Origin of the sequence: Nocardia iowensis, assembly GCF_019222765.1 — a bacterium.
GTDB lineage: Bacteria > Actinomycetota > Actinomycetes > Mycobacteriales > Mycobacteriaceae > Nocardia > Nocardia iowensis.
The window spans coordinates 6,763,446-7,224,818 of the sequence record NZ_CP078145.1 but is presented as its reverse complement, the minus strand read 5'-3'; the positions used below and the strand labels follow the sequence as shown (position 1 = coordinate 7,224,818).

The window sequence follows — 461,373 nt, the reverse complement described above, 5'->3', positions numbered from 1 at the left end:
CCGCGGGCGGCGATCCGGATGGCGGCGACGAGCTCTTCCGGCGGCAGGCTCTTCAGCAGGAACCCGCTCGCGCCCGCGCGTAGCGCGCGGTAGAGGTTGGCGTCGCTGTCGTAGGTGGTGAGCACAAGTACCCGGGTGCCGCCCGCCGCGACGATCGCCTCGGTGGCGGCGAGCCCATCCAACTTGGGCATGCGTACGTCGAGAATCGCGACATCCGGTCGCAGCCTTGCGGTTTCGGCGATGGCGGCGCGGCCGTCGCTGACCTCGGCGACGCAGTCGAGATCGGCCTGGCTGTCCACGACCGCGCGCAGTCCGGAGCGGAACATGCTGTGGTCGTCGGCGATCAAGATCCGGATCGACATGTTCACGAGCCGCCGATCGGGACGGAAACCGCGGTGTGCCAAGAGGTTCCGGATTCGTCGAGGCCGTAGTCGAGTTCACCGTCGAAAAGTTCGGTGCGGCGGCGAATCCCGCCGAGCCCACGCGGCACCGCGGTGTCTTCGGCCGCCGGTGCCGGTGGCATCGGATTGGTTGCCCGGATCAGCACGCGCTCGGGGCGGTACGCCACCTCCAGCCGCGCCTGCTCGCCGTCGCCGTGGCGCAATGCGTTGGTCAGCATCTCCTGCACGATCCGATACACCGTGACATCCAACGACTCCGGCAGCTCGACCACCGAACCACGCACGGCCACTTCGACATTCATTCCGGCGGCACGCACGTGGTCGACCAGGCCGTCGATATCGGCCAGGCCAGGCTGTCGCTGTCCCGCGTCGTCGCGGCCGTGCAGCAGATCGAGCTGACGGCGTAGGTCCACCATCGCGGCCCGGCTGCTCGACTCCACCGCGGCGAGCGACCGGGTCGCCGTACCATTCGCCGTGTCCGCCATGGCCATTCGGGCCGCACCGGCGTGGATACCGATGGCGCTGACGTGATGAGAGATCACATCGTGCAGATCCCGCGCGATGGCGGCGCGTTCCTCGGTCACCGCACGCTCCAGCGCGACCTGATGTTCCTGGCGCCGCAGCCGTTCCCGCTGCTCCAGGTCGGCGATGTAGGCGCCACGCGCCGCGGTGTACCGGCCGACCAGCCACGGCACACAGCCCGCGGCCGCCGTCGTGGCGAGCAGCAGCCGCCAGTCGTTGTCGTTCTTGCTGCCGATGAGCAGATGTGCGGCCGCGACACCGCCGCACATGACGAGCATGGTCAGTACCGATTTCGGCCCCGACAACCAGGCACCGGCCCGGTACCCGGCCACCAGGAAACCGACATCGGCGAATCGGGTGCCGAACCCGTACTGATGCAGCAGCCAGGCGGCCAGCAGCCGGACCAGCACCTGAGCCACCGCGACCACACCGGCCGTGCGGGGTGGCGCGGCCAGCGCCAGATCACCGGCGACGATGGCGGCCACCGCCGCGACGGTCTGCCACGGCGCGACGGTGAACACGCCGCACAGGCCGAGCACCACGGCGTCGATCAGCGCGGCCACCACCGCGACCACCAGCGACTGGCGGGCCAGCGACCTGCTCACGTCCAACAGTTCGCCACCGCCTTCGTGTCGTCGGAGCCCTCGATCCTAGCCAGCTTGCCCGCACCCGGCCCGTGGCTGCTGTTCGACCACTGTGCCCGTCGCCCCGCGCCGCCGCGTCCCCCGCGCGGGGGACGCCGAATCCCTCGGTGGCGCGATGTTCGCGCAGGCCATCGCCCGTAGCGTCGAGCATCGACGACGGACAATCAAGGAGATCCCGTGGGCAGAGTCGAGTTGTTGAGCTATGCCGTCCCCGCATTCGCGTTGTTCATGCTCGTGGAGTGGATCGCGTACCGCGGCGATCCCGATCGCCCGGCCAATGTCGGCTCGGGGCGCGACACCGCCGCCAACGTGGCGACGTTCACCCTCGGCCGGCTCACCAAACCGCTGACGCAGTATCTGATCCCGTTCTCGGCGGTGGTGCTGGCCGCCTCGGTCTCCCCGCTGCACCTGTCCGCGAAGTCGTGGTGGGTGTGGGTGCTCGGCTTGGTGGTCACCGATTTCTGCTACTACTGGGCGCATCGCGCGGACCATCGGGTCCGGCTGCTGTGGACCGCGCACAGCGTGCACCACTCGAGCGAGTACTTCAACCTGTCCACCGCGATCCGCTTGCCCTGGGTGCATCCGGTGGCCAATATCCTGCGTGGAATGGCCTGGGTGCCAGCGGCTTTGCTCGGCTTCCCGGTTTGGATGATCTTCCTGTTGCAGAGCATCGGCCTGCTCTACCAATTCCCGATCCACACCCAGCGCGTCGGCACGCTGCCGCGGCCGATCGAATTCCTGTTCAACACCCCGGCGCACCACCGCATCCACCACGGCTCGAATCAGCCGTACCTCGACCGGAACTACGGCGGCATCTTCATCATCTGGGACCGCATGTTCGGCAGCTTCGCCGCCGAATCCGAACCGATCCGCTACGGGCTCACCAAGAACATCGGCACCGACAACCCGCTGAAGCTCAACTATCACGAGCTGGCCGGACTGATCCGCGATGTACGGGGCGCCACCACCTGGCGCGGCCGCCTCGGTTACGTCTTCGGCCCGCCCGGCTGGACCGAGCAGGTGCGGGCTGCGCAGCAGCCCGAGAAGTCGGTCCAACTCACGTGAGCCGATCCGCCTGTCCGGCAGCCGATCTCACACGCGGTCCAGAAAGAAGCGAATGGCGGCGATCTGCGGGGAGCCCGCGGCGAACTCGACGAACGCCACTCCGCGCGTGTCACCGAGCCGGACCGTCGCGGTCACCGTGCGACCGGCGGCGATCAGCTTGCTCCACCGCATATTTCGTGCCCGGTTGGTGAATTCCTCCACCGAAACCGGTGTGCCCGCAGGCAATTCGACAACGGCATAGTGACCGAGCAAGCCGCGGACGCGGACGATGTCCGTGCTGCCCGCCGCGGCGAACAACCGTGCGGTCACCCGCTTGCCCACCCGTCCGACACCGCCGAGCGCCCGCATCAGGCCGAGCGCGCCATCGACACCTTGATGGGTGACCAGCTGTGGTCCGAGCCGCAGCGCGGCGCCGAGTCCGCTGGGTCCGGTACGCAACAGTTGCCCGATCATCGGGCCCAGTTCCCAGTGCGCGGCCAGATGGGTGATCTTCCAGTCGCCGTCGTCCTCGGCGAGTTGATAGCGCAGGTGCATCGGCACCGAGACCATGGCGCCGGTGGACATCGTGGTCTCGATGGTCAGATCGCGCACCACCGTCGGCGGGTGCACGATGTCCCGATCGACCCGGAACGCGATGGCGTTCGGGGCGATGAACGTGTCGTAGAACCGCTCGATGGCGGCGCGGCCGACGTGTGGGCGGGAGCCGACCGGGTCATTGACCTCCGCGTCGGCCGCGAACAGATCGACCCACGCGGACTTGTCATGCGCGGCGACCGCGCGCGGCGACGCCTGGACGGCCGTCAACAACTCCGCGGCCGAGGGTTCCAGCGGCATGACAAGTTCCTCCGATGTCGACGATGACTCGTCCCATGGTAGAACAAGTTGCAATTGAGGTATTGCGTTCCGGCGCAGTCCTACTGGCCGCGGCCGGTCTCGGACCGCATGGCCGCGGCGGTTGGTGCGGACCGTTATCCGACGCCGATACCAGCGGCTTCCCGGCAGAACTGCCAGAGCCGCCAGGCCTCGTCGGCGGTGTAGCGCGTCCGCCGCAGGTAGTGCTCCGGCCGCACCCGCCGGTCGTGCCAGAACCGGCCGGACGGCAGCGTGGCCGAGGTCGCGGCGAGCCAGACCGCCGTGTCCGCGCCCTCGGCGGGACTGCGCAGCAGCGGACCGGTGAGTCGATGGAAGGCGGGCAGCGACGCGGTGACGCCGGGGGTGTCCGCCCAGCCCGGATGCATGCAGTGCACCGAAATGCGCTGGGGTGCATAGTGCTCGGCCAGCAAGGGGGTCAGTGCCACCTGCATCCGCTTGGTGCGGGCGTACGCGGTGGTGCCGGAGTACCGACCGAGCCGGAATTCGGGGTCGTCGACGGCGAGGCGCTGGGTGTACATCCCGCCCGAGGACATGAGGATCACCCGGGACCCGTCGGCCGCGTCGAGCAGCGGCACGAGTCGATCGGTGAGCAGCAGCGGACCGAGTACGTGGGTGGCCAGTGTGGTCTCGTGTCCCTCGGCGGTCTCGATGCGCCGGGGCGGCAACACGCCCGCGTTGTGGATCAGCACATCCAGTCGCGACAGCCGGGCGGTGAGCTCGTTCGCGCAGTCGGCCACGGATCGCGGATCGGACACGTCGCACACGGTCACCGAGACATCGGCCGTCGGGTCGGCGGCCATGATTTCCTCGGCTGCCTGCTCGCCACGGCCGCGGTCGCGGACCGCGAGCACCACCGAGCCGCCGAGTCCGGCCAATTCCGCCGCGATGGCCTTGCCGATGCCGGAATTCGATCCGGTCACCAGCGCCGTGCGGCCGCGCATGGCGTCGGGGTGCGGGTCGTCCGCGGGCCAGCCGCGTCTGCGCAGCCGGAAGCCGAGGCGGCTGTAACCGGGAGCGATCGTCCGGTCGAGCAGGGTGTCGAGGAAAGCGGGGGCACCGGACGCATCGGTCATCGCGTAATTCTCGTCCGCGACCGGACGATCTGGCAATAACGATGCATGAACGTTGCATTGTTCCGGCGCCTCGCTAGAGTCGAAGCATGGGCATCGAGTGTTCGAGCGTCGTCGCGGCACCCCGGTCCGAGGTCTTCGAGTGGCATGCCCGACCAGGCGCGTTCGCGCGGCTCGCGCCGCCGTGGCAGCCGGTGTCGGTGCTCGCCGAGGCCGCTTCGCTGGCCGATGGGCGGGCCGTGCTCGGGTTGCCGGGCGGGTTGCGCTGGGTGGCCAGACACGATCCCGATGGCTACGAACCGCCGCAGCGGTTCGTCGACCGGATCGCCGTCGACGGTGTCGGCTCGCTGCCCGCGGGCCTGCTGCTGCGCTGGCGGCACACGCACGACTTCGAGGTCGTCGACGATACGCACACCAGGGTGGTGGACCGCGTCGAGTCACGGGTGCCCGCCTTCGCCCTGCGCCCGATGTTCGACTATCGGTATCGGCAGCTCGCCGACGACCTGGCCGCCCACGCCGACGCGACGCGAGCAGGCTTCGCGGCCAAGACGATCGCGGTGACCGGCGCATCGGGGCTGGTCGGCTCGGCGTTGTCCGCGTTCCTGACGACCGGCGGCCACACCGTGCTCCGCCTGGTCCGGCATGCACCGCAACCGGGCGAAAGGCAATGGAACCCGGACGATCCCGCACCCGACCTGCTCGACGGCGTAGACGCGGTGGTCCACCTCGCGGGTGCGTCCATCGCGGGCCGATTCACCGACGAACACAAGCAGGCCGTCGTCGACAGCCGCATCGGACCGACCGAGCGGCTCGCCGCACTGGCCGCCCGCGCAGGCGTGCCGAGCTTCGTCAGCGCGTCTGCCATCGGCTACTACGGCTACGACCGCGGCGACGAGCGGTTGTCTGAAGACGCTTCGCGTGGCGACGGTTTCCTGGCTGACGTGGTCGAGGCATGGGAGGCGGCCACCGGCGCCGCCGCCGATGGTGGAGTACGTGTCGTCACGGTGCGGACCGGGATCGTGCAATCGCCGCGCGGCGGCACCCTGCGACTGCTGCGGCCGTTGTTCGCGACCGGTCTCGGTGGCCGGATCGGGGACGGCGAACAGTGGTTGTCCTGGATCGGGATCGACGATCTGGTGGACATCTATTATCGCGCGCTATGGGACAGCACGCTGTCCGGCCCGGTGAATGCCGTTGCCCCACAACCTGTTCGCAACAGCGAATACACCAACATCCTGGCCGGTGTGCTGCGCAGGCCCGCATTGCTCCCGGTGCCCGAGTTCGGCCCGGCGCTGCTGCTCGGCGAGCAGGGCGCCCGCGAACTCGCCGCCGCGAGCCAGCGGGTCGTGCCCGCCGTCCTCGGCAAGGCCGGACATCGGTTCCGCACACCGGATCTCGCGGCGGCGCTACGACATCTGCTCGGCCGCGCCCGACACTGAACCGCCGGGTCAGGCGGGTGCGTCGCGGGTGAGCAGGATCTGGTACACGTCGAGGTAGCCGCACCGGAATCCGGCCTCGGCGTGCGCCAGATACAACCGCCACATCCGCCGGAAGACCGGGTCGAAGCCCAATTCCGCGACGCGGTCGGCGCGGGCGTTGAATCGCTGCTGCCACAGGCGCAGCGTGTGCGCGTAGTGCTCGCCCATCGACAGCTGTTCGCGGACAACGAGTTCGGTACAGCGCGCCGCCACGTCGGTGAGCAGCCGGGTGGAGGGCAGGAACCCGCCGGGGAAGATGTATTTCTGCACCCAGGTGTAGGTGTCGCGGGTGGCGAGCATGCGGTGGTGCGGCATGGTGATCGCTTGGATCACCGCGCGGCCGCCCGGGGCCAGCACCCGGTCGATGGTTTCGAAGAAGGTGTCCAGGTATTCGTAGCCGACGGCCTCGATCATCTCCACCGAGACCACCGCGTCGAATTCGCCTGTCACCCGGCGATAGTCGAGCAGATCGATGGTGACGCGTTCGGACAAGCCTGCCGCGGCGATCCGGTCCATGGCGAGCGCGCGCTGCTCCGTTGACAGCGTCACCGAGCGCACCGAAGCCCCTCGGGCGGCCGCACGCAGCGCCAATTCACCCCAGCCGGTGCCGATTTCGAGCAGCCGGGTGCCCGGCCCGACGCCAGCGCGGTCGAGTATCCGATCGATCTTCGCGCGTTGGGCGGCGGCGAGGTCGGCCCACCGCGGTGGCGGCGCGGTGGCCGGGAACAACGCGCTGGAATAGGTCAGCGTCTCGTCCAGGAACAATTCGAAGAGATTGTTCGACAGGTCGTAATGCCTGGCGATATTGCCTCGACTGTTCGATTCACTGTTGCGTTCGGCGGCGGGATGTTTCGCGACATATAGTCGGCGCAACGCGCGCAGCGGGGCCGGGACGAGGGTGTCGATGTGCTCGGCGAACACGGCTAGGGTCGCGGCCGGATCGGGAGCCGACCAGTCGCCCGCCATATAGGACTCGCCGAAGCCGATCAGTCCGCCGACGCCGAGCCGTGCGGTGAAATCGCCGGGACGGTGCAGGATCAGCCGCGGCGCGTCCAGCGCGCCTCGACCGAGGACCGTTCCGTCCGGGTACTCGACCCGGATCGGGAGCGTGCGCACGGCGTGCCGGAACAACCGGTCCGCCACCGCCGCGGCGATCGCGGCGCGGGTCCCGGTGGGCACCCGTTCGACATCGGGCCAGTAGGTCGAGGGTCGTGCCGTGACCTGCGATTGGATGCTCACCGCGAAGACTCCTCGAAGTGTCGGGCCGGTCGGGGGACGAGTGGCAGGCCGCGCGCCCAGAGATGCACGCCGTGCCTGCGAATGAGCGCCGAGACCACAAGTGGGGCAAGGGGTACCGCCACTGTCGCGCGCAGGATGGTACGGACGGTGGCCGATTGGCAACGGCCGGTCATCGAGGCGGCGAAAATCGGCTGGTCGTCGGTGAGGGTGATGGATACCCGCAGCCGGTCGGTGGGCTCGGGCAGCCGCATCCGGTATTCGCCCCGTACCTCGTTGAACGGGGAGACGTAGAAGCGCTTCGGGGTGGTCGCCACCCCGTGCTCATCGGGACGAACCAGGTAGCAGTGCCGTTCACCGTAGGTGTTGTGCACTTCCGCGATGACGCAGACCAGCGTGCCCGCGCGGTCGCGGCACCAGAACAGGGTGAGTGGATTGAACACATAACCGAACACCCGCGCGTTGGCGAGCATCAGTACGCGACCTCCGCGCAGGTCGATGCCGTGCTCGGCGAGATAGCCGTCGACGTTCTCGCGCAGGGTCCGGTGCGGATCGCCGAGATGGTCGGCGGCGCGGAACCCGGCGAGCGGGCGCAGCCAGCGCGGCAGCCGTGGCATGTCGTCGAGGTCGACCAGCCAGCTATAGCTGCGATAGCCGAACTCGTGGCGCAGCGGGGCGAGGCGCACATGACGGATCCGGGTACGGACGATCTGCGCGGTCGTGGTCGTGCTCGGCCGGTTCACGAGGCACGCACTGCCGTGAGCGCGGTGCTGTGCCAGCCGGCGCCGAGGCGCTGCGCGGCACGCAGCCCGGACAGCGCGCCGTCCTCGTGGAAACCCCAGCCGTGATAGGCGCCCGCGAAGGCCACTCGCGCACAACCGATTTCACCGAGCCTGCGCTGAGCGGCCACTGAACTCGGGGTGTAGCGCGGATGCTGGTAGACCATCCGATCGAGGATCAGGTCGGGATCGACCCGGTCCGCGTCACCGAGCGTGACCAGGAACCGCCGATCACCCGCCAGCCGCTGCAGCCGGGTCAGGTCGTAGCTGACCAGTACACGATCCAGCTTCGCCGTGCACGATGGCAGCCGGTAGTTCCAGGACGCCCGCGCTCGCTGCGCCCTCGGCAGCACCGACGGATCAGTGTGCAATACCGTGTGATTCACCGAATATGGCATGGCGGAAAGGATTTCGACCTCCGCTTCGGTCGGTTCGGCGAGCATGCCCAGCGCCTGATCCGGATGGGTGGCGATCACCGCCGCGTCGAACATCCTGACCTCGTCCGCGTCGTCGCGTACCGCGACGCCGTCGGGAACGCGATGCACGGCCCGCACCGGAGTGCCGACGAGCACGGTGTTCAGTCGGTCGGCGACGGCGCGGACGTAAGTGGCCGAGCCGCCCGTGACAGTGCGCCAAGTGGGCGAGTCGAACACGGTCAACATGCCGTGATGGTCGAGGAAGGTGAACAGATACCGGGCCGGGTACTGCAACGCGGTGGCCGGGTCGCACGACCACACGGCCGCGACGAGCGGGGTGAGGAAGTGCGTGACGAAGTAGTCGGAGAAGCCGTTGTCGAGGACGAATTCCGCTAGCGTGCGGCCGGTTTCGGCCGCATCGGACAATTCGGCGCGGGCCACCCGATGGAATCGCGGCACCTCGGCGAGCAGGCGCAGATAGCGTCCTCGGGTCAGCGAGCGTGGCGTGGCGAACAAGCCGCCGGGGCCGCGGGCGCCCGCGTATTCCAGGCCGCAGCCGTCGCAGCGCACCGACATGCTCATGTCCGATTCCTGGGTCTGGATACCCAGTTCGCCGAACAACCGCAGCAGCGTCGGATAAGTCCGATCATTGTGCACGATGAATCCGGTATCGACGCCGACGGTCGCACCATTTTGGGCGGCGACCCGATGGGTGTCGGCGTGGCCGCCGAGCCGATGATCGGCTTCGTAAAGGGTCACCTCGGCGGACTTCGACAGCACCCAGGCCGCGGTCAATCCGGCCACGCCACTGCCGATCACGGCGACCTGTCGGACGCCGTCCACGCTCGGCCCGGTGTGCTGGTCCATGTGTGCCTCCTCGTTGCCCGTCGCGCCCGTGGCCGATGGTGGCCGACCGGGGTTGCCACCGCGCTCGGGCGAGCGGGGTCGGCACAGCTGTCGCCGGGAAACCGCGCCGACGGCCAGTGCCTCGATTATGCATCGTTTCTTCGATCCGGCAATATCTGCTGCGCTCCGCAGGCGTCCACCGGCCTACCTGCCTGGTCAGCGGTGGGGCGTCGGTGATCCGCAGGCGACCATCGGAACGCCCGCTCGAGCGGGGGTCAGCTCAGGAGATCGACGGCGTCGATGAGACTTGCCACACGTCCGGCCGCGTCGGGCAGGATCACCGAATCCCAGCCGGGGCCGCCGACGAAGACCCGCGACCCCGCCTCGAGGCAGGCGCGCACCGCCGAGGTCAACGCGGTCGATTCCTGCTGCGACCACAGCATTACCGAGGCCGGGCGGTCGTGCCTGGCCAGGCTGTCGGTCAACGCGCCGGTCGGAACGTCCGCGCCGAGCATGTGTGCGTCGACGTCGCACTCGGCCAGCGCCGCTCGGAGCACTTCCAGCGGCAGCGCGTGCGTCTCGCCGCTGGTGCAGGCCAGTACGACCGGCGTGGCCGCGGGTGCGTCGGGCGGCGGATTGGTGCGATGCAGCACCGAAGTGATGCACCACGACAGCAGGTGCTCGACGTCGATGCAGCCCTCGCCCGCACCCTGGCGCGCCACGATGTCGGCGAATGCGGGGCGACACAACCGATCCCAGGTTTGCACCACGCCGTAGGCGCGGAAATGCGCCTCCAGATAGTCGGTCACCGCGCGCGTCTCCAGCGCGAAAGCCGCGGCGAGCAACGGGAACCGGTCGCCGAGCAGCGGAATCGGTCCGCGCACCGCGGCCGCCGCACCCGCCGGGCTCGCGCCCTCCTTGATAAGTGTCAGCATGCGCCCGAGCAGGGCGATATCGGTCTCGGTGTAGAGGCGGTGCTTGCCGGGTCGATGCTGTGGCGGGCCGATGTTGTAGCGCCGGTTCCAGCTCCGCAGGGTCGCCGTCGGGATGCCGAGGCGCTCGGCCACCGCGCGCACCGTGTATCCGGCCGCGTCGGGAGCGGGAGCGGAACCGGCGGGCATCGCCCTATTCTGCCTGTTCCGGTTCGCCCGATTCCCTGTGCCCGGGCGCTTGGCCGTCGCGCGGGGTATCCGGTGTCCTGGCCATGATCAGCTCCGCACGGTGGTGGCAGCGGTCGCGGCGCACACCAGGCCCCAGCCTGCCGCGACCGCGATCGCCTTGCCGCGCTGGGGTCGGCCGCGCAACGCGATCCCGAGGACCGTGGCATCGGACGCGTCGGCGAGCACCCGGGCGGCGATCGCCAGCCGCAGTGCCTTCGGCGTCGGCGCCACCAGCATGGCCAGCCCGGACGCGACGTCACGCAGGGCGGTCATCCTGGCAACGGCGCGCAGAGCCGGGTCATCGTCGGACCAGCCGCACGGTCCGAGCATGACGGCCGGTCGCACCGCGACCGCCGCGCCGTAGCCGGCCGTCAGTGCGCCCGCGAGCCGGGGTAGCCAGGGAAAGTTCACCGGGTCCTCCTGAGAATCTGTACGCTTGAATCAATTGTGCATCGTTACTGGCTAGTATGGGGGAAGTCGTCGATTTCCGAGGAGTTCGCGTGACAGCACGAACCAAGCGGTATCTCGTTAGCCTGCTCGTTGCCCCGGCGTTATCGGCGGGCCCCGTCCTGGCCGTCGGTAGCGCCGAGGCGGCACCCGTCGCCGGACCGGCGCCGGTGTCGCCGCTCGACCTGAACCGGCACTTCGGTACCTGGAACCAGCTGGCGGCGGTGCCGCAGTACTTCGACCTCGTCTGTGCTCGCGATACCCAGGCAAATCACGCGCTCGACGCGCAGGGCAATAGCGAGGTGCGCAGATGACCGTCACCATCGCCCTATTCACCCGTGATCTGCGGGTGCACGACAACCCGGTGCTGACCGCGGCGCATCGTGAAGGTGCTTCGGTGGTACCGCTTTTCGTCATCGATGACGCCATCGCGGCCGGTCGTTTCGCGTCGCCGAATCGGGCGCGCTTCCTCGCCGCCGCGCTGGCGGAGCTCGATGCCGAATTGCGGGCCATCGGGGGTCGGCTGGTGGTGCGGCGTGGCGATGTCGGCACGGAAGTGGACCGGATCGCGGCGCAGGTGCATGCCGAGAGCGTGCACATCGCCGCCGACGTGAGTGGATACAGCCGCAGGCGCGAACAGGCGCTGCGGGAGCGGCTTGCGCGGCGCGATTGTCTGCTGCACACCCATGCCGCGTCGATCACCGCCGCCGATCCGGAAGTGCTCGTCCCGTCCACCGGCCGGGACCATTTCGCCATCTTCACCCCCTATTTCCGGCGGTGGTCGGAGGCGCATCAGCGCAAGCCGTTGGGGAAGCCACGCGGGCTCACGGTGCCGGAGGTGGCGAGCGAGCCGCTGCCGGAAGCCGAGCAACTCCGCGCGGGCCCGACCTCGCCGCAGCTTGCCGTGGGTGGCGAGACGACAGGGCGAAAGATGCTGCGGGACTGGCTTTCCGGGCCGATCGAGGCCTACGAAGACCGCAACGACTACCTCGCCGCCGACGCCACCTCCCGGCTGTCGCCGTATCTGCACTTCGGTTGTGTGTCCCCAGCCGAGCTGGTGCATCGGGTCGATATGTCGACCGCGGGCGGTCACGCCTTCGCCAGACAGCTGGCGTGGCGCGACTTCCACCACCAGTTGCTCGCAGCCCGGCCGGACGCCGCGTGGTCGGACTACCGGCCCCGGTCGATCGGCTGGCGCGACGATCCGCAGGCCGTCGCGGCCTGGCGGGACGGTCGCACCGGATATCCGGTCATCGACGCGGCTATGCGGCAATTGCTCGCCGAGGGCTGGATGCCGGGGCGGGCCAGGCTGATCACCGCCAGCTTCCTGGCCAAATCGCTGCGGGTGGACTGGCGCGTCGGCGCGGACCACTTCCTGCGCTGGCTGGTCGACGGGGATCTGGCGAACAATCAACTCAACTGGCAGTGGGTGGCCGGCACCGGCACCGATACCAGGCCGAATCGGGTGCTCAACCCGCTGCGCCAGGCCAAGCGGTACGACCCGGACGGCGAATACGTGCGCCGCTGGGTCCCCGAGCTGGCGCACCTTTCCGGCGCTGCCGTGCACATGCCGTGGCGCGCGAATATCGATCCCGCCGTGTATCCCGCGCCGATCATCGAATGTGTCGGGATGTAGCGCACCGATTTCGCCGCGAATGGCGGCGCGCCCTTCCCAATCCACGGTGCCGGGTCTTGAATCGATACATCGGGGCTTTGCCTTTGCTCGCGGAAAGGAGCCGGTGATGTTGGGTACCGTCGACATCGTGATCACCCTCGGCAGAGTGTGGGACACCGTGCAGAAGGCGCTCACCCTGCTGGTCCTCGGCGGCTGACGCCGCCACGACCGGGTGCCAGACTGTTGCGATGGCAACAGTCGTGGCTTTTCACGCGCACCCGGACGACGAAACCCTGCTGACCGGAGGAACACTCGCCGCGGCGGCCGCGGCGGGGCACCGGACCGTGATCGTCGTGGCCACCGACGGGCACATGGCCGCACTCGACGGGCGAAAAGCCGTGCGGCTGACCGAATTGGCAGCGAGTGCGGCCGCGCTGGGGGTGGCCCGGGTGGCGCACCTCGGTTATGCCGACAGCGGCCATGGCGCCGTGCTGTTCGCCGACCCGCCGGACCGCGTGCGCTTCCTGCGGGCCGATCTGGACGAGGCCGCCGAGCGGCTTGCGGCGATCCTGCGGGAAGAGAACGCGGAGATGCTGCTGAGCTACGACCGCAACGGCGGCTATGGGCATCGCGATCATGTGCGCGTCCACGAGGTCGGCACCCGAGCCGCCGAGTTGGCCGGTGTCGCGCGCGTGCTCGATGCCACGATGCCGCGTGATAGCGCTGCTCGCCTAGGGCGTTTGCTCGGTCTCTTCCGGGTCCGAACCGGCCTGTTCGACTTCGAATCCGCCTACAGCGCACGCTCCGAGATCACCCACCGGATCGACGTGAGCAGATTCGCGGCCCAGCGCAAAGCGGCTGTGGCGGCGCACCGTTCGGTCATCGAGGGGGCGGGCAGCTACGCGGCGATCGCCAAGGTTCTGTTGAGGTTGCCGACACCAGTCCTCGGCCGGGTCATGCACTGGGAGTGGTTCGTCGAGGAAGGCACCGCGCCGGTGGACCGGCCACTCGATGACATCTTCCGGCCCGCGCGTCGCCGGGGCTGAGTCGACCGGGGGCGTCCGCGCCGCGCCGTTGCGAGGCGGACACCCGGGCCGGTTGGTTCAGCCGCCGATCCGCGTCGATTCGGCGTAAAGACCTAGTACCCATTCGATGGCCGGATCACCCCACGAATTTTTTGCCACCCTCGGCTTTCCTCGGCGAGGTCGGCTAACCCGGCAACCACGACCGTCCGGGTCGAGTCCATTGGCGATCCTTGATCATTCGGCGGGCCGCCCGTTGATTCCGCCCGATCAGGCGCTCGAGGTAGAGGTGTCCCGCGAGATGGTCGGTCTCGTGCTGGAGGCAGCGTGCGAGGTATCCGGTGGCTTCGACCATGACCGGCTGCCCGGCCACGTCCACTCCGGTGACCTTCGACCAGTGCGCGCGTCCGGTGGGATACCACTCTCCCGGCACCGAAAGGCAGCCCTCCAGGTCGTCGTCCGGGTCGGGCATGGTTTCCGGAATGCCGGAGGTCTCCAGGACCGGGTTGACGACGCAGCCGCGATGGCGGCCCGAGGCATCCACGAGGTCGTAGACGAAGACCGCCCTGCCGTCGCCTACTTGATTCGCGGCCAGGCCCGCCCCGTTGGCGGCCGTATTGGTCTCGAACAGATCCTCGACGAACGACGCGAGTTCGTCGTCGAAGATGGCGACCGGGGTTGCCGGAGTGGTCAACCTCGGGTCGCCCGCAATGAGTATCGGTCGAACGGTCATGCAAAATAGAGTACTCAAATACGAGTAGTCGTGACAGACTGGAACCGTGAACGAGACTCGGTTGTTCGTGCTGGCCGCGCTGGCCAAGAGGGGGCCGATGCATGGCCATCAGCTGCGCCGCGACGCGCGAGTGGATCGTGCGGAACTGTGGTCTCGCGTCAAACCGGGCTCGCTGTACGGCGCCTTGCATCGGATGGCGGACGAGAACCTGATCCGCCCGCTGCGCACCGAGCAGCAGGGCGCACTGCCCGCGCGTACCGTCTACGAGATCACCGACGAAGGACTCAGGGAACTCCGCGCGCTACGCGACGAGGCCTTCACCGACGTCGAAATCCGCCCGGACGTAGTCGATCTCGCCTTGGCCGTCAGCGCGGACCTCGACCGGGTCCTGCTGCGCGGCTACCTCGAAGACCGCATAGCCGCGCTCCGCGCCCGAAGTTCGCAGATCGAGCACCAACTCGACCGCCGCTGGCCGGACCAGAGCACGGTAGACGACCTGATCGTCGACCATGCCCGAATGCGAATCCAATCCGAAATCGACTGGCACGAAAAAGTTCTCGCCAACATCGACAAACTGGACTCGGCTTCGTGATCAACGGGACATGGCTGTGGCATTTCGCGAGAAGCGCCACCGCCATGTCCCGTTGATCACTGTGGTCAGGCGTGGCGGCGGATTCGGAGGATGTTGTCCTTGTGGGTGCCGGGCTTTCCCTCCGGGCTCGTGCGTTCGCGCTCGACTACCTCGTCGACCTCGACGGTCCATTCGGCGGGGTCGAGGTTCAGGCCGGTGCGTACTTCGGCGGTGGTGGGGAGGTGGACGGTGGGTGGGTTTTCGGCCCAGGTGGGCCACCCGGCGTGGCCGACGATGAGGAGTAGGCCGCCCGGGGCTACCGCGTCGGCTGCTCGGCGGAGGATCTTCTCGCGTTCGTCGGTGTGGGCGACGGGGGAGTGCAGGTACTGGGCGCTGACGAGGTCGTACTGTCCGGTGGGGAAGGAGTTGGCGAGATCATGTTGCTGCCAGTCGATGTCGGTGACGCCTCGGTCGGCGGCGTGGGCTCGGGCGCGGTCCAGCGCGGTCGCCGAGACGTCGACCGCGGTGACCCGCCAGCCACGCTGGGCCAGCCAGACCGCGTCGGCGCCTTCCGCGCAGCCGAGGTCGAGCGCGGAGCCCGCGGGGACCGACTCGATTTCGCGGACCAGAAAGACATTGGGGGAGCCGGACCAGACGCGTTCGCGCTCCTGGTAGAAGGCCTCCCAGTACTCCACCGTATTGCCGCCGTCGTGGCTGTGTGTCTCGGTCATGGACACCACGATCCACGGGCAAGGCCGAAAACGGCAAACTTCTTTGCCAGTTCGGCAACAACTATTCCGGAGTCTCGGGACCGGAACCTTTCTCCGGCGAAGGACCGGCCGCGCGCTTGACGGCGCGATCCTCGACGAGCATGGCGGCGCGGTGACCGGCACCCCAGCCGACGTTCGCCTCGGTGCGCATCCGCTCGACCATGTGCGGGTAGTGCAGCTCGAACGCCGGACGCTCGGACCGGATGCGCGGCAGCTCGTAGAAGTTGTGCCGCGGCGGCGGGCAGGTCGTCGCCCATTCCAGCGAGTTGCCATAACCCCACGGATCGTCCACGGTGACCACTTCACCGTAGCGATAACTCTTGAAGACGTTCCAGATGAACGGCAGCATCGAGGCGCCGAGGATGAACGCGCCGATGGTGGAGATGGTGTTCAGCACGGTGAAGCCATCCATCGGCAGGTAGTCGGCGTAGCGCCGCGGCATGCCCTCGGCGCCCACCCAGTGCTGGACAAGAAAAGTGACGTGGAACCCCACGAACGTGGTCCAGAAATGCCACTTCGCAAGGCGTTCGTCCATCATCCGACCGGTCATCTTGGGGAACCAGAAATAGATCCCCGCGAAGGTGGCGAACACGATGGTCCCGAACAGGACGTAATGGAAGTGCGCGACAACGAAATACGAGTCGGTGACGTGAAAGTCCAGCGGCGGGCTGGCCAGGATGACACCCGATAGCCCACCGAACAAGAAGGTGGTCAGGAAGCCGAGCGAGAACAGCATCGGCGATTCGAATGTCAACTGCCCGCGCCACATGGTGAAGATCCAGTTGAAGAACTTCACCCCGGTCGGCACCGCGATCAGGAAGGTCATCAGCGAAAAGAAGGGCAGCAGAACGGCTCCCGTCGCATACATGTGGTGCGCCCAGACGGCCACCGACAGTGCGCCGATCGCGATCGTCGCATACACCAGCGCCGTGTAGCCGAACAGCGGCTTGCGGCTGAACACCGGGAATATCTCGGTGACGATGCCGAAGAACGGCAGCGCCACGATGTACACCTCGGGGTGCCCGAAGAACCAGAACAGGTGCTGCCACAGCAGCACGCCGCCGTTCGCCGGGTCGTAGATGTGACCGCCGAGATGCCGGTCGATCGCCAGCGCGAACAACGCTGCGGTGAGGATCGGGAAGGCAAGCAGCACAAGGATACTGGTGATCAAGATGTTCCAGGTGAAGATCGGCATCCGGAACATGATCATGCCGGGCGCGCGCAGGCAGATGATCGTGGTGATCATGTTGACGCCGCCGAGAATGGTGCCGAGGCCGGACAGGATCAGCCCCATGATCCACAGATCCCCGCCGACCCCCGGCGCGTGCTGGAAGTTGCTCAGCGGCGTGTACCCGGTCCAGCCGAAATCGGCGGGCCCGCCGGGTGTGAGAAAGCCCGAGGTCGCGATGGTGGCGCCGAACAGGAACAGCCAGTAGCTGAACGCGTTGAGCCGTGGAAACGCGACGTCCGGCGCTCCGATTTGCAAGGGCAGCACCGCGTTTGCGAAGCCGAACACGATCGGAGTGGCGTAGAACAGCAGCATGATCGTGCCGTGCATGGTGAACAGCTGGTTGAACTGTTCCGGTGAGAGGAACTGCATTCCCGGCCGCGCCAGCTCGCCGCGCATCAGCAGCGCCATCAGGCCGCCGATGAAGAAGAACGACATCGCCGTGACCAGATACATGACTCCGAGCACCTTCGGATCGGTGGTCGTGAGCATCTTCCAGATGTAGGAACCCTTCGGCCCCATCCGTCGTGGATACGGGCGAACCGCCTGAAGTTCTCCGGTCTGCGTCACACTCACTGCCGCTGCCACCTCCCGAACCGAGGTTCACCTACGGCCGGCACGACCGGCCTGCATCAACCAAACCATGTGACCGCTGTCTCACGCCACCCATTGATCGACTTTGCCGAAGATTTGCCTCAGGTCGACGAATTGGGCTCTCTGGCAGGCCTTCTGCTGGTAAACGAAACAATTTCAGATATGCCGCATCGATAGGACCTCGGCATGAGAGACATCTGCCACCCTGGACCGATGCGCTACGAATCCCCGATGCGTAGCGTGAGGCACTCCAGACCACAGGCGGGGGCCGAGATGAAGAGTTGGATCCGATGGGCGGCATTGCACGGCGGCCCTGGCGTGTACCTCAGAATGCGGGCCCGGCGCGGCGATCCGCTCGCCGAGATGCTGGCGGGTCGCGCCGAACAGAACCCGTATCCGCTCGGCGACCGAATCCGTGACCGAGGCCGATTGGTCCGCACCGAGTTCACTTGGGTATCCGCCGACCATGAAGTGTGCCGGAGCATCTTGCGCGACAAGAACTTCGGGGTGACACCGCCGGACGCGATCAATCTGCCCGGCCCGGTGCGCCGGGTGGTCCGCGCCACCGACCTGAAGCTGGCGAACCCGGTCGAACCGCCGTCCATGCTGGTGGTCGATCCGCCGGAGCACACGAGATACCGCAAGCTCGTGGCGCAGGAATTCACTCCGCGTGCCATCGGTCGGCTTCGCGACCGAATCGCCGAGGTGACCGACGAACTACTCGTCGAACTGGCTTCTCGCCCCGCCGCCGACCTGATCGAGGACTTCGCCCGGCAGCTACCGGTAGCGATAATCTGCGAAATCCTCGGTGTGCCAAGGGAAAAGCAGGCGGAGATGCTCGAGCTCGGGCACGCGGGCGCGCCGCTGCTCGACTTCGGCATCTCGTGGCGCACCTTCCGTTCCGCCGTCGCCGCCTTGCGGGACAGTCAGGAATATCTCGACGGACACCTCGACCGGCTGCGGGCCGATCCCGGCGACAACATCCTCAGCGAACTGGCCGTCAGCGGCAGCTTGACCAAGCCCGAACTCATCGCGACCGCGACGCTGGTCGCCGGTGCCGGTTTCGAAACCACCGTCAACCTTCTCGGCAACGGCATGGTCGCGCTGCACGAGCACCAGGACCAGCTCGACCTGCTGCGGGCCGAACCGGACCGATGGCCCGCCGCGATCGAGGAGATCCTGCGATTCGACAGCCCGGTGCAGATGACGTCCCGAACCGCGTTGCGCGACATGGAAATAGCGGGTCAGTCGATCCCACGCGGCGAGATGGTCTCGCTACTGCTCGGCGCGGCCAATCGCGACCCCGCCGTCTTCGCCGACCCCGGCAAGTTCGACGTCACCAGGGTCAACGCGCGCGAGCACCTGTCGTTCAGCGGCGGTGTGCACGCGTGCCTCGGCGCCAGCCTGGCCAGGATGGAGGGCAGCGTCGCCTTGGCGGCGTTGTACGAGCGCTTCCCCGACCTGCGGCTCACCGGCACCCCGGTGCGCCGCGGGCTCGTCAATCTTCGTGGCTATCAACGAATACCGGCCGTCCTCGGACTGCCCGCGGCGAGCCGGACCGCCTGACTCGTCCTCAGCTGTCCAGCGGGTCGCGGATGACGATGCCCTCGACGGCGCGTAGCCGATCGCTCATGGTGGACAGCAGGTCGATGGAGTCGTGCGAGAGGCCGACGGCGGTGTGCAGCAGCCTGCGCAGCAGCGGGCTGGCGATCGAGCGGGCCACGGTCGCGTCGTAGTCGGTCGGTGCGGTGTCGAAAGGTCGGACGAGCTGGTCGAGATCCACGGCGAAGTACTCACAATCGGTCATCTGGCCCCCTGGGACCCTTGTGGGCGCGCTGGGCCACGCGCCTCAGCGATGTGGAGGTGGCGAGGTCGACGACTACCTGCTGCTGCGACGCACACCGCAACCACTTCGTCGCTGTGCCGACCCGGAACGTTTCGTACCCATCCGCCATGACGGCGTGGAACGATGGGTTCGGCCGAAAGAATACCGATCTGTGAGGTGCCCGACATGGGGAAACTCGATGACAAGGTAGCGGTGATCACCGGCGGGGCTCGTGGCCAGGGGCGCGCCCACGCGCTGGCGTTGGCGACGGCGGGCGCGGACATCGTGGTGTGCGATATCGCGGAGCCCATCGCAGGCGTGCCATATCCGCTGAGTTCGGAGTCCGACCTGGCCGAAACCGCCAAACTGGTCGAGGAGACCGGCCGCCGCTGTGTCCCGCTCAAGGCCGATGTGCGAAGTCAAATGGAGATGAACGCGGTCGCCCAGCGGGCGATCGATGACTTCGGTCACATCGACATCCTGATCGCCAATGCGGGCATCGCCTCCAACTCGCCGATCGCCGAAATGGGCGACGAGCTGTGGCAGACCATGATCGACATCAACCTCAGCGGCGTCTTCCACAGCTTCCGTGCGGTGGTGCCACACATGATCGAACGCCGCTGGGGTCGCATCGTCGCCACCTCCTCGATCGTGGCCCGGATGGGCGTGCGCAACGCCGGGCACTACGCGGCCGCGAAGTGGGGCGTGATCGGACTGGTCAAGTCGCTGTCGCTGGAAGTGGTCGACTACGGCATCACCGTCAACGCGGTGCTGCCCGGCGGCGTGGACACCGACATGATCCAGAACCCGGCGATGTATCGGATGATGCTGCCGGACAAGGAGAATCCCACCCGGGAGGACGTGATGGAGATGTTCGCGTCCGGCCCGCCGAATTCCGACCTGATCGCCCCCGCCGAGGTCGCCGACCTGGTGTTGCTGCTGGTGTCCGAGCAGGGGCGGCATTTCAACGGTGAGGCATTGCCGATTTCCGGCGGGATCAGCGGCAATACCATCTGAACTCCCGTCATCGGCGGACGAAATGTGACCTGCATCCCACTCGCGCCTGCGCCGGAACTTTCCGGACGCCGGAGCCGACCGGTCAGCGAGACCTGTTTCAGGTGCAAGGACTTTCGTTCTCGAGGATGGTGGACGTCAACGTGCCGGTGAAACGCTCGACAGTCCATCTCGTCTGGCTTGTCGCGGCGGCGGTTCTGCTCGCGCTCGTCGTCGGTGCCGTGGTCGAGGCGGGCGATGCGCCCTATCGGGCCGCCGGTATCGCCTATCCGGGGTTCGCCGACGTACTCGGTTACGTACTGCTGCGTGTCGTTGCCGCCCTAGCAGGTGCGACCGCGCTCGGTGCCCTGGTCTACGCGGTGTGCTGTACCGCCGTCACCGGCCGCGGCCGCCTCGACGTCGACGGGTACGCCGGGCTGCGGCTCGCCGAGCGGGCCGGTGTGGTGTGGGTGCTGTCGGCGCTGGCGCTCATCGTGGTGACCGCCGCGAACGTGGGTGGGCTGACGGTCTCCGGGCTCTTCCGGCTCGGTGCGCTCGGACCGCTGATCGACGCCAGCGAGAAACCGAAGGCGTGGATCGTGGTCGCGGTACTGGCCACGGTGGTGACCCTCGGCGCCCGAATAATGTTGTCCTGGAACGGCGCGATGGTGCTGATGTTGGTGGCCGCGATCGCCGTGCTGCCGCCCGCCCTGGTCGGCAATGCGGGCGAGGGACCCAACCACGATTACGGCACCGGCGCGATGATCATCTTCCAGCTGGCGGTGTCGGTGCTGCCCGGTGTGCTGTGGTGCGTCGCGGAGCACCTGCGCCGCAACGGATCACACCCGCGCACCGCGGTCCGTCGCGGCGCGACGATCGCGCTGCTTTGTCTGGCCGCGGCCACCCTGAGTGGGCTGGTGCTCTGGGTGATCCTGCTGCCCTGGAAGGACGTGCTGACCACCGGCTACGGGCGGTTGGCGCTGGTGGTCGTCGCTGTCGGCGCCGACCTCGGGCTCACCATGCGCGCCGTACTGGCACACCGTGCCCCTGGCACTCGGACGGCCTTCCTGATCGCCTGTAGCGGAGCGCTTTCCGCAGTGGCACTCGGCGCGACGGTGGCCATGGCGGTCCAACCGGCCCCGGCTTTCGCCGATCGATCGTTCACCGCGCAGGAGGTGTTCCTCGGGTTCGATCTGTTCGATCGACCGAACATGCTGCGGCTGATGACGTTGTGGCGCTTCGACATCGTGCTCGGTACCGCCGCGCTGGCCGGGATCGTGCTGTACGCGCTCGGCGTGCTGCGGTTGTGGCGGCGCGGGGACGACTGGTCGCGGTGGCGCACCGCGTCGTGGGTCGGCGGCTGCGTGGCCCTGCTGATCGCGACCTCCTCTGGCATCGGCACCTACGGGTTCGCGATGTTCAGCATGCACATGATCACGCACATGGCTTTGAACATGTTCGTGCCGGTGCTGCTGGTGCTCGGCGCGCCGGTGACACTGCTGTTGCGCGCCGTTCCGGCGGCCAAGCGCGGCCAGGTGCACGGTGTGCGCGAATGGGTCCTCGCGATCCTGCATTCCCGCCCGACCGCGGTGGTCGCGCATCCCGCGACCGCGCTGTCATTGTTCGTGATCTCGCTCTACGGGCTGTATTTCACGCCGTTGTTCGAGAGCCTGATCCGATATCACTGGGGGCACGTGCTGATGAACGTGCACTTCCTGATCGTCGGCTACCTGTACTACTGGGGCATCATCGGCATCGACCCGGGCCCGCGGCGACTGCCGCACCTGGGCAGACTCGGTATGTTGTTCGCTGTCATGCCTTTTCACGCCTTCTTCGGCGTCGCGGTGATGTCGATGAACACCGTCATCGGGTCACGCTTTTACACCAACCTGCAGCTGCCGTGGAACATCGACCTGCTCGCCGATCAACGGGTCGGCGGCGGGATCGCCTGGGTCTCGGGCGAAATCCCGATCCTGCTCGTGGTCGGTGCGCTACTGACCCAGTGGGTGGCGCAGGACCGGCGCACCGCCGTCCGCACCGACCGCAAGGACGACGAGTACACCGACTCCGACCTGGCCGCCTACAACGCCATGCTGGAGCAACTGGCCCAGTCGCGGCGCTGAACCCCGCCGCCTTCGGGTGGGTCAGCGGTTGAAGCGGACCCGGCGCAGGCGCAGGCTGTTGGAGACCACGAAGAAGGACGAGAAGGCCATGGCGGCCCCGGCGATCAGCGGGTTCAGGAAGCCGAGGGCGGCAACGGGAATGGCGATCACGTTGTAGCCGAACGCCCACACCAGGTTGCCCTTGATGGTGCGCAGCGTGGCGTGTGCCAGCTCGATGGCGTCGGCGACCGCGCCGAGATCCTCGCGCACCAGGATGACGTCGGCGGCGGCGATCGCGACGTCGGTGCCCGCGCCGATCGCCATGCCGAGATCGGCGGTGGCCAGCGCCGCACCGTCGTTGATGCCGTCGCCGACCATCACGACGCGGCGGCCCTGCTCCTGCATGCGAGCGATCAGCTCGACCTTGCCCTCCGGAAGCAGTTCGGCGACAACCTCATCGATGCCGATCTCGTCGGCCACCGACTGCGCGGCGTAGGGGTTGTCACCGGTGAACATCATGACCCGCAGCCCGAGCCGGTGCAGCCGGGTGATCGCGGCGGCGGCGGTCTCCTTCACGGTGTCGGCCACCGCGACGACTGCGACAACCGCACCGTCCACGGCGACGAGCACGACGGTGCGCCCGGCTCGTTCCTGCTGCCGCGCAGCGCGATTCATTTCTTGCGGGATAACGACACCCTGATCGTCGAACAGCCGGGCACGCCCCACCAGCACACGCTGACCGTCCACCACGCCCCGAGCACCCAATCCCGGTAGTGCTTCGAAGGATTCGGCCTCCGGCAGTGCGCCGACCGTTTCGCGGGCGTGCCGGGTGATCGCCGCGGCGACCGCGTGCTCGGACGCGGCCTCCACCGCACCGGCCAGCCGCAGCACCGCCGCCGCGCTGAACGGCTCCTGCTCGGTCACCGCGACCACACTCATCGCGCCATTGGTGACGGTCCCGGTCTTGTCCAGCACCACGGTGTCCACGTCCCGGGTGGCTTCCAGCGCCTGGTGGCCCTTGATGAAAATGCCCAGCTGCGCACCACGTCCCGACGCGACCATCAGTGCGGTCGGAATGGCCAGGCCCAGCGCGCACGGGCAGGCCACGACCAGCACCGCCAGCGCGGCCGCCGCCGCCAGGTCGGCGCCCGCGCCGGTGAGCAACCAGGTCACGAACGTCACGGCGGTGATCAGGAACACGAACGGCACGAACACCGACGACACCCGGTCGGCGATCCGCTGCATGCGCGCCTTGCCGGTCTGCGCCTGCTCGACCAGCCGGATCATCCCGGACAGCTTCGTATCCGCCCCCACCGCGGCGGCTTCCACGATCAGCCGCCCGGTGAGCGCCGTGGTACCGCCGATCACCGCCATGCCGGTCGTCACGTCGACCGGGACGGATTCACCGGTCATCGCGCTGGCGTCGACACTGGATTCGCCCGCTACCACAAGGCCATCGGTGGCGATGGTCTCGCCCGGCCGCACCACGAAGCGCTGCCCTTCGACGAGTTCGCCGATGGGGACCCGCATTTCGCGGTCGTCGCGGGTCAGCACGGTGACCTCGCGGGCGCCCAGCGCGGCCAGCGCGCGCAACGCGCTGCCCGCCGAACGCTTGGCCTTCGCCTCGAAATACCGTCCGGCCAACACGAATGCGGTGACGCCGGCGGCCACCTCGAGATAGATCGCGTCGCTGGCCCAGATCGCCGCCCAGACGCCGTCCGGCGCGGGCCCGGATCGGTTGGGGTGCAAGAACATCGTGTCCAGCGACCACAGCGTCGCGGTGAGCACGCCCACCGAGACCAAGGTGTCCATGCTCGCCGCGCCGGCCCGCGCATTGGCGAAGGCCTTGCGGTGGAACGGCGCCGCCGACCAGACCACGACGGGCAGCGCGAGCACGGTGAGGATCAGCTGCCAGCCGGTGATCCGGGTGGCCGGGATGGTGGCGAACATCACCGAGAGGTCGGCCAGCGGGAAGAACGCCATCAACGCGACGACCAGCCTGCGCAGCAGATCTCTGACCTCAGCGTCTTCGGGTGCTGAGCCGATCGTCTCGGTGCGGTCGATGATCGGCGAGGCGCCGAAGCCGGTGGCGTCGACCTCGGCGCACAGCTGCTCGGCGGTGATGTCGCCGACCGCGTCGATGGTGGCGATGCCGGTGGCGTAGTTGACCGAGGCGGTGACGCCCTCGATCTTGTTGAGTTTGCGTTCCACCCTGGTCGAGCAGGCCGCGCAGCTCATCCCCGTGACTGCCAGGGAAATACGGGTTGCCTCAATGCTCGGATCGGTTCGAGTGATCGGGTCGAGCTCGATGGTCATGAAATTCCGTTCGTCACGCGGCGGGATCTTGGGTCGAGCGAAGGTGACCGGTGCGCCTGCCGAGCCGAGCACCCGGCGGCAGCACCAGATCGGTGGGGACACGGTCGCTGGTCGGCGGCGAGGTCTCCGGACGGCGGGTCCGGTGCACGACCACGACCAGCACCAGGGCGACGACCAGCACGCTGTGCGACAGCACCCGCGACATCGGCACCACACCGGAGTACAGGTCGGACACCACGAACGCGGTCAACGCGGCGACCAGCACCCCCAGCACCGGCAGCACACCCGCCGCGGCATACGGCCGCAGCGCGCAATAGATGAACCCGACGCCGATGGCGAGGCTCCACGCGGTGCTCTCGTTGAGCAGGTGGCGGGTCATCTCGGCGGCGTGGTGATGGCTCATGCCGAAGTCGAGCCCGGCAAGCTGGGCCAGGGCCAGTGCGCACTGCAGCACGCCGAGCACACCCAGCACGATGCGGGTCCAGGCGGTGCGTGAGCTGGGCAGGGCGGTGCGCAACCGGGCCCGCCGCGACGGCTGCGGTCGCTCCAGGTCGGCGGCGGCGAAGATCGCCTCGGTCAGGTCCGGTGCGTACGACGAAGCGCCGCGCAACCGCTTCGAGGTCTCCACGGCGGCGACGTACCAGGAGCAGCATTCGGCGCACTGCTCCAGGTGCTCGTCCACCCGCGCCGCGGGAACGGTTTCGCGCTCGCCGTCGATCCGGGCCGACAGCGCCGTCCGGCACACTTTGCACTCCACGTCCAGATTGTCGTCCATCCGGACACCGAAGTTCCCAGGGGTCGGTTTTGGTGGCAACGTTCACTCGACCCGCCGTGGTGACGCGGATTACCTCCGCCAGGCCGGTCCGAGCGTGGCCGGGGCGGCGGTTATTGTCGACACCATGCCGACGCCCGCCGAGGATGACGAGACGACCCGCCTGGCACTGGCGGCGGCGCGCGGCGACCGGCGGGCACTGGAAGGTTTCATCCGTGCCACCCAGAAGGATGTGTGGCGGTTGCTCGCCCATCTGACCGAGGTCGGCCGGGCCGATGACCTGACCCAGGAGACCTACCTGCGCGCGCTCGGCAGCATCAAACGCTTCGAGGGCCGCGCCAGCGCGCGCACCTGGCTGCTGTCCATCGCGCGCCGCGTCGTGGTCGATCAGGTGCGGATGGCGGTGGCCAGACCGAAGATCGCCTACGGCGTCGATTGGGCCGCGGCGGCCGATCGGCAGGTGCCGCGGCGGGACGGGCTGACCGAGATCGTCGAGCTCAACCTGCTGCTGGACGACCTCGCGCCGGAGCGCCGGGAGGCGCTGGTGCTCACCCAGGTGCTCGGCCTGTCCTATGCCGAGGCGGCGGCGGTGTGCGGCTGCCCGGTCGGCACGGTGCGCTCGCGGGTGGCGCGGGCGCGCGAGGATCTCGTCGCCGCCACCCGATTCGGTGGTCGGCGCACCGCACACGGGTGACCGCGGCGTTCTCACAGTTCCGCCAAAGGGTTTGCGGCGTAATGCAATCGGATGATGCCGTCGTCATGTTTCGTCGCGGTGGCCCGCACGCCGAACACCTTGCGCAGTAGCTCCGGAGTCATCACGTCGAGCACGCCGCCCGCCGCGACGACGCTGCCGTGATCGAGGACGACCAGCCGGTCGCAGCAGCGCACGGCGAGGTCGAGTTCGTGCAGTACCGCGAGGGTGGTGATGCCGGTCGAGCGGATCAGGTCGAGCAGTTCGAAGCGGGCTCGGACGTCGAGATGATTGGTCAGTTCGTCCAGCACGAGCAGGCGCGGCTGCTGCGCGAGGGCTCTGGCGAGCAGGACACGTTGGCGTTCGCCACCGGACAGCGAGCCGACGGCGCGCTCGGCGTAGGCGGTGCTGCCGGTCCGTGCCATGGCGTCGTCGACGGCCGCACGGTCGGCCGCGGTGTCCCGGCTGAACAGCGCGTGGTGCGGGTTCCGGCCCAGACCGACCAATTCGGCGACCGTGAGTTCCGGTGAGCCGGAACCATTCTGGAGTACAGCCGCTGTCGTGCGGGCCGCGGCGCGGATCGACAGCCCGGTGATGTCGGCACCGTCGACCGCGATAACGCCACTGTCCGGTGGCAGTGACCGATAGATCGTGCGCAGCAGCGTGGTCTTGCCGCTGCCGTTGGGGCCGACGATGCCGACGACGGTGCCGGACGGCGCATCGAGGGTCACCTTGTGTAGAACCGAGGCGTCACCGAATGTGACGCTCACTCCGGTTACCGACAATTCGGCCGAGGACACACTCATGTCAGCCCACCGTTGCGACGCAGCAGCCAGAGAAAGAACGGGGCACCGAACGCGGCGGTGAAGATACCGAGCGGCAACTCGTTGGGTGCGTCGACGGTGCGCGAAAGCAGGTCTACCGCAACCAGATAGGCGGCACCGATCAGGGCGGACAGCGGCAGCACCCGCCGATGGTCCAGGCCGAAGGCGAGCCGGACCAGATGCGGAATCATCAAGCCGACGAACCCGATGCCACCGGCGGCGGCGATCAGCACGCCGGTGAGCAACGAGGCCGAGACCAGCAGGATGATCCGGAGCGTGCGCACATCGACGCCGAGGGCGGTGGCCTGTTCATCACCGGTACCGAGCACATTGAGCCGCCTGCCGAAGGCGAGCACCACCGCGACGGTCACCAGCACCACCACGGTGACCGGCCCGAGCCGATCCCAACTGGCCCCGGCGACACTGCCCATCGTCCAGAACAGCACCGCCCGTAGCTCATTCGGGGTGGCGCGCAGCTGAAGATAGTTCGTGGCGGCTAGGAGCAGATAGCCCACCGCGACACCCGCGAGGACCAACCGGGTCGGCACCAGGGTGCCGCGTTGTTGCCCGAGCAGGAACACCACCGCGATCGTCGCGACCGCCCCGCAGAAGGCCGCGGTGGACACCCCGACGCCGCCGAGTACGCCACCGGCCGTGACGATTACGGTTACCGCGCCGAGCGACGCACCGGATGACAGCCCGAGCACATACGGGTCGGCCAGCGGATTGTTCACCAGCGCTTGCAGAATCACCCCTGCCACGGCGAGGCCGCAGCCGCACAGCGCGGCCAGGATCACCCGAGGCAGCCGATAGTTCCAGACGATCTGGTCGACCGTGAAGCCGACATCCGGTGTCTTGCCGGACAGATGGGCCAGGATCACCCGGCCGGTGTCGGCGACCGACACGGTGACCGACCCGGCGGCGATGGACAGCAGCATCATGGCGAGCAGCACCGCTGCCGACACGACGAGCGCGATCGGCAGTGGCGTCGCCGCCAGCGGCGGCCGGGTGCTGGTGCGGGTCACCGGAACTGCTCTGGGTGTACCAGTTTCGCGAGGCGTGCCACCGCGACGTCGTTGCTCGGGCCGAGGTAGATCGAATCCGACAGCACCGCGTAGTTGTCGGCCTTCGTGGCGTTCCACTGCGGGAACTGCGCGAGGATCCGCTCGGCGACCGCGTCGATGTCGGGACTGCGGTAGTTGACGTCGGGACTGCGGTAGTTGACCACGACGAGCCCGTCGACCGGTGTCACCGCGAGCTGTTCCTTGCTGATCGTCACGAAGGTGGTGCCGTCGTCCCGGTTGAACGGGTTCACCCCACCGGCCTTGTCGATGACGTCGTTCCAGATGCCGCCCGCCGCGATCGCGGAGAAGTCCGACGAGTCGCCCATCCCCATGCCGGGGAAGACCAGCAGCACATTCTTTTTCGGTTGTCCGGCCACCCGCGCCGCCGTCTCCGCAATGGCGCGTTGTGACTCGGCGATGATGCGGTCCGCTCGACCTCGGACGTCGAAGACGGTGCCGAGATCGCGCAGCAGTGCGTAGCTGTCCTCGATCGTCGGTGTGCCGGTGGCGGCACCTGCCACACCGCAGTTCGCTCGGGGCACATAGGTATTGGCGCCCGCCGCGGCCAGCTCGTCGCGGGTGGCGAAGCCGTACTCGGCGGCGAAACCACCGCCATGGGTGGAGATGACGAAGTCGGGCCGCTGGTTCAGCATCGCTTCGCGTGGGATGTCCTGCAAGTTGTTCGGCGTGAACGCGCCGGTCGGGAGCGCATCGATCGCGGCGGCGCGCCCCGGCACGTCGGAGGCGCCATAGGACTGAGCGTTGGCCACCACACGGTCGGCGACACCGAGTGCGACGAGCGCGGAAATCTCGCCGACGGAACCACCGTTCATCACGACGACCCGCTTCGGTGCCTCGGTGAACGTGTAGGTCTTGCCGCAATTCTCCAGGGTCACCGGGTATTCGGTGACACCGTCGGTCGCTGCGGCGGGCCTGGTATCCGTCGTCTCGGTCACCGAGGTGGTGCAGCCGGTGACGGCGAGGGTGGCTGCCGCGAGTGCCAGCAGCGTCGCGCGTTTCATCAGCATGGGTGCCTCTTCGATGGGTGTGCCGCGCCGACCGGTATGGCCGGTGGCGGCGGAAGGAAGCGGGTCTCGATCAGGTAGTCGATCCCGGCAGTGAGTGCGATGGCGGAATCCGGCTGTGGGACAGCCGAATCGAGGAGTGCGGTACGGGCGTTGTCCCGTCCGTATGTTGCGGTGTGCGCAGGTGTCAGGTGGGCGGTATGCGCACGGGCGATGGTCAGCGAGTGGTCGCCCTGTGCCGAAGACTGGTCCGCCACGGCCGCCAATCGCGAATGCCAGATCGCGGAAGGGATGGCCGCGATGGAGTAGCCCCGCTCGCGCAGCCCGTCGACGATGGTGGCAAACGCCAGCGGCCGTGGGCTGGTCAGGTGGAAGGTTCGAGCCGTGGACCGGTGGACGACGAGGTGCGTGATGGCGGCGGCAACCCAATCCACCGGGACCAGGTCGATGGTGCCCGCGTCGTAGATCTCGTCGGGAACGGCTGCCAGGACGACCATCGCGCGAACCAGGCTCCACAACGCGTCATCGGGGCCGGACGCTCCGGTCAGCGAGTGCCCGCCGATCCGACCAGGGCGGTACACCGTGACCGGTACGCCGCGGTCACCGGCGGCATAGACCAACCCCTCTGATACCCACTTGCTCGCGACGTAACCGTTGTGCGGCAACGACGTCGCGGCCACCCGCCGGTCTTCGCCGAGGATCGGCGGATTGCCGTCGACGGCGCAGGCGGTGTCGACGGAGGACACGAAGTGGACCGGTTTGGGCCTGCAGGTGGTAGCGAGCCGCAGAATGCGTTCGGTGCCTTCGACATTCGCCGGACGCAGCCGGGAGTACGGCTCGAAGTGGTGGACTCGCGCACCGTTGTGCACGATGGCGTCGACGGTGTCGGCGAGATCCTGGTAGCGCTCCTGCGAGAGGCCGAACCGGGGGAGGGCGAGATCACCCGCGATCGCGGTAACCCGGAACTCGAGCGCCTCGCTCCGGTAACCGGTGGTGGTTCCGCCGAGACGATAACGGGCGAAGGCGGAGTGCAGGCGCTGGTGTGCCGCGACGTCGTTGTCTGCGCGGATCAGGCAGTACACGTGCAAGTCGGTGCGTTCGAGTAGTGCGGCAAGCAGGAACGCACCGAGAAATCCGGTGGCACCGGTGAGCAACACCGTTCGCGGCTCGGCCGTTCGGTTGTTGTTCGCGCGGATCGTGGCGTCGAGCTGCGCGTCCGATTCGAGTTCAGCTGCTGTCCAGCTCAATTCGTCGATTTCGCGTCCGGAGGCAAGACGCTCGGCGAGCCCGGCAACGGTCGGTGTGTCGAACATGGCCCGCAGATCCCAGCGCACACCGAAGGCCGCCCTGACTCCGTTCAGCACCCGCGCCGCGCGCAGCGAATGCCCACCGAGCGCGAAGAAGTCGTCATCGATGCCGACCGACTCGACCTCGAGCGCCTCCGCGAACAATCGGACGAGCGTGTGCTCGGCCGAAGTACGAGCGGGTCGCGCGGTCAACTTCGCGTCCGGCGGCGCGGGCAGCGCGGCCCGGTCCAGTTTTCCGTTCGTGGTGTGCGGCAGGCGATCCAGGAACACATACACCGACGGCACCATGTAGTCGGGCAACCGACCGGCCAGGTGCCTGCGCAGCGCTCCGGCCGTGGGCTCACCCGCACCGAGGGTGGACACCAGGTAGGCGACCAGGACCTCCGCATGGACGGCTACCGCAGCCGAGTCGACCTGAGCATGTGCGGCGAGTGCGGACTCCACCTCGCCGACCTCGATCCGATAGCCGCGCAACGACATCTGACTGTCCCCGCGGCCCAGGTACTCGAGGTGACCATTCCGATGCCACCGAACCAGATCGCCGGTGCGATAGAGGCGGCCGCCGTTCGTCTCGAACGGGTCGGCCACGAACCGCGCTGCGGTGGCTGCCGACTCACCCAGATACCCGTGCCCGACCGGCATTCCGCCGACGTACAGCTCGCCGACCACATCCGGCGGCACCGGCTGAAGAGCCCGATCCAGCACGTGGCAGCGGCCATTGGTGAGGGGGACTCCGATGGACGGTGCGGCGTGCGTGGCGAGGGTGGCCCAGGTGGCGTCGACGGTGCATTCCGTTGGGCCGTAGAGGTTGTAGACCGTGACACCCGGCTCAGCGCGCAGGGTTGTCCAGAGCGCCGGATCGACCGCTTCGCCGCCGAGTGCGATTACTGACGGACGATGTGACGCGGAAAGCAATCCCGCTGCCAGCAGCTCACGGGCGAAAGTCGGTGTGACATCGAGAAAGTCGATGCGTTGTTCCCTGATATACCGCACCAACCGGTCGGGGTCACGGCGCAGCTCGTCATCGATGAAATGCAGCTCATGTCCGGCCAGCAGCCAGAGCAACCCCTCCCATGCCGTATCGAACGTCATCGATGCGGTGAGGGCCGCCCGCATCCGCCGTCCGCCCCGCGCCGCCACCGCGGGCTCGATCAGGTGCTCACGATGGTGGTGGTACAGGTTCAGCACGGAACGATGCGAAATCACCACGGCCTTGGGTGTTCCGGTGGTGCCCGACGTGTGGATCACCCAGGCCGGAAGCTCGGGGTGTAGCCGGACGGTCGGCGAATCGTCATCCTCGGCGGGTTCTGTTGCGGTAGTGGCGAGTTCATCAATCGCAACCGCGCGATCGCGCAGCGCGGCCGGGATCAGGGGAGCCAGCGTGGTGGTGGTGAGGATGGCGGTGCGTGCCTGCGCATCGGCATGCCCCGCGAGACCCGCCAGTAGCAGCGTTAATCGCGCGGCAGGCTGGCCGGGATCGAGCGGGACATAGGTGGCGCCACTGGCCAATACGGCAAACAGCGCGGCGATCGCGTCGCTGGTGCGGGGGAGTAGCACCGCTACGGCGTCACCGCGGCGCGTACCGGCAACTGTCAACGCCGAACCCAATACCCTTGTTCGTGCGGCTAGTTCGGCGTAGTTGAGGGTGTGCCGCACCCCATCCGAGTCGGCAGCGACGAGTGCGGTGGCTGTTGGCGTGCGGGCGATCTGGGCGGTGAGCAAGTCGTGCACCGTGTGGTCCGGCCAGTGACGGTCGTTGCCACGGCTGTTGACGCGCAACCACTCTCGTTCGCCAGGTAGGCACAGGTCGACCGCGTCGAGCGACCGGTATGGTTCGTCCAGGACGCGACGGAGGAACGTCGTGAAACGCCGGAGATGGGTGGCCAGCTCGTCCGGCGTGTACGCGCTCGGGTGCCCGTCGAGGTACAACGTCGGGCCGGCGCCGTCCATCCGGTCGTAAAGGTTGAAGACCAGGTCATCGATCATGCCCGCGGTGACATTGTGAACCGTGCTGGCGCAATGACCGAAGCGCAGGTCGTAATCGAACAGCATGATGTTGACCGACGGGCCGTACATGCCGCGGTCGCTGCCGACCAAGCCGAGGTCGCGCCGCACCTGCTCGCTGCGGTAGCGCTGATGGCGGCGGCTGCGCACCAGCTGCCGGGCGACCCGGCCGGTGACCTCGGCCAGTGTCGGAGCGTCCGCGAATTCGGTCCAGAGCGCGACACCGTTGAGCGTCATGCACGGCACGCGCAGTGCGGGCGTGCCGGTGCGCAGCATGACCGGCAGCGCGAGACACACCTCGGTGGCACCGGTCATCCGGTGCACGTAGGCGGCGACCGCTGCGGTGAGCACATCGGTCCAATTCGCGCGCACGGTCGCCGCAACGCTGCGCAACAGCGCGACAGTCTCGGCATCGAGCCTGGCGAACTCCCGAAGTACCCGGCCCGCAACCGATGTCGCGCGCGGCCCCGCACCGGACAAGGTCACCGGGGCCGGGCGGTCGCGGAGATAGTCGAGCCAGAACGCGCGGTCGCGGTCGAGGTCGGCCGAATCGGCGTACGCGATATCGGCCGCAACCACGGCGTCCCAGGATCCGAAAGCGCAAGGCGGCGGCGCTGTTCCGGCCGTACTCGCGGTGTACAGCTCGGCGACGCGGCGCGCGATCAGCGCCATGCCGTAGCCGTCGAGCAGGATGTGGTGCACCCGGTGATACCAGAGCGTACGTTGCGCACCGAGCCGGAAAACGATGTGTGCGAACAGGAGGTCACCGGTCAGCTCGACCGGCTGAGCGACGTCCCGCGCCATCAGCTCCAGTGCGGCGCGCAGCGGATCGGGTTCGGCCGAGACATCTACCACCTGAACCGCCCACTCCGGCGACTCCGCGACCTGGCACGGGCCGTCCTCGATGAACCGAACATGCAGTGCCGCAGCCTCGTCGATCGCCGTCCGGATCGCGGCCACCAGCAGATCCAGCACCACGGGACCCGAAATATCCACGTACTCGGCGATATTGAAGACCGAGGCAGCGGGATCGAGCTGCTGGCCGAGCCAGACACCCAGTTGCGCGGCCGTCAACGGCCGCGCGACGGCCGCCCTCACGGCGCGGCCCTTGGCGCGAGCAGTGACCACCACGCGGTCAGGGTGGGGTTCTCGGCCAGATCCGCGAAAGCCGGAGCGGCACCGCGCGACTTCCACCGCTCGATCAGGCCGATCAATCGCACCGAATCCAATCCAGCGGCGAACAGGTCGTCGGTGTCGCCCAGTTCGTCGGGTTCCAGGTAGAGCGCGTCGGCGATATCGGCGCGCACGCTGTCATAGCTGAGTGGTTCCATCAGTTGACCTGTCTCTCCCGGTCGGCCCAGAACCGCTCCCGCAGTTGCCAGCGCAGGATCTTGCCGCTCGGATTGCGCGGAATACGGTCGACGAACTCGAATCGCACCGGAATCTTGAACCACGCCAACTGCTCCCGGCAGAACGTCATGAGCTCACGCACCCGGACGCGTTCACCCGGTCGGCACGCGACGAAGGCATGCACCGACTCGCCGAGCACATCGTCGGGCACCCCGATCACCGCCGAATCCGCCACCGCCGGGTGGCGGGCGAGGGTGTTCTCGATCTCGGCGGGATAGATGTTCTCGCCGCCCACGATGATCATGTCCTTCAACCGGTCCCTGATGTACAGGTAGCCATCGGCATCGACATATCCGGCGTCCCCGGTGTGCACCCAGCCATCGACGAGTGTTTCGGCCGTGGCCTCCGGCAGATTCCAGTAGCCGAGCATGGCGGCCGGTGAGCGCAGGCAGATCTCACCCACCGCGCCGGGCTCGCACCGCGCGCCGGACGCATCGATGATCCGCACGGACACACCGGGGTACGGACGGCCCGCCGCCGCCAGCCGCGGATTGCCTGGCACGTGGTCCGCGGGCGGGAGGCAGATCGCGGTATTGCCGGTTTCGGTCAGTCCGTAGATCTGCGCGAACTCGGCGCCGAAGAGCTCCAGTGCTTCCCGCAACAGTGTCTCCGAAATGGGTGACCCGCCATAGACGACCTTGCGCACCGAGCGGACCGCTTCACGTGTGACCCGCGGTTCGCCGAGGATCAGCCGCAGCATCGATGGGACGACACACATGGTGGTGATCTGGGCTTCCTCGATGAGTGCCACCGCGGTACTGCTGTCGAACCGCGGCATCGCCACATTGGTGACGCCTGCCGCGAAACCCTGCATGGCCCACCAGATTCCGCCGACATGAAAGCCGGGGAGGCCGATGAGATTGCGGTCACCGTCGCGGAAGGCGAGCCAGTCGAGCCCGGCCTCGTCGAGCGCGTCCGCGATGGCGAAGAAGCTGCGCTGCGCCAGCACAACACCTTTGGGCAAACCGGTGGTTCCGCTGGTGTACAGCTGGATCACCGCGTCGTCGGGCTCCGCCGGTCGCTCGCCGGGTTCCGGCTCGGCGACCCCGGCCAGCCAACCGGTGAATTCGTCGCCGTCCATCCGGATCGCGCGCACTTCCGGCGCGGCTGAGTGCGCGATGTCGGCGGTGTCGGCCTCGACGAGTACCAGTGTGCTGCCCGAATTACGAATGATGTGTTCGACTTCCGGTGCGGTGAGTCGGAAGTTGATGGGTACCAGCACCGCGCCCATCCGCGCGCACGCGAAGAACAGACTGTAGTAATCGACGGATTCCTTGCCCAGGTACGCCACCCGGCTGCCTTTGTCGATACCGGCGGCGCGCAGCGCGCGGGCGAGCCGAATGCTGTCGGCATGCAACCGCGCGTAGTCGAGTCCTGCTCCGGCACAGGCGATCGCGAGGGTGCCCGGCCGATTCCGCGCGTGGCGCGCCAGGACCGAGGTCACGGTTCGCCCGGTCATCGCGCCGCATCCAGCGGTTTCGCCGCGTTCACGATTGCCAAGCGGACGGTGCCCGCGCACTGCCCGCCTTCGTCGTCCCAACACCGGAACGAGGTATCCAACGAGGTGAACGGCGCACCGTCGAGCTTGCTCGTGCGTTCCTGGCTACCGTCGAGGCTGAACTCGCCGAAGAACCGTCGCGGATCGATCGGCCGCCGGTATTCGCTGTCCAGCCGGGTGATCAGGATGTCGGGCAGCTGGCGCCGCCAGTAGTCGTCCATGGTCCAGTCGCTGAACAGCGGACCGACGCGATGGCGCACCAGCACCGCGACGGTCTGGTACAGCATCTGGTTGTAGCAGATATTCACCTCGACCGAATTGAGGTGGCCCGTCGCGTCGATATAGCAGGACTCCGGGATCTCGAATGTTCCGGCGGCCGTGACTCGCTCGCCGCGCGCCTCGACCGCGAGCTCGCGCAGGTAGCGGCAGTGCGGTTTGTAGCAGCGCAGCACCTCCGACAGCAGCCCCGGATCGTTCGGAAAGACAGCGCCGTTCATGCCGGGACGCCTTCGTCGTCGTACACGGTGACCCGATGCGAGACCGCGGGTTCGCAGGTCGAGTTGTGCAGCGCCCGGTGTACCAGACTGCGGTTGTCCCATATGAGCAGATCGCCGCGTTCGAAGGTCTGCAGCCGGATCGCCGGATGTTCGAAGGTGCCGTCGAGTTGCCCGGTGGCGGTGAGTAATTCGTGCAGCAGATCGGGTCGATCGGTGCCGTCGGCCGTGGTGATGGCCGTGGTGAGGCCCTCGCTGACGTACACGACGGGCTCGCCGGTGTGCGGGTGCGGGTGGACGGTCGGCATGGTCACCGGCGGCGTCTTGCGGTCGATCTCGGCCAGCAACTCCGAGACGGGCCGGTAGACATCGCTGGGCCGGATCTTGAAATAGCGGCGGACGCTGTGCGTCGCCACCGTGTCCGCGACCGATCGTCGCAGCTCAGGGCTGAGCCGGTGGTAGGCGGCGGCGAGATCGATGAAGTAGGTGCCTCGGCTGTGGCTCGGGACCACCTGGGTGTGCGTGAAGGTCAGATCGAACGGACGCGGCATGAACTGGTAGTCCGAATGCCAGAACTTCCCGGTCTTGGGCACGCCGACCCGCTGCTCGCCGGTGTCGACATTGGACGACACGAAGACCTCGGGTACCTCGGGGTGGTGATAGATCGGCTCGTAATACCGCACCGGCTCGCCGAAACCACGTGCCAGCGCGACGAATTGGTGCGGATCGAGGTTGATGCCCTTGATCACCGCGATTCGCTCCCGGTACACGGTGCGCTTGACCGCACGGATGTCGTCGCGTGATGTGGGATCGAAGTCCTCGACCACCACACCGAAATCTCCCTGCGGGCTGATCCGCATGGCTGTTCGCTGCATGACCACTTAGTCGGTCAACTACGCCCTGTAGTTCCCGGGAATTTCGACTGATTTGTTCGCGTCTCGGTGCTCGCTGTGAGCTGGCCTACACTCGGCGGCGAGTGGTTGCACGGCTGGCCCCGCTGGGGCTAGCGTCCTTCCGCGGTACCGAGTACCGCTCCGCACGGCGACCCGACCAGGCTCGGCTGTCTCGCCAATATTGCTTCTCCGCAAGAACTTTCGTACTCAACGGTGTGCTGTGCGCGCACCGGCGACCACGCGCCCGGCTGTGCCGAGGCGAGAAGATGAGGGAATCCCCATGAGCAGAACAGCATTCGTGACGCTGGCGGCATGCACTGTTGCCGCCCTGGTCGGTTCGGCCGCCACGTCGCATGCCGACGTCCCGGCGCCCGAAATCCACTACACCGCAGGCATGGTCGAGAAGTCGGTGGTGCTGACCATCGACGCGGGCACGCTGACCGCGGGCGACGGGCAGTTCCTGGTCAACGACCGCGCCGGACGTGTGCTCGTGTCGATGCCGCTCAGCTATCAACGCGACAACAAAGTGTGGCCCATCACAGCGAAGATCGACGGCAACACCGCCACCCTGACCCCGAGCACCGACCCCGCTGCCGCCCACCCCGCCCCAGCCGAGCTGCGCGATATCGCCATCGACCCGCAATCCACCGACTTCAACACCGCCGTAATGAACTTCGCCACCATCTCCGGCCTCGGCGTCGCCCTCGGCACGCTGATCGGCACGACCATCGGCGCGGGCATCGGCTGTCTGGCGGGCGGGGCCTTGGTCGGTGCGGCGGCGGCCGTCCCGACAGTCGGTGTCCTCGCCGTCCCCGGCTTCCTCGGCGGCTGCCTGGTGACCGGCGCCGCCGCCGCACCGATCGGCGCGATCATCGGCACCATCGCACTCGGCGTCCCCGCCGCGGTCATCGGCGGACTGCTGTTCGCGGACGCGCTGGGCAGACAAGCCGCCAGTTAGGTGCTCAGGCCGCGGGTTCGACCCGATGGCTGTCGATCAGCGCCCGTGCCATCGCTTGTGCCCGCCGCGCGGCGTGCCGGTCACCTTCGGTGGCGGACACGATCGAGCCCTTCATCAGAATGTGCCAGGACCTGGCGAAGTCGTCCGGGTCGCGCAGGCCTGCCTCTTCGGCGCGCCCGCGGACCACGCCGCGAATGGTGTCGAGGTGGTCGATGCTCGCGCGGCCTGCCGGATGCTGCGGACCCATCTCCAGCAGCACATTGATGAACGTGCATGCCTCGAATCCTTCAGTGCCGAACCAGTCGTCGAAGACATCGAAGATCGCCAGCAGTCGCTCCTCCGCCGTATTGCCGAGCTGGCGGGACCGTTGCTCGACCATGCCGAAGGTCCACACCAGTTCGCGGCGGGCGAGTACCGCGAGGATCAGCTCGTCCTTGGTGCGAAAGTGCCGGTACAGCGTCGCTTTCGCGATACCCGCCGTGGCGATCACTTCATCGACGCCGACGTCTCGGATGCCACGCTGGGTGAACAGGTTGTACGCGGTGGCCAGTATCCGTTCGCGTGCCCCGACAACCGCGTCGTCGCTTGCCATCACACTCCAACTCTAACGCTGTACAGAGCTGACCTGCCATGCTTCACTAGGTAGACAGGTCTGTCCCGTGCGGTGGCGGACCGAGGAGTCGGCATATGTCCATCAACGACGAAGTGCGGCGAACCGCCGCGCCGTTGGACCGGTCCGTGTTGGAAGTCACTGATGTGCTTCGGTTTTCGGTGTGTCGTCCGCGCCGCGACATCGCCATGATCCTGGTGGACGGCGAGATCGATCTGCGCACCGCGCCGAGCCTCCGTGACCAACTTTCCCGGGTGTTCGGTGCCCGATCCGCGATGGTCGTGCTCGACCTTTCGCCGGTTACTTTTCTTGCCGCGGCCGGATTGCGGGTCCTGGTCGACGCGCAGAAGCAGGCCGAAATGACCCGCCGCCGAATGGTGTTGATCACCAAGGCGCGGTCCGTGGACCGCGCCTTGGAGGTCACCGGCTTGGCGCCCAGCTTCCATCGGGTGCGGTCGCTGGACGCCGTGCTGGCCGACACTGCGCCGGGATATGAAGAGACGGCCTAGATTTCGGTGGAAGACTGCTCAGTTGAGCCTTTTCTCGACCCGGTGCCGGGTGGTGTCCGCGAACCGGCTGCCGCGTTTGCGCGCGGTATCGGCGAGTTCGGGTCCACGCTTCTGGGCGGTGTCCGCCAACTCCGCACTGCGTTCCCGCGCGACCTCGGCGAACTCCGCGCCGCGCTCCTTGGCGAGCTCGGCCCATTCCGCGCCGCGGTGCTTGGCCACGTCCGCCAGTTCCGCGCCCCGTTCCCTGGCGAGCTCGGCCAACTCGGCACCGCGTTCCTTGGCGAACTCGGCCCACTTGGGTCCGCGCTCCTTCGCCAGCTCGGCCAGTTCCGCGCCGCGGTGCTTGGCGACGTCGGCCAGTTCCGCGCCACGTTCCTTGGCCGTCTCCGCCAGCGGCGCCGCGTGTTCCTTTGCGGCAGCGGCCCATTCGGGTCCGTGCTGCTGCACGGTCCCGGCGAGCTCGGAGCCCTTGGCGGCCGCGGCGCTGCCGAGACTGCCTGCCGCTGAGGCGACTTCGTGCGCCCGGCGCTTCAGCACCTCGGCGGTGGCTCCGTCGGAGGATCCGGCGAACGGGAGTGCCGCGGTGACGGTCGCGGCGGCGTCACGGGCGGCCCGCTTGCCGCGCCAGCCAAGCGACGGCTTGCCCTCGGTATCGGCGGCGGCGATCATCAGTCCACCGAGCAACCCCAGGTCCTTGAGGAACGCCTTGCGTTTGGTCGCCTTCTGCGCCGGGTCCGGTTCGTTCCAGAAATCCTGCTCGGTGACGGTGGCCGGGACGACGGTCGCGGCCAAGACCAGCGCGGCCAGGCGTGGCGCTTTGCCCAGGGCGAGCAGCACACCGCCCGCTACCTGTGCGCCCGCATTGATCCGTACGACGGTTCCCGGATCGCTCGGCAGCTTCGCGGCGTATTGCTCGGGCAGCTGACGCTGGCCTCGCTGCACCAGCTCGGTCGCCGCCTTGACTCGTGTTTCCGGGCGCCGCAACGTATCGACACCCTCCACGACAAAGACAGTGGCCAATAGCGGGCGGGCAAGTCGGCGTAACAACATGACGGATCCCTTTCCTCGACGGCTCTATTCGACCGGGTTCCCGGAAGGTGTCTCATCAAACCCGGCTGACGGGCAGTAGCGGACGTATCGGACGTCGAATCTACACCGCGTAACGGCAATTATTTAGCTAACGATCAGCAGAGTGTGGGATCCGAGCGGATCCCGCGGTTACAAGCGCTGTCCCGCCGGAAGGTACCGCCGATGAACTCTGCCACGGCCCCAATGACTTTCGAGGCGATCGTCGCCCCGCTCCCGGCCGCGCCCGCGTGTACCTTCCGCTTCGATACCGTGCCATGCCGACATCGGGCGGAATGGTCCGTCCGCAAACGCCCCTGCTGCCATGCCGAGGGGGTCGACTTCATGTGCGACACGTGTCACACCCGCATCCACTGGCTGCTCACCCTCGGCGTCGAATTCGAATGCGCCGGTTGCGGTGTGCGTTCGGCCAGCTTCACGGCGCTGTACCCGACGGCCGCGCCGCTGTGAGCCGAGCCCTCAGGATCCGCCGACGGCCTTCGGGACGTGGGCCCGGCCGGTCGTCGCCAAGAAATCGGTGATGACGGCGGTGACCTTGTCCGGATCCTCGACCATCGGCAGGTGGCCGCAGTCGGGCAGCTCCACGGCCGGGTGCGCGTGCAGCCTGCGCGCGAGGCGGGCGCCGGCGCGCGCCGAGAGGATGCGGTTCTGCTGCCCCCAGAGCGTGCAGATCGGTGGGAAGCCGGGCGGCGGCGTGAACCTGTCGAAGGCGGCGTAGGCGGGGAAGTCCTGGACCAAGCCGTGTAGCGCCTGTAGGCGGCCGCGGTCGGACCAGTGGGCGCGCAGCCGAGGGGAGTGCTGCAGATCCTGGCGGCGACCGCGGGCACCGAGCTGGTTTCCGACGATCAGCGAGACGGCCGGGCCGGGCAGCGCGAGCCTGCGGGCCAGCGGCGCCAGGGGAAGCCTGGCGTCCGCCCAAGCCAGCCCGGCCGACTGCCCTGAGCTGACGGTGTCCCAGGTCAGCGGGTTGATCAGGACGAGAGCACTGACCCGGTCCGGATGCTCCATCGCGTAGCCCAAGGAGGTGGCGCTGCCGAGGCAATTGCCGACCAGGACCACGTCGGCGAGCCGATGGGCAGCCAGGAAGGCACCGAGCATGCGCACATAGTCGGCGAGGCGATAGCCGTCGGCGGGCTGCTCGGACTGTCCGTAACCGGGGAGGTCGAGAGCGAACACCTCGTGGTCGCGCTGCAACGCCGACACCTGGTCGTCCCAGATATGGCGCTGGGTGCCCGCGTTGTGCAGGAATACCACCGGCGCGCCGCTACCGGCGCGGTCGAAGGCCACAGCCCTGCCCTGGTGCTCGAATACGTCCACATTGACTCCTTGCGAGCGGCCGGGCGAACATGTCGCACCGATCCACTGGCAATTTTACGGGCCTCGTCAACGGTGAGCTGGGAGTTCAGCGCTACCGGGACGCGTTGAGGCGTTCACACCTCGAGGCCCGCCCGCACCACCTTGCCGGTCGCGTTGCGCGGGAGCGCCGTGGTCGTGAGCCGCCAGCGGGCGGGCACCTTGTAGTAGGCGATCCGTTCCGCCATGAAGGCGCGCAGCTCGTCTTCGGTTGTCGCCGAGAAATTTTCGACCACAACCAGGGCGGCAACCTGTTGGCCGAGATCGGCGTCCGGCACGCCGACGACCGCGCACTCGCGCACCGCCGGGTGTTCCTCCAGGCACTGTTCGATCTCGGTGGGGTAGACGTTCTCACCGCCACGCAGGATGAGATCCGAGCGCCGCCCGGACAATCGCAGCCTGCCGTCGGTCAGCACGCCGATATCGCCGGTACGCAGCCACCGATCCCTGGTGATGGCCGCCGCGGTCGCCGCCTCGTCGTCCCAGTAGCCGAGCATCACGTACGGACCGCGGACGCAGATCTCGCCTTCCGTGCCGTCCGGGACGGGGTTGCCCGCGCTGTCGCGGACCTCGACGGCGACCCCGATGACGGGGCGTCCCACCGTATCCGGGAATGCCGCGAGCTCGGCGGGGCTCGCGAGGGTGGCGGCCGTGCTGCACTCGGTGAGCCCGTAGCTGGTGACAAGTGCGGTACGGGCCACCGGAAGTTGTTCGCGCAGTTGGTTTTGCAGCGCCGCCGAGGACGGCGCCGAGTTCAGCGAGAACGAGTTCAGCGAGGACAGGTCGTACCGGGACAGGTCCTGCTCGAGCAGGCGGGTGGCCATGGTCGGCATCGCGCCCCAGTTGGTGATCCGTTCGCGTTCGATGAGGCGCAACACCCGGTCGGCATCGAACGAGCCCTGATAGAGCACCGCGGCATCGCCCGTCACCAGCCGAGGCACCACCAGATTGTGCAGGCTGGCGATGTGGAACAACGGGGAGGTGAGCAGGAACCGGCGTCCGCTCGGCACCTGGGTCGCGCCGGTGAACTCGGCGGTCAGCGCGTCGTTGAACAGGTGATAGCCGATGACCGCCACCAGGTTTCGATGCGAGTGCACCGCGCCTTTCGGCCGTCCACTGGTCCCACTGGTGTAGAGGATGACAGCGGGATCATCCTCATCCACCTGCGCGAGCGGGAGTGCCCCTGCCCCGAATTCGGTGATCAGCGCGGGCAGTTCGTCCGCCATTGTCAGTACCGGTACGCGGATATCCAGTTCTGCCAGCAGCGCCGCGCGTTTCGCGTCGACGACGAGCACGGCGGGCCGGGTGTGCGCGACACCGTAGGCGATTTCGCGGGGCGTCCACCATGCGTTGTACCCCACCGCGATCGCACCGAGGCATTGTGCCGCCCAGAACGTCATGACCCATTCGGGGGTGTTCGCGGCCAGAATGCCGATCCGGTCGCCCTTTTCGATGCCGTACCGGTCGCGCAGCGCCCTGGCCAGCGCACCCACCGCCGCCGCGTGGGCGGTGAACGACATCCGGCGATCTTCGGTGACGAGGTAGTCGCGATCACCCCAGGTGGTCGATGCGGCCAGGACCGCGCCGAGCGACTTCTGCCGATCCCGCAGTACCGGCAACGGTGCGCCGAGCACATCCTCGACCACCATCTCGAACCGCCCGCCGGGACCGGTCAGCCGGGCCGCCGCGGCGGCGGCGAACGCCTGCGCGTCGAAAGGCTCTGTCATCTACCGCACTTCCTCATCTACGGAACCAATACCGCGCGGCCGGTGACCAGACCGCGCTCCAACCGGTCTAGCGCCTCGCGGCCCGCCGCCAGGTCATAGCGCTCGATCTCGATCCTGAGCTTGCCGGAATGGGCCAGCGCGACGGACTCGATCAGATCGGATTTGGTGCCGCCGTATGACTTTCGGATCGAGGCGCCCCACGGCCACCCCGGCCCGCCCGCCGGACCCGCCGTGATCTCCGGTGCGCCGCCGCCGAGGCCGATCATCCGGTAGGCCCCGTTCGGGGCCACCGATTCCACGGCGAGGGTGGCGGTCTGGTCGACACCGACGAAATCGAACACCGCGTCCGCGCCGCGTCCGTCGGTGCGCTCGAGGATGTGGCGTGCGGTGTCCGGGCCCGCGAGCAGGCCTTCCGCCGCGCCGCACCGAGCGGCCAGGTCGAGCTTGTCCGCGCGGACGTCGACCGCGAGCACTCGGGTCGCACTGGTCGCGGCGAGGATCTGCACCGCGACATGGCCGAGTCCGCCGATGCCGATCACCACCGCGACCGAGCCGGGCCGAAGGTGTTCGCGCGCACCACGAATCGCGTGATAGCTGGTCAGTGCCGCATCCGCGAGCGGCGCCGCCTGCCCGAAGTCGAGATCACCGATCGGCACGAAAGAGCTTGCCGGAACGCGGATGTACTCGGCCATGCCGCCGTCCGGGCCGAGTCCTGGGCACGGTGGCATCGCGGTGCGTCCCGCGGCCAGGCAGACGTTCTCGTTGCCGCGCACGCACTCCCGGCACGCGCCGCACGACCAGCACAGGTAGACGATGCCGCGGTCACCGATGGAGCGGCCGTCGACCTCGGCGCCGATCGCCTCGATGGTGCCCGCGACCTCATGCCCGAGGGTCATCGGCTCGTCGCGGATGCGGAACGGCAGGTGCAGCACATGGAGATCGGAATGGCAGATCCCCGCCGCGCCGACCCGCAGCAGCAGGTCGGTCGGGCCGATCTCCGGAATCGGCACCTCGCGTAGCTCGAGCACGCCGGGCTCGGTGAGTTGCAATGCCCGCATCAGGTGTTGACCCTCGCCCCGGCTCGCACCACGCTGAACACGGCCTGCAAATAGGCGTCGGCGCGGGCGGAGCCGATCAGGCCAGGCGCCATCTTGTTCATGGTGTAGGCGAAGGTGACTCGGTGCTCCAGGTCGTTGACGACGATGGCGCCGCCGAGCCCGGCCCACCAGCAGACGCGGCCGTCGGGTACCTGGGGCGCGGTCTGTCGCTGCGGCAGCCCGTAGCCGATGCCGAAGCGCAGCGGCAACAGCAGCGCCAGATCGGCGCCGTCGGACTGCTGCTCGAAGATCAGGTCGATCGTCTGCTCCGACAACAACCTTCGGCCACCGAGCTCGCCGCCACACGCGACCAAGGACTGGATCTTCGCCACCGAACGGGCATTGCCGTGGCCGTTCACCGCGCCGATCTCGGCCTGCCGCCACTCGGTGCTGTTGGCCTCGTTGATATCGAGCAGGGGACTGGTGAGGGTCTTGACCAGGATGGACTCCTGATCGAGCAGGGCCATGTCGAACTCCAGCATCGGCGGCGGGACCAGCGGTGCGATGCGGTGGTGCTGTTCGGGCGCGGTGCCGATGTGGAAGTCCGCGCCCAGCGGACCGGCGAGTTCCTCGGCGAAGAACTGCCCGAGGGTGCGGCCGGTGATCCGGCGGATCAGTTCGCCGACCAGGTGTCCGTAGTTGAGGGCGTGATAGCCCGATGCGGTGCCCGGTTCCCACCACGGCGGCTGGGCCCCGAGCCGGGCACTCGCCGCTTCGGTGTCGTAGATGTCGGCCAGCTCGATCGGCCGTTCCCAGCCGGACACGCCGGACGTGTGCCCGAGCACCTGCCGAATCTCGATGTCGCCCTTGCCGTTCGCCGCGAATTCCGGCCAGTAGTGCGCGACCTTCTGCCGCACGTCCAGCTCGCCGCGGTCGACCAGGAGCAGCGCGGACAGCGCGGTCATCGTCTTGCTGATCGAGAACACATTGACCAAGGTGTCCTCGGTCCACGGCGCGGTTCGCTCGATATCGCGGTGCCCGCCCCAGATGTCGACGACCGGTTCGCCGTCGACCGTCACGCAGATCGCCGCGCCGAGTTCCTCGCCCGCGGCCAGCTGGTTCGCCAATTCTTCCCGTACGTCCGCGAATTGGTCGGCACAGAATCCCGAGATCGTCATCGTCTGTCCCTCACACGTTCTCGAGCGCCCTGGCGGGCACCGGCAGGGCATAGCCGTTCGCGGCGGCGCGCTTCGCACCCCTGGCCATTTCCTTGTGCATATCGCGGACGTACGGCTCGAACTCGATCTGGATGGTGTGCCGCGGCGAGTCGTAGTAGCGGCCGGTCCTGCGCTGCTCGGCCGCGCGGATCTCCGCGTTCATCTCCTCCTCCGAAGGCGGCAGGTACTTGCCCGTCAGGTAGGCGGCGACCAACTTGCTCTGCTGCTCGGCGAAATTCACCAGCGTCGGCAGCGGTTGCGCCAAACCGAGGAAGAACAGGTTGTCCACGCCGGGCTTCATCATCTGCTTGAACAGCGGCATGCGATTGTGCTCGTCCGGCACCAGCTTCGGATCCGAGAAGAACGGGAAGCTGATGTGATATCCGGTGGCGCAGACGATCACGTCCACCTCCTCGGTGCTGCCGTCGGCAAAGCGCACGCGCGGGCCTTCCAGCGCCGTGATGGCGGGCTTGAACGCGATATCACCGCACCCCGCACGGTGCAGGAATTCCTCGCTGGCCGACGGATGTGCCTCGAACGGCCGATGATCGGGTTTGGGCAGGCCGTAGAACTCCATGTCGCCGCGGAACTTTCGGACGAAGCGCTGCTTGAGTTTCAAGCTGACCTTGCGCGGAATCCACGCGGGGACGCTCTGCTTGTCACCGACCTTGCCGTGCACGTACTTCGGCAGCACCCAGACGCCGCGCCGAGCCGAGACGGTGAGCTTCTCCGCGACGAACCGTTGCGACAGCTCCGAGGCGATATCGAGTCCGGAGTTGCCCATGCCGACCACCACGATCTTCTTGCCGCGCATATCGACCGGATCGAACGGATCGTTGTAGGCGTGGCTGTGCATCAGCACGCCGTCGAATTCGCCGGGGTAGTCCGGGGTGCGCGGATCCCAGTGGTGGCCGTTGCAGACGATCAGCACGTCGTAATTCCGGGTGCGCCCATCGCTCGCGGTGACCAGCCAGCGGCCGTCCTCCTGCCGTTCGGCCGCGGTGACCTTGGTGTCGAACAGGATCTTGTCCCGGAAGCCGAAATGGTCGACGTAGTCCTTGAAGTACTGGAACAGCTGCGAGTGGTGCGGGAAATCCGGCCAGTCCGCCGGTGCGGGGTAGTCCTCGAACGCCAGCCGAAACTTGCTCGTATCGATGTGCAGCGACTGGTAGCAGGCCGACATGCCGTTCGGGTTCTTGAAATACCAGTTGCCGCCGACCTCGTCCGAGGCCTCGAACACGTCGAACGGAATGTCGTAGTCCTGCAAGCGTTTTGCGGCGGTGATCCCGGACGGGCCCGCGCCGATGACGCATACCCGGGGCAGAGTGCGTTGAGTCAATTCACAGTCCTCGTGCTGAGCGGGCCGTCACCTGCCTGCGGTGGTGCGATCGCACCGGAACCGTCCGGAGCGAGGGCTTCCGGAGTGACGTAGGCAACAAGGTAACACTGGCTAGACAGCGTGTCTAGTTAATGACGTATTGTCTAGTGAAGGCGGTACATGGTGCGGGCATCAGTAGACTTGCTCAGCGAAAGTCGCACGTCAGCACAACTTTCGACCGACAAGAGGTAGCCGTTGCGCACGAACCCGAATCCGGCGGGCAGCAGCCTGCGGGACGAGCAGAAACAGCAGACCAGGGCCCGGCTGATGGCCGGTGCCAAGGAGCTGTTCAGCACCCGTGGCTACGCCGCGGTGCGGGTCGACGACATCGCCGCCGCCGTCGGGTGCAGCCGCGCCACCTTCTACCTGCATTTCCCCGGCAAGCTCGAGGTGCTGCGCGCGATCGCCGAACAGAGCACCGCGCCGAGCGCCCTGCACTTCTACGAGGACCTGGATCGGGTACTGGACACCGGCTCGCGCGCCGAGTTCGTCGCCTGGGTGACTCGCGCCATCGAATGGTTCCACGAGTACAAGGACCTGCTACCCGCCTGGGACGAGGCGACGGCACTGGAGCCGGAATTCCGCGAGATCGCCCGCAACGGAATACTGGCCCTGCCCAACGCGATGACCTCCTACCTCGCGCGCTGGCCCGCCGACCGCGCGGACGAGGCGCGGCTGCGCGTGGAACTGCTTGTCGCCCAACTCGAGCGCTTCTTCACCCGCTGGGCCGTCCAGGGCACCATCAATGTCTCCGCCGAGAGCGCCGCCGAGGTGCTCACCGATATTTGGTTCCCCGCCCTGCAAGCTCCCGTCACGGACGCCTGAGCGACGCGGCGATTCGTGCGTCCGCCGGATGTAGCTCCGGATTCGCTGGCCGCCCGGAAATCGTGTTCTGGGACTCGATTTCGTAGCGGCCTGCGAATCTGTCGGTGCGGTGCGGCATCATCTGTGCACGCAGCCATCCACGAATATTGCTCGGAGTCACCATGCCGTCGCCTAAAACCAAGCCCAAGCCATTGTCGGACAGCGAGATTCAGCGGATCGCCGCGGATATCGCCGGGGGCCGCCCGCCCATGGTGTGGTTCACCGCTGCCGCGGTGGGCGTGCCGGAAGGACGGTCGGGAAAGGTGATCTCCCTCGGCGACCCGGCCGACGGAGACTTCCTGCAGGTCCGGCCCACCGGATCGAAGGATGTACTGTCCTTTTCTCCGACAGAAGTGACGTTGACCAAGCCGCCCCGAGGGGCGGCGACCGTTTCCACTGCCCAGCCGAAGTCGACAACCAGGAAGGAATCACCCGTGACCCAGCCGTCGACCTTGACGAGCACTGCGCCACCGACCACCCCTAGTTCTGTCGCCCCGCCACCGGTAGTCCCGAAACCCGTTGCGAGCACCCCGGAATCGGACGAACAGGACGGCGGCGCGAACAAGGCGCCAGCGACCAAGCCGGCCCCGGCGGGTACCGCCAAGGCCGCCAAGGCGCCCGCTCGACCGAAGGCGAAGGCGGCCGAGGTCACCGTGACATTGACCGGCACCGCCGACGGCGAATGGTCCGTCGACGTGGTCAGCGGCAAGAAGCGCGCGGTGCGCGGTCTCGCGGTGCCAAGTTCCGCCGTGGCGCAGGCCGCCAAGATCCTGCACCCGGAGGTGGCCGACGTGGTGGCAGGCATCCTGGACGCGGCACGGGAAGCGCAGGAGGCCAAGGTCAAGCAGTTGCAGGCCGAGCTGGAGGCGGCCAGGCGGCTGCTCGACGAGCTGGTCGACTAGGCGTACCGCCGCGGCTGTGCGCTTCGATCAGACCGCGGTGCTGGTGGATCTGGGGCTCGTGCGCCAGATCCGCCGGCCCGCGTCGGTGGCGGGGTGCCGCACCGGGTCGTTCGACGGGTGCCGCATGGAGTCGGACGCGTGCCGCGCATCGTCGTGGAATGCGTAGCCGAGTGAGTATTCCTTGGCGTGGTACATGGCCGAATCCGCGTCCCTGATCAGGTCGTAGACGGTGGACTCGGTGCTGCGCGGACAGCCGCACGCGATCCCGATGCTCGCGGTGATCGGTATCTCGCCCGCACTCAGCTCGAACGGCCGGACGAACGCCCCGAGCAGCCGCTCGGCGAGCATCGCCGCCTCCGGCCGGCCGAGCGGGGACAGCACCACGAATTCGTCGCCGCCGTACCGCGCGACCACATCATCGCGCAGCACCACCCGCCGGATGCGCGAGGCGGCGTTCGCGATCAGCTCATCGCCGACCGCGTGGCCATAGCTGTCGTTGACCATCTTGAAGCCGTCCAGGTCGATGAACAACAGGCACAGCGGCTGCTCTGCCCAGCGCTCGCTGTTGCGATTCAGCGCGCGCAACAGGGCCGATCGGTTCAGCAGTCCGGTGAGGGTGTCGTGATCGGCTTGGTACTGGGCGCGCCGCTCACTGCGGGAACTGCGCACGATGGCGCGCTCGCTGCGCACCAGCACGCCGATGAGCAACAGCGCGAACAGTGACGACACCACCACCCGGTCCAGCGTGCCGAGCGAGGAGCCGACCACCGGCACCAGCGAGGCCACGATCAACGCCACCGCGATGAAGCTGGCGCGTTGACGGGAATGGTGCGGGTGGATCTGCCGCGGGGTTCCGAGACTTGCCATCGTCGGATGCAACGCCGCGACACCGACCGTCGCGTACGCGGCGAGCAAGGGCGCCATCAGCATCTCGCGGCCGATGGTCACCGAGCCCGTCGTGTCCAGGCTGTAGCCGAGATCGCCGAGCAGCGCCAGGACCAGCCCGACGTGCAACAGCCGCAGCGAGGTTTCCGAGCGGGTCGAGGTGGCCACCGAATGCGCGACAAGCGTCAGCAGCAATGCGTCCAACACCGGATAGGTCGCCGCCACCCAGGTGTTCAGCATGGTGTCGTGCGCCTGCAGGATCGGCGAGATGAGGAACGTCCAGGACGCGAGTAGCGCGCCGAGGCCGATCAATCCGGAGTCGAGCAGCAGGTCGTTGTTGCTGCGGACTCGGCGCGGGCGCAACCAGATCAGTGCCGCGAGGCCGACACCCAGATAGCCGAGCAGGGTGAACACGTCATCGATCGGATGCAACGCATGGTCGGACCCGTCGCGCAGCGCGGCGCCCGCTGCCGAAAGGACCGCCGAGGCCGACAACAGATACCAGGGCAACGGATGCGTCGGACGGTGCGCCCACAGGCCGAAGCCGATCATGGCGAGCGTGCCCGCGAGAATGGCCGCCATCGTCACAAACGACAGCAGCCGCGAATCGACCGTCACATGGACGGCGATCGCGGCCGCGCTTCCCCCGAGAAGCAGTGCGTACCACCGTGTTCGGAAACGGTACCGCTGGCCTGTCGGCTGCTCTTCGCTGACTGTCATCAGCCCCCCTTGGTCGCTCCATCCCCTGTGAACCGAGCCGCGTAGTAGATTTGCGAATCCTCCACCACTACCTCGACGTTCGCCTGTTTGTCGAGCACCGCACGAATGCTGTCGGCGAACGAGAACCGAGTGTTGTTGTACGAGCAAATGTCCCAACCGACCGCAGCGCGCTCGGCAACCAGAACCTGGACAACTGATTTGATCATGGCATGAAATGCGAGCCCTTGTCGCGCACTTGGCGTAACAAGGGTGAAACCGACGTAATAAATCGCGTCGCGCGCGGCGTGTTCCGGATATCGGGCGGTGAAGTAATGCGGGCTGATCCACGGGACGGTGTCGAGATGCTTGGTCAGGGTGGTCACCCCGACCGGTTCGCCGGATTCCAGCCGCGCCACATGCTTGTCCACGCGGGGATCGATCATCTCCGCGCGGAATTCGTCGGGATGCAACACCTGTCTGGCGATCGCCTTGGTGCGCAACGGCCCGAATGCCTCCTCGTAGAGGCGTTGGAATACGTCTATCCGGTCGTCCGGAATCTTGCCTTCGATGGTGACGTGGAAAGGTTTCATCGGCGCCAGCCCCACGGCGTGGTGTGGTACGCGGCCAGCACCAGCGCACATACCGGGCTGCCGTCGGAGCGGGCTTCGGTCGTGCACAGCCGGACCGGGCCGAAACTTTCGGGACGGTTGCGCGTCATGTCGTTCAGGCTGGACCGGATCAGGGCCGCTACCTCGTCGGTGGTCTCGGCCTCGTGCTCGACGAAAAGGCCTGCGCCGGAACCATCGTCGCGCAGCACCCAGCCGATTCCGGCGGCGGCCGTCCGGCCCGGTTCGTCGGCGTGCTGTGCCGCGTAGACGCAGTAGAGGCGGTCGCCCCACGGGATCGGTTTGCGCACCCGTCCGGTGCGTTCCAGAGTGGCGCGTGGCGGGATGACCGACGACAGTCGAATCAAGTTGGCATCACCTACTCCCAGCTCACGCAGTGCCGCATCGAAGGCCGACATCGCTGTCGGTCCTGCCCCCGTCGCGGCGCCTATCTCGATCGTCAGCGGCGACCCGGCGATCGCCCGGCCCGCGGGCGGGCGTAGTCGATCTATCCACGGCAGCCCGAGTAAGCGGCCGCGCGGCCCCACTAGCCCGCTGTGCGGGGTGGTGTGAATCATAATGCCCTCCCAGAAAGCCCGGCCCAATTTGCAGGCCGGTATTACGTCAAAATCGACTGTGCGGCACGAAAACGAATCGCGCACCTCCGGAGCGTGAAAGCAATGCTCCTGCGGCGTGTCTCGTAACGTGTGGCAGGCCGACTCGATTCCGGCGCCCGCCGGGACGACGGGATCAGAGGACACGACAGACAGCGAGGTACCAGTGCAGACGTGGGTAGCGCCGGGGCGGGTCAACATCATCGGTGAGCACACCGATTACAACGACGGCTTCGTGCTGCCCATCGCGCTGCCGCTGGTGGTCGAGTGCGCGGCGGCGGAGCGCGGGGACGGTCGGGTGCGGGTGGTCTCCCGGCAGCGGCCGGACGAGACGGTACTCGTCGCGGTGGCCGACCTTGCGGCGCAGCGGGATCGGGTGCCGGGCTGGTCGCGGTATCCGCTCGGCGTTGTTGCCGAATTCGTCCGGCGCGGCCATCGGATCGCCGGGGTCGATCTCGTGCTGGACGGTGCGGTGCCGATCGGCGCCGGGCTGTCCTCCTCGGCGGCGCTGTCCTGTGCGGTGGCGATCGCGCTGCGAGATCTGTTCGCGCCCACTGTCACCGACCGTGAGTTGATCGACCTCGCCCGCGCGGCGGAGAACGGCTACGTCGGCGCGCCGACCGGTTTGCTGGATCAGTCGGCCTCGATCCTCTGCACCGCCGGTCACGCGCTGTTCCTCGACATCCGCCGGTTCGCGGCAGAGGGAGCTGGTGCCAATGCGAATTCGGCTGGCCACGAACAGATTACGTTCGATATCGAACGATTCGGGTTGGCGCTGTTGGTGATCGACACCGGCCAGCCACACGAACTGGTAGATGGCGGCTACGGCGAGCGCCGTGCTCAATGTGAGGCTGCCGCCGCCGAACTCGGTGTGCCCGCGCTGCGCGACATCGATTCCGTGGCAGCGGTGGGCCGGATATCCGACGCGGTGTTGCGTCGCCGGGCTCGGCACGTGGTCACCGAGAACGCGCGCGTGTTGACAGTTGCCGAGAAATTGCGAAGTGGTCAGGACCCGCGGTCCATCGGGACGATCCTGACCGAGGGCCACGCCTCGCTGCGAGATGATTTCGAGGTGTCGACCCCCGCGCTGGATGCCGCCGTCGCCGCGACGCTCGACGCGGGGGCGCACGGCGCGCGGATGGTCGGTGGTGGATTCGGCGGCAGTGTCCTCGCCCTCGTCGATCGCGAACACACCGGCGCGGTGATGGATGCCGTGCGGATTCGGTTCGCTCGCTCGGGCTTTGCCGAGCCACGCACCTTTGTCGTCGGTCCGGCGGCAGGCGCACACCGCGCCGACTGAACGACCGCCCAGCTTTTTGTGCACGATTGTGGCCCGCGAGTGAGGCACAATCACGCAGAGTAGGTGTCAGCCGACACCATTCGGCCGGCGACGAGGGAGTCGCGCGCGCCACGCTGTACCCGTAGACGCACGATTTCGCACCATGAAGGATCTCGCTCGACGCCCGGTTTGACCGCCAGGAGGGACGCTGTGCCGCTTGCCGATTCACCTGTTCTGACGTCCGCGCTGCTCGCCGCCGAATCGCGGTCGACGGCGTCGACCTATTTAGACGCGTCGTCGACACTCCGACTGGACGCGACGCCGGTCGACTTCTTCATTGTCGCCTTATATTTCGTGTTCGTCCTCGGCATCGGCCTGCTGGCCAGGCAGCGCGTCTCGTCCAGCATCGACTTCTTCCTGTCCGGGCGCTCGCTGCCCGCCTGGGTGACCGGCCTCGCGTTCATCTCGGCGAACCTCGGCGCGGTCGAGATCATGGGCATGTCGGCAAACGGCGCCCAGTTCGGTTTTCCCACCTTCCACTACTTCTGGATCGGCGCGATACCCGCGATGCTGTTCCTCGGCGTGGTGATGATGCCGTTCTACTACGGCTCCAAGGTGCGCAGCGTGCCCGAGTTCATGCGCAGGCGCTTCGGCACCGGCGCACACCTGGTGAACGCGCTCAGCTTCGCGATCGCCCAGGTGCTGATCGCGGGCGTCAATTTGTATCTGCTCGGCACCATCCTGAACGTGCTGCTTGGCTGGCCGCTGTGGGTGTCGGTTGTCGTCGCGGCGGCGATCGTGCTCTCCTACATCACCCTCGGCGGGCTGTCGGCGGCGATCTACAACGAGGTGTTGCAGTTCTTCGTCATCGTCGCCGCGCTGCTGCCGCTCACGCTGGTCGGTCTGCACAAGGTGGGCGGCTGGGATGGTTTGCAGGAGAAGGTGACCGCGTCGCCTGGCGGCGGGGCGCAACTGGACTCGTGGCCGGGAAATGAGCTCAGCGGATTCAGCGACAACATCCTCTCGGTGATCGGCATCGTGTTCGGCCTCGGGTTCGTGCTCTCGTTCGGCTATTGGACCACCAACTTCGTCGAGGTGCAGCGCGCGTTGGCGACGCACTCCATCTCCGCGGCCCGACGTACCCCGATCATCGGCGCCTACCCGAAGATGTTCATCCCGTTGATCGTCGTGATTCCGGGCATGATCAGCGCGGTGCTGGTGCCGCAGATGAGCGAGTACAAGGCGGCGAAGACGGCCGATCCGGACTTCAGCAGTGATACCACCTATAACCAGGCATTGCTGTATCTGATGAAGGACGTGCTGCCGAACGGCTTGCTCGGGGTCGGCATCGCCGGTCTGCTCGCGGCGTTCATGGCGGGCATGGCGGCCAATATTTCCGCGTTCAACACGGTGTTCAGCTATGACCTGTGGCAGCAGTACGTGCGCAAGGATCGCCGGGACGGTTACTACCTGACCGTCGGGCGGTTGGCCACCATCGGCGCGACGGTGACGGCGATCTTCACCGCGTTCATCGCGTCGAGCTTCAGCAACATGATGGACTATCTGCAGACCCTGTTCAGCTTCTTCAACGCACCGCTGTTCGCGACCTTCATCCTCGGCATGTTCTGGAAACGGATGACACCGACCGCGGGCTGGATGGGTCTGGTCTGCGGAACTGGTTCCGCCATCGTGGTTTTCATCCTGCATCAGACCGAGGTGTTCCACTTGTCCGGTCAGGGTTCGAGTTTCGTGGCCGCCGGTGTGGCGTTCGTGGTGGACATCGTGGTGAGTGTGCTGGTCACCCAGGTGACCCAGCCCAAGCCTGTCGCCGAGCTGGTCGGCCTGGTCTACTCGGAAACGCCGAAGGAAGTGCGCACCGACCCGGATCAGGATTCGCTGCCTTGGTATCAGCGTCCGGTGCTGCTGGCGGGTATCGCCCTCGCCCTGGTCATCGCCCTCAACATCATCGTCGGATAAGGAGCCGCAATGCTTTTCGACATCCGCACCATCGTCGGCGCCCTACTCGGTAGCTACGCGGTCATTCTGATCATCACCGGTCTGGTCAGCCATACCGCCGCCGACGAAGCCAAGACCGGCGGCATCAATGTCAACCTGTGGGCGGGGATAGGCATGGGCGTCGTGTCCTTGCTCTTCATCACCTGGGTTGTCCTGCGCCCGATCGCCGTGCCGAAGAAGGCGCCTGCCGCGGAACTCCCGGAGGAGCCGTCGGAAACCCCCTAACGCGCGGGAACCCCGCCCGGACATACCGGGCGGGGCTTCCTTGTGTATTCGGTTGTGTCGCGGTAACTATCGGACTGCCGGGGTGCCGTGACCCGGCGCGGCCAGCCGAGGCAGCACTGCACCCAAGGCGATCATGCCGAGGCCGAGGCCGAAGTGCAGCCAATTGTCGGCTTCGTTGACGGGAACGAAGTTCGCGTCGCTGCCACGGTCGATGACCAGGCCGTACAGCCACAGGACGAGGTAGATGGCGCCGCCGACGAGCAGGAACCAGCGGGCGGCCACCGCGGTGCGCGCGGCGACCAGGCCGGCGACACCGAACAGCAGGTGCACGATGTTGTGCAGCACCGAGACTTGGAACACGCCGAGCAGCTTGGCGTCGGAGTGGTGTCCGGCGAAGCTCATCGTGTCGTAGTCGGTGGTGACGCCGGGGATGAAGCCGAGGACACCGACCAGCAGGAATACGGCGCCTACGGCGAGCGCCGCGATCCGGGTCGGGGACCATTCGGTGGTTGTCGCGTTCGGCTGGAATGTTGCCATGACTGGCTGCCTTTCGCCTCAGGCGTCCGGACGTGGGATGTCCCCGCGCCAGGCGCCGGTTTCGTGACCTTGGTTTTCGATGAACTCCTTGAAGCGCTGCATATCCCCATTGACGCGGTGCTTCAGCACGCCGAGCTTGTCGGCGGCGTTTTCCACGAACCCCTCCGGATCGACCTCCATCTGGGCGGTGATCCGGGTGGTGGTGTCGTTCAGCCGGTGGAAGGTGATCACACCCGCATGCTCCGGGCCGCTGTCGGATTTCCAGGCGACCCGCTCGTCCGGGTGTTGTTCGGTAATGGTGGCGTCGAATTCGCGCGTCGACGGACCGACGTGGATCCGCCAATGCGTGTGCTTGTCATCTAGTTGGCGCACTTCTTCCACACCCTCCATGAACAGGGGGAATGTTTCGAATTGCGTCCACTGGTTGTAAGCGGTGCGGACTGGTACCTCGACGTCTACGGTGGCGGCCAACGTACTCACATGTACCCCTTTCGTCGCCCGACCCTGCAGCCTCGCCGGGGCGGGCACTAACTCGGTCGCTCCGTCGTGGCGACTCAGGACATCCGCGACATACCCGGCCAGGTCGCAGACAAACAGCGTGGCGACCGCATAACCGCCGCCATTATTAAGCGACCGACCGGTCTGGTGATTCTCTTCACAGCGAACTGACCAGCAGGTATGACGGGCGGAAATGCGGTTGTTGGATGCGTGTCCGGCACCGTAACGTCACTCCGGTTTGTCCACCTACAAGATCAGAATGGAGTGAAAGCGCATGAAACCAGTGACTGAACGCGACATCAGGTCGTCGTTCATCAACTGTTCCAAAACCGAAGCCAAACGCCTGCCGATGCCACGTGAGCTCGACGAGCGCCCGTGGGACGATCTCGACTTCCTCGGCTGGAGCGACCCGTCGCTGCCCGGCCGGTGCTATCTGGTCGTCCCCAACGACGACGGCGAGCTGATCGGGATCGCGCTGCGCTACGAAACCGGTGGTTCCGGTCGAGCACAGATGTGTTCGATCTGCCTGACCACGCACACCGGCAGCGGTGTTTCCCTGCTGACCGCCGCCAAGGCGGGTCCGTCCGGTCGCAAAGGCAACACGATCGGCACCTACATGTGCACCGATCTGGCCTGTCCGCTGTACGCGCGCGGCAAGAAGACCCCGGCGCTCGGCAACCGGTACCGGGAAAACCTGAACCCCGAGCAGAAGGTCGAGCGCATGCTCGCCAATATGCAGGCGTTCATCGCCAGGCTCTACGCGTAAGCCCGGCGGAGTCCACTAGCTGAACCAGTACGCACCAGCAGAAATGGAGGTAGATGCCATGCGCCGACACTTGACACTCGGCTCGCCGAACCCGCACCCCGAGTTCCGCGATACCGCAAGCACACTCGGGGTGCACCCGGTTCCTCTCCGGTCGAGACGGCCTGGCCGCCGCACAGCACAGCGCTGGCCAGACCGCCTCATCCGGAGAGGAACTCCCGGAATCGTCAGCCGCTACGCGGCGCGCATCCGTGCCGTGAGACCCCGCAGTACGTCGACGGCGAGGAAGGCGAGCAGGCTGATCCCGACCAGCGGGGCGAACCAGCCGATCAGCACGGCCGCGGCCACCACCGGCAGGGCAAGCCACGGCGAGCTTCTGCGCAGCGCGCCCCGCCGCGGCGCCCGGCCCATCGCGAGCCGTCCTGAGCTGCTGCGGGTCGGCCGCCTGCGCCACCACATGAGGTAACCGCGCAGCAGCACGGTGATCAGCCCGACCATGGCCGCCAGCAGCAAAAGCTGGTTGAGCAATCCGAACATCAGGCCCATGTGGAACTGGATGCCCCAGTTGGTGAGCTTGGCCATCAGCGGCCAGTCGGCATAGTCGAGTCGATCGGTGACCGATCCGGTGGCGCCGTCGACGGCGACCGCGTCGACCGTGTAGGTGCCCGGCATCCGCCGTTCCTTCACCGCGAATGCCCGGCCCGGCTCGGCCGGGATGCCGATCTCGACGGCCTGGGTCAGGCCGTTGGCGCGCGCGGTCCGGTAGACCCGGTCGACCTGGGCGATCCGCTCGGTTGGATCGGCCGGAGCGGGTGCGGCCTGGTGGCCACCGTGGTGCTCGCCGCCCGAATCATGCACGGGCGCAGCGGATCCCGGAAGAGCCGTGGTGACCGCCGGAGTGGTCCAACTCAGCTGCTGACGCAGTTCGGTGATGTTCGCGCCCGCGTAGGTCGACCAGCTCATGCCGGTCGCCGACAGCAGCAGGACGATCGGCAGCACCCACATGCCGACGGAGCCGTGCCAGTTCACCGTGCGGCCGCAGCCGTTCTGCGAGCGGTCCGGCGCGAACAACCAGCCCGCCGAATTCCGGTTGCGCCGGGTGCGCACCCGGCGCACCCACACGACCAACCCGGCGAGCCCGATGATCCACAGCCAGGACGCGGCCAGCTCGCTGTAGAGGCGGCCGGGCTCACCCAAGTGCAGATCTCGATGCAAGCGGTCGATCCAGGTGCGCATCGGCAGCGCACCCGAGCTGCCGTAGACGACGGACTCGCCCACCGGTTGTGCCGTGTACGGGTTGACGAACACCGCGCGCCGCTCGGATTCGCCCAGCGATGGGTCGGTGAACAGCACCCGGGTGGTGTCCTCCGCGCCCGGAGCGGGGGCGACCGCGGCCAATGCCAGCTGCGGCTGGGTCGCGACGGCGGCACTGATCTGCTCGGACAGTGGCTTCGGTGCTCCGCTCGCCTCGACCGTCAGCAGATCGCGCGAGACGATCGATTCGAGCGTCGGCGAAATGGCGTAGAGCGCGCCGGTGACGGCGGCGACGAGAATGAACGGGGCGACAAATATGCCCGCGTAGAAGTGCAGACGCATGGCCAACGCGTACAGCCCATTTCGAGCGGTCGGTCTGCGCCTGGCCTGCGTGCCGGGCGCTGCGGGCGGGGCCGGTAATTCGGCGTCCGGGTCGATTGTTTTTGTTGTACTCACGGTCATTCGTTTCTGCAGGTCGGGGAACCCGGTGGGGTGGGGGAGTCTCGCTCGAAGAGCGAGTGGCGGCACGCGATACGCGTGCAACGGCACGTCGTCGGCGACAGGATTCATCGATTACGCGGCTGTCCGAGGCGGCATACGAGAAAGCTCGAGGGTCGGCAAAGTTGCCTCTGTGAGTAACCGCGACGTGTGTCCCGAGCTATCTCCGAAGGCCAATGGATGACGTCCGCGATGATGCGCTGAATGTTCTGGGGCGCGAGCTGTGTTCGCAAAGGCACGCGCGTTTCGGTACCGGGTGTTTAGGTGAAGTCAGCTCGCGAGGGCGACCGGTGGACCCCGTGGGCGAAGTGATTCGGTGGCGAAGATGCGCAGGATGACGCGGTCACGGTGGGTGATGCGCAGCGCGGCCGGGTCGGCGACGGGCGCGGGGTGCCGCGGACGAAGGACGCGGAAGAGCACCGCGGTGCCGGACCGGTAGGCGGCTTCCGCGCCACGGATCACCGCGGCGGCGGCAATGGCCGCGAGCAGGTGGGCGGTGAGCATCGCCGGAGTCAGCTGGGCATCGCCGTGATGAAGGTGACCCGAGCCGAATCCCATGGTCACGTGCCCGAGCAGCTGCCCGGCGACGAGCGCGGTGATCAGCCCGGCGGAGGTGTCACGCAGCGGCGCGAGGCCGGCCACCAGCGCACCGATCACGGCGGAGGCGGCCGCCAGCAAGGCCAGGGTGGTGGTGTCCGGCCAGCTGCCCGCGGACGCCCAGCCATGGGCCGCAACGGAAATGGTCCCCGAGATCGCGCCCGCCGAACCGCCGCGCACACGCGCGACGGCGCTGCGTTGCCCCGCAGCAGACCGGCCGAACTCGATACTCACGCGCTGATAGTAGCCGACGAATTGCGCCCATCTGTCCCCAGACAAACGGCCGAAATACTGCCGGAAACCGATCTAGATTTTCGCCCGCGCCGATCACGTGCGCATCACAGCCGCTCCACCCCCGACCTCCCGCACGCCGAATCGCCTGCGCTCTCGGGTACGGGAAATCGGGTGTTCGGGCGGTCAGCTCGGGTCGATTTCCATCTCGATCAATGGCTTGCGCAGTAGCTTGCCGGTGGCATTACGGGGGAGCTCGTCGAGGAATATGACCTCGCGGGGCACCTTGTAGCGGGCCAGGTTCGCCTTGACGAAGTCCTTGATCTCCTGCGGATCCCGCTTGGAGTCGGGGCCTGGCACTACAAACGCCCGCAGCCGCTTGCCGAATTCGCGATCGTCCACGCCGACCACCGCGGCCTCGAAAATGTCCTCGCGTCCGGCGATCAGGTTCTCCACTTCCAGCGGGAAGACGTTCTCGCCACCGGAGACGATCATGTCGTCGTCGCGGCCGTCGATGTACAGCAGGCCCTCGGCATCGAAATGCCCGACGTCGCCGCTGGACATCATGCCGTCCACGACCTCCTTGGTCCGGCCGTCGGTGTATCCGGTGAAGGCGAAGCCGTTGTCGACGAAAATGGTGCCGGTGACGTTGGGCTCGGTGATCGGCTTGCGGTTCTCATCGAGCAGCACGATCCGGATGCCGACCGGCGCCTTGCCCGCAGTGGTCGGCGCCTTTCGCAGGTCCTCGGGGGTGGCGACCGTCATGACGGCGCATTCGGTGGAGCCGTACAGGTTGTAGAGGCTGTCGCCGAAGTAATCGAGGGTCCGGGTGACGACGTCCGGCGCGATCGCCGAGCCCGCCGCGAAGATCACCTTGATGGTGCTCGGGTCGTACTTGGCGAGCACCTCGTCGCCGAGGTCGAGGATGCGCTGCAGCATGGTCGGCACGACGACCAGCGAATCGGCCCGGTACTTCACGATATTCGCCAGCGTCTGCTCCGGATCGAAACGGCGCTGCTGGAAGATCACCCGGTTGCCTAGGGCCAGGCCGATGGTGAACTGGGAAAGCCCGGTGCCGTGGAAGATCGGCGCCGCCATGATCATGGTGCCGTTGTGCGGCAGCGGCACCCGGTCGACGAACTGGGCCGAGGCGAACGGGCTCACCCGGTCGCGCGGCGCGCCCTTGGGAGTTCCGGTGGTGCCGCTGGTCAGGATGACCATGCCGCCCGGCTTCGCGGGCGCGGGCAGCGGGTCGGTGGACTGGCCAGCGCTCACCGACTCGATCGTCGGGATCGCCGGGTCGGCATTGTCCTTCGCGTCCACCCAGGTGAGCACCCGCGGAATAGCGGCGGGGATGGCGCTCATCAGGTCGAGGAACTCGCTGTCGTGCAGCACCGCCTTCACCTTTTCGCGGGCGGCCACGTCGGCGAACTGCGGCTTCGCGAACCCGGTGTTCATCAGCACCGTGCGCACCCCGAGCTTGCCCGCGGCGAGCAGGCTCAACACCATGCCGCGGTGGTCGCGCGCGAGCACCGCGACCACGTCGCCGGGCTGCAAACCCTGCGCCGCTAGGCCGCGAGCCAGGGCGTTCGACTGCTCGTTCAGCTGGCCGAAGGTCAGTTCACCGCCCTCGTCGACGATGGCGCCCGCCCCGGGTCTGGTCTGTGCGGCGTGCATGACGACCCCGGCGAACGGGCCGAACTTGAGCACGTTGAACGCCGACCGTGCGGCGTGGTCAGGGCGGAGCGGATTGAACAGCCGCCGTTTGACCATGACGTTCACGCCGAGGGCGAAAACTCCGGCCTTGCGGGCAGTGCCACTCAACGCGGGGAAGGAGACAACCATTCGACAACAACCTTCCGGCGGTCCCACCCGGGAGAGAGCCGGTGGGTGGTGCGGACCGCAGCTACGGGATCCAGTGCTGTCGCTAACAATAGCAAGCATCTGTAACCCGGTGTGTCACGTATCTCAACAACCCCTACCGGTGGGTAACCAGTAGGGGTCGCCCGTCCGCACTCAGGCCGGCACTTCGTACTCCACCAGCACCCGCCGCAGCAGCTTGCCGGTCGGGTTGCGGGGCAGGTCGTCGAGGAAGATCACCTCGCGCGGCACCTTGTAGCGCGCCAGGTTGTTCTTGACGTAGGCCTTGATCTCCTCGCCGTCAGGGGTATGTCCCGGCTCGGGAACGACGAATGCGCGCAATCGCTTACCGAATTCCACGTCGTCCACCCCCACGACCGCCGCGTCGAAGATGTCCTGGCGCTCCAGCAGCAGGTTCTCCACCTCCTGCGGGAAGACGTTCTCGCCGCCGGAGACGATCATGTCGTCGTCGCGGCCGTCCACCATCAGCAGGCCGTGCTCGGTGAGGTGGCCGACATCGCCGCTGGACATGAAGCCGTCGATGATCTGCTTGTTGCGACCGTCGGTGTAGCCCTCGAACGGCGTGCCGCTGCGGATGAAGATGCGCGCGGTCGTGTTGATCGCGGTGACCTGCTTGTCGTTGTCGTCGTAGAGCCGCACCTCGCAGGTGATCGGCGCGCGACCGACGGTGCCGGGCGCCACGGCCAGATCTTCCGGCTTGGCCACGGTGGCGACGGAACATTCGGTCGAGCCGTACAGGTTGTGCAGGACCGGTCCGAACACCTGGGTCGCCTTGACGGTGAGCTCCGGCGATAACGCGGAGCCCGCGAGCAGGATGCACTTCAGCGAGGAGGTGTCGTACTTGGCGCGGATCGCGGGATCCAATTCGGTCATCCGGTGCAGCATGGTCGGCACCGCTACCAGCATCTCCGCCCGGTGATCGGCGATCAGCTTCAGCGTGGCCTCGGCGTCGAATCGCCTGCGCACCACCACTTTATTGCCCATGGCCATACCGACCAGCCAGGTGCCGAACCCGGTGCTGTGGAAGATCGGCGACACGATTACCTGGGCGCCCTTGCTGGGGAACGGGATTCGATCGAGGAACTGCGCGGTGGCCAGCGGGGACACCTTGACGCGGGTGGCGCCCTTGGGCAGGCCGGTGGTGCCGCTGGTGAGGATGATGAAGCCGCCCGGCTTGCTCGGCTTCGGCAGCTCCTCGGTCGAGTTGGCCGCGGCCAGATCGTCGAGAGTCTGTGCGCCCTTGGGCAATTCGGTGCCTTCGTCGACCCAGGTGAGGAAGCGCGGCAGGTCGGCGGGCAGCGCGTCGAGCAGGCCGAGGAACTCGCTGTCGTGCAGCATCGCCTTGACCTTCTCGCGCTGGCAGACCTCGGCGAACTGCGGCTTGGCGAAGCCGGTGTTCATCAGTGCCACCCGAACGCCGAGCTTGCTCGCGGCGACCATCGACAGGATCAGGCCGCGATGATCGCGGGCCAACACGCCGATGACGGTGCCCTCGGTGATCCCCGCCGCCTGCAACCCCCGCGCGATCGCGGTCGATTGCTCGTCGAGTTGCCCGTAGGTCAGTTCGCCGCGCTCGTCGGCCAGGCCGGGAGAGTCCGGCGCAATGCGCGCGGAATGCCGGATCAATGTGGCCTGCGGGCCGAATATTTGTGATTCCTTGATCGTGCGCAGCGTTTCCAGCGGCTTGCGCGGATCGCTTACACCCCGGGACCGGAGCACTCCGAGCGCCTTTACGGCCTCTAAAGCGTGCGCCACCTTCATGTCGAAAACCTCCACCAGAATCTCGCGTCGGCACTCGACCTAGCGAACTCGAACGGCATTGCGTGGCCCACCGTAGCAGTCCAAAGTGTGACAGGTCACAGACTGGGAAACGATTCTCACTTTTCGCCCTCGGCGGGCGGGTTTTCGAGCGGCCGAGCGGTTGACCAAGAGTGCGGCTGAATCTCGGTCGGTAACTGATCGCGTCAGCGCCGCGCGCTTGCCAATGCGATCAGCAATGGCACCACCCGGGCCGCGGGCACTTCGAAACGCCCGCGGCCCGCGGTGTGTAACCAGCCGACGGCGGCAAGCTGTCGTAGATGGTGATAGACCTGCCCGGACGTGCCGACGCCCTCGAGGCCGACGAGTTCCGCGGCCGTCCTGCGGCCACCCATGATCTCCCGCAATAGCCGTAGTCGCACCGGATTCCCGAGCGCGGCAAGGCATTCCGCCGTTTCGGCCCAGTCGTCCTCGATGAGGTCCCCGGTGGTGAAGGTCGCCTGCCAGCCGTAGTGCTCGTCGGTCGGCAGCCGCACCGAACCGGCGAACAGGACGCCGCCGTTGGGCTCATCCGCCGCGACGAACTCGTCGTGCAGGCGGGTCACCGCCCATCGGTCGGTTGCCGCTTCCTGCCCGTTGCCGTTGGGGGCGGCCATGTCACTGAGCCGCCGTTCGAGTTCCGCAACCCGCTCTTCCAGACTCACGCCACAAAAGCTACGGAACTACGTAATTCCGGACAAGAGGTCATCCGGGTCCGCGGACGCGACGGCCCCCACGGTCCGTGCCGTGGGGGCCGTCGCAGCGGTCGATCAGTTGTAGACGGCGCCGAACGAGGGGACCGAGATGGTGCCGCGCTGGTACTGGAATCCGTCCGGGTTCGCGTCGCTCACCGGCACTGACCAGCGGTGCCACAGGGTGCCGTACACCGCGGCCACGATCAGGCCGCTGCCGGTGTCGAGCGGGCGGGTCCTGATGGTGGTATCCACCGGAACGTCGTTGTGCTCGTAGAGCACCTCGGTGCCGCTGCGCCCGTTGGACAGGTTGATCCACAGCACTTCCAGCTTGGCGCCCGCCTGGTTCGGCGCGATCGTGCCCGGTCCGCCGAAGAACCCGAACCGGAACCCGTCGAGGCCGAGTGCGATGCCGGACCCGTAGACGCCCGGCCCAGCGCCGCGCCCGATATCCGACTGCGCCGGAATCTGGAACGGCTGCGCGGGCAGTGCCACCTGCCCGGCCTTGTTCACCTGCCCGGAGGCCACCAGCCGATCCACCGCCTGCTCGGCCTCGGGGTTACCCACGGCCGCCGCCCGCAGCTGCTGGGCGGCACCGGCCCAATCCACCGTCGCCGGTTCGGCAGTGGCATTACCGGAAAAAACACTCGCTACTACCGCGGTGGCGGCGAAAACGGTAGCGAGGCGACGCGTCACGCTCAGTCGTTCCATATCCAGTTGCTCCTTGAGGTCTCTGGTACAGCTCGAGAGAAATTCGTCCGCTGAATTTGTCGATCAAGAAACGCAGGCCGTTACGTTGCCAGCGATTATGTGCCCGGTCCACTATCCGGCACTGATGTGTCCCTTTCCCGCTATGCGCATCTCGGCGAAGGTGTGTCCACACCGGAACCGACAATTGGGACGGAATCCAGGCGCGAACGGCCGGAAAATGTGAAACGGGCGCATTCGCACGAGTTTGCGAACGCGCCCGAAAGTCGTTGGTAGACGCAGGTATTGTGAGCTCACTTCCTTCCGAGGGGCGATGGACATGGTCCACACATCGCGCCCAGGAAGGAGGTGGTGGGTATGGCGAAACATCGCCGGAGAAAGAGCAAGGCCCCGGTCGACTACGGCATCGTCTTGACAGGTGCTGCCGTAATCGCCGGGGCGCTCATCTTGGTCCGCCGAGTCTGGCGGTCTAGGTAAACCACCAGGTAGGGCCGTCGTTACCAGCGGCGGTCCTACCGCTCGACATCACTCGCGTGATGATTTCATGATATCAACCCGGCAGGCTCGCGTGCTAGCAAGTCCGCCGTTGCCACCTACTACTTCAGCTCGGCACTCGTCTTGCCGAGGATCCGGCGAGCCACGATGAGCTGCTGGATCTGCTGGGTGCCTTCGAAGATGTCGAGGATCTTCGAGTCACGGCCCCACTTCTCCAGCAGGGTGCGCTGGGAGTAGCCGATGGCGCCGGCGAGTTCGACGGCCTTCAGGGAGACGTCGGTGCCGGTGCGGCCAGCCTTGGCCTTGGACATGGAGGCCTCGAGCGAGTTCGGCTTCTTGTTGTCGGCCATCCACGCGGCGCGCAGCGACAGCAGGTAGGCGGACTCGTAATCGGCTTCCATGCGCAGGAATTCGGCGGCCGCGGCGTGCTGGTTGTTCGGCGGGGTGTCGTAGGAGATCTCGACACCGGCGTCGGTCAGGATGGCACGCAGCTCCTCCAGGGCGGCGCGGGCCACGCCGACCGCCATCGCGGCAACCAGCGGACGGGTGTTGTCGAAGGTCTGCATGACCCCGGCAAAGCCCTTCTCCACGTTGACTTCCGGGCTGCCGAGGATGTTGTCCTTCGGAATCCGGCAGTCCTGCAACAGCAGCACGGCGGTGTCGGAGGCCTTGATGCCGAGCTTGTGCTCGAGCCGGGCCACCGAAAGACCGGGAGCGTCGCGCGGCACGACGAACGACTTGATAGCCGCGCGGCCGAGGCTCTTGTCGACCGTCGCCCACACCACGATGTGGGTGGACCGCTGGCCCGCGGTCACAAAGATCTTCTCGCCGTTGAGCACCCACTCGTCGCCATCGAGCACGGCGGTGGTGGATACGGCGGCCGAGTCGGATCCGAACGACGGTTCGGTGATCGCCATCGAGGCCCACACCTTGCCGAAACGCTTCAGCTGCTCGTCGGTGGCGACGGCAGCGATGGCCGCGTTGCCGAGACCCTGGTAGGGGATCGAGAGCATCAGGCCGACGTCACCCCAGGACGTCTCCAGGGCATTCAACAGCGCGGACATATTGCCGCCGTTGGTGTTTCCGAGCAGCTCGGTGGCGTGCACGTCCGACTCGCTGTCGTCCTCCCGCCCACCGGCGGCGCCGCCGATCTTCTGGGTGCCGGAGTCGGCGAGGCCTTCGACCATGGCGGCCATGGTGTCCAGCTCGACCGGGTACTCGTGCTCGGCGAGGTCGTACTTGCGCGAGATCGGCCGGAAGATCTCGGTCGCGACCTGATGGGCCTGGTTCGCGCTGGCCCGCAGCTTCTTGGGGAGTTCGAGGTTGATCATGGAAGGTCTCCTGGAAAGTAAGGAACGGGCCGGTTAGATGAGCACGACACCTTCGGCGACGCCGATGCTCCGCAGGTCGCGGTACCAGCGCTCGACCGGGTGTTCCTTGGTGAAGCCGTGGCCACCGAGCAGCTGCACGCCGTCCAGGCCGATCTGCATTCCCTTGTCCGTGGCCAACTTTCGGGCCAGCGACGCCTCACGGGCGAAGGACAGGCCCTGCTCCGCGCGCGACGCGCCCCGCAGGGTCACCAGCCGCAGGCCGTCCAGCTCGATCGCGATATTGGCGACCATGAAGGCGACCGCCTGGCGGTGCGAGATCGGCTCGCCGAACGCGACCCGCTCGTTCACGTACGGAACCACGTAGTCCAGCACGGCTTGTCCGGTGCCGACCGCGAGCGAAGCCCAGCCAAGGCGAGCGAGCCGAACCGCGTCGGCGTAGTCCTCGGCACGCTGCTTGGCATCACCGTCGCCGAGGATCGCGTCGGTGCCGACCGCGACATTGTCGAGCAGCAGGCGACCGAGGCCCGCCGCGCGCAGACCCATGCTCGGGTCGGCCTCGACCACCAGGCCGGGTGCGTCCGACGGAACGATGAAAAGCGCTGGGCGACCGTCGAGTTCGGCGGCGATCAGGAACAGCTCGGCGTCCGCCGCGGCGGGCACCAGGCTCTTGACGCCGGAGATCCGGTAGCCGCTCGGCGAGCGAACGGCCTTGGTCTGCAATGCGAACGGGTCGAACAGTGCGCGCGGCTCGCTGATCACCACGGAGGCCTGCGGCACGTTCTCGCCGGTGAAGGCGGGCAGGTAGGTCTGCTGTTGAGCGTCGGTACCCCACTGGGAGAGGGCGACCGCGACGCCGCTCGGCGCGAGAATCGGCAGCGCCAGACCCATGTCGCCGTGCGCAAGCGCCTCGGCCACAAGAGAATTGGTGACCGCACCACGCTCCGATGCCGCACCCTCCAGCTCTTCGGGCACGTTGATCAGGGTGATGCCGAGCTCGGCGGCGCGCTCCAGCAGATCGCGCGGGGCCTTCGCGGCGGCGTCGGCGTCGTAGGCGGCCGGGCGCAGGATCTCGGCGGCGAATTCCTTCACCGTCTCGACGATCATCTGCTGCTCGTCGGTGGGGGTGAGGTCGAAGAAGTCCTTGTTCTTCGACTCGTTCGGCGCCAGCCGTTTCGGCTGACCGCTGCCGGTGACCTTGGCGAAGGCACGGGTGGCGGCGCCGAGCGTGCGGAAGCCGGTCTTGGTGCCCTCGTAGGTGACTCGCTCGATCGGCTTGCGCAGGTTGTACTTCTCGGCGAGCTCCGACCCGGTAAGGGTCGTCATCACCCGCATGGCCGCGCCCATCCAGTCCCGCTTGGGGTGGTTGAGGCCGACTGCGGACGTGTCTGGACGTCGCTTCGTTGCGCTGTCTCGAGTGCTCATCATCACCTGTTTTCTCGGGTGGGTGGGGTGAGGTCTTGCTCCCAGCTATCTTACTCCTGAGTAAGTCTATCTTACTCCAGAGTAAGAACTGCGTCGAGGTGCAGCATACGCCGCCGTTCTGTGCCAGGCTTGTCGAGTGCCCGTCGTCGCGGCGCTGTTTGCCGTAGTCCTTACCGCGTGTGCCCCGCGCTATGGGTATCACCGCGACGAGTTGTACTTCCTGGCGGCCGGGCGACACCTGTCCTGGGGTTACCCGGATCAGCCGCCACTGACGCCCCTGCTGGCCGAGGCGATGGCGGCGATCGATCCCGATTCGTTATTCGTACTGCGGCTACCCGCGGTCCTCGCGGCCACCCTCGTGGTGGTCTGTGCCGGGCTGATGGCGCGGGAGTTCGGTGGCGGGCGCGGGGCGCAGGCGCTGGCCGCCGCCGCGGTGGCGAGTGCGGCGTTGGTCATGGGGGCCGGGCACATGTTGAGCACCGCGGTGATCGATCTGGCGGTGTGGTCGGTGGTGTCGGTGCTCATGCTGGTACTGCTGCGTGGGCGGGGCGGGGGAGGTGACCCGCGCTGGTGGCCGGTGATCGGGGTGGTGGTCGGCATCGGGTGGCAGAACAAGCTGCTGCTGATCTTCCCGGTGCTCGCGCTGCTGGTCTCGCTACTTGCGCTCGGTCCGCGAAAACTGTTCGCCACCAAGTTCTTCCCGATGGCCATCGGGATCGCGATACTGATCTGGCTGCCCTATCTGGTGTGGCAGGCGCGAAACGGGTGGCCGCAGTGGGAGATGGGCCGGGCGATCGCGGGCGGATCGTCCGGAACGTCGGATTCGCCGATCATGTTCGTGCTCTTGCAGTTCGGGCTGATGGGCCCGCTGCTGGTGCCGCTGTGGGCCTTCGGCTTGTGGCGGCTGGCCAGGGACAGCCGATATCGAGCGTCCGCGGCAACCTATGGCCTGCTCTTCGCGTTGTTCCTGGTGACCGGCGGCAAGGCGTACTACCTCGGCGGAATGTACCCGATCCTGCTCGCGGCCGGGGCGGTGCCGGTGGCGGCGTGGTTGGGTCGAGCCCGGACCCGCTGGGCGGCGGTGAGTTTCGTGGTCGCCGTGAACGCGGCGATCTCGGCGGTGCTGTTCCTGCCGGTACTCCCTGTCTCGATGCTGAAAGACACACCGGTCCTCGCCGTCAACTACGACGCGGGCGAAACCATCGGCTGGCCGGAATTCACCCGCCAAGTCGGCGAGGCGCGCGCCCGCCTCGGCCGCGACGTCACCATCCTCACCGCCAATTACGGTGAAGCCGCCGCCATCGAACGTTTCGGTGCCCCCTACGACCTACCCAAACCTCACTCCGGCCACAACTCCTACTGGTGGTGGGGCCCACCGAGCGACACCGCCACCGACGTGCTCACCATCGGCATCGAGCACGACCAGCTGACGCGGATCTGCACCGACATCCACCCCGCAGGCCACATCGACAACGCCCTCGACATCGACAACGACGAACAAGGCGAACCCCTCTTCCACTGCCGCATCCGCGCCCCCTGGTCCCAGCTCTGGCCCCAGCTCAAACACCTGGGTTGATCCGCGAGTGGCACACCAGCCAGCGGCTTCTCGCGTTTCGCCGTAGCCATGTGCCACTCGCGCGCGGCTAGAGGTTGTGTTGGGTGAGGAAGGTTTCGACAGTTTTGTGCCACTGGGTGGGGTGTTCGGCCATGAGGACGTGGCCTGCGGGGATTTCGGTGTAGTCGGCGTTGGGGATGGTGGCGGCTAGGTAGCGGGAGTTGGCGGGGTGGATCAGGAGGTCTTCGGTGGCGTTGACGACCAGGGTTGGCACGGTGATGCGGGCCAAATCGGCGGTGGTGTCGACGATTTCGACCAGGCTGGCCTGCTGCAGGGTGCCGCCGGGAATGGTGGTCGTGCCGACTCGGACGAGCTCGTCGACAACCTCGGCAGGCAGGGCGTTCAGATAGGCCGGACTGAAGGACGCCGCGAGGGCCAGCCGGGCGAAGCTGGCCGTGTCGCCGCGATCGAGCAGGTCCTGCCAGATCTGCACCGTGAGACGGGCCCGGTTGTCGGCCTTCGCGAACCCGGCGGCGAGCAGCAGGCCGCGGACCCGGTCCGGATGCCGCACGGCAGCGCGCACGGCCACGGTGGTGCCGAGGGAATAGCCGAGGATGGTGAACGTCTCGACGCCGCCGTCGACCGCTGCCGCAACGAGCGCGTCGGCGAGGCCGTCGAGGGTGAGCTGGATATTGCTGTCCGGGTAGTCGGAGGCGACCACAGTGTGCGTGGCGGCGAGGGCGGGGATCAGGTTGCCGAAGTTGGTCTCGATGGTGCCGCCCGCCCCGTGTGCGAGAACGAGGCCGGGTCCGGCTCCGGTGACGGTGGTCCGTAGGGGAATTGCTGTCATGTCGGCCAAGTTAGGAATTCACATGAGTGTGAAGGCAAGGCGAGGGTGAGCGGGGTCATATGTTGATCGGCGAATTGGCGCGCCGCACCGGCGTGAGCACCCGCCTACTCAGGTACTACGAGGAGCAGGGTCTGCTGCAACCGCGGCGCGACGCCCTCGGCTACCGGTCCTACCTCGACGACGCGCCGGAACACGTCGGCTATATCCGGGAGATGCTGGCCGCCGGTCTGTCCACTGAGGACATCCGCGGCCTACTGCCCTGCTCGAGGGAGCACGGCACCTGGATTCAGTCCTGCGACAAGGTAGTGGACATCGTCGAAAGCCGGTGCAGCGATTTGGACAACAAGATCGCCGAACTCGAACGGCAGCGTGAACTGCTTGCGCTGAAGCGCGCCAGCATCCGTGAGACGTTGCCCGAAGAGCAGGCCGCCCACTGACCGCCAGAGACAGTACGAGCCAGCCCGGGACTCCCGGACTGGCTCGCGCTGAACAGCGTCGGCGTTATTCGCGCACGTAGTACCGCAACGTTCCGTACGCGGTCAGCGCGGCGAAGACGATGCCGACGGGTGCGATCACCAATGCCACCATTGCGATGTCGTCGCCGGTGATGCGTGGGAAGACCTTGCTGGAGAACAGATCGCCGAGCGCTCGATCGATCACCAGTGGCCGTGCGATGAGCAGTCCGATCACCGCGACCAGCGAACCGGCCAGTGCGGCGACGACCGCTTCCAGCAGGAACGGTAGCTGGGTGTACCAGCGGGTCGCGCCGACCAACCGCATGATGCCGACCTCGGTGCGGCGGGTGAACGCGGCGATCTGCACCATGTTCGCGATCAGCAGCAGCGCGGCGAGCGCTTGCAGCACGGCGAGTCCGAAGGCGGCGTTGCGTAGTCCGTCGAACAGGCTGACCAGCCGGTCCACGATGTCCTTGTCGTTGCGCACCATGCCGACACCGGGCCGCTCATAGAACTTCTCGTAGATCTGCGGATACAGCTCCGCGTTCTTCATCTTCACCCGCAGCGACGCGGGCAGCGGTGTCTCGCTGACGTACTTGGCCAGCTCGGGCTGGTCCTTGAACGTCTTCTCCTTGGCTTCGCGGACGGCGTCGTCGCGGCTGAGGTACTGGACGGATTCGACGTCCGTGGTCGACTTCAGGTCCGCCATCAGCGTCTTACACGGATCGCGGGAGCAGTCCGGGTCGTTGGCGGAGACGTCCTCGGTGAGATACAGCCGCACCTCGAGCCGATCCAGGAAGTACTGCTCGGTCTTGTCGGCGATCCGCACCGCGAGCAGGCCGCCGCCGAGCATGGTGAGCGAGACCGCGACGGTCAGGATCATCGCGATGGTCATCGTGACATTGCGGCGCAGGCCGGCGAAGACCTCGCTGAACAGGAAGCTCGCGCGCATCAGCGATCCACCCCGTAGACGCCGGTCGCCTCGTCGCGCACCAGGCGGCCCCGGTCGAGTTCGATCACTCGCCTGCGCATGGCGTCGACGATGTGATTGTCATGGGTGGCCATCAGCACCGTGGTGCCGATCCGGTTGATCCGCTCCAGCAGCATCATGATGTCGCCGCTGGTGTCGGGATCGAGGTTGCCGGTCGGCTCGTCGGCCAGCAGTACCAGCGGCCGGTTCACGAAGGCGCGGGCGATCGCCACGCGCTGCTGTTCGCCACCGGACAGCTCGGTGGGTAGTCGGTCGGCTTTGCCGCCGAGACCGACCATGTCGAGCACCTCGGGCACGGTGCGGTCGATGAATTGGCGCCGCTTGCCGATCACCTCCAGCGCGAACGCCACGTTGTCGTGCACCGACTTCTGCTGCAGCAACCGGAAGTCCTGGAAGACACACCCCATCCGCTGACGCAGCTTCGGCACCTTGCGGCCGGGTAGCCGGTCGACCCGGAAGTCGGCGACCTGGATCTGGCCGGAGGTGGGGCTCTCTTCTTTCAGCAGCAGTCGCATGAAGGTGGACTTGCCCGAGCCGGACGGTCCGATGATGAAGACGAACTCGCCCTTGCCCACATCGACGGTGATGTTGTCCAGCGCGGGTCGCGTCGAGGTCTTGTACGACTTGGTGACGTTCCGCATGGTGATCACGGGGAGCCAGTGTAACCAGCAACCCCGTGTCCACCGCGTTGCCGATCGCCGACGCTCGGCGCGCCCGCCGAGCTCAGCGTGGCGCTACGGCCGGATGTACCGCTGCGGGAACGGTGTTCAGCGACGGGTCCGATCCGGACACGTACGGGTGATCCGGCTTGACGAACAGGTACAGCACGAACGTGGCGACCCAGGTTGCGATCAGGATCGCGGTGGATCGCCGCGGCTTCACCGGTCCCTTCAGGAGCGTGGACGGTCGCACGGCTTCCTTCAGGAGCGTGATGGATTTACGTGGTCTCACTGATTCCCTCCCGGCGCAACGCTGCGGCTACCCGCACCCGCAGTTCGCGGCCGACTTCGAATTGTTTGCCTGGCAAGGTGCGGGCAACCATTCGGATGTTCATTTGGTCAACGGTCAAGTCTTCGACGCCCATCACGGTGGGCTCATCGAGTAGCAGCGGCTTGAGCCGACTGTCTTCGTACGCCTTCGTACCGACCTCGTGCAGTATTTCGTTGACCCTGGTGATGTCAGCGGTCGCGGCCACCGGCACATCGATCGCGGCGCGTGCCCAGTCCTTGGACAAATTCGTCACTTTGACGATCTGCCCATTCGGTACGGAGATCACTTCACCGTCCGAGTTGCGCAGTGTGGTGATCCGCAACGTGACATCTTCGACGGTACCCTCGGCCATCTCCGCGGCTCCAGTTACAGCGATGCGAACTACGTCACCAAAACCGTATTGCCGTTCGGTGATCAGGAAGAACCCGGCCAGGATGTCCTGCACGATGCGCTGCGCGCCGAAACCGAGCGCGGCGCCGAGCACCGCGGCGGGGGCGACCAGGCCGCCGAGCGCGAAGCCGAGCCGCCGCAGCACCTCCATGCCGACCAGCACATAGGCGATGGTCAGCACCACCCAGGTGACCACCTGCGCCAGCGCGTGCCGATGCTTGGCGGCCTCGGAACGCACCAGCGCGTCGCCGCCGCGGAAGCCCTCATCGATCTTGCGGGTGATGCGATCCCTGGTGAACGTGGCAAAACGGCTGAACAGCATCGCGCCGAGAATCAACAGCACGATCTCGAGGCCGTTGGAACGTAGCCAGTTCGTGGTCTCCGAAGTCGTCGCGAGTGACATGGTCAACACCTCGACTGAACTCCCAACTGGACGCACGCCAGACAGGGTACCGCCGTACGTCCTACCATTCCGCGCAAGCCGCCGCGTCCGTCGGCGATTGCGTTACCCGCAACGATTACTGACTCGTCTGGTCCCGCATGCGCCAGCGGATACCGGACTCGATGAACCCGTCGATATCCCCGTCGAGCACCGCCGACGGGTTGTTGACCTCGAAGTTCGTCCGCAGATCCTTGACCATCTGGTACGGGTGCAGCACGTACGACCGCATCTGGTTGCCCCAGGACGCGCCCTCGTTGGTTTTGAGCGCGTCCATCTCGGCGCGCTCCTCCTGCCGCTTGCGCTCCAGCAGCTTGGCCTGCAGCACGCGCATGGCCGAAATCTTGTTCTGCAGTTGGGATTTCTCGTTCTGACAGGTGACCACGATGCCGGTGGGGATGTGCGTCAGGCGCACCGCCGAGTCGGTGGTGTTGACGCTCTGGCCGCCGGGGCCCGAGGACCGGTACACGTCCACCCGGATCTCGCCCTCGGGGATCTCGATGTGGTCGGTGGTCTCCACCACCGGCAGCACCTCGACCTCGGCGAAGGAGGTCTGGCGGCGGCCCTGGTTGTCGAACGGGCTGATCCGCACCAGCCGGTGCGTGCCCATCTCGACCGAGAGGGTGCCGTAGGCGTAGGGCGCCTTCACCGCGAAGGTGGCGCTCTTGATGCCCGCCTCTTCGGCGTAGGAGGTGTCGTAGACCTCCACGGAGTACTTGTGCCGGTCGGCCCAGCGGATGTACATGCGCATCAGCATCTCGGCCCAGTCGGCGGCGTCCACGCCACCGGCGCCGGAACGGATGTTGACGAGCGCGTCGCGCTTGTCGTATTCGCCCGACAGCAGGGTGCGGACCTCCAGGGCCTCCACGTCGCCGTGCAGTGCGGCGCGTTCGGCGTCGGCGTCGGCGAGCGCGGCCGCCCTGGACTCGCCCTCTTCGCCTTCGGCCAGTTCGTAGAGCACCGGCAGGTCGTCGAGCCGCTGCCGCAGTTCCTCGACGCGGCGCAGTTCGCCCTGCGCGTGCGAGAGCTCACTGGTCACCTGCTGAGCGTGGTCCTGGTCGTTCCACAGATCGGGATCTGCGGCTTGGTGCTCGAGCTCGTCGATACGTCGGCGCAGCTCCTCGATGTCGAGGACCGATTCGACCGTCTTGAGGGTGGCGTCGAGTTCGGCGAGATCAGCGGAAACGTCAGGATGCACGATGGTCAAGCCTACTGGTATGGCGGCGCCGTGAAACCAGCTAGCCCGCCTCTCCGGGTATACAGGGCGAACGAGTCGGGTGCCGCGGTATGCGTGTTCGAGTCCTCGCGACGGGTGCCGCGTGTGTGCGGGGCGTGCCCGGCGAGTTACCGATGTGCTGCTGAAACCAGTTGACCAGCGGGTACAGCGCTAGACCGCGCGGAGGGCGCCGGGCCGCAGGCCCGCGAGCTTGTCCAACGCTGTTGCCGTGGCGTCGTCGGCAGGGAGGTGGACGATCAGCTGCTGGTCGTCGTCGGCGGAGAGGTCTAGAACCTCGTATGCGAGGCGAAGTTGGCCTGCCTCGGGGTGGGTGAGGCGGGTGATGCCGGTGGCGGCGGGGAGGCTGGGGACGGTGTCGACGCGGTCGGTGAACTCGGCGCCCGCGGTGACGGTGAGTTCGTCGGCGAGCGCTGCGATGTGTGGGTCGTTGCGGAACGGGCCGTGCTTGAGAGTGGCGACCGTGTGGTCGGCCAGGTGACTCCAGTCCGGGTACGCCGCGCGGGCGCGGGGGTCGGTGAAGACGAAGCGGGCCAGGTTCGCGGGCGCGGTGTCGAGCAGGCCGAGCGGTGTCATCAGGCGTCGGTAGCCGTCGGTATGCGCGAGCACCTCGGTGAGCCTGTTCACGACGATCGCGGGCGCGGGTTCGAGACGGTCCAGAATGGCGCGGACCGCGGGGCGTACCTCGCGCGGCGGTTGGGCGCCGCCCATGCAGGTGAAGCCGCTGTCGGCGGATTTGGTGAGGCGGTGCAGGTGAATTCGCTCGCTCGGGGCCAGCCGGAGGGCATCGGCGAGCGCGGAAAGCACCTGCGGTGACGGGCGGCGATCGCGACCCTGCTCCAGACGAGTGATGTATTCGACGCTCACTCCGGCGAGCGTGGCCAGTTCGGCACGGCGCAAACCGGGAGTGCGGCGACGTGACCCGGCGGGCAGGCCGACCTGGGCCGGCGCGACCGCCTCGCGTCGGGTGCGGAGGAACAGGCCCAACTCGTTGTCGCTCACCCTTCGAACGTAACAAGCCGCGGCCGCCGGAGGGTGGCCCTGCCGCTACCACTCTTACGGCGGCCTTCCTGGTCGGCGCGGCGGCCAGCAGATTTGGACAGGCGACCGAGCCGGTCGCTGGATCCGGAGGAGGAAACGATGTCGGCATTGAAGCTCGCGGTGATCATCGGCAGCGTGCGGGACGGGCGCTTCGGCCCGGTGGTGGCCAGCTGGTTCACCGAACAGGCCAGGCAGCACGGCGCATTCGAGGTGGACGTCATCGACCTGGCGGACGCGCAGCTGCCGCTGGAATTGCCCGCCGTCCCGCCCGCGCTCGACCCGGATCCCGAGCGTCCGGCGGGCATGGCCGACCTCTCCGCGCGGCTCGCCGCCGCCGACGCGTTCGTGATCGTCACACCCGACTACAACCGCAGCGTCCCGGCCGCGCTGAAGGCGGCCATCGACTGGCATTTCACCCAGTGGGACGCCAAGGCCATCGGTTTCGTCGGCTACAGCGGCGCGAGCGGTGGATTGCTCGCCATCGAACACCTGCGGCAGATCTTCAACGAACTCAACGCCCACACCATCCGCAACTACGTCACCTTCCCGCGCTACTACCTGCTCTTCGACGCCGAAGGGCAACTGCGCGAGCCAGACGAGCCCGCCGAAGCCGCCCGCGCCCTGCTCGATCAGTTGCACTGGTGGACCGCCGCTCTCGTCGCCGCTCGCGCCCTCCCCGCACCGGCCTGACGCCCGCGGATCACAGACCTGCCCAACGGTTCACAGGGGCTGTAAGGACTGTGGTCTGCACGGACAGTCTGTGACTGCCAACGCTTGTGCCGCGCGGATTGTGGGTAGGTGACCGGATAGGGTGCGGGGCGTGGCTGTGGACTCCTCGGATCTCGAACTTGCGCTGCGGTTGGCCGATGCGGCCGACGAAATCACTCGAGCCCGGTTCGGGGCGCTCGATTTGCAGGTCGACGCGAAGCCGGACCTGACGCCGGTGTCGGATGCCGACCTGGCGGTGGAGAAGGCGATTCGGCAGGTGCTTTCCGAGCATCGGCCGGACGATTCGGTGCTCGGGGAGGAGTTCGGCGGTGCCGCCGAGTTCACCGGACGGCAGTGGGTTGTCGATCCGATCGATGGCACGAAGAACTTCGTGCGCGGGGTGCCGATCTGGGCCACGCTGATCGCGTTGCTCGAAGACGGCGTGCCGGTGGTCGGCGTGGTGAGCGCGCCCGCGCTGTCCCGGCGCTGGTGGGCGGCGGCCGGATCGGGGGCGTGGGCGAGCTTCGATGCCGAAGCGCCGAAACCGATTTCAGTGTCCGCCGTCGGCGAGCTCAGCTCGGCGAGTCTGGCCTTCTCCAGTCTGTCCGGTTGGCGGGAACGCGGTCTGCGCGAGAACTTCCTCGCCCTCACCGACGACGTGTGGCGGGTGCGCGGTTATGGCGACTTCTTCACCTATTGCCTGCTTGCGGAGGGCGCGATCGATATCGCGACCGAACCCGAAGTCTCCCTGTGGGATCTGGCCGCCCTCGACATCCTCGTCCGCGAGGCAGGCGGGCGCTTCACCTCCCTGGATGGACAGCCGGGCCCGCACGGCGGTGACGCGGTGGCGACGAACGGTCTGCTGCACGACGAAACGTTGGCCCGGTTGCGGAACTGAGCTGCCCTGGCCTTCTCAGACGTGGAGCTCCGGCGGGAATCCGGTCCACCGCAGGTCCGGCGGTAGGTGGCCGGTGTCATTGAAGAACAGCACGGAATCGGGTCTGCCGGGCGCATAGCGGATCACCGTGAGCGCGGCGTTGGCGTGGTTGATGCCGAGCCAGCGCCACTTCGGTGCGTCCAGCGCGGCCCGCACCAGCCAGCCGATGAGGAAGGCGTGCGTGACCACCAGCTCGTGCCGGGGCGTATCGCCCGCGACCGGGCCGGTGAACTGTTCGATGGCTGCTCGCGCGAGCTCCGGGCCACGCGTGCGTCCCTCGGCGGGGAACTGGGCGAGGAAGCCGAGGATATCGTCCGCCGATTCCGCGGGCAGTTCATCCCGCCGGGGCAGGTAGGGGAGGTAATCACCCGCGGTCTCCGATTCATGCAGAGACACACCGTCGAATCGGTCGCCGATCAGCCGCGCCGTCTGCGCCACCCTGGGCAGCGGGCCGTGATGGATGACAGCGAGCGGGCTGGCTCGCAGCCGCTCACCGAGCAGCCAGGCCTGGCTGCGACCCCGGTGGCTCAGCGCGCTCTCGTCCTCGGTCGCCTCGCCGTGCCGGGCGAGATAGAGGTAGCGGGTGGCCGTTCCGGACATCAGGCCAGCATCTTCTCCATCAGAACGACGTGGGTCGTGCCGCGGAACTGGGGCGGCAGTGGCGCCTCCCGCAGCTCGGTGAAACCGTGTGCGGCGTAGTACTTCCGGAGCACCTGGTTGTCGGCGGCGGTGTCCAGCCGTTGCCGGGTGATGCCGTTGGCGATTGTGTAGTCGGCGCAGAACTGGATGATCCGTCCGCCGAGATCGCGGCCCCGATATTCCGGTGCGACCATCAGTCCGTGGATGTAGCCCGCATCGGTGTCGTCGTCCGCGCCCCAGAACTCCGGGTCCCGCCAGACGACACGCACCGCGGCGATCAGCGCACCGGCCTCGCGCCACACGAACCATTCGCCCCGCGCCGCTTCCTCGGCGACGGTCGCGGCGGGGTACTCGCCGGGCACCCACTGCCCGATGCCATTGTCGACCATCCATTGGGCAAGCCGATTACGCAGGTGGGCAATGTCTTCGGCGTCGTCTGGAGTGGCAACGATCATGGGGGCCGATTCCGGCATGCTGATTCCTTCCGCACTGGTCCGCTGGGTCACGCCGAGCGCTACGGCGTACGGCATCCCTTTGTTCTACCGGTTGGGGGTGGCTGGGGTGAGGTCGACGCCCGCCGGTGGGCGTAGTCGGCGCAGTGTTCCGTCCATGCCCGTGATGTACAACGCCCAGCCGTCGCCGTCGCGAGCGATGCGGACCGAGGTGGTCCCATCCGGTGGATTGCGCATCGGACCGGGTTTGATCAGGCCGGTGATGATGGCGCAGCTGGCCCCGGTCGTGGTGTTCACCTGGTTGATGGAGCCGAATGCGTGGTCGGCGACGTACAGGGTGTCCGCGCGGGTGGCCTCCATGTCGTCCGGCAGCGAGAGCAGGTTCGGGATTTCGGAGACGACGACCGGGTTCTCGGGGGCGTCCAGTGGGATGCGGAAGATCCGCAGGGTCATGTTGTCGGCATAGATGGACTGTCCGCCGGGCGCCAGCGCGAGGCCGTTGGACAACGGGAGGTTCGACCAGGTCCGCGTGTACTCGCCGGTGGACGGCCGGTAGCGGGCGATCCCGGTCGGCGGTCCGTTGGTACCGATGGTGGTGAACAGCAGATCTCCATCGGGCAGCAACAGCAGGCCCTTCGGGCCGTTCAATCCGGTGAGCAGGACCGTCACCGCGCCGGTCGCGATCTCGTAGCGCCGCAGCGTGCCGGGCGCTTCCAGCAATCCGTCCCCGGTGAGGAAGTAGACATATGGCCCGGCGACCCGCACGCCAGCCGGATGATCCAGGCCGGTCACCAGCTTTTCGAATCGACCTGCGCCGTCGACATGGGCAAGGAACCCGTCGATGATGCCGGTGACATAGAACCCGCCGTGGCCGTCGGAGTCGAGGTTCTCCAGATTGCCGACCCCCTCGACCAGCGTGGTCGCTTCCCAGCCGTCGGCGCACATCGAAGGAAGAGTCCCCGCACTCGCCATCGGTGCGGCAGCGACAATGCCCGCCGCCACCGCCACGGTGAGCAGGACCGCCCGAATTCGATCACTCCGCGTCCCTATTGCCATGTGCGCCAACCTAACAGGACGTCATCGGCGAGCCCGCTCGACGATATCGGCGGGCGCGCAAATAGCCGCAGGTCAAGGCTTCGGGCTCGGGAAACCGGGTTCGGTTTATCCACATGTGGAGTACTCGAGAGTCGAGCTCAGAATTCTGGCGACGTACCGGTAGCGCCACGGGCGCGCACTCGTAGGATGGGCCGGGTGACTCTCCCCGATGCATTCGCGGCCGTGCCGACCGACACCGATCCCGGTGCGGACGCCGGATCCGTTGCGGCGCAAGAGGTTCTACGCCGGGTCTTCGGCTACGACAGCTTCCGCGGTGACCAGCGGGAAATCGTGGAGCACGTGGTCGCCGGTGGCGACGCCTTGGTGCTCATGCCGACCGGCGGCGGCAAGTCACTGTGCTACCAGGTCCCCGCGCTGGTGCGCCCCGGCGTCGGGGTGGTGATCTCGCCGCTGATCGCGTTGATGCAGAACCAGGTGGACGCGCTCAGCGCGCTCGGTGTGCGTGCCGGATTCTTGAATTCGACCCAGTTTCCGGACGAGCGCCGCACCGTGGAGGCGCAGTTCGTGGCGGGGGAGTTGGACCTGCTGTACCTGGCGCCGGAGCGGCTGCGGTTGGCATCGACGGCGCAGCTGTTCGACCGCGGCAAGGTCGGTCTGTTCGCCATCGATGAGGCGCACTGTGTTTCGCAGTGGGGCCACGATTTCCGGCCCGACTATCTGGCGCTGTCCATGCTGCACGAGCGCTGGCCCGACGTGCCGCGCATCGCGCTCACCGCGACCGCGACCGCGAAGACCAGCGACGAGATCGTCCAGCGCCTCGACCTCGGGTCGGCCCGCCGGTTCGTGGCGAGCTTCGATCGACCCAATATCCAGTACCGCATCGAGCCGAAGAACAAGCCGGATCGCCAGCTGCTGGAGTTCATCCGGACCGAGCACGCCGGGGACGCGGGCATCGTCTACTGCCTGTCCCGCAATTCGGTGGAGAAGACCGCCGCGTTCCTCACCGAGAACGGTGTCAGCGCCGTGCCGTATCACGCGGGCCTGGACAACCGCACCCGTGCCGAGAACCAGACACGGTTTCTCCGCGAGGACGGTCTGGTGGTGGTCGCGACGATCGCCTTCGGCATGGGCATCGACAAGCCGGACGTCCGTTTCGTCGCCCACCTCGATCTGCCGAAATCCGTGGAGGGCTACTACCAGGAGACCGGCCGGGCAGGCCGCGACGGGCAACCCTCGACCGCGTGGATGGTCTACGGCCTCAACGACGTTGTGCAGCAACGCAAGATGATCGACGCCTCGGACGGCGACGCCGCGCATCGTCGCCAGTTGCAGCTGCACCTGGACGCCATGCTCGCGCTGTGCGAGACGGTGACCTGTCGTCGGGTCCAGTTGCTCAACTACTTCGATCAGCCCGGGCAGCCGTGCGGTAACTGCGATACCTGCCTCACCCCGCCGGAATCCTGGGACGGCACCGTCCCGGCACAGAAACTGCTGTCCACCGTGCTGCGGCTGAAACGCGAACGCGGGCAGAGCTTCGGCGCGGGTCACATCGTCGACATCCTGCTCGGCAAGAAGAACCCGAAGGTGTTGCAACACGATCACCACGAGCTGAAGGTCTTCGGGATCGGCACCGATCTGCGCGATATCGAATGGCGCGGCGTGGTCCGGCAATTGCTGGCAGGCGGGCTACTCGCGGTGCACGGCGACTATGGGGTGCTGACCCTCACCGACGCGAGCAACGAGGTGCTGTTCGAAGGGCGCCAGGTGCTGCTGCGCCGCGAGATCGAGCGTGCGCCCAAACCGGCGCGCACCGCCAAGGCGGGCAAATCCCCGGCGGCCGATCTGGCGCCCGCGGACGTTCCGGTGTTCGAGAAGCTGCGGGAATGGCGGGCGGCGACCTCGAAGGAGCAGGGCGTCCCCGCGTATGTCGTCTTCCACGACGCCACCCTGCGCGAGATCGTGGCCCGCAAGCCGACCAGCCTGGCCGATCTCGGCACGGTCAACGGCGTCGGCGAGAACAAGCTGGCCAAGTACGGCGAACAGGTGCTGGAGGTCTTGGCCGGAGAGTGACATTCTGCACGCTCCGGCCGATCGGCCGGACCGCTGGACTCATTCGCGGTACTGCATGAAAGCCGCTGTGCGGCAGCAGCTTTCGCATGCCCTGCGGCGAGATGACCCATGCGAACATGCTAATGGGAAACCGCTTGGTAACCGGGCGGTTGCCAGCTGTGCCCTTTTTGTTCAGACGACCTCGTAAAGCTCCGAACATCCCATGTATCTACGAACAACGGAGTTTTCGCCCATGCCCCCTGTCTCGCCGCGTTCCCTGCCCCGCCCTTTCCGTGCGGGCGCCGTCCTGGGCGCCGCCGTTCTCGTCGGGGCACTGGCCGCCTGCGGATCCGCCGACTCCACGAAGCAGGGCAACGGTGATCTCCTCACCCCCAACGCCAAAGGCACGGTCAGCGAGAACGGTGGTGCTCGACGGACCACCGGCGACCGGACCGACGCCCTGCGCGCCTCGCTCAACGGCAACCAGGCCAAGAACGTCATCCTGCTGATCGGTGACGGCATGGGCGACTCCGAAATCACGGTGGCCCGCAATGTCGCCGAGGGCGCGGGCGGCTACTTCAAGGGCATCGACGCACTGCCGCTCACCGGCTCCTACACCCACTACTCGCTGGACAAGGCGACCGGAAAGCCGGACTACGTCACCGATTCCGCGGCCAGCGGCAGCGCATGGGCGACCGGAACCAAGACCTACAACGGCGCGATCGGGGTGAACCTGGCCGGCGCCCCGCAGACCAACCTGCTGGAGATCGCGAAGGCGAACGGCAAGGCCACCGGCAACGTCACCACCGCCGAAATCCAGGACGCCACCCCGGCGGTGCTCGGCGCGCATGTCACCGACCGCAAGTGTTACGGCCCGGAGGAGACGGCGCTGAAGTGCCCGACCAATGCGCTGGAGAAGGGCGGGCTCGGCTCCATCAGCGAGCAACTGCTCGGCACCCGCGCCGATGTCACCCTCGGCGGCGGCGCGAAGAGCTTCGAGCAGAAGGCTGCCGCCGGCCAATGGCAGGGCCAGACCCTGCGCGACCAGGCCAAGGCGCGTGGCTACACCGTCGTCGCCGACAAGGCGGGCCTCGACGGCGTCACCAAGGCGGACCAGGACGCGCCGGTGCTCGGCCTGTTCTCGCCCGGCAACATGCCGGTCCGCTGGACCGGTGACCTCGCCGTGCCGCACGGCCTGAACCTGCCCGCGCAGACCTGCCGCCCCAACCCCGAGCGCGCCGCCACCCAGCCCGACCTGGCGACCATGACCCGCAAGGCGATCGACCTGCTGAAGCCGCGCAAGGACGGTTTCTTCCTACAGGTCGAGGGCGCCTCGATCGACAAGCAGGACCACAGCGCCAACCCGTGCGGCCAAGTCGGTGAGACGGTCGATCTCGATGAGGCGGTGCAGGCCGCGCTCGAATTCGCCAAGAGCGACGGCAACACCCTCGTGATAGTCACCGCCGACCACGCGCACAGCAGCCAGATCGTCCCCCTCGACACCAAGTCCGCGTCGCTGACCAGCAAGGTCGTCACCAAAGACGGTGCCGAGATGGGCGTCTCCTACGGCAACGCCGAAGTGGGCGGTTCGCAGGAGCACACCGGCACCCAGCTGCGCGTCGCCGCCTACGGCCCGCGCGCCGCGAACGTCGTCGGCCTCACCGATCAGACGGACCTCTTCTTCACCATGTCCGACGCACTCGGTCTGGACCGGAACAAGCAGCCGGTCGCTGCGGCGAAGTAGTTTCTATGGGCCCCGCCCGGCGTCGCCATCCCGTGCCCGATGGGCGAAGATGGTTGCCGGGCGGGGACACCGGATTGCGGAGGACATCACATGCGTGACAACAGCTTTGGCCGTCGGGGATTTCTGGCCGGAGCGGCGGGTATCGCGGCCGGTGCCTCGCTTGTCGGGCTGTCGCCCGCCCAGGCAGTGCCGGTCGCGGACGGTGTGACCAAGTTCGACTTCCCCACCGGGCGCCGCCTGCGGGTGCTGGTGACCGGCGACGCGGGCACCGGAACGCGAACCCAGTGGGCGGTCGCCGACGCCATGCGGGAGTTCCATCGCCGCGAGCCGGTGTCGCTGGCACTCGGTCTCGGCGACAACATCTATGAGAGCGGTCCGAACAGCGGCACTGATGCACAGTTCGCCGCGAAATTCGAAAACCCCAATGCCGGACTGGATTTCCCCTGGTTGATGGTGCTCGGCAACCACGACACCAGCTCCGTTCTGCCCGGTGACGGCGGCTGGCTGTTACGCGGCAACCACGAGGTCGAGTACCACGCCAACTCGCCACGCTGGTGGATGCCGAGCCGGTACTACTCGGTGCGCGTTCCGGAGCAGAACCCCGTGGTCGAGTTCTTCGTCCTCGACCTCAACCCGCTCGCCGCCTATATCCCGCCGGTCTTTTCGCCGTACTGGGCGGTCGACGGGCAGTTCATGAACGAGCAGCGTGCCTGGCTGGACCGCGCCATCGCCGAGTCGACGGCCACCTGGAAGATCGTCTGCACCCACCACCCGTACCTCAACAACGGCCCGCACGGCGACGCCGGGCGCTACGAGGGCCTGCCCATCGAACCGATCAACGGCGTCCATGTGAAGCGATTCATCGAAGACCACGTGATCGGCAAATGCCAGTTCATCCTCTCCGGACACGACCATTCCCTCCAGGTGCTGGAGCCGGCCATCGAATCCAAGGGCACCAGGCAGATCGTGTCCGGCGCGGCCGCCAAGACCGTCGGCGCCGAGCCCGAGATCGCGCCCCGCGCCGGACACAAGGCGCTGTTCGAGAGCTACCACCAGCTGGGCTTCATGGTGATGGACCTCACCGCGACCACCGTGGACCTGCGCGTGTGCACCGTCGATGTATCGACCGGCGCCACCGCCGAGGCGTTCACCCGACGTCTCGCCTGAATACCAACTGCATTGCGGCGCGTGGGAATTGCGACGTGTCGCCGCCGTGCGGGCTACCGTGCTGGCTATGGCTACCGGTGATGATCCGGACGAGGTGTCCGGCGGTTCCCAGGGCTCCGAAGCCCCCGACGCGCCGCCGAACGTCACCAGAGGGACCGATCCGTCCGTGGAGAGTGTCTGGCTGCGGCATCGCCCGCCGCCACATCACGGCCTGCCCCGGTTGTCCACCGTGTTGCTCACCGTCACCTTCATCGCGCTGCTCGTGCTCTGGGTCGTCCTGCGCCCCGGCGGCTAGTCCCGCGAGTGCCGCGCCACGACCTGGGAATAATCCGGTTGCCGCGTCACTTAAGGTTGATCGTTATGAAGGAACAGGGGCGCAAGGTCATCGCGACCAACCGCCGGGCGCGGCACAACTACACGATCCTGGACACCTACGAGGCCGGGATCGCGCTGGTCGGCACCGAGGTCAAGAGCCTGCGCGAGGGCAAGGCCTCGCTGGTGGACGCCTTCGCGACGGTCGACAACGGTGAGGTGTGGCTGCGTGGGCTGCACATCCCGGAGTTCAGCCACGGCACCTGGACCAACCATTCGCCGCGCCGGGTGCGGAAGTTGTTGCTGCACAAGCGCGAGATCGACCGACTGGTCGGCAAGTCCCGCGAGGGCAACCAGACGCTGGTGCCGCTGTCCATGTACTTCCTGGACGGCAAGGTGAAGGTCGAACTGGCCCTCGCCAAGGGCAAGCAGGACTACGACAAGCGTCAGGATCTGGCGAAGCGCACCGCTGAGCGCGAGGTCACCCGTGAGCTAGGGCGGCGGATCAAAGGCATGCGTTGACGGCCGTCGTCCTCGCGTTGGTAGCCGCCCTCGGCTACGGCGTCAGCGACTTCTTCGGCGGTGTCGCGGCCCGAAAGGTGACCGCGCTACGGGTCGTCATCTACTCCTATCCGTTCTCGGTCGCACTGGTGCTGCTGCTCCTGCCGTTCGTCGACGGGACGCCCGATGCCGCATCGATGGGCTGGGGCTTGGCGGCGGGCGTTGCCAGCGGTGTCGCCGTCTGGTGGTTCTATGCCGCGCTCGCCAGCGGCCCGATGGCGGTGGTGTCACCGCTGACCGCGGTGCTGGTGGCGGGCATCCCGGTGCTGATGGGTCTGGTGATCGGGGAGCGGCCCGGGCCGCTCGCCTTCACCGGTATCGCGTTCGCGTTGGTCGCCGTGCTGCTGGTCAGCCGGGAATCGCCGGACGAGGTCACCGAGGAGATCACCGGTGGGCGCGAGCTGCGCTTCACCAAGAAGGTCGCCCTACTGACCGTCGGCTCCGGCGTGGCATTCGGCTTCATGTTCGTCTTTCTGCACGAAACCACCGCTTCCGCCGGGCTGTGGCCGTTGCTCGCGCAGCGTGCCGCCGCGACAGGCGTGGTCTGGGTGATCGCACTCTCGGCTGGGCAGTTCGAACGGTTGCGCGGCGAACCGCTGCGACTGGCCTTCTACATCAGCGTGCTCGATGTGATCGGCAACGCGGCGCTGCTGTACGCGTTCCACGGATCCATGCTCTCGCTGGTCAGCGTGATCGGCTCGCTGTACCCCGCGGCCACCGTGCTGCTGGCGATGGTGCTGCTCGGCGAGCGGGTCGGCCGCCAGCAACAGGTCGGGATGGTGCTCGCGCTGGTCGCCGTCGGTTTGATCGCCGCAGCCTGAGTGCGGGCCGTCACACCCGCGGACACCCGCCGAATAATGGGAAGAACCGGGCGCTGGCCGGTGTTAATATGAACAGCCCGGCAAGGTGTCGGGACGTACGGGGCTGAACGGTTTCGACTGCGTACGTAGATTCAGGGGAAGCGTGTCGGTGCAGGCAAGAGACCACCGTAAGCGTCATTGCAACCAATTAAGCGCCGATTCCAATCAGCGCGAGTACGCCCTCGCTGCCTAAGTAGCAGGTCGTCTCTGTCAGTCCGGGTTCGTCCCTCGACCCGGGTACTGGCATCAGCTAGAGGGACTTACCGTCCGAGCCGGTCGCGGACTAGGGCGGAACATCAAACAGCGACTGGGATCGTCATCTGAGCTAGTTCGCGAGACTCAGAGATCCGAGTAGAGGCACAGCGAACTGCACACGGAGAAGCCCTGGAGACGCGGCGGAGGACCCGGGTTCGATTCCCGGCAGCTCCACTTCACTCGTGCGAGGCCCATGCTCACGGAGAGCGTGGGCCTTGCTCGTTTCGTCGTGTTTTGTGGGGGCGCAGCCCCCACTCCCCGCCCGGCGGGCTTCGCCCCCGGACCCCCTCCTCGGGTTCGACTACCCGGGAAGCCGCGCCCCCGGACCCCTCGCCGGTTCGCCAGTCCCGATGCCGCGCCCGATGTGGGCGGCAGCCCGGAACTGGTGGCGGTACGGCGTTCTTCCGAGCTGCTGTCATCGACGGGTGAATACGCCTGTGTCGCCGTCCCGCCCGAAACCACGATCAGCACCTCGACTCCCACTGCCAACTCCGCACCGGTAGCAGCCGTGCTCGCTTCGAAGTTCACTGATCACTCTGGATCTGACGCAGCCTGGCTTTGATCTCCCCCTGGGGCAAGGTGTCGTCAATCCTGAGATATAGGAGACGTTCCTCCTTGGCATCGAGCTCCTTGAGCCGAGCTTTCAGGTTTGCGTGCATCGTCCTGACGCTGGCTTGCTCGTCCGCGAGCGTTCCTCCAGCAGGGTACGGATGCCTGTCGTGAACGCAGCTGGAAGCCGCAGCGTGCTGTAGTGATCGACGATGGCTTGTTCCACTTGAGCGTCTGGAAGGTGCGGGAGGTCGCATAGGCGCTTCTGGCGACTGCGGCACAGGAAGTATGCAGTACTACGGGATTCCCGGCGGGTCTTCTTTTACTGGATGCGTTGATTTTGACCGAGCGTCCGGCAGTGGTTGGGCCACCGGCCACGACGCTGCCGCGCGATACAGACCACTGTGGGCAGCGGTTGTTAGGGGTGTGCCCTGCGGTCGTGAAATCGCGGCACGCAGCTCAGTCTCGAAGTCAAGATCGGTGGCGGTAGCATCCTCATGCGCTCGTTGTGCTTCAGCCTTCACCTCTGTCGATGCTTCGCTCGTCTCCCGCGCTTCGCTCACCAGCTGCTGGATTGGAGGGGTCGCGCCGAGCTTTCGGTTCACAACAGCCCACACACGGTCCACAGCGGCGTCGAGTGCTTTGCCGGTGAGTTCCCGCAGTTGCGTGATAGTCAGCTTGGCCGAGATTGTTTCGACGTGGGACAACGTCCCGCCGCCCATGAGCCTGGAGTCGCGATGCACTGCAGCGGAGGGGGGCGACTGGCTGTGCCATCCCGGAAGTAGGCATAGGCAACGTGACCTCTGCTAATCAGCAGAATTTGGCCGATCAGGGTGGTCGGTCGCTCAATCCGGCGGTAAGACAACAAGTCTGCGTCGGTTGGTTCGAGTGCGGTGCGGGGCTGTGGCTTCTATGCTGAGATGCCGCTGTGCCTCTAACAACCGGCAGCGTTTGGCACCACAGCGCTGACACCATATGCCCACTGCGGGAACGCCTAACCGGTGCGGCCGGTCAACTGTTCGACGCGCGAGACTAGGTTACGCGGATGCGCTACATCAGGACCTCACTTGAGGCTGAGGCGAATGCGGTACACCAGATGAAGGAGCTAGGGTTCAGCGATGCCGCTTTGACTCCAGACGGCGCAGACAACGGTATCGACGTGGTCTCCGCTGGGGCGATCGCCCAGGTCAAGTGGACTGGTGCCGCCGTTGGCCGTCCTGAGCTCCAGAAACTATTCGGTGCCAGGGGGAACGCTCGCCATCTTCAGTTGTTCTTCTTCGCAGCGTCGGGTTACAGTCTGCCTGCAATTCGTTTTGCCGATGAAGTCGGCATCCATTTGTTCACATTTGACCCGGACGGAACAATTCAGCCTCAAAATTCCCTTGCTCGAAGCTCTTTTTCTGAGCGAATAGCTTTGCAAGAGCAGCAGCAGCTTGACCGCAGACGTCACGAACTGGAACAGATAGAAGCTCAGCGGCGTAAAATCGAGCGGTTGGAGGCTTCGTCGCGAAACCGGCAGCAGGACCCGTCGGTACGTAACCAACCACAAAACCATCGAATCCGTCAGCATTCCAACTTGGCGTCAGTTAGTTCAGCTGGCCCGACGTCACACCGCCCTCGCTCGATGATTGTTCGGCTGCGACTCGGATTGAGTCTATGGATCGCCACATTGGTGGTGGCAATTTCTGGACTTGTCTTTTTCCTGCCTGTGGTCTTCGTAGGGCCATTTACGGGCTCGACTGGAACAGTCGGTTGGATCCTGCCTGAGATCTTCTGTATCGCTGCTACAGCGGGTTTCGTGGTAGTTCTCCGGTTGTCTGTACGTGGCATAAAGGTATCGAGGTGGAAATTGGAGGAGATGCAGGCTGGCCCGTCGCCAATGTTTCCTAGACGTGCTCCAACTCTCGGTAAATCCCGCGCTCATCGTCTCCTGATGCTCGTATCCAATATCCTCGTGGCTAACGAAGCAGTCTGGGTGGTTGCGAAGGCGCATCAGTCAAACCCTTCATTGAACGGATTTGCGGTCACGAATCTGCGTATCATTGCATTTGACGTGCGACGAATCACCGCCGACGGGCCGGTAGTGGAGATCGCTGGCGACGATATTGGTCGGATAGTTGTTGAAAAGCGGAGACGAATGTTTGAACTTTTCGGCATCATGCTATCTGGTGAGCGTAAATCGTTCGGAAAATTCGATAGACATGATATTGATTTCCTTTGCTATTACGCACGGCACATCAACAAGCTCTCTTCGCAGGCAGGGTCAGATTGATCCTCGCAGCGGGATTGTGCAACAGAGGAGTAGCTCAATCTCGGGCTCTCGGTTAGCCCTGCGTACGATCCCGACGCCCCACAGGGAATGATGCACTTGGGCTTACCATTTACGCCGAATTTGATCAGGCTGTGTACGTGGCTCTGCTGATCTTGGTGGTGTGTAATGTTGGGCGGCGCTGCCCGCCTCTCGGTCTGATCGTCACCGCGGCCCCTCGCAAGGCCTTCGCGACCGTCCGCTTGGCCATGTGATGCTCCACCTTCAGCTGCACAATGAAAGCGCCAGCCTCGTATTTGGCGATGATCTCCGCCAGCTCGTCCTGCCCCAGCGGCTTCTTCGACCCGCCTGATGTATGCACCTGTGATGGGACCGACCTGCGTGGTCCGCTCTTTTCGATCCGTATCTGCGCCTCAGCGAAGCGCTGCAAGCTGTCGGTCCGGTTCGAGTAAGTTCCCGCCATGTCCACTTCACTCGTGCAAGGCCCATGCTCATGGAGAGCATGGGCCTTGCTCGTTTCGTCGTGTTTTGTGGGGGCGCAGCCACCACACCCCGCCCGGCGGGCTTCGCCCCCGGACCTCCTGCGCGGGTTCGACTAACCGGAAGCCGCGCCCCCGGCCCCCTCGCTGGTTCGCCAGTCCCGATGCCGCGCCCCGGATCCCCTCGCCGGTCGGCCGATCCAGAAGCCGCGCCCCCCGGACCCCCTAGTCCCGCTCGACGCGGACGGTGGCGCGGGCGGTGATGGGTTGCTGGAATTCGGTGAACAGTTTTGCCACCAGTTCGCCCCGGCTGGTGACGCCGACCTTGTCGAAGATCGCCTTCACGTGGTCGCGCACGGTGTGGGGGGAGAGGTGGAGTTGTGCGGCGATATCCGCGGTTGGCAAGCCACGTGCGATGAGTTCGATGACATCGAGTTCCCGGCGGGTCAATTCGTAGGCGGCGACCACGAGGGCGGCGACCTCGGAGGGTTTGGCGGGTTCGATGACCAGTGCGGTCGAACTGCCGTGGCCGTCGGCGGCGCGCAGGCACGACGCGTGGCAGACCAGCCAGTGGCCGGTGGTGGCGCGGATACGGATGCGGGTGCTGCCGCCGGTGAGCCGGGCGCGGCCGGCCGTGCTGAGAATCCATACCGGCAGCGGTAGTTCGATGCCGAGCGGTGTGCTGGTGGACGGGCCGGGCGGCATCTGGTCGAGCAGGTGCCGGGCTTCGTCATTGAGCGACACCAGGTTTCCGTCTGCGTCGAACAGCAACATGCCGGGTGCCCTGGCAGTGTCCTCCGGAGTCGGCGTGGTCGAGGGCTGGACGAAGGACCGCAGCCGCTGGGCGAGTGGAGCGGACAGTGCTGTGACGAGAGCGATATCAGTTGCGTCGAATTCGGCGCGCCCGCGCTCACGGAAGAGACTGAGCTGACCCCAGGGTTGGCCGTCGACGCGGAAGACGGCGCGTAGTTCGTCCTCGAAACCTCGGGGGCGCATGAAATTCCGGTAGAGCGGGCTGCGGGCCGGGTGGCCCTCGGTCACCGCGCGTAGGCCCGCGACCGGAACTCGAGCGCGCGCCAAATCGCTGAAGAGATTGACGTGTTCAGCGAGCATTTCGGATTCCCAATAGGTTCCGCAGCCACCCTCGTGCAGGTTCTCCACTCGCACCGGGGCGGTGGTCAATCCATTGCCCGGATCGGTGGCCACCCACACCGCGGCGTCGAAGGGCGCGATGCGGCGCAGGCGAGTGGAGGCGTCCGCGAACAGCGTGTGCGGGTCCGGTGCGTCCGCGATGTCCTTCAGCAGTGCCTCGACCGCATTGCGGGTCGGAGTGGTCATGATGGCGATCCTGCTGGGCTCACCGGGCATCCGCCATCCCTCATATGAAGGGGAACCGGGCGCTCGCAGAGAAATTCCCCTCATTCGGGGGATAGGACGGGGAGCCGAAGCCGATGACGCTGGTCAACGTACCAGACGGTGCTCGGAAGGAGCTGTGCCATGCGTATCGGAATCGTTGGGGCCGGAGCGGCCGGAGTCGGACTGCTCGACGCACTCGCGGCGGCGGGCGGAAAGCCGGGAACCATTACGGTTTTCGATGGCTCGCCCGCTGTGTGGCGAGGTCGGCCGTATCAGCCGGATATCGAGGCGGTGCGGGTGAATGCGCCGCCGATGATCATGTCGATTCGCGCCGGGGACCCGACGCACTACCAGCGGTGGTTGGCGTCACGTACCGACGTAGCGGGGTATCGCGACGAAGCGCTGGGGCAGATACTGGTGCCGCGTGCGCGCTACGGCGAATATCTCGAGGACACGGCGCGAGCCGCCATCGGTGAATTACGTAGGGCCGGTTGGCGGGTGAGTATCGTCAACGCCCGCGTCACCGGGTTCTCGCGGTGCGAATACGCGGAGGATGGCGGCGCGCATTCGGTCGACGGCGCGGTGCTGCACACCGAGGACGGAGGCCAGGTGCCGGTGGATCGCGCGGTACTGGCGGTCGGGAACGGCCGCCCCCGCGACCATTATGGTCTGACCGGCGCACCCGGGTATGTCAACGAGCCCTACCCCCTGGCGCACACACTCGCCGACATCTCGCGGGAGGCGCATGTGGGGTTGATCGGTAGTGGGTTGACCGCAGTCGATATCGCTGCCGCATTGGCGGCAAACGGGCACACCGGCCCGATCAGTTTCGTATCCCGCAGTGGGACATTGCCATTCGTGCAGAAGCGCCCGGTCCGACTGGAGCCGCGACATCTCACACCCGATGCGATCCTCGCTGCGGCGACCGACGGGGGTCTCACCTTCAACCATCTCGTCACCCTGATGCGCGCCGAACTCGCCGACCTGGGCCAAGGTTTCGATACCTTCGCCGCCGAAATCCTGGCCACCGAATCCGAACCACCCGTCGACCGGCTACGACGGCAACTGGCGGAGGTCGATTCCCCGCATCATGGATCGCGACTACTCGCCATGGCCATTCGCGTGGTCGGACCGCTGGCCTGGCCGCTGCTGTCCGACTCCGATCGAACCCGATTGCGGGAGCGGCGCTTCCGCACCATCAACAGCCTCAGCTCGCCGATGGTGCCGCACAACGCGAAAATCATACTGAGCCTGCTGGATTCGGGACAACTACGGCTGCGGTCCGGGGTGACGAAGATCGAGGCGCGACCCAGCGGCGGCTTCACGATTGTCGACGAGACCGACTGGGCTGCCGATGTGGTCGTCAATGCCGTCAACCCGCCCGCGTACACGACGCCAACCGACGCCGGACCGCTGGTGAGCGCGCTGCTGGCAGCCGGTGCCGCCGAACTCCATTCGAGGGGTGGCCTGGCCGTCGACCGCGACACCCGAGCCCTGCTGGTGTGCGGTCGCTCGGACCCGACGTGGCATGTGTTGGGCAATTTGGCCGCCGATTCCATGTTCATCGCCACCAACCCGCCCGGCCTGGCCGCCGAGGCCAAGCGGTTGGCCCACATCCTGTCGGAGACGTAAGGCCTGTCGAACGGCTGCCGACGCACCGTTTTTCCTGCGAGAACCCAACGCGCAGCTGGGTTCTCGCCTGCCTCGGAGATCCTTTACGAGCCGATGGCGACGCCGAACTCCGCCTCGAGGAGCTCGAACATGAGGTTCCAGGACTTCCATTCCGTATTGGTGTGCACAGCGAGTGTGTGCCGGTCGGCCGGGTCGGTCACCGCGAAGAACCAGGAGCCCCAGAGGCTGCCGCCGACGCCGCGCAGCGTCCTGCCCTCGGTGACCGCCTTGTCCAACTCGAAAAGGCCGAGACCGTAACGGGCATGCGGCATCCAGTGACCACCTTCGGTGGAGACCGTGGTCCACATCTGCCGATGCTGGTCCGGCGGCAGCAGGCTGCCGGTAGCCAGTGCGTCGATGAACCGAATCATGTCGCCGGTGGTCGAGACGACGTTGCCTGCCGAAAACCCGCCTGAGGTCTTGAACTCGGTGACGTCGAGCGGTTCGAGGCCGGGATCTTCCATCATCGATTCCCAGTTCTCCGGGGTGACCGCGGCCGGGTCCGCGCCTTCCTTGAAGAACAGGGTCGAGTACGCCCTCGGGTGCGGTTCGGGGTATCCGGTGTGGTCGGTGGGGCGCACGTAGGTGCCGGTCAGGCCGAGCGGCTGGACGACTCGGTGATCGACTTCCGCGGCGTAGCTGTTGCCGGTGACTTTCTCGATGATTGCCCCGGCAACGAAGAAGCCGCCGTTGGAGTACGCGAAGCGCTCGCCCGGCGCACCGATCGGCGGCTGCGAAACCGCAAGCCGCAGTAGCTCTTCGGTGGTGAACTCGTCGAGGCGGTGCTCGTCGAAGGAGGACCGCGTCGCATAGCGGTAGCTCACTTCCGGTGCGAGGCCGGTGACGAAGAGGCCACTGGTGTTGCTGAGCAGGTGCCTGATGGTGATCGTGTTGCCGTCGTAGCCGTTGACATTCAGCACGCCGGGGAGCCACTTCTCGACGGTGTCGTCGATGCTCAGGACGCCCTGGGCTTCGAGGGCCAGCAGCGTGGCGGCCGTGAATGCCTTACCCGCGCTGCCGGTGTGCACGTGCTCCCCCGGCTTACGCGGGGCGCCGGTCGCGCGGTCGGCCACGCCTGCGGAGCCGAACCAGGTCTGTTCACCGCGCACTACCTCGGCGACGATGCCGGGCACGTGGTACGTGGCCACCGCGCCGTCGAGTATCTGCTGAATACCGGTGTGGGTCATGTCGATTCGTCCTTACTCTGGGAAATATTTCCGACATGACAAAAGTAACGTTGCATTCAGGAACGCTTCAATCAAACTTATGCACACTGTCATGCGAATTCGCTGCTGGGCGAGCATATTTCGTTGCACCGCAGATGCCACCTAATGCAACGGCTTCGTTGCATTAAGCTGTTGCCGAGTCCGACAGTTGAGGAACCTATGCCCGGCGCACGATTGACCGAACAGGATCGGCGACAGATCGCCGTAGGCCTGCGCGACGGCCTGACCTACGCCGCGATCGGCCGCAGGCTCGGGCGACCGACCTCGACCGTCACCCGTGAGGTGATGCGCAACGGCGGCCCGAACCGCTATCGCGCCGAGCAGGCCCACCAGGCGAGCACCCGGTACCCGCGTAAGCGCCGCGACGCTGCACCGACGCCGGGGGCCGGGAGCGCCGAGCCCGGTGGTCGCGATCCACGGGTCGTGGAGCAGGTTGCCGCGCAGACCACGGACCTACTCATCGAAGCAGGGCTGCCGCGCATGACGGCCCGGGTGCTGGCCGCACTCTTCACCACGGACAGCGGCAGTCTCACCTCGGCGGAACTCGTGCGGCGCCTGCGCGTCAGCCCGGCCTCGATCTCCAAGGCGGTGGGGTACCTGGAGGGGCAGGTGCTCCTGCGGCGCGAACGCGACCCGCGAGGCCGCGCGGACCGCTACGTCATCGACGATGAGCTCTGGTATCAGACCATCATGGCCGGCTCGCGCGTCGATATCCGAATCGCCGCCGCCTGCATGGACGGTGCACAGCGGCTCGGCGCCACCACGCCCGCCGGGACCCGGCTGGCGAACATGGCCCAGTTCCTCCTTCGCGTCAGCGAAGACCTGGTCCGCTCGATGGAGCACTGGCGCCACGTCTACGCCCTCGGCCCAGCTGCCGAGAGCAGCGACGACACAACCACCCCCTGAGCGCCCGGTTCGCATGGGGTGCCGGGCTCGGGGGCGGGGTGGGATTGCCAGCTGGCGAGGGGTGCTACGGCCGGTCGCCCCCGCAGCGGCGGCAGGTTGGGGCGGATGCATGCGCGCCGTCGGTTGCGGATCGGCATCGGTCGGGAAAGTACAGTCGAGGCGACTGATTCCGGACCTTGAAGGGCGGTGTTGATGCTGGCCGATCAACTTGTCGCTAAGTTTGGCAATGTCGACACGACGGCGCTCTGTGATGCCGATAAGGCGATGCGGGTGTTGGACAATGGGATTCGGCTGCGATCGGCCGTGGGCAGGATTGTGGGGCCCGCGTTCACTGTTCGGTGTCGCGACGACTTCTTCGCGGTGCTGCGGGCCATCGAGAGCGCTTCGCCCGGCGATGTGATCGTCGTCGACGGTGGTGGGAGCGAAATCGCTTTCGCTGGTGAGCTGTTCGCGCGTGGCGCGCTCGCCCGGCAGCTGGGCGGCATCATTGTCGACGGCGGGTATCGCGACATCGGGTATGTCCGGAGCTGCGAGCTGCCGATCTACAGTCGATTCGTTACGCCCATGGCGGGCACCACATCCCAGCTCGGCGAACTGCAGATACCGGTAACCTGCGGCGGTGTCGAGGTGGCTCCCGGTGACCTGATCCTGGCCGACGAGGAAGGCATCGTCGTCGTCGATCCCGATCGGATCGAGGCGTTGCTCGATGCCGCCGCGAGCATCAAGGAAGCCGAAGCGAGCCTCATCGCGAAGCTGGACGAGGGCGCGACATTGAGTGACGGGCTCAACGTCGCAGCGCACACGGCGGCCATGCGCTCCGGCGAACCCTCGTCACTGCGGTTCCTCACCTGAATAATTACAGAGCCCGGGGCCGATCTCTCGAATGACTTGGACAAGCAGATCGGCCTCGGGCTCCGTGATGCGCCAATTCACGAAGGTCGGGCGCAGGGCGGTCATGCCTCGATACGTGGTGGTCCCGACGTAGACCCGTCCGTCGGTAAGGATCGCCTCGCCGAGCCGCGCATTGAGGGCGTTCAACGCTGGTTCCGGAACGCCCGGCGGGCGGTAACGGAAGCAGGTGACGCACAACTGCACCGGTGCCAGTAGCTCGAAGTCGGGTGCTTCGTCGACGACCCGGCCGAGGTGGGCGGCCACGTCGAGGTGACGTTCAACCATCTCCCGGTAGCCCGCCCGGCCGTAAGCACGCAATGTTGCCCAAATGGGGAATGCCCGTGCCCGGCGCGATGATTCGGGCCCGTGCATGTTGTAGCTGATCTGCTCGTCATCGAGCGTCGGTAGGTAGGCGGCGCCCCAGCCGCCGAATGTCTTGCCCAGCAACGAGTTGTCTTTGACGAACGAAAACCCGCTCTCCTGTGGAACATTCAGCCATTTGTGCCCGTCGGCGGTGATCGAGTCCGCCCGCTCGACACCGCGGGCGAGGTGCGCCGTGCGCGGCGACAGTGCCGCGAACAGTCCGAACGCCCCGTCGACGTGCAGCCATGCGCGGTACCTCTCGGCCAGGTCGGCCAGGTCGCTGATGGGGTCGGAGTTGCCGGTATTCACCTCGCCGAGGTTGCCGACGAGCACCGCGGGCGCACCATCGAGCGCGACCAGCGCCCGCTCCAATGCCGCAAGATCGAGCTGCCCGGCATCGTCGCGGACGAAGGTGCGCACCGTATCTCGGCCGCAGCCGAGTATCTGCAATGCCTTGCGGGTGCTGGCGTGCACCAGTCCACTGGTCAGCACCGGCATCTGCGGCAATCCCGCCAAACCATCGGAGACCACGTCCACCCCGTGCCGGTCGGCCCACCAGTAGCGCGCCGCCGCCAGCCCGGTCAGATTCGCGAAAGTGGCGCTGGGCGTGAGTACCCCGCCGAACTCCGGCGGCAGGCCGAAGAGATCCTTGAGCCACCCGAGCACTACGGTTTCGACGCGCGATGCCAGCGGGGAGGTGACCCACAGCCCCGAGTTCTGGTCCAGCAGTGCGGTAATCCAGTCCCCGGCCATCGCCGCCGGTGTCGCCCCGCCCACCACGAGATGGAAGAACCGGGGCCCGGACGTGTGCACCGCCGCCCGCGTCCCGACCGCGAGCAGTTCCTCGACCGCGGCCAGCGTGCCGCCACCCTGCTCGGGCAGCGGACCGGCGAGGTCGTCGATGAGTGGATCGTAGTTGGCGTCGTGCACCAGCCGTTCCGGCAAACTGTCCAGATACGGTCCCGCCGCCTGGTGCACCAGTGCCAACGCGTGTGCCGCGACTTCTTGTTCTTTGAGCGGATCGGCCATGCCTCACACCGAACCCCGCACCGGCCGCCTTTGTAAATAGCCAGTCGGCCAAGGCGATTGGCAAGTTGCCAGGTCGAGCCCCGAAATCGGGCCCGCCGGGCGTCGAACAGGCCGAGACGGCACCTGCCGCTGAGCCGACTCTCCGCCAGGGAACAACGCCAGCCGCATCGACTCCTGTCCAAGGCCACCTCCAGCGCCTAACCCTGCATTGAGAGCTGTTAGCTATCAGAGTATTTCGCCGCCCTTGTCCATGGGTTCGGCGAGAATGTCTCTGGCGCTTGGAATTAAGAAACCACCGCTAACCTGAACCCATGATCACGCTCAAAAAAGAAGACGGCGCCGCGGATCTCGCAGGCGTCACCAAACTGAGTGTCGGGGTGAGCTGGGATCCTTCGGCGGGGGCCAGCGGCGGCGCACTCGGCTGGGCCCGCCGCAAGCGCGGCGTCGACCTGGACCTGATCGCCATCCTGATGCAAGGCGCCGAGCCGGTCCGTTTCGCCGGGCTCGACTCGCTGGACCCGCTGGGTAACGGCTCCGTCCTGCACAGCGGTGACGAACAGACCGGCGCCGCCACCGGCGACGACGAGACCGTCCACGTCACCTTCGCCGATGTGCCCGGCGGCATCGACGCGATCGTGTTCGTCGCCGCCGCCTTCAAGAAGGGCTCGTCCTTCGAAAAGGCGAACAACATCAGTTTCAAGGTCTACGACGCCAGCGGCGGCACCAGCCAGCAGGTCGCCGACATCTGGCCGTCGCTGCTCGGCGCGGACAACGCCAACGCCGTGGCCCGCGCCTTCCGCTCCGGTTCCGCCTGGCAGCTGGAAGTCCTGAACCGCAAGGGCAAGATCAAGCAGGGCGACAAGCAGGCACTGCTCCGCTTCGCCGTCGCGTAGTCGTCGTCGGGTCAGGTGATCGACTGCGCCGCTGACCCAGCGGCTACGCCGGTCATCTGACCTGCGCGGCGTCGCGGTGGCCACCTGGGACGTTTCGGTAGGCTTCCGGTGACGGCTCGATCGATGCGACGACGTGTTGTTCCGAGGGGGATACATGAGCGGTGTTGGCGTGCGTGGCTGGTGGCGAGCCGGGGCGGTGGCGCTCGCCGCGGTGATGATCGCGGCATGCGGGCACGAGGCGGCTCAGGACGATCCGTTCCAGTGGCTCGAGGAACTCGACAGTCCACGAGCCAAAGCGTGGGTCGCCGCGGAGAACGACAAGACGCTCCGCGTCCTGGAGCAGGATCCTCGGTATGCCGACAACCTGGCCGCGGCCAAGGAACTCGGGAACGCGCCCGATCGCATCCCCATGCCGAGGTTCGCCAACGGCGCGATCGAGAACTTCTGGCAAGGTCCAGACCACCCGCGCGGGATCTGGCGGACCACCTCGGTCGCCGATTACGAGTCGCCACAACCGAATTGGTCCAAGCTGCTGGACCTGGACGCGTTGGCGGAGGCCGAGCAGAAGAATTGGGTCTGGAAGGGCGTCGACTGCGATCCGGTCACCCGGAAGCGGTGCCTGGTCTCCCTGTCGGAAGGCGGCGAGGACGCCGTGACGCTGCGCGAATTCGACGTGGCCACCAAGGAATTCGTGACCGACGGGTTCGTTCTTCCGCGCAGTAAGCAGAGCGTCGCCTGGGTGGACGACAACACGGTGCTGGTATCGCGGGAGTGGCAGTCGGGGGAGACGACGACCTCGGGTTACCCGTTCATCGTCAAGCAGGTGCGGCGCGGCCAACCACTCACGGAAGCAGTGGAAATCACCCGCGGCGACAAGTCGGACGGTCTCGGCACCCAACCGCTGCTGCTGGAGGACGGAAAAGCACTCAGGCTGAACGTCGTGCAGCGCGGCCCTTCCTTCTTCGAACGTCAATTCAGCCTGCTCACCGGGTCCGGCACGGCCAGGCTGGAATTGCCGCCGAAGTCGGATCTGGCGGGTCTCGTCGGTAACCACCTCTTGGTGTCGCTCCGGCAGGACTGGACCACCGAGGGCGCGACATTCCGCGCTGGATCACTGGTTTCGCTGAACGCCGACGAGGTGATCAAGAATCCGCAACGGCTGCGCGCCACCCCCATCTACCTGCCCGGCCCCACGGAGACCCTGGAGGGTGTGCTGGCGACCCGCGATCGGATCGTCGTCACCTCCCTGAACGACGTGCGCGGACGCGCCACCGTCTACACCCCGCAGCCGGACGGTTCCTGGTCGGGTGCGCCGGTGCCGTTGCCGGACAATGCCACCATCGACACCGTGGACGCCGATCCGCAGGGCAGCGTCGCCTACCTGTCGGTCACTTCGTTTCTGGAACCGACCACTCTCTGGAGCCTGGACACCGGCACCGGCCGCGTGCAGCCGGTGAAAACCACGCCGCCACGGTTCGATTCGTCCCGGTACGTAGTAGAGCAGCACAAGGCGGCATCACCCGACGGCACCCAGGTGCCGTACTTCATCGTGCACGCCGCGGACATGAAACTCGACGGCACCACCCCGACGATCCTGCATGCCTACGGCGGCTTCGGCCTGTCCCAAACGCCCAGCTACGACGGCCTGCTCGGCAGGCGGTGGCTGGAGCGCGGCGGCGCTTTCGTCGTGGCGAATATTCGCGGGGGTGGCGAATTCGGCCCGGCCTGGCACGAGGCCGCACTCACTACCAACCGGCAACGCGCCTTCGATGATTTCGCCGCTGTCGGTAAGGATCTGATCGCCCGTGACATCACCACGCCGCAGCGTCTCGGCATCCTCGGCGGCTCGAACGGCGGCCTGCTGATGGGCGTCGAACTCACGCAACATCCGGAGCTGTGGAACGCGGTCGGCATCCAGGTGCCGCTGCTCGACATGATGCGCTACGAGCAGATTGCCGCGGGCGCGTCCTGGGTCGGTGAGTACGGCACCGTCGCGGACCCCGCCCAGCGCGCCTTCCTCGAATCCATTTCGCCCTACCGGCAATTGCGGTCGGGAGTGCCGTACCCGGAACCGTTCATCTGGACTTCCACCAAGGACGACCGGGTCGGCCCGCAGCATGCCCGCAAGTTCGCGGCTCGCCTAGCCGAACTCGGCACCCCGTATCTCTTCTACGAGGCCGACCAAGGCGGCCATGGGTCCGGTACCAATATCGACGAAAAGGCCCGGACCAGTGCCCTCGAATACACCTACTTCATGCGCAGACTCATGTGAGAACCGAGGGCTGAGCAGTTGGCGGGCGGGCTCAGTCGAGGTCACTCGAGGTATTCGGCCTCGGCGAGCGGTTCGCGCTCGCCCGCTGTGAAGACATCGAGCAGCATGTCCTCGTCGTGGTAACCCGACAGCGTCGACAGGCCGGGGGTGGTGCGGGCGATCGCGTGGACGTGATCGCCGGATAACGGGTACTCGCGGACCTTTCGGCGCCAGTGCACGCAGAGCAGCGTGCCGCGAGGCTCGATGTGCTCGACGGCGTGCTCGAAAGCCTTACGCAGGCTTGCCGATTCGAGGCAGTAACAGACCTCGCTGAAGACGATCAGGTCGAAATGCTCGTCGGCCCATTCGTCACCGAGCCCCCAACGGTGGAATTCCACTGCGCCGCGCGCGGATTCGGGCAGTCGTTCGATCCGCTGGCTCGCCGCGTGTAGCGCCTGGGCGGCGGTATCGGTGCACACCAGGCGATCGCAGCGGGCGGTGAGTTCCGCGGCGAGCGCACCGGTCGAACAGCCGGGCTCGAATGCGCTGTGGTAGCGGGCCTGCGGTAGGGCCGCCATGGTGAGCGCTCGCTTGCGCTGCTCGTACCAGCGGGTGGTGAAGCCCCACGGATCCGTATCACGGGCGTACAGATCGTTGAAATAGCCTGCTGCCAAGCCGGTCTCGTTCATACGAAGAACGTTTCTGAGGCGCCGGTGAACCGGTCCAACGCCTCCGGCGGCAGGATCGGCTGGTCGGCGGGATCTTCCGACATCGGCAGGATCTGGCTGCGGAATTGCGCGATGGCGCGCAACTTGGCGTCGACCGCCGCGCCGGGCAATGTCAATGTCCGGGCGCGGCTGGCCGGGACGACAGGATGTTCGGGAGTTGCCCAGTGCCACATCCACACCGGGAACTCGAGCAGTCGGGTCGCGGTGCCCGCACAGGCCGCCGCGGCAGCCCGGCCGACGGCTTCGTGGTCGGGGTGACCGTCGCGCCGCCAGGTCGTCGCGCACCAGGCCCCGGTGTGGCCGCACTCGGTGAGGATGTCGCACAGTGCGGCGGTCACGGCCGCCTCGTCGGTGGCCACTCGGCCGTCCCGGAAGCCGAGCCGAATCGGTGCTTCGGCCCCCAATTCCTGGGCGGCCCGGCGTGATTCCGCCACCCGCACATCGGCGAGCTGGGTCGGCGAACAAGTCGGCGAGCCCGGATGGGAGGCTTCGCCGTCAGTCACCGTGACGACGGTAACCGGCAGGTCCCGCGAGCGGGCCAGCGCGATCAGTCCGCCGACACCGAGCACCTCGTCATCGGGATGTGGCGCGACGACGATCAGATGCCGCCAGCCGGTGAGGGAGAGTTCCGGGCGACGGTGGCGCCACCGGGTCCAGATGCGCTCGGGAGTTCCCCGTGCGACGAGATCGGTCAGCGGTTCGGCAACCATGAGAACTCCTTTTCCGCGTAGTCATGGCCCAAGATCGGCCAGATCCCGCTCCGCATGACCCTGGCGGAGATTGCTCATCTGGACCGGCTACCCGGCGGCGGACCGAACAAACGGACGGCGGGTTGCGATGTGGTTAACCTCGCGGCGCTGCTTGGGCTGCTCGGAGGCGGGTATGACCGCCGAAGCACGCACTTTCCGGCGTGCCATCGATCAACGTCAGGAGGACATCATGCTGGGTCTCGGGATCATCGGCTGGATCATCATCGGCGGTCTTGCGGGCTGGATTGCCAGCAAGATCATGAAGACGGACGCTCAGCAGGGCATTCTGCTGAATATCGTGGTGGGCATCGTCGGCGGTCTACTCGGTGGTTTCCTGCTGCGCCTGTTCGATGTCGACGTCGAGGGCGGCGGACTGTGGTTCAGCTTCTTCACCTGCCTCGGTGGTGCGGTGGTCCTGTTGTTCCTGGTCGGCCTGGTCACCGGTCGGCGAGTTTCCCGATGACTCCGGCCGGAGCTGGGCCGATCATGACACCCGGGGGGCGACTATGACGCGGAGGAGCCGAGAATGACCACAGTTGCGGAAATGATCGTCACCGCGCTCGCGGACGAGGGCGTCACCCATGTCTGGGGTGTCGTCGGCGACGCACTGAACCCGATCACCGATGCGATCCGCCGCGAGGATCGCATCGAGTGGATCGGCGTCCGCCACGAGGAGGTCGCCGCCTACGCCGCGGGCGCTCAGGCCCAGCTCACCGGCACCATCGGGGTGTGCATGGGCACCGTTGGCCCCGGCTCGATCCATCTGCTCGGCGGTCTCTACGACGCGAAGAAATCGCACGCGCCGGTGCTCGCGATCTGCGGTCAGGTGCCGACCTCGGAGATGGGCAGCGAGTACTTCCAGGAAGTCGACAACGACGCGGTCTTCCGTGACGTCGCGGAGTTCACCGCGACGGTGACCACTCCCGAACAGATGCCCCGCCTGCTCGAACAGGCCGTGAACGCGGCGATGTCCCGGCAGAGCGTCTCGGTGCTGACCATTCCGGGTGACATCGGCGGTCGGAAACTGGACAACGACGTGCGGCCCCGGTTCGTCGCGCGGGACCGCACGATCGTTCCCGGCTCGACCGAGATCGCGCAGGCCGCGGCGACGCTCAACAAGGCGGAGAAGGTCTCGCTGCTCGTCGGCATCGGGGCCAGGGAAGCGCGGGAGGAGGTATTGCGGCTGGCAGAGCAGCTTTCGGCGCCGATGGTGCTCACCATCAAGGCGAAGGAAGGACTCGAGGACGACAATCCGTACGCGGTCGGGCAGACCGGACTGATCGGGAACCCCGCCGCCAACTCGGCGCTCGAGGACTGCGATGTGCTGTTCATGGTCGGTACCGATTTCCCCTACCGCGACTGGTATCCCACCGGCAAGACCGTCATCCAACTCGACGCCCGCTTGGACCACATCGGTCGCCGCACACCGGTCGACGTCGCACTCGTCGGACACGCGGGCCCCTCGCTTCGCGAACTCCTCTCGAAGCTGGACGCCAAGAAGTCCGACAAGCATCTGAAGAAGGCGCAATCGGAGTACCAGCGCTGGACCGAAAACCAGCAGCGGCTGGCCGAGCCCAAGCACGATCGCAAGTTCCTCGGCCGAATCCGGCGCCACCTGGACAACCCGGACCAACTGATTCGCCCGGAAGCGGTTGCCGCCGCGGTGAACACGCATGCCGCCGATGACGCGATTTTCACCTCGGACACCGGTATGTCCACGGTGTGGCTGTCCCGTTTTCTCAGCCTGCGCGGCTCCCGCCGGTTGCTCGGCTCGTACAACTTCGGCTCCATGGCCAACGCCATGCCGCAGGCCCTCGGGGCCCAGATTCTCGACCGCGACCGCCAGGTGGTCGCGTTCTGCGGGGATGGCGGGCTGATGATGCTGCTCGGCGATCTGCGCACGGCGGTCACCTACGACCTGCCGGTCACGCTGGTGGTGTTCAACAACGGGCGGCTCGGCATGGTCAAACTCGAGCAGGAAGAGGGCGGCTTGCCCGAATTCGGCACCGTCCTCGACAACCCGGATCTGGCCGCCGTCGCGCACGCGATGGGTCTGGAGTCGCGGCGGGTGACCGATCCGGACGATCTCGATCAGGCGGTCGCGGACGCCTTCGCGCAACGCCGGCCGGTGCTGCTCGATGTCGTCACCAACCCCGATGAGATCTCGGTGCCCCCGAAACCCACCTTCGACCAGGCGTGGGGCTTCGCGATCGCCAAGGTGAAGGAGACGCTGGAGAGTCGGGCATAGCCGATCGCCGCCCGCGGTGGACGGCTGCGGGTCGGGTGATCGGTGGATCTCATGACAACCGTCGCCGGAATGGTTAGTGTCCGAGGACATTCCAAGGTGATCGGGTTTGGGGCACGGGGAGGTTGTTCGTGTTCCGGTGGGTCCCGGTGCCTGTTCGAAATCGGGAGAACGCGTGAGATTCACAAGAGCTGGTGCGCTGGTCGCGGCAGTGCTGATGGCCACAAGCCTCGGGCTGACCGCATGTTCGTCGGATGACGGTGCCGACGCCGACATCGTCACGGTCAATGGCGCTGAGCCGCAGAACCCGTTGGTGCCCACCAACACCAACGAGAACATGGGTGGCCGGGTTGTCGACCGGTTGTTCGCGGGTCTGAAGTACTACGACGCGAACGGCGTCGCGCACAACGAGCTGGCCGAGTCGATCGAGAGCACCGACCGGAAGAACTACAAGATCACCATCAAGCCGGACTGGAAGTTCTCCGACGGCACACCGGTGACGGCGAAGTCGTTCGTCGACGCCTGGAACTACGGTGCGCTCGCCACCAACGCGCAGTTGCAGAACTATGTGTTCGCGGCGATCATCGGGTTCGACGACGTGCAGGCGGAAAAGCCTGCGGTGCAGACGATGTCGGGGTTGAAGGTGGTCGATGACCGTACCTTCACCGTGGCGTTGAAGCAGCCATCGATCGACTTCGAGGTCGGCCTCGGATTCGCCCCGTTCTACCCGCTGCCCGAGGCGGCGTTCAAGGACATGAAGGCGTTCGGTGAGAACCCGATCGGCAACGGCCCCTACAAGTTCGCGCGCACGGGCGCGTGGGAGCACAACGTCAAGATCGATATGGTGCCCAACCCCGAGTACAAGGGTGGCCGTCCGGCCAAGAACAAGGGTCTGCGGTTCGTGATGTACCAGTCCTTCGAAACGGCCTACGCGGATCTACAGGCTGGCAACCTGGACGCTCTCGATGTCGTTCCGGAAAGCGCGATCGCGTCCTTCGAGCAGGATCTCGGCGATCGCGCGATCAAGAAGGCGATCGCGTACAAGCAGGCCCTCGGCATCCAGACCAACGTTGCGCACTTCAGCGGCGAAGAGGGAGTGCTGCGGCGCAAGGCGATCTCGATGGCGATCAACCGGGAGCAGATCTGCCAGAACATCTTCCACGGCACCAGGATTCCATCGCTCGACTTCACCGCGCGTACGCTGCCCGGGTATCGGGATGACCTGCCCGGCAATGAGCTGCTGAAGTACAACCCGGCGGAGGCCAAGAAGCTGTGGGCCCAGGCCGACGCCATCTCCCCGTGGTCGGGTCGTTACGAGATCGCCTACAACTCCGACGGCGGCCATCAGGGCTGGGTCGAGGCCACGGCGAACAGCATCAAGAACACGCTGGGTATCGACGCCGTCGGCGCACCGGTTCCGACGTTCAAGACCATCAGGGACGCGATCACCAACAAGACGATCGGCAAGGCGTTCCGGCACGGCTGGCAGGGTGACTACCCGACGATGCTGCAGTTCCTGACCTCGCAGTATTACAGCTTCTCCGGAACCAACAGTGTCACCTACGACAGCAAAGAGTTCGACGGCCTGCTGAATGCCGCGCTGGCCGCGTCGAGCTTGGAGGAGTCCTACAAGATCGTGGCACAGGCGCAGACCCTGCTGTTCAAGGACATGGCCGATATCCCCATGTTCGACTACGTCGCCGCGGCGGGCCGGTCGGACCGGGTGAAGAAGGCCGAACTCCCCTGGAGCGGCCTGTTCGACTTCGAGGGTATCGAGAAGTAGTGCGCTGACCTGACGGTCTCGAGCGCACCAGGCCCGCTGACGCGGAATGCGTCGGCGGGCCTTCTGCTGTGCGCGGATACTGGTGGCATGCAGGTCTCGGTGCGCGATCGAGCCAGAGGATTACCCGGCGGTTCGCCGCCTGTTGACCGAAAGATGGGGCGGTACAAGGATTCTCGCCCGTCGAACGGCACGAACTGGTGGACGCCGACGAACTGCCGGGGTTCCTCGCTCTTCGTTCCCGAGCATCACTCGTTCGATTTCTACGAACCCAGAAGCGGCACAGGGAAACTCGCCGAACCCGAGACGCTGGCCCGGGTGATCCCCGGCGTACCGCTCGGCGCCACGCGGGCCGCACTGGATTACGTCCGTGATCTCGCACAGGGCAGCCCGACGGGTCTGCTGTCGGCAGACACAGGGCCATCGGGCGGGTTTTCGGCGGTAGACCAGAGGCATGATCCAAACACCGCACTTGGACTATCGAAGCCAACTAGCCGATCGATTGTTCCGCCATCGGACGATCCAACTGACCGGTGAGGTCGATGACGCGATGGCCGAACGGGCCTGCACCGAACTGGTGCTGCTGGCCACCGAGGACGACAAGCGCGACATCGTCCTCTACATCAACTCGCCGGGCGGGTCGGTGCTGGCCGGGCTCGCCATCTACGACACGATGAAACTGATACCCAACGATGTGGTGACCGTCGCCGTCGGATTCGCCGCCAGCATGGGACAGGTGCTGCTCGCCTCGGGCACAAAGGGCAAGCGAATCAGCTTGGCGCACAGCAGGATCATGATGCACCAGCCGTCCGCGGGCATCGGCGGTACGGCCATGGACATCGCGATCCAGGCGGAAAACCTGGAATACATGAAGCTGCAGTCGGAGCAGATTCTCGCGGCGGAGACGGGCCACACGCTCGAGGAGATCTCCATCGACAGCGACCGTGACCGCTGGTTCACCCCGGAGCAGGCGCGTGACTACGGGATCGTGGACCGGATCGCCGACAATTTCGCCCAGATCGCGCCCTTCACCAACGCACACAGAGCGGGGTTGTGACCATGTCCCAGTACACCATTCCCCATGTCATCGAACGCACCCCGAACGGTGAGCGCTCCTTCGACGTGTTCAGCCGATTGCTCAACGATCGGATCATTTTTCTCGGCACCGAGATCGATGACGGCGTCGCCAACGTCGTGATGGCGCAGATGCTGCACCTGGAATCGGAGTCGCCGGATCGCGAGATCGGCCTGTACATCAATTCACCGGGTGGTTCGAACACCGCGATGCTCGCGATCTACGACACCATGCAATTCCTGCGCACGCCGGTCGAGACCTACTGCATGGGCCAGGCGGTCTCGGGCGCGGCCGTGCTGTTGGCGGCGGGCACGCCGGGGCGGCGGTACGTCCTTTCCCATTCGCGGGTGCTGCTGCATCAGCCGTCGGCGCAAGGTCAGGGCACCATCTCGGACCTGGCGCTGCAAGCGGCGGAGGTGATGCGGGTGCGGGCGGAGACCGAGGAGATCCTCAGCAAGCACACCGGTCAGGATGCGGCCCAGCTGCGCAAGGACACCAGCCGCGACCGGGTGTTCACCGCGCGGGAGGCGGTGGCGTACGGCCTGGCCGACGAACTGATCTTCACCCGGGACCGTTAGGCGGCCAGCAGTTCGACGCGCGCCTCGGAGACCGGGCGGCGGCTCAGCTGCCGCAAAGCGCCCAGTCTCCGAGCGCCCCGAAAAAGCAGCGACTCGATCGGCAATCCCAGCGCACCACAGATCGAATGCAGCATCTCCGAGGACGCTTCCTTGCGTCCCCGCTCGATCTCGGACAAATACTGTTTGGACATGCCGACCTCGTCCGCGACATCGGCCAGCGTGCGGTCCTGATCCCGTCGCTCGTCGCGCAGCACTTCGCCATAGACCGCGCGCAGCAGCGGCGACGCCACATCGACCCGATCCCGCGGGGGTTCGCTACGGCGGCGCGCATCGAGATCGACTACGACGCCATCCTCTTCTGCTGCCATACCGACGAGTCTTACACCTCGCGGATCCGATCCGGACGATGTTCACCCAGGGCAGACAACGACACCACCGTCACCGAAGCACAAGACATTTCGGGGCCGGGATCAGGCACTGTCGCTATCGATGTATTCGATGCCGGTGATGATGTCCGGATTGATCACGATCAGCTGATTGTCCAGAATGACGTCGGGTTGCATTCCGCGCTGATAGTGGGCGAGTTCCTGCGGCTCGGTGACGGTGTCGGCGACGCCGGTGATGATCACGCAGCGGCCGAGATGGGTTTGCAGATCAATGGTGTCGACCTCGTAGGCGACGACCTGTCTGTGCAGGGTGCGGATCATGGCCGGGTCTGCCGCGATCACAATGCAGCCATCGACGATCGTGTGATGGACAGGTCGAATCGTGGGTAAAGCATGCCGGGAGAACGCGATGCGGCCGAATCGAACGCTGCGGAGCAAGTCCAAGGAGTCCTCTACCGACAGCTCACGCGTCTCGCCTGCGCGGTGGGCGGGCATGCCTCCATCATTCCACCAGTTGCGGATCGTTTCGGGGCATGGACGCCGATGGCAAAAATTGGGTGCGAGTCCGTAAAATAAAAGCACTCCTTCGAGTCCGGAAGTGTGGCTCGGACGCGATGTCGAATCCCACCAACGACCAGGAGGAGGACATGGCAGACTCCGCGCGGCTCGGTTATACCGGCAGCCCGACACGCGTGCGCCTCCCGCACCGAACCGCCGATCCATCCCTCGAATCGCCCGGCAGCAGCACGCAGTTCGCCGAGGCCAGCGATCGCCTGGTCCGACACCTTTTCGACGTCGGCCTCCAGCTCCACCACGTACTCGACGCCCTCAGCCCGACCACCGAGCCCCTGGTCCGTGACACCATCACGCGCCTGGTCGACGACCTCGACATGCTGATCCGCGACACCGGCTTGGCCATGCTCGCCCTCGCCAGCGAACGCCAGGGCCCGTCACCGGCCGACGGCCAGGTCCGGCGGGCCCGCCTGCGCCGTCGTTGAGTTGAAAATCGAAGCTTGGTTTGCCGACCGATGCCTGGGTACTCGGTGCGCAGGAGGTGTGACATGCCGAAAGAGTGGAGCGACAAACGAGAACGGCAGTACGAGCACATCAAGGACTCGGCGCAGGACCGGGGCGCGAGTACGAAGCGGGCGAAAGAGATCGCCGCCCGCACCGTGAACAAGAACCGCGCCCAATCCGGCGAGTCCAAAACCGCGAGCCGGTCCTCGGTCCGCGACAAGTCTCCGCAGAGCCGAGGCGGGCAGCGTTCGGGCCGTAAAGGGCCGAAGGGGCCGACCCGCGACCAGCTCTACAACGAGGCTCGTCAGCGCGGCATCAAGGGGCGCTCGAAGATGAACAAGAGCCAACTCCAGAAGGCGCTGGGCAAATAAGGCCCGTCTTCATGCCTTGGCCCGCTTCTTGAAAATCTCGAAGACGGCCAGGTAGTTGTTGGCGCCGTAGCCCTCGGTGGTGGCTTGTTCGCCGAAGGCCTTCATCAGCCGCGGCAGGTCGGCGTGGATGCCTTGCTCCACGCTGGTGCGGGTGATGTGGTCGAGTGCGTTCAGATTCATCTCCATGGTGCCGTAGGTGCCGGGGTAGTTGGCCTTGTCCAGGTCGGGTGCCTGCTCGACCAGAGATGGGGTCACCACGAAGGGCAGGAACCAGCCCAGGGCGAGCTCGGCGAACGTTTCCGCGGAGACGTCCGCCGAGCTCGCCAGTGCTGCGGCGTGCAGGAAGCCGTTCATCGTGGCGTACATGAGGTCGAGCAATGCCGTGTTGTACAGGACGGCCAAGCCGGTGTCGGTGCCGAGGTAGCGGGGGTCGCCCAGGGTGGTGAGTGTCGCCTGGTGCTTGTCGAAGACGTCTCGGGAGCCGCTGTAGAGGAAGACGGATTCGGGATGGCCGACGAGGAAGGGCGGCACCATGATCGCGCCGTCCAAATAGTCGGCGCCGGCCTCCGTCGCCCACTTGGCTGCCGCGCGCGCCTCGGCTGGGGTGCCGGAGTTCAGATTGATCAGCACGCTGCCGTGCAGGGCATCGGTGTCGAAGATTCGGTAGATGGTGTCATAGTCCTTGAGGCACAAGACCGTAACTTCGCTGGTGGATAGCGCTTCGGTGATATCGGCCGCGCGGTGGGCGCCCTGCGCGACCAAGGCGTCGGCCTTCTCCGGTGTTCGATTCCATACCGTCAGCGAATGTCCCTGCCGGAGTAGCGTTTCGGCGAGAGCGGTGCCCATCGGTCCGAGGCCGACGACGGTGACGGAGCTGGTTGTTGTCATAGGGTGACGCTAAAGTCTCACATAATGTGAGACTCAACCTCGGGACTGTGTGGTGATGGACACGTGCGTATCGGAGACTTATCCGGGCGAACCGGCGTCAGCGTCCGGCTGTTGCGCTATTACGAGGAACAGCAGCTGCTGAAGCCGGAGCGTCGGCCGAGCGGGTATCGCGAATACCGCGAGCAGGATGCGCAAACTGTGCAACACATCCGCACGTTGTTGGCGGCTGGACTTGGCACCCAGACGATCGCCGAACTGCTGCCGTGCATGGTCGATACCGGTCAGGGGCTGGCGCCAGCTTGCCCCGACATGCTGCCCGATTTGTACCGGGAGCATGACCGGATGGGGCGTGCGATAGCGGATCTCGAAGCTGCCCGGGCCACGTTGGAGCGGATTATCGCGGCGACGCCGCCCGATGAAGTTCGGTCGGACGGTTGTGTGGAGGTTGAAGCCGCGCCTGCGGAGTGAGCTGCTTGTGGCTGGCCGGAGCCGGAAACGTCTACCCACCAACGCTTTTCGAGTAGTGGGTCAGCCTGCCTCGGTGGGCTGGTTCAATCTGAACGGGGGCGTTGGCCGGTTCCCCGTTTGGGGGCGCATCGTCCGTGCGGTGGTGGGCCCGGCCAAGGGTGCGCGCTGACTGCCGCGCAGGTCTTGTCTTGCTGCGCGCGGAATTGCTGGATAGGACGGCGCGTTGAGCTAATTCGTGCGTGCATCCGAACGGGGGCGATTCCTGTCGTGGGGGAATCCAGGCTCGGTGACTGGGTTGGGCGCGGTTCCTGTCGTGGGGGCGTGATTGTCTGGGGTGGATTTCGAGTGGGACGGAGGGTTCAGCGGTGGTAGCGATCGATGTCGAACGGTCGGTGCGTGGGGGCAGGGCTCGGGTGGCTTGGCGGGCCGTCGCGGAGCGCGGGCTCGGTGGGGTGCCGCCTACGGCGTTGGTGCTGGCGGGGATTGTCAGCGTGCAGGTGGGGGCGGCGCTGGCGAAGCAGTTGTTTTCGGCGACCGGGGCGGCAGGGGCGGTCAGCTTGCGGTTGGTGTTCGCGGGGGTTGTGCTGCTGGTGTTCTGGCGGTCCGCGTTGCGGATCGGGCGGCGCGCGGTGCCCGTGGTGCTGGCGTACGGCGCGGTGCTCGCCTTGATGAATCTGTCGTTCTATGAGGCGATCGACCGGATTCCGCTCGGGATGGCGGTGACGATCGAATTCCTCGGTCCGCTCGCGGTGGCGTTGGCCGGATCGCGGCGCTGGATCGACCCGGTGTGGGCGGTGCTGGCCGGCGGCGGGGTGGTGCTGCTGACCCAGGCCGACGGCAACGTGGAATGGGTCGGGGTGTTGCTCGCGCTGGCGGCGGGAGCATTGTGGGCGGCGTACATCCTGTTGAGCGCGGCTCTCGGTGAGCAGACCGCCGGTGGCGGTGGACTCGCGCTCGCCATGGCATTCGGCGGCGTGCTGATGGCGCCGGTCGGCATCATCGACGCAGGCGTTTCCCTCCTCGACCCCGCCGTCCTCGCCGTGGGATTCGGCGTAGCGATGCTGTCATCAGTACTCCCGTACTCGGTCGAACTCGAAGCACTGCGCCGAATCCCACCCCGGGGTATTCGGCGTCCTGATGAGCCTCGAACCCGCCGTCGCAGCCCTCGCCGGCCTCCTCGTCCTCGGCCAATTCATGAATATCCCCCAATGGGCAGGCGTCATCTGCGTGGTAGCCGCCTCCGCGGGCGCCACACGCACAGCTGAGAAAGGTTGACGCCAGGAGTCTTCCGGCTCCCACTCGGCGTCGCCTGTGTGATGCCGATGTCGCACGTGCCACCCGGCTGAGAAACGTGGAGCGGCGGACGCTTTCCGTCAGCCTCCGAGGACATCTGGATGGTGGTTGCCGCAGCTGCTACGTGCGCAGCTGAGAAAGGCTGACGGCTGGCGGCTTTCGCCTCGGCTGGCTCCGTCCGCGTTGGTGCGGGACGGGCATGCCGTGCACCTGTCGTGGTGGCCGTGTACCAGGTGTGCGGCTGCCACAAGCGGTTTGCGGGGTCGAGACGGGTGGCTGTCCGGTGGGCGGGATCGGGGGTCGACGGGTGGGGGTGGGAGGTGTTACGACGGCGGGGTGAATTCGATTGGGCCGCTCGGGGCTGCCGACGAAGGCTTCAACCATCAGATTGTGGATACCGTCGCCACGGTTGGTACGAGTGATCTGGCGTGGGCGGAGAAGGTGTGTGCGATGGCTTGTGCGCCGGATGGGGCGGTGCAGCTGGGGTTCGGGTTGGGGCAGTACAAGAATCGCAATGTGCTGGACGGGTATGCGGGGGTTTCGCGGGGAGTGGAGCAGGTGACGGTGCGGGGGAGTCGGACGTTGGCGCCGACGCCGGAGTCGATGTCGGTGGGGCCGATCCATTACGAGATCGTGGAGCCGCTGCGCAAGATTCGGTTCCGGCTGGCGGAAAACGACTGCCAGCCGGTGGCTTTCGATTGGCTCTTCGAGGCGGTGCTGCCCGCGCAACTGGAGGATCGGACGCACCTGCGGCGCGGGTATCGGGTGATGTCGGATCTGGTGCGCTACCACCAGATCGGTACCGCGTCCGGGTGGGTCAGTATCGACGGGGTACGCACCACGTTCGAGGATTGGGTGTCGACCAGGGACCACTCGTGGGGTGTGCGATACGACGTCGGGGTGCCGGTCGGTGATGTGGAGTCGATGGATCTGCCGCCGGAGGTTTCGTTCCGAATGATCTGGGCGCCGATCCTGATGACTCGAGCGGACGGGTCACGGTACGGACTGCACCTGCACTACCAAATCATCCAGCTGGACGGGTTTTTCAGTAAAACGGTGATGGGTGGGGTGGAGCACGCGGACGGTCGGTTCGAGAAGTGGAAGGACTTGGTGCCCGACCTGTCCTTCGACCCGGACAACCGACGGCTGCGCGGCGGCGAAATACGCGCCACCACCGAGGACGGTACCGAGCGGGTACTGACGCTGGAGACATTGTCGGACACCGGGTTTCACCTCGGCGCCGGACTCTATTTCGGTTTCGAGGGCAGACATCACGGATCATGGCTCGGGCCGGGTCTACATGTGGACGGTGAGCGGATCGCGGACTGCTCCACCTACGAATCCGCCCGCCGCCTACACCAGATCCGCGACACCGTGGTCCGGGTTACCGATTCCACCGGCGCGACCGGCATCGGTAACTGTCAGCCGATCATCACCGGCGGCGACGAATCCCTCGGTCTGACAAAGGAATCGTCGTTCCTGTGAATCCGTGACCTGGGCTGAGTACCGGGAGATAGACCGGCGGTGGGCACCCGCTAGAGGCGCAACAACCTCGCCGTTGAACGCCAAGCGCCGCTATGTCGTGCGGGGAGGTCCGGCAAGCGCGGAGCGGATCTGATCAACGCTCGGATTCACCAGTTCATGCCCGTTCGCGAGCACGGTCGGGGTGATCTCGTCCCCACCGGTGATCGCCCGAACCTCGGCAGCGGCGGCCGGATCGCGGGTGATGTCGACCTTGCGGAAAGGGATGCCCGCCAGGCGAAGCCGGACGCCGAGGCGCTGGCAATACGGGCACCAGCGACGCCAGTAGATGGTGATCGGCGCGGTGGTATCGGACGGGCCGGAATCGGTCATCGTGAGTCCCTGATGCGCTCGTCGGTCGCGGGGTGTAGCGCCCCGTGGGTATGCGTTCGAGCGTATACCCGGGCTTCGGTGCTTGCGGCCCTCGCCGTGCTCGAATCCGTCAGGCAGCCGGTGGGCCGCATGTACAGCGGACACCGCGCCATCACGGCTGGCCGCGACCATGGACCAGAGCTGGCTGCACTCGGGTCAAGGGCCGCGCGGCGGATATTACGGCCGCTTCCGCCTTGGTTGCGCTGCCGAGGACCGGGTCGGCGCGGCTCTACTTCTGCGAATACTCCTGAAGCGCATGCGAGCGCAGGAACTCCATTGCCGCAGTTGGTGTCAGGGCGGCAGTGCTGTCGAATGCCGCGGCGAAGGCATCCGCGCCGAGCAGTTCCCTGGCGCGGTCGGCGGGTGCGAGCAGATTGTCGTAGCCGCGGCGGTCCTCGGTGCCGAGCAGGGCGGCCGCGACGCCGACCAACAGGGCCGCCATGGTCGGCGCACCGATGTGCACGGCGAGCGCGGCGGACAGCTGAGCAAGCCCGGCAAGGTCGTCGGGGCGGACTCCGTCGATGTCGGCGGTGCCGAGCAGGCGGCGGACCGCGCGCACATCGTCGTCCAGCACCGCGGTTATCCCCCGGAATACCGTGCACCACAGGCGGGTTCGCGCACCGAACGGTGTGTGGGCGAGCCCCTTGTCGACGCGATCCAGTTCGAGCAGCGCCGCCCGCCGATCACCCTGGCGCATCAGGAGTTCAGCGCACGCGAGCCCTACATACGCGACGGTGTGCGGCTCTCCGGCGTCGTCGGCGCGCTGTTGCGCGCGAGTCAACGTGCTGTGCGCGCGGTCGAGTTCACCGAGCCGAGCGAGCGCCGTAGCCAGCTCGGCACCCGCCGCCGCGGCATCGCCTGCGCTACCGAACTGTTCGATCACCTCGGTGGCACGGGTGAGTGCGGCCACGGCGGCCTGGTGGTCACCGTGATGTAGTTGGTGTTCCGCGATCAGGCGCAGTGTCACCGAGAGGAGAAAACGGTCTCCCGCTTCCTCGAATTCCGTTCTCGCTTCGGCCAATTGATCGATGTGCGCGGTGGACAGCAGCAGCGTCACGCCGCGTTCCCAGCCCGATAGTGCGGAATGGTCAGGCCGCTGCGCGACACTGCGATTCTCCAGAAAGGCCGGTGCCACAAGCAATACGGTCCGGCCAGGCGAGTCGGCTGTGCCGAGTTGAATGCCTGCGGCAACTGCCAGTTGACCGTCCTCGATCGACCCGCTTTCGTAGCTCGACAGTCCGGCGAGCACAGTCCGCACCGGACGTAGACCAACGGCCGCTTCGCCGGGGATTTCCAGCACCGTTCGCGTCCAGCGCAGCCGCTCGGTATGGATGCCACGCAGTGTCCAGTACCAGAACAATGCGGCGACCAGCCGGAGACCGAGGTCGGGATCGGCGGTATCGACGGCGAATCGCAATGCGGCCGAAAGGTTGTCGCGTTCGGCGTCGAGGCGGGCGAGCGCGGTCGACTGATTCGCGGTGCGTAGCTCTGCTTCGGCGGCTTCGGCGAGGCGCAGGAAGTAGCGCGCGTGCTCGGCACGGACGGTCTGCTCGCTACCGGACTCGGCCAGCCGTTCCAGCGCGTACGACCGGATCGTCTCCAGCATCCGATACCGCTCACCGTTGCGTTCGACCAGCGATTTGTCCACCAGATCGGCGAGGGTGTCCGGGTCGTCCATGGCGTCGAGCGTCGCGCCGGCGGGAAAGACCGCGAGCCACATCGCCAGTGCGCGTTCGGATTCCGTCAGCGGCGCCCAACTCCATTCGATGACCGCGCGCAAGGTGCGGTGCCGGGCATCGGCGGTCCGGCTGCCCCGCCCGAGCAGGGTGAACCGGTCATCGAGTTTGGCGGCGATCTGGCCGACCGAGAACGTGCGCAACCGGGCCGCCGCCAACTCGATCGCCAGCGGCAGTCCGTCGAGTCTGCGGCAGATTTCGACAACGTCGGCGGTGTTGTCCGCGCTGAGCGCGAAGTCGGGTCGCACCGCTTTCGCCCGTTCGACGAAAAGCCTTATAGCAGGGAATGTTTCGGGCGCTTGCGCGGTGCGTTCCGCCCAGGGGAGTGGGCCGATCTGGTGCAGGTGCTCGCCGCCGACCATCAGCGACTCGCGGCTGGTGGTGAGGATGTGCAACTCGGGGCAGGCGCCGAGCAGACGGTCCACCAGCTGCGCGACCGCTTCGACCAGGTGTTCACAGTTGTCCAGGACCAGCACGGCGCGCTGCCGCGCGAAGAACTCCGCCAACCGGTCGACCGGGTCACCGCTCGGCTGTTCCAGCAGGCCGACCTCGCGCACCCCGATCGTGGTGAGCACCGCGGATCCGACCTGGGCGGGATCGGTGACGGCGGCCAGCTCGACAAACCAGACCGCCCCGGACGCCCGCTCCGCCACTTCGACGGCGAGCCGCGTCTTACCCGCGCCACCGGGGCCGACGATGGTGATCAGCCGGGCGGTATCCACCCGGGCGGTCAGCTCGGCCACGTCGTCTTCACGCCCGACGAAGCTGGTGACCTGCGCACGCAGGTTCGTCCGGCGCTTCGGTCGCCGCGGTTCCTGGCGCAGGATCGCCAGGTGCAGTTCGGCCAGTTCCGGCGATGGGTCGACACCGAGCTCGTCGACGAGCCGTTCCTTGACCCGCTCGTAGGCGTCGAGGGCAGCAACGTGCCGACCGGCGGCGTACAACGCCCGAATCAGCAAGCCCTGCACCGGTTCCGCCAGCGGATGCGCTTCGGCCAGCGCCCGTACCTCGTCCAGTACGTCGTGCCCGGCGGCGACTTCGAGGCCCAGCCGCTGCTCGGTCGCCGCCAGGCGCACTTCGTCCAACCGCACCGCCGCGTCGGCCGCGAACCGCAACTCCTGTAAATCGCTCAGCGCCGGACCACGCCACAACGACTCGGCCTCCCGCAGCATGGCCAGGTCGCCGGACTCCCGCCCCGCGGCCGCCAATCGTTCGAACCGGATCAGATCGACGTCGACCGGATCGACAACCAGCCGATAGCCGGGTGCCCGACCCTCTACCCGTTCCGCCCCGATCGCCCGCCGCGCCCGCGACACCAACGCCTGCAGCGCGTTGGCGCCCTTCGCGGGCGGCTGCTCTTCCCAAATCGCGTCGATCAGTGTGTCCGCCGAAACAACCCGCCCCGCTTCCATGGCGAGCCGGGCCAGCAATGCCCGGACCCGAATCCCCGGGATCTCGACCGCCAGGTCCTCCACTCCCCGCACCTCGAACGACCCCAAAAGCAACACACGCACGCGCTATAGCCTGCCGCACGGCGCGCCGGGCGTTATGTCCGGTCACGTGTCCGACTGCTCGCTGAGGACCGACCGCGCCACCGAGATCCTCCGGCCGGTGTGGCCGGAAGTGGTCGTGATCGACGTCCGCGCACGAGCAGGCGGCCAGTTGAGTTCTGTCTACGAAGTGCAATGCGCAGTGCCCGCGGAGTCGGTGATCGTGAAGGTTTACGACGATCGGTGGGATTGGTTTGCCTCGATCGGCGAGACCGCGCCATTGCCCGGCATCACCGCAGATATCCGACAGCTGAGCTGAAACATTCGGCGATTTCCGCCACGCCGATGGGTGCGGCGAGTGAGGATCTAGGGAGTTCGTCGGTGCGTGGTGTTCCGGCGCCCAGGACATAGGACCGGATTCATGAAGGATAGGAACAGTCGAATGCGGGTCGGTGCTGTTGCGGGAGCGTTCGGGGCCGCGGTGGTGGCTACGGTAGGCGCCGCGTCGGGTGCGGGGGCCACGGTGACGCAGATGGGTATGTCGCCAGGGATCAGTGTCGGATCAGCGACCAACTATGGGACGGGCTGTACCTATCAAGCGCGGGCGACGGTGACCGACGTGATCGAGCCGGTTGTCTTCTACGACAACGGTGTTGCGTTCGCGGTGGCCAGGCCGTCCGGCGGCGTCGCGTTGGTCACCTGGGTGCCTACCACGCCGGGCCCGCACACGATCAGCGCCGTGCAGGCGCCGGACGACACCATCGTCGCGAGCCTGGACCTGCGGGTCGGGACGGGTATGCACCTGGGATACAGCTGCATCGTCAGCGGCGGCTGAGCCCACCCTGCGCTGGTGCCGCACCTCACATGCGGCGTGAAATCACTCCCGATCGAGCAGATGGCGCAGGTAGCGGTCGGGTTCAGCGAGAAAGTCCCTGGTCATCCGGACCGGCAGCGCCGCGTCGTAGCCGACCTCGGCGATCTCGCCGTGCTCGGCGATCTCGTAGATCGTCGCGCCGGGTAGCGCGAGCAGGATCGGCGAATGAGTCGCCACGATGACCTGGCATTTTTGCGCGGCCAGCTCGGACAGCAGCGCCAGTACGGCCATGCAACCACGGGGCGACAACGCCGCTTCCGGCTCGTCCAACAGGTACAGCCCGTTCGGATAGAACCGGCGCCGAATCAGGTCGACGAACGATTCACCATGGGAGCGCGCGTGCGGCGACACCCCGCCGAAGACGGCCAACTGATCCGGCCCGAGTCTTTCGGTTTCGGTGGCGACGTTGTAGTACGACTCGGCGCGCAGAAAGAATCGGCTGCGGGGTTTGCGGGTGCCCCACTTCACCACCAGATGCTCGCCGAGTACCGACTCGGTCGAGCGGGTGGTGAAGCGGTAGTTCTGACTGCCGCCTTCCGGATTCATGCCGACCGCGACGGCCAGCGCCTCCAACAGTGTCGACTTGCCGCTGCCGTTCTCGCCGATCAGGAAGGTCACACCGGGGGCAAGGGGGAGGCCACCGGCCTCGGCGAGATACCGCACCGCGGGTAGACAAAACGGATATTCCTCCCGGTCAACGGCATTCGGTGCGAGCCCCATCTCGCGGATGAATCGCGCCGCCTCGCCGTCCTTGTGCACGCCCCATGGTAAGTGGGCAGAGCAGGGCGGGAAGCAGCAGGTCAGAATTTGTTTCGTCAACTTTTTCGCCGGGTGGTGGGCACGACGAAGCGGGGCTACGATCTCCCCTGTCGGACGCCTGTGAGGAGAGCAGTGATGTCGGAAATTCCGCTCGGGACGGCGGTCGCCGATCCCGACCGCGGGACGCTGCTGTCAGGGGTGTGGCCGTGATCAGGGTCGAGCTCGACATCCATTCCGATCAGCCGAATCCACGGTGGCGGTTGACGCCGGGAGACGAGGCGCAACTGCACGGGTTGATCGCCGCCGCGCCGCGTGCCGCCGCGAGCGATGTCGAAAACAACGGGGAATACCGGGGTTTCGTCGCGCAACTGACGGACGAGGAGACCTTGCGCGTGCAGCGCGGGATCATCGAAATCGCGCGCGGTGACCAGCGCACCTATCGCACCGACGCCGACCGCGCGGTCGAGCGGTGGTTGCTGGCGACCGGTCGGCCGACGCTCCAGCCCGGCGACTATCAGACTGTCGTTGCGGCGCTGTGGGATTGACGAAACCCTAGCTGCTCCGGCCCGGTAGCCGGTCATGACATCTGTCATGCCCCAGTCGTGATGGTTGACAGATCTGCTCGCTCGTCAGCGTCCGTAGCGTCAATCCTCGTTACGCACCGCCGAAAATGTTGACGAGGAGCATCCCGATGACCATCACCGCAGTCGAGCCGGACCGAGCCGAGCAGCCCACCGCGTCGCCGTTCAGCGGGCTTCGCCTGCTGGCCTCGATCGGCCGGGATATCGCCATCCCGGTGGGCGCCTACTTCGCCTTGCACGCACTCGGCTACAGCGATTTCGCCGGGCTGCTCGCCGGAACGGTGCTGTCGGGCGCCATGCTGCTGCTGGAGACGATCCGCCTGCGGCGGCTAGAGGTGTTTCCGGCAATTATGTTGGGGGTCTTCATCTTCGGCCTCGCGGGTTCATTGATCAGCGGTGATCCCCGGCTGATGATCATCAAGGATTCGGTGGGGACGGTGCTGGTCGGCCTCGCCTTCTTGATCAGCACCGTGGTCGGTAAACCATTGACCTACCTGGCCGCACGCAAGACGGTGTCCGCGGGTGGCCCGGCGCAGTTGGCCGCGTTCGAGGAGGTCTATCGGACCGATGCCGCGAAGCGCAGGGCATTCCGCGCGCTGGCCGCGATGTGGGGCTTCGGGCTGATGGCAGAGGCTGTGCTGCGCATCGTTCTTGCCTACCAACTGCCGATTCCCACCATGGCTTGGCTCTCGCCCGTGCTGATGGTCGGGACGATCGTCCCGCTGACGGCGGTCACCGTCGCGGTGAGCAAGCGCAGCCGTCGCGTGACCTCGCCCACCGGATCACGCAGGTAGTGTCGGTTTCGTGGAGTTTGCTACTGACGTGCGCAGCCGGACGGACTCCGTCCGCGGGCCGCGCATGGCCGGAGCGAGCGCGTAGGTACGCCCAACGGAATGGAGAAAGCAGTGCAGATCCAGATCAATACCGGAAGCGGCATCCACGGCGGCGAAGGCCTGAACGAGCGGGCGGAAGCCGAGATCGCCTCGGTGCTCGATCGTTTCAGCAGCCAGCTGACGCGCATCGAAGCGCACCTGAGCGACCTGAACGGGGAAAAGGGTGGCCCGGACGACAAGCAGTGCGTGCTGGAGGCGCGGCCGACCGGCCAGCATCCGGTGGCGGTCACCCATCGCGCGGCAACGGTCGAGGAGTCGTACCGGGGTGCCGCGGAAAGCATGGCGCACCTGCTCGACAGCAAATTCGGTCGGCTGCATCACGCCAAGGGCGGCGAGACGATCCGGCACATGGCCGCCCCGGAGTGAGGGTCAGGCCCCGGTCGTCGAACCTGGTCGGACGATCATCAGCACGGTGACGACGACCCACAGCATGTTGAATATGCCGGTGTCCATGGCAAGCCGGCGGATCAACGTCGGGGTGGTGCCAGGCAGGTCGGCGAGAACCTTGTGCTGGCCGGGCAGGATCAACATGGCGAGCACGCCGGCGGCGGCCGCGGTCAAGCCGATCGAGATGATCAGCCAGGTATCGGTCAGCACGCCGAGGCTGAGCGCGGTGAGCGCGCCGAAGATGGGGACGAGGATCCCGAGGTAGGCATAGACACGGCAGATGCGGTGCAGGGTGCCGAGCACGGTGGATTCGCGATCGGTCCCGGCGAGGGCCCGTCGGGTGGTCGGCGGGAACATGCTCGCCGCGACCGTCACCGGTCCGACGGCGAGGATCACGGCCAGCACGTGGACCGAGAGCAGAAACTTCGTCACAGCGGCGAGGTTAACGGGGATCAGGCCGACGAGGAATAGGCGAAACGGCCATATATCGGTCGATTCCGGCCAAGTGCTCTGACGTCGTGATTCATCGCTCGAGCGCAGCTCGTCCCTATTGGCGGGAACCCGGTGACCACCTACGCTTGTGTCATGCACGCCGTGGCTGTTCTCGCACTGGACGGGGTCATCCCCTCCGACCTCACCACACCCATCGATGTGTTCGGTTGCGCGCGGCTGCCGGACGGGCGGGCCGCCTACCGGATACTGGTCTGTGGCCTCGGGCCGACCGTGGATGCCGGGGCGTTCACGCTGCGCCCGCCGTGGGACCTGACGGCGCTGGCCGATGCCGACACGATCATCGTGCCAGGGCTCGCCGATCCGACGGCACCGGTCCCGGACGAGGTCCTCGACGCGCTGCGGCAGGCGGCCGCCGCGGGCACGCGCATCGCGTCGATCTGTGTCGGCGCCTTCGTCCTCGCCGCCACCGGTCTGCTCGACGGTCATCGCGCGACCACGCACTGGGTCGCCGCGGCCGAGTTCGCCGCCCGTTATCCCGCCCTGGACGTGGACCCGGCCGTGCTCTATGTGGACAACGGCCAGTTGCTCACCTCGGCGGGTGCCGCCGCGGGAATCGACCTGTGCCTGCACATGATTCGCCGTGACCACGGCTCCGCGGTCGCCGCCGACGCGGCCCGGCTGTCCGTCGTCCCGCTGGAACGCGAAGGGGGACAAGCGCAATTCATCGTGCACGACCAGCCGCCGACCCCGCGCGGCTCGGCGCTGGAACCGGTAATGCGATGGCTGCAAGAGAATTCCGCGCAGGACCTGACCCTCGACGACATCGCCGCGCACGCCGGGATGAGCACCCGCACGCTCAACCGCCGCTTCCGGGAGCAGACCGGCACCACGCCGCTGCAATGGTTGCTGCGGGCCCGGATTCGCCAGGCGCAGTACCTCCTGGAATCCACCGGCCACCCGGTGGACCGGATCGCGGGGCAGGTCGGGTTCGGTTCGCCCACTGCCTTCCGGGATCGCTTCAAACGGATCGTCGGAACCAGTCCGCACAGCTACCGTGCGGCCTTCCACGGTGCCGATGGCTGATCTTGGCGGATTCATGTCACGTCAAACCGGAGCTTCTTGCTCCGTTTCTCGATAGAATTCATCCGTTGAATTCCTGCTCCACTATCGAGGCGAGGGATAGGTCCGCTATGACCGAGAGCAATGCAACACCCCCGGTAGACCCGACGACCGTGGATTTCGAAGAGGCATATCGCACCGGGACCCTCGCCGAGGGCGTGGTGATGGACCGGCTGCCGTGGGAAATCGGCAGGCCGCAACCGCTACTCGTCGAGTTCGAGCGCGCGGGCCGGATCACCGGCGACGTGCTCGACGTCGGATGTGGCCCCGGCGATACCGCCATCTATCTGGCCGGTCTCGGCTACCGCGTGACGGGTTTGGATGTCGCGCCGACCGCGATCGAGAAGGCGCGGGCCAGGGCGGCCGAGCGCGGCGTCGCGGCGTCGTTCGCGGTGGCGGACGCGACCGTGCTCGCCGGGTATGACGGACGGTTCGACACCGTTGTGAGCAGCGCGCTCGTGCACTGCCTCGACCCGGAACAGCGCAAGGCACATGTGGCGGCGCTGCTGCGGGTGATGCGGCCGGGCGCCCGGCTGATCCAATTCTGTTTCGCCCCAACGGAGAACAGCGAGGTGTACGCCCCCTACACGCTCGCCGAGGACGAGCTGCGCGGCACCTTCCGCGCGCCGGACTGGAAGCTGACCGAACTGCGCCGCGACAAGTTGACCGCGATCAAACCGCCGCCGGCGTTCTGGGAAGCGTTCGGCACCACGGAGGTGCAGCCCGAGTTCGACGAGGACGGCGGCATGCTGCTGCCGATCTGGGTGCTGGAGGCCGAACGGCTCTGACCAAGCACCGGTGGCTACGTGGAGGCGAAAGCCAAGTCTGCCCCGTTAGGACGCAAGCGCTTTGGCGACGATGCCGCCGGTGACCGCCTTGGTCAGGTAGTGCGTCGAGTCATGTGGGCTGGCCCCGTTGTCCAAGGGTTCCTCGGTGATCGGGGCGACGCCAGCGCCGGGGAAGGGCGGGAAGTACGGGGCGAGGTCGAGGTGGGCGGCGACCAGGTCGTCGCGGTCGACCAGGTTGTACCACCCGGCAACGGCTTTGGGGACGGTGCACGGTTGCGGCCGCAGCCGGTCGTAGATGACGGTGCGCAGGCCGAGTGGCGAACCCATGGTCAGCAGGGTCACCTCCTGGTCGACGTGATGCAGCGCCTCGTAGGCCACGACCGAGCCGAGAGAGTGGGCGATGACCAGTTTGGTGTCCGGCCCCACGTGGGTGAGCACCTGCTGTTGCGCGTACTGCCGCACGGCGTCGTCGGTGAAGTAGCGGGTGACCTGCGACAGCGCGCGGACGACGAACTTCTCGGCGAGTCCGATCCCGAACGGCGCGAACCAGCGCAGCCGGACCAGCGCGTTGAGGGCCGGGCGCAGTGCGGCTTTGGCGCCCTGGGCGCGGGCGTCCGGCGGCGGCACGGCGGCCAGTCGCTGGGCGGTCAATCGATCGCGTTGGTCGCTCGCGTGCTCGGCGGCGTTCTCCAGCCACAGCTCGGCGAGTTGTTCCATCAGCTCGAGCTGTTCCTCGTCGAGGTCGCCCACCGCACCGCCCTGGGCGCCCTTCGCCAGGAACTGATTGCCGTAGAACGCCATCCTGGCCGAGATCTCACCGGGTACGCCATTGCGCCATAGGCGGTCGGCGAGTTCGTGGTCGCCGTGGTTGCGCACCCCGCCCGCCAACCCGGGTAGCCATTGCGCTTCCAGCGTGTCGGCGGCAGCTTGCTCCTGTGCGATCCCGTGTACAAGGACGATCGTTGCCAACGTCCCCACCCCTTTCCTGTCCGGTGACGTTGTCATTGTCGCGCGCGGACTCAGTCCGCGCGCCACTTGATGGAACAGCCCATGCTCGGGCGGTGTGGTTCCGGCACCGGCTTGCCGTCCAGTACCGCTTCCACAGCGGCGCGTAATTCGTTGCCGGTCGGCGGCTTTCCGTTGCCGGGCGTGGATTCGTCGAACGCACCGCGATAGGCGAGGGCGAGCGCCGCGTCGTAGAGGAAGAAGTCCGGCGTGCATGCGGCCCGGAAGGCGCGGCCCACCTCCTGCGACTCGTCGACGAGGTAGGGAAACGTCCAGCCCGCGCGAATGGCCTGGTCGCGCAGGCGGAACGGGGCGTCGTCGGGGTAGGCGGCCGCGTCGTTGGTGCAGATTGCCACGGTCGGTATGGGGAGGGCGTCGACCAGTTCACCGAGTGCCGATTCGAGGTGTTTCACATAAGGGCAATGGTTGGCGGAGAAGACGACCAGCAGACCGGGCCCGCCTTCGAAGTCTGCGCGCGAATGAATTCGCTGATCCAGGTCGGGCAGCGCGAAGTCCGGCGCCGGTGTGCCGAGGGGAACCATGAGGGAGGACAGCGCCATGGTGGAAGTGCTTCCGTCGGGATCGAAGACGGTACGAGCCTAACTCCGCTCGGCGGTGCGCGCCGGAAATCGCTGGCGGAAAAGACGACCCGCAATGCCCGTTCAGCTGGTCAGATCAGACGGGTCGGTATTCGCGCCGCACACTACGACACACACCTGCTCGTCGGGCTCGGGCTGAAAAGCCGTGCCTGCGCGCAGTGCGGCAAGCGCGGTGGCGGCGCCGTATTCGACGGCAAGACGGCGGTCTTCCCAGATGGCGCGGCGGGCGGCGATGATGTCCTCGTCATCGACGAGCAGCGAGACGACGTCGTAGTGCTGCGCGGCGTGCAGCGCCAATTCGGTGGCACGCCGGGCACCGAGGGAGTCCGCGGCGATCGAATCGATGTCAACGTCGACCAGTTGCCCGGCCGCGATCGACGCGTTGAGGGCGCGGCAGCGGGCGGGTTCCACCGCAACGGTCCGGACACCGTAATGGTCTGCGGCGGTGGCGATTCCGGCGAACAGTCCGCCGCCACCGACGGCGACCACGATGGTGTCGAGGTCGGGCAGCCGCTGGTGGATTTCTTCCATCAGCGTGCCCGCGCCCGCGGCGATCAACGGATTGTCGTAGGCGTGTGACAGCAAAGCGCCTGTCGTGGCGGCGAATTCGCGGCTGGCCGCGAGTGCGTCGGCGTATTGCGTACCGATCAGCCTGACCTCGGCGCCGTAGGAGTTGAGCCGGTCCACCTTCACCTTCGGCGCGGTGGTCGGCAGGAAAACCGTGGCGCGGACGCCCTGCCTGCGGGCCGCCCAGGCACAGGCCAGCCCCGCATTACCACCGGAGGCGATCGTCACCCCCGCGTCCGGTAACGTGCCGTTCTCTCGGTGCGTGAGCAGGAAATTCAGCGCACCGCGCGCCTTGAAGCTGCCGGTGTGCTGCATGAATTCCAATGCCAACCACAGCTGACCCGCACCGTCGTCGCCAGGCGCGAGGGTGATCGGCCGTACCTGGCCCGCCACCCGCTCGACGGCGGCCTTGATATCGCTGTGCGTCAAATCCATGGTGTCCCTCAGTGTTCCCTGCGGTGCGGTGCGAACTCCAGGGTAAGCAGGGCGGCGGCCGCGATGACGACCTCGCGCCAGCGGATCAGCACGTACCGCTGGTCGGACAGCGCATGAAACTTGCGCAGGAACCGATACAGCGATTCCAGCCGGATCAGCGGATCACCCAGGTGCACAAGCAGATAGATCAGCTTCGCCATCCGCGACTTCTGCTTGTCGGCGAAGAGTTCGGGAAAGGGCGCGAACGCCAACGAGATCCGGTGGATGTCGTGCTCACGGGCGTAGTCGACCAGGTCGATGATCATCCGCTCGTCCAGGCCATTGGGGGCGTCCTTGCGCCGCCACGGCACGTCGAGGCTGAGCTCGCGGCCGCGGCCGGAGACGCCGTAACGCTGGAAACCCGAGAGTGTTCCGTCCTCGTCCTTGGCCATGACCACCAGCATGTTCGGGTTTCGTCCGTCCAGCAGATGGTCGAGGATCATCGAGAAGCCGCGGGTCTGCCTGCCCCGGCCCCACTCGTCGACAATGGCGAGCAGGCCCTCGCGTTGCTGATCGGTCAGCGCGGACTCGTCGGCGATCTCGGTGGTGACGCCGAAATTGCGGGTGCGGCTGACGGCTTGGCGCAAGTTGCGATAGCGCCTGCCGACCATCGCGAAGTCGTCCACCTCGATCACCACATCGCGGCCGATCGGAACGGCATGCAGCCCACGATGTTCCAGCGCGCGGCGGCGCCACATGTCGGCCAGTGCCGGGCTCGCGCCGAGCACCGCGATGCGCCAGCCCTGGTTGATCGCGAATTCGGAGAACTCGGTGAGCAATTCGGGGAAGGCGGCGCGGTCGCCGATCGGATCGCCCGCCACCACGGCGATGCCGAAGCGGGTGCGGTAGCCGATCCCGGCGGTCGAATTCGCGTTGAAGTAATACGTTTTCGAGGAGTGCAGCGCGAAGGGGGCCAGCGGGTCCCGTTCGGTCCGGCCGACCAGTTCAGCGACTCGATATAGCTGCTCGGGTTGCGGTCTGCTCGACTGCGGCAGCACCAGGATGAAACCGCTGGAGGCGAGCAGCGCGAAGCCGTAACCGGGATGTTCGATGCGATAGGCGAGGTGGGCGATGGCCAGCACGAGTAGCGCCACCGCGAAATGCGGCAGGGTGATCGGCCGCCGCAGGTGTAGCCCGCGCGCGACGAACACACCCGCGACCGCGACGCCGACGAACCAGGCGTGCTCGGCCCCTTCCCGTGCGGCGGGGTGGGCCGCGTACACCAGGAACACGCTGACGATCAGCGCGACGCCGATGAAGACCGGTCGGGTAGTGGGGGTGGCCGTGAGCGAGGCCTGGCGATACCCGGTGAGTGCCGAGTTGTGCTGCGTCGCCGCTGCCGCTCCCCGCTGGTCACCCACGCCGGTGCTCCGCCCCGGTCTCGCGTTCCTCCATCCACACCAGCTCCGCCATGTGGTCCTCCCGATGATCGCTTACCGACAACACTATGCAGAACCGGCGGTTCCGAGGGCGCCTGCCCCCCGGAAACCGGCCGGTTGGTCGCACGTACGGCACAGGTCCGCCGTACGGCTGGAGTCGGTACCGACTCCAGCCGAAACATCGGATGATAGGCCGTTTATTCCGCGTCGAAGGCGCGATGTAGCAGTGCCAAGAGATCGTGCAGGTGGCGCTGCCCCGCGTCCGCTCGATAGGAAGGCGTGTCCCGCATGGTGAAACCGTGCGGCGCGTCCGGATAGACGACCGACGTGTACCGCACGCCCGCCTTGTCGAGGGCCTGTTCGAGATGGGTGATCTGCTCGGGCGGCATCGACGAGTCGTGGTCGGCGTGCGCAATGAACAATTCCGCGGTGATGTCGGCCGCCGCGTGGTGCGGACTGTCCGGCCGGTCATCGGCGGCCAGAAAACCGCCGTGGAAACTGGCCGCGGCGGCGATCCGGTCGCCGAACGTCGCGGCGGTGCGCAGCGACAACCTGCCGCCCATGCAGTACCCCGTAGTCGCCAGCGGGCCCGGGGTCACCAGGTCGTTGGCGGAAAGCCAGTCGAGGTAGCCCCGCGCGTCCCGCATTGCCTTGTCCGGCGTCAGCGCGTCCCGTACCGGGCCCAAGTCCGCGAAGAACTTCGCCTGCGCGTCCGGCTCGCTGAAGTCCGGCATGGGGAGCACCGGTGCACGGCCGGAACGGTAGAAGATGTTCGGCGCCAGCACCGCGAATCCGTGTGCGGCGATGGTCTCCACCATCTCGCGCAACCACGGTCGCAGCCCGAACGCGTCTGGGTAGAACAGCAGGCCCGGATGTTCGGCGCCGTCGTCCGGATGGGCGAAGTAGGCGTCCGCGGTGCCGTCGAGTAGCGGAATATCGACCGCGTCGAACGCGACGGGTGCAGTCATCGGATGGGTCTCCCTGACGAATGGTGACAACGACCGACGCAACATTACTCCGGCAAATTACTGAATTAATCGGCGATTTCGGGCGCGTGTAGTCTCCATTCGACGCCGAAGTTGTCATGCTCTGTCTATCGGCGGCGCGCGGTTCCCCGTGGTCACGTTCTGCTCCGGCCCAGTGCTTACGCCGCCGAGTTCGATCGCTGATCCGTACCAATCGCCTGGTGAGTGGGCGCGACGAGAGGGTTTGACCTGTGAAACTGAGCTGGCTGGTGGTTCCGGCGCTGGTCGCCGTCGCTGTGACGGGGTGCTCCGCTGACAAATCGGCGAGCAGTGAATCGACGTCCTCGAGTAATGCGGCGACCTCGAGTTCGGCTGTAGCCACCCCCTATCCAGGCGACGACGACGAAGCGGGTGGCGTACGGATCGCGCTGGGTGAGACCAAAAAAGTCCCGGTCCCCGCCGATGCCGTGATGGATATCCGGGTGCCCGCCGAGTGGGGCCAGGACGCGAATGCGCTGCGCTGCACCGCGGTCGACAGTTCCGGCCGGAACGAAGATCTGCGGTCCTCTGATGTGAAAAAGACCGAATCGGTGAATGGCAAGGACTGGATGACGGTGTGGACGTTTTCCGCCGCGCCGATCGGTGATGTGACGGTCGGCTGCAATGACCCGGAATCGAAAATCGCCGCCGCGCACCCCGACGCTTTCGTCCGCGTCGTGCCGCGCGGGGTGTTCCCGATTCCGGCGCAGCGCTGAGTCTGCCGACGGGCGACCGTGTCAGGGGGCGGAGGTAGCGTCGAAGTGTGGACGATGCCTGGGACGAACAGAGGTATCGGGAGCGGCCGTCGAGGTTCGGGCGGGCCGTGATGTGGACGCGGACGGTGACGGGGCACGACGCCGGGATGTCGGTGCTGCCGGACGGATGCATTGATCTGCTGTGGGTTGGTGGGCGGCTGGTTGTCGCGGGTCCGGACACCCGGGCTTACCGCCCGGTGGTCGAGATGGGCACGCGGTATGCCGGGATTCGGTTCTTTCCGGGGACGGCGCCTGCCCTACTCGGCGTGCCCGCGGATGAATTGCGCGATCAGCGGATCGATCTCGCCGATGTGTGGTCATCGGCGAGGGTGCGGCGGCTGAGCGAGCAGCTGGGGAACGCCGACGATCCGGTGACGGCGTTGGAGGAGATCGCGGTGCGCAGGGCAGCGGAGGTGACACCGCCGGACCCGGTGTTGCCGCGGATAGTGGCGGCACTGGACGCGGGCTGGTCGGTGCGCGCGACGGCGGACGCGACCGGCCTGAATGCCCGTCTGCTGCACCGGCGTTCGCTGGCGGCGTTCGGCTACGGGCCCAAGACGCTGGCGCGGGTGCTTAGGCTGCAACGCGCCCTGGGGCAGGCGCGGCGCGGGATGTCGTTTGCCGACACCGCCGCCTCGACCGGGTTCGCGGACCAAGCCCATCTGGCGCGGGAAGTGCGTGATCTCGCCGGAATGCCATTGGGAGAGGTGCTGACTCGGTCGAGCGGGTCCGTGCCGGAAAGCCTCCGCCCGGTAGCGGAGGCGGGTTGAAGAGACGGCCGGTGCGTCAGTCGACGGTCGGGAGGGGAGCGTAGAGGTCGATTCCGTTGCCGTCCGGGTCCAGGATGACGGCGTAGCGCTGGCCCCAGAAGGCGTCCCACGGTTTCATCTCACTGTCGTATCCGGCCTCGACGAGGCTGGTGTGGACCGAGTCGACCTCGGCGGGGTCGGTGCAGCGGAAAGCGAGTCCGACGCGTCCAGCGCTGGTCGGGGGTTCCCATTCGGTGTGGAAGGACTTGATGGTGGCCTCGGTGTCGAGCGCTACCCGTAGGCCGTTGGGCAGGGCCGCTTCGGCGTGCGGCTGTTGCTCCGAGCCCTCGGGGAAGTCGAGGCCGAGGCGGCGGTAGAAGGCGACTGAGGCGCTCATATCGGTGACAACGATTCCGATGACGTCGAGTTGTGGAGTCATACCCGCACGGTAATCACCCACGCCCTACCCGGTCTTGAACAAATCGGACCGCCACGGTCAGCGGGCCAGGGCGGGGACCAGTTCGGCGATGAGGTTCTCGACCAGGATCTGGATGCGGTCGCGGGTCGGCCGGACCATGTCGATGGTCTGCTCGGACGGGTCGGGTAACACCCAGTCGCGGTAGCTGATGCCAGGGAAGAACGGGCAGGCGTCGCCGCAACCCATGGTCACCACCACGTCGGAGATGCCGACCGCGTCCATCGTCAGCGGCTTGGGCGTGTGGCCGGAGATGTCGATGCCGACCTCCGCCATGGCGGCCACGGCTATCGGGTTGAGCGCGGCGGTGGGCGCACTGCCCGCCGTCCGGACCTCGATGCGATCGCCGGCGAGCGCGCTGAGAAACCCGGCGGCCATCTGCGATCTACCCGCGTTGTGCACGCAGATGAACAGCACGCTGGGCTTGTGCGGCATAGAAGCGCCTTTCGGTGAGCTGAGCAAGGGGTGTGCTGTGGTGTCGGATGGATGTGTCATCCGGCGTGTTGGGACCGAAACGCTGTCGAAGCGTACGGGATACGTATACCAGCGCGGCGAAGATCGTTACTGCGGACAGGTCATCGTCCGCGCGGTCGGCCGTCGTGGGGCGCGTGATTCGCCGGTCAGTGGACTCGAAGTTGTTGGCGCACAGCGGTTGCCGGGCGAGTGCAGTTGTCCGTGTCGGGCAGTTGCGGGAATCGGTGTAAGACGTATTTCGGACTGGACGGTTTTCTCATGGCGCGCCGGGCTGGCCTCCAGTCGGAGCGAAGAGTGGCCAGCTGAGAGTTGTTGGCGCACAATAGGTGCCGCGGCCACGTATTCGGACTGGTCGGTCTCTCTTGGGCGGGGAGGGCGGCACCGCTGTTCATCTCGAACCAGTCGGCGGTTGAAAAATGCTGCTGCACAACAAATACGGCGCCGCAGCCGTAATGGCCGCAGCGCCGTCGAGGGCAGAGACTCAGATCGGACGGAAGTCGATCATCTTGCGGAGCCGCTGCCGATCACGTTCCAGACGACGGGCTTCAAAGGCGATAGGGAAGTACCGCACGCGCTCCGGGAGCAGCGGAACGGCGCGCGCGATCACCCAACCGAGCGCCCGCAGCTTGCGCTCGTCGGACTCGGTCCAGGTCAGACCCAGCTTCTTCCGGGCCACCTCGGGGGTCGTGCCAACGGTCACGAAGTACTGCAACCGCCCGACCGGGGCGGCCGCACGCCGCCAGAGCGGGGCGAGCGCACGCGGCAACTGCTTCGGCGGCGCGACGGACCGGATCACGCGCAGATAGTCGCGAGCGGTATCGGTGGCCTGCAAGTGGTTGGACACCATGTCGTTGAAGAACGTTTCGAACTCGGCATAGTCGGCCGGAATCTGCTTGGGCGCCACCGAGAAGTTGCGCATCAACTGCACCATCTCCTGGTAGACCGCCTCCTTCTCGGCCGGGGAGAGCGGGTTGCGGGCAAAGTACTTCGCGTTCTCGGCGAAGGCGAACGTTCCGGTGTGCAGCACCCAGGCCCACGGCCCGGCGGCCAGCGCCTTGTGTCGGACGCCGTGCGCGTCGGTGGTGTTGAGCGAGGCGTGCATGGTGCGTAGCCGGTCGGCCTCGGCCAGCGCCTCCTCGCCGCCGTAGATCCACATCATCACCGAGGCGATGCTGCGCACGGCGCGGCCCATCGGATCGGTGCGGAAGGTGGAGTGCTCGTCGACCACCGCGGAGATGCTCGGCTCCATGGTCTGCAGCAGGAAGGCCGAACCGGCGGTCAGCGAGAAGGTGATCAAGCCGGTCTCGTCCCACAGACGCGTGCCCGGCTCGAACGGCCGGCGCGGCGGAAGGGTTCGCGCGCTGGTGGATTCGAGTGCGGCCGATGCGGTCATCGTGATCTCCTTTGATCAACACCTCTAAAGCGATGAGATGATTAGTGTAACATTCTCTCATCGTCTTGCGCTGGTCGAATGCGCGCACGGATGCCGCGGTGTGCGGCGCGTCCTAGGCTTCGGTGCTATGACGAGCGAGTGGCGCCGCCGGGACGGCCGCATCGGGGTGCTCACCGGGGCGGGCATCTCCACCGACTCCGGCATCCCCGACTTCCGCGGGCCGCGTGGTGTGTGGACGAAAGACCCGATCGCCGAACTGCTCTCGACCTACGACAACTACCTGGCCGATCCGGAACTGCGGCAACGAGCGTGGCTGGCCCGGCGCGACAACCCGGCATGGCGGGCGCGACCGAACGCCGCGCATACCGCGCTGGCCGCGCTGGCCCGCGCCGGGCGTGCGGTCACGATCATCACCCAGAACATCGACCGACTGCACCAACGCGCCGGTTTCGCGGCGGACCGGGTGATCGAGATCCACGGCAACATGTTCGAGGTGGTCTGCGTCGAATGCGACTATCAGACAACGATGGCCGCGACCCTGGACCGCGTCGCGGCGGGCGAGGCGGATCCACCGTGCCCGGACTGCGGCGGCGTACTGAAATCGGCCACCATCATGTTCGGCCAGCAGATGGACCGCCGCACCATGATGAAGGCCGCGCTCACCGCGGAAACCAGCGACATCTTCCTGGCGATCGGCAGCTCGCTGCAGGTCGAACCGGCGGCGTCGATGTGCGCCATCGCCGTGCAGAGCGGCGCGGACCTGGTCATCGTCAATGCCGAACCCACGCCGTACGACTCGATGGCCACCGAGATCATCCGCGAACCCATCGGCACCGCCGTGCCCCGCCTGGTCGCCGAGATCCTCGAGGCCGGGGCGTAGCTTTCGCGATGGCGTGCGCGCGCCGCCGTTAGTCGACCGGTCCGAGCACGCGGTTTAGATAGGCGTTGCTGAAACGGCCCTTGGGGTCGAAGCGGCGGCGGACTTCGGCGAAGCGGTCCCAGTCCGGGTAGCGCCGGCGCAGCGTGTCCGCGGTCTGGAAGTGGCGCTTGCCCCAGTGCGGGCGGCCGTCGTACTTGTCGAACACCGCCTCGCAGGCGCGGAAGTACGGCTCGTAGGCCATGCCCCGGTACTGGTGCACGGCGATGTAGCAGGTGTCGCGGCCGGTGGCGGGGGATAGGAAGGCGTCGTCGGGGGCGACCCAGCGGACCTCGATCGGCATCGGCGTATCGAATCTGGTGGACAGCTCCTTGATCTCGCGGATCGCCGCGGCGGAGTGCTCGCGCGGGATGGCGTATTCCATCTCGGTGAAGCGCAGCAGGCGCGGGGAGGCGAAGACTCGGTAGGAGCGGTCGACCTGACGGCGGTAGCTGCCCGCGTAGGCGGCGCCGCGGTGGATCCAGGGCACCAGCCGCGGCTGCCAGCGGCCGAGTTTGCACAGCGCGTCGAAGGTGTAGTTGGACATCAGGATGTCGGCGAACCAGTCGACGGCCTTGCCGCGCGGCTGCTCCAGGAGCTGGACGGGGTTGTTGCGCTTGGTCATAGCGAGCGGGCTGTGCGCGAACATGTAGAACTCGAAGTGCTGGTTGCTGTCGATGTAGGAGTCCAGGTCGGCGAGAATGTCGTCCACGGGGACCGGCCGCTCGACGCCTTCGAGCACGAACGACGGCACCAACTGCAGCGTCGCGGCGGTGATCACGCCCAGCGCGCCGACACTGACCCTAGCCGCGCGCCAGCCCTCGGGATCGGTCTCCGCGTTCAGCTCGAGCCGGCTGCCGTCGGCGAGCATCAGTTCGATGGAATGCAGTGCGGCGGAGAGGTTTTGCAGGGCGGCCCCGGTGCCGTGGGTCGCGGTGGCGGTGGCGCCCGCGACGGTCTGCACGTCGATATCGCCGAGGTTGGGGAAGGCGAGGCCGTGCTCGTGCAGCGCGTTGCTCGCGGCGTTGAGGGTGATGCCCGCCTCGACTCGGACCCGGCCGGTGTCGGCGTCGACGTCGAGGACGCGATTGAGGTTGGCCAGGTCGAGCAGCACGCCGTCGGTCAGGACGGTGTCGGTGAACGAGTGTCCGGCACCCGCGACGCGCACGATCTGTCCGGCATCGCCGGCCCGGCCGAGAACCTCGGCGACCTCATCTACGGTGCGCGGGGTGGCGATGCTCGCCGGCGCGCAGTGTTGATCGCCAGCCCAGTTCACCCACGAGTTGGTCATGTGACCAACTGTAGGGGATCACAGTGTGATGTGGGCTACCTATAACGTAGTTGTTACCTTCGGCGTCCCGAGCACGCGCCCTTGGCCTGTTCTACCTCGTCATCGGTCAGCGGCGGCACCGGCAGGTGCTGACGCGGGATGCCGTCGGCGCGTACGCCATTGAGCACGATTGCCATGTAGCGCTGCCAGACATCGGGATTGACCGGCCGGGCGAATTCCGCCATGCCGTCGACCATGTGGATCAGCGCGAAGAAGTCGGAGGGCTCGACGCCGGGCGCGAGGGCGCCCGCGTTCCGCGCGCGGTCCACGATGGCGAGGACGGTGGGCTTGATCCGGTCGCGGACAACCACGAACCGGTCGATATCGTCCTCGAGTTCCAGCATCACCTCGCTGAAACCACGGTTCACTGCCATGTGTCTGCACGCGTACTCGAAGAACTCGACGAGTCCGAACCATGGATCGGCATGCCGGTAGGCGGCGTCGGCCGCCTCGGCGAAGTCTCCGAGATTCTGTTCGAAGACCTCGGTGATCAGTTCCTTCTTGTTCGCGAACCGGCGGTAGACGGTACCGACGCCGACACCGGCGCGTTCGGCGACGTCATCGAGGGTGATCTCGAGTCCGTGGTCGGCGAAGAGTTCGCGCGCCGCGGCGATGATCCGCTGCTGGTTCCGCGCGGCATCGGCACGCAGGCGCCGGGGTGGAGAAAGTGCCGTGGCGTGATTCACACCCACATCCTATCAAGTATCGGGATTAAGCGGAGGCGTTCTCTCCGTTATCGTGATAGCTTACTTCGGTAACCGGAGGTTGTAACTCCGCATCAATACTCGAGACAAAGGGGACACATGACTACCACGTTCGACCGTGGGGCACCCGCCCCCGATAAAACGGATCAGGGCCGTCGCGGCTCGCACGCCCTGCGCTGGTGGGTGCTGGCCATTCTCGGCGTGGCACAGCTCATGGTCGTGCTGGATGCGACCGTCGTGAATATCGCCCTCCCGGCTGCTCAGCGGGATCTGGGGTTCAGTGACGGCGATCGCCAGTGGGTAGTCACCGGTTACGCGCTCGCGTTCGGCAGCCTGCTGCTGCTCGGCGGTCGGCTCAGTGACCTCTTCGGCCGTCGCAATACCTTCATCATCGGCCTGATCGGTTTCGCCGGTGCCTCCGCGGTCGGCGGCGCGGCAACCAGCTTCGAGATGCTGGTGGCGGCACGCGTCGGCCAGGGCATCTTCGGCGCGCTGCTGGCTCCGGCCGCCTTGTCACTGCTCACCGTCACCTTCACCGAACCGGGAGAGCGGGCCAAGGCCTTCGGCATCTTCGGTGCGGTCGCCGGTGCGGGCGGTGCGATCGGCCTGTTGCTCGGCGGCATGCTCACCGAATGGGCGAACTGGCGCTGGGTGATGTTCGTCAACCTGGCTTTCGCCGCCGTCGCGCTGGTCGGCGCGGTGCTGCTGCTGGCCAAGCATGTGGTTGCCGAGCGGCCAAAGCTCGATATCCCCGGCACCGTGGTGGTGACCGCGGCGCTGTTCGGCATCGTGTACGGCTTCTCGCATGCCGAGTCGACCAGCTGGACCAACCCGGTCACGCTGGCCTTCCTCATCGGCGGCGCGGTGCTGCTCGCGGTGTTCGTGTGGCTGGAGACCAAGGTCGCCAATCCCTTGCTGCCGCTGCGCATCGTGCTGGACCGCACCCGTGGCGGATCGTTCCTGACCGTCTTCATCATGGGCATCGGGATGTTCGCGATCTTCCTGTTCCTCACCTACTACATGCAGCTGAGCATGGGCTACTCGCCGATCAAGACCGGCTTGGCGTTCCTGCCGATGGTGGCGGCCATGGTCGTCTCGTCCACCATGGTTCCCTCGCTGGTGCTGCCCAAGGTCGGCCCGAAGATCGTGATGGCCGGCGGGTTCCTGATCGCCGCGGGCGGCATGGCCTGGCTGACCCAGATCGGTCTCGACACCGGTTACTCCTCGCACATCCTGCCCGCGCTGATCCTGCTCGGTCTCGGTCTCGGTGGTGCGATGTCGACCGCGTTCCAGGGCGCGACCTCCGGCGTGCATCACGAGGACGCCGGTGTGGCGTCGGCGATGATCAACACCAGCCAGCAGGTCGGTGGCTCGATCGGTACCGCGCTGCTCAGCACTATCGCCGCCTCGGCCGCGACCGACTACCTGTCGACCCGCACGCCGGACCCGTTGACCGTGGCGCAGTCCGCGGTCGAGAGCTACACCACCAGCTTCTGGTGGGCCACCGCGATCTTCGTGGCCGGTGCGGTGATCACCGCGGTGCTCATGCCCAATACGGTTCCGGAGCCTTCGGAGGGTGAGCCGGTGCTCGCGCACTGAGTTATCGGCCGCGCGGGCGCGGCGTGTTCGCGGCCCCCGGAGTCCCGCGTCCGAGCGGACGAGACTTGCGCCTTCGGCGCATGCGCTTCGTCCACTCGGACGCGGGACGGGCCGCGAACGGCGCTCGCAAAACTCGCGCGTGGTGGTTGGTATAGCTCGGGTGTTGCGTGCAGTCAGCAGTTGCTCGGTGCCGGGATGCCCGCGAAGCGGTCGCCCAGATAGTTGAACGCGTTGACCGAGCCCGGTGCGATCGCGGTGCCGTGGTCGGCGCCGGCGATCATGTCCAGCTGCACCCGGACGCCCTCGGCGCAGTACCGGCCCGCGACATCGCGCACCAGCTGCGGCGAGACCTGGTCGGCGGCGCCGTGCCATTCGTAGATCGGGGTACGCGGCACGCCCGGGTAGATCTCGATGCTGTTCTCGTGCAGGATGCGGACCACCGTGGGATCGGCCTCCATATCGCCGTAGAAGACATCGCTGAAGCTCTTGTTCGCACCCGCGTTGATGATCTCGTTGGTGCACGCGTTGGCGACCTGGTCGCGCAGCGCGAACCCGGCCGGGTTCAGGATCCGGTCCATCTGCAGTTCGGACGGGTACTCCCGCTCGAGCCCGACGGCGGCCGCGAAGCCGAGGCCGAACAGCGGGGTCCGTTGCAACCCGACATCCTGGGCCAGCTTGCCGATGTTCATCGGGACACCGCCCTGCGCCGCGCCGACGATCGGCAACTCCGGCGCGTACTCCGGCGCGAGCGCCGCGGCGAATCCGGTCGCCATGCCGCCACCCGAGTAACCCGCCATGCCGACCGGGCTACCCGCGAGATCGGCTGGGGCGAACCGCTTTACGGCGCGAATGCCGTCGAGGGTCAGCCTGCCGCCGAGGCGCGCGGCGCCATAGGCGCTGGTCGGACCGAGATGATCCGGCACCGCCACCGCCCAGCCCCTGGCCAGCAGCAGGTTCAGCGCGGGCGCTTCCTGCATGGTGCCGTTGAAGATGCTGTGCGACGGTGCGCACTGGAGGCCGAGCGAATTGACGAACGGCTGATACGACACGAGCGGACGGTTCATGCCACCGCCCGGCGGAAGCAGCAGCGTGGTCATCGCCCCGATCGGTTCATCGGCCGAATTGGTCGACCGGTACAGCAATTGCCACGCGGTCGCGCCGGGGAAGCCCGCGGCGGGCACCGGCCTGCTGCGCATCACGTCGCCCGGCTGGAAGTTCGCGACATCCGGTGGCGCGGCGTAGAACCCGTCGCTGTCGGGGACCGGATAGATGGGGTCGGCCGCCGCTGGAGTCAGGTGGCCGAGCCCGGCCGTGGCCGCCGCGAGCGCCACGATCGAGAGCCGGCGGATAGCCCGGCTGACGGTCAATTGCCGTCTGCCGGAGGTTTGCTGATGCTCCGGTCGGCGCGGTTCCGCCGTCTCCGGGTGCGCATTCGGTTGTGCCCGTTGTGCCGCCATCGTTGCTCCGACCTGAGTAAGTGAGGTGGGGGAGGCAACTTCGGCCAAACCTTCAGCCCATTCGTACGCGGAACTCGGCCGGATGTCAACGAACAACGCTGTTCGTAGCGTCCCGGCGCGCCGGGTACAGCTGACTCGACCGTCCGGTCCAACCGATAACATTGCGCAGGTGGCGTTCGGCTCGAGAGGTCAGCAAGCGGGGCGTACCCCGTACGTCGAACCGACGGTGCTCGTGGTGATCTCGCTCGGCGGCGGCATCGGCGCGCTGGCCCGCTACGCCTTCGGCGTGTGGTGGCCCGCCGGGCCGGACCAGGTCCCCTGGTCGACGCTCGCGGTAAATGTCATGGGATGCTTTGCCATCGGGATGCTGATGGTTCTGATCACCGAGGTATGGGTAGCCCACAGACTGCTGCGTCCCTTTCTCGGTATCGGAGTGCTCGGCGGCTTCACCACTTTTTCCACCTACGGTCTCGAGGTTCGTAGACTGCTCGAATCGGGTGCCGCGGTTCAGGCGCTCGGCTATCTAGGGGGAACGGTGGTGGCGTCGCTGGGAGCCGTCGTGCTCGCCATGGGCATGACACGGTGGACAACTGGAATGGCTCGGCGGTCAACGGCAACGGCACGACGGAAGGGGGCCAGGCAGTGATCGAGCGAAGTGGAGCGGGACAGTGGCAACCGGCGGCCCGGCTGACGGTGCTGCTCGACGAGGACGACAAATGGCGGCACACGCCGCTGTATCACGAGATCGTCCGGCGCGCCCGCGACACCGGCTTGGCCGGGGCAAGCGTGTGGCGCGGCATCGAAGGCTACGGCGCGTCCTCCCGCATCCACACCACTCGCATCCTGGACCTGGCCGACCACCTGCCGCTGGTGCTGATGCTGGTCGACGAGACCGACCGGTTGCGCGCGTTCGTCGAGCAGAACGCCGAGCTGTTCACCAGCATCAATGTCGCCCTCTCACCACTCGAGCTGTGGCAGGGAGCCGCCCGATGACAGTGTTGCTCGTGGTGCTCGGCGGAATGCTCGGCGCGCCAGCGCGCTACCTGGTAGACCGTGCCGTAGCAGCGCGTTTCGATTCTCTGCTGCCGCTGGGCACGCTGACCGTTAACATTGTCGGTTCGGCGCTGCTCGGTGGATTGATCGGCGCGGGTGCGGGCAACTGGCTGCTGGCCGCTGCCGGTACGGGTTTTTGCGGCGCGCTGACCACCTTCAGCACGTTCGGTTACGAAACGATCCGGCTGGTGACGGACGGCGCTTACGCCTACGCCGTCGGCAACATCGTGATCAGTGTCGCGGCCGGCCTGACCGCGGTTTTCGCCGCCGCGTCGACGACGCAGTGGTTGTGGACATGATCCTGATGACGAGCAGGGCGCAGCCGATACGGAAGGGAGACCCGAGCATGGCCCATGATCGAGCCGGGCGTGTCGCGCGTCCCACCGACCTGGAAGACATCGCACATCTGGTTACGGCCTATTACAGCCGTATCCCGGATCCGACGGATCCGGCACAGCAGGTGGTTTTCGGTACGTCGGGACATCGCGGCTCCAGCCTGGACACCGCGTTCAACGAGGCGCACATCCTCGCGATCACGCAAGCGATCGTGGAATACCGTGCGACTCGCGGGATTACCGGACCGGTGTATCTGGCCAGGGACACCCACGCGTTGTCCGAACCGGCCATGGTCACCGCGCTGGAGGTGCTCGCCGCCAACGACGTGACCGCGATGATCGACGCCCGCGACCGATACACCCCGACGCCCGCCCTGAGTCATGCTGTGCTGCGCCACAATCGGGGCGGCACCAAGAATCAGGCCGACGGCATCGTGATCACCCCGTCGCACAATCCGCCACGCGACGGCGGCTTCAAATACAACCCGCCGCACGGCGGTCCGGCCGACAACACCGCCACCGACGCCATCGCCGCCCGTGCCAACGAACTGCTGCGCACCGGCCTCGCCGGCGTCAAGCGCACCACGTTGCAGCACGCGCTGGAGACCAACGTCCAGCGCTACGACTATCTCGACCACTACATCGCCGATCTGCCGAATGTGTTGAACCTGGACGCGATTCGCGGCGCGGGCATCCGGCTCGGCGCCGACCCGATGGGCGGGGCGAGCGTCGACTACTGGGAAGAGATCGGGCAGCGCTACGACCTCGAGCTCGAAGTTGTCAATCCGTTCGTCGACCCGACCTGGCGATTCATGACGCTGGACAGCGACGGCAAGATCCGGATGGACCCGTCATCGCGCTACGCGATGGCCTCGCTGATCGCCATCAAAGACGACTACGACCTATCCACCGGCAACGACGCCGACGCGGACCGGCACGGCATCGTCACCCCCGACGGTGGGCTGATGAACCCGAACCACTTCCTCGCGGTGGCCATCGAATACCTGGTCGCGAACCGGATGGGCTGGGACGCGCTCACCAAGATCGGCAAGACGGTGGTCACCTCGTCGATGATCGATCGGGTGGTCAGCGTGCTCGGCCGCGATGTGCACGAAGTGCCCGTCGGCTTCAAGTTCTTCGTGCCCGGATTGTTCAGTGGCAGCCTCGCTTTCGGCGGTGAGGAAAGCGCGGGCGCATCGTTCCTGCGGATGGACGGCACGGTGTGGACCACGGACAAGGACGGCATCCTGCTCGCACTGCTCGCCGCCGAGATCGCCGCGGTCACCGGGCAGAGCCCGTCCGCGCGCTATGTCGAACTGGAACGCCGTTACGGCAGTCCCGCCTATGCGCGGATCGACGCGGCCGCGACGACGGAACAGAAAGCACTATTGGCGAAGTTGACTCCGGACATGATCACCACCAAGGAGATCGCCGGTGAGCCCATCACGTCCGTGCTCACCAGGGCGAAGGGCAATGGCGCGCCGCTCGGCGGGCTCAAGGTGACCACGGAGAACGCGTGGTTCGCCGCCCGCCCCTCCGGCACCGAGGACAAATACAAGATCTACGCGGAGTCGTTCCACGGTCCCGAACACCTGGCTCAGGTGCAGGCGGCCGCGGAGGAAGTGGTGGGACAGGCGCTAGCCGGTGAGTAGTAGATCGGCCACGAAGTCCCTGCCCAACGAGATCTGGGTGTTGGTCGGGGGCGCGTTCGTTATCGCCATCGGCTTCGGCCTCGTCGCCCCGGTACTGCCGCAGTTCGCCCGCAGCTTCGGCGTCGGGGTGGCGGCCGCTTCGGCGATCGTGAGCGCGTTCGCGTTGATGCGGCTGCTGTTCGCGCCGACGAGCGGCTGGCTGGTGCAGCGGATGGGGGAGCGGTCCGTCTATCTCGGCGGGCTGTTGATCGTCGCGGTGTCGACCGGTGCCAGTGCGCTGGCCCAAAGCTATTGGCAGCTGATGGTTTTGCGGTCGCTCGGGGGGATCGGGTCGACCATGTTCACCGTGTCGTCGCTGGCGCTGGTGATCCGGATGTCGCCACCCGCCGAGCGGGGACGGGTGTCCGGGCTGTGGTCGACCAGCTTCCTGATCGGTTCGGTCAGCGGGCCGCTGGTCGGTGGGGCGCTGTCCGGGCTCGGGCTGCGGGTGCCGTTCGTGATCTACGCGGTGGCGTTGCTGGTGGTGAGCGTGGTCGTGTATCTGAGCCTGCGGAATTCGGAGCTCGCCGCACCGGAACCCGTTGGCGGCATCCGGATGATGTCGTTCGCCGAAGGATGGGCGCGGCCGGAGTACCGGGCGGTGCTGTGGTCGAACTTCGCCAACGGCGCCGCGGTGTTCGGGGTGCGGATGGCCTTGGTGCCGTTGCTGGTTGTCGAGGTGCTGCATCAGTCGCCGGGGATGGCCGGGGTGGCGTTGACCGTGTTCGCCGCGGGCAATGTCGCGGTGCTGTTCTATTCGGGCCGACTATCCGACCGGTGGGGGCGCAAACCGTTCCTGATCGTCGGATCACTGGTGTGCGCGCTCGGCACCGCCGGACTCGGTATCGCCGACACCGTGCCGTGGTTGCTCGCCACCTCATTCGTGGCCGGACTCGGCTCCGGCATGTTCACCCCCACTCAGCAGGCCGCCGTCGCCGACATCATCGGCCCGAACGCCCGCGGTGGACCGGTGCTCGCCGGGTTCCAGATGGCCGCCGACCTCGGCACCGTCCTCGGCCCGGTGGCGGTCGGTGCGCTGGCCCAGCAGGCGTCCTACGGACTCGCCCTCGCCGTCACCGGCGCGCTGCTCGCGGTGGCGGCGGTCGGCTGGGCAGTGGTGCCGGAGCCGATGCGCAAGCGAGTGCCGGACAAGGACGTCCACGTCGAATGCGACCACATCTGTGGCGCGGACGGCGCCGACCACCAGTTGGTGTCCCACGATGCCAAGATCGATCACGCGGTGAGCGACGCGGCCGGAGCTCCCGTGGCGGACAGCCCGGTGGCACCGGTCGTTACCGACGCCGATCCCTCCGTGCAGCACGACGCAGACACCGAACCCACTGCCCGCGACTCGATCGCACGCTAACCGGCACACTAGAAGCGGGTGGGGGTTGGCGATGGGGGTGGGTGCTGGTTGCGGCAGAGTAGGGGGGTGAGCGAAGCGCGTTCGAACTACACACCTAGGCCGATGTCCAGTAAGACCACCTATGCGTTGGGGGCGGTGGCTCTCGCGTTGATCGCGGTGATCGTTTTCGCGGCGGTCCGCTGGGGGCACGACGAGGCGAGCGTGCGCAACGAGGGGTATGGGGCGGTGCACGATCCCGGTGTGCGCGTGCTGCTGGAGCCGGGTGGTTCGATTCTGCTCGGCAGGCCAAGCGCGCCGAAGACGATCGACATCTTCGAGGACCCGATCTGCCCGGCCTGCGGGAACATGGAGCGCATCTACGGTCAGGAGATCGCCCAGAAGATCGACGAGGGCAAGCTGGCGGTGCGCTACCGGCTGGTGAACTTCCTCGACAACCGCTCGCGGAGCAAGGATTACTCGACGCGCGCGGTCGCCGCCAATCAGTGTGTCGCCGAGGGCGGATCGGGCCAGGTGTACTCGAAGTTCCACATGGAGTTGTTCACCACCAAGCGCCCCAGCGAGGGTGGCGCCGATCTGAGCAACGACGAACTCGCCGCGATCGCCCGGGTCGCGGGCGCACCGGAATCGGTGCTGCAGTGCATCTCCACCGGCGCCCAGGTCGACGCGGCCCGCACCAACGCAACCGCGACGACCGACGCACTCGGTGCGGCGCTCGGCGGCGCCGCGGGCACGCCGACCGTGTTCGACGGCAAGACCAAGATCGAGCTGAACAACGAGGACTGGGTGGACGTCCTCACCCGGTGATGTCGAATGGGCCTCGGATAGGCCAATGGCCCACGCGATATCCGCCTGCGTGACTAGGCTTTTCGAAGATGGTCAGTTGTCCGAGTATCGCTCGCGAAGGATGAATGATGACGAATCCCGAGTCGGCGCCATTCGACGTATCCAAGCCGAGTATCTCGCGGGTCTACGACGCTCTGCTCGGTGGTAAGGACTATTACCCGTCCGACGAACACGTCCTCGAGCATCTGCGCGCGACCATGCCCGAGGTCGACGAGCTGGCCAAGCTGAATCGCGCGGTCCTCGGCCGCGGGGTCCGCTACCTGGCGGGGCAAGCGGGACTGAAGCAATACCTCGACCTGGGCGCCGGGCTACCGACAATGGAGAACACCCATCAGGTCGCGCAAGCGCTGCAACCGGACGCCAGGGTCGTCTACGTCGACAACGATCCGATCGTGTTGGCGCACGGGCGTGCGCTGCTCGGGAAAAACGGGCAGACCAGCGTCATCACCGCCGATTTGCGAGACCCCGCTGCCGTGCTGGCACATCCCGACGCTCAGCGGATGATCGACTTTTCCGAACCGGTCGCGGTCATGCTCGTCGGCATGCTGCATCACCTGCACGACAACGAGAATCCGGCGGGCGTCGTCGACGGGTATCTGGATGCCGTGCCCGCCGGCAGTCACCTGTTCATCACACACTTCCTAGACACGGGTGAGGAATCGCGTGCGTTGGAGAAGTCGTTCCTGAACTTCCTCGGTACCGGACGATTCCGGACCCGCGCGGAGATCATGCGCCTGTTCCGTGGCTGCGAACTGGTCGAGCCCGGCCTGGTGCCGCTGTCGCGGTGGCGGCCGGACGGCATCGTGCGCGAGAAGCTCACCCTCGTCGAAGAAATCATCGTCGGCGGGATAGCCGTCAAGTCCTGAGCGTGGGTGGGGCCGGGCCGGGCACACCACCTTGCCGCGGCCCGGCCCGCTCGACGCAGGCCAGCCGACTCCGGGAGTTCCCCGAGACAGCGGGCGCCGAGCATTCGGGTGGTTCGAGGGCCGAGCCATCGAACACGTCGAAGACCCGGCCCACTCGGCGGCGATCCGGCTACCCCAGTCAGCCAGACCGCTACCCGCCGAGCATTCGGTTGGTCGGCGGGCCGAGCCGTCGCATCCACCACCCGACGGCCCGGCCCACTCGACGGCGCGGTCGAACATCCCCGCAACCGCGGCGCGTCGAGTCTGTTGGTTCGTGGGCCGAGCCGCCGACTCCACCTGTCTACGGCTCGGCCCGCTCGACGGCGCTGTCCAGCTTCCCCAGTTGGCCGGGACCGCCGCGCGTCGAGTCTTCAGTTGGTCTGTTGGCCGGGCCGCCTGCGGTTGTTGATGGCCGGGCACTTGCTGCTCCTTGTCTTTCGGACCGCCGCTATCGAGGTGGATCAATACGCGGGGTTGGTCGCGGGAGTTGGTGCGTCATCAGGTATTTCGTCTTCCGGGGTGATGCGGCACAGCTGGCGGTGGACGAGGACGTGCCCGCGGAGGGGATAGGCGAGATCATCGGGGAAGCCGTTCGCCGGTTCGATCTGGGGCGGGCCCTCGTTGAGGCCGGTCGGTGCCTCGATGTCTTTGTGGGGGAACAGGTATCGGGATCCCTCACGGACCGTGGTGTGCACCGTGCCGGTCGGTGCGGTCCACTGCAACCGATCCGGGTCGGCCAGCCAGGTGTCCCACGGCACTTTCTTCTTGTCCGCCAACGTTTTCAAGCGGTGATGGCGAGCGCACAGTGTCGTTGTGTCGGCACGGGAGATCGGCTGCCGGTGGTGAGCGAGTTCGGATTCGGCTGCGGGCATCGTGCATCCCGGGAACCGGCACATTCCGTCCAGCGCCCGCACTTCCCGGTCCAGTCGCGGCGACTGCGCAACCTGTTCGCCCGCGACCGGATCGTCGGCATCCGATTGTTCCGGAATGACTTGGAACCGAGCATGTTCCGCGAGTAACCGGGCGAGCGCGGCGTCGATCGGGCCGTACCCCGCGAGAAACGCGGGCGCTTCGCTGATCCCGAGCAATGTGTCCGCCGGAATCCCGATCTGGATCAGCGGCCGACGCGGCGGCTCAGCCGCCACATCCTTTTTCGGACATCGCTCGCCCCGCCCGCACCCGCATCGCAACCGCCCCGACCCGTCGGCCAACGCCACCAGCGCATCGGCCCGCCGCTGCGGCATCGTCCGCGGATCCGACGCACACACCTGCAAGCTCATCTCACGCAGCCGCATTGCCACTGTCTGCGCACCGGGCGCAGGCAGCAACCCCTCGAACACGGCCATGCTGTCCTGCATCGCCCGGATCCGGACATCGCGGTCATTCTGTCGCTGCTCCCGACGACGTTGCGCCCCAATGGGATCCAGCCGTGCCACCCATCGCCGCGCCGCCTGCCGCAGCCGCACCGGCGTGGTCCGCCCCGCGGTCTCCAACAACCTCGGCTCCAACTCGCCGAGCACGTCCCTGGCCACCGCGCGCGTGTTGTCGATGATCACCCGCACCTTCGCCAAGTCGATCCGTCCCGCCGCGAACTCCGCCCGCGTGCGCGGCAGCCAACCCTCCAGCGCCAGACCGACATCGATCATCGCGGCAACGGACCCCTCATCGACCTGCACCGCCACCGCCGCCTCCGTCGCCGCGAACTCACCCGCCCGCACCCCACCCGGCCCCGGCTCCGCACTCGCCGCCCGATGCCGCCGATACAGCTCCCGCACCGCGAACACCTCCGCCGCCTGCGCCGCCGCCGAAGCCCCATGCGCCGTCCGAAGGGCGTCGATCAGCCCCTCATCGCTCATGGCCGGAAAGTCCATCGCCGAGAGATCGCTTCCTTCGAACATGTGTTCGAGTCTACGACCGTCAACCCTCCACCGCCACCCCCGATTCAACGCGATTTGGCTGCCACCACACCCGTGGTGTAACTTCGTTCAGGCAGTCAGGGAAACCTGAACGCAACCCACTCGGGGCTATGGCGCAGCTGGTAGCGCACCACACTGGCAGTGTGGGGGTCAGGGGTTCGAGTCCCCTTAGCTCCACTTGAATCCCAGGTCAGGCCCGGTATTGCACCGGGCCTGACCTGTTTTATCTGAACCGACCCCACGTTTCCCCACGGTTTCGCTGCCGGTTTGGGGACGGACGTAGCGCCCGGCTTCTGGCGGTTTGTGCGGTCGGTGGCGAGCCGACGTGAAAACCGCTATTCGGCAGGTGGATTCGGCGTTGAAACCATTGAGTGGAGTGCCCTCCCCTACCAGGCGTGAATGGCCAACCAGAGGTTTGGAGGCTGACCTCCCTCCTGCTCCAGTTCGCGGCGCAGCCCGGACTCGGTGATCAGTTCGGTGACAGTGAGTTTGCCGGTGGTCGACCTCAGCGGTGCGCCCGGCCACGGCGATGATCAGCGAGACGGCGGCGCCGGTCAGCGGGCGCTTCAGGGCTGAGAGCCGGGTATCCAGAGGAGCGCGCGATCAGAGGCTGGCGACGGTGGGATGAGCTATCGGCCGGTGGGCGGGGCGATCTCGCGGCAGAGGGCCGCGACGCCGGCGACCATTGCCGCGCGGTGGGTGTCGAGGCGCTGCGGTGAGGATGGGTCGTCGGAGAGTGCCTGCAGCGAGGGTGATGCGTTGAACCAAGCGGTGGCGAGTCCTAGTACGAGTGCCAGCAGGTCGGCGGGGTCACCGTCGCTGTGTTCGCGCAGCGCTGTGATTTTCGGGCGGTAGGCGCCGATCTCGCCGGAGGTCGCTTCGGGGCGTTCGAGATTTGCCCATGTCGACAGCCGCAGGACCTCCGGGTCCTCCAGGAGTCGGTCGAACAGTCTGCCGGCGTAGTCGGGGAGGTCGTTCGGGGTGAACGGGACTGCGGCTGACAGCTCGGTGAGTGCTTGGGCGACGATGTGGTCGAACAGTTGTTCCTTGGGCCCGAAGTGCATGTAGATCGAGCGCTTGTTGGCGTTGGCCTCGTCGGCGATGCGGTCGATTCGGGCTCCGGCCAACCCGAAGCGCGCGAACTCCACGCGCGCCGCGGCCAAGATCCGTCTCTTGGTGTCGGTGGCATCTGGTGGCACGGTCAGCACCATATCACCAATGTAACTAACTGGTGATTGACAATATCGAGCGCGGCTGCCAGGCTTGCAAAGGTAAATATCCAGATAGTTACAGTGAGGAAGCGCATGTCACAGAAGATCCTCATCACCGGCGCGAGCTCCGGGTTCGGCCGTGGGACTGCCCTAGAACTCGCCCGTCAGGGGCACACGATCATCGCCGCCGCCGAGACGTGGCCGCAGGTGCGCAGCCTGCGTGCCGACGCGGAAGCCGCGGACGTCGAGTTGCGGGTGATCAAGCTGAACCTGCTCGACGATCTCGACATCGCCTATGCGGGGTCCTTCGACCCCGACGTGCTGGTACTCAATGCCGGCGTGATGGAGGGCGGCTCGATGGTCGACATCCCGATGCAGCGGGTGCGGGAATCCTTCGACGTCAACGTCTTCGGGCATCTGCAGTTGGTGCAGGCCATCGCACCGAAGATGATCGCCCGGGGGTCGGGCAAGATCGTGTGGACCTCGTCGATGGGCGGCATTCTCGTTGTCCCGTTCCTGGGCGCGTACTGCGCCACTAAACACGCCATCGAAGCCATCGCGGGCTCGATGAAGGCCGAACTCGCACCCCATGGAGTCAAGGTCGCGACCATCAATCCCGGCGTGTTCGGCACCGGGTTCAACGACACCGGCGCCGAGAGCTACGTGCAGTGGTATGACCCGGACACCGCCGTGGTGCCGATGCCCGATTTCGCCGCGAGCCTGGCCGATCAGGCCGACCCGCAGGAAATGATCGACGCCATGGTCGAGGTGATCCCCGCCGCCGAACACCCCTACCGCACCATGCGACCGCTGGAGACCATCGCGGCGGCCAAGCAGTGGCAGGAAACAGAGTGGACCCAGAATGCCTGAACCCCAGCCTGTCTCGGTCGCGCAACCGATAACCCTCGACTACGCGCACCAACTCCTCACCCGGGGGCGGGCAGCGGCCGACGACGCCGGTCTGCGTGCGGTATTCGCGGTACTCGACGCGGGCGCGAACATGGTCGCGTTCGCACGCATGGACGGTGCGTGGTTGGCCTCTGTCGACCTCGCGGTCGCCAAGGCCCGGACCTCGGTGATGTTCCAAGCTCCCAGCGAGGCATTGAACACCCCGCTGGAACTCGGCGCGCCGGTGCCGCACTTCGACCACCTCAACGGCGGCCTGCTGCTCATGGGCGGCGGCCTACCGATCGTCGACGACCAGGGCGCACTGATCGGCGGCCTCGGCGTCTCCGGCGGAACACCGGAACAGGACGCACAACTGGCACGAACCGCCCTGGCCTGACCCGATCGGGACGAATCACCAGACGGGTGAACACGAGCCCGGCGGTCGCGCTCCGACGTCAAGCGGGCGCGACCGCCGCCGCTCCGATCACCCGTAGACAACGCCATACCCATACCCCGCGGCTGGCCGACCGGTTCGGCCCGGCCGCGCCATGTGAAGGACAAGCAATGACGACATCGGTGGTATCGAGCAGAGATGGGAACGGCAGCGCGGTGACCATTGCGCAGCTACGAGCGATCATGGCGGTGCTGCATGTCGATACCGAATCCGTGGCGGCGGTGGGGGATGCCGCAGTCGAGCGCGCGGAGCTGGCGGCCGTGCTGCACGCGTTGGTCAGCGACGCACTGCGGCGATCGGTCGTCGAGGCGCCGCTGGGTCAGTGCGCGGAGATCTGGTCCGCCGCCGCGACCGCCGGGCACACGGCACTGGCCGATACCGGGCTCGCCGAGCAGGCCCAATTCGATGCCAACTGGCTACGACAGCACATCACCACACTCTCCTCGAACGACGCACCCGCCTCGACGGCCACACTCCTGACCGCAGCGGCAACAGCGATCGATGCCGCAACCATCCTGCTCGCCGTCGCACGCAACCCCACCGGCGACGGAAGCCGCGACGCATGGCAAGCCGCGATCACCCACCTCGCCTACGCATTCCACCTGACCAACGACGAATACAACGACCTCACCCAACCCGTTCGATGAAGCCCGGCCCGGCGGCGGCAGGGTTCGGAACCGACACTCAATCGTCGCTGCCGATCACCCTGTCCAGAGCCGCTGCCGCAGCAGTGTGCACTCGTCCACGAGCCATGTAGTGCCGCTGAGTCATGGCGGGGTCTGCGTGAGCATCGGTACCGAGCTCGGGGGATCTCCGGTACGGACAAGAGAGGGCGGCGCCAGGCACAGTCATTTGACTGATTCGACACCCGCCGTCGACTCGTACATTCGTGGGCATGCCGACAGACACCACACGAACACCATCGAGGCTGGCGCACACCTTGGCTGCCGGGCGAGACCGGGCTTTTGTTGGCAGGCGCGCCGAACTCGAGTGGTTCGCCGCGGCACTCGACGGGGTGCCCGAGGCCCGGCCGGTGCACTACTTGCACGGGCCGGGTGGTATCGGGAAGTCGACGTTGTTGCGGGTATTCGCCGGGCTGGCGCAGCGCGGCGGTCGTCCCGTGGTCGAAATCGACGGCCGGACAGTGGTTCCCACGCCCGAGGGGTTCCTGGCCGCGGCGGGGACCGCATTGCATCAGCCCGGGGTGGTGCTGCTGATCGACACGTTCGAAAAGTGCCAAGGGCTGGAGGGCTGGCTGTGGGAGCGGTTTCTGCCGCAGTTGCCGGTCGGCGCGGTGGTGGCGGTCGCCGGGCGGGCCGAGCCGGAGCTGCTGTGGACCTCCGACCCCGGGTGGGTCGATCTGCTGCGGGTCACTGCGCTCCGGAATCTCGCTCCGCAGGAGGCCGCGGAGTTTCTGCACGCCCGGCACGTGCCTGCCAGTGTGCAGCAGGCCGTGCTCGAGTTCACCGGCGGTAATCCGCTCGCGCTGGCATTGGCGGCGGTGGTAGCGGTGAAAGACGGTGCGCCGAGCGGAGATTGGCGCCCGAGCCAAGACACCATCGCGACGCTGCTGCGCCAATTGATCGGTAGCACACCCAGTCCCGAGCACAGCCGCGCGCTCGAGGTATGCGCACACGCCTATGTCACTTCGGAGTCGCTGCTGCGCGCGGTATTCGGCGTCCGAGCGGCGGAGTTGTTCGCCTGGCTGCGGGTGCAGCCGTTCATCGAATCCACCGGCGCCGGACTGTTTCCGCACGATGTGGTGCGGGAGGCACTGGAGGCCGATCTGAAGTGGCGGGACCCGGAAGGGTTCGCCGAAATGCATCACCAGATGCGGGAAGTGCATCTGGCGCAACTGCGTTCGGTTCCGGAGTCACAGCTGCTGCAGGCGACCGGTGCGTTGATCTTCCTGTATCGCACCGACCGGCAGATCTCGGAATTCAATGTTTGGCGTGAGGTCGGGCTCGTCGAGGATCATCCGTACGTCGAGTCGCAGCGCGAGCAGGTGCTGGAGCTGGTGCGCCGCCACGAAGGCGAGGAATCGGCCGCGATCGCGGCATTCTGGCTGGACCAGCAGCCCCAGGCCTTCCGCGTCTACCTCGCCACGCAGACCGGCGAACTCTGCGCGTTCTCCGCCTGGCTCGAAGTCGTCGAGCCCGTCGGGCTGGAGGTCGATCCGGTGGTCGCGGCAGCGTGGCGATACGCGCGGGCCAACGGGCCGTTGCGATCGGGGGAGTATCTGGCCTTGGCGCGCTTCACCATCGATGCCACCGCTTACCAGCGGCCGGCGGCTGCCACCACCCTCGCCCAGTGGCGGGCCACGGGTGAGATGGTTCGTGGTGAACGGCTCGCCTGGTCCTTCGTCGTCATGCGCGACGACGGTTACTGGGACGGGCATCTCGGCGATATCAATATGATGCCCATCGATTCTCCGCCGGTCGTCGGCGCTCACCGATACGCGCTGTTCGCGCACGACTGGCGCACGCAACCACCGGGCCCGTGGCTGGAGGAGAAGTCCGCCGCCATGCTAGCGGGCGCCTCCATGGCCGATGGGCCGGTTCGCGGACCCGCGGAGCTGGTGGTGCTGTCTCGTCCGGAGTTCGACGCGGCCATTCGCGACGCACTGCGCACGTTGCGCAGACCGGTTGCGCTGGGCGACAATCCGCTCAATCGGAGCCGCCTGGTGCAGGAGAGCGGGAAGTCGCTGACCGAGGTGCTCGCGGATGCGGCGCAGGCACTGCTGACCGAGCGTGGGGGCGAGAAGTTGCATCGGGCGGTCAGTGTCGCCTATTTCAAGGGCGCGCCCACTCAGGAGGTGGCGGCGGAGCTGCTCGGCTTGCCGTTCAGCACCTACCGCCGCCATCTCGGCACCGCCGTGGAGCGGATGAGCGAGCTGCTCTGGCATCACGAGTTGAACGGCCACTGAGGTGGCGGATTCACCAGGAAAGCCAAGGTCCGGGTGCGGGAAACAGCGACGTCCAGAAGTCTTGCAGCGCTTCGGCTGCTGCCGCCGGGTGCTCGGCCATCCACCAGTGGCCCGCGTCCGGCATCAGGTAGTGGTTCGCCGCGAGTTGCCGGGCGATTTCGGCTGCCGGTTGGTAGTCGTCGTAGGGGTCTTGCAGGGGGGTGATGACGAGTCCTGGCGCGGTGGAGCGCTTCAGGTCGGGCCCCCAGTCGCGGTAGGGATTGGGGGTGGCGGAACGGTAGAGATCGAGGATGGAGTTGCCCATGCGGGTGTCGATATCGGTCGCTTGCCGCATGAATTCCTCGCCGGCGCCGCTGGTCTGCCAGGTTTGGGCCAGCTCGTGCCAGCGGTAGTCCGGGTGCATGATGGAAGCTCCGTCGGCTACCCAACTGCGCAGCGGGACATCGTATTTGGTGACGATCCGGTACGTCAGCAGGGCGCCCCAGTCGTGGCCGACCAGGTCGATGGGGCCGGAAATTCGGTGCAGCTCGGCGGCCAACCAGTCCGCGTACGCGTCCTTGGTGGCGGCGAACGATTCCGGTCTGGCGCTCGCGAAGCCGGGCAGCGACAGTGCCATGCTGTCGCCGTCGAGGTGGGCGCGCAGGCTGTCCCAGAGGGCGGCGGTTTCCGGGACGCCGTGGACGAAGACGACAGTCATTCGGGTTCCTCTTTCGAAAGATGCTGAGTAGCAAACAGTTCGGTGTTGCTCACGGCTGAGCGCGGAGCAGTCCGTAGTCGCGCGCGTAGATCCGGGAGGCGGCCAGTCGCAGCACCATGTTCCGAATGGCCGGGGCCATGCCCCTGGTGCTGTCGCGCCGCCGCGCCCGCGCCTGCACCCACTGGGTGCGCGGGAGCCGCCGCCGCCGATACTGCTCCAGCCGCTGCTCGACTTCGCCGCTCCCGCAGAGTGTTTCGGCCAGCATGAGGGCGTCCTCGACCGACATCGCCACGCCCTGAGCCATATTGGGTGAACTCGCGTGTGCGGCGTCACCGATGAGGATGACGCGATGAGTCCGCCAGGTCGGGTCGGTGACTTCCTCGATGACGGAGATGTAGGCCTCGGCGGCCTCCGGTGCCGCGAGCAGGTCGCGGACCTGGTGGTCGAAGTGGGAAAAATGGTTGGGCAGTGGTGTTCCGGCCGCAGCCGGTTCGGACCTCGACAGATCGGCATAGCAGTACAGCCGATCCTTGCCGACCGGCACCGCGAGAAACGTCGTCCCGCGCCCGAGCCACACCGTCCAGCTGTCGATACCCGCGGTGTTGCCGGTGACGAACCGCCAGCAGATCTGACCCGCATAGCGCACCTCAGCATCCGGATTCACGATGTGGCGCAACTCGGAGTGCACCCCGTCGGCCCCGACCACGACGTCGTAGTGCCCGCTGCTCCCGTCGCTGAACGACACCTCCACACCGGATTCGGACTCGGTCAACGCGCGCACGGTGACACCCGACTGGATGGACAGGCCCAGATTGTCGACGAGCGCCGACCGTAACCGGTCATGAGTAATGCCCACGGCCTGCCCCACGCCCTGCCACAGATCGGCCATGTCGATGTCGGCGAGTTTGCGACCCCGCTGGTCCAGTAGTCGCTGCCTGCGGATCGGCGCGGCGTCCGCGTCCAGCGCGGCGCCGAGGCCGAGTTCCGTCAGTGCCCGAACGGCATTGCCCGGCAAGAAGAGCCCGGCCCCGGCCGGGCTCTGCGTCCGTCGCTCGACAATGTCGACCGACAAACCGCGACGATCCAGCGCAGTGGCGGCAGCGATCCCCGCGACCCCCGCGCCGACGACGAGAACGCTGAGCGAATTCGACAAGTTGGCCTCCTCGTGGCGCCTGACCAGCTCACTCCGAGCCGGTACGCCATCCACTGTCCGGCGCGGCACAGCTCATTCACCAGACCAGAAACTGCCCACTTCGGGTCAGTGAACTCGCCAGTCAGGCATCGTCCGCGGCGAGCAGTCCGGCCAGGCCGAGGAAGCACACTCCGGTACCGAAATCGATTTGGCGCGAGGTCCGGGCCGAGATGCCGGTCGCACCGATCAGACCGCCCACGATGACATAGCCGACGCCCACCACGAGCTCGATGCCCAGGTAAGCCGCACCGAGCAGCGCGATCTGGGTGCCGAGCCCGCCCGCCGACGCCGCGGCGAACTGGGGTAGCAGCGCGGCGAAGAGGAGCAGCGCCTTCGGGTTGCTGATCCCGACGGCGAATTCGTTCCCGACGATCCGCCACCGGACCGTGCTCGCGGACGGCATCGGCGCCTCGGCAGCCGCCGGTCGCCATGCCCGCCGTAAGGCCTGCACGCCGATCCAGGCGAGATAGGCCACACCGGCCCACTTGATCACAGTGAGCGCGGTCACCGAGGCCGCGAGCGTCGCGCCGAGGCCGGCCACCACCAGCGCGACCAGCACGACGAAGGCGGCGAGCCGTCCGCCCACGCCGGCCAAGGCATAGGGAATGCCGTGGCGCACAGCATTGTTCAGGCCGAGGATCTGGCTGGCTCCTGGGATGAGTGAGACGAGTAGCGCGGCCGGGAAGAATCCGACCCAGTTGATCGCGTGCATAGTGGTGCTCCGTTCCGAAGGTGTGCGGCCGGAGGAACGTACGGGACCGGACATCATCCCGGTATCAGTCAGATGACTCCGACAGGCAGATCGCGGGCGAATTCGGTTAAGGTCCACTGTCGATACGGTCGAAACGGCTAATTTGGGATGCTTCCCACTGTGTGTCGATAGACAGATGCGGAGAGGGTGAGGCACATGCTGGTCGGTCGCGACCGGGAACTGTCGCTGATCGCCGATGCGCTGTCTCCGCACGCGGCGGGCCCCTCGCTGATCGCACTGCTTGGCGAGGCCGGGATCGGCAAGTCCGCGCTGCTGAGCGCCACCGCCGAGGCGGCCGTCGCGCGCGGCGCGCGGGTCCTGCGCGCCAGAGGCAGCGCCGCCGAGACCGACCTGGCCTACGCCGGTCTGCACCAGCTGCTCTACCCGCTCCTCGACCACGCCGACGCGCTGCCAACCCGGCAGCGGGCGGCGCTGCTCACCGCCTTCGGCTTCGGCGACGAGACGGCCGCACCCGACCGCATGATCTTCAATATGGCCGTGCTGACGCTGCTGTCGAACCTGGCCGAACAGCAGCCGCTGCTGCTGGTGCTGGACGACCTGCAATGGTTCGACCCGGTCAGTCGGGCGCTGCTGGCCTTCCTGATCCGCAGGCTGGAGGGCGAACCCATCGGGGTGGTGGCCGCCTGCCGGGGCGAGCGGCTGCCGGATGAGTTCGAGGACGCGCTGCCTTCGATCGTGCTCGGTCCGCTCGGGCCGGCCGAGTCACGGCAGGTGCTGGACCTGCTTCCCGATGCCCCGGACGGTGCGCTGCGGGAACAGGTGCTCGCCACCGCTGAAGGCAATCCGCTCGCCTTGCACGAACTGCCAAGGGCCATGCGCAACGCCGAGGTCTTCGCCCCGGCCATCCCCGTGACCGATCGGCTGATCGCCGCTTTCGCCGCCCAGCTCACCGCGCTCCCCGCGGACACCCAGCGCGCGCTGCTGGTGACCGCGACGGCGGGCACCACCGACCAGGATGTCGTCCTGGCTGTTCTCCCACCCGCCCGCGCCGAGGTCTGGCGGCCCGCGGAACAGGCCGGACTGGTCCGGCTGAGCCCCGGGCGAATCGAGTTCCGGCATCCCCTGATTCGCTCGGCGATCTACGGCGCCGCGCCCTGGTCGGTCCGCAGAAAGGTCCATCTCGAGCTGGCCGAGGCGCTGGCCGGCGACATCGTCCGACAGGCCTGGCACTTGGCGGCAGCCACTATCGAGCCGGATGAGGAAGTCGCGCAAATTATCGAGCAGGCCGCGATGCGGTCCTGGCATCGCGGCGCGCTGGCGGAGGGCGCCACCGGCCTGGTGCGTGCGGCTCAGCTCACGCCGGGCGTCCGGGACCACGGCCGCCGGCTGTTCCATGCCGCGATCGAGTTCTTCGCCGTCGGAATGGTTTCGCAGGCAAGGACACTCGTGGCCCGCGCGGGCGAACTCGTCGCGCTGAACGACGAATCGGCCGACGACGCCATGGCCCGTGCGTGGCGTTCGGTGGACGCGGCCCAGAGTTGCGAGCTGGATCGGGCCTACGACCTGCTCACTCCCGCCCTGGACAGCCCCGAGCTGTACGACGCGGGCACTTTGACCGTCCTCATCATGGCCGGGGAGATCAGCTATCTGTCCGGGCGCGCAGGACACCGCGCGCGAAGCCTTCGCGCCATGGCCGACATCGACTGGATCCCGGCGGAATACCGGCTGGATATGCTGGTGGCGGTCGATCCTTTCGGGTTCGCCGAGACCGCCCGCAAGAGTCTGCCCGACATGATGGCTTCGGAGCAGGAGCACACCGCGCTGAATTTTCATATCGCGCGGATCTGCATGCGGCTCGACGAGACCGCGACCGCTGTGCGCCTGCTCAATTCCGGCGCGAACCCGGAACGCCCGGACGCCCACCTCCTGCTCGGCGGGATCATGACCGCCTACCTCGGCGTCTCGTTGTTCTACACCGGCCGCTGGGACGAGGCCGAACGCGCCATCGCCAAGATCGACATAGGCGCGGAATCGCTGCCCGTCCAGTTCGTTCGGTTCACCCAGGCCGCTGTCGCTGCCCTGCGCGGCGAGACGGTCCATGCGTCGACCTTGGCCGCGGAGATCCTCGCCCGCATCCCGGATCCGGCGAGCACCGGTGAGGTGATCGTCAAGGCGTACTGGGTCGCGGGGATGGCGGCGACTACCGAAGGCGACTACCAGTCCGGTTTCGATTGGCTGCGAAAGGCATTCGATGCCGCGGGCGGGCCGCTGCATTACGGCGCATCCTGCTATTACGTCGCGGACCTGGCAGCGGCCGCGGCCAGAACAGGCCGGGTCGAGCAGGTCGGCGCCATTCTCGAACGGGCCGTCTCCGACACCGCGGCCGGCTCGTCGCCGCGGCTGCGAGCGATCTTCGACCGGGCGCGCGCCCTGCTCGCCACGGGTGCCGACGCCGAGCAGTATTTCCGAGCGGCACTGGGGGACGCGACGGGCGAGCAATGGCCGTTCGAACGGGCGCAGACCCAGCTGGAATTCGGCGAATGGCTGCGCCGGGCCCGCCGGATCGCCGAGGCCCGGCCGATGCTCAGCGACGCCCTGCGGATTTTCGAGCGATTGGGTGCCGCGCCATGGGCCGAACGGGCCCGCGCCGAATTGCGCGCGGCGGGATTGAATCCCAAACCCGTCAGCCAGGGCGCTGTGGCGGACCTGCCTTCGCGCACTCGGCAGATTGTCGAGCTCGCCGCGGCGGGTTATACCAACAAAGAGATCGGCGAACGTCTCTATCTGTCCCACCGTACGGTCGGCAGTCACCTGTATCAGGCCTTTCCGTTGCTCGGCGTTACCGCACGCTCCCAGCTCAGAGACGTTGTCGCGGAAGGCTAACCACCCCGGCTCCGGAACAGTCATGTGACGGATGCCCCGCGCCCGCGACCTCCCGCAGGATGGAGCGCACATCTGTACTCCACCGAGGAACGGGGTTCGTCGATGGCGCTGCGGATATTCGGTAGTCGCTTCCTTGCCTACATGGATGACTACGTCGCCACGCTGCGCTACGAGTCCGAGACCCGTTTGACGATCACGGTGCTGGAGGGAGCCGACGCGGGCCATTGCGAAACCGTCGAGATCGCCATGGTGGAGCTGCGTCCGGGCTTGTTCTTCAACACCTGGCGGGAGCGCGGCGGCACTGTGATCGCGCAGATCGCCGATTTCGCCAACGGCGTGGTGCGCGCGGTGGCGGTGTCGGTCGAGGGTGACGCGGTGATCCTCTCCGGGACGTTACGGCTGTTAGGTGTTGCGGCCGACGAGCAGTGGCCGAACGGTCGCTAGGAAGCGCAGATCTCGCAGCGTCGTGGCGCGACCTCATCGGTGAGTATTCGATGGTGCAGCGCGGTCAGCGCAGCACCCGGCTCCAGGCCGAGATCCGCCACGAGTTGTCGCCTGGCGTCGAGGTAGACAGTCAATGCCTCGGTGCGACGACCGCTTTCGTGTAGCGCCGTCATCATCAGCGCAGTCAGCCGTTCGCAGTGTGGATCGGCGATCCGCAACGATTCCACCTCCGTGATCGCACGGTCGTGTTCTCCTGTCGCCGAGGCGATTTCGATCGATAACTCCTGCAGCGTCCGGCGCAGCCGCCGTAGCCTCGCCCGTTCGGCCGCCGCCCACGGCCCGGGCGCCCCGGACAACGGATCGCCGCGCCACAGTGCCAGTGCGGCAAGAACGTCCCGGTCCGCGGCATCGAGATGTCCTGCGGCGCGTGCCATTTCCGCCGTGACCCGAAGCCGCTCGGCGGCATCGGCATCGGTATCGACGGGCAGCGCCAGGCGATAGCCGCCGCGAACCGATACGAGAGCATCGGTGCTGTCGTCCTGATGAACGGATAACTGCCGTCGCACCGACCACACGAAATTGCGAATGGTCGCGACCGCCGAATCAGGACTGTCGTCGATACCCCACAGGCCATCGATCAGCTCGTCGATCGACACCACCCGGCCGGCGCCCCGGGCCAGCATCGCCAGCAGCATTTGCGGCTTCTGCTGCTGGATCGCCACCGGATCCGCGCCGAACCACACCTCCACGGGTCCGAGCATCGAAAGCCGCAACAACGTCATCTCCGTGTTCGACACCGCCTCGTACTCCTCACTTGGGTAGGAGCCCATGATCACGGCGAAAGCTGCTCATTTGCCAGCCCATTCAACTGTCCAGCAGTGCTCGAATCGGTGTCAGGCGGCGACACTCTCCAGGGCCGCGGCCAATTCGACCCGGCCGGTGATGCCAAGACGGGGGAAGATCCGATACAGGTGCGAGCCGACAGTGCGGTGCGAAAGGTAGAGCTTCTCGGCGATCTGGCGGTTGGTGAGTCCTTCGGCGGCGAGCGTGGCGATCTGGAGTTCCTGTGGGGTGAGCTGGTCGCGGGCGTTCGCGGCGCGCCGGGTGCTTGCCTCGCCCGCGGCGCGCAATTCGATGCGCGCGGACTCGGCCCATGGGGCGGCACCCAGGGCGTCGAAGCTGTCGCGGGCGGCGCGCAGGGGTTCACGGGCTTCGGCCATGCGGCGCTGGCGGCGCAGGCGGCGGCCGTGGTGTAACTGCAGCCGGGCCCGGTAGAGCGGCCAGCTGCCGACGTGGCTGGTGAGCGCGGCGGCGTAGCCGGCGTCCGCGTCGTCGTCGGCGGCGAGGACCGCGCGACTGTATTCGTCGACGACCAGCAGCATGGGCGCCGGTAGCCGGGTCGCCAGTGCGGGCAGGTCGGCCAGCAATTGCCTTGCCTCGTCGACCTTTTCGGCCGCGACGGCGGCATCGGCGAGTTCGGCCGCGATCCACCAGCGCCGCATCGGATGGCTGACCGGGTCGGCCGGGTCGTAGACCCGCCGCAGTGTCGCGAAGGCGTCTTCGGCGCGGCCCGCGAGCAGCTGGATCATGCCGCGGGTTTGCTGAGCCGTCACCTGGATGCAGCGCATGCCGACCGCCATCGGGCTGGCGTGAATCTCGCGCAGCTGATCCTCGGCGAGTTCGGTTTCCCCGCGCAGGGCGGCGATCATGGCCAGGTTGGTGCGTCCAGCCACGCCGTAGAACTCCTCGCCGGTCTCGGCGGCGAAGGCCAGGGATTCCTCGGTTTCGGCGCGCACCGTATCCCATTCGCCGAGCCAGATGCGGCTCCAGTTGCCCGCCCCCAGAATGCCAGCGAGCAGGCCGAGCCGCCCCTGATTGCGGCCGATTCCGGCGGCGGCGTCGATGTAGGCGGAGCCGCGCCTGAGGTCGCCGAGGAACAGCGCGGCGTAGCCGAGGTAGCGCATGGCGTCGGCGTCGGAGCGGTCCGGTGTCAGCCGGGCGAGTTGATCGAGCACCGCGGGACCGCGATCCCACGGCACCGTGTACGCCTCGATGGCGAGGCGGCGTGGATCTGGCACGGGCAGGTCGAGGAGATCGAGTTGCTCGGCGATCGCTGTCCGGGCCGGCGTGGCGGCGTCCTGGAAGAAGCAGCGGGAAGCGGCCCGCCACAACAGCTCCGCCGCGAGATCGGAATTGCCCGCCTGGTGTGCGTCCCCGGCGATGTCGACCAGTTCGAGTATCCGGTTCTCCGGATCGTAATGGCCGAAGGCGATGACTTCCTGGACAGTCGCGAGCCGGGCGCGATCGATGGGCCCGAGTGCGCTCGGGTTGGCGCGGTCCACGAGGTCCTGTGCTTCCCGGCGGGCACCGATCTCGCTGGCCAGTTCGGCCGCGCCGAGCAGCAGCGTGGTGGTGCGATCGGGGCGTTCGGCGAGTTCGGCCGCGCGGTGCAGCGCGTTGACAGCGGTCATGATCGCGCCGCGGCGGCGGGACCGTTCGGCGAATTCCGCCAGCTCCGCGGCCAGGCTGTCGTCGGTGCCGAGGGTCGCGGCGGCGCGATGCCAGAGTTGCCTGTCCGGGAAATCCGCGAGCTCCGCGGCCAGGCAGGAGTGTGCGCCAAGCCGCTGGGTCAGCGGTGCGCGCGCGTAGATGGCGGTGCGCATCATCGGATGCCGGAATCGCACTCCCGCGCCGGACAATTCGACCAGGCCGATGTCGAGGGCAGCTTGCAGATGGTCGGCGGTTACCGGCGCGCCGGCGAGTTCGGTTGCCGCGGACAGCAACCGGCGCAGCTCGCAGCCGACGTCGGCGGCGAGCACGACGAGCAGCGTGCGCGCGGCCGGGCAGAGTTCGGCGGACCGGGCCGCGAACGCGGCCTCCAGCCGAGCGGTGAGTGGGAACTCCTCGGCCACTCGGTCGGTGCCGCTGTGCCGCAGGGCGCGGGGAAGTTCGGTCAGCGCCAAGGGATTTCCGGCTGCTTGCGCGAGTAGCCGCCGGCGCGCGGTGGTCGTCAGCGTCGGCGCTTGGGCTTGGAGCAGTTCGGCGGCGGCGTCCTCGGGGAGCGGTTCGACCACCAGATCCGGCAGTCCGGCCCGGTCCGCCGGATCGCCCTGGTCGGCGCGGGTGGCGGCCAGTACGAGGACCGGGTCCTTGCCGATGCGGCGGGCCAGGAAGCTCAGCGCGTCGGTGCTGGCCGGGTCGAGCCAGTGCAGATCGTCGATGATCAGCACGATCGGCTGCCGCGCCGCCGCCTCACCGATCAGCTGCAAGGCCGCCAGCGCCACACTGAACAGATCCGGGCCGCCCTCCTCCTGCCCGAACGCCGCGCGCAGCGTGCGCTGTTGTACCAGTGGAAGTTTCACGGCTTCGGGCAGCAGGGGATGCAGCAGCTGATGCAGCGCGGCAAAACACAAACCGGCTTCGTTCTCCACGCCGACCGCCGACAGGACCGTCAGGTTCCGTTCCAGCGCGGCGTCCCGGACCGCCGCCAGCAGCGCCGACTTACCGATACCGGCCGCACCGCGCAACACCAGCGCCGACCCGTTTCCGTCCGCCGCACGGTCGAGCAGTTCGCACAGCGCCGCCAGGTATTGCTCGCGTCCGACCAGACCACGACCGCCGGCGGGCGTGGTCGCCAGCACGTCACTGGTGAAGAACGCCGGTGCCGCAATCTCGCTTCCCATCCCCGAAGCCTGGCAGAACCACCGCGGTTCGACAACGCGACTCAGTCATCGACTCAGTCGCCGATGCAGTCGTTCGACGGATTCGGCAAGGGTGCCCCACTTCGTAATTTCATAGCCATGACATCGACATTTACCACCACAGACGGCGCCGAGATCTTCTTCAAGGACTGGGGCACCGGACAGCCGATCATCTTCAGCCACGGCTGGCCGCTCAACGCCGACGCCTGGGACGACCAGGCCCGCCTGGTCGCCGAGCACGGTTACCGCGCGATTGCCCATGACCGCCGCGGCCACGGCCGATCCACCCAAACCTGGGACGGCAACCACATGGACCGCTACGCCGACGATCTGGCCGAGTTGATCGAGACGCTCGATCTGCGCGACGCCGTGCTCGTCGGACATTCCACCGGCGGCGGCGAGGTCGCCCGCTACCTCGGCAGGCATGGCAGCGGCCGGGTCGCCAAGGCGGTGCTGCTGGGTGCCGTGCCGCCGGTCATGGTCAAGTCGGAGACCAATCCCGAGGGCACCCCGATGGCGGTGTTCGACGGCATCCGCAACGGCGTCGCCACCGATCGCTCGCAGTTCTACTGGGATCTGAGCGAAACCTTCTACGGCTTCAACCGGTCCGGTGCGGTCGTCTCGGAAGGGATGCGCCGCGCGTTCTGGCGGCTGAGCATGCAGGCCGGCGTCCGCGCCGCCTACGAATGCATCACCCAGTTCTCCGAGACCGACTTCACCGAGGATCTGCGGCGCATCGACGTACCGGTGCTGGTCGCCCACGGCGACGACGACCAGATCGTCCCGCTGCACGACTCGGCGGTGAAATCCGCTGAGCTGATCAAGAACTCGACCCTGCGCGTCTACCCCGGCGGCGCGCACGGCCTGCACGGCGAATTCCGGGCCGCCTTTGAAGCGGACCTGCTCGAGTTCCTGAAGAACTGACGCCCAACCCCCATTTATCACGAAATACCCTGCACAGCAAAGGAATCCGTCATGCGAATCACCAACTCCGCCAAGATCGCCGCCGCCGCCGTTGGCCTGAGCGCGGCCCTCGCCGGCTCCGGCTGCGCCTCCGCCGAACCCACCCCGGTGCAGCCGACCATCGTCCTGGTCCACGGCGCGTTCGCCGAATCCGCCAGCTGGAACGGCGTCATCGACCGGCTGAACCAGCAGGGCCTGGCCAATATCGCGGTGGGCAATCCGCTGCGCAGCGTCCAGGGGGACGCCGACGCTGTCCGCGGTGTGGTCGCCGCCATCAACGGGCCGGTCGTGCTGGTCGGGCATTCCTATGGCGGACAGGTCATTTCGCAGATCAACGACCCCAAGGTCAAGGGTCTGGTCTACGTGGCCGCCTTCGCCCCTGAGGAGGGCGAGACCATCGGTGAGCTGTCCGGCAAGTTCCCGGGCAGCACCCTCGGCGAAACCCTGAACAAGGTCACCCTCGCCGACGGCAGCACCGACCTCTACATCCTGCCCGAGAAGTACCAGAAGCAGTTCGCCGCCGACGTGCCCGACGCGCAGGCCACCCTCGATGCCCGCACCCAGCGCCCGCTCAACGACCGCGCGCTCAACGGCAAATCCGGTGCGCCCAGCTGGAAGACCCTGCCGTCCTGGTTCGTCTACCCCGATGCCGACTACAACATCCCGGTCGCCGCGCACCGGTTCATGGCCGAACGCGCCAAGGCCCGCGCGACCGTGGAGATCCCGGGCGCCTCGCACGCGCTCACGGTCTCGCAGCCCGACGCCGTGGCGAAGGTCATCGTCGACGCCGCTGGCGCCGTTTCCTGATCACCGATGCCGATGCGGTGCCGCGTGCATGGGCACGCGGCACCGCCGGACATCAGCGCGAATGAGCAGTTTCCGGTCTGGGAACTGAGCGCCGGTCCAGCCGAGAGTTACCCCAGACCTGCTCCGAAGAGTCGAAAGGATCCATCATGCGAACCACCGAGGAAGGCCGGCCGATGCACGTGGTAGTGCTCGGCGGCGGCCCTACCGGCCTGACCGCGGCCATGCTGCTGGCCGGTGAAGGTCATCGAGTCACCTTGCTGGACAAGGATTCCGGTGGGTCCGGCACCGATGCCGAACAGGCCTGGGACCAGTGGCGGCGACCGGGTGTCAACCAGTTCCGGCATCCGCACATCATGCTGCCCGGGGGGTATCAGCTGCTCTCGACCGAACTGCCGGACGCCATCACCGAGCTGCGGGCGCTGGGCGCGCGGACCCACAACATGCTCGATGGCGCCTTCGATTTGGCGGCGATCGGCGGCCGCAAACCCGGCGACGAACGGTTCGATACGCTTGCCGCCCGTCGGCCCGTCATCGAGCAGGGACTCGGCAATGCCGCCGTGCGGGCCGGGGTTACCGTGCGCCGGGACACCACGGCCGCCGGATTCGTGACCGACGGTGCGGCGGACTCCGGGATCCCGCACATCACCGGCGTGCGGACCGCGCAGGGCGAGCAGATCCACGCCGACCTGGTCGTCGACGCCCTTGGCCGCAATTCTCCCGCGAGCAAGATGCTGGCCGACATCGGCGCGGCCGCCCCGGTATTGGACAAGCACGAGACCGGGTTCTTGGCCTACAGCCGCTACTTCCGCTCCGCCGACGGATCCTATCCGGAACAGGCAGCGTGGCCGCTGGAACACCACGACAGTCTGGGGTTGACCACCGTGCCAGGCGATGCGGGCACCTGGGCCCTGGCCCTGTTCGTCTCGGCCAAGGACCGTGCCATGCGGGCATTGAGCGATCCGGCGGTCTGGCAGCGGGTCGCGGCGCTGTATCCCGGTATGGCGCACTGGGCTTCGCACGGCGAGCCGATCACCGGGGTGCTGGCGATGTCCGGTATGGAGGCCCGGCATCGGAGTTTCGTCGTCGACGGCAAGCCGGTGGCGACCGGGCTGCTCAGCATCGGAGACGCTTGGGCGACAACCAATCCCACTTTCGGGTTCGGCCTCACCATGGGTATGTTCCACGGCCTATTGCTGCGAGATGTGTTGCGCGAGGTCGGCATCGGCGATCGGGAGAAGCTCGCACTCCGGTTCGACGAGATCACCAACGCCACACTCGGACCCACCCAGCAGGCCTCGGCCGCCTGGGATCTGCATCGACTCGCGCAGATCGACCTCGAAATCGACGCCATCCCCTATCGAGACGGCATCACCTATCGGACCGACGATGAGGACTGGAACCTGCGGCAGGCGCTGGAGGCCGCGAAGCTGTGGGATCCCGACGTACTGCGGGCCTTCGGCGATGTCGGTTCGGGACTGAGCAGCTCCGAGGAAGCGCTCGGGCGACCCGGCGTGCTCGATCGAATCAAGGAGCTCGGCAGCGGTGCTGTCGGCTATCCCGAGCCCGGCCCGTCCCGTGCCGAGCTGCTCACCGTGATCGGAGCGAAGTAATGCGTATCGAAACCAATGGCATCGAACTGCAGGTACAGGTCAGCGGGTCCGGCCCGGATGTGCTGCTGGTGCACGGTTATCCGGACACCCACGCCGTGTGGCGCTACCAGGTGCCGGTGTTGAATGCCGCCGGCTATCGCACGATCGCGCCTGATCTGCGTGGCTTCGGGGCCTCGGACAAACCCACGGAACTGGCGCAGTACGAGCTCGCCGAGTACGTCGCCGATCTGGTGGGCGTGCTGGACGACCTCGACGTGCAGCACGCCCACGTCATCGGACACGACTGGGGCGCCTCGCTGTCGGTGCTGCTCGCCGGGCTGCACCCCGAGCGGGTCGACAGCCTTACCACGCTGTCGGTCGGAACTCCGGCGGCGGTCGTTGACGCGGGCCTGCCGCAACGCGAGAAGTCCTGGTACTTCCTGCTGTTCCAGTCCTTGGGCATCGCCGAGCGCTGGCTCTCGCAAGACGATTTCGCCAACACCCGGCAATGGCTCGCCAGCCATCCGGACCTGCTCGAGGTCATCGAACGGATGCGTGACCCACGGGCGCTCAGCACCAGCCTGGGGCTGTACCGCACCGGAGCCGGACCGGAGTTCCTCGTCGACCCGCCCGTCCTACCACCGGTGCTCGCACCGATGATGGGCGTGTGGAGCAGCGACGACGCGTTCCTCACCGAGCAATCGATGCTCGGCAACGAGAAGTACGTCAAAGGGTCGTGGCGATATGAACGTCTCGACGGCATCGGCCACTGGATGCAACTCGAGGCACCGAACCAAGTCAACGAACTGCTACTGGACTTCTTGCCGGAACCGAACCCTGCCTCGGGTGATCGAGCGTCGTCGCTGTCGACGTCGGCGACGACGCAGTGATGCACATGCGAATTCTGTTCTCCAGCACGCCCGCTCATGGTCATTTGCTGCCACTGGTCCCGCTGGAAAGAGCGGCCCGTCGGGCCGGGCACGTCACCGCCTTTCTGACCCACGGATCCGTCGCCGACGTCGTCGCTCCCGCCGAGGTGCTCTCGGCGGGTGCGACGCTGGGGGAGGCCCTAGCCGAAGTGCACCGCCGTATCGGGGCCGATGCCAGTACCGATATGAGTCCGGCGACGGTGGCCGAGTTCTTCGGCGGTGTACGGATCGACCTGGGAGCCGACGAATCTCTGAGCGCCGCCGCGGCTTTCGCTCCTGACCTGGTGATCGCGGAGGCCGCCGATTTCCTCGGCCCGCTCGTCGCGTCGAGTCTCGGCGTGCCGTGGGTTTCGCACGGGGTGGGCATCGCCATCGACGCGGCGCTCGCGGACGCCGTGATGGTGGCGGCCGCACAGCGCATGAAGGAACGCGATATCGAGCTGTCACCGCCGATCGCAGCGGTTGATCCCTGGCCGGACACGCTGCAACTCGAAACCTGGGAACCGTCGCGCGATCGCATCGACATCCGGCCGGAGGCGCCTGAGTACGAACATGATGTGCCGTGGACCGCGCCTTCCTTTCCTGGGCGGGCGGAATTGCCACGGGTCTTGGTGACACTCGGCACGATCGTCGACGAGCCGGGCACGCTCACCGCGATTATCGAGTCGCTCCTCGAGCAGGATGTGAATGTCGTTGTGGCCATGCACCCCGCGTCGGACCCGCGGGATCTCACCGTCGACGCGAGCCGGGTCCACGTGACGGGTTTCGTGCCCATGCGGTACCTGCTGGACGGGGTCGATGTGGTGGTCACCTCCGGAGGTGCGGGCACAGTGCTTTCGGTGTTGGGTGCGGCTGTGCCGATGGTCATCCTGCCGCTGGGACTGGACAAGCCGCTCAATGCCGAACGCGCGGCGGCGGTGGGAGCAGCAGCGGTAATCCACGATCCCCGCCAGGCAGGTGCTGCCGCTGTTCGAGTCCTGGGCACCCCGTCGTTCGCGGTGGCCGCGTCCGAGATGGCGGGCAGGATCGCCGCCATGAAGCCCGCCGACGAGGTTCTTGCCCTACTGCTCGACCGGATGGCCTGAGGAGATCCGAAACATGAAGACAATCAGTCGATTCCAGCGTTCCGCGCTCGTTGCGATCACGCTTGCCGGGCTGCTGAGCGCCTGCGACAGCAGCGCGGCGACGGAGACCTCGTCGACGACATCGCCGCCGGCCGCGCCGTCCCCGGCCGCCGTGCCTCTTACAACCGACGCTCGGCCGCCCACACCGGCGAAAACGCAGGGGTGGTTGCAGATCTTCGGCGGTACCGCCCCGGTCGGCGCGCTGCATGTCGTGCAACTCGCGGTGACCAGCGATCCCGGTATCGGACAGTATGTTTCAGACGGCGGCGGCCGGTCGCTGTACCGATTCGACAAGGACACCGCGATACCGCCGACGTCCACGTGCGCCGGTCAATGCGCCACGACGTGGCCGCCACTGACGGTCGCTCGCGGGCAATCGGTATTCGCGGCCGGGGTCGATCCGCAGCTCGTCGGATTCATCGAACGCGGCGACGGCAGTTGCCAAATCACCATCGGAGGCTGGCCCGTCTACTACTTCTCGAAGGACAAACAGCCTGGTGATCTGCTCGGCCAAGGCGTCGGCGGGACGTGGTTCGCGGTCACTCCGAATGGAGGTAAGGCTCTTCCGAAGTAAGCAGCACCGAACCGGGTCAACAACCTGATCCCGGACTTCCTGTCCACAACCACGCTCTAGCTGATCGGGTGCCGGGTGGTTGCGCCACCAACCTCCCGGCACCGAAAGCCCCTCCGAGAGTGCATGGGGAGTCGTGCCTGTCTCATAGGTTCTGGTTGTTCGGCCGGGGGAGTACGGCTGTCAGCAGCACGTGTTGTTCCAAAATTCGCCGGGTCTTGTCGGTGATCGCACGCGTGTGTCGATCCAAGATTCCGAGCAGGTTGCCGAGAGATACCACCCATCCCTGGTCGGTGAGCAGGGGGCCTGGATCGCTCTCGTCGGTGAACGTCAGTGTGCGCACGTCGCCGGCGCCGATCTTGTCCCAGATCCGCAACATTCGATCGGTCGGATCGGTGTTCACCGGCCAATCGTTCAGCGTGACCCGGCTGCCGGGAGCGCTGAGCGCGGTAACTTCGTGCAGTAGCGCCTTCTGGTCGTGCAACGGCAAGTACCGAAGCAGTCCCTCGATCAGCCACAGCGTCGGCTTCGACGGATCGAATCCGGCTCGCCGCAACGCGGCGGGCCATGCGTCGCGCAGATCGACCGCGACGGTTCGTCGTTCGCCGACCGGTTGTTTACCGTCCAACGCCTCGGCCTTGAATTCCAACACCCTGGGCAGGTCGACCTCGTACACCGTGGCTGCGGCCAGCGCTTTCAACCGGTAGGCGCGTGCGTCCAGGCCCGCGGCCAACAGGACGAACTGGCCGATCCCGGCCGCCGCCGCTTCTTCGATGACGTCGTCGAAGTAGCTGGTGCGCGCGGCGATCGCGGCGATCGAAGGCTCGTACTCGATGGCCGCCGCGGTATCCATCAGGCTCAAGTCGCCCTGCGCGACCGCGATCCACATCGGGTCCCCGGTGGCGACGAGGAACAATTCCGCGAATGGATCCTCGAACAACCGGTCGTCTCGGCAATGCTCGAGTGCCCTCGCCCCGGCCACCGCCAGGGCGGTCGCACCCACGCTCTCGGTCACTCCCCAGCTGTCACCCGTGCGTCGCATTCGTACCTCCCTATCCCGGCTGGTCGACACCGATCAGCAGCTGGTTCTGTAAAAATGGCTTGTCGCTCCAGTGACTTTCGGCCCGCAGGGCCGGATATTGCGGGATGGGCCGCGACCTAGGATTGGCCGGCTATTGTGTCCACAATGGCGAGCTTGACTGCGCCGCTGCAATTGCCGCCAGTTGCGTCACTGAAATGGCACTCGGTATCCAAGAATATCAACGGCACCCCCAGGCGCTTACTCTCCCGCTTGGAGATCTTCAGCAGTCGCACCTCACCCGAGAAATTGCGACCAGACATGGGCTGCCGGAAGCTGCTCTGAAAATCGCATATCAACATATTTGTCAACTGCGTTCGCCAATAGTCGGCCAGCGACCAGTGGTTCAGTTCCTCCAGCAGCTCGTCCTGTATTACCTTGGCCACCATGTAGTAACTCAGTTGGTTGAAACAGATGTTGAACTCCACTGAGTTGAAGTGGCCGGTATCATCGATATAACACGATTCTGGGATCTCGAAGTCTCCGGCGGCCACGACCAGCGCTTCGGAGTCATCGGGCGTCGTTACCTCACACGACATCAGATATCGGCAGTTCGCCCGGTAGGGTCGCAACGCATGCGTCAACAACGTCACGTCCGTAGTAGCTCGATAGGGTGGAATTTGCACGGTCATGTATTTCCAAACCTTTCGACGGTTGCGGAAGTCCCAGACATGCCGATCTCATCGCCGGAGTAACAGAATCCGCATGCGGCACCGAGCAGCGCCGGTATGGCGCAATCGCCTGTGCGACAAGCGAATTGCCAACGAAGCTCCCGAAAAATGTAGCACTGCTGTCCGGACCGGGCCAGCGGCGCCGACCGGTGCCCGTCCCGGCTACGAGCACCCCACGGATGGCCACTTCTCGCGAATTCGAGAGAATCGCGATAGCTTTGTTCGACTGCGGATTCTCCGCAGCCGTCCCGCACCGGCGCGGGACAATCAGCAAAACGGGCCACCGGCTAACCGATGGCCCGTTCGGGATGCTCACTCAACCCGCGTCGGCGTTGCCCGCCTTCCACTCCGGCCACGGGCTACTCCAGTCGCCGAGACGTCCACGTTGACTATTTTTCGACGCTCTCGTAAGCGAATAGGCCGTTCCAGGTCAGCTTCGCCTCTCGCACCTTGTCCGAATGTCCCGCGTTGTTGTTGTCGTTGAACACCGGAACGTCGGGCATGTCCTGGAACAGGATGGCCTGCGCCTTTGCGATGTGTGCGTAGGACTCCTCCGGTGTGGGCGCGGCCAGCGCGACGGCGATGAGCTTGTCGAATTCGGGGTTGACGTAGCCGATGTCGTTGCTTGCCGAATCGGACAGATACTGCGGGATCAGGAAGTTCAGCATCGTCGGATAGTCGCCCTGCCAGGCGTTACGGAACGCGGTGCGGATGGACTTGCTGGTGATCGCGTCGCGCAAAGGCTTGAACGTCGGATACGGCGTGCCGATCGCCTCGATGCCGAGGGTGTTCTTGACGCTGTTGGCGACCGCCTCGATCCAGGCCTGGTGGCCGCCGTCGGAGTTGTAGGCGATCTCGAGGCGACCCGTCCACGGCGCGATGGCGTTGGCCTGCTCCCACAGCTTCCGGGCCTCATCCGGGTTGTACGTCAGCAGTTCCACTCCGGGGAGATTGTCCTGGTAACCGGGCAGGCTGGCGGAGGTGAAGTCCCGCGCGGGGGCCTTGGTGCCGTGCCAGATGGTTTCGGCAATCTGCGGCCGGTTGATGGCCAGCGAGATCGCCTTGCGGCGTAGCACGCCTTCCGCGCCGCCGAAATGCGGTACGGTGGGCTGGAATCCGATGTGCTCGTATCGTGCGGTCTTCTTCTGGATGGCGCGGTCGCCGAGATCGTTTTTGAAGCTGGTCAACGCGTTGTCGGGGATGGTGTCGAGCAGGTCGAGGTTGCCGGCCAGCAGATCGGCGTAGGCGGTGTCGTAGGTCGCGTACATCACGAACCGCAACCCTTTGTTTTTCGCCGGACGCTTGCCGCGGTAATCCGGATTCGGCACAAGATCGATCTGCACGTTGTGCTGCCAGGCATCCGGACCGGCGAACTTGTACGGGCCGTTGCCGATCGGGCGCTCACCGAACGCCTTCATGTCCCGGTACGCCACCTCGGGCAGCGGCCGGAACGGCGTGAACCCCAGCGAGAGTTCGAAATCGATCGACGGACGGGTGAGATCGACCGTGAACGTGCGATCGTCGACCACCTTCAGCCCCGACATCGTCTGCGCCTTGGGCGGATCCACCGATACCTCGTCGTAGCCGACGATCGAGGCGAATATCCAGCTCTGCAATTGTGCATTGGTGCTCAGCGCACCGTAGTTCCACGCGTCGACGAACGACTTCGCCGTCACCGGGGAGCCGTCGGTGAACTTCCAGTCCGGCGCGAGGGTGATCCGATAATGCTGCCGATCGGTCGACTCGATCGACTGCGCCACCTCGTTGTGCGCCACGCCCTCGGTGTCGTAGTACTTCAGCCCGGCGAACAAGCGGTCGACCACGCGACCGCCCTGGTTCTCGTTGGTATTCGTCGGAACGAGAGGATGTTGCGGCTCACCGCCATTGACGGTGACCACGTCGTCCGCCGCATCACCTCCGTCGGACGTACAGGCCGTCAGGCTCAGTCCGATCGCGAATACGGCGGCCGCCAGTAACGCTGTCCATCTGGTGGATCTCAACATGCTCTCCGTCCTCGAGTGGCCGAGTCGAACCTGGCCCTCGTAATATCCTCGGACAGTAGCTATTTCGTGCGTCGTTGTCCTCGAAATCAGCACCCCGGGCCGCAGCGAAGCCGCAGGCGCAACCGCTGACGGGTGAGCCCCGGGATGCTGCCGCTGGTGCGGGCAGGTCCCGGGGTGGTGCCGTGGTGTCGGTGGGGGTCAGGCGGCCGTGCTGTGTCCGATGATGATGTTGCCGAACGAGTTACGCGCATACACGTGGACGGTTTCGGCGTCCTCCTGCGGCCGGTCGACCGGTGCCATTCGGTTCTGCACGGTGCCGACGGAGGTGTTTGTTTCCAGCCGCGCCGCGCTGCCCGGCCGGATACCGACCGCCAATTCGCCCATGGCTGTCTCCAGTCGGAGCACGCCGCGTGCTGCTTCGCCGATGCGGATGTCGCCCTTGGCGGCTTTGGCGGTCACCGAACCACGGGGGCGTTCGACGGTGATGTCGCCAGCCGCTATCTCCAGGTCGCACTCGCCGAGTTCGCCGGTGCCCAGCAATCGGCCCGCGCCGACGGTAGCTTTCAGACGGGAGTCGATGGGCACCTCAATGGTCACCTCGACCGACGGGTTGCCGCCGAAGGGTGTGTAGGTCCGCCATTCTTTGGGTGCTTTCACGGTCAGGGTGCCGGCGGCGAAATCGACCCGGGTATGGGTGGCGGCGCGCACGTCAGCCTTCTTGGCTGCGTCGGTCGGCCGGACCTCGACGACGGTGTCGGTACGGTTGGACGCGACGACCCGGACGTTGCCGGAGAGGACATCGACGGTGATGCTGATCGGTTCCGGGGTCTCGAATGTGGGCATGGCTGTACTCCTTCAGTGAAATGGTTTGTTGGAAATGAGCTGCGGGGGTCAACGGACCCCGCCGATGAGCCAGGGGGTGCTCAGCTGGTCGGCTCAGCCGCGGGCTGCCCGCCGCAGAAGACCTCTTCGATGAGCCGCTGCGTCGCCTTCTGGAACGTCACGGCCCCGGACAATTCGGCATCGTCCACATAGTTCAGCGAGGCGGTCAGTGTCCTACTGCCATCGGGCGTGCTGTACATCAGCGCCGCATGTCCGCCGTGGCCGCCGTTGTGCGAGATGACGGTGCCGCCGTCCGTCTGCACCACGAAAACGCCAAGGCCGTAATCCATGTTCGGGATTCCCGTCGGGTGCGGGGTGCACATCTCGGCCAGCAGCTGGGCAGGCAGGAGTTTGCCGCTCACCAGTGCGGAGATGAATGTGTGCAGGTCCGCGGTGGTCGAGATCATGTCACCGCCCGCGGCGATCCAGGAGGGGTTCTGGCTGGTGACGTCGACTGTCTTCTCCTGCCCGTCGGCCACGTACCGGTAGTAGGCGTGCGCGTGCGGCTCGGGGATCTCCGTCGAGATACCCGGCACGATGGTGCCCGACAGTCCGAGCGGCCCCAGGATCAGTCGCTGCGTCTCCTCGGCGGCCGAGCGGCCGGTGACCCGCTCGATCAGCAGCCGGGCCAGCACATAGTTGGTGTTGGAGTAGCTCCAGCCCGTGCCCGGCTCGAACCGGGCGGACTTGGACAGCGCGAACCGCACCAGTTCCTCAGGCTGGTAGGTCTTGAACCGGTTGTCCACCCACTCCTGACCGGACCAGGGGATTCCCGGCACGACCGTCCCGTCGGGGTAGACCTCGCCGGTGAAGTTGAATATTCCGCTGGTGTGCTGCAACAGCATCCGCACCGTGATCCGCTCGTCCAGCCCGAATTCGGGCAGGTAGTCGGCCACCGGGATGTCCAGCCCGATCTTGCCCTCGGCTACCAGCTGCAGAACCAGGGTGGCGGTGAAGGTCTTGGTGTTGCTGCCGATCCGGACATGTCCGTCGATCGGCGGCTCGGCGGTCTCGCCCAGCTTGCTCACCCCGGCGCTGCCGACCCACTCGCCCCGCTCATCGTGCACGCGCAGCGTCAGCCCGACCAAACCGGAATCGACGATCTCCTCGATGGCCTGCTGCAGCTCCGGGCGATCCGGCCCGGCGGACGTCGTGATCGCTTGTGCGGATTGGTTGTTCATGGTTCCTCGTCTCTGGTGTGGAGTTCGACGGGAACTACGATCGCCCGCTGTCCTGACACCGGACCGTCACCGCGCTGACGCGGCCGCTGACGCGGCGCCGCCGCGTGCCGAAAGGTCAGTTGTGCCTGCTCGAGGCCAAGTCGCGGTTTCCGGTCTGCGGAAGGCTTATGGAGACAAGGTCGTGCTCGACGGCATCGATCTGGGTGTCGGTCCGTCCCACGTTCAAGCAGCGAGCGTGACGGCGACCAGCTGATTCCAGTCGGCCTGCGTCCCTTCCCGAGCCGCCTCGGCGAACCCGGTGTCGCCGAGGCGGTTCCGCGTGGACTGCTCGATCCGGGCCACATCCGGTTGGGAACGATCCGTCAGACCGCGCACGCCGGCGCTCGCCGCGACCAGCCGCGCGGCTTGCTCGTACTGGTGGTCACGCAGCGCCAAGTCCGCGATTCCCACGAGCACGTGTGCGATCAGGGGCGCATGCCCCGCCTCCAACGCCGCCTGGAAGGCCGCGATGCGGTGTTTCCTTGCCTCGTCGAGGTTTTCGGCGAGGTAGCCGAGCAGGTCTTCGATCACCGCGCGGACGTTCGGCCGCTCGGCGTCATCGCCCAGCATCGCTGTCGCGACGTCGAGTTGCCGATGTGCCTGCTCGGCGTCGCCGCTCCAGCGCGCGAGCGCTGCCTTCGACAGCGCCAGCTCGGCCAGCGCATTCGGCCAGGCGACGCGTTCCGCGGCCCGCTGCGCCTCGGCCATCGCGGCCGCGCTCGACTCCGCATCGCCTAGTAGCCAGTACAACTGGGCCTGCCGCGACCGCATCGGCGCGACATCCTCGATGGCGCCGACCTCGGTGACGACCGCGATCGCCTGTTCGAAGTGCTCGCACGCACCGGCGAACTCGCCGCGCATGGCGATCCGATTGGCCAACTCGATCAGCGCGAACGAAATTCCCCACCGTTCGCCGAGCGCGCGAAACTCCGTGAGCGCCTGCTCGAGATATGCATCCGCATCCCGGCTGCCCTCGCCGAGCTGGCTTCGCAACTTGCCGAGGTGCAGCCGGGCCAGTGCGCGGACCCAGGGATCCTCGTCGACCAGCAGTGCTTCCCACGCGGGCAGGAACTCATCCGGACCTTGCAGCATGCGTTCCAGCGGGGCGGCGAACTTCAGCGCCGGGTGCGGGTTCTGCACCCGCCGACTGATTTCGTAAGTCTTGCGGATCCACTCCTCCGCCTGGAACTGGTCATTCTGCTGCCCCGAGGTCACGAACTGTACGACGAACGCGTACACCACGCCCCGGATCTCGTCGGGCACCTCGCCGGGCAGCGCAGTTGCCGCCATGAGCAGCTCGTTGCCCTCCGCCTTGTGCCCACCGAGCCACCAGTACCAGCCGGCGGCTGCCGCGAGCCGCATCGCCCCGTCTGCTTCACCGGCTGCGAGCGCACCGCGCATCGCGGCAGCGATGTTGTCGTGCTCGACCTCGAGGGTGGCAAGCCATTCCAGTTGCTCGGCGCGGCGAAGATGCGGCTCCGCGACGTCGGCGAACTCGGTGAAATACCCGAGATGGGCACGACGCGCCAGATCCGCTTCTCCCGCCTCCGCGAGACGGTGCTCGGCGTACTCCTTGATCGTGCCGAGCATCCGGTAGCGCGGCGCCCGGTCCTCCGCGATGACCACCAGTGATTTCTCGGTCAGCGCGGTCAGCAACTCGAGGACCTGACCCGTCTCGACCGTATCGCTGGCACAGACCCGTTCGGCCGCTTCCAGGCTCGCGCCACCGGAGAACACCGAAAGCCTGCGCAGGACTACTCGTTCGGCATCGGTGAGCAGCTCCCAGCTCCAGTCGATCAGCGCCCGCAGCGTCTTGTGCCGCGGCAGCGCGGTACGGCTACCGCCGGTCAGCAGGCGGAACCGATCATCGAGCCGGTGGGCGAGCTGATCGAGGGACATGGTGCGCAGCCTGGCCGCGGCGAGTTCGATGGCCAGCGGCATCCCGTCCAGCGCCCGGCAGACGCGCACCATCGTCGCCAAGGTGTCGGCGTCGATCGCGAGATCCTTGCGCACCGCGCCTGCTCGGTCCCGCAGCAGCTGAATGGCCGGAGCGGATTCGATCTCGCCGGGGTCGGCGTCCTCCTTCGGCAAGGCCAGCGGCGCGACCGGCCATAGCGCCTCGCCGGTGATGCCGAGGGGCTCCCGGCTCGTCGCGAGGATCCGCAGCTGCCTGCACTCGCCGAGCACTCGATGCGCGAATGTCGCCGCGGACTCGATCACGTGCTCGCAGTTATCCAGGATCAGCAACACCGCCCGATCGCGGACCGCGGCAATGACCCGCTCCGTCGGCTCCGCGTCCGGTGCCTCGCCGAGCAGCGCGTCCCGCAAGCTGAGCGCGGCCAGCGTCGCCTGCGCGATGTTGTTCCCGCCGCCCGTGCCACCGTCGGCGCCGAGGGGCGCGAGTTCGACCAGCCACGCGCCCTCCGGCAGGTCGCCGAGCAGCGTGCGCGCGGTTTCCGTGGCCAGCCTGGTCTTTCCCGAACCGCCCGGCCCGATCAGGGTGGTGAGCCGATGTTCGGCAATGAGTTCACGGACCGCGGCGACATCACCGCCCTTGCCGACAAAGCTGGTGAGCTCGGTGCGCAAGTTGGTCGTACGATTCTCCTCGCGCCGTCCCAACTCGCCCCGCAGCAGCGCGACGTGCAAATCCGACAGCTCCGGAGAGGGGTCGACGCCCAGTTCGTCGGCCAGGGCTTCTCTCGTGCGCTCGTACACCCGCAGCGCCTCGGTATCGCGACCGGTCGCGACGAGGGCCCGCATCAACGCGGCGACAAGCCGTTCACGCACCGGATGCGCGGCCACCAAGTCGGTCAGTTCGGTGACCAGCTCCGCGCCGTGGCCGAGGCTGATCTCCGCGTCGAACCGATCCTCCATGGCGGTCAGGCGCAGCCCCTCGAGCCGGGTGACCACCGCGTCGAACGCCCCGCTGTCCTGCAGGCCGACGTCCTGCAATGCCGCGCCGCGCCACAATCCGAGAGCTTCGCGCAGCCGCCCTACCCGCCGTTGGCCCTCGTCATTACGGGCTTGGGTGACGAGGCGTTCGAACCGCACAGCGTCGACCGCGTCGGGGTCCACGGTCAACCGGTAGCCGTCGGTCTGCCCCTCGACCAACCCGTCCGGCAGCGCCTTGCGCAACCGGGAAACCAAGCGGTGCAAGGCATTCGCCGCGTCGGCGGGCGGCTGCTCGCCCCAGATCCAGTCGATGAGCGTCGCCTTCGGGACCGGGTGACCTGATTCGAGTGCGAGGGCGACCAACAGCCCGCGCAGCCGCGCGCCCGGCACGTCGGCGAAAACGCCGTCGTCGGTGCGAATTTCGAATGGTCCAAGAATCCCGATCTGCACCAGGCCGAGTTTGCCATGGGCGATGGCAGGCCCGGCGACCACCGACGCGGTGCATTGCCCTGGACGGTTCAGGCGGCGGCGGTCGGTGTCAGCGGCGTGACAGTCCTATGTCAGGTCGGTCGGCGAACGTTGCCGCAACAACCGCCACGAAAGGTAAACCCGATGAGTCAAACGGTTCCCATCCCGCACGGCCTGCCCACCGAGCGCGACGCGAGTCCCTTCGACCCGCCCCGCGAGATCACCCGGCTCCGCGAGGCACGCCCGGTCAGCCCCCTGGTCTTCCCCGACGGCCACGAGGGCTGGCTGGTCACCGGCTACGACGCGGTTCGCCAGCTGATGGCCGACACCCGGTTCAGCTCCCGCCAGGACATCGGCATCGTCCACGCGCTGGACAACATCCCCGGCATGCCGGCCGCCACCGAGCCGTCCCCGCAGATTCCGGGCTTGTTCATCGCCATGGACCCGCCGGACCATACCCGGCTGCGGCGCAAGCTCACCGGCGCTTTCACCGTCCGACGGATGAGACAGCTCGAAGAGCACATCATCGACATCGTCGAGCGGCAACTGGACGAGATGGCGCGGCTGACCCCGCCGGTCGACCTGGTCAAGGAGTTCGCGCTGCCGGTGCCCTCGCTGGTGATCTGCGAACTGCTCGGCGTCCCCTACGCGGATCGGGCGACCTTCCAGGACAATTCCGCCAAGTTCTTGGTCAAGAACCCGGACCTCGACGAGAAGATGGCCGCGTACGGCGCGATGACCACGTACCTGGCCGAATTGGTCATGAGCAAGCACGCCGCCCCTGGCGAAGACATCCTGTCCGACCTGGCCCGCGACGATGACCTCAGCATCGAGGAACTGACCGGCGTCGCCTTCCTGTTGCTGCTCGCCGGCCACGAGACCACCGCGAACATGCTGGCACTTGGCACTTTCGCGCTCCTGGAGCACCCGGAGCAGCTGGCCGAACTGCGCGCCGACCCGGATCTGCTGCCCGATGCCGTCGAGGAACTTCTGCGCTACCTGTCCATTGCCGACATCTTCTACCGCTACGCCACCGAGGACATCGAACTCGGCGGCGAAACAATCGGCAAGGGGTCGACCGTCGTCGTCTCACTGCTGGCCGCCAACCACGACCCCAAGCGCTTCGACCATCCCGACACCCTGGACCTGCACCGCAAGGCCCGCGGTCACCTGTCCTTCGGCCACGGCATCCACACCTGCCTCGGCCAGCAACTGGCCCGCATCGAAATGCGCGCCGGTTTCGAGGGACTGCTGCGTCGCTTCCCGACCCTCCAGCTCGCCATCCCCGCCGACGAGGTGAAGCTCAAGACCGACATGAATATCTACGGCGTCCACGAATTGCCGGTCAGCTGGACGGAAGCGGCCCGATAAACCGTGACGAAAGGAGATACGAGGATGCGAATCTCTGCGGATCGGGAGCGCTGTATCGGCTCGGGCATGTGCGCCCTGGTCGCGCCGGACCTCTTCGATCAAGACGAGAACGACGGCAGGGTGCGGTTGCTCGCCCCGAAATTGCACAGCGGTCTCTCGGCAGCGCGGGAGGCCGTGGACGCTTGCCCCGCCATGGCACTCGAAATCGACGAGTCCCGGGATTAGCGGCCGACCGACTCGAGCCGCCGGGTGTGCTGCCCGCGCCGCACGGCGGCCGAGTGACAGGTGCCGGTGCGAAGGAGGCCAGCAGTTTGCACGCTCTGGGGGCAAAAACTCGTCGTCGGGTGCGAGGACCTGGCGGTCGGAGCACAGTGGGGGATGGCTGAGTGCGGCCGAATCTCGTCGCGATTCCGAGTTGAGGAGGAGTGATGGCGGAACCCTGGTTCACGAAATACGAGCGCGACGTCAAGGGCGCGCCCGGCCAGCCGTGGCCGACCAAGCCCCGAACCCCCGCGCCGGTACCGGCAGTCGCGTCGGAGCGCGCGACCGAACCCACGACGGCGGTGACAGCCCAGGCAATTCCCGATGCTCGAAAGTTTCGCCGCCGACTTCGTGAGGTGAGACGGAGACGGGTCGCGCCGAATGCGTCCGGCCGGTCGGTGGCAGTCCGGAAATTCTTCTCTCCGAGCAGGAATGCGCAAGCCTCTGGCCGGACCGGAGTAGTGAAGGTCATCGCCACGCCGGGGAGGTTTCAGCGGTGGGGCCCTGTCCGGCCGGAATGGTGTCGGGCAGACCGAACCGAGGGGCTAGGTCGGTGTCCAGGAAGTGAGTAATGACGGCGATACGGTCGTGGTCGAAGCCGAGCACGATCAACCCGGCCGAATGCGCCAGCGGCGCACCGGAATCGGCGAGGTAGCAACCGAAGGCGGGGTGGTTGTTCGCGCGGGTGGGCAGTAGCTGGAAGCGACGGTCGTTTCGCCAAGTGGCGACGGTTCGCAGGAAGGTCCCGATGGCGGCGCCCTGGTATTCGTGTGGGGCGGGGGGCATGCGGAGCCAGGCGTCGTCGGTGAGCAGGGCGAGCACGCCGTCGATGTCGTCGGCGCTGAACGCTTCGGCGAAGCGCCGGGCCAGCTCGCGCTCGGCGGCCGAGCCGGGTTCGAATGCGGTTGCCCGCCCGCGGTTTTCGCCGAGGGCGGCGCGCGCCCGCTGGAGTGCTCCTTTCACGGCGAGCGCGCTGGTGCCGAGCAACTCCGCGGCCTCGGCTGTGGCGTAGCCGAGCACATCGCGCAGGAGCAGGGCGGCTGCCTGGCGCGGCGGAAGTTGTTGCAGTGCCGCGACAAACGCTAGTTCCACCGCCTCCCGCGCCTGGTAGCGAGCCGCCGGACCAGGCTGGTGATCGGGCAGCTCGTCCAGCAGGGCATCGGGGTAGGGCTGGAGCCAGGTTGCCGCGCCGCGCCGGGTGGGCTCGGGCGGCACGAATGGTGGGATCGGTTCCACGGGGGTGCGCCGGGCGGCCCGGAGGGCGTTGAGGCAGCGGTTGGTGGCTATGCGATACAGCCAGGTGCGCAAGGCGGCTCGCTCCTGGAAGCCCGGCAACCCACGCCATGCGGCGAGCAATGTTTCCTGAAGCATGTCGTCGGCATCGGTGACCGAGCCGAGCATCCGGTAGCAGTGCACGTGCAGTTCGCGGCGGTACGGATCGGTGAGCGCGCGGAACGCCGCCGCGTCGCCGTCGCGCGCTCTGGCGAGCGTCGTATTCATGTCGGTCATTCCTCGCACCGTTCCGTTTCGGGCCGCGTCGTTGTCTGAACTTAGCGAGGACGTACCGACGGGACGGCCTTGCACGTGATCATTCGAACCCGAGAGGCATGAGATGACCGACAACACCAGCCCGGCGCTGCAGATCGCGCTGGCCTACCACCAGGCGTGGACCGGCAAGGACCTCGACCTGGCCATGACCTATATCGCTGATGACATCGTCTGCCACGCACCGGCCGGACGCATCGAGGGGGCCGCGGCGTACCGCGCGTTCCTCGGACCGTTCCTGCAGATCCTGACCGGCGCCACCATGATCGCGGCCTTCGGCGATGCGGAGACCGCCATGGTCATGTATGACACGGAGACGATCCCGGTGCCGAACGCGCCTGGTGCTGAATGCGTCACCGTGATCGACGGCAAGATCACCCAGAGCCGATTCCTGTTCGACCGTGCGCCGTTCCTCGCGGCCGAACAGGCAGGGAACAGGACAACCTAGGAGCAGTGGCGGTGTAGGTCGAGGTCGGGAAATATTTCGTGGCTCGACCTACACCGCCCTTTTCGTCGTGGGCAAAAACGACAAGTATTTTTGCTTGCCTCTCGACGCATACGGTGCTCGTGTGCCCGGTCACGTGCGGAGGTCCGCAGGCGTCCAGGGCTTTTCGCGCTCGAATGCATTACACGACCCATTTGCCAGGTCACTTCGCCCGGCACGGCCCTGGCTCAGGTTGTAAACCCGTGTTAGCGTTCGATTCGAGGAGGGGATTCAATGGGCAATTCGCCTGTCGCACGGGATGATTCGAGACGCGTGATCGTATCTATTTTCGGTTACCGGTTCGGAGATTTCAAGTAATTTCGATAATCGTTTTCGGCTACGCACCGGCGATACCGTGCGCCGGTTGCCGTCCGGCGATCTGATCGCGGGCACGGCTCTTGCTCTTCGAACTCCCAAGGATTCCACCATGATCTCCCCGTACTATCCCGCCGTTACCACGGTGCGGCCGCCGCTTCCGTCGCTGACCGGGATGCGGTTCATCGCGGCCTCGATGGTCGTCTTCACGCACGTGATGTTGCGATTGACCCCGGACCGCTATGTGGAGGGCAAGGGGCTGGGGATGTTCTGGCAGATGACCGGGAATGTGGGGGTTTCGTTCTTCTTCATTCTCAGCGGGTTCGTGCTGACCTGGGCGGTGCGGCCGGGTCTGGCCAGATCGGCGTTCTGGCGCAAGCGAATCTGCAAAATCTATCCCAACCACCTGGTGACGGCACTCTTGGTGGTCGTGCTGATGTTGGGCAGCGGACAGGCGGTCGAGCTCAAAACGCTGATCCCGAACCTCCTGCTGATCCAATCGTGGTTCCCCGACCTGCACATCACCTTCGGCATCAATGCGGTGAGCTGGTCGCTGGCGTGTGAGGTGTTGTTCTACCTGGCTTTCCCGCTGTTGTACTTCTGGATCTCGCGCATTCCGGTGGAGCGGCTGTGGGTGTCGGCGATCGCGGTGACCGCCGCCATCTGGTCGATTCCGGTCATCGCCGATCTCCTGATGTCGGACACACCGCCCCCGGCGCCGGGTATGGGTTATTCGGCGCTCCAGTATTGGTTCACCTTCGCTTTCCCGCCGACCCGCTGCCTGGAGTTCGTGCTCGGAATCATGGTGGCGCGCATCGTGATTTCCGGCCGATGGGTCAAAATCGGCTTCCTGCCCACCCTGGCGGTGTTCCTGGTCTTCGGTGCCGGTGCGCTGTACGCCCCCGGCATTTACGTCGCCGCTCCGGCGACGATGGTGATCCCGCTGGCGCTGGTGATCCCCATGGGCGCGGTCGCCGATTTGCGGCAAACGAGCACCTTCCTGAACGGCCGGGTGATGGTGTGGCTCGGCGAGGTTTCGTTCGCGCTGTACATGGTGCACCTCTTGGTGATCATGGCGGGTGCGGAGTTGTTCCGGTTCAGCCAAACCGAGGACGCGCCGCTGTATGTCGCGCTGCTGATGGTCGTGCCGTTCATGGTCCTGAGTGTCGGGACCGCCTGGCTGCTGTACCGCTTCGTCGAACTCCCGGTGATGCGCAAGTGGAGCCGGGCCCGCATCATCCGCCCCGCGGTCCCGGTGCCCACCGACGTCAAGTAGCGATTCGGGTCACGCCACCTCGACGATCAAAGCATCGCCTTGACCGCCACCGCCGCACAGCGCGGCCGCACCGATTCCGCCGCCGCGGCGGCGCAATTCATTGATGAGGGTGACGGTGATACGGGCACCGGTGCAGCCCAGTGGGTGACCCATGGCGATGGCGCCGCCGTTGACGTTGACGATGTCTTCGGAGATGCCGAGATCATCGACCGCGGCGATGGCGACCGACGCGAACGCCTCGTTGAGTTCGTAGAGGTCGAGGCCGGCCGGGTCGAGGTCGATCTTGGCGGCCGCCTTGCGGATGGCGTTGGACGGTTGCGGCAGCAACGACAGCGGGCCCGCGGTGGCCCCCCATGCCTTGATGGTGGCCAGTACCGGCAGGCCGAGGTCCGCTGCCTTGCGCCGCGACATCAGCACGAGCGCGGCGGCGCCGTCGGAGGTCTGCGAGGCGTTGCCCGCGGTAATCGTGCCGCCCGGGGTGAAGGCGGGCGGCAGGGCGCTGAGCCGTTCGACGGTGGTGTCCGGGCGAATGCCCTCGTCCTGGTCGAAGACGAGCGGGTCGCCCTTGCGCTGTGGCACCTCGACCGGGACGACCTCGTCGGCGAACGCCCCGTTCTTCCACGCGGCGGCGGCCCGCTCGTGGGACCGGGCCGACCATTCGTCCTGGCGTTCCCGGCTGTAGCCGGACTCCGCCTGATACTCCTCCGTGGCCATGCCCATGAGCTTGTGGTCGAACGGGCAGGTCAGCCCGTCGAACAACATGGTGTCTTTGAGGACCCCGTCGCCCGCGCGATAGCCGAAGCGCGCCTTGTCGAGCACGTACGGTGCATTCGACATCGACTCCATGCCACCCGCGACCACGATGTCGAACTCGGCGAGCGCGATCAACGAGGCGGCGCGGGCGATCGCGGAGGTGCCGGAGAGGCACACCTTGTTCATGGTCTCGGCGGGTACGTTCAGCGGGATGCCCGCGCCGAAAGCGGCTTGGCGCGCGGTGATCTGGCCCGCGCCTGCCTGGAGTGTGTGCCCCATGACCACGTAATCGACCTGGTCGCCCGGCACCTGAGAGCGCTCGAGTGCACCGGCAATGGCCTTGGACCCGAGCTCTGTACCGGCGAAGGCGGACAGTCCTCCGCCGAACTTGCCGATCGGAACCCGCGAGTATCCGACGACGACAGCCTCATTCATTTGATGACTCCTACTCCACGCCGAACTCGTGCGAAAGATTACCTATCGCTTACCACGGCGACAATCCGGCCGTTCTTTAGTTTCATAAAGTTCCTGAATTTGTACCATGTACTATTTTAAACCGACCGGTCGGCCATTCTGGGTGGTCGCGCAGGATTTAACCGGCCCTTGCGGGAACAGTGGCAGATCACATACGCTGACGATGGCTTGGGGGAAGATCAAGACCACCCGAACTCAATGGTGACGAAGCGCCTATCCGCACAATGGACCGGGCGTTATCCAACCGCGCAAGAGGCACTATGGTTCCGAATATTGGATCCGAAAAGTATGCCGGATCCGAAATAGTAATATCCGACGCTGCCAGACAGCCGCACGTTGTCCTCAACACCCGTTCCACAGCGCCATCTACCGGCGCACCGCGAGCAGTGCCGGAGAAGATCAGATGGCAGATGCCGGCCTAGAGCAGACGCGCACAGCCGGCGGTGTCGACCCGGCTCGTGTCTTGGCGATGTGCAGTGGCATCACCTTCATGGCGTTCCTCGACTTCACTGTTGTCAATATTGCTTTCCCGGATATTCTCGCGGACTTCGAGCTCACCTCGCTCAGCACCCTGACCTGGATCGTGAGCGGTTACGCGGTCATGTTCGCCGCCCTGCTTGCGCCCGCGGGCCGGGTCGCCGACAGCATCGATCGGCGCGCCGTGCTGCTCTGGTCGCTCGTGGTGTTCACGCTCGCGTCGCTCATCTGCGGCGTGGCCCCGTCCGTCGGATGGCTCATCGCCGGTCGGTTCCTGCAAGGCGCGGCGGCCGGTGGAATGATCCCCGCCGCACTGGGACTGATCCTCTCGACGACACCCCGCGAGCGCATCCCGCGCGCGGTCGCCACCTGGGGCGCTGCCGCGGGATTCTCGGCAGTCGTCGGGCCCGCGGTAGGCGGTGTCCTGCTGCGCGTGCTCGACTGGCGGTGGGTGTTCTTCATCAACCTGCCGATCGGCGCCGCCCTGCTGGCGGGCGGCCTAGTAGTGCTGCCGGGCCACGTGAAAGCGGCAGGCAGCCGGTTGCCGGACGCCATCGGCAGCATCGCTCTCGGCTTGGGTATCGCCTGCATCGTCAGTGCGCTCACCGAGGGGGATCAGTGGGGTTGGCGGGACGTGCGGACGATCGGACTCGGCGTCATCGGACTCCTGCTCATCGGCGCGGCCCTCCTGCGTTCGCGTGCGCACGCTGCTCCGGCAATCGACCTGGCGGTCTGGCGTAACCCGACCTACACGATTGCCACGCTGGGTCTCGGCATGCTCAGCGCGATGATGTTCGCGTGGAACCTCGCTGCCCCATTGTTCGCCACGACCATTTGGCACTGGACCATCCTGGAAACCGCTGGGGCGCTGGGTATCGGGGCGGTCGCCTCCGTGGTCGGCTCGCTGTCCGCCGGACGGCTCACGAACCCGGCCACCCAGGTGAAGGTCGCGATACTGGCCTGCCTGCTCTTCGCGGGTAGCAACGCGATCTGGGCATCCGATCTGTTCGGCTCCAGATCGAATTTCTGGGGTGGTTGGTTGCCCGCCGCGCTGCTCGGCGGCGCGGGACTCGGCCTCGGCTTCGCTTGCCTGTCGACGCTGGCCGCCGGGTCCATTCCGCCGCTGAAATTCGCGGGTGGGCTCGGTATGACGGTGGCGTTTCGTCAGGTGGGCGGCGCCGTCGGAGTCGCCGGGTTCGCCGCGATCATGGTGTCGAGCGCGGAACCGGGGAGCCTTTCCGCTTTCCATCACGTATTCGTAGCCGCAATAGCGGTCAATATCATCTGCGCGCTCCTGGTGAGCGCATTGCTCGGACAGCGACTCGGCCTGCGGGCCGGCGCGCGAACCGGCACTGGCGCGTAAACGTGCCGATACACAACTCAAGGTAAATCTCGCGGAAGAAATCCGATGACTGCTTCAGATTCTATTTTGATCGGTGACGGTAATGTGCTCGCTCGTTGCGGCGAAGTGCTCCTGGCGAAAGGACACCGAATAAGGGCGGTGGTAACCGGTGATGCTACCGCGCGAGCCTGGGCCATCAAAGCGGGAATTCCGAGTCACCCACTCGATGAGGCAGTGAAAATTGCCGGGCAATGGCAGTGCGACCTGCTCTTCAGCATCGGGAACTACGCGATTGTTCCGGAGGCGTTGCTGAACTGCGCGAAGCGCATGAGCATCAATTACCATTACGGCCCGCTGCCCGAGTACTCCGGCCTGTACGCGCCATCCTGGGCCATCGCCCACCGCGTGCGCGACTACGCCATCACCTGGCACCGGATCGGCGGTATGGTCGACGGCGGCGACGTGCTCCGGCGCGTGCCGGTGCCGATGGCGTCCGATGAGACGGCGCTGTCGCTTGGCTTGAAATGCGACGAAGCGGCCGTCGCCAGCTTGGCCGAGCTGATCGACGAGCTCGCCGAGGGCCGCGAAACCGCCACCCCGCAGGACCTTTCGGCGCGCCGGTACTTCTCCCGGCACACCCAATTTCCCGCCGAAGGCCTCATCGACTTGCGGCGCGACACCGACGATATCGTCGCCATGGTCCGCGCCGCGGATTACGGCCCGTTCGGTAGTCCCTTGGTATGGCCAAAGATAAACGTCGACGGTCACTTCATCGCCGTCCGTGAAGCGCACGCCGGTGCCGCGACCGACGCTGCGCCCGGCGAGGTCGTCGCCTGCGATGACGTCTCGGGCTTGCGGGTCGGCACCGGCTCCGGCACCGTTCAGCTGACCCGCGTGAGCACCTTGGAAGGCGAAGCGCTCACCGTCGGCAGCATTGCCACGGACTACGGCGTTCGCCCCGGCACCATTCTCACCACTCCCGACGACAGCGTCGCGACGCGGATCACGACGGCAGGTACTGCCGCGTCGAAGGCCGCTGCCTACTGGCGCGAGCATTTGACGGGAGGTCATCCATACCGCCTCCACTACACCGCGCCCGAAACCGGTGAACAGGATGCCGGTCCGGTCACCGTGCGGTGCCGGATGGAAGAGGGGGTGGCCGCGGCGTCCCACCTCGCCGGTGCCTTGTGCACATTCCTGGGCCGGGCCACCGGCGAGCCGGATATCCATATCGCGGTGGCGGCGCCGCGCGACAGCGTCGAGGCGGACTATCGCGACTTGTTCGCCGCGTGGCTTCCGCTACGAGCGCACCTCGACGCGGCGAGGTCGACTGCGGAAAATCTGCGGGCAGTCGGGCGGGAGTTCACTATCGGCCAGGAAAGAGCATGGCTTCGTCGCGATGGGTTCGGTCGCGATGAAGTACTCAGAAAGCTGTGGCACAGTGGCGAACTGGCGCCGGACGTGGCGATCTCCTTGGGCAGCGCGGTGTCCACCGGTGACGGTTACCAGCCGGTCTTGGAGCTGGCTGTACAAGACGACGGCGAAACGGTCGAGTTTCGCTACGACGCCAAGCGCGTCTCTCGTCACGACGTCGCGCGACTGGCTGAGCAATTCAGCGACTGGTGCGACCGACTCCCTGCCATCGCACGTGACACCTTGGGGACCGTGGATGTCGTCTCGGCGCGCGAACGTCACACGCTGGTCGAGGAATTCAACGCCACCGGTGACGACACCACGCTGGGTCATCGCCTGCATCAGCTCTACGAACGCGCCACCGACCTGCACCCCGGCAATGTGGCGCTGATCTGCGCCGACACCGAACTGACCTACCGAGACCTGAACGCGGACGCGAACCGTCTCGCCCACGTCCTGGTGGCTCGCGGCGTCGGCCGCGGCGACCTGGTCGGCGTGGCCATCGACCGCTCCATCGACCTCGTCGTCGTGCTGTTGGCGGTGCTCAAGACGGGCGCCGCCTATGTGCCGATCGACCCGAACTTTCCCGCGGGGCGGATCCGGCAGATGATCGCCGATGCCGATCCGAAGCTGATCATCACCCCGGCCACCATGCCGGAAAATCTATCGGCCTGGGCATCCCGCTGCCTGAGCGTCGACGAAGCACGCGGCGACGGTGCCGCCGCAAGCACCGACAATCTCGAAATCGACGTCCCGGCTGACGATCTCGCGTACGTCATCTACACCTCCGGTTCGACCGGGAGCCCCAAGGGCGTCGAAATCAGCCACGGCGCACTGGGCAATTTCCTGTCCTCGATGCGGCACCGACCGGGTTGCGACGAGACGGACCGGCTGCTCGCGGTCACCACCATTTCCTTCGACATCGCGGTACTGGAGCTGTTCCTGCCCTTGCTCTGTGGCGCGACGACAGTCATCGCGCAGGCTCACGAAACCGTCGACGCGGGCGCACTGCTCGGTTTGCTGAAGCGCCACCGGATCACCATGATGCAGGGCACGCCCGCCACCTGGCAGTTGCTGTTGGATTCCGGGTGGGGCGGCGAACCGCGACTGGCCAAGATCCTGTGCGGCGGTGAAGCGCTGCCGCGTCGGCTGGCCGATCGCCTGCTCGCCTGCGGCGACTCGGTGTGGAATATGTACGGCCCCACCGAGACCACCGTGTGGTCGAGCGTCTGGCGGGTCCGCGAAGGTGACCAGGTCGTCATCGGTAGCCCCATCGCCAACACCCAGCTCTACGTACTCGGTTCGGATCTGTCGCCGGTGCCGCTCGGCTTCCCCGGTGAGCTGTACATCGGTGGCGCCGGAGTAGCGCGCGGTTACCACAAGGACCCCGAGCACACGCGGTCCCGTTTCCTCGACAACCCCTTCCAAGCCGGAACTCTCTACCGCACAGGCGATTTGGCGCGTTTCCTCGCGCCGGGGCAGCTGAGCGTGCTGGGGCGCGACGATGGCCAGGTCAAGCTGCGGGGCTATCGGATCGAGCTCGGCGATATCGAATCGGCCATCACCGACCACCAGGACGTCTCCCGTGCGGTGGTTGTCGGCCGTAACGAGCAGCTGGTCGCCTACTGCATGCGGGACTCGGCCGAGCCAGCCGACAAGCTCGACAGCGCCGCCCTCGCCGAGTGGGCAGGCGCGTGGGATCGCGCGTACGAGACCGAGGCGGACGACGCCACCTTCAACCTGGCCGGTTGGCACAACAGCTACGACGGCCTGCCGTTCGCCAATAGCGAGATGCGCGACTGGCAGATGAGTTCGGTCCGGCGGATCCTGTCGTACTCGCCGGAGCGCGTGTTCGAAATCGGTTCCGGCAGTGGGCTGATGCTGTTCGGCATCGCGCCGCACTGCGGCGCCTACCATGCGGTGGACGCCTCGAAGCGGGCCGTGCAGATCACCCGCGGGCACCTCGCGTCATTGCCGCATGTCATCTGCGAGCATCGCCCGGCGCACGCACTGCCCGAGGTGGTCGAGGGAGCCTTCGACACCGTCATCGTCAACTCGGTGGCCCAATACTTCCCCAGCATCGATTACCTGACCTCGGTGCTCGAATGGGCGACAAAAGCCGTGGACAAGGGGCGGGTATTCCTCGGGGACCTGCGTGACCTATCGCTGCTGGAAATCTTTCACGCCGACGTGATCCACTTCCGCACCGACGGCCGAATCTCGCCCGCGGAACTGGCCGAGCGCGCGGCGCACGCCATGCGGTCGGAGCGCGAGTTGGTGATTTCGCCCGAGTTCTTCGCCGACCTGCCGAGCCTGTTCCCGCGGATCACCCGCGTCGATGTCACATTGCGCGACGGCCGGTACGTCAACGAGATGACCCGCTACCGCTTCGACGTCACCCTGCACATCGGAGACCAATCGAACACCGATACCCCGGTGGCTGAGCGGAATTGGCTGGCAGACAAGCTCGAGGTGGCCGCGTTGCGCGACCAGCTGGACGCCGTCGACGACACCGCGCTCCGCCTGAACGATATTCCCAACGGCAGGCTGCGCGAGGTGCACGGCCGGGTGGCGGCGGCCCTCGATGCGGCGACCGAGGCCCCGACATCCTGGGTCGATCCGCAGGATCTCGCGGGTCTCGCCGCCGACGCAGGCCTGGAAATGGCGTTGCTGCCCAATCGTTCTGGCGACAAATGGCGCATGGACGCGCTGTTCTGGCGCCCCGGTGCGAACCCGGACCTCAGCCTCCGGCCCGCCGCGCCCATGGACCGCACGGCGCTGGCCGGGTACGCGAACGTCCCGGTAATCGGCGAACCCGCCAAGCCCGCCCTCGCCCGCGTGCTGCGCCCGTGGCTTGCGGAACGCCTACCGGCCTACATGGTGCCCGCGTTCTTCGTCGAACTGGACGAGCTCCCGCTGACACCCAACGGCAAGATCGACCGCAAGGCGCTGCCGGACCCGGTGGCGGGGATCGAAGTCACCGCCAAGCCCGCCACCGAGCTGGAGCGCGACATCCTGACCGTCTGGTCGGCGGTGCTCGGCCACGACCGCATCGGCATCAACGAGAACTTCTTCGAGATCGGCGGCGACTCATTGCGTGCCGTCCGCGTGCAGACGGAACTGGAGAAGCTGCTGGGGCGGCCGGTGTCCTCGGCCAAACTGTTCGAGCACTTCACCGTCAAGTCGCTGGCCGCGGACCTGGCCGGTACCAAGAAGACCGGTCAGGAAATCATCCCCGCGAGCCGCCGCGCCGCCTACGACGACGACATCGCCATCATCTCCATGGCATGCAGGCTCCCCGGCGGGGTGACTACGCCGGAAGAATATTGGGAACTGCTCGAGCGCGGTGGCGACGGCATCATCGACGTACCGAAGGACCGCTGGGACGCCGACGCACTGTACGACGCGGACCCGGAGGCACGTGGCAAGTCGTACTGTCGCAGCGGCGGTTTCGTCACGCCGATCGACCTGTTCGACGCGCCGTTCTTCGGTATCTCGCCGCGCGAGGCCCGATCGCTCGATCCGATGCAGCGGATGGCGCTGGAAACCTGCTGGGAAGCGTTCGAACGCGCGGGCTACACCATGGAGCGATTGCGCGGCAGCCAGACCGGTGCGTTCGTCGGTGTCGGCAAGAGCTCGGCCTATCACGAATACGGTCTGACCCTCGCCGGTGGCCTGGCCGATCTGGACGGGTACGTGGGTCCCGGCTCGGCGGGCGGCACCATGTCCGGCCGGGTGTCCTACGTGTTCGGCCTCGAGGGACCGACGCTGACCCTGGACACGGCCTGCTCCTCGTCGCTGGTCACCACGCACCTGGCGGCTAATGCGTTGCGGCAGGGCGAGTGTGACCTGGCGGTCTCGATCGGGGTCAGCCTGATGCTCTCGCCCGAGCTGCACGTCGAATTCAGTCGGCTGCGCGGCATGTCGCCGGACGGGCGCTGCCGGTCCTTCTCGGCCGACACCGAGGGCACCGGCTGGAGCGAGGGCGCCGCGGGGGTGGTCCTCAAGCGGTTGTCGGACGCCAAGCGCGACGGCGATCCGATCCTGGCCGTGCTGCGCGGTACCGCCGTCAACCATGACGGCCACAGCGCCAGCCTGACCACCCCGAGTGGGCCCGCGCAGAAGCGGGTCATTCGCGCGGCCCTGGCCGCATCGGGATTGCAGCCCAGCGATATCGACTACTTGGAGGCGCACGGCACCGGCACCAAGCTCGGTGATCCCATCGAAGGCACCGCGCTCGCGGAGGTTTTCGGCGGCAGCCACTCGGCGGAGGAGCCGCTGTGGGTCGGTTCGGCCAAGTCCAATCTCGGCCATACCCAGGCGGCCGCCGGACTGGCCGGGGTGATGAAGGCCGTACTGGCCATGCAGCACGACATGCTGCCCCGCACCCTGCACGTCACCGAACCCACCCCGGCGGTGGACTGGGAGAACGCCCAAATGGCGTTGGTACGACAGGAACAGCCGTGGTTGCCGAAGGACCGGCCGCGCCGCGCCGGTGTCAGTTCCTTCGGCATCGGCGGCACCAATGCGCACGTGATCGTCGAGGAACCGCCGAAGCGAGTCGTCGAAGAGCGGCCGTCGGCTCCGTTGCCGTTCAAGGTGCCGTTCCTGGTGTCCGGCTACACCGAAGCGGCCCTGCGCGCGCAGGCCGAGAACCTGCACCGGCACCTGGGCATGAACATCCAGGACCGCCTCGGCGACGTGGCTCGTTCGCTGGCGACCACCCGCAGCCATTTCCGCAGGCGGCTGGTGCTGATGGCCAAGGACAAGGCCGAACTGCTGGACAAACTGGCCTCCTTCGCCCGGACGGGCGAGTCGCCGGTCGGCGCGATCCGAACCGGCGACCATGCCGAGGAACCCCGGGTGGCCATGCTCTTCACCGGCCAGGGCAGTCAGCTGCCCGGCATGGGCAAGGACGTCGCCGAGGTGTATCCCGTTTTCCGCGAGGCGTTGCGGGAGATCGCGGAGCAGTTCACCGAGCTGGAACGGCCGCTGCTCGACGTGATGTGGGCCGATCCGGACAGCGACGACGCCGCGTTGCTGCATCGCACCGACTTCACCCAACCGGCCTTGTTCGCCGTGGAAGTGGCGTTGTGGCGGTTGTGGCAGAGCTGGGGTGTGCGGCCGGAACTGGTACTCGGCCACAGCATCGGCGAGCTCGCGGCCGCCCATGTCGCCGGCATCTTCGACCTGTCCGATGCTTGTCGACTGGTGGCGGCGCGCGGCCGGTTGATGCAGGCCATGCCCAGCGGTGGCGCCATGGCCTCGCTGGAAGCCGACGGCGCCGAAGTGGCAACGGCCATCGAGGAATTGGGTCTCGCGGGCAAGCTCGATATCGCGGGCCTCAACGCGCCGACGCAGACCGTCGTATCCGGTGACGCCGACGCCGTCGAGCGCGTGACAGCACATTTCGTCGCGCAGGGCCGAAAGGCCAAGGAACTCACGGTGTCCCACGCCTTCCACTCGCATCACATGGACGGCATGCTCGCGGCCTTCCAGGCGGTGGCCGAGACGGTGCGGTTCAATCCGCCGCAGCTGACGATCGTCAGCAGCTTGACCGGCGAGCTGGCCGAGCCCGGCGAACTGGAGCGACCCGACTACTGGATTCGCCAGGCGCGCCGCGCCGTTCGTTTCGCCGACGGCATCCGCACGCTGCACAAGAACGGCGTGAACACCTTCCTGGAGCTGGGGCCGCAACCGGTGCTGTCCGGCATGGGCGCTGCGTGTCTGGCCGACGAGAAGTCGCTGGCCTGGGTGCCCTCGCTCGTTCCGGGCAAGGACGGCGCGGCGGTCGTGCAACGCAGCATCGCCGAGTTGCATGTGCTGGACGTGCCGATCGATTGGCACGGCTACTTCGAGCCGTTCGGCGGCGAACGGGTTGCCTTGCCCACCTACGCCTTCCAACGGGAGCGCTTCTGGTTCGAGCCGCCGCCCGTCCGGGAAATCGGGGCCGGTCTGAACGACACCGGCCATCCGCTGCTCGGCGGTGGCGTCCGGATCGCGGGCACCGAGATGTTCGTCTACACCACCATGGTCGCGGCGGACGAGCCGGTGTGGGTGCAGGAGCACAAGGTGATGGGCGCCGTGCTCATGCCGGGCACCGCGTTCTTCGAAGCCATGCGCGCCGCGGGCGATGCCGCCGCGGCGGGGGAGTGGGACGTGGCGGATGTCGTCGTGTTCGCGCCCCTTGTGCTCAACTCCGGCATGCCGATTCGCCTGCAGGTCACCGTCGGTCCGGCGGCCGGTGGCGCGCGTCAGGTGCAGGTCTACAGCTCGCCGGAGGGTGAGGACGGGGCATGGCAGTTGCACGCGGAAGGCAATCTCGTCCCCGCCCAGATCGACGCCGGTGCCACCGTCGCCGTGCCGCCGAGAGGTGCCGAGCGCATCGATGTGTCCGCGGTGTACAGCGATTTGGCCGCGCTCGGTTACGGCTACGGCCCGACCTTCCAGTGCATCGAGCAGGCATGGCACGTCGGCGAGGAGGTGTGGGCCAGAGCGGCTTTGCCGGACAGCGCCGAGCCGTCCGCGGGCAGCTACGGCCTGCACCCGGCCCTGCTGGATTCGGCCATGCACTCGCTGCTGCTGACCCAGCGACTGAAGAAGAAGACCGGCGACGATCTGTTCGTGCCGTTCGAGGCCGAGCGGCTGTCGTTGCGGGAGCAGGGTCTGTCCGAAATCTGGGTCCGGGTAGCCGATTTCGAGCTCGGCGACGGTGAATTCTGGGCTTCCCTCGATATCTACAACGCCAAGGGCGACAACATCGGCAGGCTGCATCGGCTGCACGCCAGGCGCGTCGACCGAGCGGTGCTGCGTCGGCTCGCGCAGGCCGGGGTGGACCGTTTCCAGTTCGATGTCGACTGGCGTCCCGTCGATACCGACAATGTCGAGCTCGGCGGCTCCTGGGGTCTGCTGTCCCCGGCCGGTGACGTGGCCTGGGCCAGGGAGGTGAAGACCACGCTGTCGCGGGCCGGTATCCAGGTGATCAAGGTCCGTGAACTCGACGACGCCGACGAGCTGGATGGCCTGCTCTGCCTGTGGGATTCCGGCGCGGACGTGTTGTCCCAGGCGCACGACTTCGCCGCCAAGGCGCTGGCCCAGCTGCAGGCCGCGGCCGAGTCCGGATTCGCGCCACCGCTGGTGTGGGTCACCCGTAACGCGGTGGGCACCAGCGCCGACGACCGGGTCTCCGGGCTGGGCGCCGGGCCGCTGTGGGGCCTGATGCGCACCGCCCGCAACGAACATCCGGAGCTGCCACTGCGGCTGATCGACCTGGGCGACGAGGAGGCGGACCGCAAGAACCTCGGCCCGGCATTGATGCTGGCGGCCGAGCCGGAATGCGCGCTGCGCCACGGGCAGGTGCTCGTGCCGCAGCTGCAGCGGGTGGACGCGGGCCGTGACCTGACGATTCCGACCGAGGGTGGCTGGCAGTTGGAGATCGCCGCCAAGGGTCGCTTGGACGAGCCGTTGGCCGTTCGAGCCAGGCCGGTGCAGGCGTTGGCCGACAGCGAGATCCGTGCCGAAGTGAAGGCCGCCGGGGTGAACTTCCTCGACGTGCTCAACGCCCTTGGCATGGTGGAGATCCCGGCCTTCGGCCTGGAATTCGCCGGGGTGGTGACCGAGGTCGGCGCGGGCGTCGAGGACCTGAAGGTCGGTGATCCGGTCCTGGGTCTGACCCGTGGTTCCTTCGCCTCCGAGGTGGTCAGCGACGCCCGCCAAGTGGTGCGCATGCCGGAGCACCTCACCTTCGAAGAGGCCGCCACCATCCCGATGACCTTCCTCACGGCGTGGTACGGCCTGCATGTGCTCGGCGGCATGCGGCCGGGTGAGCGGGTGCTGATCCACTCCGCGGCCGGTGGCGTCGGCATGGCGGCGGTGCAACTGGCGCAGTTGCACGGCGCCGAGGTCTACGGCACCGCCAGCGAGCCGAAGTGGCCCGCGCTGCACGAGTTCGGACTGGCCGACGACCACCTCGCCTCGTCGCGTGACCTGGGTTTCGTCGAAAAATTCGGCGCGGGTGGCCGCGATTTCGACATCGTGTTGAACTCGCTGGCCACCGAGTTCATCGACGCCAGCCTCGGCATGCTGGGTAGCGGCGGCCGGTTCCTGGAAATGGGCAAGATCGATCTGCGGGAACAGTCCTGGATCGACGAGAACCATCCCGGTGTGACCTACACGGTCTACAACCTTCCGGAGGCCGGACCCGACCGCATCCACGAAATGCTCGTTGCCATTGCCGACCTGTTCACGGCGGGCAAGCTGAAACCCCTTCCGCTGCGCACCTTCCCGATGACCAACACCTCCGACGCCTTGCGCTTCATGGCTCAGGCGCGGCACGTCGGCAAGGTGGTGCTGACCCGGGTCGAGCAGCGGCAGTTCGTCCGGCCGGACGGCGCGGTGCTGATCTCCGGCGGTCTCGGTGATCTCGGCCGTCGCGTGGCCACCTGGCTGGTGAGCACGCACGGCGTCCGCGACCTGGTGCTGACCTCGCGCCGCGGCCCGGACGCCCCCGGTGCGGACGCACTGGTCGCCGAACTCGCCGAACTCGGCGCGAAAGCCACCGTGGTGGCCGGTGATTCGGCGGACCTCGACAGCGTCAAGTCGGTCATCGCCATGTTCGACGAGGACCGCCCGCTGCGCGGCGTGGTTCACGCGGCGGGCGTGCTGGACGACGGCGCGCTGTCGGCCTTGACGCCGGACCGGCTCGACGCGGTCTTCCTGCCCAAACTGGACGGCGCCTGGCATCTGCACCAGCTGACCCAGGACATGGAACTCGACCTGTTCCTGATGTTCTCCTCCATCGCCAGCGTCATGGGCGCACCGGGGCAGGGAAATTACGCCGCCGCCAACGCATTCCTCGACGCGCTGGCGCAGCTACGCCGCGCCAAGGGCCTGCCGGCCACCTCGGTGGCCTGGGGGCCATGGGAAGGCGAGGGCATGGCGGCCGGGCTCAGCGAAACCGATCGCGTCCGCTTCGCCCAACTCGGCCTGGACCGGCTGGCGCCGGAAGAGGGCCTGGAGCTGTTGGAGCTGGCGGTGCGCGGCGGCCGGGCGCTGACCGTATCCGCCGCGTTCGATCTGAACCGGCTCCAGCACTACTTCGAGGAGCGCGGCGGCATACCGCCGCTGCTCCGCTCGCTGTTGACCGGTAGCGGTGGTGGCCGGGCCAGGGGCGGCGGTGGCGCGGATCTGCGAAAGCTGTTGAGTGAAACCGCTTCCGAGGAGCACGCGGCCGTCGTACTCGGCGTGGTCCGCGAGGAGATAGCGAAGACACTGGGATTCGCGTCACCGGACGATGTGGATGTCGATCTGCCCTTGCAGGACATCGGCATCGACTCACTGACCGCGGTGCTGATGCGCAACCAGTTGGCGGATCTCACCGGTCTCGCGCTGCCCGCCAAGATCGCGTTCGATCATCCGAACCTGAAGGCGCTCGCCCAGTTCCTGCTGGCGAAGCTGCTGGAAGCGGAGGTGGGCGGGTCAACGGAACCGGAAGTCGCGGCCATCGATACCGCCGAAATATCGGCGGCCGCTTCAGGATTGGATATGGCGACGGTCCGAAAGGGCTGCCTCGACCCGGCACTGCGGTTCGACAATGCGGCCGAGGTGGCGGCGCGGCCGGAATCGGTGTTCGTCACCGGTGCCACCGGCTTCGTCGGTGCCTTCCTCCTGCACGAACTGCTCGAATCGGAGATCGTCGCCTACTGCCTGGTGCGTGCCGAGGACGCGGGCGAGGCGATGCGGCGGCTGGTGACCACGCTCGACAACTATGGGCTCTGGAAGCCGGACTACGCGCCGCTGCTCAATCCGGTGGTCGGCGATCTGACCCAACCGTTGTTCGGGTTGGGCGAGCGGATCTTCGATGAGTTGGCGGACCGGGTCGACGCCATCTGCCACTCCGGCGCGCTGGTGGACTGGATGCGGCCGCTCGAGGACTACATCGGCCCCAATGTGGTTGGCGCGCACGAAGTTCTGCGCCTGGCCTCGCGCGGTCGCGGCAAAGCGGTGCATCTCATCTCCACCTTCGCCACGCTGCCCAAGTACCTGGGTTACGAGGTCACCGAGGACGATCGGGAATACGGCTACCTCACGTCCAAGTGGATGGCGGAGCGGATGGTGGCGGCGGCGCGGTGGCGCGGCGCCAAGGCCTCGGTCTACCGCTTGCCGTTTGTCGGCGCCTCGGCAGGCACCGGTCACTTCCGGCTCGACCGCGGCGACTTCCTGCACAACCTGATCGTCGGCGGTATCGCGATGGGCAGTTTCCCGTCGCTCGACGCCGACCTCTCGGCGGTGCTGCCCGTCGACTACCTGTGCCAAACCATCGCCGAGGTGGTGACGAACGATCCGGCGCGCACCGGCCACGACTACGACTTCATCAACTCGCACGCGCCGAGCTTCGACAGCTTCTTCGAGCTGATCGGCGCCACCGTGGGCGGGGTCGAGGTCGTGCCGTTCGCCGAATGGCAGCAGCGGGCACTGGCCTACGCCACTGCCAATCCGACGAGTTCGCTGGCCCGCATCGCCGCCGTGCTGGACGGCCTCACCGAGGCGAGCGCGGCCGCCATGCTCGAGGGCTTGCCCGTGGGCGAGCACGTCTTCGGCGGCGACCGCTATCCGTCGCCACCGGTCGACGAGCAGTTCGTCCGGAAATACGTGGACCGCATCGACGCGGTATAGACCCCCAATGGATTCCTAGGAGAGTGGATCGACATGAACGAAACGCTGGAGGAGGGCCCAGCCACCGAGCCGGTCGTGACGGGCACCTATCAGAAGAGCGGTACCTTCCTGCACTCCTCGGCAGCCGCACACGCCGAGAAGCTGATGCCCGTGCTGGACAAATACCCGGTGGATGCCGCCGACGTCGCGGCCCGGCTACCACCGAACCGTGCACTCAACCCGTGTTGCTTCTATCCCGAGACGCAGCCGACTCAGGTCGTCCAGATGAACCTGGACGACGGTCTCGCCGACAATCTGGCGCGGCAATTGCGCTGCCAGGCCATCATTCAGGAGAGCTACGCGGAAGCGTCGATCGGCAACTACTTCCCGTTGTCCACGATGTTCGAGAACTGCGTACTGTTCATTCCCTCGGCGAAGCGCTTCTACGACCTGAATCAGGACATCGTCTACGAGCACTTTCCCGAGGTGGAGACGGCGGTGGTCAACGCCTTCGTCGTCACCGCCAACAAGCGCTCGTACGGCACGCACGCGGCCAGCGGTATCGCACTGCAGATTCCGTCGCTGGTGAAGAAGCAGCTCGGTTTCCCCACCGAGTACCGCAGCTTCCACACCGCGGTGACGCCGACGCCGCTCGACCGACAGCCCTTCGTAATTTTCGAAGAGGCCGAAGTCGAGGCGCCGAACCTGCAGTTCGTCTACGGGAAGATGCTGGAGTACGGCTTGGATCCGGACGAGAAGGCAGCGGTCGACAAGGCGCTCTACCTGTTCCTGGAAGGCAAGGTCACCGAAATCGACCTGCCCACCGTGCGGGACTTCCTGATGGCGAAGTACTGGGCGAAGAAGTACGTGGACACGCCCTCGCCTGGTTACTACTGCGACTCCAGAGTCGGCGACGCGCTGGTGTTCGACAACTACCGCGCCCACGGCGACGGAACCCTGCCGAGTTCGCCGAAGGACCGGCTGACCATCGATTTCCGCTGCTTCAACCGGGTGCACTACCCGCCGGGGATGACCAGCGGTCTCGATTTCATCGTCGACCCGGAAGAGCGGGCCTATCAGATCAGGCGCAAGCGGGCTTCGCTCGAATTCCTCCTCGCCACGCTGGGTTACGAGAGTATCGACGAGTTCCTCCGGATGGTGTTCGGCAAGAACCACACCGATGACATCAATCCGTTCGGACTGATGACAGACCTTCAGTTCGGTGTGTACAACAAGAGCGAATACCACCTGTTGGACCAGAACCTCGATGACCACTACGAGCGTGTCGAGCGCCTGTACGACCGGATCGAGAAGGACGGCGAGTACGTTCTCCCGAGCCGTGCGAAGGAGTATCTCGACGCGCTCTACAGCGAAGGACCCGCAGCATGAGTCGTACCGTCGAAACGAGCCGCCTCGTCAAGGAGTGGTTTCGGATCGCGAAGCTCCCGCACGACACGGCCACCAAGGAATTCCTCGATCGGTGCCAATCGCACACCGTCAAGGTGGACGGGAAGTTCTACAAGTACTACCAAAGCGGCAGCGGCCCCACCGTTCTGCACGTGCACGGCGTCCGCAGCAATCTGGGAAGTATGACCGCCATCGCCGGGGATCTGCTGGAGCAGAACTATCAGGTGGTGCTGTTCGACGCGCCCGCGCACGGCGAAGCACTCGGTGAGAGCACCGATCCGATCGAAGTTCGCGCGGTGATCCGCGCGATAGCCGAGCGGTTCCCGGAGCTGCACGCGGTGGTCGGCCATTCCCTGGGCAGCCTGTGGTCGCTGTCGGCATGGGCTCACGGTCTGCGCGCCAAGGCATTCGTCTCGATCTCGTCACCGGCGACCATGCGATTCCTGGTCGACAAAATGGCCGACTTCTTCCCGATCGACAGCGACCAGCTCCAAGAGCTGGCCGACCAGATCGAAGGCCGTCTCGGTGCGAACGTATGGACCGAGTTCTCCCCGTCTGAGGTCGTCAAGGCCGTCGATGTACCGGGCCTGATCATCCACGGGACGAATGACGACTACGTGCCACCGGCGAACGCCGAGGAACTGCATGCCCATTGGCGCGGGTCGACCGTCGAACTGATCGATGGGGCCGATCATTTCGATATCGTCCGATCGCCGAAAGCACGAAAACTCATCGCCACTTTCCTGGAGGAAGTGAAGTAGCGAATCCTCGTCGCCGACCATCCGCCGACTCAGTGCATGAGCTGGCGGATGGAGACCGGGTTGCCATAAGCGAGGGAACGGAGACCGGGTGACGGTGTCAGTCCGTGCTCGCGGAGGAAGTTCCGCAAGCTCGGGCCGTTGGCTCGCTTACGGGTCACCGACCAGGTGACGGTGTAGTCGGAATTGCTGCCGCAGCCCGGATTCGAGTCCGAGCCCGGGTAGCGGATCGTCTTGCGGAACGTGGTGCCGCCCGCGTTGTCTATGGCGCGGTCCCAGCCGAGTTTGTTCATGCCGACCGTGCCGACCGCGACGAAGCCGTCGCAGTTGGGGAACAAGAAGGTGGCGATACGGATGAGCCGGGCGAAGTCGAGCCAGGACGCATCGGTGAAATCCGCGGAATTGAAGTTCTCCGGTGTGGTCTGCCCGACACCGAGGTAGTTGACTTCGACGACTTCGTGTCCCGGTTGTGCCGCCTCGATGAAGAAGTCCAGCACTTTTTCGGAGAGGCGATCGCTGATCGCGGCCAGACCGCCCTCGATACTTCCGGTGTCGCCGTTGTAGATCTGATAGCTGATGATCGCCGGTGTCGCCGCGTCGGCCAGGACGACCGAGGAAAAGGTCAGTCCGACATGGTGGTCACCGTTGTCGACGTCGCCCGCGTGGTGGGACTGCGAACCGAAGGACCGCTTTCCGGCGGCGAGCCCGAACTGCACGGTGTCGGTGTCGTCGTCGCGCGAACGCGTGTTGTCGATGTGGAACTGCTCCAGCGTGAACGTGTAGATGCCCATGGCCGCACCCGATTTCAGCGCGGGCTGACGAGTACGCGGACGAACCCACGGCCAGCGTAGTCGGCGCCAGCGAGGAAGATGTCGCCGCGGCCTTCGCCGACCACGCCGGATGCCGCCACGCTGGTACCGAAGACACCGGCGCCATCGGCCTTGTGCGTTCCCGCCACCGCCGCCACGCCCGCGACCTCGGAGTCGCCATGCAGATTAGCCATCGTCCGCCCCTTTCGACTGTCGATTGATCGCCGCCAGCCTGGCACGGCGCAGATTCGACGTCGATCGTTCGGTTCGCTGACCGAACTGGGGGAAATGGCGCCGTCTGGGCGCGGGTCCGTGAGGGTGTGATCGCAGCGTTGACGGTTGCGGCCTGTGCCGCCATTCAGTGCTGGGCGGAACGCGTTCGAGGGACCGCCACGGTGCGGCGGTCCCTCGAGCGCTTGTCGCTGGTTCGGAAACTACTGGGAGAGTTGTTTGACGAGACGGTAGAGGAACTCGCGGCTGGCTTCGAGTCCGGCGATCGGGGCTCGTTCGTTCACGCCGTGGATGCGGTTGGCGTCGGCGGACTGCATGAACAGGCCGCTGATCCCGTACATCGGAATCCCCTTGCTGCGAGCGTATTTGCTGTCCGTCGCGCCGGTGGACATGAAGGAGCTCACGGCGGCGGTGGGGAACATTTCCTTCGTCAGCGTTGTGATAGCAGCCATGACATCGCCGTTGATGGGCGAGATGCCGCCTGCCGGGTCCACTTTGGGGGTGACGGTCAGCTTGCCGTCGGCGGCGAGCGCCGCCAGGAACTGCTTTTCGATGTCCTCCGGTTTGTCCTGGGGGAGAATTCGGCAGTTGACCGTCGCCTTCGCCGTTTGCGGCAAGGCGTTTTCGGCTTCGCCCGCATTCAGCATGGTGGTCACACAGGTGGTCCGCAGTTGGGCGTTGTACTCGGGCACTGCCGAAAGCCGGTCCAAGGCTTCGGGGCTCGGATTGCCCGCGGCGACCGCACGCATGTCTTCGGCTTCCTGCCCGCTGCGCGAGGCGGCCAGCGCGCCGAAATTGTCACGAGTTGGATCGCTCAGCGATGCTGGGAACCGGTGTGCGGCCAGGCGATTCAGCGCGGACGTGAGCGTGTAGATGGCGTTTTCCGGCGTCGGCACCGAACTGTGCCCACCGGGCGCCTTGGCTTCCAGTTGATAGATGGCGTAGGTCTTTTCGGCCACCTGCACACCTTGCAGAGCGGGCTTCCCGTCGACCAGAACTGCCCGTCCGCCCTCATTGAGCCCGTACTCGGCGCTCATCAGGTCGAGTTTGTTCTCCATCAACCACTTTGCGCCATTGTCCTTCCCGGCCTCCTCGTCGGCGGTCAGGGCAAGCACGATGTCGCGGTTGGGCTTGAAGCCTTCGCGCTTCATCTGGATCAGACCGGAGACGAGGGCGGACACCATGGCTTTGTCGTCGATCGAACCACGGGCGGCGTAGAAGCCGTCCACTTCGGTGAGCTTCTTCGGATCGGTGGTCCACCCGTCCTCTCGTTTGGCCTCGACGACATCGAGATGGCCCAAGAGTAGTAGGGGTTTGCGCTGCCCCGAACCGGTGAACCGGAGCACCAGATTTCCCTTGCGCTCGACCGGCTCGAAGATTTGAATATCGGAATCGGCGAAGCCCGCATCGAGCAGGCGTTGCTTGACCGCATTCGCGGCCACCGTCGTGCTGCCGGTGGAATGCGTGGTATCCGTTTCCACCAATTGCTTGTATATTTCGTGGAAAAGTTTCGTATTATCCTGTGCCGAAACACTTACGGAACTGGACGGGGATTTCGAATCGTCCTTGGTCGAGGAATCGGAGTTACAGGCTGTTGCGGTGAGCGCCGCGATAAGTCCCAAAGCGGCCACCGACATGAGCGGGTTGCGGCGACTGATATTAGACACGCTAAGAAATTAGCACGAAACATGGTGCCGTGCGGCGAGAACGACTGAAGGAGACGCGAGTGGTGACCCCGGGCCTGGCGGCCTGCGCCACGGTGGTCCCCGTCGCGGCACGCGGCGACGTCAGCAGTGGCCTAGACCAGGGCTTATCGGTCCTGCCCCGACAATTGACGGCTCAGGTCGGCAAGGCTGGTCGGCTAGCATTGAGGCCAGCCGAAAGAGGCCTGCCAGCGTTCCAGCGAGGTGGCCGGGGGAGGTGAAATTCGTGCGCAAGACGATTTATCCAATTATCGCCGTTGCGTTCATCGCGGGGTCGGTGTTCGCCGGTGCCAACCCGGCCGCGGCCGATGTCGATCTTTCCGTAGCGCCGGTCGGGGGCAATAGTACGACCTGGTCGGCGGAGTGCGCGGCCGGACTGCTTGCCGGGCTCGTTGCGGCATTGACCAGTGGTTCATCAGCCGCTGTCGGCTGCCCTACGTGACCTTGTAAGGTCGGCCGATCGTCGCGGACGCTCAGTCGATACCGCGTCATTCCAGTGGGGGACATTTCTATACACGGGGGGCGACTGCCATGCCGGCATTCGTCCGGAGACACATTTTCGAACCATCCGGAGGTTCATATGAAACGGCACGGCAGTGACAGCTTCTTCGTAGTGGGCGAGGGAGTGCTCGAGTTCGATCGAGACGGTAGTCCGACGACGCGGCAGCCCTTGACCATCGAGGAACTGCGCCGGTTCCGCTTTTCGCGGCTCGGCCCGGTCGGCGTACCGACCGACGAGGCGACAAGGGTAGCACTGGCCGCCGCGATGACCGCTGATGTGCCCCAACAGGATTCGGCGCAGCCGACCGTCCCGGCGGGGTTCACCTACCTCGGCCAGTTCGTCGACCACGACCTGACGATGGACCGGACCGAGGCACAGCTCGGCGAAGACGTCACCTTGGACGAGCTGATGCAGGGCCGGTCGCCCGCTCTCGATCTGGACTCGCTGTACGGCAGAGGCCCGATGGACCCGAACGACCGGGTCTTCTACGCCGAGGACGGCGTGACACTCAAGGTGGGCACCACCTCCCCGACGAATTTCCCCGACGAGCGGGTGAACGTCGAGATGGAGGGTTTCGACCTGCCGCGGCTTGGCGGCACCGGCGGCACGGTCGCGGACCGGCGGCGTCCGCTCATCCCGGACACCCGCAACGACGAGAACCTCGCCGTCGCGCAAACCCATCTGGCGTTCATCCGATTCCACAACAGGGTGGTGGCCGAACTCGCCTTGAAGGGCGCGCGACGGCTGTTCAGAACGGCCCGGGATCTGGTGGTCCGGCACTACCAGTGGATGTTGGTCACCGACTACCTGCCCCGCATCGTCGACCCGGCGATCGTCACCGACGTGTTCCAGCACGGCCGCCGATACTTCGAGGCGCCCGGCCAGGGACACGCGGGGCACGGCCTGCGGCCGACCATGCCGATCGAGTTCGCCGTCGCGGCATATCGGGTCGGGCACAGCATGATTCGCGCCGGGTACGAGTGGAACCGGGTGTTCAACAGCATCGGCCCCGGCCCGAACGCCAGCCTGCTGCTGTTGTTCACCTTCAGTGGCGTCAGCGGCAATTTCCAGAGCGGTTCCCAGATTCCCGACCTGGACAATCCCAACTCCGGAACCGTAATCACCTTGCCGACCAACTGGATCGCCGACTTCCGCAGGCTCTACGACTTCACCGAGGCCGACCGCCCCGACCTGGTAGCCCCGGTCGCGACCGGGGGCGGCAGCGTGACGAAACGAATCGACACCCTGCTGGTCAACCCGTTGACCCAGTTGCCAGCGGGCACTTTCAGCGGGCGCGGCACCACGATCACCGATATCCAGCGCAATCTCGCCTACCGCAACCTCACCAGGGCACACATGGTGCGGCTGGCCAGCGGTCAGCAGATGGCGGAGTTCTTCGGGGTGGAACCGTTGACCACCGAGCAGATCCTGCAGGGGTACTACGGTGCCGGGCTCGATGTGCTCACCGAGGAACAGCGAGACGCCATCGCCACCGCGACCCCGCTGTGGTTCTACATCCTGCGCGAGGCCGAGTTCAACAACGGACTGCTCGGTGCCGTTGGCGGCCGGATCGTCGCCGAGGTTTTCCACCGCGCCATCGAGGGCAGCCGTACCTCGATCGTCCGAGAACCGGCGTGGCGGCCCATGTTCGGGCCCGACTCGAACACCTTCCGGATGACCGATCTGATGCTGTTCGCCTTCGAGGGCAAGGCCGACCTGCTCAACCCGCTCGGCGACTAGCGACGAGAAATCGGCGGCGCGCTCTGGTCGAACCCGTTCGCCTGCTGCACTACTGGTCCCGCGAGTACGCGGGACCAGGATGTGTCAGTCGCGGATGTAGTAGTGGCCGAGGGTGTCGTCGTAGCGGCCGGTTGCGCGGCAGCAGCGGCGGAAACCGGCGGCCGGAGCCGCAGGGGCATGGGTCTTTGCCGCCGAGCTTTTCGATGAGCTCGGTGTCGGCGCCGACGATGCGGGTGCCGCGCTTGACCTTCGACTCGCTAGAGGGAACCCCTTGCGGCGCTTGCTCGTTCGTTCAAAAAGAGGGTTGGATCTGATCGCGTTTCATGATGACCGCCTTGATAGCTGGGCTGGACCGCGTGACGGTAGCATTCGCTCCGCGCGGTCGGCAGCTCCATTTTCCGCAGCCGCCCGACCGACGCCCGCCCGGCAGCGCTGCCGGGCGCATCCCGGCCGAAATCGTCAGGCAGCGCCGGTTTCTCGGTCTTGATTCGGCCCGCGCTTGCGCCGTCCCTGGGCGACCTGGAGCAATTCGGCGACGTCGAACTCCGCGCGTTGCGGTGTGCCGTAGCGGGTGATCTTGCCGCGCCGAACCCATTGACGGATGGTGTCTTCGGAGACTCCGATGGTGAGCGCGGCAACTTGCGTGGTGACGGTGCGCGGCGGGCGCGCAGGCCGATCCGCGGTTCGGCCGCGCTGTTCCAGCACCACGGATTCGTCGACGCTCAGTCGATGGCCCGCTGTGCACAGTATCTCCGGGCGACCCGCACTGTCATTGCCGTCGAGTTGCACGCTCAGCGTGCCGGTGCACTCGGCGACCGGGCACTGCCGGGTGTTGCGCTTGACGTTGGCCGCCACGAAGTCGACCGCCCGCTGACCGGCCAGCACGGCCTCGTCGAGCTCATCGGCGAAATCGGCGCCCGCGAAGTGCCCGGCGAGCCAGATCAGATGGTTGCCGATGAAGTGCGCGAGGTTCTGGATGGTTCGCTCCGGCCGGGCAAGCAGCGAGCGCTCGTCCACTACCAGGTCGGCCCACGATGCCAATACACTCTGAAGCTGCAGCCGCGCTTCCAGCGCGGACTCCCGTAGCGGGAGATCGTTGTCGCGACCACCTCGGATCCGCTCCGGCAATGCCGCACGGGGCGCCGGCAGCAACGCATGCCGACAAGCGTCATACAGCGAAGGTGCGGACGCTATATTCCGCCGCGCTGTCTCAAAACATTTCCGGCAGATTTTCAACCCTGGCAAACTCATGGCATTCCTAATGCCATGTCGTTGCGAACTGCAATCAAATACTACCCCGGCCATCGAGTCACCCCCGTAGCGTTTGCAGATGATTTGCGCGCTCCCCGACGAGCCTGCGCAATCACAACCATATCAAGTACGTCGGCTCCGATGTCGATGTGATGGGGGTCACATCCCGAAGGTGTTGGGTTCTGATCCCGACATCTGTCATGCTTGAGGAGCAGCAGTGCTGCCCTGGTGCAGGTCGCACTATCCTTCTTCCCATCTGAGCTACAAGAGTGGCTGCCCCAGTTTTCCGGGGCTTCCGTGCCGTGCGCGGATGATGTAGCCGGGGAATAGTGCATCTCATTATCAGGCGGCCATCCCGTCTAAGTGGATATGGGTGACATGGTGACCGTTCACATGACAAGCTCGCGCGATTCGGTGCGGCAGACCCGAACTCGGATACTGGAGCAGGCGGAACAAGTAATTGATAAATTCCTGGTCAATGAGCACGACCGCTGGTCCGCGCTCGGCGCCAACGCGGCGATACCGGTCGATGCAATAGCCGACCTCATCCGGGCCGGTGGTAAGCGTATTCGGCCCGCATTCTGCGTCAGTGGTTATCTGGCCGCAGGTGGTGAACCCGAAGACCCCGCGATCATTTCCGCGGCAATAGCGCTGGAGATGTTGCATACCTGCGCACTGATTCACGATGACGTGATGGACGCGTCGGTGCGCAGGCGCGGTGCGCCGACCGTGCACGCCGAACATGCCGCCGTGCATCGTGACAACCACTGGCAAGGGGAGTCGCGCCGGTACGGGGAAAGTGTGGCGATCCTGGCCGGCGATCTCGCGCTCATCTACGCCGACGATTTCATGGCCGCGGCGGCGCCGACGGTGAATCGGGCCTGGGGCGAACTACGTGCCGAGCTGATCATCGGTCAGCATCTCGATGTCATTGCCGCGGCCGAGTTCGCTTGTGACCCGGAACTGTCCAGGCAGATCGCGGTGGTCAAGTCGGGGCACTACACCATTCACCGCCCGCTGGTGATCGGCGCGATCATCGCGGGACGGCCCGAGCTGGCCACCGCCTTCCGTACCTACGGCGTCGCCATCGGCGAAGCCTTCCAGCTCCGCGACGACCTGCTCGACATCTTCAGCGACACCGAGACCACCGGCAAGCCAGCGGGCCTCGATGTCGAACAGCACAAGATGACGCTGCTGGTGTCGCTGGCGATGCAACGCGATCCCGCAGTGCGCGAGCTGGTGACCAGCCCGTCCGCGAGTTCGGCGCGATTGGGCGAGCTCCTACTCGACTCCGGTATTCGGGACGAGGTGGAAACGCATATCGCGCAACTGGTCGAGAAAGGCTGTACGGCGATTTCCGACCTGCCACTGGAGCCGAACTGGTCCGACGAACTGGTCGATATGGCGCATGCGGTTGTCTACCGCAACAAATGATTCGGGGTGATCGACATGTCCGATGTATCGGTCGCTGCCATACGTCCAGCGAGTGGCGGACACTCCGTCCGTGAAACAGTTCTCGGATTCGTGCGCCTGTCCAAGGTCGCTGTCTTTCAGCATTATTTCGGCTTGGCCCTCGCCTGGCTGTTATTGAGCAGTAGCGCACGCGACCGTCCTGGCGCAACTCTGGCCATGATCGCGTTTTTGATCGGCTCGATCGGAATAGTCGCGGCCACGTGCGCTCTCGACGATATCGTCGGATTCCGCAACGGCAGCGACGCGATAAACTATCAACACGGCGAGACCAAAAGGGACATACGTCGGAAGCCGCTACTGAGTGGTGTGATTTCCGAAAGTCAAGCCATTGTGTTCGTGGTCGCGGCAATCGCGGTTGCTGTTCTGGCTGGGCTAGCCGCATTCTGGGCACTGGATTGGCATGCGCCGCTGGCGGCATATGTCCTGTATTCAGCGGGACTGATACTAAGCCTGCAATATTCGGCGGGGCTACGCGTCAGTTATTACCAGGGCGGTGGCGAACTACTGCTCTTCGCGGCGACCGCGTGCGGTCTGTACGCGCCCTTCCTCGCCGTGGCACAGGAGTGGACCAGCGCTGCCGTCCTGCAGGGCGTGCTGCTCGGACTGTGGATGGTCATGGTCAGCAGCTACTCCAACGTCAACGACATCACCGGCGACCGTCGGGTCGGCAGGAAGACCATGGCGACCGTGGCGAGTCACGCGACGATCGCCACCACCATGGTCTTGCTGGTGATCGGATCCGTGGCGGCGACGGTCTGGCTGGTGGCAGGCACCGAATTTCCGTGGTGGACCTTGCTCACGATGCTGCCCGCGACCGCCTTGCACGTGAGTCAGCTGTATGTGGGCCCGCTCCGCAGGCAATGGCTACAGGCCCGGCGCCTGGGCATGATCGCCTACAACCTGGGCTTTCTCGGCATCGGTATTCCCACGTTCTACCTGTTCGTCACCGTTTGATCGCGGCGCGCAGACGTAATTCACCCAGTTAGGGAGGAAAAGTGAGCAATGGAAAGCACCGCCGGATGCGGCGGTTGTTCGGGGCAGACGGTAAGACCTTCTTGATCGCCGTCGATCACTCGCTCACCACGGGCACCACCGGTGGGTTGTCCGACATGGGCTCGGTGCTGCGCGCCGTCGTGCGCGGCGGCGCCGACGGCGTCGTCGCACACCGCGGTTCGGCGACCAGGGAGATGCCGGTGCAGCGCGAAACGGCGCTGATCGTTCATCTTTCGGGCAGCACCGCACTCAGTGCGCACCCCGAGCTCAAGACCAGAGTGTGCGATCCGGAGACCGCGGTGGCGCTCGGCGCCGACGCCGTGTCGGTACACATCACCCTCGGCGCCGGTTCGGTGGAAGACCGGGCCGCGTTGGCCGATCTGTCCCGCGTCGCGAAATCCTGCGATGCGCTCGGGCTGCCGCTGCTGACCATGACCTACGTCCTCACTGCCGACCGGGATCGCGGCCGGTCGGTCATCCACGCGGCCCGCGTCGCCGCGGAACTGGGCGCCGACATCGTGAAGGCGGCACATCCGGGTGACGAGCACCTCGCCGAACTGGCGTCCCAGGTCGATGTGCCGGTGGTGATCGCGGGCGGACAGCTGGACGTGCCGTGGGACGAGTTCCTGAGCTCGGCCAAGAACGCGATGGGTGTGGGCCTGGCCGGATTCTGTGTGGGCAGGCAGGTATTCGGCAGCGCGGATCCCGAACGCGCCACCGCGCAACTGAAATCAATCGTGCACGGAGCGGACGCCACCGTCCTCCCGGAGTACGCGGCGATGGGAAGAAAGTGATGAACGAGATGACGACGGAACTCTGGGCAGACGTCAGCGGCCTCTCCACCGCCGACACCCCGGCCGCACTGGCCCACGCGCGCAATTCCGAGATCACGACGCTGGTCCTGCGCCAGGCGCAGTTGGCCGACTGGGAGCCGCTGGAGCGAATCCGAATTGCGGTGGTCGGCAACGCATCCGAGCTGGCTCTGCTCGATGATCAGCGAGTCGGCGTGCTGATCGCCGAGTCGCCGGCCGAACTCGACGGCGTCCGCGCCGCCGCACTCGGCCGTCCGCTCGGCGTGCGTTGCGAGATCGCCGACGCCGCGGGCATGAACCTCGCCGCCGAGATGAGCGGAAAGGTGGACGTGGTGATCGCGGCCTTCGTCGACGAGACCAACATTCCGCTCGAACTATTGCTGGCGAGCGCGCAGGGCACCACGACGAAGGTGTTCAAGGAGTTGCTGTCCAGCGCGGAAGCGGTCAGTGTCGCAGGTGTTCTGGAGAGCGGCCCGGCCGGTCTCGTGGTGCGAGCCGACCATCTCAGCGATCTGGACCGAGTGGCGCAAGCGCTGCGAGCAGGCCGGGAAGACCGCAAGGAGTTGGTCCCGCTCGAGGTGTACCGCGCCGAGCCGGTCGGCATGGGCTACCGCGGATGTATCGACACCACAACACTTTTCGGTGATGACGAGGGCATGATCGTCGGCTCGACCTCGGCGGGCGGCATTCTGGTGTGCGCGGAGGTGCACTATCTGCCCTACATGAACCTGCGGCCGTTCCGAGTGAATGCCGGTGCGGTGCACTCCTACGTCTTCGGCACCGAGCGGACCGCGTACATCACCGACCTCGCCGCGGGCGAGCGCTCGCACGCGGTGTCGGCGAACGGACGTTTCCGCGAAGTGTCGGTCGGCCGGGTGAAGGTCGAACTGCGACCGCTGCGGCTGATCGCGGCACGGCACGGTGACGTCGAGGTCAATGTGTTCCTGCAAGACGATTGGCACGTGCGGGTGATGAGCGCGGAAGGCAAGCCGCTCAACCTGACCGAGGTCCGGCCCGGCACCAAACTCCTCGGGCACATCGTGGAGCCGGGCAGGCACGTGGGAATCAAGGTCGCAGAACAGATCAGTGAATTCTGACCCGCAACCGGAGAAGTCAAGTGAATGCTTCCGTAGTAGGTGAGGGGCGCGCACACGCCAAATCGATTCTGTGCGGCGAGCATGCGGTCGTCTACGGCGCTCCGGCAGTGGCGATTCCGATGCGTCAGGTGTCGGTGACCGTGTGGGCACGGCGGTCCGGCGAGCCGGGCGGTCAGGTGAGCCTGGTGAATGTCGCACCGGGCCAGGCGAATACCGCGGACAGGCGAGCGGACGAGGCGCCCGCGGCCGCTCGACTGTGGGACCGTTCGCGAGAAGCGGATTCCGGATTGCACGATCTGGTCGCCGCGTTCTTCCGCACCACCGGGATCACGGCATGCGGCATCGACCTGAGTGTCGACTGCGCCATCCCGCCGGGTCGTGGAATGGGGTCGAGCGCCGCCTGCGGGCGCGCGGTAGTGCTCGCCCTCGCGTCGCTGTTCGGCCGAATTGTCGACGCGGACACGGTCTTCGACCTGGTGCAGACCGCGGAGCGGGTGGCCCACGGATCGCCAAGCGGGGTCGACACGGTGGCCACCGGGTCGCCGGTGCCGATCTGGTTCCAGAGCGGCGTGACCAAGGAACTGAGCGTCGGGCTGGACGGAGTCTTCGTCATCGCCGACAGCGGCGTGCCCGGCGAGACCAAGGCGGCGGTGGACATGCTGCGTGCTCGGTTCGAGGCGGACCCCGCGTCACGTACCCGATTTCTACGGCGCTCGTCGGTGATCACGGCGAGCGCCGTGGAGGATCTCACCCTCGGCCGGGCCGGTGATCTCGGTCGTCGGCTGACCGAGAATCACGAACTGCTCAGCGAATTTGGGCTCAGCACAGCCGAACTGGACCGGCTGCTCGCCGCGGCACTCGACGCCGGATGCCTCGGCGGCAAGCTCAGCGGTGGGGGACTGGGCGGCTGCGTCGTTGTGCTGGCGGACAGTCCGGAACACGCCGAACGCGCGACGGCGGCGTTGCGCACGGCCGGCGCCACCGCGACGTGGTCCGTGCCGACCGGACGTTTCGCGAACTGACCTGTCCGACGGACGAAGGAGCACACATGACCGTCGATTCGGCGGTGACCGCGATCGCGCACCCGAATATCGCGTTGGTCAAATACTGGGGCAAACGCGATGAGGAATACATCCTTCCGCATACCGACAGCCTGTCGGTGACCTTGGATATCTATCCGACGACAACGACGGTCCGCCTGGACACCGCTCTCGACCGCGACCAGGTGACCGTCAACAGAGCACCGGCGACCGGCGAAATGCTGACCAGGATCCGGACCTTCCTCGACCTGGTGCGTGGGATGTCGGGGCGGGCGGAGTATCTGCGTGTCGATACGACGAATACCGTGCCGACCGGAGCGGGCCTGGCCTCCTCGGCGAGCGGATTCGCCGCGCTGGCCTTGGCCGCCGCGGTTGCGTACGGACTCGACCTGAACCCCACCGGCCTGTCCAGGCTGGCGCGGCGCGGGTCGGGTTCGGCCTGCCGCTCCATCTTCGGCGGCTTCGCTTTGTGGCACGCTGGTACCGGAATCGGCGAAGAGGGCGACCTGAGCTCCTACGCCGACCCCATCGACGCCGGTGCGCTCGACCTCGCCCTGGTGGTCGCCGTCGTCGATGCCGCGCCGAAGGAGATATCGAGCCGCGCGGCGATGCGCCGCACCATCGAGACTTCGCCGCTTTATGCGCCATGGGCGGAGTCCAGTCACCAGGACCTGGCCGACATGCGTGCGGCGATCACCCGCGGTGACCTCGATGCCGTCGGTGAAATCGCCGAACGCAACGCCCTCGGCATGCACGCGACAATGCTCGCGGCACGGCCCGCGGTGCGCTATCTGTCCCCGGCGTCACTACGGGTACTCGACTGCGTCGGGCAATTGCGCCGGACCGGTATCGGCGCCTTCGCCACGATGGACGCCGGCCCGAATGTGAAGGTCCTCTGCCGAGGTGGGCACGCCGAGCGGGTGGCCGACGCATTGCGTTCGCTCAGCGACACCCGCTCGGTGATCACCGCGCGTCCCGGTCCCGGCGCCCGGCTGCCCGACGGAGATTCGCGATGATCACCTGTAGCGCTCCTGGCAAGCTGTTCGTGGTCGGTGAATACGCGGTGGTGGAGCCGGGACGCTTGGCGATCCTGGTCGCCGTCGACCGGCGAGTGTCGGTCACGGTGTCACCGGGCGAGCTGGCCGGGCGCGTCGCGGTCAGGTCCGATCTGTATTCGGGCACAGTCGAATTCGTCCGGGTGGACGCGCGACTTGTTCCGTGCGTGGACGACTCGGGCCCTGCGCCACGACTGAACCATGTGGTGTCCGCGATCGAAACTGTCGAGCGCCTCATCGTGGAACGCGGGTTGCCGGTTCGTCCGTTGACGCTGGACATCACCAGTGAACTCCACGAGGACGGCACGAAATTCGGCCTCGGTTCGAGTGGCGCCGTTACGGTGGCGACCATTTCGGCCGTCGGCGCGTTCTACGGACTGGATCTGACGCCAGAGCAGCGCTACCGGCTCGCCATGCTGGCCACTGCCCGGATCGCCGCGCGCGCGTCGGGCGGAGACCTCGCGGCCAGCGTATGGGGCGGCTGGATCGCCTATAGCGCGCCCGATCGGACCGACATTCTCGGTATGGCCGAGCGGCTCGGCATCGACCGGGCCATACATGCGGAATGGCCTGGGTTTTCGATCAAGCGACTACAGCCACCCGCCGATCTCACCTTCGAAGTGGGCTGGACCGGCGTACCCGCCGCCACCGACACATTGGTGGCGGGGTTGGCCGAGCGCAACCGGAACAACGACTCCTTCTACCGGTCGTTCTTGTGGCGCAGCGACGAATGCGTGCGCACCTGCATAGCGGCGCTACGCGATGGCGAAAACCGGGAATTCCTCAGGCAGATTCGCCGATTCCGGGACCTGCTGCAGACCGCGGACGGCATCACGCGCATCGGCATCTTCACGCCGCGGATGACCACTCTGTGCGACACGGTCGAGAAGGTCGGTGGGGCGGCCAAGCCGTCGGGCGCCGGCGGCGGGGACTGCGGCATCGCCTTTCTCGACAACACCGCACACCATCAGCTCGAAACCCTGCGGGCGCGGTGGCGTGCGGCGGGCATCCGCCCGCTCTCGATCCGTGTCCCGGCTGTGGAAAAGGAGGCCCGCGATGATGATCGGCAGCCGCAAGGATGATCACGTGCGCCTTGCCGTCGAGCAGTTACACGGCAAGGACGCGAGCAACGAGTTCGACGACGTGACGTTTGTCCACCACGCACTGGCGGGGATCGATCGCTCGGACGTCTCGCTGCGCACGACCTTCGGTGGAATCCACTGGCGGACCCCGCTTTACATCAACGCGATGACCGGCGGCAGCGCTGGCACCGGCCGGATCAATCGTGACCTCGCGATCGCGGCACGGGAGACCGGGGTCGCCGTCGCCACCGGATCGTTGAGCGCGTACCTGGCCGACGAATCCGTGGCCGATACCTATCGGGTCATGCGCGAGGAGAATCCGGACGGATTCATCATGGCGAATATCAACGCCACCACCTCCGTCGACAATGCCCGTCGCGCTATTGATTTGTTGCGGGCGGACGCGTTGCAGATCCACCTCAACGTGATCCAGGAAACCGTGATGCCGGAGGGCGATCGATCGTTTTCCGCCTGGTTCCGGCAGATCGAGCGGATCACGGCGGCGGTCGATATCCCGGTGATCGTGAAGGAGGTGGGATTCGGCCTCAGTCGCGAGACCGTGCTGTCGTTGCGACAGGTTGGCGTCGCCGCGGCCGACGTCGGCGGGCGCGGCGGCACCAATTTCGCGATCATCGAGAACGGCCGCCGGGATACGGCGGACTATTCCTTCCTCGACGGCTGGGGCCAATCGACGGCCGCGTGCCTGCTGGACTGCGGCCGCATCCCCGATATACCGGTGCTGGCCTCCGGTGGAATTCGGCACCCGCTCGATATCGTGCGCAGTCTCGCGCTGGGCGCCGCGGCCGTCGGCGCCTCGGGGCGATTGCTCGGCACGCTCGTCGAGCAGGGACCGGCCGCGCTGGTGGCTCGGATCAGCACCTGGCTGGACCAACTCGCCGCGGTGATGACCGTTCTCGGGGCACGTACCCCGGCGGAGTGCGCGCACTGCGATGTCCTGATCACCGGAAATCTCCGCTCGTTCTGCGAAGCCAGAGGAATAGACCTGCACGGTCTGGCAACGCGCCGCGCTTCGGTGTCCCGAGCAGCGTCGTAGCTCGGTCACGCGCCGGGCGAATGTTGATCATTGTCGAAGTTGGAAAGTGGGTACTTCGTGGCCGAATATCTGACCTCTGCCGAAATTCCGATGAAATGGGTCGGGCCGATCAGGATTTCGGGCAATATCGCCCGAACCGAGACCAGCGTTCCGCTCGCCACCTTCGAGACCCCGCTGTGGCCGTCCGTGCAGCGCGGGGCGAAGGTTTCCATGATGATCGACTCCGGGATCGTCGCCGTCCTGGTCGACGAGCGGATGACCCGCTCGATACTCATCGAAGCCCTCGACGCCGAAGTGGCGCATTCAGCTGTGCGACAAGTCGATTCGATGTTCGAAGAACTACGTCGGGTCGTCGCGGACGGCAGCCGGTTCACCGACCTGGTCGGCGTCCGGCACGAGCAGGTCGGGAACCTGATCTTCCTCCGCTTCGAGTTCACCACCGGCGACGCGTCCGGGCACAATATGGCGACGCTGGCCGCCGACCGGCTGATGACGCATATTCTGCACACCGTCCCCGGTGTTTCCTACGGCTCGATCTCCGGAAACTACTGCACCGACAAGAAGGCGACCGCGGTCAACGGAATCCTCGGCCGCGGCAAGAACGTCGTCACCGAGCTGCTGATACCACGGCACATCGTCGCGGACGTCTTGCACACCACCGCGAAGAAGATCGCCGACCTCAATGTCCGCAAGAACATGGTCGGCACGATATTGGCGGGCGGGATCCGTTCCGCGAACGCGCATTACGCGAACATGCTGCTCGGGTTCTACCTGGCGACCGGGCAGGACGCGGCGAACATCGTCGAAGGGTCGCAGGGGATCACCTATGCCGAGGATCGCGACGGCGACCTCTATTTCTCCTGCACCCTGCCCAATCTCATCGTCGGCAGCATCGGCAACGGGAAGGGACTCGACTTCGTCGACGACAACCTCGGGCGGCTGGGTTGCCGGCCCGGACCGGAAACGGGCGCCGGTGCCCGGCGGCTCGCGGTGATCGCCGCCGCGACCGTGCTGTGCGGCGAACTGTCGCTGCTTGCGGCGCAGACGAACCCCGGTGAACTCATGCGGGCGCACGTGCAGTTCGAACGTGAGCCCGCAGTTCGACACTGATGGAGCAAATGATGAATCACACTCTTGCGGTCGGTATCCACGACTTGTCTTTCGCGACATCGCATTACCAGATGAATCACAGCGAGCTGGCCCGGAAATACGGTGTAGACCTCGACAAATACCGTATAGGTATCGGGCAGAGTTCGATGAGCGTCACCGCTGCCGACGAGGACATCGTCACGATGGCGGCGGAAGCGGCCAAACCGATTGTCGACCGGCACGGCGCGGCCGATATCCGCACCGTCTTGCTGGCCACTGAAACGGGCGTCGACCAGGCCAAATCGGCTGGCGTCTACGTGCATTCGCTGCTCGGCCTGCCCTCATCGGCCCGGGTCGTCGAATTGAAGCAGGCCTGCTACGGCGCGACCGCGGCGCTGCAATTCGCGGCGGCACTGGTGCACCGGGAGCCCTCGCAGCGGGTCCTGGTGATCGCGACCGATATCGCCAAATACGAGCTCGGTTCCCCCGGCGAGGCAACCCAGGGGGCGGCGGCCGCGGCAATGCTGGTTTCCGCCGATCCCGCGATTCTGCGGATCGAGTCGCCATCGGGTTTGTTCGCCGCCGACATCATGGACTTCTGGCGGCCCAACTACCGGTCCACCGCGCTGGTCGACGGCAAAACGTCGATCACCGCGTATCTGCAAGCAGTGGAAGGTGCTTGGAAGGACTATGTCGAGCAAGGCGGCCGCCCGGCCGCCGAATTCTCCGCCTTCTGCTATCACCAGCCGTTCACGAAAATGGCGTCGAAGGCGCATCGGCATCTGGCTGAATGCTCGAATCTGGACGGCGCCGCCCACGAAATTCTCGGGGCCGTGCACAACACCACCATCTACAACCGATCGATCGGCAACAGCTATACCGCCTCGCTCTACCTCGGGTTGGCGTCGCTCCTCGACCACAGCCGCGATCTGGCCGATCAGCACATCGCGCTGTTCAGCTACGGGTCCGGCAGCGTGGCCGAATTCTTCGGCGCGACGGTGGTTCCCGGCTACGGAGCGCAGCTGCGGACCGCCGCGCACCGCAGGGCGATCGAGCGTCGCACGCCGATCGACTACGCGCACTACCGCGCCCTGCACGAGCGGACCATTCCGGTCGACGGCGGTGACTACGAGCTCCCCGAGGAGGGTTCGGGCCCATACCGGCTCGCCGCGGTATCCGGGCACAAACGGATCTACGAGCCGAGGATGCCGAGGAGATGACGGCGGTCGAACCCATGCCGCGGATCGGGGTACTCGGGACCGGGGCCTACGTCCCGGACCGCATCGTCACGAATGCCGAGGTGGCCGCGCCCGCCGGCGTCGATGATGCGTGGATCCGCCGCAAGACGACGATCCGGGAACGCCGCTGGGCGGACTCGGATCAAGCGACCTCCGATCTGGCCGCCGAGGCCGGGCGCATGGCCCTCGCGGCCGCGGGAATCACGGCGGCCGATCTGTCCACGATCGTCGTGGCGACCTCGACGCCCGATCGTCCGCAGCCGCCGACCGCGGCCTACGTGCAACAGCTACTCGGCGCGAACGCGGCCGCCTTCGATATCAACGCCGTGTGCAGTGGCTTCGTCTTCGCGTCGGCGGTCGCGCATCCGCTCGTCCGTGCCTCGGGCGGATACGGATTGGTGATCGGGGCGGACGTGTATTCGCGCATTCTCGATCCGCGCGATCGCAAGACCGTCGTCCTGTTCGGCGACGGCGCCGGTGCCGTGGTGCTCGGTCCGGTGTCCGGCGGGGGCATCCGCGAGTGCCGACTGCACACCTTCGGGCAGATGTCGGAACTGATCTCGGTGCCGGCCGGTGGGTCTCGGCTGCCGTCTTCGCCGCACACGCACGCCGCCGGGTTGCAGCACTTCACCATGGACGGCCGCGGTGTCCGCGAGTTCGTGGAGACGACCCTGCCGGAGCTGGTCAAGCAATTCCTCTACGACTGCAATGTGTCGCCGCACGAGATCGGACATGTCGTGCCGCATCAGGCGAACGGCGTGATGTTGGACGACACCATCCCCGAATTGGGACTGCACACCGCGCACGTGCACCGCACGGTCGGCGAGTACGGCAACACCGGCGCCGCATCCATTCCCATCACGCTCGATCGGGCCGCGGCCGGCGGTGCGCTACGCACCGGCGACCTGATTCTGCTCATCGGATTCGGCGGTGGCATGTCGGTGGGGTTGGCGCTCATCGAATGGTCGTCATAGGAGGACGAGTATGACCAGACTCAAATACTCACACATCAATATCGGTCTGCTGTTCGACTGGCATGCGGACCGGACCGGACAAACCATCGTGCACGTCGATCGGCCCGCCGATATCGCGCCGGATCTCGGTACCGCGTTCGACGCGAATACGTTGGCGGCGACCGTGCGTGACCTCGCGAGTGCGCTCTACGCGGCGGGCGCACGGCACGGCGACAAGGTCGTCATCGTCAAAGACAACCATTTCGACAGCGTGCTGGTTGCCGCGGGCGCGGCGCGGATCGGTGCGCTGCCGGTAATGATCTCGCCGTTCGTGCCGCTGCCGATGCTGCCGGTGATGATCGCCAAGGCGGCGCCGCGGCTGGTGATCGCCGGAACGACCCTGCTGGCCGCCGCGGTTGCGGCCTCGGTCGAGCTGGCACCTGCCGAGACCCCGATCGTCACCGTGGGCGAACCCCGCGATGATCTGCCGGACAACGCGGTGCCGCTCGACGAATTCCGCGGTGCGGCAGCGGTGTCCGCGCGGCCGAACGCCAATGCTGAGCCGATGATCGTGACGCACACCTCCGGCACCACCGGCGTGCCGAAGTTCGTCGTGCACAGCGCCGATACCGCGATCCATTCGCTGCCGCCGCGGCTGGAGCGATTCCCGTTGCCGTTCATGACGTCTCGGCGCGACGATATTGTCGCCGCCGCCATTCCGTTCTTCCATATCCGGGCGTTCCTGTGGACCGCATCGCAACTCGCGGTCGGTCCGCGCGCCATGGTGGCGCTCTCGGATCCGGCACCCACCGAGGTGGCGAAGGCATTGGCGGCTTTTCGTCCAACGCACGTGGAAACGCTGCCGAATGTCTTCCAGCTCTGGGAGGAACTGGCCGACCGGCAGCCGGAGCTCTTCGCCCGAACGCGGCTGTTCACCAGCACTTTCGACGCGGTGCACACGCGAACGGTGCGCAAGTTCCTCAACGCGTCGCAACGCAGGTTCCCGGTATGGGCCTGGGCGTTGGCGCAGTCGGAGATTCACGCCATGGTCGGCGGGATCGTCACCCGGCCGATGGTCAACGGCCGCCGACGGGAGCGCTCGGATCTGACGACCGTCGGCTTTCCGCCGATGGTCCGCGCCCGCGTCGTCGATCCGGTGACGGGACAAAAGGTTCCGCACGGCACGGCGGGCTTGCTGATGATCTCCGCGAAGGGCCGGTGTCTCACCTATTTGGGGGAAGACGAGCGGCACCGCTCGAAGGTCGACGGCAAATGGTGGAACAGCGGTGACATGGCGATATCCCTCGGATTCGGGCGATATCGAATGGTCGACCGCGAAGTCGACATGATTCCCGGCATGAGCTGTATCGAATTGGAAAGCACACTGCTGGATCGATTGGCGAATGCGACGGAAATCGTCGTGCTGGCGATTCCCGGGAATCTGCCGCTGCCGGTGGTCTGCATGCGCGACGACCGACTCGAGCCCGCCGAATGGACCGCGGCGACGCACGGGCTGCCCGCCATGCAGCAGCCGCGAGTGGTGCCATGGGACCAGGTCCCGCGGACCGGGACCTGGAAAGTCCAGCGGGCCGAGCTGCGCGCGCGACTCGTCGGCACCGCCGCGGGCATCGGCAGCGGTAACTGGATCTGAAAACGCTGGATCTGTCACAGAAAGGCTGGCTCTCGTGTGGTTTCCGCCCTACCTCATTGATCTTCCGACCGTCGCTCCCGTGGTGTTGCCACCGCGGGACTTCCACAGCATCGGGTTCTATTCCATCGTCACCGGACTCGCGGTGTGCTGGCTCATCGCCTACGGGTTGGCGATCCATCGCGGTTTCGTGGACAAACGGGTCGGTATACCAGCGGCCTTCGTCTGCGCGAATATCGCGTGGGAATTCATGCATTCGCTGGTCATCCAACAGGACGCCGAACTGCGACCATTCTATTTGGCCTGGGCGCTGGTCGATATCCTCATCCTGTATCAGGTGCTCAAATGGGGAAACAGGGACTTCCCGTCGATGTCGCGGCGCGCGTTCCGCGGCATGGTCGCCGCCATCATTGCCTATGCGGCGGCGCTGACCCTGTTGATGACCTACGAGTTCAAGGACCCGATCGGTCTGTATGACGGTGCCGGACTGAATATCTTGCTCAGCACGAGCTTCATTCTCATGCTGCGCAGCCGCGGCTCCTCGGCCGGGCAGTCGATGTACATCGCGCTGTTCAAGTGGGCGGGAACCGCCCTCGGCGCGCTCAACACCATCATCGTCTTTCCGGAGCGAAGGCTGCTGCTCTTCCTCTTCGCGACGGTGTCGATTCTCGACTTCTGCTACATGACCATGCTGTACCGGCAGATCCGGCGCGAGGGTGCGAATCCGTGGCAGTTCAATCGCCCGCCGGTACCGGATACTCCGGTACGCAAACCGGTGCGGCCTGCGGTCGTCCCGGCCGGGTAGCGGCCACACCGCGGAGTTTGTCCGGGCTGACGATGTTGTAGATGGCCCGGACGAACCCGTCCTCCGGCCGGATGTCGAGCACGACCACCGCATAGGGCGCGTCACCCCGATAGAGCACCGCGGCGGGCCCACCGTTGACCTCGACGAAGGCGGCGTCGAGTCCGTCGGCCAGCCCGGTGACCGCGTTGAGCAACCGAACCACCTTGTCGCGGCCGGTGATCACCCGGCGGGCCGTGCCGGGCAGTCCGCCGCCGTCGGTCCACATCGCCACATCGGGGGCCAGTACTTCCAGGAGGGCATTGAGGTCGCCGCCGATGGCGGCGGTGAGAAATCGTTCGGTGACCGCTCGCCAGGTTTCCCGGTCCACCTGGTAGCGCCCCCGCTGCTGCCGGACGTGCTGCCTGGCCCGGTGCGCCACCTGGCGGACCGAGACCGGCGTGCGCCCGATGAGGTCGGCGATTTCGGGATGGCTGTAGCCGAAGGCGTCCTTCAACACGAAAACGGCGCGTTCCAGCGGCGTCAGCGTCTCCAGGACAACCATCATCGCCAGCGACACCGACTCCGATCGCAGCGCCTGCTCCGACGCGTCGGCCTCGGTGAGCATCGGATCGGGCAGCCACGGCCCGGGGTAGATGGACCGGTCGCGGCGCAGTCTGGTCAGCCGGGCCAGCGCGTCGTTGATCGCGATCCGGACCAGGTAGGCCCGCGGATTCGCTACCTCGGCCCGCCCCGGCGCCGCCGCCCAAGCCAACCAGGTCTCCTGCAACACGTCTTCGGTGTCGGCGACGGAGCCGAGAACGTTGTAGACAAGGGCATAGAGCAAGTCACGATGCGTGTCGAACTCCGCGGACGCTGCTTCCATCGGCGTGGTGGACGGTGCGATCTTCCTTGTGACAGGCCCCACAACGCCATGATGTCACACTCGCGGCCGCTCAAATCTCCTACAGATGTCCCGGACCCACGAAGAGAGGGAAACAATGTTGGAACGGCTCGCGGCGTTGACCGTACGCCGCCCATGGCGGTGTCTTGTTCTTGCCATCCTGCTCGTTGTCCTCGGTGGCGTGGCGAGCGCGGCGGTCTTCGGGAAGCTGTCGGCCGGTGGCTTCACCGTCGCCGACTCCGAATCCGCCCAAGCCGCCGAACTTCTGCAGACCGAATTCAAGCAGCAGGCCCCCAATCTGACCCTGCTTGTCACCGCGCCGGACGGGGTGGACTCACCCGCCGCTGCCGCCGATGGTGAGGCGCTGGCCAAGAAGCTGGCCGCCGAACCCGGCGTCACCGATGTCAGTTCCTATTGGACAGCTGGGCGGGCGCCTCAATTGCGCGGCGAGGACGGCCAGCGGGCCTTGGTCCTCGGCGCCATCTCCGGCGACGACACCACCGTCGAGAAGCGCATCAAAACGCTGCAACCCGAATATCAGGGCGAATTCGGCAGCCTGCGGGTGCAGGTCGGTGGTAACGCGGTATTGCAACACGAGATGGTCGTGCAGGGGCAGGAGGACGCCACCAAGGGGGAGGCGCTGGTCTTCCCGGTCACCCTCGTGCTGCTCGTCCTGTTCTTCGGCAGCGTTGTCGCGGCATTGATTCCGCTGGCGGTCGCGCTGGTGGCGATGATGATCTGCTTCGGCGTGATGTGGCTGCTGGCGAGCGTTTCGTCGTTGTCGTCCTTGGCGATCAGCATCGTCACCCTGCTCGGTCTTGGTCTGGCGATCGACTACAGCCTGCTGTTCGTCAACCGGTATCGAGAGGAACTGGCGGCGGGCCGCGACATCCCCAATGCCATCCGGATCACCATGGGATCCGCGGGTCGTACCGTCATCTTTTCCGCGTTCACGGTGGCCATCGCGCTGGCCGGGTTGATCTGGTTTCCGCTGGAGGCGATCAGGTCGATGGGGTATGCGGGCATCGCGACCGCACTGATCGCCGGGGCCACGTCCGTCACGGTATTGCCCGCGCTGCTCACGGTTTTGGGGCCACGCGTCGACAAGTGGCGGGTTCGTCGGCGCAGCGCGACGCCGTCCATGGAGACGGCCGACGGGTTCTGGCACCGGCTGGCGACGACGGTCATGCGTCGTCCGGTCCCCATCGCGACAGTGGTGATCATCTTCCTGCTGCTGCTCGGAGCGCCCGCGCTCGGCATGAAACTGGGCATGCCCGATGAACGGATCATGCCGGAAAGCTCGTCAGCCAGGCAGGTCGCCGACGTCATCCGCAGCGATTTCGACACCAGCGGCCAGAATGCGCTGCTGGTCGTGCTGCCGGAGGCGCCCTCGGATCGTCAGGCTGTCGCCGACTACGCGGCTGCCCTGTCCGCCTTGCCGAATGTCGCCCAGGTGCAAACCGTGACGGGCTCTTACCGGTCGGGCACGCAGCAGGCTGCCGCGGGTCCGCAGGACGCTCGCTTCGCCACCGATTCCGCGGTGTATCTCACCGTGCTGCCCACCCCGGCGGGCGTCGACGAGTCCGATGCGCTGGTCACGCAGGTGCGAGAGACGCAGGCACCGTTCGAGACGATGCTCACCGGCGTGGCGGCGACCAATCAGGACAGCACCAACACCATCATCGACCGGCTGCCCTACGCCCTCGGTTCGATCGCCGTGGTCATGGTGGTGTTGCTGTTCATGGTGACCGGCAGTGTCCTGGTGCCGTTCCTGTCACTGCTGCTCAGTCTGCTGAGCCTGACCGCGACGTTCGGCGCGCTCGTCTGGATCTTTCAGGACGGTCACCTGTCCGGCCTGCTCGGGTTCACCGCGACCGGCACCTTGTCCCCGACGGTCCCCACGCTGCTGTTCGGACTCTCGTTCGGCTTGGCCATGGACTATCAGGTGTTCCTGCTGGCGCGCATCCGGGAGGAGTACGACCAGACCGGTGACGGCACCGCCGCGGTGGCGATCGGGCTGGAACGCATCGGCAGGATCGTGACCGCCGCGGCCGTGACCATCGCCGTGGTGTTCCTCGCCTTCATTATTTCCGGGATCTCGATGTCGAAGGCGTTCGGCATCGGACTTCCGCTGGCCGTGCTGATGGACGCGACCCTGATTCGTGGCGCGCTGCTGCCCGCGACCATGCGGCTGTTCGGCAAGGCGACCTGGTGGGCGCCCTTGTGGCTGCGGCGGATCTACGAAGGTGCGGCGCTGCACCGTTCGGTCGAGGAACCACTCGACAAGAAACCTGTCGCCGCCGGCTGATCCGGCACCACGCAACGGGCGGTCTGCACACGCAGGCCGCCCGTTTTGCGTGCGCCGGGGCCGCCGCGCGACAGCTACCCATCGCCATTTCTGCGAGAACGAAGGAGGGGAAATGTCGAAGGGGGACAACAGCGAGACCCTGCGGATCGCGATAGTCGGCGTCGGGCCGCGTGGGCTGAATGTCTTCGAACGGATCTGCGCCAACGTGCGCGACGACCGGAATACCCCCGGTCTCGAGGTCTTCCTCATAGATTCGACCCGGGTCGGATCCGGCGCGGTCTGGCGCACCGACCAATCCCCGCTGCTGCTGATGAATACCGTTGCGGCACAGATCACCATCTTCACCGACGACACCGTGCAGATGGAGGGCCCGGTGGTGCTCGGGCCGAGCCTGTTCGAGTGGGCGGATTTCCTGGTCAAGATCGGAAACTTCGCGGACCTGCCCGAGCCGATGTACGAGGAGGTCCGCCGGATCGGGCCGAACACCTATCCCACCCGGGCGCTGTACGGCCACTATCTGCGCTGGGCCTACGAGCGAACCCGCGACCGGTATGCGCCGTGGGTGCGCGCACACGAACTCACCGCCACCGTCACCGACCTGCGCGACGACGCGACGGGGCTACAAGAGTTGGCATTGGACACCGGCGACCGGCTGTGCGGCTTGCATGCCGTCGTGCTGACCCAGGGACATCTGCCCCTCACCCGACCGACCGACGCCGGATCGCTGCCCATGGCGGCTCGACGTCTCGGACTGAACTACATCGCACCCGCCAATGCCGCCGATGTCGACCTGGACAGCGTGCTCGAACGGGAGCCGGTCCTCATCCGGGGATTGGGCCTTACCTTCTTCGACTACATGGCCTTGCTGACGGTCGGCCGCGACGGCTGCTTCAAGGAATCCAAAGGGGCGCTGGAATACATTCCCTCCGGCCGGGAACCGCTGATCGTGGCCGGTTGCCGACGCGGTGTGCCGCACCATGCCAGGGGCGCCAACGAGAAGGGGATCGCCGGACGGCATGTCCCCGTCCTGCTCGATGCCGAGCGGATCGCCCAATTGCGGCTTCGCGCAGACCGATTCGGCGACGTCGACTTCCGGCGGGACGTGTGGCCGCTGATTTCCCGCGAGGTGGAGTCGGTCTACTACACCGCGCTGATCGCCGATCGGATCAGCCCGCGCGAGCTGCGCCGCTTCCGGGACCGGTACTTCGCCGCCGCCACCGACCGCGAGGCGGGCGAAGTACTCGACGACTTCCTGGTGGCCGAGCAGGACAGATGGAATTGGACCACCGTCACCGATCCGACCGCCGGTCGCCGGTTCGCCGACCCCGCCGACTTCCAGGAGTGGTTGCTCGACTACCTCGACGCCGACCTGCGCCATGCCGAGCTCGGCAATGTGCGCGACCCGGTCAAGGCCGCCCTGGATGTGCTGCGGGATCTGCGTAACGAGGTCAGACAGGTGGTGGACCACGGCGGTATCACCGGCCGGTCCTATCGGGACGACCTCGACCGGTGGTACACGCCGATGAACGCGTTCCTGTCCATCGGCCCGCCCGCGCGTCGGATAGCGGAACTCGCGGCGCTGATCAGAGCGGGCACCGTCCGAATCCTCGGTCCTGGCATGCACGTTCGGGTCGACGAGGACCGCGGCTGCTTCGTCGCGCAAGCCGCGCTGGTGGACCACTCCGCCACCACCGCACGGGTCCTCATCGACGCCTGGCTGCCGTACCCGGACCTGCACGGCACCGAAGATCCGCTGCTGCGCAACCTGTTACGGCGCAACGACGTGCGCGGCTACACGATGGGCAACCCGGACGGCAGCACGTATCGAACCGGCGGGCTGGCGGTGGATCAGGGTTCGCATGCCGTGCTGGACGGTGTCGGCCGAATTCATCCGCGGCGCTACGCATTCGGGGTTCCCACCGAGGCCGTGCGCTGGGTCACCGCGGCGGGTCCACGGCCCGGCGTCAACTCGGTGACCCTGTCGGATGGCGACCAGATCGCCAGGGCGATCCTTGCCGCGCACCGCAAGACGCGGGTGGACACCCCTCTCGAAAGGACCGATTCCATGACGATAGACAAGGGACTGCTCGCGCCGGTGCGGGTCGGCGTTCCGGTGGAGAGCCTGGTGACCGACGACGCCTGGATCGAGGCCATGCTCGACGTCGAACTCGGCTTGTCCCGCGCCCAGGCCCGGCTCGGCATCATTCCCGACAGTGCCGCGGACAGCGTGGCGGCGGCGATACGCACGCATCGGTTCGACACCAGGGCCATCGCCGAGGCCGCCCGCGGCGCGGCGAATCCGGTGGTGGCGCTGGTGGAGCTGCTGCACCGGGCCGTGGCCGACATCGACCCGGCCAGTGCCGATTACGTCCATTACGGCTCGACCAGCCAAGACATCCTGGACACCGCAACGATGCTGATCGCCGCCCGCGCCTTGACCACCATCACCGGCGACCTGGCCGATACGCTGGACTCCCTCGGCCGCCTCGCCCGCAGGCACCGGGACACCCCGATCGCCGCGCGGACGCTGGGCATGCACGCCGTACCGACGACATTCGGCGCCAAGGTGGCGGGCTGGATGCAGGGCCTGACGCACGCCCGCGATCGGGTGAATCGGGTACTGGCTACCGGACTGCCGATCCAGTTGGGCGGCGCGGCAGGGACATTCGCGTCCTACGTGGAATGCGCGCGGGCCGGAAGCTCGGAACTGGCCGCGGCTCCGCCCGAGCAGATCTTCGAGCGACTGACCGCCGAGTTCGCGGCCGAGCTGTCGCTCACCGCCGGACCAACGCCCTGGCACACCATCCGCACCCCGATCGCCGACCTCGGCGGTGCGCTGGCCACCGTTTCGGGTGCGCTCGGCAAATTCGCCGTCGACGTGATCTCGCAGTCCCGGACCGAAGTCGTCGAGCTGTTCGAGCCGACCGCACCGGGGCGAGGCGAGTCCTCCGCCATGCCGCAGAAGCGAAATCCCGCTCTCAGCACCATGATCCGGGCCGCGGCATTGCAGGTGCCCGGCCTGACATCAACCTTGTTCGGCACGCTGCTCGCGGAGGACGAGCGACCGGCGGGCGCCTGGCATGCCGAATGGCAGCCGCTGCGTGACTGTCTGCTCCTGGTCGGCGGTGCCGCACACACGGCGGCGGAGCTGGCGGCCGGCTTGACCGCCGACGCCGACCGGATGCGGGAGAACCTGACGATCACCAAGGGGCAACTGGTGTCGGAGCGGCTGTCGATCCGGTTGACCCCGTTGCTCGGTAAGACGGCGGCCAAGAAGACATTGCAGGCCGCGGCGTTCGAGGCGCACGCCAGCGGCCGCGCCCTCGCCGATGTGCTCACCGAGGACGTCGATGTCCGCGCCCACGTCACCCAGGATGAGATCATCGAACTGCTGCGCCCGGAGAACTACCTCGGCGCAGCGCCTGCTCTCGTGGACCAGGCGCTGCGCCGACTGTGACACCTCGGTGTTACCGCAGGATCACCGACTGACTGCCGACCGCGGCGATCGGATCGGTCTTGACGTGCACGACCCCACCACGATCGTTCGGGTCGAACCACCAGCCGTTGGCCGCACGATCGAGGTCGTCGCGGCTGGTCCGTTGGGGCAGTGGGCCATTCGAGGTATCGACGGCGGTCGGGGACGAACCCTTGTGCACCGAGAGTTGGTAGCGACGGACGTCGGGTTTGCCGTGATACGAACCCGAGCTGGCGCCGATGGTCACCTCGACCGGGCCGGACTCGGACGCGCGCACGGTGAAGTTCTGCGTGGCCTGCTCACCCCGCTGATAGCCCCGGGTCACGCCGTCGTCCTCGGTCAGCGTGAAGCTGCCCTCGCCCTTCGGGTAGATGTCGAGATCCAGCACGCTCTTGTCCCGGGTCCGCCACGACTGGGTGCCCTCCGGCCACATCGGCACCACCGCGCCCGCCCGCACGAACAGCGGAAGGGTATCCAGCGGAGCGCGATAGCCGTCCACGGTGGTCGGTCCCGTCCAGGAGCGCCCGGTCCAGTAGTCGATCCAGGTGCCCTCCGGTAGGTAGATCCCGTTTCGCACGTCGGCATCGTTGTACACCGGGGCGACGAGAAAGTCCTTGCCGGAGAGGAATTCGTAGCGTGCCTGATCGCCCCAGGTCGCCGGATCGTTCGGGTACTCCAGCGCGAGCGGCCGGACCTGGCCGACGCCGGTGCGATTCGCCTCGACCGAGTAGGAATAGGTGTACGGCAGCAGTCGTTCCTTGAGCTGCAAGTACTTTCGGTTGATAGAGGTGTACGGCTCGCCGTACCGCCACGGCTGCTTGTCCTTGGGCGCCCACCCGTCCATCGACATGATGGTGGGCAGGAACGCCTTCCACTGGAGATCCCGGGTGTACGTCTGCGGACTGCCGTCGAAGATGCCGTCGACGTCACCGGTGTTGTACGCGATGCCCGACATCGTCGAACCCGCGTAAGTCGGAATCTGCCAGCGAATGTAGTCGTAGGACCCGGACTGGTCCCCACTCCACAGCACCGCACATCGTTGCGCGCCCGCCCAGCTCACCGGCGTCCAGACGAAACCCCGTGCGTCGCTGTTCTCCTCGATGCCGCGGTGCGCGCTGTCGCAGCCGTCCAGCGCGAACTGGTAGCCGGGACCCACCCAGGCCACGTCCAGTTTGCGCACCCGCACCCCGGCCTTGACCTCCTCCGCCTGATGCGGCAGCCCGTCCTCGGTCCACAGCCCGAGTTGCATCTCGCGTTTGCGCAGACCCTCGCCGACCTGCTGCAAATTCTCATAACCGCAGCCGTATCCGTCGTTGACCAGCATCCAGCCGTTGGGCATCTGGTTCTGCACGTACCCGTCGGCAATGGCGAGGGCGTCGAGGGTGCGCCGTTCGCCGCGATTGGCGTTGTGCAGGTAGCAGTCGGAGTCGCCCATCTCCAGCCCGTAGATCGGCGGCAGGAAGGGCCTGCCGACCAGTGCGGTGTAGGCGGAGATCACACCCTTCGGGCCGTCGCCGACGACGTAGATCGCATCGAAGCGGCGTTCCTGATGGGTGGTCCGGGCCGGATCGGTGAACGAGTAGCTGCCTGGTGCGAAGGTGTTGCGGAGCACGCCGTAGCCCTTGCTGGACAGATAGAACGGCTGCGAGTTCGGTGCGCCGCCGTCGTTCCAGTTGTGGTCTGCAAAGATCTTGATGGTCTGGTCGCGGTGGCTGAACCGCCCGTTCTGTTCGCCGCCGCCGAAGAACTGTTCGCTCGGTCCCCGGCCGAGACTCTGGGTGGTCGTGTCCTTGGTCCAGGACAGCGGTGCCGTCTCGGCCCAGATCTCTTTGGCATCGGCGCGGTCGTACAGGGCGAAGCGCAGGGGAGACTTGTACGCGCGCAGGGTGAGATCGGTGGTGGACAAGGCCCAGTAATCGCCCTTGTCGGTGCGGGCCGGGACGACCGGGGTGTCCTTCGTCGGCAGCACGATCTTGTTCCCGGCCGGGTCGGTGAACTGGCCGTCGGGAGCCAGCTGCACGCGTACCGCGCCGGGCTTGGGGAAGCTGACCCGGACCGCGGCCGGACCGGACTTCAAAGTGGTTGTCGCACCGTCCTCGACGACCCCACTGAGCTCGGCGAGCTTGCCTGCCTCCGGGTCGGCCCCGGCCGTTGGTGTGCTGACCAGGCTGCTGGCGACCACCAGCAAACCTAGGGTGATATGCGTGATTCTGCGCATTTCAGGAACCTTTCACGCGCGAACGAGCATTGGATGTGTCATATGTATAGCGCGGGCGGGTCGAAGTCGTTGCGAAATTGATTGGGCAGCAACGTTATTCACGAAACGTTCACCTGCTGCGGTCTATCGGCGCGAAACATATTGGGACGCAAAGGAACCCCGGTGCACGTTCGTGCACCGGGACCGAATTCGGGGCGGATATCGGCTGTTACTCCACCGTGCGCCGACTATTCACGCTGACCGTGTCGATATGGCATCGCCGTTCGTCGAGGGCTGTCGGCTGAGAAATGCGTCCGCCCGCTCCGATATAGACGACATGGGGGTCGAGGCAACTCTGCCTTCCGGCATTGCGGAAGTCGATCGTGGTGTCGGAGAACAGCAGTGGACCGCCGTATTGCGCGTTGTCCCACGGCTCGACGGCGAAGAGCGCCCGGTTCTGGGCTTGCCCGCGCATATTGATCGAGTACCGCACCGAACCCGATTGCCCGGTGATGGTCTGCTGCCACCTGCCGCTCGCCGGGTCCAGCGCGATGTCGATATCGAGGACCTCACCCACCTTGACCGACATCGCCGTTCCCGAATGGCATCCCTCGTACCGGGGATCGTTTCCGACATTGACGTACTGTCCGGAAATCCACCACGTCGAGTAGGCGGGCGGCTGCCGGGTCGGCGCGCAGCTCGGTCCCCAGGTGAGCACGGGTTGCAGGACACCGAGGCCGATCGGCTCGTAGTTCCTGCCGTCGGGGCGGGGCTCGACGCCGGGCCACAGGAACAGCGTGCCGACCCGCGGCGGCTTCGGCGGCACCGTGAAATGTGTTCGCAGCCGGACGATCTCGTTGTCGACCGGAACTCGGAAATCCACGGCGGAGGTGCCGTCCGGCTGGAGTTTATCCGGGCCCCGGTCCGAGCCCGGCCCGGCCGGCGCCGACGTCACCGGCACGGTGGGCGAGGGTTGGGTGACGGTCGGCGGCTGCGCCAGCGAACTGGGCAGGGCGACGAAAACCGTTGCCACTACCGCGAACAGCGCGGTGACATAGCGTGCCGCACGTCGATGGGTGGGTTTCATGACCAAGTAGAACCACACCAGGACGGCCATCTCGACTGAGGAACAACTGGGGACGGGATGGCCGCCGGGGGCCGATGCGGGCCGCCGCCTCGCTACTCGAACAGCACGCAGGTGGCGGCGGGTACCTCGAACGAGGCCGAGGGTGCGGCAGGCAGGCCGGTGAAGGGGTCGAGATTCAAGCAGGTCACCGAGTTCGACTTCTGGTTGGCCGCGTACAGCCGCCGCCCGTCCGGGCTCAATGTCAGATCCCGGGGAAACTTTCCGCCGCACGGGGTGGTGCCCAGCGGGGCGAGGAACCCGCCGCCCAGCACGGCGAAGGTCGCGACATTGTCGTGGCCACGGTTGGCGAGGTAGAGGAAGCGGCCGTCCTTGGCGACCACGGGCGCGGACGGGTAGTTCCGGTCGCCGCCGCCGTTCAGATCCGCGGGCAGCGAAAGCCCGGCGCGCAATTCGCCGCGCTCGGCCTGCCACTCGCAGACGGTCACCGTGGAATTCAGCTCGTTGGCGAGAAAGACGGTGCGGCCGTTGGGGTGGAATGCCAAGTGTCGCGGGCCGCTGCCCGGTGTCATCGCGGCCTGTGCGTGCCGGTGCAGCTTGCCGTCGGCCAGTCGGTAGACGTAGATGGAGTCGACGCCGAGATCGACCACCAGCACCCAGCGGCCGGAGGGGTCGATCGACACCTGATGCGCGTGCGGCGCGGATTGCCGATCCGGGTCCGGTCCAGTGCCGGTGTGCTGGACGACATCGGTCACCGCGCCGAGCCGTCCGCCGTCGGCCACCGCGAGCACGCTGACGCTGCCCGAGGTGTAGTTCGCGGTCAGCACGTAGCGACCGTCGGGGGTGACGCACAGGTGAGTCGGCCCCTCTCCTTGCACGGCAACGGTATTCAACACGGTCGGCCGGGAAGACCGCACATCGACAGCGGTAGCCGTCCCGGCGCCGGAACCCTCGTTGACCGCGTACAGGTAGCGCCGGTCGGGCGACATCGCCAGGAAGGACGGATCCGCCACGTCCACAACCGTTTCCACGGTCAACCGACCGGTGCGGGGGTCGACGGCGGCGACGCCGATGCCGGATCCGCCTGCGCCGCTGGAGGTATAAGAACCGAGGAACGCGCGCGTCCCGGTTGCCGCTCCAGCCGTGCCGGGTCGCGTTGTTCCGGTCGTCACCGCGACGCCGACACCCGCCGCGCCCAGCAGGCCGAGCAAGCGCCGCCGTCCGAATTCGTTATCGCGCACCGGTTTCTCCTTCCGCCCCGCGGCCGTGTCCCGCGTTCGGGCCAGAATGTCCCAAGTTATCTCGGTTCGCAAGTGGCGCAATTGATATTGCATAGAGTGCAATCTCGGACGCCTGCTGTTGCGTATTCCATCCGCGTCAGGTTTCTGGACGCGGGTTCCGCCGCCGGACGATATCAAGGACATCGTCGAATGGTCGCCGATGTGCTGGGTAGGGACGGTTTCCGGGAGCCGTGGCCGAGCTGCCAGACCGTCGAGTGGGGAGATCCGCAACGCCGCCGGTCAGCGCCGGTGCGAGCGGCGAAAATGCATGGCGCGCATAGCTTCCCCAGTTGAGCCGGCCTGGACGCGGACGTGGTCAGCGGGGAATCTGATTGCGGTCATCATCCAATCTATCTCGGCATCCTCGGTGCGATGCCTCCAATGCACTACTGATTCAAGACAGGCGGTTTGAGACATGTCGACTCTCGTCAGCGTTATGGATACCGTTAATTTCATTGCCGCTGCTTCCGGTTCCAGTGAGGATATCGAATCGCTCAGCGGCGGCGGATCGTCCACCGGCTCCCTCGGCACCGGACTGGATCTGCTCAAATTGGTTGTCAAACTTCTCGGTCACTTGTCCTGACCCGGAATTCGCGATATTCAGCGCGGCGGCAACGGTCGTCGCGCTGATGTCGCGAGCATTCTGTCGACGTACCGCCGTCCCGGCGGTGATCGCCTCGGTGGCAAGGCCTTTCGCGGCCAGTGGCGGTGCCCCTGCTCGGCAATGAGCGTCCGATCGAGCTCGGTAGTGAGGTTCAGATGTCAATGATGCATTCGTCCATGCGCTACGTGGCAACCGCAATCGTGACCGTCGGTGTCGCCGTCGGGTCCGCTGCCGTCGCCGCCCCGGCCATCGTGCACGCCGCACCGGCCGACTGCGCGGAGACGTTCAACCTGTTCATCCCCGGCACCTGGGAAACCAATGAGGCCGCCGACCCCGCGCAGCCCATCGGCATGCTCAAGCCGATCGCCGAGGCGATCCAGCGCCAGCAGGGTCCGCAATCCGACATCTACTTCACGCCCTATATGGCGCGCGCTTTCGACAACGGCTACACCTACGCCGACAGCAAGAACACCGCGCTGACCAAAGCGCGGACAACGCTGCGTGCCTACGGCACCCGCTGTCCCGCAGCGAAATTCACGCTGACCGGTTACAGTCAGGGCGCCGACGCCGCCGGTGACCTGGCCTCCGAGATCGGCAACGACCGCGGCCCTGTGCCCGCCGACCGGGTTCTTGCCGTCGGGCTGCTCGCCGATCCAGGAGCGGGCACCAAGGGCGAGATCGCCGTGGGTCCACGTACCGCGGGCACTGGCATCGCCGATCCCCGGCCGCAGGGCATGGGCAAGCTCTCCGGACGGGTCACCTCGATCTGCGATCCAGGCGACCTGTACTGCTCGATTCAGAAGAACCTGAACCCGCTGCTCGGGAAGCTGGGCTCGCTGCTGAGCACGATCCCCAGCGAATCCAAGGTGGCCACCGCGCTGACCTCGGATTTCTCCAAAGCCGACTTGCCGGGCATCGGTAATGCGGTCGGTGAGCTGGCCGCCGGACTCACCACCCCCGGCGGCATCGATCTGGCACGGGTCCGCGCCAAAGCGGACAAGCTGGCCAACACCATCGATCCACTCGCCGACCTGATCGACTCCGGCGCGGCCAACCGCACCGCGGCCCGACTGGCCGCCGCCCCCGCCGGATCGGCCGAGCACAACGCGGGCGAGGTCCTGCTCAAGGCCGGAGAGTCCGACCTGGCGGCCGCCACGGCCGCGGTGAAAACGATCGAAGACACCGCCGCCCAGCTGTTGGACCGGGGAGTCAGCACGCTCCAGGAGAACTCACCGGACGCGGCGGCGCTGACCACCGCCGCCGAGGCGCTCAACGGTCAGGTCGCGCCGCTGGTCTCCATTCAGGTCGACGTCCTCGGGTCGGCCTCGGACATCCTGTCCCTGCTCAAACCCAGTGCGCTGGTGAATCAGTCACTCGATGTCGTCGCCAACGTCACCGCACTCGACTTCCCGGCGATCCTGCGCAATCTGACTCTCCTGGGCCAGAAGGTGGCCGCGATGGACGCGCACGGCGCCCACCAGGTCGCCGGGGAGCTGAACAACCAGTTCCAGCCGTTGGTCAAACTGATCGCGGGCGCTGACGTGAAACAGATCTCGCAGGTGCTGTCGGCAATCCCCAACTCGCAGGGCTACATTCAGTTCGCCGCGCTGGCGACCTCGATCCTGTCCGGTGTCGATGTCCTCCGGCTGGCGAATATCGTCGGTCGGATCCAGGAAGTCGCCTGGTCGGTAATCGAGAAGCTGGTCCCGCCACCGGGACAGCAACCCGACCTCGCTGGCGCGGCGGCCGCGTTGTCCGGCCTGCTGCCGGTGGGTCAAGAGCTGGCCTCGGTCGCGATCGGCCCGCTGACGAGCAAAGTGCAGGCCCTGGACCTCAGCGACCTGGCCGCGGCACCGGCCCAGGCGCCCCGAGGGATCAACTTGTTCGCCCTCATCGGCGACGGCCTCAGCGCCGCAAGCTTTTTCACCTCCAGCGCGCACATCAACTACGGATCCCTCGTCGTCGACAACAAGGGCCGCAACGCCATCCAGTGGCTCGGTGACTGGCTGAACCAGGAGATCGGACGCGCCAACTGATTTCCCCTGGCGCGTGTCGGTCAAAGGCTCTGGCTGCCGGGCATTTTGACTAGCATCGAAGTATGCGGATTGCTGCGGCGCAGGCCCGTCCTGCCTGGCTCGACCCAACGGCCGGAACGAAGATCGTCGTCGACTACCTGACCCAGGCCGCCACGGCGGGGGTGGAGCTGGTCGCGTTTCCGGAGACGTTCCTGTCCGGCTATCCGATCTGGCTTGCGCCCACCGGCGGTGCCCAATTCGACCACCCCACCCAAAAGGCCGCCTACGCATACTATTTGGATGCCGCCGTCACCCTGGACGGCCCACACCTGGCCACAGTGTGCGAGGCGGTCGCCGACCTCGGCGTGTTCTGCTACCTCGGCATCACCGAGCGAGTACGCGGCACGGTGTTCTGCACGCTCGTCGCCATCGACCCGGCTCGCGGGCTGGTCGGCGCGCACCGCAAACTGATGCCGACGCACGAGGAGCGGATGGTCTGGGGCCTCGGCGACGGGCACGGCTTGCGCGCGCACGAGGTCGGCGGGTTCCGCGTCGGCGGCCTGTCCTGCTGGGAGAACTGGATGCCACTGGCCCGGCACGCGCTCTACGCCGACGGGGCCACCCTGCATATCTCCACTTGGCCGGGATCGATCCGCAACACCGAGGACATCACTCGATTCGTCGCCATGGAAGGCCGGGTTTACTCCCTGGCCGTCGGCGCCGTCCTCGACTACGCCGACGTACCGTCCGGCTTCCCCCTCCGCGACCAACTTCTCGCTCTCGACCAGCCCGCGGGCTACGACGGCGGCTCCGCGATCGCAGCCCCGGACGGCACCTGGCTGGTCGAACCGGTGACCAACGAGGAGCGCCTCGTCATCGCCGACATCGACCCCGCCGAGGTAGCCCGCGAGCGCCAGAATTTCGACCCCACCGGTCACTACGCCCGCCCCGACGTCTTCGCGGTCACCGTGGACCGCCACCGCCGCACCGCGGCAACCTTTCTGGACGACTGATCCCCGTGCGCCGACGGACTGTTACGCGTCGGCGGTGACCAGATTCCGCTCCGGCTCCGCTGCTGGCTGGTCGTCGTCGGGGAGTTGCGGGTCGCGGCGGGACCGCAGATAGACCCATTGCAGCAGGCCGATTCCGGCGAGACCGATGACGGCGGTCGCGATGCCGACCTGCCAGCCCGGTGGGCGCCAGGTGAGGGTGAGGACGGCGTTCTCGGTGCCAGCGGGGATGTCGACGGCGAGGAAGGTGTTCGCCACCGTGGTGGTGGGTAAGTCATTGCCGTTCAACGTGATCCGGTGACCGGGCCAGGCGAGACGGGCGAACACGACGCGGCCACCGGTGGGGGAGCTGACGCGGGAGTCGACAGTGAGGCTGTCGCTCGACGTGGAGGTGGCAGCGACTCCGGCGGTATGGGCGATCACGCCGTTCTTGGTGGAGAGGAGACCGTCTACTCGCTCCAGTACCCAGATGTAGCGTTCGTGGCCCGGGTAGTCGACCCACTTCCAACCCGTCGGCGCGGGATGGTTGCCCGCGTCGGGGTACTGCGCGCGGTGCAGCACGACCCGGTCGACCTTCATCAGGTCGACAATTGTTCGGCCCGTGGACGGTTCGGGGGCGAAAGCGCGGCGGAACGCGTCGGTGCAGGTGCTGCCGTCCCAGGCCATGCACAGCATGCCCGCGAACGGATGGTGGCCGATGGGGGTATAGCCGTTGACGTACTGCAGCCCGAGGTTCTTGGCGTAGTTGCCGATGGCGAGTGAACCGTAGGCGTTCGCGAGGGTCTTGTCCTCCGGTCGCAGCACCGCGCGGTCGGCGAGTTGCAGGGTGACGCCGTCGAAATCGGGGAAGGCCGCGGTCATCGCCGAACGCCGTTCCGGGAAGTCGTAGGACATCGGCGTCGGCGGCGCGGCCTGCACCTGGGCGTAGGCGATCGGGAACATGGCGACGATGATCAGTGCACACCCCGCCGCCATTCCCCGGCTGCGGGCGAGCCACACCACTGCGGCGCCGATCGCGGCGACCGCCACCACCGCGACGAGATGGCGCACCACGATCTGCGGGGCTGCCGAGAAGGACCGGATGAACAGCACGCCGATCAAGATGCCCGCGGCGAGGGCGCGCCTGCGCAGCGAGGTGAAAGTGCCGTAGCGACTGAGCAATACGCACACCAGGACGAGCAGTGCGACGGCCAGGATCGGCAGCACCCGGGCCGGCCAGCGCAGCGGGCCGATCGCGCCCGGCCCCGCGGTCCACATCAGCACCGCCGTCGCGAACAGCGCGATCCCGCTGAACTCGCGCACCGACTCCCGTGCCGCCTGCCAGCCGATGAACGCCAGCGCCGGGATCAGGAACCACGCGATGTAGACCATCGGCAACGGCTGGACATGCCCCCACCAGGCGGTGAACGCGGGCGTCGTGCTCGGCAGGCTCGCATTGAGCGATTCCGACCACGGCACCGTCAGGAACGGATCGTTGTGGATCTTCGCGTTGCCCCGCCAGGTCACCTGCGAGGAGAGGATGCCGGGCAGGTTGGCGATCATCGCCGCGAGCGCGGCACAGCTCGCCGCCGCCAGCAGCCGCGCCGACGGTCCCCACCGCCGCTGATAGATGACCTCACCGACGGCGACCGTGACGATCATCAACGCCGCTTCGACCGCGGGAAAGGCGTATTGGACCGTGAGCGTCAGATAGAGGAAGACGAAGACCGGGATCGGGCCGCTGCGCCCGCGGCTGTAGCGCACCGCTGACGCCCAGGCATGCACCAGCCACGCCGTGGCGGTGTGTGAGGTCCACCAGCTGGCCTCGTCGAAGAACAGGAACCAACCGCTCAACGGGAAGGCGATGCCCGCGACCGCCGCCCACGGTGCTCGCGCGCCGTAGGCCAGGCAGACCCGGTACACCCCGAGCGCGGCGATGATCGAGACGACGAGCTTCACCACCGTGGCATACACGGCGAGGTTGTCCATCGACGGCGCGAGCAGATGGACCAGCAACTGCGGCGGGTTGTACAGCCCGGCCTCTTCCAGGCTGTAGTTGCCTGCCATCCATTCCCACGGCACCAGCGCGGGAAAACGCCCCTCCCGCAGCCGGGTGCCGATCATGACCCACATCGGGGCGTATTGGGCTTCGGTGTCGTCGGTGTAATAGTGCCGAGCGTCCGCGAGCAGGACAGCCACGTATCCGGCGATCACCCCGAGTGCGGTGATCGCCCCCCACTTCCGGCTATCTTTTCGCGATTCGATGACCGCACTTACTCCCACGATCGCCGGAGCGTAGGCGAACCGAGCCGACGGAGCAAGACTGGGGTACAGCGGAGTGGTGTGCGCTGTGGGCGGTCGATCTAGTGCTGGGTCCAGTCGGGTTGGGTGAAGTGCGCTACCCGGACGGCGGCATGGTCTCGGCCGAGCAGGACGACCTCGCGGAACTGCCAGAGCATCGCCCCGGTCGGCGCGTGAATCGTCATGCCGTCGCCGAGCCGCATCTGTAGCAGCCCAACCTCTTCCGGGATGGTGGCCGCCGCCGCGTCACCCAGTTCGGGTTGCCGCCGCGCCGCGTGCGGGGCAACCCAATGCGGTACATCGTCGGCGGCCAACCGGGCCAACTCCACCAGGTGGACGGAGTGGACCTCCGCAGGGCTGGGCCTCAGCTCAGCAGCATCGGGCAGCGCGGCGACGAAGGGCGTGATCACGAAACCCGATGCCGCGGGGAAGTCGTCGAGCCGACCGAGCAGGTCGGCGGGAGTGGCGGTCAGGCCGAGTTCCTCGTGCAGCTCACGTAATACGGCCTGCTCGGCGGTCTCGCCCTCGTCGAGCCGCCCGCCGGGCAAACCCCACTGCCCGGCATTGCGGCCGCGATATGCCCGCTTGATGACGACGACAGCGGGCGAGCCTTCGCGCTGTCCCACAACACACAGCAGCACCGCGGCCCGGCGAATGCCAGGGGCATCGGGAACTTCGGTGTGCGGGAACGCGTTCAGCCGAGTGCGCGCGAGCAGGCGGAAGTCGTCCACGGTTCCGGAGACGAACGGTCCGGTGGTAGGGCACATGCCCTCGATCCTGCCCTAACCTCCGGCCGCTACATCTTGGCGTATCGAGCCATGACGAAGCTGTAGAGGCCGTAGGTGATGATGCCCAGTCCGGCCACGATGAGCAGCGTCATGCCATAGGGCTGTGCCCCAAGGGTTTTCAACACGCCGTCGAGTCCGGCGGCCTTGTCGGGCTCGGCGCGGCTCGCCGCGAGGATCACCAGCACGCCGATCGCGGCAACGGCCAACCCCTTCGCGATGTATCCGCACATGCCCAACCGTCGCACCGGCTCGCCGGTGTTGCCTTCGAGATCTTTGAGAAACTTTTGGCTGGCTCCCTTATAGAGGTGGTAACCGCCGACCCCGATGATGATCAGCCCGCCAACGACGAGCGCGATCGTGCCTGCCGTGCTCTGCATCAACCGGGCACTGAATCCGGCACTCTCCGCACCGCTGGACTTACCGCTGCCGCGGGCGAATCCGAACGCGGAGAAAGCGAACGCGAAATAGATCACGGCCAGGGCGAAGGCTTTGCCGCGTCGGAACGCTTCGGATTTCTTGCTGTCGGCGTCGGGTTTGGACGCGCTGCCCAGCGCCGTTTCGGCCAGTCGCCACAGTGCCATCAGCAGGAACGCGATGGCGCCGACCCACAATGCGAAGACGCCACCCGGTTTGGCCGCCAATTCCGCCATGGCGCCGGAGTGGTCGGCGTTGCCGCCTGCACCGCCGATGGCGATTCGGATGGCGATGTAGCCGATGATCAGGTGGACGATGCCCGTCATGATGAAGCCCGCGCGAGCGAATCGCTCGAAGACGCTGTGCTGGACCATCTGCCCCGCACGGGCGGACACGGTGCCGGATGCCTTGGAACGGTTGATATTTGCCACGGTATCTTCTTCCAGTCGAACTGATCGTCGGGCAGATACCCGGCATCGGGGTCTCGAAACAACGGGCGTGCCGTGGGCGACCGATCGCTTGTCCCTCTCGGCCCCCGCGCGGCGGGCCCTACGCCGACAGTGTCGAACCATCGCCGGGCGAAATCTCGGTGCTGACCGTGCGGGCGACAAAGCCGGTTAATTTACAGCTTATTGATGTGGCGGTAATCGCCGATGTTCTCGCCCGGCGTTTACTGTGTATTCTGCGAACGAATACCATGTATTCAATGGGAGCGCGAGCTCTCCAATCCGGCGGAGCGACAACCTGTGTCGGATGCGCGACCATTTAGTGTAATAACCGGAATTCGCTATTCGGGCGTATCGCCCGAAATCGGGCAAACCGGTGAAAATGTCGGCCTCGAACGAAAGACCTGATCGATCGCGCGGCCCGACTCCCAGGAGCGTTCATGGCAACCCTCACCCGCGGCATTCGGGCCGACCGAGACAACGCCGATCGCAACGGTGTCCCCTCGTCGGCGGCCCCGGTGTATGTCAACCTCACCGACAAGGCGTTCCTGCGCCTGCATCACGGCTACGGCATGCCTGTCGTCACGCAGACGCTGACAATCCTCCGCACTCGCCTGACCGTGGACCAGCTGAACTCGATGCACGCATTGCTGAGGTCCGGGCCGTTGACCCGGCGGGTGCACCGCTCATTCGTGCCCTTCGCCCGAGCCCGATGGCTGCCTGCCGATACAGCCCTTCCGCTGTACCTGGCACCCGATCCGATCGCTGACGCCGACGCGTTGACGTGGGCGAACGAGCAGGCACAGTATCGCCTCGACCCCGATGCGGGATACGGGTGGCGACTGTCGGCGGCGCCGACGCGCTCCGGTGGCATGGTCGTCTGCCTCACCAAGTCGCACGCCGTCGCCGACGGCCATGCGGGATTGCTGGCCGAGGCCGGTCTGGTCGACCCCGCACTCGCCACCCAGCACGGCCTGGACGCCGAGGTCGGCCTGCGGGACGAACTCGCCGACGGCGCTCGTCGCGGCATCACCGTTGCCCGGCAGGCGATCACGGAGGTGCGCAGAGCCGCGCGCGACCCCAAGCATCGCGAGGCCGTGCGCGCGGCACTGTTCGCCAGGGAGCCGGAGCCCGAACCCGACCCGCGCGGTTGGCGCGAGCAGTCGGTCGTCGTCACCTTCGATGCGGCGCAATGGTTATCGGCGGCGGATCGCGACGGCGGCACAGCCAACACGTTGTATCTCGCACTGACCGCCGACCTGCTGCGACGCTGCCCCCTCGTCGACAACATTCCGCCGGTGCTGACGCCTGCCGTGCGCATCCTCCGGGAGCACGATCAACACGATGCGAATTCCTTTACCCGGGTGCCGATCGTGGTGCAGCGAGAATGGCTGGACAGCCACGATCTGACATCGCTGCGCGCGGCCAGCAAGGCGGCGTTCGCGGCCGTGGCGACGGTCGGCTCCGGTGTGCTCTCCCGGCCCCGCCAGCTGCCGCCCGATCTCGTCGACGTCCTGCCCGAGGGCGTTGTCCACCGGCTCCTCGAAAAGGTGCCGGTCACCATCGGAATGTGTTCCAACATGGGAAATCTGGATGCCTTCATCGCGCCGCAACTCCGTGCGCACGCACCGTCGCTACACATGAAGAGGGCGGTCGTCCAGGGCATCGACGCGCCACGCGCCGCCGCGCAACCGGTTGCGCTGGCGACATGGCTGTCGGAAGCCGACGGGAAAATCCACTGGGCACTGGAAAGTCTCAAACCCGAAATGGCACACACCGCCGCGGAATTGGCCGACCTGGCGACAGACATCGCCGCCTCGTGGGGACTGCGCCCGCTGCACACCTACGTCGGTGATCTGACGCGGTAAACGTCTCAGCCTTGAAACAGCTTGAGCAGGTTCACGATAAGGCGGTCCAGGCCATAGGCGAACGGCGCGGCGACCCACAGCCACGCGAAGATCAGCAGCGGAATGCGCCGTGGCGGAGCTGGTTCCGGGCGGTCGAGTTCGGTCATGCCGGGGTCCCCTCCGGGTGGACGGCCTGCGCCGGGACTTTTCGATGGTATTTCGTCGCGACGGGGCGAATCAGTTCGTTGGCGACGAAGCCGACGCAGAGCAGCGTGATCATGATGGCGAACGAAGCGCCGTACAGTTCGGGACCGGTCTTCCCTTGCCGCGCACCGGCATCCGCGATGGCATTGACGATGAACGGCCCCGCGATGCCCGCCACCGACCAGGCGGTGAGCAGTCGACCGTGGATCGCGCCTACCTGATAGGTCCCGAACAGGTCCTTGAGATACGCCGGAATCGTCGCGAAGCCACCGCCGTAGAACGACAGGATCACCATCGCACCGACGATGAACAGCGGCTTGTTGGTCTGGCCGACCGACCACACCAACGCGTAGGCCAGCGCGCCGACACCCAGATAGATCCGGTAGACGTTCTTGCGGCCGATCACGTCCGACAGCGACGACCAGCCGATCCGCCCGGCCATATTGGCCGCGGACAGCACCGCGACGAAGCCCGCCGCCGCGACGGCCGTCACCGGCGTCGAGGTCGCTTTGAAGAAGTCGATCACCATCGGCGCCGCCTTCTCCAGGATGCCGATGCCCGCGGTGACGTTGAAGCACAGCACGATCCACAGCAGCCAGAACTGCGGCGTCCGGATCGCGTCATTGGCGGCGACGTCGTGCTCGCTGATCAGTTTCGCCGTTTTCGCTTGCGGCACCCAGCCTTCCGGCTGCCAGCCCGGCGGTGGTACCCGGACGAGTAGCACGCCGACGGACATGAATATCGCGTACGTCACGCCCATGACCAGAAAGGTTTCGGCGATGCCGACGTGGTCTCGGCCGAATGTCGAGAGCAACTGGGTGGTCCACGGTGACGCGATCAGCGCGCCGCCACCGAAGCCCATGATCGCGAAACCCGTTGCCATGCCGGGCCGGTCGGGAAACCAGCGGATCAGCGTGGAGACCGGGGAGATGTAGCCGATGCCGAGCCCGATGCCGCCGACGAACCCGTAGCCGAAGACAATGAGCCAGTAGGCATTCGTGGCCGCGCCGAGGGCGGAGATCAGCAGGCCGGACGAGAAGCACACCAGCGAGACGGTCATCGCCCAGCGTGGGCCACGGCGCTCGACCAGCGTTCCGCCGAAGGCAGCCGAGAGTCCGAGCATGACGATGGCGATCTGGAAGGGGAGGGCGCTGCCGGTCCCCGAGATGTGCATCGACTTTTCCAGGGGCGGCTTGAACACGCTCCAGGCGTAGGCCTGCCCGATGGCGAGATGAATGGACAGCGCCGCGGGCGGCACCAGCCAGCGGCTCCAGCCCGGTGGTGCGATGACACGGGAATACCCGGTGGTGCCTGCGTCGGCGACTGCGGTCATGCGGTGATCTCCACTCTTACTGTGTGGCGATCATATGGCTCGCGAAGGATCGTGATGAGGGTTCCGTGACAACAATATTCAGGCAGTGCCGGTCAGCTGTTCGGGGGACTGCTCGTGCAGGTGGGGCGCTCGGCGTGGCTCGGATCCAGTGCGTTGAGGACGAGTTGGGCTGCCACGGTGTCGTAGGGGAGCAAGGTGTGCTCGGTACGGTCGCCGGGGCAGTAGTCCTGGATGACGTGATCGGTGGCATTCGGGGCGGGCAGGTATCCGCTCGTGTACGGAATCACGAATTCGTCGTTGCTGGTGATGATGTCGGTGTAGGTGACCCCGGGAACGGCCGCACCGCCACTGGTGAGTTTCGCTATGAAGGCCGAGTCGTGCTGAATCTGCAAGCAGGGTGGGCAGATCGGGCCCATGAGGGCATCCACGGAAAGCGGTAGCCCCTGTTCGGTCGCACGCTGAGTGAGCAGGGTCGCGGACTCGAGCGTGTTGGTGCCGTGCCACAGGGTGCCGAGCGAAATGAGACGGTCGATCTTGTCCGCGCCGCCGAGGAATTTCGCGTAGTAATCCGAAACCAGGCTGCCCTGCGAGTGATCGACGATGTCGACGTGATCCGCGCCGGTGGCGGCCAGCACGCGGTCGGTGAAGTCGCCCAGTTCTTGCGCACCGTGCTCGATCGGTGTCATCCCGCCTACCAAGCCGAGCGGTGCGGGTGTGTTCGGGAGCAGACCGTAGGTCAGCGCGAAAACGCAGTAGCCGTTGTTGGCCAGTAAGGGGGCGAGGGCCGACCAGTCCAGCAGCCGCGTGTTGCCGCCGCCGTGCACCAGCACTACCGGCTCGGCGTGCAACGTGCTTGGCTTGCAGGCCCAGTCATTGGCACCGAGCGGCGCGGCCGCCGGATTCCGGGCCTCGGCGACGGCCGCATCGCGGTATTCGTAGGAGACGGGATAGTGCGGTCGCGCAGATGGCTGTGCACTCGCGACCGCGGGTGACAGCACGAACCCGGCGCACACAACGGCAACGGTCACCCGGACAACCTGCGATAAGCGCACGACTGACCCCTTTCGACGGTCAGTCCAGGATGAGGCCAACTAAACAGACCGGCTAGTTGGAAAACTGTAGATTTGATCACCCTGCCAGCGGAAACGCGCGCACGCCCCGCACGCGGCTGCGGGGCGGGCGGCATTCCGGATCAGGCGCCAGCGGTCACCGGGTAGTGGTCGGACAGGTTGGTGTAGGTGTAGTCCTTGCCCTGGCTCGACACCGTCCAGGCGGGGGCCGTCTCTTTGACGACGTGGTTCTGCCAGCTGGCGGGCTTGGCATGCCCCTTGCGGTGCAGCACGTAGTCGAGATCTTCGCGCGGGTCGCTCGGGTAGCGGTAGGACGCGATCGAGTTCTCCTTGGTATCGAAGGAGAACTGATGTCCGGTCCGTGCGGTGGCTGGTTCGAGCCGAGCGTCGGCCAGCATCGAGTCGTACTCGGCGCTGCGCGAGTCGACGTTCAGGTCGCCCGCCAACAGCACCTGCTCGTCGGCCGGGATGTGCTTCGCGTCGAGAAAGGCGTTGATCTCCTTGAACTGCAGCGCGCGATCACGCGCGGCCTCACCGGCACCACAGCCGGGATCGGTCGACTGGGCGTGCGTGCCGACCACGTGCACCCTGCTGCCGTTTACCGCGAGCACCACGTAGGCGATGCCCTTGTTGGCCCACCAGTCGGCGCCGCAGGCATCGGCGAAGATGAACTGTTCCTTGCGCAGGATCGGCCACTTGCTGAGGATGCTGACCCCGCCGTCCTCGGGTGTGGTCGCGGTGTACTTGCCGCCGGTGGCGTCCCAGCCGTCCTTTGAACGGCCGACGATCGGTGTCTGGTGCGGGTACTCGGCGGCGGCCTTGGCCTTGAGCGCGTCGGAGGCCTCGTTGTCGAACATCTCCTGCAGCACGACGACGTCCTTGCCGTGGAAGAAGTCGGCCTTCGGGATCTCGGCTGCCCGGTGGTCCTGCCCCCAGTTGGGGTACAAATTCTTGCTCATCAGGAACGTGTTGTACGTCAGCACCTTGAGCTCAGGGGTGGACGCGGGTGCGGCGGAGGCCTGCGGAGCACCCACCATGAGGGTGGTGGCGAATGCTGCGATGATGCTGAGCCGGGTGGGCTTGAATAGCGGCAAGGCACTTCCTCGAGTCTGGTAGATCCGGATATAACGGACGTGATCCGATCAAGCGCGAATGACGCGTTCATGACGCCGTCATGATCAGCCAACGTCGGATCGATGTCCGGCCGGGCCGAATCCGCCTGCCGCGGCCCCTTTCTCACGTTCATCCCGGAGCCCGCTGCGGAAGGGCTCCGGGATTCCGTTGGACGGTAAGGTGGTTCAGCGCTGGCGGGCGTGGGTGTAGGCCCGGCGTGCGGTGCCACTGGCGGGGTCGACGGTGTAGGCGTCGAGGGTGAGCGTGTTGCGGCGGATCTTGGCCATCATGAAGCCGAGGCTCGAAAAGTCCTGCCAGAACGACGGGTTGGTGACGCGTGAACTGCCGTCGCCCTTCTTGGCGGAGGCGCCGCAGACGATCTGCTGGGTGCCCCGGGACGCGCCCGCGGTATCCAGGATCTGCATGGTGTGGTCGTGGCCGGAGAGGATGTAGTCGGCCCGGCCGCAGACGACCTCCTCGAACAACTCCTTCAGGTGTTTGCCACTCATGTAGTCGCCGGTGGTGACGCCGTCGTAGGCGCCCGCGTTGCCGTGCTTGCCGTTGTTGCGGTACGGGTGATGGGTCAGCACGATCTTCCACGTCGCGCGGGACGCGGTCAGCGCGCCGTCCAGCCACTGGCGCTGCTGCCGCATGTACGGGCCGTTCCACTGGTAGTTCGGGTCGGTCTGCAGCACCGTCGAGGAGACGGGAACGGTGTCCAGCGCGAAGAACTCGACCAGCGGGTCACCAGCCGCCGGGAGGGCGACCTGGTAGTACCGCGACGGCATGTACCAGCGGGGTGAGCGCTGATGGTAGGCGACCTCGTGGTCTCCCTTGCTCGGATCGCCGCCGCTGCCGGGAAAGATTCCGCTGCAGTCGTGATTGCCGAGGACCATCAGCCACGGCACATCGATGCCCGCGTTGGGTTGTTCGAACTTGGTCGAGAACTCGTCGTCGTCCGGGCTTTCCGCGCCGTCCTCATAGATGTTGTCGCCGAGCCCGACCGCCAGCGATACCCCTTCGGCCTGGCAGATCCGCTTCGCCGCGGCGGCCACCGCGCGCTGCCCCGCCTCGCCGGTGCCCGCGTCGCCGGTGATCAGCACGTTGATGTCGGTGCCGGTGGGCATCGGAAACTTGCTGTCCGCGTTAGCGATACCGGGCAGCGTCAGGCTCCCGGCCAGCACGCCCGCCCCGATGAGCAGGGTGCGTCTGGAGATCACCTGATGGTCGTTCCGGTCGTCCATTTACCGTTTCCCCTCGTCTGGTGAATGAGGAGACAACGTTTAACGGGGCCGAACGAACTGCACACGCTGAACATGGGACGAATCCCCCACTTTCGGGCAAACAGGAGGTAGCGGGCGGTGTTATTGCCGCGGGCGGCTAGCGCAACTCGGCTACCTGATGCTTCGATCAACTCATGACGGACAAGACCGAACCTTCTCGTGTGGTGAGCGCCAGCCGTGAAATCGCGGCGAAGCCGGAACAGATCTTCGAGTTGATCGCCGACCCGGTACAGCAGCCGCTGTGGGACGGCAACGAGAATCTGGCGAACGCCGCAGCGGGACAACGGGTGCGCGGGGTCGGCGACATGTTCACCATGACCCTCACCAACGGCGCCGTCCGCGAGAACCACATCGTGGAGTTCGAAGAAGCCCGTCGCATCGCCTGGTTCCCCGCCGAGCCCGGCCAGCAGCCGCCGGGCCATCTGTGGCGCTGGGAACTCGAGCCCCTGGACGAAACCCGCACCCGCGTCACCCACACCTACGACTGGTCCGAGTTGACCGACGAGAAGCGCCTCATCCGTGCCCGAGCCACCACGCCGGACAAGCTTCAGGCCTCCATCGACAGACTGGCCGAACTCGCCGAACGGCTGTGACATAACAGGTCCGCCCCACGACGGACCGTCTTACAGATCGTCTTCGTCCGGAGCGTTACCGGCGGCCCAGATGCCGCGGACGTGGCCGATGTGTTTGCGGAGGAAGCGCTCGAGCTCCTCGTCTCGGTGCTGTTCGATCAGGTCGAGGATGGTGTGGTGTTCCTGCGCGGATTTGTCCAGCTCGCCGCGCTCGACGAGCGCGGCCAGGCCGAACAGGCGGGTTTGGGCGCGTAGATCACCGACGATCTGGGACAGTCGCGGGTTGTGGCAATAGTCCAGCAGCATCAGATGGAATCGGCGGTCGGCGTCGACGTATTCGACGAGGTCGCCGCGCTTGGCCGCCTCGACGATCTTGTCGGCCTGATCCCGCAGTCCTGGGATGTCGGATTCGGGAATGGTGCCTGCGATCGAGCGGACACTCGGCGGTTCCAGCAGCATCCGGATCTTGGCGATCGAATCGAGGTCCGCGTCGGAGATCTCGGTGACCCGGAAACCCTTGTTCGGTACCGAGATCACCAAGCCCTGCTTGACCAGGTCCAGCATCGCCTCGCGGACCGGGGTGGGGGAGACCCCGAAGCGCTCCGACAGCCACGGCGCCGAATAGAGCACCCCGGGCTCGAGCTCACCGGAGATGATCGCGGCACGCAGCGCGTCGGACACGTGCTCGCGCAACGTGGGCCGCTTGGGTATGTCCAACCGTTCGATCATCAATGCGCTCCGGGTTTCTCCTATGTGCGAGCACGACCTCTATCAGAATAATTCGCTTTCAACATTGTTCAGTTTCGAGTGCCGGTAGCTGAAGGCGAGGTACACCGCCAGACCGAGCAGCAGCCAGACCAGGAACCGCAACCAGGTGACCCAGGTGAGGTGGCTGATCAGCCACACCGAGAAAACGATCCCGATCAACGGCACCACCGGCACCAAGGGGGTGCGGAAAGCCCGCTCGACATCCGGGCGTGTCCGGCGCAGCCGCAGGACGCCGAGCGCCACCACGATGAACGCCATCAGGATGCCGACATTGGTGAGCTCGGCGGCTTCCCGGATCGGCAGGAATCCGGCGATTAGGGCGGACACGATGCCGACCGGCCAGATCACCCGGGTCGGCACCTTGCGGACCGGGCTGGACTTGCCGAAGTACGACGGCAGCAGGCCGTCTCGGCTCATCGCGAAGCCGACCCTGGTCACCGCGAGCATGTTCGCGAACGCCGATGTGGTGACGCCGACGACGGCCCCGACCGCGATGACCAAGCCGAGGATGCCCATCCCCACCGTGTCGAACGCGCTGGAGAACGGCGATGCGACATTGATATCGGTGTAGTTGACCATCCCGACGATGACCAGGCAGACCAGTAGGTAGACCACCGACGCGATGCCGAGACTGATCATGATCGCCTTCGGCATCAGTTTCTTGCCGTCCTTGGATTCTTCCGCCGCGGCACTCATCGCGTCGTAGCCGTAGACCGCGAAGAAGGCAAGGGCCGCACCGGATACCGCGCCGCCGACGCCGAACGGGAAGAACGGCTGATAGTTGCCCGCCTTGATATGGAATGCACCCGCGACCACCACGATGGCGACGATGACCATCTTCAAGGCGACGAGTCCCGTTTGTACCCGGGCGGATTCGCGGGTGCCCCGGGAGAGCAGGTATGCCAGCAGCAGGCAGAGCAGGACCGCGAAGAGATCGACCTTGTGCCCGGCGCCGGTGCCCGGCGCGCCGAGTGCCCAAGTGGGCAAGTCGAATCCGATGTAGTGGGTGATGTAGTTCAGATACCCGGACACCGCGATCGCGACAACCGACACGATGGCGGTGTATTCCAGCAACAGATCCCAGCCGATCATGAAGCCGATGATCTCGCCGAGCGCGACATAGGAGTAGGTGTAGGCCGAGCCCGCTCGCGGGACCATACCCGCGAATTCCGCGTAGCAGAGGCCCGCCGCCCCGGATGCGATGATCGCGATGGCGAACGAGATGAGCACGGCGGGGCCCGCCACCTCGTTGGCCACCACACCGGCCAGGGAGAACACGCCCGCCCCGACCAGTCCGCCGAGGCTGAGCGCGACGAGTTGCCACAGACCCATGCTCTTCTTGAAATCGCCTGTATCGGTGACGATTACCGGCATTCTTCGCAGCACGCCACGCTTGGTGAGCGGCGGGCGCGCGGGTCTGGGGACGACGGTCTTCATTGACGGGCCTTTCCAGGTGGAGCGGTGGAGCGAGTGGTGCTGTCAGAAGACGAAACCCTCGGGGAAGGGATCGGTGGGGTCGAGCAGGTAGTTCGCGGTCCCGGTCAGCCACGCGCGGCCGGTGATCGCGGGCACGATCGCGGGTCGACCACCGACCGTGGCGGTTTCGACGGCCCGCGCGTAGAAGGTGGTGCCGATGAACGAATCGTTTTGCAGCACTTGATCCTCGGTGAGGTAACCACGGGCGTGCTGGCGCGCCAGTAGCGCGGAGGTGCCGGTGCCGCAGGGCGAGCGGTCGAACCAGCCCGGGTGAATGGCCATCGCGTGGCGGGTGTGCGCGGGCTCGGCGGCCGGGTCGAGGAACAGCACATGCTTACATCCACCGATCCGCTCGTCCTCGAGGTGTACCGGACGCCGGAACTCGTTGATGGACGCCATGATTCGCAGGCCCGCGTCGAGGATCCGGCCTTTGTGCGCCCGGTCGAACGGCAACCCGAGCTTGCCGAGGTCGACGATGGCGTAGAAGTTGCCGCCGTAGGCCATGTCGTAGCGCACCGGGCCGATGCCTGGTACCTCGACCTCGTTGTCCAGGCTGTCGCAGTAGGCGGGCACGTTGCGCAGCGTGACCGAGTCGGCATGGCCGCCGCTGACTGCGACCGAGGCGACGACCCGTCCGGCCGGGGTGTCGAGCCGGATTTCGGTGACCGGCTCGGTGACCGGCACCATGCCCGCCTCGACCAGGGCGGTCGCGACGCCGATGGTGCCGTGCCCGCACATCGGCAGCAGCCCACTGACCTCGATGAACAGCACACCGTAGTGGCCGTCTTCGGTGGTGGCCTGCTGCAGGATCGCGCCACTCATCGCCGCGTGGCCGCGCGGCTCGTTGACCAGCAGCCTGCGCAGCCCGTCGAGGTGTTGGGCGAAGTACATCCGCCGGGCCGCCATGGTGTCGCCGGGGATGGCGCCGACCCCGCCGGTGATCACCCGGGTCGGCATGCCCTCGGTGTGCGTGTCGATGGCGGAGATGATCATGTTGCTGCGCATCAGGACGGTCCTTCGTTGTCGAGTTCGGCGATCTCGCGCAAGCGCACCGGAGCGGCCAGCGGCCGCCACGCGGGCGAGGCCGCGGCGAGACCTGTTGCGGGAGAGGCATCGTCGGCGGCGCCGTCGGAGCAGAGCCGACTGCGCAACGCTTCGATATTCGCCGCGCACATCCGGCCCTGACATGGGCCGAGTCCGGCGCGGGTGGCCAGCTTGGCGGGCCGGTAACTGTCACCGCCGGCGCGGGACCAAGCGTCGGTCAGCTCGGCACGGGTGGTGCCCTCGCACCGGCAGAGCACGGTGTCGGGTTGCGACCAGGTCAGCACGCCCGGCCCGATCGGGTGCGCGGCCGCGAGCCGTGCCACGAATTGCTGGGCGGTGCGGTGGCGAGCCAGTAGCGAGCGGTCCGCGGCGGCGCCCGCCGCGGCCAGACCGGCGACAGTACCCTCGACGGCGGCGACCTGGGCGCCGCCGATGCCGGTGATTTCCCCTGCCGCCCAGACATTTTCGGCGCTCGTCCGCTGGCTCTCGTCGACCCGCACGAAGCCGTCCGCGGTGAGACGCGCTCCGGCGGCGACCGCGAGTTCGTGCTGCGGGGTGAATCCGTGCGAGACCGCGACCGCGTCCACCGGCACCGTGCGGTGACTGCCGGGGATCGGCACCCAGTCCGCGTCGAGCCGGGCGATGGTGGCCTCCTCCACCCGGCCGTCACCCGCCACCGAGACTACCGCCCGCGCGGTGCGCAACGGAATCCGGTGTCGCACACCGCACGCCACGTACTCGGCCAGTTCGACGGCCTTACCCGCGCTGTGCCGCAATTGCCACGGCTTGGCGGCCCAGTGCCGGGCGATCCGGCGGCCGGGGTTGGCCTCGAGCACCGCTCGGACCTCGGTGCCGTTCTCGGCGAGTGACTGCGCGACCGGAAGCAGGAACGGGCCGGTGCCGGAGAGCAACACGGACCGGCCGACCAGCACGCGCTGCGTCTTCGCGAGAGTCTGTGCGGCACCGGCGGTATAGACGCCGGGCAGGTCCCAGCCGGGGAACGGGCACACTCGGTCGTAAGCGCCGGTGGCGAGCACCAGTGCGTGGCCCGCGACCACGCGGTGCACCCGACGGTCGCCTTCGACGCCGATCAGCAATCGCACAGCCGGACAGGCACCGTCGAGCCCGCGTTCGATTTGGTAAACGGCTGCCAGCGGCAGGTATTCGCAGCGCGGGTGCTCGATCAGCAGGCGCGCGCGGCGGGCGGCCGAGTCGTACCCGTGCCCGATGCTCAGTGGCTGACGGACGCCGTACGCGGCGGGTATGCGCCGGTTGTACTGGCCGCCCAGCGCCTCGTTCGAGTCGATCAGGGTCACGGTCGCGCCGTGCCGGAGTGCGGATTCGGCCGCCGCGGCACCGGCCGGGCCGCCACCGATCACCACGACATGCCTGCTCATCGTGCGTCTCCGGACAGTCGGGTCTGAGTGGTGACAATGTCGCCATCGCGGGCGGGGCGCCTGCACAGCCGGACATCCGGGATGCCGTTGACGGTGGCGACGCAGTCGAAACACACGCCGATGCCACAGAACACGCCGCGCGAACCGCCGGACGGTGCGGTGCGCCACTGCGAGCGCCCTCCGGCAAGTAACACGGTGGCGAGCGTCTGGCCGTGCGCACCCGGCATCGGTACCCCGTCCACGGTGACCGTCAGCGCCCGATCGGCGCGGCCGACCGGATCGACATCCGCCGGAATCAAATGCGGGCTCATGCCGCCATCCCCTTAGGCCCCAAGGCTGTCGGCATCGAACGGGCCGTCGCGTGCGGGCTCATGACTGGCCTCGCTGGCGCTCGGCTACATCATTCGCCAAGGGCGCTGTGCTGCTGATTCGTTCGCTTCGCTCACTCATCGGAGTACCTTCTTCGTGCTCGGTTCGGTGGACTGAGTGATGACGGCGGGGCGGTCGACGGTGAAGGCCGCGATGTCGACCTCGTCTGTCTGTCCGGCAAGCGCGGACGAAATCAGTTGGGCGGTGCCGACCGACAGGCCGATGCCCGCACCCTCGTGCCCGGTGGCATGCCACAGTCCGGGTAGTCGCGGATCGGGCCCGATCACCGGGAGGTGATCGTCCACGTAGGGGCGGAAGCCGCCGTAGGCCCGCATGATCGCGACCTCGGCGAGCACGGGGTACAGGCGAATTGCCCTGCGGGCGATGGCGGCCAGGCTGTCCGGGCGGAGCCGGTCGTCGAAGCCGCATTGGCGACGTGACGAGCCGAGCAGCAGCGGGCCGCCCCGAGTCGACTCGACAACGGCCGAGGATTGCAGCGCCGCGTCCGAACTACCAACGGCTCCTACGTAATCCGCGTCGTAGACCTTGTGGAAGACGGTCGGCGGCATCGGCGCGGTGATGAGCACGTCGCCCCGCCGCGGCTTGATCGCGATCGGCGCGCCCAACAGGTGCGATACCGTGCTGGACCACGGGCCTGCCGCATTGATCACGACGTCGGCGTGCCGCGGTCCACGGCTGGTCTGCACTCCGATCAATCGGCCGGCATTGATCAGCGGCGCGGTTACCTCGCACCGCGTCTCGAGCACCGCGCCCGCCGCGATCGCCGCGGCGAGCAGAGCGGTCGCCGCACCGGCCGGTTGCACCTGGGCGTCCTCCGGGTAGTGCACGGCAGCGCACACGTCGCGGGTCAAAGCGGGCTCGGCCGCGGCCAACTGGTTTGCGTCCAGGTCCTCGCACCGCACGCCCGCGCCACGTTGGCTCTCGGCGAAGTCGACCAGGGCGGCGGCGCCCGCATCGGTGGTGGCGACGACTATGCCGCCCTTGGGCTCCCATTCAACGGCCGCCGCGTCGACAGGCAGGCGCTCGGCGATCCGCTCGAGGACAGCGGGCCACAGTCGCCGGGACAACTGGGCGAGCGCCAACTCCGGCCCAGGACCCTTGTCCGAGACGAGCACATTCCCTTCACCGTGCGCGGTGGTTCCGGAGGCCACCCCGCCCCGCTCACAGACGCGGACCGCGGCACCGGCCAGCGTGAGCCGGTCCGCGAGCGCGCAGCCGATCATGCCGCCACCGATGATCAGGACGTCGGTTCCCCGCATGGCGGTGGCGCGGGGCGCGGCTCCGGTCATTGCGGCCGCGCCCCGTTCACCGATCGTGGGATGGAAAGCGGGTTGTCCGAACGTAATTCGAGCGGCAGCAGGTCGTCCGGCACCGACTGGTACACCACCGGTCGCAGGAAGCGCGAGATCGACGCGGTACCAACGGAGGTCGAGGTCGGCGACGTGGTTGCCGGGTAGGGTCCGCCGTGCTGCTGCGCGTAGGTCACCGAGAGTCCGGTGGGCCAGCTGTTCCACAGCACCCGCCCGGCCGTGCCCACCGCGGCGGCGGTCAGCGCCCGGACGGTGTCGTCGACGTGGTCGCCGAATATGGAGACGGTCAGCTGCCCACCCACTGAACGGGCCAGCTCGAGCAATTCAGTGGTGTCCCGGTAGCTGACCAGAAGTGTTGCCGGGCCGAACATCTCGTGCAGCAGTGCGTCGGGATCGGACAGCACCGTGCGCGCCGTGGTGGCGAGCAGTAGCGCTTCGCCGGGCTCGCCGCCCGCCAGCAGTTCCACGTTCGGCTGCGCGCGCACGTGCTCGACGGCGCGGGTGAACCCGGCGGCGATCCCCTCGTTGAGCATTTCCCCTGTCGGCACCGGACCGGTCCGGGTCAGCTCGGCCAGTTCGGTGAAAAGCGTTGCGCCCTCTGGTATTGCGACCAGGCCCGGCTTGGTGCACAGCTGGCCCGCGCTCGCACTCACCGCGCTCAGCAGTCCCGATGCGATCTCCGCTGCCCGCGTCCGCGCGGCCGCCTCGGTGACGAATACCGGGTTGATCGAGCCGAGTTCCCCGTAGAACGGGATCGGCACCGGCCGACGGCACGCCAGGTCGTACAGCGCCCGTCCGCCCGCGGTGGAGCCGGTGAAGGCGGCAGCGGCGATGGCGGGATGGGTGAGTACCTGGACTCCGGCATCGCGCCCGAAGACGAGGCCGAAAGTGCCACTCGGAGCGCCGAATTCGGCAAGTGCCTGATCGACGAGGCGGCCCACCGCACGGGAGAGTTCGGGGTGCCCGGGACTGGCTTTGACGATCACCGGGCAGCCCGCGGCGAGCGCGGCGGCGGTGTCGCCACCCGCGACGGAGAAGGCGAACGGAAAGTTGCTGGCCGCGAAGTTGACCACCGGACCGAGCGCGACATTCATCCGGCGCAGATCCGGCCGCGGCGCACCCATCGGCCAGTCGGCGTCCGCGCTATCGATGCGCACGTCGAGGAAGTAGCCGTCGAGCACGGTCTGCGCGAACAGCCGCAACTGAAAACTGGTGCGCCGGAGTTCGCCGGCCAGCCTCGCTTCGGCCAGATGCGTCTCCCGCATCGCCACCGGGATCAGCTCGGCGGCGTGCGCGTCGAGCCGGTCGGCGACGCCGCGCAGCACTCCCGCTCGATCGGCCAGACTCATTGCCGCCCATGGGCCCGCGGCACCTGCGGCCGCGACGGCAATCGCGTCGACCTCGTCGGCAGTCGTGTCGCGAACGGATTCGACCGTGCTGTCGGTCATCGCTAGCTCCTCGTCTCTCGGGTGCGCTTGGCAGTCCGTGTGTGCTCGGCAGTCGGTGTGTGCTTTACCGGTAGCCCTTGGCCAGCACGTCACGAGTGTCCTCGCTGATCTTCGCGACCAATTCCGGTGCCAGCGGAACCCGCGGCGGACGGCACTTCCCGCCCGGGCGCCCGGCCAGCTCCATCGACAGTTTGATCGCGTGCACGAACTCGGTCTTCGAGTCCCACCGCAGCAGCTTGTGCAGCTCGCGATACAGCGGCAGCGCCTTGTCCAGGTCCCGGTTGACCGCCGCGTTGTACAGCTCGACCGTCGCCCTCGGGATCGCGTTGGGGTAGCCGGCCACCCAGCCCACCGCGCCCGCGATGCCGAGCTCCAAGACCACGTCGTCCGACCCGACGAGCACGTCGAGTTCCGGTGCGAGTTCCTTGATCTCGTAGAACCGGCGCACATCGCCGGTGAACTCTTTGACCGCCACGATCAGTCCCTCGCCGTGCAGCTCGGCCAAAAGATCCGGGGTCAGGTCGATGCGGGTGTCGATCGGGTTGTTGTACGCGACTATCGGCAAACCCACCTCGGCCACGGTGCGGTAGTGATCGAGTACCGAATCCCGGCCGCCTCGATAGGTGTTCGGCGGCAGCAGCATTACCGCCTGCGCTCCCGCCGTGGCGGCCTGCTCGGCCCACTTGCGCGCCTGCAACGCCCCGTACGCCGCGACTCCCGGCATCACCGTGAATCCCGCCGGGGCAGCCGCGATGGCCGTGGTGACCACCCTGGCGCGCTCCTCGTCGTCGAGGGTCTGGTACTCGCCGAGCGACCCGTTCGGGCTCACACCGTGACAACCATTGGCCGCCAGCCACTGCACGTGCTGCGCGTAGGCGTCGTAGTCGACCGAGTAGTCCTCAGCGAACGGCAGCGTCGTCGCGACCAGGATTCCATGCCAGGGCTTGCTCACTGCTGAGGTGATCGGTTCGGACATTGGAGCCTCCATCTGCGCGATTGTCCGGACCACCGAGGTGGTCCAGATGTCATGTGACGTGTGACATTGCACAAGATAGCGAAGTGACGACGGTCACGCAAGATGACTGAAGTGGTGCGAGACACACGAACTCCGCTGTGCGCAGCCGCAATCCGCGAAGGCCCCGCCATCAGCGTTTACCGGGCGAAGTCGAGTTGGCCTCGGTGCGACTACTCGACTTCGATCGGCACACGCTGCTGGCGGGGCGCGGTTTTCGGAGGTGAGGGGATCAGCGCGGGACTGCGGTAACCGCGATGGGTGGGATGGACTCGATGCAGGAGGTCGGTCCGGTGCTGCCGGACCGGATGAATCGGGCCACGATGTCGGTGACGCAACCGCTGGGTTCCAGATCCGGGACGTGGCCGGTGTTGGGGACCGACAGGAATGTTGCTTGTGGGAAACCGGCAGCTACCCGTTGGCCGTTCGCATCGGGGGTGATGGCGTCGAGATCGCCGGAGACCACCAGTACCGGAACGTTCGGCAGGGTGTCGCGGGCCGGAACCGGTTGCGGGCGAGTGATATTCGGCCAGCGGATGCATGCGTCGCCGCCGTCGCGCTGGGCCGCGCCGAATCCTTCGGCGCTGAAGGCTCCGACGCCGTCGGGTCCGGCTGCCGCCAGCCCGTGCCGGTATTGCCGCTCGCGCTCCGGCAATCCCGCCTCGCGCGACCAGAGTGTCGGGTAGTCGTTGCAGGCAACGGCGATGTAGAGATCGATGTTCTCCGCGGTCGGTTCGGCGGCGGCGCGTTCGGCGAACTGGCGCAGCGCCGTGTCGTCGCCCTGGGCCGAGGCGTGCAGTGCCGCGGGCAGCATGCCCAGCAGGGTGCGGGCTTGCGGGTCGGCGCCTACGCCGGTGGTTGCCACCTCGAAGATGAGAGTGCCCAGCTTACTTTCGTTGAGCTGCAACGGGTTCGGCGCACCGATCGAGATCGGCTGGACAGCCAACCGCCGTGCCACCGTGCGCAGGTCCGCGACGGCGGTCGCGCCGTCACAAACCTGGCGTCGCTCGCAGATTCGTTGGAGCGCAAGCGATACCGCCTCGGCGTTGGGACGCGACAGCAGATCGAAGTCGCGCGGATAGGCGCCGGACAGCACGATGGACTGCACGTGGTCGGGGTGGCGTTCGGCGTAGATCGGCATCAGGTAGGTGCCGTAGGAAAAGCCGTAGAGCACCAGTTTCGGGATGCCGAGCTGTTCGCGGACCGCGTCGAAATCGTCCGCGGTAGCGGCCGAGGTGTATCCGGCGGCGCGCGCACCGAGCTGTTCGCCGCATCGTGCCACCGTCTGCTGCTGTAGGTCGCGGGTGCCGAGTGTGTATTCGGCTTCGCTCGCGCCGCAGTCCAACGGGCTGGACAGTCCGGTGCCGCGCGGGTCGATGAGCAGCAGATCGTGATCGTCGAGCAGTTGCGTGGACAGTTGCGCCGCCTGCGCGGCCTGGGCGATCAGTGGCACACCGGGCCCACCCGGGTTCGGTGCGATTGTGCCCGCGGCCGGTGCGTCGAGCTTGCTGCGCCGAATGACCGCGTAACTCACGGCGACCGTGCCCAATTCCGGTTTGTCCGCTACCAATGGGCGCGACTGGATACCGCAGTCGACCCGATGACCCGGCACCGTCGGGCACCAGTCCGGGCCGGACGCTGCCTTGTCACCACATGCCGTGACCAGCGTCGTGGCAGCGATTGCCGCTACCAGGGCAGCGGCTGCCCGCATTCCGTTGCGCATCCTCGAAATCCCTTCCTTCAGAAGACTTCCCGGTATCGAGCCGAGGTCTTGACTGAATCCTGAGTGCGAAAGGTCAACGAGCGAAGAGGCCGACGACAAAATCCCGTAAGAATCCAGTGGAGGCGGCGGGGCCACGCCGCACACGTGACGGCGGTCACGAAGTGAGCAACCTGATCTCACCGAATTCGCAATCCGCCAGCAACAATGGCGGCGTGACCGCAATGAGCTCGCCAGTACCCGCCGCGTCCGTGCTCGTCGTAGAGGACGACCCGCACGTCCGCAGCACCCTGGACCAGCTGCTCCGCTTCGAGGGCTACCGCGTCCACCTGGCCGAGGACGGACAACAGGCCCTGGAGATGCTCGAGCGGATACAGCCGGATCTCGCGGTGGTCGACGTGGTCATGCCGCGCCTGGACGGACTCTCGCTGTGCAGGTTGCTGCGCCGCCGTGGTGACCGATTGCCGATCCTGGTGCTCACCGCCCGCCACCAAATCGGCGACCGCGTCGCGGGGTTGGACGCGGGCGCCGACGACTACCTGCCCAAACCGTTCGCGACAGACGAACTGCTCGCCCGGCTGCGGGCCCTGCTGCGCCGCAGCACCCTGGACGAGGACGACGCCATCCTGTCCGTCGCGGACCTGACATTGAACCCGGCGACCCGTGAGGTGCACCGGGGCCAGCGGGCGATCGAGCTCACCAAAACCGAATTCGACGTGCTCGAGCTACTGCTGCGCAACGCGCGAATCGTATTGACCCGCAGCCGCATCTACGAACACATCTGGGGATATGACTTCGACACCGATTCCCGCTCGCTCGATGTCTACATCGGCTATTTGCGTCGCAAGACCGAGCAGGAGGGCGAACCTCGGTTGATCCACACGGTCCGCAATGTCGGTTACGCCGTTCGTCCCGCCTGATGTTGCGCGCCAGGATCACCCTCGTCGTCATCGTCGCGGTGATCGCCGCGATCGTCGTCACGCTGGCGACGTCGTATCGCGGGATCACCGAGTTGGTCGCCGATCAGCACGACCGCAGTCTCAACGACCGCGCCGACGCCGTCATCGCGGTGCTGCCCGCCGTACTGCCCGAGCGCTCCGACACCACCGAACAGCTGCTGCTTGCCGACGGTACCGCCCGCCCGCTCGCACCGGGCCGGTTGGCGCTCCCGGTCGCCGAGGCCGATCGCCTGGTCGCCCGAACCGGCAGCGGAATCGCCGAATACAACATCGACCTCGACGGAGTGCCGTACGGGATCCTCACCAAGCCGCGCCAGGGCGGTGGCGCGGTGATGGTCGCGCAGCGATACCAGGAACCCGAACAGCTCGACAACGAATTCATCTGGCGCACCGGCGGCATCACGCTGATCGCGGTGGCGTTGTCGGCCCTGCTGAGCTGGCTGGCGATCGGCCGGATTCTGCGACCCGTCCGGCGCTTGCTCGCCGCCACCGAGCACATCAGCTCCACCCAGGACCTGTCGGTCCCGTTGCCACCGACCGGTCGCGACGAAATCGGCCGCCTCACCGGCAGTTTCGACACCATGCTCACCGCGCTGCGCCGCTCCCGCGCCCAGCAGCACCGGCTCGTCCAGGACGCCAGCCACGAACTGCGCACCCCGCTGACCTCCATCCGGGGCAGCGCCGAACTCTTGCAACGCGCCCGCGGCCGCCTCGAACCCGATGACGAAACCAAGGTGCTCGATACCCTCGTGCAGGAGTCCGCCGCGCTCGACGCACTGGTCGCCGAACTGGTCGAACTCGCCACCGACCAGCACACCGCCGAGGAACTTATCGTGCTGGACCTGCTCACGCTGGCCGAAGACTGCGCGCAACGTTTCCGCCACCGCAGCGGGCGCACCATCACCGTCACCGCGGACCAGCCGCGCCCGGTGCTGGCCCGGGCGCGGGCGCTGGCGCGGTGCGTCGACAATCTGCTCGGCAACGCGATCAAGTTCAGCCCCCCGGACACCCCGATCGACGTGCACATCCACGGCACTCGGTTGTCGGTGCGTGACCAGGGACCCGGCATCGCCCCCGATGACACCACCGCGATCTTCGATCGGTTCTATCGCGCGGCGAACACCCGGGGCACACCGGGTTCCGGGCTGGGCCTCGCCATCGTCGCGGACATTGTCACCGCACACCACGGCACCGTGTTCGCCGAGCACGGTCCCGGCGCGCGCATCGGCTTCGAACTACCGCCGCACGCACCGCCATCGAGCACACCCCGTCGTCGCCGAATTTGACGACCGGTGGCGCTACTTGCGGCCGATGCCTCCGTAGATCACCAGCCGGGTGGCGGGCAGGTCGCCCTCCAGCCATTCCTGCACCGGCGCCACGCCGGGGTCGAGGATCTCGAAGCCGTCGAGGAACGCTGTCGTCTGCTCCCGAGATCGGTACACCACCTGGGATGGGGTTGTGTCGGTGTCGGATTGCGATTGGGCTATGAAGTCCGGGTGAGTTTCGTTGGAACCATGAGTGAGTGCGAGGTAGCTGCCCGGTGCCATCGCGTCGCGAAACTTGGCGATGATGTCGGCCGGGTGTTCGTCGTCCATCACGAAATGCAGCACGCCGACGATCAGCACGGCTACCGGCTCGTTGAAATCGATGATCGACCCGGTTTTCAATTGGTCGAGAATGTCGTCCGGTCGGCGAACATCGGCCTTCAGTGCGGTCAGACCGGGTGAATTCGCCAGCAGCGCGTCACAATGCGCGTGCACGACGGGGTCGTTGTCGATGTAAACTACTCGCGCCGACGGTTCGATTTTGCGAGCTACTTCGTGCACGTTGGGTGAGGTGGGTATTCCCGCGCCGAGATCGATGAACTGTCGAACCCCCGCCTCAGCGGCCAGTTGGACTGCCCGCACCAGGAACTGGCGGATGAACCAGGCCAAGGTCCGGGTATCGGGCGCGATCGCGAGCATGCGATGAGCGACTTCCCGGTCGATGTCGTAGTTGTCCTTACCGCCCAGCAGGTAGTCGTAGATCCGTGCCGAACTCGGCACGTTCGGGTTGAGTCCAGGCGCGCGGTCCATTTCAGACAAGGTGTCCTCCCGATCCTCGACCATAATCGTAGCGATCTTCCCGGCTGGGCGGTGCTTTTACGCCGAGCTGTCCAGGCATCGACGCGGGCCTCGAAGCCCGCGCGTCGAATCACCCTTTGGCGGCAAGTGTATTGGCCCGCTCCATCAGCGCGTCGGCAACCGGACGAGGACGTCGGCCCAGGCCGCACGCGGTCGCGACGCCGTCGACCGGCCGGCCGAGCGCCTGCTCGATGAGCTGCAACGTGTGGAACTGTTCCGCTTCGGTAGGACTGTCGTGGACCAATCCCGCGTAGAAATGTGTTCCCGCACCGAGCGACAGGCCGGTCAGGGGCGCGTAGAACTCGGGCTTCGCCGACGGGGGTATGTCACCCGCCGCGAACGGCCCGTGGATGTATTCCAAGGCGCGATCCGAAGGCCAGTGCCGCACTACGGAATTGGCCAAATGCACCAGTGGTCGAGCATTGCGCAACGTGGCGCGGGCCTTGTTGTTCATGCTGCCTAGGCAGAGATGTACGCCGAAACGAGTTCCCGCGGGGGACAACGACGCCAGCTCGGCGATTCCACTGCCCAGTCCCAACATTCGGTCGACCAGCCCGTGCAGCGGCTGCGTCTTCGCCATCAGCACCAATTCCGCGGTCGCCTCCAGCTGTATCACGACATCGTCACCGGCCAATTCACGGATCCCGCTGATGTCGCGCACCGTGGCGTCGGTGAATGCCTTCTTGTTCCGTAACACACCGGACGCACCCGTAGCGATGAACGCCATGGTGAACGTGGTCGGCATCCCGATCTGGAGCGTGAGGTCGGGCAACTCCCGCGCCGCGCGCAGTGCCTCGAATACCGGTATCGCTTCCTTGGCCTCGCGCAGATACCCGAGGTCCATCATGTCGCCGCTGAGCCGCTTACCGCCCGGCGCACGATAAATGGTCCGATCCCGACTCGTGTTCCACTGACCGGGTTTCTTCGATTCCAGTGCGCCCTGCGCCACCAGGTCTTCGATGATCGGGCGGATATAGAACTCGTATCGGCGCGTCTCGCCGGTGGGCAGCGTTCGTAGCAGTGGACCCGCGCTGTCCAACATCGCTCTCATCGCAGCATCTGTGCTCTCGGCCGGAAAACTTCCTACGAAGTGCACCGCTCGCGTACCCATGGGTCGGATACTAGACCCAACGTTTTCCATCCCGCCCTGCCGAGACGACTCGTTGCCTTTCTGTTACGACTCGCGGTCGGCGGGCGGCGCGCGCGACCTCCATTATCAGATCAGGGTTACCAATCATTCTGTGGGGTAACGCCATTCGTCAATCTGATGGTTCTATGGACGACGGACAGCCGCCGAAACGCGGCTCCGGTACGGCTGAGCCGCGGGCGGCTCGTCGGCTCGGTTCCCAAGTGTGGCAACGCTTCTGCCGCAGTGGGAACGGCGGTAACAGGCATCGAAGGCGGCGCGATAGGTATTGCGTATCACCAGTTAGCGGGATAACCTCCGGTCTGATGACTGAGCCAGGGTGCCAAAGTGGTTATCCTCGTGTATCTCCGAGGGGAGCGCGTCGCGTGCGGGCCTCAATACAAGCGTTTGTCATGTCAACAATTCTCTGTCTAACACCGGCGGTGGCCCATGCGGATCACACCACGCTACCGGAGCGCTGCACCGCCGTTTCCTTTCCGGTAACCGGGCTGGGCACCTTGGCGGGCACCATGTGTATGCCCGCGCGGCCGACGAGCACGGTCATGGTGATGATGCCGGGTTCCGGTTACAACCACACTTACTGGGATTTCCCGTACGAGCCGCAGACCTATAGTTTTCGGCGCGCGATGAATATCGCGGGTTACGCGACACTGATCGTCGATCGGTTCGGCAACGGTGCCAGCACCCGGCCGCCGAGTGTGCAACTCACCGCGACCGGTTCGGTCCAGGCCCTACATCAACTCGTCGGAGCGGTGCGGCAGGGGCTGCCGGGCTTTCAACCATTCAGCAAGGTGATCACCGGTGGGCATTCGCTCAGTTCCGGTATCGCGGTAATCGAGGCGAGCACCTATCACGATGTGGATGGCGTTCTGCTGACCGGGTTTTCGCACAGTCTGGATATCGTCGGGACGACAGGCATAGTGTCCACTTACTATCCGGCCGAGCAGGATCCGAAATTCGCGGGTCAGGGATACGACACCGGCTATGTGACCACACGGCCCGGCACTCGCCAGGGCAATTACTACGGGCCCGGTGCCGCCGACCCGGAGGTGGTCGCGGTGGACGAGGCGACAAAGGAAGTCTTCTCGCTGACGGAGTATCCCGATGGCCTGACGTCCACCCTGCCGCCGACGACCAACAACATCAACGTCCCGGTGATGGTGGTCAATGGCAGTGCGGATCGGTTGTGCCTGCGGACATGTGAAAATACCGAGACGCTGGCTGCCGCGGAGGCACCGTATTTCAGTCCGGCCGCGAAGTTGCGCGCATTCGTCTTGCCCGGCAGCGGGCATTCGGTGAATCTCGCACCGAACACCGCCGAGTATCAGGCGGCCGTTCGGGACTGGCTGAAGTCGACGTTCGAATGACCCGTTGACCTTGCGTCGAGCCTACTTACGCATAGGGTTTCGGTTCGCCGTCGCCCGGCTCGATGCGCGGGTCGGCGAAGATCTCGACATCGCCCTGTCCGTTGGTGGCCATGCGTGCCGCGGCCGTATCGGTCACCCGCAGGGCGTACAGATTCTGCTCGGGATCCACGGCGACCAGACCGAAGTCGGCATCGACATCGTCAACGGTGAGTTGCAACTTCCGTAGTGCGTCGGCCAAGGTCGCGTTCCCCGGAAGCCGAACGGTGAGCAACGGCATGCCCCAACATTACGCGCGAGTGCCGGTCCGTTTCAGTTCAGCGAGGAGCGCGGCGGTGTCGACGACGCCGTATCCGTAGTCGTAGTTGTAGCCTCCGGCCTGCGCGGTAGCGGTGCGTTGCAGCAACGCCCGCAGCCGCGCGGGCGGCAACTCGGTCGCCGACCATTCGGTGCGGATGGCCGCGACCAGCCCGGCCGCGACCGGGCATGCCGCGGAGGTACCGGTGTCCGGCTCGGTGGCGCCGAACGCCGTCGACCCGAGGAAGTGGGTGTAGGCGCAGATATCCGGCTTGCGCGCGGTCAACCGGCCGGGGCCCTGCGACGAGTAGCCGACCCGGATGCCCGCGGTGTCGACGCCGCCGACGGCCAAGACGCCGGGATGGGAGTTGGCGCCGCCGATCGGCCGCTCCTTGTAGGCGCAGCGTTCGTCCGGGCAGTCACGCCCGCAATTGCCCGCGGCGAAGAGGATGTCGGCGCCCGCGGACTCGACCGAGCCGACGATCACGTTGAACGGATGGGACGGATTGTCGGAGTAATTGCCCGGCTGCCCGACCGGAAAGTCCCACTTCGGCGAGAACGAACCCCAACTGTTGCTGATCACCAGCGCCCGTGACACGGCGGGCTGATCGGTGAGCACGGTGCGCAGGTGGGCGTAGGCGGCGAGGGCGTCCGACAGCAGCCCGTCCATCGTGGTGCCGCCCTGCCGGGTACTCCGCAGCACCGGGATGTCGATCAGCGCGGCCTTCGGCGCGGCGATGAGCGCGTCGAAAGCGCACATCGTGCCGTGGTCCACCGGAAACTCACCCGCCGTTCCGGTGACACCAGGCGGATTCCAGCTACGCGCCTTGTCGATGGTCACCTCGCCGCCACGGACCTGCTCGACCCGCGCGACATTGATGCCGGTGTCGACGATGGCCAGCGCCACCGACGTGCCGTCCAGCCCGGCGGCCGCCAGCTCGCCATGGCGCAGCAGGGTTTCGACATCGTGCCAATTGCCGACCGCGGGGGTGCCGCCACAGGTGAGGATGGTCTGGATGTGTGGATCCGCGAATACTCCGGTGACGCCGCGGGCCGCGGACAATTGCGACACGTAGCCCGCGATGTCGTCGTCGCCGATTTCACCGCGCACCACCACGGTCGCGTCCGCTGGTTCCGGCGAGTACGTCAACTCCTCGGTGACGCGCACGGGGGGAACGGATTTCGGCACCGCGACCGGAGCGAACGAATGATCGAGCACGATCCCGGGCAGATGCCCGGCAACATCGGCGGAGGCAACCGGCACCGCGGGATCGGCGACTGCGGTAATCAGATCGACGGACGGACGAAGCTGAATAAGTACGCGCATGACCGACATCCTGCCGTTCTCCTCGGCAAAATTCGCGTCGGCCACGCCCGGTGGGGCCGCGGTCGACGAGGCGGGCCGGCCCGCGGTCGGGAGAACCGCAAGCTGCCAGCAATTTCTCCGACGACCGTGTCTCGGATCACAGTACGTCCCCGTATTCAGGCAGCGGGCGCCTCGAAACAGACACACCGGACAACGATGGGATGGTGCGCATGGTTTCTGGGCGGGAGTCGACTACAAGTGTATTCCCGCACCTCAGCGCCCGACCCGGTGGTTTCCCAATGATGTCCGAGTTGAAACCGAAATGCATTCTAGTGGAATACATTTCGATTTGATAAGGGATTGCCGACGGCTTCGTTCGTCGCTAGGCTGGCGGCGGTTGCCAGCCTCTTCGATGTCCAATTACCCAGCGGGGCAACCAGGTTCATTCGATACATTTCGATGTTTGATGGGACGGTTCGATGAAATCACGTACGCGTTCGGGTTTGTTCGGTATCGCCGCTATCTCGTGCCTCGCGGCAACCGCCGGCGCCGCACCGACAGTATTCGCGGCGCCGAACACGCCATCGGACAAACTGTGCACGATCACCTACCCGGTCCCGGATGGTGAGTTCACCGTCGAGGCCTCCAGTGACGTGTTCGCGGTGTCCGGCAACAACGGGTCCTTCGATCTGACCCTGCACACCGACGCTCGGTCGGACATCGGATACAACCAGAAATTCTCGGTCACCTGGGCAAATATCGACACCGGCCGCAACGGCCAAGCGGACACCAGCGCCCGGGTGCAGGGCCCGGAGAATGTGTTGTCCATCCCCGGCGTGCAGACCGAGCCCGGCCGGATCGCCCTGGTACTCGCCGTCGCCAACAACGATGGCGGACAGAACTACACCAACGGCGATTGCAGCGTGGAATATCAAGCGCGCTAGTTCGTCCGGCGAAGGCTGACGACCAGCACACTCGGATATATCGCAGCTGACGAGCGCCCGGCCGGTACCGGCCGGGTGCTCGTGTCGTCTTGCTCAGTCCGCCTGGATCTCGCTGCGGTCGCCGCTCCACAGCGTGTGGTACTTGCCCGGCATATCGATGCGCTCGTAGGTGTGCGCACCGAAGTAGTCGCGCTGAGCCTGGGTGAGGGCCGCGGGGAGGCGCTTGGCGCGCAGGCCGTCATAGTAGGCCAGCGAGGACGCGAAGGCCGGGACCGGAATACCGAGTTGGACCGCGGCGGAGACCACCCGCCGCCAGCTGTCGATGGCGTTCTCGATGGCTTCCTGGAAGAACGGGTCGAGGATCAGGCTCGGCAGTTCGGGGTTGGCGTCGTAGGCGTCCTTGATGCGGTTGAGGAAGCGGGCGCGGATGATGCAACCACCGCGCCAGATGGTCGCGAGGTCGCCGGGGCGCAGGTCCCACCCGTATTCGGTGCTCGCGGCGGCGATCTGGTCGAAACCCTGGGCGTAGGCGACGACCTTGGACGCGTACAGCGCGCGCTCGATGTCCTTGGTGAACTGCTCGACATCGGTGGGCTTGTCGGCGAGGTGTCCCGAGGCGAGCCCGACAGCGGCGCGGCGCTGACCGGTCGATCCGGACAGCGCGCGAGCGAACACCGCCTCGGCGATGCCGGTCACCGGGACACCGAGGTCGAGCGCCGCCTTGACGGTCCAGCGGCCGGTGCCCTTCTGTTCGGCGGCGTCGAGGATGACGTCGACGAGCGGCGCGCCGGTCTTGGCGTCGGTCTGCTCCAGCACTTCGGCGGTGATCTCGACCAGGTAACTTTCCAGCTCGCCCCGGTTCCAGCCGGTGAATACGTCGGCGATCTGCTTGGCGTCGAAGCCGAGCGCGTCGCGGAACAGGTGGTACGCCTCGCCGATGAGCTGCATGTCGGCGTACTCGATGCCGTTGTGCACCATCTTCACGAAGTGACCCGAGCCGTCCGGCCCGATGTGCGTGCAGCACGGCGTCCCGTCGACCTGCGCGGCAATCGACTCCAGCAGCGGGCCGAGCACCTCATAGGATTCCTTCGGCCCGCCGGGCATGATCGCCGGACCGTTCAGTGCACCCTCTTCGCCGCCGGAGATGCCCGCGCCGACGAAGTGCAGGCCGCGTTCGCGCAGCGACTTCTCGCGGCGGATGGTGTCGGTGAACAGGGCGTTGCCACCGTCGATGATGATGTCGCCCTCGTCCATCGCGGCGGCCAGTTCCTCGATCACCGCATCGGTCGGATCGCCCGCCTTGACCATGATCAGCACCCGGCGCGGCTTCTGCAGCGCACCGACGAACTCCTCGATCGTTTCGGTGCGGACGAAATCGCCGTCGTCACCGTGCGCCGCGAGCAGCGCGTCGGTCTTGGCGATGCTGCGGTTGTGCAGTGCGACGGTATGTCCGTGCCGGGCGAAGTTGCGCGCGATATTGCTCCCCATCACTGCGAGGCCGGTGACCCCGATGTGGGCGCGTGCGTTCGATCCCGCCGATGACGTCATGCTGAAGGGCCTTTCACTCGGCGCGGACCCGGCCGCGCTCCACCGACTGTCGACAATCGAGCGCACAGCTGACCGCTCGAGCAAGCGAATGCACACCGAAGCCGCAGGTCGGGCCGGTCCGGTGGTTCCGCCTGTGCCGCAAGAGAACCTGTCGTCCAACCTACATGGGTGCCGTTTCGGCCCGGTCGGGTCGGCCTCGGTTCGGCGAACTCGGCGTTCGCGCAGGTCACGGTCGCACGGTGGGTGCAGGGGTCTTGGCATACGATCAGCCGGTGCCTCTACGTCGCTGGATAGTTGCGTTGACTGTGTTCACGACCGTTGCGATGCTCGCGGGCTGCGGCGGAGAGCGGACGTCGACCGCCGCCCCGGTCAAGGTCGGTGTGCTGGTCATCACGATGTTCGACCCGGAGGTCGAGCCGTGGCTCGAACGTGAGTCGCTGCCGATCACTGTGGAGTTGCCCACCGCCTATAAGCCGGTGCACTGCAACGCCGATGGTCTGTGTGTCGCCGAGACCGGCCAGGGCAAGACCAACGCGGCCGCCACCATGATGGCGGTGCTGGACAGCCCGAAATTCGATTTCACGAATGCCTACTTCCTGACCGTCGGCACCGCAGGCGCGCCGCCGGATCAGGTCACCCTCGGCTCCGCGACGTGGGCGCGCTGGGTCGTCGACTTCGACCTCGGCAATCATCTCGTCCCGGCCGAGGCGCCGAGCCTGCCCTACGGCTACCGCCCCGTCGAGAACTACAACACCGCCGCCTACCATCTGAACGAGGCGCTGGTCGATACCGCCTTCGGCTTGACCGAGCACGCCACCCTGGCCGACAGCCCCGCGGCCGCCGCCGAACGCGCCCAGTTCCCCGGACAGGCCGATCGCAAGCCCTCGGTTGCCAAGTGCGACACCATGACCGGCGACGACTGGTTCTCCGGCAAGGAACTCTCCGACACCGCCCGCCACATCATGGGCGTCCGCACCAACGGTCATGGCGTCTACTGCACCACGCAGATGGAAGACAACGCCACCGCCGCAGTCCTGGACCGGCACGGCTACCTCGACCGCTATCTGTCCCTGCGCACGGTAAGCAATTTCGACCAGCCCTACCCGGGCCAGAGCGTGCTCGACCACCTCGAACAGCAGTCGGCGGGGTTCCCCCTCTCCCTCGACAACGGTTACACGCTCGGCCGCACAGTCGTCGACTATTTCTTGAAGAACCCGTACCGGCCCGCGCGCTGACCGACGAGCATCGAGGTCCGACTGCGACTTTCGCATAGTAGGTTGCGATGTCAGCTGTGCGGCATCCTGGAGTCGTGCGATTCGAGATGCGCGATCCCGGTCCGGCGCTTGCGCGGTTCATCGCTTATTTCTGGGCGCTGCATGATGTTCCGGTCCATGCGGCGGGGCGGCTGGTACCGAGCGGCACGCTCGATCTGGTGGTCAACCTGCATGCGGACGTCGTGCGGATCAATGATCCGCACAGCGGTGTGTGCCATCGGTATTCCGGAACGGTGGCGGCCGGAGCCTACGGCCGGTACATCACGTTCGACAATCCCGCGCATACGTCGATCGTCGGCGTCCACTTCAAACCCGGTGGTGCGCTGCCGTTTCTGGGCGTTCCGCCGGGCGAGCTCGCCGATCGCCACGTCGATCTGGAGTTGCTGTGGGGCCGTCGTCCGGCGACCGAGTTACGTGAGCGTTTGTGCGCGGCTACCACGTCGATGGAGCGCTTCACCGTCCTGGAATCCACCCTGCGATCGCGCTTACCGGCCCACGTTCCGGGACACCCCGTATTGCCTTTCGCCCTCGAACAGCTCGCTCGGCCGGGGAGCACCGTCGGCGCGGTCGCGGCGAGCGTCGAACTCAGCCGCCGCCGGTTCATCCAGGTATTCACCCGCGAAGTCGGGATGACGCCGAAGCAGCTGAGCCGGGTATTGCGATTCCAGCGCGCCAGTGAACTCGCGCGGCGTGCCGAGGCACCGGACTGGGGACAACTGGCGCTGGCCTGTGGCTACTTCGATCAATCACATCTGATCAACGAGGTTCGCGAGTTCACCGGGACGACGCCGGTGGGGTTGATTCGCGCGACAGAACAGTTCGAGGATCTGCATCTTCTCGGTTCGGTGGGGTCACATTTCTCCAAGACCGCCGCCGGTGCGCGCCAATAACGTTGGCGCACGCACAAGTTGCTTCCTCCCGGCGGGCGGCGGCGAAACGGAGACATGATGATCGAACAGAAGTCGATGGCGCGACCGACCGGTGCATTGCTGGCCTGCGGTGTCCTGGCAGGTCCGCTGTATATCGCGGTAACCGCGGTCCAGGCGTTGACCCGGGCCGGATTCGACCTGTCACAACACCGCTACAACCTTTTGACAACCGGGGACCTCGGCTGGATCCATCGAACCAACATGGTGGTGACCGGGGTGTTGATGGTGCTGTTTGCCGTCGGCGTCGGCCGGATGCTGCGGCAGGGCCGGGGTGCGCGTTGGGCCCCGCGGCTGCTCGGACTGTTCGGGCTGGCCTACCTCGTCGGTGGCTTGTTTCCCGCGGACGCGGTGATCGGCTTCCCGCTCGGCACGCTGACGGAGTCGACGACCTGGCACGGGATCGTCAACGCGGCCTCACGTGGGGTCAGCTCCCTCCTGCTCATCGCGGCGAGCTTGCTGATCGCGAGGTGGTTCACCAGCCGAGGGCGCCGGAACTGGACCTGGTTTTCCTGGGCAGCCGTTCCGATGTCGTTGGGCGCCTTTGCCCTCCTCGTGGTCGTCGGAGCCGATACGTCCACGACGTATGTGGCCTTCCTGGTTCCTGGCATCCTGATGTGGGTCTGGGTCACCGCGGTGGCGGCATATCTGTACCGACTCGGGGAGCAGCAGACCGCTGTTGCGGGCCCGGTGCGGCAGGGGGTTCCGGCCTGAGCGATGACGTAGCGGGCTGTCCCGCTGTCGTGGGTTCGGAGAACGTTCGCCTGGTGGGCGGGTGTGCTCCGGACCCTATTGTGAGGTGTGCGTGACCGCCTTGCTCGGGAAATTAAGTTAGGCTAACCTCATGTTTTGCGCTCGCGGAGTGCACGTCGACCCGATCGGTCGATGGATTTCCATGGAACGCAAGGGATGTCACGCAATGCGGAAGATCGGCGCGGCCGGATGAACCGGGCCGCTCATCTGGAACGGATCGCCGAGGTGCTCGACGGGGCGGCGGGCGGGGCCAAGGTGCCGTACCCGATCGGGCTGCGCGAGGTGACCGTGCGGGACGCGCGCATGGTCGGCGCCGGATTGCGGCGATTGACCTTCACGGGGCCCGGACTGGCGGGATTCGAGAGTCACGCGCCCACCGAGCACGTCCGGCTGATCTATCCCGATCCCGACGGCACGCTGCGCCTGCCCGAGCAGGTCGATCTGGCCCTGAAATGGCCGCGCCCGCTGCCGATTTCGCGGGAATACACAGTGCGCCGCTACGATCCGGTCGCCGGTGAGCTCGACATCGATTTCGCCCTCCACCCAGGCGGACATGCGGCGGGCTGGGCCGCGGCCGCGACGCCGGGGACGAGCGTGTACATCGCGGGGCCGCCCGGCGGACTGGTGGTGCCGTTCACCTACGACCGGTACCTGTTGGCTGGAGACATCACCGCACTGCCCGCGATCGCCCGCTGGTTGGAGGAACTGCCCGCTACAGCGGCCGGGTGGGCGTTCATCGAGGTGGTGGACGCCACCGAGGAAATCGACCTGGTCGCCCCGGTGGGCGTCGAAGTGCGCTGGCTGCACCGGGGGAGCGTGGCGCCGGGCGCCTCGGATCTGCTCGAGCGCGCCATCCGCGCGGTATCGATTCCCGAGGGCGAGCGGGTGTACGCCTGGATCGCCGCCGAAGCGGGGGTGGTGCGCCCGCTGCGGCGCTGGGTGCGCGAGGTGTTGCGCGCCGAGCCCGGTGACGCCGAGGTGACGGCCTACTGGAAGCGCGGGCACGCGGACTTCGACGAAGACCACGAGGCCGTCGCCGACTAGTGGTGCAGACGACTCCGGCATAACCGCCTGCCTCCGAGTTGCTCGGGCGGCAGGCGTTGAACGTAGGTGGCTCGAGATTGAGGAATGGGTTGTGACGGTGAATCCGGTGGTGGACGGACGCGCTGAGTTGGCGCTGACCGGAGCGCAGCTCGGCATCTGGAACGCACAGCGGCTCGACCCCGAGTCATTGAGCTACCTGGTCGGCGAGGTGCTGGAGATCGCGGGCCCGCAACCCATCGATATCGGCCTGCTGGACACCGCGATTCGGCGCACGATCGCCGAAGCCGACACCATGCGACTGCGTTTCGTCGACGGGCCGGACGGTCCGCGGCAGCGGATCACCGACGCCGAGCCGGAACTGCGCCCCGTGGTCGATCTGCGTGGCGAAGCCGATCCGACGGCCGCCGCACACCGATTCGTCGAGGCGGAACGGCAGCGGGCCGCGGAATACTGCCGGGGGATGGTCGACCGCCAGCTGTACACCTACACCCTGGTGCGGCTGTCCGATCACGAGGTGTGGTGTGTGCAGCTGTACCACCACCTGATCATCGACGGATACAGCGCGGCCATGGTCTCGCGCCGAGTCGCCGCCCACTACACCGCGCTGGTGCGCGGCACCGAGGTCGCACCCGTGCGGTGGGGATCGGTCACCACCCTGGTCGCCGAGGACGCGGCATATCTCGCGGGTCCAGACGTCGAGCGGGACCGCGCGTACTGGCGCGACCTGCTGACTCCGCTGCCGTCGCTGGACGGCCGGGGCAGCCAGCCGGACGGGCCTGCCGAACAGACGAATCAGGCGCGCGCCGTGCTCGACGCCGAGTTCATGAAGCGGGTCGGCGCGGTGGCCGAGGCATCCGGCACCACCTGGGCCGACGTCCTGGTCGGCTGCTATGCCGGATTCGTGCACCGGCTGCTCGGTGAGACCGACGTGGTGATCGCCCTACCGGTGATGGCTCGCGTCGGCCGCACCGCCCTGACCACACCGTCCATGGCGGTCAACGTACTGCCGCTGCGGCTGTCGGTGTGCAGCCACGACCGTCTCGGCGAACTGAGCAAGCGGGTCGCGGACGCACTGCGCGGACTGCGCGCGCATCAGCGCTACCGCGGCGAGAACCTGGCCCGCGAGTTCGGCGGCGCGCAGACCGGCGCGCTGTTGCACGGCATCGGGATCAACCTGAAGGCATTCGACGTCGCCCTCGACTTCGCCGGTGCCGTAGGCACTTTGCGCAATGTGGCGGGCGGCCCGCCGGAAGATCTCGGACTGACCGTCACGCCGCTGTCCGGTGGCCGGATCCAACTGGGCTTCGAGGTCGACGCCCGCTCGATCAGCGCCGACGTCGTACAGCGGCGGATGACCGCACTGGTCCGGATGATCACCGAACTCACCGACGGCCTGGACCGGCCGATCGGCCGCGTCGCGCCGTATCCGCCCGAAGACGGTGCGCGCGTCCTGGCCGAGCGGGCGAGCGGGCAACTGCCCGGTGCACCTGAGGACCTGTCCGCGGCACTGGACCGCCTCGCCGTCGAGCACCCGGATCGCGTCGTCCTGGTCTGCGGCACAACCCGACTCACGGCTGCCGGCCTCGCCGGACGCGTGCATCGGCTGGCCCGCTACCTGCGCGGCAAGGGCGTCGGACCGGATGACATCGTCGGCATCGCGCTGCCGCGTACCGCCGAGATCGTGGTGGCGATGCTCGCGGTCCACCATGCCGGGGCCGCGCACCTGGTGCTCGATCCGGAGCACCCGATCGAGCGGCTGCGCGACATCATCGATGACGCGGCACCGGTGCAGGTGCTCGCGGACGACGCCTTGGTCGAGGTGCTGTCCGGCGGTGCCCGCCCGACCCCGATTCGATTGCTGGACAGCGCTGTTCAAGCGCTGATCGGCGAAGAAGCCGACGGTCCGTTGACGGAGGCGGAATTGGCCGCCCCGCGCGCCGCCGAGCACTTGGCGTACGTGGTGTACACCTCGGGCTCCACCGGACGACCCAAGGGCGTGCTGGTTCGGTCCGGTGGCGCCGCGCATCTGCTGCACCATCACCGCTCGACCATCTATGCCGAGGCCGCGGACCGCGTCGGCGGCAGGCAGCTGCACACGGCGCATACCGCGTCCTTCGCGTTCGACGCCGCCCTCGACCAGCTGCTGTGGTTGCTGTGCGGACACCGCGTGCACCTCTACGACGCCGAGCTGCAACGCGACGCCGCAGCGCAGGTGGCCGCGTTCGCCGCCGACCGGATCGACGTGGTCGACACCACCCCGTCGATGGCCGCGGCGCTGATCGACAACGGCATGCTCGGCGCCCGACATCGCCCGCAACTGCTGCTCATCGGCGGCGAAGCGGCCTCGCCCGCGCTGTGGGAGACGATCGTCGGCTCGGGTGTGCCCGCGCGAAACATGTACGGCCCCACCGAAGCAACCGTCGACGCGCTCAGTGCGCCGGTGGCGGGCGCGGTGCCGCACGTCGGCGGTCCCTTGGCCGGAACACGGACTTACCTGCTCGACAGCGCACTGCAACCGGTCCCCGACGGTGAAGTCGGCGAGTTGTACCTCGCCGGAACGCAATTGGCTCGCGGCTATCTCGGGCGACCGGTGGTGACGGCCGAGCGGTTCGTCGCCGATCCGTTCGGCGCTCCCGGTGATCGGATGTACCGCACCGGCGACCGGGCCAGGTGGGCGGCGGGACGCGGCTACGAATTCCTCGGCCGCGGCGACAATCAGGTGAAGATCCGCGGTCACCGGGTCGAGTTGGGTGAGGTCGAGGCCATCCTGGGCGCGCTGCCCGGCGTGGCCGCGGCGGCCGCGGTCATCCGGAGTACTTCCGGCCTCACACAACTCATCGGCTACCTCGTTCCCGCATCGGGGCAGCGGCTCGACGCGTCCGACGAACTGCGCCACCAGCTGGCCAAAACCGTTCCCGATCACCTGGTTCCGTCGGCAATCGTGGTGCTCGACGCACTGCCGACCACCGTCAACGGCAAACTTGATCGAGCGGCATTGCCCGCACCACAGGTGGTTTCGACCGGTCGTGCGGCGCGCACCGATCGGGAGAAGGCGCTGTGCGCCGTGGTCGCCGAGGCGCTGGGCCGACCGCCGGTGAGTGTCGACGACGATTTCTTCGGTCTCGGCGGCGACAGCATCACCGCGATCAGCGTCAGCAGCCGATTGCGTGCGCACGGGCTGCTGATCCAACCGAAAGCGCTACTCGCCCAGCGTGATCTCGCGACCATCGCCGCCACCGCCGAGCGGATCGATGACGAGCCGAGCGTGGCAGCGGCCGACGAGGCGACCGGCGTCGTCCCGTTGCCGCCGATCGTGCGTGCGCTGCTCGGCGCCAACCCGAGCCCGGCCGCGATCAGCGGGTACGCCCAGTGGACCGCGATCGGCCTGCACGAACCGCTCGCCTTCGACGACCTCGTCTCGGGTGTGCAGACCATACTCGATCGCCATGATGCGCTGCGCTCCGTGCTCGATACGCGGACCGCGGAGCCGACGCTGACCATTGGCGCGCCTGGCTCGCTCAGCGCGGCAGATCTGATCATCGAGACCACCACCACGGGCAACGGAATTCCCGCGCTGGCAGCGGATCTCGCCGAGCAGCTCGACCCGGCTGCCGGTCGCTGCCTGCGCGTCGCGTTGGTGCGGACCCCGCAGGGTGCCCCGGACCAGTTGATCCTGGTGGCCAATCACCTTGTTGTCGACGGGGTTTCGTGGCGGATATTGGTGCCCGAACTGCATGAGGCCTGCCAGGCCGCGCGTGAACGGCGGCCGATCCGGTTGGCGTCCAAGAGTAGTTCCTGGCGGCGGTACGCCACATTGCTTGCCGAGCAAGGCGCGGCGGGCACTCGAGCATCGGAACTGGACCACTGGCAGGCGGCGCTCGGCCATGGCCCGGTCGCACCGCTCGGTGCCCGTGCTCTGGATCCGGCCCGCGATCGTGCCGAAAGTGCCGCGCGCACCAGAACTTTCGCCCCTGCGGCGATCACCGAAGCCATGCTCACCACGCTGCCCGCGGCCTACCGGGCGCGTACCGACGAGGTGCTGCTCGCCGCGTTGATGCTGGCGGTGAACTCGTGGCGGCACAGCCGCGGCGAGGCATTGGAAGCAGGCCGCCCGGTCACTGTCGAGGGGCACGGCCGCGACGCACTGGCCGCGGATACCGACTTCGCGGGCACGGTCGGCTGGTTCACCAGCGAATATCCGGTCTGGGCTCCGGCAACAGGGATCGACACCGCGGCCGGGTTGGCCGAAGCACTCGCGGGCGGACCCGCCGCGGGACGGCTGCTGCGGGCGGTGAAGGAGGCCAAGCGCGCGGTGCCCGGCGGCGGCGTCGGGTTCGGCGTGCTGCGCCACCTGGACCACCGGACCGAACCGGCGCTCGCTGACAAAGCCGCGCCCGAGCTGCTGCTCAACTATCTCGGTCGCTTCACCGCGTCGCCCGGCACCGGTTGGCAACTGCCGGAGCAGGACCCGTTCTCGGTGTTCGAGCCGAAGACGAAGGCGATGTCAGAGGTACTGGCGCTCAACGCCTTCATCCACGAGCAGGGCACGCCGAGCCTCGCGGTGGAATGGACCGCGGCGGGGGAGGTGCTCGGCGCCGCCGAGGTGGCCGAGCTGCAACAGCATTGGGAACTCGCGCTGGAAGCCTTCGCCGCGCACGCGGTGCTGTCCGATGGCGGCCTCACCCCCGCCGATTGCCCCGATGTCCCGGCCACGCAGGACGGGATCGATGAATTGGAGGCGGTGCACGGACCTCTCGCCGCCCTCCTGCCGCTGTCGCCACTGCAAGAGGGTCTGCTGTTCCACGCGATCCGAGACGGTGCGGCCGACGTTTACACGCTTACGGCGCGCATCGACCTGTCCGGCCCGCTCGATGCACAGCGGCTGATGACAGCTTTCGACGGTGTGGTGGCCCGACATCCCAATCTCGGTGCGGCATTCCACTATGCGGCCTTGGATCGACCGGTCCAGGCCATTCCCAGGTCGGTGCGGATTCCGTGGCGGCAGGTGGATCTGTCCGCACTGCCCGCCAGGACTGCGGTGGCGGCGGCCGATCGGCTCGAAATCGAAGCCGCCGAGCATCACTTCGTCATCGATCGGTCGCCGCTGCTGCGCGCCTTGCTGATTCACCTGCCGGGCGCGGAACACCGGCTGGTGCTCAACGCCCATCACCTGCTGACCGACGGCTGGTCCACGCCGATCGTGCTGCGTGAACTGCTTGCCCTCTATCACGACGACCACTCCGGGCTGGCCGCTCCGCCCGCTTACGGCGACTACCTCGCGTGGCTCGCCGGGCGCGACCAAGACGCGGTGCGCGACGCCTGGGCGGCGCGGCTAGCCGGACTCGCCGCGCCCAGCCTGGTGCGCGAATCGACAGGCGCGCAAAACTTTCAGCTGCGCCCGGTGCCGCTGTCGGAGGCGCACAGCGCCGAACTCGCCGCGCTCGGCCGCCGGCGCGGTCTGACGCTGAACACCCTGGTGCAGGGCACCTGGGCGGTGGTGCTCGCCGGACTAATCGGGCGCGCGGATGTGGTGTTCGGCGCGACGGTGTCCGGCCGTCCCGCCGAACTGCCCGGTGTCGAGGCCATGGTGGGCTTGTTCACCAACACCATTCCGGTCCGGTGCACCATCGCGCCGGACCGGCCGCTGCTCGACCAGTTCGCCGAATTGCAGGAAACGCAGTTCGCCATGCAGGAATTCGAGCAGGCCAGTTTGGCCGAGATCGAACGTGCCGCCGGGCTCGGCCAACTCTTCGACACCCTGGTCGTCTTCGAGAATTTTCCGAATTCCGGTGCCCAGCAGCCGGAATCGCACGAGCTGCGCATTTCCGCGTTCCACAACCACGGCCTCACGCACTACCCGGTCACGCTGCTCGCGCCGCCCGGTGACCGGCTGGAGCTGGTGATCTACCACGATCGTGCCGCCGTCGCGGAACCGACGGTCGCCCGGATCATCGATCGGCTGGCACAGATTCTGCGGGCGCTGGTCGACGCCGAGGACACGCCCGCGGGCGAACTGGTGGACATGTCCGGATGGGTGGAGCCGGGCGACACCACGCCTGCCCGGCTGGAGCTCGCGCCGCAAGCGCCGGTACTCGACGCCGTGGAAACCGCGGATCGCGCTGTGCTGGTATCGGTTCGGGAATGCGTCGCCGGGGTGCTCGAGGTTGCCGAAGTCGATGCCGACGACGATTTCTTCGCACTCGGCGGGCATTCGCTGACCGCCATGCGTTTGGTGGGCAGGTTGCGCCGGGCCGGTCTTCGCATCGTGATCACCGACGTGTTCGACGCTCCGACCGCGCGCGGACTTGCGATGCGTGCGCAGATCGATCAGCAGCGATTCGCTGCTCGGCACACCTCGACGGATGAATCCGAGACGCATAGCGACGCAACGGTATCCGGCTCGCTGATCGCGGAACCGGGCATCCTGCCGAGCGGTGGTCCGGCAACGGAAGCGTTGCTGTCCCCAGGGCAGGAACGCCTGTGGTTCCTACATCGACTGGAAGGACCGGCCACTACCTACGACGTTCCGAGGGTTGTGCGAGTGCGCGGCCGACTCGACGCCGACGCACTCGCCGCGGCGTGGCGCGATGTGCTGATCCGGCACCCCGTGCTTCGCACCACGTATCCACCGGATGCCGCCGGATCGGCGACCATCCAGCTGCTCGACGCCGATCAGGCTTCCGGCCTCGACGTACGTCCGGTGGGCGGCGAAGGCGCGGACGCCGCGATCGCGGCCTGCCTGGCCGAGCCGGTGGACATCACCACCGCCGCCCCCGCACGGGCGACCCTGCTCGCGGTGGCGCCCGACGAGCACATCCTGGTGATCGTCGTGCACCACATCGCCTTCGACGCGGCCTCGCTTCGCCCGCTGTTCGGTGATCTCGACATCGCCTACCGGGCCCGTCTGGCCGGGCATGCGCCGCAATGGGATTCGGCCATCGGCGCCGACTACCGCAGCTACGCGGCACGCGAACGCCGCAGGCAGGACGAGTACGCCTACGCCGAACAGTTGGCGTACTGGCGGGAGAAGCTCGCGGGATTGCCGGTGGAATTGGACCTGCCGTTCGATCGCGCGCGTCCGGTTCGGGCCGCCTATCGCGGATTCACCGTCACCAGGCCGCTTTCCGACGAACTGCGTTCGGGAATCACCGAGCTGTGCGCTGAGCACGGCGTCAGCCCACTGATGGTGCTGCAGGCCGCGGTTGCCGCGACCTGGTCGGCCTTCGGCGCGGGCCGCGATATCCCCTTGGGCACCAATCTCTCGCACCGAGACAGCGTGCTCGACGACGACGGCACCACCGAATTCGCCGACACCATCGGCTATTTCGTCAATGCCCTGGTCGTGCGCTGTGACCTGACCGGGCGGCCGACCTTCGCGGAGCTGCTGCACCGGGTGCGTGACGCCTCGCTCGACGCACTCGCGCACCAGGACGTGCCGTTCGAGCGGATCGTCGACGCCGTGGCGCCGCCGCGTTCGCTGGCCAAGCATCCGTTGTTCCAGACCATGGTCGCCTACGAACCCGCGCCGAACATCCCGAGCCTGGGTGGGCTCACGGTCGAGCCGTCGGCGCCGGCCGCCACCACCGCGCGGTTCGACGCGGCGGTATGGCTGGCCGACGCGGGGGAACATCGTTCGCCGTTCCTCCGGCTGGTGGCCGACGCCGAGCTGTTCGACCCCGGCACCGCCGACGCCCTCCTCGACGGACTGCTCGCCGTGCTCGACCGCGCGGTGCGCAACCCGGCGGCAGGCATCTTCGATTCGGCACTGGGCCAACCGCATCCGGCGCTCGATCCGGACCGGCGCGCCAGCACCCCGCCGGGTGTTGCCGTGCGCTTTGCCGAGCAGGTGCGCCAGCGCCCCGAGGCGGTCGCGTTGATCAGCGACGGGCGATCGGTGACCTATGCCGAACTCGCCGCCAGGAGCGAGGAGCTGGCCGCTCGGCTGCTCGCCGCCGGGGCGGGTCCGGAGCAGGTGGTCGGGGTCGCGCTCGCGCGCTCCGCCGATCTGGTCGCCGGATTGCTGGCCGTGCTGCGCGTCGGTGCCGCCTATCTGCCGCTGGATGTCGACTATCCGGCCGATCGGCTGGCGTACATGCTCGACGACGCGACACCCGTGTGCATCCTGACCAGCTCCGATCTCGCCGACCGGCTACCGGTGGACCAGCGGGCGCTGGTCCTGACCGATGCCGGGACCCGTCCGGATACACCAGCGGTACCGGCTCCGCGTCCGGCGGGTCCGCAGCTGGCGTACGTGATCCACACTTCCGGATCCACCGGTCGGCCCAAGGGCGTGATGGTCACCGCGGCCAATCTCGCCGCGTTCGCCGAGACGGTGGGTGGCGAACGGTGGATCGGCCCCGGTGACCGCATCGTCGCGGTGACGACGGTGTCCTTCGACATCGCCGTGCTCGAGCTGCTGCTGCCGCTGACCGTCGGCGCGACCGTGGTGCTCGCCGACCGGGCGACCGTGCGCGACCCGGATGCGTTGCACGCCTTGATCGCCGACAGTGCCGCGACGGTCGTGCAGGCGACCCCTTCGCTGTGGCGGGTGCTGGTCGAGCACGAGGACGCGGGTCGGCTCGGCACGGTCCGCGCGCTGGTCGGCGGTGAGGCATTGCCCGCGGATCTGGCGACCGACCTGGTCGCGCATTGCCAGTCGGTGCGAAATGTATACGGGCCCACCGAGGCAACGGTTTGGGCGACCGCCGCGGATCTGCGCTCAGGTGACCCGGTCACCATCGGGACGCCGTGGGTCGATGTGCACGCGAGGGTGCTCGACGAACATCTGCGTGCGGTGCCGGACGGCGTCGCGGGCGAACTGTATCTCGGTGGCGCCCAAGTGGTTCGCGGATATCTGGGCAAACCCGCGCTGACCGCGGCGCGATTCGTGCCGGATCCGTGGCTGCCGGGTAAGCGGTTGTACCGTACCGGCGATCTGGTCCGCTTCCGGGCCGGTCGGCTGGAGTACCTGCGCCGGATCGATGATCAGGTAAAGGTGCGCGGCTTCCGGATCGAACTCGGCGAGGTCGAATCCGCGCTGCGCGCGAGCACCGGGGTGGCCAGGGCCGCTGCCGCGGTGCGGGCGGACGGTGCGGGCACCGGTCGGCTGTTCGGCTACGTTGTCGCCGAGCCGGGAGCTCAGCTCGATCCGGCCGCGGTGCGGGCCGACGCCGCTTCGGTACTTCCCGAATACATGGTGCCGCAAGCGATCACGCTGCTCGACGCGCTGCCGCTGACCCTGAACGGCAAAGTGGATCGGGCGGCGCTGCCCGAGCCCGCCCGCCCCAAGGCCGCCCGCCGCGCGCCGCGCACTCCGGCCGAGCGCACCCTGTGCGCTTTGGCGGGCGAGGTGCTCGGCATCCCGGCACCGGGGCCCGACGATGCCTTCTTCGCGCTCGGCGGCGACAGCATCAGGTCGGTGCGGCTGGTGACCGCGGCACGGCGGCACGGCCTGGTGCTCACCGTCGGTGACGTGTTCGAACACCCGACCCTCGGCGAGCTGGCCGCGGCCGCGACGCCGGTGCCGATCGTGGCGCCAGAAGGCACCGCAGACCTGGTCGCGCTGGACAGCGACCAGCGAAAGCGCCTGGACGCACTGTGCCCGGGATGGCAGGAAGTCCTGCCGCTCGGACCGCTACAGGAGGGCATGTACTTTCAGTCCGTTGTCGACCGTGCCAGCGGGCCGGACGCCTACCACATGCAGGTCGGCTTCTCGTTCGCGCCGGAAAGCGCGCCGCGGCTCGAGCTTTTGCGCGCGGCCATGGACGCGGTGCTGCGCCGACATTCGAATCTGCGTGCCGGGTTCACCCATGCCGGATTCGCGGCACCGGTTCAGTTCATCCCCGCGACATGGGAAACACCTTGCCGCGAGGTCGATCTCACCGCGACACCGACCGCGGAAATCGACTCGATGGTCGCCGCACTCGCGAACGACGAGTACCGCACCGCCTTTGATTTCGCCGCGCCGCCACTGATTCGGCTGCTGCTGGTCCGGTTGCCGGGCGGCGCGAGTCGCGCGATATTCACGCTGCACCATCTGCTCATCGACGGCTGGTCGATTTCGTTGCTGTTCACCGAGCTGTTCACGCTCTTCGAGCACGCCGAGGGCAGCACCGACGCCGAGCTGGACGCGGTGCTCGCACCCGCCGCCGACTTCCGCGACCAGCTGCGCTGGCTGGCCGGACTCGACCATGGCGCGTCCGAAAAGGCTTGGCGCGCATACCTGGCCGACCTCGCCCAGCCCACCCTGCTCGGCTCCGGCGGTGTGGCGCAATCGCCGCTGCCGATGCGCAGTCTGGTCGAGCTCACGCCGGATACCTCCGCCGCGCTGCGGGCGCTGGCCGGGCACAGCCGGGTCACGCTGTCCACCGTGGTGTCCACCGCGTGGGGGCTGGCGCTGCGGGCGAGCACCGGGCTGGACGACGTGGTGTTCGGCTCGACCGTGTCGGGTCGCTCGCCGGAGGTGCCGGGTTGGGAGCGAATGATCGGGCTGGTGCTCAACACCGTCCCGGTCCGCGTCCGGGTTCGCCCGGGGGAGTCGTTGCTCGATCTGCTCCGGCGGCTGCTGAAAGAGCAGGGCGGTCTCGTCGCGCACCAACAGCTCGGATTGGGCCGCATCCAGCGCGCGGGCGGCCATCCGACGCTGTTCGACACCCTCTACGTGTTCCGCAATCTGCCGCGAAGTGCCGCTACCGCAGACGTTTTCGCACGCAACGGTGTCGTGTCGCGTGAGGCGGTCGACAGCACGCACTACGCGTTGACTCTCGATGTCGACCCGGGTGTCGCGGCCGATCCGCTGCGCATCGCGCTCGAGCATCGACCGGACCTGGTGCCGGACAACCGGGCTCGGGAGATCCTCGATCGTCTTGTCGAGATCCTGCACCTGTTCGCCACGCCGGACACCGTCGCCGGACGCACCGTGGTCGCCGATACCGTTGCGCCGGTGGCTGTTTCGCCGGAGTTCACGCCTGACCGGGTGCCGGTGCCGCTGCCCGGCCAGCCGGGCGGCAGCGTCGACGCGCTGCTGCGCGAACGGGCCGCCGCCACTCCGGACGCCTGTGCGCTGGTGTGCGGCTCGGTCGCGCTCACCGCGCGGGAGATGGACGCGCGCGTGGATCGGATGGCGCGGTTGCTCGCGAGCCGAGGGATGGGACCTGGCGATGTGGTCGCCCTGGCGTTGCCTCGGATCGCCGATCACGTGGTCGCGATCTTCGCCGTCATGCGCACCGGCGCGGCCTACCTGCCGCTCGACTTGACGCATCCACCGGCTCGGCTGCGCGATCTGCTCACCGACAGTGCCGCGGCGGCGCTGGTGAGCACCACCGTGCATCGGGACAGCGTGGTCGACGGCGACGGGCCGCGGGTGCAACTACTGCTCGACGAACCGGCGGTTGCCGCCGTGCTCGACGGCGCGGTCGCGCCGCCCGCCGTCCCCGACGCGGCAGTGGCCGGGCCGAGCAGCGCCGATCAACCGGCCTACGTCATCTACACCTCGGGCTCGACCGGCCGACCGAAGGGTGTTGTCGTCGGGCATCGCGGCTTGACCACGATGTACCACAACCACCTCGACGAGATCTTCGGCCCGACCGAGCGTTTCGCCGCGCGCGGACGGCTCCGCGTCGCGCACACGGTGTCCTTCTCCTTCGACATGTCCTGGGAGGAATTGTTCTGGCTGCTGGCCGGACACGAGGTGCACGTGATCGATGAGCGAGCCCGGCTGGAGCCCGCCGCCCTGGTCGAGCATTACCGCGAGGTCGGCATCGATGCGGTCAACGTGACTCCGTCCTATGCCCGCGAACTGATCGCCGCGGGCCTGCTGACGGGGTCGCACGTCCCGGCGCTGGTGCTGCTCGGCGGCGAAGCGGTGCCGCTCGATCTGTGGACATTGCTGCGGGAACACCCCGATGTGCTGGGTTACGACCTCTACGGTCCCACCGAATTCACCATCAACGCGCTGGGCTCACCCGCATCCGGCAGTCCAACACCGTGTTTGGGCAGGCCGGTGCGCAATGCCCATGCGCGCGTGCTCGATTCGGGGCTGGCGGAGGTGCCGGTCGGCGCCCAGGGTGAGCTGTACCTGTCCGGCGACGGCATCGCGATCGGCTACCGCGACCGGACCGGGCTGACCGCGGGCACCTTCGTCGCGGATCCGTTCTCGCCCGGCGGCGGCCGCATGTACCGCACCGGAGACCTGGTGCGCCGCAGGCCCGATGGCGAGCTGGAATATCTCGGCCGTGCCGATCATCAGGTCAAGGTGCGCGGTGTGCGTATCGAGCTGGCCGAGGTCGAAACCGCGCTCGCGTCGCTGCCCGGCGTGCGGCGGGCCGCCGCGAAGGTGACGACCGATTCGTCGGGAACCGCCCGGCTGGTCGGCTATGTGGTCCCCGAAACCGACTGGGTGCCAAGGGATCTACGTCCCGAGCTCCGTGCGCTGGTGCCCGCCGCACTGGTGCCCGCCGAGGTCGTCGTGATCGAGGCGATCCCGCTGACCCCGAACGGAAAGCTGGATCGCGCGGCACTGCCGGAACCGCAACGGCGGACGATCCGCCGGGCACCGCGCACGGCGCGCGAACGTGCCGTGTGCGCGGTGTTCGAGCAGGTGCTCGAACAGCCCGAGGTGGATGTCGAAGAGAGCTTCTTCGATCTCGGCGGGGACTCACTGCGCGCCATGCGGCTGCTCGGTGCGCTGGATCGCGCGTTCGGCGTCACGGTGCCGCTCGGCACGCTCACCGCACGGCCGACGGTCGCCGAACTGGCCGGGTACCTCGACAGCGCGGCCGCTGGTGTCGCCACCGATGGTGTTGCCGCCGAGGCGGACTCAACGCTGCTCGGCCGTGAGCATGTCGTGGTGCTGCGCGATGGTGGTGCCGACGCGCCGCTGTTCTGTGTGCACCCCGCCGGTGGATTCGCGTGGCAATTCCTGCCGCTGGCCGGTCGGCTGCGTGCCGATCGGCCGGTGATCGGATTGCAGCTGCCCTCGCTCGACGGCGGATCGTCCGCGCATTCGATCGACGAGTTGGCCGCGCGCTACGTCGACACGGTGCGCGCGCACCAGCCGACCGGGCCGTACCACCTGCTCGGATACTCCTTCGGCGGCAATGTCGTGCACGCCATGGCGGCGCGGTTGACCGCGGCCGGGGAGCACGTCGCCTACGCCGGACTGATCGATTCGGCCCCGCTCGATCGATCTGCGCATAACGGTGGAGCACCGGAGAACAGCGCGGCGCACGAGAGCACCGAGGAGATCGAGGCATTGGTCGCCGCGCTGCCGGAGGTCCGCGATCCCGAGCTCTCGGCGGCCCTGCGCGCAGGATACGCCGAATGCGTGAAATTGGCTGCGGTGTCGTCGGTTCCGGACTACTCCGGCCCGCTGACGCTCTTCACCGCCGACCAGCCGTACCCGGATGGCCCCGAATCGCCAGGGCGGGCACTGGCCGAGGGCTGGCGGCAGCTCGGCATCGACCTGGTGGTCCACCACCTCCACTTCGACCACGCCGGGCTCGTGACACCGGCCGGGTGGGCGCAGCTCGCCCCGCTGATCGATCGGGCACTCGGCATGGAAGTTCTTTCGACACAAGGAGATCGATGAAGTCAGCAAGAACGTCCGCTACCGCCGGACGAATGCGACGCGCCGTCGCGTTGCTCGGCGGCCTGTCCATGGCGCTGGCCCTCGTGGTGGGTTGCTCGTCGAACACCGACGGTGACGCCGGAGCGGACCACACCAGGACGATCACCACCGACCGCGGTCCGGTGAACGTGCCGCACGAGGCCAAGCGCATTGTGGTGCTCAGTGGCAGCCTGGCCGATTACCTCTACGCGCTGGACGCGCCGGTGGTGGCCACCGATACCCGCGTGATCGGGGTGACCAACCTCGACGGCGGGTTCCCGCCACAGTGGGCGGACAAGGCGAAGGCTCAGGGCAGCAAGCAATTGCCCGCGGGCGCGGAGCTGAACATCGAGGCTGTTGCCGATGCGAATCCGGATCTGATCATCGGCGGCGGCCAGGGCATTACCGCCGTGCAGGCCGGTGAGCTCTACGACAAGCTCACCGCGATCGCACCGACCGTGCTGGTACCGACCAAGGTGACCAGCTGGCAGGAACAGTTGCGCATGGTCGCCGACGCGTCGGGTCGCGCCGATCGGGTGCCCGCGTTGTTGAAGGCCTACGAAGACAAGGCCGCTCAGGTGAAGGGGTCGAGCAAGATACCGGCGGGCAAGGTGGTCTACGTGCTCTCGGTGGGCAACCGCGTGCCGTACCTGGTGCCGCAGTCCGCCGCGCTGCCCACCCAGCTGGCCGAATTGGGCTTCGTCGCCGACGACGTGCTGGCCAAGGCCGGGAACCCGCCGCTGTACGGCTCGGGGGATTCCTTCGAGGTGAGCCTCGAGATGATCGACCGGATCGCCGACGCACCGATGGCCTTCGTGATTCCGGTCGGCGGGCCAAGCGCCGCCGAACTGGCGCAGAACCCGCTGTACGCCCGCCTGCCCGCATTCCGGGACGGCAAGGTCTTCGAGCTGCCCGCGACCAGTTACCGGCCGGACTACCACGGCGCGCTGACGACGCTGGATGCCATCGCGAAAAAGTTCGGGTAGTCGTGTTGCGCCGATTGGTCATCGACGTCTCACCGCTGCGGGACAGCCGTGCCTTCCGTTATGTCTTTGCGGCACGGCTGATCTCGCTGCTCGGCATCGGTTTGCTGATGGTGGCGCTGCCGGTGCAGGTCTACCAGCTCACCGGGTCGAGCCTGCATGTCGCGGGGGTGTCGGTGGTGACCGCGGTCGCGATGTTCGCGGGCAGCCTGTCCGGCGGGGTGCTCGCCGATCGGCACGATCGGCGGCGCACCATTCAGCTGGCGCGTTCGCTCGCGGGACTCGGCTTCGTGATCCTCGGTATCAACGCGCTGCTCGATCATCCGATGCTGTCGGTGATCTATGGCGCGGCCGTGCTCGACGGCGTGGCGGGCGGGGTGAGCAGTTCGGCGTTGATGGCGCTCACCCCGGCGCTGGTCGGCCGGGACCGGCTGGCGGCGGCGGGTGCGCTGATGACCTTGACCACTGAGTTGGGCACCGTTGTCACACCCGGTCTGGCCGGTGTGATCATCGCCGCGGGCGGCGTGTCGGTGACCTACTTCGTCGCTGCGGGCGCTACGGCGTTGACGGTGACCCTGTTCCAAGAAGTCGGGGCACATCCGCCCACCGGAACGGTCCACGAGCCCCCATTGCGAGCGCTGCTGACCGGGCTGCGTTTCGCCGCCACCCACCAGGTGGTGCGCGGGACGCTGCTCGTCGGTATGGCGGTCATGCTGGTCAGCGGGCCGATGGTGTTGCTACCCGCCTACGCCGACACGGTGCTCGGCACGGGGCCCGCGGTCCTGGGCCTGCTGTACGGCGCACCCGCTGCCGGAGCGCTGGTGGGCTTGTTCACCAGCGGCTGGACCGGACGGGTGCACCGCAACGGGCGGGCGCTGCTCGCCTCGGTGGCGCTGCTGCCGATCGCGTTGATCGTCGTCGGAGCAGGCGGCACAACGATTTTCGCCGTCCTCGGGTTGGCCGGGTTCGGGCTGGGCCGTGCGGTGAACGACACCTTCCGATTCGCCGTGCTACAGCAGCACACGCCCGATGACCTGCGCGGCAGGGTATCGAGTCTGTGGCTGGTGCAGGCGGTTTCTGGCACCGCCGTCGGGTCGCTGGTCGCCGGTGTGCTCGGCAACTACTTCGCGGCCGACACGGCGCTGCTCGTCTACGGCTGCGGTGCGGCGGTTCTCGGTGTGCTGCTGTGCGCCGCGCTGCGTCCGGTCTGGTCGGCCACCGCGATCGCCGACCAACCGGTCGGCGATCGCCGCGACTGACCGCGGGCGGCCCGTTCCTCAGGAATTGGCCGCTCGCGCACTCAGTTCGGCCCGCAGGCTGCGCCGGCTGATCTTCCCGACACCGGTCTCCGGGAAGCTGTCGACGACCTCGAGCAGATCGGGAATCTTCCAGGTCGCCACGCCGCGCTCGCGCACGAACTGGCGGATCTGGCCGAGCGCGGGCGGGGTGGCGGGATCGGCGGCGAGCACGAACACGCAACTGCGTTCGCCCAGCCGCTCGTCCGGGACCGACACCACCACCGCGTCCCGGATCAATGGATGGTCCAACAGATGTGCTTCGACTTCCTCGGCGGAGATCTTCTCGCCGCCACGGTTGACGCGGTCGCCGAGCCTGCCCTTGACCACCAGGTTGCCGTCCGCGCGCAGGTTCACGACATCACCGGTGCGGTACCAGCCGTCCTCGGTGAACGACGACGCGTTGGCTTCGGGATTGCGGTAGTAACCGCGAATCGTGTACGGGCCCTTGGTGATCAGCAGTCCGTCGGTGCCCGGTGGGACGGGGTCGCCGTGCTCGTCGACCACGGCGACCTGATCGTGCTCGGACATCGGGCGGCCCTGGGTGCCGAGAATCACTTCCTCGGGATCGTCGAGCCTGGTGTAGCAGACCAGGCCCTCGGCCATGCCGAACACCTGCTGCACGGTCACGCCGAGGGCGGGGCCGAGGCGGCGGGCCAGTTCGTCCGGGCAGCGGGCGCCACCGACCAGCAGCACCCGCAAGCTCGAAATGTCATAGGCGGTACTGGCTTCCGCGCGTTCCACCCAGAGCCTGGCCAGTGGCGGCACCAGTCCGGTGATGGTCACCGAGAACCGCTGGATCGCGCTGAACGCGGTGGTGGGGGAGGGATCGATGGCCAGCGCCACGGTGCCACCCGCCCACAGCGCGCCCAGGATTCCCGGCGAGCTCATCGGGAAGTTGTGTGCCACCGGCAAAGCCGCGAGGTAGACGCTGCTGCTGTCGAGTCGGCAGAGCTCGGCGCTGCGCCGCACGCTGTACAGGTAGTCGTCGTGCGTGCGCGGGATGAGCTTCGGAATCCCGGTGCTGCCGCCGGAGAGCTGCAGGAACGCGATATCGGATGCGGCGACGGCAGGCAGATCCCGCGGTGCGGCCCGCAGGTCGTCGAGGGCATGCGTGCCGCCAGGCAGCGCGGGTCGCTTGTGGTCCGGGACGATGATCAGGTGCCGCAGGTCGGCGGCGTGGTCGCGCAGGATCGCGGCGAGCGTGGCGTGGTTGAAGGTCTGGTGGTGGTGGCAGGTCACCATCGCCACCGCGCCACTGGCCTGCGCGATCGGGATCAGCTCGGACTGCCGGTGCGCGGGCAGGCAGAAGACCGGCAGCGCGCCAGCGTAGAACAGTCCGAAGATCACCTCGACGAACTCCGCGATATTGGGCAGCTGGACCAGCACCCGATCGCCCGGCGCGATGCCGAGCCCGAGGAACCCGGACGCCAGCGACCTTGCGCGTTCGTCGAGCTCGGCGTAAGTCCAGCGGTTCCGGTCGTCGACCACGGCAATCGCGTCCGGCGTCGCGGTGGCGCGGGCGGTGAGCATGTCGCCGAAGGTCTCGCCGGTCCAGTACCCCAGCGCACGGTAGGCCTCGACTTCTGCTGCGGGCCAAGGGGTTAGGTCAGATTGGGACGGCACTTTCGAACTCCTTCTTACCGAAACGGCTCCGGTTTACTTCTATGAAGAATTAAGGTTAGGCTAAGCATATGTTCAGGGAGAGTGATTTGGGAGGCGGTGTGATCATCACCGGAGCCGCCGGTGGCATCGGGCGGGCGGCGGCCGAGATCTTCGCCGCCAGGTCGGCCGTGCCGGTCGTGCTCTGGGATCACGATCCGTCGGTGCACCGCACCGCATCCGAGATTCACTCGACCCGCGTGGCGAGCGTCACACATGCCGAGCAGGTGGACGTGACCGATGCGGACTCCGTCGACCGCGCCTTCGCCGCCGCTGTCGAGCGTATCGGTCCGATCGAAGCCGTCGTGCACGCCGCGGGCGTCCTGGAAACGGGTGCCGTGGCGGAATTGACCGGCGCCCAATGGGATCGCTGCCTCGCCGTGAACGCGACCGGGACGATGAATGTCACCAGGCGCGCCGCCGCCGTGCTCGCCGCCCGCGGCGGGGGGTCGATCGTGGTCGTCACGTCGAATGCCGCCACCACCCCTCGGGTCGGCATGGCGGCCTACGGTGCGTCCAAGGCGGCCTCGAAGGCCTTCGCCATGGCCCTCGGACTCGAGGTGGCGGCCAGCGGCGTCCGGGTGAACATGGTGTCGCCGGGTTCCACCGACACGGCCATGCTGCGCGCCATGTGGACCGACGATGCCGCCGAACTGCCGGCGGCGGCGCGCGATCGGGTCCTCGCGGGTGACCCCGAAAACTTTCGCCTCGGCATTCCACTGCGCCGGGTGGCGCAGGCCGAGGACGTCGCCGAGGGCATCTACTTCCTGGCCTCCAGCCGGGCCCGCCACATCACCATGCACGACCTGCGCGTCGACGGCGGCGCGACCTTCGACGCCTGACCGACCGCACCGACCCACCGAACAGGAGAAGACTGTTGGCCATCCCGCCGATAGCACCGTATGCGATACCGGCGCGCGAAGACGTCGTCGCCAATCAGGTGCCATGGTCGCTGGATTCGTCGCGCTCCGCGCTGCTGATCCACGACATGCAGCGGTATTTCATCGACGCGTATCAGGCGGACCGCGATCCGATCGCGACCGTCACCGCGAACATCCGGCGCCTGCGCGAACAGTGCAACGCGGCGGGCATACCGGTCATCTACACCATGCAGCCCGGCGATCAACATCCCTCGCGCCGTGGCATTCTCGCGGATTTCTGGGGCAGTGGGCTGAGTAACGGACCGGCCACCCAAGTGGTGACCGAACTCGCGCCCGGCCCGGCCGACATTCAGGTCACCAAGTGGCGCTACTCCGCCTTTCAACGGACCGACCTGCGCGAGTTGCTGAATCACTACAACCGCGATCAGCTCGTCATCACCGGGGTATACGCCCACATGGGCTGCATGCTCAGCGCCGCGGACGCGTTCATGAACGACATCAAGCCGTTCGTCGTGCTGGACGCGACCGCCGACTTCGGGCGCGACGAACACGTGATGGCGATGAACTACGTCGCCCGCCGCTGCGGTGCGGTGACGACGACCGACGCGCTGGAATACGCGCTGCGGCAATCGAATGCGGCCTGACGCGGGCCTGCGGAACACACGGAGGAGAACCATGAGTACGTCGGCTACGATCGGGCGCCAGGACGTGATCGCCGATGTCGCGGCCGCGTTGGGTGTGGCACCGCACGAGGTGCCAGCAGACGCGGATCTGACGGACGCGGGCCTGGATTCGGTGCGGCTGATGTCGCTGGTGGAGAAGTGGCGGTCCGGCGGCGCCGAGCAGGCGGACTTCGCGACCCTGGCCGCCGAGCCGGTACTGAGCGTCTGGCTCGATGTCCTCGCACCCGCGGATCAGGCATGACGGTCGAAGTCGCGGACGAGATCGTCGACATTGCCGGAATCGGTTTCGGGCCATCGAATTTGGCGTTGGCGATCGCGCTCGAGGAGCACAACCACGACCTCGCGCGGGGCCAGCGGCTCACCGCCCGGTTCGTCGAGGCGAAAGAACGCTTCGAATGGCATCCCGGGATGCTGCTGCCCGGTGCGACGATGCAGATCTCGTTCCTCAAAGACCTCGTCACGCAGCGCAATGTCCGTAGCCGATACAGCTTCTTGAACTACCTGAAGGAGCACGACCGGCTCACCGACTTCATCAATCTGCAGACCTTCCGTCCGACGCGCCTGGAGTTCCAGGACTACTTGCGCTGGGCCGCACGGACGGTGGACGTCCAGGTGGACTTCGGCACCACGGCGGTCTCGGTCGCCGCGACCGGTGACTGCTTCGAGATCCGGCTAAGCGGCCGCGCCGATGGTGTGCTGCGGGCCCGGAATATCGTGGTGGCAGTGGGCCTTTCGGCACGCCTGCCGGACGGCGTGGTGGCCACCGAGCGGGTGTTCCACAGCCATCGGCTGTTGCCCCAGCTCGACGCGCTACCGCGGCTGCGGCACAACAGGTTCGTGGTGATCGGGGCCGGGCAGAGCGCGGCCGAAGTGGTCGGGCACTTGCACCAGAGCTATCGAGATTCCTGTGTGCACGCGGTTTTCGGCAAATACGGGCTCAGCCCCGCGGACGACAGTCCGTACGCGAACCGGGTATTCGACCCCGCGGCGGTGGACGACTTCTACGCGGCCTCACCGGAGTTGCGCAAGCAGTTGATGAACTACCACCGCGGCACCAACTACTCCGCGGTGGAGCCCTCGCTGATCGAGCAGCTGTATGGGCACGAGTACGCCGAACGGGTGGCAGGCACCCGGCGGCTGTTCATGCACGGCGCCTCGGCGGTCACCGGCATCGATGATTCCGGTGCCGGGGTGCGGGTCGACGTGACGCACGGCCCGACCGGGCTCACCGAGACGCTGGTCTGCGATGCGGTGGTGTGCGCCACCGGTTTCCGGCCGGGCGACGTGCGTGGCCTGCTCGGCGAAGTGGCCGGATCCGTGGCCTTCGACACTGCCGGACCGCAGGTGACACGGGACTACCGGTTGGTGCCGACCGCGCCGCTGCCCGGCGACATCTATCTGCAGGGCGGCACCGAGCACACCCATGGGCTCTCGTCGTCGCTGCTGTCCAATATCGCGGTGCGGACCGGCGAGATCGTCCGGTCCATCGCGCGTTCCGGTGCACGGGCCGATCGATCGGGCGAACGGGCGGGGAGGTAGCGCCACGTCGAATCCGTTGTGCCGCCGACCCGGCGGTCGCAGGTATCCCGGTGTCCGCCTTGGGCCGCCGGGACGGTGCCGCATGCCGGTAGCCGGTGACCGATGGGGAATCGACGGTGTTGACAGGATTAGGTGTGGCTAACCTAAGCTCAGGCGTCCCGACCATACCCATGAAGGATTTCCAAGAATGCTGATGAGGAACTTCGCCGCGACGGCCACGCTGCTGATCGCCGCGCTCGGCGTCACCGCGGGCACCGCGATCGCCGAACCGGCCGCTGACGCGCCGATCAATTTCACCGCCAAGGCCACCGACACGCAGTCCATCGTTTCCATCGATGCCGGTTCCATCGTCGTCGAGGACGACGCGCTGAAGATCAAGGCCGCCGACGGCACCGTCGTCGCGGGCACCCCGTTGAAGTTCCGGGTGGATGACTTCGAATTCCCCATCGCCGCCGATATCGCGGGCCGCACCGCTACTTTGACTCCGCAGTTGGCGATGGACAAGGCCGTCTACAAGCCGGTTGCCCTGCCGTTCGAGGACAAGGCGCCCTGGAAGAGCGAGTACGACCGTGAGCAGGCTGCGTGGAGCCGGATGACCGGCACGATCAGCCTTGGTGCCAGCATTGCCACGCTCGTGGGCGGGCTCGGCGGCGCGGCTGTCGGCTGTGTGCTCGGTGGCGCGCTGGGCGGACTGGTCGTCGGTGGCACCATTGTCGGCCTGTTCGGTCCGTTCGTCGGTGGCATCATCGCGGGCTGCCTCGGCGGCGCGGCGGCCATGGGCGCGCTGGGCACGATCGCGGGACAGATTTTCATTACCGCGCCCTTCGCGATCGGTGCGGCGATTCAGTACTTCACCACCATCAACCAGCCGTTCGTGCCGCCGGCCAAGTAATGCCGGTGAACCGCTGAAGGTTCAGACCGAAAGTGCCGCAGGACCGGAAAGCCGGGCCCTGCGGCACTTTTCGTTATGTGGGTCGTGCCGGTGAATCACCGGCACGACCGCGCGGCTGACGCCTCAGTTCGACAGCGGCTGTGCGGGTACCGGTTCCCGGCGCACCACTGTCGGTTCCGTTCTGCGGGTTTCCAACAGGCCTGCGGCACCGAACTTTCGGACGAGATCGGAATCGGTGATCGCCTCGAGGAACTTCTCTACGTGCTGTGACTTGTCTCTGGCGTGCACGGTCAGTTCACGCCGGATCGGCCGGGGCAGTCGAATGATGGAGACGTGCCGGGATGATCCGTGCAGCGCCATTTTCGGCACCAGGGCGATGCCGACGCCGTGTTCCACCAGGCTCAGTGCGGTGGTCACGTCTGGCGCGCGGACCGTGAAACGGATGTGTACTCCGGCGCGGCCCGCCTCCCGCGAAACGGCGTCGGTGAGATCGGAATTCGAACCGCAGCGAATCCACGGCGCCTCGACCAGCTGTTTCCATGAGCCGTCGAAGCTGTTGCGGTGACTGTGATGGCAGACGACGACGAGTTCTTCCTCGCCGAAGCAGTGCACGACCTTCGAGGTGGACTGTTCGAGCGGTCCGACCGCGAGATCGAGGGCACCCTCGTCCAGTGTCGCGTAGAGCTCGCGGAGATCGGTGAACGAGCGCACCTCGATGCTGTCGATGTTGCGTTCGTGGCGCATTCGATAGATCAGCGGCGGCAGCAGTTTCTGCGCGATCGTCGGTGTTGTTCCAACGGTCATCACACCGTCGCCGAAGGTCTGGCCCATGGCCATCGCCTGACGGGCGGAGTCGACGACATCGGAGGCCTGGGCGAAGAACTCCCGGCCGAACTTCGTGAGCCGCGACCGCCGCGACCGTGGATCGAACAGCTTACGGCCGAGTGAACTCTCCAGCGCGTCGATCTGCTGCGACATCGCGGACGGGGTTATTCCGAACCTCCTTGCCGCAGCCGACAGCGAACCCAGTTGCACCGAGTTCACGAAGTAATCGAACTGTCGCAGCGTGATTGTATTAGCGGTAAGCAAGGGGTAATCAGACATCGGCAACCTTCGTATCGAGCCGTCGGCTCATTCGCCGCACCTTCGGTCCATCACTGAAAATTAAGTGAGCATTCCGTCGCCGAGTCGTAGCAAGTGTCGGTCGACATCGACCGGCAAGCACATCACATTCTTTCGTTTACTGTGCGTTCATCCGCGAATTGATGTGGCGAGTGCCGGAAAGGTCTGCCTTCGAGATGTAACGCCGATTGGTGTGCAAGCAGTATCTACTGCGGCGATCGCTACGTCAAACGTTACGTCACGCTAAACCTGCCTGTGGCCTGTATCACTTTGTAGCTTCAACTGAATCACTCGTACACACCTGTTACCTGGGGGGATCGCTGTTCGTTCGCCGATGGGTGGTGCCCTTCCTGCGTACTCGAAGGAACCCGGCGCGCAACCATTTTGACCACAAAGGGCCTTCGTATGGTGCTAATTCAAGGAAAGCTGAAGCAATGTGAGTTCGGCTAACAACCGGGGCTGATCGGACAATTCCGACATGGGCTTCGCATTCACGATAATTCACCGAGAAATCGGGCCGGTCGGCGACCTGCAACCGCAATGTGATCTCGCGGTGATCGGCGGCGACTTGGTTGTGTGATCTGGCTGTGATCGCGTGTCCGAAGTGTCTCTTAATCGGATCTTGATTCGATGTAAGAAGCCCCGGCCTTGCTTGTTCGCCGCTCTGGCGAGTTCTACGCTCCGAAACGGAAGCCGGCAGCCCGTGACGCCGCGTACTTGACCGCAGAGCGGCGGTCGAACGGCTCCGACCAGCAAGTTCGAATCCGGTCGTACCAAGCGGTGGGCTGTCGGCTTCGCCATCGATCATTTCGAAGGAAGGCATCTCATGGGGAAGCACAGCGCACCACGAAATAATGTCGTCCCTGCGCGCGTGGCAGTGCTGTCCACGGCCACGCTGATCAGCCTGGCGGTTTCCGCCAACGCCGGTGCGGGACAGGCCATCGCGAACGGGACCAACGCGACGGTCAGTGACGACGTGTGGGTGGCGCCGCCGAAGCAGGTGGCGGCGACCGCGGTGGCGCCCGCCTCCTACCAGCACCCCAACCGTCCGGAAGGTGTTACTCCCACCCCCGCCAAGCGGCCGTCCCCGCGCACCGATCGACCGGCCGCCAAGCCGGGTGGCACCGGCAAGCACGGCAAGCCGGGCAACACCGCCAAGCCGGGTAAGGGCGATGCGGATCTGCTCGACGCGGGCAGTTCGATCCTGAACACCGGTAGCTCCGCTCTCGAAGCGCTTGCGAAGGGCGGTGGCAGCGGTAGCTCGGCGCTCACCGGCAGCGCGGGCGAGCTCGCTTCCGGTAGCGCGGCGCTGGCCGGTCCGCTCGAGACCGTGCTGAAGGCGCTGGCCAAGGAGGTCGGCCCGGTACTGGCGAGGGGTTTGGTCCAGCTGCTCACCGGCGGCAACGGCAGCCCGAGCCCGAAGGCACGGCACGCGACCGTCGCGCCCCCCGAGGACAACGACTGGAGTCCGCTCTCGCTCGGCCCAAGCACGAACAACTGATACGCGTCATATAGGCATTACGACTCTCGAAGGAAATTGTGCGTTTTTCCCCCGCAACAATGTTGACCTTTTCCACCGCGGTCGGCGTATCGGCTTTCGCGCTGTGCGCCGTTGCCGGAGCACCCGCGGCCCAGGCCGCACCATCAGGCCAATCCGCCGCCGACGCGGTGGTCAGCCTCACCAATAATGAACGCGCCAAGGCCGGCTGTCCCGCCTTGAAAGCCGACAGTCAGCTCACCGAAGCCGCGCAGGCCCACACGGAGGATATGGCCGCGGGCGGCTTCTTGGATCACAACTCGTCGAAAGGCGATCCGGGCGATCGGATCCGCGCGGCGGGCTATCGGGCGCAGACCTGGGCGGAGAATATCGCCGAGGGGCAAAGGAGTCCGTCCGAGGTAGTCGATGCGTGGATGAACAGCTCGGGTCACCGCGCCAACATCCTGAACTGCGGACTCCGCGACATCGGCGTCGGCTATGCCAAGAGCGGCAATGGCACCCCTTACTGGACACAGGATTTCGGTACGTCCAACCGGAAAGGCGACGCCGACAAGCCCGGCGGTGGTAAGCCTGCTGATGACGGGGCCGGTAAGCCCGGAGCCGGTAAGCCTTCGGATGGCGGCGACAAACCTTCGGGCGACGGATCGCCCTCGGACCCTTGGGGTGATGGCTCCGATGGCGCTCCGGACAATGGGGACAATTCGCCGTGGGACCCGTGGGGCGACGGCTCCGATTCGCCTTCGGACAATGGCGGCGATTCCTGGGATCCCTGGGGCGATGGTTCGGATAACGGTGACTCGTCTTGGGACCCATGGGGTGACAACACCGATTCAGCTCCCGGAGACGGGGGTAACTCGTGGGATCCCTGGGGTGATTCGTCGTGGGATCCGTGGGGCACGGCCGACTCGGGCAACGGCGCTGACTCGTCCTGGGATCCGTGGAGTAATGGGTTCGATTCGCCGTCGAACAACGGGGGTGATTCGTCTTGGGATCCGTGGAGCAACGGCTTCGATGCGCCGGTGAACGACTTCTTCCGAAAGCTCGTCGGTCAGGGCCGCTGGTAGCACGCGGCTAACTGCGGAAGCCTCAGGACCAGAGCGGCGTCGCCGGACTCGACGACGAGTCCGGCGGCGCCTTTTGTCGTGGTGCGGCGGTCAGCTGTTCGGTGGAGTACTCGTGCAAGTGGGGTGTGCGGTGTCGCTCGGATCCAGTGCGTTGAGCACGAGCTGGGCGACCACTTTGTCATAGGGCAGTAGCAGATGGTCGGTCAGATCGCCGGGGCAGTAGTCCTGGACGACATGGTTGGCGACGTCCGGACCTTGCAGCAGCCCGCTGGAGTAGGGCACCACGAATTCGTCGTGGGTGGTGACGATATTGGTGTAGGCGACGCCGGGCACCGCCGCGCCACCGGCGGTGAGCTTGCGCAGGAATTCCGAGCCGGTCTGAATCTGCAAGCAGGCGGCGCAGACCGGATCCACGACGGCGCTGAGCACCGGCGTCAGCCGCGTTCTGGCGGCAAGCGCCGTGAAGAGGGCCCCGAACCCGAGGGAGCTGGTGCCGTTCCAGCCCGGACCGATCGAGACGAGTCGGCCGATCTTGTTGGCCCCGCCGAGGAACTTGGCGTAGTAGTCGGCGACCAGACTGCCTTCCGAGTGCGCGACGATGTCGACGCTGTGCGCGCCGGTCGCCGATCGCACCTTGATGATGAAATCACGCAACTGCTGTGCGCTCTGCTCGATCGGCAGCAGGCCGCCGAGCACGCCGAGCGGTGGTGGCATCCCCGGGATCGCACCGTAAGTCAGGGCGAACACGCAGTAGCCGTTGTTCGCCAGCAGCGGGGCGAGCGCACCCCAGTCCAATCGCACGGTCTCGGGCCCGCCGTGCACCAGCACAATCGGATCGGGATGGCGCGCACTGGGTTTGCACGCCCAATCGTTCGCGCCGGTCGGTGGCGCGCCGGGATGCTCCGCCTCCCGCTGCACCGCATCGTTGAACAGGTAGGAGACCGGATAGCGAGATCCCGACCCCGGCGTACCGCTCGGCTCGGCCGCGGCGGTCGGCGACGCGAGGACGCCGGCAGCGATCGCGGCAATGGTCATCCAGGCAATGGGGGTTGGACGCATAACTGGACCCCTTTCTCGCACCGAGTCCAGACCCCCGAGCTGTCCGGCGAGTGACCGCAACAGAACAGCCCGGTTGACACCTTATTGTCTTTGTCACCGCCCATTCGGTCAGCTTCAGTTGATCAAGCGCCACAGCATGTTCGAGAGATTTCGGCAGGTCGAACCCTCGTCGCCCGCGCGGTCAGCCTTTGAAGTACACCAACTGGTGACTCGTCGCGAGCAGCGCTCCGTCGTGTCCCCACAGTTGAGCCGATTGGTCGAAGAACCCAAGGCCGAATCGGTGGGACCGGGCGGTGGCGAGCACCGGGCGATCGGATTGGTCTGCGAGCAGGTCGTTGTCCGCGTGGAAGTACACCGTGAGCGACACAGTGCCCGCGGGCACCAGTCGGCCGAGGCGCAGTACCACCCGGGGATAGAACACGTCGCTGAGGGCAGTCAGCGCCGGATAGTCCAGCGGCCGAGCCGGTACGTCGCGGGTCCACAGCGTGGTGGTGGAGGTGGGTTGTTCACCGGCGTCGGGGCTGGGTAGGCCGCCCTCGACGAACCGCATCTCATAGTTGCGGGCCCACGCGATGAACTCGGGAAACTGTTCGGGCGCGACGGTTTCGGCCGGCGGAACGATGGGCGCCGCGGCTTCGGTGCCCGCCCAGGTCTCGCGGCGGGTGCCGAATACGGCCGTCGCGGTCGTCGAGACAGCGCCGTTCTGGTCCAGCGACAGCGTCCAGTGCTGGGTGGTCCGGTTGGTCCGGACCGGATGTGCCGATATCGAGAACGGGCCCTCGGCGATCGGGCCCGCGTAGTTGACCGTGATCGACACCGGTTCACCGAGGCACTCCGGATGCTGTTGCACCGCACGCACCAAGGTGGCCGCGGTGATCCCGCCGAACGGGCCGACCATGTTGGCGTAGTCCGGGGTGGTGTGTCCGGTGAAATTCCCGTCTCCGGCGGGCGCCAGCTCGATAGCGGCGTCGAAGGGATGTGGCGGGGCGATCATTCGAGTCAACGGTGGCTCCTAGCGGTCCGGCTGGCCTCCGACGGTACCGCTAAGGCTGCCCGTGGTTCTGCTGGCGGCCTGCTACGGCGGCGAACACGCCGTCGTCACCGAATACCAACTCGCCGAAGCGTTCTCCGATGCGGCGGTGAGTGGCGGTGTTTGGGTGGAGCTGGTCGGGCAGGGGCAGCTCGACGAAGTCCGGTTCGCCGTAGAGCGAACGGCCATCGAGATAGTGCAGGTTCGCGTCGTCGGCCGCGCGTTGCTTGGTGAGGCGGGCGAGTTCGTCGCGGATGATATTGAGGGTCAGCCGCCCGGCCGCCCGATCCGCCGGGTCACCGAGCGCGCGGAAAATCACTCGCTTGCCGTCGAATTCGAGGGTGCCGGGGCCCGGGGTGTCCTCGTGGATGGGGCAGAGGATGGGGGAGACGACCAGCAGCGGCGTGCTCGGGTGACCCTCGCGGATGGTGTCGAGGAAGCCATGCACCGCCGGGGTGAAGGCACGCAACCGCATGAGGTCGGTATTGACCAGGTTGATGCCGATCTTGAGGCTGATCAGGTCCGCCGGGGTGTCCCGGATGGTGCGCGCGACGAACGGATCGAGCAGGCAGTTGCCGCGCAGACTCAGGTTGATCAGGTCGACCCCGCCCCTGGCCGCGGCCAGCGCGGGCCAGGTCGCGGTCGGGCGGTCGGCGTTGGCGCCGTGGCTGATCGAACTGCCGTGGTGCAGCCACACCGGGCGGCCGCGGTCCGTGGCCAGCTCGACCGGTGCGTCGGTACGCAGCGCGACCAATTCGGTGATCTCGGTGTGCGGGAGCCAGATTTCGACATCCTTCGGGTCGGCGGACAGTCCGGTGAATCGGATGGTGCCTGCCGATCCGGGCTCGGTGACGGTGGATTGGGTGGCCATGTCGGTAATGTGCCGGGTGCCGCCCGGCACGCTGGCGCGACCGGCAGGCTCACCGTTCACGAGCAGTTCGTAGACGCCATTCGGAGGCGGCGGCGCGCCTTGATAGACGATTCTGGTGGGCAGCGCATCCAGCTCTATGGCGGTCGCCGCGGTCCGGAAGGCCAGCCGCACGCCGGTGGGTTGGGCCTCGACCATCGCCAGATAATTGTCGGGGAACTGCTTGCGCGCCCACGCGGGCAGCCGGTGTGGCAGCACGCCGTGTGCGGTGTGTTCCAGATCGAGCGCGCCACGCAGGATGCGGGATTCGATCGGGGTAGTGATCCAGTCTGTCATGGTGGGTTCCTTACGAGGTCGCGGAGAGTTACCGCGCCAGTCGGTATGTCCGGCGGGCGGTTTCCGAGAACATCGACGTCAGTTCGGTGTGTGAGGCGCCGGACGCGAGTCGTTTGAAGGTGTTCCACAGCGTCGCGTACCCGGTCCCCATCTTCTCCACGGGAAAGTTGCTTTCGAACATGCATCGCTGTGGACCGAAGGCATCTATGCAGGTGTCGAACCACGGACGCCATCGGGCGGCAAGCTCTTCCGAGGTCGGCGGCATGGGCGCGATGCGGTAGTCGTAGGCGGCGGCGGTGGCAAGGAGGCCGCCGAGCTTGCAGACCACGTTCGGCCGCCGCGCCACTTCCCGGATGCCGCGTTCCCAGGTGGCGAAGTGCTCGTCCCGGTCGACGGCGTAGGGGCCGAAGCCCAGGGGTGCGCCGCAGTGGTTGAGCACCAGCCGCAGGTCGGGAATCGCGTCGGCCAGCTCGGCGGCATCGGCGAGTTGGGGGAACAGGATCCACAGGTCGAGTGTCAGATCGCGGTCGGCGACCACCCGCGCGCAGTCCCGAACGGCGGGCTCGGCGAGCATATGCGGGCGAGCGCCGGGATGACCGAGCTTTATCGCTGCGCTCGCGTCCCAGCTCGCCGCGTACCGCAGGCCGCGGAAGCGACCCTGACCCGCGGTGATGTGGTGCTCGATGACGTTGTCGACGATGTCGGGCCCGAGGTCGAAGTCGGCGCGTCCGATGATCCCGGCGGCCACCCTGGTCGGGCCACCCGCCGCGTCGCTGGCGGCCGCCAAGGTCGCGATGCACTCGGTCTCGCCGACCGGCCGCAGCTCGGTGGGCCCGTCGGCTCGGTAGGCCGACATGCACTCGGCGTGGACCGTACCGATCACACGGTGGCCGCTGCCCGTGTCGGCGGCGAATTCCTCCAGCAGATAACGGAATCCAGGGTGGTACCAGAGGTGATGATGGGGGTCGATTATGGGCAATTCGGGCAACAGGATGTCTTCGGGCGCCTGTTGTGCCAGCCAGTTCTCGTCCGGCGGAAAGATTCGGCCGAACTCGGTAGGGCGCGTGGTGCGGGAAACCGGAGCGTTGGTGATGGAGGTCTGCCCTTGGTCGCACTCGCTAGCTGATTTCACAAGTATATACGCTAAACTACCTAGGACCACTAGGCAAATACCCTAGGCTTTACGCACATGAGGAGAACGGCATGGCACGCGCGAGGATGACTGGCGAAAGCTTGGTCCAAGCGGCGGCGGACCTGGCCGACGAGGTCGGCTTCGACAACGTGACCGTCTCGGCGCTGGCCCGACGACTCGGCGTCAAGGACGCCAGCCTGTACTCGCGCTTCGAGAACGCGCGCGACCTGCGGGTGCGGGTGGCGGTGCTGGCACTGGCGGAGCTCGCCGACCATGTCGCCGACGCGCTGGCGGGTCGTGCGGGCAAGGATGCGCTGGTGGCTTTCGCCAACGCCTATCGGGACTACGCGAAGAAGCATCCGGGCCGGTACGCCGCGACCCAACTCGACCTGGACCCGGAGACGGCGGCCGCCAGCGCGGCACGCCGCCACGCGGAGATGACCCGGGCGATCCTGCGCGGCTACGACCTGTCCGAGCCCGACCAGACCGATGCGATTCGCCTACTGCACGGCACCTTCTTCGGATACGTGAGCCTGGAAACCGCGGGCCGCTACCGCAGCCATCCCCGCGATGTGGAGGACTCCTGGTCCAGGGCCTTGGACGCCCTCGACGCGGTCCTCAGAAACTGGCCCCCGGCCGCGGCCTAAGGAGAGTGCAGCTGCTGCCAGAACTGACCGAGGGCCGCCGGGTTCTGCTGGATCAGGTCGCGGAAGCGTTCGATGAATCGTTGTTCGGCCTCGATCATTTCGAGCCGGTAGTGGTATTCGATGAGGAACAGCGGGTCGACGTCGTCGGCGGCGCGGATGAGGGAGCGTTGCTGTTCGGCTTGCTCGGCGAGGGTGAGTTGTCGCTGGGCCAGTAGCCCGGGTACTTCCTCCGGCGGCAACACCACGATCAACGACAGTGCCGCCTCGAATTGCCGGTGTTCGGTGCTCGGCACCGACACCATCTCCCGCATCCGCTCCAAGAGTCGGGACTTGCCGGATTCGGTGGGGCGGTAGATGGTGCGCTCCGGGCGCTGACCCGCGCGTTCGGTGTGCTGCGCTTCGAGATAGCCGGCCCGGGTCAATTGGTCGACCACCATATAGAGCGAAGCGTGCTTGTATTCGATGCTGCGGTCGGCGTTGCGCTCTTTGAGCAGCTTGCCGAGCTCGTAGGGGTGCATCGGCCGTTCGATCAGGTACGCGAGCACGACGAGGGCGAGCGGATTGTGCAGCGGGTCCCGCCGAGCAGCCACGGGACCCTCCTTCTACTCCTATACGTCGAGCACGATGCGCGCGCCGCGGGCGCGAGACACGCAGGGGTAGATGATATCGACGCGATCACGCTCATCGGCTTGCAGGACGTCGTCGCGGTGTTCGGGGATTCCGGCCAGCACCCGAGTGGCGCAACTGCCGCACACGCCGTCCTCGCAAGACAGGTCCACGGTGGGGTCGATGTCCTGGATGACCGACAGCAGGGTGCGGTTCTCCGGCACGCGGACCACTACACCTGAGCGTCGCAGCTCGGCCTCGAACGGGGTGTTCGGGGTTTCGGCGGCGCGATTGCTCGCGGCGAAACGCTCGGTGTGCAGGGTCCCGTGCGGGCACTGCGCCATCGCGGATTCCATTGCGGTGAGCAGTTCTTCGGGACCGCAGCAGTACACCGCGACGCCTTCGAGAGTGTTGCGGAGCAGGTCGTCCAGGTCCGGTCGGGGATGGGTGTCGGCGGGCAGCAGCGTGATGCGGTCCGGGTATTGGCGCGTGAGTGCGTCGGCGAATGCCATAGTCGGCAGGGATCGCCCGCGGTAGATCAGCCGCCAGTCCGCGCCTGCCTCGTGGAGCCGGTGGATCATCGGCAGGAACGGCGTGATGCCGATTCCGCCCGCTATGAACAGGTACGTGGCGGCCTCGACGAGGGGAAAGTTGTTGCGCGGGCCGCGAATATCGAGGTTCGTGCCTTTCGGCAAGTCGTGGATCTCGGTCGACCCGCCGCGACCGTCCGGTTCACGCAGCACGGCTACCCGATAGGTGCCGGTGTCGGCCGGGTCGCCGTACAGGGAGTATTGGCGCACCCGACCGGACGGCAGCACCAGGTCGATGTGTGCGCCGGGTTGCCACCTCGGCAATGCTCGGTCGCCGGCGGCTTGCAGGGTCAGTGCCACTGTGTCGTCAGCGATGGTGCGGGTATCGGCGATCACCGCCTGAATCTGCTGACTACGGCGACCGCCCTGGAGGAGTCGGCGGCCGCGTCTGGTCTTGCCGCCGGGCTTGTACAGCGAGAGCAGTACCGCCGCAACGAGACTGAGCGTTGAACCGCCGAAGCCCCAGCAGGCCACGTCGGCGGCGGAACCGAGTTGCGCGGTTGTGCCGCCGATCGCGGCCAGGTGCTCGGCCTCCGCCGCCGCGCGCTCGAGTGCGTCGTGCAGAAAGCCGAACGCCACGAACAGGATTCCCACCGCGATGGTGAGTTTGATGGCCACCCAGTAGTACCGGATCAGGCCCCAACTCGTGGTGATGCCGAGGGCGAGGCCGGTGAGGATCGTGGCGAAATTCGCCCACGGCAGCAGCGTGATGTCGAAGGTCGCCATCAGGTCATAGCTCACCCGGCTGGTCTCGATGTCGCTGGTGGTCATCGCGACCACCGAGATGGCCGCGACGGTGAGGGCGATACCGACCCAGCACGCCGAGGCGACCACATGCGCGGCAACGAGCGCCTTACGCGGCCTTGGCCGCAGCTGCCCGGCAAGGAGCGCCAGGATCGGCACAGTCAGCCAGGTCGCGAACATCGCTGTCAGGTCCCCGACGACAAATGCTTGCAGCACTGTCGATATGACCAGTAGCCAGCCGAGGGCGAGCGTTACCAGGCGCGGCGTGGCCGGTCGTGCGGTGAGCAGCACCGCGAGGCCGCCGCTGAGGGCGGCGAGCAAGTACCACATCGGGACGCGCATCGTCGGCAGGGCGGCGGGAAAGACAGGAGGCAGCACGGCGGCGGCGATGGCCAGGAACATGAAGCCGCACAACATGATTCGGGTACTGCGCGGCGGTGGTTCGGGACCGCGGGCGGGGGGCGTCTTCGGACGGGTGGGGGCCTGGACGGTCATGGGGCGTCTCCGCATACTCAATTAGTCGATATCGACTATTTGAGTATGTAGACCGGTTTCCCCGCTGCCATCAGGGATCACCCTGATTCGGTACCCGACGTCCGACGGGTGGCGGGTCTATCTGCGGCGCAACAAAACTCCGCGGATGAAGGCGGCCTGGCCCGCATGCTGGATGTCGTCGTCGACGACGCTGATCAGCCGGACGCCGAGGGTGACCGGGGGATCAAAGCGAGTGTCCACGACACGGGGGAGGTCGGCGTCGGTGAGTCCGGAGACGTAGTCGACCGTCCGTGCGTGCACCGCATCGTGATAGCCGAGGAGCAGATCCGCCGAGACCGCGCCGAGCTGGGCTACCTCGTCGGGATTGTCGCCATAGCCGGTGGCTGCGTCGTCGAACGGCAAGCCGAAGCGCTCGGCCCAGCCCGCCGCCGTCCAGACCTGCTCGCTACCCGCGGCGTCGGCGATGTGGTCGTCCTGCACCCGGGTCAGATGCCAGACCAGCCAGGCAATGGAGTTGGCGCCCGGGTCGAGTCGGGCCGCGAGCTCGTCGCGGGTCAGGCCGGGCACCGCTGCGTGGACGTTCTCTCGAACTCGGCCGAAGGCATCGACCAACAAATCAGCGCTAGTCATGATCGGGTCCAATCGTCTGGGAGCAGTTCATTATTCCCGCATCCGGTGGGGCGTGACACAGGGGGTGGTGGGGCCGCCGGGGCGATCGTGACCCATGTGCAGTGAATTCCGACGGAGCACCTCGTTAGGGGCGTGTGAATTTTTCGCGTCGGTACGTGCACGGATAGACTGGTGCGGTCCTCACCATTACTCTGACCGAACGACAGCAACGGGATGGACAACTGAGGGGTACGTCAGATTCGGACAATTGCCGGTGAGTCTCGAGAAGCCTTTCAAGAGAAACTACAGACAAATTAAGTTGGCCTACACAGCGTTGATAGATCCATTATTGCCATGGCAAACTGCCTGGTCATCGGCACTGTGGCCAGCGTGGGCGTAACAACTTGCGCACAGCGTTCTCGATATTAGAGCCGCATGTAACCTACGACACTTTCGTACCGCTTCGGCTATCTCTTGTGGCGGGTTAGGGTCTTTTGGCGTGTCGCGCGCGCGAAATCAGTTCACCGGATCACCTGACAATTCTTGCGATGCAGCGGAGGTATCACACCAGTGGGTAGACGACTATTTCGGCCGGTCGGCGGCGGTAGGAAATTCAGGCCGATCCTTGCGATGCTGGGCGCGCTGACGATCAGTGCTGTCATGGCCTCCGCCGGGACGGTCACCGCGCACGCCCAGCCGATCTATCCGAATCCGGACCCGGACCCGTTCTACGCCGCACCGGCGGATATCGCCAGCAAGGCGCCCGGGGACGTGCTCGAGACCCGTCCGATGCCGCCGCTGTTCTTTTTTCCCACCGCCACGGTCACCCTGATCAAGTTCCGCTCGACCAACTCCCAGGGCAAGCCGATCGCGGCGACCACCACGGTGGTGACCCCGCGCGGTCACCGGCCGGACGCGCCGCTGCTGTCCTTCCAGCACATCATCAACGGGCTCGGCACCCAGTGCGCGATCTCGCACTCGCTCTACGCCAACGATCCGAACTTCATCGTCCCGTTCGCACCGGTGTTGAACGTCGCGCTGCTGCGCGGGTGGACCGTCACCCTGCCGGATCACCTCGGCCCGACGAGTGCTTATGGCGCAGCGAAATTGGGTGGCCAGATCACCCTCGACGGGGTCCGCGCCGCGCAGCGACTGCCGCAGCTCGCTGTCGGCAAGAGCCCGGTGGCGCTGGCCGGCTACTCCGGTGGCGGCATGGCGACCGCCTGGGCCGCCGCGCTCGCGCCGAAGTACGCGCCGGAGCTGAACATCGTCGGCGCCGCCGAGGGCGGTACCCCGATGAACTTGACGACGATGGGCTGGGCCATCGGGCACAACCAGCACCCGGCGTTCGGCCTCGGCATGGCCGCGGTGCTCGGGATGGAGCGCGAGTATCCCGACCGGCTGCCGATCAGCAGCGCGTTGAACGAGAAGGGGCTCGCGGCCGCCAGGTCGATCGCCAACAGCTGCACCAACGAACTGCTCGCGAAAGGTGTCGGCCACAGCCTGCCGGAGTACGCGAAAGACCTTGTCCTCGCGCATGATCCGAAAGCCTGGGCGGTGGCCGACGAGAACAGCGTTGAACTCTACGACGGCGTGCCCGACGCGCCGATCTTCGAATGGCATTCCCCGCAGGACAACGTCATTCCGCTGGATGCGATCACCAACACCGTCCACCGCTACTGCCGCGCGGGCGTGCCGGTGGAGTCCGAGCTGTTCCCCAGCCCCGACCACCTCACCGCCGCCGTACTCGGCTTCCCCTCGATGATCAACTGGCTCGACGGCCGATTCGACGGCAGACCCGCCCCGAGCAATTGCGCGTAACGGGCTGTCCCTGAAGAAGAAGTCACCTCCAGACTGATCAGATAGTTCCTTCGCGAGTACCAACGCAATCCCGGCGAGGCCGATCGGCGCAACCAGTGCGCCGATCGGCCTCGCCGAGCACCTGACTCGTTCCGCACCGGGATCGAATCGCCAAGGTATGGCGGGCCGATGGTCCTCAGTGGCCGTACCAGTCGTAGTAGGACGCGACTGCGGGTTGACCGGTGTAGCCAGGGCCAGCCTTGTCGTCGGCTCCGCGATAGACGGCCGAGAAATGTAGTGGCCGAGGGCCGTGGGCCGAGATGCGGTGGTTGCGGCGGTCGTAGGTCAGTCCGGCGGCGCGGAGGTTCGCCAGAACCTTGCGTGCTGCCGAGGAACCGTCGGGGTGCCGGATGGAGTGCGGGTCGAAGTGGGCAACGAACGATCCGCCGGGTGCTGTCCACTGCGCCATCGCTGACAGCAGGGCCAATTTGTCGCCGATGTAGTGCAGGCCGTGTACGCAGGTAACCAGGTGAGCGGTGTCCTTGGGGCGCCATTCGTGCGCGCTGGCCGCGATCAGCCGCAAACGTGGGGTGCGTGGGGTCGCGAGAAAGTAGTCGATCAGGTCGATTCCGAGCAGCGAGACGTCGGCCGTGGGGAATTCCCGTGCGAAGAGTTCCTCCGTCTCCAGCAGTGCCCGTCCCGAACCGCAGCACATGTCGATCCAGCTGATCGAAGCACCCGCATCGCCCCGCAACGTATCGACCAGCCGCTGGTAGGGATCGAACCCGAGGTCCCGCGCATAACTGTTCACCCCGGACAGCCCCCGCCCACGGTTCATCGCATTGTTCGCCACCACCGACGATCTCTCCAACGCACGGTCATCGAGAAGGCGAACGAATTCTCCTGTCACCAACCCATTCTCGGCCACCACCATGATCAGCGGAACATCGTGGCGGCGTCGCCCGAGAGCGGTCCGCCACCATGTCCCGTTGATCATGAACGGGCCCGTGCCGGGCGGGTGGGGCGGTTTGGGGGAGGGCGCTGATGATCTCTGGTCTGGAAATGTGTGAGACAGGGTGTTACCGTTAACGTGTGTCACATTAACCTCGACTGGATATGAGGTAGACGTCATGGCAACACAGTCGGCAACGGCGCCGTCTCGGACCGCGTACGCGGCGATCCTGACGACGCTCTCCGAAGGCTCGGTGAACAAGCACTTCGATCCATACACCGAGATCGACTGGGAGTCCCCCGAGTGGGCGGTGATACCGAACGATCCACGCTGGATCCTTCCGGCTTCGACCGATCCGCTCGGCGCTCATCCTTGGTACCTGGCGCTCCCCGAAGAGCGCAAGATCGAGATCGGGATGTGGCGGCAGGCCAACATCGCGAAGGTGGGTCTGCAGTTCGAGGAACTGCTGATCGGCGGCGTGATGAACTACCTGTTCGCCGTGGTGCCCAACGGCTCCGGCGAATTCCGGTACCTCAACCACGAGGTCGCCGAAGAAATCAACCACACCCTGATGTTCCAGGAGATGGTGAACCGCATCGGTGCGGATGTGCCCGGCATGGGCCGGATCATGAAGCTGCTCGGACCGCTGGTGCCGCTGCTCGGCCGATTCTTCCCGACCACCTTCTTCGTCGCCGTTCTCGCGGGCGAGGAGCCCATCGACCACGTGCAGAAGCAGGTATTGCGTGCGGGCGAGGACGTGCATCCGATCATGCGCGACGTGATGCGGATCCACATCGCCGAGGAAGCGCGGCACATCGCCTTCGCGCACGAATACCTGCGCCACCGGGTGCCCAAGCTGGGTCGGGTGCAGCGCGGCACACTGTCACTGGCTTACCCCATCATCATGTTCATCGCCTGCGACTTGATCGTGAAGCCGCCTCGTTCGCTGTTCCGGGAGTTCGACATCCCGCGCGGCATCCGCCGAGAACTGTTCTGGCGCAGCCCCGAAGCCCGGGCTCGGCGACGTGACTTCTTCGGTGAGGCCAGAATGCTCGCGGCGGACATCGGTTTGCTGAATCCGGCCGCGAAGCTGGCGTGGCGGATCCTGCGGATCGACGGCAACCCGGCCCGCTACCGCGGCGAACCCGTACGCACCCACTCCTGAGTTCGCGAGACCCCGGCGCTCACCCCCAGGCGCGCCGGGTTCCCGGCATGCCGGTGCGTCCCTGCGCATCCGGTACCACTCCGAGCACTTGGTGTAGCCCGAGGCCGCCGTCTTCGAAACCCAGAGCCGAGGCGGCCATGTAGAGCCGCCAGATTCGGGCACGCCCTTCGCTGGCGAACGAAACCGCTTGATCCCAAGCGTTTTCCAGGTTAGCGACCCAGGCGCGCAGGGTCAGCGCGTAATGCTCGCGCAGCGCCTCGACGTCGCGGACCTCGAATCCGGCGCGCTCCATCGCCAGCACGACTTCACCCACATCGACCAGCTCACCGTCCGGGAAGACGTAGCGGCCGACGAACGAGCGATTGCGCATGATCGAACCGCCGGGCGAGGAGATCGCGTGGTTGAGCAGGCGGCCCTCGGGGCGCAGCAGCGCGCGCAGGGTGTCGAAGTACTCGGCGGCCCGCTTGGTGCCGACATGCTCGAACATGCCGATCGATGAGATGGCGTCGAACTCTTCGCCGCGCAGGTCCCGATAGTCGGCAAGCCTGATCTCGACCCGCCCCGACAAGCCGGCGTCGGCGATTCGCTTGCGTGCGAGTTCGACCTGAGCGCTACTGATCGTCACACCGACCACCTGCACGCCATAGGTCGAGGCCGCGTGCATCGCCATCGAGCCCCAGCCGCAGCCGACATCCAGCAGCCGCATGCCCGGCTTCAAGCCGAGCTTGAGGCAGATCAGATCGTGCTTGGCGCGCTGCGCGTCGTCCAGCGAAATGCTGCCGTTCGCACCGTGACAACCGTCGTCGTCTTCGGCGATGAAGCGCGCGCACGAGTACGTCATGCTCGGCCCGAGCACCAGCCGGTAGAAGTCGTTGCCCACGTCGTAGTGATGACTGATCGCGGCCGCGTCCCGGCGTTTGGTGTGCAGCGGGCCGCGCCGGGGCCGGGCCTCCTCGGGCGGTGGGGCCGGTCGGCGGCCGAGCGCGCCGAGTTGGCGGGCGGCAGCGAGGGCCTGCCATGCGGCATCGAGGCCCAAGTTGGCATCGCGGGGGGCGGTCGACTGGAGTGATCGAAGGAGCGTGAAGATGTCACCGTCGAGGTCGACCGCGCCGGAGACGAAGGCGCGCCCGAGTCCGAGTTCGCCTGGCGCCCAGACCAAATGGCGCAATGCGTCCTTGGACCGCACCCGCATAGTGCCTGCGCAGGCACCTTCGGGTTCGATCGCGCTGCCGTCCCAGAATTCGAACCGCACCGGCGAATGGGACCCGAGCGCTGCCCGCGCCAATGGTTCGAACGCGGCCGCGGCCGTCGTCTTATTGCCCATATGACCACTATGGCCCGCCCCACCCGCCGAGAACGGTAGCGACTTGGTGTTTCGGCCTGAACCGAATCATGGTGCGCCCGCGACCCGCTCCTTCTTAGGCTGCTGAGCAGTGACGATGAGGAGTTCAGCGATGGTGAAGGACATAGCGGTGCCGGGCGAAGGCGGCGTCGTGACCGCGGTGGCACGCATGGCCGACAGTGTGGTGGCGGAATGGAAGCGGGGCAGGCAGCGGTTGCACCGGAAGTGGCCGCGGCGGGTCGAGTGGGTAGCGCAGGAGTCGCTGATCCGCCCGAACGCCGACGATATGTTGGAGCGGCTGGATCCGCTCAGCGCTGTGCGGTGGCGAGGTTCTCGGTGAGCGCGGGTACCGTGACGCGGTATCGAGTCGGAACGATGCGGGGCAGTACATGAAGCGGATCTTTTGCACGCCTGACGATTTGATGCGCATCCGCGTCGGGGCACCGCTCGGCGCCATCGGCGAAACCATGTTGGCCACCCGGGTCATGCAGCGCAGGAACGCTGCCGGGTTCGCGGGCTGGCGCAGTCAGGTACGCCGCGCGATGCCCGCCGACTTCGGTGTGCTCGCCGATATTCTTCCCGCCGACGATTCGTTCCTCGATCTGATCACCGCCACCCGCGGCGCCCGAACCATGGCCGCGGGTATCGAGGCGTTGCATCTGGCTTCCCGCGACGAGTTGCGGCTCGAGGTGGAGTGCGTGATTCGCCGCCGGGCCGGAAAAGGGCAGCGGCCGCTGCCCGCGTGGACGGCGGAACTGTCCGATCGGGACGGCACGGCGCGCCGCACCGTCGCGGCGGCCGCGGAGTCGTTCCACTCGGTGGCGTTCGCCGGTCGCTGGGCGCATATCCAGTCCTATCTCGAAGTGGCCGCCGAACGGATGGCACGCACAATCGCCACCGAAGGCGTCGAACGGCTGTTTGCCGGACTGCACCCCTATGTGCGCTGGCGTGCGCCGGTGCTCGAAGTACACCGCCAGACCAACTGCCACGACGAGCATCTCGACGGACGCGGGTTGGTTATCATTCCGTCCCTGTTCGCCTGGCCCGAACCGATCACGCTGCATTCCGTGGTGGACCAGGACGCGCCGATGACGGTGATCGTCCCGGTGCTGCGCGACATCGCCGACTTCGCGGCCGTCTGGGGACCGCGCGAGACCAACGAGGCGTTGACGGCCTTGCTCGGCCGGACCCGAGCGGCGGCCCTGCAGGTGATCTCGGAAGGCTGCAGCACCACTGAACTGGCTCGGCAACTAGGGGTTTCCCCCGCGACGGCGAGCGAGCACGCGTCGATCCTGCGCGAGGCCGGGCTCGTCGACAGTTGGCGGCACCGCAACGCCATGCGCCACGAGGTCACTACCCTCGGCGCGGCCCTGCTGGACGGCAACCTGGGTAGTAGCGCCCGCATCGCCTGACTCGTTCACCAGCGCGGCGTCCAAAGCCGCGGAAGTTCGCGCCGTCGGCGATTTACGGTTCGAGGTGGCCGCCGCGCCGGTGTCCGCGACATTGAGCATGCTGAATTTGGGTATCTTCCCGTCCGCTTTGGCATTCACCATGGGCATACGCGCTCGGCCGAACTATCGCGGGCCGGATGGGTGTCACGGTTTACGCGGTACTCGCTTTCGTGATGCTGATGTCGTGGATCGCGCTTCGGGAAGTGCCGAGCCTGCTGACGGTGGTGGTGGTTTGATGTGCCTGGCCGGAGTCGCGATCACCCGGTCTCGGCGTCAATCGCCCGAAGAGGCAGTGGCACAAAGGTTTTCGACTACGAGGCAGTTGACGGTTCGCGAGTGGGCGCGATGGTCCTTGGACGGTGCGGCAGCTGTGGTGACCGGTGGCGTTTGGTCGGAGTCCCGCAGGCGTGGTGAGGAGTGTGTCGTCGGAATCGGTTCAGCCGGTCGCCTACGATTGTCGCGGCTGACGACACGGGTGCCGCGACGCCGATAGTCGGGCAGGTGAATTCGAGACCGACTGGAGGAGTTGCCTTGGCAGACGATCGGGTGCAAGCGCCCGCGAGGGTGGGGCAGCGACGCTGGCCGCGTCGGCTGCTCGGCGTGAGTATTGCCGTGGTCACCGGGCTGGCGCTGGTCGTGGTCGGGGCCAATATCCGGCTGTGGATGCTGTCGTCCGGGCACCGATTCGGTCCCGACACCGCGCCGACGGTTCCGGTGGTGATCGTGCCAGGGGCAATGGTCGCACCGGACGGCACACCCATGGCGTACCTACGTGGCCGACTGGATGTCGCGATAGAACTGGTGCGATCAGGAAAAGCCAGCGAGATCCTGGTCTCCGGCAACGCGGCGGGCACCTCAGGCGACGAAATCGCCTCGATGTCGAACTATCTCGCCGCCCACGGCATCGACGCAGCCCGCGTCCGATCCGACGGCGAGGGCCTATCCACTCGCGCAACCTGCGAACGCGCCAACCGCTTGTTCGGCATCAACCGCGCAATCATCGTCACCCAATACCAACACGTCCCCCGAGCCGTAGCTCTATGCCGCGCCGAAGGAATAGACGCCGATGGAGTAACCGCCTACTGCGACTGCCGCCGAACAACCCTCATACGCAACAACCTCCGAGAATGGCTAGCCGCCCCCAAAGCCCTAACCGCCATCCTCCGCCACTAACCCCACCGCACATAGGCCGCCGCACCGCCGCACCGCCGCGCCGCGCACTGACCCGCCGCACCGCACACACTTCGCGCACCGCGCACACTTCGCGCACCGCGCACACTTCGCGCACCGCGCACACTTCGCGCACCGCGCACACTTCGCGCACCGCGCAGCCTCGGACTACCGCATCCCTTCTCGGGATCCGCACCCATTCTGGGCGCCCACTATGGGCGCAGATCCCGAGAACCGGTGCAGCGAAGCCGACAGCGCCCCATTTCACGATCGAACGGGACCTGGTGGTGGACCTACTCGCACGATGCCACCGTCACGTCCCGTTGATCATGGTTGGCGCACGGGTGAGCCGCCCCGTTCGTGATCAAGGGGACATGGTGGCGGGTCCGCTCGCGCGGTGCCGCCATCATGTCCCGTTGGGCATGGTTGCTGGGTTGGGTCAGTTGTCCGGGGGGAATTGGCCTTCGGCTTGGACGGTGGTGCCGTTGAGGGTGAAGGTGACCCAGTTCGGGCCGCCTGAGGGGCAGCAGAGTGCGTCTTGGGGGGTGACCCAGCGGTACTCGAGTGCGACCCGGTTCTTGGTGCTCTGGTCGTGCACCGTGGTGTAGCCGTAGGGCTTGGAGGTTGCGGTGCCCAGGTAGGTGCCGTTGGTGAAGAACAGGACGTGGTAGGCGGGGTGGCTGCCCTTCCAGTCCACCAACATCCACGACAAGACGCCGTCACACCCGGCGCTGATCGGGTCGGTGCTGGCCTCCTCGATGACCCACGGGTAGCCCTCTTTGTTCGGTGCCAATCGGGCTACCGCGGAGCGGGCGAGTTCGGAATTCAGGTCGAAGCACAAGCCGTGTCCGCTGCCGTACGGGCCTTGGCCGGCGGCCGGTGGCGGGGCGGGCGCGGGTTCCTTCTGGTCGACCGGCACGCTCGCGGGCGGTGGTGCGTTGGTGAACTCCGGTGGGTTCGGTTGCGCGGTAGGCGGATTCGCGGGCTGACCGGCGTCGCCCGGCTGGGCGGGCGCGGGGGCGTTGGTGATCGCGCTGGGGGAGGTGGGAACCGCCGACGGGATCGGCGTTCTGGTGGCTTGCGGTGTCGAGCTCGAGTCGCAGGCGGTGGCGCCGAAGACGACGCTCGCGGCCAGCGCGACAAAAGCTGATGACTTGACGTTCATGGAACCCCCGGATCGGTGTGGTGGGTATGTAGTTGTTCTGAACTGCGGTGTCCTGGCAACTGCTCCGGTTTCCCGAAGCACGAACGCGGTCCTCCGCTCCGCGTCCGTGCGTAGACACACGGGAATCGGCTGAATTGCCCGGCTTGTTACTTAGTTTCACGAGCAATCGAGCACAGCAAAAATAGTGCCCCCACCGTCGGGGGCACCGACGCAGGAACGCGAATTGTCGCCATTGCCGAGTGTCGTGTTGATCAGGTGACCACGCCTGAGGAAGATGCTGATCGCCGCGCAGTACCGGTGACCTGCCTCAACCAGTCAGCGACAACGCCGCCCGAGGAATGGACGTTCATGCGCAAGTCGAGGTTCCCCGTGGTGCTGTCCGGGGTGCTGATCGCTGCTTCGGTGGTCGCCGCCGCCCTGCTGTACGACGCGCACGGCACGGAGGACGCGGGCGCCGCCGCACCGGATATCGGCTCGGCAGGCGGCTTCGATCCCGCATTCACCGCCCGCATCGCCCAGGCCGAGGCGTACGCGAAGAGTCGCCCCGGGTTCACCGGAATCGTGGTGCGCGACCGCCGGACGGGTGCGGCGTGGCGCAATCCCGATGCGGCGACGCCGATCTGGGCATGTTCCACCCCGAAGCTGGCGATGGCGGTCGACCTGCTGCTGCGCGACGACTCGGGCGCGATCGCACTGACCGCAGAGGATCGCGAGCTGATGCACCGGATGCTGCATTCCAGCGACAACGACGCGGCGACGACCCTGTGGGACCGCTACGGCGGTGAGCAGACCTTCGCGCCCCGATTCCGACTATTCGGCATGACAGATCTCAGATTCGCCGACCAGCATCCGGATTCCTGGGGTTGGATCTTGGCGACAGCGAACGATCTAGAGCAACTGATGCACTTCGTACTCGAGGAGTTGCCCGCACGGCACCGAAACTACCTCGTCGGCGAGCTGCGCTCGGTCGACGGTGGGGATTCGTTCGAAACCAACCAGCGATGGGGTGTCTGGGGTGCGGGCGCGCAAGCGACCCCGGGCAACAAGAACGGCTGGTCCAACGACAACGACGATGGATCCTGGCTCGTGAACTCCGTGGGGTTCGTCGGCCCCCGTGAGCAATTCACCGTCGCCATCATGAACAACACCCAGCGGGTCGAGGACGGCTACGAGGTCGGCAGGGAGACCGTCACCAAGGTCAGCGAGATCCTGTTCAAGGACTACTTCGACGGGCGGTAGGGCGGTGCGACGCCCCAACCCCAGTGCGGCATAGGCGCTTTCAGCGGGGGTTCGGCGCCGGGCTGTGAATTCGCGTGGGCCAGCCGGGTGCCCCACTCGATGTAGGAGGCGAAGGCGGCGCGGAATTCCGGGTCGTCGGGCAACCCGACCTCGTCGGCGGCATCCATCAGCAGGTTCACCCACCGGCGGCGTTGCGGCTCGGTGATCGCCTTGCCGAGATGCTGGCGGACCATGTGCGAGTAACCGCCGCGTTGTGTGCTGTAGCTGTCGGGCCCGCCGAAAACCTCGGCCAGCCACATCGCGACGTACTTCGGGTGACCCGGATCCATGCCACGGAACAGCGGACCGACCAGATCGTCCCGCAGGACTTCGCGATAGAACACTTCGGTCAGCGCCTCGAAAGCCGCGGTGCCGCCGGCCCATTCGTACAGGCTCGGCACCGCGTCGACGGTCGCCTCTGCTCCGCTGGTTGCCTCCGTCATCGCCGACTCCGATCCAGAACTTCCGTTGCCATCCGCTGGCGAACGTCAGCTTAACGGGCACCGCCGCCCAGAGTCGATCTTGATGCGAATGCTGCTCAGTTCCACTGAGATTGGGTTCGGGCCCGGATAGCAGGCCCGGTGTTCGCCATCGCCTCGAGCTCCTCGAGGAACTTCTCTACGGCGTCCGACTTGATCTGTGGCGAGTGCACCTGGTCGCGCACGGTGTCGGCGGTGTGCGTCATCACCGAGGCGGCGAAGTCGGTCTTGAGGTCGCGGATCAGCTGCCTGCGCATCAGCTCGATCTGGTCGCGGCCTTGCTTGCGCACCCGTTCGACCTCGGCTGCCGCGGTTTCCCGCATCTTGACGACGATCTGCTCGGCATCGGCGTGCGCGTCTTCGATGAGCTGGGCGAGTTCGGCTTTCGCCTCCGCCATGCCGTGGTCGTACACCTCCTTGGCCTTGTTCAGCCGGGCCGCCGCCTGTTCGTTCTCCTCGATCTGCTTCTGGATTTCGCCCTGCGCCTTGGCCATCATCCTTTTGACCGGCGGCACAACCCATTTGACGATGACCCAGATGATGACCACGAAGCCGAACAGCTGGCTGATGAACACCGGCCACTCGAAATGGATGTCGTAAAGGCCTTCGGCAAGGATGTCGGTGTTAGGAGTCATGACGACGCCCGTCCTGTCTGCTGGCCTCGGCTTGTTCCGGCTCGTCGATCGTCGACGCCGACCACACGGTTGGCCAGCGACTTGGCGAGCGGCTCGACTGTCTCGCGCAATTCCGCCGCGACCTGATCCGCCTGTGCGCGCAATTGGGCCTCGGCCTCCGCGACGATGGCATTGGCTTCCTGCTGTGCCTCGCCGCGCATCTGGTCGAGAATTTCCCGTCCCTCGGCTCGCGCCTTACTGCGGATCGCGGCCGCCTCCGACCGCACCTTCTCCAATGCCGCTTTATGCTTGGCTTCGGCCTCGGCGAACAATTGCCGCGCCTCTTTGGTCTTCACCATCGTCTCGTCGGCACGGGCTTCGCGTTCCGCCAAAACCTTGCGGATCGGCGGAACGACGAAGAACCACATGACTCCGAGCACGATCAGGAAGATCAGCAGCTCGACGAAGAAGGTGCCGTTGGGGATGAGGAAGTTCCCCTCGGCAACTACATCCGTTCTCGGAGACATACCCGGATTACTTGCCGGGAGTCGCGAATACGAACAAGGCCATGAAGGCTAGATTGATGAAGTACGCCGCCTCGACCAGACCGACGGTCAGGAAGAAGATGCCGCGCAACCGACCCTCGGCCTCCGGCTGACGGGTAACACCATTGATCAGCGCCGCGCCTGCCAGGCCATCACCGATGCCTGCGCCGATGGCACCGCCGGCCATGATGATGCCGCCGCCGATGAGGGCGCCCTGGATGATGGACGCGGTGGTTGGGTCTGCCATTTTCTACTTCCTATTCTCGGATGTGGGCTCGATCGGCGCTCGCCGATCAGTGTTTTTCGTGCTCCAGCGACATCGACTGACTGAAGTACAGGACTGTAAGCAGCGAGAAGATGAATGCCTGAATGGCGCCGACGAACAAGTCGAACAGCTTCCAGACGGCATTGGGGCCCCAGCTGATCCAGAAGGGGAACAGCGTGATCACCGAGAGCATCACGCCGCCGGCGAACATGTTTCCGAACAATCGCAGGGACAGTGAAAGCGGCTTGGCGACCTCTTCGATGATGTTGATGAACACCATCGGTCCCCAGCCCGTGTGTCCCTTCAGCATCTGCTTCACATGCCCGAACGGGCCGCGCCGCGAGATACCAGCGGCCTGGTAGGTGATGAACACGAACAGCGCGAGTGCGTAGACGAAGTTGACGTCCGCGGCGGGCGGCGCGAGCAACTCACCGTCACCGACTTGTACCGGCAGTACGGACAGCCAATTCGACAGCAGGATATAGACGAACAGGGTGACCGCGAGCGGCAGTGCGAACGGCGCGACCTTCATGCCGATGGCGCTTTCCACCTGATTGCGCATCTGGACCGTCACGGCTTCGAAGAACAGCTGCACGCCGTTCGGAACCCCGGAGGTGATCTTGAGTCGCAGGTAGAAGGCCAGCCCGAGGACGATCGCCGCGGCGACCGACGTCGAGACAATCGTGTCGACGTTGAAGTCCATTCCCCAGAGGTGGGCGACCGCGTGGTGGCCGACCCTGATCTTCGGTTCCTCGGCGGGTGTCTCCTGGGCGAGCAGCGTGAGGTCGGTGACCGACTGGGCGAGAGAAATGTCTGGGATCGTCATGGCGTCTGGCGAAGCCCTTTCAATTCAGGCAGGACGGTGTTGAAGACCAGGGCGACTTGAAAGAGGGCCAAGCCGAAGAAGATCCCGACGCCATTGGGTCGGGCCAGGAAAGCGATCAGGATGGCGACGGCGGTTATGCCGAGCAGGCGCAGCGCGGAGGAGCCGATCAAACGCTGCTTGCTCGGTGCTTCGGAACTGGCAATTCGGGTGATGGCCCACAACGTGAGTTGGGCATTCAGCCAGCCGACCGCGAGTCCGGCGCAGATGAACGTGCCGAGCAGCAGCCGATCGATCAGGCCGGTTATCGCCAAGGCCAGCACACCTAGAGCGATCGCGGCAATGGCCGCGCGCCGTATCTGGAGCCTATTTACATCCACACAGACACCGCCCTCGCCCATCCCCCACCACGTAGTGGGGGTCGTGATGAATCGATAGCATACACATGCGAACCTCCCTGCGTGGCAAGGTTTTTGATCTTTGTAGAGAAGATCTTGATAATGGCTCCAGGCAGCACCTGGTTACCGTAACCGCGCGTTCTGAGCGTGCGCCTCACCTGAGTTCGACGCCATTTATACAGCCCGGCAGAACGTTTCTCCAAATGGGCTGACATGGGCGGACTCCGTCGCCCACCGAAATGACTCGTGCACGATCGATGAAGCACGCGACCGCGTGACCAGGGTAGTGCCAAACGTTGGTAAATCAATGGCAACACAACGGCATTCACCGACAAGCTTTTTGATGACGCGTCACCGCGCCGTACGGTTTGTTCCTATTGCTCTATTTTGCCCGATTTGTCCCATTTTTGGCTGCTGATTACTTGCTGGGGGTGATTGCTCGGTCTGCCGCCAAGTCCCGCTCGGGCAGGTGCACCAAGATCAGGCCCACGGCGGCGATCAGGAAGTTCTGTAGCGCAGCCGATGACGCGTTCACCTCTTCGTTCGCCCACATCCGGAACCATTCGCCGCCGATCGTCAAGAATCCGCCGAGAAACAGCAAGATCACCATGGTCCAACCGAGGCTGGACAGTTTGGCTGCTACGCCTGGGCCGACGCGGAATCGGCGTGGGCGTCCGGTCAATTCACGCCACCACGCCACCGCGGCGGCCAACAGCACGAAGGCGATCAGGAATTCCCAGATCACGATGAGGATGTAGGCGACAAGCGCGACATTGTCGCTGGTGATCGCCCGCCAATCGGTGCCCGAGTGGTGGATCGTGGCCCGCATCGACAGCACGGCGGCCACGCCCTGCCGATTGGTAACGGTGTCGGTGCAATTGGTGAACGCGACGAACAGGTAGTAGAAGCCGGTGATCGTCGCCAACGCCGCGACGGCCAGCTGACGGCTGCCCACGACGTCGAGAATTCTCGTACCGCTGAGTCTCATATGCCCTGCCTCGGGTCGACTGTCGACGAGTAGTACGGGTAGGTCCCAGATTTCGCGCGGCGGCATCCGCCGCGTCCGGTCGACAAGATCGACAAACTGGGAACCGGCCCCATTTTAGGGGCCGTTGCGCTGTGAGTCTTCCCAGACCTGACCGCGACGCGTGACGGGCTGCATAGCTCCTGATTCTGTGGGCATTTCGCAGTTAAAGAGAATTCGAGTTACAGAGAGTTGTTTCGCGATGAGGGCTGAGTTCGCGGTGGTAGCACAGGGTTCGGAAGGCGGCGGCGCCGCGTTGGATCAGGTCATCCTGTTGACCGGTTCGGCGATGCTGGTCGCGGCGGGCGTGTTCTTGGTGGGCTATTTACATCGAACTCGCCGGATCACCTGGCTGAAGACCGCGGCCGATCGACTCGGCCAGTTCGGTAACCGCCCTGGCTGGGTCGCGCTGCCGATCGCGGTGTTCATCACGACCATCCTCACCGCACTGCTCGGCTTCATCTGGGATGTGAGCCTGCACATCGGCAACGGCCGCGACGAAGGGCCGCTGGCCAATCCGGCGCACTACTTCATCATGATCGGCTTGTTCTTCCTGTTCATCGCCGGAATGCTGGCCGTCATCCTGCCGCTCGACGAGAAGCCGGGTCCGGCCGCCATTCGCATCACCCGCACCTGGTACGCCCCGGTCGGCGGGGTGCTCATGGCCGCGGTCGGTTTGTACGCCCTCATCGGCTTCCCGCTCGACGACATCTGGCACCGACTATTCGGCCAAGACGTCACCCTGTGGGGCCCAACCCATCTCATGCTGATCGGCGGCGCCGGGCTATCGCTGGTCGCGGTGCTGCTGCTGGAATTCGAAGGCCGGCTGGACCGTCCCGATCCGGACCGCGCCGATGGTCCCTTCCTGTGGCTCGGCCGGGTCTTCGCCTTCGGCGGCTTGTTGATCGGAATGTCGGTGTACGAGGTCGAATTCGACTTCGGCGTGCAGCAGTTCCGTCTCGTCTTCCAGCCGATGCTGATCGTCGTCGCGAGCACGCTCGCTCTGGTGGCGTGCCGGTACACCCTCGGCCGGGGGAGCACGGTGGTGGCGGTGGTGTTCGCGTTCCTGGTGCGTGGTGTGGTGGCGGTGCTGGTCGGCCCGATTTTCGATGCGCCGAACAACGTGTTCCCGCTGTACCTCGGCGTCGCGGTGGTCGTGGAACTGATGGCCTTGCTTCCGTTGATCCGCAGCAAGCCGGTGTGGTGGGGTGCGCTGTCCGGGCTGGTCGCCGCCACCGTCGGGCTGTGGCTCGAATCGCTTTGGGTGGAAGGTGTTTTCGTCAACCGCTGGCCGTCGAGCATGTGGCCCGAAATGCTCGCGATGGCGGTGCCGGTCGGAATCGCGGGTGGTGCACTCGGCGCGCTGCTCGGCATGGTCCTGCGCGGCGAGCAGCTGCCCCGGCCCTCGGTGCGGCGTGGCGTGGTTGTCGCCGCGGTCTTGGTCGCCGCGGCCGCCACCGCGAACGGTCTGCGCGTCGATGTTCCCGAGAATGCCTCCGCGACAATTCGATTGCAGGACGCCGAACCCGTGAACGGCGGCCGGATGGTGACCGCCGATATCACGCTGACACCCGCCGATGTGGTGGGCGACGATCCGGAGTGGGTGCAACTGCTCAGCTGGCAGGGCGGTATCGGCGCCGACAGTCCCGGTCGCGGCCTGGCAATAGATCAGTTGCGGCGGGTCGAACCCGGCCACTATGTCAGCACGAAATCGGCCCCGGCACACGGTGACTGGAAAACCGTGCTCCGGGTGCACGACGGCTACCTGCTGGCCGCGTTGCCGGTCTACCTGCCGGACGATCCCGGTATCGGCGCTGCCGGGGTTCCAGCATTGAACGAGTTCACCCGTCCGTTCGTCTCCGAAATCACCGTGCTGCAGCGGGAACGGTCGTTCGATCATCCGTCCTGGTTGTTCGCCGCGGCCTCGCTGATCGTCCTGATCTGTTCCCTGGTGGTTATTTGGGCATTGTCGTGGGGCGCCGCTCGGATCGACCTCGCCTACCGCAGCGACGTGCGCTCGGAACGGATGGCACAGGCGGTCCGCCGGTGAGGTACGAAGACGGCGTGGACGTCCTCGCCGGGCACTCGGCGCTGCTGGCGATCCCTGCTTTTGTGCCCGCGTTCGCGGTGGTGGGTGTCGTCCTGGCCATCGCCATGCGCGACCGGCGAGCCGAACGTCGCGAGGCCGACGCGGCGGCGAAAGCAGACACAGACCCCGATCTTGCGCGCCGGAAGGAGAATTGATGATCCGCGCAGGCCGAACCGGCGCACTCGCGGCGATCGTGGCCGCGATAGGGACCGCGTGTTCGCCGATGTCCGACTCACCGGCCGACCGAATAGCGGCCAGCGTATCGGTCGACCGCCCGGCCGAGGTGACCATCGCGGTCCGCATCGCGGGCGGGTCGGTCACGCCGACGAACACCAGAACCGAGGCCAGGCTGTACCAGCCGATCATCGTCACCGTCGACAGCGACGCCGCCGACGAACTGCACGTCCACTCGGACCCGAGCCAGACCTTCGCGGTCGAACCTCGGGCCGGACAGGAGTTCCGCTTCACCGTCAATGTGCCCGGCCGGGTCGATGTCGAACTCCATCACGCCGGTAAGACGGTGACCACGCTGCTCATCCGCCCGTGACCCGGCCGCTGGCGCACGGCCTCAACGGCTCGGCCGATCTGCCGATTCCGTTGACCTACGCCTTGATCGGCGCGGCGTGGGCGTTGACGTTCTCGTTCGCGGTGCTGCTGGTGGCCTGGCATCGGCCGCGGCTGGAGCAGGACGCGCCGGGTCTGCTGTTGCCGTCCGCCGTGCGCGCGGTGATCGATTCCCGGGTGGTTCGAATCGTGATCGCGGTGGTCAGTGTCGCCGCCGCGGTAGTGATCGGGCTGGTGGCGGTGTTCGGTTCCGCTTCGCCGCAACGCAATCCGGTCCCGGGAGTGCTCTATATATACATCTGGGTCGGGGTGATGCTCGCGTCGCTGGTATTCGGTCCGGTCTGGAAGCTCGTCTCGCCGGTGCGGGCGCTGCACCGGTTCGGCTGCTTCGTATTGCGCCGCAACCCCGAAGATGGCTTCCGCCAGTACCCCTTGTCTTGGGGATACCGACCAGCGGTGCTCGGGTTGTTCGCCTTTGTCTGGCTCGAATTGGCGTCCCCGAATCCAGGTTCCGTTGCGGCCGTTGGCTGGTGGCTGTTCGGCTACGTCGTGATCACCCTGGCGGGTCTGGTGCTGTTCGGTACGGCTTGGGCCGAGCACGCCGATCCCTTCGAGGTGTACAGCAGTCTGTTGGCGCGGCTCAGCCCGTTCGGGCGCAGGCAACCGTCGGGTGTGCCGGTGCTCCGGGCGCCGCTGCATAATCTGGCGGGGACGCCGGTGCTGCCCGGATCGGTGGCACTGGCGGCGACCCTGCTCGGTTCCACCGCTTTCGACAGCCTCTCCGCGCTGCCCGGCTGGCGGAACTTCGTCGACTCACTCGGCGGCGGTTCGGATTTCGTCGCAACGCTGGTCCGCAGCATCGGACTGCTCACCGTCATCTCGATCGTCGGCACCGTATTCACGGTCGCCGCGCGGGCGACCGGCGGACTCACCCGCGACGAACGCGCCAGGCTGCCCGGACTACTGGCGCACAGCATCACGCCGATCATCGCCGGATACATCGTCGCGCACTATTTGACCTTCCTCGTCGAAAAAGGGCAGGCCACGTTCCTGCTGTTCGCGGATCCGTTCCAGCGCGGCTGGGATATCGGCGGACTCGCGCACTACCAGGTGAACTACCTGCTGTCCGACCATCCCACGGTGCTCGCCACCACGAAGGTGCTCGCCGTGCTGACCGGCCATATCCTCGGTGTGGCGGCCGCGCACGATCGGTGCCTGCGGCTGCTGCCCCCCGAGCATCGCGCCACCGGCCAGCTCGCGCTCATGCTGACCATGGTCGGCTACACCTTCACCGGTTTGTACCTGCTGTTCGGCGGATGAATTTCCATTCGCAACGATCCGCGGGTGGCAGTGCAACGAATGACAGGGCAGATCCGCCGCGACTGCTCGCGAGCGTTGCTGCATACCAAATAGCCGAAGAACCTACGTAGGAGGAACCTTGGGGTTGCGCCTCACCACCCTGCTTGTTGCAAGATGTTCGGCACTGCTCATCGGTACCGGCGTCTCGGCGCACGCAGATCCTCCGCCACCGGCGAACCAAGACGAAGCCGAGGTCCAAGAAGGCATGGAGGAGCAGGAAGAAGAGGAGTCTACGGCGGAGTGGGGGACGGTCGTCGAAAAGTTCTGCGAGCTCGAACCCGGCGTCGGCCCCATCGACCCCAACAAGGACCTGGAGGGGGCGCGGAAGCAGTTCAGCGATGCGGGGATCCAAGCCTATGACGAGGCATACCGCATGTCGCCGTTGGAGTTTACGCAAGATCCCGTCCCGTTGGTTCGCGCAGCCCTGCTGGGACCCGAGAGAAAAAATATCCGACACCGTACGGCGCGACGCATGCTGACGTACTGCGGACGTGGCGGTACGACCTGTGCGAGCTGGCGGATTTCAGGGAAGATTGGAATGCCCAGATGAAGGCCGCGACCGAAAAGTACGGCACAAAGATGAAGCCGGGCATGGACAGCGAAGCGGGGATTCAGCGGTTGTACGACGAAAAGCTGAAAAAGATGACGAAGGTGATCAAGGCAGAGCAGAAGCGCCTGGGCATCGACACAGACTGGTAGCGGTCGCTCACACCGCACTCCTGGTAGGTCCGCGCTCCCGCCACAGCGCGGACCTTCTTGTGTCGGCTCGTCGCACCATTGCTGACCTGGTGTCCGAGCTCGATGTGCGGCACCTACCCTGGTCTGTACGGTTCGCCGTCGGCTCTCGGCGGACGTACTTGGCCAACCACGCCTGCCACCGCGACCACCGTCAGCAGATATGGCGTCATCTGCAGCACCTCGGTCGGGATCGGCGTCGCGAGGACTTGCAGCTGGCCCTGCAATGCCTTGGTGAAGCCGAAAAACAGTGCGGCGGCAGTCGCGCCGAGCGGATGCCAGCGTCCCATGATCACCGCGGCCAAGGCGATGAACCCGTTGCCAGCGGTCATCGCCTTGGAGAAGCCGCCGGTCGAGCCGATCGTGAAATAGGCTCCGCCGAGCCCGACTATCGCCCCGGCCACCAGCACGGCCTCGTATCGGATGCGTAGTACGTTGATCCCGACGGTGGCGGCGGCGCGCGGATGTTCGCCGACCGCGCGGACCCGCAGGCCCCATCGTGTCCGGTACAGCACCAGGGTGAGCACCGCGACCAACACGACCATGGCGTAGACCAGGGCCGTTTGATGGAACACCGTCGGTCCGATGATCGGGATCGACGACAGCACCGGAATCGCGATCGGCTGCAACGTGCCCGGGCTGTTGAAGCGGGCCGAACCGTCCGACAGGCCGGTGAGCTGATCGAACAGGAAGCCGGTGATACCGGTCGCGAACACCACCAGCAGCACGCCGAGCACGATCTGGTTGACCAGGTACTTGATCGAGAACACGGCGAGCAGCCAGGCGAGGAACACCCCGGCGACCATCGCCGCGACCACCCCGACGAGGAAGCTGCCGCTGACTGTCGCCACAATCGCCGCCGCACAGGCTCCGGCGAGCAACTGGCCCTCGAGTGCGAGATTGATGATGCCCGCGCGTTCGCACAGCACCCCGGCCAGTGCGCCGAGGATCAGTGGCGTCGAGAGGGCGAGCGTGCCTTGGATCTGGTTGGTCAGCGGGAACAATTTGCCCGAGGCGGCCCAGCAGATGAACGTCACCACGAACGCGATACCGAACAGCGCGAACGCCGCGCCCGCCCACTTTCCGGTCAGGCCGCGCCGCAGGTGCTCGACCGCGATCGCCAGTGCGAGGACCGAGAGCACCAGCGCGGCCGGTTTTGCGGGCACCCGCAGATCGCCGGGCCCGGAACCGTCCGGAGCGGACAGCCGGAAGTCGACGTGTCCCGATTTGGTGAACACCGCCAAGACGACCGCCATGACGGCCAGCACCAGCAGCAGGATGCCCAGGCGTAACCGCCGACGGCGGTGTTCCGGCGACTCCAGGGCCGGTCCGGCGGAGTCGATGGTGGCGGTCATCAGTTCCACCCTTTCGCCAGCACGACATCCGCGCGCTCGGCCCGGATTCGGAAGACCGCGCGCACCAGGGCGGGCGCGGCGACCAGCGCGACGATGACGGCTTGCAGCACGGTCACCAGGGTGAGCGGGGTGCCGGTCGCCGCCTGCATCTCATTGCCGCCGGAGTTCAGCGCACCGAAAAGCAGTGCCGCGAACACGGTTCCCACCGGGCTGCCGCGGCCGAGCAGTGCGACGGTGATGCCGTCGAAGCCGAATGTTCCCGCGATGCCATCGGTCAGCGGCAGATCGGTGCCGAGCACCTGCTGGGCACCCGCCAACCCGGCGAGGCCACCGGCGATCAGCATGGCCAGCACATAGGCCCGGCCGATATCCATGCCCGCGGTGCGCGCGGCATCCGGATTGGCGCCGACGGCGCGCAATCGGAAGCCGAGCGTCGAGCGCGCCAGCAGCCACCACACCAGCACCGCCGCCAGCACCGCGATCAGCAACCCGAGATGCAGTCGGGTACCGCCGAATTGGGGGAGTTGAGCACTCTGGTCGACCACCGGGCTGATCGGCTCGTTGCGGCCGGGACGCTGCAGTGCCGAGGTGGTGAGCAGCCAGGTGAGCCCGTACAACGCGACATAGTTGAACATGATCGTGGTGATGACCTCGTGGGCGCCGGTGCGCGCCTTCAGCAGTCCGATGATCCCGCCCCACAGCGCACCACCCGCGACCCCGGCGAGCAGCGCGACCAGCACGTGCACCACCGGCGGCAGGTGCACCGCGAAACCGACCCAGCCCGCGCACAGCGCGCCAGCGATCAGCTGTCCCTGCCCGCCGATATTGAACAATCCGGTCCGGAAGGCCAGCGTCACCGCGAGTCCGGTACAGATCAACGGTGTTGCGGCGACCAGGGTTTCGGCGATCTGCTGGCGTCCGCCGAACGCGCCGAGGAACAAGGCTCGGTAGGTGTCGCCGACCGCGTCGCCCGCCGCCGACAAAGTATCCATCGGGCGGGCGAAGAAATACCCGAACGCCGACGTCACGTCCGGTGTGCTGACGATGATCAGCAGCGCGCCGACGACGAGCGCCAGCAGCACCGCGAGCGCGCTGACCGTCAGTTCGCGCACCCATGCCCGGTTCTTCATCGATCCCTCCCCGGCAGCGCGCCGGCCATCATCAACCCCAGCTGATCGCGCGGGGTATCGGGGCCGACGATGTCGACGATGCGCCCGCGGTACATGACGATGATCCGATCGGACAACGCGTAGATCTCGTCCAGTTCAGTGGAGACGATGAGCACCGCCGTGCCCTGATCACGTTCGCGGACAATGCGTTTGTGCACGAACTCGATGGAACCGACGTCGAGCCCACGGGTGGGCTGACCGGCGATCAGCACCTCGAGTGGTCGCGACATCTCCCTGGCGAGCACTACCTTTTGCTGGTTGCCGCCCGATAGAGCGCTCATCGACTCGTTGGCGGACCGGGTGCGGATATCGAACTCCTCGATCCGTTTGGCGGCATTGCGTTTCACCGCGGTCAACGACAGCATGCCGTGCCGGGAGAACTCGGGGAGGTCGATCAGATCCAAAACGAGATTCTCCGCGACGCTGAAGGTGCCGATGAAGCCGTCGTGTGAACGGTCCTCGGGCACATAGCCCATGCCCGCTTCCAGATGTTGCCGCGGTGTCCGGCCGACCACTTCCCAACCACCCACCGTGACCTGGCCACGCACCGGCGTCCGCAGGCCGAGCAGCGCACTGACCAGTTCCGACTGGCCATTGCCCACCACCCCGGCGATGCCGACTATTTCGCCGCCGTCGACGCGAAACGACACGTCGTCGACGACCACGGTGCCCGCCACGTCGACGACGGTCAGGTCGGTGACCACGAGGGTGGGGCCCGCCGGCTTCGCCGGGGTCTTGGCGACCACGAGTTCGACGGAGCGGCCGACCATCAATTCCGCGAGATCGCTTTCCGCGGTGGTCGGTTCGACGGTGTCGATCACCGCGCCGCGCCGGATCACGGTGATCCGGTCTGCGATCCTGGTGACCTCCTTGAGCTTGTGCGAGATGAAGATGATCGAGGTTCCGCTGGCCGCGATCCCGCGCAGCACCTCGATGAGCTCATGGATTTCCTGCGGGGTGAGCACGGCCGTCGGCTCGTCCAGAATCAGCACTTCGACATCGTTGGCCAGTGCTTTGAGGATCTCCACTCGCTGCTGTTCGCCCACCGAGAGGTCCGCGACCAGTGCGTCGGGGTCGACCGGCAGCCCGTAGCGCTGCGACAGTTCGCGGACCTGGCGCCGGGCGGCCTCGCGATCGAGCGCGGCGAAGCCCCTGGTGGGTTCACGCCCGAGGATGAGGTTCTCCGCGACGGTGAACACCGGCACCAGCATGAAATGCTGGTGCACCATGCCGATTCCGGCGGCGATGGCGTCGCGCGGGGACTGGCAGCGGATCGGAGTGTCGTCCAGCAGGATTTCGCCCTCGTCCGGCTGCAACAGCCCGTAGAGCATGTTCATCAGGGTGCTCTTACCGGCGCCGTTCTCCCCGAGCAGGCAATGGATTTCACCCGGTTCGACCACCAGATCGATGTGGTCGTTCGCGAGGAAAGTGCCGAATCGTTTGGTCAGGCCGCGTAATTCGAGTCGCATGGTCGGCCGCGCTCACTTGACCGCTGGCTGCGCCTTGGACGCGAGGGTGATCTTTCCGCTGGCGATATCCGTTGTCAGCGCGTCGATTTCGCTCTTCAGCTCGGCCGGAATGGTGGCGTCGAACTCGTGATACGGCGCCAGGCTGACGCCCTTGTTCGACAACGTGCCGACATAGGTCACATTGTCGAACTTCTTGCGGAAGGAGTCGGTCACCGCCTGCTGTACCGCGATATCCATCGACTTCTGCACGCTGGTCAGCAGCGAGGAACAATATTCGGCGGCACTGACGCAGCCGTCGGTGTCCACCCAGACCGCGTTGACCTTGCCACCGGAGGAGTGCACGGCCTCCAGCGCCCCGAGACCGGCCGGACCGGCCACCGGAAGAATGATGTCGGCGCCCTGGCTGATCAGATCGTTGGCCTTGGTCTTGCCGATGTTCTTGTCCTCGAAGGTATTGGTGATCACGCCCTGCTGGGTCGCCGGATCCCAGCCGAGCAACTGGACCTGCTTGCCCTTGCGCTGGTTGTAGTACGCGACGCCCTCGGCGAAGCCGTCCATGAAGATCGCCACGGTGGGGATGTTGATCCCGCCGAAGGTGCCGACCTTGTTGGTCTTGGTCATCCCCGCGGCCAGGTAACCGGCCAGGAACGAGGGCTGCGCGGCGTTGAAGATCAGGCCGCGCAGATTCGGCAGCGGCGGATTCTTCTGCGTATCGGTGTAGGCGTAGTCCACGATCGCGAAATCGACGTCCGGATTCTCTTTCGCCGCGGCATAGGTCACGTCGCCGAGCTTGAAGCCGACGGTGACGATGATGCCGCACTTCTGCCGGACCATCGTGTTGACATTGGTCGGATAGTCGTTGTCCGATCGGGACTCCAACTGCGCCTTGCTGATGCCGAGCTCGTCGACGGCGTCGGTGATCCCCTTGTAGGAGGTCTGGTTGAACGACTTGTCGTCGAAACCGCCGGAATCCGACACCATGCACGCCTTGAAGTCCTCGGCCCCCGGCTCGCCGGACTTGCCCTGGTCGGACGGCGGACTACCGCATGCCCCGACGGTCAGCACCATGACGCCGGCAGCGGTGAGCGTGCGTAGCCACTTGCCCATACTTGCCTCCTGAAACGCGATACCCCGCAACCCAACTCGGCGGATGTGCCGCGAGAGTGCAGTGGAGCAGGAGTTTAGGCCGCGGAACCGATCTTGGCTCGGTTTCCGCGCCATTGGCCGACCGGTTGCCGGGCGTTAATCGGTCGTACGCTCCGCACGCAGCACCAGGACGGTGATCTCACTGGGCGCGAAGACCCGCAGCTGGGGACCCCAGAATCCAGTCCCCCGGCTGGTGTAGAGCTGGGTGTGCTCGCCGTGGCGGCTGAGACCGGCGACGACGGGCTGGTCGAGGCGAACCAGGTAGTGGAAAGGCCAGATCTGGCCGCCGTGAGTGTGGCCGGAGATCTGGAGCGCGACACCCGCGGCCGCGGCGGCGGTGATCTGCTTGGGCTGGTGCGCCAGCAGCACCACCGGTACCCGCGGATCAGCACCGGCGAGGGCGGTGGGTAGATCGGGTCCGTGGCCGGGCAGGGCGACGCCGGTGGGGTCGTCGATGCCCGCGATCACCAGTCGGTCGCCGCCTCGGGTCACCGTCTCGTGCTGGTTGTGCAGTGGCTGCCAGCCGATGGATGCCATGTGGTCGATCCAGCCCTGCGCGTCGCCGAAATACTCGTGATTGCCGGTGATGTAGAACCGGCCGAGCGCCGCCTCGACCTTGCCGAGCGGGTCGACCTGCGGGTGCCGCTTCTCCACCGAGCCGTCCGCGAGGTCGCCTGCGTGGCAGGCGATATCGGGACGCTGGGCATTGACGACCTCGACGACCTGCTCCGACCAGCGCAGTCGGTTCAGCGCGGCGAAGTGGGTGTCGGTGACGACCACCAGGCGAAGGCCGTCGAGTGCCGGTCCGAGACCGCGGATCGGCACCTCGACCGTGCGAACCCGCGGCACGCGCCGCGCCTCGAGCACGCCCCAGACCACCAAGACGGCCGTTGCCGCGGCGACGCCCACCGCGACGACGCGCGCGCGAGCCGGATCGTGCACGCCGCCGATGGCCAGCCCGAGCCCGGCCACGTTGCCGATCACCGACCAGCTGAACAGCACCCACGCCACCCCGAGCAGCGTGTCGCCCACGATGGAGGCGGCATCCGACTGCGCTGGCCCGTGCCCGAGCACCATCGCCGCTGGCAGCGCCGCCCAGGCGAGCAAGAACATCGCGGAGCCGAGCCAGAACAGCGGGCTGGTGCCGTCGGTGGTGGCACCGACCAAGGTCCACCAGGGGACTACGAACAGCACGGCGGGGATCGCCAGGAACAGGGCAACGCGGGGCACGTATTTCACACCAGTCCATCCTTGTGAGCGCGGGTGCTTCGCGCGGTCCCTCCGCCCGGCGCGGGCTCTCTCGACGATAACAGCGCGGGCGTGGCCGCTCAGCGACGAACCACACCGCACAGGCTGTGCGGTGTGGTTCGGTTCGGTTGTGCCGGGTCAGCAGTTGCCGGTTCCGGTGCTTCCGTCAGCACCGCGGACCAGGCCCGCGCCGCCACTGCCTGCGGCGCCACAGGCACCGAGCGTGCCGGTGCTGGTCTTGGCTCCGCCGTTGCCGCCGTCGCCGCCCGCGCCGCCGGTCCCGAGGAGCGCGTCGCCGCCGTTGCCGCCGCGTGCGCCCGCGCCGCCGCTGTTGCTCGCGCCGGAGGCATCGCCGCCGTTACCGGCCTTGCCACCTGCGCCGCCGGTATCGACCGCGAGGGCGTTGCCGCCGATACCGCCTGCGCCGCCGGGCGCGCCATTACTGCCTGTTCCGCCGGTCGAGCCTGCGCCGCCGTTGCCGCCTTCGCCGCCCGCGCCGCCGGATCCGCCGTTGGGGCCGCCGAGTCCGCCGTTGCCGCCGAGTCCGCCGCTACCCAAGACGCCGAGGCCGCCACTGCCGCCATTGCCGCCCGCGCCACCGGCTCCGCCGTCGTAGCCGTTGCCGCCGTCGCCGCCCTTGCCGCCTGGGCAGTTCTCGGTGCCCGGGCTGCCGTTGCCGCCGCTCCCGCCGGCAGGCTGGGATGCCGTGCCCGGGGCGCCGTTGGCGCCGTCCATGGCGTTGCAGGCGGCGAAGGCGGATGGTGCTACGCCGATCATGGCGCTGGTGGTCAGGACGAGACCGCCGAACAGTACGGCGATACGGGTCCGTGCGCTGAGAGTTCTGGTCATGATAATGCTCCTATATTGCTATGCGCTGCGGCCGATATAGTGCGATCGGCCATGGTGGCGCGCTTTATCAATCGTCCGCTTCGGTATGAAGTAAAAGCGAATGCCCAGCGCGTCGCGGCGCATTCACCGGCTCGTGGTTTATGGACGAGCCAATTGCTTCGCCGTCTTCGTCAGCGGTGGTGGAGAGTGGAACTCTGCAGTGGACATCGTGGTCGCTGTGTTCGGGCTGTCATGTGTAATCCGTTGCTACCGAGGCATTTACGGACGACCGCATCGGGCGGCCATCATCTCGTGAAAACGTCTCGGCGCCGGTAATGAGGCACTGACATTTGCGAATATTTATCCATGCTTTGACTCATCTGCCAGCAGTGGCGACGATTTATGTTGTCACCGAGGCTGGAGCAGCAAATTCAGCCTACGCGCTTTCGCGGTCGATTACTACGGGGGTGCGTGCCGCAATAAACGGAATGTCGATTTTCACAATATTTGCTTCAGAAATAGTTAGAGTATTGTTTCCGGCGTTACGGTTTCATTCTCGCGGCGCCGTTCGACTACATCAACGCCCTGTCGGAATTGCGGGTCAGTCGTGCACCCCACCGGGTCGTCACGGTGGCACCCGGGGTCAGCCGGATCAGGCCGTCGCCAGTCTGAAAAGCGTTGGGCGGGCAGGTCATCGGCTCGGCGGCGAGGCCGGTTCGCCGGTGTGCCGGGGCGAGCGTGTCCGCGGTGAACAATTGGATCAGTGGATAGGAGTCGTCCACCCAGAGCTCCGCTATCGCTCCGTCGTTGCCCCGCAACCGCACCCACGCGCGGCCGTCGGCATCACGGGCCAGATCCGTGAAGGGGTGATCGATCGCCAACGCGCCCAACGGCCGTGGCGTGGCGAAGTCGAATGGTGTGCCGCGGACAGGCTCGGTGCCGACCGGGAGTTGACGATCGGCATCGGTGACGATCCGGGTCGCGGCCTCGAAATGCAGTATCGCTCCGTCGATCTGGCCGGCGCCGGGCGAGAGGTACGGGTGGTGCCCGCAGCCGTACGGTGCCGCGGTATCGCCGAGATTGGTTGCGGTCGTGGTGACGGTCAGCCCGTCGTCGGACAGTGCGTACCGGATGGCGATGTCGAGATAGAACGGAAAGCCCTTGCGCGGATGCAACGTGGTCCGCATGGTGACCTCGTTCTCCTGTGCATCCGTCGCTTGCCACGGCCGCCAGCGCAGCAGGCCATGAATCGCGTTGTGCTTCGCCGGTTCGGTCAGCGGAAGCTGGTGGTCGACGCCGTCGAAGCGATATCTGCCGTCCGCCAACCGATTCGGCCACGGAATCAACGCGCCGCCGCGACCACCGTCGGCCATCGCCGTGACGTCGTAGGGTTCGAGCACATCCCGCCCGCCCACCCGGTACTCCCGTATCCCGCCGCCGACCTCGACGAGCACGGCCCGCTGGTCACCCCGGCTGATCGAGAACTGCTGTCCGGACGGTGGCGGAATCATAAGTGAGGACGGTACCTGCCCGACGGCGTCGGCGAGATCGGCCCCTAACCGCCTGTCCGGGCGACGGATTCGCCGAACACGGCGGTCAGCAGAGCGGTATCCGCCGAGGTGGTCGACGGTCGGTCGCGCGGGCCGGTACTCAGGGACCGGTCAGTAGTAGTGGCGCCGACCGCGAATCGGGTGCCCGCTGGTCCCGGCGAGCATCAGCACCAAGCCGATGACAACGACGATGACGCCTGCGGTAATGATCTGGGGGATCCCGGTGACGAGTCCGATGACGAAGAGAACGCCGCCGAGGATGGTCATGCGGGGACGCCTGACTGCGGCGGAGGGACGACCATGGTGAGCCTCGGATCTGTGGGTTGTCTCCAGTAGACACCGCGTATGGCATAGTGTCAACGACGTAGGTCTACATGCGTGACCTACATCGGATCTTTCAGGAAACGAGGCCTACCGGCATGACCGAACCACCGGCCAAACGCGGCAAGTCTCGTTCGGGCACCCCGAAGTCCGACGGCTCGGCCCCAGGTCGCAGCGATAGTCCGGTCACCAGGGCGGCCGTGCTCGACGCGGCACTGGCGATCATCGATAGCGACGGGGTCGAGGGTCTGTCCATGCGGCGACTGGCCGATAAGGTCGGCCGGGATCCGATGGTGATCTACCGGCATGTGCCGAACAAGGCCGCCGTGCTCGACGGTGTCGCTGAAATCATTATCGCGAAGCTGTCGGTCGATCCCACCGCGGCGGACTGGGACGCCCAATTGAGGGCGGTGGCGCGCGACTTCCGGGAATTGGCGTTGGCGCATCCGCGGGTGGTGCCGCTGTTGGTGACCCGCCCGTTGGCGACTCCGCTCGGGTTGCGCCCGCCGTCGGTGGTCCGGCCGCTCGAGGACATGCTCGCACTGCTCACCCGGGCCGGATTCTCGGGCGCCGACGCGCTGCACATCTACCGCGCGCTGTTCGGCTTCCTCTATGGGCATGTGCTCAATGAGCTGCAAGAAGTCGTGGAGCGGCCGGACGAAACCGACGAGGTGTTGCGGCTCGGCCTACATCGCCTGCCGATCAGCGAGTTTCCGTTGCTGCGCGAACTGGCGCCGCTGCTGGCCGCCTATGACGGCGCGGCCGAACTCGAACGCGGGCTCGATATTCTGCTCACCGGCCTTTCCGCCGCATTGCCCGGACCCGCCTGACGGCCGTCATTTCACCCTGATCCCCGCGTCACCACGAGTCATGGCTGTCGCTTCCGCGGCGGCTGCTTCGCGACCGGGGTCATGGTCGTGGTGATGCCGCTGAGCAGAATGTCCAGGCCGAGTTCGAGTTCGGCGACACCGTCGTAGCCAGCGAGCTCCGAGGCGAGGCCGCGGAGCAGCGGGAATTCAACGATCGGCAGGCGGTGCAGGCCCATGCGCAGCAGGTCGGTTGTTTCCTCGGGGTGTTCGACGACTTCCTGGAGCTCGGTGAGGATGTGGCCGTACAGGAAGCCGAACAGCGCGCGGTAGATGTGCAGTGCGTCGGCGCCGCTGAAATCGGCGTGGGTGAGCAGCGCGAGCAGGCGCTCCAGCGGCCGAAGGGTGCCCAGCGGGCGCAACCCGATCGGCGTCGCCAGCGGGTGGGTGACCAGCAGTGGAACCACATTCGGATGGGCGACGGCCAGCCTGCGGAAGTCACGCGCTACGACGCGCAGTTGATGCTGCCAGTCGGGGTCGGTGGTGTCGATGGTCAGTTGTTCCAGCACGATCTCGGCGACACCCTCGAGCACCGCCGCCTTGTTCGCGGCATGCCGGTACAGCACCATCGGGTCTCTGCCGAGCGCCGCCCCGAGGCGGCGCATGGACAGTCGATCGATGCTGTCCTCATCGATGATCTCCAAGGCGGCCGCCAGCATCACGGCCCTGGTCAGCGGCCTGTTTCTGGCTTTCTTACGATCCGGTGAGCCGGGCGGGAAATCGCCTGGGCCAGCTCTGCTGCGATTCACGGAATCCAGCACCTCACAATCAGAGGGTGCGCTGTTAACAATGTAAGCCTACGCTGTAGACAGACGCTGTAACAGAACTCGAGGACGCGAGAATGGCAATAACAGAGGTCGCCGCTTACGCGCACCTGAGCGCGGCGGATGTCGAGGCGCTCGGGCTCGAGCTCGACGCGATTCGTCGCGACATCCAGGAGCGGCGTGGGGCGCGTGATGCCACCTACATCCGGCGCACCATCGCCTTTCAACGCGCGCTCGACGCCGCGTCCAGGCTGACGATCGGGCTCAGCCGCGGCAGAACCGGCTGGCTCGCCGGGACCACCGGACTGGCGCTGGCGAAGAGCATCGAGAACATGGAAATCGGCCACAATGTCTGCCACGGCCAGTGGGATTGGATGAACGACCCGGAAATCCACTCCGGCACCTGGGAGTGGGACATGGCGGGCGTTTCGGCGCAGTGGCGCTACTCGCATAACTACCGGCACCACGTGTACACGAATGTGCTCGGCATGGACGAAGACATCGGGTTCGGTGTCATGCGGGTGACCCGCGACGAACGGTGGAAGCCGGGGCACCTGCTGCAACCGTTGCGAAACCTGTTGCTGGCGGCCACCTTCGAGTGGGGCATCGCGCTGCACGGCCTCTATTCCGAACGGGATCGCGCGGCCGAGCCGGTGCGCAAGGCCGCGCAGACCAAGGCCTTCATCGGGAAGATCACCCGGCAGGCGGGCAAGGACTACGTGCTCTTCCCGGCGATCAGCGGGCGACGCTGGCGGCGCACCCTCGCCGCGAACGCGAGTGCGAACGTCCTGCGGAATCTGTGGGCGTACGTGGTGATCTTCTGCGGGCACTTCCCCGATGGCGCGGAGAAATTCGCGCCGACCGTGGTGGACGACGAGACCAGGGGCGAGTGGTATCTGCGGCAGATGCTCGGCACCGCGAACTTCGACGCGGGACCGATGCTGGCCTTCCTCAGCGGGAACCTCTGCTATCAGATCGAACACCATCTGTTCCCCGACCTGCCGAGCAACCGGTACGCCGAGATCGCGCTGCGGGTGCGGGCGCTCTGCGACAAATACGACCTGCCCTACACCAGCGGGTCGCTGCTGCACCAATACCTGCTGACCTTGCGCACCATCCACAAATTGGCACTGCCGGACAGCTTCTTGACCGCCACGTCCGATGACGCGCCGGAAACCGCCTCGGAACGGAAGTTCGACGGCGACAACACCGGCACCGCACCCGATACCGTCCGGCCGCTGGGCCGGAACGGGTTGCGCACCGCGCTGCGGCGCGCGGAAAAGTCCCGCGCGGCGATTCGCCGGTCATCGCGCCGCCCGATTCGGATCAACCCGGCCGATACCCGGCCGAGGCAGGAGGATCGTCCATGACACGATCGAAGTCCCGTGGCGCGGAACGCACACTGCGCCTGCGGTTGAAACCCACCGCACCGAAGACCGGTTATGTCGACGGAGCCTGGTGGCCACACACCTATGAGCTGGCCACCGAACTCCCCGCGCTGCTCGCGGCGGTCGCCGACCGGATCGGCCCGATCCATCACGTGGCCTACCCGCTCGACGAATGGGCCAGAACCGCTGGCGACCTCGTCATCGCGGGGCAAACGGTGCGGGTCGAAGGAATCCGGCACGGGACCATGCACACGGTCGAGATGCTTGGGGTGAAGAACCGCAGGGTGGTCCTGCTGGTGGTGCCGCCGACCACCGGCGCGGACGACGCCTCGGTGACGATGTCCTCGGCGTCCGCCGTCGACAACGAATCCGCGGTCGACGAGTTGCTGACGATCGGCACGCGGGAGCGCGGCGATCGCGTCGAAGGGGCTGCCGCGGTCCAGCGCTGGATATCCGAAGGCGGCGCATGACCGGTGCGGCCGGTCAGCGGATGCGGGCCACCGCGCCGAGCATGGAGACGGCCTCGGCCCTCGGGTGCGGCCGGTACTCCTCCGGGCGCCACGCGGTCACCGAGCCGATGCCCGGTGGCACGAGGTCGAATTCGGTGAAGAAGCGGGTGAACTCCTCGGTGGTGCGTAGGCGGAACGGGACGCCACTGCGCTGATTGGCCGCGTTCGTCTCGGCGAGATCGTCGGGGGACAGGTGGTCGCTGGTGGCATGGGTCATCACCAGATAGCTGCCGGCAGGCAGCGCGTCGCACAGCTTGCGCACCAGCTCGTAAGGTCCGTCGTCATCGACGATGAAGTGCATGATGGCCACCAGCATCAAGGCAACCGGCTGGTCCATGTCGAGCACCCTGGTGAGATCGGGGTGGGTGAGGATGCGGTCGGGATCGCGGATGTCCGCGTCGAGGTAGGCGGTCGCGCCCTCTGGTGAACTGTTCAGCAGGGCACGGGCGTGCGCAAGCACGATCGGGTCGTTGTCCACGTAGACGATGCGTGACTCGGGGGCGATGCTCTGCGCGATCTCGTGCACGTTGCCCGCGGTGGGCAGGCCCGCGCCGATGTCGAGGAACTGCCGGACGCCCGCGTCGGCCAGGTAGCAGACCGCCCGCCGCAGGAAGTTGCGATTCTCCAGGGCGGCGAGTCGGATGGTCGGAAATGCCTCGGCCACCATGTCGGCGGACTCCCGGTCGGCCGGGAAATTGTCCTTGCCGCCGAGCCAGTAGTCGTACCGGCGCGCCGGATGCGGCTTCGACACATCGATCCTCGCTGCCGGGTCCGAGTTCACTACGCCCTCAATTCATCTCGACTAATGTCATCATGTCAGCTCGAGTTGCGAACCGGTAGCGATGGTGGTGTCGCACCGCCCGGAAGGCTCCATCATGCAATTGCATTACAGCCCTTACGATTTCGACGTTCAAGCCGACCCGTACCCGTACTACGCCCGGCTGCGTGCCGAGGCGCCGGTGTTCCGCAACGAGACCGACGACTTCTGGGCGCTCTCGCGCCATGCGGATATCGTTGCCGCACTGCGGGATTCGGATCGATTCTCCAGCGCGAACGGGCTGCGGATGGAGCCCGCGTTCTGGGGCCCGCAGGCCGAGCGCCTCTTTTCCTTCGTCGCGATGGACCCGCCGAAGCACACGCGGATGCGCGAACTGGTGGTCCGGGCCTTCACGCAGCGTCGCGTGCATGGGTTGGAGCCCCGGCTGCGCGAGATCGCTCGCGGGCTGCTGGCGCCGCTGGTCGAGCGCGGCAGCTTCGATCTGATGACCGATTTCGCTGGTCCTTTCCCGACGGAGGTGATTTCCGAGCTGGTCGGTGTTCCCGAGCGCGATCGTGACATGCTCCGCAAGCTCGGCATGGAGATCATGTACACCGACGAGCAATCCACCGACCTGCGGCCCGAAGCGATGCAGGCCATCGGTGCGATGATCGGCTACTACACCGAGCTGACCATCGAACGTAGCAGAGATCGACGCGACGATCTGCTCTCCGGACTCCTCGATGCCGCCGACGGCGACGATCGGCTCACCCCCGAGGAGATCGTCGGCGTGCTCATTCTCCTGGTCGGCGCGGGCATCGAGACGGTCATGCTGACCATCGGCAACCTCTGGCACGCCGGCTGGCAACACCCCGACCAACGACGCAAGGCGTTCGACGGACAGATCGATAGGTGGATCGCCGAAGCCATGCGCTACGAACCGGCTACCCAGACCATGCTCCGCACGGCCACCGAGCAAGTCGAGCTGCACGGAGTGACGGTCCCGGCCGGGGCACGGCTGCTGCTGATCACCGCCGCCGCCAATCGCGACCCCGACGTCTTCGCCGATCCCGATACCTTCGACCTGGACCGGGACACCAGCGCGACGCTGGCCTTCGGGCACGGCCGCCACCACTGCCTCGGCGCCAACCTCGCGCTGCTGGAACTGCGGGTCGCGCTCCAGGAGATCGTCGGCAAGATCGCCGACTACGACATCGACCCCGCGGGTCTGCGGCGCATCCACTCCTCCAACAATCGCGGCTTCGCCGCCCTGCCCACCACAGTCACGGCCCGCTGAGCGGACCGATCTCGCACGTTCCCTGCCCGCCGCCCGATAACTCGGTCGGAGAGGAGGGCACTCATGACCCGTTACTGGCCCATGGCCCGAGGAACATTCACGATCGGCTCACCGTTCGGCCCGCGGGCGGGGGGATTCCACGCCGGGCAGGATTTTCCGGCGTCCGACGGAACCCCGATCTACGCCTGCGCCGGCGGCACCGTGCTGCACCTCGGCGCCGCCGGGGGATATGGACAGTGGATCGTCATCGACCATCCGACCGCCGACGGCGGCGGGGTGAGCGAATACGGACACATGTGGGACGCGGGCGCGACCGGACTGTCGGTCGGTGACCGCGTCGAGGCGGGGCAGTTGATCGCCTACGTCGGCAACAACGGCGGATCCACCGGCCCGCACCTGCATCTCAGCGTGATGCCGCACGCGTACGATCCCAGCGCCAAGATCGATCCGATGGCGTGGCTGCACGGCGCGGCCTACCCCGGCGGCTGCCTGTCGGCGCTCGGCGACGACGAACAGCGCGAACTGCTCGACCGGACCCGGGCGGTATGGACCCAGCTGTGCGGCCCCGACGGTCGGGGCTGGCCGCAACTCGGGCAGAACGCGAAGGGCCAGAACCGGTCCTTCGTCGACGCACTCGCGCAGGTACGACAGGCGACGCACGCGGGTTGACCGGGCTGCCCCCGGCGGGCATGGTTGGCCGATGGGCAGTGCAGAGGATCGCGCCGGGGTAACGCTGACCAATCTCGATCAGCCGCTGTTCGACGGTGCCGAGGCGACCAAGCGTGATCTGGTCGACTACCTCGAGGCGGTCGGCGAGCGGCTGGTGCGGCAACTGCGCGACCGGCCGCTGTCGGTGCTGCGCGTCCGGCCGGGGCAGGAGCCGTTCATGCAGAAGAACCTGCCCAAGTACACCCCCGACTGGGTGCACCGTGTGACGGTGTGGGCGGAGAGTGCGCACCGCGAGGTGACGTACGCCCTGTGCGACGACGTCCGCACGCTGCTGTGGTTCGGCAATCAACGCGCGGTCGAGTATCACCCGACACTGCTGCTCGCCGATCACACCAAAGGCCCGACCCATCTCGTCCTCGACCTCGATCCGGCACCGGACCAACCGTTCCGGCAGGCCGTGCTGGCCGCGAAGCTGATCCGCACGGCACTGGCCGACGACGGACTCGCCGGTGCGGTGAAAACCAGCGGCGCCAAAGGCGTTCACGTCTTCGTGCCGTTGCGGCCCGGCACCCCGATCGATGACGTAGCGGCCGCGACTCGCGCGATCGCCGCCCGGGCCGAACGCATCGACCCTGACCTCGCCACCACCGCTTTCATCAGGGAGGATCGTGCGGGTCGCGTCTTCCTAGACTCCACCCGCGCGGGCGGCGCCACCGTCGTCGCCGCGTACAGTCCGCGCATCCGCCCGGGCACCCCGGTGTCGTTCCCCGTCGCGTGGGCCGATCTCGACAACGTGACGCCGCGCGATTTCACCGTCCACACCGCGGCGGCCCAACTCGCCGACCACGACCCATGGGCCGACGAAATGCCCGAACCACAAACGCTTCCCGCCGACCTCATCGAGGAAGGCCACACCATTCCCGTCGCCCGCGTCCAAGCGATGCACGAGGGCAAACGCCGCGCCCGCGCGCGCCGCGCGAATTCGCAACCGGAGTCGTAACCCGGCGCCTTCGCTCAGCTGGTCAGTGGCAGCATCGGGATGGTCGCCTCGCCCAGATCGGCGGGTGGTTCCGGCATGAGTTGCAGGTCGCGTTCCTCGGTCCAGGCGTAGTGCCGGAGGGTGTTGAACTGGGCGACGAAATGGTCGCGCCAGACCTGCGCGCCGAAATTCATCGCGGTGTTGACCTGCAACCAGCCGGTGGCGCTGAAGTTGACCGATCCCTCCCAGCACTGCGGCCCGCTGGGGGTGTCGACGACGAGACCTTTGGTGTGACAGATGTATTTGCGCCCGCTGGTGCTGGTGCCGATGGTGACCTCGACGCCGGCGTCGACGAGTCGTTGCACGATGGGCTTCGCGGTCCGGCCCGCGGATTGGGTGCGATCCAGGTACAGGTGCAGTGGAACGCCCCGCCGGTGCGCGGTGATCAGGTTGTCGGCGGCATCGGTCAAGGTGAAACCGTAGGCGATGAGCCAGGTTTCACCCGGCGCCGCGACCAGCTCGAGGAAGCGCTGCTCGGCCTCCGCGTGGTCGTCGGGCATCAGGTAGCACGTCATCGGACCATCGATCACGAATGGCATGTCTGCACCGTACCGGCGAGTTCGGTGCGGGAGCCGGAGGCGGCGTCGAGCAACGCGGCGTCGCCGCGAACGGCGCTATCCGGCGCCGTTGACGGCGGTCCGGACGAATCCGTCGGCCCCGTCGAGCAGCGTCCGCGCCGTCGTCGCGTCGACTCCGGCCAGCCGCATGACGATCGCGGTCTTGGCATGTCCGTCGGCGGCGGCCAGCAGCGCGGCCGCGGTGCCGGCGTCGACCCCGGTGGCGTCGGCGATGATGCGGCAGGCCCGGTCGACGAGCTTGGCGTTGGTGGGTTTCACGTCCACCATGCGGTTGCCGTAGACCTTGCCGGATTGCACCATGGTCGCGGTGGACAGCATGTTGCACACCATCTTCTGCGCAGTGCCCGCCTTCAATCGGGTGGAGCCGGTCAACACCTCCGGACCCGTCTCGATCTCGATGCCGACGTCGGCGTGCGCGCTCAGCTCGGCATGGCGGTTGCAGGAGACACCGACGGTCGCGGCACCGATGGACCGGCCGTGCCGCAACGCGCCGATCGCGTAAGGGGTCCGTCCGCTCGCGGCGAGCGCGACCACGACATCGTCGGCCGTGAGGCCGATCGCGGATAAATCCGCGGCGGCCAGCGCGGGGTCGTCTTCGGCTCCCTCGACCGCCTGCAGGAACGCTGCCGGGCCGCCCGCGATGATTCCGATGACCTCATCGGGCGCGGTGCCGAAGGTTGGCGGGCATTCGACCGCGTCGAGCACACCGAGCCTGCCGCTGGTCCCCGCGCCGACATAGATCAACCGACCGCCACGCCGCCGGGCGGCCACGATCAGGTCGACCGCCCGCGTGATATCCGGAATCGCTTTCGCCACAGCGGAAGCCACGTCCGCATCCTCGGCATTCATGGTGCGCAACAACTCGTCGACCGACATGGAGTCGAGTGCGGCGGTGCGCGGATTCGCTTCCTCCGTGGTCAGTGCGCCGATCTCGTTCATATGCCTCCTATGTCCTGCGGGGGTACCAGTCGAACGAGGTCTGCCCTCACGGTGCCTTCCGCACGGTGCGCGAGATCCGCCGATCTGCCACCGCGTCGTAGGTCCGGCGCAGCGCCACCGCGGCCGACGGCGTGCGTTGCAGTACCCCCACGTAGAGCGCGTCGACGATCAGGAGCTGGCTCATCCGGCTCGCCATCGCGGCGGAGCGGAAGCCGTCCTCCCGCCCGGCCACGAGCACCGTGTGCGTGGCCACCCGGGCCAGTCGTGATTGCGCTCCCGCCGTGACGGCAACCGTCGTCACCCGCCTGCCGGCGGCGCGGTCCAGCGCGTCGACGATGGCGGCGGTTTCGCCGGAATGCGAGAAGGCGATGATCACGTCACCGGGTTCGAGCAGGCTCGCCTGGACAAGCGAGTCGTCTTCCGATGTGCAAGCGCCGCACCACATTCCGATCCTGGTCAGCTTCTGCGCCATGTCCATCGCGACCAGTCCGGACGCGCCGATCCCGATGAGCTCCACCCGTCGCGCGTGTACCAGTGCGTCCACTACCGCCGCCATGGTCGCCGGGTCGGCGAGTTCCGCGGTCGCCACCATGCCTTCGGTCTCGAAGGCGGTGAGCTTCTGCAGCACCTTGGCCAACGGGTCGTCGGCGTCGATGTCGGTCGCGAAGACCGGTGACCCGTCTTCCTTGCTGGTGGCCGCCAGTGCCAGTCGCAGCTGCGGATAGCCCTCGTAGCCAAGGGCTTTGGATAACCGAACGACTGCGGACGTACTGGTCGCGGCGCGCTCGGCGAGCTCGCTCACGGTCAATTGCGCGGCGCCAGCGGGGTCGTCGCGAATCACCTGGGCGACCCGCAGACCGGTAGGGGTCAGCCGCGGAATCGCCCCAAGCAGGCGGGTGCGGACGTCGTCACCGTCGGACATGGCTCACCAGCTCCAGTCGATGCGGTAGCGCGCTGGGCGATTCGGGCAGGTCGAGCCGGGACGCACCGGGGGTGATCGAGCCGAGCACCGTCGCCCGCGCCGCGCCGGTGCAGGCCGGGAGACTGCCCGCGAGCCCGTGCACGGTGAGGAAACCGAGCACGGCGAAGGCCGCGGCTTCCTTGGCTGCCGACGGCAGCCCGAGCTCGTCGGACGTGCGCAGTGCAGCGGTCCCCAATCGCTCAGCCAGCGATCTCAGCAACGCCGGATTTCGAGTTCCGCCACCCGACGTGATGACTTCGTCCGGCGCGAACGGGGCGATGGCGTCGGCAATGGTGTGTGCGGTCAGGGCGGTCACGGTGGCGACGATATCGTCAGCGGGCAAGGCGTGGTTCCGCAACACGCGCTCGAGATATGTGCGGTTGAACAGCTCTTTACCTGTGGTCTTCGGCGGCGCTGCCCGGTAGTAATCCTCGGCGAGAAAAGCTTTCAGCAGTTCTCCGTCCACATTTCCGCGGCTGGCGCGCATGCCGTCGCGATCGAAGTGTTCCATGCCGCCGGTGGCCAGCTCGACGGCGGCGTCGATGAGCGCGTTTCCGGGGCCGGTGTCGAAGGCGACGGGTGTTTCGCCGGTGACGGTCACATTGGCGATGCCGCCGATATTGAGCGCGGCCGACCGTCCCGGCCGCCCCGCCAGCCACCACACGTCGAACAGCGCGACGAGCGGGGCGCCTTGTCCGCCCGCCGCGATGTCGCGCGAGCGGAAGTCGCTGACGACCGGTAATCCGGTCAGCTCGGCGATCCAGGACGGTTGGCCGAGTTGCAGGGTGCCGTAGGTCTTCCCGTCGGCCACCCAGTGGTAGACCGTCTGACCGTGTGATGCGACGAGATCCGCTGTGCCGTCGAAGAACTCGCGCACCGCCCGATCGGCCGCCGCCGCGAATTCCTGGCCGATCGCGGTATCGAGTCGGCACACCGTCGCCAGGTCGACCGTGCCCGGCGGCAGGGCGGCGATGAGGTCGGCGCGCAGCCGCTCGGGATAGGAGCGGCTCAGCTGTCCCACGATCTCGACCCGAATGGTGTTATCCCGCAGGTCGATAGCCGCGCCGACCGCATCGATCGCGTCGTGCGACGTTCCCGACATCAAACCGACGACGCGCACTAGGCCACCACCTCGACCGGCTCCGGCGGCATGGGTGCGGGCGCCGGATGGAAGCGGCTCGCGACCCCGCCGACCACCAGCGTGACGAGCACGCCGATCGGCACCAGCCACTGGGCGGCGATGCCCTTCTCGACCACCTTCCCCGCCACCGTCACGTCGATCTTGATGACCCGGACGACGAATGTCATCACGACCACCGTGACCACGAAGGCGACAATCGCGTCGAACTGGTTGGCGCGCTTGATGAGTCGGCCGAGCAGGAACGCGCCGAGCAGGGCGCCGTAGGTGTATCCGGCGATGGTGAGTGCCGTGAGATAGACGTTCCCGGTCGTCGCGCTGAAACCCATTGCGCACAGCGCCATCAGCACTGCCCAGACGAGCGTCATGATGCGGGCGAGCTTCAGCAGCGCCTCGTCGGAGATCTCCCGGCGCGAGAAGCTGCGAATGATGTCCGCGACGGTCGAATTCGCCATCGAGTTGAGCGCCGCGGACAGCGATCCCATGGCGGCGCCGAGGATGCCAGCGACCAGCAGCCCGGAGATCACCACGGGCAGCCCGTGCAGGATGAAGTTGGGGTACAGGTTGTCGGAGGTGGCCAGGCCGAGCTCCTTCGGCGACTTGCCGCCGTTGTACGACCACAGCAGCGCGCCGACCAGCGAGAACGCGGCGAACTGGATGGCAACGAAGATGCCGGAGCCGATCATCGCCTTCTGACTGTCGCGCAGCGAACGCGTCGCGAGGATGCGCTGCACAATCAGCTGGTCGGAGCCGTGCGAGGCCATCGCGAAGATCGCGCCGCCGATGATCGCGGTCGGCAGCGCGAAGGTGCTGGTGAGGATGTGGGCCACGCCGAAATCGGTGTCGAAGATGCGGAACTTGCCGTTGTCCAACGCATCCGCCCAACCGGAGGCGCCGACGCGGCCGGTGAGCACGCAGATCGCGATGATCGCACCGGACAGGTACAGGCCCATCTGAATGGCGTCGGTCCAGATGACCGCCTTGATGCCGCCGAGATAGGTGTACACCACGGTCACCAGCGTGAGGACGATGATGATGACGTCGTATCCGAGGTCGACGCCGAATTCGCTGAGCAGCAGCTTGATCGGAATGGCGGAGGCGAACAGCCGGACACCCTCGGCGAGCAGCCGGGTGAAGACGAACGTCACCGACGCGACACCTTGCAGGTAGCGCCCGAATCGCAACTCGAGATACTGATAGGCGCTGACGAACCCGCCGCGCTTGTACAGCGGGATCAGCGCCGTCGCCACGATGGTGCGGCCGATGATGTAACCGATGGCCAGCTCGACGTTGCCGAAGGCTTGGTCGGTGTAGGCGCCGCCGGGGATCGAGATGACCGTAAGCACGCTGGTCTCGGTGGCGACCACGGAGAAACACACCGTCCACCACGGCATCCGGCCTTCACCGACGAAGTAGTCGTTGCTCGACTTCTGTTTTCCGGAAAGGCGCAGGCCGATCCAGGCGATGACGACCAGGTAGACGACGATGACGGCGACGTTGAGTGCGTTCATCGCAGCTCCTCGGTGACGCGGCGAGCAGATTGCAAGTAAGTGTCAGGGGTCACAGTGCTTCTGTCAATAAGTGTCACGCGATTCGTACCACCAATGCTTCGAGCACGGTGGTCGCGTCGAGCGCGAGCAGTGCGGCCCCATCGATCGGGCCGCCGCATGCCGCGCGTCGCTCGATCACCTGCGCGATCTCTTGATCGAGTGGATCCAGCAGTGCCGCACCCAGGTTGGCGAGGCCGCCAGTGATCGCATACGGCACCGGCGGCCGCATACCGGAACGCTCGATGGCCGCGAGGACGGTGCGGCCGAGTGCGCGCCCGGCCGCCGTCATGATCGCGGCCGCGGTGTCGTCCGTTGCGGCGGCCGCGGCGACGGCAGGCGCGAAACCGGCCGCGAGCAGGGCCGGATTCTCGTGCTGGCCAAGGTGTTTCGGCAAACCTTCCAAGTCTACCGCATAGTGCTCGGCGGCCTTCGCTTCGAGCGCGGAGCGTGGCCCGCGTCCGTCATACGAGCGCAACGCGGCGCGCAAACCCTCGACACCGATCCACGCACCGCCACCCTCGTCGCCCAGCAGCGGGCCCCAGCCATCGACTCTGGTGAACCGGCCCGCCGCATCGACCGCCGTGGCCACGGCACCGGTACCGGCCGCAAGGACGACTCCTGGCGCACCACCGAGTGCGCCCGCGTGCGCGGTCACCGCATCGGAGGACACGGCGACCGCCCGCGCGCCCGCCAGATCGGCCAAGTGGCGGGCGAGGAGTTCGGCGGCGTCGGGTGCGGCAGCGGCGCCGGCGGCGCCGACGAACAGTGTGAAGGTGGTGTCAGTCGGCGCTATCTGTGCGACGACCGTCCTGATCGCGCTTTCCGCGGCGGCGACACCGCCCGCATTGGCCAGACCCGGGGTGCCTGGCGCGGCGGCGGATCCCGTCTCGCGTCCGTCGAGCCGGAGCGACCCCCGGCATCCGGTCTTGCCGAGGTCGATCGCGAGAACATGGTCGGTCATGCCGACCATCCTCGCGCGGTCGCCCGCTTCTGGCCCTGCGAAGGGAACATTCGTCCAAGACGCGCGCAGTAGCCTTGGCCTATGGAGGTGGCCCACGCTGCACGAGACCTCGCAAACGGCTGGGAGGTAGCGCACCCGACCGCGGGTAGCCGCATCGAGGGTGCCGAGGTAATCGGCTTCCGCGATCGCGCCGCGGCCGGGTTGGACATGCGGGTTGTCCCCGCACCCGCGGTGACCGTCGTGATCGAGTTCGGCAGCGGGCTGACCGTCGACGGCCCGGGCGGTCGACAGGCGATGGGCAGTTTGATCGGCGGATTGTGGCCGGGGGCGGTGCGCATTCGTGGCGAGCGAGTGAAATGCGTCGAGGTGCGACTGTCTCCCGTGGCGGCCTACTCGCTGCTCGGCTGCTCGCTGTCGGATCTCGATGGCACCGTTGTCGACTTGGCAGACTTGTGCGGCCCCGCCGATGCGCGGCGGCTGCGTGAGCAGTTGGCCGAGGCCGCGGGGTGGCCGAAGATGTTCGCGCTGACGGACGCGTTTCTGGATCGGATGCGTGGGTCGGCGTCAGCGGATCCGGAAGTGGCGGCGAGCTGGGACCGGATCGTCGCGAGCCGTGGCGGGGTGCGGGTCGGCGAGCTGGCCGCGTCCTGTGGGTGGAGCCGAAAGCGGTTGTGGGCCAGGTTCACCGCGCAGATCGGACTGACGCCCAAGCGGGCGGCCATGCTGGTCCGCTTCGACCGGGCGGTTGCCGGTTTGTCCGCGGGTGCGGACGCCGCGGCGGTCGCCGTCGCGTGCGGATACACGGATCAGTCCCATCTGCATCGCGACGTAGCGACCTTCACCGGACGCACGCCGAGCGCATTGGTCGGCTGACGCGCACACCCCGACGGTTGTGCGCGCCTGCCGGATCAGCGAATCACGGTGTGGAGAAACCGATCAGGGCGCCGATGCCCGCGCCGATGGGGATGGTGACCAGGGCGCCGACACCGCCGAGGAAGAAGCCGATCACCGCGCCGATGCCTGCGCCGATCAGGGCGCCGACGCCGGCGTTGTACTGCTTGCGCGCGATGGTCTCGTCGTGCTGATTCACCAGTTGTGCCAGGTGAGTGCTGATTTCCGGAGCGCTGACCGGAGTCATCGTCATGGTGCGCCCGGTGTCGCTGATTTGTGGTCGCAGGCCGAAGGTTTGGCCGTTGGCGACGAAGGATGTCGGCAGCGTGGCGACGACATTGCCCGCGGCGTCGGTCAGCGTGACCGCCGCGGCGTCACTGGTCAACGCGAAGACGCCCGCATCGACGGTGGTGATCACCCCTCGGCCATCGGTAGCCGTGGTGTATCCGACTCCGTGATCGACGCCGTGCACGCTGACCTGGGCCGATGGCTCCGATAATGGTTGGGCGTCGACAACGCCCGCGGTGATTCCGGTAGCGCCCAGTGCGAGAAGGGCGGTGGCAAATCCTTTGACTTTCATCGTGTTTCCCCACATGTTCGGTCGGCCACGACAGCCGATGCGTCCCCGTGAAGCCGGATCAGGCCACCTCCATTCTCGCTCCGTGGCCTGCACCGAGTGATCGATTCCGCGAATTCCGCGCAACGAAATCCGGCAAATTTGCTATGCGTAAGAAACGCTCTCCGGCTCCGGAGCCGTCGATCTCCTGACAGCGCCCGCCGGAATCGCTACTGTCCGAGGACATTCAAGGCGGATCGTGTCGACACTGCGCTGGTGACCCCACGCATGGTGCTGTTCCGCCCTTGCTCGACATCGGGAGAACGCAGTGAGATTCACAAGAGCTGGTGCGTTGGCGGCGGCGGTGTTGCTGGCCACGAGCCTCGGGCTGTCCGCGTGCTCGTCGGACGACAGCGCCGACGCGGACATCGTCACGACCAATATCACCGAGCCGCAGAACCCGCTGGTGCCCACCAGCATGAACGACAACAACGGCAGCCGGATCGTCGACCGGATCTTCGCCGGACTGAAGTATTACGACGCCAACGGTGTGGCCCATGACGACATGGCGCAGTCGATCGAGACAACGGACCGGAAGAACTACCGGATCACCATCAAGCCGGACTGGAAGTTCACCGATGGAACGCCGGTGACGGCGAAGTCGTTCGTCGACGCGTGGAACTACGGGGCACTCAGTACCAACGCACAGCTCCAGGGCTACGTGTTCGCCCTCATCGTCGGCTATGACGAGGTGGCGGCGGAAAAGCCGACCGCACAGACGATGTCGGGCTTGAAGGTGGTCGACGACCGCACCTTCACAGTCGCCTTGAAGAGCCCGTCGATCGACTTCGAGCTCGCGCTGGCCTTCACGCCGTTCTACCCAATGCCCGAGGCGGCGTTCAAGGACATGAAGGCCTTCGGTGAGAACCCGATCGGCAACGGCCCCTACAAGTTCGCGCGCACGGGCGCGTGGGAGCACAACGTCAAGGTCGATCTGGTGCCGAACCCGGACTACAAGGGGGCGCGCCCGGCCAAGAACAAGGGCCTGCGGTTCGTGATGTACCAGTCCTTCGATACGGCTTACGCCGATCTATTGGCGGGCAACCTCGATACCCTCGACACGATTCCGGACAGCGCACTCGCGTCCTACAAGCAGGACCTCGGCGATCGGGCGATCACCAAGCCGACCGCACAGAATCAGCACGTCAGCAGTCAGTCCAACATCCCGCATCTGGCCGGGGAGGAGGGGGTGCTGCGCCGCAAGGCCCTCTCGATGGCGATCAACCGGGAACAGATCTGCGAGAACATCTTCCGCGGCACCCGGGTTCCGTCCCGCGACTTCACCGCGATCACGCTGCCCGGCGTCAACGAGAATCTGCCGGGTTCGGAGGTGTTGAAGTACAACCCGGAGGAGGCCAAGAAGCTGTGGGCGCAGGCCGACGCGATCTCGCCGTGGTCCGGTCGCTACGAGATCGCCTACAACTCCGACGGCGGCCACCAGGCCTGGATCGAGGCCGTGGCGAACAGCATCAAGAACACCCTCGGCATCGAGGCCGTCGGCGCGCCGTACCCGACGTTCAAGGACATCAGGAGCGCGATCACCGCGCGGACGATCGGCAAGGCGTTCCGCTACGGCTGGCAGGGTGACTACCCGACGATGCTGCAATTCCTGACCGCGCAGTACTACACCGGCGCCGGGACCAACAACATCGATTACAGCAACCCGGAGTTCGACAAGCTGATCGACGACGCACTGGCGGCGCCGTCCCTGGAGGAGTCCTACAAGATCGTCGCGCGGGCCCAGACCCTGCTGTTCCGGGATATGGCCGACATCCCGGTGCTCGACTACATCGCCACCGCGGGCCGCGGGGAGAAGGTGAAGAAGGCCGAACTCACCTGGAACGGCCAGTTCGATTTCGAGAACATCGAGAAGTAGCCACCCGTGCGCCGCGCCGTCGGAAACGGCGGCGCGGCGCGAGTGGGTGTGCCCACTGCCGGGTGCGCCCGCGTCCGGGTAGGCTGACCCGTCGGTCGGGCACGCGTCGTACGAGGGTGGTGGCGGAATGAGTGAACGGGTATCCGAATCCGTGACGGGGACAACAACGGTTGCCGTCACGGTGCCCGCGTCTCCGGAACAGTTGACGATGCTGCGTGCGCTCGCCGAGACCGTACTGCTCATCGCCGATTTCGGGCTGGACGAGGTGACCGATATCCGGCTCGCGCTCGACGAGATCGCGACCGTGCTGATGCAGGACGCGGCACCCGGTTCGACCATCGATTGCGCGTTCACCTACAGCGAAGGCGTGCTGAGCGCCAACATCCGCGCGGTGGGCACGTCCGAGACCGAGGTCGGGACCGGCAGTTTCGGCTGGCACATCGTGCAAACCTTGACCAATTCGGTCACGGCGACCCGGGCGCCGTTCGATGACGCCGTCTCCGGCTATCCGACTGTCGTCGACTTCGTCTGGGCCCGGGGCGACCTCGATGAACAATGACCCGACAACGTCCGGTGCGGTCGATGAGCCGCGCCGACGTGGCGGCGACAGCTACGACAATATCGAGCCGCTGTTCCGCGAGCTGAGTGAACTCGACGCCGACGATCCGCGGCGCGCGGCCGTGCGGGAAGAGCTGATCAGCCGCTGCCTGCCGCTGGCCGAGCACATTGCCCGCAAGTTCACCGGTCGTGGCGAGAACTTCGACGACCTGTTGCAGATCGCGCGCGTCGGCATGGTGGCCGCCGTCGACCGCTTCGACGCCTCGCACGGTTCGCCGTTCCTGGCCTTCGCGGTGCCGACCATTATGGGCGAGGTGCGCAGGCACTTCCGGGATTACACCTGGTCGGTGCGAGTTCCGCGGCGGCTCAAGGAGATTCAGCAGACTATCGCACCGGCGATCGAGACGCTGGCGCAGCGGCTCGGCCGGATGCCGAAGGCCAGGGAGATCGCCGACGAGCTAGGCGCCGACCTCGTCGAGGTCACCCAGGCATTGATCGCCCGTAACGCCTATCAAACCTCCTCCATCGACGTCGGTCTCGACAGCGACGACGAAAATGCTCCGCGCTCCCCACTGGACAGCCTCGGTGCCGAAGAGCCGGAATACCAGACCGTCGAGGACTATCTCGCGGTGAAACCGCTCATCGCGGCCCTCCCGGAACGGGAACGTCAGGTGCTGGTGATGCGGTTCTTCGAATCCAAGACCCAGGATCAGATCGCCGCCCAGCTCGGCGTCTCGCAGATGCAGGTGTCCCGCATTCTGTCCAAGACACTGAGTACCTTGCGGGAACAAGCCCTACGCGACTGACGACACCGGATGCAGCGGTGAGCGCTGATCGGTGGTGTCTGTCGGTCGGCACCGGCGTCGCGGACTACCGTGGGCGGGTAGCCGACCGACGAATGGAGTACGCCTTGAGCAGCGACAACGCTACCCGGCTCGCGGTGCTGATCGACGCCGACAACGCTCAGCCAGGCATTGCTGACGGGTTGTTGGCGGAGGTGGCCAAGTACGGGACGGCGCATGTGAAGCGTGCCTACGGCGACTGGACGAGCACCAATCTGAAGGGTTGGAAGGACCAGCTGCTCGCGCAGTCGATCCAGCCGATCCAGCAGTTCGGCTACACCACCGGCAAGAACGCCACCGACTCGGCGATGATCATCGACGCGATGGATCTGCTGTACACCGGCAACCTCGACGGTTTCGTGATCGTATCCAGCGACAGCGATTTCACCCGCCTGGCCAGCCGCATCCGCGAATCCGGCCGCACCGTCTACGGATTCGGCCAGCACAAGACGCCGAAGCCCTTCGTCGCCGCCTGCGACAAGTTCATCTATACCGAAAACCTCACCGGCACAGCGGAAGAATCGCCAACACCGACCCGGCGGACGGCGGCGAACCAGCTCAAGGGCGACGCCAAACTGATGAACCTGCTGCGCAACGCCGTCGACGCCGCCTCCGACGACTCGGGCTGGGCCACCCTGTCCAGCGTGGGGTCGATCATCAACAAGCAGCGTCCCGACTTCGATCCGCGCACCTACGGCTACAGCAAACTCGGTGAACTGTTCGCCGCCACCACACTTTTCGACCTGGATACGCGCAGCCCCGGTGAAGGCAAACAGGCCGTCACCTATGTCCGCGACATCCGCAATCGCCCACCCCAGAAGTGAGGCAGGCGATCACGGTTCGAGTGGCACCGGCCGCTTGTCGGGAGTGCGGCGGCGCGGCGATTCGCGTTCGCTGATCGCCTCGCCGACCATCGCGCGCACCGCGTCCCGGAGACCGTAGAGGGGGTGGCGGCTGACGGCGCCCGCGCCGGGATCCTCACGCAGTTCCTTCAGCAGGGACCAGCACAGGGCCAGCATCACCAGGACGAAGGGCAGGGAAACGAGAATGGTGGCGGTCTGCAGCGAGTTGAGGCCACCCGCGACGAGCAGCACCGCGGCCACCGACGCCATCAGGATGCCCCAGGTGACGACCAGCCAGGACGGCGGATGCAAAGCGCCGCGGCTGGTCAGCGAGCCCATCACCAGGGACGCGGAGTCGGCGCTGGTGACGAAGTAGGTCATCACCAGGATCATCGACACCCACGAGGTGATCGTGCCCGCGGGCAGCGCGTCCAGCATGTCGAACAACGAGGCTTCGGCGTCGGCCGCGTTCGCGGTGAGGTCCGCGACGCCCGTCGTGCTCAACCGGATGGCGCTGCCGCCCATGATGCAGAACCAGACGACGGTCACGCCGCTGGGCACCAGCAGCACGCCGATCAAGAATTCACGGATGGTGCGGCCGCGCGAAATGCGCGCGATGAAGGTGCCGACGAACGGCGCCCAGGACAACCACCACGCCCAGTAGAAGATCGTCCACGAGCCCAGCCACGCCGAGTCGGCGTAGGCGCCCGTCCGGGTGGCCATCGGCAGCAGGTTGGTCAGATAGTTGCCGATGCTGGCCGGGACGCTGTCGAGAATGTAAACGGTCGGCCCGAGCACGAAGACGAACAGCATGAGCAATCCGGCCAACAGGATGTTGATGGTGGACAGCCACTTGACGCCCTTGTGCAGTCCCGAGAAGGCCGACAGCACGAAGGCGGCGCTGAGCGCCCCGATAATGATCAGCTGCACGGTCACCGTGTCCGGCGCACCGGCGGTGAGGTGCAAACCCTTGGCGACCTGGAGCGCGCCGAGGCCGAGACTGGTCGCGGTGCCGAAGACGGTGGCGAACACCGCGAGCAGATCGATGGCTTGGCCCGCCCAGCCCGCGGCGCGGCGCTCGCCGAGCAGCGGCACGAAGGCGGCCGACAGCCGGTTGCCGCGTCCCTTCCGAAAACCCGCGTACGCCAAGGCGAGTCCGACGATGCCGTAGATCGCCCACGGCGTCAGGGTCCAGTGGAACAGCGAATACTGCAGTGCGGCACTGGCGGCGCCGGTGGTCTGCGACTCGATCCCGGTGGACGGCGGCGGCGTGACGAAATGCTGCAGCGGTTCACCGACGCCGTAGAACATCAAACCGATGCCCATCCCCGCGCTGAACATCATCGCGATCCAGGCGAGGTTGCTGAATTCCGGTCCGGCGTCGTCGTTTCCGAGCCTGATCCGCCCGAAACGGCTGACCGCGATCACCACGCACAGCACCAGGAAAACGTCGGCGGAGACCACGAACAGCCAGTCGAAGTTGCCGAGTACCCAGTCCAATGCGGTCTTCGACGCCGAGCCGAAACTGTCCTTCCCCACGGCGGCCCAGCCGACGCCGGCGACCACCGCGGTGATGCCGATGCCGATGAGACGGTAATCGGGTCCGGTCGATGTCTTGTCTGTGTCGGTAACCATCGCCGTCAACTATTGCGGGTAACCGTCGATTAGCCGAGGGGACGCGCCGCCCCGATGCGCGGATCGGTGCGGTGGACTTGATCACCGGTCTGTACGTTTCCAGGGGTATCCGCGAGTCCGAGCGCGGAGCGGCAGCGGGACCGGAGGCGTCGATATGTTCACCACCAGGCCGACCTTGCGGGGCACTTTCGGAATGGTGTCGTCCACCCATTGGCTGGCGTCCCAGTCCGCGATGGCCGTGCTCGAGGGTGGCGGCAACGCGTATGACGCCGCGGTCGCCGCGGGGGTCGTGTTGCACGTGGTGGAGCCGCATCTGAACGGGCCTGGCGGCGAGGCGCCGATGATCCTCGCTCCCGCGGGCGGGGAGGTGCGGGTGTTGTGCGGGCAGGGACCGGCCCCCGCGGGCGCGAGTGCCGCGCACTATCGCGGGCTCGGCCTGGACTTCATCCCCGGCACCGGGCCGTTGGCGGCTGCGGTACCCGGCGCGTTCGATGCCTGGATGGTGTTGTTGCGCGACTACGGCACCCGCTCGCTCGCCGACTTGCTCGGCTACGCCATCGGGTACGCGGAGGACGGACATCCACCCGTGCCGCGACTCGGTCGGCAGGTCGAGGAGGTCCGTGAACTCTTCAGCACCGAATGGACCTCTTCGGCGGAGGTCTACCTGCGCGACGGCACGCCGCCGACACCCGGCGAGCTGTTTCGCAACCCGGCACTCGGCCGGACGTGGCGCCGGTTGATCGACGAGGCCGTCGCTGCGGGCGGTGGCGACCGGGTCGCCGAAATCGAAGCGGCCCGGCGAATTTGGCGCAGCGGATTCATCGCCGAGGCGATGCTGGCGCAGTCGGCGCGACCCACCCTCGACACCAGCGGCGAGCGGCACGTCGGCACGCTGACGGCGGCGGACCTCGCCGCTTGGTCGGCCACCTACGAGTCGCCGGTGACCTACGAGTGGCGTGGCTGGACGCTGTGCAAGATGGGGCCGTGGAGTCAGGGGCCGGTCTTTCTGCAACAGCTCGCGCTGCTGCCCGAGGACCTGCCCGGCTACGGTGGCGCCGAGTACGTCCATCTGCTCATCGAGGGCTGCAAGCTCGCGATGGCCGACCGCGAGGCCTGGTACGGCGACGTGCCCGATGTGCCGGTGCCCGAGCTGCTTTCGGCGGCGTACAACACGCAGCGCCGGGCACTGGTCGACGCCAGGGCGTCCTACGAGCTGCGGCCAGGCAGTCCGGATGGGCGCACGCCACTGCTCAGCTCGCGCATCGCCGTCTCGGCCGCGGTACCCGGCGCGGCGGGTGCCGGTGAACCCGCCCTCGCCAGTTCCGGGGAAACGCGCGGCGACACTTGCCATTTCGACATCGTCGACCAGTGGGGCAACATGATCTCGGCGACACCGAGCGGTGGTTGGCTGCAATCCAATCCGGTGATCCCCGAGCTGGGGTTCCCACTCGGCACCCGTCTGCAGATGGCCTGGCTGGACGATGGTCTGCCGAATTCCCTTGTACCGGGCCACCGTCCACGCACCACCTTGACCCCCGCACTGGCGATGCGTGACGGCGTGCCCGTGCTGGCCTTCGGCACCCCGGGCGGCGACCAGCAGGACCAGTGGCAGCTGCACTTCTTCCTGTCGGTCGCCTACGGCGGCCTCGACCTGCAAGCCGCGATCGACGCACCGAACTGGCACACCACCTCGTTCCCGAGCTCCTTCTATCCACGCGATATGGACCCCGGCGCCGTCATCGTGGAATCCCGGATGGACGAGTCGATCATCGACGACCTACGCCGCCGCGGCCATCACGTCACCGTCGGCGACCCGTGGTCGGAAGGGCGCCTCTGCGCCGTCGCCCGAAACCCGGACTCGGGTGTGCTGTCCGCCGCGGCGAACCCGCGCGGCATGCAGGGCTACGCCGTCGGCCGCTGACGTCGCGACACCAGGGCACCGGGTGATTGCGCGGCTATTTCGGCGGCGGCTATTTCGGCGGCGCGGCTATTTCGGCGGTGCGGAGATCTCGACTTCGCGCAGGCCCGGCCGGGCCGCCGCGTCCGCGGCCGTGAGGTCCAGCCGGATGTAGCGGGCGAAGATCGGGCTGGCCAGTGTGCCGGTTGCCGGGTCGAGGGTGACCGTTGTCCAGGTGCGATTGTCGGTGGACCACGCGACGGTGGAGGTGGTCGGCGCGGGGTCCGACCAGCGCGGAAGGATTCGGCCGATAGTCGCCTCGGTGCCCAAATCGACGGTGAGACTGCCCTGGGCGGCATCGGGGGCCCAGCCGGTGGCGACGCTGCCGTCGACCGCCGCGTCGGCGTACCTGCCCGGTTCCTCCGAACTCGCGGACACCGACCGGCAGCGGGCGATGTTGTCGGTGGGCGCCAGGTCGGGACGGCGGGTCTTGACGGTCAACGGGTGGTCGCGGCTGACCAGCTCGGTGCCCGCCGGCGTCCGGACCCGCATCTCCGCACCGTCTGTCAGCACGATCTTCGTCTCGTCCAGCCCCAACTCGGCATCGAACGTGCGGCCCTGCCACCGCATGCCGCGGATGTCCAACCCGGCGCTCAGCTCCGGCGGCAGCATCGGATCAATGCCCACCTCGTCGGCCCGTAACCGCAGCCCGAGCAGGCCATTGGTGAAGGTTTGCAGGAATCCGCCCGCGGCGGTGACGAAGGTGAAGGCGGGCTCGCCCGCATGCGGATCGAGTGCGCCCGCCTTGCTGCCCCGCGCCTCCGCGAACTGGCCGAACGGCGCCCGCTGGAACGGCCGGACCGCTCGTTCGAGGTAAGTATCCGCCGCACAGCCCGGCATGCCGATCGCCGCGGCGTCGATGGCGTGCACCGAATCGGTCATCGCGGGGCCGTCGGGATCGGTGCGTTCGGCATAGTATTCGAGAACCTTGGCCGAAACCTCCTGCGGCATAGGCCATTCCAGCGGGTAGATGAGCAGCACCGTATCCGCTTGTTTGATGGGTGTGCCGGGATAGCCGTCGTACTGGGCGAAGATCTGTCGCTCGGCGTCGAAGGGCATCCGCAAGTGATCGGCGATCGCGGTCCACTCGGGCGGGGCGGGCTCGCCGAGGATTTCGGCGGCACGGGCCGCGTTGCGCAGTGCCAGTGCGGCTACCGCGTTGGTGTAGACCCCGTCCTTGACGCCGTTGCTGTATTCATCGGGGCCCGCGACATTGTCGATCGAATAGCTGCCGTCGGGGTTCGGCGTGACGCGGGAGACCCAGAATTCGGCCACGTTCCGCATGATCGGCCAGCTACGGCCGCGCAGGTAACCGGTGTCGCCGGTGGCAAGGTAGTACTGCCAGGCTGCCAGGGAGATGTCGCCTTGCAGATGGATCTGGGTCAGGCAGTGCGGCGGATCCCAGCTGTGGCATTCCGCGAGGGCGCCTCGGCTCGCACTGGTCCAGGGGTAGAAGGCACCGCGATAACCCAGCTGTTGTGCGTTCGCCTGCGCGGCGGGCAGGGTCTTGTACCGGTACTCCACCACGGATTTCGCCAGCTCCGGCGCCAGCTGGAGCAGGCCGGGGAACATCCAGATGTCCGCGTCCCAGAACACCGCACCCGCGTAGTTGTCGCTGCTGAGTCCGACCGGTGAAATGCTGTTGTCCTGTTGGGAATTCGTGCTCGAGTACAGCGAATAGAGCGCGCCGCGAGCCCACGTCTGCAGGTCGGGCTCGTCGGGTGCTTCGATGTCGCCGCGCCACAACGCCCGCCATGCCTGCGCAGTACCCGACAGCAGTTCCGGCCAGCTCTTGTTCGCCGCACGTTGCGCGGCGTCGGCGGCTGAGGCCACCGGGTCCGGCGCGGTGAGGGTGGTGTCGACGCCGACGAATTTCGTTACCTCGTAGGACTTTCCGGCCTGCACGGCGAGCCGAGCCTGTTGGCTGACCGTGAGATCGTTGCCCGGAGCGTTCTGTGGCGTCACCGATGTGTCGGCACGCAGCACCGATGCGACGTCGCCGGTGACACCGGTGCCCTCGGTGCGGAAGCCGACCCGTATCCCGTTCTCTCGGTCACCTTCGTCGGTCGGCGTGATTCGGCGGGCCCCCGCCCCGTCGAGCCGGTCGGTCACCGTGAGGTCGCCGGACCATCGCGGGACGACGGTGAGATGGACCGCGCCGACATGCTGATCGACTCGATCCGCCAGCACGTCGTACACCAGGTCGGTGGCTTTGCCGTCCCGGCTGGTCCAGGTCAGCGTGGTGCGCACCAGGCCACAGCGCAGGTACAGCGTCTGGGTGAAGTTCGAGATCTGCGCGGCCGGGGTGCCCACGGTGTAGGTGTCGTCGCCGACACCGACCGTGAGGGCGGACCAGTTCGGGATCGCCGCCGCGATCTCCCGATCCTCGGCGAGTGCCTGCGTGTGCCCGTACAGACCGGCGACGAAGGCGCCGTCGTACCGTGGCGTGTACAGCGGCCAGCCGGTCATCTCGCCGGTCGACGCGTACCCGGCGCCGCGCGGCGGCAACCGCAGCCCGAGGTAGCCGTTGCCGACGAACGGATGCCGCTCGAATCCGGCATCCACCTCGGTATTCGACGACGTCCAGCCGGGCGCGGACGAAGCGTCGTCACCGGGGCAGACCGGCGTGGCCTCGTCGCGCGAGGTCTGCCGGACGGCGAACAGAATTCCGCTGGCCACCAACGCGATTGCCAGCACGACCGCGACGCCGACCAGGATCTTGGTGCGCGAACCCAAACCGTACCTCCATGTGACGCATGGATGATCGTTCAGTGCTCAGTTATTGGGACCCAGGTTCCATGGAACCACGTCCGGGGCCTGTCGACCAGGAGTCATCCCATGAACGCGCACTTTTGGACGCTTTTGTCCGGTGGCGGGGACGACCGCGGTGGCCGGCGCTAAGGGGTCGCGGTGCGGGCGTTCGGGTCGAATCCGCCGGGGATTTCGTAGACCACGCCGGTGAAGGTGGCGCCGAACAGGCGGCCCGCGGCGAAACCTTGGGTGCCTCGACCGTAGGTGACGACGCTCGTCATCGGGTTGCCGCCGCCGAGAACGCAGTATTGGTTCGGGGCGTCGACGCGGATGACCTGGCCTGCCGTGTTGAGCGGGACTATGGGCCGGTCCAGCGAATCCAGTGTCAGCCCGTCCGGCGCGGCGAGCGCGTCGGCTCCGGCGAGATCGAGCAGTGACTGGGATGCGCGCGGGTTGGCGGTAGGGATTCGGCTCACCCCTGGGTTGACGAATGTCCTTCCCACGTAGAGGTATTCGTCGTCCTTGCCGAGAACCGCCCCGTTCGCGCCGGGGAATGATGCCCAATCTGCTTGGACCGCGCCGTTCGGCGAGACCCGGCCGACGATGTTGCCGAAGTCGTTGGTGGCGTAGACAGTTCCGTCCTGCGCCACGTCCATGCCGTTGGCGGCGCTGAGTCCCGTCGCAACGGGCGCGATCGCTCCGGTCTCCGGGTCGAGCTGGATGATTCCGGCATGGCGCAGCGCGTCGCCGACGAAAGCCCGTGCGTCCGCGCCATAGCCGACCAGCAATTTGCCGTCCGGAGTCCAGGCGAGCGCGCCCCCGCCGCCGCTCGGCACGGTCGCGATGGGCACCGGCGCCGCGCCTGGTGCGTCGATGCGATACACCCGCCCGGTCGCCAGGTCCGTCGTATAGGCCCGGCCACGCGCATCGACGGTCAATCCCTCCAGCGCCCCGGGTAGCGCGGCTGCCACCACAGCGGGCTGTCCCGCGCCCGCGCACACCGGCGCGGCGTTCGCCGCGGGCGCGGCAACCGCCGACAGCGCCGTGAACGTCAGCGTCGCCATCGTGGCCGCCGTCTTCTTCATGATGCTCATTGCACACCTCAGCTGTCTGGTGACGAGTGCGATCGTCACCGAGCACGGATCGCGGAACGGAGCCGTGACCCACAGCAGTATGCACTGGTGGCGAGCGGGATTCGCCGGATTCGCGCAGCGCGGGTGTGGCTTCACTGCACGAGAGGATCAGCGCCGCACCGCGTTTGCGCTGCACCGAGGGTCTACGCTTCGGTACAGATCGGCCGAGGTGGCAGAGCTGAGGTGCTGGTCGCCTCCGGCGTGAAGGGATGGTGCGGGATGAGTGACGAGGTGGAGACGCCGCCGTTCGCGGAGATCGTCAACGGGGCACTGGAATTCACCATCCCGATCGCGCACAAGATGGGGGTGTCGGCGGTCGAGGTGCGGCGTGGGTTCGCGGCGACGACGGTGCCGATCGAGGGCAACGGGAACCATTTCGGCGTGATGTACGCGGGGGTGCTGTTCACGGTTGCCGAGATCCTCGGTGGGGCGATCGCGATCGCGACCTTCGACAACTCCGCGTACTACCCCCTGGTCAAGGATTTGCACGTGTTCTTCCGCAAGCCGGCGAAGACCGATGTGCGGGCGGAAGCGAGCCTGTCGGCGGACGAGATCGCCCGGATCGCCGACGAGGCCGCCGCCAACGGGAAGTCCGATTTCACGTTGAAAGCCGTGGTCACCGACGCCAATTGCGTGGTGGTCGCGGAAACCGAGGGGCTCTATCAATTGCGAGCGCACGGCAAGTAGTGCCCCCGGATCGGGCTGTGTGGCATGCGACCGGCACCACAATTTCGTGGTGATCTCGGGCACATAACGTAACAATCACGGGACATCCCGGTGAATCTTCTTGCCTGCTCGAGATGCATAATCGGCATCACCCTCTACCTTGGGTTCAGACAGTTCCGGCGTTATCAGTACGTGATTCGTGACGACTTCTTCGCTACCGTCGCCGGAGCCCGATCAATGACGGGCTCAGACTCGAACCGTTGAATGCCGGTAACCCTGTCCCGCGGTTCGAGGATCCCCGACCTACCTGGGGACAGGGACGCGACGCCACGGGCGTCGAGTCGGTAGGCGCAGGCAGGAAATCACATGTCGCATAACCGCAAGTTCAGCACCCGTGCCCTCGGCTTCACCGCCGCACTCGGCGCCCTGGTAGTCGTCCCGTTCGGCCTGTCCACCGCCACCGCGTCCGCGCACGACTGGGACGCTGTCGCGCAGTGCGAGAGCGGCGGCAACTGGGGGATCGAGACCGGCAACGGCTTCTCCGGCGGCCTGCAGTTCACCCAGAGCACGTGGACCGCCAACGGTGGCGTCGGCAGCCCGAGCAACGCGAGTCGGGCCGAGCAGATCCGCGTCGCGGAGAACGTGCTCGCCACCCAGGGCCCCGGCGCCTGGCCCGTGTGCGGCGCCTACCTCTGATCTGTCACCGGCGTCTACCGTGCGAAACGCGGTAGGCGCCGGGCTATTTCAGGGCGATTGAATTGTTCGGCAGCGGCCGCGCCCCATTGCCGACATATTTGAATTAGATCTACTATCTGACGTGCGAATATCTGATGAGTTTGGCGATCGCTCAGATATCTTGTTCTAGGGTTTCGAACTAGAACAAGTTTTGGTCGCGTGCCGTGGAAATGCCCGCAGTTTACCGTGGTATGGCGGAGGGCAGCGGGTGGTCCGGTTCGAGAGCAGGGAGGCCGTCGACGCTCGCCGCGTTGTCGCCGACGATCCGGCGCGCGTAGTCGTCGTCGGTGCGGCGGCCATGCAGAGCGTCCAGCACCGGGCGTTCGTCGACGAGTTCGAGGTAGGGCACCGAGTAGCCGCAGGAATCGGCGATGCGATCGATGGAGACCACGATGGCGCCGCGGATGCCGGGGTGCTGCAGGCCGAAATGCGGTCGGAGAGTGTCGAATTCGGCGGAGTCGGGACGAACCACCCGGCCGGTGCCGAAGAGCCGCAGGATCTTCGAGGTGCGGTTGAACGAGCAGAACATTATGGTGATGCGCCCGTTCTCGCGCAGGTGCGCGATGGTTTCCGTGCCGCTGCCGTAGAGGTCGAGGTATGCGAAGGTGTGGTCGTCGAGGACGGCGAAGGTGTCGCGGTAACCCTTGGGGGACAGATTGACCCGTCCGCCCTCGGAGGGTGCGGTCGCTACGAAGAACATCGGTTGCTCGCTGATGAACTTGCGCAGCGCGTCATTGAGATGCGAAAAGACCTTCGCCATCAAGGGCCCCTTCCCTAGCCGTCCCAGGACAGGACGCGAAAATCGAGCGTAACGCCGGGGTCGTGCCTCGATGTGCGGCTGAGGCCGAGATCACTAAGCCCGCCAGAGTTGGTCTCCGGCTCGTGAGATGACGATGTTCGGCACCACCGCGTTGCGGGACAGACGGGTGATCGCGAGCACCATTTCCGCGATATCGCCCGTGGTCAGCATGGCCGACCGGTCCGGGACGTCGCGTTTCCACGCGGTCATGTCGGTGTCGACGTAACCGGGGGAGATGGCGGTCGCGCTGACGCCGTTGGCCGACTCTTCCAGCGAAACGGTTTCGCACAGTGAGATCAATGCCGCCTTGGTCGCGCCGTACGCGGCCAGGCCCGCCTCGCCCGCCACTCCCGTGATGGAGGCGAGTGCGACGATTTTCGCGCCACGCTGCGGATCGTCCTGCGCGCTCTTGCGCAGCAGCGGAAGAGCAGCCTGGATGAGGGTGATCGGCGCACGGAAGTTGACATCGAGCATCCGCTCGTAGGTCCGCACGGGCAGGTCGGCGACGGCGCCCGCCGTGCCGGTGCCCGCGCTGAGCACCAGGGCATGCAGGCCGCCGAAACGGTCGGCGTGGGCCTGCACCAGCGCGCGGACATCGTCGAGGTCGCTCATCTGGGCGACAACGGGATGGACCTCGGTGCCGGTCTCCTCGCGCAGCCGGGTGGCGGTCTGGGTGAGCACCTCCTCGTTGCGTGCGGCGATGGTCAGCAGGTAGCCCTCACCGGCCAGCCGTCGGGCGATCTCGGCGCCGATGCCGCGTGATCCGCCCGTGACGAGGGCACTGCGGGTGGTCATCCAAGAGTCTCCAAACCGGTGTCGAGCAGCAGCGGCACCGCCGCGCCGATGGTGCCGAACCCTTCACCCACGGTTTTGCCCGCGAGGAAGCGTTGATGGATGCCCTCCGCGATGACCGCGAGCTTGAAGTAGCCGAGTGCGCGGTAGAACGGCAAGTGGTCGAGGTCGTAACCGGTGGTGGCGGCGTACCGTTCGGCGATCTCGTCGACCGACAGGAAACCGGGGTTGGCGCTCGGGGCGTGCCGCACACCGAGTACCGGCTCGCACCGGTTGTCCCAATAGACCTGCAGCAGACCGAGATCGGCGAGCGGGTCGCCGAGCGTGGCCATCTCCCAGTCGACGACGGCGGCGATCCGGCCGAAGTCGTTGCGGGCAACGATCGTATTGTCGAGCCGGTAGTCGCCGTGCACGATGGTCTCGGCCGCCTGTTCCGGCAATGCCGTGCGCAATCCGTCGGTGAGCCGGTCCAGGGCATCGAGTTCTCGGGTGGCGACTCGGTCCCACTGGCCGCGCCAGCGTTTGACCTGGCGTTCCAGATATCCGGCGGGACGGCCGAATTCGGCGAGGCCAACGGCGGTGTAGTCCACCGCGTGCAGTGCCGCCATGGTGTCGATGAGCGCTGCCGAGCAGGCACGGGCCTGCTCGACGGTGAGTTCGGCGGTCTGGTCGCCGTCTTGGAGCACGTGGCCGTCCACGAAGGAGACGACCGCGAACGGCACGCCGATTACGGTGGTCTCCTCGCACAACGCGATGGCCTGCGCGACAGGGACATTCGTGTCCTGTAGCGCGGCGACGATGCGATATTCGCGGGCCATGTCGTGCGCGGTCGGGGTGAGCGGGCCCAGTGGTGGGCGGCGCAGCACCCAGTCGTGCACGCCGTCACTCAGTCGGTAGGTGAGGTTGGACTTGCCGCCCTTCAGCAGGGTGGCGGTCAGTGGTCCCGCCGTCTGCGGGACCTGTGCCTCGAAATACCGTTGCAGCGCAGGGAGATCGAGTCCGGCGAGTGCCGCGGTCATCGAGGCGTCCTCTCGATATCGAGGGTCGTGATCCGTTCGACGGCGTGCTCCATGGTCATCAGAGGCGCTCGATGATGGTGGCGTTGGCCAATCCGCCTGCCTCGCACATGGTTTGCAGGCCGTAGCGGCCGCCGGTCTGTTCGAGGTGGTTGACCAGGGTGGCCAGGATGCGGGTGCCGGACGCGCCGAGCGGATGGCCGAGCGCGATCGCGCCGCCGCGCGGGTTCAGCTTGGCGAGATCAGCGCCGACCTCGTGCTGCCAGACCAGCGGAACCGGCGCGAATGCCTCGTTCACCTCGTAGGCGTCGATGTCATCGATGCTGAGTCCGGCCCGTTCCAGGACCTTGCGGGTGGCCGGGATGACGGCGGTGAGCATGAGCAGCGGGTCGTCGCCGACCACCGAGAAGGAGTGGAACCGGGCGCGCGGGCGCAGCCCCAGCTTGTTCGCCGCTTCCTCGCTCATGATCAATGCGGCCGAGGCGCCATCGGTGAGTGGTGACGAGTTGCCCGGCGTGATCGACCATTCGATCTCCGGGAACCGCTGGGTGAACTGCTCGTCCACGAATGCGGGCCGCAGACCCGCCAATCCCTCGGCGGTCGTGGTGGGGCGGATGGTCTCGTCCGCGGTCAGCGTGCCCGCGGCAACCAGTTCGTTCCCGAATCCGCCTGCCGCGGCCGTTTCCGCGGCGAGCCGGTGTGAGCGAGCGGCGAACTCGTCCAGCGCGGCCCGATCGAACTTCCATCGCGCACTGATCACCTCCGCCGCGATGCCTTGCTGCACAAGCCCTTCCGGGTACCGATGCGCCAGCGGCTCCCGATTCGCGTCCTTGCCCTGTGCGTTGGAGAACATCGGCGCCCGGCTCATCGACTCCACGCCACAGGCGATTGCGATGTCATACGCCCCCGAGATCACGCCCTGCGCCGCGAAATGCGCCGCCTGCTGACTCGACCCGCACTGCCGATCCACCGTCGTCGCGGGCACCGACTCCGGAAACCCTGCGGCCAGCGCAGCCGTCCGGCTGATATTGAACGCCTGCTCCCCACTCTGCGTCACACACCCGCCGATCACATCATCGACCAGCGCCGGGTCCAGCTCGTTCCGCGCCACCAACTCGGCCAGCACCCCGGCCAGCAAGGTCGCCGGATGCACCCCCGACAACCCACCCCCCACCTTCCCCTTGCCCGACGGTGTACGAACGACATCCACGATGACGGCGGACCCCATAGCCCTCTCCGATCAGCTAAGTTAGTTGCGATTCCGGTCTAAGTTAACACGGATTCGCCTACGGTCGGCACGGTATGCCCGCGTCCACCGACCACCCAGCTCAATCGCCGAAGACGGCTTCGATGGAGTCAGCGCTCATCGCCTTGTCGAACCAGGCTTCGAGTTGGTCGGTATCCAGGCAGGATTGGATGCGGGCGCGGAGGTCAGCCGGGATGGTGAAACCGCGCGCTTCGAGGGCGCGCACGAGTATCTTCGCTTCGCCTCGGGCCTCGCCTCGGGCTTCACCTTCGGCGATGAATCCGTCGATGAACGCGTCTCGGTATGCAGGGCTGGCCATGAGCTCCTCCAGGGCTTTTCTGGCCGCGTCCGATGCGGCGTGCTGGACAAATCGAGTGTAGGTCGTGCGGGTCTCACGATCGAGGGTGGCGAGATTGTTGAGCACCATGCGCCGGTTGGCGGCGTCGGTCAGGTCCAGGGCATGAGTGAGGGCGGCGAGGACGGTGAGTTCTGGAGCTACGCCCGCGAACGCTGGGTTGGTGGGATCGGGGGTGTTGTGTGGGCCGATGACGATGGGGTCGAGGTTGAAGCCGGGGTGGCCCGTGCGAACTGTGCGTCGGCATGCCCGCGCCGTGGCTCGACTAGCTGCGATGACGACGAGGACGGCATCGCAGTCGTGCTGAGATTGGGCGACCGCCACATAAGCGGGCCACGCTCTGCGTTTACCGCGTTTAGGTGGGGCCGACTGAGATTCGGTGATGACAGCCAGTTTGCCGCCGTCGGTGCCGCGCAGGAGCGTGACGGCGTCGGCATGGAATTCAGGCGGGTCGCAGGTGGTGAGATTGCTGTCGGTGACCATCGCGGTCGCTCCGGCGGGTAGTGCGATGCCGGTATCCGCTAGAAGTGCGGCGGCCAATAGTGGATTGTGACGCAGCAATTCGAGGGGGGCTTCGTGGCGGATGCTCGGCATGGCGGGAAGAGTGCCAGTGGTCACCGACAGGTTTTTGGGGCTCAGGGCACTCCGCGTGCGACGCGCCGGTGGGCCTCGCATAGCCGACTTTCAATCGGCTTGGGGTAGGTGCTGGTGGTGGCGTGGCGAAGAGCAATTTACGCCGGATAGGTATGTGTTTCAGTAGCTTTCAGTGCGACCCACAGTCGCAGGCCCGGGTGGAGGCGGAGGTCGGCGACGGTGGCGGGGGTGACGTCGGCGAGGACCGGTGGGGTGCCGTCGAGGCGGACGCGGATGGTGTGCGCGTGTTGTTCGATGCCGGTGATGGTGACCGGCCACGCGTTGCGGGGGCTGCCGGTGGGGTGGTCGGGGTGCAGGCTGACGGCGGCGGGGGCGAAGGCGATGTGGACGGGGCCGTCGCCGGGTTCGGCGACGGTGAGCGAGCCGCCGGTGTCGAGCACGACGGTGGTGCCGCGGGCTACCCCGCGATAAAGGTTGAGGCCCACCAGGTTCGCCACATAGTCGGAGCGGGGGCGGCGGGCGACCTCGCCGGGCGAACCTTCCTGGACGACGACGCCGTTCTCCAGAATGACGAGACGGTCGGCCAGCACCATGGCGTCGAGCGGGTCGTGGGTGACCAGCACGGTGTGGCCGTGGTAGTCGGTGAGGTGATGGGCGAGATCGGAGCGCACCCGCAGCCGGGTGCTCGCGTCGAGGGCGGCGAGCGGCTCGTCCAGCAGCAGCAGCGCGGGGTCGGTGGCCATGGCACGAGCGAGGGCGACCCGTTGGGCTTGCCCGCCGGACAGGGCGCGCGGTTTGGCGTCCAGCTGAGCCGAGAGCCCCACGCGCTCCAGCCATTCCGCGGCGCGCGCGCGAGCCGAAGCGCGGCGGTGGCCGCGAGCGCGCAGCCCGAACGCGACGTTGTCCAGCGCGCTCAGATGCCCGAACAGCAGGTAGTCCTGGAAGACGACGCCGACCTCCCGATGCGCTGCGGGCACGAACACCTTCGGCGGTGCGTCCCAAGTCTTTTCGCCGACCCGCAGCGCACCGGCGGTGAGCGGCGTCAGCCCGGCCAGCGCCCGCAGCGCGGTGGTCTTGCCCGCCCCGTTCGGGCCGAGCAGCGCGACGACTTCACCAGGCGCCACGGACAGTTGGATGTCGAGCCCGAATTGTCCACGCGTTACCCGAAGTTCGGCTTCCAGCGTCATACCGTGCTCCGAATCCACCGCTCGCGCAACGCGACCAAGACAACGACCGACACCGTGAGCAGAACCAGGCTCAGCACGATCGCGTCCTGAGGATCGGTTTCCAGCGCAAGATAGACCGCCAGCGGCATCGTCGTCGTCTTCCCCGGAAAGTTCCCCGCGAAGGTGATGGTGGCACCGAATTCGCCGAGTGCTCGCGCCCAGCACAGCACCCCGCCCGCGACCACGCCCGGCAGCACCGAGGGCAGCGTCACCCGCCGGAAGGTCAACCAGCGTGATGCCCCCAAGGTCGCCGCCGCGTCTTCGAACCGCGGATCCGCGGCCCGCAGTGCGCCTTCCACCGAAATCACCAGGAACGGCATCGCCACAAAGGCTTCCGCGACCACCACCCCGGCGGTCGTGAAAGGCAGTGAGACCCCGAACCATTCGTACAGGTACTGGCCGATCAGCCCGCGTCTGCCGAGTACGAACAGCAGCGCGACACCGCCGACCACTGGCGGCAGCACCAGCGGAACGGTGACCAATGCCCGCAGCACCCCGCGTCCCGGCACCTCGCCGCGCGCGAGCAACCACGCCAGCGGCACTCCCAGTACCAGGCAGATCATCGTCGCGAGACTCGCACACAGCAGCGAAAGCCGCAGTGCCTGACCGACTTCGGCATTGAACAGCCGAGCAGGCAGGTCGCGCCACGGCGCCCGCAACAGCAGCCCGACCAGCGGAACGAGCAGGAACGCCAGCGCACACAGCGCGGGGACCACCAGTATGAGCGGTCGCCTGCCCTGTGCTGCCCGCCGCCGTGTCACGGTGTGTCGAATCCCGCCTCGGCGAACACCTTCCGCGCCTGCTCGGACTTAACGAAGTCGACGAACGCTACGGCCGCGGCGGAATTCGGGGCGTGCGCGAGCGGTGCGATCGGATAGTCGTTGATCGCCTGGGCCGCTTCGGCGAAATCGATGCCATCGACCCGATCACCGGCTGCCCGCACATCGGTCCGATACACCAGAGCGGCATCGACCTCGCCGAGCGCGACCTTCGTCAGCACCGCCTTCACATCGGACTCCCGCGTGTCCGGCCGCGGGGTGACGCCCGCGGCCTCGAACACCGTCTTGGCGGCGGCACCGCACGGCACCTGTTCGGCGCACAGCGCGATCTTCGACTCGGTCTTGCCGAAGTCGGCCAGGCCGGTGATGCGGCCGGGGTTGCCCTTGGGCACCGCGATCTCCAGCCGGTTGCGCACGAAGGTGGCCGGTGCGCCGGTCACTTCGCCCTTGTCCGTTACCTGCCGCATGTTCTTCGGCGCCGCTGAGGCGAAGACATCGGCGGGGGCGCCTTGGTTGATCTGCTCGGCCAGCGCCGAACTCGCCCCGAAGCTGTAGACCACCTTGGTACCCGGGTGCGCCGCCTCGAACTGCTTGCCCAGTTCGGTGAATGTCTCGGTCAGCGAGGCTGCCGCGAATACCGTGACGGTGCCGCCGAGCCGGTCGGCGCCCGCGGGCGCCGCTTGGTCGTCCGAGCCGCAGCCCACCGAGGTCAGCGCGACCATGCCCGCGAGGGCGGCGACGCTCAGCGAACGCATCATTTTCGACCTCATCAACTTTCCGGAATCTCGACAACGACATGTGTCGACTTGACCGACGCCACCGCGACGCTGCCGACCTCGAGCCCGAGTTCGTCGACCGACTCCCGGCTCAGCAGTGACACCAGCCGGAACGGTCCGGCCTGCATCTCGACCTGCGCCATCACGGTGTCCTTGACCACCCGGGTCACGATGCCGCGCATCCGGTTGCGAGCCGACGCCGCGACGGTGACGCCCGGCGCGGGGGTCTCCGCGTTGGCCTGCAGGAATTCGGCGAGCTCCCGGCCGCGCACCCCCTTGCGCCCGTTGCCGAGCTGGATCGCGGTCAGCTTGCCCTGCTCGATCCATCGCCGCACGGTGTCGTCGCTGACGCCCGCCAGCACCGCCACCTCACTGATCCGCAAATCCGACACGACTCGCAGTTTATTTCCGCATCTGCGGAATGCAAGTGGCAAATGTCCGGGGCGGCCAGTCTCCGGCCGATCGGCTCGCCTGGTCTCGTCGACAGCGGCGGGCGCCGCGCGATGCTCGGCGCGGAGCCAGCCCCCGTAGGCCTGAAGCAGCGAGCCCCTGAAACAACCGACTGCCCGTTATTTCCGGTATGTGCTTTCTGTGATTGCTGTGAAGAAATTCTCGGTGAACTGTCTCACAACAGCCGCGGTCCGAATTACCGCCCAGGCTGCTCGAGAACCACTGAATTGCCTGCTGGGCCTACTGTTTCACGTCCGCACCGGAAATCCGGTCACACCGCATTCCGCTGATCGAACAGCTCGGACGTGGTCGGTATTCATTACATTGGAAGGGATTTCGCAGTCCCATCTGATGGAGGAATTTCGGTGCCGATTATCGATCTGGGTTCGTCAGCGTTGAATCTCGCGAACGTCGTGACGTCCATTGCCGCCAACATCACCTACCTGTTGCAGGCCTGGCACGTCATCTAGACCCGGTGACCCGGCGGCGCGGCGTTCGCGTCGGCCGCCGGGTACAGCCGATGGATCGTCAACGCCGCCGCGAGCAGCCGGGAATCGCGCGGCTCGGTGGGATCGATGCCGGTGAGTTCGGCGACGCGGCGCAGGCGATAGCTGAAGGTATTGGGGTGGACATGGATCTCGGCGGCGGCGGCCTTACGGTCGGATCCGTGGCGCAGGTGCGCGTCCAGCGCCTCGATCAGGTGCGGACTGTCCAGGATCGGCGCCATCCGCTCGGCCAGCCGGTCGCGTGCGGGACCCGGCCTGGTGAGCTGGTATTCGAGCAGTAGATCATCGAGACGATAGACGCCGGTCGGCCTGCCGAGCAGCCGGGCCAGTTCGGCGAGATCGGTGGCATCGCGCGCGGTCTGCGGCACGGCTTCCCTTGCCACCGAACGATATTCGGCGACGAACACCGCGACACCGAATTGCTCGGCGAGCTGCGCGGCCAGTTGTTCGGCGAGCTCGGTCTCGGCCGCGACGGGGAGCAACGCGATTCCGGTCGAGCCGTCGAAGGTGGTCAGTGCCGTGGTGCCGGCGAGGCTGTCCAGCGCACGCTGCAGAATTCTGATCCGCCGCCTGCTGATCAAGGTGGCGACGGTAGTGGGTTGATCATCATGCCGAATATGGATGGCCAGCACCGTGTATCGCTCGGCGAGCGCGGTATCGGCGCGCGCCGCAAGCTCTTCGGCCGGTAGTCCGCCGAGCAGTGCGGCGCACAACGCGCGCCGCGCTTCGCGCTCGGCGTGATAGATCGATTGTTCGACCTCGGTGTAGGTCTCCACCACGGTGATATTGATGTGCATCAGCAGGTCGAGTAGTCGGCCGCCGATGACGACCAGGTCGTCCATTTCCGCCGCGGTGGCCAGCGCCGCCGCCTCCTGCAGCACCGATTGCGCTGATCCGTGCATGGCTTCGATCAGCAGGGGTAGCGGAATCCGGTCCTCGGCATGCCGTTCCGCTACCGGAACGACGAACGCGGCGACCTCGGCCCTGGTGAACACTCGCTGCTCGCCGATGGCTTGCAGCACCGCCCGGCCGCACGCGTAGATCGCGGGCAGCACCTCGGCGGTGAAATGTCCCTCGGGCAGGTCCGCTGTCGGCGCGGTGGCACCGAGGCCCGCGGCGAGCATCCGTTCGGAGATCTGCGGCCAGCGGGCGAGCAGCCGGGTGACCAGCGGCGCGTCACCGGTCGGCGGAGATAGGGCGAGCGACATGAGCCGATTGTTTCCAACGACAGGTTTCGCGGCAAGGAAACTGGCGTATCCGCCGGAACTTTGTCTCGGGCAACAACTTTCCTGTGGATTTATTCTCTGCGGCGTGCAGTGACTCGGCAGCGGCGGCGGCAATAGATTCAGGCGGCGGCTCCGTATGGCACTTATCACATTCAGTCTGTGATGTGTTCCAGGAAACAGCTTGTGTCAGTTGATGGCTCGCGTTCGGAGCGCCGAAATAGCTGGAATGGGAAGTGAATTGAATGGCTGCAAGGGCGCAAAACGCGAAGCGCACCGTCTTCGGTGCCGTAGTGATCGCCGGGTTGACGATGGCGTCTGTCCTCGGTTCCGGTGCGGCGAGCGGTAGTCCACGCATCGACCCCGCCGAACAGGCGCTCGCGGACTCCATCAGCATTGGACTGACCCCGGCCGCAGATGGTCGGCAGCCAAGGGCCGTAGTGGATTCCGGCAGCAGCTCGGCCCTGAGCCGCGCGACCGATGCGCACGGTGAAGGACCGGAAGTGTCGGCGTATCTGGCGGCGTTCGCCTACGGCTTGACCCATCCCGACGCGGCCCCACCGGGCGCGAACCGCTGGGACTGCGCCCCGACCGCCGAACATCCACGGCCGGTGGTGCTGCTGCACGGTACCTGGCTGAACGCTTACGACAGCTTCGCTTATCTCTCGCCCCGCCTCACACGCGCCGGATTCTGCGTGTTCGCCTTCAATTTCGGCCGCTCCGGCCTACTGGAGGGCGGCGGTCTCGGGCCGATCCTGCCCGGCCGCTACGGCGTCGGCCGGATGGAGGATTCCGCGCGGCAGCTGAGTGAGTTCGTCGACCGGGTGCGCACGGCGACCGGCGCCGAGGAGGTGGACATCGTCGCGCATTCGCAGGGCGGCACGGTGGCGAACCAATATCTGAAGTTCGACGGCGGCGCGGGAAAGGTGCGCAAGCTCGTCTCCTACGGCGCCACCCATCACGGCACCACGCTGCTCGGTATCGCGACGCTGGGCCGGCTGATCAACAATCTCGGCGTCGACATCCTCGGCTTCTACGAACCCATCGTCGGCTTCGCCAATATCCAGCAGGCCGTCGGCTCGCCGTTCTACGCCACGCTGAACGCACAGGGGGACACCGTTTCCGGCGTCGAATACACCTCCGTCGGCTCCCGGCTCGACCAGGTGATGAACCCCTACGACTGGTCGTTCCTGCGGCCGGGCCCCGGTGCCACGGTGCACAACATCACCCTGCAGGAGGGGTGCGAGCAAGACCTCTCCGACCACCTCACCATCATGTATTCGCCGCGGTCGGCGTCCATCGCGCTGCACGCGCTCGATCCGGTCGCGTATCCGAACCTCGAATGCACGTTCAACCCGTGGTTGATCGGCGGCAGCGGCAGCCTCTAGCCGTTGTCACTGCACTCGACGGAGAAAGATCGGCGCACGAATTGTCGTCTGCGCCAATTCATTTCCTATTCGAAGGTTCGTTAGCGTGAGGTGGGCATTGCGGCGGCACCGGCGGCGCGACGATGCGGGCCGTCGTTGGAGAGGATGAATCAGATGAGTGCCGATCCCGTCGCGGGCGTCTCGGTTCCCGCAGTCGAACCGCGCTCCACCTATCCGCTACTACCCGAAGTGGATCCGTTCTACCAGCCGCCGCCCGACCTTCCGCACCTGCCACCCGGTGCCGTCGTCCGTACGCGGGCGGTCGAGCTGGCCTTGTTCGGGATTGTTCCGCAACAGATTTCGGCATGGCAGTTGCTCTACCGGACCTGCGATCTCGACCTCGTCCCCGAGGTGGCGGTCACCACCGTGCTGTTGCCGTTCGGCGCCGACCCGGCCGAACCGCGCTCGCTGGTTTCGTTCCAGTGCGCGATCGACGCGGTCGCCTCGAAATGCCTTCCCTCCTATGCGCTCCGGCGCGGCGCACGGGCGGCGGGTTCGATTCCGCAACTGGAGCTGCCGCTCATCGCCAGCGCGCTGGCCCGCGGTTGGGCGGTGTCGGTGCCCGACCACGAGGGCACCGCCGGTCGGTTCGGTGTGGCGCGCGAACCCGGCTACCGGGCGCTGGACGCCGTCCGCGCGAGCCTGGCGTTCGCGCCGCTCGGCCTCACCGCGAGCACACCGGTTGCGCTGTGGGGTTATTCGGGTGGCGGGCTGGCCACCGCGTGGGCCGCGGAGCTGGCCGCCGAATACGCCCCGGAACTCGACATCGTCGGCGCCGTCGCCGCCTCGCCGGTCGGTGATCCGGCCGCTGCCTTCCTTCGGCTCAACGGCTCGCTGTTCGCCGGTTTCGCCGCGGTCTTCACCGCGGGCCTGCGCCGCGCCTACCCCGACCTGGACCGGCTGCTGCGCACCCACCTGGACGCGCGGTACCTCGGCTGGCTCGCGGAAACGGAGGCGACAACGACGTTCCCCCTGCTGTACCGCTTCGCCCGCCGCAATATCGACCAGCACTGCCGCGGTGGCCTCGCGGCGCTGCTGGCCGCACCGGAACTGCAGCGGGTCCTGGCCGATATCCAGCCCGGCGGGCGCGCCCCGGCCATGCCGCTGCTTGTTCTGCAGGGCGTGTACGACGAGGTGATCGCGGTCGCCGACGTCGACGCACAGGTTGCCCGCTACACCATGGCGGGCGCCAACGTCCGGTACCTGCGCGACCGGCTCAGCACCCATCTCCTCTTGCAGTACACCGCCCTCCCGGTGATGGTCGACTGGCTTGCCGATCGCTTCGCCCACCGGGAGCTGCCGCCCGCCACCACCGAGACCTCCTGGTCGCTCGCCTGCGCTCGCGGAGCCTTGGCAGGCCACCTGGACTTCGCCCGCCTGCTCGCTCGAATGCTCTTCGGGCGCCCGATTCGGGCGGTCCGCCAACGCCCGGGTGCGCATCCGTGACGCGTCCGCCGCGTCCGAGTGACAGTCGGCACCGTTTCCTCGGGCATCGTTTGGGGTAACTGCTGGTAGATGGGGGCCAGGGCCGCCGGAGGGGGAGAGGAGGTGCTGCGATGACGCGGGTGTTCCTGGTGGACGACCACGAGATCGTCCGGGTCGGGATACGCGACCTCATCGACGGCGAGTCCGACCTCCAAGTGGTGGGGGAAGCGGCCACCTGCGCGCAGGCGCGGCGCCGGGTGCCGCCGCTGCGACCGGACGTGGCGGTGCTCGATGTCCGGCTGCCCGATGGCAGCGGCGTCGAGCTGTGCCGGGATCTGCTGGCGGCGACCCCGCGATTGCGCTGCCTGATGCTGACCTCGTTTGTCGATGAGCAGTCGATGATCGGCGCGGTCCTGGCCGGTGCCAGCGCGTTCCTCGTCAAGGACATTCGTGGTCCCGAACTGATCGACGCCATTCGCGCGGTCGGTGAGGGGCAGTCACTGCTCGACGAGCGTGCCGCGGCCGCGCTGATGGCGAAGCTGCGCACGCAGACCACCGGCGAGCACGGCCCGCTGGCGGCGTTGACCGACCGGGAACGCACGGTGCTCGCGATGCTGGGCGAAGGGCTGACGAACCGGCAGATCGCGCACCGGATGTTCCTGTCCGAGAAGACCGTGAAGAACTACGTCTCACAGCTGCTGGCCAAACTCGACGTCGAAGGACGCACCCAGGCCGCGGTGCTCGCCGCCAAGCTCGGCTTGCCGGGACCTGCCGAGGAGTGAGCGCACCTACCGGTCGATGATCTCCTCGATCGGCCGCCGCGGGGTGTGTGGCAGCGGCGCCGCGTTCGTCGGCACCCAGCCGATGCGGACCATGGCCTGCGGATAGGCGCAATCGTGCAGCAGCTGGGACCGAATATCCGCACGCAACTCGGGCAGACCGAGTGGTTCGGTTTGTAAACAGCTGGACAGGCCCAGGTGGGTCGCTGTCAGCAGCAGCGCGCTGAGTGCCTCACCCGCACGCAGTCGGGACAGCCGGTCGTCCGCGGCGGTGCAGACCACCATCCATTCCGCGCCGTCCGGATGTTCGGTGCGGTCGACCAGTTCGGGATCGGTAAAGGTCCGCACCGGGATCTCGTCCTGGTGCCGCGGTCGGGGGCTGTTCACGGCGGGCACCCCATCGGACGTGCCGTGCCGCCCACTCCACGCAGCGAGTTCGATCTGGTACTCGGCGTCCTCGGCGTGCTGGTCCACCGCCGCACGGGCCGGTCGCGCCAGCCTGGCGCGCAAGGTGTCAGGGACATGGCGCACCACGGCGCCACAGTGCGCTGCGCGCGTGGCGATCGTCCGGATGTATCCCGATGGAACCTGCCAGGGGCTGAAGCGCCTGCGGTCGGACTGGCGGTGCATGAGGGCCGCGCTGAGCTCGAAATCGGTCGGTGTCGGCTCGTGCGGTGCGAATTCGACGGCAGCGAGGTGATCCGGGTCGGCCGGATTCGGCAGGTGTTCAACGGTGGCGGACCAGCCGAGCACCGCCAGTGCCACCCGCAGATGATGTAGTGCCGCACCACAACTCAGGACGAGGCCGCGCTGGTGCGGGTCCGTCGCGACCAAGTGCCTGGCCGGGTCGGCATAGAGATGGATCGCCCGATCCGTGATCCGCCACCGCCACGGTTGTGTGTTGTGCACCGATGGTGCGCGAACCGCCATCGCGAGGGCGGCCTCGAGAGTGTCGACGTCCGGCTGTGCGGAGCCCATGAATTTGTTCCATCCTTCCGGTGGGCGCGTGCGGCGCGATCGGTTCGCGCCTCGGTTCGCGCCACCGAGCCAAGTCTCCGGACGCTCGTACCGTTCGACACTGGTCCGAAGGTCCCTAATATTCGGGACCTAAGGACCGGGCCGGTCGGTTCGATTCCGTCCGATACCCGGCACGTGGTTTGCTTCTAGCCCCTAATCCCGTTGTCTCAGAGCTGAATCCGGTTGTCGCAAGCATTGGTTGTTGTTATGGTGACGCCCAAGCCGAGGGAGGCGATGCTTGGTGTTCGTGGGGCGCACCGATCTGCTCGATCTGATCGATAAGTTGGTCGAGGTTCCGGCGCGGGATGCGACCAGGACACCGAAGTCGGTGCTGGTGGTGGAGGGCTGCGGTGGTTCCGGCCGCACCGCGGTGCTGGAACAGGCCATGGACAAGTGGCACGGACACACGCCGTCGGTGCTGGTCCGCCCACTGGCCCGGCCCTTCGACGAGAACGATCCGGTACGGACGGTGCTGGCCGCGGTCATGCTGGGGCTGAGCGTCGACATCCCCGGCTACGCTGTCGCGTTCCCCCGGCTCGTCATCGCCCAGATCGTCATCGCCGAGGATTTCGATGGCCTCTCGCCAGGCGAGCAGCTGGCCCGGTTGAAGACACTTCTCAGTCGATACCAAAGCCGCGCCGCGCTCATCGGATTCGTCCGGCATCTGGGCGATATGGTCGGCGTGATGGCCGGGACCGTCAACGTGCCCGGCGCCGCGGTCATCGCACCGACAATGGTGAACCTGGCCGCCGAGGCGATGGCCTCCCGATTGCTGGGCGGGGGATGGTTGAGAGGGCGCAGATGGGGGCCGGACACCGCCTGGTTCAGCCACCAGGACCTGCACTTGCCCCACGATGCCGAGCGGGTGCTGATCGAACTCAGCCACAACGCCAGGAGCACCGACCCGGCCATTCGCCGCGGCGTCGATGACGTGCTGGTCGGCGCGCTGCTCGCGGACCTGCGGGCCAGCGTCACCAAGGTCAAGCGGCGGACCTCGAACGCCTTGGTGCTCATCGATGACGGCGACGCGCCCGCTGCCGCGTCCTTTACCAGCGCCTTGCTGCGGGTCCGTGAGTCGATCGCGGCCACCGGCGTTCGACTGTCCGACCCGCTGACGGTGGTAACCACCAGTTCCGGAACATTGGTGGACAACCTGGCTGGGCAGGTCCCCGCGCCGGCGGTCTGGTCGGCACCGCTGGAACCAGCTCGGATGGCGACCGCGGGACCGTTGTGGGCGCGGGTGCGGCTGCCCGAGTTGAGCGAGCGAGACGTCCGGCTCATGGCCAAGGAAGTCGATCCGTACCAGTCGGAAAGGATCGGTGAGTCGGTCTACCGGCTCACCCGCGGCCACCCCGCGGCCACGGATCGCCTACTCCGCCGGATCAAGCAGGATCGGGACCAGCTCGACGATCTCGACGGCCTGCTGCGCAGCCCGGGACCTGAGCCCGGCATCACCGTCGAGCAGTATCTACTGCGCATTTTCGGCCGAGGCTTGAGTGTGAACAAACTCGTGCGCAGGGAGCTGGCGACAGCGCTCGTCACGATTTCGGCGGCCAGGAGCAAAAGTGAGGCACTGGGTTTGGTCCCCTTGCTGCCCGCCGGGGTCGAACACGATTCACCCCTGTTCAAATCGCGGACGCTGTGGACACCCGCCACGCCGGACGGCGAGGAGAAGCTACCCGCACTGGCGCGCCTGCTCGGCCTGCGCGCGCTGATCGACCGGAACGACGGGCAGGACTGGGGGCGGGTGCTCAGCCAGTTGCGCGACGGCGTCGCCCCCGACGATCGTCAGAGCAGACTGCACCACATGCGCCTGCTGGACGGTCGCGACGCGGTGGTCGATGAGCTCGCGGATCTGTTGCCGACCTTGCCTTCCCCGGAATGGTTGCAGCTGTTCGACGACATCGTCGAGACGCCGGACCCCGGTCGGCGGGACAGCGATCTCATCGACGGCCCCGATCGGGCCCGCTCGCTGCACGAGCATCTCGCGACCTTGGTAGCGCTGGTGCCCGCGTTCGAATCGGACATCCGAATCACCAGCCCGGAACAGAAGTCGACGCTCTGCACGCGGATCGCGCACAGCTACGAGAAGGTGGCCGACGATGCCCGGGATAGTGCGCCGTTCCTGTTGCGTGCCAACAGATATCGCAGACTAGCGAACCAATTCCAGTGACCCGCTTTGGCAGAAGGAGACCTATCGTGGAATCGCGATATTGGTTTTGGATCATCCCGAAGCCCGACCGGTCGTTCCCGCGCCCATGGACCGACTGGGTGCGGTTGGGGTTGGTGCTCACGCTGCTGGTGGCCGCGGGTGCCGGGTTCGTCTTCCGCGAGCCGCTGCACCGTGCGTTCAGTTGCAACGAGAGCTGGATCCCGAACGGCGACGCCTGGCGGGCCGGTGAGCGCTGCGTCGGATTATCCGAAGGCCCTTACCCTTTCGACGTCGCGGCGTTCAACCAGGTAATGGGCGTCATCGATCGGCAGAACCGCTCGGCGGCCGACGAATGCCCCGGCACCCCGGCGACCGTCGGTGTGCTGCTGACCATGACCGACGAACTGGCGGGCAGCCGGGCCGTGCACGAGTTGGAGGGGATGGCGGCCGGTCAGCGCAGAGCCAACGGCACCGGATGCCTGCATCCGATGAAGCTCGTCGTCGGCCAGCTCGGTGACTACAACAGCAACGGCGACCCGGTCGGGGTGGCCCGTAAGCTGGCCGGTCGCGACGATGTGGTCGCCGTGGCGGGCATCGGGCTCAGCCACCAGTCCACTGCGGAGGTCGCGGAAGTGCTTGCCGCGGCCAAGATTCCGATGGTCGCGGATGTGGTCACCGCGGAGGGGTTCGATCAAGACGGCTCGCTCGTCGACAACCCCGAATTCCGCAGCTGCGACAAGGACATCTCCTATCCGCGCGGAATCGCGCGGGACTACTTCTACCGCGTCGCGTTCCGAGTGGCCGTGCAGGTCAAGGCGATCGGCGCGGTGGTCACCACCCGGCCGGACTTCATCATGGTGCCGATCGGCGGATCGGACCCCTATACCTGCACCACATTGCCGTTCCTGCAACGCCAGTACGGCGGCAACTTGCTCGAGGTCAAGTTCGACACCACGGAACCGAGCACCGTGCCGCAGACGGCGAAACGCGTGTGCGCCACCGCGAAAGACGTGACCATCGCCTACATCGCGCGCGGCCGCGACCTGGGCAGGCTGCTCTACGCCCTCGACGAGGCTTACGCGAACGGCCAATGCGCGGCGACCTCGGTCACGGTGGTCAGCACCTCCGACGGGAACCGGTTGCGCACCGTCGAGTCGGACCCGGCACTGGAAGATCTGCGGACGAAGGCGCTGGGCTCGGAGACCTTCAAGGACGGCCGAGTGCGGATGCTGTTCACCCTGGTGGCCGGTGCGGACGGACCACAGTCCATCAACCCCCACTGGACGGTGTTCGAGCAGGCATACAAGGATGCGGGCTTCGACCTCGAACACGTCGGCGACGGGTGGGCGGTCAACGCCTACGACGCCGTGACCACCATCGACACGGCCCTGCGCAGCCTGCCCGCCACCATGCCGGTGCAGCGCAGTCAGGTGAACGCGACCATCAGCGGCTTCTCCGCGCCGGATGCGGCGGTTCCAGGCGCGGGCGGTCCGATCATCTTCGACAACAGCGGCAACCGCACCGGGGCCGGTCCCCAGGTCGTCCGGCTGTGCCCGGTCTCTACCTCGGTGGATCGCCCGCCGTACGTGCCGACCGTCGAGGCAAGGCCAGGTGAATCCGTCCCGCAGTGCGTTCGCTGAAGTTTGTGTGTCCGATCACAAATGTCCCTCGTTTGCTCTAGCGTGAGCACGGTTGGTGCCGAGAGGGGCTGTGGATGCGTAGCGGGATGTTGAGTCTGGTGCGGTTGCGGGAGCTGGTCGAGGCTGGGGAGATCGACACGGTGCTGGTCGCGATGACCGACATGCAGGGTCGGTTGCAGGGAAAGCGTTGCGCGGCACGGTACTTCCTGGACGAGGTGGTCGAGCACGCGACCGAGGCCTGCAACTACCTGCTCGCCGTCGACGTGGAGATGACGCCGGTCGACGGGTATCCGATGTCGTCGTGGGACACCGGGTACGGCGACTTCGTGCTACGGCCCGACCTGAGCACCCTGCGGCTGGTGCCCTGGTGGCCTGGCACCGCGCTGGTGCTGTGCGACGTCGAGAAGGTGCACCCGGAGGGGGAGCCCGTCGGGCCCTCGCCGCGGCAGGTGCTGCGTGCGCAACTGGACCGGCTGGCCGAGCGCGGGCTGCGCGCCTTCGTCGGGACGGAACTCGAATTCCTGGTCTTCGATGACAGTTACGAGGCGGCGTGGTCGTCGGGCTATCGCGATCTGCGGCCGGCCAACCAGTACAACGTCGACTACTCGCTGCTCGGCACCGCGCGCATCGAGCCGATGCTGCGCCGCATCCGCACCGAAATGGACGGCGCGGGCATGTATGTCGAGTCGGCCAAGGGGGAGTGCAATCCCGGCCAGCACGAGATCACCTTCCGCTTCGACGAGGCGCTGACCACCTGCGACAACCACAGCATCTACAAGACCGGCGCGAAGGAAATCGCCGCCCAGGAGGGCCGCAGCCTCTCCTTCATGGCGAAATACAATGAGCGCGAGGGCAACTCGTGCCACATCCACATCAGCCTGCGCGGTGAATCCGGCGAGCCGGTGTTCGCGGGTGACGAGTCGAACGGATGGTCGCCGCTCATGCGGCATTTCGTCGCGGGCCAGCTGGACTGCCTACGCGAGTTCACCTACCTGCTGGCGCCGAACATCAACTCCTACAAGCGATTCGTGCCGGGCAGTTTCGCGCCGACCGCGGTCGCCTGGGGACGCGACAACCGCACCTGTGCGCTGCGGGTGGTCGGGCACGGGCCGTCGCTGCGGCTGGAGAACCGGGTGCCCGGCGGCGACGTGAACCCTTACCTCGCCGTGGCTGCCACCATCGCCGCCGGGCTGCACGGCATCGAGCATCGGCTGCCGTTGGAGCCGGAGTTCAACGGCAACGCCTATCGATCGGAACGGCCGCGGGTCCCGCGCACGCTGCGCGAGGCCGCGCAGTTCTTCGGGGACAGCAAGGTGGCACGGACCGCGTTCGGTGATGATGTAGTGGAGCACTACCGCAACGCGGCACAGGTCGAACTGGCGGCCTTCGACGCCGCCGTCACCGACTGGGAGCGAATTCGTGGATTCGAACGACTCTGAGGTCTCGAACGCTGGAGTTGTGCGCGCTGACGGGTCGAACGACGGTGCGCCCCGCCCCCTGATCGGCCTGCCGACCTATCTGGAACTTGCCCGTTTCGGGTCGTGGCATATCGACAGTGCGGTGTTGCCGCACAGCTACATTCAGATGGTGGCGGAGGCGGGTGGTATTCCGGTGCTGCTACCACCCGTCGGAGTGGCCCGCCCGGAACTGGTGGCGCGGCTCGACGGTCTCGTGCTGACCGGCGGTGCCGACGTGGCACCAGCCCGCTACGGCGCGCCCGAACATTCACTCGTCTACACCAGGCCCGATCGGGACGAGTCGGAGTTCGGGCTGTTCGAGCTGGCGCGGGCGGCAGAGCTGCCGATTCTCGCGGTGTGCCGCGGCCTGCAGGTGGTGAACGTCGCCTTCGGCGGCACGCTGATCCAGCATCTGCCGGATGTGGTCGGGCATGCCGACCATTCCGGCACCGTAGGTGGCTTCACCGTCACCGACGTGGTGACCGTGCCGGGCAGCAGGGTCGCCGCGATCGCCGGGCCGGCGGTGAAAGCCAACTGCCACCATCATCAGGCGATCGACGTGCTCGCCTCGGCATTGGTCGCCACCGCGCACGCGGCGGACGGCACGATCGAGGCGGCGGAAACGACGGACGGCCCGTTTCTGGTCGGCGTGCAATGGCATCCGGAAGTGGATGCGGTCGACCGTCGGTTGATCAGTGCACTGGTCGTGGCGGCCGAAGACTATCGAAGGGAGCGGACTTCGTGACGACAGCGCAGGTGGTCAACCCGGCGACCGAGCAGGTGGTGACCACGGTCGAGCTCACCGGCGAAGCCGAGACCGACGCCGCGATCGAACGGGCCCAGCGCGCGGCGATCGCCTGGCGCGAGGTGGCGCCGGGCGATCGGGCCCGGCTGCTGCGCCGGTTCGCCGACGCCGTCGACGCGGATGTCGAGCACCTCGCCCAGCTCGAGGTCGCCAACTCCGGTCACACCATCGGCAACGCGCGCTGGGAGGCGGGCAATGTCCGGGATGTGCTGCACTACGCGGCCGGTATCCCGGAAAGGCTGCTCGGCCAGCAGATTCCGGTGGCGGGTGGCGTCGATATCACCTTCCACGAACCGCTCGGCGTGGTCGGTGTGATCGTGCCGTGGAATTTTCCGATGCCGATCGCGGCGTGGGGATTCGGGCCCGCGCTGGCGGCGGGGAACACGGTGGTGCTCAAACCCGCGGAGCTGACACCGCTGACCGCTGTTCGGCTGGCGGAGCTCGCGCTCGAAGCGGGCTTGCCGGAGCACGTATTCCAGGTGCTGCCGGGCAAGGGTTCCGTGGTCGGGCAGCGGTTCGTCACCCATCCCGCGGTCCGCAAGGTGGTGTTCACCGGTTCGACCGAGGTGGGCACCGAGATCATGGCCGGGTGCGCGCGGCAGGTGAAGCGGGTGACGCTTGAGCTCGGCGGTAAGAGCGCGAATATCGTGTTCGCCGACGCCGATCTGGAGCGGGCGGCGGCCACCGCGCCGTACGGTGTGTTCGACAACGCCGGACAGGATTGCTGTGCGCGCTCGCGGATTCTGGTGCAGCGCAGTGTCTTCGATCGGTTCCTCGAACTATTGGAGCCCGCCGTGCGTGGGGTGCAGGTGGGTGATCCGGCGCAGGAGTCCACCGAGATGGGCCCGCTGATCTCGGCCGCGCATCGCGAGCGGGTTGCCGCGTTCATCGAGCCATCGACCAAGGTCGCGTTCACCGGCAAACGACCCGATGGCCCCGGATTCTGGTATCCGCCAACGGTTGTGCTGCCGGACTCGCCTACCGACCGGGTGCTCACCGAGGAGGTGTTCGGCCCGGTGGTCGCGGTGCTTCCGTTCGAGGACGAGGCCGACGCCATCCGGATCGCCAACGACACCGAGTACGGGTTGTCGGGCTCCATCTGGACCAATGACGTCGGTCGGGCGCTGCGGGTTTCCCGCGCCGTCGAGGCCGGGAACCTGTCGGTGAATTCGCACTCGTCCGTGCGGTATTGGACGCCGTTCGGCGGATTCAAGCAGTCCGGGCTCGGTCGCGAACTCGGGCCCGACGCCGCGCTCGCGTTCACCGAAACCAAGAACGTCTTCATCGCCACGCAGTGACCTACCCCCCATACCCGACAGGAGATGCCTTGCAGCGCTTACAAGATCGAGTCGCCGTCGTCACCGGCGGCGGGAGCGGCATCGGCCTAGCCACGGTCCGCCGCTTCGCCGCCGAGGGGGCGAAGGTGGTCGTCGCCGACATCGACGCCACCACCGGTGAGGCAGCGGCCGCCGAGGTCGACGGACTGTACGTCAAGGTCGACGTGACCGACGAGGCGCAGGTCGAAGCCTTGTTCCAAACCGCCGTCGACACCTACGGCGGGCTCGACGTGGCGTTCAACAATGCGGGAATCTCACCGCCGGAAGATGATTCGATCCTCACCACCGGGCTCGACGCCTGGCGTCGGGTCCAGGAGGTCAATCTCACCTCGGTCTACCTGTGCAGCAAGTACGCCATCGGACACATGCTGGAACGCGGCAAGGGTTCGGTCATCAACACCGCTTCCTTCGTTGCCGTCATGGGCGCCGCCACCTCGCAGATCTCCTACACCGCGTCCAAGGGTGGCGTCCTGGCTATGAGCCGCGAACTCGGAGTTCAGTTTGCCCGCAATGGTATTCGCGTTAATGCCCTCTGTCCCGGCCCGGTGAACACGCCGCTGCTGCAAGAACTGTTCGCCAAGGATCCGGAACGCGCCGCCCGCCGCCTGGTGCACATCCCGACCGGGCGCTTCGCCGAACCCGAGGAAATCGCCGCCGCCGTGGCCTTTCTCGCCAGCGACGACGCGTCGTTCATCACGGCATCCCAGTTCCTGGTGGACGGCGGCATATCCGGCGCCTACGTGACGCCGCTGTAGGGTATCGCGCGTCGTTGCCGCCTCGAGGGGTGGAACGTGGCCAGACTTGTTCCGGTGCGCGTCGTCGCCGAGCCGAGGCTCGGCGACGACGCGGAACGGTTCCGATTCCGCTTCGACGCTCTAACCCTTACCGCCTGGCGGGGCGGCCGCCAGCACTGTGGCGGAGACGAGAACTGTCGACGAATACGCCGGACGGAACGCCTTTCGCTCAGCCGCCGGATGCGCCGTGGTGCGGATCGGCGACTATCTTGCTCACGGAATAAAACTATTCAGGTCCGGCATCCCGGGGATGTCCGGCATGGTCGGCAGGCTGGGCGCGCCGCCGTTGCCGTTGGGCAAGCTGTCCAGCGGGTTCGGCACGTTCGGCAAGTTCGGTAGCTGTGCACCGCCTTGTGCACCGCCCTGGCCCTGTGCGCCGCCCTGGGGGTCGACCTGAACCCCACCTTGGGTCCCGCCCTGCGCGCCGCCGCCCATGGGGCTTTGCGTGCCACCCTGCGCGCCGCCCTGACCTTGCAGGCCGCCCTGTGGATTTGCCTGCACACCACCCTGTAGGCCGCCCTGCGCGCCTGGCTGAGTTGCCCCGGGTGGGGTCGGCGCCGGCTGAGCTGCGGCGACCCCGCTGCACAGAAGTGTCGCGGTGAACCCTGCGGCAGCCGCGGTCGCGATCTTGATCTTGTAATTCATGTGTGTAGCCCCTTCTCATCTCGAAGTGGTACATGCGTACATGCTGATCAAACGTTCAACACGATAGTGGCTCACATCACAATGAGCAAAACTGGTCGGTACGAAAACTCTCTGACGTGCACATATGCCTGCACACCAGCACCGCCGAAATCGGAATCGCACACCCTTCGTGTCAGCCGCGCGCTCTGTACGGGGTGTGCAGCTGGCAGAAAGGGTGTGCGGCTGGGGCTGCGCGCGGTGGCCGGGCGTGTCGTCGCCGAGCGCGGGGCTCGGCGACGACCGCGAACAGGTTCGGCTTCGCGTCGACACCACTACCGCCTGACGGGCGGTGGCCACTGCGGTGACGGTGGTGCGGATTGTCGGCGAGCCTGTCAGGCCGAGCCGGTCAGCTGTTCAGTCGTGACTACTGCATCGCAGTGAGTCTTAGTTGGTTGCGCCGGTGCCGCCGCTGTTGCCCGTTCCGGTGCCTGTGCCTGTGCCCGTTCCGGTGCCTGTGCCCGTTCCGGTGCCGGTGCCGTTGCCTGTGCCAGCGTCGGTGCTGTTCTCGGTCCCTGTCCCTGTCCCGGTGCCGGTTCCGGTGCTGTTCCCGGGCCCTGTGCCTGTACCGGGGCCCGTGCCCGTGCCCGTGCCCGTGCCCGTGCCTGTGCCGGTGCCTGTACTGGTGCCGGTCGTGCCCTCATTGGTAGCGGGGGTGTCAGGGCACTTCTTCTCGTCCTCATCGCCCGGCTTGGGGTCCGTGCCATTCGGCTGGTTGGCGGCCGGGTTGGCACTGCCCGTATCCAGCGGGAAGGCAGCTCCACTCGGGGCGGCTCCATTTGGCGGAACCTCATCCGCGTCGGTCGGGCTGCTCTGGCCGCCCGCGTCGCCCTGGCCTGCCGATCCGTTCGGGTCTTCGGTGCCGCTCTCGTCTTTCTTGCCGTCCGGGCACTTGGGCTCAGCCTGCTTCTCGTCTTCCCCCTGGCCGACCATCGTGAATCCGCCGATCATAGGATCCGGCTGGAATGTATTCGCCCCGGCGGCACCGGTTAGCAAAAGTGTCGCGGTCAGCCCTGCGGCGGCCGCGGCTCCGATCTTGCAAATCATATGTGTAGCCCCTTCTCGTTTCGAAGTGGTACATGCTGATCAAACGTTCAACACGTTAGTGCTGACCGAGCAAAATGCGGAGGATGCCGGTAGCGCAGGCAAGTCATTGCCGGAATTGGGATTAATCGAGTCCGGCCATTTATCGGCGGCGCGAGCCATTCCCAAATCAAACGAAAATCAAACCCGACAATCGGAACCGGCATAACGAACGGAACATGGTCGAGGCGTCGAGAACCCGCTCAACCATGTCCCGTTCGGGGGCTGGCTGCTATGGCGCTATGGCCGCCTTGGCGGGGATGAGGGCAGCCGGTGTCAGCGAATCGCCCGCGTCGGGCACCTCGGTGCCGCGTAGTGACGTTCCAGCGGTCTCCCGGAGGAAGCACCAAGCGACCAGGCCGATCAGGCTGGCACCGATCATGTAGACGGGTGGAAAGAGCGACCAGCCGGTCGCGTCGATGACCGCCTCGTTGACCAGCGGCGCGGTGCCACCGAAAATCGCCGTCGAGACGTTGTAGGCCAGCGCGAAGCCCGCGTAGCGGACGTGGGTCGGGAAGATCGCGGGGAAGGTCGAACTAATGGTCGCCAGCTGGGGGATGTACAGCAGACCGAGAACGACGAAGCCGGTGATGGCCCACACGGTTCCCCGCCCCATCAGCCAATACATCGGGACTGCCAGCACCGCGAGGCCGATCAGCGAGAACAGCCACAAGGGGCGGCGCCCGACGTGGTCGGACAGACGCCCGAAGAACGGCAGCACCAGCATCATCACCGTCTGGCCGATCAACATCATCGCGGTGGTGTCCGACTCGCCCATGCCGATGGTGTTCTGCAGATAGGTCGGCTGATAGGTGAGCAGCGTGTAGTTGACGACGTTGAGCGCGACAACCAGTCCCGCCAATGTGAGCGTTTCCCGGCGATAAGTGGTCACCAACTCGCGCAGACCGCCGGGCGGATGCTTTTCGTGGGCGACTTCGGTGAATACCGGGCTTTCGGTGAGGCGCGAGCGCAGATACCAGCCGGTGAGCCCGAGCGGGACCGCGATCAGGAACGGGATCCGCCAACCCCAGCTGTGCATCGCGTCCGAGCCGAGCACGAGCTGGCAGGCGAGCACCGTCGCCGAACCGCCGACGAATCCGGCGAGCGTGCCGAATTCGAGGAAGCTGCCTAGGAAGCCACGTTTCTTGTCGCTGGCACATTCGGCCAAATATGTTGCGGCGCCGCCGTATTCACCACCCGTCGAAAATCCCTGCACAACCCGAAGGGCGATGAGCAGAATCGGCGCGAACACGCCGACCGAGCTGTGGGTCGGCAGCAGACCGATGGCGCCGGTAGCCGCGGCCATCAGCAGAATCGTGGTGGCCAGCACGGCCTTTCGGCCGATCCGGTCGCCGAGCGGTCCCCACACCATGCCGCCGAGCGGGCGAAGCACGAATGAAACGGCGAAACCGAGCATGGTGCCGAGCGTGCCGAGCTCACCGGGGAAGAAAGCGTCGGTCAGATAGGTGGCCGTCGCGGCATAGACGCCGTAGTCGAACCATTCGGTGGCGTTGCCCATCGCGGAAGCGGCGACCGATCGCCGTAGTGGAAAACTCTCCGGGTCCCCGTCAGTCACGTGCACGTCCTCTCCAGCCCGTCAGACGGACTTCGTTTCCATCTCCGGGTTCTGACACCAGAGACTGGGCACGAAACAATCCGATACCCATCTTTCAGTCGGTGCAAACCCCGACCCGTGGGTCTCGACCCCACTCCCGCACTTCCTACCTGCGGTGGAGGGGGTGAATGTGAAGATGATCACGAATGTATAACGGAGCCCGCTATCGAGCAGCGCCTGCTCGCCGCCGACAGCGCTCAGCCGCGCAGCGAGTCAACCGGTTTCAGCGAGGCCGCCGGGTGTCACCAAGCCTGCCTCGTAGGCGAACACCACCGCCTGCACCCGATCGCGCAGGCCGAGCTTCGTCAGCACCGAACTGACGTGGGTCTTCACCGTGTGTTCACTGACCATCATGGCCGCGGCGACCTCGACGTTCGAGAGTCCACGGGCGAGCTGGCGCAATGTGTCTCGCTCCCGCTCGGTCAACTCGCCGAGGCGGCGTGCCAGCTCTGGTCGCGGGTGGCCGCGGTGCGCGAGTTCGGTGATCAGGCGCCGGGTCACCGTCGGCGTGAGCAAGGCCAGCCCGCCGCGCCGTGGCAGCTCGACCGGGTCGGCGATCGCCTCGACGGGTTCGGGTAGGAGATCGACCGCGCCGGAAGCGATTTGCTCGACGCGCTCGATTCCACGTCGGGTCGCGTCGTCATCACCCGCGGCCCGGGCTTTCGCACTGGTAGGGCTCACAAGAAGTCAGTCTGTTCTGCCCGCGCCCTTCGCCGCCTCACTCTGCGGACTGATCCGCGTCTCACCCCTGCGGATGAGGTTGTGCCGCCACAACTTCGGCTCTCAGCCTTGCCGTTCGGCCAGGAACTCCTCCCAGGTTCGCCGCCCCTGCTGGGTGTTGTCGAAGGTCAGATTCGCGCCCGCGCGGTACAGCTTGCCTGTCTTTCCCGGCCAGCGCACCGGTATCAGCAGTCGCCGTTTGCCACTCGCCCGGAGGTAGTCGCGGACTACATCGCCGAACTCGTACACCTTCGGCCCGGCCAGGTTCGGCACCAGCCCGGCAGGCTCGGCCAGCGTCAACTCCACCAGCCGAGCCGCGACGTCGCGCGAATCGACCGGCTGGAACCGGACCCCGCGCGGAATCGGGATCACCGGCAGCTTCGCCAGCGTGCGCAGTACCGTCAAGGCCAGATCGTGGAATTGGGCGGCCCGCAGGATCGTCCACGGCACACCCGATGCGGCGACGATCCGTTCCGCGGCCGTCTTGTTCTTGTAGTAGCCGAGCGGAATCTTGTCCGCCGCGATCACCGAGATGAAGACGAGGTGCCGCACCCCGGCCCGCGCCGCCGCGTCCACCAGATGCTGGGTCGCCACATCGTCACCCTTCGGGCCGCCCGCGAGGTGCAGCACGACCTCGACCCCGTCGACCGCCGCCGCCACCCCCGCACCCGTCAGCAGATCACCCGTCACGTACTCGATGCCGTCCGCCGACTCGTGCGTCTTCCTGCTCAACAGCCGCAGCTTCGCCCCGGCATTCACCAGCAGCGGCACCACATGCCGCCCCAGTGTGCCGGTACCACCGGTGACCAAAATCGTCGCAGTCATGGTTGTCCCATCTCCTCCGGACCGAAAGTGACCCTTCCCGGATATGACCACCGAGCGCGTCCATGTGTGACACGTTCGAGGATTGGACTCACAGACCTTCCGTAAACCCCACAGCGGCAACACGGTCTGTGAACCGTGCGGACACGCTGTGAACTGTGCGGACACGCTGGGGGGATGGGGCTAGCGGTGGCCGTTGGCGAGGTCGCCCAGGCGCTCGTACAGGAGGGAGAGATCGCGGTGGTGGCGTGGATTCGAGGGATCCGCGCGGACCAGGTCTTCGGCCAGTTGTAGGCCGCGCTGGTAGTGGCGGCCCGCTTCGGCTGCGTCTCCGATGGCGCGTGCGAGACCACCCAGTTTTTCGCACGAGACGAGGAGATCGCGACGGTATCCGAGGTCGGCGGGATCGGCGGCGATCAGTCCTTCGATGATGCCCATGGCGAGCCGGTAGTGGTCGGCTGCCACGTCATACGCGCCGGTGCGGCAAGCGATGTCGCCCAGCTTGTCGTAGGTGAAGGACAGGTCGAGGCGGTACCTGGGATTGCCGGGTTCGGCCTCCACCAGACTCATATCGATCGCCAGCGCGTGTTGGGACAGTCGGTTCGCCTCGACGAAATCGCCGTGGGCGCAGGCTATATCGCCCAGCTTGGTGTAAATGACTGCCTGGTCGCGGCGGTAGCCGTGGTTCGACGGTTCGGCCTCGACCAGTTGTTCGGCAAGGGTGAGCCCGCGGTTGTAGCGTTGCTCCGCTTCCGTCGAGTCGCCTCGGGCCGAGGCGACGTTGCCCCATGACGTGAGGGTGACCAGCAAGTCGCGTCGATGACCGGGATTGCTCGGCTCGGCCGCCATCAGTCCCTCGGTGATGGCGACCGAGCGCCGGTAGTACTGGATGGCTTCGTCGTAGGCGACGCGGTCGCGTGCGAGATTGCCGAGTTTGTCGTAGGTGACGGACAGGTCGCGCTGGTACCGGAGGTTGCCGGGTTCGGCCTCGACCAATGCTAAGGCGACGGACAGGGCGTGCTGGAACAAGCGGTCCGCCTCCGCGACGTCTCCGCTGCGTCGAGCGATGTCGCCGAGGTTGTCGTACGAAACTGAAAGTCGCCGGCGGTAGTCGAGATCAGCGGGTTCGGCCGCGACGAGCTCTTCGGCGACGGCCAGTGCCCGGCGGGCGAGTCGGGTTGCCTCGGTGGTATCGCCGTTGGCGAGCGCGGTGCGGCCCGCTGTATCGCAGCAGAACCAGACATCGCTGAGGTGGGCGGGGTCGGCCGCGGCGAGTTCTTCGGCGACGTCGAGGGCTCGAAGATGCAGGCGCAGTGCTTCATTGCCGTCGCCACGGGCCAGGGCAAGGGCGCCCAGCCTGTCGTAGGAGATGGAGAGGTCGCGACGGTATCCGCCTTGTGATTGGTCGGCTTCGACCAGTTCCTCGGCAAGTGCCAGCCCCCGCCGGAAGAAGCGGTCGGCCGCGTCGTAGTCGGCTGCGGCGAGAGCCAGATTTCCCAGCTTGTTGCAGGGGACCAGGACATCCCGCCGGTAGGTGTTGTTGGCCGGATCCGCGGTGAGCAGCTCTTCGGCGATAGTCATTGCCCGGTGATAGAGGCGCCCCGCGTCGGTGGAACCTCCCGGTATTGATTCATCCATTCGCTACCCCCCCAGAGAATTTCGATCGAGAGTTCCACCCCTCACCGTGAGGATAACAGCGGGGTCCGACAGCAAACCGACGCCGAGAAGCACTTGGCGGACAAGCTGATTCCAACGTCGCGTTGGCCTGGTCAACTGTTCGCGGGCCAGGTTTCCTCGATGATCAGGCGGCCCGCCCGCAATGCGGCCTCGTGGTGTTCGGCGACCAGGTCGGGTGGGTAGGTCGGCCAGAGGGTGATGGCGCCGGTGGCCTTGTCGATGGTGCTGACCGTGCCGCCGATGGGCAGCGGAGTTGGGGGAGTGCGGGATTCGGTGGACGGGGGCGGGACGAAGATGGCGACGACGACGAAACAGCTGTCGAATTCGGTGATCCGGTTGGTGATCCCGCGTCCGGCATCGTCGTCGAAGGACAGGTAGCGCTCGGCGAGACGTTCCGCTTCGGCGAGCGTCACCGGCGTGGTGCACTCGGTCGGGTAAGCATGGATGTCCATGGTGTCGACGGCGTCCACCGGTAGTGGCGCCAGCTCCTTTCCGCAATCCTGGTGCCCCACTGTGCCGTACGCGCCCGGCGGTTGTTCGCGTTGTCCGGGATTTGCTGTCGGGCGGCGGGGTTTGCCGGGTCAGTCGAAGTGCACGGTTGCGAGCATACGGCGGGCAAGCGACTCCGGGTCGGCGCCCGCGGCCAGGCTCGAATTATCCAGCGCCCCTTCGCGCCACAGCGCGGCGAAGCCGTGCACCAGCGACCAGGCGGCCAGCTGGGTGGCCTGCTGTCGCTCGACGTCGGCGGGGTGGATGACGGACACGCCGGAGCGCAGGGCGCTCGCGGACCGGGCGCGGGCCTCGTGCAAGCGTGGATCGTCGGCGCGCAACAGACTGTGCCGGAACATTACGTCGAAGTGCCCCGGGTGTTTCCGCGCGAATCGAATGTAGGCGACGGCGACCTCGCGGAAGTCGGCACCGGCCTCGGTCAACTCGGCGGCGAGCAGTTCGAAGCCCTCGGTGGCCAGCGCGGTCAGCACCCCCGCACGGTCACCGAAATGGTGTGCGGGGGCCGCGTGCGAGACGCCGGCCCGGCGGGCCAGCTCGCGCAGGGACACCGCGTCGACGCCGTCGGTCGCGATCTGGTCGGCGGCCGCGGCCAGGATGGTGGCCCGCAGATCGCCGTGGTGGTAGCCGCTTTTCGCCATGCCTCGATGGTGCCGGAGAATCTAGTCATTGACAAGTTTACCCGGCGGGACCTAATCTTTCCAGTGTCAAGATTGATCGCTAGAACACAGGAGATCCCGATGGCACCGCTGGTTGTCCTCGCCGTCATCACCGCAACAGCTCGGCTCATCGGCTGGCTGGTCGGCCCCGGGTGGCTAGATTCATGGCCGCACGCCATCGCACTCGGCCTCGCGGCCATGTTCGTCCTGACCGCGAGCGCGCACTTCCTTTCGCCGCGCCGCGAGGCCCTGGTGGCAATGGTCCCGCCGCAGCTGCCCAACCCGGCGGCGCTGGTCGCCCTCACCGGCGTCCTCGAACTCGCGGGCGCGGTCGGCCTGCTGATCCCCGCAACGTCCACCATCGCGGCCGCCGCGCTGATCGCGATGATGGTCGCCATGTTCCCGGCCAACATTCGCGCGGCGAAGGCGGATATCGGCATCAAGACCATGCCGCTGCCGCTGCGCGCCCTGGTCCAGCTGATCTTCATCGGGGCCCTTGGCGTCGTCCTCTTCGGCTGAACACACGAAAGCCCGCCCGCGCGACGAATAACGTTGCGCGGGCGGGCTTTATCGCGTGCGAGGCGCGGTCAGAGCATGGTGCGTGCCTTGGCGATGGTGCGCCGCATGAACGGACGCGCCATGTCCTCCGGCAGATTCGCCCATGCCAGGAAGAACCGGGTCAGCGGATCCAGCGCGATGTGATGGCGCCCGCGTTCGATCCCACGCACCGCGGCCTCGGCGACCCGCTCGGCCGACATCGGTTCGATCGAGCCGGTAATCGCCTTGGTCTCCGCCGGTTTACGAACATTCTCCCTGGCCAGTCCCGGTGTGTCGGTGTCGGCCGGGTAGATGACCGTCACCCCCACGCCCGCGGGTTCGGCCTCGTACCGCAGGCACAGCGCGAGCTGCCGAATACTCGCTTTGGTCGGCCCGTAACTGCTGTACCCGACGATGCCGAGGAAGGCCGAGGTCGAACTGACGAGAAGTACGTTGCCGCTGGACCTTTCGACCATTCCGGGCAGCACCGCCCGCACCGCGTGCACCGCGCCGAGATAGTTCGCCGCCATCTGCACCTCGAATTCGTCCGCGTCGATCTCGAGGAACCGGCCGGGCAGGGTGAGTCCGGCGCAGCAGGCGATCACCGCGCACGGACCGTGCTTGCCCTCCAATTCGGCGATGGCCGAGGCGAGTTGGTCCCGGCGGGTGACATCGGCGACGGCCCAGTCGCCGCCGATGCGCATCGCGGTGTCGCGCAGCGCGACCTTGCGGCGCGCGATGACCGACACCTGCGCGCCACGCCGGGCGAACGCGGCCGCCACCGCCGCGCCGATGCCCTCCGATCCGCCGGTCACGATGACGTGCTTACCGGACCACCGCGTGCCGTTGCGACCGGTCATCGCGCGACCCCTCAGGTCCGGCTCGCGGCGACGATCTCGGCGATCCGATCACGCCACAGCAGATAGGTCGTCGACGAACCGTCCTCGGGCAATCCCTTCAGCGAATTGTCGATGAGCGCATCGGTTTCCGCGACCGAGTGCCCGCAGAAGGCCTGGGCGGCCGCCTCGCTGTGCTCATTGGTGCTGTTGGTCTGCTGCCGGATCTTGGTCACCATCGCGCAACCCAGCGCGAGCCGCGGCCGGTACTGCCCGGCCAGCTCCCAGACTTGCGCCAGATCAGCGGGTTCCACGCCGCCGGCGAAGGTCACCGCGATGCCGACACCGCTCCACAGGTCGGCGCGCCGGTGCTCGGCGAACCCGCCGACGAGTTCGGCCACCCGCACCGGATTGCCACCACCGATGAACCACAGCGCCCGGCCCAAGCCGTGATCCGCGATGCGCTGCAGGTTGGCGCGGTCGCCCATCCAGCGCGGGTAACGGGTGTCGACGTGCTGGTTGTCCACGTAGCGCCGTTTCTGGAAGAACGCCTTGTAGAAGCCGTATCCGTCGACCGCGAGCCAGCGGTACAGCGGGTGTTGCGGAAAAAGCTTCTTCCATCGGGGCTTCGGGATCTTCGCGAGCGCGAGCCCCACTCCGACGACCATGGTCAGGTCGTGGATCTTGGACTCGGGTCCGACCATCAGATCGGCGGCCCGATGGCCCGGCGACAGCGAATCGATGGCGGTGAGACCGACGGCGGCGCCTTCATAGGCGAAGCCGCGGTACTTCACCGGCACCTGCGCCAGCGCGGCGACCAACTCGGCGTTGTCGGAACTGCGCACCGCCTTGTCGATGCCGCCGACCAGGTGCATGGTCACCTGCTCCAGCTCCAGTGCGGCGGTCGGATTCGACTGTTCGAATCCCTGCATGACCCTTCGCACGCTGGCCGGGCTCGGGACGAACAAGGCCGCGCGCAGCGGCCCCAAAGGTGAAGGCATGACAGGGTTCTCCGTTCTTCAGGGGATGAAGGGGCGGTAGCCGCCGTCGTAGAAGGCAAGCGCCCCCGCGGCGGCCAGCGCGGGGTCGCGTTCGGCGTGCACGACCTCGCCGATGACGATGCTGTGGTCGCCACAGTCGTGGATCGTGTCGAGCTTGCATTCCAAGCCCGCCACCGTCCGCGCCAGCATCGGCGCGGCGGTGTTCGGGCCCTCGTACCACTCCACCTGCCGGAATTGGGCGGTGCCATCGGGCCTGGAGGAGTCGGCGAAGTAGCGCGCGATCGGCTCCTGCTGTGCCGAGAGCACCGAGATCGCGAACGCGCCCGCCTCCTGGATCGACCGATGCAACCTGGCGGTGTGCGCTACACAGACCAGGATCAGCGGCGGATCCAGCGAGACGGAGGTGAACGCGTTGGCGGTCATCCCGTGCGGCCGTGGCCATCCGGTGGTGATCACCGTGACTCCGGTGGTGAACGCGCCGAGCACGCGGCGCAGCTCGGCGCTGCTGGTCATGGGCGTGCCGCCTCCTTCGCCGGTGCGGACGCCGCGGGTCGGGCCGGTGCGCCGACGAGGACGGGCTCGGCCGGCACGCTGGGCGCCACCGAACGCTGCTGCCACCATTCGGCGATTCCGCGTGCCCACCAATACATTCCGCGTGCGCCGCAGACGATGACCAGCGCGAAGAACAGGCCGTAGGAGATGTGCAGCGCGGTGACGACGCCGTACATGATGCCGACCGAGGCCCCGAACATGATCTGGTGCTTCTTGCCCATCGGCGTCGTGCCGGGGTCGGTGACCATGTAGTTGGTGAACAGGACGAACGCAAGACCGGTCCCGACGGCGAGCGAGGGAAGGACCGAGACGTTCGGTTCGATCAGTCCGCGCACCACCGCCTGCAACACGAAGGCCGCGACCCACGCCATGATCAGCGGCATCTTCATCGTCAGCTTGGCGTTCAACATGGTGCCGGTGAACAGCAGCACCATAATGATGAGCGCGTCCGCCGCACCCGAGATGTTCTCGACGAAGTGATACGGCGGCGCGACGGCGATCATCGGGAAGACCAGGATGGCCACCACGATCCCGAAGTTCGACGGGTTCATGAAGTGCCGCATCTTGCCGTTGATCTTGGCCCGGAGCACCCATTTCGCGCCGACCGCGACCGTGACGCCGAAGATGACCGGCCATATCCGATCGTGCGCGAAGGTCAAGAAGTTGAACGCCAGACCGGTGATGTGGGCAGGCAGCAAGAACTCGAACATCCCGCGCGGCCCACGGCCCATGAAGGCGGGGGCCCGGTGGTATGCCCACGCCGCAAGCACTTCCAGCCCGATCTCCACGCTGTACGCGGTGGCCAGCGCAATGAACGGCCACAGGAACGGCTGCTCGAAGCCGAGGAGCGGGAAGCCGATGAGGTTGAAGATGGTGATGGAGATCGCGAAGTTGCGCAGTGCCAGGTAGCGCTTGTCTTTGGCCGGCGCGGGCGTCTCCACCCACTCCTTCGCGAACTCGGTTCCGGAACGCTGCAGGGCGGCGATGCGTTCCACGGCATTGCCCGCATGCCCGTCGCCGTTCGGCTTGGCGTCGGCACTGCCGTTCGGTTCGAGGGGCGCCTTCGCTGTGCCGTCGGCGTCGATTTTGCCGTCGGCACTGCCGTTTCCGGCGCTGCCGCTGGCTTCGACGGGCGGTGGCGATGAGTCGGGTTGACCGTTGGCCGCGCCAGGTTCTGGCTTGTCCTTCTCGCTCATGACGCCACCTCGCTGGTGCTCAGATCCGTCAGGCGCGAGGCGCACTGTGTCATGATTCGCTCGCTGTGCTCGCTCATTACTTGACCTCCTGAGCATTCGAGGTGAGGTTCATCGTGTGCCAGCCCGGCGTGAGCTGGATCGTCTGCTCGTGCGGTGCGCCCTTGTTGTCGCGCCAGCGCAGCAGCACATTCAGTGGCGTGGCCGGATCGACATTGCCGAGGCCGAGATGTATTTCAGTGGCCCGCTTTCCGGTGTGTCCGCTGCCGCCGTCGAGGCGGGCGGTGTGCAGCTTCCCGTCCGGGGTGCGCACCTCCACCTGCGCGTCGATCGCAGGAACGCCGAGGGCTGGCAGCCCGGCGACCGTCGTGGCCGGAGAACCCTCATTGGTCGGCTTGTGCAGCTTCAGCCCGAGATACTGACCGTTCTTCGCCCGATTGTTGTGGTAGAAAACCGGATCCGCCCACTGCCTGGCCACCGCGAAGCTGAGCGCGCCGTTGCCCGAGGTGTCGCCGATGGCGATACCGCGGGACGGGATCGGGGCGTCCATGCCGAGGGTGTGGGTGAGGTTGGCGAACTTCCCGTCCTCGTCCTGGCTGAAGAAGCCCATGGGGTCGCGGCCGGACAGATCGGCGTCGTCCCCGATCACCGGCCATGCCTGCGGGTATTTCACCAGTTCGTCGTTGATGGTGCCGATTTCCTGGATCTGCGGCCAGCGGTTGGTATCGCCCTTGATCATGCCGGTCGCCTGGATCACTTCGTTGCGGCCGTCATTGTCGAAGTCGTTGATCTTGGCGTCCCAACCCCAAGTCTCCCAAGCCAATCCGACGTCAGGGGCACGATTCTTGAACGGTGCGATGCCGTCGGCGAGCTTGGCGGCGGCGTCGGCGGTGTTCTTGGCCGTGTTGTACCAGGCGAAATGCCCCTCCATCAGTGCGTACCGCGCGGCGATATTGCTGACGAACAGGTCGGGCATGCCGTCGCTGTTCAGGTCGCCGAAGTCGGCGGCCATGCCTTTGTACGAATCATGGCCCATCACATAGGACTTCGGATCGGTCAGACCACGTTCGCCCTCGGCGAAGCCGAAGCGGATATCGCCCGGCTTGGACTTGTTGACGAACAGCCGGTCCTTGCCGAAGTCGTTGGACACGTACAACTCTGGCAGCTGATCACCGGTGAGATCGGTGGCGGCGGCGGCCAGGACCCACCCGGTGGACTTGCCGATCGGGAACGGCTGACTCACCTCGCGGTAGTCGACCGATGGTTCGCTGCCGGACTTGGCGTTGTCCAGGGTGAAGACCCGGTTGCCGCCGCCGTTGGCGGCATTGGAGAAGGAGTCGGTCATCCACAGGGGAACGCGTCCGTCCTCCTTCAGCACGTCCATGTCGGGGAAATAGTTGCCGATGAAGATGTCGGTGGTTCCGTTACCGTCGAAGTCGGCGATGGCGACCGCGGCGGTGACCCAGCGCTGCCCGTGATAGTCACCATCGGCGGTAGTGGGCACCGGCACCAGATCGACCGGGCGAAATGCCTTGCTGTCCAACTTCGTCGCGTCCCCGCGCTGCAAGTAGATGATCGGGGTGCGACCGTAGAAGTGCACCAGCATGTCGGTCCGGCCGTCGGCGTTGAAGTCGCTGGGCACACAGCCGGACGGCACGGCCGCCTCGTCCATCCGCAGCGGTGCCGGGTCGAGAATGAAGGGCTGGTACCGGCTGGTGTTGCTGTCCGGTGTCGGCGTCACGTACACCTTGTCCGCCCGGACGTCGACCATGCAGAGATCGTCGGAAAGGCGGTTGCCGTCGATGTCGTTCATCGCGGCGGACGCGCCGATCGAGGAGATCCAGGCCGACAGGTTCTTGTACGGATGGCGCACGTGCCGGATCGTGCGATCGCTGCGTACTCCCTCCGGCATGGCGATGGGCATCGCGGTGAAATCGAACCGGCTCGCGAGCCGCCCATCCGCGGTGTCGTGGGAGGGCAGCAGCGCACTGCGCGCCGGGATGAAAAAGGCACCCATCAGCAGCAGAGCAACCGCGGGCACCACAGCTTTCCGGAGGAGTGATCTGTTGATGGGGATTTTCACGAGTGCTCCTCCTGGAAGAGAGTGGATTGCTGTCCCGCTGTGTCGGCTAGGCCGTCGAGTACTTCGCGCAGCGTCACCAGTGCCTGGTCCAACTGCTCTCGGGTATGCCTGCAGTTGATGAAGAACCGCAGCCGTGCCTCACCCGCGGGCACGGTGGGATGGGAAATGGCGTTGACACTGAAGTCGCGCTGCAACATGGCCACCGCGCCGAGCACCGCGGGCTCGTCGGCGCCGGTGATGATCGGAGTGATCGGCGTGCCCTCCGAAGTGCCGGTGTGGAAACCGCTTTCGCGGGCCCGGCGGTGGAAGTACGTCGCGTTGTCGCGCAGCGCGGTGACCCGCTCGGGTTCATCACGCAGCACGGCGAGGCTTTCCAGCGCCGCCGCGATGGCCGACGGCGCGGGCGAGGCCGTGTACATGCTGAGTCCGCCCGCTACGTACTTGAAACCGTCGACCAGTTCCCGGTTTCCGGCGAGATAGCCGCCGACGCTGCCGATCGCCTTGGACAGCGTGCCCATCCAGACGTCCACCGCGTCGCCGGGGAGGTCGAACAGCTCGCGCACGCCGAGCCCTTTTTCGCCGAGCACGCCGAACGAATGCGCCTCGTCGATCATGATCGAACAGTTGTATTTGCGGGCCACCTCGATGATCTCGGGCAGCCGGACCACGTCGCCGTCCATGCTGTACACACCCTCGATCAGGACGAGTGCCCGATCGAAGCTGCGCCGCGACATCTTCAGGATCGCCTCGAGCGACTCGGGGTCGTTGTGCCGGAAGTTGACTCGCTTGCACCTGGCCCATTCGGTGCCTGCCACCATGCTGTTGTGGATCAGCGAGTCGCAGATCGCGAGATCCCGCTTGCCGAGCAGGAATCCGATGGCGGCGGCGTTGGTGAGATAGCCGCTCGCGGTCACGATCGCGGCGTCGGTGTCGTAGATGGTCGCGAGCTCGCGCTCCAACTCGCCATAGATCGGCAGCTCGCCCGCGACGATACGGACGGCGGCGGCCGAGGTCCCGTAGCGATCGATGGCATCCTTGGCGGCCTGGTGCACGCGCGGCGACGCGGCCAGGTCGAGGTAGCCGAAACTGCTGAAGTTGACCACATCTCGATCCGCCATCCGGGTCACCGCGCCGCTGACTCCCTCGTGCGGCAGGTAGTACGGATTCGGCAGCCCCATCTGCTGGAGCCATTCGTCGAAGCGACCGAAGCGCCGACCGGCCTCCAGCACGCCGGGATGGTCGCGGAAGGACGTCGTCACCCGGTCTGCAGACCCGTTGCCGTTGCCGCCGTTTTCGCCGGTGTTCCCTTGTCCGGCGGCGGCTTTCGTGGCGCCGTTCGGTGCCGCGTTGCCGTTGTCGGCTCCGCTGTCACTGTGCTTGGCCAGTAACGCGCGCGCCAATTCGCGCGAATCGTTCTGATCGATGGTCATTCGGTATCGCTCCTCGCCATTCGGTCCTCCTCTTGCGCAATCTGTTCGGCAAGCCGGGCACCGAGGCCGCGCAGGGTCAGCCCGATCGCGGCGAGCACCGACATCTGCACGCCGAGCACCTTCACCACCCGTGCGCCGAACTCCATGCCCATCAGTGAGTCCATGCCGAGGTCGGGCAGCGGGGTGTCCAGGTCCACCGTGTCCGCGCTGACCCCGAGCACCACGGCGAGCTGCTCGACGAGCAGATACGCCACGACCTCACCGCGCTGTTCGGGGCCGAGCTCCAGAATCTCCGCGCGCAGTGCGCCGACACCCGAGGCGCCGCCCGCCGCGCTGACCAACTCGCCGAACCGGGGCGTGCGAGCCGACGGTCGGTGCACCGTCGCCCATTGCCCCCAGTCCACGTCGAGCAGCGCGATCTGCGCCGTGTCCATCCGAAGGCATTCCCGCAGCTGCTCGGTCGCGACGTCCATCTCCACCGACCGGTACCCGGTGAGCTCGGCGTATCGAGTGACGGATTCGTAGTCGGCCATGCCGCCGCCACTCATGAAGCCCCAGTTCACCGCGAGCGCTGCCGCGCCACGTGCGCGCCGGGCGGCGGCGAGGGTGTCGAGCACCGAATTGGCGGCGGCATAACCCGATTGCGGGTTGATGCCGACGATGCTGCTCGCCGAGGAGTACAGCACGAACAAGTCGAGGTCGATTCCGGCCGCCGTGAGCGCGTTGTCCAGGTTCAGGGCGCCCGCGACCTTCGGCCCGAAGATGGCTTCCAGTGATTCGATGGTGATCTGCGGAATCTCCAGGTTGTTGACGACGCCGGCCGCGTGGAAGACACCGCGCAGCGGATGACCCTCGGCGTTGCTGCGCTCGATCAACGCCGCCACCGCGTCGTAATCGGACACGTCCACCCGCTCCTCGACCACCACCACGCCCGCTTCGGCGAAGTCCGCCAGGACTTCTCGGGCCTCGTCGGTGGCGGCACCCTGGCGGCCGACCAGCACGAGCCTGCGTGCGCCCTCGCGTACCAGCCAGCGAGCGGTGGCGAGGCCGAAGGCGCCGAAACCACCGGTCACCAGATAGGCGGCGGCCGGATCGATGTGCACCTGCGGCAGTTTCGCTCGCACCATCGGGTTTTCCGCGCGCAGATCGATCACGATCCGGCCGATCTGCGCGGACCGCACCACGGACTCGAAGGCCGCCGATACGTCGTCCGGGCCGAACGCGGTGTAGGGCAAGGCTTTATAGACTTCGGTGTCGAGGGCGTGGATCACCCGCCGGGAGGCGGCACGGACCAGCTCCGGGCGGGTGGCGAGGGCCCGGTCGATATCGACGGCGAAGAACGACATGTTGCGGTCGAACGGGCGCAGGTCGATCGCGCCGCCCGTATAGATGTCGGCCTTGCCGAGCTCGATGATCCGGCCGAATTCGGCTACCACCCGCAGGTTTTGGTGCAGGATCTCGCCGGGGGACGAGCTGTACACCACGTCGACGCCGCGGCCGTCGGTCAGCCGGAGTACGTCGTCGACGAAGCTGACCGAGCGCGAATTGAACACCTCCTGCGCGCCCATGTCGCGGACGATCGCCCGCCGCTCCTCGGTGCTAGCGGTGGCGATGACGCGGGCGCCCATCCGCCGCGCGACCTGCACCGCCGCCATGCCCATGCCGCCGGCCGCGCCGTGCACCAGCACGGTTTCGCCCGGTCGGAGCCGGGCCAGCTCTTCGAGCGTGAATTCCGCGGTGAGCAGCGGCAACGCGGAGCTGCAGTGGCAGGGATCGAAGTCGTTGTCCAGGTTGATATCCATCCGCTGGGTCGCGCCGTCGTCGGGGCGGATGGTGAGGTAGCGGGTCAGCATGCCGCGACTGCACAGCGACATCAGATCGCCGGGAGCGACCTCGGTGACGCCGGGGCCGACCCGTTCGACGACGCCGGCGCCCTCCATCCCGACCACCGTGCCGAAATACGTTCCGGCCAACTCTTTTTCGGTGAGCACGCCGAGAATCTTCAGCGGGTCCTTGTAGTTCACGCCGACGGCGTCCACCCGGACCTCGATCTCACCGGGACCTGGCTCGACCCGTTCGACCTCGCGCCAGGACAGCTCCGACAGCAGCCGGGAGCGTGGAATCTCCAGCGTGAACGACTTTTCGGGGTCGGTGAGCGGTGCGCTGGCATCCCAGGTCGCCAGCTGGTCGCGCAGCGTGTGCCGCAGCTGCATGGCCCAGCACGCGCCCGCACGCAACGCGACTTCGTCGGCGCGGGCGGCGACGGCGTCCTCGGCGAAGACCTGCCCGATGATATCGGCGGCCGGAGTGCCGGCTTCGGCGTCGATCAGCCGCCAGCGCGCGTGCGGCTGTTCGTTGAGCAGGGTGCGCCGCGCGCCGGTCAGTGCCGTGTGCGGCAGGTTCGCGAACCGGTCGACGGGCAGACAGAACGCTTGCTCGGTCACCACGACACCGCGCACCTCGGGCGGGGTGTCGGCCGCTTCGGCCAACAGGCGGCTGATCGCCTGTGCGACAAGGACGAGGCCGTACACGTTGCGCACCGGGTCGAGTTCCCCGTTCGCCACGACCACCAGCCGGCTGCGCTCGACATCGGACCGCTCGTGGGCGGCCTTCAACAGCGCGAACACGCGGTCCGCGTCGGTACTGTCCTCGGCGCTGACATTGAGCAACTCGCTGGCGGCACGTACGGCGGCCAGCTCTTTGGCCCGCTGCGACACCGTGCTGCCCAGGCTGATCACCATGAGGAATTCCGCCGGTGCCGCGGCCTCGGCCTCGACCGTGGTCTCGGCGTCGTCGACGATCGACCACACCGGTTCGTAGAACACCTCGTCCAGCTGGTCGAAGACATCCTGGCGGGCCGAGATCTCGGCGAACCGCACGCCCGACATCGTCAGCACGACGCGGCCGTCCGCGCCGGCGAGATGGATGTCGGCGAGCAGCGGATCGCCCGGTGACCTCGACACCCGAACCCACGCTTCGTCATTCGGCAGCAGCCCGGACCAGCGCACCGCCGTCACCGCGGCGGGCACCACGACCACCGGCACGTCGCCCGAGGAACGCGCGGACAGTGCGGCGAAGCACTGCAGGGCGGCGTCGACGACCGCCGGATGCGCCAAGTGCGGTAGCGCAGGGGCTTCGGCCTGCGGCAGCAGCGAGAGATCGAGCCGGGCCAGCACACCGTCCTGGCCGACCCGCGCGGTGTCCACCAGGCGGAACGACGGTCCGTAGGCCAGGCCGTGCGCGGCGAGACCCTCATAGAGCAGGTCCGCGGGGATATCGACCGCGTCGAGTGGCGGCGTGATGTCGATGGTTCGCGCGTCCACGTCCGCCTCGATGAGGCGACCGTATGCGTTGAGGGTCCAGGTGGTTTCGGTGGCCGTGCGGGAGCGGACGGTGAACCGGTGGGTGGTCTCCTCCACATCGACGCGCAGTACCGGCACGTCATGCTGACCGACGATCAGCGGAGCGGCGAACTCGACCGCCTCCAGACCGAAGGACGTGCGACCGGTGCGGGCCGCGATGGCGCTGAGCGCGGCGTCGAGGTAGGCGGCGCCGGGCAGCACCACCGAGCCCTCGACCACGTGGTCGCGCAGCCACGGCAGGTTCGTCACCGACAGCTGTACTTCCCAGGCGGAGGCGGTGGCGTCGGTGCGTTCGCCGAGCATGGCGTACCCCGCGGTAGCGCCGGCCCGGTCGCGCTCGGTCACCGGATCCTCGGTCCACAGCACCCGGCGCTGCCAGGGATACCTGGGCAGATCCAGGTGGCCGACCGCGGCCGGGCCCGCTCCGGGTACCTGCGAAACATCCAGCGCACCCGCGCGATACAGATCGACGACGGTCCGGCGCAGATTTTCCTCGTCGTCGGCGTCGCGCGACAAGGTGCTGACCGCCGCGCCGGAGAGCCCGCGCTGCACGAGCGCTTCGCGGATGTTGCCGCTGAGCACCGGGTGCGGCCCGACCTCGAGGAATGCCAGGTTGCCCGCTTCGAGCAGCCCGCCGATGGCATCGGCGAAGCGCACGGGTTCGCGCACATTGCGGCACCAGTACTCGCGGTCCCATTCGGGGCCCGCCAGCTCCGCACCGGTCACCGTGGACCACAACGGGATTCGGGTCTCGGTGGGATGGAGACCGGCGAGTACCGAGCGCAGCTCGTCGAGGATCGGATCCATCAGATGGCTGTGATACGGCACCTCTACCCGCAGCGCTTTCGCGAAAATGCCTTCCTCGGTGAGGGTTTCGCGCAGCCGATGCAAGGCGTCGAGGTCGCCGGCCAGGGTGACCGCGGTCGCGGAGTTGACCGCCGCGACGCAGACGCCCTCGATATCGGCCAGCCGTTGCAGCGCCTGCTCCTCGGGCAGGCCGACGGCGAGCATGCCGCCACTACCCGCGGTGGTGGCCTGCAGCCTGGACCGGTGGTAGCTGACCAGCAGTGCGTCGTGCAGCGACAGCGCACCGGAGACATAGGCTGCGGTCACCTCACCGACGCTGTGGCCGACCACCGCGGACGGCCGGATGCCGAGCTCGGCGAGTTCCGCGGTGAGTGCGGCCTGTACCAGGAAGTTCGCCGGCTGGGCGAAGGCGGTGCCGGTGATCCGCGAATCCGCTTCGTCGCGAAGCAATTCCGCCACGATCGACCATTCGGCGATGGGCCGGAACACCTCGTCGATCTCGTGCGCGACTTCCGCGAAGCGGCCGCCGGCCTGCAACAGGCCGCGACCCATGCCCCACCACTGCGGTCCCATGCCGCTGTAGACGAAGATCGGCTGCGGCCCGGCCTCGGACAGGGCACGCGCGGGCGACTGCCCACCGCCGCCAGCGAACTCCGCCAACTGCGCACGCAAATCGTCGTCGTCGCGGTAAGCGAACGCGGCGCGCAGCGGATGGTGCGCGCGCCGCGCCCAGAGCGTCTCGGTCACGGTCGGCGTGGCGACCGTCTCGGCCAGCGTGCCGACCGCCGTGGCCAGTTCGCGCAGCGCGGTGTCGCTGCGGGCGGACAGGGCGAGCACGGGAAACGGTTGCGGCCGTGCGTCGTCGACCGGAACGACGGTGGGCGCCTGCTCCAGGATCACGTGCGCGTTCGTGCCGCCGTAACCGAAGCTGTTGATCGCCACGGCGGCTCGGCCGTCGATGCTCGGCATCGGTTCGGGCTCCATCGGAACCCGCAGTCGTAGTTCGTCGAACCGGATCTCCGGGTTCGGATTGTCCAGTCGCAGCTGCGGCGCGATGGTGCCGTGGTGCAGGGTCAGCGCGGCTTTGATCACGCCCGCGACACCCGCGGCGGCCTCGGTGTGGCCGATGTTGTTCTTGACCGAGCCGACGATCAGGTCCTCGGTGCGTCCTTCGACAGCGCCGTAAACCGTACCGAGGGCGTTCATTTCGAGCGGATCGCCGACGGAGGTTCCGGTGCCGTGCGCCTCCACATAGCCCACCTGATGCGGTTCGATGTCGGCGATCCGGTGCACCCGCCGGGCCAGCGCCTCTTGGGCGACCGGGTTCGGGACCGGGATGGCCAGCGTGCGCCCGTCCTGGTTGACCCCGCTGCCGCGCACCACCGCGTAGATCCGGTCGCCGTCGCGCAGCGCCACGTCGAGCGGCTTGACGATGACCGCACCCGCGCCTTCGCCGCGACCGTAGCCGTCGGCGGTCGCGTCGAAGGTCTTACACCTGCCGTCGACGGAAAGGAAGCGACCCTTGCACATCGAGATGAAGGTCTCGGGCCGCAGCATCGCGTTCGCGCCGCCGACGATGGCCGCCTCGCACTCACCCGCCTCGAGCGCGAGCACCGCCTGATGCAGTGCGACCAGCGACGACGAGCAGGCCGTGTCGATGGTCATGGTCGGGCCGAGCAAGTCGAGCAGGAACGAGATGCGGGCCGACAGCAGGGTGTGCGATGCGCTCGTCGGGCTATGGCTGTTGATCGAGGCTCGGGCCATCGATCCGCTGCGCACCAGTGCGTTGTCGTTCATGAAGCCGCCGACGAAGACGCCGACCTCACGCCCGCTGACCTTGCCCGCCATGCCCGCGTCGTCGAGCGCGTCCCAGGCCACCTCGAGCAACAGGCGCTGCTGCGGATCCATGATGGCCGCCTCGCGCTGGGAGATCCCGAAGAACTCGGCGTCGAACTCCCACAGCGACTGGGTCAGGAATCCACCGTGGCGGGTGTACATCCGGCCGGGTGCGTCCGGGTCCGGGTCGTAGAACTTCGCCAGGTTCCACCTGTCCCTCGGCACCTCGACAATCCCGTCGCCCTTGTGCAGGACGAGATCCCAGAAACTGGCCGGGTCGTCGATTCCGCCCGGAAATCGGCACCCTATACCGACAATTGCTATAGCGGGCATGCAAAAGTCCTCTGGACGTCGCGACATTCGAATAACGGCGCACACCTGCGCCATTGCAGACGCGCCTTCGAATTGTCTTGGAGGGCACCGGAATAATGCGCCTGCCGTGTGTAGTAATCGGCCGCTGTGTCCGGTGTGAATTTGGTTCCGTGGTAGGAGATCTGTGTCCACCCATGGTAGGAGGCAGGCTTATCGATGGTCAATACTGTTCATCAAGTCAAGCATGAAAGCCCTTGTCACAGGGGTGATTGCGGCTGCATCGCCGCTGCATGACGCCATTATTCCGCTGTTATTACAGGGTTATGGCCGAGTGTCCGATCGACCATGACAGTGTTATTGAACCGAATGACATTGTTATACCGGAGAACTGCCATAAATATTGCCCGCGAGGTTGACTCGCCGTCGAATTGGGCGGCTATGATGACTCGGCGAATGTGTTTCCGGCGAAAGGCGTTTGGTCGTGGATCCGTACAGCACCGGGCAGTTCCGCATCGGGCCGGAGGCCGAGGTTATCGAAAGCGCGGCCTGGCTGGCCGAGTTCACCGAAGGCTATATCGCGGGCTGGAACAGTGGCGACGGCGCGGCCGTCGCGAAATGTGCCACCGAGGACACCATGTGGTACGACCCGTCACTCGGCAAGCGGGTGGCCGGACGCGCCGGCGTCGAGGAGTTCGTCTCCGACACCGTGCGGTCGTTCCCGGATGTGGCCTACACCAATCCCTTTCCGCCGCTGCTCGCCGCCGAGGGCAGAGCTGCCGTGGTGCCGTGGCGGATGACCGGCACCCACCTCGGCCCGATCGACCCACCGGGGTTCGCGGCCACCGGCAAGAAGATCGACCTGCTGGTGATCGACATCTGGCAGTTCCGTGGTGGACTCATCTGGCGCAGCCAAGCGACCTGGGATCTCTCGGAAATGCTGCTGCAACTCGGGCTGATGCCGCCGCGCGGCAGCACCGCCGAGCGCGCGATGGCACGCGCTCAGCGGGTGCGTTCCCGGCTCCCGTTCTGAGTTGGTTCGGCCGTTCCCGGGTCAACTCGGCTCGGGAACGGCCGGATCGTCCGCTTCCGCGGTGAACCGTTCCATTGCCTGGATCAGTGATGTCCCCACGTCGTCCAAGGTGGCGCCCATGCCGACGAGCAGATTGAGGATCGCGGGCACCAGCACTTCGAACAGGCCCTCGTCGCCGAGGTGCCCGGCCATCTCCAACTGGACGAAGCCGAACAGGCCCATCCAGAGCTGGGCCGCCGCCGAGCGCACGTCCGGCGTATCGATCAGAGCGGCCTCCTGCGCCCTGCGCACCGCGTCCACCACGTGGTCGAATGTTTCCTGGTAGTGCTCGAACTCCGAATCATTCTCGGCAACAAGGACATTGCCGCGATTGATCTTCATGTCGATGCGTTGTGACCCGGTGCCGAACATCAATTGGAACAGCTCGGGTCGGCGCTGGGCTTCGTCGCGGAACACCAGCCCGAGTACCAGCAGATCCGTGATGGGGTCATCGGTCACCCCGAATTCGTCCATCCGCGCACCCAGCAAGGCGAAGCCCGCCGAACCCGCCGCGCGGATCAGGCCGGGCATGCCGCCGAAGTTGGAGTACACGGCCATCGTGGACACCCCGCACATACTCGACACTCGGCGCACCGTGAGGGCGTGCAGGCCCTCGGTCGACACGACCTGCACGGTCGCGTCGATCAGCCGGTCACGCAGCGCGGTGCTCATGGCCTCTGCCGAAGAATGCTGTGCCGCGGTCAATTCGGTGATCATCCCCCCAGCCGTCCCTTCGCTCATGGCTTCCATTCAGTTGGCCGCACAGCTCAGACGGCCACGCGTAATTCCTCGGCGGTGATTTCCTCGAGGGAGCGTCGCCGCGTCTCGATCAGGAAGGCGATGCCCGCGGCCGCCGCGATGGTCATCGGTACGGCGCTGATCAGCGCGGTCATCGAAATCGATGGGGTGGCCACGGCGAGCACCACGAGCGCGATCACGATGATGCCGCCCGCCTTGCTCATGCCTGCCGCCAAACCGGTACCGCGGGAGCGTATCCGGGTCGGATAGGCCTCGGCGCCGTAGGCGATGAGCACGGCGACCACCGAACTGGCGCCCCAGATCGGCGGAATGAGCAGCGCGTACAGCAGCACCTTGTTGTCCGCGACGCTGTCGCCGAAGGCGACGAACCCGAACAGCGAGACCGCGAGCATCGCGCTCAGCGTCACCATCGTCCACTTCGAGGACCGGTGATAGCAATACGCCACCAGGAAATTCAGCGGGAAGCCGATCAACGCCGAGTCGCGCAGGATCTGATCGGCCGAGACGCCGCTGTACCCGAGCTGGCGCAGGTTCGTCGGCAACCAGAGCTGGAAGCCGTACACCACCAGGCCGACACCGAGGCCGACCAGCACGAGCACGGTGGTGATGCCGGCGAACGGCGCCTGCAACAATCGGCGGTACCCGGCTTTCACGCCCGCTTCCACGGTGAGTTCCGACTTTTCGACCGGGACGATGGACGCGTGATAGACGCGCAGCACGTCCTCGGCCTCTTTTCGACGGCCGAGTGCGAGCAGGAAGCGCGGTGACTCGGGGACCCATCGGGTCAGCAGAATGACCAGCAAACCGGTCGGGAATCCGATCAGCCACATCACCCGCCAGCCGTAGGTGTCGCCGATGGTGGACGAGAGCCAGCTGGTGATGACGTAGGCGCCCGCGATATCGCCGCCGATCAGGACCATCAGCCAGCCGCGGTGACGGGCCGGAATCGTCTCGGCCAGCAGGGTGAACGCGATCGGCAGCATGCCACCCGCGCTGATGCCCATGAGCAGGCACATCAGCAGGTTCAGCTCGAAGCTCGGCATCGCCCCACAGACCGAGGTCGCCACGAAGAAGACGCCCGCCAGCAGAATCGCCGCCTTGCGGCCGATCCGGTCGCCGAGCCAACCCCAGAGGAACGAGCCGATCACCGTGCCGGTGATGCCGACGAGCGGCAGCAGCGCGGCGGGCAGACTGCCGCCAGGATTGGTGGCCGTACGCAGGTCGTATTCCTTGGCCATGCCCGGCACGACGAACGCCAGCGTGGTCGGCTTCATGACGTCGATCGTGATGGCGGCGGCCATCACCAGCAGCAGCACGACGTGCACCCGATTGATCGGGGCATCGTCGAGCGCGCGCACCTGCAGATTCGCCACCTTGTCCCGTTGCGCCCCAACGGGAACCAGGCCATAGGCGGTGACCACCAGGCCGATGACGATCAGCACCATTCCGCTGATCATGGCGGCGTCCATCGGCATATCCGCCATGTGATAGCCCATGTGCCTGGATTCCCAGTACATCGGGAAGTGCAGTGCGGTTCCTAGACTCGTTGCGGCGAGACCTGACCAGAAGGCGAGGTTACGCCGACGAATGGGTGCCGAGGGAGATTCGCCATCGGGTTGCTCGATTGATGTATCGAGGTGTCTTTGGTCGCGCACAGATATCTCCGGTCCTTGCCGCACGAACAGCGGGCGATACAGGAAGCGTGGAGCCGCGTTCGCAGGCTACGAAGAGGAGTAGCGCCCTGTGGGGCGCTTGTCGGAACCGAGGTCGTCACTGAAACTCTTGGTGACAAAGTGTAACATCCACCCTGGTTCTCCGAAATGGTTTGTCGCATTCCGGCTTTCGCAGCTCCGCCAATCTCGTTGTGACACTTGACAACGAGACGTGTGACGGACAGTGGTCCGTCACGGCCGGCGGTCCGATACGCCCCAACCCCAAGGCACCGATGCCGCGTTCGGTAGCTTGCCGACAACTACCTTCGCCTACCGCTTCCGCAGCGGTCGTCCCTCACGTCCTCTGTCGTCCATCCAACTAGCTAACTACTGGTCGGTAGCATACCTGGAGCGACGCCGATCCGACGGGCAAACGAATGATCTTGTTGGAGAGCAGAGTTGGGGGATTGATCTTGAAACCGGCATGCTCTACGCTGCCGTCCCGGTCTGCTGAGCCGGACCGGAGCATGGACCGATCGCCTCGGCGGACGATACGCTCGACCGATGGCCGCCCCGCTCACCGGAGTCCTCGCATGGCCGGCGATCGGATTCGTTGCCATCGTCCTGGTGGGCCGAATGGCGCTCGTCCGGGACACCGTTTCGGATCGGCTGCTCAATCGGATGTTCCTGTGGAGCCTCGCTGGGCTGCTGCTCTACCGGTGCGCCACGATGCCGGGGATGGTCGGGCTGGCACACCAGCTCGCGCTCGGGTGCAACATCATGGTCTTCCTGTGCGTGTACGGCATCGCTTTGCTGTGGCAGCCAGAGGCGGATTCGGCGAGTGTTTCGCGCCGCCAATGGATTTGCGTGGTAGTCGCCGGTGGCTGCGTCGGTGTGATGCTGCTCGCCGGGACGTCGGCGCGCAACGACGATCGAATGGTCGATCTGACGCTCGACCTCGAGGGGATTGTCGTCTGGACGGCCTACGTCGTACCGCTGGCCGTCACCGCGTTCCTGATCACTCGGTGGTGCGTTCGCGAGATCAGGTTCGGCGACCTCACCGGTCGGGCGAAGTTCGTCTGCTACGGCCTGATCGGCGGCAACGTCGTGCTGGCGGTCAATTGGTCGATCTCGTTGGTGCAGTTGGCCGTCGGCTCGTCGCCCCTGGGATCACACCCGTTGCGCATGGAGTTGGCCTTCACCATCTGCATCGTCAACGACGCGGCGTTCCTCGGCATGCCCGTGCTCCGTAGCCTGATCGTCCGGGCCGGTTGGGATCGGGACGGACGCCGCTGCCGTCAGCTGCGCCCACTCTGGCGCGACCTCACCGCGGCGGTGCCCCAGATAGTGATGCCGCCGGTGCCACAGGCGCGGATCCAGGATGGCGGCCCCAGCCGTCTGTTCCGGATGAGCGTCGAAATACGCGATGCGCTACTGCAACTGGGGCCTTACTTCCATGCCGCGCCTGTGGGCAACGGCGCGTTGCCCGCCCAGCCGGGACTCGAGGGCGACATGGCCTATTACGTGCAGCGGCTCGACTACGCGGTCCAGGCGAGGAAAGCCGGTGTGGCGCCCGCCGATTCCGCTGCCGTCCCGCAGTTGCCGAGGGCGGGTAGCGATTTCAGCGCCGATCTTCAGCAACTGCTCGACCTGGCTATGGCGTGGTCGAAACGGTCACCTGCTCACGGCTCCTCGCGGCTGCCCGCGGTATCCGGGCAGGCACTTGTCGGCGGCACGGCGAAGTCGTGAACGCGAGACGGCATCCGCGATCGAGATGGCGGACGCCGTCGTGGGGTTCGGCCTACAGCACGGCCTGGGTCTGGGTCACCTTCGCGACGAGCTTGTCCGCGTCATCGCGAATTTCGGTCTCCACCACGATGAACGAGCGCCCCGCGTGCAACGGGGTCGATGAGGCCGTCGCGTAGCCGGTGCGGACCGCGCGCACGAAGTTCGTCTTCGACTCGACCGTGGTGGTGCCCTGCTTACCTTCCGGCAGATTCAGGTACGCGCACACCGCACCGGTGGCGTCCGCCAAGGACATCAGCACGCCGCCGTGCACGACACCGCCCACCGTGCACAAAGACTCGTCCCAGGCGATGCGGCTGCGCACCAGCGCGGGTCCGTGCTCGAGCACCTCGATGCCGAGCTGCTTGGTGAACGGCATGGTCTGATGGAAAAGCGCGGTGCCCGTCTCGTCGATCATGACCGCGATCTTGCCCGACGCGCCGCGCTTGGTCGATTACCCCGGAGGTAAAGGTCATCGATCCGGCCAGGTGCGCCGTTGGGCGGCATGGGCCGACACCGCGACGATCACCAGCGCCGCGGTGAGCCCGCCGAGCAGCATGACGGTGGCGGGCGAGGCGCGGTCGACCACGAGGCCGCCGGCCAGCGCGCCGAGCGAGATCGTCGCCTGGAACGAGGCGGTGAACAGCACCGATGCCGCCTCCGGTACGTCCGGCGCGGCCTTGGCGAACCAGGCTTGCGAGGACACCGGCACCGCGCCGTACCCGATGCCCCAGATGATCAACAACGCCAGCGCGCCCACCGCCCAGTGGCCGAGCATCGGCAGTAGCAGCGTGGCACCCGCCAGTAAGGCCGCGGCACCACCGAAGGTGGCGTGTGGCCGCCGCTCGATCATGGCGCCGCCGAGGAAGTTACCGAGAATGCCTGCCGCACCATAGATCAGGAGCAGCAGCGTTACCATGCCCGGCCCCAGCTTGGTCACCTGTTCGAGGAACGGCGTGACATAGGTGTAAGCGCCGAAATGCGCCAGCACGACGAGAAAGGTTGCCAGCAAGGCGAATCGAGTAGTGCCCCCGCGAAGCAGACCGCGCAGCACGGACGCACGGGTGACCTGACGAGCGGGCAGCGGCGGCAGGAACGCCACCAGCATGCCAAGCACCACGGCCGTGACGACGCCGACGACCACGAATGTCGTTCGCCAGCCCGCGATCTCGCCGAGCAAGGTGCCCGCGGGTACGCCGAGCACCGAGCCGAGCGGCACCGAGGAGAAGATCACCGCGTTGGCCCGGCGCACCGATGCCGCGGGGACCAGACGCTCGGCCAGCCCGGCCGCGATGGACCAGAACCCGCCGACGGCGACGCCGACCAGCACCCGGGACACCAGCACGACCCAGTACGCCGGTGCGACTGCCACCAGCGCGTTGGCCAGCACGAGCAGGAACATGAACAGGCACAGCATGACCCGTCGATCGATCCGCCCGGTGGCGACGGTCGCCACCGGCGCGGCGACGGCCGCGACCAGCCCCGGCATGGTCATCATCAGCCCGGCCATGCCGTCGGAGACGGTGAAGTCGGCGCCGATCGAGGTGAGCAGGCCGATCGGCAGAATCTCGGTGGTGACGATGGCGAAGATGCCGATCGTCACCGAGACCACGGCGAGCCAGCCGGTCAGCGGGGTGCGGACGGGTGTCGGGGGAGAGGTGAGGACTGTGGACACGCCGCCAGTTCAGCAGCGGGCCGGTCGATGATCCGGCGGGTTTCCGCCGGGACCGTATCGAGGGCGAAAAGCCGCTCAGCCGCGCCCGGTGCGCATCGGGGCGAGGAATTCGGCGTTCGTCTCGGACTTGCGCAAGCCTTCGAGTAGCAGGTCGAGGGCCTGTTTTCCGTCCAGACCGGCGAGGGTCCGGCGCAGGGTGTTGGTCGAGGCCAGCTCGTCGGGTGCGAGCAGGAGTTCGTCCTTGCGGGTGCCGGACTGGGCGATGTCGACGGCGGGGAAGACCCGGCGGCTCGCGGCGGAACGATCCAGTTTGAGCTCGGCGTTGCCGGTGCCCTTGTACTCCTCGAAGATCACCGTGTCGGCCAGCGAGCCGGTTTCCACCAGTGCGGTGGCGATGATGGTGAGCGAACCGCCGTGCTCGATATTGCGCGCGGCGCCGAGGAATCGTTTGGGCGGGGCGAGGGCGGAGGCTTCGACGCCGCCGGACAGCACGCGGCCGGAGGACGGGCCTGCCAGGTTGTAGGCGCGGGCGAGGCGGGTCAGCGAATCGAGCAGCACCACGACGTCACGGCCCATTTCGACCAGGCGTTTGGCGTGTTCGATGGCGAGTTCGGCGACCCCGATGTGGTCGCGGGCGGGCTGGTCGAAGGTGGCGGCGGCGACGTCGGCGGGCACCGCCCTGGTCAGGTCGGTCACCTCTTCGGGACGTTCGCCGACCAGCACCAGCAGCAGTTCGCATTCCGGGTGGTTCTTCGCGATGCCGTGCGCGATCGCTTGCAGCACAGAGGTTTTGCCTGCTTTCGGGGGCGCGACGATCAGCGCGCGCTGGCCCTTGCCGATCGGCATGACCAGGTCGGTGACGCGGGTGGTGATGGCGTGCTGTTCGGTTTCCAGGCGCAGGCGTTCGTTGGGGTAGATCGGCACCAGGTCGGCGAAGACCGGGCGGTGCCTGAGCTTGTCCGGCTGCTGTCCGTTGACGGTGCCGATGGTGTGCAGCGCCGCGGGTTTGCCGTTGGTGGACGCGGATTGCGTTGTGCCGGTGATGAAGTCGCCGCGGCGCAGGCGGTGTTCCCGGATGAGTCGTTGCGGCACGATGACGTCGCGTGGTCCGGGCAGGTAGCCGTCCAGGCGTAGGGTGCCGCGGTTGTCGGTGAGGTCGAGGATGCCGGTGACGGAGCGTGTCGCGTTCTGCTCGGCCGCTCGGTCGCCGGGGGTATCTTGAATTGTGTTGGTGTTCATAGGTTTTCCTTCGTGGAATGAGTTTCTTGGGTACGGCGAACGGCCGTGACTGCGACGGCGATGGGCGCGTCGCGGAGCAGGATCCTCGAGGTATTCCGGAACGGTGCGGTAGACCGGGTCGGAAGAGGGGATCTCGGAATTCTTGTGGGAGAAGCTGACCTACATCCACAAGTAGAAGATGTCGCCGAGAGTACAGGTTCGCTCATCGGCGCGCAATGGTGTTGGTCACCGGCTCTACGCTCAACGACCTTCGGCGCAGGAATAATCCCGTGACCCGGGCGAATGCTCGGCGGCCGTCCGCCGAGGTCACTCGGCTGGCTGCTCGGGCCGGGCGGTGCCGAACCTAGTCAGGAGTTGGGCCCGCACGCGGGCAAGTGATCCGCCGCTGATCGGAGCCGACGCTCTCCGGAACGACCAGCTGACGCGACGATGCCCGGCAGGTGACGTGGTCGAGCCGTCACCTACCGGGCATCGCGGTGTTCGGTGCTATTTATCCATAGACCGAGCTGAAGAACTGGATCGCGCTGGCGATGCCGACCGGGACGCCGAGCAGGATCATGCCCGCCGCGGCACCGAGGGCGATGCCGACGCCTGCGCCCGCGATGCACAGGCCGATCGGACCGGCGAAGAAGGTCGGAACGACCAGCGGCGCGCCGATGATCGCGCCCGCGACGCAGCCGAGTGCACCGCCGACGATGGTGCCGATCAGCGTGCCGACCGCGGTGGCCAGGCCGAACTGCGTGGCCGCCGTGCTGAGCGCGGTGTTGAAGTCGGCGCCCGCGACGTCCTTCGCGTCGACCGGCTTCAGCATGCTGGCCGGGCGGGCGTCAGCGGCATTCGTGCTCGGCGTGAAGGTGGCGGTGTTGCCGTCGATCTGCGCCGCGATCGGCCATTCCATACCGTCTTTGAGGTAGGTCAGCGGCATGCCAGCAACCAGGCGTCCTTGATTATCCAGAACCTGGAACTGGGTGCCCTGCGTCGTCAGCGAACCGGCGTCGGTCTTCAACACGACCGATTTGTCGACCACATTCGCGGTGTAGTGGATGCCGGGCAGAATGTCGGTGTGCACGGTGGTCCCCGGTGCCGGGGCCGGGGCGGCGGGCTCCGCGTGCGCGGTGCCGCTCGTGATGCCGACTGCTGCGATGACCAGTGCGGACGTAGCAGCGAACTTCTTGACCTTCATGTATTCCAAACACTTTCCTCAGCAGGAGCACCTTCGGCCCCGAGGGGCTTCGGGCCGGGCGCGGCCCATGAATACGAACCTTCGCAAAGGGTCGTCTCACTTCATTACGGCGATGTAACAGAGCCTGCAAAGGAAACGTCAATTCGACGTGACAAGTGTTAAAGAAGTATAAATTCGGACATTTAGCTAACTTTCAGCATCTACTAATGTGGCGCACGACACTCATTTTCTTTCTGCCGTGGTCCGCAGAAATGCGCGATGCCATCGTCTCAGCCCATGTGAGAGACGAGCGCGCCTGGCAAATGTGGCAGCACCAGATCGATGAGCCGCCACGGCCACGCGGGCACACATGCCCGCTTCTGCTCTTTCTCGATCGCACCGACCATCGCGGCGACGCCCTTGTCCAGTGGCGCCACTATGCGCGCATCGCCCGCCTTGGCCGCCATGTCGGTGGCGATGAATCCGGGCAGCAGCGTGGTGACCGCGATCGGTGACTTCGCCAGTTCAGTGGTGAGCGCCTGTCCGAGGGCGGCGAGACCCGCCTTGCTCGCCGAGTAGGCGGCCTTCTTGCCCGGCAGTCCGCGCACCGCGCTCATCGAGGACACCAGCACCAGATGGCCCGCATTCTGTGCGCGAAAGATTTCCAGCGCGGCTTCGGCCTGCGCGAGGGCGCTGACGAAGTTCGTCGTCGCCGTGGCCAGATTGGCGTCGGCTCGCCCGCTGCCGATTACCGCGCCCTTGCCGAGGCCCGCGTTGACGATGACCCGGTCCAGCCCGCCGAGTTCGTCGCGCAACTCGCCGAATGCCCGCGGTACCGACTGGTGCTCGTCGACGTCGAGCGCGCGGACCGCGACGGTGATGCCGGGATGGGCGGCGACGAGTTCGTCGCGCAGCGATTCGAGCGCTCCGAGTCGCCGGGCACACAACGCGAGATCGCGGCCCTTGCTTGCGAAGTCGCGGGCCATGGCGGCGCCGAGGCCCGCGCTCGCGCCGGTGATCAGAATCTTGGTCCTCGTCATGCGCCCGACCATAACGGGCGCCGGGTCAGCCGCCGAAGGATCCGGTGCGCGGCGGTGGGGGCAGCAGGCGCCAGGGACCGCAGTTCACGGTTTTGAAGGCCACGTCGGTCGGCTCGATCTCCGCGCGGATCGGGCCGAGCCGGGTGAAGTTGTTGCCGATGATGTAGTCCATGTTGGTGTTGTCGCCCTCGACCTTCCAGAGTCTGCGCCAATCGCAGCCGTACGCCGGGTCGGGTGTGCCGGGCGCCTCCCAGATGCCGGGGAAGATGTCGATGCCCACCAGATAGAGGCCGTCTCCCGGCATCGTGTTCGCGGGTTCTGCGGCCGCCGTCCCGGCGCCGATCAGGGTCATCGCGGACGTCATGGCACCCGCGATCAGGAGCGTGCTTGCACGCATGGCGATGTCTCCTCGAATCGTGCTCCAACCGCCGCGCAGCGGCTGACCTGGGAGATCCCCGAATCTCCGGGGCAAGATCTACCAGAGACCCCGCGGAAATGTGCCGCATTCCACTTTTCTTGTGTCGATGCATTACTGAATCGCGCACGATGTTGTCATCGGTCGGATCCGCCGCGATATCCGAGGTATGACATGTGCCGGGCTCGGATCCGTCCGTACGGTGCGGCGATCTACGTCGTGCGGCGCGCACTGCGCCGGGTTGTGCACCGACGCCGGCCTAGCCACGGTGCTGGCGTCCGAGCGGGTGCTGCTGCATTGGCGGGTACGGCGTGCGCTGAGTGATAGCGGGCTGGCCGAGCAGGCAGTGCAGGAGTCGCTGCTGCGGGCCTGGCGTTCGTGCGCGTTCTTCGACAAGACCAAGGGCAGCGTCCGGACTTGGCTGCTGGCGATCCTGCGTAACGTCATTATCGACATGGTCCGAGCGCGGGCCGCCCGGCCGGGGGACATCGGTTGGGACGAGGTCGGGGAGCTCGCCGACATCCGCTACGCGCACCCCGATTTCACGGACGGTCTGATCGACGGACTGCTGGTTGCGGAGTTGCTGTCGCGTCTGCCGGGTCCGCAGCGCGAGGCCGTGGTCGAGGTGATCCTCCGGGACCGCGGGTATCAGGAGGTGGCCGACGACATCGGTGTCCCGGTCGGGACGGTGAAGACGAGGGTGCATTACGGCCTGCGTTCGCTGCGCAGGCTGCCGCGCGGCGCCTGATCTGCTCGCGAACACACCGCGGCAGCGGTAACGGTTCGGTAACTGGGGTTGCTATGCTGGTGCTCGCGTTGCCAGAGTGAACTACTGGGTTTGGCGTTACTAATGGGAAGGGAGGGGTGCCCCTGTCCAGGGGCACCGACCGAACATGAAGCCAAGCATCATCAGGGCCGGAATCTGTTCCGCCGTCACGGCCGCGGTCACGGTGACGCTGTCCGGATTGGTCCCGGTCACCGCCACAGCCGGTCCGGCGCAGCCGGAAATGGCAAACAAGCTCGCGGGCAAGATCGTGTTCCTCGATCCGGGCCATCAGGGCCAAGGGCACGGCGAAAACCTGGCCAAGCAGGTCAGCGATGGCCGCGGCGGCACGAAGGCCTGCCAGACCACCGGCATGACCACGGTGCACGGCGTCCCCGAGCACACCATCAACTGGAATGTTGCGCAGCTGGTGAAGACCTCGCTGGAAGGTCTCGGCGCGCAGGTGGTGCTGAGCCGCCAGGACGATCAGGGCTGGGGCGGCTGCATCGATGAGCGCGCCAGGGCCGCCAACGAGTCCGGTGCGGCCGTCGCGGTGAGCATCCACGCCGACAGCGCGCCCGCCGACCAGCGCGGCTTTCACCTGATCGTGCCCGAACTGCCGATCCCCGATCCGACCATCAACGCCATCCAGTCCACCGCGGGATTGGCCGCATCGACGGCGATGCGCGACGCCTATCTGGGGGCGGGTTTCGTCCCGGCGAAGTACGCCAGCCCGGATGGTCTGCAGCCGCGCAAGGACATCGCCGGGCCCGCGCTCACCGCGGTGCCCGCTGTGTTCCTGGAGATGGGCAACGGCGCCAACGCCGACGACGCCGCACTCTTGGAAAGCCAGGAAGGTCAGCTGAAGCACGCCATCGCCATCACCACCGGCTTGGTGGGCTTCCTGCTCGGCCCGCAGTCGGTTACGCCGGAGCTGGCGAGCGACCAGCCTGCCGCGGCGCCCGTGCCGCAGCCGCAGCCTGCTGCGACCGAGCCGTCGGCAGGGGCACCGGCCCCGCAGCCTTCTTCGGCCGAGCCGCTGGTCGGGGTTCCGGCACCGCATTCGGCGTCGACCGAGCCGTCGGCAGGGGCACCGGCCCCGCAGCCTTCTTCGGCCGAGCCGCTGGTCGGGGTTCCGGCACCGCATTCGGCGTCGACCGAGCCGTTGGCGGGGGTTCCGGCCCCGCAGCCTTCTTCGGCCGAGCCGCTGGTCGGGGTTCCGGCACCGCAGACTTCTCCGACCGAGCCGCTGGTCGGGGTTCCGGCACCGCAGACTTCTCCGACCGAGCCGCTGGTCGAGGTTCCGGCACCGCAGACTTCTCCGACCGAGCCGTTGGCGTTGGAACCGGCGCCGCAGCCTTCTTCAACCGATCCGCTGGTTGGGGTTCCGGCACCGCAGCCTTCCTCGACCGACCCACTGGTCGGCGTACCGGACCCGCAGCCCGCCTCGACCGAACCGCCCGTCGGCGTTCCGGCACAGCTGCCCGCGTCTACCCAACCACCGGGCGGCGCACCGGCACCGACCGCACCTCAGGTGCAGACCGCGCCTCAGGTGCAGGCGGCACCGAATTCGCCGCAAGCGCAGACCGCGCCGGGCGTCGCGCCGTGGCCGGGCACGCAGCAGTCCCCGTACACGCAGCAGACACCGAACACGCCGGGCACGCAACAGACACCGAACATCCCGGGCACGCAACAGTCCCCGAGCACCACTGACACCGCTGACATGGCAGCCCTCCGCGAGACGGTCGGCATGGTCCTGACCCTGCTGGTTCCGTTGGCCAGGGCGCTCGGCCTGGACAACAACATGGTCACCGCGGAGCTGATCAACCTCGCCTACACCCTGGCGGCCAAGTTCCTCAGCCCCGCCAAGTAGCAGCACCGCCCGCCCGAATGTCACCCTCGAGGATCAGGTCTCGAGGGTGACATTCGGCTTTTCGGGGGCCATTGCGCCGCCCAGTATGGTGGTCGGCGTGGCTGACCGGATTCCTGTTGTGATCGTCGCGGGGTTTCTCGGTTCCGGGAAAACAACCCTGCTCAACCACCTGTTGCGGAATAGCCGCGGCACCCGGATCGGTGTGGTCGTCAACGACTTCGGCGCGATCAATATCGACTCGATGCTGGTTGCCGGGCAGGTCGACGCCATGGTCTCGCTCGGCAACGGTTGCGTCTGCTGCGCCGTCGATGTCAGCGAACTGAATGACATGTTCACTCGGCTCGCGCAGCCGCGCGCCAAGATCGATGTGATCGTGGTGGAGGCAAGCGGACTTGCCGAGCCGCGCAACCTCATCCGCATGGTGGTCGGCAGCGACAATCCGCGCATCCGCTACGGCGGGCTGGTCGAGGTGGTCGACGCCGAGCAGTTCCCCGCGAGCAGCGCGCGCCATCCCGAGCTGACCACCCATCTGCGGCTGGCCGACTTAGTGGTGGTCAACAAGGCCGACCGGGTGCCCGCCGCGCAGCTGACCGCGCTGCGGCAGGACATCGCGGAACTGGTCGGGCAGGTGCCGGTATACGCGACCACGCACGGTCGCCTGGAGCCCGGCCTGCTGTTCGACGAACCGTTGCGTGAAACACCCCGGGTCGCTGAGCAATTGAGCTTCGACGCGTTGCTCGATCACGAGCACGACCACGACCATGCCGAGCACCGGCACCTGCACGACGACTACCTCACCGTCTCCTTCACCAGCGAGCGCGAACTGGATCCGCGCAGGCTGATCGCCTTTCTGGAAGACCCGCCGCCCGGCCTGTTCCGCGCCAAGGGCTTTGTCGCGTTCGCCGTCGCGGACGAGCGCCGCAAGTTCGTCCTGCACCTGGTCGGCCGCCACCTCGTGTTCGCGCCGGAGAACTGGGCGCGCGGCGAATCCCGCACCACCCGACTGGTTCTCATCGGCGCGGGGCTGGATGCCGAGCTGGCGCTGAAACGGTTGCAGGACACCGCGCACCTCGCCGACGATCCGCTCGATCCGCAGGCCATGCTCGGCGTCTGGCGCTACACACCGCACTGACCGACGAGTTTGGCGCGTTCGGCCCGAAACTGGCGCGTTCGGTGCTGGCGGTGGCGCCGGATGGACACGAGACTGTCCTGGTGTCCGCCGTGTCGGCACGTGCGCAATGGAGCGAACATGCCGCGCGTCGTGCCCGATTCGGTGCACCGATACGAGTCCTTTCGTTGTGCGACCGATGGGAGTTTTCCGTGCCAGATTCGCTGGAGAGCGCCACCGCGTACGTGATCGAAGTGCTGGAGGCCAAGGGCACCGCCACGCGCCACGACTTCGACGTCCCCGGCATAGTCGCCGAATCCCATGCCATCGCCAACGGCTGGGATTTCCGGGCGATCGAGAACACCACGTTCTGGGGGATCGCGGCGCGTTTCCTCAAACCGTGAGGCCTAGTCGAACTGGGCGGGCTTAGTCGAACTGGGCGGCTTGCCGGGCGTGTGCGGCGAGGGACCAGCGTCGCGCCGCGCGTCGCATCGAGCCCGCGTCCGAGTATCCGAGCAGTTCGGCTTGGCGCGATCGGCTCAACGGCCCCGCGGATGTCGCTTCGCTCAGCCGTGCCGTGCGCGCCCGATCCACTTCCCGCCGCCACGTGGTGCCCGCCTCCATCAACCGGCGTTGCAGCGTGCGCGGACTGGTGGCCAGCCTGCGCGCCACTCGATCCAGCGAGACTTCGCCGGTCTCCAGCGCGTCGGCCAACGCGCCTGCGACCCGTTCCGGCCACGCGGTGGCCAGCGGCGGCGGTGGCGGCAATGCCTCGGCGAGTGGTTGCAGTATCGCGGCGAGCGTCGGATCGCTGGTGGTCAGCGGCAGTTCCATGTCGGCAGCGCGGAACACCATCGCGTCCACCGGCGCGTCGAACTCGATGGCGGTGGTGCCGAATACCTCGATGAACGTCGCCGTCGTGGCCGGTGCCTGCTGGCGCAGTGAAACCCGCAGCGGGACAACAGGTTCACGCACCACCCGGCGCGCTCGGCTGAGCACGGCGGCCAAGCCCCACAGCTGGGTGAGGTCGCGGCCGCGACCCTCGCCTCGGATCATGTCGAGGTAGAGGGTCACTTCGTCGTCGTTCTCGGCGACCAGGTCGAAGCGGTGATTGGTGGTGACCGCGGTGACGTACGGCCCGCAGGTCGCCAGGCCCGCGCCGAGCGTCGGCGCGGTGGAGAACAGATAGTCGTACAGGCCGAGGGACGGAAGTCGGTAGCGCCGGGCCACATTCAGCGAGACGTCCGGATCGCCGAGCCCGTGCTCGCCGAGTTCCCACAGCCGGGAGAAGGTGTGGCTCGGCAGATGCACGTCGTCACCGGCCATCGTCCACTCGGGCAGGCCGGTCTCGCGGATCAGTCGATCCCGGTCGAGCCCGGCCGCGCTGAGTTGAGAGATGACGAACCGGTGCAGCAAAACCTGGTCGGTGCCCATCGCGTCCTCCCTCGCCACCGGCGAACTACCTGCGCGGAAACGCTAACTCCCGCGTGTTGATTCGTCATGGGATTCGTGTCACGGACTGGTTAACCGCAGGCGTTCACCCATTCGGACAATCCGTCGGCGAACAGCTGACGCTTCCAGATCGGCACCTCATGCTTGATCCGGTCCACCAATTCGGCGCAAGTGGTGAAGGCCTCCGCGCGATGCGCGGCGGCGACCGCGACCACGATCGCGTCGTCACCGATGGTCAGCGCGCCGACCCGGTGCACGGCGGCGACCGGTAGGCCGGCGGATGCGGCCAGCTCGTCGCAGACCTTGTGCAGGAAGCGCTCGGCGGCAGGGTGCGCCGAGTACTCCAACGCGGAAACCGCCTGTCCGCCATCGTGGTCACGGACTTTGCCGGTGAACACCACGACGGCGCCGTAGTGCGGTCCGCTCACCGCCGCTTCGACTTCGGCGGCGTCGAGCGGTTGGTCGGTGATTCGGGCAAGTTGGACGGTGGGTTCAGTTGTTGTCATGGTTTCCGCCTCCGGCGACTTGGGCTAGCAGATGGTCGAGCAAAGGTTCGAGCACCGCGATGCCGTCCTTGACGCCGCCGGGTGAGCCGGGCAGATTCACGATCACCGATCGGCCTGCCAGTCCGGCGACGCCGCGGCTCAGGGCCGCCAGCGGGAACTTCGCGGTGCCGCGCTGGCGGATCGCCTCGGCGACGCCGGGCAATTCGCGGTCCAGCACGGCCAGGGTGGCCTCCGGGGTCGCGTCGGTGGGGGAGGCGCCGGTGCCGCCGGTGCTGACCACCAGCGACGGTCCGAAGCGCAGCGCGTCGACCAGGCCGACGGCGATGTCTGCGTCGGCGTAGACCAGCGGTCCGCGCACCGAAAAGCCGAGTGCGGTCAGCCATTCCGTGAGGACGGGGCCGGTGGTGTCGACGCGGGTGCCCGCCGCGGCGCCGGTCGATGCGACCAGGACGACCGCCGAGCGTGCGCCGGTAATGGGTTGCGGTTGTGTGTCATTCGTGGCGTTGACCGCGGATTCGCTGGCCGGAGAGCCCGAATGAAGTTCGTCGGTGCCAACGGGCGCGGATGCTGTTGCGGCTCCGGCCTCGCGACGTTCACGGCTGGGGGCTGACTCGGGACGCACCCAATGCCCATGCTTCCCACCCTCTTTGGTGAGCAGCCGGACTCCGTCGAGGATTGCCGCCGGATCGACCGCCTTCACCATGTCGTGCAGGGTCAGCCCGGCGACCGCGACCGCGGTGAGCGCTTCCATCTCGACGCCGGTGGGCCCCTTGGTCTTCGCGGTCGCCTCGATGGTGATGGACGTGTCGGTGAAGCCGAACTCGACCTTCACCGAGGACAGCGCCAGCTGATGGCACAGCGGGATCAGCTCGGAGGTCTTCTTCGCCCCGGCGATGCCCGCGATCCGCGCGGTGGACAGCACATCGGCCTTGGGCATGTCGTCGGCTCGCACCAGGGCGACCACCTCGGCGGTGGTGCGCAGCTCACCGGCGGCCACCGCGATCCGGGTGGTGTCGGCCTTGGCGCTCACATCGACCATGTGGGCGCGGCCCTCGCCGTCCACATGGGACAACTCACTCATCGAAAAACTCCTGGGTAGTCAGCCGTGCGACCGGGCGGGTCACAGCGACCACACTCGCACAGCGGCACCCGCGGGCAACGAGGTGATCTCGGCCGGCACATCGATCAGCACATCCGCCCAGGCCATGCCCGCGATGAGATGAGACCCCGGCCCGGACACCACTTCCACCGCCTCCGGATACCGGTGCAGCGCGGGCAGCTCGCCGGACTTCGGGCGGATCAGCCTGCCACGCAGGAACTGCCGCTTGCCCTGCGGCGAGCGGGCCACCTCGTTGTGCAGCGGCAGTTCGTAGATCTCCACATCGGGCAGCCCGGACAGGTGGCGCAGGATCGGCCGGGCGAACACCTCGAACGACACCATGGTGCTGACGGGGTTGCCGGGAAAACTGAGCACCGGAACGCCCTCGACAACGGTCAGGCCCTGCGGCCCGCCCGGTTGCATGGCGACCGAGCCGAACTGTCCGCCCAGCGGTGCGAGCACGTCTTTGACCACCTCGAAGTCGCCTTTGGACACCCCGCCGGAGGTGAATACGACATCGGCGGCGCCGGTCGCGGCCGAGAGCAGCTTGCGGAACTGCGCCGGGTCGTCGGTGCTGTGTGCGACCGAGACGACGTCGACGCCGTTCGCGGTGAGCGCGGCGGCCAGTGCGATGCCGTTGGAGTTGTAGATCTGCCCGGGACGCAGCGTGCTGCCCGCGTCGACCAGTTCGTCGCCGGTGGTGATGACCGCGGCCCGCACCGCGCGGAACACCGGAACGCTCGGCAAGCCGACTGCCGCGAGCGCCGCGATGTGCCGGGGCGTGAGGGTGGTGCCCGCGCCGACCAGCAGGTCACCGGCGCGCACATCGGTGCCCGGCTCGCGCACGAATTCGCCTGCGCCGCGGCCGCGTTCGATGGTCACGCTGCCGTCATCGCTGTGCACGTCCTCGACCGGAATCACGCAGTCCGCGCCGGGCGGGATCGGCGCGCCGGTCATCACCTTGATGGCGGTCGCTGGCGGCAACGGTGTCTGCCCGGCATTGCCCGCCGCGACGACTCCGACCAGCGGCAGCGTCACCGGCGTCACCGCGACGGACGCGGCGCGCACCGCGTAGCCGTCCATCGCCGAGTTGCGGAACACCGGCAGGTCCACCGGCGAGCGGACGTCGTCGGCCAGCTGCCTGCCCAGGGCGTCCGGCACCGTGACCGCTTCGACCGGACGTGCGGCCAGCGGCCGCAACAGCTGTTCGATGCTGTCCCGGTAGTCGTCGACGGGCCGGGCCGAGACGCTGGCGGGCCGAGAGTTCATGCGAGCCAGCGTAACGTTCTGGCGTCGAAGTCCACTGCATGTCTGGATTGTGTGAACCACACAAACCGAACACGTACCGGATGTGCGATTCCGTACCTTCTGCTACTGACTATCGATGCCCAAAGGTCATAATGGACACGTGACTCTGGTCGAGATGGGGATACCCGCCGTGCGTTCCGGGCGTCCCTCGCTCGACGGCCGCCCCGATACGCCGTTCTTGCTGGACCGATTCGGGCGGGTGGCCCGCGATCTGCGCATCTCCATCACCGAGAAGTGCTCACTGCGCTGCACGTACTGCATGCCCGAGGAAGGCCTGCCCGCGATACCGCAGCACGAACTGCTGACCGTCGAGGAAATCGTGCGCCTGGTGTCCCTGGCCGTTCGCGAGCTCGGGGTGGAAGAGGTCCGGTTCACCGGCGGTGAGCCGTTGATGCGGCGCGATCTGGAACGAATCATCGCGGGCTGTCACGAACAGGTGCCGGACACGCCGCTGGCCATGACCACCAACGGCGTCGGACTCGAACATCGCGCTCAGGCGCTGGCCGCCGCCGGTCTGCATCGGGTGAACGTCTCGCTGGACACCGTGGACCGTGCCGGCTTCGCCAAGCTGACCCGGCGCGACCGGCTCGACTCCGCGCTGGCCGGTATTCGCGCCGCCCGCGCCGCCGGTCTGACTCCGATCAAGGTGAACGCCGTGCTCATGCGGGAAACCTTGTCCGGTGCCTCGGATCTGCTCCAGTGGTGTCTTGGCGAGGAGTGCGAGTTGCGGTTCATCGAGGAGATGCCGCTCGACGCCGACCACGAATGGGCCCGCGCCAACATGGTCACCGCCGCCGAACTGCTCGACGTCCTTGGCGACCGCTTCGACCTCACCGCGGCGGGCCGCGCCGATCCCGCCGCCCCGGCCGAGACGTGGCTGGTCGACGGCGGTCCCGCGACCGTCGGCATCATCGCGTCGGTGACCCGCAAGTTCTGCGACACCTGCGATCGCACCCGCCTCACCGCCGACGGCATGCTGCGCTCCTGCCTGTTCAGCGACCAGGAATACGACCTGCGCCAGGTGTTGCGCTCCGGCGCGGACGACGCCGAACTCGCCACCCTGTGGCGCGGCGCGATGTGGAATAAATGGGCGGGCCACGGCATCGACGCCGAGGGCTTTGTCCCGCCGGAACGGACGATGGGAGCCATCGGTGGTTGAGATCCGTTACTTCGCCGCGATCGCGGACGCCGTCGGCAAGGACCGCGAGACCCTGGATTTCCCGGCCGGTGCCACCGTCGCCGACCTACGGTCCACCTTGTCCGCCTCCTACGGCCCCGACCTGGCCAAGATGCTGTCGGTCTGCGCCTACCTCGTCGGCGACGAGCTCACTCGCGACCCACACACCGCCCTGACGCCCCAGGTCGACGTGCTCCCGCCCTTCGCGGGCGGCTGACCGTCCCGCAGCCTTCTGGAGGCCGCACATCCGGTACAGGCGGTATGGCTCCAACAAAGAGGGTGTGCGCCCGACGGTGTGTAGAAAAGTCGGGGTGGCGTTCGTCGTCTAGGTAGCGAGGGGTATCGGGCTCCTCGGATTCCGGGAAGGATGACGACCATGTACTACCTGGCGGCAATGGTGGGACGCGGGGACGGGCCGGAGGTCGAGCCGGACTCGGCGGGTTTCGCGGCAGAGGTCGAGAGGTACGCGGCGTTCGAAGCGAAGGCGGGCGCCGCGGTCGTTGGCGGGGCCGCGCTGTATCCGGCGGAGACCGCGATCAATATCCGGCGCAGCGGGGGTCGGACGCTCATCACAGATGGTCCGTTCACCGAGCTGGCCGAGGTCGTCGGCGGCTTCTACGTGTTCGAAGCAAAAGATCTGGACGAGGCCATTCAGCTCGCTCGGCAGCTTCCGGCGGCCGAGGACGGCGCGGTCGAGGTGCGGCCGATGGTGCAGTGGGCGTGCGAAGGCACGCCGGGTGCGGACTGGTGGACTGCCCTGCTGTGGGAATCGCCGGGCGAGGTGATCGCGCCGGGGACTCCCGAGTGGGACGCCGCGGTTGCCGAGCATCAGCGGTTCGGCGAGCAGTTCGGCAGCGCGATCGTGGGCGGGGGAGCGGTGCAGCCGCCGACCACCGCGACCACCGTGCGGGTGCGCGACGACCAACTGCTGCTCACCGACGGGCCGTTCGTCGAATCGGCCGAGGTGATCGACGGCCTGTATCTGATCACGGCGCGGGGTCGGGCGGCGGCGGAGGAGATCGCGGCCGGAATTCCGATCGGTCCGAAGGGACGGGTGGAGCTCCGCCAGATCGTCGACGTCGACGGCTGACGGCACGGATGGACCCGGCCGAAGCGATAGACGGCATCTACCGTGCCGAATTCGGCCGGGCCCTCGCCACGGTCGCCCGGCTGGTCGGCGATATCGGGTTGGCCGAAGACGCGGTGCAGGAGGCATTCGCCGACGCGTTGCGCACCTGGCCGGACCGGGGTGTGCCGTCGAGCCCGGGTGCCTGGATCACCACCGCGGCGCGCAACCGCGCCCTGGACCGGCTGCGGCGCGAGTCGGCCAGGGGCGGCAAAGAGCAGGACGCGGTGCTGCTGACCGCGCCTAGCGAGGAGGTCGTCGTGTCGCCGGTAGCGGACGACCAATTGCGGATGATCTTCACCTGCTGCCATCCGGCGCTGTCCCCGGAGTCGCAGGTCGCATTGACCCTGCGGTTGGTCTGCGGGCTGCGGACCGCCGAGATCGCGAGGGCTTTCCTGCAGCCGGAACATACGGTGGCCCAACGCCTTACCCGTGCGAAGGCAAAGATTCGCTCTGCGGGCATTCCGCTGCGGGTGCCGCCTGCGCCGCTGTTACCGGAGCGCATGCCCGCGGTGCTCGCCTGCGTCTATCTGGTGTTCACCGAAGGCTACTTCGCCACCTCGGGGCCCACCGCGATTCGAGAGGAGCTGTGCGACGAGGCAATTCGACTCGGCAAACTGCTGTGCGCGCTGCTGCCGGACGATCCCGAAGCCCGCGCCCTGCTCGCGCTCATGCTGCTCAACGACAGTCGGCGAAGCCAACGACGCGGCGCCGACGGGGAATTGGTGCCGATCGAAGACCAGGACCGCACGGGGTGGAATCACGCGCAGATCCAAGCGGGGCTGCGCTGCCTGGTGTCCGCCGCGGCGGACGGCACCGGTCCCTATCTCGCGCAGGCCCGGATCGCGGCAGCCCACGCCACCGCACCCACTTGGGACCGGACCGATTGGCGCGCAGTCGTATCCGGTTACGACGAGTTGTCGCAGTACACGCGATCCCCGGCGGTCTTGGTGAATCGCGCGATTGCCGTCGGCTTCCTGCGTGGCTTCGACGAGGGGCTTGCCGCGCTCGACGACATTGCCGACCATCCGCGCCTGGCCACCTCGCATCTGGTCGCCGCCACCCGCGCCGACCTGCTGCGCCGGGCGGGGCGCCACGCGGAATCGGTGGAGCACTACCGCATCGCACGGGATCGCGCCGCCAACGAGCAGGTGCGGCGCTTTCTGTCCCGGCGTCTCGCCGAGGTGGAAAACGCCTTGCGCCGCAACCCGATCAATCCATAGATACATGCGCATTCTGCTATGTATTGTGACTGCAACGCAGAAGGAGGAATGCGATGGCAACAGTCGCAGTGGGTTTGTATCTCGTTTTCGCCGTGGCGGCGTTCGGCTGGCGGAGCTGGTGGCAGTGGCGCCGCACCGGATCGACCGGATTCCGCGGCCTGAACAGCCGGTCCAGTCCGATGGAATGGCTTGTCGGAGTAGGGCTTGTCGGTGCGTTCGTCCTCGGGTTCGCCGCGCCGGTGCTGCAGCTGACCGGAGTGATAGCGCCGATTCCGTTGCTGGACAAGTCGATCGTGCAGTGGCTGGGGCTCGCCGCCGCTGCCGCCGGAATCGCGGGCACGCTCTTCGCGCAGCACGCCATGGGCGAATCATGGCGCATCGGCGTCGATGTCGCCGAACGCACCACGCTGGTCCGATCCGGCATCTTCGGCACGGTGCGCAACCCGATCTTCACCGGCATGTTCCTCTTCGCCGCGGGCGCCACCGCCATGGCTCCCAATCTTGTTGCCGTGGTGGGCTTTCTACTGCTCGTCTGCGTGATCGAGCTGCAGGTGCGGCTGGTCGAGGAGCCGTATCTGCTCGACGTGCACGGCGACAGCTACCGTTCGTATACCGCCGAGGTAGGACGATTCGTGCCCGCCGTCGGTAGGCGCGCAATCCCGCGTTAGTGGCTGGACATGATCACCCGGGAGATGACCCGGCCGTACAGCTATGGCGAGGTGCGTCTCGACGGCTGCGAACTGCACTTCGGGCCGACGCCGAAAGACGTCAGCGCGGAGCGGGCGTATATCGGCTGTCTGGTCAAGGTGGACGAAGTGGCCCACTGGCACGCGGAATTCAGCGCTGCGCTGCGCGCCCGCTACGGTCGGGTGCCCGCGCGGGGACTGCCCCCGGATCACCCGATTCCGGCCAGGGCAGACCCGATTCACCGTCGTAGATCCGGTCGGTAACTCCGTCATACTTGCAGCACAAGATTCCGAAACTGAATTATGGTGGTGCACAAGGACTCTCAGTCCTGGCCAGGGTGCTGGACAATGCCCGCAACTATCGCGAGTTCAAGACCGACGACGACGCCGCCCGGATCCTCGAGACCGGTCTGCGCCGCGCGGTGCTGCCGTGAGTCCCGCCGACCGGGGCCGTGCTCTGGCGATGCTCGCTGAAATCGCCGCCGCCGCAGGCAATTCCGATCGAGCGGCCGAACTCGTCACCGAGATCGGCACCTTGGATCGCACCGCCGAGGATCAGTCTGCGATCGCCGCCGAACTACGGACGGTCACCGATCTGCAGTCCTGGCTCGCGGACAAACCTCGAGCACACACCCTTTGGGTGAGCCGCACACCCGATATAGCGGGTGTGCGGCTCGAGTAAAGGGTGTGCCCGGCCCGGTAGGTCGGCCTACTCGCGCCACCAGGTGTCGAGGGGGGTCACCGGGACCGTTCGCTTGTGGCGGGTGTTCAGGTAGATGGACTCGATTCGCTCGGCGACCTCGGGCGTGACGTCCTTGCCCTCGAGGTAGTCGTCGATCTGGCGGTAGGTCAGGCCGAGCGCCTCTTCGTCGGGGAGGGAGGGGCGGTCGTCCTCCAAGTCGGCGGTCGGTACCTTCGACCAGATGCTTTCGGGGGCGCCCAACTCCTGCAGCAGCGCGGCCCCCTGATGCTTGGTGAGGCCGGTCAGTGGCGTCAGGTCAACGCCGCCGTCGCCGTATTTGGTGAAGAAGCCGGTGACCGCCTCCGCCGCGTGGTCGGTGCCGACGACGAGCAGGTTCTCCTGGCCGGCCAGCGCGTACTGGATCACCATCCGCTCGCGGGCCTTGATGTTGCCGCGGACGAAGTCGCGCAGCTTGTCGACCTTCAGCGCGGAGGCCACCTCGCCCGCGGTCGCGTTGGCGCTCGGGCGCACGTTCACCGACACCGTCTTGTCCGGCTGGATGAACCGCAGCGCGGCGCGCGCGTCGGCCTCGTCGGATTGCACGCCGTAGGGCAGCCGCACCGCGAGGAACGTCGCGTCCGCGCCGTCGGCGCGCAATTCCTCCACCGCCAACTGGCACAACCGTCCCGCCAACGAGCTGTCCTGCCCGCCGCTGATGCCGAGCACGAATCCCTTTGCGGGAGTGGCGGTCAGATAATCCTTGAGGAAATCGACCCGCCGCCGCACCTCGGTCTTCGGCTCGATGTTCGGCTGGACGCCCAATTCCGTGATGATCTGTTCGCGCAGGTTCCGCATGGCAGCCCACTTTACTGACGATTCACTACTCACCGCGAAACAACGTGGCGAACGAACGCTTCCCAGTTGTCTCCGATCTGGTCCCGGCTGAAGCCCTGGGCGTGCATCTGATGCATGATCAGGGCGGCACTGAGGGTGGCCAGCAGGCTGTCGGCGAGCAATGGGATCTCGCCGGAAACGCCCGCCTGGCGCAGCAACATCGACACGTGCGTCTTGAGCAGGATGTAGGGCGCGCCGGAATAGCGGTCACCCGCCTCACCGATCTCGGCCGCGCGGTACAGCTCGCCCTCCACGTCGATGTCGAGCAGCCGCGCCCGGCCGAACGCGACCAGCCGTTCCACCGGCGGCGCGCCCGGCCCCAGCGGTGGCGGGCCGAACATGAACGACTCCTGGGACTTGCGCTCGGAGTGATCCAGCAACGCCATCAGCAACCCGGACCGGCTGCCGAACCGGCGGAAGACGGTGCCCTTGCCGACCCCCGCCCGCTTGGCCAGCGCGTCCATGGTGAGGCCGTCGACGCCTTGCTCGCGCACCAGCTGCTGCGCGGCGTCCAGCAGCAGCTGCCGGTTGCGTGCGGCATCGGCGCGTTCGGTGGGTTCGGACGCGCCGGGCAGGGGTGCGCCGATGCCGAGCAGCGGACGCTCCCCTGGCAGGGGGGCATCCGATGTGGGGTAGCTCACAGCGCTCACGCAGTCCTCGCGGGAAGTAATCGGACCGTGGTCCGGTTAGTCAGGATGAAACTTCGGACCATCCATTCAGTACACCAGGAGCTGTCATGAGTCAGACCCGGATCCTCGCTCTCGTCGGAAGCCTTCGTGCGGCTTCGATCAATCGGCAGCTTGCCGAGACCGCCGTGCAGACGGCCCCGGCGGGCGTCGAGATCACCCTCTACGAGGGCCTCGCCGATATTCCTTTCTACAACGAAGACCTCGACATCCAAGGCGCCGTGCCCGCCGCCGCACAGGCATTGCGCGACGCGGTCGCCGGGGCCGACGGCCTGCTCATCGTGACCCCGGAGTACAACGGCACGCTGCCGGGCGTGTTGAAGAACGCCATCGACTGGGCTTCGCGCCCATACGGCGCCGGCGCGCTCCAGGGCAAGCCGACCGCCGTGGTCAGCGCGTCGATCAGCCCCAACGCCGCGCAGTGGGCACACGGCGACGCGGTCAAGTCGCTCGGCGTCGCGGGCGCGAGCGTGGTGGAGTCCGCGCACCTGCACTTCGCCACGATCGGCGAGCGGTTCGGCGCGGCGCACCCGCGTGAGGACGCCGAGGCGCTGACCAAGCTGGCGGCCACCGTGCACGAACTGGTCCAGGCCACTCGAGGCGAATTCGCCGCCGTGTAAGCTTCCGCTCCGGTCTTCTCGAGGGTCATCTCCATGCGGTGGAGGTGGCCCTCTTCGTCTGCCCTGAGTGTTTGCTGGAAATCAGCTACGGTACGAAATTGTGATCTGCACCACGGCCGTGTCGGGTTGCGAATCGAGCGTCCAGGGACTTACCGCATTCGAATTTCATCAATGTGACTCGCAACATGTCGTGTTGGATGAATCTGTCGGCCACTAGGTGTAGTGTCTTCGGTACTGGAAGACGGCATGACACCCCGCTCTGCGAGCCTCGGCCCGAGAGGGCTGAGCAGGGGATTCGAAGCCAGATCCAGGAGTTTGCGCAGCAACGTCGGATCGTGCACTGCATACGGATCACAGGCTGTGGATCAGGCACAAGGAGAGAGGGACCTCAATGACCGTCACCGTGTACACCAAGCCCGCTTGCGTCCAGTGCAATGCCACCTACAAGGCCCTCGACAAGGCCGGGGTGGACTACGAGGTAATCGACATCTCCGAGAACGACGAGGCGCGTGACTACGTCATGGCCCTCGGCTACCTGCAGGCTCCGGTCGTGGTGGCCGGTGAGGATCACTGGTCCGGTTTCCGGCCCGATCGCATCAAGTCGCTCGCCACCGTGGCGGCCTGACCGCTTCGCCGTTTCCGTTCCTCCGAGAGGAGAGGTCGACCGTGTCCGATGACAGCTACGGTCCCGCCGCTCCGGCACTGGTCTACTTCTCCAGCGCCTCGGAGAACACGCATCGCTTCGTCGAGAAGCTGGGTCTCCCGGCGACTCGCATTCCACTGCACACCGCCGATTCGCTGCGCGTCGACGAACCCTACGTGCTGATCGTCCCCACCTACGGGGGCGGTCGGCACGTCTTGGGGGGAAACCGGTCCGACAAGGACTTCGTGCCGCGGCAGGTCGCCAAGTTCCTCAACGATCCGCACAACCGTGCCTTGCTGCGCGGGGTGGTCGCGGCGGGAAACACGAACTTCGGCGATACCTACTGCTATGCGGGCGACGTGATCTCCCGCAAATGCGGGGTGCCGTACCTGTATCGCTTCGAACTCATGGGAACCGCCGAGGACGTCGAGCGCGTCCGAGAGGGATTGGGATTGTTTTGGCAACAACAACGACAGCACCGGCCGGAAAAACGGCTCGCGTAGAACACACACCGGTCCGCGGTGCGGAATCCGGCGAGGTCATGGACTACCACGCCCTCAACGCGATGCTGAACTTGTACGGACCGAACGGCGAGATCCAGTTCGACAAGGACCGCGAGGCCGCCCACCAGTACTTCCTGCAGCACGTCAACCAGAACACCGTCTTCTTCCACAACCTGGACGAGAAGCTGGACTACCTGCTCGAGGAGAACTACTACGAGCCGGAGGTACTCGAGCAGTACAGCCGCCCGTTCATCAAGCAGCTGTTCCAGCAGGCGTACGCCAAGAAGTTCCGGTTCCCCACCTTCCTCGGCGCGTTCAAGTACTACACCTCGTACACGCTGAAGACCTTCGACGGCAAGCGCTACCTGGAGCGGTTCGAGGACCGCGTCTGCATGGTCGCGCTCACCCTCGCCGCCGGTGACGAGGTGCTGGCGAGCAAGCTGGTCGACGAGATCATCGACGGCCGCTTCCAGCCCGCCACCCCGACCTTCCTCAACTCGGGCAAGAAGCAGCGCGGCGAGCCGGTGTCCTGCTTCCTGCTGCGCATCGAGGACAACATGGAGTCCATCGGGCGCTCCATCAACTCCGCGCTGCAACTGTCCAAGCGTGGTGGCGGTGTCGCGTTGCTGCTCAGCAACATTCGCGAGCACGGTGCGCCGATCAAGAAGATCGAGAACCAGAGCTCGGGCGTCATCCCGATCATGAAGCTGCTGGAGGACTCGTTCTCCTACGCCAACCAGCTCGGTGCCCGACAGGGCGCGGGCGCGGTGTATCTGCACGCGCACCACCCCGACATCTACCGCTTCCTCGACACCAAGCGGGAGAACGCGGACGAGAAGATCCGCATCAAGACGCTCTCGCTGGGTGTGGTGATCCCGGACATCACCTTCGAGCTGGCGAAGAAGAACGAGGACATGTACCTGTTCTCGCCCTACGACGTGGAACGCATCTACGGCAAGCCGTTCGCCGACATCGACGTCACCGAGAAGTACTACGAGATGGTCGACGACAAGCGGATCCGCAAGTCGAAGATCAAGGCGCGTGAGTTCTTCCAGACCATCGCCGAGCTGCAGTTCGAATCCGGCTACCCGTACATCATGTTCGAGGACACGGTGAACCGGTCCAACCCGATCGCGGGCAAGATCACCCACTCGAACCTGTGCTCGGAGATCCTGCAGGTCTCCACGCCGTCGGTGTTCAACGACGACCTGTCCTACGCCAAGGTGGGCAAGGACATCTCGTGCAACCTCGGGTCGCTCAACATCGCCAAGACGATGGACTCACCCGACTTCGCGCAGACCATCGAGACCTCGATCCGCGCGCTGACCGCGGTGTCGGACCAGACGCACATCTACTCGGTGCCGTCGATCGAGCAGGGCAACAACGAATCCCACGCGATCGGCCTCGGCCAGATGAACCTGCACGGGTACCTGGCCCGCGAGCGGGTGCACTACGGCTCCGAAGAGGGCATCGACTTCACCAACATCTACTTCTACACCGTTGTCTACCACGCGATTCGGGCGTCGAACCTGATCGCGAAGGAGCGCGGCACCTACTTCGGCGGCTTCCCCGAGTCCAAGTATGCCAGCGGCGAGTACTTCGACAAGTACACCGACCAGGTGTGGGAGCCGAAGACCGAACGGGTCGCGCAGCTGTTCGCCGACGCCGGTGTGCACATCCCCACCCAGGACGATTGGCGTGAGCTGAAGGCCTCGGTCATGCAGCACGGCATCTACAACCAGAACCTGCAGGCTGTCCCGCCGACCGGTTCGATCTCCTACATCAACCACTCCACCAGTTCCATCCACCCGGTGGCGTCGAAGATCGAGATCCGCAAGGAAGGCAAGATCGGCCGCGTCTACTACCCGGCGCCCTACCTCACCAACGACAACCTCGAATACTACGAGGACGCTTACGAAATCGGCTACGAGAAGATCATCGACACCTACGCCGCGGCCACCCAGCACGTGGACCAGGGCCTGTCGCTGACCCTCTTCTTCAAGGACACCGCCTCCACTCGCGACCTCAACCGGGCGCAGATCTACGCCTGGCGCAAGGGCATCAAGACCCTCTACTACATCCGCCTGCGCCAAATGGCCTTGGAGGGAACCGAAGTCGAGGGCTGCGTCTCCTGCATGCTGTAGTCGCGAGACTTCGAATGATCGCGGGGAACTGGCGTTGCCGAAGGCCGACAACACCAGTTCCCCGTGATCGTCTGTCCGGCAAGGATGTTCAGGCGAGCGCGGGAGCTACCTCACGTTCGAAGAGTTCGATGCCGGAGGTGTCGTAGGCGGCTTCGGGGAAGTTGACGATGGCGTAGCCGAGGCCGAGATCGCGGACCTTGGCAAGCCTTTCGACGATCTGCTCCGGGGTGCCGACCGCGGCCGAAGTGCGGAACATGCCGTCGACGAAGCCCTTGGCCTGATCGTCGCCGATCGCCGAGGCCAGCTTGGCCTGCAGCGCGGAAAGACGCTCTTCGACTTCGGCTTCGGTGGCGGCGATGACCGCGTTGAAGTTCGAGGAGCGCACGATGGCATCGAAATCGGTGCCGACCTCGCCGCAGTGGGTGCGCAGAATGTCGGACTTCTGCGCGAACTCTGCTGGTTCGCCGCTGAAGTTGGTGTACTGGGCGTACTTCGCCGCGATCCGCAGCGTCTTCTTCTCGCCGCCGCCCGCGATCCACACCGGAATCCCGCCCTCCTGCAACGGAAGTGGCCGCACGATGGCGCCGTCGACTTGGTAGTGCTTGCCGTCCAAGGTGGCCGTGCCCGTCGTCCACGCCTGCCGGAAGATCTGCACGCCCTCGTCGAGGCGGCCGAGCCGCTCACCCGCCGGCGGGAATCCGTAACCGTAAGCGCGCCATTCGTGTTCGTACCAGCCGCCGCCGATGCCCATCTCGACCCGCCCGCCGGAGATCAGGTCGACGGTCGCCGCGACCTTCGCCAGATACGCCGGATTGCGGTAGCTCATCGCGGTACACATCTGTCCGAGCCGAATCCGCGAGGTCGATGCCGCGAACGCCGACATCAACGTCCACGCCTCGTGCGTCGCCTCCTCGGTCGGCACCGGAACGGTATGGAAGTGGTCGTACACCCACAGCGACTCCCAGGTGTCACCGGCATCCGCGCGTTGCGCGAGATCCCGCATCACCCGCCACTGCTGCGCCGGTTCGATCCCGACCAGATCGAGCCGCCAACCCTGCGGAATGAACATGCCGAAGCGCACAGATATCTCCTTAGTTGTTTCCCCAAACCTAACCAATTATCCCGTGCTGGGCCGGTTGTCGGCGCAGGTTGATCGGTCCGGAGGCTTGCGACGGAGAACGTGCCGTCCACTCGTACGGGTCCACGGCGAGCGGCGCTGCTCAGCGATCGCGACGTTGCCAGGTTGTCCAATACCGGTCGTCCGAGGGCGCGGAGTTGTTGGGCGGCGCGACGATCGGATCCGGCTCACCGGGGGTGATTTCCGGCGCCACCTCGTTCGTCGGATAGGTGTGCGGGGTGTACATCGGCGCGGCACCGGTTCTCGTCGCATGGCCGATCTCGTGACCGGCGAAGTGCCGTTCCAGCAGTTCCGCACCGCGCAGGGTGCCGCCCGCCGCGGCGAACCCGGCCGCTACCCGCGCCGCGCCGTCGCGGCAACCCATCGCCTTGTCGATGCCGGCGCGGAGGTTGGCAACGTTGAGCCGCTTCGCGGGTACCCAACTGCCTGCTTCGTTGGTGACCACGCGCCTCGCGACCTCGGATTGCGCCCGGCCGAACGGCACCGCGCACACCGGAACGCCTGCGGCCAAGGCCTTCTGGGTGATTCCCATGCCACCGTGTGAGACGACCACGGCGGCCCGGTCTAGTAGTAGGTGATGGGGCAGGAACTGCTCGACCCGTGCGTTCGGCGGCACCGTGAAGGCCCCGGCATCGATGGCGCCCGCGGTGACGACCGTGTACAACTCGCTGTCGGCGAGCGCGTCCATGGCGACCTGGGCGAGTCTGCCGTCGTCCTGGAATTCGGTCGAGCAGGTGACCAGCGCCAGCGGCCGATCGATTTCGTCCAGCCACGCGGGTGATTCGGCGTCCGGCGCCCACAGGCCGGGCCCGATCTGCTGGACCGAGTCGGGCCAGTCGGTGCGCACGTCGTCGAACGGCGGTGCGGTGAAGTTGAGCGTCAACGGCGGCTGACGCAGGTAGTCGACGGTGTTGTCCAGCGGATCCAGCCCGTAATACTGGCGCATGTGGTTGAGCTGCGGCAGCACCTCGTTCCAGCGGCCATTGAGGAACCATTGCACGGTCTTGTCGCGGACCCGGCCGAGCCGGTCCGGCCGCGGCCGCAACCCGGGGCCGAAGGGCGGCGCGTCGCGCGAGGGGAGCGGCAGCAGCATCGACGCCCACGACGCCCAGGGCAGCCCACTGGCCGCGGCCAGGATCTGCGCGCCGGGTGCGGTGATGTCGATCAGCAGCGCGTCCGGTCGTTCGGCGATGATCGCGCCGCGCAATGCCTGGATTTCGTCGGGGGTGCGGGCGACGAGCGCGCGGACGGCCGCGCGCAGTGCCGCGATCTTCGAGGTGGTCGACCAGTCGTCGAGGGTGCTGTTCGCCAGTACCGGCGGCAGTTCGCGCACCGTGAATCCGAAGGGGCGCAATGCCGGTTCGCTGCCCGGGAGCGTCAGCACGGTCACGTCGTGGCCGCGTGATACCAGCTCAGCCAGGACCGGCGCGACCGGATACAGGTGTCCTTTAGCCGGTGAGGTGAATGCCAGTATTTTCGTCATGCCACACGCTAACTTGCAGCTAATAGGCGTGTCACCTGTACTGCTGATACGTTATTCGCCACGAAACAGGATCGTGATGTGCGGTTTGGTGGGTTAAGTGGCTTGGTGTCAGCGGTTTACCTGACCATCGCGGTGATGGCCGGTCTGGCGGAAGCGGAATAAACAAACTCGCGGTACGAAAGGGTGTTGAGTCCTCCGTGCGTATCTAGCAAATGGCTGGTTGATAATATGGGCGGGTTGTTACGCCGCCGAGTCGAAGCCCGGCCCGCGACTGCGGCTGGCCGTTGATTGGCCGCTCCCTGAACGGAGTCCAGCTCGCCGCCGGCGTCATCTGCTCAGTCGTGACCGAGAAATCGGCGTGCACGGCTCGCCGAACGATGGCTACCTTCGATGGTGGACTCGAGCTCGCGGGTTCCAGCCGAGAGGAGAAGGATGACGCGCACCATCGGCCTGCTGCTGTTCCCCGGAGTGGAAGAACTCGACGCCGTCGGTCCGTGGGAGATGCTCGCCCTCTGGACCCAGTATTTTCCCGACGACGGTTACACGGCCTTCACGTTCTCGCTGGACGGCGGCCCGATCAAGTGCGCGAAGGGCCTGACGATCGAGGCGCAGTACTCGTTCGACACCGCGCCGAGGCGCGACGTGCTGATCTTCCCCGGCGGGCAGGGAACGCGGCCGATGCTGGCGGACGAGACCATGCTGGCGTGGGTGCGGGCGCAACGCGCGGCGACACCGTTGATGACCAGCGTCTGCACCGGTTCGCTTGTGTACGCGGCGGCGGGTTTGCTGGCCGGGCGAGCCGCGACCACCCACTGGATGTCCCTGGATCGACTGGCCGAACTGGACCCCACCATCGACGTCCGCTCCGAGGATCGATTCGTCGACGACGGCGACGTGATCACCTCTTCCGGCGTCTCCGCGGGCATCGACATGGCATTGCACCTGATTCAGCGGCTGGCTAGCGCTGATCGGGCGCGCGAGGTCCGCCGCCTCGCCCAGTACGATCCGCGACCTCCGGTGTAGTCAGGGCTCGGGCTCTGCGCCACATGAGGACCCCCACCGCCACGAGCCACCCAGCGGAGAGCGCGTTGCACGCCAGCGCCAGGACGAACCCCGCACCCGGATGCCACGCCAGATAGGTGATCAACCCGCCGGCCACGCTACCGCCGCCGGTCACCGCCACAATCCAGCCCAGCCACCGCGGAAATTCATGGTCGGCGGCCACGGCCAGGCCGATGAGCAGAAACGGCAGCCCGAGCGTCCACATCGCCGAGGCGGTCACCGTGCCGTAGAGCACCGCGAACATCGCATCGGCGATGGTCAGGTAGCGCTCGGCTGCCGGGCCCGACGCCGCTGCCGCCCACTGGTCGGCGATGCGTTTGAAGGCGTATCCGTCGATGGTGTAGTCGACGGTGAACACGGCCGCCCCAACTCCCATGCTCACCGTCGCGAGTCGGCCGAGCACCGCGGCGACGCCGCCACGTAACGAGTGCGCCAGCCCAGTGAATGCGCCAACCCACAGCAGTACGCACACGATGCCCGCCAGATGGGTGGCGTACCACTGTGGGTGGTCCGCGACGAAGCGCAGCGCGGCACCGACATCGTCGTCGGGAAGGTCGCCGTGCGCGACACCGACCGCCAGAAAGCCGCCGCCGCCCGCGATGGCGCATGCGCTGGATAACTTCAGGGAAAACCGTTGTCCTGCAATTGCTTCGAGCGATGTCGAACCGTCGGGCATAGTCAGTAGTTTCCCGCCCGAACCGGCCCCGCGACAGGGAGCTGGCACGACAATAAGCGTCACCGCCACGATGGTGCCGGGACCGGCGGACTGACCAGCACGCTCCGTTGTGGTGAACACTGCAGCGGATTGCCTGTATCCTGCACAAGGGCGCTCTCGCGTCCGATCAACGTTTTCAGTGATGGCGCGGACGTCCCAGGTCTGCGGCAGCGACGAGGAGGAGGTGGGGTTGCCATGCGCAGCGAACCTCCCAGTCGAAGGCCGCGCGGCGTCGCCCCTTCGCACTTCTGACTAGTTCGCGACGGTAGGGGTCGGCGCCCGCGGTGTGAATTTTCGCACTCCCATTCACTCACGCAATATCGCTGAGGACACTCCATGTCGCAGGCCGATCTCATCGAAGTACGTCCGACGCTGTCCGAATCACTGCAGGACATCGCGGACACCCACCGCGTCGACGCCGCACTCGCCTGGCTCGACGACCACCCGCCGCACGTCATCGCCGACCAGCTCGCCCGGATGGACGCCGTCCAGGCCGGGATGGCGTTCCGGCTACTCGACAAAGACCTGGCACTGGCCGTCTTCGAAGAGCTCGAGCCGGTCGACCAGCAGCAGATCCTGCAGGGCCTGCGGGATCAGAGCTTCCGCGATCTGGTCGAGGACATGGCGCCGGACGACCGGGCCCGCATGCTGCGTGAGGCACCCGCCAAGGTCGCCAAGAAGGTGCTCGCCGGATTGAGCCCCCGCGAGCGACGGATGACCGCGGCACTGCTCGGCTACCCGGAGGGTTCGGCGGGCCAGTACATGACGCCCGAGGTGGTCGCGCTGCCGCAGAACCTCACCGTCGCCGACGCGCTGACCATGGTGCGAGCCAAGGGCGCCAACGCCGAAACCGTCTACACGCTGCCCGTCGTCGACGCGGGCAGGCGGCTCACCGGCATCGTCGAACTGCGCGAGCTGGTGCTCAGCAAGCCGGACACGATGGTCGCCGAACTGGTCGTCACCGAACCGGCCTTCGCACGCGCCACCGACTCCGCCGAGAAGTCGGCTCGGCTGATGCGCGAGACCAACGACATCAACCTGCCCGTCGTCGACAGCGAGAACCGGCTCGTCGGCCTGCTCACCATCGACGACGCCGTCGAGGTGATCGAGGCCGCCGACAGCGAGGACGTGGCCAGGCAGGCAGGCTCCGCGCCATGGGAGGGCCACTACATGGCCGCGGGCGTGTTCCAGCTGGCTCGCTATCGCGCGATGTGGTTGCTGCTGTTGCTGTTCGCCGCGACCCTCACGGTCAGCGTCACCGACATGTTCGAAGGAACACTGCAGCAGGCCGCGCATCTCGCGCTGTTCATTCCGCTGCTCATCGGTGCGGGCGGCAACGCGGGGGCGCAGGCCGCCACCTCCTGTGTGCGGGCGCTCGCGGTCGGCGAGGTACGGGTCACCGACCTGTTCAAGGTGATCTGGCGCGAATGCCGGGTCGGCCTGGTCCTCGGATCCATGCTCGCCGCAGCGGGATTGGTGATCGGCGGACTGTTCGTCGGCCCGCGCATCGCCGTGGTGGTCGGCATTACGCTGGTCCTGATCTGTGGCTGGGCCGCGACCATCGGCGGCACCATGCCGTTGCTCGCCAAGAAACTCCGCATCGATCCGGCCGTCGTCTCCGCCCCCATGGTCACCACCCTCGTCGACGCCACCGGCCTCATCATCTACTTCACCACCGCCAAGCTGATCCTCGGCATCTGACGCGAAGCGCGGCGTGTAGCCCAGCTACATCTGACGGCACGTCTCGGCTCGGCTTGCTAGCGTCGGACCCATTCGCGAGGACGACAGCGGATTGTGTTCGCGCGTCACCGGCCCCGATCGGGCGTTGCGCGCTGCGGCGGGCCGCACCGGGTCGGGCAGTGAAAAGGAGCCCGCGCGTTGATGTTTCAATGGACGAAACCCGCTGATAGCTGCATGAGGGGCGAATGAGACAGATCTTGTTCTCGGCGATGATCGCGCTGGCCGTGTCGATCACGTTGACGCCGTTGTTGATCAAGTTGTTCGCCAGCAGAAAGGTCGGTCAGCAGATCCGGGCCGAGGGACCGGCCAGCCATCAGGCCAAGCGCGGTACCCCGACCATGGGCGGCATCGCGATCCTGATCGGGATGTGGGCCGGATACCTCGGGGCACATCTGCTCGCGGGCCGGCACGACGCGGCGGGGGTGTCCGCGTCGGGACTGCTCGTGCTCGGATTGGCCACCGCCCTGGGAGTTGTCGGGTTCCTCGACGACTTCATCAAACTCCGTAAACGGCGCAATCTCGGGTTGACCGCAACCGGCAAGTACATCGGCCAGCTCGCCGCCGCGGTCATCTTCGGCGTGCTCGCGCTGCGGTTCCCCGACAGCACCGGGCTGACCCCGGCCAGTAGGCAGATGTCCTACGTCCGGGACGTGACCACGGTGTCGTTCGGGGTAATCGGGTTTCTGATCGTCGTCTGTTTCCTCGTAGTGGCCTGGTCCAACGCGGTGAACATCACCGATGGGCTCGACGGACTCGCCGCCGGATCGATGAGCTTCGCCCTCGGCGCCTACGTGATCATCACCTTCTGGCAGTACACCAACGCGTGCGTGACCACCCCGGTCGCCGGGTGCTACAACGTTCGCGATCCGCTCGATCTGGCGCTGGTCTGCGCCGCCGGTGCGGGCGCCTGCATCGGGTTCCTGTGGTGGAACGCGGCACCGGCCAAGATCTTCATGGGTGACACCGGTTCGCTGGCACTGGGTGGACTGCTCGCCGGTCTGTCGATCACCACCCGTACCGAGTTGCTGACCGCCGTTGTCGGCGCGCTGTTCTTCGCCGAGATCCTGTCGGTGCTGCTACAGATCGTCGTCTTCCGCACGACGCGCGCCCGCTTGTTCAAGATGGCCCCGTTCCATCATCATTTCGAGCTCAGCAAGTGGGCCGAAACCACCGTGATCATCCGCTTCTGGCTGCTGGCGGGCGTCGCCGCCGCCGTCGGCCTGATGTTGTTCTACGGGGAATATCTCGCCGAAATCGGCTGATCCGACCTTCGGGATGCCGCCACCCGAGGATGATCTCCCAATGATCGAGAACTGATCTTCGCCTCATGTCGCGTCGGTAGGTTGGCTGCCGGGTCGGGCCCCTCGATTGGAGTTTCATTCATGCGTCACAAGTTGGCCTTCGGTCTTGGCGTCGCTGCCCTGTTCGCGAGCGCGGTAGGTGTGTTGGCACCGCAGGCCGTCGCGAAGGAATTGGCACCCGGCGTGTCGTGCGATGAGTTCGTCTGTCGCAACGACACCGACGACACCTACCGCGTGGAAGGCATTGCCTCCTGCTCGGACTGGTCCGAACGGCGCATCACCTCACAGGTTCCGGTGCGCGAACGCATCCGCCCGCACACGACAGTGACCATTAGGGTGAACTGTGCGGAATTCTCGGATGACGCGCTGTGGATCGATTACCGCGGCGCGGTGCTCGACAACACCCCACGATCCGGCTCCGCTGGTTAACTGACCGACCCGGCACCCGGGCGAACCCCGGGTGCCGCTGTCCAACTCGGCGCACGACCCGCGCAGACGACGCCGCTTCGTCTTGGTCCCGATCGTTTCTTGCGTCAATCCGTTGGCAGGGGCCGATCACTATCGCCCGGTGCCCACCGCGATGAGCAGCCGGGTCAATGCGGCATCGATCGGGTCGTCGGTGGCGGGGATCAGCTGTGGCGGTTGGGCGTGACGTTCAGTGTCATCGGCAGGCCCGGTGCGCGTGCGGCGAAGGTGCTAGTGACCGAAGCAATAACGATCACGGCAGATTCGGATGAGGCGTGGCAGCTACCGCCAACGACGGATCAGTTGGCTTGGTGTCGTTCGGGGAGGTGAGGTTCCGGGTGGATCCAGGGTAGTGCGTTGGGTGGGAGTCCGGTTTCTCCGAAGAACTCGGCGATCTCCCGGTCGGAGTGGCGCAGGCTGAAGTGGATCAGGATGAACAGGTTGTTTGGGTGGGCTTCGATGATGGGTCGCAGGCGGCTCCAGACGGTGTGGCCGACGGTGTCCGCGCGCCGCAGTTCGGTGTCGTGCAAGAAGGTGCACTCGGTGATGATGACGGGATAGTCGAACAGCCACGGGTTCCGCTCGAAAACGGTGACATGGGTGTCGCCGAGGTAGGCGAACAACTGGTGGCGGGTCTCCTGTTCGACCGCTTGCCCCGCCTTGCGCTTACCTGCCATGAGCCGACCGAATTCGGCGCCGGGGAGTCGATTGCGGAGCAGCTCGAATTCGGGAAGCAGGGACTTACGTCGTTCGGAGAAGGCGTAACCCACGCAGGGCACCTTGTGCTCACATTGGACGACACGCACGTGATGACCACGGCGTCCGAAGGTGAACTCGTCATTTCCGCGTACGCCGTGTAACCGGTGTCCGGCCGCCCGAGACTGGTCGTACGCCGAGCCGTGATTCAGTTCGGCGGACGCGCGCAGGTATGACTCGGCATAGGGAACGGACTCGACCGGCAGGTAGACGTCGGCGGATTCGGCAAGGAAATCGAGATCCTTGGCGTGGTCGTGGTGGGTGTGGGTGAGGAAGACGGTGTCGACCCGCTGTCCTTCACACAGGCCGGCATCGAGGGAACACCGTAGTTCTGGGACGTGGAAGAAGGTCTTGTCGTTCGCGCGCGAGTATCCCGTCAACGTCAATTCAGTACCCGGGATCCGCCAGGTCTTCCACTGCCGGAACGGATGTCCGCGCTCCAGCCGCTCAGGATGGTCGGCCTGCTGGGCGGCAGTATGTGCCATGGGGGAACCCTCTCCGATCGATGTCCACGCTAAGGATCGGGGGCGCACGGCGGAATTTCCAGTGAATTGTTCGGCGACATCACGTGGGTTCTGCGCCGAAGTCCTTCGGGCACTTCGGGGTTGCTCGGTGGCGAGGTCAGCAGCGTAGGACTCGCGGCAGCAACAATTGCCGATTACGTGCTGTTGCCGGAGCTGGATAATTTGGCTGTCGAAATCCCGCTGATCAGCGGGGTGGGGCGGCAGAATGTGGCCCATGCGGACATTTGCCCGATTGTTGCAGGCTGTTTTCGCCGGGGTGCTGCTCGTGGCCGTCGGTCAGAGCGTCGCGGCCATCCCTGCCCATAGCCAGTCGTCCTGGATGCAATTGCCCTGGACGACTCCGGAGCCGGACGGGGTGCAGGCGCCGGCGGCAGCGCTGGCGGACGGGATCACTGGCACGATGCTGTGGTCGCGACAGCCGAACACGCCCGTCCCGATAGCCAGCATCACCAAGGTGATGACGGCACTGGTCGTGGTCAACGCCGGCGACCTCGACCGCACCATCACCGTGCCGCACGAAAGCATGGCCTACTGCGCCACGAACGACGGAAGCAATGCGGGCCTGGCCCCCGGCGAGGTGCTCACCGCGCGCCAACTCCTCTATGCGTTGATGCTGCCGTCCGGCTGCGATGCCGCTTACACCCTCGCCGAGGCATTCGGGCCCGGCCAAGACGGCTTCATCGCCAAGATGAACGACACGGCGCATCAAATGGGCTTGGCGGGAACACATTTCACCGATCCCAGTGGACTGCCTGTCCCGACCGACCACTCCAACACTTCCACGCCAGCGGACCTGGTGATCCTCGGCCTGCGCGCGATGAGCCAACCTGTGTTCCGCGACATCGTCGGGACCCACAGCTATCACCTGCCCGCCGGTCCGGGCAACCGCGAGCACCTCTGGCAGACCACCAACCTGCTGCTGCGCGACTATCCCGGCACCATCGGCATCAAAACCGGATACACCAACGCCGCGGGAACCTGCCTGTTGTTCGAGACCGTCCGGGCAGGAATACCGTTGATCGGCGTGGTCCTGCACAGCTCACCCCACGGCGCCGTCGCCGCGAAGGACGACGCCGAGCGCATCCTCGACTGGTTCTACGGCCCGATCCTGAGCGCACTACCGATCGGTTAGCGGCGAACGCGGCACGGTGCTTGCGGGGCCCCGTGCGTACCGGCCGAGGTCCTGCACTGCCGCAGCCGCGTGCGTCGAACAGCCCTGTCGCTGGCGAACGCGTGTCCGTGGTCGGGCTGGACGCTCGATACAGCGTGCGGCCCCGCTGTATAGGTTGTGGATGTGATGAAGATCGACCCGGATCGGTTGCGGGCGTTGTTGGCCGAACACTCTGTGGAACCCGATCGCTGGTGGTTGCTGCTCCGTGACGGTGAGGTAGCTGCGCTGCTGAACGATGTCAGGCGGCTGGCCTGCGATGCCGACCCGGGGATCCGACGACAGACCTGGGATGCACTGGATCGGGTCGTCGACGACGGGAATCGCGACAACTTCTTTGCCTTACTGGTCGGCGGTCTCGACATCGAGCAATTTCGGCGGCTGCTGACCGACACCGATCCGCAGATCCGAAGTCGAGCACGGTGGATGGACGCCCGTGGGTCCGGGAAAGAACCCTTCCTCGAGATGACGCTGAACCTGCTGGCCGATGACCGTTTCGAGTATGCCTGGCCGGACTGTATCGACGTGCTGCGCCAACCGTTCAACTTCGACGCCCTGGTCGGTGCGCTGACGGAAGCACCGAAGGATGGTTCGGGAAAGCGGCTTTGGGTCACGCTCGGTCTTCCGGAAGCGACCCGGGTGCCAGACTTTCTGCCCGAGCAATCGCCCGCGGCGTTCGTGTCCTGTCAGTTTTCCTGGGATTGTGTTTCCGAGGATAGTGATCTCGTTGCCACGCACCAGTGTCGGCATCTGCCCATTGTTTTGGCGCTACTGGGCAGTTCGCTCGAAAACGTTCGAGAGAACGCGATATCAGCTTTGTGCGCGTTCGGGACGGGTTCGGAGGGTGCGTTGCGGTCGGTGCCACCGTCGGACCGGTTGGCCCGGCGCGAGGCCATGATGATGCTTGCCGAGTTCGGGTGGAACTACCTTCCGCCGGACCGTCTGGCAGTGCTGAAGCGGTTGATCCGGATGAAGCAACGGGCCGAGAAACCCGAACCATTGGATTTCGGGCGTCTGGCCGGATCTTGGTACGCGTTGCCGACCACCGATCGAGCCGCGGTCTTGGACGCGTTCGATCTCTGCGACCCGGTTCCCGCGACGATGCGAATGGGATTCGCGCCATGGCAAGGGAAAAGGCCGATGAACATGGGCCCCGATTACTGGGCGAGCCTGGGCATCAGCGGTTTCCGTGCGGAGAACTCGCCGGCCCACCCATGGGATCTCTACCCCGAGGTGTTCGTCACTCCGGCGCTGGACGGCTGGACCCTGGTGTTCTACAAGGACGACACCTTGGCGGCAAAACCCAACGCAACCGCCAGAGAGAAACAGCTCGAGATGTACTCGCGCATGGCGGCATTGAGCGTGCGGTTCGGAACCGCACATTGGTACGAGCAATTCACCGACGATTACGCGCCGGGGTGCTGGAGCCAGTGGTGCGTCGCTCGGGACGGTACAATACGCATGCATTGCGTATCCTCCGGCGAGGTCTGGATCCGCCGGTCCGACGAGGTCGATCCGGCGGCGCCGCCGGACCGGTTGTACGCATGGCTGGAAGCCAACGACAACCGACGCGGGCCGCGCCCGTCGAAAGCGGAGCTGGATCGTGTCGAAGCATATGTGAACATGCTGCGAGAGCACGCCGACGAGCGTCGCCTGCCCAATGACGACGACGATCTCGACATGGCAAGCCCCCTGCAGGACCAGGTATTCGGTGCACGAGCAGCAGCACAGCGCCTGTCGGTGAATCTGGAAACCCTTGGCCCGCACACCCGAGTCCAGGGGTCGGGAGTGCTGGCTGTACCAGCCGTCCTACGACACTACCCACGCCGCGGCGCACTACCGATCTAAACCGAGCGTGGCGATCAGATCTTCGTGCAGTTCGAACCAAACTCGGTGGGAGGAATCGTGATTGATGCCGGTGACCATCTCGGGGTTGTCGGCGGCCTGGGAGAGGGCTGCGGCGAAACGGGTGTCGTACCCGGCGAACCGGGCGAGTTGTTCGGTGAGCTGAATCGTTAGCGGAACCAATCCCGCTGCGAGACTTTCGAGTTCGGCCAGGATCCGCCGGTCCCGCTGCGCGTCCCCGTGGTCGTTGTCCTGCATGCTGCCGCCGGGCAGGACGATCAGCTGCCAGGCCGTGCATGCCTGCACCAACCGCGCGTTGAGCGGGAGAAAGGCGCGATAGACGTCTTCCACCAAAGCTTTTGCCCCACAAGCGGAAAGCTCGTCGGCGAGTAGCCGCTCGTTCTCCGCGCGCCCGCTCTCGGTGAGCGACCACCCCGCGGCGTCCCCGAAACGGAAGCGGCGGATCCAACCACGGGCCCGGAAGTCCCGCACGTGCGACTCGGCGAGGCCGACAGGCATTCCGTATCTGTCGGCCACCGCCTGCGTATCAACGAACCCACCGAGGCGGATCGCGTGCAATGCGAGCAACGAACTGCATGAAACGTGCGTCATCTCGGACCTTTTCTTCTGTGTCGAGCAGTCATGCCTGGTGAAGCGACATCAACGTCAGATCGAGCGAACGGCATGAACGTGTCCATTGGTCCCATCGACCGAGATCGTCCGGTGGTTCGCCAGGATCTCCATCGCACCTTTGGCCGCCACCACGGCTGGAATCCCGTACTCGCGGGCGACAATTGCCGCGTGGGACAGAATCCCCCCGGTCTCGGTCACCACGGCGGCGACCATGCCGAAGAGCACGGTCCACTGTGGATCGGTTGTGCGACAGACGATTACATCGCCCGGCCGAACCGCATCGAAGTCATCGACACTATGCACGAGCCGGACCGGGCCGACAGCAACGCCCTTGCTGGCCGGGGCACCGGTGGCGAGCGGTGCTTCCGACATGGTCTCTTCCGTCGGGTAGCCGCGGGTCGCCCTGCGAAAGCTGGGCGCGAATCGTTTCTGGGTGGCCCGCGCGATCGCGGCGATCACGTCGCGCAGTGGCACCTGTCGATCCATGCGTCAACCATAGGTTGACGCATGGCCCATCGTCAACTACTAGTTGACGGCATGGCGATAGTTCGTGGATGGCTTTCGCCGACAACGGATCCAGGAGTCGCAAATGGAAGCCAACGAGAACACTGCCCACCATGGCGCCAGGACACCGGGCAGGCGAGCGACAGTCGTCGGCGCCGGTATCGCCGGACTGGCCGCCGCGTTGCGGCTGCATCGACAAGGCTGGAACGTCGTCGTGATCGAGCGCGCGCCGACTCGTCGCAGTGGCGGTTACCTGGTGAACTTGCACGGACCCGGATATGCCGCCGCCGAGCGGCTCGGGCTGGTACCGGCGCTGACGCCGCGCGATATCGGGTTCTTCACCTCGGTCCTCGTCCACCCGGACGGCCGGGAGAAGTTCAGGATTCCGGCCGCTGTCGCCGAGGCTGCCGTCGGGAATCGGGCACTGAGCTTGTTCCGCGGTGACTTGGAGTCGGCGCTGTACGACGCTGTGGCCGAGGTCGCCGACATCCGTTTCGGCACCACCGTGCAGGCCCTCGCCCAGACCTCCGGGGAAGTTGTCGTCACCCTCAGCGACGGCACCCGCTTGCACACCGAACTCCTCGTCGGCGCCGACGGCGTGCACTCCCGAGTGCGCGAGCTCGTATTCGGCGCCGAGACCGAATATTTCGTGGACCTGGGCCACATGGTCGGCGCATTCCCGCTGGAGACAGTTCCCGAGCACGTACCCCAAGGCGTCGGCGCCACGTTCATCGGACCCGGCCGCACAGCCGCGGTGATGAACCTGGGGCCGGAACGGTCCTCGACGTTCTTCGCCTACCGCTGCCCCGACCCGAAGGCCGAACTGGCGCTCGGTGCTGGACCCGCCCTGACCCGAGCGTTCGGCGATCTCGGCGGTGGTGTCGCCGACGCCCTCCGGCAACTCGAGGCCGACCCCACTGCCGCCTACTTCGACTCGGTCGGCCAAATCGTGATGGACCGCTGGAGTCACGGCCGAGTCGTTCTGCTCGGCGACGCAGCATGGTGCGTAACGGTTTTCGCCGGCTACGGTGCCGCCCTCGCCCTCGACGGCGCCGATCGACTCGGCACCGCGGTAGCAGCACACGGCGACGACATTCCCACCGCACTCGACACCTGGGAGACGTCGTTGCGCCCGGAAGTACACAAGCGACAGGCACTGGCCCGGAAGGGAATCGGCCGATTCGCCCCGCCGTCCCGCACCCATGTCTGGGCCGGCGAACTGATGCTCCGCGCCATCCAACTCCCCGGCATTCGCAGCCTCGCCCAACGCGCCATCCAACGCGCCAACAATTAGGCGGGTCGCCAACTGGTATGAACCGTCTTCAACCCGCGACTGCCAGCACCCGCCGACCCACTCTCTTACCGCGTTTCGGCTCGGGACGGGTCAGCACCCTGGTCGAGCGGATATTGCAGGCGGTATGAGTGCCATATACGTTGAAGAGGTGAACTTCTTCTGCGGAAAGGGCGCCACGCGCCACTGCCGGTGACGCCCGGTACGGGCCTGGTTTCGGCATGTCGATCCATCGGGCGAGACCGGGTTTCATGATGGCCCTCAATAACATTCAGTTCGACGTACAGGTCCGGGTCTGCCGAACGCGCCCCTGGCTTCCCCCCGGCGTCCTTCCGTTCGTGCCACGATTACTGCCGATCGTGCGAAGTGACCGTGTCGTCCCACGTGTCGACGGTGTGCTACTCACCGATCTGATCGATAGATTCGAGCTCGCGGCAGGTATGCAGCCCGCGGGTGAGGCATATGGTGGCCTGAATCCGGGGTCCGCCTGGAACTTTCGGTTGGTGGACCATTTTTACGGAAGATCAACCATGGCAACGGGATCGAAGACGCCCTTGCTCGTGTGTGAATGCGGCGCGTGGGGCGACTGGCCGCTGCTGGCCGAGATCGTCGTCTCCGACAGCCTGGTGATCTGGGATCGCATCGAACAGCCCTATCGCCCGGAACGCGACTATGGTGCGTTCGGCCCATTCCGGTTCGACCGCAACCAATATGACGATGCGCTGCGGGACCTGAGTAGGCCGACCAGCTCAGACCTCGTGTGAACACGAACCGTCTATCGTGCGGTTCCTAACGGCCACGAGGCCGCGACGGGTGCTGGCTGTGTCGCGGGGTCCGGAGAGGACCCCGCGACACAGTTGTCCTGCGGTCCGGCATTTGTCAGGCGTCGAGGGCTGCGGTGATCTTGTGGGCCATTGCGGTCACGGCGGGGTTGGGCTGGGTCTTGGCGGTTCCGGCGGCGGCTTGGATCGCGACCAGGACGGTGGCGCGGAAGTTGTCGGCCTCGACCGGATGCTGCGTGCCGAGCAGACGCATGGCCGCGGTCAGGGCGGGCAGGACGTGGTCGGCGAGTTCGGGCACGGATTTGCCGGGCAGGTGGATGTCTTTGGTCTTGGCGGCCAGTACGTGTCCGACCAGTCCGGTGGCCGAGGTCAGGGCGATGGAGCCGTGGGTGATGGCTTTGTGTGGGGCGCCGGCGGCGCTCATCAGCGAGACGGCGCCGTAGGCGGCGGTGCGCAGGGTGGCCTTGTCCTGGTCGGTCAGGGTGATGGTGATCGACATGTCGTTGTGCTCCTCGAAATCGGTTGTGGCAGTGACTGGCTCGGTTGTCGGTGCCGGTCGCTGTGTTCGATGTACACACTTTCGCCGGGCTGGCTGACACCGTGCTGACACACACCTGACCCTCCACTGACACCGCGCCCTGATGATCTGCCAACGGCCTGTCCAGGTTCGACAGCGATTAGTTCGTCGATCCCGAACAGTCTCAACGGACATGAACGCAGACACCCAGCAGCGCAGATCGCCGATCCGTCTCTACATGTCGATGTCGCTCGACGGCTTCATCGCCGGCCCGGACGACCGGACGGGGCAGGAGCTCGGGCGTGCCGGTGGGCGCCTGTTCAACTGGCTCGATGATCGAATGTCGGATGGCCCGAGCGGGCAGGTGTACGGCGAGGCCATGGCGACCGGCGCGGTGATCTCCGGTCGGCGCACCTTCGAGCTGGCTGGGCGTTGGCAGGGTGATCATCACGATGGCGTGCCGATCTTCGTGCTGACTCACCGCATCGATGACGACGATGTTCCGCCGGGCAGCGCGCAATTCGTTACCGACGTCGAAGACTGTGTCACCCGGGCTCGGGCCGCCGCGGGCGGTCGTCCCGTGCTCGTGCACGGCGCGTGTGCGGCGCAAGCGCTGCTGCGGGCCGGGCTGCTCGACGAAATGGAGATCCATCTCGTACCGGTGCTACTCGGCGAGGGGCGCCGGTTGTTCGACGGTCTTGGCCCCGATCACATCGAGCTCGAGGTGGTCCGGCGGCTGGCAGCGCGCGACGTGACGCACCTGCGCTACCGAGTGCTCGAAAGGCGGCCGGTCGAGATCGGTTGAGGTACGAAACCTGCCGACACTCGCCCTGTGTTCCGCAGCACTGCGGCTTGTCCCTGACGTTACGTAAGGGCTTACCGTCGGGTCCGTGACGATCACTGTTCTCGACTCCTACTCCGCTATGAAGCAGATCCTGCGGGCGCCAGTGGACGACCGCGAAGACATGCTGCGATCGATGCTCGACCCGATAGCCGGGATGTACCGGTACTTTCCAGGAGAGGTCGACCTGGTGGCCTTTCATCGGCAGTCGGCCGGGTTTCCGCTCGATCGCGACGAGCAACGTTGCCTCGACGCGATCGAAAAGCTCGGGGCGGCCGGAGCCTGGGAGCGCATGCAGCAGGCGATGGACGAGGCATCGGCCGTATTGCTCGCCGCGACACCAGGATTCCACGCCCCGGATATCACCGTGCTACTGCTGCTCGGCGATCCGAGCGACGCCAACTTCATGGGTCCCAGCCTGGGCGTCACCGGCTTCGGCGGCATCTCCGGCTACATCGTGATCACGTTGTGGCCCTACCCGCAGAACCTGGAACGAGTGGAAAGCACCGCGGTGCACGAACTCCACCACAATCTGCGCTACAGCCCGGGCGGTGTGGTGTGGGATCCGGCGACGGTCACCGTCGGCGAGCATGTGGTGGGCGAGGGCTTGGCCGACGCCTTCGCCCGTCAACTGTATGGCGCGGACCTCGGCTACGCCCGCATCGGCGTGCCCACCCTGCACGACGACGCGGTGTTCACGAAAGTCGTTTCCGGACTGGAGATCACCGGCATGCAGAACTTCACGGCCTGGGTGCACGGCGACACCATCGCCGAGCACCTCGGTGTGACCCCGGTCGGCTTGCCGACCGGAGCGGGCTACTCCGCCGGCAATCGACTTGTCGATGCCTACCTCGCGGCGACCGGCAAGACCGCGGCGCAGGCCCTGCACGCCGACAGCGCGGAAATCATCGCCACGGCACTTGGACGCACCAGTGGGCAACCGGGGCAGGTATAGGCCGCGCTGGGTGTTCGAAAGCCCTCGCCTCTATGGTGGACCGATGGCGTCGGTCAAACAGATCCAAGTCACATTCGACTGCGCAGAACCTGAGCGCGTCGCTCGTTTCTGGTGCGAGGTGTTGGGGTACGTCGTACCGCCGCCACCGGAGGGGTTTACTACTTGGGACGATTTCGATCGCTCGCTGCCGCCTGAGCGTCAGGGTTCAGGGTTCACCTGCCTCGACCCCACGGGTGTGGGCCCGCGCCTGTACTTCCAGCGCGTTCCCGAAGGCAAGGTCGTCAAGAATCGGGTGCATCTCGACGTGCGGGTCGGCACCGGACTCGTGGGTGAAGAGCGCGTGGCCGTACTCGAAACCGAATGCGCACGACTGGTCGCGCTCGGCGCGGTACGTGTGCAACTACTGCGTGCCGATGACTACAACGAGTCGTGCCTGGTGATGCAGGACATCGAAGGCAACGAGTTCTGCCTCGACTGAGTGGACGCGAAACCCCCACGGGTCGTGGGGGCCTCGTGTGGTCGGCAGACTTTACGGACGGTTGAATTCGCCGTGTGCGACGCCGGTAATAAAGGCGTCCCATTCGGCAGGAGTGAAGATCAGGGCCGGGCCGGTGGGGTTCTTGGAGTCGCGTATGCCGACCATACCGCCGTCGAGATGCGCTGTCTCCACACAGTCTTTCGAAGCGGTGCTGTGCGTGCTCTTGAACCATCGTGCACTGGTCAGATCAATGTTCACGGGAGAACTCCTCTGCTATTTCGAGGATGAGAGCGCGGCTATCAGCCTCATCCAGTGTCAGGCGTTTGAGATCTGTGCAAACTCCACGATACGCTGAAATCTCTTCGGGGCGCTCTAAATACAAATCTCCGGTGAAGCCCTGGATGTAAACCACCGGTGGCTCTGTCAGGTATGCAGTCGGGTGTGTTGGAAACTCCAGCAGCACGAATGTTCCAACCGCCAGACCTCTATAAGTGCCTCTCGAAATTGGAACTACTCGCACTGAAACATTCGGTAGCCGTGCGGCATCGGCGAGATACGTCAACTGGTCAGCCATGACGCCGGTGCTGCCGGTGGGGCGGCGCAACGCCGCTTCATCGATAAAGACATCCAGGGTCAGCGGATTGGATTCGCTGGTGAGTCGATCCTGCCGTAGCGCGGCAATCTTGATCCTCGTCTCGATATCCGATGTCGACATGTTCGGGTGCTCGACCCAATGCATCGCGCGCCGGTACTCGTCGGTCTGCAACATTCCAGGCAGAAACGTTGTCTGATACGAAATGACGCGGTGCGCCGCATCTTCCAGCCCGACGAACAGGCCGAACGACTTGGGTACCGCCTCGTCGAACGTATGCCACCATCCCTTGGCCTTCGTCTCGTCGGTGAGGGCCAGCAGTACCTTCGTCAGCTCTGGCGATACCTCGTAGAATTCGCATAACCGTTTGACGAACAGTGGGTTCAGTCTCGTAGGGATCCCGCTCTCCATTCGCCAGAATGTTTGTTTGCTGACACCGATTTGGCTCCGCGCGGCCTCCGCGCTCACCTTCGCCGCTTCGCGGGCTTTGCGGAGCTCACGCGCCAGTAGCCTGCGGGGAAGGGTCGAACCAGTTGTCATGGCTGCATCTCCGAGGGTCGCTAACGATGGGGTCTATTTTGGAACCCAAGTGCGGCAGCGACTGTGGAATTCTGGAAGGTTCCACTGTGGCTGCGGTGTTGCACTGCCGTATGCCCGGAAAGCCGACCGGCTCTGCACCCCCGAATCGGTTTCCGCGTTCATCCAACCAGCTGACTGTAATGGAGGTTCGCCGATTCACCGAATTACTCAGTGCGACAACATAACAGGAACAATCCAGAATAAGAATTTCCCGCAGGAATGGCGCCGTTATAGGCGGACGCAGCTTTGAAATGACAACTGGATCCCCGGCGGGTGTCTGAGCGTGCCGCCGGATCGCGCCCCGCGGCAACAACTTCCGATCTGGCGGGCTCCAGCTGGATGCCGCGCTAATGGGGCTGAGCATTCCGCAAGCGTCGCCGAACGCAGTCCCCGGACGACAAACGGCGGCGGAATGCTCCGCCGCCGTGTCGTCAGATGTGGAGAGGTCGGTCAGAACTCCCAGTCTTCGTCTTCGGTGTTGACGGCCTTGCCGATCACGTAGCTGGAACCCGAACCCGAGAAGAAGTCGTGGTTTTCGTCCGCGTTCGGCGAGAGTGCCGACAGGATGGCCGGATTCACCTCGGTCTCGTCCTTCGGGAACAGGCCCTCGTAGCCGAGGTTCATCAGCGCCTTGTTCGCGTTGTAGCGCAGGAACTTCTTGACGTCCTCGGTGAGGCCGACCTCGTCGTAGAGGTCCTGGGTGTATTCGACCTCGTTGTCGTACAGCTCGAACAGCAGCTCGAAGGTGTAGTTCTTCAGCTCGTCGCGCTCGGCCTGGCTGACCAGTTCCAGACCCTTCTGGTACTTGTAGCCGATGTAGTAGCCGTGCACGGCCTCGTCGCGGATGATCAGCCGGATCAGGTCGGCGGTGTTGGTGAGCTTGGCCCGCGAGGACCAGTACATCGGCAGGTAGAAGCCGGAGTAGAAGAGGAAGCTCTCCAGCAGCGTCGAGGCCACCTTGCGCTTGAGCGGATCGTCGCCGTTGTAGTAGTCCAGCACGATCTCGGCCTTGCGCTGCAGGTTGCGGTTCTCCTCCGACCAGCGGAACGCGTCGTCGATCTCTCGGGTGGAGCACAGCGTGGAGAAGATCGAGCTGTAGCTCTTGGCGTGCACCGACTCCATGAACGCGATGTTGGTGTACACCGCCTCCTCGTGCGGGGTCAGCGCATCCGGGATCAGGCTCACCGCGCCTACCGTGCCCTGGATGGTGTCCAGCAGCGTGAGGCCGGTGAAGACCCGCATGGTCAGCTGCTTTTCATCGGGGGTCAACGTGCCCCACGAAGGGATGTCGTTGGACACCGGAACCTTCTCGGGCAGCCAGAAGTTGCCGGTCAGCCGGTCCCAGACCTCGGCATCCTTCTCGTCGGGCACCCGATTCCAGTTGATGGCCGATACCCGATCGATCAGTTTCATGCTGCCTCCACACCTTTCCCGAGCCCGCTGCCGTCACGGAGTTTCTCCCTTCAGGACACTACTCCTTGTGGGTGACAAGTCCGTGCAGCACAACACCTTGTGTCGCAGCGATGTGTGTCACTGAGGCGAGAAATGCCTGGGACCACCGCGTGCGGCCCCTATTCTGCGGCACGAGCGCGGGAACAGCCACATCGGTCCTGGCGCGCCGCGCGACATCGCCCATTGTTTGCCGCGGTGTTGCCACGAGCCCGTGACCCGCCTGTGGACTTGCACCGATTTCGCCTGATCAGGGGCTACGTTGGGCCGATGATGTATCACGCGTTTCGGAAGGAGTGTGTGTCATGACTAGTCCCGGACCCGTCCGGACCGGCCCGGCGCTCAGCGACATGACGATCTTCGCCGGCGTCCTGATCCTCATCACCGGCGTACTGCACCTGCTCACCGCCATCGCCGCGATCGCGGGCCGCGACATCTTCGTGGTCACCGAGGACCAGGTCTTCCTCATCGATGTCTCCGCGTGGGGCTGGATCCACCTGGTGATCGCCGCTCTCATCCTGATCGCGGGATTCGGCGTGGTCACCGGAAAGACTTGGGGCTACCTCGCCGGGATCGTGATGGCGTCGCTCAGCATCCTGGACAACTTCCTCTTCGCCCCTATCTACCCCTTCTGGGCCCTGGTCATCATCGCCATCGATGTCCTGGTGATCTGGGCTCTGGCCCGCCAACTCTCGGTCCAGTAATCGGCGGGCGATTCGGCCCCGGCACTCACGCCGGGGCCGAATCGCGTTTACGCGAGCCTGCCGATTATCGAGTGGCCCATCGTTGACAGCGGACGAAAGGAGGAGGTCGAGGCCACCGGGCGTACCGAAATCTCTAGCGTCAACCTGGCATACCGCCAGGGTATCGATAGGTCGTCACACCGGCAACGGGATATCAGCGACGGCTGGCGCGGCGGTAGCCGATGGTGGCGGGGATGGCGAACAGGGTGATGGCGGCGAGGGACCAGAGCAGGGTGAGGGTGAGGGGGCGGGCTAGGGGGCCTTCGAGGGCTAGGGCTTTCATGGCGTCTACGGCGACGGACATCGGTTGGTTGCGGACGATCGGCTGGATCCATTGGGGGTAGGCCGCCAGCGGGACGAAGCCGGTGCTGAAGAACATCATCAGCGAGGTGAGGATGGTGATCGCTTCTACCAGCGTGGCTTTGGCGGTGAAGACGGCGACGGCGGTGACGACGGTGGCGAAGGCCAGGCCGAAAAGTACCGGGATGAGCAGGAATACCAGGGTGGCGAGGACGCCCTGGTGGAAGCGGAAGCCGAGCAGGTAGCCGACCAGGATGATGGCCAGGGTGCCCGCGAAGATGCGGCAGCCCTCGGCGAGGATGCGCGAGGCCAGGCCGGAGGCGCGGTGCACCGGCAGCACCCAGAAGCGGGCGAGCAGTCCGGCGTCACGTTCCCGGCCGAGCAGGACCCCGCCGGCTACCGCGCCGGAGAGTGCGCCGACGAGGGTGACCATCGGCACCGAACCGTACAGGGCGCTACCGCCGGTGAACTTGCGGATCTGGCCGCCGATGACCGTTTCCAACATGATCAGCAGCAGGCACGGGATGATCAGGGTTTCCAGCAGGGTCACCGGATTGCGTGCCCAGCGCAGCAGCAGCCGATGGGTCTGAATCATGGTGTGCCGCACCAGCGATGCGGCCGACATTTCGGCGTCGGCGCGGGCAGCTGCGGTGCGTTCGGCCAGCAGTGCCATCACGCCCTCCTCGAACTCAGTCGGATGGTCAGCGGAATGCACAGCGCGAGAATGCCGATCGCCCAAGCCAGCGGCGGCCCCATCAGCGCCAACGTCACCTGGCCCGCGTTGCCCAGCGTGTCACCGGCCAGCGCCCGCAATCCGATCGCGAACTGGGACACCGGCTGATTGCGCACGAACGGCTGCACCCACGCCGGAAACTGGTGGGCCGGTGCCAGACCCGTCGAGAGCATGCCGAAGATCAACGGCGGCAACACCAGAGCCTGAGTCGTCGCCTCCGGACTGCGTGACACGGTGCCGATCACATCCGCGCCCAGCATCAGCGCGACCCCGATCAGCATCGCCAACAACAGGAAGCCGATCGTGTGCACGGTGTCCAGCCGGAACCGGAAGCCGATCACATGACCGCAGATAATGGCGGTGACCAGCGCGATCGCCAGCCGGAAGATATTGCCGGACATGCGGGCGGCGACCGGAACGAGCGGCCCGACCGGCATGGACCCGAACCGGCGATTCAGTCCGGCCACCGAGTCGGTGGCCGCCCGGAACGCGGCCGAGATGGCGGTGAACGCCGCGGCTTGCAACACCACGATGGGCATCATGAACTGGGCGTAGCTGCTGAACCCGGTGCCCGCGAACGTCATCACCGTCTTCAGCGGAATGTAGAAGCTGGCCGTGAACGCGGCGGGCGCGAGGATCGAGGCAAGCACCTCACCGGTTTTCACCGAGGGCACGATCAATCGAGTGGTGAGCACCCACCACTGCTGCGCCCGGAGCGGGGTGGCACGGACATCCGTCAACCAGGTGCCCGCGGTCACGAGACCTTCTCCACGTCAACCGGTTTCACATCAGCGGCACCGTCAGCGGAGGCCAGGTGGCCGGTCAACTGAAGGAACACGTCGTCGAGCGACGGCCTGCGCAGCGCGATGTCGACCAGTTCGACATCCGCGCCGTCCAGGCGGCGCAATGCCTCCGCCAGGGTCTTCGCGCCATCGGGGGCCGGGATCGCGATGCGATCCGAGTCGGGTGTCATAGCGGCCCGAATATCTTCCGGCAGTAGCGAACCGAGCGCGTCGGCGATAACGGGCAGATCCTTCAGATCCAGCGGAACCACTTCGCAGTAGCTGCCGCCGGTTCGGGACTTCAGCTCATCGGCGGTGCCCTGCGCGATCACCACCCCGTGGTCGATCACGATGATCCGATCGCTGAGCGCGTCCGCCTCTTCGAGGTACTGCGTGGTGAGCAGGGTGGTGATGCCCGCCTTCTTGAAGCTGCTCACCAGGTCCCAAACCCCCTGCCTACTCCGCGGATCGAGGCCGGTGGTCGGTTCGTCGAGGAACACCACATCCGGCCGGACGACGAGACCGCACGCGATGTCGATGCGTCGCCGCATGCCGCCCGAATACGTGCCGACCCGGCGGCCCGCCGCACCGACCAGATCGAACTCGGCGAGCAGTTCGTCCGCGCGGGCCCTGGCCGCGCGCTTGCGCAGCCCCATCAGCCTGCCGAACATCACCAGATTCTCGTAGCCGCTCAGCATGTCGTCGAGGGCGGCGTATTGCCCGGTGAGCATGATGGACCGGCGCACCGCCGCGGGATCGGCGACCACATCGTGCCCGGCGACCACCGCGCGACCGCGATCCGGCGCGATGAGCGTGGACAGGATGTTCACCATGGTGGTCTTGCCCGCCCCGTTCGGGCCGAGGATGCCGAGCACCTCGCCCGTCTCGGCCACGAAATCGACCCCGCGCAACGCCTTTACGGTGCCGAAGGATTTCTCGATTCCTTCGACGACGACTCCTTGATCGGAACTCATTTTCGGCCTCTCAGATGTTCGTCGAGCACGCGCGCGATGATCGGCAGCGCGTGGGGTGCGGTCAGTTCGTCGTGGGTGACCTCGACGTCGTGGTTGCTGATTTCTCCGGTCACGTACGGCCGCCAGCCGTCCGGACCGAAGATGTCGGAGGTATCCACGGTCGCGCTGAAATACACGATGTCGCCGTCGAATACCGGTCGCCGATAGCCGGTGCGGGTCCGCGCCGACGCGTTGTACGACGCCGCCATCCGCTCGATGGTGTCCGCGTCGATCAGCGAAACACCGCCCAGCCGTTCGCGAATCAGCTCGGCCGCCTGCTCTGCGGTGGCCTCGGCGGGCACATCGTCGATGCCGAAGACCGAGCCGAACGAGTTGACGAACGCGCCGGCGCTGAGCCGTTCGATGGTGTCACCGTCGATATCGGCGGTGTCGGCGTCCAGCAGTGCGACGACGCCGACGGTGGCGCCCGCTTCTTGCAGCTTGGTCGCGACGGCATGTGCGATGAGCCCGCCGAACGACCAGCCGAGCAGGTGGTAGGGGCCGTCCGGCTGGATGGCGCGGATCTCGCGCACATACCGGTCGGCGAATTCCTCGATGGAGCGGGCCGGTGGTTCGTGGCCGCCGAGGTCCGGTGCTTGCAGTCCGTAGATCGGTCTGCCCGGACGCAACGCATCGGCGAGGCCGAGGTAGGTCCACGACATTCCGGATGACGGGTGGATGCAGAACAGGGCAGGTGCGGTGCCGTCGAGCCGGATCGGCAGCACCACGTCCAGACCGAGTCCGGCGGGGGCTGCCGGAATTCGCGCCGCGGATTGCGCGGCGATGGCGGCGGCTTCGTCGGCCGCGGCCGTGCGTGCCGCCGCGGACTGCGCGAATCCGGCAGCGGCGCCCAGTGTCTGGACCCAGAGGTCGGCCAACTCGGCGACCTCGTCGTGGTGCAGCAACGTATCCGGGAAACCGAAGCTCGCCCGCAACCGGTCGCCGACCACAACCGCATTCACGTCGACCACCGATTGCAGTGGCACGGACCGGTGTTCGACCGCATGCAGGTCGCCGAACTCGTCGGTCGGCAGCCAGCCGAGGCCTTCCAGCCCGGCCGGAATGTCGCCGGTCGAATACCGCCCGAGATAGTTGAAGCTGACCTGGCCGGGCAGGCGGCCCGGAAGGTGTTCGGCTGTCTCCGGATTCAGGTAGCGCAGCAGACCGAAGCCGATGCCCTTGTCCGGCACCGTGAGCAGTTGGTGCTTCACGGCGCGGATGGCTGTACCCATGGCGGGACCGCCGGCGAATGCGTCATCGAGGTCGATGCCGTTGAGGTCGAGGCGGACCGGGTAGATGCTGGTGAACCAGCCGATCGTGCGGGAGAGGTCGGCACCGGGAATCGCTTCCTCCTGCCTGCCGTGCCCTTCGAGCCGGATCAGGGCATCGGTGCACGGTCCGAGGTCTTCGGCGCTCGCCGTTCCCGTGTCCGCCGGGACCGAGTCGGAACTATCCGTGCCGGGCTCGCCACTCGACCCGGGCGTCCGCAGGGGAACCTGGGGGAGGCCGCCGGATGGCTGTGGATGGCGGCCCCGCCAGCGGATCAGCGCAATGGCCAGCGTCGCGAGCAGAGCGTCGTTGACGCCACCCCGGAACAGCCCAGGCAGTGTCGTGAGCAGTGCGTTCGTGATGTCCGGTGATACCGCGCGGTCCAGCATCCGCAGCATGTGCGTCTGATCGATCGCGGGGTCCAGCGCCCGGGAGCCGATCAGCGGATCGGGTCCCGCGATGACGCCCTGCCAGTAGCTGAGCTCCGAGACCCGCTTGTCCGTGCTCGCCGCATCGACCAGCGCGTGCGCCCACCGCCGCATCGAGGTGCCGGTCTCGGCGAGCACCGGGGTATTGCCGACCGATACCTGCGCCCACGCGGCGACGAGATCCGGCACCAGGATGCGCCAGGAGACGCCGTCGATGACCAGGTGGTGTGCCACCACTATCAAACGTCCTGCCCGCGTGCGGGTTCCGCCGTCGTCGATCGGATCGAGCCAAATGAACTGGAGCACAACGCCGTTGGCCGGATCGAGGCGATTCATCGCGGAATCCAGTTCGGTCACCGCGTATTCGCGCAGATCCACGGAGTCGGCCGCGGCGTCGAATTCGACGCGGTGCACCAGGGCGTCCACATCGACCGAACCGGGTTCACCCACGGACAGCCGCGGCTCGACGTTCTCGTCCAGCACCAGCCGGGCGCGCAGCATGTCGTGGCGGTCGACGACAGCGGCCAGCGTGGCGGCGATCTGCGCCCGTTCGATACCGATCGGCAACTCCAGCACCGCTGTCTGCGCGAAGCGGCTGTAGTCGCCGCCCCGGTCGAGCATGTAGTGCACGATCGGCGGCAGCGGCATGTCGCCGACACCACCGCCGGGCAGCTCGTCCAGCGTGACCACCGCGCCCGCGGCATCGGCGGCCGCGGCCAACGCGGCAACGGTGCGATGCTCGAAGACCTGCAGCGGTGTGCACTGGACGCCGTGCTGCTTGGCCCGCGACACCAGTTGGATGGCGAGGATGCTGTCGCCGCCGAGCGCGAAGAACGAATCGTCGGCGCCGACCTTGTCGAGACCGAGCAACTCGGCGAAGATTCCCGCCAGCGTCTCTTCGGTCGGCGTGGACGGTGCGCGATACTCGGTGCGTTCGGCGGTGAATTCCGGTGCGGGCAGCGCCTTTCGATCCAGCTTGCCGACCGCGGTGAGCGGGATGGCGTCCAGGACGACGAACGCGGACGGGACCATGTAGGCGGGCAAGGTGTCCGCCGCGATGGCGCGAACCCTGGCGACGTCGATCACGACCCCCGGTGTCCGCACCAGATAAGCGGCCAGTGCGGTCGCTCCGGTGGGACCGGGAACGCCAAGGGTCACCGCGAAGTCGACGCCGTCGACGCGCCCGAGCACGGCATCGATCTCACCGAGCTCGATGCGCTGACCGCGCACCTTGACCTGGAAGTCGGTGCGCCCCAGGTACTCCAGCTCCAGCCGCGACGACGCGGACCGCGTCCAGCGCACCAGATCGCCCGTGCGATACATCCGTTGGCCCGCCGCACCGAACGGGTCGGCGATGAACCGCCCTGCCGTCAGACCCGGCCGTGCGTGATAACCGCGAGCCAGGGCCGGACCGGCCAGGTACAGCTCACCCGCGACACCTACCGGCACCGGGCGCAGCCGGTCATCCAGCACCAGCACCGCGGCACCGCGAACCGGCGTGCCGATGGACACCGGTGCACCGACGACGAGCGGTGCGGAACCCGTTGCCCAGATGGTGAATTCGGTGGGGCCGTACAGATTGACCATGGCGCGGTCGGTAGCCCACCGCTCGACTAGTTCGGCACCGACCGCCTCACCCGCCACCGCGAGCACCCGCACACTCGACACCTCGCCGGGATCGAGCGTGGCCAGCGCCGACGGCGTGATCACCAGGTGGGTGACCTGTTCGTCGGCGATCAATTCGGCCAGCGCGCTGCCGCCGAACACCTCCGGCGGCGCGACCACCGAGGCCCCGCCAGAACCGAACGCCATGAGCGCCTCGAACACCGACGCGTCGAAACTCGGTGAGGCCACCTGCAATACCCGGGCACGCTCGTCAAGCCCGAGCGACTCCCGTTGCGCGACAACCAGGTCAGCGATGCCACGGTGGGAGACCGAGACGCCCTTCGGAGTGCCGGTCGAGCCGGAGGTATAGATCAGCCACGCCGGGTTATCCGAACGGATCGGGTGCGGCGGCTCACCTTCGCGCAGTGGCCGCGCACTCGCCCGGCACCAGCGTTCGACCAGGGCGATGTCGTCCAGCACCAGCCATTGCGTGCTGTCCGGTAACAACGGCCGGTACTCGGCCACCGTGAGGCCGACGCGGGCGCTGGAATCGGTCAGCATGTGATCTATCCGCTCCACCGGGTGCTTCGGGTCGACCGGTAGGAAAGCCGCACCGATCTTGGCCGCCGCCCACATGCCGGTCAGCAGTTCGGCCGAGCGAGGAAGGCCGAGGGCGACTACGGTTTCCGGGCCCGCGCCTGCGGCGAGCAGCAGCCGGGCCAGCCGGTTGGCGTGCGCGTCGAGTTCGCGGTACGTCGTCATGTGTCCGGCCGCGATCAAGGCGGGGCGATCCGGGTACCGGGATGCGGTGGTGGCAAGTATCTCCGGAAGCGTGGTAAGACCGGCGCTTTCGGGGCCGCGGACCGGTACCAGTGTTGTTCGTTCGCTGTCGTCGAGGATGTCGATATCGGCGAGTCGCACGTCGGGTTCGGCGAGAACGGTGGCGAGTACGCGCTGCCAGCGGGTGGCGAACGCCGCCACCGTCGCCGCATCGAATAGGTCCGTCGCGTAGGTGAGCACACCGGCCAGCCCGGCCGGGCCGGTCTCGTCGAAGCGCTCCCGCAGATCGAGGGTGAGATCGAATTGGGAAGTACGGCGGTCGAAGTCCTGCACCTCGAACCGCAACCCCGGCAGCTCCAGCACCGGCTCGACGAAATTCTGCAGCGACAGCGACACCTGGAACAGCGGATGATGTG

At 66.8% G+C, this 461,373-nt stretch carries 404 protein-coding genes, 1 tRNA gene, 1 other RNA gene and 2 pseudogenes (2 of these 408 running past the window's edge); 192 read left to right on the top strand and 216 right to left on the bottom strand.

Annotated features, from left to right (window positions below; all coding sequences use genetic code 11):
* Together KV110_RS33220 and KV110_RS33215 are read right to left on the bottom strand one after the other, a co-directional pair.
* A protein-coding gene (locus KV110_RS33220; RefSeq protein WP_393537911.1) for a response regulator crosses the window boundary here: on the bottom strand, positions 1-362 show its 5' portion. It extends 304 nt beyond the left edge of the window; the window shows 362 of its 666 coding nt (coding positions 1-362); it begins with the start codon at positions 360-362; its stop codon lies off the left edge, out of view.
* A gap of 2 nt (positions 363-364) precedes the next feature.
* Complete coding sequence (locus KV110_RS33215; RefSeq protein ID WP_246634141.1) at positions 365-1,528, bottom strand: sensor histidine kinase; 1,164 nt, start codon at positions 1,526-1,528, stop codon at positions 365-367.
* A 216-nt stretch (positions 1,529-1,744) separates the two neighbouring features.
* On the opposite strand from KV110_RS33215, the gene KV110_RS33210 reads away from it, so the two are divergent.
* Positions 1,745-2,632 carry a sterol desaturase family protein gene (locus tag KV110_RS33210; RefSeq protein ID WP_246634140.1) on the top strand — a complete coding sequence of 296 codons (888 nt, stop codon included), beginning with the start codon at positions 1,745-1,747 and terminating at the stop codon, positions 2,630-2,632.
* A gap of 27 nt (positions 2,633-2,659) precedes the next feature.
* On the opposite strand, the gene KV110_RS33205 is transcribed toward KV110_RS33210, so the two are convergent.
* Entirely contained in the window at positions 2,660-3,466 is an 807-nt protein-coding gene (locus KV110_RS33205; RefSeq protein ID WP_218471108.1) for a nuclear transport factor 2 family protein, read from the bottom strand.
* A 134-nt stretch (positions 3,467-3,600) separates the two neighbouring features.
* The gene (locus KV110_RS33200; protein ID WP_218471107.1) at positions 3,601-4,578 is read right to left on the bottom strand and encodes an SDR family NAD(P)-dependent oxidoreductase; all 978 of its coding nucleotides are present in this window, start codon (positions 4,576-4,578) and stop codon (positions 3,601-3,603) included.
* An 86-nt stretch (positions 4,579-4,664) separates the two neighbouring features.
* Here KV110_RS33200 and KV110_RS33195 point away from each other — a divergent pair, with 86 nt between their 5' ends.
* Positions 4,665-6,014, top strand: coding sequence for a TIGR01777 family oxidoreductase (locus KV110_RS33195; protein WP_218471106.1), 1,350 nt, complete (start codon positions 4,665-4,667; stop codon positions 6,012-6,014).
* A gap of 9 nt (positions 6,015-6,023) precedes the next feature.
* On the opposite strand, the gene KV110_RS33190 is transcribed toward KV110_RS33195, so the two are convergent.
* The 5 genes from KV110_RS33190 to KV110_RS33170 all read right to left on the bottom strand — a co-directional run bounded on the left by KV110_RS33190 (position 6,024) and on the right by KV110_RS33170 (position 10,901).
* Entirely contained in the window at positions 6,024-7,292 is a 1,269-nt protein-coding gene (locus KV110_RS33190; protein WP_218471105.1) for an SAM-dependent methyltransferase, read from the bottom strand.
* Positions 7,289-8,032, bottom strand: coding sequence for a DUF1365 domain-containing protein (locus KV110_RS33185; RefSeq protein WP_246634139.1), 744 nt, complete (start codon positions 8,030-8,032; stop codon positions 7,289-7,291). The genes KV110_RS33190 and KV110_RS33185 overlap by 4 nt, the downstream gene beginning before the upstream one ends.
* Positions 8,029-9,351, bottom strand: a complete 1,323-nt coding sequence (locus KV110_RS33180) for an NAD(P)/FAD-dependent oxidoreductase (RefSeq protein ID WP_218471104.1) — start codon at positions 9,349-9,351, stop codon at positions 8,029-8,031. The genes KV110_RS33185 and KV110_RS33180 overlap by 4 nt, the downstream gene beginning before the upstream one ends.
* Before the next feature lie 254 nt (positions 9,352-9,605).
* On the bottom strand, positions 9,606-10,451 hold the full coding sequence (locus tag KV110_RS33175; protein WP_218471103.1) for a MerR family transcriptional regulator: 846 nt from the start codon (positions 10,449-10,451) through the stop codon (positions 9,606-9,608).
* Positions 10,452-10,538: 87 nt separating this feature from the next.
* Positions 10,539-10,901 (bottom strand): hypothetical protein, encoded by a 363-nt coding sequence (locus tag KV110_RS33170; protein ID WP_218471102.1) that lies wholly within the window; start codon positions 10,899-10,901, stop codon positions 10,539-10,541.
* Positions 10,902-10,990: 89 nt separating this feature from the next.
* Between KV110_RS33170 and KV110_RS33165 the strand changes: the two genes are divergently transcribed.
* The 3 genes from KV110_RS33165 to KV110_RS33155 all read left to right on the top strand — a co-directional run bounded on the left by KV110_RS33165 (position 10,991) and on the right by KV110_RS33155 (position 13,598).
* Complete coding sequence (locus tag KV110_RS33165; RefSeq protein WP_218471101.1) at positions 10,991-11,251, top strand: lipocalin/fatty acid-binding family protein; 261 nt, start codon at positions 10,991-10,993, stop codon at positions 11,249-11,251.
* The gene (locus KV110_RS33160; protein WP_218471100.1) at positions 11,248-12,573 is read left to right on the top strand and encodes a cryptochrome/photolyase family protein; all 1,326 of its coding nucleotides are present in this window, start codon (positions 11,248-11,250) and stop codon (positions 12,571-12,573) included. The genes KV110_RS33165 and KV110_RS33160 overlap by 4 nt, the downstream gene beginning before the upstream one ends.
* A gap of 227 nt (positions 12,574-12,800) precedes the next feature.
* Positions 12,801-13,598 (top strand): PIG-L family deacetylase, encoded by a 798-nt coding sequence (locus tag KV110_RS33155; RefSeq protein WP_218471099.1) that lies wholly within the window; start codon positions 12,801-12,803, stop codon positions 13,596-13,598.
* Between the two features lie 163 nt (positions 13,599-13,761).
* Here the strand turns inward: KV110_RS33155 and KV110_RS33150 are convergent, their stop codons facing one another.
* Complete coding sequence (locus KV110_RS33150; RefSeq protein WP_218471098.1) at positions 13,762-14,307, bottom strand: peptide deformylase; 546 nt, start codon at positions 14,305-14,307, stop codon at positions 13,762-13,764.
* A gap of 46 nt (positions 14,308-14,353) precedes the next feature.
* Between KV110_RS33150 and KV110_RS33145 the strand changes: the two genes are divergently transcribed.
* On the top strand, positions 14,354-14,899 hold the full coding sequence (locus tag KV110_RS33145) for a PadR family transcriptional regulator (protein ID WP_218471097.1): 546 nt from the start codon (positions 14,354-14,356) through the stop codon (positions 14,897-14,899).
* A 65-nt stretch (positions 14,900-14,964) separates the two neighbouring features.
* Here KV110_RS33145 and KV110_RS33140 read toward each other — a convergent pair whose 3' ends face one another.
* Positions 14,965-15,609 carry a class I SAM-dependent methyltransferase gene (locus KV110_RS33140; RefSeq protein ID WP_218471096.1) on the bottom strand — a complete coding sequence of 215 codons (645 nt, stop codon included), beginning with the start codon at positions 15,607-15,609 and terminating at the stop codon, positions 14,965-14,967.
* A gap of 61 nt (positions 15,610-15,670) precedes the next feature.
* Positions 15,671-17,398, bottom strand: coding sequence for an aa3-type cytochrome oxidase subunit I (gene ctaD, locus KV110_RS33135; protein WP_246634815.1), 1,728 nt, complete (start codon positions 17,396-17,398; stop codon positions 15,671-15,673).
* A 345-nt stretch (positions 17,399-17,743) separates the two neighbouring features.
* Between ctaD and KV110_RS33130 the strand changes: the two genes are divergently transcribed.
* Entirely contained in the window at positions 17,744-19,036 is a 1,293-nt protein-coding gene (locus KV110_RS33130; protein ID WP_218471094.1) for a cytochrome P450, read from the top strand.
* Positions 19,037-19,043: 7 nt separating this feature from the next.
* Here the strand turns inward: KV110_RS33130 and KV110_RS33125 are convergent, their stop codons facing one another.
* On the bottom strand, positions 19,044-19,277 hold the full coding sequence (locus KV110_RS33125) for a hypothetical protein (RefSeq protein WP_218471093.1): 234 nt from the start codon (positions 19,275-19,277) through the stop codon (positions 19,044-19,046).
* Positions 19,278-19,481: 204 nt separating this feature from the next.
* Between KV110_RS33125 and KV110_RS33120 the strand changes: the two genes are divergently transcribed.
* Positions 19,482-20,312 (top strand): mycofactocin-coupled SDR family oxidoreductase, encoded by an 831-nt coding sequence (locus KV110_RS33120; protein WP_218471092.1) that lies wholly within the window; start codon positions 19,482-19,484, stop codon positions 20,310-20,312.
* 125 nt (positions 20,313-20,437) lie between these two features.
* Positions 20,438-22,411, top strand: coding sequence for a cytochrome c oxidase assembly protein (locus tag KV110_RS33115; RefSeq protein ID WP_218471091.1), 1,974 nt, complete (start codon positions 20,438-20,440; stop codon positions 22,409-22,411).
* Positions 22,412-22,432: 21 nt separating this feature from the next.
* On the opposite strand, the gene KV110_RS33110 is transcribed toward KV110_RS33115, so the two are convergent.
* Both KV110_RS33110 and KV110_RS33105 read right to left on the bottom strand, forming a co-directional pair.
* On the bottom strand, positions 22,433-24,706 hold the full coding sequence (locus KV110_RS33110) for a heavy metal translocating P-type ATPase (protein ID WP_218471090.1): 2,274 nt from the start codon (positions 24,704-24,706) through the stop codon (positions 22,433-22,435).
* 13 nt (positions 24,707-24,719) lie between these two features.
* A complete protein-coding gene (locus KV110_RS33105; protein ID WP_246634138.1) occupies positions 24,720-25,481 on the bottom strand; it encodes a zf-HC2 domain-containing protein in 762 nt (253 codons plus the stop codon).
* A gap of 124 nt (positions 25,482-25,605) precedes the next feature.
* On the opposite strand from KV110_RS33105, the gene sigC reads away from it, so the two are divergent.
* Positions 25,606-26,172, top strand: coding sequence for an RNA polymerase sigma factor SigC (sigC, locus tag KV110_RS33100; RefSeq protein ID WP_218471089.1), 567 nt, complete (start codon positions 25,606-25,608; stop codon positions 26,170-26,172).
* A gap of 11 nt (positions 26,173-26,183) precedes the next feature.
* Here the strand turns inward: sigC and KV110_RS33095 are convergent, their stop codons facing one another.
* From KV110_RS33095 to scoE, 8 genes are read right to left on the bottom strand one after another with little or no spacing between them, the layout of a single operon-like run.
* Positions 26,184-26,975 (bottom strand): ABC transporter ATP-binding protein, encoded by a 792-nt coding sequence (locus KV110_RS33095; RefSeq protein WP_218471088.1) that lies wholly within the window; start codon positions 26,973-26,975, stop codon positions 26,184-26,186.
* The gene (locus KV110_RS33090) at positions 26,972-28,018 is read right to left on the bottom strand and encodes a FecCD family ABC transporter permease (RefSeq protein ID WP_218471087.1); all 1,047 of its coding nucleotides are present in this window, start codon (positions 28,016-28,018) and stop codon (positions 26,972-26,974) included. The genes KV110_RS33095 and KV110_RS33090 overlap by 4 nt, the downstream gene beginning before the upstream one ends.
* Entirely contained in the window at positions 28,015-29,085 is a 1,071-nt protein-coding gene (locus tag KV110_RS33085) for an ABC transporter substrate-binding protein (RefSeq protein WP_218471086.1), read from the bottom strand. Before KV110_RS33085 ends, KV110_RS33090 begins: the two co-directional genes overlap by 4 nt.
* Positions 29,079-33,524 carry a non-ribosomal peptide synthetase gene (locus KV110_RS33080; protein WP_218471085.1) on the bottom strand — a complete coding sequence of 1,482 codons (4,446 nt, stop codon included), beginning with the start codon at positions 33,522-33,524 and terminating at the stop codon, positions 29,079-29,081. The genes KV110_RS33085 and KV110_RS33080 overlap by 7 nt, the downstream gene beginning before the upstream one ends.
* Positions 33,488-33,724, bottom strand: coding sequence for a phosphopantetheine-binding protein (locus tag KV110_RS33075; protein ID WP_218471084.1), 237 nt, complete (start codon positions 33,722-33,724; stop codon positions 33,488-33,490). The genes KV110_RS33080 and KV110_RS33075 overlap by 37 nt, the downstream gene beginning before the upstream one ends.
* The gene (locus tag KV110_RS33070) at positions 33,724-35,262 is read right to left on the bottom strand and encodes a long-chain-fatty-acid--CoA ligase (RefSeq protein WP_218471083.1); all 1,539 of its coding nucleotides are present in this window, start codon (positions 35,260-35,262) and stop codon (positions 33,724-33,726) included. The genes KV110_RS33075 and KV110_RS33070 overlap by 1 nt, the downstream gene beginning before the upstream one ends.
* A complete protein-coding gene (locus tag KV110_RS33065; protein WP_218471082.1) occupies positions 35,259-35,798 on the bottom strand; it encodes an FcoT family thioesterase in 540 nt (179 codons plus the stop codon). The genes KV110_RS33070 and KV110_RS33065 overlap by 4 nt, the downstream gene beginning before the upstream one ends.
* Positions 35,795-36,670, bottom strand: coding sequence for a (3R)-3-[(carboxymethyl)amino]fatty acid oxygenase/decarboxylase (scoE, locus tag KV110_RS33060; RefSeq protein WP_246634137.1), 876 nt, complete (start codon positions 36,668-36,670; stop codon positions 35,795-35,797). Before scoE ends, KV110_RS33065 begins: the two co-directional genes overlap by 4 nt.
* 298 nt (positions 36,671-36,968) lie before the next feature.
* On the opposite strand from scoE, the gene KV110_RS33055 reads away from it, so the two are divergent.
* Positions 36,969-37,646: a DUF8020 domain-containing protein gene (locus KV110_RS33055; protein WP_218471081.1), complete on the top strand. Its 678-nt coding sequence runs from the start codon at positions 36,969-36,971 to the stop codon at positions 37,644-37,646.
* A gap of 4 nt (positions 37,647-37,650) precedes the next feature.
* On the opposite strand, the gene KV110_RS33050 is transcribed toward KV110_RS33055, so the two are convergent.
* Positions 37,651-38,238 (bottom strand): TetR/AcrR family transcriptional regulator, encoded by a 588-nt coding sequence (locus KV110_RS33050; RefSeq protein WP_218479199.1) that lies wholly within the window; start codon positions 38,236-38,238, stop codon positions 37,651-37,653.
* A 95-nt stretch (positions 38,239-38,333) separates the two neighbouring features.
* Between KV110_RS33050 and KV110_RS33045 the strand changes: the two genes are divergently transcribed.
* Positions 38,334-38,765 carry an STAS domain-containing protein gene (locus tag KV110_RS33045; protein WP_218471080.1) on the top strand — a complete coding sequence of 144 codons (432 nt, stop codon included), beginning with the start codon at positions 38,334-38,336 and terminating at the stop codon, positions 38,763-38,765.
* Positions 38,766-38,783: 18 nt separating this feature from the next.
* Here the strand turns inward: KV110_RS33045 and KV110_RS33040 are convergent, their stop codons facing one another.
* Positions 38,784-39,815, bottom strand: a complete 1,032-nt coding sequence (locus KV110_RS33040; RefSeq protein WP_218471079.1) for a DoxX family protein — start codon at positions 39,813-39,815, stop codon at positions 38,784-38,786.
* Between the two features lie 201 nt (positions 39,816-40,016).
* Between KV110_RS33040 and KV110_RS33035 the strand changes: the two genes are divergently transcribed.
* Positions 40,017-40,301, top strand: a complete 285-nt coding sequence (locus KV110_RS33035; RefSeq protein WP_218471078.1) for a hypothetical protein — start codon at positions 40,017-40,019, stop codon at positions 40,299-40,301.
* 9 nt (positions 40,302-40,310) lie between these two features.
* Here KV110_RS33035 and KV110_RS33030 read toward each other — a convergent pair whose 3' ends face one another.
* The 5 genes from KV110_RS33030 to KV110_RS33010 form a co-directional block, all read right to left on the bottom strand.
* On the bottom strand, positions 40,311-41,168 hold the full coding sequence (locus KV110_RS33030) for an alpha/beta fold hydrolase (RefSeq protein ID WP_218471077.1): 858 nt from the start codon (positions 41,166-41,168) through the stop codon (positions 40,311-40,313).
* 113 nt (positions 41,169-41,281) lie between these two features.
* Positions 41,282-42,931: a steroid-24-oyl-CoA synthetase gene (gene casG / locus KV110_RS33025; protein WP_218471076.1), complete on the bottom strand. Its 1,650-nt coding sequence runs from the start codon at positions 42,929-42,931 to the stop codon at positions 41,282-41,284.
* Positions 42,932-42,948: 17 nt separating this feature from the next.
* Positions 42,949-43,989, bottom strand: coding sequence for an NAD(P)-dependent alcohol dehydrogenase (locus tag KV110_RS33020; protein WP_218471075.1), 1,041 nt, complete (start codon positions 43,987-43,989; stop codon positions 42,949-42,951).
* Complete coding sequence (locus KV110_RS33015) at positions 43,989-45,146, bottom strand: serine hydrolase domain-containing protein (RefSeq protein WP_218471074.1); 1,158 nt, start codon at positions 45,144-45,146, stop codon at positions 43,989-43,991. The genes KV110_RS33020 and KV110_RS33015 overlap by 1 nt, the downstream gene beginning before the upstream one ends.
* Before the next feature lie 10 nt (positions 45,147-45,156).
* Positions 45,157-46,524: a flavin-containing monooxygenase gene (locus KV110_RS33010; protein WP_218471073.1), complete on the bottom strand. Its 1,368-nt coding sequence runs from the start codon at positions 46,522-46,524 to the stop codon at positions 45,157-45,159.
* 234 nt (positions 46,525-46,758) lie between these two features.
* On the opposite strand from KV110_RS33010, the gene KV110_RS33005 reads away from it, so the two are divergent.
* Both KV110_RS33005 and KV110_RS33000 read left to right on the top strand, forming a co-directional pair.
* The gene (locus tag KV110_RS33005) at positions 46,759-47,388 is read left to right on the top strand and encodes a TetR/AcrR family transcriptional regulator (protein ID WP_218471072.1); all 630 of its coding nucleotides are present in this window, start codon (positions 46,759-46,761) and stop codon (positions 47,386-47,388) included.
* Positions 47,389-47,549: 161 nt separating this feature from the next.
* Positions 47,550-48,329, top strand: coding sequence for a DUF6319 family protein (locus tag KV110_RS33000; protein ID WP_218471071.1), 780 nt, complete (start codon positions 47,550-47,552; stop codon positions 48,327-48,329).
* A 27-nt stretch (positions 48,330-48,356) separates the two neighbouring features.
* Here KV110_RS33000 and KV110_RS32995 read toward each other — a convergent pair whose 3' ends face one another.
* From KV110_RS32995 to KV110_RS32985, 3 genes are read right to left on the bottom strand one after another with little or no spacing between them, the layout of a single operon-like run.
* Positions 48,357-49,934 (bottom strand): GGDEF domain-containing protein, encoded by a 1,578-nt coding sequence (locus tag KV110_RS32995; RefSeq protein WP_218471070.1) that lies wholly within the window; start codon positions 49,932-49,934, stop codon positions 48,357-48,359.
* Positions 49,934-50,518 carry a hypothetical protein gene (locus KV110_RS32990; RefSeq protein WP_246634136.1) on the bottom strand — a complete coding sequence of 195 codons (585 nt, stop codon included), beginning with the start codon at positions 50,516-50,518 and terminating at the stop codon, positions 49,934-49,936. The genes KV110_RS32995 and KV110_RS32990 overlap by 1 nt, the downstream gene beginning before the upstream one ends.
* A complete protein-coding gene (locus KV110_RS32985) occupies positions 50,500-51,096 on the bottom strand; it encodes a pyruvoyl-dependent arginine decarboxylase (RefSeq protein ID WP_246634135.1) in 597 nt (198 codons plus the stop codon). Before KV110_RS32985 ends, KV110_RS32990 begins: the two co-directional genes overlap by 19 nt.
* Before the next feature lie 202 nt (positions 51,097-51,298).
* Here KV110_RS32985 and galK point away from each other — a divergent pair, with 202 nt between their 5' ends.
* From galK to KV110_RS32970, 3 genes are all read left to right on the top strand, one after another.
* Positions 51,299-52,432: a galactokinase gene (gene galK, locus KV110_RS32980; protein WP_218479195.1), complete on the top strand. Its 1,134-nt coding sequence runs from the start codon at positions 51,299-51,301 to the stop codon at positions 52,430-52,432.
* 225 nt (positions 52,433-52,657) lie between these two features.
* On the top strand, positions 52,658-54,388 hold the full coding sequence (locus KV110_RS32975) for a sodium:solute symporter family protein (RefSeq protein ID WP_218479193.1): 1,731 nt from the start codon (positions 52,658-52,660) through the stop codon (positions 54,386-54,388).
* Positions 54,389-54,397: 9 nt separating this feature from the next.
* A complete protein-coding gene (locus tag KV110_RS32970; RefSeq protein ID WP_218471069.1) occupies positions 54,398-54,652 on the top strand; it encodes a hypothetical protein in 255 nt (84 codons plus the stop codon).
* 66 nt (positions 54,653-54,718) lie between these two features.
* Here the strand turns inward: KV110_RS32970 and KV110_RS32965 are convergent, their stop codons facing one another.
* On the bottom strand, positions 54,719-55,189 hold the full coding sequence (locus KV110_RS32965) for a DUF4383 domain-containing protein (protein WP_218471068.1): 471 nt from the start codon (positions 55,187-55,189) through the stop codon (positions 54,719-54,721).
* A gap of 18 nt (positions 55,190-55,207) precedes the next feature.
* Positions 55,208-55,669, bottom strand: a complete 462-nt coding sequence (locus KV110_RS32960) for an SRPBCC family protein (protein ID WP_218471067.1) — start codon at positions 55,667-55,669, stop codon at positions 55,208-55,210.
* 292 nt (positions 55,670-55,961) lie between these two features.
* Between KV110_RS32960 and KV110_RS32955 the strand changes: the two genes are divergently transcribed.
* Complete coding sequence (locus KV110_RS32955; RefSeq protein ID WP_218471066.1) at positions 55,962-56,453, top strand: FBP domain-containing protein; 492 nt, start codon at positions 55,962-55,964, stop codon at positions 56,451-56,453.
* A gap of 231 nt (positions 56,454-56,684) precedes the next feature.
* Here the strand turns inward: KV110_RS32955 and KV110_RS32950 are convergent, their stop codons facing one another.
* The 8 genes from KV110_RS32950 to KV110_RS32915 form a co-directional block, all read right to left on the bottom strand.
* Positions 56,685-58,166, bottom strand: a complete 1,482-nt coding sequence (locus KV110_RS32950) for a PepSY-associated TM helix domain-containing protein (protein ID WP_218471065.1) — start codon at positions 58,164-58,166, stop codon at positions 56,685-56,687.
* Positions 58,167-58,472: 306 nt separating this feature from the next.
* A complete protein-coding gene (locus tag KV110_RS32945) occupies positions 58,473-59,033 on the bottom strand; it encodes a hypothetical protein (protein ID WP_218471064.1) in 561 nt (186 codons plus the stop codon).
* Positions 59,034-59,216: 183 nt separating this feature from the next.
* Positions 59,217-60,875 (bottom strand): acyl-CoA synthetase, encoded by a 1,659-nt coding sequence (locus KV110_RS32940; protein ID WP_218471063.1) that lies wholly within the window; start codon positions 60,873-60,875, stop codon positions 59,217-59,219.
* A gap of 171 nt (positions 60,876-61,046) precedes the next feature.
* Positions 61,047-62,672: an acyl-CoA synthetase gene (locus KV110_RS32935; protein WP_218471062.1), complete on the bottom strand. Its 1,626-nt coding sequence runs from the start codon at positions 62,670-62,672 to the stop codon at positions 61,047-61,049.
* A 203-nt stretch (positions 62,673-62,875) separates the two neighbouring features.
* Entirely contained in the window at positions 62,876-63,373 is a 498-nt protein-coding gene (locus KV110_RS32930; protein ID WP_218471061.1) for an ArsR/SmtB family transcription factor, read from the bottom strand.
* A gap of 105 nt (positions 63,374-63,478) precedes the next feature.
* Positions 63,479-64,111, bottom strand: a complete 633-nt coding sequence (locus tag KV110_RS32925) for a hypothetical protein (RefSeq protein ID WP_218471060.1) — start codon at positions 64,109-64,111, stop codon at positions 63,479-63,481.
* 593 nt (positions 64,112-64,704) lie between these two features.
* Complete coding sequence (locus KV110_RS32920) at positions 64,705-65,934, bottom strand: acyl-CoA dehydrogenase family protein (protein WP_218471059.1); 1,230 nt, start codon at positions 65,932-65,934, stop codon at positions 64,705-64,707.
* A gap of 33 nt (positions 65,935-65,967) precedes the next feature.
* Positions 65,968-67,362, bottom strand: a complete 1,395-nt coding sequence (locus KV110_RS32915; RefSeq protein WP_393537923.1) for an acyl-CoA dehydrogenase family protein — start codon at positions 67,360-67,362, stop codon at positions 65,968-65,970.
* A gap of 130 nt (positions 67,363-67,492) precedes the next feature.
* On the opposite strand from KV110_RS32915, the gene KV110_RS32910 reads away from it, so the two are divergent.
* Positions 67,493-68,932 carry a glycosyltransferase family 39 protein gene (locus KV110_RS32910; protein WP_218471057.1) on the top strand — a complete coding sequence of 480 codons (1,440 nt, stop codon included), beginning with the start codon at positions 67,493-67,495 and terminating at the stop codon, positions 68,930-68,932.
* A gap of 67 nt (positions 68,933-68,999) precedes the next feature.
* Here KV110_RS32910 and KV110_RS32905 read toward each other — a convergent pair whose 3' ends face one another.
* Positions 69,000-69,761: an alpha/beta fold hydrolase gene (locus KV110_RS32905; protein WP_218471056.1), complete on the bottom strand. Its 762-nt coding sequence runs from the start codon at positions 69,759-69,761 to the stop codon at positions 69,000-69,002.
* Between the two features lie 59 nt (positions 69,762-69,820).
* Between KV110_RS32905 and KV110_RS32900 the strand changes: the two genes are divergently transcribed.
* A complete protein-coding gene (locus KV110_RS32900; RefSeq protein WP_218471055.1) occupies positions 69,821-70,198 on the top strand; it encodes a MerR family transcriptional regulator in 378 nt (125 codons plus the stop codon).
* Positions 70,199-70,262: 64 nt separating this feature from the next.
* Here KV110_RS32900 and ftsX read toward each other — a convergent pair whose 3' ends face one another.
* From ftsX to KV110_RS32870, 6 genes are all read right to left on the bottom strand, one after another.
* A complete protein-coding gene (ftsX, locus tag KV110_RS32895; protein ID WP_218471054.1) occupies positions 70,263-71,168 on the bottom strand; it encodes a permease-like cell division protein FtsX in 906 nt (301 codons plus the stop codon).
* Positions 71,168-71,857 (bottom strand): cell division ATP-binding protein FtsE, encoded by a 690-nt coding sequence (gene ftsE / locus KV110_RS32890; protein ID WP_218471053.1) that lies wholly within the window; start codon positions 71,855-71,857, stop codon positions 71,168-71,170. The genes ftsX and ftsE overlap by 1 nt, the downstream gene beginning before the upstream one ends.
* A 73-nt stretch (positions 71,858-71,930) precedes the next feature.
* The gene (locus KV110_RS32885; RefSeq protein WP_218471052.1) at positions 71,931-72,119 is read right to left on the bottom strand and encodes an Rv3103c transmembrane domain-containing protein; all 189 of its coding nucleotides are present in this window, start codon (positions 72,117-72,119) and stop codon (positions 71,931-71,933) included.
* 25 nt (positions 72,120-72,144) lie between these two features.
* Entirely contained in the window at positions 72,145-72,990 is an 846-nt protein-coding gene (locus KV110_RS32880) for a mechanosensitive ion channel family protein (protein ID WP_218471051.1), read from the bottom strand.
* Between the two features lie 115 nt (positions 72,991-73,105).
* Positions 73,106-74,224 (bottom strand): peptide chain release factor 2, encoded by a 1,119-nt coding sequence (prfB, locus tag KV110_RS32875; protein ID WP_218471050.1) that lies wholly within the window; start codon positions 74,222-74,224, stop codon positions 73,106-73,108.
* 189 nt (positions 74,225-74,413) lie between these two features.
* A complete protein-coding gene (locus KV110_RS32870) occupies positions 74,414-75,262 on the bottom strand; it encodes a helix-turn-helix transcriptional regulator (RefSeq protein WP_218471049.1) in 849 nt (282 codons plus the stop codon).
* Positions 75,263-75,400: 138 nt separating this feature from the next.
* Between KV110_RS32870 and KV110_RS32865 the strand changes: the two genes are divergently transcribed.
* Together KV110_RS32865 and hisN are read left to right on the top strand one after the other, a co-directional pair.
* Positions 75,401-75,991, top strand: a complete 591-nt coding sequence (locus tag KV110_RS32865) for an NADPH-dependent FMN reductase (protein WP_218471048.1) — start codon at positions 75,401-75,403, stop codon at positions 75,989-75,991.
* 130 nt (positions 75,992-76,121) lie between these two features.
* Positions 76,122-76,907 carry a histidinol-phosphatase gene (gene hisN, locus KV110_RS32860; protein WP_218471047.1) on the top strand — a complete coding sequence of 262 codons (786 nt, stop codon included), beginning with the start codon at positions 76,122-76,124 and terminating at the stop codon, positions 76,905-76,907.
* A gap of 15 nt (positions 76,908-76,922) precedes the next feature.
* Here the strand turns inward: hisN and KV110_RS32855 are convergent, their stop codons facing one another.
* Genes KV110_RS32855 through KV110_RS32845 form a run of 3 tightly spaced genes read right to left on the bottom strand, consistent with a single transcriptional unit; the run spans position 76,923 to position 79,093 of the window.
* Positions 76,923-77,546, bottom strand: a complete 624-nt coding sequence (locus tag KV110_RS32855) for a histidine phosphatase family protein (RefSeq protein WP_218471046.1) — start codon at positions 77,544-77,546, stop codon at positions 76,923-76,925.
* The gene (locus KV110_RS32850; protein WP_246634134.1) at positions 77,546-78,115 is read right to left on the bottom strand and encodes a GNAT family N-acetyltransferase; all 570 of its coding nucleotides are present in this window, start codon (positions 78,113-78,115) and stop codon (positions 77,546-77,548) included. The genes KV110_RS32855 and KV110_RS32850 overlap by 1 nt, the downstream gene beginning before the upstream one ends.
* Positions 78,116-78,124: 9 nt before the next feature.
* Positions 78,125-79,093 (bottom strand): SMP-30/gluconolactonase/LRE family protein, encoded by a 969-nt coding sequence (locus KV110_RS32845; RefSeq protein WP_218471045.1) that lies wholly within the window; start codon positions 79,091-79,093, stop codon positions 78,125-78,127.
* A gap of 195 nt (positions 79,094-79,288) precedes the next feature.
* Here KV110_RS32845 and recQ point away from each other — a divergent pair, with 195 nt between their 5' ends.
* The 8 genes from recQ to KV110_RS32805 all read left to right on the top strand — a co-directional run bounded on the left by recQ (position 79,289) and on the right by KV110_RS32805 (position 88,862).
* Complete coding sequence (gene recQ / locus KV110_RS32840; RefSeq protein WP_218471044.1) at positions 79,289-81,163, top strand: DNA helicase RecQ; 1,875 nt, start codon at positions 79,289-79,291, stop codon at positions 81,161-81,163.
* 232 nt (positions 81,164-81,395) lie between these two features.
* A complete protein-coding gene (gene phoA / locus KV110_RS32835; protein WP_218471043.1) occupies positions 81,396-82,886 on the top strand; it encodes an alkaline phosphatase in 1,491 nt (496 codons plus the stop codon).
* Between the two features lie 90 nt (positions 82,887-82,976).
* On the top strand, positions 82,977-84,053 hold the full coding sequence (locus tag KV110_RS32830; protein WP_218471042.1) for a metallophosphoesterase: 1,077 nt from the start codon (positions 82,977-82,979) through the stop codon (positions 84,051-84,053).
* Positions 84,054-84,120: 67 nt separating this feature from the next.
* Positions 84,121-84,348 carry a WLR motif membrane protein gene (locus KV110_RS32825; RefSeq protein WP_218471041.1) on the top strand — a complete coding sequence of 76 codons (228 nt, stop codon included), beginning with the start codon at positions 84,121-84,123 and terminating at the stop codon, positions 84,346-84,348.
* 65 nt (positions 84,349-84,413) lie between these two features.
* A complete protein-coding gene (gene smpB / locus KV110_RS32820) occupies positions 84,414-84,887 on the top strand; it encodes an SsrA-binding protein SmpB (protein ID WP_218471040.1) in 474 nt (157 codons plus the stop codon).
* On the top strand, positions 84,884-85,747 hold the full coding sequence (locus KV110_RS32815; protein WP_218471039.1) for a DMT family transporter: 864 nt from the start codon (positions 84,884-84,886) through the stop codon (positions 85,745-85,747). The genes smpB and KV110_RS32815 overlap by 4 nt, the downstream gene beginning before the upstream one ends.
* 99 nt (positions 85,748-85,846) lie before the next feature.
* Positions 85,847-86,218: a transfer-messenger RNA gene (gene ssrA / locus KV110_RS32810) on the top strand.
* 1,417 nt (positions 86,219-87,635) lie between these two features.
* Positions 87,636-88,862, top strand: a complete 1,227-nt coding sequence (locus KV110_RS32805; protein ID WP_218471038.1) for a restriction endonuclease — start codon at positions 87,636-87,638, stop codon at positions 88,860-88,862.
* 124 nt (positions 88,863-88,986) lie between these two features.
* On the opposite strand, the gene KV110_RS32800 is transcribed toward KV110_RS32805, so the two are convergent.
* Both KV110_RS32800 and KV110_RS32795 read right to left on the bottom strand, forming a co-directional pair.
* A complete protein-coding gene (locus KV110_RS32800) occupies positions 88,987-89,322 on the bottom strand; it encodes a hypothetical protein (RefSeq protein WP_218471037.1) in 336 nt (111 codons plus the stop codon).
* A 241-nt stretch (positions 89,323-89,563) separates the two neighbouring features.
* Positions 89,564-90,676 (bottom strand): helix-turn-helix transcriptional regulator, encoded by a 1,113-nt coding sequence (locus tag KV110_RS32795; RefSeq protein ID WP_218471036.1) that lies wholly within the window; start codon positions 90,674-90,676, stop codon positions 89,564-89,566.
* 159 nt (positions 90,677-90,835) lie between these two features.
* Between KV110_RS32795 and KV110_RS32790 the strand changes: the two genes are divergently transcribed.
* Complete coding sequence (locus KV110_RS32790) at positions 90,836-92,326, top strand: FAD/NAD(P)-binding protein (protein WP_218471035.1); 1,491 nt, start codon at positions 90,836-90,838, stop codon at positions 92,324-92,326.
* A gap of 83 nt (positions 92,327-92,409) precedes the next feature.
* Here KV110_RS32790 and KV110_RS32785 read toward each other — a convergent pair whose 3' ends face one another.
* On the bottom strand, positions 92,410-93,552 hold the full coding sequence (locus KV110_RS32785) for a serine hydrolase domain-containing protein (protein ID WP_218471034.1): 1,143 nt from the start codon (positions 93,550-93,552) through the stop codon (positions 92,410-92,412).
* A 198-nt stretch (positions 93,553-93,750) separates the two neighbouring features.
* On the opposite strand from KV110_RS32785, the gene KV110_RS32780 reads away from it, so the two are divergent.
* Together KV110_RS32780 and KV110_RS32775 are read left to right on the top strand one after the other, a co-directional pair.
* Positions 93,751-94,497 carry a GbsR/MarR family transcriptional regulator gene (locus KV110_RS32780; protein ID WP_218471033.1) on the top strand — a complete coding sequence of 249 codons (747 nt, stop codon included), beginning with the start codon at positions 93,751-93,753 and terminating at the stop codon, positions 94,495-94,497.
* A gap of 192 nt (positions 94,498-94,689) precedes the next feature.
* The gene (locus KV110_RS32775) at positions 94,690-95,349 is read left to right on the top strand and encodes an RraA family protein (protein WP_218471032.1); all 660 of its coding nucleotides are present in this window, start codon (positions 94,690-94,692) and stop codon (positions 95,347-95,349) included.
* On the opposite strand, the gene KV110_RS32770 is transcribed toward KV110_RS32775, so the two are convergent.
* Positions 95,329-96,780 (bottom strand): pyridoxal phosphate-dependent decarboxylase family protein, encoded by a 1,452-nt coding sequence (locus KV110_RS32770; RefSeq protein WP_218471031.1) that lies wholly within the window; start codon positions 96,778-96,780, stop codon positions 95,329-95,331. The two genes, KV110_RS32775 and KV110_RS32770, sit on opposite strands and share 21 nt — an antisense overlap.
* Positions 96,781-97,091: 311 nt before the next feature.
* Between KV110_RS32770 and KV110_RS32765 the strand changes: the two genes are divergently transcribed.
* Both KV110_RS32765 and KV110_RS32760 read left to right on the top strand, forming a co-directional pair.
* A complete protein-coding gene (locus tag KV110_RS32765; RefSeq protein WP_218471030.1) occupies positions 97,092-97,673 on the top strand; it encodes a TerD family protein in 582 nt (193 codons plus the stop codon).
* A 154-nt stretch (positions 97,674-97,827) separates the two neighbouring features.
* On the top strand, positions 97,828-99,945 hold the full coding sequence (locus KV110_RS32760; protein WP_218471029.1) for a prolyl oligopeptidase family serine peptidase: 2,118 nt from the start codon (positions 97,828-97,830) through the stop codon (positions 99,943-99,945).
* Positions 99,946-99,986: 41 nt separating this feature from the next.
* Here KV110_RS32760 and KV110_RS32755 read toward each other — a convergent pair whose 3' ends face one another.
* Positions 99,987-100,613, bottom strand: a complete 627-nt coding sequence (locus tag KV110_RS32755) for an SAM-dependent methyltransferase (RefSeq protein ID WP_218471028.1) — start codon at positions 100,611-100,613, stop codon at positions 99,987-99,989.
* Positions 100,610-101,362: a PIG-L deacetylase family protein gene (locus KV110_RS32750; protein WP_218471027.1), complete on the bottom strand. Its 753-nt coding sequence runs from the start codon at positions 101,360-101,362 to the stop codon at positions 100,610-100,612. Before KV110_RS32750 ends, KV110_RS32755 begins: the two co-directional genes overlap by 4 nt.
* 229 nt (positions 101,363-101,591) lie before the next feature.
* Between KV110_RS32750 and KV110_RS32745 the strand changes: the two genes are divergently transcribed.
* The 5 genes from KV110_RS32745 (at position 101,592) to KV110_RS32725 (ending at position 107,079) form a co-directional block, all read left to right on the top strand.
* A complete protein-coding gene (locus KV110_RS32745; RefSeq protein WP_218479190.1) occupies positions 101,592-101,864 on the top strand; it encodes a GlsB/YeaQ/YmgE family stress response membrane protein in 273 nt (90 codons plus the stop codon).
* A 63-nt stretch (positions 101,865-101,927) separates the two neighbouring features.
* Entirely contained in the window at positions 101,928-103,649 is a 1,722-nt protein-coding gene (locus KV110_RS32740; protein ID WP_218471026.1) for a thiamine pyrophosphate-dependent enzyme, read from the top strand.
* Positions 103,650-103,863: 214 nt separating this feature from the next.
* The gene (locus KV110_RS32735) at positions 103,864-105,429 is read left to right on the top strand and encodes a peptide ABC transporter substrate-binding protein (RefSeq protein ID WP_218479189.1); all 1,566 of its coding nucleotides are present in this window, start codon (positions 103,864-103,866) and stop codon (positions 105,427-105,429) included.
* Positions 105,430-105,880: 451 nt separating this feature from the next.
* A complete protein-coding gene (locus tag KV110_RS32730) occupies positions 105,881-106,483 on the top strand; it encodes a ClpP family protease (protein WP_218471025.1) in 603 nt (200 codons plus the stop codon).
* 2 nt (positions 106,484-106,485) lie between these two features.
* Complete coding sequence (locus tag KV110_RS32725) at positions 106,486-107,079, top strand: ClpP family protease (protein ID WP_218471024.1); 594 nt, start codon at positions 106,486-106,488, stop codon at positions 107,077-107,079.
* Here the strand turns inward: KV110_RS32725 and KV110_RS32720 are convergent.
* Together KV110_RS32720 and KV110_RS32715 are read right to left on the bottom strand one after the other, a co-directional pair.
* Positions 107,076-107,447 carry a helix-turn-helix domain-containing protein gene (locus tag KV110_RS32720; RefSeq protein WP_218471023.1) on the bottom strand — a complete coding sequence of 124 codons (372 nt, stop codon included), beginning with the start codon at positions 107,445-107,447 and terminating at the stop codon, positions 107,076-107,078. The genes KV110_RS32725 and KV110_RS32720 overlap by 4 nt on opposite strands.
* 102 nt (positions 107,448-107,549) lie before the next feature.
* Positions 107,550-107,960, bottom strand: coding sequence for a pyridoxamine 5'-phosphate oxidase family protein (locus tag KV110_RS32715; RefSeq protein ID WP_218471022.1), 411 nt, complete (start codon positions 107,958-107,960; stop codon positions 107,550-107,552).
* A gap of 152 nt (positions 107,961-108,112) precedes the next feature.
* Between KV110_RS32715 and KV110_RS32710 the strand changes: the two genes are divergently transcribed.
* Together KV110_RS32710 and KV110_RS32705 are read left to right on the top strand one after the other, a co-directional pair.
* Positions 108,113-108,463, top strand: a complete 351-nt coding sequence (locus tag KV110_RS32710) for a hypothetical protein (protein ID WP_218471021.1) — start codon at positions 108,113-108,115, stop codon at positions 108,461-108,463.
* Positions 108,464-108,526: 63 nt separating this feature from the next.
* The gene (locus KV110_RS32705) at positions 108,527-108,853 is read left to right on the top strand and encodes a plasmid stabilization protein (protein WP_218471020.1); all 327 of its coding nucleotides are present in this window, start codon (positions 108,527-108,529) and stop codon (positions 108,851-108,853) included.
* Between the two features lie 9 nt (positions 108,854-108,862).
* Here KV110_RS32705 and KV110_RS32700 read toward each other — a convergent pair whose 3' ends face one another.
* On the bottom strand, positions 108,863-109,741 hold the full coding sequence (locus KV110_RS32700; RefSeq protein ID WP_218471019.1) for an NAD(P)-dependent oxidoreductase: 879 nt from the start codon (positions 109,739-109,741) through the stop codon (positions 108,863-108,865).
* Between the two features lie 63 nt (positions 109,742-109,804).
* Here KV110_RS32700 and KV110_RS32695 point away from each other — a divergent pair, with 63 nt between their 5' ends.
* The 3 genes from KV110_RS32695 (at position 109,805) to KV110_RS32685 (ending at position 112,987) form a co-directional block, all read left to right on the top strand.
* Positions 109,805-110,209 carry a MerR family transcriptional regulator gene (locus KV110_RS32695; RefSeq protein WP_218471018.1) on the top strand — a complete coding sequence of 135 codons (405 nt, stop codon included), beginning with the start codon at positions 109,805-109,807 and terminating at the stop codon, positions 110,207-110,209.
* Between the two features lie 365 nt (positions 110,210-110,574).
* Positions 110,575-111,474 carry an EamA family transporter gene (locus KV110_RS32690; protein WP_246634133.1) on the top strand — a complete coding sequence of 300 codons (900 nt, stop codon included), beginning with the start codon at positions 110,575-110,577 and terminating at the stop codon, positions 111,472-111,474.
* A gap of 364 nt (positions 111,475-111,838) precedes the next feature.
* On the top strand, positions 111,839-112,987 hold the full coding sequence (locus tag KV110_RS32685) for an Rv3169 family protein (protein ID WP_218471017.1): 1,149 nt from the start codon (positions 111,839-111,841) through the stop codon (positions 112,985-112,987).
* Positions 112,988-113,077: 90 nt separating this feature from the next.
* Here the strand turns inward: KV110_RS32685 and KV110_RS32680 are convergent, their stop codons facing one another.
* Positions 113,078-113,356: a glutaredoxin family protein gene (locus KV110_RS32680; RefSeq protein ID WP_218471016.1), complete on the bottom strand. Its 279-nt coding sequence runs from the start codon at positions 113,354-113,356 to the stop codon at positions 113,078-113,080.
* A 268-nt stretch (positions 113,357-113,624) separates the two neighbouring features.
* Positions 113,625-116,645: an ATP-binding protein gene (locus tag KV110_RS32675; protein ID WP_218471015.1), complete on the bottom strand. Its 3,021-nt coding sequence runs from the start codon at positions 116,643-116,645 to the stop codon at positions 113,625-113,627.
* 34 nt (positions 116,646-116,679) lie between these two features.
* Between KV110_RS32675 and KV110_RS32670 the strand changes: the two genes are divergently transcribed.
* Positions 116,680-116,940, top strand: a complete 261-nt coding sequence (locus KV110_RS32670; RefSeq protein WP_218471014.1) for a hypothetical protein — start codon at positions 116,680-116,682, stop codon at positions 116,938-116,940.
* Positions 116,941-117,042: 102 nt separating this feature from the next.
* Positions 117,043-117,456, top strand: coding sequence for a hypothetical protein (locus tag KV110_RS32665; protein ID WP_218471013.1), 414 nt, complete (start codon positions 117,043-117,045; stop codon positions 117,454-117,456).
* 42 nt (positions 117,457-117,498) lie between these two features.
* Here KV110_RS32665 and KV110_RS32660 read toward each other — a convergent pair whose 3' ends face one another.
* Positions 117,499-118,254: an AAA family ATPase gene (locus tag KV110_RS32660; RefSeq protein ID WP_246634131.1), complete on the bottom strand. Its 756-nt coding sequence runs from the start codon at positions 118,252-118,254 to the stop codon at positions 117,499-117,501.
* Positions 118,255-118,460: 206 nt separating this feature from the next.
* On the opposite strand from KV110_RS32660, the gene KV110_RS32655 reads away from it, so the two are divergent.
* The 3 genes from KV110_RS32655 (at position 118,461) to KV110_RS32645 (ending at position 120,094) form a co-directional block, all read left to right on the top strand.
* On the top strand, positions 118,461-118,799 hold the full coding sequence (locus KV110_RS32655; RefSeq protein WP_218471012.1) for a hypothetical protein: 339 nt from the start codon (positions 118,461-118,463) through the stop codon (positions 118,797-118,799).
* A gap of 146 nt (positions 118,800-118,945) precedes the next feature.
* Entirely contained in the window at positions 118,946-119,629 is a 684-nt protein-coding gene (locus tag KV110_RS32650) for a VC0807 family protein (RefSeq protein ID WP_218471011.1), read from the top strand.
* A 111-nt stretch (positions 119,630-119,740) separates the two neighbouring features.
* Complete coding sequence (locus KV110_RS32645) at positions 119,741-120,094, top strand: HPF/RaiA family ribosome-associated protein (RefSeq protein WP_218471010.1); 354 nt, start codon at positions 119,741-119,743, stop codon at positions 120,092-120,094.
* Positions 120,095-120,097: 3 nt separating this feature from the next.
* Here KV110_RS32645 and KV110_RS32640 read toward each other — a convergent pair whose 3' ends face one another.
* Positions 120,098-120,547: a hypothetical protein gene (locus tag KV110_RS32640; RefSeq protein ID WP_218471009.1), complete on the bottom strand. Its 450-nt coding sequence runs from the start codon at positions 120,545-120,547 to the stop codon at positions 120,098-120,100.
* A gap of 153 nt (positions 120,548-120,700) precedes the next feature.
* On the opposite strand from KV110_RS32640, the gene KV110_RS32635 reads away from it, so the two are divergent.
* Both KV110_RS32635 and KV110_RS32630 read left to right on the top strand, forming a co-directional pair.
* Positions 120,701-121,651, top strand: a complete 951-nt coding sequence (locus KV110_RS32635; RefSeq protein ID WP_218471008.1) for a GlxA family transcriptional regulator — start codon at positions 120,701-120,703, stop codon at positions 121,649-121,651.
* A gap of 107 nt (positions 121,652-121,758) precedes the next feature.
* The gene (locus KV110_RS32630) at positions 121,759-122,475 is read left to right on the top strand and encodes a class I SAM-dependent methyltransferase (protein ID WP_218471007.1); all 717 of its coding nucleotides are present in this window, start codon (positions 121,759-121,761) and stop codon (positions 122,473-122,475) included.
* Positions 122,476-122,520: 45 nt separating this feature from the next.
* Here the strand turns inward: KV110_RS32630 and KV110_RS32625 are convergent, their stop codons facing one another.
* The 5 genes from KV110_RS32625 to KV110_RS32605 all read right to left on the bottom strand — a co-directional run bounded on the left by KV110_RS32625 (position 122,521) and on the right by KV110_RS32605 (position 127,467).
* Positions 122,521-123,453 carry a hypothetical protein gene (locus KV110_RS32625; RefSeq protein WP_246634130.1) on the bottom strand — a complete coding sequence of 311 codons (933 nt, stop codon included), beginning with the start codon at positions 123,451-123,453 and terminating at the stop codon, positions 122,521-122,523.
* Positions 123,454-123,494: 41 nt separating this feature from the next.
* Positions 123,495-124,040 carry a thioredoxin family protein gene (locus KV110_RS32620; protein WP_218471005.1) on the bottom strand — a complete coding sequence of 182 codons (546 nt, stop codon included), beginning with the start codon at positions 124,038-124,040 and terminating at the stop codon, positions 123,495-123,497.
* Positions 124,041-124,142: 102 nt separating this feature from the next.
* Positions 124,143-125,081 carry a threonine/serine dehydratase gene (locus tag KV110_RS32615; protein WP_218471004.1) on the bottom strand — a complete coding sequence of 313 codons (939 nt, stop codon included), beginning with the start codon at positions 125,079-125,081 and terminating at the stop codon, positions 124,143-124,145.
* Positions 125,082-125,089: 8 nt separating this feature from the next.
* Complete coding sequence (locus tag KV110_RS32610; protein ID WP_218471003.1) at positions 125,090-126,481, bottom strand: bifunctional lysylphosphatidylglycerol flippase/synthetase MprF; 1,392 nt, start codon at positions 126,479-126,481, stop codon at positions 125,090-125,092.
* Between the two features lie 215 nt (positions 126,482-126,696).
* Positions 126,697-127,467 carry a dienelactone hydrolase family protein gene (locus KV110_RS32605; RefSeq protein WP_218471002.1) on the bottom strand — a complete coding sequence of 257 codons (771 nt, stop codon included), beginning with the start codon at positions 127,465-127,467 and terminating at the stop codon, positions 126,697-126,699.
* A gap of 248 nt (positions 127,468-127,715) precedes the next feature.
* On the opposite strand from KV110_RS32605, the gene KV110_RS32600 reads away from it, so the two are divergent.
* Together KV110_RS32600 and KV110_RS32595 are read left to right on the top strand one after the other, a co-directional pair.
* Positions 127,716-128,219 (top strand): hypothetical protein, encoded by a 504-nt coding sequence (locus tag KV110_RS32600; RefSeq protein WP_218471001.1) that lies wholly within the window; start codon positions 127,716-127,718, stop codon positions 128,217-128,219.
* A gap of 47 nt (positions 128,220-128,266) precedes the next feature.
* Positions 128,267-129,028: a helix-turn-helix domain-containing protein gene (locus tag KV110_RS32595; protein WP_343224135.1), complete on the top strand. Its 762-nt coding sequence runs from the start codon at positions 128,267-128,269 to the stop codon at positions 129,026-129,028.
* 16 nt (positions 129,029-129,044) lie between these two features.
* Here the strand turns inward: KV110_RS32595 and KV110_RS32590 are convergent, their stop codons facing one another.
* The 3 genes from KV110_RS32590 to KV110_RS32580 all read right to left on the bottom strand — a co-directional run bounded on the left by KV110_RS32590 (position 129,045) and on the right by KV110_RS32580 (position 131,349).
* Positions 129,045-129,446 (bottom strand): VOC family protein, encoded by a 402-nt coding sequence (locus KV110_RS32590; protein ID WP_218471000.1) that lies wholly within the window; start codon positions 129,444-129,446, stop codon positions 129,045-129,047.
* A 57-nt stretch (positions 129,447-129,503) separates the two neighbouring features.
* The gene (locus KV110_RS32585) at positions 129,504-129,917 is read right to left on the bottom strand and encodes an arsenate reductase ArsC (protein WP_218470999.1); all 414 of its coding nucleotides are present in this window, start codon (positions 129,915-129,917) and stop codon (positions 129,504-129,506) included.
* 520 nt (positions 129,918-130,437) lie between these two features.
* Positions 130,438-131,349, bottom strand: a complete 912-nt coding sequence (locus tag KV110_RS32580; RefSeq protein WP_218470998.1) for an oxygenase MpaB family protein — start codon at positions 131,347-131,349, stop codon at positions 130,438-130,440.
* Between the two features lie 127 nt (positions 131,350-131,476).
* On the opposite strand from KV110_RS32580, the gene KV110_RS32575 reads away from it, so the two are divergent.
* Positions 131,477-132,229 (top strand): SIR2 family NAD-dependent protein deacylase, encoded by a 753-nt coding sequence (locus KV110_RS32575; RefSeq protein WP_218470997.1) that lies wholly within the window; start codon positions 131,477-131,479, stop codon positions 132,227-132,229.
* Between the two features lie 28 nt (positions 132,230-132,257).
* Here the strand turns inward: KV110_RS32575 and KV110_RS32570 are convergent, their stop codons facing one another.
* Together KV110_RS32570 and KV110_RS32565 are read right to left on the bottom strand one after the other, a co-directional pair.
* Positions 132,258-133,556, bottom strand: coding sequence for a D-arabinono-1,4-lactone oxidase (locus tag KV110_RS32570; protein WP_218470996.1), 1,299 nt, complete (start codon positions 133,554-133,556; stop codon positions 132,258-132,260).
* A 53-nt stretch (positions 133,557-133,609) separates the two neighbouring features.
* Positions 133,610-134,281 carry a TetR/AcrR family transcriptional regulator gene (locus KV110_RS32565; RefSeq protein ID WP_218470995.1) on the bottom strand — a complete coding sequence of 224 codons (672 nt, stop codon included), beginning with the start codon at positions 134,279-134,281 and terminating at the stop codon, positions 133,610-133,612.
* Positions 134,282-134,398: 117 nt separating this feature from the next.
* On the opposite strand from KV110_RS32565, the gene KV110_RS32560 reads away from it, so the two are divergent.
* Positions 134,399-135,898, top strand: coding sequence for an MFS transporter (locus tag KV110_RS32560; RefSeq protein WP_218470994.1), 1,500 nt, complete (start codon positions 134,399-134,401; stop codon positions 135,896-135,898).
* Between the two features lie 173 nt (positions 135,899-136,071).
* Here the strand turns inward: KV110_RS32560 and KV110_RS32555 are convergent, their stop codons facing one another.
* Positions 136,072-137,355, bottom strand: coding sequence for a lipase family protein (locus KV110_RS32555; protein ID WP_246634129.1), 1,284 nt, complete (start codon positions 137,353-137,355; stop codon positions 136,072-136,074).
* 169 nt (positions 137,356-137,524) lie between these two features.
* Here KV110_RS32555 and crcB point away from each other — a divergent pair, with 169 nt between their 5' ends.
* The 7 genes from crcB to KV110_RS32520 all read left to right on the top strand — a co-directional run bounded on the left by crcB (position 137,525) and on the right by KV110_RS32520 (position 143,509).
* On the top strand, positions 137,525-138,001 hold the full coding sequence (gene crcB / locus KV110_RS32550; RefSeq protein WP_246634128.1) for a fluoride efflux transporter CrcB: 477 nt from the start codon (positions 137,525-137,527) through the stop codon (positions 137,999-138,001).
* Positions 137,998-138,348, top strand: a complete 351-nt coding sequence (locus KV110_RS32545; RefSeq protein ID WP_246634127.1) for a DUF190 domain-containing protein — start codon at positions 137,998-138,000, stop codon at positions 138,346-138,348. The genes crcB and KV110_RS32545 overlap by 4 nt, the downstream gene beginning before the upstream one ends.
* Complete coding sequence (locus tag KV110_RS32540) at positions 138,345-138,707, top strand: fluoride efflux transporter FluC (protein ID WP_218470991.1); 363 nt, start codon at positions 138,345-138,347, stop codon at positions 138,705-138,707. The genes KV110_RS32545 and KV110_RS32540 overlap by 4 nt, the downstream gene beginning before the upstream one ends.
* A 47-nt stretch (positions 138,708-138,754) precedes the next feature.
* A complete protein-coding gene (pgm, locus tag KV110_RS32535; RefSeq protein ID WP_218470990.1) occupies positions 138,755-140,395 on the top strand; it encodes a phosphoglucomutase (alpha-D-glucose-1,6-bisphosphate-dependent) in 1,641 nt (546 codons plus the stop codon).
* Entirely contained in the window at positions 140,388-141,800 is a 1,413-nt protein-coding gene (locus KV110_RS32530; protein ID WP_218470989.1) for an MFS transporter, read from the top strand. The genes pgm and KV110_RS32530 overlap by 8 nt, the downstream gene beginning before the upstream one ends.
* 102 nt (positions 141,801-141,902) lie before the next feature.
* Complete coding sequence (locus KV110_RS32525) at positions 141,903-142,604, top strand: DsbA family protein (protein WP_218470988.1); 702 nt, start codon at positions 141,903-141,905, stop codon at positions 142,602-142,604.
* A gap of 107 nt (positions 142,605-142,711) precedes the next feature.
* Positions 142,712-143,509, top strand: coding sequence for an SAM-dependent methyltransferase (locus KV110_RS32520; protein ID WP_218470987.1), 798 nt, complete (start codon positions 142,712-142,714; stop codon positions 143,507-143,509).
* 500 nt (positions 143,510-144,009) lie between these two features.
* Here the strand turns inward: KV110_RS32520 and KV110_RS32515 are convergent, their stop codons facing one another.
* On the bottom strand, positions 144,010-145,446 hold the full coding sequence (locus tag KV110_RS32515; protein WP_218470986.1) for an HNH endonuclease signature motif containing protein: 1,437 nt from the start codon (positions 145,444-145,446) through the stop codon (positions 144,010-144,012).
* Positions 145,447-145,568: 122 nt separating this feature from the next.
* Here KV110_RS32515 and KV110_RS32510 point away from each other — a divergent pair.
* Positions 145,569-145,641: transfer RNA gene (locus KV110_RS32510), tRNA-Ala, on the top strand.
* A 452-nt stretch (positions 145,642-146,093) separates the two neighbouring features.
* Here the strand turns inward: KV110_RS32510 and KV110_RS32505 are convergent.
* Entirely contained in the window at positions 146,094-146,675 is a 582-nt protein-coding gene (locus KV110_RS32505; RefSeq protein ID WP_218470985.1) for a TetR/AcrR family transcriptional regulator, read from the bottom strand.
* 93 nt (positions 146,676-146,768) lie between these two features.
* Here KV110_RS32505 and KV110_RS32500 point away from each other — a divergent pair, with 93 nt between their 5' ends.
* From KV110_RS32500 to KV110_RS32485, 4 genes are all read left to right on the top strand, one after another.
* Positions 146,769-147,545 (top strand): SDR family oxidoreductase, encoded by a 777-nt coding sequence (locus KV110_RS32500; protein ID WP_218470984.1) that lies wholly within the window; start codon positions 146,769-146,771, stop codon positions 147,543-147,545.
* Positions 147,538-147,960, top strand: a complete 423-nt coding sequence (locus KV110_RS32495; protein WP_218470983.1) for a GlcG/HbpS family heme-binding protein — start codon at positions 147,538-147,540, stop codon at positions 147,958-147,960. Before KV110_RS32500 ends, KV110_RS32495 begins: the two co-directional genes overlap by 8 nt.
* 167 nt (positions 147,961-148,127) lie before the next feature.
* Positions 148,128-148,664, top strand: a complete 537-nt coding sequence (locus tag KV110_RS32490) for a hypothetical protein (protein WP_218470982.1) — start codon at positions 148,128-148,130, stop codon at positions 148,662-148,664.
* Positions 148,665-148,912: 248 nt separating this feature from the next.
* A complete protein-coding gene (locus KV110_RS32485; protein ID WP_218470981.1) occupies positions 148,913-150,943 on the top strand; it encodes an ATP-binding protein in 2,031 nt (676 codons plus the stop codon).
* A 10-nt stretch (positions 150,944-150,953) separates the two neighbouring features.
* Here the strand turns inward: KV110_RS32485 and KV110_RS32480 are convergent, their stop codons facing one another.
* The 3 genes from KV110_RS32480 to KV110_RS32470 form a co-directional block, all read right to left on the bottom strand.
* On the bottom strand, positions 150,954-151,640 hold the full coding sequence (locus KV110_RS32480) for an alpha/beta fold hydrolase (RefSeq protein ID WP_218470980.1): 687 nt from the start codon (positions 151,638-151,640) through the stop codon (positions 150,954-150,956).
* A gap of 49 nt (positions 151,641-151,689) precedes the next feature.
* Positions 151,690-152,793 carry an FAD-dependent monooxygenase gene (locus tag KV110_RS32475; RefSeq protein ID WP_218470979.1) on the bottom strand — a complete coding sequence of 368 codons (1,104 nt, stop codon included), beginning with the start codon at positions 152,791-152,793 and terminating at the stop codon, positions 151,690-151,692.
* Positions 152,794-152,914: 121 nt separating this feature from the next.
* The gene (locus KV110_RS32470) at positions 152,915-153,544 is read right to left on the bottom strand and encodes a LysE family translocator (RefSeq protein ID WP_218470978.1); all 630 of its coding nucleotides are present in this window, start codon (positions 153,542-153,544) and stop codon (positions 152,915-152,917) included.
* A 195-nt stretch (positions 153,545-153,739) separates the two neighbouring features.
* Between KV110_RS32470 and KV110_RS32465 the strand changes: the two genes are divergently transcribed.
* Together KV110_RS32465 and KV110_RS32460 are read left to right on the top strand one after the other, a co-directional pair.
* Positions 153,740-156,427, top strand: a complete 2,688-nt coding sequence (locus KV110_RS32465; RefSeq protein ID WP_218470977.1) for an ATP-binding protein — start codon at positions 153,740-153,742, stop codon at positions 156,425-156,427.
* Positions 156,428-156,529: 102 nt separating this feature from the next.
* A complete protein-coding gene (locus KV110_RS32460; RefSeq protein ID WP_218470976.1) occupies positions 156,530-156,871 on the top strand; it encodes a MoaF-related domain-containing protein in 342 nt (113 codons plus the stop codon).
* On the opposite strand, the gene KV110_RS32455 is transcribed toward KV110_RS32460, so the two are convergent.
* Together KV110_RS32455 and KV110_RS32450 are read right to left on the bottom strand one after the other, a co-directional pair.
* Positions 156,868-157,668 carry an AfsR/SARP family transcriptional regulator gene (locus tag KV110_RS32455; protein ID WP_218470975.1) on the bottom strand — a complete coding sequence of 267 codons (801 nt, stop codon included), beginning with the start codon at positions 157,666-157,668 and terminating at the stop codon, positions 156,868-156,870. The two genes, KV110_RS32460 and KV110_RS32455, sit on opposite strands and share 4 nt — an antisense overlap.
* Positions 157,669-157,764: 96 nt before the next feature.
* Positions 157,765-160,554: an ATP-binding protein gene (locus KV110_RS32450; RefSeq protein ID WP_218470974.1), complete on the bottom strand. Its 2,790-nt coding sequence runs from the start codon at positions 160,552-160,554 to the stop codon at positions 157,765-157,767.
* Between the two features lie 117 nt (positions 160,555-160,671).
* Here KV110_RS32450 and KV110_RS32445 point away from each other — a divergent pair, with 117 nt between their 5' ends.
* From KV110_RS32445 to KV110_RS32420, 6 genes are all read left to right on the top strand, one after another.
* Positions 160,672-161,496: an alpha/beta fold hydrolase gene (locus tag KV110_RS32445; RefSeq protein WP_218470973.1), complete on the top strand. Its 825-nt coding sequence runs from the start codon at positions 160,672-160,674 to the stop codon at positions 161,494-161,496.
* Positions 161,497-161,547: 51 nt separating this feature from the next.
* Positions 161,548-162,342 carry an alpha/beta fold hydrolase gene (locus KV110_RS32440; RefSeq protein WP_218470972.1) on the top strand — a complete coding sequence of 265 codons (795 nt, stop codon included), beginning with the start codon at positions 161,548-161,550 and terminating at the stop codon, positions 162,340-162,342.
* Between the two features lie 146 nt (positions 162,343-162,488).
* Positions 162,489-163,952: an NAD(P)/FAD-dependent oxidoreductase gene (locus tag KV110_RS32435; RefSeq protein ID WP_218470971.1), complete on the top strand. Its 1,464-nt coding sequence runs from the start codon at positions 162,489-162,491 to the stop codon at positions 163,950-163,952.
* On the top strand, positions 163,952-164,821 hold the full coding sequence (locus KV110_RS32430) for an alpha/beta fold hydrolase (RefSeq protein WP_218470970.1): 870 nt from the start codon (positions 163,952-163,954) through the stop codon (positions 164,819-164,821). Before KV110_RS32435 ends, KV110_RS32430 begins: the two co-directional genes overlap by 1 nt.
* A gap of 5 nt (positions 164,822-164,826) precedes the next feature.
* Positions 164,827-165,945 carry a glycosyltransferase gene (locus KV110_RS32425; RefSeq protein WP_218470969.1) on the top strand — a complete coding sequence of 373 codons (1,119 nt, stop codon included), beginning with the start codon at positions 164,827-164,829 and terminating at the stop codon, positions 165,943-165,945.
* Between the two features lie 13 nt (positions 165,946-165,958).
* The gene (locus tag KV110_RS32420) at positions 165,959-166,558 is read left to right on the top strand and encodes a hypothetical protein (RefSeq protein ID WP_218470968.1); all 600 of its coding nucleotides are present in this window, start codon (positions 165,959-165,961) and stop codon (positions 166,556-166,558) included.
* Between the two features lie 142 nt (positions 166,559-166,700).
* On the opposite strand, the gene KV110_RS32415 is transcribed toward KV110_RS32420, so the two are convergent.
* The 6 genes from KV110_RS32415 to KV110_RS32390 all read right to left on the bottom strand — a co-directional run bounded on the left by KV110_RS32415 (position 166,701) and on the right by KV110_RS32390 (position 175,751).
* On the bottom strand, positions 166,701-167,597 hold the full coding sequence (locus KV110_RS32415; RefSeq protein ID WP_218470967.1) for an SAM-dependent methyltransferase: 897 nt from the start codon (positions 167,595-167,597) through the stop codon (positions 166,701-166,703).
* Between the two features lie 116 nt (positions 167,598-167,713).
* Positions 167,714-168,265 (bottom strand): FcoT family thioesterase, encoded by a 552-nt coding sequence (locus tag KV110_RS32410; RefSeq protein ID WP_218470966.1) that lies wholly within the window; start codon positions 168,263-168,265, stop codon positions 167,714-167,716.
* 428 nt (positions 168,266-168,693) lie between these two features.
* Positions 168,694-170,307, bottom strand: coding sequence for a peptide ABC transporter substrate-binding protein (locus KV110_RS32405; RefSeq protein WP_218470965.1), 1,614 nt, complete (start codon positions 170,305-170,307; stop codon positions 168,694-168,696).
* Between the two features lie 198 nt (positions 170,308-170,505).
* The gene (locus KV110_RS32400) at positions 170,506-171,150 is read right to left on the bottom strand and encodes a DUF4097 family beta strand repeat-containing protein (RefSeq protein WP_218470964.1); all 645 of its coding nucleotides are present in this window, start codon (positions 171,148-171,150) and stop codon (positions 170,506-170,508) included.
* Positions 171,151-171,230: 80 nt separating this feature from the next.
* Entirely contained in the window at positions 171,231-172,370 is a 1,140-nt protein-coding gene (locus KV110_RS32395) for a serine hydrolase domain-containing protein (protein ID WP_218470963.1), read from the bottom strand.
* Between the two features lie 222 nt (positions 172,371-172,592).
* Complete coding sequence (locus tag KV110_RS32390) at positions 172,593-175,751, bottom strand: ATP-binding protein (protein ID WP_218470962.1); 3,159 nt, start codon at positions 175,749-175,751, stop codon at positions 172,593-172,595.
* Positions 175,752-175,913: 162 nt separating this feature from the next.
* Between KV110_RS32390 and KV110_RS32385 the strand changes: the two genes are divergently transcribed.
* The gene (locus KV110_RS32385) at positions 175,914-177,140 is read left to right on the top strand and encodes a cytochrome P450 (RefSeq protein WP_218470961.1); all 1,227 of its coding nucleotides are present in this window, start codon (positions 175,914-175,916) and stop codon (positions 177,138-177,140) included.
* 24 nt (positions 177,141-177,164) lie between these two features.
* A complete protein-coding gene (locus KV110_RS32380) occupies positions 177,165-177,365 on the top strand; it encodes a ferredoxin (RefSeq protein WP_218470960.1) in 201 nt (66 codons plus the stop codon).
* A 504-nt stretch (positions 177,366-177,869) separates the two neighbouring features.
* Here the strand turns inward: KV110_RS32380 and KV110_RS32375 are convergent.
* Complete coding sequence (locus KV110_RS32375; RefSeq protein WP_246634126.1) at positions 177,870-178,910, bottom strand: RNA polymerase subunit sigma-70; 1,041 nt, start codon at positions 178,908-178,910, stop codon at positions 177,870-177,872.
* Positions 178,911-179,013: 103 nt separating this feature from the next.
* On the opposite strand from KV110_RS32375, the gene KV110_RS32370 reads away from it, so the two are divergent.
* The gene (locus tag KV110_RS32370) at positions 179,014-179,394 is read left to right on the top strand and encodes a nuclear transport factor 2 family protein (RefSeq protein WP_218470959.1); all 381 of its coding nucleotides are present in this window, start codon (positions 179,014-179,016) and stop codon (positions 179,392-179,394) included.
* A gap of 463 nt (positions 179,395-179,857) precedes the next feature.
* Positions 179,858-181,021: an acyltransferase family protein gene (locus tag KV110_RS32365; RefSeq protein WP_218470958.1), complete on the top strand. Its 1,164-nt coding sequence runs from the start codon at positions 179,858-179,860 to the stop codon at positions 181,019-181,021.
* Between the two features lie 9 nt (positions 181,022-181,030).
* Here the strand turns inward: KV110_RS32365 and KV110_RS32360 are convergent, their stop codons facing one another.
* Positions 181,031-182,209 (bottom strand): acetyl-CoA C-acyltransferase, encoded by a 1,179-nt coding sequence (locus tag KV110_RS32360; RefSeq protein WP_218470957.1) that lies wholly within the window; start codon positions 182,207-182,209, stop codon positions 181,031-181,033.
* A gap of 442 nt (positions 182,210-182,651) precedes the next feature.
* On the opposite strand from KV110_RS32360, the gene KV110_RS32355 reads away from it, so the two are divergent.
* The 4 genes from KV110_RS32355 to KV110_RS32340 all read left to right on the top strand — a co-directional run bounded on the left by KV110_RS32355 (position 182,652) and on the right by KV110_RS32340 (position 198,301).
* Positions 182,652-184,088 (top strand): MFS transporter, encoded by a 1,437-nt coding sequence (locus KV110_RS32355; RefSeq protein WP_218470956.1) that lies wholly within the window; start codon positions 182,652-182,654, stop codon positions 184,086-184,088.
* 213 nt (positions 184,089-184,301) lie between these two features.
* Positions 184,302-196,154 carry a polyketide synthase gene (locus tag KV110_RS32350; protein WP_218470955.1) on the top strand — a complete coding sequence of 3,951 codons (11,853 nt, stop codon included), beginning with the start codon at positions 184,302-184,304 and terminating at the stop codon, positions 196,152-196,154.
* A gap of 33 nt (positions 196,155-196,187) precedes the next feature.
* Positions 196,188-197,522: a hypothetical protein gene (locus KV110_RS32345; RefSeq protein ID WP_218470954.1), complete on the top strand. Its 1,335-nt coding sequence runs from the start codon at positions 196,188-196,190 to the stop codon at positions 197,520-197,522.
* The gene (locus tag KV110_RS32340; protein ID WP_218470953.1) at positions 197,519-198,301 is read left to right on the top strand and encodes an alpha/beta fold hydrolase; all 783 of its coding nucleotides are present in this window, start codon (positions 197,519-197,521) and stop codon (positions 198,299-198,301) included. Before KV110_RS32345 ends, KV110_RS32340 begins: the two co-directional genes overlap by 4 nt.
* Positions 198,302-198,330: 29 nt before the next feature.
* Here the strand turns inward: KV110_RS32340 and KV110_RS32335 are convergent, their stop codons facing one another.
* From KV110_RS32335 to KV110_RS32325, 3 genes are all read right to left on the bottom strand, one after another.
* Complete coding sequence (locus KV110_RS32335; RefSeq protein ID WP_218470952.1) at positions 198,331-199,089, bottom strand: hypothetical protein; 759 nt, start codon at positions 199,087-199,089, stop codon at positions 198,331-198,333.
* Between the two features lie 14 nt (positions 199,090-199,103).
* On the bottom strand, positions 199,104-199,301 hold the full coding sequence (locus KV110_RS32330) for a hypothetical protein (protein WP_218470951.1): 198 nt from the start codon (positions 199,299-199,301) through the stop codon (positions 199,104-199,106).
* Between the two features lie 240 nt (positions 199,302-199,541).
* The gene (locus KV110_RS32325) at positions 199,542-200,975 is read right to left on the bottom strand and encodes a M20/M25/M40 family metallo-hydrolase (protein WP_246634125.1); all 1,434 of its coding nucleotides are present in this window, start codon (positions 200,973-200,975) and stop codon (positions 199,542-199,544) included.
* 292 nt (positions 200,976-201,267) lie between these two features.
* On the opposite strand from KV110_RS32325, the gene KV110_RS32320 reads away from it, so the two are divergent.
* Positions 201,268-201,483 carry a hypothetical protein gene (locus KV110_RS32320; RefSeq protein WP_218470950.1) on the top strand — a complete coding sequence of 72 codons (216 nt, stop codon included), beginning with the start codon at positions 201,268-201,270 and terminating at the stop codon, positions 201,481-201,483.
* A 138-nt stretch (positions 201,484-201,621) separates the two neighbouring features.
* Entirely contained in the window at positions 201,622-203,283 is a 1,662-nt protein-coding gene (locus KV110_RS32315) for a peroxidase family protein (RefSeq protein WP_218470949.1), read from the top strand.
* Positions 203,284-203,332: 49 nt separating this feature from the next.
* On the opposite strand, the gene KV110_RS42130 is transcribed toward KV110_RS32315, so the two are convergent.
* Both KV110_RS42130 and KV110_RS32305 read right to left on the bottom strand, forming a co-directional pair.
* Positions 203,333-203,488, bottom strand: a complete 156-nt coding sequence (locus tag KV110_RS42130; protein WP_357939901.1) for an SEC-C metal-binding domain-containing protein — start codon at positions 203,486-203,488, stop codon at positions 203,333-203,335.
* 254 nt (positions 203,489-203,742) lie between these two features.
* Positions 203,743-204,324, bottom strand: a complete 582-nt coding sequence (locus KV110_RS32305) for a helix-turn-helix domain-containing protein (protein ID WP_218470948.1) — start codon at positions 204,322-204,324, stop codon at positions 203,743-203,745.
* Positions 204,325-204,927: 603 nt separating this feature from the next.
* Here KV110_RS32305 and KV110_RS32300 point away from each other — a divergent pair.
* The 13 genes from KV110_RS32300 (at position 204,928) to KV110_RS32240 (ending at position 218,873) form a co-directional block, all read left to right on the top strand.
* On the top strand, positions 204,928-205,968 hold the full coding sequence (locus tag KV110_RS32300) for a polyprenyl synthetase family protein (RefSeq protein ID WP_246634124.1): 1,041 nt from the start codon (positions 204,928-204,930) through the stop codon (positions 205,966-205,968).
* A 15-nt stretch (positions 205,969-205,983) separates the two neighbouring features.
* Positions 205,984-206,961, top strand: coding sequence for a UbiA family prenyltransferase (locus KV110_RS32295; protein WP_246634814.1), 978 nt, complete (start codon positions 205,984-205,986; stop codon positions 206,959-206,961).
* Positions 206,962-207,002: 41 nt separating this feature from the next.
* Positions 207,003-207,794: a beta/alpha barrel domain-containing protein gene (locus tag KV110_RS32290; RefSeq protein ID WP_218470946.1), complete on the top strand. Its 792-nt coding sequence runs from the start codon at positions 207,003-207,005 to the stop codon at positions 207,792-207,794.
* A complete protein-coding gene (locus KV110_RS32285) occupies positions 207,794-208,909 on the top strand; it encodes a 3-dehydroquinate synthase II (RefSeq protein WP_218470945.1) in 1,116 nt (371 codons plus the stop codon). Before KV110_RS32290 ends, KV110_RS32285 begins: the two co-directional genes overlap by 1 nt.
* A 20-nt stretch (positions 208,910-208,929) precedes the next feature.
* The gene (gene mvk / locus KV110_RS32280) at positions 208,930-209,931 is read left to right on the top strand and encodes a mevalonate kinase (protein WP_218470944.1); all 1,002 of its coding nucleotides are present in this window, start codon (positions 208,930-208,932) and stop codon (positions 209,929-209,931) included.
* A gap of 26 nt (positions 209,932-209,957) precedes the next feature.
* Positions 209,958-210,965 carry a diphosphomevalonate decarboxylase gene (gene mvaD / locus KV110_RS32275; RefSeq protein ID WP_218470943.1) on the top strand — a complete coding sequence of 336 codons (1,008 nt, stop codon included), beginning with the start codon at positions 209,958-209,960 and terminating at the stop codon, positions 210,963-210,965.
* On the top strand, positions 210,962-212,086 hold the full coding sequence (locus KV110_RS32270; RefSeq protein ID WP_218470942.1) for a phosphomevalonate kinase: 1,125 nt from the start codon (positions 210,962-210,964) through the stop codon (positions 212,084-212,086). The genes mvaD and KV110_RS32270 overlap by 4 nt, the downstream gene beginning before the upstream one ends.
* The gene (gene fni, locus KV110_RS32265; protein ID WP_343224134.1) at positions 212,061-213,140 is read left to right on the top strand and encodes a type 2 isopentenyl-diphosphate Delta-isomerase; all 1,080 of its coding nucleotides are present in this window, start codon (positions 212,061-212,063) and stop codon (positions 213,138-213,140) included. The genes KV110_RS32270 and fni overlap by 26 nt, the downstream gene beginning before the upstream one ends.
* A gap of 30 nt (positions 213,141-213,170) precedes the next feature.
* On the top strand, positions 213,171-214,250 hold the full coding sequence (locus tag KV110_RS32260; protein WP_281427699.1) for a hydroxymethylglutaryl-CoA reductase: 1,080 nt from the start codon (positions 213,171-213,173) through the stop codon (positions 214,248-214,250).
* A gap of 11 nt (positions 214,251-214,261) precedes the next feature.
* Positions 214,262-215,449, top strand: a complete 1,188-nt coding sequence (locus KV110_RS32255) for a hydroxymethylglutaryl-CoA synthase (protein WP_218470941.1) — start codon at positions 214,262-214,264, stop codon at positions 215,447-215,449.
* Positions 215,446-216,441, top strand: coding sequence for a 3-oxoacyl-ACP synthase III family protein (locus KV110_RS32250; RefSeq protein WP_246634123.1), 996 nt, complete (start codon positions 215,446-215,448; stop codon positions 216,439-216,441). Before KV110_RS32255 ends, KV110_RS32250 begins: the two co-directional genes overlap by 4 nt.
* Before the next feature lie 10 nt (positions 216,442-216,451).
* Complete coding sequence (locus KV110_RS32245; RefSeq protein ID WP_218470940.1) at positions 216,452-218,071, top strand: class I adenylate-forming enzyme family protein; 1,620 nt, start codon at positions 216,452-216,454, stop codon at positions 218,069-218,071.
* A 79-nt stretch (positions 218,072-218,150) separates the two neighbouring features.
* On the top strand, positions 218,151-218,873 hold the full coding sequence (locus KV110_RS32240; protein WP_218470939.1) for a transmembrane-type terpene cyclase: 723 nt from the start codon (positions 218,151-218,153) through the stop codon (positions 218,871-218,873).
* Here the strand turns inward: KV110_RS32240 and KV110_RS32235 are convergent.
* Positions 218,803-219,777 carry a sigma-70 family RNA polymerase sigma factor gene (locus tag KV110_RS32235; RefSeq protein ID WP_246634122.1) on the bottom strand — a complete coding sequence of 325 codons (975 nt, stop codon included), beginning with the start codon at positions 219,775-219,777 and terminating at the stop codon, positions 218,803-218,805. The two genes, KV110_RS32240 and KV110_RS32235, sit on opposite strands and share 71 nt — an antisense overlap.
* A gap of 73 nt (positions 219,778-219,850) precedes the next feature.
* Between KV110_RS32235 and KV110_RS32230 the strand changes: the two genes are divergently transcribed.
* Positions 219,851-222,061, top strand: a complete 2,211-nt coding sequence (locus tag KV110_RS32230; RefSeq protein ID WP_218470938.1) for an MMPL family transporter — start codon at positions 219,851-219,853, stop codon at positions 222,059-222,061.
* Between the two features lie 112 nt (positions 222,062-222,173).
* A complete protein-coding gene (locus KV110_RS41680) occupies positions 222,174-225,518 on the top strand; it encodes a 3-carboxy-cis,cis-muconate cycloisomerase family FAD/NAD(P)-binding protein (RefSeq protein WP_246634121.1) in 3,345 nt (1,114 codons plus the stop codon).
* A gap of 10 nt (positions 225,519-225,528) precedes the next feature.
* Here the strand turns inward: KV110_RS41680 and KV110_RS32215 are convergent, their stop codons facing one another.
* The 3 genes from KV110_RS32215 to KV110_RS32205 form a co-directional block, all read right to left on the bottom strand.
* Positions 225,529-227,754: a glycoside hydrolase family 31 protein gene (locus KV110_RS32215; RefSeq protein ID WP_218470937.1), complete on the bottom strand. Its 2,226-nt coding sequence runs from the start codon at positions 227,752-227,754 to the stop codon at positions 225,529-225,531.
* A 208-nt stretch (positions 227,755-227,962) separates the two neighbouring features.
* Complete coding sequence (locus tag KV110_RS32210) at positions 227,963-228,850, bottom strand: hypothetical protein (protein ID WP_218470936.1); 888 nt, start codon at positions 228,848-228,850, stop codon at positions 227,963-227,965.
* A gap of 62 nt (positions 228,851-228,912) precedes the next feature.
* Complete coding sequence (locus KV110_RS32205; RefSeq protein ID WP_218470935.1) at positions 228,913-230,058, bottom strand: lactonase family protein; 1,146 nt, start codon at positions 230,056-230,058, stop codon at positions 228,913-228,915.
* A gap of 454 nt (positions 230,059-230,512) precedes the next feature.
* Between KV110_RS32205 and KV110_RS32200 the strand changes: the two genes are divergently transcribed.
* The 3 genes from KV110_RS32200 (at position 230,513) to KV110_RS32190 (ending at position 233,729) form a co-directional block, all read left to right on the top strand.
* A complete protein-coding gene (locus tag KV110_RS32200; RefSeq protein WP_218470934.1) occupies positions 230,513-230,680 on the top strand; it encodes a hypothetical protein in 168 nt (55 codons plus the stop codon).
* Between the two features lie 185 nt (positions 230,681-230,865).
* Positions 230,866-232,737, top strand: a complete 1,872-nt coding sequence (locus KV110_RS32195; RefSeq protein WP_218479175.1) for a cutinase family protein — start codon at positions 230,866-230,868, stop codon at positions 232,735-232,737.
* 62 nt (positions 232,738-232,799) lie between these two features.
* A complete protein-coding gene (locus KV110_RS32190) occupies positions 232,800-233,729 on the top strand; it encodes a carbon-nitrogen hydrolase family protein (protein WP_218470933.1) in 930 nt (309 codons plus the stop codon).
* Positions 233,730-233,750: 21 nt separating this feature from the next.
* On the opposite strand, the gene KV110_RS32185 is transcribed toward KV110_RS32190, so the two are convergent.
* The 3 genes from KV110_RS32185 to KV110_RS32175 form a co-directional block, all read right to left on the bottom strand.
* Positions 233,751-235,988, bottom strand: a complete 2,238-nt coding sequence (locus tag KV110_RS32185) for a hypothetical protein (RefSeq protein ID WP_246634120.1) — start codon at positions 235,986-235,988, stop codon at positions 233,751-233,753.
* An 80-nt stretch (positions 235,989-236,068) separates the two neighbouring features.
* Positions 236,069-236,773, bottom strand: a complete 705-nt coding sequence (locus tag KV110_RS32180; protein WP_218470932.1) for an NUDIX hydrolase — start codon at positions 236,771-236,773, stop codon at positions 236,069-236,071.
* 29 nt (positions 236,774-236,802) lie between these two features.
* On the bottom strand, positions 236,803-237,582 hold the full coding sequence (locus tag KV110_RS32175; protein WP_218479173.1) for a DUF1206 domain-containing protein: 780 nt from the start codon (positions 237,580-237,582) through the stop codon (positions 236,803-236,805).
* A gap of 512 nt (positions 237,583-238,094) precedes the next feature.
* Here KV110_RS32175 and KV110_RS32170 point away from each other — a divergent pair.
* Positions 238,095-239,522 (top strand): hypothetical protein, encoded by a 1,428-nt coding sequence (locus KV110_RS32170; protein ID WP_218470931.1) that lies wholly within the window; start codon positions 238,095-238,097, stop codon positions 239,520-239,522.
* Positions 239,523-239,527: 5 nt separating this feature from the next.
* Here the strand turns inward: KV110_RS32170 and KV110_RS32165 are convergent, their stop codons facing one another.
* From KV110_RS32165 to KV110_RS32145, 5 genes are all read right to left on the bottom strand, one after another.
* The gene (locus KV110_RS32165; protein WP_218470930.1) at positions 239,528-239,668 is read right to left on the bottom strand and encodes an MFS transporter small subunit; all 141 of its coding nucleotides are present in this window, start codon (positions 239,666-239,668) and stop codon (positions 239,528-239,530) included.
* Positions 239,665-241,038, bottom strand: a complete 1,374-nt coding sequence (locus KV110_RS32160; RefSeq protein ID WP_218470929.1) for an L-lactate MFS transporter — start codon at positions 241,036-241,038, stop codon at positions 239,665-239,667. The genes KV110_RS32165 and KV110_RS32160 overlap by 4 nt, the downstream gene beginning before the upstream one ends.
* A gap of 92 nt (positions 241,039-241,130) precedes the next feature.
* Entirely contained in the window at positions 241,131-242,066 is a 936-nt protein-coding gene (locus KV110_RS32155; protein WP_218470928.1) for an esterase/lipase family protein, read from the bottom strand.
* A gap of 164 nt (positions 242,067-242,230) precedes the next feature.
* Positions 242,231-243,202: a sphingomyelin phosphodiesterase gene (sph, locus tag KV110_RS32150; protein WP_218470927.1), complete on the bottom strand. Its 972-nt coding sequence runs from the start codon at positions 243,200-243,202 to the stop codon at positions 242,231-242,233.
* A gap of 204 nt (positions 243,203-243,406) precedes the next feature.
* The gene (locus KV110_RS32145; RefSeq protein WP_218470926.1) at positions 243,407-244,465 is read right to left on the bottom strand and encodes a metallophosphoesterase; all 1,059 of its coding nucleotides are present in this window, start codon (positions 244,463-244,465) and stop codon (positions 243,407-243,409) included.
* Positions 244,466-244,638: 173 nt separating this feature from the next.
* On the opposite strand from KV110_RS32145, the gene KV110_RS32140 reads away from it, so the two are divergent.
* The gene (locus KV110_RS32140) at positions 244,639-245,097 is read left to right on the top strand and encodes an SRPBCC family protein (protein WP_218470925.1); all 459 of its coding nucleotides are present in this window, start codon (positions 244,639-244,641) and stop codon (positions 245,095-245,097) included.
* Positions 245,098-245,127: 30 nt separating this feature from the next.
* Here the strand turns inward: KV110_RS32140 and KV110_RS32135 are convergent, their stop codons facing one another.
* The 9 genes from KV110_RS32135 to KV110_RS32095 form a co-directional block, all read right to left on the bottom strand.
* Positions 245,128-245,805 (bottom strand): GntR family transcriptional regulator, encoded by a 678-nt coding sequence (locus KV110_RS32135; protein WP_218470924.1) that lies wholly within the window; start codon positions 245,803-245,805, stop codon positions 245,128-245,130.
* 42 nt (positions 245,806-245,847) lie between these two features.
* Positions 245,848-247,281, bottom strand: coding sequence for an amino acid permease (locus tag KV110_RS32130; RefSeq protein ID WP_218470923.1), 1,434 nt, complete (start codon positions 247,279-247,281; stop codon positions 245,848-245,850).
* Between the two features lie 42 nt (positions 247,282-247,323).
* Complete coding sequence (locus KV110_RS32125; protein ID WP_218470922.1) at positions 247,324-248,325, bottom strand: proline racemase family protein; 1,002 nt, start codon at positions 248,323-248,325, stop codon at positions 247,324-247,326.
* Entirely contained in the window at positions 248,325-249,761 is a 1,437-nt protein-coding gene (locus KV110_RS32120; protein ID WP_218470921.1) for an FAD-dependent oxidoreductase, read from the bottom strand. The genes KV110_RS32125 and KV110_RS32120 overlap by 1 nt, the downstream gene beginning before the upstream one ends.
* On the bottom strand, positions 249,758-250,072 hold the full coding sequence (locus KV110_RS32115) for a (2Fe-2S)-binding protein (protein ID WP_218470920.1): 315 nt from the start codon (positions 250,070-250,072) through the stop codon (positions 249,758-249,760). The genes KV110_RS32120 and KV110_RS32115 overlap by 4 nt, the downstream gene beginning before the upstream one ends.
* A 135-nt stretch (positions 250,073-250,207) precedes the next feature.
* Positions 250,208-251,440 carry an NAD(P)/FAD-dependent oxidoreductase gene (locus KV110_RS32110; RefSeq protein ID WP_218470919.1) on the bottom strand — a complete coding sequence of 411 codons (1,233 nt, stop codon included), beginning with the start codon at positions 251,438-251,440 and terminating at the stop codon, positions 250,208-250,210.
* A complete protein-coding gene (locus KV110_RS32105) occupies positions 251,437-252,909 on the bottom strand; it encodes an aldehyde dehydrogenase (NADP(+)) (protein WP_218470918.1) in 1,473 nt (490 codons plus the stop codon). Before KV110_RS32105 ends, KV110_RS32110 begins: the two co-directional genes overlap by 4 nt.
* 64 nt (positions 252,910-252,973) lie before the next feature.
* Complete coding sequence (locus tag KV110_RS32100) at positions 252,974-253,885, bottom strand: dihydrodipicolinate synthase family protein (RefSeq protein ID WP_218470917.1); 912 nt, start codon at positions 253,883-253,885, stop codon at positions 252,974-252,976.
* A gap of 268 nt (positions 253,886-254,153) precedes the next feature.
* Positions 254,154-255,644 carry an alpha/beta fold hydrolase gene (locus KV110_RS32095; protein WP_218470916.1) on the bottom strand — a complete coding sequence of 497 codons (1,491 nt, stop codon included), beginning with the start codon at positions 255,642-255,644 and terminating at the stop codon, positions 254,154-254,156.
* 221 nt (positions 255,645-255,865) lie between these two features.
* On the opposite strand from KV110_RS32095, the gene KV110_RS32090 reads away from it, so the two are divergent.
* Positions 255,866-256,561, top strand: a complete 696-nt coding sequence (locus KV110_RS32090; RefSeq protein WP_218479172.1) for a response regulator transcription factor — start codon at positions 255,866-255,868, stop codon at positions 256,559-256,561.
* On the top strand, positions 256,561-257,886 hold the full coding sequence (locus KV110_RS32085) for a HAMP domain-containing sensor histidine kinase (protein ID WP_218470915.1): 1,326 nt from the start codon (positions 256,561-256,563) through the stop codon (positions 257,884-257,886). Before KV110_RS32090 ends, KV110_RS32085 begins: the two co-directional genes overlap by 1 nt.
* A 12-nt stretch (positions 257,887-257,898) precedes the next feature.
* Here KV110_RS32085 and KV110_RS32080 read toward each other — a convergent pair whose 3' ends face one another.
* Entirely contained in the window at positions 257,899-258,675 is a 777-nt protein-coding gene (locus KV110_RS32080; RefSeq protein WP_218470914.1) for an SAM-dependent methyltransferase, read from the bottom strand.
* Between the two features lie 118 nt (positions 258,676-258,793).
* A complete protein-coding gene (locus KV110_RS32075) occupies positions 258,794-259,774 on the bottom strand; it encodes a hypothetical protein (RefSeq protein WP_246634119.1) in 981 nt (326 codons plus the stop codon).
* A gap of 401 nt (positions 259,775-260,175) precedes the next feature.
* On the opposite strand from KV110_RS32075, the gene KV110_RS32070 reads away from it, so the two are divergent.
* Positions 260,176-261,237, top strand: coding sequence for an alpha/beta hydrolase (locus KV110_RS32070; protein ID WP_246634118.1), 1,062 nt, complete (start codon positions 260,176-260,178; stop codon positions 261,235-261,237).
* 25 nt (positions 261,238-261,262) lie between these two features.
* Here the strand turns inward: KV110_RS32070 and KV110_RS32065 are convergent, their stop codons facing one another.
* Together KV110_RS32065 and KV110_RS32060 are read right to left on the bottom strand one after the other, a co-directional pair.
* Complete coding sequence (locus KV110_RS32065) at positions 261,263-261,514, bottom strand: hypothetical protein (RefSeq protein WP_218470912.1); 252 nt, start codon at positions 261,512-261,514, stop codon at positions 261,263-261,265.
* 9 nt (positions 261,515-261,523) lie between these two features.
* A complete protein-coding gene (locus KV110_RS32060; protein WP_246634117.1) occupies positions 261,524-262,858 on the bottom strand; it encodes a S8 family serine peptidase in 1,335 nt (444 codons plus the stop codon).
* Between the two features lie 458 nt (positions 262,859-263,316).
* Between KV110_RS32060 and KV110_RS32055 the strand changes: the two genes are divergently transcribed.
* A complete protein-coding gene (locus KV110_RS32055) occupies positions 263,317-263,781 on the top strand; it encodes a hypothetical protein (RefSeq protein ID WP_218470910.1) in 465 nt (154 codons plus the stop codon).
* Positions 263,782-263,874: 93 nt separating this feature from the next.
* On the opposite strand, the gene gndA is transcribed toward KV110_RS32055, so the two are convergent.
* Positions 263,875-265,329, bottom strand: coding sequence for an NADP-dependent phosphogluconate dehydrogenase (gene gndA, locus KV110_RS32050; protein ID WP_218470909.1), 1,455 nt, complete (start codon positions 265,327-265,329; stop codon positions 263,875-263,877).
* Positions 265,330-265,634: 305 nt separating this feature from the next.
* On the opposite strand from gndA, the gene KV110_RS32045 reads away from it, so the two are divergent.
* The 7 genes from KV110_RS32045 to entS all read left to right on the top strand — a co-directional run bounded on the left by KV110_RS32045 (position 265,635) and on the right by entS (position 285,174).
* Positions 265,635-266,564: a purine-nucleoside phosphorylase gene (locus tag KV110_RS32045; protein ID WP_246634812.1), complete on the top strand. Its 930-nt coding sequence runs from the start codon at positions 265,635-265,637 to the stop codon at positions 266,562-266,564.
* Between the two features lie 74 nt (positions 266,565-266,638).
* On the top strand, positions 266,639-267,493 hold the full coding sequence (locus tag KV110_RS32040) for a helix-turn-helix transcriptional regulator (protein ID WP_218470907.1): 855 nt from the start codon (positions 266,639-266,641) through the stop codon (positions 267,491-267,493).
* 54 nt (positions 267,494-267,547) lie between these two features.
* Positions 267,548-268,243 (top strand): DUF998 domain-containing protein, encoded by a 696-nt coding sequence (locus KV110_RS32035; protein ID WP_218470906.1) that lies wholly within the window; start codon positions 267,548-267,550, stop codon positions 268,241-268,243.
* A 195-nt stretch (positions 268,244-268,438) separates the two neighbouring features.
* Positions 268,439-269,326 (top strand): siderophore-interacting protein, encoded by an 888-nt coding sequence (locus KV110_RS32030; protein WP_343224133.1) that lies wholly within the window; start codon positions 268,439-268,441, stop codon positions 269,324-269,326.
* 91 nt (positions 269,327-269,417) lie between these two features.
* Positions 269,418-282,914 carry a non-ribosomal peptide synthetase gene (locus KV110_RS32025; protein WP_218470905.1) on the top strand — a complete coding sequence of 4,499 codons (13,497 nt, stop codon included), beginning with the start codon at positions 269,418-269,420 and terminating at the stop codon, positions 282,912-282,914.
* Positions 282,911-283,918 (top strand): Fe2+-enterobactin ABC transporter substrate-binding protein, encoded by a 1,008-nt coding sequence (locus KV110_RS32020; protein ID WP_218470904.1) that lies wholly within the window; start codon positions 282,911-282,913, stop codon positions 283,916-283,918. The genes KV110_RS32025 and KV110_RS32020 overlap by 4 nt, the downstream gene beginning before the upstream one ends.
* A gap of 2 nt (positions 283,919-283,920) precedes the next feature.
* Positions 283,921-285,174, top strand: a complete 1,254-nt coding sequence (entS, locus tag KV110_RS32015; protein WP_218470903.1) for an enterobactin transporter EntS — start codon at positions 283,921-283,923, stop codon at positions 285,172-285,174.
* 18 nt (positions 285,175-285,192) lie between these two features.
* Here entS and KV110_RS32010 read toward each other — a convergent pair whose 3' ends face one another.
* Positions 285,193-286,743 (bottom strand): (2,3-dihydroxybenzoyl)adenylate synthase, encoded by a 1,551-nt coding sequence (locus KV110_RS32010; RefSeq protein ID WP_246634811.1) that lies wholly within the window; start codon positions 286,741-286,743, stop codon positions 285,193-285,195.
* A 191-nt stretch (positions 286,744-286,934) separates the two neighbouring features.
* Between KV110_RS32010 and KV110_RS32005 the strand changes: the two genes are divergently transcribed.
* From KV110_RS32005 to KV110_RS31985, 5 genes are all read left to right on the top strand, one after another.
* A complete protein-coding gene (locus KV110_RS32005; RefSeq protein WP_246634116.1) occupies positions 286,935-287,714 on the top strand; it encodes an SDR family oxidoreductase in 780 nt (259 codons plus the stop codon).
* 35 nt (positions 287,715-287,749) lie between these two features.
* Positions 287,750-288,397, top strand: coding sequence for an isochorismatase family protein (locus KV110_RS32000; protein ID WP_218470900.1), 648 nt, complete (start codon positions 287,750-287,752; stop codon positions 288,395-288,397).
* A gap of 31 nt (positions 288,398-288,428) precedes the next feature.
* Positions 288,429-288,677: a phosphopantetheine-binding protein gene (locus KV110_RS31995; protein ID WP_218470899.1), complete on the top strand. Its 249-nt coding sequence runs from the start codon at positions 288,429-288,431 to the stop codon at positions 288,675-288,677.
* Positions 288,674-289,975, top strand: coding sequence for a lysine N(6)-hydroxylase/L-ornithine N(5)-oxygenase family protein (locus KV110_RS31990; protein ID WP_218470898.1), 1,302 nt, complete (start codon positions 288,674-288,676; stop codon positions 289,973-289,975). Before KV110_RS31995 ends, KV110_RS31990 begins: the two co-directional genes overlap by 4 nt.
* A gap of 187 nt (positions 289,976-290,162) precedes the next feature.
* A complete protein-coding gene (locus KV110_RS31985) occupies positions 290,163-290,867 on the top strand; it encodes a DUF8020 domain-containing protein (RefSeq protein WP_218470897.1) in 705 nt (234 codons plus the stop codon).
* Between the two features lie 123 nt (positions 290,868-290,990).
* On the opposite strand, the gene KV110_RS31980 is transcribed toward KV110_RS31985, so the two are convergent.
* Entirely contained in the window at positions 290,991-291,971 is a 981-nt protein-coding gene (locus tag KV110_RS31980) for a LysR family transcriptional regulator (protein WP_281427698.1), read from the bottom strand.
* Positions 291,972-292,815: 844 nt separating this feature from the next.
* Between KV110_RS31980 and KV110_RS31975 the strand changes: the two genes are divergently transcribed.
* Positions 292,816-293,490, top strand: a complete 675-nt coding sequence (locus tag KV110_RS31975; RefSeq protein WP_218470895.1) for a hypothetical protein — start codon at positions 292,816-292,818, stop codon at positions 293,488-293,490.
* 59 nt (positions 293,491-293,549) lie between these two features.
* Entirely contained in the window at positions 293,550-294,551 is a 1,002-nt protein-coding gene (locus KV110_RS31970; RefSeq protein ID WP_218470894.1) for a CAP domain-containing protein, read from the top strand.
* Between the two features lie 90 nt (positions 294,552-294,641).
* Here KV110_RS31970 and KV110_RS31965 read toward each other — a convergent pair whose 3' ends face one another.
* The 4 genes from KV110_RS31965 to KV110_RS31950 all read right to left on the bottom strand — a co-directional run bounded on the left by KV110_RS31965 (position 294,642) and on the right by KV110_RS31950 (position 298,976).
* On the bottom strand, positions 294,642-295,610 hold the full coding sequence (locus tag KV110_RS31965; protein WP_218470893.1) for a lipase family alpha/beta hydrolase: 969 nt from the start codon (positions 295,608-295,610) through the stop codon (positions 294,642-294,644).
* A 181-nt stretch (positions 295,611-295,791) separates the two neighbouring features.
* On the bottom strand, positions 295,792-296,613 hold the full coding sequence (locus KV110_RS31960) for an acyl-CoA thioesterase (protein ID WP_218470892.1): 822 nt from the start codon (positions 296,611-296,613) through the stop codon (positions 295,792-295,794).
* Between the two features lie 40 nt (positions 296,614-296,653).
* The gene (locus tag KV110_RS31955) at positions 296,654-297,844 is read right to left on the bottom strand and encodes a GDSL-type esterase/lipase family protein (RefSeq protein WP_218470891.1); all 1,191 of its coding nucleotides are present in this window, start codon (positions 297,842-297,844) and stop codon (positions 296,654-296,656) included.
* Positions 297,845-297,872: 28 nt separating this feature from the next.
* Positions 297,873-298,976 carry an amidohydrolase family protein gene (locus tag KV110_RS31950; RefSeq protein ID WP_246634115.1) on the bottom strand — a complete coding sequence of 368 codons (1,104 nt, stop codon included), beginning with the start codon at positions 298,974-298,976 and terminating at the stop codon, positions 297,873-297,875.
* A gap of 71 nt (positions 298,977-299,047) precedes the next feature.
* Here KV110_RS31950 and KV110_RS31945 point away from each other — a divergent pair, with 71 nt between their 5' ends.
* The gene (locus KV110_RS31945; protein WP_218470890.1) at positions 299,048-299,623 is read left to right on the top strand and encodes a TetR/AcrR family transcriptional regulator; all 576 of its coding nucleotides are present in this window, start codon (positions 299,048-299,050) and stop codon (positions 299,621-299,623) included.
* Here the strand turns inward: KV110_RS31945 and KV110_RS31940 are convergent.
* The 3 genes from KV110_RS31940 to KV110_RS31930 all read right to left on the bottom strand — a co-directional run bounded on the left by KV110_RS31940 (position 299,620) and on the right by KV110_RS31930 (position 302,688).
* Entirely contained in the window at positions 299,620-300,213 is a 594-nt protein-coding gene (locus KV110_RS31940) for a PadR family transcriptional regulator (RefSeq protein WP_218470889.1), read from the bottom strand. The two genes, KV110_RS31945 and KV110_RS31940, sit on opposite strands and share 4 nt — an antisense overlap.
* An 18-nt stretch (positions 300,214-300,231) precedes the next feature.
* Positions 300,232-302,058 carry a PDR/VanB family oxidoreductase gene (locus KV110_RS31935; protein ID WP_246634114.1) on the bottom strand — a complete coding sequence of 609 codons (1,827 nt, stop codon included), beginning with the start codon at positions 302,056-302,058 and terminating at the stop codon, positions 300,232-300,234.
* Positions 302,059-302,175: 117 nt separating this feature from the next.
* Positions 302,176-302,688, bottom strand: a complete 513-nt coding sequence (locus KV110_RS31930; protein WP_218470888.1) for a mycothiol transferase — start codon at positions 302,686-302,688, stop codon at positions 302,176-302,178.
* Positions 302,689-303,297: 609 nt separating this feature from the next.
* On the opposite strand from KV110_RS31930, the gene KV110_RS31925 reads away from it, so the two are divergent.
* Positions 303,298-304,488, top strand: coding sequence for a lipase family protein (locus tag KV110_RS31925; protein WP_218470887.1), 1,191 nt, complete (start codon positions 303,298-303,300; stop codon positions 304,486-304,488).
* Positions 304,489-304,663: 175 nt separating this feature from the next.
* Here the strand turns inward: KV110_RS31925 and KV110_RS31920 are convergent, their stop codons facing one another.
* Positions 304,664-305,377, bottom strand: a complete 714-nt coding sequence (locus KV110_RS31920) for a class I SAM-dependent methyltransferase (RefSeq protein ID WP_246634113.1) — start codon at positions 305,375-305,377, stop codon at positions 304,664-304,666.
* A gap of 220 nt (positions 305,378-305,597) precedes the next feature.
* Between KV110_RS31920 and KV110_RS31915 the strand changes: the two genes are divergently transcribed.
* Positions 305,598-306,584, top strand: coding sequence for an AurF N-oxygenase family protein (locus tag KV110_RS31915; RefSeq protein WP_218470886.1), 987 nt, complete (start codon positions 305,598-305,600; stop codon positions 306,582-306,584).
* Positions 306,585-306,603: 19 nt separating this feature from the next.
* Here the strand turns inward: KV110_RS31915 and KV110_RS31910 are convergent, their stop codons facing one another.
* Positions 306,604-307,908: an SAM-dependent methyltransferase gene (locus KV110_RS31910; protein ID WP_218470885.1), complete on the bottom strand. Its 1,305-nt coding sequence runs from the start codon at positions 307,906-307,908 to the stop codon at positions 306,604-306,606.
* A gap of 130 nt (positions 307,909-308,038) precedes the next feature.
* On the opposite strand from KV110_RS31910, the gene KV110_RS31905 reads away from it, so the two are divergent.
* The 3 genes from KV110_RS31905 to KV110_RS31895 all read left to right on the top strand — a co-directional run bounded on the left by KV110_RS31905 (position 308,039) and on the right by KV110_RS31895 (position 310,550).
* Positions 308,039-308,266, top strand: a complete 228-nt coding sequence (locus KV110_RS31905) for a hypothetical protein (protein ID WP_218470884.1) — start codon at positions 308,039-308,041, stop codon at positions 308,264-308,266.
* Positions 308,267-308,315: 49 nt separating this feature from the next.
* A complete protein-coding gene (locus KV110_RS31900; RefSeq protein WP_218470883.1) occupies positions 308,316-309,338 on the top strand; it encodes an ArsR/SmtB family transcription factor in 1,023 nt (340 codons plus the stop codon).
* 570 nt (positions 309,339-309,908) lie between these two features.
* Positions 309,909-310,550, top strand: a complete 642-nt coding sequence (locus KV110_RS31895) for a SanA/YdcF family protein (protein ID WP_246634112.1) — start codon at positions 309,909-309,911, stop codon at positions 310,548-310,550.
* A 436-nt stretch (positions 310,551-310,986) separates the two neighbouring features.
* On the opposite strand, the gene KV110_RS31890 is transcribed toward KV110_RS31895, so the two are convergent.
* The gene (locus tag KV110_RS31890) at positions 310,987-311,712 is read right to left on the bottom strand and encodes an LppP/LprE family lipoprotein (protein WP_218470882.1); all 726 of its coding nucleotides are present in this window, start codon (positions 311,710-311,712) and stop codon (positions 310,987-310,989) included.
* A 348-nt stretch (positions 311,713-312,060) separates the two neighbouring features.
* On the opposite strand from KV110_RS31890, the gene KV110_RS31885 reads away from it, so the two are divergent.
* Positions 312,061-312,951: a serine hydrolase gene (locus KV110_RS31885; RefSeq protein WP_246634111.1), complete on the top strand. Its 891-nt coding sequence runs from the start codon at positions 312,061-312,063 to the stop codon at positions 312,949-312,951.
* Here the strand turns inward: KV110_RS31885 and KV110_RS31880 are convergent.
* The 7 genes from KV110_RS31880 to KV110_RS31850 all read right to left on the bottom strand — a co-directional run bounded on the left by KV110_RS31880 (position 312,933) and on the right by KV110_RS31850 (position 317,102).
* Positions 312,933-313,433, bottom strand: a complete 501-nt coding sequence (locus tag KV110_RS31880) for a group II truncated hemoglobin (protein WP_218470881.1) — start codon at positions 313,431-313,433, stop codon at positions 312,933-312,935. The two genes, KV110_RS31885 and KV110_RS31880, sit on opposite strands and share 19 nt — an antisense overlap.
* A 95-nt stretch (positions 313,434-313,528) precedes the next feature.
* Complete coding sequence (locus tag KV110_RS31875; protein ID WP_218470880.1) at positions 313,529-314,104, bottom strand: F0F1 ATP synthase subunit B family protein; 576 nt, start codon at positions 314,102-314,104, stop codon at positions 313,529-313,531.
* Entirely contained in the window at positions 314,101-314,610 is a 510-nt protein-coding gene (locus tag KV110_RS31870) for a F0F1 ATP synthase subunit B (RefSeq protein ID WP_218470879.1), read from the bottom strand. The genes KV110_RS31875 and KV110_RS31870 overlap by 4 nt, the downstream gene beginning before the upstream one ends.
* Before the next feature lie 7 nt (positions 314,611-314,617).
* The gene (locus KV110_RS31865; protein ID WP_040742384.1) at positions 314,618-314,875 is read right to left on the bottom strand and encodes a F0F1 ATP synthase subunit C; all 258 of its coding nucleotides are present in this window, start codon (positions 314,873-314,875) and stop codon (positions 314,618-314,620) included.
* A 46-nt stretch (positions 314,876-314,921) separates the two neighbouring features.
* Positions 314,922-315,719, bottom strand: a complete 798-nt coding sequence (gene atpB / locus KV110_RS31860) for a F0F1 ATP synthase subunit A (protein WP_393537980.1) — start codon at positions 315,717-315,719, stop codon at positions 314,922-314,924.
* Positions 315,716-316,117 (bottom strand): hypothetical protein, encoded by a 402-nt coding sequence (locus tag KV110_RS31855; RefSeq protein ID WP_218470878.1) that lies wholly within the window; start codon positions 316,115-316,117, stop codon positions 315,716-315,718. Before KV110_RS31855 ends, atpB begins: the two co-directional genes overlap by 4 nt.
* Before the next feature lie 415 nt (positions 316,118-316,532).
* On the bottom strand, positions 316,533-317,102 hold the full coding sequence (locus KV110_RS31850; RefSeq protein ID WP_218470877.1) for a DUF2165 domain-containing protein: 570 nt from the start codon (positions 317,100-317,102) through the stop codon (positions 316,533-316,535).
* Between the two features lie 238 nt (positions 317,103-317,340).
* Here KV110_RS31850 and KV110_RS31845 point away from each other — a divergent pair, with 238 nt between their 5' ends.
* The 6 genes from KV110_RS31845 to KV110_RS31820 all read left to right on the top strand — a co-directional run bounded on the left by KV110_RS31845 (position 317,341) and on the right by KV110_RS31820 (position 321,849).
* A complete protein-coding gene (locus KV110_RS31845) occupies positions 317,341-319,188 on the top strand; it encodes a hypothetical protein (RefSeq protein ID WP_218470876.1) in 1,848 nt (615 codons plus the stop codon).
* Positions 319,185-319,382 (top strand): hypothetical protein, encoded by a 198-nt coding sequence (locus tag KV110_RS31840; RefSeq protein ID WP_218470875.1) that lies wholly within the window; start codon positions 319,185-319,187, stop codon positions 319,380-319,382. The genes KV110_RS31845 and KV110_RS31840 overlap by 4 nt, the downstream gene beginning before the upstream one ends.
* Positions 319,382-319,774 (top strand): hypothetical protein, encoded by a 393-nt coding sequence (locus KV110_RS31835; RefSeq protein WP_218470874.1) that lies wholly within the window; start codon positions 319,382-319,384, stop codon positions 319,772-319,774. The genes KV110_RS31840 and KV110_RS31835 overlap by 1 nt, the downstream gene beginning before the upstream one ends.
* Complete coding sequence (locus tag KV110_RS31830) at positions 319,771-321,111, top strand: hypothetical protein (protein WP_218470873.1); 1,341 nt, start codon at positions 319,771-319,773, stop codon at positions 321,109-321,111. Before KV110_RS31835 ends, KV110_RS31830 begins: the two co-directional genes overlap by 4 nt.
* A 118-nt stretch (positions 321,112-321,229) precedes the next feature.
* Positions 321,230-321,700, top strand: a complete 471-nt coding sequence (locus KV110_RS31825) for a hypothetical protein (protein WP_218470872.1) — start codon at positions 321,230-321,232, stop codon at positions 321,698-321,700.
* A complete protein-coding gene (locus KV110_RS31820) occupies positions 321,697-321,849 on the top strand; it encodes a hypothetical protein (RefSeq protein WP_218470871.1) in 153 nt (50 codons plus the stop codon). Before KV110_RS31825 ends, KV110_RS31820 begins: the two co-directional genes overlap by 4 nt.
* A 113-nt stretch (positions 321,850-321,962) precedes the next feature.
* Here KV110_RS31820 and KV110_RS31815 read toward each other — a convergent pair whose 3' ends face one another.
* From KV110_RS31815 to KV110_RS31780, 8 genes are all read right to left on the bottom strand, one after another.
* Positions 321,963-323,240, bottom strand: a complete 1,278-nt coding sequence (locus KV110_RS31815; protein ID WP_246634110.1) for an ABC transporter permease — start codon at positions 323,238-323,240, stop codon at positions 321,963-321,965.
* Entirely contained in the window at positions 323,240-324,370 is a 1,131-nt protein-coding gene (locus KV110_RS31810) for an ABC transporter permease (protein WP_218470869.1), read from the bottom strand. The genes KV110_RS31815 and KV110_RS31810 overlap by 1 nt, the downstream gene beginning before the upstream one ends.
* Positions 324,367-325,878, bottom strand: a complete 1,512-nt coding sequence (locus KV110_RS31805) for an ABC transporter ATP-binding protein (protein ID WP_218470868.1) — start codon at positions 325,876-325,878, stop codon at positions 324,367-324,369. The genes KV110_RS31810 and KV110_RS31805 overlap by 4 nt, the downstream gene beginning before the upstream one ends.
* Before the next feature lie 12 nt (positions 325,879-325,890).
* Positions 325,891-326,985 carry a BMP family lipoprotein gene (locus tag KV110_RS31800; protein ID WP_218470867.1) on the bottom strand — a complete coding sequence of 365 codons (1,095 nt, stop codon included), beginning with the start codon at positions 326,983-326,985 and terminating at the stop codon, positions 325,891-325,893.
* A gap of 135 nt (positions 326,986-327,120) precedes the next feature.
* Positions 327,121-328,263, bottom strand: a complete 1,143-nt coding sequence (locus KV110_RS31795) for a metallophosphoesterase (RefSeq protein ID WP_218470866.1) — start codon at positions 328,261-328,263, stop codon at positions 327,121-327,123.
* A gap of 147 nt (positions 328,264-328,410) precedes the next feature.
* Positions 328,411-329,121: a hypothetical protein gene (locus KV110_RS31790; RefSeq protein WP_218470865.1), complete on the bottom strand. Its 711-nt coding sequence runs from the start codon at positions 329,119-329,121 to the stop codon at positions 328,411-328,413.
* 551 nt (positions 329,122-329,672) lie between these two features.
* Positions 329,673-330,611, bottom strand: coding sequence for an aldose 1-epimerase family protein (locus tag KV110_RS31785; protein ID WP_218470864.1), 939 nt, complete (start codon positions 330,609-330,611; stop codon positions 329,673-329,675).
* 150 nt (positions 330,612-330,761) lie between these two features.
* Complete coding sequence (locus tag KV110_RS31780) at positions 330,762-330,917, bottom strand: DUF6131 family protein (protein WP_218470863.1); 156 nt, start codon at positions 330,915-330,917, stop codon at positions 330,762-330,764.
* Positions 330,918-331,069: 152 nt separating this feature from the next.
* Between KV110_RS31780 and KV110_RS31775 the strand changes: the two genes are divergently transcribed.
* Positions 331,070-331,801, top strand: coding sequence for a TetR/AcrR family transcriptional regulator C-terminal domain-containing protein (locus tag KV110_RS31775; RefSeq protein ID WP_218470862.1), 732 nt, complete (start codon positions 331,070-331,072; stop codon positions 331,799-331,801).
* A gap of 38 nt (positions 331,802-331,839) precedes the next feature.
* Here the strand turns inward: KV110_RS31775 and KV110_RS31770 are convergent, their stop codons facing one another.
* A complete protein-coding gene (locus tag KV110_RS31770; RefSeq protein ID WP_393537982.1) occupies positions 331,840-332,586 on the bottom strand; it encodes a TetR/AcrR family transcriptional regulator C-terminal domain-containing protein in 747 nt (248 codons plus the stop codon).
* 92 nt (positions 332,587-332,678) lie between these two features.
* Here KV110_RS31770 and KV110_RS31765 point away from each other — a divergent pair, with 92 nt between their 5' ends.
* A complete protein-coding gene (locus KV110_RS31765; RefSeq protein WP_218470861.1) occupies positions 332,679-333,971 on the top strand; it encodes a fatty acid desaturase family protein in 1,293 nt (430 codons plus the stop codon).
* Entirely contained in the window at positions 333,968-334,459 is a 492-nt protein-coding gene (locus KV110_RS31760) for a DUF5994 family protein (RefSeq protein WP_218470860.1), read from the top strand. The genes KV110_RS31765 and KV110_RS31760 overlap by 4 nt, the downstream gene beginning before the upstream one ends.
* Before the next feature lie 13 nt (positions 334,460-334,472).
* Here KV110_RS31760 and KV110_RS31755 read toward each other — a convergent pair whose 3' ends face one another.
* Entirely contained in the window at positions 334,473-335,279 is an 807-nt protein-coding gene (locus KV110_RS31755; protein ID WP_281427697.1) for an SAM-dependent methyltransferase, read from the bottom strand.
* A 94-nt stretch (positions 335,280-335,373) separates the two neighbouring features.
* Here KV110_RS31755 and KV110_RS31750 point away from each other — a divergent pair, with 94 nt between their 5' ends.
* The 3 genes from KV110_RS31750 to ligD all read left to right on the top strand — a co-directional run bounded on the left by KV110_RS31750 (position 335,374) and on the right by ligD (position 338,221).
* The gene (locus KV110_RS31750; RefSeq protein WP_218470859.1) at positions 335,374-336,552 is read left to right on the top strand and encodes a cytochrome P450; all 1,179 of its coding nucleotides are present in this window, start codon (positions 335,374-335,376) and stop codon (positions 336,550-336,552) included.
* A gap of 63 nt (positions 336,553-336,615) precedes the next feature.
* Entirely contained in the window at positions 336,616-337,221 is a 606-nt protein-coding gene (locus KV110_RS31745) for a M23 family metallopeptidase (protein ID WP_246634108.1), read from the top strand.
* Between the two features lie 31 nt (positions 337,222-337,252).
* A complete protein-coding gene (ligD, locus tag KV110_RS31740) occupies positions 337,253-338,221 on the top strand; it encodes a non-homologous end-joining DNA ligase (protein WP_218470858.1) in 969 nt (322 codons plus the stop codon).
* Positions 338,222-338,235: 14 nt separating this feature from the next.
* Here ligD and KV110_RS31735 read toward each other — a convergent pair whose 3' ends face one another.
* From KV110_RS31735 to KV110_RS31710, 6 genes are all read right to left on the bottom strand, one after another.
* A complete protein-coding gene (locus KV110_RS31735) occupies positions 338,236-338,799 on the bottom strand; it encodes a phospholipase D-like domain-containing protein (RefSeq protein WP_218470857.1) in 564 nt (187 codons plus the stop codon).
* A 75-nt stretch (positions 338,800-338,874) separates the two neighbouring features.
* Complete coding sequence (gene murQ, locus KV110_RS31730) at positions 338,875-339,777, bottom strand: N-acetylmuramic acid 6-phosphate etherase (protein WP_218470856.1); 903 nt, start codon at positions 339,775-339,777, stop codon at positions 338,875-338,877.
* A 46-nt stretch (positions 339,778-339,823) separates the two neighbouring features.
* On the bottom strand, positions 339,824-340,699 hold the full coding sequence (locus tag KV110_RS31725; RefSeq protein WP_218470855.1) for a MurR/RpiR family transcriptional regulator: 876 nt from the start codon (positions 340,697-340,699) through the stop codon (positions 339,824-339,826).
* Positions 340,686-341,858, bottom strand: coding sequence for an anhydro-N-acetylmuramic acid kinase (locus KV110_RS31720; RefSeq protein WP_218470854.1), 1,173 nt, complete (start codon positions 341,856-341,858; stop codon positions 340,686-340,688). Before KV110_RS31720 ends, KV110_RS31725 begins: the two co-directional genes overlap by 14 nt.
* A complete protein-coding gene (locus tag KV110_RS31715; protein ID WP_218470853.1) occupies positions 341,858-343,387 on the bottom strand; it encodes a sodium:solute symporter in 1,530 nt (509 codons plus the stop codon). The genes KV110_RS31720 and KV110_RS31715 overlap by 1 nt, the downstream gene beginning before the upstream one ends.
* 73 nt (positions 343,388-343,460) lie before the next feature.
* A complete protein-coding gene (locus tag KV110_RS31710; RefSeq protein ID WP_218470852.1) occupies positions 343,461-344,387 on the bottom strand; it encodes a BadF/BadG/BcrA/BcrD ATPase family protein in 927 nt (308 codons plus the stop codon).
* Positions 344,388-344,468: 81 nt separating this feature from the next.
* Here KV110_RS31710 and KV110_RS31705 point away from each other — a divergent pair, with 81 nt between their 5' ends.
* Entirely contained in the window at positions 344,469-345,260 is a 792-nt protein-coding gene (locus tag KV110_RS31705) for a helix-turn-helix domain-containing protein (protein ID WP_218470851.1), read from the top strand.
* Between the two features lie 43 nt (positions 345,261-345,303).
* Here the strand turns inward: KV110_RS31705 and KV110_RS31700 are convergent, their stop codons facing one another.
* The gene (locus tag KV110_RS31700) at positions 345,304-345,858 is read right to left on the bottom strand and encodes a DUF8020 domain-containing protein (protein ID WP_218470850.1); all 555 of its coding nucleotides are present in this window, start codon (positions 345,856-345,858) and stop codon (positions 345,304-345,306) included.
* Positions 345,859-346,162: 304 nt separating this feature from the next.
* Here KV110_RS31700 and KV110_RS31695 point away from each other — a divergent pair, with 304 nt between their 5' ends.
* The 4 genes from KV110_RS31695 to KV110_RS31680 all read left to right on the top strand — a co-directional run bounded on the left by KV110_RS31695 (position 346,163) and on the right by KV110_RS31680 (position 349,994).
* Positions 346,163-347,770 carry a peptide ABC transporter substrate-binding protein gene (locus KV110_RS31695; protein ID WP_246634106.1) on the top strand — a complete coding sequence of 536 codons (1,608 nt, stop codon included), beginning with the start codon at positions 346,163-346,165 and terminating at the stop codon, positions 347,768-347,770.
* A gap of 127 nt (positions 347,771-347,897) precedes the next feature.
* Positions 347,898-348,329: an ATP-binding protein gene (locus KV110_RS31690; protein WP_218470849.1), complete on the top strand. Its 432-nt coding sequence runs from the start codon at positions 347,898-347,900 to the stop codon at positions 348,327-348,329.
* Positions 348,319-349,134, top strand: coding sequence for an RNA polymerase sigma factor SigF (locus KV110_RS31685; protein WP_218470848.1), 816 nt, complete (start codon positions 348,319-348,321; stop codon positions 349,132-349,134). Before KV110_RS31690 ends, KV110_RS31685 begins: the two co-directional genes overlap by 11 nt.
* 17 nt (positions 349,135-349,151) lie before the next feature.
* Positions 349,152-349,994, top strand: coding sequence for an NYN domain-containing protein (locus KV110_RS31680; RefSeq protein WP_246634105.1), 843 nt, complete (start codon positions 349,152-349,154; stop codon positions 349,992-349,994).
* Positions 349,995-350,003: 9 nt separating this feature from the next.
* Here the strand turns inward: KV110_RS31680 and KV110_RS31675 are convergent, their stop codons facing one another.
* Positions 350,004-351,647, bottom strand: a complete 1,644-nt coding sequence (locus KV110_RS31675; protein ID WP_218470847.1) for a BCCT family transporter — start codon at positions 351,645-351,647, stop codon at positions 350,004-350,006.
* A gap of 154 nt (positions 351,648-351,801) precedes the next feature.
* On the opposite strand from KV110_RS31675, the gene KV110_RS31670 reads away from it, so the two are divergent.
* Positions 351,802-353,568 carry a gamma-glutamyltransferase family protein gene (locus KV110_RS31670; protein WP_218470846.1) on the top strand — a complete coding sequence of 589 codons (1,767 nt, stop codon included), beginning with the start codon at positions 351,802-351,804 and terminating at the stop codon, positions 353,566-353,568.
* A gap of 66 nt (positions 353,569-353,634) precedes the next feature.
* Here KV110_RS31670 and KV110_RS31665 read toward each other — a convergent pair whose 3' ends face one another.
* Positions 353,635-356,340 (bottom strand): discoidin domain-containing protein, encoded by a 2,706-nt coding sequence (locus tag KV110_RS31665; protein WP_218470845.1) that lies wholly within the window; start codon positions 356,338-356,340, stop codon positions 353,635-353,637.
* Between the two features lie 161 nt (positions 356,341-356,501).
* On the bottom strand, positions 356,502-357,449 hold the full coding sequence (locus tag KV110_RS31660) for an SMP-30/gluconolactonase/LRE family protein (RefSeq protein ID WP_393537989.1): 948 nt from the start codon (positions 357,447-357,449) through the stop codon (positions 356,502-356,504).
* Between the two features lie 258 nt (positions 357,450-357,707).
* On the opposite strand from KV110_RS31660, the gene KV110_RS31655 reads away from it, so the two are divergent.
* Positions 357,708-358,175: a PaaI family thioesterase gene (locus KV110_RS31655; protein WP_218470844.1), complete on the top strand. Its 468-nt coding sequence runs from the start codon at positions 357,708-357,710 to the stop codon at positions 358,173-358,175.
* 345 nt (positions 358,176-358,520) lie between these two features.
* Positions 358,521-358,847, top strand: a pseudogene (locus KV110_RS31650) (transglycosylase family protein); the annotation flags it as partial.
* 223 nt (positions 358,848-359,070) lie between these two features.
* Here KV110_RS31650 and KV110_RS31645 read toward each other — a convergent pair.
* The 10 genes from KV110_RS31645 to KV110_RS31600 form a co-directional block, all read right to left on the bottom strand.
* Positions 359,071-359,649, bottom strand: a complete 579-nt coding sequence (locus tag KV110_RS31645; RefSeq protein ID WP_218470842.1) for a pyridoxamine 5'-phosphate oxidase family protein — start codon at positions 359,647-359,649, stop codon at positions 359,071-359,073.
* Positions 359,650-359,742: 93 nt separating this feature from the next.
* The gene (locus tag KV110_RS31640; RefSeq protein WP_218470841.1) at positions 359,743-360,483 is read right to left on the bottom strand and encodes an SDR family NAD(P)-dependent oxidoreductase; all 741 of its coding nucleotides are present in this window, start codon (positions 360,481-360,483) and stop codon (positions 359,743-359,745) included.
* On the bottom strand, positions 360,480-361,499 hold the full coding sequence (locus tag KV110_RS31635) for a phosphotransferase family protein (RefSeq protein ID WP_218470840.1): 1,020 nt from the start codon (positions 361,497-361,499) through the stop codon (positions 360,480-360,482). Before KV110_RS31635 ends, KV110_RS31640 begins: the two co-directional genes overlap by 4 nt.
* A gap of 58 nt (positions 361,500-361,557) precedes the next feature.
* Positions 361,558-362,724, bottom strand: a complete 1,167-nt coding sequence (locus tag KV110_RS31630; protein WP_218470839.1) for a thiolase family protein — start codon at positions 362,722-362,724, stop codon at positions 361,558-361,560.
* A 100-nt stretch (positions 362,725-362,824) separates the two neighbouring features.
* Positions 362,825-363,580 carry a hypothetical protein gene (locus KV110_RS31625; protein WP_218470838.1) on the bottom strand — a complete coding sequence of 252 codons (756 nt, stop codon included), beginning with the start codon at positions 363,578-363,580 and terminating at the stop codon, positions 362,825-362,827.
* A 248-nt stretch (positions 363,581-363,828) separates the two neighbouring features.
* Complete coding sequence (locus KV110_RS31620) at positions 363,829-364,878, bottom strand: ABC transporter ATP-binding protein (RefSeq protein ID WP_218470837.1); 1,050 nt, start codon at positions 364,876-364,878, stop codon at positions 363,829-363,831.
* A complete protein-coding gene (modB, locus tag KV110_RS31615) occupies positions 364,875-365,678 on the bottom strand; it encodes a molybdate ABC transporter permease subunit (RefSeq protein WP_246634104.1) in 804 nt (267 codons plus the stop codon). The genes KV110_RS31620 and modB overlap by 4 nt, the downstream gene beginning before the upstream one ends.
* On the bottom strand, positions 365,675-366,454 hold the full coding sequence (modA, locus tag KV110_RS31610) for a molybdate ABC transporter substrate-binding protein (protein ID WP_218470836.1): 780 nt from the start codon (positions 366,452-366,454) through the stop codon (positions 365,675-365,677). The genes modB and modA overlap by 4 nt, the downstream gene beginning before the upstream one ends.
* Before the next feature lie 11 nt (positions 366,455-366,465).
* Positions 366,466-366,864, bottom strand: coding sequence for a TOBE domain-containing protein (locus tag KV110_RS31605; RefSeq protein WP_218470835.1), 399 nt, complete (start codon positions 366,862-366,864; stop codon positions 366,466-366,468).
* A 524-nt stretch (positions 366,865-367,388) separates the two neighbouring features.
* Positions 367,389-368,636, bottom strand: coding sequence for a PucR family transcriptional regulator (locus KV110_RS31600; RefSeq protein ID WP_218470834.1), 1,248 nt, complete (start codon positions 368,634-368,636; stop codon positions 367,389-367,391).
* Between the two features lie 260 nt (positions 368,637-368,896).
* Between KV110_RS31600 and KV110_RS31595 the strand changes: the two genes are divergently transcribed.
* The 3 genes from KV110_RS31595 to KV110_RS31585 all read left to right on the top strand — a co-directional run bounded on the left by KV110_RS31595 (position 368,897) and on the right by KV110_RS31585 (position 372,285).
* A complete protein-coding gene (locus KV110_RS31595; protein ID WP_218470832.1) occupies positions 368,897-370,039 on the top strand; it encodes an esterase/lipase family protein in 1,143 nt (380 codons plus the stop codon).
* A gap of 153 nt (positions 370,040-370,192) precedes the next feature.
* Entirely contained in the window at positions 370,193-371,524 is a 1,332-nt protein-coding gene (locus tag KV110_RS31590; RefSeq protein ID WP_218470831.1) for a lipase family protein, read from the top strand.
* A gap of 110 nt (positions 371,525-371,634) precedes the next feature.
* Positions 371,635-372,285, top strand: coding sequence for a response regulator transcription factor (locus KV110_RS31585; RefSeq protein ID WP_218470830.1), 651 nt, complete (start codon positions 371,635-371,637; stop codon positions 372,283-372,285).
* A 6-nt stretch (positions 372,286-372,291) separates the two neighbouring features.
* Here the strand turns inward: KV110_RS31585 and KV110_RS31580 are convergent, their stop codons facing one another.
* On the bottom strand, positions 372,292-373,260 hold the full coding sequence (locus tag KV110_RS31580; protein WP_218470828.1) for an Acg family FMN-binding oxidoreductase: 969 nt from the start codon (positions 373,258-373,260) through the stop codon (positions 372,292-372,294).
* 277 nt (positions 373,261-373,537) lie between these two features.
* Here KV110_RS31580 and KV110_RS31575 point away from each other — a divergent pair, with 277 nt between their 5' ends.
* The 6 genes from KV110_RS31575 (at position 373,538) to KV110_RS31550 (ending at position 381,445) form a co-directional block, all read left to right on the top strand.
* On the top strand, positions 373,538-375,472 hold the full coding sequence (locus KV110_RS31575; protein WP_218470827.1) for a hypothetical protein: 1,935 nt from the start codon (positions 373,538-373,540) through the stop codon (positions 375,470-375,472).
* Between the two features lie 26 nt (positions 375,473-375,498).
* Positions 375,499-377,091, top strand: a complete 1,593-nt coding sequence (locus KV110_RS31570; RefSeq protein ID WP_246634103.1) for a type 1 periplasmic-binding domain-containing protein — start codon at positions 375,499-375,501, stop codon at positions 377,089-377,091.
* A 74-nt stretch (positions 377,092-377,165) separates the two neighbouring features.
* The gene (locus KV110_RS31565) at positions 377,166-378,530 is read left to right on the top strand and encodes a glutamine synthetase family protein (RefSeq protein WP_218470826.1); all 1,365 of its coding nucleotides are present in this window, start codon (positions 377,166-377,168) and stop codon (positions 378,528-378,530) included.
* Between the two features lie 19 nt (positions 378,531-378,549).
* Positions 378,550-379,293, top strand: coding sequence for a gamma-glutamyl-gamma-aminobutyrate hydrolase family protein (locus KV110_RS31560; protein WP_218470825.1), 744 nt, complete (start codon positions 378,550-378,552; stop codon positions 379,291-379,293).
* Positions 379,290-380,651 carry an aldehyde dehydrogenase family protein gene (locus tag KV110_RS31555; protein WP_218470823.1) on the top strand — a complete coding sequence of 454 codons (1,362 nt, stop codon included), beginning with the start codon at positions 379,290-379,292 and terminating at the stop codon, positions 380,649-380,651. Before KV110_RS31560 ends, KV110_RS31555 begins: the two co-directional genes overlap by 4 nt.
* Positions 380,648-381,445: a 3-oxoacyl-ACP reductase gene (locus KV110_RS31550; protein WP_425518146.1), complete on the top strand. Its 798-nt coding sequence runs from the start codon at positions 380,648-380,650 to the stop codon at positions 381,443-381,445. The genes KV110_RS31555 and KV110_RS31550 overlap by 4 nt, the downstream gene beginning before the upstream one ends.
* Positions 381,446-381,697: 252 nt before the next feature.
* Here KV110_RS31550 and KV110_RS31545 read toward each other — a convergent pair whose 3' ends face one another.
* The 8 genes from KV110_RS31545 to KV110_RS31510 form a co-directional block, all read right to left on the bottom strand.
* Entirely contained in the window at positions 381,698-382,129 is a 432-nt protein-coding gene (locus KV110_RS31545; RefSeq protein ID WP_218470821.1) for a hypothetical protein, read from the bottom strand.
* 423 nt (positions 382,130-382,552) lie between these two features.
* Entirely contained in the window at positions 382,553-383,212 is a 660-nt protein-coding gene (locus KV110_RS31540; protein ID WP_218470820.1) for a hypothetical protein, read from the bottom strand.
* A 268-nt stretch (positions 383,213-383,480) separates the two neighbouring features.
* A complete protein-coding gene (locus KV110_RS31535) occupies positions 383,481-384,767 on the bottom strand; it encodes an MFS transporter (RefSeq protein ID WP_218479140.1) in 1,287 nt (428 codons plus the stop codon).
* Positions 384,768-385,076: 309 nt separating this feature from the next.
* A complete protein-coding gene (locus tag KV110_RS31530) occupies positions 385,077-385,544 on the bottom strand; it encodes a helix-turn-helix transcriptional regulator (protein WP_393537998.1) in 468 nt (155 codons plus the stop codon).
* A 102-nt stretch (positions 385,545-385,646) separates the two neighbouring features.
* Positions 385,647-386,408 (bottom strand): SDR family oxidoreductase, encoded by a 762-nt coding sequence (locus KV110_RS31525; protein WP_218470819.1) that lies wholly within the window; start codon positions 386,406-386,408, stop codon positions 385,647-385,649.
* Positions 386,409-386,588: 180 nt separating this feature from the next.
* Positions 386,589-387,986 carry a tetratricopeptide repeat protein gene (locus KV110_RS31520; RefSeq protein WP_218470817.1) on the bottom strand — a complete coding sequence of 466 codons (1,398 nt, stop codon included), beginning with the start codon at positions 387,984-387,986 and terminating at the stop codon, positions 386,589-386,591.
* A 188-nt stretch (positions 387,987-388,174) separates the two neighbouring features.
* Positions 388,175-388,534, bottom strand: coding sequence for a hypothetical protein (locus KV110_RS31515; protein ID WP_218470816.1), 360 nt, complete (start codon positions 388,532-388,534; stop codon positions 388,175-388,177).
* Positions 388,535-388,663: 129 nt separating this feature from the next.
* Positions 388,664-389,230, bottom strand: a complete 567-nt coding sequence (locus KV110_RS31510; protein ID WP_218470815.1) for a TetR/AcrR family transcriptional regulator — start codon at positions 389,228-389,230, stop codon at positions 388,664-388,666.
* Positions 389,231-389,329: 99 nt separating this feature from the next.
* Between KV110_RS31510 and KV110_RS31505 the strand changes: the two genes are divergently transcribed.
* The gene (locus KV110_RS31505; protein WP_218470814.1) at positions 389,330-389,767 is read left to right on the top strand and encodes a DoxX family protein; all 438 of its coding nucleotides are present in this window, start codon (positions 389,330-389,332) and stop codon (positions 389,765-389,767) included.
* Between the two features lie 68 nt (positions 389,768-389,835).
* Here the strand turns inward: KV110_RS31505 and KV110_RS31500 are convergent, their stop codons facing one another.
* The 7 genes from KV110_RS31500 to KV110_RS31470 form a co-directional block, all read right to left on the bottom strand.
* Positions 389,836-390,645 (bottom strand): SDR family NAD(P)-dependent oxidoreductase, encoded by an 810-nt coding sequence (locus KV110_RS31500; protein WP_218470813.1) that lies wholly within the window; start codon positions 390,643-390,645, stop codon positions 389,836-389,838.
* 11 nt (positions 390,646-390,656) lie between these two features.
* On the bottom strand, positions 390,657-391,622 hold the full coding sequence (locus KV110_RS31495; RefSeq protein WP_218470812.1) for a DUF1702 family protein: 966 nt from the start codon (positions 391,620-391,622) through the stop codon (positions 390,657-390,659).
* 18 nt (positions 391,623-391,640) lie between these two features.
* Positions 391,641-392,135 (bottom strand): flavin reductase family protein, encoded by a 495-nt coding sequence (locus tag KV110_RS31490; RefSeq protein WP_218470811.1) that lies wholly within the window; start codon positions 392,133-392,135, stop codon positions 391,641-391,643.
* A complete protein-coding gene (locus tag KV110_RS31485; RefSeq protein ID WP_218470810.1) occupies positions 392,132-393,370 on the bottom strand; it encodes an RnfABCDGE type electron transport complex subunit D in 1,239 nt (412 codons plus the stop codon). The genes KV110_RS31490 and KV110_RS31485 overlap by 4 nt, the downstream gene beginning before the upstream one ends.
* 76 nt (positions 393,371-393,446) lie before the next feature.
* On the bottom strand, positions 393,447-395,450 hold the full coding sequence (locus KV110_RS31480; protein WP_218470809.1) for a CRTAC1 family protein: 2,004 nt from the start codon (positions 395,448-395,450) through the stop codon (positions 393,447-393,449).
* Positions 395,447-396,880, bottom strand: a complete 1,434-nt coding sequence (locus tag KV110_RS31475; protein ID WP_218470808.1) for an aminotransferase class I/II-fold pyridoxal phosphate-dependent enzyme — start codon at positions 396,878-396,880, stop codon at positions 395,447-395,449. Before KV110_RS31475 ends, KV110_RS31480 begins: the two co-directional genes overlap by 4 nt.
* The gene (locus KV110_RS31470; protein WP_218470807.1) at positions 396,877-403,218 is read right to left on the bottom strand and encodes a type I polyketide synthase; all 6,342 of its coding nucleotides are present in this window, start codon (positions 403,216-403,218) and stop codon (positions 396,877-396,879) included. Before KV110_RS31470 ends, KV110_RS31475 begins: the two co-directional genes overlap by 4 nt.
* A 460-nt stretch (positions 403,219-403,678) precedes the next feature.
* Here KV110_RS31470 and KV110_RS31465 point away from each other — a divergent pair, with 460 nt between their 5' ends.
* On the top strand, positions 403,679-404,227 hold the full coding sequence (locus KV110_RS31465) for an ester cyclase (RefSeq protein WP_218470806.1): 549 nt from the start codon (positions 403,679-403,681) through the stop codon (positions 404,225-404,227).
* 21 nt (positions 404,228-404,248) lie between these two features.
* On the opposite strand, the gene KV110_RS31460 is transcribed toward KV110_RS31465, so the two are convergent.
* Both KV110_RS31460 and KV110_RS31455 read right to left on the bottom strand, forming a co-directional pair.
* Positions 404,249-405,007 carry a TetR/AcrR family transcriptional regulator gene (locus KV110_RS31460; protein ID WP_218470805.1) on the bottom strand — a complete coding sequence of 253 codons (759 nt, stop codon included), beginning with the start codon at positions 405,005-405,007 and terminating at the stop codon, positions 404,249-404,251.
* 26 nt (positions 405,008-405,033) lie between these two features.
* Entirely contained in the window at positions 405,034-406,542 is a 1,509-nt protein-coding gene (locus KV110_RS31455) for an MFS transporter (protein ID WP_218470804.1), read from the bottom strand.
* A gap of 699 nt (positions 406,543-407,241) precedes the next feature.
* Here KV110_RS31455 and KV110_RS31450 point away from each other — a divergent pair.
* Positions 407,242-408,426, top strand: a complete 1,185-nt coding sequence (locus KV110_RS31450) for an MAB_1171c family putative transporter (RefSeq protein WP_218470803.1) — start codon at positions 407,242-407,244, stop codon at positions 408,424-408,426.
* A 52-nt stretch (positions 408,427-408,478) separates the two neighbouring features.
* Here KV110_RS31450 and KV110_RS31445 read toward each other — a convergent pair whose 3' ends face one another.
* From KV110_RS31445 to KV110_RS31420, 6 genes and pseudogenes are all read right to left on the bottom strand, one after another.
* Positions 408,479-408,880, bottom strand: coding sequence for a PaaI family thioesterase (locus tag KV110_RS31445; protein ID WP_218470801.1), 402 nt, complete (start codon positions 408,878-408,880; stop codon positions 408,479-408,481).
* Positions 408,881-408,934: 54 nt separating this feature from the next.
* Complete coding sequence (locus tag KV110_RS31440) at positions 408,935-410,137, bottom strand: MFS transporter (RefSeq protein ID WP_218470800.1); 1,203 nt, start codon at positions 410,135-410,137, stop codon at positions 408,935-408,937.
* 75 nt (positions 410,138-410,212) lie between these two features.
* A pseudogene (locus tag KV110_RS31435) lies at positions 410,213-411,331 on the bottom strand (transcription termination factor Rho, short form); the annotation flags it as partial.
* Between the two features lie 535 nt (positions 411,332-411,866).
* The gene (locus KV110_RS31430; RefSeq protein ID WP_218479138.1) at positions 411,867-412,559 is read right to left on the bottom strand and encodes a DUF8020 domain-containing protein; all 693 of its coding nucleotides are present in this window, start codon (positions 412,557-412,559) and stop codon (positions 411,867-411,869) included.
* A 269-nt stretch (positions 412,560-412,828) separates the two neighbouring features.
* Entirely contained in the window at positions 412,829-413,578 is a 750-nt protein-coding gene (locus KV110_RS31425; RefSeq protein ID WP_218470797.1) for an SDR family oxidoreductase, read from the bottom strand.
* Positions 413,579-413,603: 25 nt separating this feature from the next.
* A complete protein-coding gene (locus KV110_RS31420) occupies positions 413,604-413,975 on the bottom strand; it encodes an Rv1352/Rv1906c domain-containing protein (protein ID WP_218470796.1) in 372 nt (123 codons plus the stop codon).
* Between the two features lie 286 nt (positions 413,976-414,261).
* Between KV110_RS31420 and KV110_RS31415 the strand changes: the two genes are divergently transcribed.
* The 4 genes from KV110_RS31415 to KV110_RS31400 all read left to right on the top strand — a co-directional run bounded on the left by KV110_RS31415 (position 414,262) and on the right by KV110_RS31400 (position 418,141).
* Entirely contained in the window at positions 414,262-414,741 is a 480-nt protein-coding gene (locus KV110_RS31415; RefSeq protein ID WP_246634102.1) for a sigma-70 family RNA polymerase sigma factor, read from the top strand.
* Between the two features lie 145 nt (positions 414,742-414,886).
* Positions 414,887-416,629 carry an N-acetylmuramoyl-L-alanine amidase gene (locus KV110_RS42125; protein ID WP_218470794.1) on the top strand — a complete coding sequence of 581 codons (1,743 nt, stop codon included), beginning with the start codon at positions 414,887-414,889 and terminating at the stop codon, positions 416,627-416,629.
* Between the two features lie 85 nt (positions 416,630-416,714).
* Positions 416,715-417,761: a CobW family GTP-binding protein gene (locus tag KV110_RS31405; protein WP_218479136.1), complete on the top strand. Its 1,047-nt coding sequence runs from the start codon at positions 416,715-416,717 to the stop codon at positions 417,759-417,761.
* Between the two features lie 188 nt (positions 417,762-417,949).
* The gene (locus tag KV110_RS31400; RefSeq protein WP_218470793.1) at positions 417,950-418,141 is read left to right on the top strand and encodes a hypothetical protein; all 192 of its coding nucleotides are present in this window, start codon (positions 417,950-417,952) and stop codon (positions 418,139-418,141) included.
* A gap of 22 nt (positions 418,142-418,163) precedes the next feature.
* Here KV110_RS31400 and KV110_RS31395 read toward each other — a convergent pair whose 3' ends face one another.
* The 4 genes from KV110_RS31395 to KV110_RS31380 all read right to left on the bottom strand — a co-directional run bounded on the left by KV110_RS31395 (position 418,164) and on the right by KV110_RS31380 (position 422,063).
* Positions 418,164-419,171 carry an AraC family transcriptional regulator gene (locus KV110_RS31395; RefSeq protein ID WP_218470792.1) on the bottom strand — a complete coding sequence of 336 codons (1,008 nt, stop codon included), beginning with the start codon at positions 419,169-419,171 and terminating at the stop codon, positions 418,164-418,166.
* A gap of 89 nt (positions 419,172-419,260) precedes the next feature.
* A complete protein-coding gene (locus KV110_RS31390; protein WP_218470791.1) occupies positions 419,261-419,695 on the bottom strand; it encodes a molybdenum cofactor biosynthesis protein MoaE in 435 nt (144 codons plus the stop codon).
* Positions 419,682-420,776, bottom strand: coding sequence for a bifunctional molybdenum cofactor biosynthesis protein MoaC/MoaB (moaCB, locus tag KV110_RS31385; RefSeq protein ID WP_218470790.1), 1,095 nt, complete (start codon positions 420,774-420,776; stop codon positions 419,682-419,684). Before moaCB ends, KV110_RS31390 begins: the two co-directional genes overlap by 14 nt.
* A 39-nt stretch (positions 420,777-420,815) precedes the next feature.
* Complete coding sequence (locus KV110_RS31380; protein ID WP_218470789.1) at positions 420,816-422,063, bottom strand: molybdopterin molybdotransferase MoeA; 1,248 nt, start codon at positions 422,061-422,063, stop codon at positions 420,816-420,818.
* Positions 422,064-422,202: 139 nt separating this feature from the next.
* Here KV110_RS31380 and moaA point away from each other — a divergent pair, with 139 nt between their 5' ends.
* The 8 genes from moaA to KV110_RS31340 all read left to right on the top strand — a co-directional run bounded on the left by moaA (position 422,203) and on the right by KV110_RS31340 (position 426,996).
* Positions 422,203-423,261: a GTP 3',8-cyclase MoaA gene (gene moaA, locus KV110_RS31375; protein ID WP_246634100.1), complete on the top strand. Its 1,059-nt coding sequence runs from the start codon at positions 422,203-422,205 to the stop codon at positions 423,259-423,261.
* Positions 423,254-423,496 (top strand): MoaD/ThiS family protein, encoded by a 243-nt coding sequence (locus KV110_RS31370; RefSeq protein WP_218470788.1) that lies wholly within the window; start codon positions 423,254-423,256, stop codon positions 423,494-423,496. The genes moaA and KV110_RS31370 overlap by 8 nt, the downstream gene beginning before the upstream one ends.
* A gap of 159 nt (positions 423,497-423,655) precedes the next feature.
* A complete protein-coding gene (locus tag KV110_RS31365) occupies positions 423,656-424,369 on the top strand; it encodes a YciI family protein (RefSeq protein ID WP_218470787.1) in 714 nt (237 codons plus the stop codon).
* An 8-nt stretch (positions 424,370-424,377) separates the two neighbouring features.
* Entirely contained in the window at positions 424,378-425,628 is a 1,251-nt protein-coding gene (locus KV110_RS31360; RefSeq protein WP_218470786.1) for an RNA polymerase sigma factor, read from the top strand.
* Positions 425,629-425,681: 53 nt separating this feature from the next.
* Positions 425,682-426,296, top strand: a complete 615-nt coding sequence (locus KV110_RS31355) for a methyltransferase family protein (protein WP_218470785.1) — start codon at positions 425,682-425,684, stop codon at positions 426,294-426,296.
* A 9-nt stretch (positions 426,297-426,305) separates the two neighbouring features.
* Positions 426,306-426,578, top strand: coding sequence for a hypothetical protein (locus KV110_RS31350; RefSeq protein WP_218470784.1), 273 nt, complete (start codon positions 426,306-426,308; stop codon positions 426,576-426,578).
* An 11-nt stretch (positions 426,579-426,589) separates the two neighbouring features.
* Positions 426,590-426,748 carry a hypothetical protein gene (locus KV110_RS31345; RefSeq protein ID WP_218470783.1) on the top strand — a complete coding sequence of 53 codons (159 nt, stop codon included), beginning with the start codon at positions 426,590-426,592 and terminating at the stop codon, positions 426,746-426,748.
* A complete protein-coding gene (locus KV110_RS31340; RefSeq protein WP_218470782.1) occupies positions 426,745-426,996 on the top strand; it encodes a hypothetical protein in 252 nt (83 codons plus the stop codon). Before KV110_RS31345 ends, KV110_RS31340 begins: the two co-directional genes overlap by 4 nt.
* Before the next feature lie 27 nt (positions 426,997-427,023).
* Here KV110_RS31340 and nadE read toward each other — a convergent pair whose 3' ends face one another.
* Complete coding sequence (nadE, locus tag KV110_RS31335; protein WP_218470781.1) at positions 427,024-427,851, bottom strand: ammonia-dependent NAD(+) synthetase; 828 nt, start codon at positions 427,849-427,851, stop codon at positions 427,024-427,026.
* Positions 427,852-427,880: 29 nt separating this feature from the next.
* Positions 427,881-428,486: a TetR/AcrR family transcriptional regulator gene (locus KV110_RS31330; RefSeq protein WP_246634808.1), complete on the bottom strand. Its 606-nt coding sequence runs from the start codon at positions 428,484-428,486 to the stop codon at positions 427,881-427,883.
* A gap of 140 nt (positions 428,487-428,626) precedes the next feature.
* On the opposite strand from KV110_RS31330, the gene KV110_RS31325 reads away from it, so the two are divergent.
* The 4 genes from KV110_RS31325 to nrdE all read left to right on the top strand — a co-directional run bounded on the left by KV110_RS31325 (position 428,627) and on the right by nrdE (position 432,486).
* A complete protein-coding gene (locus KV110_RS31325; RefSeq protein ID WP_218470780.1) occupies positions 428,627-429,196 on the top strand; it encodes an NAD(P)H-dependent oxidoreductase in 570 nt (189 codons plus the stop codon).
* 391 nt (positions 429,197-429,587) lie between these two features.
* Complete coding sequence (locus tag KV110_RS31320) at positions 429,588-429,821, top strand: redoxin NrdH (RefSeq protein ID WP_069163300.1); 234 nt, start codon at positions 429,588-429,590, stop codon at positions 429,819-429,821.
* Positions 429,822-429,862: 41 nt separating this feature from the next.
* The gene (gene nrdI / locus KV110_RS31315) at positions 429,863-430,342 is read left to right on the top strand and encodes a class Ib ribonucleoside-diphosphate reductase assembly flavoprotein NrdI (RefSeq protein ID WP_218470779.1); all 480 of its coding nucleotides are present in this window, start codon (positions 429,863-429,865) and stop codon (positions 430,340-430,342) included.
* A gap of 38 nt (positions 430,343-430,380) precedes the next feature.
* Positions 430,381-432,486 (top strand): class 1b ribonucleoside-diphosphate reductase subunit alpha, encoded by a 2,106-nt coding sequence (nrdE, locus tag KV110_RS31310; RefSeq protein WP_218470778.1) that lies wholly within the window; start codon positions 430,381-430,383, stop codon positions 432,484-432,486.
* Positions 432,487-432,574: 88 nt separating this feature from the next.
* On the opposite strand, the gene KV110_RS31305 is transcribed toward nrdE, so the two are convergent.
* Positions 432,575-433,567, bottom strand: coding sequence for an LLM class F420-dependent oxidoreductase (locus tag KV110_RS31305; RefSeq protein WP_218470777.1), 993 nt, complete (start codon positions 433,565-433,567; stop codon positions 432,575-432,577).
* A 139-nt stretch (positions 433,568-433,706) separates the two neighbouring features.
* Complete coding sequence (locus KV110_RS31300) at positions 433,707-435,107, bottom strand: glycosyltransferase (RefSeq protein ID WP_218470776.1); 1,401 nt, start codon at positions 435,105-435,107, stop codon at positions 433,707-433,709.
* Positions 435,108-435,539: 432 nt separating this feature from the next.
* Between KV110_RS31300 and KV110_RS31295 the strand changes: the two genes are divergently transcribed.
* Positions 435,540-436,130: a DJ-1/PfpI family protein gene (locus tag KV110_RS31295; protein ID WP_218470775.1), complete on the top strand. Its 591-nt coding sequence runs from the start codon at positions 435,540-435,542 to the stop codon at positions 436,128-436,130.
* Here KV110_RS31295 and KV110_RS31290 read toward each other — a convergent pair.
* On the bottom strand, positions 436,066-436,845 hold the full coding sequence (locus tag KV110_RS31290) for a hypothetical protein (protein ID WP_218470774.1): 780 nt from the start codon (positions 436,843-436,845) through the stop codon (positions 436,066-436,068). The two genes, KV110_RS31295 and KV110_RS31290, sit on opposite strands and share 65 nt — an antisense overlap.
* A 375-nt stretch (positions 436,846-437,220) precedes the next feature.
* On the opposite strand from KV110_RS31290, the gene mgtE reads away from it, so the two are divergent.
* The 3 genes from mgtE to KV110_RS31275 all read left to right on the top strand — a co-directional run bounded on the left by mgtE (position 437,221) and on the right by KV110_RS31275 (position 440,354).
* Positions 437,221-438,585, top strand: coding sequence for a magnesium transporter (gene mgtE, locus KV110_RS31285; protein WP_218470773.1), 1,365 nt, complete (start codon positions 437,221-437,223; stop codon positions 438,583-438,585).
* A gap of 224 nt (positions 438,586-438,809) precedes the next feature.
* Complete coding sequence (gene mraY, locus KV110_RS31280; RefSeq protein ID WP_218470772.1) at positions 438,810-439,886, top strand: phospho-N-acetylmuramoyl-pentapeptide-transferase; 1,077 nt, start codon at positions 438,810-438,812, stop codon at positions 439,884-439,886.
* A 120-nt stretch (positions 439,887-440,006) separates the two neighbouring features.
* Positions 440,007-440,354: a hypothetical protein gene (locus KV110_RS31275; protein ID WP_218470771.1), complete on the top strand. Its 348-nt coding sequence runs from the start codon at positions 440,007-440,009 to the stop codon at positions 440,352-440,354.
* Between the two features lie 335 nt (positions 440,355-440,689).
* On the opposite strand, the gene KV110_RS31270 is transcribed toward KV110_RS31275, so the two are convergent.
* Positions 440,690-441,631 carry an MBL fold metallo-hydrolase gene (locus KV110_RS31270; RefSeq protein WP_218470770.1) on the bottom strand — a complete coding sequence of 314 codons (942 nt, stop codon included), beginning with the start codon at positions 441,629-441,631 and terminating at the stop codon, positions 440,690-440,692.
* Between the two features lie 253 nt (positions 441,632-441,884).
* On the opposite strand from KV110_RS31270, the gene KV110_RS31265 reads away from it, so the two are divergent.
* Together KV110_RS31265 and KV110_RS31260 are read left to right on the top strand one after the other, a co-directional pair.
* Positions 441,885-442,802 (top strand): D-alanyl-D-alanine carboxypeptidase family protein, encoded by a 918-nt coding sequence (locus KV110_RS31265; protein ID WP_218470769.1) that lies wholly within the window; start codon positions 441,885-441,887, stop codon positions 442,800-442,802.
* 162 nt (positions 442,803-442,964) lie between these two features.
* Positions 442,965-444,686, top strand: coding sequence for a hypothetical protein (locus tag KV110_RS31260; RefSeq protein WP_218470768.1), 1,722 nt, complete (start codon positions 442,965-442,967; stop codon positions 444,684-444,686).
* Here KV110_RS31260 and KV110_RS31255 read toward each other — a convergent pair.
* Positions 444,675-445,295 carry a hypothetical protein gene (locus tag KV110_RS31255; protein WP_218470767.1) on the bottom strand — a complete coding sequence of 207 codons (621 nt, stop codon included), beginning with the start codon at positions 445,293-445,295 and terminating at the stop codon, positions 444,675-444,677. The genes KV110_RS31260 and KV110_RS31255 overlap by 12 nt on opposite strands.
* 54 nt (positions 445,296-445,349) lie before the next feature.
* Positions 445,350-445,802: a PEP-utilizing enzyme gene (locus tag KV110_RS31250; protein WP_218470766.1), complete on the bottom strand. Its 453-nt coding sequence runs from the start codon at positions 445,800-445,802 to the stop codon at positions 445,350-445,352.
* 103 nt (positions 445,803-445,905) lie between these two features.
* Here KV110_RS31250 and KV110_RS31245 point away from each other — a divergent pair, with 103 nt between their 5' ends.
* Both KV110_RS31245 and KV110_RS31240 read left to right on the top strand, forming a co-directional pair.
* Positions 445,906-447,114 (top strand): FAD-dependent oxidoreductase, encoded by a 1,209-nt coding sequence (locus KV110_RS31245; protein ID WP_218470765.1) that lies wholly within the window; start codon positions 445,906-445,908, stop codon positions 447,112-447,114.
* Positions 447,115-447,332: 218 nt separating this feature from the next.
* A complete protein-coding gene (locus KV110_RS31240; RefSeq protein ID WP_218470764.1) occupies positions 447,333-447,875 on the top strand; it encodes a hypothetical protein in 543 nt (180 codons plus the stop codon).
* Between the two features lie 115 nt (positions 447,876-447,990).
* Here KV110_RS31240 and KV110_RS31235 read toward each other — a convergent pair whose 3' ends face one another.
* On the bottom strand, positions 447,991-448,392 hold the full coding sequence (locus KV110_RS31235) for a hypothetical protein (RefSeq protein ID WP_218470763.1): 402 nt from the start codon (positions 448,390-448,392) through the stop codon (positions 447,991-447,993).
* Positions 448,393-448,603: 211 nt separating this feature from the next.
* Here KV110_RS31235 and KV110_RS31230 point away from each other — a divergent pair, with 211 nt between their 5' ends.
* The 3 genes from KV110_RS31230 to KV110_RS31220 all read left to right on the top strand — a co-directional run bounded on the left by KV110_RS31230 (position 448,604) and on the right by KV110_RS31220 (position 450,684).
* Complete coding sequence (locus tag KV110_RS31230) at positions 448,604-449,215, top strand: dihydrofolate reductase family protein (RefSeq protein WP_218470762.1); 612 nt, start codon at positions 448,604-448,606, stop codon at positions 449,213-449,215.
* 85 nt (positions 449,216-449,300) lie between these two features.
* Positions 449,301-450,206 (top strand): DUF2268 domain-containing putative Zn-dependent protease, encoded by a 906-nt coding sequence (locus tag KV110_RS31225; protein ID WP_246634099.1) that lies wholly within the window; start codon positions 449,301-449,303, stop codon positions 450,204-450,206.
* 43 nt (positions 450,207-450,249) lie between these two features.
* The gene (locus KV110_RS31220) at positions 450,250-450,684 is read left to right on the top strand and encodes a VOC family protein (protein WP_218470761.1); all 435 of its coding nucleotides are present in this window, start codon (positions 450,250-450,252) and stop codon (positions 450,682-450,684) included.
* Between the two features lie 51 nt (positions 450,685-450,735).
* Here KV110_RS31220 and KV110_RS31215 read toward each other — a convergent pair whose 3' ends face one another.
* The 3 genes from KV110_RS31215 to nrdF form a co-directional block, all read right to left on the bottom strand.
* The gene (locus KV110_RS31215) at positions 450,736-450,942 is read right to left on the bottom strand and encodes a DUF397 domain-containing protein (RefSeq protein ID WP_218470760.1); all 207 of its coding nucleotides are present in this window, start codon (positions 450,940-450,942) and stop codon (positions 450,736-450,738) included.
* Entirely contained in the window at positions 450,932-451,816 is an 885-nt protein-coding gene (locus KV110_RS31210; RefSeq protein WP_218470758.1) for a helix-turn-helix domain-containing protein, read from the bottom strand. Before KV110_RS31210 ends, KV110_RS31215 begins: the two co-directional genes overlap by 11 nt.
* Positions 451,817-452,305: 489 nt before the next feature.
* Positions 452,306-453,268: a class 1b ribonucleoside-diphosphate reductase subunit beta gene (gene nrdF / locus KV110_RS31205; protein ID WP_218470757.1), complete on the bottom strand. Its 963-nt coding sequence runs from the start codon at positions 453,266-453,268 to the stop codon at positions 452,306-452,308.
* Between the two features lie 341 nt (positions 453,269-453,609).
* Between nrdF and KV110_RS31200 the strand changes: the two genes are divergently transcribed.
* Entirely contained in the window at positions 453,610-454,008 is a 399-nt protein-coding gene (locus KV110_RS31200) for a DUF7144 family membrane protein (RefSeq protein WP_218470756.1), read from the top strand.
* A gap of 193 nt (positions 454,009-454,201) precedes the next feature.
* On the opposite strand, the gene KV110_RS31195 is transcribed toward KV110_RS31200, so the two are convergent.
* The 4 genes in view from KV110_RS31195 to KV110_RS31180 are tightly spaced (each overlapping or abutting the next) and all read right to left on the bottom strand, a layout consistent with a single transcriptional unit that may run on beyond the window.
* A complete protein-coding gene (locus KV110_RS31195) occupies positions 454,202-455,020 on the bottom strand; it encodes an ABC transporter permease (protein WP_218470755.1) in 819 nt (272 codons plus the stop codon).
* Positions 455,020-455,838 carry an ABC-2 transporter permease gene (locus KV110_RS31190; RefSeq protein WP_218470754.1) on the bottom strand — a complete coding sequence of 273 codons (819 nt, stop codon included), beginning with the start codon at positions 455,836-455,838 and terminating at the stop codon, positions 455,020-455,022. The genes KV110_RS31195 and KV110_RS31190 overlap by 1 nt, the downstream gene beginning before the upstream one ends.
* A complete protein-coding gene (locus KV110_RS31185; protein WP_218470753.1) occupies positions 455,835-456,836 on the bottom strand; it encodes an ATP-binding cassette domain-containing protein in 1,002 nt (333 codons plus the stop codon). The genes KV110_RS31190 and KV110_RS31185 overlap by 4 nt, the downstream gene beginning before the upstream one ends.
* A protein-coding gene (locus KV110_RS31180; RefSeq protein ID WP_218470752.1) for a non-ribosomal peptide synthetase crosses the window boundary here: on the bottom strand, positions 456,833-461,373 show its 3' portion. The gene runs 9,040 nt beyond the window's last position; 4,541 of the gene's 13,581 nt are visible here — the last part of the coding sequence; its start codon lies off the right edge, out of view; it ends in the stop codon at positions 456,833-456,835. Before KV110_RS31180 ends, KV110_RS31185 begins: the two co-directional genes overlap by 4 nt.

What these genes read in the sequence shown, in the direction of transcription:
- KV110_RS32090 (WP_218479172.1), top strand. Translation starts at nt 255,866, where the DNA reads ATGAGCTCGCCAGTACCCGCCGCGTCCGTGCTCGTCGTAGAGGACGAC.
- KV110_RS31470 (WP_218470807.1), bottom strand. Translation starts at nt 403,218, where the DNA reads ATGCCCGCTATAGCAATTGTCGGTATAGGGTGCCGATTTCCGGGCGGA.
- KV110_RS32630 (WP_218471007.1), top strand. Translation starts at nt 121,759, where the DNA reads ATGACCGAGAGCAATGCAACACCCCCGGTAGACCCGACGACCGTGGAT.
- KV110_RS32710 (WP_218471021.1), top strand. Translation starts at nt 108,113, where the DNA reads ATGGCAGACTCCGCGCGGCTCGGTTATACCGGCAGCCCGACACGCGTG.
- KV110_RS31905 (WP_218470884.1), top strand. Translation starts at nt 308,039, where the DNA reads ATGGTGAAGGACATAGCGGTGCCGGGCGAAGGCGGCGTCGTGACCGCG.
- pgm (WP_218470990.1), top strand. Translation starts at nt 138,755, where the DNA reads ATGGCCCATGATCGAGCCGGGCGTGTCGCGCGTCCCACCGACCTGGAA.
- KV110_RS32825 (WP_218471041.1), top strand. Translation starts at nt 84,121, where the DNA reads ATGGCTACCGGTGATGATCCGGACGAGGTGTCCGGCGGTTCCCAGGGC.
- KV110_RS31685 (WP_218470848.1), top strand. Translation starts at nt 348,319, where the DNA reads ATGAACAATGACCCGACAACGTCCGGTGCGGTCGATGAGCCGCGCCGA.
- KV110_RS31565 (WP_218470826.1), top strand. Translation starts at nt 377,166, where the DNA reads ATGCGTAGCGGGATGTTGAGTCTGGTGCGGTTGCGGGAGCTGGTCGAG.
- mvaD (WP_218470943.1), top strand. Translation starts at nt 209,958, where the DNA reads ATGACCGTCGATTCGGCGGTGACCGCGATCGCGCACCCGAATATCGCG.
- KV110_RS31970 (WP_218470894.1), top strand. Translation starts at nt 293,550, where the DNA reads ATGTTGACCTTTTCCACCGCGGTCGGCGTATCGGCTTTCGCGCTGTGC.
- KV110_RS31490 (WP_218470811.1), bottom strand. Translation starts at nt 392,135, where the DNA reads ATGACCAGCAGCGCCGAGCTGCGCCGCGTGCTCGGCGCGTTCACCACC.
- KV110_RS41680 (WP_246634121.1), top strand. Translation starts at nt 222,174, where the DNA reads ATGTCGAAGGGGGACAACAGCGAGACCCTGCGGATCGCGATAGTCGGC.
- KV110_RS31630 (WP_218470839.1), bottom strand. Translation starts at nt 362,724, where the DNA reads ATGGGGTCCGCCGTCATCGTGGATGTCGTTCGTACACCGTCGGGCAAG.
- KV110_RS32420 (WP_218470968.1), top strand. Translation starts at nt 165,959, where the DNA reads ATGAAGACAATCAGTCGATTCCAGCGTTCCGCGCTCGTTGCGATCACG.
- KV110_RS32495 (WP_218470983.1), top strand. Translation starts at nt 147,538, where the DNA reads ATGCCTGAACCCCAGCCTGTCTCGGTCGCGCAACCGATAACCCTCGAC.
- KV110_RS31995 (WP_218470899.1), top strand. Translation starts at nt 288,429, where the DNA reads ATGAGTACGTCGGCTACGATCGGGCGCCAGGACGTGATCGCCGATGTC.
- KV110_RS32850 (WP_246634134.1), bottom strand. Translation starts at nt 78,115, where the DNA reads ATGCCGTACGCCGTAGCGCTCGGCGTGACCCAGCGGACCAGTGCGGAA.
- KV110_RS31910 (WP_218470885.1), bottom strand. Translation starts at nt 307,908, where the DNA reads ATGGGCAATAAGACGACGGCCGCGGCCGCGTTCGAACCATTGGCGCGG.
- KV110_RS32830 (WP_218471042.1), top strand. Translation starts at nt 82,977, where the DNA reads ATGCGTGACAACAGCTTTGGCCGTCGGGGATTTCTGGCCGGAGCGGCG.
- KV110_RS32190 (WP_218470933.1), top strand. Translation starts at nt 232,800, where the DNA reads ATGCGGATTGCTGCGGCGCAGGCCCGTCCTGCCTGGCTCGACCCAACG.
- KV110_RS31505 (WP_218470814.1), top strand. Translation starts at nt 389,330, where the DNA reads ATGGCACCGCTGGTTGTCCTCGCCGTCATCACCGCAACAGCTCGGCTC.
- KV110_RS32950 (WP_218471065.1), bottom strand. Translation starts at nt 58,166, where the DNA reads ATGACCGTGAGTACAACAAAAACAATCGACCCGGACGCCGAATTACCG.
- KV110_RS32715 (WP_218471022.1), bottom strand. Translation starts at nt 107,960, where the DNA reads ATGCCCGCCCACCGCGCAGGCGAGACGCGTGAGCTGTCGGTAGAGGAC.
- KV110_RS31810 (WP_218470869.1), bottom strand. Translation starts at nt 324,370, where the DNA reads ATGAAGAACCGGGCATGGGTGCGCGAACTGACGGTCAGCGCGCTCGCG.
- KV110_RS32445 (WP_218470973.1), top strand. Translation starts at nt 160,672, where the DNA reads ATGACATCGACATTTACCACCACAGACGGCGCCGAGATCTTCTTCAAG.
- KV110_RS31220 (WP_218470761.1), top strand. Translation starts at nt 450,250, where the DNA reads ATGGCGTCGGTCAAACAGATCCAAGTCACATTCGACTGCGCAGAACCT.
- KV110_RS31640 (WP_218470841.1), bottom strand. Translation starts at nt 360,483, where the DNA reads ATGACCACCCGCAGTGCCCTCGTCACGGGCGGATCACGCGGCATCGGC.
- KV110_RS32985 (WP_246634135.1), bottom strand. Translation starts at nt 51,096, where the DNA reads ATGATTCACACCACCCCGCACAGCGGGCTAGTGGGGCCGCGCGGCCGC.
- KV110_RS32575 (WP_218470997.1), top strand. Translation starts at nt 131,477, where the DNA reads ATGACGAGCGAGTGGCGCCGCCGGGACGGCCGCATCGGGGTGCTCACC.
- KV110_RS31625 (WP_218470838.1), bottom strand. Translation starts at nt 363,580, where the DNA reads ATGGTCACCGACAGCAATCTCACCACCTGCGACCCGCCTGAATTCCAT.
- KV110_RS32795 (WP_218471036.1), bottom strand. Translation starts at nt 90,676, where the DNA reads ATGACCACTCCGACCCGCAATGCGGTCGAGGCACTGCTGAAGGACATC.
- KV110_RS31590 (WP_218470831.1), top strand. Translation starts at nt 370,193, where the DNA reads ATGAGTGCCGATCCCGTCGCGGGCGTCTCGGTTCCCGCAGTCGAACCG.
- KV110_RS32095 (WP_218470916.1), bottom strand. Translation starts at nt 255,644, where the DNA reads ATGCGCAACGGAATGCGGGCAGCCGCTGCCCTGGTAGCGGCAATCGCT.
- KV110_RS31870 (WP_218470879.1), bottom strand. Translation starts at nt 314,610, where the DNA reads ATGTCTCCGAGAACGGATGTAGTTGCCGAGGGGAACTTCCTCATCCCC.
- KV110_RS32570 (WP_218470996.1), bottom strand. Translation starts at nt 133,556, where the DNA reads ATGACCAACTCGTGGGTGAACTGGGCTGGCGATCAACACTGCGCGCCG.
- KV110_RS32845 (WP_218471045.1), bottom strand. Translation starts at nt 79,093, where the DNA reads ATGGCAATAGGGACGCGGAGTGATCGAATTCGGGCGGTCCTGCTCACC.
- KV110_RS32125 (WP_218470922.1), bottom strand. Translation starts at nt 248,325, where the DNA reads ATGCGCAGCAACATGATCATCTCCGCCATCGACACGCACACCGAGGGC.
- KV110_RS31600 (WP_218470834.1), bottom strand. Translation starts at nt 368,636, where the DNA reads ATGTCGCTCGCCCTATCTCCGCCGACCGGTGACGCGCCGCTGGTCACC.
- KV110_RS31320 (WP_069163300.1), top strand. Translation starts at nt 429,588, where the DNA reads ATGACCGTCACCGTGTACACCAAGCCCGCTTGCGTCCAGTGCAATGCC.
- KV110_RS31845 (WP_218470876.1), top strand. Translation starts at nt 317,341, where the DNA reads ATGAGGGCTGAGTTCGCGGTGGTAGCACAGGGTTCGGAAGGCGGCGGC.
- KV110_RS31765 (WP_218470861.1), top strand. Translation starts at nt 332,679, where the DNA reads ATGGCAATAACAGAGGTCGCCGCTTACGCGCACCTGAGCGCGGCGGAT.
- KV110_RS32760 (WP_218471029.1), top strand. Translation starts at nt 97,828, where the DNA reads ATGAGCGGTGTTGGCGTGCGTGGCTGGTGGCGAGCCGGGGCGGTGGCG.
- KV110_RS33130 (WP_218471094.1), top strand. Translation starts at nt 17,744, where the DNA reads ATGAAGAGTTGGATCCGATGGGCGGCATTGCACGGCGGCCCTGGCGTG.
- KV110_RS31655 (WP_218470844.1), top strand. Translation starts at nt 357,708, where the DNA reads ATGAGTGACGAGGTGGAGACGCCGCCGTTCGCGGAGATCGTCAACGGG.
- KV110_RS31645 (WP_218470842.1), bottom strand. Translation starts at nt 359,649, where the DNA reads ATGGCGAAGGTCTTTTCGCATCTCAATGACGCGCTGCGCAAGTTCATC.
- KV110_RS31455 (WP_218470804.1), bottom strand. Translation starts at nt 406,542, where the DNA reads ATGTACTGGGAATCCAGGCACATGGGCTATCACATGGCGGATATGCCG.
- KV110_RS32065 (WP_218470912.1), bottom strand. Translation starts at nt 261,514, where the DNA reads ATGCCGTTGCTCACCGTTCGGCTTCCGGGGAACGCGACCTTGGCCGAC.
- KV110_RS32585 (WP_218470999.1), bottom strand. Translation starts at nt 129,917, where the DNA reads ATGCCGCACAAGCCCAGCGTGCTGTTCATCTGCGTGCACAACGCGGGT.
- KV110_RS32120 (WP_218470921.1), bottom strand. Translation starts at nt 249,761, where the DNA reads ATGAGCAGGCATGTCGTGGTGATCGGTGGCGGCCCGGCCGGTGCCGCG.
- KV110_RS31275 (WP_218470771.1), top strand. Translation starts at nt 440,007, where the DNA reads ATGCGTCACAAGTTGGCCTTCGGTCTTGGCGTCGCTGCCCTGTTCGCG.
- KV110_RS32325 (WP_246634125.1), bottom strand. Translation starts at nt 200,975, where the DNA reads ATGTCGGTGGCCGCTTTGGGACTTATCGCGGCGCTCACCGCAACAGCC.
- KV110_RS31445 (WP_218470801.1), bottom strand. Translation starts at nt 408,880, where the DNA reads ATGATCGACGAGACGGGCACCGCGCTTTTCCATCAGACCATGCCGTTC.
- KV110_RS32580 (WP_218470998.1), bottom strand. Translation starts at nt 131,349, where the DNA reads ATGACCGCATCGGCCGCACTCGAATCCACCAGCGCGCGAACCCTTCCG.
- KV110_RS32670 (WP_218471014.1), top strand. Translation starts at nt 116,680, where the DNA reads ATGTCCGGTCACGTGTCCGACTGCTCGCTGAGGACCGACCGCGCCACC.
- KV110_RS32395 (WP_218470963.1), bottom strand. Translation starts at nt 172,370, where the DNA reads ATGAACAACCAATCCGCACAAGCGATCACGACGTCCGCCGGGCCGGAT.
- KV110_RS32745 (WP_218479190.1), top strand. Translation starts at nt 101,592, where the DNA reads ATGCTGGGTCTCGGGATCATCGGCTGGATCATCATCGGCGGTCTTGCG.
- KV110_RS33045 (WP_218471080.1), top strand. Translation starts at nt 38,334, where the DNA reads ATGTCCATCAACGACGAAGTGCGGCGAACCGCCGCGCCGTTGGACCGG.
- sigC (WP_218471089.1), top strand. Translation starts at nt 25,606, where the DNA reads ATGCCGACGCCCGCCGAGGATGACGAGACGACCCGCCTGGCACTGGCG.
- KV110_RS32490 (WP_218470982.1), top strand. Translation starts at nt 148,128, where the DNA reads ATGACGACATCGGTGGTATCGAGCAGAGATGGGAACGGCAGCGCGGTG.
- KV110_RS33175 (WP_218471103.1), bottom strand. Translation starts at nt 10,451, where the DNA reads ATGCCCGCCGGTTCCGCTCCCGCTCCCGACGCGGCCGGATACACGGTG.
- KV110_RS31210 (WP_218470758.1), bottom strand. Translation starts at nt 451,816, where the DNA reads ATGACAACTGGTTCGACCCTTCCCCGCAGGCTACTGGCGCGTGAGCTC.
- KV110_RS31185 (WP_218470753.1), bottom strand. Translation starts at nt 456,836, where the DNA reads ATGAGTTCCGATCAAGGAGTCGTCGTCGAAGGAATCGAGAAATCCTTC.
- KV110_RS32410 (WP_218470966.1), bottom strand. Translation starts at nt 168,265, where the DNA reads ATGACCGTGCAAATTCCACCCTATCGAGCTACTACGGACGTGACGTTG.
- KV110_RS32010 (WP_246634811.1), bottom strand. Translation starts at nt 286,743, where the DNA reads ATGCTCACCGCCCGCGCCACCGCGACGCCGGACGCGATTGCCGTGGTC.
- KV110_RS32425 (WP_218470969.1), top strand. Translation starts at nt 164,827, where the DNA reads ATGCGAATTCTGTTCTCCAGCACGCCCGCTCATGGTCATTTGCTGCCA.
- KV110_RS33140 (WP_218471096.1), bottom strand. Translation starts at nt 15,609, where the DNA reads ATGACCGAGACACACAGCCACGACGGCGGCAATACGGTGGAGTACTGG.
- KV110_RS31865 (WP_040742384.1), bottom strand. Translation starts at nt 314,875, where the DNA reads ATGGCAGACCCAACCACCGCGTCCATCATCCAGGGCGCCCTCATCGGC.
- KV110_RS31290 (WP_218470774.1), bottom strand. Translation starts at nt 436,845, where the DNA reads ATGCCCGACGGTTCGACATCGCTCGAAGCAATTGCAGGACAACGGTTT.
- KV110_RS31420 (WP_218470796.1), bottom strand. Translation starts at nt 413,975, where the DNA reads ATGCGTGCAAGCACGCTCCTGATCGCGGGTGCCATGACGTCCGCGATG.
- KV110_RS32300 (WP_246634124.1), top strand. Translation starts at nt 204,928, where the DNA reads ATGACAAGCTCGCGCGATTCGGTGCGGCAGACCCGAACTCGGATACTG.
- KV110_RS31935 (WP_246634114.1), bottom strand. Translation starts at nt 302,058, where the DNA reads ATGACCGTCCAGGCCCCCACCCGTCCGAAGACGCCCCCCGCCCGCGGT.
- KV110_RS31350 (WP_218470784.1), top strand. Translation starts at nt 426,306, where the DNA reads ATGATCACCCGGGAGATGACCCGGCCGTACAGCTATGGCGAGGTGCGT.
- KV110_RS32730 (WP_218471025.1), top strand. Translation starts at nt 105,881, where the DNA reads ATGATCCAAACACCGCACTTGGACTATCGAAGCCAACTAGCCGATCGA.
- KV110_RS42125 (WP_218470794.1), top strand. Translation starts at nt 414,887, where the DNA reads ATGAAGCCAAGCATCATCAGGGCCGGAATCTGTTCCGCCGTCACGGCC.
- KV110_RS31300 (WP_218470776.1), bottom strand. Translation starts at nt 435,107, where the DNA reads ATGACGAAAATACTGGCATTCACCTCACCGGCTAAAGGACACCTGTAT.
- KV110_RS33160 (WP_218471100.1), top strand. Translation starts at nt 11,248, where the DNA reads ATGACCGTCACCATCGCCCTATTCACCCGTGATCTGCGGGTGCACGAC.
- KV110_RS32905 (WP_218471056.1), bottom strand. Translation starts at nt 69,761, where the DNA reads ATGACAGCAATTCCCCTACGGACCACCGTCACCGGAGCCGGACCCGGC.
- KV110_RS33155 (WP_218471099.1), top strand. Translation starts at nt 12,801, where the DNA reads ATGGCAACAGTCGTGGCTTTTCACGCGCACCCGGACGACGAAACCCTG.
- KV110_RS32135 (WP_218470924.1), bottom strand. Translation starts at nt 245,805, where the DNA reads ATGATCGAACGGTTGGACATACCCAAGCGGCCCACGTTGCGCGAGCAC.
- KV110_RS32230 (WP_218470938.1), top strand. Translation starts at nt 219,851, where the DNA reads ATGTTGGAACGGCTCGCGGCGTTGACCGTACGCCGCCCATGGCGGTGT.
- KV110_RS32770 (WP_218471031.1), bottom strand. Translation starts at nt 96,780, where the DNA reads ATGGCCGATCCGCTCAAAGAACAAGAAGTCGCGGCACACGCGTTGGCA.
- KV110_RS31955 (WP_218470891.1), bottom strand. Translation starts at nt 297,844, where the DNA reads ATGACAGACTGGATCACTACCCCGATCGAATCCCGCATCCTGCGTGGC.
- KV110_RS31495 (WP_218470812.1), bottom strand. Translation starts at nt 391,622, where the DNA reads ATGCCTTCACCTTTGGGGCCGCTGCGCGCGGCCTTGTTCGTCCCGAGC.
- KV110_RS32215 (WP_218470937.1), bottom strand. Translation starts at nt 227,754, where the DNA reads ATGCGCAGAATCACGCATATCACCCTAGGTTTGCTGGTGGTCGCCAGC.
- KV110_RS32720 (WP_218471023.1), bottom strand. Translation starts at nt 107,447, where the DNA reads ATGGCAGCAGAAGAGGATGGCGTCGTAGTCGATCTCGATGCGCGCCGC.
- KV110_RS31780 (WP_218470863.1), bottom strand. Translation starts at nt 330,917, where the DNA reads ATGACCATCCTCGGCGGCGTTCTCTTCGTCATCGGACTCGTCACCGGG.
- KV110_RS33050 (WP_218479199.1), bottom strand. Translation starts at nt 38,238, where the DNA reads ATGGCAAGCGACGACGCGGTTGTCGGGGCACGCGAACGGATACTGGCC.
- KV110_RS32110 (WP_218470919.1), bottom strand. Translation starts at nt 251,440, where the DNA reads ATGACCGGAGCCGCGCCCCGCGCCACCGCCATGCGGGGAACCGACGTC.
- mraY (WP_218470772.1), top strand. Translation starts at nt 438,810, where the DNA reads ATGAGACAGATCTTGTTCTCGGCGATGATCGCGCTGGCCGTGTCGATC.
- KV110_RS33035 (WP_218471078.1), top strand. Translation starts at nt 40,017, where the DNA reads ATGAACTCTGCCACGGCCCCAATGACTTTCGAGGCGATCGTCGCCCCG.
- KV110_RS32920 (WP_218471059.1), bottom strand. Translation starts at nt 65,934, where the DNA reads ATGATCAACCTCGAACTCCCCAAGAAGCTGCGGGCCAGCGCGAACCAG.
- KV110_RS31325 (WP_218470780.1), top strand. Translation starts at nt 428,627, where the DNA reads ATGAGTCAGACCCGGATCCTCGCTCTCGTCGGAAGCCTTCGTGCGGCT.
- KV110_RS31715 (WP_218470853.1), bottom strand. Translation starts at nt 343,387, where the DNA reads ATGAACGCACTCAACGTCGCCGTCATCGTCGTCTACCTGGTCGTCATC.
- KV110_RS32285 (WP_218470945.1), top strand. Translation starts at nt 207,794, where the DNA reads ATGAACGAGATGACGACGGAACTCTGGGCAGACGTCAGCGGCCTCTCC.
- KV110_RS31750 (WP_218470859.1), top strand. Translation starts at nt 335,374, where the DNA reads ATGCAATTGCATTACAGCCCTTACGATTTCGACGTTCAAGCCGACCCG.
- KV110_RS32200 (WP_218470934.1), top strand. Translation starts at nt 230,513, where the DNA reads ATGTCGACTCTCGTCAGCGTTATGGATACCGTTAATTTCATTGCCGCT.
- KV110_RS32480 (WP_218470980.1), bottom strand. Translation starts at nt 151,640, where the DNA reads ATGACTGTCGTCTTCGTCCACGGCGTCCCGGAAACCGCCGCCCTCTGG.
- KV110_RS32415 (WP_218470967.1), bottom strand. Translation starts at nt 167,597, where the DNA reads ATGCGACGCACGGGTGACAGCTGGGGAGTGACCGAGAGCGTGGGTGCG.
- KV110_RS31725 (WP_218470855.1), bottom strand. Translation starts at nt 340,699, where the DNA reads ATGTCCGACGGTGACGACGTCCGCACCCGCCTGCTTGGGGCGATTCCG.
- KV110_RS32500 (WP_218470984.1), top strand. Translation starts at nt 146,769, where the DNA reads ATGTCACAGAAGATCCTCATCACCGGCGCGAGCTCCGGGTTCGGCCGT.
- KV110_RS31485 (WP_218470810.1), bottom strand. Translation starts at nt 393,370, where the DNA reads ATGAGCGAGAAGGACAAGCCAGAACCTGGCGCGGCCAACGGTCAACCC.
- KV110_RS32755 (WP_218471028.1), bottom strand. Translation starts at nt 100,613, where the DNA reads ATGAACGAGACCGGCTTGGCAGCAGGCTATTTCAACGATCTGTACGCC.
- KV110_RS32270 (WP_218470942.1), top strand. Translation starts at nt 210,962, where the DNA reads ATGATCACCTGTAGCGCTCCTGGCAAGCTGTTCGTGGTCGGTGAATAC.
- KV110_RS32615 (WP_218471004.1), bottom strand. Translation starts at nt 125,081, where the DNA reads ATGGATTTGACGCACAGCGATATCAAGGCCGCCGTCGAGCGGGTGGCG.
- murQ (WP_218470856.1), bottom strand. Translation starts at nt 339,777, where the DNA reads ATGAACGAGATCGGCGCACTGACCACGGAGGAAGCGAATCCGCGCACC.
- KV110_RS31250 (WP_218470766.1), bottom strand. Translation starts at nt 445,802, where the DNA reads ATGGATCGACAGGTGCCACTGCGCGACGTGATCGCCGCGATCGCGCGG.
- KV110_RS31980 (WP_281427698.1), bottom strand. Translation starts at nt 291,971, where the DNA reads ATGTCTGATTACCCCTTGCTTACCGCTAATACAATCACGCTGCGACAG.
- KV110_RS33020 (WP_218471075.1), bottom strand. Translation starts at nt 43,989, where the DNA reads ATGCGGGCATTGCAACTCACCGAGCCCGGCGTGCTCGAGCTACGCGAG.
- KV110_RS32105 (WP_218470918.1), bottom strand. Translation starts at nt 252,909, where the DNA reads ATGACCGACAGCACGGTCGAATCCGTTCGCGACACGACTGCCGACGAG.
- KV110_RS32330 (WP_218470951.1), bottom strand. Translation starts at nt 199,301, where the DNA reads ATGGCTAATCTGCATGGCGACTCCGAGGTCGCGGGCGTGGCGGCGGTG.
- KV110_RS32315 (WP_218470949.1), top strand. Translation starts at nt 201,622, where the DNA reads ATGAAACGGCACGGCAGTGACAGCTTCTTCGTAGTGGGCGAGGGAGTG.
- KV110_RS32020 (WP_218470904.1), top strand. Translation starts at nt 282,911, where the DNA reads ATGAAGTCAGCAAGAACGTCCGCTACCGCCGGACGAATGCGACGCGCC.
- KV110_RS32060 (WP_246634117.1), bottom strand. Translation starts at nt 262,858, where the DNA reads ATGCGCGTACTTATTCAGCTTCGTCCGTCCGTCGATCTGATTACCGCA.
- KV110_RS32435 (WP_218470971.1), top strand. Translation starts at nt 162,489, where the DNA reads ATGCGAACCACCGAGGAAGGCCGGCCGATGCACGTGGTAGTGCTCGGC.
- smpB (WP_218471040.1), top strand. Translation starts at nt 84,414, where the DNA reads ATGAAGGAACAGGGGCGCAAGGTCATCGCGACCAACCGCCGGGCGCGG.
- KV110_RS31885 (WP_246634111.1), top strand. Translation starts at nt 312,061, where the DNA reads ATGCGCAAGTCGAGGTTCCCCGTGGTGCTGTCCGGGGTGCTGATCGCT.
- KV110_RS32450 (WP_218470974.1), bottom strand. Translation starts at nt 160,554, where the DNA reads ATGGGAAGCGAGATTGCGGCACCGGCGTTCTTCACCAGTGACGTGCTG.
- KV110_RS32375 (WP_246634126.1), bottom strand. Translation starts at nt 178,910, where the DNA reads ATGACCGACATGAATACGACGCTCGCCAGAGCGCGCGACGGCGACGCG.
- KV110_RS31900 (WP_218470883.1), top strand. Translation starts at nt 308,316, where the DNA reads ATGAAGCGGATCTTTTGCACGCCTGACGATTTGATGCGCATCCGCGTC.
- KV110_RS32370 (WP_218470959.1), top strand. Translation starts at nt 179,014, where the DNA reads ATGACCGACAACACCAGCCCGGCGCTGCAGATCGCGCTGGCCTACCAC.
- KV110_RS32590 (WP_218471000.1), bottom strand. Translation starts at nt 129,446, where the DNA reads ATGACTCCACAACTCGACGTCATCGGAATCGTTGTCACCGATATGAGC.
- KV110_RS33095 (WP_218471088.1), bottom strand. Translation starts at nt 26,975, where the DNA reads ATGAGTGTGTCCTCGGCCGAATTGTCGGTAACCGGAGTGAGCGTCACA.
- scoE (WP_246634137.1), bottom strand. Translation starts at nt 36,670, where the DNA reads ATGCAGCGAACAGCCATGCGGATCAGCCCGCAGGGAGATTTCGGTGTG.
- KV110_RS31405 (WP_218479136.1), top strand. Translation starts at nt 416,715, where the DNA reads ATGGTGGTCGGCGTGGCTGACCGGATTCCTGTTGTGATCGTCGCGGGG.
- KV110_RS32345 (WP_218470954.1), top strand. Translation starts at nt 196,188, where the DNA reads ATGAACGAAACGCTGGAGGAGGGCCCAGCCACCGAGCCGGTCGTGACG.
- KV110_RS31805 (WP_218470868.1), bottom strand. Translation starts at nt 325,878, where the DNA reads ATGCGACTCGAATTACGCGGCCTGACCAAACGATTCGGCACTTTCCTC.
- KV110_RS33120 (WP_218471092.1), top strand. Translation starts at nt 19,482, where the DNA reads ATGGGGAAACTCGATGACAAGGTAGCGGTGATCACCGGCGGGGCTCGT.
- modA (WP_218470836.1), bottom strand. Translation starts at nt 366,454, where the DNA reads ATGATGCGTTCGCTGAGCGTCGCCGCCCTCGCGGGCATGGTCGCGCTG.
- KV110_RS31785 (WP_218470864.1), bottom strand. Translation starts at nt 330,611, where the DNA reads ATGATTCCGCCACCGTCCGGACAGCAGTTCTCGATCAGCCGGGGTGAC.
- KV110_RS32665 (WP_218471013.1), top strand. Translation starts at nt 117,043, where the DNA reads ATGAAGGATAGGAACAGTCGAATGCGGGTCGGTGCTGTTGCGGGAGCG.
- atpB (WP_393537980.1), bottom strand. Translation starts at nt 315,719, where the DNA reads ATGACGATCCCAGACATTTCTCTCGCCCAGTCGGTCACCGACCTCACG.
- KV110_RS31585 (WP_218470830.1), top strand. Translation starts at nt 371,635, where the DNA reads ATGACGCGGGTGTTCCTGGTGGACGACCACGAGATCGTCCGGGTCGGG.
- KV110_RS33105 (WP_246634138.1), bottom strand. Translation starts at nt 25,481, where the DNA reads ATGGACGACAATCTGGACGTGGAGTGCAAAGTGTGCCGGACGGCGCTG.
- KV110_RS33150 (WP_218471098.1), bottom strand. Translation starts at nt 14,307, where the DNA reads ATGACCGTTCGACCGATACTCATTGCGGGCGACCCGAGGTTGACCACT.
- KV110_RS31450 (WP_218470803.1), top strand. Translation starts at nt 407,242, where the DNA reads ATGGCCGCCCCGCTCACCGGAGTCCTCGCATGGCCGGCGATCGGATTC.
- KV110_RS31915 (WP_218470886.1), top strand. Translation starts at nt 305,598, where the DNA reads ATGGCAACACAGTCGGCAACGGCGCCGTCTCGGACCGCGTACGCGGCG.
- KV110_RS32725 (WP_218471024.1), top strand. Translation starts at nt 106,486, where the DNA reads ATGTCCCAGTACACCATTCCCCATGTCATCGAACGCACCCCGAACGGT.
- KV110_RS32245 (WP_218470940.1), top strand. Translation starts at nt 216,452, where the DNA reads ATGACCAGACTCAAATACTCACACATCAATATCGGTCTGCTGTTCGAC.
- KV110_RS32140 (WP_218470925.1), top strand. Translation starts at nt 244,639, where the DNA reads ATGACGGACAAGACCGAACCTTCTCGTGTGGTGAGCGCCAGCCGTGAA.
- KV110_RS32035 (WP_218470906.1), top strand. Translation starts at nt 267,548, where the DNA reads ATGATGATCGAACAGAAGTCGATGGCGCGACCGACCGGTGCATTGCTG.
- KV110_RS31705 (WP_218470851.1), top strand. Translation starts at nt 344,469, where the DNA reads ATGGAGGTGGCCCACGCTGCACGAGACCTCGCAAACGGCTGGGAGGTA.
- KV110_RS32560 (WP_218470994.1), top strand. Translation starts at nt 134,399, where the DNA reads ATGACTACCACGTTCGACCGTGGGGCACCCGCCCCCGATAAAACGGAT.
- KV110_RS32485 (WP_218470981.1), top strand. Translation starts at nt 148,913, where the DNA reads ATGCCGACAGACACCACACGAACACCATCGAGGCTGGCGCACACCTTG.
- KV110_RS31990 (WP_218470898.1), top strand. Translation starts at nt 288,674, where the DNA reads ATGACGGTCGAAGTCGCGGACGAGATCGTCGACATTGCCGGAATCGGT.
- gndA (WP_218470909.1), bottom strand. Translation starts at nt 265,329, where the DNA reads ATGACGTCATCGGCGGGATCGAACGCACGCGCCCACATCGGGGTCACC.
- KV110_RS31670 (WP_218470846.1), top strand. Translation starts at nt 351,802, where the DNA reads ATGTTCACCACCAGGCCGACCTTGCGGGGCACTTTCGGAATGGTGTCG.
- KV110_RS32210 (WP_218470936.1), bottom strand. Translation starts at nt 228,850, where the DNA reads ATGGCCGTCCTGGTGTGGTTCTACTTGGTCATGAAACCCACCCATCGA.
- KV110_RS32925 (WP_218471060.1), bottom strand. Translation starts at nt 64,111, where the DNA reads ATGGAACGACTGAGCGTGACGCGTCGCCTCGCTACCGTTTTCGCCGCC.
- KV110_RS32195 (WP_218479175.1), top strand. Translation starts at nt 230,866, where the DNA reads ATGCATTCGTCCATGCGCTACGTGGCAACCGCAATCGTGACCGTCGGT.
- KV110_RS32295 (WP_246634814.1), top strand. Translation starts at nt 205,984, where the DNA reads ATGTCCGATGTATCGGTCGCTGCCATACGTCCAGCGAGTGGCGGACAC.
- KV110_RS32505 (WP_218470985.1), bottom strand. Translation starts at nt 146,675, where the DNA reads ATGGTGCTGACCGTGCCACCAGATGCCACCGACACCAAGAGACGGATC.
- KV110_RS31525 (WP_218470819.1), bottom strand. Translation starts at nt 386,408, where the DNA reads ATGACTGCGACGATTTTGGTCACCGGTGGTACCGGCACACTGGGGCGG.
- KV110_RS32855 (WP_218471046.1), bottom strand. Translation starts at nt 77,546, where the DNA reads ATGTCCGGAACGGCCACCCGCTACCTCTATCTCGCCCGGCACGGCGAG.
- KV110_RS31690 (WP_218470849.1), top strand. Translation starts at nt 347,898, where the DNA reads ATGAGTGAACGGGTATCCGAATCCGTGACGGGGACAACAACGGTTGCC.
- KV110_RS32620 (WP_218471005.1), bottom strand. Translation starts at nt 124,040, where the DNA reads ATGGCGCTGTCCTCCCTCATGGTTCCCCTCGGCACACCGGCGCCGGAC.
- KV110_RS32955 (WP_218471066.1), top strand. Translation starts at nt 55,962, where the DNA reads ATGAAACCAGTGACTGAACGCGACATCAGGTCGTCGTTCATCAACTGT.
- KV110_RS32735 (WP_218479189.1), top strand. Translation starts at nt 103,864, where the DNA reads ATGGCCACAAGCCTCGGGCTGACCGCATGTTCGTCGGATGACGGTGCC.
- KV110_RS32605 (WP_218471002.1), bottom strand. Translation starts at nt 127,467, where the DNA reads ATGACTGCACCCGTCGCGTTCGACGCGGTCGATATTCCGCTACTCGAC.
- KV110_RS31365 (WP_218470787.1), top strand. Translation starts at nt 423,656, where the DNA reads ATGTACTACCTGGCGGCAATGGTGGGACGCGGGGACGGGCCGGAGGTC.
- KV110_RS31430 (WP_218479138.1), bottom strand. Translation starts at nt 412,559, where the DNA reads ATGAAGGTCAAGAAGTTCGCTGCTACGTCCGCACTGGTCATCGCAGCA.
- KV110_RS32170 (WP_218470931.1), top strand. Translation starts at nt 238,095, where the DNA reads ATGGCAACCCTCACCCGCGGCATTCGGGCCGACCGAGACAACGCCGAT.
- KV110_RS32460 (WP_218470976.1), top strand. Translation starts at nt 156,530, where the DNA reads ATGGCGCTGCGGATATTCGGTAGTCGCTTCCTTGCCTACATGGATGAC.
- KV110_RS31255 (WP_218470767.1), bottom strand. Translation starts at nt 445,295, where the DNA reads ATGACGCACGTTTCATGCAGTTCGTTGCTCGCATTGCACGCGATCCGC.
- KV110_RS33015 (WP_218471074.1), bottom strand. Translation starts at nt 45,146, where the DNA reads ATGACGATCTCGGGATTCTGTGCCGACCAATTCGCGGACGTACGGGAA.
- KV110_RS31760 (WP_218470860.1), top strand. Translation starts at nt 333,968, where the DNA reads ATGACACGATCGAAGTCCCGTGGCGCGGAACGCACACTGCGCCTGCGG.
- KV110_RS32175 (WP_218479173.1), bottom strand. Translation starts at nt 237,582, where the DNA reads ATGGTCCAGCACAGCGTCTTCGAGCGATTCGCTCGCGCGGGCTTCATC.
- KV110_RS31850 (WP_218470877.1), bottom strand. Translation starts at nt 317,102, where the DNA reads ATGAGACTCAGCGGTACGAGAATTCTCGACGTCGTGGGCAGCCGTCAG.
- KV110_RS31355 (WP_218470785.1), top strand. Translation starts at nt 425,682, where the DNA reads ATGGCAACAGTCGCAGTGGGTTTGTATCTCGTTTTCGCCGTGGCGGCG.
- KV110_RS32145 (WP_218470926.1), bottom strand. Translation starts at nt 244,465, where the DNA reads ATGGACGACCGGAACGACCATCAGGTGATCTCCAGACGCACCCTGCTC.
- KV110_RS32100 (WP_218470917.1), bottom strand. Translation starts at nt 253,885, where the DNA reads ATGTCCGAACCGATCACCTCAGCAGTGAGCAAGCCCTGGCATGGAATC.
- KV110_RS31790 (WP_218470865.1), bottom strand. Translation starts at nt 329,121, where the DNA reads ATGACCAGAACTCTCAGCGCACGGACCCGTATCGCCGTACTGTTCGGC.
- ligD (WP_218470858.1), top strand. Translation starts at nt 337,253, where the DNA reads ATGGGCAGTGCAGAGGATCGCGCCGGGGTAACGCTGACCAATCTCGAT.
- KV110_RS32385 (WP_218470961.1), top strand. Translation starts at nt 175,914, where the DNA reads ATGAGTCAAACGGTTCCCATCCCGCACGGCCTGCCCACCGAGCGCGAC.
- KV110_RS31460 (WP_218470805.1), bottom strand. Translation starts at nt 405,007, where the DNA reads ATGAGCGAAGGGACGGCTGGGGGGATGATCACCGAATTGACCGCGGCA.
- KV110_RS31230 (WP_218470762.1), top strand. Translation starts at nt 448,604, where the DNA reads ATGAACGCAGACACCCAGCAGCGCAGATCGCCGATCCGTCTCTACATG.
- KV110_RS32470 (WP_218470978.1), bottom strand. Translation starts at nt 153,544, where the DNA reads ATGCACGCGATCAACTGGGTCGGATTCTTCCCGGCCGCGCTACTCGTC.
- KV110_RS31735 (WP_218470857.1), bottom strand. Translation starts at nt 338,799, where the DNA reads ATGCCATTCGTGATCGATGGTCCGATGACGTGCTACCTGATGCCCGAC.
- KV110_RS32785 (WP_218471034.1), bottom strand. Translation starts at nt 93,552, where the DNA reads ATGACCCACACCGGTATTCAGCAGATACTCGACGGCGCGGTGGCCACG.
- ftsX (WP_218471054.1), bottom strand. Translation starts at nt 71,168, where the DNA reads ATGCGCGCGAGCTTCCTGTTCAGCGAGGTCTTCGCCGGCCTGCGCCGC.
- KV110_RS32680 (WP_218471016.1), bottom strand. Translation starts at nt 113,356, where the DNA reads ATGACCGATTCCGGCCCGTCCGATACCACCGCGCCGATCACCATCTAC.
- KV110_RS32440 (WP_218470972.1), top strand. Translation starts at nt 161,548, where the DNA reads ATGCGAATCACCAACTCCGCCAAGATCGCCGCCGCCGCCGTTGGCCTG.
- KV110_RS31265 (WP_218470769.1), top strand. Translation starts at nt 441,885, where the DNA reads ATGCGGACATTTGCCCGATTGTTGCAGGCTGTTTTCGCCGGGGTGCTG.
- nrdF (WP_218470757.1), bottom strand. Translation starts at nt 453,268, where the DNA reads ATGAAACTGATCGATCGGGTATCGGCCATCAACTGGAATCGGGTGCCC.
- KV110_RS32075 (WP_246634119.1), bottom strand. Translation starts at nt 259,774, where the DNA reads ATGAGAGCGATGTTGGACAGCGCGGGTCCACTGCTACGAACGCTGCCC.
- KV110_RS31520 (WP_218470817.1), bottom strand. Translation starts at nt 387,986, where the DNA reads ATGACTATCGCCGAAGAGCTGCTCACCGCGGATCCGGCCAACAACACC.
- casG (WP_218471076.1), bottom strand. Translation starts at nt 42,931, where the DNA reads ATGACAGAGCCTTTCGACGCGCAGGCGTTCGCCGCCGCCGCGGCGGCC.
- KV110_RS32970 (WP_218471069.1), top strand. Translation starts at nt 54,398, where the DNA reads ATGCTTTTCGACATCCGCACCATCGTCGGCGCCCTACTCGGTAGCTAC.
- KV110_RS33195 (WP_218471106.1), top strand. Translation starts at nt 4,665, where the DNA reads ATGGGCATCGAGTGTTCGAGCGTCGTCGCGGCACCCCGGTCCGAGGTC.
- KV110_RS31775 (WP_218470862.1), top strand. Translation starts at nt 331,070, where the DNA reads ATGACCGAACCACCGGCCAAACGCGGCAAGTCTCGTTCGGGCACCCCG.
- KV110_RS32700 (WP_218471019.1), bottom strand. Translation starts at nt 109,741, where the DNA reads ATGACAACAACCAGCTCCGTCACCGTCGTCGGCCTCGGACCGATGGGC.
- KV110_RS31965 (WP_218470893.1), bottom strand. Translation starts at nt 295,610, where the DNA reads ATGCGTCCAACCCCCATTGCCTGGATGACCATTGCCGCGATCGCTGCC.
- KV110_RS31855 (WP_218470878.1), bottom strand. Translation starts at nt 316,117, where the DNA reads ATGGGCGAGGGCGGTGTCTGTGTGGATGTAAATAGGCTCCAGATACGG.
- KV110_RS32380 (WP_218470960.1), top strand. Translation starts at nt 177,165, where the DNA reads ATGCGAATCTCTGCGGATCGGGAGCGCTGTATCGGCTCGGGCATGTGC.
- KV110_RS33070 (WP_218471083.1), bottom strand. Translation starts at nt 35,262, where the DNA reads ATGACCGGGCGAACCGTGACCTCGGTCCTGGCGCGCCACGCGCGGAAT.
- mgtE (WP_218470773.1), top strand. Translation starts at nt 437,221, where the DNA reads ATGTCGCAGGCCGATCTCATCGAAGTACGTCCGACGCTGTCCGAATCA.
- KV110_RS32995 (WP_218471070.1), bottom strand. Translation starts at nt 49,934, where the DNA reads ATGACAGTCAGCGAAGAGCAGCCGACAGGCCAGCGGTACCGTTTCCGA.
- KV110_RS31510 (WP_218470815.1), bottom strand. Translation starts at nt 389,230, where the DNA reads ATGGCGAAAAGCGGCTACCACCACGGCGATCTGCGGGCCACCATCCTG.
- KV110_RS32775 (WP_218471032.1), top strand. Translation starts at nt 94,690, where the DNA reads ATGCTGGCCGATCAACTTGTCGCTAAGTTTGGCAATGTCGACACGACG.
- KV110_RS33065 (WP_218471082.1), bottom strand. Translation starts at nt 35,798, where the DNA reads ATGAACGGCGCTGTCTTTCCGAACGATCCGGGGCTGCTGTCGGAGGTG.
- KV110_RS31580 (WP_218470828.1), bottom strand. Translation starts at nt 373,260, where the DNA reads ATGGGCTCCGCACAGCCGGACGTCGACACTCTCGAGGCCGCCCTCGCG.
- KV110_RS32790 (WP_218471035.1), top strand. Translation starts at nt 90,836, where the DNA reads ATGCGTATCGGAATCGTTGGGGCCGGAGCGGCCGGAGTCGGACTGCTC.
- KV110_RS31975 (WP_218470895.1), top strand. Translation starts at nt 292,816, where the DNA reads ATGGGGAAGCACAGCGCACCACGAAATAATGTCGTCCCTGCGCGCGTG.
- KV110_RS32880 (WP_218471051.1), bottom strand. Translation starts at nt 72,990, where the DNA reads ATGTCACTCGCGACGACTTCGGAGACCACGAACTGGCTACGTTCCAAC.
- KV110_RS32525 (WP_218470988.1), top strand. Translation starts at nt 141,903, where the DNA reads ATGTCCAGTAAGACCACCTATGCGTTGGGGGCGGTGGCTCTCGCGTTG.
- KV110_RS31930 (WP_218470888.1), bottom strand. Translation starts at nt 302,688, where the DNA reads ATGACTAGCGCTGATTTGTTGGTCGATGCCTTCGGCCGAGTTCGAGAG.
- KV110_RS31880 (WP_218470881.1), bottom strand. Translation starts at nt 313,433, where the DNA reads ATGACGGAGGCAACCAGCGGAGCAGAGGCGACCGTCGACGCGGTGCCG.
- KV110_RS32865 (WP_218471048.1), top strand. Translation starts at nt 75,401, where the DNA reads ATGTCGGCATTGAAGCTCGCGGTGATCATCGGCAGCGTGCGGGACGGG.
- KV110_RS31235 (WP_218470763.1), bottom strand. Translation starts at nt 448,392, where the DNA reads ATGTCGATCACCATCACCCTGACCGACCAGGACAAGGCCACCCTGCGC.
- KV110_RS33110 (WP_218471090.1), bottom strand. Translation starts at nt 24,706, where the DNA reads ATGACCATCGAGCTCGACCCGATCACTCGAACCGATCCGAGCATTGAG.
- KV110_RS32780 (WP_218471033.1), top strand. Translation starts at nt 93,751, where the DNA reads ATGCCCGGCGCACGATTGACCGAACAGGATCGGCGACAGATCGCCGTA.
- KV110_RS33125 (WP_218471093.1), bottom strand. Translation starts at nt 19,277, where the DNA reads ATGACCGATTGTGAGTACTTCGCCGTGGATCTCGACCAGCTCGTCCGA.
- KV110_RS31800 (WP_218470867.1), bottom strand. Translation starts at nt 326,985, where the DNA reads ATGGGCAAGTGGCTACGCACGCTCACCGCTGCCGGCGTCATGGTGCTG.
- KV110_RS31820 (WP_218470871.1), top strand. Translation starts at nt 321,697, where the DNA reads ATGAAGGCCGCGACCGAAAAGTACGGCACAAAGATGAAGCCGGGCATG.
- KV110_RS32900 (WP_218471055.1), top strand. Translation starts at nt 69,821, where the DNA reads ATGTTGATCGGCGAATTGGCGCGCCGCACCGGCGTGAGCACCCGCCTA.
- KV110_RS31535 (WP_218479140.1), bottom strand. Translation starts at nt 384,767, where the DNA reads ATGGGCAACGCCACCGAATGGTTCGACTACGGCGTCTATGCCGCGACG.
- KV110_RS32765 (WP_218471030.1), top strand. Translation starts at nt 97,092, where the DNA reads ATGATCACGCTCAAAAAAGAAGACGGCGCCGCGGATCTCGCAGGCGTC.
- KV110_RS31545 (WP_218470821.1), bottom strand. Translation starts at nt 382,129, where the DNA reads ATGAATTACAAGATCAAGATCGCGACCGCGGCTGCCGCAGGGTTCACC.
- nrdE (WP_218470778.1), top strand. Translation starts at nt 430,381, where the DNA reads ATGGACTACCACGCCCTCAACGCGATGCTGAACTTGTACGGACCGAAC.
- KV110_RS31745 (WP_246634108.1), top strand. Translation starts at nt 336,616, where the DNA reads ATGACCCGTTACTGGCCCATGGCCCGAGGAACATTCACGATCGGCTCA.
- KV110_RS32055 (WP_218470910.1), top strand. Translation starts at nt 263,317, where the DNA reads ATGAAATCACGTACGCGTTCGGGTTTGTTCGGTATCGCCGCTATCTCG.
- ctaD (WP_246634815.1), bottom strand. Translation starts at nt 17,398, where the DNA reads ATGGGGCCGAAGGGTTCCTACATCTGGAAGATGCTCACGACCACCGAT.
- KV110_RS31380 (WP_218470789.1), bottom strand. Translation starts at nt 422,063, where the DNA reads ATGAACTCTCGGCCCGCCAGCGTCTCGGCCCGGCCCGTCGACGACTAC.
- KV110_RS31835 (WP_218470874.1), top strand. Translation starts at nt 319,382, where the DNA reads ATGATCCGCGCAGGCCGAACCGGCGCACTCGCGGCGATCGTGGCCGCG.
- KV110_RS33085 (WP_218471086.1), bottom strand. Translation starts at nt 29,085, where the DNA reads ATGCTGATGAAACGCGCGACGCTGCTGGCACTCGCGGCAGCCACCCTC.
- KV110_RS31240 (WP_218470764.1), top strand. Translation starts at nt 447,333, where the DNA reads ATGTCGATCCATCGGGCGAGACCGGGTTTCATGATGGCCCTCAATAAC.
- KV110_RS32540 (WP_218470991.1), top strand. Translation starts at nt 138,345, where the DNA reads ATGACAGTGTTGCTCGTGGTGCTCGGCGGAATGCTCGGCGCGCCAGCG.
- KV110_RS32555 (WP_246634129.1), bottom strand. Translation starts at nt 137,355, where the DNA reads ATGGCGGCACAACGGGCACAACCGAATGCGCACCCGGAGACGGCGGAA.
- KV110_RS33040 (WP_218471079.1), bottom strand. Translation starts at nt 39,815, where the DNA reads ATGTTGTTACGCCGACTTGCCCGCCCGCTATTGGCCACTGTCTTTGTC.
- KV110_RS32805 (WP_218471038.1), top strand. Translation starts at nt 87,636, where the DNA reads ATGCGCTACATCAGGACCTCACTTGAGGCTGAGGCGAATGCGGTACAC.
- KV110_RS33115 (WP_218471091.1), top strand. Translation starts at nt 20,438, where the DNA reads ATGGTGGACGTCAACGTGCCGGTGAAACGCTCGACAGTCCATCTCGTC.
- KV110_RS31595 (WP_218470832.1), top strand. Translation starts at nt 368,897, where the DNA reads ATGGCTGCAAGGGCGCAAAACGCGAAGCGCACCGTCTTCGGTGCCGTA.
- KV110_RS32965 (WP_218471068.1), bottom strand. Translation starts at nt 55,189, where the DNA reads ATGGCAACATTCCAGCCGAACGCGACAACCACCGAATGGTCCCCGACC.
- KV110_RS32635 (WP_218471008.1), top strand. Translation starts at nt 120,701, where the DNA reads ATGCACGCCGTGGCTGTTCTCGCACTGGACGGGGTCATCCCCTCCGAC.
- KV110_RS31200 (WP_218470756.1), top strand. Translation starts at nt 453,610, where the DNA reads ATGACTAGTCCCGGACCCGTCCGGACCGGCCCGGCGCTCAGCGACATG.
- KV110_RS31360 (WP_218470786.1), top strand. Translation starts at nt 424,378, where the DNA reads ATGGACCCGGCCGAAGCGATAGACGGCATCTACCGTGCCGAATTCGGC.
- KV110_RS31295 (WP_218470775.1), top strand. Translation starts at nt 435,540, where the DNA reads ATGACGCGCACCATCGGCCTGCTGCTGTTCCCCGGAGTGGAAGAACTC.
- KV110_RS31635 (WP_218470840.1), bottom strand. Translation starts at nt 361,499, where the DNA reads ATGACCGCGGCACTCGCCGGACTCGATCTCCCTGCGCTGCAACGGTAT.
- KV110_RS31925 (WP_218470887.1), top strand. Translation starts at nt 303,298, where the DNA reads ATGCTGGGCGCGCTGACGATCAGTGCTGTCATGGCCTCCGCCGGGACG.
- KV110_RS32340 (WP_218470953.1), top strand. Translation starts at nt 197,519, where the DNA reads ATGAGTCGTACCGTCGAAACGAGCCGCCTCGTCAAGGAGTGGTTTCGG.
- KV110_RS31245 (WP_218470765.1), top strand. Translation starts at nt 445,906, where the DNA reads ATGGAAGCCAACGAGAACACTGCCCACCATGGCGCCAGGACACCGGGC.
- KV110_RS31540 (WP_218470820.1), bottom strand. Translation starts at nt 383,212, where the DNA reads ATGATTTGCAAGATCGGAGCCGCGGCCGCCGCAGGGCTGACCGCGACA.
- KV110_RS31500 (WP_218470813.1), bottom strand. Translation starts at nt 390,645, where the DNA reads ATGACCGGTCGCAACGGCACGCGGTGGTCCGGTAAGCACGTCATCGTG.
- KV110_RS31675 (WP_218470847.1), bottom strand. Translation starts at nt 351,647, where the DNA reads ATGGTTACCGACACAGACAAGACATCGACCGGACCCGATTACCGTCTC.
- KV110_RS31395 (WP_218470792.1), bottom strand. Translation starts at nt 419,171, where the DNA reads ATGGGCACCGACCAGGTTTTGCTGCACCGGTTCGTCATCTCTCAACTC.
- KV110_RS31710 (WP_218470852.1), bottom strand. Translation starts at nt 344,387, where the DNA reads ATGACCGACCATGTTCTCGCGATCGACCTCGGCAAGACCGGATGCCGG.
- KV110_RS32355 (WP_218470956.1), top strand. Translation starts at nt 182,652, where the DNA reads ATGGCAGATGCCGGCCTAGAGCAGACGCGCACAGCCGGCGGTGTCGAC.
- KV110_RS31270 (WP_218470770.1), bottom strand. Translation starts at nt 441,631, where the DNA reads ATGGCACATACTGCCGCCCAGCAGGCCGACCATCCTGAGCGGCTGGAG.
- KV110_RS31390 (WP_218470791.1), bottom strand. Translation starts at nt 419,695, where the DNA reads ATGACAACAACTGAACCCACCGTCCAACTTGCCCGAATCACCGACCAA.
- KV110_RS32750 (WP_218471027.1), bottom strand. Translation starts at nt 101,362, where the DNA reads ATGGTTGCCGAACCGCTGACCGATCTCGTCGCACGGGGAACTCCCGAG.
- KV110_RS31195 (WP_218470755.1), bottom strand. Translation starts at nt 455,020, where the DNA reads ATGGCACTGCTGGCCGAACGCACCGCAGCTGCCCGCGCCGACGCCGAA.
- KV110_RS32365 (WP_218470958.1), top strand. Translation starts at nt 179,858, where the DNA reads ATGATCTCCCCGTACTATCCCGCCGTTACCACGGTGCGGCCGCCGCTT.
- KV110_RS31660 (WP_393537989.1), bottom strand. Translation starts at nt 357,449, where the DNA reads ATGAGCATCATGAAGAAGACGGCGGCCACGATGGCGACGCTGACGTTC.
- moaCB (WP_218470790.1), bottom strand. Translation starts at nt 420,776, where the DNA reads ATGAGTGAGTTGTCCCATGTGGACGGCGAGGGCCGCGCCCACATGGTC.
- KV110_RS32080 (WP_218470914.1), bottom strand. Translation starts at nt 258,675, where the DNA reads ATGGACCGCGCGCCTGGACTCAACCCGAACGTGCCGAGTTCGGCACGG.
- KV110_RS33055 (WP_218471081.1), top strand. Translation starts at nt 36,969, where the DNA reads ATGAGCAGAACAGCATTCGTGACGCTGGCGGCATGCACTGTTGCCGCC.
- KV110_RS31815 (WP_246634110.1), bottom strand. Translation starts at nt 323,240, where the DNA reads ATGACCGCCACCATCGACTCCGCCGGACCGGCCCTGGAGTCGCCGGAA.
- fni (WP_343224134.1), top strand. Translation starts at nt 212,061, where the DNA reads ATGATGATCGGCAGCCGCAAGGATGATCACGTGCGCCTTGCCGTCGAG.
- KV110_RS32130 (WP_218470923.1), bottom strand. Translation starts at nt 247,281, where the DNA reads ATGAAGACCGTCGTCCCCAGACCCGCGCGCCCGCCGCTCACCAAGCGT.
- KV110_RS32335 (WP_218470952.1), bottom strand. Translation starts at nt 199,089, where the DNA reads ATGGGCATCTACACGTTCACGCTGGAGCAGTTCCACATCGACAACACG.
- KV110_RS32650 (WP_218471011.1), top strand. Translation starts at nt 118,946, where the DNA reads ATGACCATCACCGCAGTCGAGCCGGACCGAGCCGAGCAGCCCACCGCG.
- KV110_RS32070 (WP_246634118.1), top strand. Translation starts at nt 260,176, where the DNA reads ATGACTGAGCCAGGGTGCCAAAGTGGTTATCCTCGTGTATCTCCGAGG.
- KV110_RS32940 (WP_218471063.1), bottom strand. Translation starts at nt 60,875, where the DNA reads ATGGTTGTCTCCTTCCCCGCGTTGAGTGGCACTGCCCGCAAGGCCGGA.
- KV110_RS31945 (WP_218470890.1), top strand. Translation starts at nt 299,048, where the DNA reads ATGGCACGCGCGAGGATGACTGGCGAAAGCTTGGTCCAAGCGGCGGCG.
- KV110_RS33200 (WP_218471107.1), bottom strand. Translation starts at nt 4,578, where the DNA reads ATGACCGATGCGTCCGGTGCCCCCGCTTTCCTCGACACCCTGCTCGAC.
- KV110_RS31890 (WP_218470882.1), bottom strand. Translation starts at nt 311,712, where the DNA reads ATGAACGTCAAGTCATCAGCTTTTGTCGCGCTGGCCGCGAGCGTCGTC.
- KV110_RS32465 (WP_218470977.1), top strand. Translation starts at nt 153,740, where the DNA reads ATGCTGGTCGGTCGCGACCGGGAACTGTCGCTGATCGCCGATGCGCTG.
- KV110_RS32180 (WP_218470932.1), bottom strand. Translation starts at nt 236,773, where the DNA reads ATGTGCCCTACCACCGGACCGTTCGTCTCCGGAACCGTGGACGACTTC.
- nadE (WP_218470781.1), bottom strand. Translation starts at nt 427,851, where the DNA reads ATGCGGAACCTGCGCGAACAGATCATCACGGAATTGGGCGTCCAGCCG.
- KV110_RS31425 (WP_218470797.1), bottom strand. Translation starts at nt 413,578, where the DNA reads ATGACGAGGACCAAGATTCTGATCACCGGCGCGAGCGCGGGCCTCGGC.
- KV110_RS31875 (WP_218470880.1), bottom strand. Translation starts at nt 314,104, where the DNA reads ATGACTCCTAACACCGACATCCTTGCCGAAGGCCTTTACGACATCCAT.
- KV110_RS33180 (WP_218471104.1), bottom strand. Translation starts at nt 9,351, where the DNA reads ATGGACCAGCACACCGGGCCGAGCGTGGACGGCGTCCGACAGGTCGCC.
- KV110_RS32405 (WP_218470965.1), bottom strand. Translation starts at nt 170,307, where the DNA reads ATGTTGAGATCCACCAGATGGACAGCGTTACTGGCGGCCGCCGTATTC.
- KV110_RS32935 (WP_218471062.1), bottom strand. Translation starts at nt 62,672, where the DNA reads ATGAAGGTGGCGCACGCTTTAGAGGCCGTAAAGGCGCTCGGAGTGCTC.
- KV110_RS31985 (WP_218470897.1), top strand. Translation starts at nt 290,163, where the DNA reads ATGCTGATGAGGAACTTCGCCGCGACGGCCACGCTGCTGATCGCCGCG.
- KV110_RS31475 (WP_218470808.1), bottom strand. Translation starts at nt 396,880, where the DNA reads ATGACCATCGATCAGAACGATTCGCGCGAATTGGCGCGCGCGTTACTG.
- KV110_RS33205 (WP_218471108.1), bottom strand. Translation starts at nt 3,466, where the DNA reads ATGCCGCTGGAACCCTCGGCCGCGGAGTTGTTGACGGCCGTCCAGGCG.
- KV110_RS32030 (WP_343224133.1), top strand. Translation starts at nt 268,439, where the DNA reads ATGTCACGCAATGCGGAAGATCGGCGCGGCCGGATGAACCGGGCCGCT.
- KV110_RS31700 (WP_218470850.1), bottom strand. Translation starts at nt 345,858, where the DNA reads ATGAAAGTCAAAGGATTTGCCACCGCCCTTCTCGCACTGGGCGCTACC.
- KV110_RS32250 (WP_246634123.1), top strand. Translation starts at nt 215,446, where the DNA reads ATGACGGCGGTCGAACCCATGCCGCGGATCGGGGTACTCGGGACCGGG.
- KV110_RS32740 (WP_218471026.1), top strand. Translation starts at nt 101,928, where the DNA reads ATGACCACAGTTGCGGAAATGATCGTCACCGCGCTCGCGGACGAGGGC.
- KV110_RS32515 (WP_218470986.1), bottom strand. Translation starts at nt 145,446, where the DNA reads ATGTTCGAAGGAAGCGATCTCTCGGCGATGGACTTTCCGGCCATGAGC.
- KV110_RS32160 (WP_218470929.1), bottom strand. Translation starts at nt 241,038, where the DNA reads ATGACCGCAGTCGCCGACGCAGGCACCACCGGGTATTCCCGTGTCATC.
- KV110_RS32400 (WP_218470964.1), bottom strand. Translation starts at nt 171,150, where the DNA reads ATGCCCACATTCGAGACCCCGGAACCGATCAGCATCACCGTCGATGTC.
- KV110_RS32520 (WP_218470987.1), top strand. Translation starts at nt 142,712, where the DNA reads ATGACGAATCCCGAGTCGGCGCCATTCGACGTATCCAAGCCGAGTATC.
- KV110_RS32165 (WP_218470930.1), bottom strand. Translation starts at nt 239,668, where the DNA reads ATGACCGAACTCGACCGCCCGGAACCAGCTCCGCCACGGCGCATTCCG.
- KV110_RS32430 (WP_218470970.1), top strand. Translation starts at nt 163,952, where the DNA reads ATGCGTATCGAAACCAATGGCATCGAACTGCAGGTACAGGTCAGCGGG.
- KV110_RS31620 (WP_218470837.1), bottom strand. Translation starts at nt 364,878, where the DNA reads ATGACGCTGGAAGCCGAACTTCGGGTAACGCGTGGACAATTCGGGCTC.
- KV110_RS33000 (WP_218471071.1), top strand. Translation starts at nt 47,550, where the DNA reads ATGCCGTCGCCTAAAACCAAGCCCAAGCCATTGTCGGACAGCGAGATT.
- KV110_RS33075 (WP_218471084.1), bottom strand. Translation starts at nt 33,724, where the DNA reads ATGGAACCACTCAGCTATGACAGCGTGCGCGCCGATATCGCCGACGCG.
- KV110_RS32705 (WP_218471020.1), top strand. Translation starts at nt 108,527, where the DNA reads ATGCCGAAAGAGTGGAGCGACAAACGAGAACGGCAGTACGAGCACATC.
- phoA (WP_218471043.1), top strand. Translation starts at nt 81,396, where the DNA reads ATGCCCCCTGTCTCGCCGCGTTCCCTGCCCCGCCCTTTCCGTGCGGGC.
- KV110_RS32255 (WP_218470941.1), top strand. Translation starts at nt 214,262, where the DNA reads ATGAATCACACTCTTGCGGTCGGTATCCACGACTTGTCTTTCGCGACA.
- KV110_RS32115 (WP_218470920.1), bottom strand. Translation starts at nt 250,072, where the DNA reads ATGAGCCCGCATTTGATTCCGGCGGATGTCGATCCGGTCGGCCGCGCC.
- KV110_RS32085 (WP_218470915.1), top strand. Translation starts at nt 256,561, where the DNA reads ATGTTGCGCGCCAGGATCACCCTCGTCGTCATCGTCGCGGTGATCGCC.
- KV110_RS32360 (WP_218470957.1), bottom strand. Translation starts at nt 182,209, where the DNA reads ATGAATGAGGCTGTCGTCGTCGGATACTCGCGGGTTCCGATCGGCAAG.
- KV110_RS32800 (WP_218471037.1), bottom strand. Translation starts at nt 89,322, where the DNA reads ATGGCGGGAACTTACTCGAACCGGACCGACAGCTTGCAGCGCTTCGCT.
- KV110_RS31515 (WP_218470816.1), bottom strand. Translation starts at nt 388,534, where the DNA reads ATGGACATCCATGCTTACCCGACCGAGTGCACCACGCCGGTGACGCTC.